Genomic DNA, 326,141 nt, shown 5'->3' with positions numbered 1-326,141 from the left:
AGGCCGGCGCCTTCTCGGTGAACCCCGGCACCAACGCGCTCTCGGGCTATGACTGGGGCTACGAGCGCCTCTCGGGCGCGCTCGTCATGACCGAGGTCGGCACCAAGACCGACTACACCATGACCGCCTATCCCGGCCGCGCCTCGCTGACCGGCTTCTTCAACACGGCCGATCACGACGACAACTTCAAGACGGTGTTCGGCACCTCCAAGGGCCTCAACCCCGGCGCTCCGGTGCTGCAGAAGTCGGGCACGTCGGGCATCGTGCTGACCGGCACCCAGACGGTCTGGCGCGCCGATGGCGGGCTGGTGGCCAACCCGCACCCGACCGCGGTCTCGCTCTACACCGGCACGGGCTATTCCTTCGACCCGACGGTGCCGATCCGCTTCAACTCGTTCGTGGGCGTGCGCCTCGACGCGCCCGACCAGAGCCGGCCCAACGACAGCTACGGCCTGAAGATGAACTGGCAGCGCCTGTCGGAGAACTACACGCAGTTCCTGTCGGACGCGAACTTCATCTCGGGCGGCTCGGGCGCGCCGTATTCGCGCGACAAGTTCGTGTTCGAGGCCAACGCGCATTTCGACGTCGGCGCGGGCGTGATCATCGAGCCGGTGGTGCAGTACGTGGTCAACCCGAACTCGTTCTGGAACCCCTTCACCGCGCGCCGCGCCAAGGACGGCTTCTACGCCGGCGCCACCCTCGTCGTCCCGCTCGGAACCCTGCTGGGCCTCGCGCCGGGCTAATCCCGCCTTTCGAGCAAAAGACGTCGAACCAAGACGATGGGCCGCGCGCACACCGGTGCGGCCTTTCCCCCAATCCAACCGGAGGAAAACGCCGCCATGATGCACGGCGATATCTCATCGAGCCAGGACAGCGTCGGCGTGGCCGTCGTGAACTACAAGATGCCCCGGCTGCACACCAAGGCCGAGGTCTTGGAGAACGCCAAGAAAATCGGCGACATGATCATCGGGATGAAGGCCGGCCTGCCGGGCCTCGATCTCGTGATCTTCCCCGAATACTCGACCCACGGGATCATGTACGACGCGGCGGAGATGTACGAGACCGCCTCCTCCATCCCCGGCGCGGAAACCGACATCTTTGCCGATGCCTGCCGCAAGGCGGGGGTCTGGGGCGTGTTCTCGCTCACCGGCGAGCGCCACGAGGAGCATCCGCGCAAAGCCCCCTACAACACGCTCATCCTGATGAACGACCAGGGCGAGATCGTGCAGAAGTACCGCAAGATCATGCCCTGGACCCCGATCGAGGGCTGGTATCCGGGCGACCGCACCTACGTCTCGGACGGTCCGAAGGGCCTCAAGATCAGCCTGATCATCTGCGATGACGGCAACTACCCTGAGATCTGGCGCGACTGCGCCATGCGCGGCGCCGAACTCATCATCCGCTGCCAGGGCTACATGTATCCGGCCAAGGAGCAGCAGGTTCTCATCTCGAAGGCGATGGCGTTTGCCAACAACACCTACGTCGCGGTCGCCAACGCCGCCGGATTCGACGGGGTCTATTCCTACTTCGGCCACTCGGCGATCATCGGCTTCGACGGCCGCACGCTCGGCGAGTGCGGCGAGGAGGAGATGGGCATCCAGTACGCGGCGCTGTCGAAGTTCCTGATCCGCGATTTCCGCGCTCACGGCCAGTCGGAGAACCACCTCTTCAAGCTGCTGCACCGCGGCTACACGGGCATGATCAACTCGAAGGAGAACCGGCACGGGATGTCGGAATGCCCCTACGACTTCTACCGCCGCTGGATCGAGGACCCCGACGGCACCCGCGACGCGGTGCGCGCCATCACCCGCTCCAGCGTCGGCACCGAGGAATGCCCGATCGAGGGCATCCCCTTCGTCGGAAAGGGCGAGGGTCCGCCGGACCCGCGCTGAGCCGATCTCCGAAGCCTCACATCCGGTCTTCGAGCGCCCTTCACCCGATCCGGGTGGAGGGCGTGCTCTTATTTTCAGGGCCCCGTCTCCCTTGAGATCTCCTGCAGGCTTTCGATGAAGATTTTCGGCGCGCCACGCATGAAGACGCCGACATCATCGGCCAAGGTCTGAGAAAGATCTTCCGGAATCGGCCAGCCATAGACGAATTTTCGAATCGCCAGATAGAACACCTTTCCGTGCAGGGCCCAGGCCGCCTCGGCTTCCCGCTCGGTCAGCGGCACCGCGGTACAATCCGGCAGGCCCAGCTCTGCCCGGATCTCCGCGCAGATCGGATGGATGACGCGGTCGCGCACGATCTCGAGATAGCGCGGAGCGATGTCGTAGCCCTTCAGTCCGGAGAAGACGAAGATCCGGACCCAGACATAGTCGAAGATCCGCTCGGCATACTCGCTGTAGAAGCGCAGGATCCGGGTCTCCAGCGGCTGCGAGCGGTCCTGTACCAGCCCGTCCCAGGCCGGATTCCAGCGCTGGACGTAGACGTGCTCGTAGACGCGATCGAGCAAAGCTTCCTTGGTGGGGAAGTAGCGGAAGATCGCCGAGTGCGTGATGCCGAGGTTCTTGGCCAGTTCCCGGGTCTGACCGCCGAGGCCGTGCTCGGCGAAGAACTGCGCCGCCGCTTCCACGATCTGCTGCTCGCGCTGGGCCGCGGGAAGGCGCCGCCGGCCCATGGTGTCGGGCGTCGGCGGCTTTCCGTCCGGGACATCCTCCAGGGTGGCGGGCGAATCCATGCTTCGTGACCGTTTGGTTATTTCGCTTGACGCGATCAGCTGCGCTTGGATAGCTTGTAACCAAGCGGTCAACAACGATCGGGCAAACGATCGACCGCGGCGACATGCGGCCTGTGGGAGGGACGCTCATGAAGGCTCGTGCCTTCGATTACCGCCGCGTGGCAAGCGTGGCGGAGGCGCTCGACGCCTATGCCGCCTGTGAGGGCGAGGCGCGCTTCCTCGCGGGCGGCCAGAGCCTGCTGCCGGCGCTGAACCTTCGCCTCGATGCGCCCGACCTCCTGATCGATATCGGCCGGATCGAGGCCCTGCGCGGAATCACGCTCGAGGGCGACCAGCTGCGCATCGGTGCCCTGACGCGCCACGCCGAGACCCTGGCCTCCGAGCTGATCGCCGCGCACGCGCCGCTCCTGACCCAGGCCGCGGCCTATATGGCGCATCCGGCGATCCGTAATCTCGGCACGATGGGCGGCAGCCTCGCCCTGTCCGATCCGGCCTCCGAATTGCCGGCCTGCATGCGGGCGCTCGGTGCCGAACTTGAAATCACCGGCCGCGACGGCACCCGTAGGGTCGCGGCGGACGACTTCTTCCTCGACCTGTTCGAGAACGTGATCGAGCCCGGCGCGATGCTGACCGCGGTGCGGGTTCCGCTGCCCGCGCCCGGCACGCGGATGCGGTTCGAGGAGATCGCCCGGCGGCGCGGCGACTATGCCCTGGTCGGCCTCGCGGCGCAGCTTGTCGTCACCGGCGCGACGGTGGAATCGGCCCGCCTCGCCTTCTGCTCGGTCGGCCCGACGCCGATGCGGGCGCCGAAGGCCGAGGCTGCCTTGGTCGGTCGGCCGCTCGATGCGGCGGCGATCGCTGACGCCACGGCGGCGCTCGCCGATGACCTCGCACCGGACGAGGACGAGGGCTTCTCGGCCGCGGCGCGGATGCAGCTCGCCCGCGTCCTGCTCGGCCGGGTGCTGTCCGCCCTGATGACCCGAGAGCACGGGGAGATGGCGGCATGATCGAGCCGCAGCCCATCGCCGTCACCGTCAACGGGGCCCGTGTCCGCCGCTTCGTCGAGCCGCGGGTCTCGCTCGCCGATTTCCTGCGGCGCGATCTCGGCCTCACCGGCACCCATCTCGGCTGCGAGGTCGGCGCCTGCGGTGCCTGCATCGTCAATCTCGACGGGCGCCCGGTCCATGCCTGCCTGATGCTCGCGGTCCAGGCGGACGGGATGCGGGTCGATACGGTCGAAGGCCTGTCGGATTCGGGCGAGCTCGCCGCGCTGCAGGCGGCCTTCCACGCCCGCAACGCCCTGCAATGCGGGTTCTGCACGCCGGGAATCCTCGTCGTCGCCCAGGACTTCTTGCGTGCGTGCCGCGCCGCCGGCCGCATGCCGTCGCGGGCGTCGATCCGCGACGCGCTGTCGGGCAATTACTGCCGCTGCACCGGCTACGAGGCGATCGTCGACGCGATCGAGAGCGTCGCCCGCTCCCAGGCCGAGGCGGCCCTCGGGGAGGACGCCGCATGAGCGCGACGACCGACAGCCCGAACGGCGGACGCTATATCGGCCGTGGCCTGCCGCGCCCGGGCGCCAAGCGCCTCCTGGCCGGGCGCGGGCGCTACACCGACGACGTGGTGCTGCCGCGCATGCTCCACGCCGCCTTCCTGCGCAGCCCCTATGCCCATGCCCGCCTCGGCGCCATCGACGTGTCGGAGGCCGCCGCCATGCCCGGCGTCCACCGGGTGCTGACGGGTACGGATTTCGCCGCGATCTGCACGCCCTGGATCGGGACGCTCAGCCACTTCAAGGGCATGCGCTCGGCGCCGCAGCTTCCGCTGCCGCTGGACAAGGTCGTCTGGGCCGGCCAGCCGGTGGTGATGGTCGTGGCCGAGAGCCGCGCCGAGGCCGAGGATGCCCTCGAAGCGATCCAGGTCGCGTTCGAGGAACTGGAGGCGGTGGTCGATCTCGACGCCGCCCGCGGCGCGCAAGCCCCCCGCATCGACGCGGACGCACCCGACAACGTCCTGTTCCGCACCCGCATCGAGTCGGGCTCGACCGAGACCGCCTTCGAGGGAGCGGAAAGCGTCGCGGTGGATCTGCGCTTCGGCCGGCACACGGCGGTGACGATGGAGCCGCGCGCGACGCTGGCCGATTTCGATCCGGGCGAAGAGCGGCTCACCGTCCACCAATCGACCCAGACGCCCTACCAGTTCCAGGATCTCTACGCCCGCCATTTCGGCCTGTCCGAGGCGCGGGTGCGGGTGATCGCACCCGATGTCGGCGGCTCCTTCGGGATGAAGCTGCATGTCTACCACGAGGACATGGCGGTGGTGGGCGCGAGCCTGCTGCTCAAGCGGCCGGTGAAGTTCACCGCCGACCGGATGGAGGCCTTCGCCAGCGACATCCATGCCCGCGACCACCGGGTGCGCGCCCGGCTCGCAGTCGGGCCGGATGGGGTGTTCCGGGCGATCGAAGTGGACGACGTGACCGGCGTCGGCCCGTTCTCGGCCTATCCGCGCACCAGCGCGGTCGAGGGCAATCAGGTCGTGCGCCTCATCGGCGCGCCCTACCGGCTGACCGATTACCGCGCCGACCTCACCGTGGTGGCGCAGAACAAGGTGCAGATGAGCCAGTACCGCGCGGTCGGGCATCCGATCGCCTGCGCGGTGACGGAGCGTCTCGTCGACCTCGCCGCCGACCGGCTCGGCCTCGACCCGTTCGAGATCCGGCGGCGCAACTACGTGACCGAGGAGATGTACCCGCACACAACGCCGAGCGGGTATCGGTTCGAGCGGCTTTCGCTCGCGTCCTGCCTGTCGAAGCTGCACGACCTGATGGATTATCCGGCGCTCCGCGCCGAGCAGGCGCGCCTGCGGGAGAGGGGCATCCATCGCGGCATCGGCATCGCCACCTATGTCGAGATCACGAACCCGACGCCCGCCTTCTACGGGGTCGGCGGCGCCCACATCTCGGCGCAGGACGGTTGCGTCCTCAAGCTCACGCCGGCCGGCGAGGTGCAATGCGCCATCAGCATCACCGAGCAGGGCCAGGGCAGCGAGGCGATCGTCGGCCAGATCGTCGCCGAGGGCCTCGGCGTCGACCGTGACGCCGTGCGCGTGCTCACCGGCGACACCGAGACGACGCCCTCGGGCGGAGCCACCTGGGCCTGCCGCGGTGCCGGCATCGGCGGCGAGACCGCGCTCCAGGCGAGCCGGAAGCTGAAGGCCCGCATCCTCGAGATCGCCGCCGCGATCCTCCAGGCGGAGGCCGGGAACCTCGACATCCGCGAGGGGGCGGTGACGGATGCGGACGGCCGCGCCCGCATGACGCTGAAGGAATTGGGAAACCTCGCCTATTACCGCTCCGACCTCCTGCCGCCGGGCGTCTCGCCCGCACTCACCGTGGCGCACCACTTCGCCCCGCGCGGCTACCCCTTCGCCTTCACCAACGGCATCCACGGCAGCCTCGTCGAGGTCGATGTCGAGACGGGCTTCGTCACCCTCCTCAAGCATTGGGTGGTCGAGGATTGCGGCCGGGTCATCAACCCGCTGCTCGTCGACGAGCAGATCCGCGGCGGCGTGGTGCAGGGGCTCGGCGCCGCCTTCTTCGAGGAGTGCCGCTACGGCGAGACCGGCCAGCTCCTGAACGGGTCGATGACCGACTACCTCGTGCCGATGGCCTGCGAGATGCCCGACATCGTCATCCGCCACGTCGAGACGCCGACGAAGGACACCGAACTCGGCGCCAAGGGAGTCGGCGAGGCCGGCACCGCCGCCTCCTCGGGCGCGGCACTCAACGCCGTCAACGACGCCCTGCGCCCTCTCGGCGCCAGCGTCTCGCAACTGCCGATGACGCCCGAACGCATCCTGAGGGCGCTCGCCGTGATCTGAGCGCGCTCATTCGATTTCGCGACGCGGACCGCACGCACGAGTCCGCGCGACGAGAGGGAGAGAACGATGAACCGACAGGGACCGGGATACGGCGCCGTCTCGCGCCGGACGCTCGTGCGGGGCATGGCCGCCGCCGGCACGCTCGCGGGCATCGGCATGCCCTTCGTCGCCCGCGCGGCGGAGCCGATCCGCATCGGCTTCCCGACGCCGGTCACCGGGCCGTTCGGCGCCGAGGCCAAGGACCAGATCCGCTCCGCCGAACTCGCGGTCAAGCAGTTCAACGAGGCCGGCGGCCTGAACGGCCGGATGGCCGAATTGCTGGTGCGCGACGACAAGCTCAATCCCGGCGAGGCCGCGACCCGGACGCTGGAGCTGATCGAGAAGGATCGGGCCCACTTCATCGTCGGTGCCCTGTCGAGCGCGGTGCAGCTCTCGGTCAACGAGATCACCCGCTCGCGAAAGGTCATCTACGTCTCGATCAGCCAGTCGGACACGATCAACGAGGCCAAGGATTTCAGCCGCCACACCTTCCACGAGGCTCTGAACCCGCACATGACCACCGCCGCGGTGGCCAAGCACGCCTTCAAGAAGGGCACACGGGTCGCCTACCTCGTCGCCGACTACGCCTACGGCCACGAGATGCTGCGCGGCTTCAAGCGCGCGGCGGCCGCCATCGGCACCGAGACCGCGGGCGAGATCCTGCACCCGTTCGGGGCGCCCGATTACTCGACCTTCATGCCCCGCCTGCGGGCGATGCGCCCCGACATCCTCTGCATCTGCAATTTCGGCCGCGACCAAGCCAACAGCATCAAGCAGGCCAACGATTTCGGGCTGAAGAAGGTGTCCCGGATCGTCGTGCCCGTGCTCCTGCACAACCAGCGCCTCGCGGGCGGGGCCGACGCCTTCGAGGGCGTGGTGGGCGCGAGCAACTACTACTGGCGCCTCGAAGAGACGGTGCCGACGGCCAAGGCCTTCAACGACGCGTTCCGCGCCGCTTATGCGGGGGCGGTGCCCACCGATTACGGCGCCTACGGCTACACCGCCGTGCGCTCCCTGCTGATGGCGGTGAAGGCGGCGGGCGATACCGACACCGACAAGGTCGTCACGGCCCTGGAGGGCCTGAAATACGACGTCGCCAAGGGCCCCGAGAGCTACCGCGCCTGCGATCACCAAGCGATCCAGTCGGTGCTTATCACCGAGTCCAAGAAGAAGTCCGAGATGCAGGGCGAGGCCGACCTGTTCAAGATCCTCGAGGTCGAGCCGGGTTCGGAGGCGATGCTGCGCTCCTGCGACGAACTCGGCCACCGCGCCTGACGGTCCGACGGCAACGGGAGGCGAGCATGGATCCGGGCTTCTTCGACCTCGAACTGATCGCGATGCAGCTCTTCTCGGGCGTGGCGCTCGGCGCCGTGTTCGTGATGCTGGCGCTCGGCCTGTCGATCATCTTCGGCATGCTCGGCATCGTGAACTTCGCCCACGGCAACGTCTTCATGGTCGGGGCCTATGCCGGCGTCTTCGTCATGGAGCGCACCGGCTCGTTCTGGGCTGCCCTCCTGTTCGGCCCGCTGATGGTCGGGGCGCTCGGCCTCCTGATCGAGCGCTTCCTGATCCGGCCGCTGGCCGGGCGCTCGCCCGACGATCCGCTGCTTCTCACCTTCGGCCTCGGCTACGTGCTGGTGGAGGGCGTGCGCATCCTGTTCGGCTCGGACGGCCTGCCCTTCGCCACGCCGGAGGAACTCTCGGGCGTCGCCGATCTCGGCATCGGCTTCTTCCCGATCTACCGGCTGTTCGTGGTCGGCGTGGTCGCCCTCGTCCTCGTCGCCCTCTGGTACGGGCTGGAGCGCACGCGGCTCGGCCTGATCGTGCGGGCCGGCGCCCGCGACCCCGAGATCCTGCGGGTCCTCGGCGTCGACATCCAGCGGCTCTGGCTCTGGGTGTTCGGGCTGGGCATCGCGCTCGCCGCGCTCGGCGGCGTCCTCGCCGCGCCGATGCGCTCGGTCAACCCGGAGATGGGCAATGTCGTGCTGGGCGAGGCCTTCGCCGTCACCGTGATCGGCGGAATGGGCTCGCTGATGGGCTCGGTCGTGGCCGGGCTGCTCGTCGGGGTCGTCGTCTCGATGACGGCGCTCTTCGCCCCCGAAATGGCGAGCATCGCGATGTTCGCCTTCATGGCCCTGGTGCTGCTCGTCCGGCCGCAGGGCCTGTTCGGCAAGCCCGGCCTCGGCGTCTGAGGAGCCGGATCGCGATGCAGACTCTCGACCAGACCGTCGTCGACGCGCCGACCGCGCGCCCGGCCCTCCCCCGCCGCTCGCCGATCGCCACCGACGCCCTGTCGCGCTGGCGGGCGCCGCTCTCGATCCTCGCGCTGCTGGCGCTGCCGTTCCTGCTTCCATCGCAGGCGCTCGCCGTCAACGTGCTGATCTACGGTCTCTACGCCGTCGGCTACAACCTGCTCTACGGCTATACCGGCCTGCTCTCGTTCGGCCATGCCGCCTTCTTCGGCACGGGGGCCTACGTCACCGGCATCGCGATCGGCACCTACGGCCTGCACCCGCTCGCCGCCATGGCGCTGGCGGTCGTCGTCGCGAGCGGGCTGGCCCTCGCCCTCGGCGCGCTGTCGATCCGTTCCCGCGGCATCTACTTCGCCATGGTAACGCTGGCGCTCGCCCAGCTCGTCTACTACGTCGCGCTCCAGGCCTCGACCTGGACCGGCGGCGAGAACGGCCTGCGCGGCTTCACCGTCACGACAATCGATCTCGGGATCGTCTCCCTCGACATCCTCAACCCGCTGACGAAATACCTCTTCGTGCTGGCCTTCGTCGGCGCCGCACTCGCGCTGATCTCGCGCATCCTCGCCTCGCCCTTCGGCGCTGTGATCGAGGCGATCCGCGAGAACGAGACGAGGGCGCGGGCCTGCGGCTTCGACGTGGAGCGCACCAAGCTCCTGGCCTTCGTGCTCTCCGGCCTGTTCTGCGGCCTCGCGGGCGCACTCTCGGCGATCCACCTCTCGATCGTGCCGCTGGACAGCCTCGCCTACCACACCTCCGGCACCGCGGTGGTGATGACCCTGGTCGGCGGCGCCGGCACCTTCTTCGGTCCCTTCGTCGGTGCCCTGACCGTGCTGGTTCTGGAGGACGTGCTCAGCCTCTGGACGCCGCACTGGCAACTCGCCCTCGGCTCCGTCTTCATCCTGTTCGTGCTGTTCATGCCCCGCGGCCTGTGGGGCACGGCGCTGGCGCGGCTCACCGCGTTCCGGGGGCGCGCATGAACCCGATCGCGAATCCCATCCTCGAGGTCGAGAATCTCGGCCGCCGCTTCGGCGCCTTCACCGCGCTCGAAGGCGTCAGCGCCGCCTTCGGCGAGGGGCGCATCACCGCGATCATCGGTCCGAACGGAGCGGGGAAGAGCACCTTCTTCAACCTGCTCTCCGGCGCTCTGAAGCCGACGAGCGGGCGCTTACGCTTCTCGGGCCGCGACATGACGCGGGTGCCCCAGGCGCGCTTTGCCCATCTCGGCATCGCCCGCTCCTACCAGATCACCAACGTCTTCCCGCGGCTGACTGCCCATGAGAACGTGCGCACCGCCCTCCAGGCGCGGGTCAGCCGCTACGATTTCTGGTCCCGACGCGACGCGCGCACCGATCTCGCCGTCCGCGCCGACGACATCCTCGAATCCGTCGGCCTCGCCGGGCGCCGCGACCGGCCCGCCGCCGCCCTCGCCCATGGCGAGCAGCGGGCGCTGGAGATCGGCATCGCGCTCGCCGCCGATCCGCGTCTGCTGCTCCTCGACGAGCCCACCGCCGGGATGGGGCCGGAGGAGACCAAGGAGATGGTGGCGCTGCTGCGCCGCCTGGGCGAGAGCCGCACCATCCTGCTCGTCGAGCACAAGATGAAGATGATCCTCGGCCTGTCGGAGCGGATCCTCGTGCTGCATCACGGCCGGCTCATCGCCGACGGGACGCCGGCCGAGATCCAGGCCGACCGGGAGGTGCGCCGGGTCTATCTCGGCCAGAGCGGCGGGTACGGCCATGCTTGAGATCGATCGCCTCGACGCGTGGTACGGCCCGAGCCACGTGCTGCACGGCCTCTCCCTCGACGTGCGCCAGGGCGAGATCCTGGCGCTGGTCGGCCGCAACGGCGCGGGCAAGACCACCACCATGAAGGCGGTGATGGGCCTGATCCCGAAGGTGGCCGGCTCCGTCCGCTTCCTCGGCCAGGATCTGCTCGGCCGCCCGGCCCATGCCCGCTTCCCGCTCGGGCTTGCCTACGTGCCCGAGGACCGGCGCATCGTTCCGGGCCTGAGCGTGCGCGAGAACCTGAAGCTCGGCCTGCTCCGGGCCTCCGCCGCGATCAAGGAGGGGCCGGCCATCGCCGAGATCGCCGAGACCTTCCCGCGCCTCGCCGAGCGGCTCGACCAGACGGCGGTGACGATGTCCGGCGGCGAGCAGCAGATGCTGGCCATCGCCCGCGCCATGATCGCGCGCCCCAAGCTTATCCTGCTCGACGAGCCCTCGGAGGGCATCATGCCGGTGCTGGTCGAGGAGATGGGCCGGCTGTTCCTCGCCCTGCGCGAGCGCGGCGTCACGCTGCTCCTCGTCGAGCAGAATGTCGAGTGGGCGCTCAACCTCGCAGACCGCGCCGTCATCATCGATCAGGGCGCCGTGGTGCACGAAAGCTCGGCCGCGGCTCTGCGCGCCGATACCGAAATTCAGGACCGCTACTGCGCGGTCTGAGCGGCTGATTCCGATCGGGAGGAAGTGATGGACATCACCGGCGAGTATCGCATCGCGGCGCCGCGCGCGTCGGTCTGGGCCGCCTTGAACGATCCGGAGGTGCTGGCTCGCTGCATCCCCGGCTGCAAGGAGCTGACGCAGGTCTCCCCGGAGGAGATGGCTGCCAAGGTCGCCCTCAAGGTCGGGCCGGTCTCGGCGACCTTCGCCGGCACGGTGCGCTTTGAGGAGATCCGCGCGCCGGAGGGTTATACCCTCGTCGGCCAGGGCAACGGCGGCATGGCGGGCTTCGCCAAGGGCCGCGCCACCGTCACGCTGCGCGAGGATGGGGCGGAGACCGTGCTGACCTACGAGGCCAAGGCCGAGACGGGCGGCAAGATCGCCTCCCTCGGCGGGCGCCTGATCCAGGCGACGTCCCGCAAGCTCGCCGACCAGTTCTTCGGCAGCTTCGCCGCCGAACTCGGCGCCCCCGCACCCGAGGCGGCCGTCGCCGCCGCCTCCTGACCCCGTCCCGTCAGGTTCCTGCGCCGGATGAAAGGGTCTGGTTGTAGGCGCCGACGTCCGGATGCTCGCGCAGCACCGCGTCGACGGCGGCAAACATCTCCCGCAGCCGCGCCTCCGAGACCGGGCTCTCCACCACCACCACCAGTTCCGGCTTGTTCGAGGAGGCCCGCACCAGACCCCAGGTGCCGTCGTCCGTCGTCACCCGCACGCCGTTGACCGTCACCAGATCGGTGATCGCATGGCCCCCCACCGGCTCGCTCGCCGCGTGCAGCGCCCGGAACCGCTCGGTCACCGCCGCCACCACGCCGTACTTCACCTCGTCGGCGCAGTGCGGCGACATCGTCGGCGAGCCCCAGGTCTTCGGCAGCGCCCGGTAGAGATCGGCCATCGAGCGATCCGGGTTGCGGTCGAGCATCTCGATCACCGCAATCGCGGTCAGCAGGCCATCGTCGTAGCCCCGCCCCACCGGCGCGTTGAAGAAGAAGTGCCCCGACTTCTCGAAGCCGGCCAGCGCCGAGAGTTCGTTGACCCGGCGCTTGATGTAGGAGTGCCCCGTCTTCCAGTAGTCGGTGCGCACGCCGCGGGCCTGAAGCTCGGGATCGGCGGCGTAGAGGCCGGTCGACTTCACATCGACCACGAAGGTCGCGTTCGGATGAAGCTTGGACAGGTCGCGCGCCAGCATCACCCCGATCTTGTCGGCGAAGATCTCCTCGCCCTCGTCGTCGACCACGCCGCAGCGGTCGCCGTCGCCGTCGAAGCCGAGCCCGACATCGGCGCCGGTCTCGCGCACCTTGTCGGCGATGGCGTGCAGCATCGCCATGTCCTCGGGGTTGGGGTTGTAGCGCGGGAAGCTGTGATCGGGCTCGACGTCGAGCGGGATCACCTCGACCCCGAGCCGCTCCAGCAAGGCGGGGGCGAAGGCGCCGGCGGTGCCGTTGCCGCAGGCGGCCACGACCTTGAGTTTGCGCGAGACGGGCTTGGTGCGGGCCACGAGGTCGTCGAGATAGACGTTCGCGAAGTCGGGCACGAATTCGTAGGCACCGCCGTCGCGGTACTGGAACGCGCCCGTGGTGACGATCTCCTTGAGGCGGCCCATCTCGTCGGGGCCGAAGGTCATCGGCCGCTCGGCGCCCATCTTCACGCCGGTCCAGCCGTTGTCGTTGTGCGAGGCGGTGACCATGGCCACGCACGGGCAGTCGAGGGCGAACTGGCCGAAATAGGCCATGGGCGAGAGGGCCAGCCCGATATCCTTCACCCGCAGGCCGGCCGCCTGCATGCCGGCGATGAGCGCGAGCTTGATCGCGGCGGAGTAGCTGCGGAAGTCGTGTCCGGTGACGATGTCGGGGCGCACGCCGCGCTCATGGATCAGGGTGCCGAGGCCTAAGCCCAGCGCCTGGACGCCCATGAGGTTGATCTCCTGCGGGAACAGCCAGCGGGCATCGTACTCGCGAAAGCCGGTGGGCTTGACCATCGGCAACTGCTCGAAGGCGAAGGTGTTGGGCTCGAGCTTCGGCCGGGGCGTGGGGAAGGTCATGGGGGAGGCCTTGGGAAACCGGTCGGAGGACATGGCAGACCTTTCGCGCGGGCGGCGGCGAACGAGACCCCGTGCACCGCCGCAGGAGACGCCGAAACGAGATCAAATTCCAGGCCAGCAGACCGTCTAGGGTGAGCCCGGAGCGAAATTCCACACCTCGATCGCCGCCACCGTCGGGTTCTTCGTCGCTTCCAGCCAGAAAGCGAGATCGCATGTTCGTCAGCGTTTGAACTCCAAGGCAGTCCAGCGATCCGCTCGTGCCTCGATGGCACGACGAATGCTTGTGTTCCGGCAACTGAAACCAAGGCATGCCATCCGATTTCCCTGGGGCCACTGGCATCGCTGTCGGACCGGTCCTCCATGGCTCGCCTCTGATCAATCGGTGACGTTCGAGCGTGCCTCACACCTCTTTGCCTGTTCGGTCCCTCTCGCGAGACGGACCGGGCACGACAGAACGTCCTCTTGTCATTGTCGCGGAGGACGAGATCGCCGTCCGGACGACGACCTGTGAAGCACTGTCTCGCGAGGGCTTTCGTGTGATCGCCGCCCCGACCTGCGACGATGCTCTCACCTGTCTTCGCACGACGCCCGATGTGCAGGCGCTGATCACGGACGTGATCACGCCGGGACGCGTCGATGGATACGAGCTGGCGCGGATCGCCCGCGCCGACTTCCCGCATATCGCCATTCTCATCACCTCCGCCCAGAGCCTGCCTCGGCTTGGGGACATCGCTCTGGGAGCTTGGTTTCTCGCAAAACCGGTCGATCTGAACGTGCTCGGACTCGTCCTGCGTGAATGCTTGGAGGCGACCGGTCGGGATCTGTAACGAATTCGTGTCGAAAGGGTTTGATGTCGCACGGCTGCAGCAAAATTCATTCACGACAGGATTTTGCGATATCGTTCCATGCCGCGAAATAAGTCTGTTGCTTTCGTATTTGCCTCAAAGTTGGACATCCGATCGATGCGCCGGCTATCGACATTGAAGATGTCTCCCGCCCAGCGATAGGCTGCAAGCCAAAAGCCTTAAGCGACTCCGGCCCACGAAGTGAGCCAAACCGAAGGAAAGCTGATCACGTGCGCGAGTCCTCTTCTCTCATCCGCCCTGTGATCCTGTGTGGCGGATCGGGCACGCGGCTGTGGCCGGCCTCACGCGAGAGCATGCCCAAGCAATTCGCCCGCCTTGTCGATGCGGAGCAATCCACCTTTCAGGCCACCGCGCGCCGCGTCGCCGAGCCGGGCCTGTTCGCCCGGCCCACCGTGATCGCGGCGGCCGAGTCCCGCTTCATCGTGGCCGAACAGCTCGTGCAGGCAGGGCTCTCCGCCGATATCATCCTCGAACCGCAAGGGCGCGACTCGGCCGCCGCCGTCGCGGTTGCTGCCCTCCACAGCGCCCGGACCGATCCGAGGGCAATCGTCCTGATCATGGCTGCCGATCACGTCATCGGCGATGCCGACGCCTTCCGCCGGGCGGTCGCCGCGGCCGCCGAGGGGGCACGCGCTGGCTACACCATGACGCTGGGCATCGAGCCGACCCGCCCCGCCACCGATTACGGCTATATCCGCCGCGGCAGCGCTCTTTCCGAGGCCGAGGGGGGAGCCGGAGGGGCCTGCACGGTCGAGCGCTTCGTCGAGAAACCGGACGCGGCCGGTGCCGAGCGGCTCATCGCCGAAGGGGCGCTGTGGAACTCCGGCTACTTCCTGTTCCGCGCCGATGTGATGATCGCCGAACTCGAAGCCTTCGTCCCGGATGTGCTCGCGGGTGCCCGCGCGGCGCTCCAGGCGGCGACGACCGATCTCGACTTCGTGCGCCTCGACGCCGACGCCTTCGGACAGGTCCCGAAGATCTCGATCGACTACGCGGTGATGGAGCGGACGGCCCGGGCCGGTGTGCTGCCGGTCTCCTTCGCGTGGTCGGATGTCGGCACCTGGGACGCGGTCTGGGGCGTTCTGGAGCGCGATGCCCAGGGCAACGCGTTGCGGGGCCGCGTCGAGCTGATCGGCACGCGTAACAGCCTCGTGCATAGCGAGGGCGAAGGCCTGACCACGGTGGTCGGCCTGGAAGACGTGGTGGTGGTGACGACCCCCGACGCGGTGCTGGTCGCCTCCAAGGCGCAGTCGGGCCGGGTGAAGGATCTCGTCAGCGTCCTGCGCGAGAAGGCGCATCCGGAGGCGGACGCTCACCGCCGGATGTACCGCCCCTGGGGCTGGTATCAGCGCATCGACATCGGCGAGCGCTTCCAGGTGAAGCGGATCATGGTGACGCCGGGTGGCCGTCTCTCGCTGCAGAAGCACTTCCACCGGGCCGAGCACTGGGTGGTGGTGAAGGGCACTGCCGAGGTGACGGTCGACGAGCGGGTGGTGCTGGTCCACGAGAACGAGGCGGTCTACCTGCCGATCGGCTCGATGCACCGGCTCACCAATCCGGGGAAGATCCCGCTGGAGCTGATCGAGGTGCAGGTCGGCTCCTATACCGGCGAGGACGACATCATCCGCGTCGAGGACATCTACGGCCGCTGAGACCGGCGCGTGTGGTCCGACGGATGGCCTCGCCATGTCCGTCGGATCGGCCGGCCCTGTCGCGACCGGCGGTGGGGGACCCTGACCTACGACAAATAAACGAACGCATTTTCCCCGGAGAAACAAACCTCGAAATCATAGGCCGATACCGCCCTGAAGAAGTTCAGGCTGGTCTTATCGTAGGGTTGCAACGAGTCGTGCGTCTCGATGATGATCAGCGGCACGCGGCCGATCCAATCGGTGTTCTCGGAGAAGAGCTGCCGTTCACCGCCCTCGATATCGATCTTGACGAGCAGCACACTCTCCCAATCCGCCTCCTCTTCCACGATCTCCTGAATCGTGACCGTGTCGGTGAGGCCGGACTGGCTCTCGGAGGCCGGGGCGCTCTCTTCGGAGAAGCGGAAGGCCCACATATCGTCGGCGGGATTATCGAGTTTGACCGTCGTCTTGTGGCTCCAGACGGCGGCATGAACACATTTTATCGCCTCATCGCCGCTCGTGTTTCTTGTAAGTGCCGCAAAGTTATCCGCGGCGGCTTCGATCGCCACGATCTTCGCAAGCGGGAACATCTTGCGCCACCACAACGTCGCCATACCGGAATTGGCACCGCAATCGATGATCAACGGGCGAATGCCGCGACTGACAAGATTGTTGTAGCGTTGGAAGACTTTTGAAGATTGTGCGAAATTGTCGAGCGCGTACTCGCCCATTGCGAATATTTGCATAAAAACATTGATATCGGTGGACTTTTTTCTGATCTTGACCGGCTGATGCAATCCCGGAACATTGACTTCGTAGTTGCTTTTTCTCGAAATTCCGGAATAGGCCTCGTACAAGAGCCGGGATGCGCCCGGAAGGCCTAAGCATTCTACCGCGCCGAGCCAGCGAGACACGTTTCTGCCAATCTTGTACGATCGACCGCCCATGAAGATTCCTCCTCACGTGTATCTTCCGCGATCCGCAGCAATTCTCGGACCAGCCCTCGCTTCGTCTGACGAACGCGTGTTCGGCGGCGCCGCGAATCGACGGGCGGCGTCTCCGCGTCGGAGCATCGGATCACCGAGAGCTGCTCAGGCGATCATCGCGAGTCTGTGAGGTCCATGATCGAGGTGCGAGCTCCCGTGCCTCACTCCGACGGATGGTTGCGCCACGCTTGGTCGGTGCCTCCCGCCCAGAGGTCATCGAGGGCATTGGAGTGCGTTCCAGCGTCCGGCGCCGCAGGCAAGGACGTATCGGTGCGCCTCGGATCCACGCTGCCGTCGCGTCCGCTGGCGATCGAGCGAAATCATGATGCCGCGTTGATCTTCAAGAAACCATTATGCTGAGCGCCTGTTGTTTTCCGCAGCTTCTGCATCGCGAGCGATATCGATTCAGGTTTTCTTAGAAGTGAGCCGCCAACCCTCTCACGAACATCTTTGCGAGATGTACGATTGTTGAGGAACGGACGATGTCGGCTCCGGCGGGATACGCTCTGGTTTACGCGGACGAGTTCAGCAGTCTCAGCGTCTCCGCGAACCGAACCGCGGATGCGAACTGGTATAGCGGCCAGGCCTGGGGCGGCTCCTTCGGCGAGGCGCGGTTCCTTCCGGCCAATGCCAGCAACACGCCCTTCTCGCTCGTTCAGCAGGGCGGCGAGACGGCACTGCGCATTCACATGACCCGCGACGCGAACGGGCAATTGCAGAGCGGTCTGATCTCCAACACGTTCCCCGACGGCACCAGTCGGACCACGCGCGACGGAGATCCCTACGGCTACTACGAGGCCCGGCTCTGGCTGCCGACCGGCAAGGGCGTCTGGTCGGCGTTCTGGTCGCTCGAATCGGAGCGGCTGTCGGCCACGCGCGATCACGTGGTCGAAGTCGACGTGATGGAGAATTACGGCACCGCGATGCCAACCCAGTATTCGAGCGTGGTGCACGACTGGGATTGGGCGGGCAAGACGCTCGAAGGCCATACCAGCGAGTATGCCCGCGCCAATCCGGGCGCCGGCGTCGTGTCGTCGGGCTGGCACACCTACGGCGTGGAGATCACGCCGGAGCGGATGACGTTCTACTTCGACGATCACGCCTACTGGTCGCGGGCGACCCCGGCGGGCCTCGACACCGATCCGATGTTCATGATCAACCTCGCGGCCGGCGGCGGCTGGGCGATCGACCCGAACCTCAAGGACGCATCCCTGTATGTGGACTATTTCCGCGCCTACGAGGCTCGGCCCGCGGACACGCAACCGGCGGGGCCGTTGCTGAAGGGGACGAGCGGCGACGACACGCACATCGTCACCGACTCGAACACGCGGATCGTCGAGAGCGCGAAGGGCGGCTACGACACGGTCCGCAGCTCCGTATCCTACGCCCTGCCCGACAATGTCGAGAAGATCGTTCTGCTGGGCAAGACCGACATCGGCGCGACCGGCAACGGGCTCGCCAACGAAATCTACGGGAACGACGGCGCCAACGTGCTGTCGGGCCTGGGCGGCCATGACCGCATCTTCGGCGGGGCCGGCAACGATGTGCTGATCGGGGGAGACGGAGACGACCGGCTGGCCGGCCAGGACGGCAACGATGTGCTGATCGGCGGCGCGGGAAGCGACCGCCTCTACGGTGATGCCGGCGCCGACCGGTTCGTCTTCCAGCACATCAGCGACAGCCCGGTTTCGGCGGGCGACACCATCGTCGGCTTCGCGGCCGCGCAGGGCGATCGCATCGATCTCTCTCAGATCGACGCCAACGCACTCCTCCAGGGCGACCAGCACTTCACCTTCATCGGCACCCACGCGTTCAGCGGCGCGGGTCAGCTCCGCTTCGAGAAGGGCGTGCTCTCGGCCGATATCGATGGTGACCTGCGGCCCGACTTCGCGATCACGCTTCTTGATGTCAAGGTTCTGATGGCCGACGCGCTGATCCTGTGATCGCCGCGCCGATGACCGGTTGGCACGGTTCATGGTAAAGGAATCCTTTACGACGCTCGGTCGATCGACGTCGGGTGAGGAATCCTTTCATGCAGGATCGCGACCCGCTCTGGTACGACCACGCCGAGCCTGAAGAGGAGCCGGGCCTGCTGCTGAAGGCGGTGGCGCTCCTGTTCGTCGGCGCGGTCGACCTCTACGGCTTGCCGTATCGCCTCTGCCAAGCTCTCGCCGACGGACTGATCCGCCTCATCGTCCATCCCGCCCCCCGGCCCTGAACTTTCGCGGCATGGCGGCGTTTTTCGCTGAGGCCGAATCAGACCGAACGTTCCGGTCCGCCACAAGCGCTCGCCGCGAAGACAGATCTCCTGTATCTGTTCCCCGTCACCCCCAAAGCGCAGTCGCTTCGGCGCGAGAAAGATTTATTCATCGGTGGCCGGCATCATCACGGCGCCATCGGGCATAGTCATCGGACCGTCCGCTGTCGTCGGTCGGCATCGTGGCGTTTGGGCCGCGGCCGGGATACGCCGGGATACGGAGAAGATTGATGGGAACGATCACGATGTGGGCAGTTTTTGCCCTCTTCGGCGGCGTCTGCGCCCGATACGTCTCCGTGATCGGCTTCACCCTGACGGCCGTAGGGATCGTCGCCCTCCTCGCTCTGACGGGCGCCCTCACCGGCAGTGAAAGCTTCAGCGCGGGAATGCTGCTTGGCGGGTTCGTGGCGCTGCAGGTGGGCTACTTCTGCGGTCTCGTCGGGCTCGTGCTGATCCGGCACACCGCGCGTCTCCTGTTCAAGAAGGATATGCGCCGGGTCGAGAAGGCCGACCTCCACATCCATCACGACTGACGACCGCACCCGGCAGGCTGCGTTCGCCGGGCAGAGCGCCTTGTGACGAAGAGGTCACCGGTTCGCCGAGAGACTGCGCGTCAAAACGAGGACCTCGAGACGTCGGCCCGGTGCAGTCGGGTCGGTTGCGGCTCTAGGTGGCGTCCGGCGACTTGCGCGCGAACGCCCAGACCATGACGGGATAATCCGGCTCGTTGGCGAGCGAGCCGAAAAAGCCGCGCTTGCGCCATGAGCGGAGATTGCCCACCAGGCAGGCACGGTTCCCCCAGGCCTGGGCACGGATGTCCTGCGCGGCGAAGCCGCATTCCTGCAGGAGGTAGCTCAGCCCGTCCGGGGTCCAGCGCGAGCAGTCGATCGGCACCCGGTGGACGCGCACGAGGAAGGGCGTCGCGATGACGAGGTGCCCACCCGGCTTGAGCATGGACCAGACGTTCCGTCCGGCCCGGTAGGGCCAGGGCAGGTGTTCGAACACCTGATCGGCAATGATCAGGTCGAACTGGCGCGGCAGCGTCTCGGCGCAGATGTCGAAGCCCGGATACTCGGTGTTCTCGTAGCTCTTGAAGGCGAAGTCGCGCGTCCACTGGTTGCCGCCGGAAATCTCCAGCACGTCGAGCCGCTCCGGCCCGAGCGTGTGGATGAAGGCGAAGCAGTCGCGGTACATCGCCGAGCGGACCCAGTCGGTGGTGTCGTAGCCGACGCTGCGAAGCATCCCGCGCAGCTTTTCCCACAAGGCTGGCCTCTGCCAGATCGCGTCGAGAAGGCCTGCGATGATCATCCCTGATGCGTCCCCGTGGCGGTTTGAGGCCGAGCCCGTCCGCCGAGGCGGAACCGGCCTCCGAATCCTGGTGCGACACCCGCGGCGGCATCCCGCCCGGGCCATGGGCGATCCCGCCCGCGCGCGGCCCGGCCTGTCCGGTCCCTCATCGGCGCATCAGGCGGCGGAGGCCGCCGAGATCCTCCCGCAGGCGTGAGCCTTCGAGCAGGAACAGGACGACGAGGTAGCCGACGAGGCCGGCGACGAGCCCGAGGGCGATGCGCGGGATCTCCGTGGGGGCACCCTGCACGATGACGTGGCAGGCGAGGCCGGCGGCGATCCCGGCCAGCGTCGGCGCCAGCATTCCGCGCAGCAGCGGCCCGGTCGGCGACAGGCCGATCCGGCCGGGCGCCCGCAGCATCAGTCCGGCGAAGAGAACCTGCGCGACGCCGATGCCCCAGGCGACGCCGAAGGGGCCGAGCCAGGGGCCGGGCAGCACCGCGGCGACTCGCGCGACGACGAGGAGGAGCGAGAGGCGAAACAGCGTCCAGCCCGAACCCTTGGCGAGCAGGAGGGCTCCGCTCTGATGCGCCACCGCGTTCAGCGCGTAGAACGGGATCAGGATGCTCAGGATCGTCGCGGCGTCGCTCCATGCCGGCCCAAGGATCCGCAGGATCAGTCCGGGCACGACGGCGGCCGTGAGGAAGGCCACCGGCGCCAGGAGCAGGCTGAGGATGTGCACGAGCTTGGCGTGCAGGCGCGCGAGATGCGCATCGTCTTCGCGCAGGGCGTGGGCGTAGAGGGCGCCCCAGAGCGGGCCCGAGGCCGCCTCGCAGACGAAGCGCGGCACTTGGTTGGCGAAGGTGAAGGTGCCGAGCGCCGCCGGACCGAAGTTGCGGCCGAAGACGAGGTTTTCCACGAGCCGGCCGGCGAAGTCGACGAGCCGGCTGGCGACCAGCGCGCTGCCGGTGGAGACATGCGCCTTGAGCATCGCGGGCCGGAAGACGAGGCTCGGGCGCACGAAGGCGAGGAGGTTCAGGACGCTCCCGCGCACGAGATAGAGGATGACGTATTGTGCGGCGAGGCTCATCGCGCCCGCGCCGCCCAGGGCGAGCATGACGGCGACCGCTGCGCCGATCAGGTTGCCGGCGAGATCCGCCCCCGAGATCGCCGCGAGCCGGCGTTCCCGCGTCAGACGGGCGTAGGGCAGCACCGAGACGGTGACGAAGAGGAAGCTCACCGAGAGCAGTCCCATCACGTCCGCGACCCGCGGTTCGCGCGACAACTGCGCCAGGATCACCCCCCAGCCGGCCACGATGAGCGTGAGGCCGGCCCCGACCATCAGGACCAGCCAGAAGGCGGTCGACCAGATCTCGCGCGACTGCGTCGGCTCGCGGGCGAGGGAGGCGCCGAGGCCGCCATCGGCCAGGGTCATGAAGAAGGCGACCGTGGGAAGCGCCAGGGCGTAGACGCCGAACTCGGCCGGGCCGAGCAGGTGCGCCATCAGCGGCAGCATCACCAGTTGCAGGCCGATCTTCACGAGGTTCGCGCCGCCCCCGGCCAGCACGTTCACCGCGAGTGTGCGGGAGCCGCTGCCCGGTGACGGTTGTGCCGATCCTTCGGCCGATCCCTGTACCTGCGCCGCGATCAGGGTCGGATCCGGCATCGGCTGGGCCGCAGGCTCCGGAAGCGGGACGGCCGCCTCCGGCGGCAGGGCCCGGTCCAGGTCGGACGCAGCGCCTTGATCTCGGAGATGCTCGTTCTCTTCCTTCATTCTGAAGCGCACCCCCGCCGAACCAAGGTTTCTCGATGCGCGAAGCCGTTCGAGGCCGCGCGGAACAGCAGTCGATTCGGCGAAATCAGTTCTGTGCGGCGCCGCAAAGCCAAGACCTACACAATATGCCGCTGCGCCGAAAGACCGGGTGCATGGCTGACAGATCAACGATTGTTCATCAGAGGCGCATCTTGTCCGGCATGCCTTGCATCCACGCTTCTTCCCGCCGATGATGCGTTGCAAAATCCATGCACGAGTCCGGCCGCGGGCGGTCCGCGGACGATTTTGCGGGTGAGCGTGTCCCGTTCCGGGCACGGATACCTGCAGGGACCGTGCGCGTCAGGCAGGTGCGCCGTTGCAGGTGGATGCGCAGGAACCCCGCGTTGCCGGAGCCGATCGCGCCGGGAGAGCCCGTGGTGGCGGCCCGCTGCGCGTCTTCGTCCACTTGGCGACCGACAAGGACGCGGCGGCGTGGCGCCGGTCCTGGCAGGCGGGCACCCTGGTCGGTGTCAATGACGAGACGCCCTACGGGTATGGGCGTGCCGAGCGGATGGGCTGTACGCTCGCCTTCTCGCGGGCGCATCCGGAGAATCCGGCGGCCCGGTTCCTGCGGTTGGGCCTGCGCGTTCTTCTCGGGTTCGACCTGCTGCATGCCCTGCGCCAGGGCCCGGCGCTGACGGCCGCCGACGTGGTCTGGACGCACACCGAATCGCAGTTCCTCGCGGTGGCCGCGGCCCTCGCCGTCCGGAGGCGGCGGCCGAAGCTGATCGGGCAGAGCGTCTGGCTGTTCGACCGCTGGGCGCGCCTCGGCCCGCTCCACCGGATGCTGTACCGCCGCCTGATCCGGGACGTGGACGTGCTCACCGTCCATTCCACCGAGAACCTCGCGGTCGCCCGCACGCTGTTTCCCGGCAAGCGGGTGCTGCACGTGCCGTTCGGGATTCCCTCCGAGCGCGTCGCGGCGCCGGTCCGGCGGCCGGGCCATCCGCTGCGCATCCTGGCGGTCGGCAGCGACCGGGACCGGGACTGGGCCTGCCTCGTCGCGGCCCTCGACGGGCTGAAGGAGGCCTCGGCGATCATCCTCTCGGGCACGGCGCCGCGCCGGCTCGCCCGTGGGCGTCCGAACCTGCGGATCGGGCAGGCCCGCAGCCAGGCCGAACTCGCGGCGCAGTTCGCCGAGGCCAGCGTGGTCTGCGTGCCGCTGAAGCCCAACCGCCATGCCAGCGGTATCACGGTGATTCAGGAAGCCGTGCTCGCCGGCCTGCCCGTGGTGGCGACCGCCACCGGCGGGCTCGAGGACTATTTCGGCGCCGATGCCGTCCGCTACGTGCCACCGGGCGATCCGGCCGCGCTCCGGGCGGCGCTCCTGGAGATTGCGGCCGATCCCGAGGCGGCCCGCCTCCGCGCCGTACGGGCGCAGGCGCGCATGATCGAGGCCGGGATCGGGGCCGAAAGCTACATCCGCCGCCATGTCGACATCAGTCGGGAGATGCTTAATCGATGAAGGCTCCGATCCTGCCGCCGGCCCTGCGCGCCGCCCTCCTCCTGTCTGCGCTGGCCGCCAGCCCGCTGGGCCCCTCCCCCGCCGCCGCAACTGACGAGGCGCTCGACCTGTGCGCCTACAAGCCGGCCTTCATGGAGGAGTTCGACCGCCTCAGCGTCGCCCCGCGGGTGCTGAACGCCGCGCGCTGGATCTCGCACACGCCCTGGAACGGCGATTTCGGCGATGCCCGCTTCGTCGACGACGCGCCGGCCGGCCCCTTCTCGATCAAGGACGGCATCCTCCACATTACCGCCCGGCGGGACGAGGCCGGCAAGTGGCGCTCCGGCCTGCTCGCCGCCTCGGACGGGACGGGTGCGGGGTTCGGCCTGCGCTACGGCTACTTCGAGGCCCGCATGCGCCTTCCGCCGGGACCGGGCACCTGGCCCGCCTTCTGGCTCGGGACGAAGCGCCCGAACACCGACAAGACCCCGAGTATCGAGATCGACGTGATCGAGTATTACGGCCATTCGGATGCGGCCTACTCGGCGGCCCTGCACGTCTGGTACAAGGGCGAGGACAAGAAGCGCACCACGAACACGGTGCAGAAGATCCCGGTGCTGGCCGGTTCGCTCCTCGACGACTTCCATACCTATGGCGTGCGGGTGACGCCCGAGACCATCACCTACTATCTCGACCGCAAGCCGGTCTGGCGGCGACCGACCCCGCCGGAACTCGACAAGCCGCTGTTCCCCCTGGTCAACCTCGCCCTCGGCTCGGGCTTCCCGATCGACAGGACGCCCAACCCCTCGGTGCTCCTCGTCGACTATGTGCACGTCTATGCCCCCGATCCCGAGGGCCGGGCGGCGCGCTGCCCAGGGCATTGACGGCGCGGGCGGGGCGGCGGCCCCAGGGATTTGGCTCCGCCAAGTGTCCAGGGCCCGACATCAGCCGGCGCCTTTGACCAGAAGCCCCGCCTGCCCATCATCGGCCGGCGCGAGACTGGGGCCGGAACCGAATTCGGGAAGTGCTTTGATGACCCTGGCCGGGACGCCCCCTACCAGCACCCCCTCGGGGACGTCCTTGGCCACGACGGCTCCCGCGGCCACGATGGAATTCTGGCCGATCGTGACGCCCGGCAGGATGATGCATCCGGCGCCGACCCAGACATTGTCGCGGATGACAACGGGCTTGTGGTAGGAGTTCCTTTTATTCGCTTCCCGATTGAACCAGTGCCCTGCCGTATCAATCGAGACGCCTGGACCGATATTGCACCGATCTCCAATCGATACTCTCGATTTCAGAGCCGAAATCCTGCAGTAATTGCCGATGAAGCTATCGCTGCCGACGATGACGTTCTTGACGCTCGGCTTCCGAAAACTGAACTCCAATACGAGATTTCCGGATATGCGGGTCTCTGGGCCGATCTTCAGTCCTGCAATGCGGAGGAGCGAAGTCCGGATGTAGTCCAGCGTGTGAAACCTGGGAATGATATTCGCCACACCAATGAGTAAGTATCTCATCAATTCAACGGCAAATTTCATATTCGCGCCTCGCGGCTGAATGGGTCTTGCCGATACAGGTTCCATTATGGAAACGGAATGCGGAACCCGTATGACTTTGTATCAAAAAGCATTCCCTTTTGATCATTTCAATGTGAAATAACGGGGTATATTCTATTCAAATGGATGGATTTCTGCGGCAATGACCCAATGCTGTCCGTCTTGCATTGGCGCGCCGAAAGCAGAGACTGGCGTCGATCGGGCCCTGCTTTCAAGGAAGCGGGGCGTGATACGGACCGCCGACGGTCCTGGCCGCGCGTCGACGGGGCCCGCACCACCAGGGTGTCGGACGATCGCCGGACGCGGCGCGGCCGATCAGGCTGCCCGCGCCGGCATCGCCTCCGCTAGGACGGCGGCGTAGGCATCGAGCAGCGCGTCGGTCCAGCTCTCGGTGCTGTGGCCAAGGTCGGCCGTGCGGCTGAAGGCGTTGCGGCTCATCCGCTCGGTCAGCGCGTCGTCGCCCGCCAGCCGCGCCATGGCCCCGGCCAGCGCCGCCTCGTCGCGGGGATCGCAGGCGAGGCCGGCTTGGCGGATCACGATATCGGCGGCGAGCAGCGCCTGATCGGTCAGGATGACCGGCAGGCCGCTCCACAGGGCCTCGCCGGCCACGAGGCCATAGGGCTCCGGATAGCGCGAGGGCATGACCAGCGCGCGGGCGTCGCGGACGAGCCGCGCCACCGCATCGGCCGGCTGGCGGCCGGCGAACCGGACCTCGGGATGGTCCCGCTGCAGCCGTTCGAGGAGCGGCCCGTCGCCGATCACCAGCAGCGGCACCCCCGCCGCCCGCGCGGCCCGCGCTGCGAGATCGGGGCCCTTCTCCTCGTTGAGCCGTCCGACGAAGACGAAGGCGCGGTTGCGCTCGGCCGCGATGCGGGTCGTGCTCCAGGGATGGATCGGGTTCGGGACGGTGGTGATCGCCGCATCCGGCACCCCGCCGCGGACCAGGAGCGGGCGCATCGCCGCGTGGATGGCAAGGACGCGCGGCGCCGCGTCCCGGTAGCGCAGGGTGCGAGCCTGGACCGTCTGGCGGGCCACCCGCCAGAGCTTGTGCGCGTAGCTGCGGCGGTCGCACTGGGTCGCGAGGCAGGCGAGGCCGAGCGGCACGTGCGGGCAGGTCCGGCCCTGCCGGAACAGGGCGTAGGCCCCGTTCGGGCAGGTGAGGAAGAAGTCGTGCGCGCTCACGAACAGCCGCTCGCGCACCGGTTCGAGGGCGCGGAACACCGCGGGCGACAGGATCTGGCTCCAGGTGTGGAGATGGTAGACCGTGCCGGGATCGTCGTGGCGGCGGATCAGGTCGCCGACGAGGTCGAGGGTGGCCGGGTTGTAGAGGCCGCGGCGCAGGCTCGCCAGCGCCCCCGCCTCGAGGAGCCGCTTGCCTCCGAGGGCATGGACCGGGATTCCGGCCTCCGCGAGGGCGGGATTCTCGCCCTCGTCGCCGGCGAGATAGGTCACCGGGATGCCGCGCGCTTGCAGCAGGCGCGCGCTCAGCAGGGCGAGCCCGGTGGCGCCTCCGAAGGCGAGGGAGCGGTCGTTGATCACGACGACGCGGCTCGGCGCGGGTCCCGGGACGGCCTCGCGCGTGATGTCGGCGGTTGCGGGAGAGCCGCTCATGGGTGCGCCTCGTGCAGCCGCGCGGCCCGTGCTTCGACGCTCGTCGTCAGGGCCTCGGCGAGGGCGGCCACGTCCGCCCGCGCCTCGTTGAGGATCGCGGCGTGGCGGCGGCGGTCGAGGCCCTCGCGCAGGCCGCGCTCGGCCAGCGCCAGCACGGCCTCGGGCCTCTCGCGGCCCGCGGTGCGGACATAGTCGCTGCGCCCGACGAGATCGAAGAAGCTCGCGAGCTTGAGGTCCCAGGTGAAGCCGATCTGCGGGATGCCGTAGGAATAGGCCGCGATGTTGGCGTGCAGGCGGTGGGCCATCAGCAGGTCGAGCCCCGAGACGAAGGCCGCCAGCTCGGTCGGGTTGCGGAAGCGCGGGGCGAAGGTGATGGCCGGGCCGCCGGCCGGCGCCGGGGCGGTCTCGGCCAGGATCGTGCGGAGGCGGCGCAGATAGGCCTCGTCCTCCGGAGAGCCGTTGGTGAAGACGTCGACCGTCCAGCCCCGGGCGAAGCAGCCGCGGACCAGCGCAGCGTACCACGCGTTCAGATCGCGCTCGCTCACCGCCGCCTCGTCGGAATGGTAGCGCAGCGTGGTCGGATGGGTGAGGCCGAGGCCGATCCGCGGCGTCGTGCCGGGTCGGCGCAGCTGCGGCACGTGCCGGGCGACCAGAAGGCCGGGATCGTGCACCACCTGCGCGCGGGGCGCGCCGGAGGGGCCGAGCCGCCGGTTCCAGATCTCGGCCGAGCGCGCGTCGCGCACCGAGGCATGGAGGATGCGCGTGCCCGCGAGCGCGCGCCGGAACAGGGCGGCCCCGGTCTCGGACCAGTTGTCGGCCACGCCGACGGCGAACACCGCGGTCGGGATGCCGGCCGCGCGCAGCTCGCCCCAGGCCGCATCGATCTTCAGGGGGAAATTGAGGTCGGCGTCGCTGAACAGGTTGCCGCCGCCGGTCACCGCCGCATCGATGCCCGCCAGCCGGGCGCGCCAGACCGGGCGCTGACGGCTCAAGGACCGGCCGAGCAGCGTGCGGGCGAGGCCGTGGCGCACGGGGGTCGGGCTGCTCTGGAGCAGGCTCAGCGCGGTGCCGCGCAGGCGCCCGCCCGCGACGTAGTCCGTGCGGCCGGCCAGATCGAAGGCCTCGACGGAAAGCCCGGGCACGATCCGCTTGAGCTCGGCCTCGATACATTCCGAGAGCAGTCCGTCGCCGAGGTTCGGGCTGTACTTGACGTTGAACAGGCCGACGCGCAGCGCGCCAGACCGCCGGCTCTCCGCTCGCGGCTCCGCACTAGGCTGATGCACTGGCCTGCCTCCTGGCTTTGCGGGATGGCGCCGGATCGTTGAGGACAATCCCCAGGACGCGGCAATCGGTCGACCGGAGGGCGCGGATCGCATCCGAGAGCTCGTCGAGCTTCGTCCGGTTCAGGCTGGCGACGAGGACGATGCCGGTGAGCATGTGTCCGATCGCCTGAGCGTCGGGGGAGGCATCGAGCGGCGGCAGGTCGAGGACGAGATCCCGCTTGCCGTTGACCCGCGACAGCGCGGCGCGCATCGCATGCGCCCCGAGAAAGGCGTTGGGGTTGGCCGTCCGCCCGGCCGCCACGGCGGGCACGAAGCTGAGCGTGCCGGCGAGGGCGACTTCGGGCAGGTCCGCGCCGATGACGGGTGAGAGCACGAGGCTTTCGAGCCCGGCGGTCGCTTTCGGTGCGAAGCGGCGGGTGAGTTCGGGGTCGCGCAGGTCGGCATCCACGAGCACCACCCGGTCGCTCGATGTGGAGAGCAGGCCGGCGAGATTGGCGCTGAGGGTGCTGCAGCCCTCGTCCTTCCGGCATGAGACGAGGCCGACCGTGATGTAGCGGGCCTCGCCGCCCACGGCGAAGAGGACGGTGCGGAGGCGGCGCAGAGCGAGCGCGAAGTCGGAATCCGGCCGGTCGAGGGCGGTGGTCTCCGTCAGGCGCCCGCCCTTGAAGCGCGGGACGACGAAGCTGTCGACGCCGAGCATGCGGCGGATCTGGGCCGGCGAGCGCACGGTGCGGTCGAAGCTGTGCAGGACCGCGATGCAGCCGATGCCGCTGACGAGGCCGAAAAGCGCCCCGAGCAGGAGGATCAGCTTGGTCTGCGGATAGGCGGCCGCGAGCGGTCGCAGGGCCGCGCCGACGATGCGGGCATCCGAATCCGGGAACTGGAAGTCGGTGATCACGCCCGTGGCGACCGCCTCGTCGGCGGCTTTCTTCTGGGCCTGGATCAGGGCGATCCGGCCCTGCAGGAACTCGCTGCCGCGCTGATCCGAGGCGGCGCGGACGAGCACTTGGTCTCGGATATAGGCGGCCGCGATCGCGTTCGTCAGGCGGGCGGCATCCTGCGGCGTCAGCCCCCGGAAGGACACTTCGAGAACGTAGGACTGCCCGAGCCGCTTGACCTGGATCCGGTCGGAGAAGTTCTGGAAGGCGATTTCGCGGGCGCGCATCGCCTCCTCCTCCGGCGAGAGGGGCGGCGCGGCCAGGAAGGGAAGCAGGCCCGAGACCCGGGCGAGGGTCCGGCTCACGAGGCCCGGTCCCTTGGCCGCGTAGGCCGGATCCTTGTCGAGACCGAGGGTGTCGAACACGTAGCGCAGGTTGCGCGCCGAGCGGATGACCTGCACCTGGCTCTCCGCCTGGGCGCTGTCGAGGGTCGGAGCCGTGGCGGCGGCGGCCGCCGCCGCGTCGGCGCCCGGCGGCAGGCGCACCCGCGGTTCGAGCGCGATCTGGGCCGCCGCCACGAATTCGGGCTGGGCGATCAGCACGTAGGCGACGCCGGCGGCCGTACAGAGCAGGACCCACAGCGCGAGGGCCAGGGCCTGCCGCCGGACGGCCGCGATCAGGTCGCCGATCAGCGTCGTCTCGGGATCGTGCCCGAGCGGGCCCGGATCCGCCGCTTCGAACCCGGGACGCGGGCCGTCATGCGGATCGTCCGGGCGGACGATCATGGAGCTGTAGTTCATAGGGAGGCAGCCCGTTCCGGCGTCAGGCGCAGGCGCAGCAGGTCGAGCGCGGCGATGAGATTTCCGACGAGGCGACCGCGACGGTCCACGTAGGGCTCGGGCCGGGCCGACTTGACGAGATTGGAAGCGACGTTGCGCGCGATCTGGCGGATCAGCTGCGCGGTGGTCATCGTGCTCTTCCGGTGCATGTAGACCGGGTTCATCACCTGGGAGTAGCCGAGCTTGCGTCCGGAGACGCGGCCGCCCTTGACGCCGAGATGGACGCCGGTCGCCGTGCCGAGCTTGATCAGCCGTCCGCCCCGCTGCGCGACCCGGGTGCCGAAATCGCGGTCCTCCAGCCATCCGTAGAGCACGAGCCGCTCGTCGAAGCGCAGTCCCGCGATGGTCTCGCAGCGGAAGGCCATGTTGCAGCCATACGGGCTGTAGCCCTCGATCACCCAGTCGTCCGCGGCCGGGTCGTGGGCGGCGATGCAGGCCAGCGCCGCCTCGCGCGTGAGCCCGGGCCCGAGGATGCCGTCGGCCAGCACGTGGCCGGTGATGCAGGCCAGATCCGGTTCGGTCCGGAAGGCCCGCGACACGGTCTCGATCCAGCGCGAATCGGGATAGAAGTCGTCGTCGAAGAAGACGACGAAGTCGGTACCCTCGGGGAGCGCCCGCAGGATGCCGTTGCGCTGCCGGGCGAGGCCCGGCTGTTCATAGACCACCGTCACGTCCCCGCGCGCGGCGACCGCGCCGACATCCTCGGGGCCCGAGCAACAGACGATGATCGCTTGCGGCGGCAGGGTCTGCCCGGCGAGGTTGTCGAGCATCGCCGCGAGCTGGTCCGGGCGACCGCGGGTCGCGATCCCGACGCAGACGCGTGCCGGTTCCGTCTCGGCGATGTTGAAGGGCGCCATGCTCGTCACCGCTGGCCTCTCTCGCTGTCAGGGAAGGATCGGGTGCGGCGCTGCGGCGGAGCGATCCGCGTGCGCGGCCGCGCCGCGCCGAGCGCGGCTCCGGACCGGGCTGCGATCGGGCGCGGCGCTAGAGGCGGCGGAGCAGGTCGAGATAGCCCTGCGCCGAATCGCGCCAGGAGAAGGCTTTCGCGCGCTCGAGCCCGCGTCCGCGCAGGTCGGCCCGGAGGTCCGGCGACGCGATGAGGTTGCGGAAATGCGCCTGCCAGGCCGGCGCATCGTCCGGCCCCGCCAGCAGGCCGGCCTCGCCGCAGATCTCCGGCAGGCAAGATTGGTCCGAGGCGACCACCGGGCAGCCGAGCGTCATCGCCTCGAGAAGGGGCAGGCCGAAGCCCTCGGAGCGCGAGGGAAAGGCGAGGCAGAGGGCGTGGGCGTAGAGCCAGGCGAGGTCGTCGTCCGTGACGAAGCCGAGGCCGCGGATGTTGCTCGCCCTGACGGATTCCGTCCGCGAGAAGATCGCCGCCGATCCGCCCGCCACGATGAGGTCGATGCCCAGCGCGTCGAGCGCCTCCGCCTGCCGCAGGATGAAGGCGGCGTTCTTGTGCCGGGCGCGGCTTCCGAGCAGCAGGACGAAGGGTCGGATTCCGCTCAGGCGAGCCGGCAGGCCGGACGCCGCCGCGTTCCAGCGGAACACGTGCTCGCGCCCGTTGTACATGATCGTGATCGCCTGCGGCGCGATCCCCAGACGCTGGGCGAGCTGGCGGGCGGAGAAGTGCGAGACCGAGGTGATCACCGCCCCGCGCTTCACGAGGCCCGGCAGCAGCACCCGGTACAGCGCACGGAAGGCGGGGCTGTAGCTCTCCGGCTCGTCGAACACGTTCGTGTCGTGCATGCACACGACCTGCCGGCGCATCGACAGCGGGCCGGTGTTGCACAGGTTGAGCAGCGGTGCCTGCAACCGGAACGGCAGGACCGCCTGTTCCCAGAGATGCCCCGCGGCACCGCCCGCGCGACGCGGCCGGATCGCTGCGAGAACCGGCGGAGGCGCGGCCGCCGGCGGCAGGATCATCCGGGCCCGAGCCCCCTGTCGGCTCAACAGGCCGTCGAGTTCGGTGACGATCTCCCGGGCATAGCGCTGCACCCCGGTCACGGGCTGGGCATAGAAGCGCCCGTTGATCGTGAAGGCCGCGGTTTCGGAGGCAGCCTCCGCGCGCGTCAGGGGCGGATCGCGGGTAAGAAGATGGACATCGCCACGATACATCGGCCCCTCGCCGACTGAACAAGGAAGCGGAGGCCTCGACACGCGGGACGAAGTCGGCGTGCCGTCTCCGACCGGATCGCCTCGGCCATCCTGCCGAAGAGCCAGCCTCATCCGGTTTAGGCCGATCCGCTCCGCCGGGGATGACAACTTCGTGTGATCGGTCCTTTGGACCGAGCGCAGGGGCGTGATCGATCAGGCCCTGCGCCCGGTGCCGGGTCCGTCCCGGCATCGGCCGCGTCCGGCCCACGGGTGCACCGCTCCGAACGTCGGTCGGGCCGGCCCCGCCGCGGGCCGCGATCGCGCTCACGACCGGAACCCCGAGGGAGCGCCGACCGGCGCGGACCGGCCGGCGAGCGACGGCGGAGGGACGGCCCGCCGCCGGGCGGACGGTGCGTGGGTGGCCGCAATCATGCCGAGCGCCGCGGAGGCGGCGATCCCGATATCGGGAATGGTGCCGGAGAGCTGGTACATCACCAGAACCGGCACCAGCCCGAGCTTCGTGACGGTGGCGAACACAACCACCTCGCGCGAGGCGTTCCGTGGGACGGCCACGAGCTGCTGCGCGATGAAGCCGAACATCATCAGCGCACCGAAGATGCCGGTGCTGCCGAGGATCGAGATCGCCCAGTTCGAGACGCGGACCGAGCCGAGCCCGACGCCGAGGCCGCCGGAATCGAGGAAGGCGTGCCAGCCGACCCGGTTCCACAGGCTGCGCTCGACGTAGGAGGCCGAGCTGGACTTCTGGAAGACCATCTTGTCGACCATCGCGACGATCGGATCGAACAGCGCCGGCTTGATCACGAAGGCCGCGAACACTGCGAAGACGACGAACACGATGAGGCCGACTTCCAGACCGATCTGGTCGCGGCGCGCATTGCCCGCATCCAGCATGCGCACGAGAAGATCGAGGCCGTAGATCAGGCCGAACACGGCGAGGCCGACATAGGCGGTCGACGAGGTCGAGAGCATGGTCATCAGCACCAGGGCGCCGATCGCGACGATCACCAGACGCTGCTCGTTGCCCGGGCTGTAGAGGGGGCGGTTGAAGACGAGCGCCGCCGCGAGGCCGACACAGGCCGTGCCGTAGCTGGAGGCTTCCGGCATCAGGCCGACCACGCGCTTGGCGCCCTCGGCCTCGACATCCGTCAGGAGCGCGTAGGTCGCGGTGCGGAACGGTTCGAGGACGGCGCCGATGTTGAGGGTGAAGGTGATCAGGTCGACGAGGCCGGTGGCGACGAGCGTGCAGGCCCCATAGAGCAGCGCGCGCCGGTAATGCGCGCGCATCGCCTCCGTCTGGCCGATGACCGTGAAGGACAGGGCCGTGGCGTAGGACAGCATCATGTAGCCGGACTGGGTGATGTTGCCCGCCCCCGGCTTCAGGATGTCCGTGCCGAACCGGAAGGCGGAGACCGGCACCACCTCGATCATTCCGGAGAACACCCGCGGCAGCACCACGGCGCCGAAGAGGGCGTAGACGAGGAAGGCCGAGAACAGGGCGAGGCGCTGCGGATCGAGGCCGGCCTCGACGGCGCGCAGGACGTTGCCGCGCTGGATCAGCACCTTGCCGATGAAGACGGCGGCGCAGGCCGACTGAGGCAGCAGATTCGCGCCGCCGCTTCCCGGCAGCATCTGCAGCGAGCCGAACGCGCCGCAGGCCATCAACAGGTAGAGCAGGCCCGGTCCGTTCGAGGCGGCCGCCGCGAAGATCAGAACCCAGAGGAGCGCGGCAGGCCAGCTCACGGGCTCGCCTCACTCATCGTTGGCCGGTCCGGCAAGGGCGCTGGCGCCCCCCGCAGCGGACGGGCTCGGGGCGTTCATCCGCGGCTGCACGCGCACCACGTCGCCGGGTTGGAGTAGGTCGTCCTCGTCGGCCGGCAGCGTCTCGGCCTTGGTCCCGCGGCGGCGGAGGATGAGGTAGTCCGGCTTGGCGAAGGCCTCGGAATTGGCCAGCACGGCGGCGGGCGAGGTGATTTCCGCTTGGCGCAGGAGGTTGCCGGCCGCTCCGAGCTTCGCCTCGGTCTCGTTGAGCTTGATCCGCGTCTCGGCCGATTCCTGCAGGGCGACGTTGCGGCGCTGATCCTTGAGGTCGAGGATGTCGCGGTCGGCCTTCGAGATGTCCTGCCGGGCCCGGATCACGGCGATCTGGATGTCGAGCCGGTTCGATTCGAGCGTCGCGATGGTCTGCGAGGCCTCGATCTGCCGCGGCATCGCCGAGAGGCCCTTGGCCACGAGACCGGTGATGCGGGCGAGTTCGCTCTTCATCACGTCGAGCTGGTCGGCCGTCTTGGCATCCTTGGTCGTCAGGGAAGCGATCTGCTCGGTCAGGAAGTCCTTGTAATGCTTGAGATTGACGATCTGCGCGTCGAGGGCGGCCCGGCGGGTGTCGAGGGCGAGGCGCTCCTCGCGCAGGATGCGGGCGATCTCGGCCTCCTTGCTGCGAAATTGGAGTTCGGTCGGGAAGGTGATCGCGGTGTCCCGGATCTCCGCATCGAGCCGGGCTTGGCGCGCGATCAGGGCCAGTCGGGTCGCCGAGAGCTCCTGGATGTCGCCGCGCGCCTGCACCGCCTCGCGGGTGAAGCGCAGCAGGATGTCGGTGGGCACCCGCTGCATGCCGCCGGCGATGCTGACCGCCTGAAGCACGCTGAGCTGGGGCCGGTAGTCGTACTCGCCCGGCTTCTCGACGCTGCCCATGACGTAGAACGGACGGAACTTCACGATCTGGACCGAGGCGTCGGGCTTCGCCGCGAGCCCGGCCTTGGCCCTCAAGCGCTCGGCGAGGTCGGCGGCGACCTCCGTCGTCGTGCGGCCGCTGGCCTCGATCTCGCCCACGACCGGAAGCGCCACCTGTCCCGACGGGGCCACCGTGAACTCGCCGTTGAACGCCTGCCACTGGTAGGCCTCGCCGGTTCCGGCACGCAGATCCGAGACCTTGACCTCGAGCTGATCCTGGGGGCCGAGCCGGTAGGGCTCCTCGGCCAGGGCCGTACCGGGGGCGGCGAGCAGGAAGGCCAGGGCCAGACGGGCCGCGGCATGCCGGGAAGGGGCAGGCGTCCTCATGCGATCCTCACGCGTTCAGGCGAGTGTGCGATCGAGTGTCCGATCCGCGCGGCCGGGCGCGTGGGCCGCGGTGTCGTCCGCGGCAACAGCACGATCAGCAGACCGCTCACCGCCCCGAGTCCGGCCATCATGGCGAGCAACGGTCCCGGCTTCGGGAAAGAACTGCGCAGCGGCAGCGTGGCGGGCCCGAGCAGGCGCACGTCGGCATCGGGCATGCCGGTCTCGGGCACGATCCCGAGGCGCAGGCCGGCATCGGCCGCCAGGAGCTGCGCCTGCAGGCTCGTCAGGCGGCTCTCGAGATAGACGCCCCTGCGCTGCGCGCGGGCGAGCACGCCCCGCAGACGGTGCGCGGCGTAGGCCACGGCGATGGCGTTCACGACCCGGGCCGCTTGGCCGGCGCTCTGCGCGCGGTAGGAGATCTCGATCACGTAGGACAGGCCGAGGCGGCGCGAGCGCACCCGGTTGGCGAAGGCGTAGAAGGCCGGGACACCGTCGTCGGCGGGACCGATGAGGCGCTCGAACTGACGGGCCTTGGCGTCGATATAGGTCCACAGCCCGTCCGGGCCGCTGCGGATCTCCGGCGCCTCGGCGAGGTTCAGCGCCTTGAAGACGCGGTAGAGCAGCTGCTCCGAGCGCAGGACCCGCAATTCGGTCTCGCACTGCTCGCCGTCGATCATGAACTGGTGGAAGTGCCGCACATCCTCGGGGCCGTCGTTGATGATGACGCGCGGTTGCAGGAGGACCTGCGTCGTGGCGACGAAATCCGGCCGAAGCAGCTTCACGTAGACCGCTCCGGCCGCGACGAAGGCCGCGATCCACAGCGCCAGGAACGGCAGCTTCCGGCGCAGGAGCCCCAGGCTCGCGGCGATGCCCGCCGAAGCCTCCTCGGCGGGACGCGCGCCGCTCCAGATCGTCAGGGGCGCCGGCGCTGACGCCGTGCGGAGGCGGGCGATCCTCATCGCCGCTGCGCCCCGGCGCCGAAGGAAGACTCACGCATAGGCCGGGCGTCTGCGGCTCAGGGGAATCGGGGCGCCGGCCTCCGGCACCGCCGCGGGCGGCTGGCGGCCATAGGCTTCCACCCAGGCCGTTGCGACCGCCTCCCGCATCTGACGCTCGAACCGGGCGGGATTGAATTGCCGCGCATGCAGAGCGATCTCGGCCGGATCGAGATCCAGGCCCTCGAGGCGCGCGATGGCGTCGATCAGCGCATCCTCGCTCTGTTCGTCGAAGAACAGCCCGGTATGCCCGTCCACCACGGTCTCGGTCGCGCCGCCGCGGCCGTAGGCGATCACCGGGCGCCCGCTCGCCATCGCCTCCACCGGCACGATCCCGAAATCCTCCTCGCCGGGGAAGACGAGGCCGCGCGCCCGCGCGTAGTGATGGCGCAGGGCGGCGAAGGGCTGCGACCCGAGGATCTGCACGGTGGGGCCGGCGAGCGCGCGCAGCTCGTCCAGCATCTCGCCGCCGCCGATCACCACGAGGCGCCGCTTCAGGGTGTTGAAGGCGCGCACGGCGATGTCCGGCCGCTTGTAGCGGACGAGTTCGCCGACCATCAGGTAGTAGTCGCCGACCTCCTCCGGTGCGACCGGGGCGAAGGCGCTGACATCGACCGGCGGATGGATGACCTCCGCGTCCCGGCGGTAATACCGGCGCACGCGACCGGCCACGGTGCTCGAATTGGCGACGAACCGGTCGACCCGCGCGGCCGAACTCGCGTCCCAGGTCCGCAGGTAGTGGGTCAGCAGCGGCATCGCCGCCCGCGCGACCGGCCCGGCGGTGCGCCGGTAATCGTGGTACATGTTCCAGATGTACCGCATCGGCGAATGGCAATAGCAGAGGTGGACCGCGCCCTCCGGCGGGATAATGCCCTTGGCCGGCCCCGACTCGCTGCTGATGATCAGATCGTATCCGCTGAGATCGAGCTGTTCCAATGCCAGCGGCATCAGCGGCAGATAGGACTTATACATCCGCGCCGCCCGCGGCAGCTTGGCGATGAACGAGGTGCGGATCGTGTGGCGGCGCAGTTCCTCCGACAAGACCTCCGGCACGACCACATGCGTGAAGATGTCGGCTTCGGGATACATCCGGCCGAGTGCTTCGATCACCTTCTCGCCGCCGCGCATGCCCACGAGCCAGTAGTGGATGATCGCAACACGCATGACGCTTCTCCGAGACCGGGACTTCGGACGACAAGGCTCGCCTTGGAACGGCCATGCTCGCTGGCCGGCCCCTCTCCGTCGGCCGCTCAGCAAAGGGCCGAGCCCGCGGACGATTTTCCTCGTGGTGATCCGGCGGAGCCGATTGTGCGGGAGCGAAGTCGCCCCGGCTCAGGATCGGCCGCGACCGGCTCTCGAGGCTAGTAGGAGCCCTTGACCATGAAGACCGCCGGGATCGTGCGGAGGATGATCAGGATATCGCCTGCGAAGTTCTGCGATTCGACGTATTGGCGGTCGAGGCGCACGCGCTCCGCGTAGGTCGTGTCCGAACGACCGCTGATCTGCCAGGCGCCGGTGAGGCCGGGGCGCACAGCGAAGTAGGCCGATGCCGCATCGCCGTACTTCTCGATTTCTTCCTCGACGATCGGCCGCGGCCCCACGAAACTCATCTCGCCCCGGATGATGTTGACGAGCTGCGGCAACTCATCGAGGCTCGACTTGCGCAGCACATGTCCGATCGGCGTGATGCGCGGATCGTCCTTGAGCTTGCGGGTCAGGTTCCATTCGGCGAGCGCGGCCGGGTTCTCCGACAGATGGCGGGCGAGCGCCTCCTGGCTGTCGATGCGCATGGTGCGGAACTTCAGACAGCCGAAGCTCTTCTGGCCGCGTCCGAGCCGCCGATGGCGATAGAAGGGCGAGCTGCCATCCACGGCCCAGATTGCCAGCGCGAACATGACAAACAAAGGCAGCAAAATAATCAGTGCCGTCAGCGCGGCGCTCACGTCGAAACTGCGCTTGAGCGCCCGATCGACAACCCGGTGTGGGACGAACTGCCGACCCTGCGAGAGGAACGGCGCCCACTTCAGACGTGGGCCGGCAATGAAGAGATTCTGATCCGACACCTGAGTCTCCGTTTTGACGAAATCCCCGAAAGACGCCGTTAACCACGTACGATTACAATTGCCTGCTGCGCCGCAGCATCGCAAGTCACGGCGTGTGCAAGGACAGCTCAATTTCTCGGCATCGCGGACTTTTTATGAGGTTTTTTGAGGCCGATGCGTTGATTTTATTCCTAATAAATATTTGTTAGGAATTTGTTAGATCACCTATGGAAATTCGACCGTCCGAATTCGCTGGTTTCCAGACCTGCGCGAGTTTCAGGCCGCGTCTGGACGCTCAGGCTGGTCGGCAACGCACGCGGATCGGTGCCGAGGTGCCTCGCTTTCGCGCCGTCGATCGGGCTGGGTGGCGCTGCTCCCGATGCACGCGCTTGGGTCGGGAGACACGGCGCATCTCGTGTGCGGCCCCTTGCGGGAGGTGCACGACGTCTTGGGAACGCTCGACGCCGCCAGGGCCCCGCGGGGCGGCCGACCACTATGCGGTGCGCGATGGGCTGGATGCTGCGTGGCACCAACCCCATGACGCAGGCTGTTCGTCGCGCACCTCGGCGACATCGGGGAAGTACGCTGCCCGCCGCCGGACGCGGATGACGCCGGACGCGGTCGTGCCCGCCCACCGGGTGCTGCGGTTCGGTGAAACCACGACGGGCCGCACCCCCGGCCGGCTCGTCGACACGAACCCGCGCTACGGCATCCCGATGCTGTGCAACATCCCATCCTGCCTCGCCGCGACCGCCATCGGCGCCGCAATGGGCGCGCTCGAAAGCTCTCGCGAGGCGGTCAGCGGGCGCGTCACCCGTGGCGCGGCGGCCGGTGGTGGCAACCGCATGGCCGAATGCGCGACCGTCCAGCTGCGGGTCGCCGAGGCCGCCGCATCAATCGACGCGGCGCGGACCATTCTGCTGCGAGTCGGCGGTTTTGCTGCCGCCTTCGAATAGTCGCGCTCAGATCCTGCTCGCCTAGGCAAGGCTTCCGGCCTGGGCTTCCATTCGCAGTGGGACGGATTCCGGCCGCGCCGAGGCTGGCGACGCCGATCGTCCAGAGGCTGCGCCCTCGGTTAGACGAGGTCCTGCGCGGCCTTTTTGGAGCGGATGACCGACAGACGTCCCGCTCCTGCCGACAAACGTCCCGTGTGCTGACAATCAGTCCTTCACGATCACCTTGGTCCCAACCCGCACCCGGTCGTAGAGATCGACCACGTCCTTGTTGGTCATGCGGATGCAGCCCGAGGAGACCGCCGCGCCCATCGTCTCCGGCTCGTTGGAGCCGTGGATGCGGTAGAGCGAGGAGCCGAGATACATCGCGCGCGCGCCGAGCGGGTTGTCCTGGCCGCCGGCCATGTAGCGCGGCAGGTCCGGGCGGCGGGCGAGCATCTGCGACGGCGGGCGCCAGGCCGGCCATTCCTTCTTGCCGGTGATCGTCTTCGTGCCCGACCACGAGAAGCCGCGCCGCCCGACGCCGACGCCGTAGCGGATCGCCTCGCCGCCGCCGAGCACGTAGTAGAGCCGGCGCTGGCTCGTGGAGATCACGATCGTGCCGGGCTTCTCCTTGCCGGCATAGGCCACCGTCTCGCGGGGGATGGCCTGGGTCTTGAAGACGTTGATGAAGTCGGCGAGCGGCCCGCTGTCGAGCGGGTTGGCGCGGGCCGGCACGAGCGTGGCGGCCGCGAGGGCGCCGCTCAGGGCGAGCGTCGGGGCGAGGCGCGACAGCGCGGGACGGCGAAGCCAGGATCGGGTCGGCAAGACGGGGGTCCTCCTCGAAGGGGCGCCGCCGCGCGAGAGCTCCGGCGGGCCGATCCGGCACTTTTGGGCCGCCGGCCGGGGCAGGAGAAAGGCAGAGCTGTGGGTTCCCTGCAACGCCCGCCCCGAATCGTCGGGCCAGGGTTGGGCCAGACCCGAACCGCGTGCGGCCCGGCACATCGGCCGCGGGCCGGAGCGTGCTCCGCAGGATGAAAGGGCCGCGGGTCCTGCTCCGGAGGCCAGCCAGGATGTCGCAGTCGATTGCGTCGCAACGTTTCATCCACCACAATGACGTCACCGTGATCCTCATGCCCCGCCCTGCCTCGCCGGGCCGTGCACATGCCGGCCTTCCGACCCGTCTCGCCCTGTCCGCCCTGGTCGGGCTGCTGAGCCTGCTCGTCGTCATCGGCCTGCCGGCCGACGGCTCGGCTCTCGGCGGCATCCCGCAGGCCCGCGGCGAGGTGACCTTCGAGCAGCGGCCCGAGACCGACCCGCTCGCCAGCGTCCGGATCGGACGCTCGATGCTCGATCTCGACGAGGTGGCGAGCCACGGGCGCATCGGCGTCATCATGCCCGGGCCTGACCGGGCGGAAGCCTCCGCCCTGCCCCGCCCGGCATCCGACCGCAGCCCCTTCGCGGCGGAACGCGGCCAGCCTGAGCGTCCGCCCCGGGTCTAGAGCCTCATTCCGAAAGCCGGCCTGCGGCTTTCGGGAGAAGACGAAGCGATCCGACGCGCGAGCGCGTCGTACCGGCCGCACGGGCGCTTCGAGGGGGGCGAGCGATCAGGCGGCGGCGTTGCGTGCCGTCGTCGGATTGCCAAACTTCACCCTCAGGATGCATTCCGACCGCACTTGGCGCGTGCCGTCTCGGCCGTTCCCGATGCTTCCGGCATCCTCGTCCAGGGCCTTCCGATCCCCGATCGTCGTGGAGGCCCGGTGATTGCAACGGTGCGTGAGGCCGATCCGGTCTTCGCCCGTCATCCGTGACGCTGGGGGCTCTTTTCCGTGAGAGCGCCGTCCGCGCTCACGGCATCGGCCCGGAGGCAGACCCGCTGCCCTCGGACAGACGCCGATGCGACCCGTAGAGCATCGTAGGAGTATCCCTATCGTGACGCCGTCTCCCCAGTTGCCTGGCAGCGAGCCCGGTCCCGCCGAGGCCGGCCGCCGCCGCTTCCGCTGGTCCCTGCCGGCCTCCGGCCTCGTCGGTGCCGTCCTCCTCGCCGTCTCCGCCTGCAACGAGCAGAAGGCCGCCGCGCCCGTGCCGCTGCCCCCGCCGGAGGTCAGCGTCGTCAGCGTGCGTCCGCAGCCGATTCCCTATGTCCGCGACCTGCCCGGCCGCGTCGCGCCGATGCGCATCGCCGAGGTGCGCTCCCGCGTCTCGGGCCTCGTGATCAAGCGCCTGTTCGAGCAGGGCAGCCACGTCAACGAGGGCGACGTCCTCTACAAGATCGACCCCGCACCCTATCAGGTGGATCTCGCCAGCGCCGAGGCGACGCTCGCCAACCGCGAGGCGGCGCTGGTGCTGGCCAACCAGCAGGCCGAGCGCCTGGAGACCCTGCTCGCCCGCAACACCGCGAGCCAAGCGCAGTACGACACGGCCTTCGCCGCCAAGAAGCAGGCCGAGGCCGAAGTGGCCGGCGCCAAGGCGGCCCGCGACCGGGCGCGGCTCAATCTGTCCTGGACCGACGTGCGCGCGCCGATCTCCGGCCGCATCGGCCGGGCGCTGCTCACCGAGGGAACGCTGATCGAATCCGGCGCCACGGGCGTGCTTGCCACGATCCAGCAGCTCGATCCGATCTATGTCGACATCACGCAGTCGGTGGGCGAACTGAACAAGCTGCGCCGCGACATCGCCTCGGGCGAACTGGCCAAGCTCGCCGCCGACACCGCCAACGTCCACCTCATCATGGATGACGGCACGCTCTACGGTTCGGCCGGGCGCCTGCTGTTCTCCGACGTCACCGCCGACCCGAGCACGGGCCAGGTGACGCTCCGCGTGCAGTTCCCCAACCCGCACAACGAGCTGTTCCCCGGCATGTATGTCCGCGCCCGGATCAAGCAGGGCATCGATTCCGACGCCATCGCCGTGCCGCAGCAGGCGATCCAGCGCACCAACGACGGCAAGCCGGAAGTCTGGGTGGTCAAGCCGGACGGCAAGGTGATGCTTCAGCCGGTCGAGGTCGGCCCCGTGGTCGGCGGCAACTGGCTGATCCGCGAGGGCTTGGAGGGCGGCGAGAAGGTCGTCGTCGAGGGCTTCCAGAAGATCTCCGCAGGCATCCAGGTGAAGACGATTCCCTGGAAGACGGAAGCCGCCGCCGACGAGGGCAAGCCAGTCGATACCGATAACCACGACACCGACGGTCACGAGACGAGTGGTCACGAGACCGGCGGCAAGGGGGCGGCCGCGACCGACCCGAGCGCCCAGCCCGTCGCCCAGTTCGCCGACTGATCCTTCTTTCCGACCTCGCGTGGCCGGCGGGTGCCTCCCGTGCCGCCGGCCCGATGACACAGGACTTCAACGCGCCTCATGGCTCGCTTCTTCATCGACCGGCCGGTCTTCGCCTGGGTCGTCGCCCTGTTCATTCTGCTGGGCGGCGCGCTCTCGATCCCGCAACTGCCGATCGCGCAATACCCGATCATCGCCCCCCCCGCGATCGCGCTCTCGACCTCCTATCCCGGCGCCTCGGTGGAGAATCTCTACACCGGCACGACGCGCCTCATCGAGGATGAGCTGAACGGCGCGGCCAACATCCTGAGCTTCGAATCGGCCTCCGACTCGTTCGGCGTCGTCGAGATCACCGCGAGCTTCCAGCCCGGCACCGATCCCGGCTATGCCGGCGTCGAGGTGCAGAACCGCTTGAAGCGCGTCGAGGCGCGCCTGCCGGCGGAGGTGCGCCAGCAGGGCATCCTCGTGGAGGAGGCCTCCGCTGCGACACTCAACATCATCACGCTGGTCTCCACCGACGGGAAGACCGACGAGGTGGGCCTCGGCGACTTCCTCATCCGCAACGTCATCAACGAGATCCGCCGCATCCCCGGCGTCGGCCGCGCGACCCTCTACTCGACCGAGCGGGCGCTGCGGATCTGGATCGACCCGGACAAGCTGCGCGGCCTGTCGCTGAACGCCGCCGACGTGACCAAGGCGATCGGCCGGCAGAACGTGCAGATCGCCTCCGGCGCCGTGGGCGCGCAGCCGAGCCCTGAGCGCCACGCCGTCAACTTCCCCATCATCGTCAAGGGGCAGATGACCGAGCCGGAGGCGTTCGGCGCCATCGTGCTGCGGGCCAATCCCGACGGCTCCAACGTGCGCCTGCGCGACGTCGCCCGGATCGAACTCGGCGGCGACGACTACAAGTTCACCACCCGCCTCAACGGCGGCCCGGCGGCGGGCATCTCGGTGACGCTGGCGCCCGACGGCAACGCCATCGAGACCGCGAAGGCCATCCGCGCCAAGATGGAGGAGCTGTCGCAGTTCTTCCCCGACACGGTGAAGTGGGACATCCCCTACGACATCACGCCTGCGGTCGACGCCTCGATCGAGAAGGTGCTGCACACGCTGATCGAGGCGGTGGTGCTCGTCTTCGTCGTGATGTTCCTGTTCCTGCAGAACATCCGCTACACCCTGATCCCGACCATCGTCGTGCCGATCGCTCTGTTCGGCACCTGCACGGTGATGCTGCTCGCGGGCTTCTCCGTGAACGTGCTGACCATGTTCGGCATGGTGCTCGCCATCGGCATCCTCGTCGACGACGCCATCGTCGTCGTCGAGAACGTCGAGCGCATCATGAACGAGGAGGGGCTGCCCCCGAAGGAGGCGACCCGCAAGGCCATGGGCCAGATCACGGGAGCGATCATCGGCATCACCCTGGTGCTGATCGCCGTGTTCATCCCGATGGCGTTTTTCCCCGGCTCGGTCGGCATCATCTACCGGCAGTTCTCGATCGCGATGGTGACCTCCATCGCCTTCTCGGCCCTGCTCGCGCTCTCGCTGACTCCGGCGCTCTGCGCCACGATGCTGAAACCCATCGAGAAGGGGCACGGCCACGCCAAGGGCGGGGTCTTCGGCTGGTTCAACCACTTCGTGGACCGGGAGACCGCCCGTTACGGCCGCGGCGTCGCGTGGTTCATCAAGAAGTCCGGCCGGGTGATGCTGATCTACCTCGTGCTCGTCGCTGGCGTGGCCTACGCCTTCATGCGCCTGCCGGAGGGCTTCCTGCCGCTGGAGGACCAGGGCTTCTTCACCGTCGACATCCAGACTCCGCCGGGCTCCTCGTTCAACCGCACGGAAGCGGCGGTGAAGCGGGTCGAGGAACACCTGCTGGCGCAGCCCGGCGTCGCCACGGTGACGGTCATCAACGGCTTCTCCTTCTCCGGTCAGGGCCAGATGACGAGCCAGGCCTTCGTCACGCTCAAGCCCTGGAGCGAGCGCGACGCGGAGAACTCCGCCGCCAAGCTGGTGGAGGGCACCAACAAGGCGTTGGGCGGCTACAAGGATGCGGTGATCCAGGCGCTGGAGCCGCCGCCGATCGACAACCTCGGCAATGCTTCCGGCTTCTCGTTCCGCCTGCAGGACCGAGCGCAGAAGGGCTACTCGGCGCTGATGGCGGCCCAGGAGCAGTTGCTCTCGCTGGCGCGTAAGAGTCCGGTGCTGACCAAGGTCTACGTCGAGGGCCTGCCGCCCGCGCCCGAGGCCGAACTGATCATCGACCGCGAGAAGGCGGCGGCGCTCGGCGTCGATTTCGAGGACATCAACAACACGATCCAGGTCAATCTCGGCTCGGTCTACGTCAACGACTTCCCGAACCGGGGCAAGATGCAGCGCGTGATCGTGCAGTCCGAGGATCTCCAGCGCCTGCACGCGTCCGATCTACTGAACTACTCGGTCAAGAATGCGCAGGGGACGATGGTGCCGATGTCCTCCTTCGCCGACCTGAAATGGGGCGTCGGCCCCGCCCAGATCATCGGCTTCAACGGCTACCAGTCCGTGCGCATCACCGGTGATCCGGCCCCCGGCTACACCACCGGCGACACCATCAAGGAGATGGAGCGGCTGATGACCTTCCTGCCGAAGGGCTTCGGCTACGCCTGGACCGGCCAGTCGCTGCAGGAGAAGGAGGCGGGCAGCCAGGCTTCGCTGCTGCTGGCGCTCTCGGTGCTGATCGTGTTCCTGTGTCTGGCCGCGCTCTACGAGAGCTGGTCGATCCCGATCTCGGTGCTGCTGGTGATCCCGCTCGGCGTCATCGGCTCGGTCGCGGCGGTCTACCTGCGCGGCATGCCCAACGACGTCTACTTCAAGATCGGGCTCATCACGATCATCGGCCTCTCGGCCAAGAACGCGATCCTGATCGTGGAGTTCGCCCGAGAGCTGTGGAAGCCCGGCACCAACATCGTGCAGGCGACGATCCAGGCGGCGACTCTGCGTTTCCGCCCGATCGTGATGACCTCGCTCGCCTTCATCTTCGGCGTGGTGCCGTTGGCCATCGCCACCGGCGCCTCCTCGAAGAGCCAGCAGGCGATCGGCACCGGCGTGATGGGCGGCATGATCTCGGCCACCGTGCTCGCGGTGTTCTTCGTGCCGGTGTTCTTCGTGGTGGTGATGCGCCTGTTCAAGCGCAAGGAGGTCGCCGCGGGCGAGAACGCCGGCACCGCGCCGGGGGCGGTGCACGCGCCGCACGGGCATTCGGTGCCGGCGGAGTAGCGGATGGGAGCGGACGCAGCCGGGCCGCGTCCGCTCCCATCTTGATCAGTGGAGCCAGTTCGGCTCGATGCCGGTGTGTGACGCAATGCGGTGCCGCTGTTCGTCGTCCGGATCGGCTTCCGCCCGTTCGAACCGGATGAGGGTGTCCTGCGGGATGCCGGTGGCGTCCGCGAGCCCGGCGAGGGTGCTACCGTGGTGGGCACGGGCGGCGGCGACCGGCGAGCCGTACTGAACCACGAGCTTCACGAACCAATGTGGGATTGCGGCGCCTCGACCGGCCTCTTCCTCGGCGAGGTACGCGTCCGCCAGCTGCGCGGCGGCGCGATCCTCATCCTCCTCGTCATCAATGGCCGCGACAAGGGCATCGTACTCCCGCCGCGTCAGCACGACGAGTTCCTCGCCCGTTTCCGTTCTGATGATTTGCGGCTTCATGGCTGCTGCACCCTCTCAGGTGTAGATGTCACGCCGATCGCCGATCGCAAAGACAGAGATCGCGTCGGCTGTCTCGGTGAAGACGACACGGTAATCGCCGACACGCAACCGCACGCCGGGCCGGCCGATAAGGGCCTTGGTCGAGCCTGAGCCGGTTGTCGCGTAGCGCTCCAGCTTGGCCAGGATATCGGCCTGCGCAGGCTTCGGAAGTTTGGTCAGGCTCTTGAGGGCGGCGGCTGTGTAGAGAAGCGTCTTCACGGCATCGGCGTCGCGTCGAAACGCCAGTGAACGCCGAATCGCCCAGAGAATACAACCTAAAAGTGTGGAGGGGCGCCCTCAGGAATGGCGCTTGAGCACCCGCCGCGCGCCATAGCCCACCGCGGCCCAGAGAAACGCCGCCACCGTCCGCACCGGGAAGAACGTCGGCAGGTCGGCGGCCACGGGGGCCGGCCACGGCAAGCCGATGCGGGTGACGAGCCACGCGAACAGCACCGAGATCGCCAGCGCGGCGATGGCCGCGATGAACACCTTGCCGAACTGATCCGCCTTCCAACCGAGGAAGAGCGCCACGGCGATCAGCAGGGGGTCGAAGCCGGCCTGGATCCAGACCGAGAACGCGTAGACCGGGACGACGGGGTGCGCGTTCACGCCCACCACGCCTTCGGCAGGCTGATCCGCCCGGCCGCGTTCTCGATCGTCTGCGCGGCGGCGAACAGCGTCTCCTCGTCGAAGGGACGGCCGATGAGCTGGAGGCCCAGCGGCAGCCCCTGCGCGTCGAGGCCGGCCGGCACCGAGATGCCCGGCAGCCCGGCCATGTTCACCGTCACCGTGAACACGTCGTTGAGGTACATCTCGACCGGGTCGGCCGAGGCCATCTCGCCGATGCCGAAGGCCGCCGAGGGAGTTGCAGGCGTCAGGATCGCGTCGATCCCGGAGGCGTAGGCCGCCTCGAAGTCGCGCTTGATCAGCGTGCGGATCTTCTGCGCCCGGACGTAGTAGGCGTCGTAGTAGCCCGCCGACAGCACGTAGGTGCCGATCATGATGCGCCGCTTCACCTCGCGGCCGAAGCCCGCGGCGCGGGTGTTCTCGTACATCCCGGCAATGTCCTTGCCCGGAACCCGCAGGCCGTAGCGCACGCCGTCGTAGCGGGCGAGGTTCGAGGAGGCCTCGGCCGGCGCCACGATGTAGTAGGCCGGCAGCGCGTATTGCGTATGCGGCAGCGCGATTTCGCGGACGGTCGCGCCGGCCTCCCTCAGCCAGTCCGCACCCTGGTCCCAGAGCCGCTGGATCTCGGCGGGCATGCCCTCGACCCGGTACTCCTTGGGGATGCCGATGGTGAGCCCCTTCACGCCGCGGGTGATCGCCGCCTCGAAATCCGGCACGGGCAGATCGACCGAAGTGGTGTCGCGCGGGTCGTGTCCGGCCATCGAGCCGAGCAGGATGGCGCAATCCTGCACCGTGCGGGCGATCGGGCCGGCCTGATCGAGGGAGGAGGCGTAGGCGATGATACCCCAGCGCGAGCAGCGGCCGTAGGTCGGCTTGATGCCGACCGTGCCGGTGAAGGCCGCGGGCTGGCGGATCGAGCCGCCGGTATCGGTGGCGGTGGCGCCCAGGCACAGGTGGGCGGCCACCGCCGCCGCCGAGCCGCCGGACGATCCGCCGGGCACGAGCGGCGTGTCGGAGCCCTGGCGGCGCCAGGGCGAGATCGTCTTGCCGTAGGCGCTGGTCTCGTTGGACGAGCCCATGGCGAACTCGTCGAGGTTGAGCTTGCCCAGCATCACCGCGCCGTCGCGCCAGAGCTGGGACGAGACGTTCGACTCGTAATGCGGCTCGAACCCTTCGAGGATCTTGGAGCCCGCGGTGGTGTGGACCCCTTGGGTCGCGAACAGATCCTTGATGCCGAGCGGCAGCCCTTCGAGCGGGCGCGCCTCGCCCTTGGCGATCTTCTCGTCCGACACGTCGGCCATCTTCAGCGCGCGGTCGGGCGTCGCGACGATGTAGGCGTTGAGCGCCTTGGCCCGCTCGATCGCGTCGAGATGCGCCTGCGCGATCTCGCGGGCCGAGAAATCTTTGGCCTTCAGCCCGTCGCGGGCCTCGGCCAGGGTGAGTTCGTTGAGTGCCGTCATGCCCGTTCCAGACCTACGCGCCCGGCCCCGCGGGCGTTGGTTCGCCTCCGCGAGGGGCCGGAGAAACCGCTCCGACGATGCCGAGAAACCTTACTCGACGACCTTCGGCACGAGAAAATAGTTGTCCTCGGTCTCGGGGGCGTTGGCGACGATGTCGCTCGCCCGCCCGCCGTCGTTGACCACGTCCGCACGCTTCTTCATGCGCATCGGGGTGACGGAGGTCATCGGCTCGACGCCTTCGACATCGACCGCGCCGAGTTGCTCCACGAAGGCGAGGATCGCGTTGAGTTCGCCCTGCAGCGGGCCGACATCCTCGTCGGCCACCGCGATGCGGGCCAGATGCGCGATGCGCCGTACCGTTGTCTCGTCGACCGACATGCCGCCTTGCCTGCCTCGGGCGCGAAAGAGCCCCGCCCGGAATGCGCCGGGCTATAGCACCCGCCTTCGCGAAGGGGCAACGCTCAGGGCCGTTCCCGGGGCAGCGCTCAGGCGCAGCGCCGAGGAAGGCCGGCTGCGCACGGCGCCGTCTCAGACGATGACGTGGCCCCGCGTCGCCGGGATGTCGACGCTGATGCCGGGGCGACGGTAACGGTCGGCGTTGTAGGCGCCGACGAAGAGGATCTCGAGGGCGAGCGCCAGCATGAGCGCGTGCCGCCGCGAGAAGCGGGTTGATCCGGAGTGGACGGCGGGCTGCGGCATGGAGGGCACGGGCGGTTACGGTGTAGTTAACGAAACCTTAACACCGCTTTTCGCTTTCCGCTCCATCCCGGTGCGAACGGTCGTTCGTCATGGTTAATCTGCGCGGTGGACAAGTCCGCGCGGGCCGGCGTAAGCCGCATCCTCGCCGGGCGTGCAGGGAGGACGGGGCATGTGGGATAGCGTCTTCCGGGACTTCCGTCCGGGGCTGACCTCGAGCGAGGCGGACCTCGCCCGCGCCGAGGCCGAACTCGGCTTCCCCCTCCCCCAGAGCTACCGCAGCTTCGCGAAGGAATGCGGCGCCGGGCGGATCGGCGGGCATCTGCGCATCTTCACCCCGGTTCCAGTGGCGGCGGCGGATCTCAGCGCCCGGGCGCACCTGATCTCCCACGGCGTGGCGCTCGCCCTCGACGGCCTGCGTGACGGGGACAGCGACGAGCCGCACCGCTTCACTATCGAGGGCGATGCCGATGCCGAGCTGATGGAGCGGGCCTGCTTCTTCGGGCAGACCGAGCGGGGCGACTTCCTGTTCTTCGACGTGACCCCGGGTTTCCCCGAATACGACATCTGGGTGCTGTGCGCCGATCTGGAGACGGTGCATTTCGGCGGCGCCGACCTCTCCGCCTTCCTGCGTGGGCTCCAAGGGCTGGAGATCGTGCACATCCTCGGCGAGGGCGAAGGCCCCCTGCCCGCGACCTTCGCGGGCGACGACGCGGCGGCCCTGGAACAGCTCGGAGCGGCGGCTTCGTGAACCGGGACGAGATCGCGGCCTTCGCCGAGGCCTCGCGGGGGGCGCCGCGCCTGATCGGGCTCGACCTCGGCACCAAGACCATCGGGATCGCCCTGTCCGATGTCGGCCGCCAGATCGCCTCGCCGCTGGAGACCATCCGCCGGGTGAAGTTCACCCCCGATGCAGGGCGGATCGTGGCGCTCTGCGCGGCCCACGGCGTCGGCGGCCTCGTGATCGGCCTGCCGCTCAACATGGACGGCTCGGAAGGCCCGCGGGCGCAATCGAGCCGAAGCTTCGCCCGCAACCTCAGGCCGCTGCTGCCGCTGCCGGTGCTGTTCTTCGACGAGCGCCTCTCCACCGCCGCCGTCACCCGCACCCTGCTGGAGGCCGACGCCTCGCGGGCGCGGCGCGGGGAAGTCGTCGACAAGCTCGCCGCCGCCTACATCCTCCAGAGCTGCCTCGACGTCATGGGCGGGATGTTTTCGGGCGCGGCCGAGGAGGCGGACCGGTTCTAGAGCATCGTGCTGGATATCGGATCCAGCACGATGCTCTAAGCTTTTGTCTTTGCATCATCTTTTTCCGAAAGCCGGAAACCACCTTTCGGGATGATGCTCTAACCCTGCGCTTGCGTGAGCCGGGCCACGATCGCCTCCCGCTCCCGCCGCGTCGCCGACAGCCGCTCGCGGGCGGCAGCCAGCGTCTCGGGGCCCGCGGTCTCGGGCCGGCCGGCCTCGAAGGGTGGGGCCGGGGCGTATTCCAGATGGAGCTGGATCGCCCGTGCGGTGGCCTCGTCGGCGAGTTCCGCCGCGAGCGTCAGGCCGAAATCGATGCCCGCGGTCACGCCGCCGCCCGTGATCAGGTTGCCGTCGCGCACCACGCGTCCCTGCGTCGGGATCGCGCCGAGGGGGCTGAGCAGGTCGTGCGCCGCCCAATGGGTGGTGGCGCGCTTGCCCCGCAGGAGGCCCGCGGCGCCGAGCACCAGGGCGCCGGTGCAGACCGAGGTGACGGTGCGGGCGCGCTCCGCCTGTCGGCGCAGGAAGTCGAGGGTCTCGGCATCCTCCATCAGCGGGTTCACGCCTGAGCCGCCCGGCACGCAGATCACGTCGAGAGCGGGGCATTCGGCGAAGGTGATCGTGGGCGTCAGCACGAGGCCGGTGGCGCTCGCGACCGGGGTCAGATCTTTCGCGACGAGATGCACGCGGGTGTCCGGCACCATGGCCAACACCTCGTAGGGGCCGGTGAGGTCGAGCTGCTGCACCCGGGGGAAGACGAGGAAGCCGATCTCGATCGTCATCGTGGAAATCCTCCGCGCGGAAAGGGCCTACCGCAGATAGATCACGCTGTAGAGCGAGGCGCGCAGCTCGTCCTCGTCGAGCCAGACCCGGCCGAGATCGCAGCGCTCGGCGATGCCGGGCCGCATCCGGGCGCAATACTCGCCGGTATTGTCCTGCAGGTGGTACTGGCAGCGTCCGCCGGCGTTCCGCCGGGCGATGATCGGGCTCGAATGGTCGGCGGCGATGTCCGGGTCCTTCGGCAGGCGCTCCTCCAACACGTACCAGGAATAGCCCACCACCGGCAGGCGGTTGTGGTCGAGGGCGTAGTCGATCATCGCCATCAGCCGGTCGGTGCCGGCCGCGAGGCCCGGCTCTCCGCGTGCCGCCTTGTCCATGAAGTCGAGCTGGTTGTCGGCGATCGCGTCCGAGACCGGGATCAGCGGCACCGGCAGAGGTGTTCGCCGGCAGCGCCGCTCGACATGGGCGATCCAGCCGGCGTTGAAGGCGTCGGTGGCCGGATCGCGCAGACGCGGCACCGTCCCGCCGAGGCTGCGCCAGGATATCTTCGGGGCGGCGACGCGGCTGCGCCAGCGCAGGGCGCCGAAGGTGCCGAGGTGCTGGCCGTAGCCGTCGAAGGAGGGCAGGTCCCGGTCGGTGCACAGGCCGCCGAGGTTGTAGAGCAGAGCCGCCGCCTCCTCCTGCCCATCCTCCAGCTTGTCGAAATAGGGCTTGCGTCCCGGGTTGCGCTCGCGGCTCGCCTCGGTGTCGTTGCGGCTCTCGGCGATCTCTTCCGCCAGATCGGGATGCCGGCGCAGATAGTCCCGCAGCGCGCGGTCGCGGCTGCGGGACAGGCCCGCCGGGTCGGCGAAGTAGTACCGGGTGGCGACATCCAGCGCCGAGACGGTGACGCCGACCCGCTGCGAGATCATGTCGGCGGTGGCGTAGGCGAAGCAGATCGCGCTGTCGCCCTGGCTCATCGGCGACAGCGCCGGGTTCGGGCTGATCCGGTCATCGAGGGGATGCGTAGCGGGACGGCGGGCCGGCGCCACCACGGTCACGTCGGCGCATGTCCGGTTGCGGGCGTAGCGCGGATTCTCGGGGAGTAGGCGCGTGTCGGCAGCCGCGGCGGGCATGGCTGCAGTGAGGATCGCCGTAAGGAGGAAGCCGAGCCCGAGACAACCGGCGACGCGCATCGCCTGGAAGACCTGCCTCAATCCGTCCCCGCCTCCGCGAGCGCGACCGGCGCCGCCTCGGCGCCGTCGAGCACCGCATCCTGCGCGGCCTCGGCGAGCAGGGCGTAGCCGCCATCGGCCATGTGCAGGCCGTCGCTGGCGAACAACTCGGTGCGGGTGAGCCGGCCCTGGCCGATCCAGTCGCGCATCAGGTCGGAGCGGCGGATCACCGCGACGCCGAGATCGCTGCCCAGCGCGCGCACCGCGTCGCGGAAGCGGTCGGCGCCGGGCGTGGCGTCCAGCGCCGGGCACCATTGCGGCTCCATCAGCACCACGTCGATCCCCGCCTCGCGGATGCGCTCCAGCGCCGCCTCGGTCGCCTCGCGGAAATGGTCGAGGGAGACGCCGCGCAGGGCGTCGTTGCTGCCCGTCTGCCAGATCACGAGATCGGGGTGCGGCGCGATCACGTCGCGGTCGAGCCGGGCCAGCATCTCGTCCACCGCCTCGCCGCCGATGCCGCGGTTGGCGACCGTGATCCGGCTGCCGAGATGCGGCAGGGCGCGCCGCAGTCCGGCTTCGAGACGGGCGGGATAGGCGGCGGCGGGCGTCGAGGCGCCGACGCCCTCCGTCGAGGAGGAGCCGAAGGCGACGATGCTGAGCGGCCCGCCGAGCGCGATCTTCTGGGCGACATGCGGAAGGCCCGTCGGATCGGCCTCCGCGAACAGGCCGAGATCGAGGTCGAAATCGAGATTCTGCGGCAGTAGGTCGGCGTAGGCGAGCACGGCGGTCGAGGAGAGGCTGAGGCCCAGCAGCAGCGCCGCCGCGCCGACGAGACGCCGCGGACGTCCCGTCAGGACTGTCCGCATCCGAGCATGACGAAGAAGCCGCGCCACCGTTTCCGAGCCCCCGCCCGCGTGCCGCCTTGATCGGGCGGCTACGCGGAACTGTCGATATCGGTCATTCTAGCCGAACCGATACCGGATTGCGGCCCAATAATCGCGATTCGCCCCCTCGGCAATGCGCCGTGTTTGATGGACTCTTAAGAACACGCGCCGCGCGAAGGGATCTTTGGTCGTCGCAGCACTTCGTCCGTGACGCGGTGCCGGTCCGAGGCGGCACCCGTCCTGAGGATTGACGATCGATGGCGGTGACGGCGGCTCGTGCGGGCGCTTGCCGTTCTCTGCCGGCCTCACGCCCGGGACACCAGGGAAACCGTCCCGCTGCCGTGACGCTCGATCCGGCCGTCGAGTTCGAGTTCGAGCAGCGTCGTCTGCACGACGCGAACCGGCAGCCCGGTGGAGCGGGCGAGTTCGTCGGTGGCGACCGGGGTCGGGCTGAGCCGCGCGATCAGCCGGGCACGGTCGTCCTTGGGCTCGGAGCCCGTCTCGACCGGTTCGTCCGCACCGGGGAACAGCGACAGGGCGACGGGTGCGGTGCCGTCGAAATCGATCTCGTCCCAGTAATCGGTCGTCCCCGACGGCTCCGGGCGATCGTCGAGGCCGCCCGCGGACGGCGCACCCCCGGCGATCAGCGGCTCGAGGACGGAGAGGACGTGCTCGACCTCCGAGACCAGCGTCGCGCCCTGACGGATCAGGTCGTTGGTGCCCTCCGCCCGCGGATCGAGCGGTGAGCCGGGGACCGCGAAGACCTCGCGGCCCTGTTCCAGCGCGAAGCGGGCGGTGATGAGCGAACCGGAGCGGCGCGCCGCCTCCACCACCACCGTGCCGAGGCTGAGGCCGGAGATGATGCGGTTGCGGCGCGGAAATTCGCGGCCCCGCGGCACCCAGCCCATCGGCATCTCGGCGACCACCGCGCCGCCCGCATCGACGATCGCGTCCACGAGACCGGCAAGGGTCTCCGGGTAGATCTTGTCCTGCCCGCCCGCGAGCACGGCGACGGTGCCGGTGGTGAGGGCGGCCTTGTGGGCGCGGGCATCGATGCCGCGGGCAAGCCCCGAGACCACGACGAGACCCGCCTCGCCGAAGCCGCGGGCGAGCCGTTCGGTGAAGGCGAGGCCGGCGGTCGAGGCGTTGCGCGAGCCGACCATCGCCACCGAGGCTTTCAGCAGGACGGCCGGATCCCCGCGCACCGCGATCAGCGGCGGCGCGGTCTCGGTGGCGTGGAGCGCCTTCGGATAGGCCGCTTCCCCCATGGCGATGAAGCGCGCCCCGAGCCGTGCGGCCGCCGCCATCTCGCGCTCGGCCTCCGCCCGCGTCGGCGGCACGGCGCGTTTTCCCGCGCGCTTCGTCAGGTCCGGCAGGGCGTCGAGGGCGGCGGAAGCGCTGCCGAAGCGGTTGATCAGGCCGCGGAAGCTGCGCGGGCCGATACCGTCGGTTCGGATCAGGCGCAGCCAGTCGAGACGCTGCGCATCGGTGAGCTGCATCGAACCCCCTCCGTTCGGGAGGGAGCCGTCTCAGCCCTTCTGCCCGATCCGCCCCTCGGTGCCGGCGGCGAGTCGGCGGATATTGGGCGCGTGCTTCCACCATAGCAGCGCTGCGAGCACGAGGAAGAGCGCTGCAACCCCACCGTGTCCGAGCGCCCACAGGATCACGGGCGTGGCGGCCGAGGCGGCGAGCGCGGCAAGCGAGGAGTATTTCAGGGCGAAGGCCAGCCCGAGCCAGATCGCGGCGAAGGCGGCCAGCGTCAGCGGGCTCAGGGCCAGCAGCACGCCGATGAAGGTTGCCACCCCCTTGCCGCCCTTGAAGCCGAGCCAGACCGGAAAGAGATGGCCGAGGAAGGCACCGAGCCCGGCGGCGAGCGCCGGCCCCTCCCCCCATTGGCCGGCGGCGAGCACCGGCAGCGTGCCCTTGAGCGCGTCGCATAGCAGCGTCGCGGCGGCGAGACCTTTTCGGCCGGTGCGCAGCACGTTGGTCGCGCCGATATTGCCTGAGCCAATCGTCCGCACGTCGCCGAGGCCCGCGACCTTCGTCAGGATCAGCCCGAAGGGGATCGCGCCGCAGGCGTAGCCCAGGACGAGGGCGGCGATGAGAGCCGGCCAGCCGGCCGCGAGAAGCGGGGTCATGCGGCGATCGCGGACAGGTCGGAGCGGTGGACGACCCGGCCCTCGACCAGGGTCAGCACCGCCGCGCCCTGAAGCCGCGCTTCGTCGAAGGGCGAGTTCTTGGAGCGCGACTTCAGTTGCCGCTTGTCGAGCACGTAGGGCAGATCGGGGTCGATTAGCACGAGATCGGCGGGCGCGCCCGCCGTCAGGCGCCCGGCCTCGCGGCCGAGCAGCTTGGCCGGGTTGGCGGAGAGCGCTTTCAGCAGCGTCGTCAGCGTCACGTCGCCCGTGTGCAGCAGGCGCAAGGAAGCACCGAGCAGCGTCTCGATACCGAGCGCGCCGTCCGCGGCCTCGGCGAAGGGCAGGCGCTTGGTCTCGACATCCTGCGGGTTGTGGTCGGAGACGATGACGTCGATCACGCCCTCGTTCAGCGCGGCGATCACCGCCTGCCGGTCGTCCTCGCGGCGCAAGGGGGGCGAGAGCTTGCAGAAGGTGCGGTAGTGGCCGATGTCACCCTCGTTGAGGACGAGGTTGTTGACCGAGACGCCGCAGGTGACGGGCAGGCCCGCCTCCTTGGCCCGGCGCACGATCTCGACCGAATCGGCGGTGGAGATCATCGCCGCGTGGTAGCGCCCCCCGGTGAGGCGCACGAGGCGGATGTCGCGCTCGAGCATGATCGTCTCGGCCTCGCGGGGGATGCCGATCAGCCCGAGGCGGGAGGCCATCTCGCCCTCGTTCATCACCCCTTCGGCGACGAGGTCGGGTTCCTCGACATGCTGCATCAGCAGCGCACCGAAGTCGCGGGCATAGGTGAGCGCCCGGCGCATCACCTGCGCGTTGGTGACGGCCTTCAGCCCGTCCGTGAAGGCGACGGCGCCGGCCTCCGCCAGCAGGCCGAACTCGGTCATCTCGCGCCCCGCCAGCCCCTTGGTGATGGCGGCGGCCGGCAGGACATTGACGCTCGCCGTGTCGCGGGCGCGGCGCAGGACGAAATCGACGATGGCCGGCCCGTCGATGACCGGGTTGGTGTCGGGCATGCAGACCAGCGTCGTCACGCCACCCGCGGCGGCCGCGGCGCTCGCCGAGGCGAGGGTCTCACGGTGCTCGGCGCCGGGCTCGCCGACGAAGGCGCGCAGGTCGATCAGGCCGGGGCTGAGGGTGAGCCCGCCGCAATCGATCCTTTCACAGTTCTCCGGTGCGCCGGGCGCGGCACCGAAGGCGACATCGGCGATGCGACCGTCGCGCACGAGTACGGCGCCGGGACCCTCGCGGCCGGTGGCGGGGTCGAGGAGCTGGGCGTTGGAGAGGAGGAGTGCGCTCATCAGGGTCACCCGTTCGGCAGGTGGGTCGCCAGCGCTTCCAGCACGGCCATCCGCACGGCGACGCCCATCTCGACCTGCTCGCGGATCAGCGATTGCGCTCCGTCGGCGATGTCGGAGGCGATCTCGACGCCGCGGTTCATCGGGCCGGGATGCATCACCAGCGCGTCGGGCTTGGCCAGCGCCAGCTTGTCGCCGTCGAGGCCGTAATAGCGGAAATACTCCTTCACCGAGGGGACGAAAGAGCCGTTCATGCGCTCGCGCTGAAGCCGCAGCATCATCACGATGTCGCAGCCCTTCAGCCCCTCCCGCATGTTGGTGAACACCTCGACGCCGAAGCGCTCGATGCCGGTGGGCAGCAGCGTCGAGGGGCCGATCACCCGCACCCGGGCACCGAGCGCCTGGAGCAGGATGATGTTGGAGCGCGCAACCCGCGAATGCAGCACGTCACCGCAGATCGCGACCGTGAGCCCCTCGATGCCGCCCTTGTTGCGGCGGATGGTGAGCGCGTCGAGCAGCGCCTGGGTCGGGTGCTCGTGGGCGCCGTCGCCCGCATTGACCACGGCGCAATCGACCTTGCGCGCCAGCAGATGCACCGCGCCCGCCGCATGGTGGCGCACGACGATGATGTCGGGGCGCATGGCGTTCAGGGTCGCGGCGGTGTCGATCAGGGTCTCGCCCTTCTTCACCGAGGACGAGGCCACCGACATGTTCATCACGTCGGCACCGAGCCGCTTGCCGGCCAGCTCGAACGAGGATTGCGTCCGGGTCGAGGGCTCGAAGAACAGGTTGATCTGGGTGCGCCCGCGCAAGGTGGTGCGCTTCTTCTCCACCTGCCGCGACAGGGCGACGGCGGCATCGGCGCGCTCCAGGAGCGACTCGATGTCCGGACGGCTCAGGCCTTCGATGCCGAGCAGGTGCCGGTGCGGGAAGGCGGGTGCGGTCTGAGCGGTCATGCGGAGATCATTGCGTCGGTCGAGGGCTATAGGTGTCCGGGAGGAGCCCGGCAAGACGCGGGGCCGGCCGCGCCGCGACGGCCCACGGCGCCCTGAGGAGAACCGCCTCCCCTGGGCGCCGCGAAGAGATTTTCTTCATTGTCGCGAGTCCGTGATCGGGGAAAGTTTGAACGATCCCGCCTCGCTTCCGTTCTTCCAACATCCGTTGGGTTTCGAAGCGGCCGAAGGCTGTCCACGGTCTTCGTCTGCTCGCCCGGAAACGAAAGGAAACCCATGAATACGCGACTTCTCCTGACCGCCGGCGCCCTCTCGCTCGGTCTGGCCCTCTCGTCGGGCGCCTATGCCCAGGGCATGCAGCGGGGCGGCATGGAGCCCGGCATGGGCGGCCAGATGGGCAATCAGATGGGCGGCCAAATGCAGCAGGGCGCCATGGGTGATGACATGGGCCAGGAGCAGCGCCCGATGAAGCGCAGCTCCAAGAAGATGAAAAAGCCGATGAAGAGCAAGAAGATGATGCGCTCGAAGCGCATGAATTCCGGCTCCGGCATGGAGTCCGGCGCGGGCGGCATGTGATCGGCCTGTCACCCGACTGTGACCGGCTCGCCATCTAGGCGATCCTCGGCCCGCCCGGTTAGACCGGGCGGGCTTTTTCGTACGGAACGAAGGCTTACCTCATCCCCGCGCCAGACGGTCCTCCGATCCGGTGGGGACGGCTTCAGCTAAGGAACAGTGCGCGGTGGCCGCAGGATCGACGCTCTCGGGGCCGGACATCGTGGAGACGGTGCGACGGCGCTGGATGTTCCGCCACCCACTGGTGATCCGGCTGGCGCATTGGATCAACGTGGTCTGCCTCGCCATCCTGCTGATGAGCGGCCTGCAGATCTTCAACGCCCATCCGGCGCTCAACTGGGGCGCGGCCTCGACCTTCGACTCGCCGTTCGTCGCCATCACCGACGACCAGCGCGACGACGGCACGCCCCGCGGCATCGTCTACGTCGCCGGCCACACCTTCGACACCACCGGCGTGCTCGGCCTGTCGAACCTCAACGGCCAGCCGGCAGGGCGCGCCTTCCCGTCCTGGGCGACCCTGCCGGCGCATCAGGATCTGGCCACCGGCCGGCGCTGGCACTTCCTGTTCGCCTGGGCCTTCGTCATCAACGGGCTGATCTACCTCGTCTATGGGATCGGCACCGGCCAGTTGCGCCGCCGCGTCATCCCCGACGGCGACCAGATGCGCGGGTTCGGTTCCTCGATCCGCGAGCACCTGACCCTGCACTTCCCGGAAGGTGACGAGGCCAAGCGCTACAACGTGCTGCAGAAACTCTCCTACCTCGTCGTGGTGGCGGTGCTGCTGCCGCTGATGGTGCTCACGGGGTTGGCCATGTCGCCGGGCATGAACGCGGTGGTGCCCCTGCCCGACCTGTTCGGCGGCCGGCAATCGGCCCGCACGGTCCACTTCATCGTCACGAACCTGCTTGTGCTGTTCGTGATCGTCCACGTCCTGCTCGTCCTGCTCTCCGGCGTAGCCAACAACATGCGCAGCATGATCACCGGATGGTTCGTGATCGAGCGCCGAAAGCTTCCCGCTGGATCGGGAGAGAGCCGATGAAAGCCCGCCCTGAGAGACCCCGCCTGTCGATTCCGAAGCCCCATCGCCGCGGCTTCCTCACGGCGGCGGCGGGCCTGTTCGGCGTCTCGGCGCTCGGCGGCTGCGACCGCTTCGCGGCGAGCCCCACCGGGCAGCGGGCGCTGAAGGCCGGCGAGGATGCCAACCTGTTCGTGCAGCGCCTGCTGCTGACCCCGGCCTCGCTGGCCAAGGAGTTTCCGGACTCGCAGATCTCGCCCTGGTTCAAGCCGAACGGCACGATCGACCCGCCGGACCGGGCCTACAAGGCGCTCGCCGCCCAACGCTTCCAGGGCTTCAAGCTCCGCGTCGACGGCCTCGTCGAACGGCCGCAGGATCTGAGCCTCGCCGACCTGCGGGCGCTGCCTGCCCGCACCCAGACGACCCGGCACGATTGCGTCGAGGGCTGGAGCGCCATCGGCAAGTGGACCGGCGTGCCGCTCTCGGAGGTGCTGCAGCGCGCCGGTCTGAAGCCGAACGCCCGCTACATCGTGTTCCACTGCGCCGACACGATGGAATACGCCGCGAGCGAGGAGCCCGACGAAGCCGAGGAGAAGCCAACGGAGAAAACCGCCAATCCCGGCATGGAGTCGCGGCCGGAAGGTGCGGAGAATCAGGCCAGCGATTCGAAGGCCGCCGGTGACGAGGCCCCGGCCGACGTGGACGAGGCAGCGCAGGGCACCCCGGTGCGCTACTACGAGAGCATCGATCTGACCGACGCCTTCCATCCGCAGACGATCCTCGCCTACGACCTCAACGGCCAGGCCCTGCCGGTCTCGAACGGCGCCCCCCTGCGACTACGGGTCGAGCGCCAGCTCGGTTACAAGCAGGCCAAGTACGTCATGCGGATCGAGGTGACCGAGACCCTGAACGGCATCGGCGAGGGGGGCGGCGGCTACTGGGAAGACCGCGGCTACGAATGGTACGCGGGGATTTGAGGCCGCGCCCTGCGCGTTCGCCCGATTTGACAACGCCGCCCGGCTCACCCACTTCTGCGCGGCGCGAGAGCCGGCCCCCGACCGGTACGCTATCCGCGCCATCCCCAAAACCGTACCCGCGGTGAGGCTCTGGCGAGAGGCAGAGGTTCATGAAAGTCGTCGTCGTCGAGTCGCCGGCCAAGGCCAAGACGATCAACAAATATCTCGGACGCGACTACGAGGTTCTGGCCTCGTTCGGCCATATCCGCGATCTGCCGGCCAAGGACGGCTCGGTCGATCCGGAGGCCGATTTCGCCATGGTCTGGGAGCTGGAGGATCGGGGCTCGAAGCGCGTGTCCGAGATCGCCCGGGCGATCAAGGGCGCCGAAAAGCTCATCCTCGCCACCGACCCGGATCGCGAGGGCGAGGCGATCTCCTGGCACGTCATCGAGGCGCTCTCGGCCCGCAAGGCGCTGAAGGGCATCCCGGTCGAGCGCGTGACCTTCAACGCCATCACCAAGGCGTCGGTCGATGCGGCGATGCGCAAGCCCCGCGAGATCGACCAAGCGCTGGTCGATGCCTATCTCGCGCGCCGGGCGCTGGATTACCTCGTCGGCTTCAACCTCTCGCCGGTGCTGTGGCGCAAGCTCCCCGGCGCCCGCTCGGCCGGCCGCGTGCAGTCGGTGGCGCTCCGCCTCGTGGTCGAGCGCGAGATGGAGATCGAGCGCTTCAAGCCCCGCGAGTACTGGTCGATCGTCGCCACGCTGGCCACGGAAGCCGGCGGCGTGTTCGAGGCCCGGCTCGTCGGCGCCGACGGCAAGCGCATCCAGCGCCTCGATGTCGGCAATGCCGAGGAGGCCGCCGCCTTCAAGCGCGACCTCGAACTCGCGACCTTCCAGGTGGCCTCCGTCGAGGCCAAGCCCGCCAAGCGCCACCCGCAGCCGCCCTTCACCACCTCGACGCTGCAGCAGGAGGCCTCGCGCAAGCTCGGCATGGCGCCGGCGCAGACCATGCGGGTCGCCCAGAAGCTCTATGAGGGCGTGGATGTCGGCGGCGAGACGGTCGGCATCATCACCTATATGCGAACCGACGGCGTCGACATGGCGCCGGAGGCGATCTCGGATGCCCGCCGGGTGATCGGCCGCGAGTTCGGCGACGACTACGTGCCGGGCGCGCCGCGCAAGTATTCGGTCAAGGCCAAGAACGCGCAGGAAGCGCACGAGGCCGTGCGCCCGACCGATATGGGCCGGTTGCCCAAGCAGGTCGCCCGCTACCTCGAACCCGAGCAGGCGAAGCTGTACGAACTGATCTGGACGCGCACGATCGCGAGCCAGATGGAATCGGCCGAACTCGAGCGTACCACCGTCGAAGTCGCCGCGAGCGTCGGCCCGCGGCGGATCGACCTGCGCGCGACGGGCCAAGTCGTGAAGTTCGACGGCTTCCTCGCCCTCTACCAGGAGGGCAAGGACGACGAGGAGGACGAGGATTCGAAGCGCCTGCCGGCGATGGCGGCCGGCGATCCGCTCAAGCGCGAGCGCATCGCCTCGACCCAGCACTTCACCGAGCCGCCGCCGCGCTATTCCGAAGCGAGCCTCGTCAAGCGGATGGAGGAACTCGGCATCGGCCGGCCCTCGACCTACGCCGCGGTGCTGCAGACCCTGCGCGACCGCGAATACGTCAAGATCGAGAAGAAGCGCCTCCAGCCGGAGGACAAGGGCCGGCTCGTCACCGGTTTCCTCGAGAGCTTCTTCAAGCGCTACGTCGAGTACGATTTCACCGCGAGCCTGGAGGAGCAGCTCGACCGGGTCTCGAATGCCGAGATCGACTGGCGCTCGGTGCTGCGCGACTTCTGGCGCGACTTCTCGGCGGCCATCGGCGGCACCAAGGAGCTGCGCGTCGCGGAGGTGCTCGAAGCCCTCAACGGGCTGCTCGGACCGCACATCTTCCCCGAGAAGGCGGATGGCAGCGATCCGCGCGCCTGCCCGACCTGCGGCTCGGGCCAGCTCTCGCTGAAGCTCGGCAAGTTCGGTGCCTTCATCGGCTGCTCGAACTACCCGGAGTGCAAGTACACCCGGCAGCTCTCGGCCTCCGGTGTCGAGGGCGAGGGCGACGGCTCCTCCGCGGAGGGCGGCCAGCCCGGCGTGCGCGTGCTCGGCGACGATCCCGCCACCGGCCTGCCCGTGACCCTGCGCGACGGCCGCTTCGGACCCTTCGTGCAGCTCGGCGAGGCGTCGTCCGAGAAGGGCGCGGAGAAGCCGAAGCGCTCCTCGCTGCCGAAGGGCACGAGCCCGGGCAGCGTCACGCTGGAGATCGCCCTGCGCCTGCTCTCGCTGCCGCGCGAGGTCGCCAAGCACCCGGAGACCGGCGAGCCGATCCTGGCCAATCTCGGCCGCTTCGGCCCCTACGTGCAGCACGGAAAGACCTACGCCAACCTCGGCAAGGACGACGACGTGCTGGAGATCGGCGCCAACCGCGCCATCGATCTCATCGTCGCCAAGGAGCAGGGCGGCGGTCGTGGCCGCCCCTCCTCCGATCCCGGCCGCGCGCTGGGCCCGCATCCCGACGGGGCGGCGCTCGTGGTCAAGGCCGGCAAGTACGGCCCCTATGTCAGCGACGGCTCGGTCAACGCGACGCTGCCGAAGACGATGGCCGCCGAGAGCCTGACGCTGGAACAGGCGATCGAGCTCATCAACGCCAAGCGCGCCTCGGGCGGGGGCAAGAAGCCGGTTCGCAAGACGGCCACGCGCGCCCGCACGGCGACGAAGGCGGCGGACGGTGCCGAGGCGAAGAAGCCCGCGGTCCGCAAGACGGCGAGCAAGACGGCCAGCAAGTCGACAACGAAGGCTGCGGCCAAGCCGGCGGCTGCCAAGAAGGCGGCGGCGAAGACCAAGGCGAGCTGAGGCGCGCTTACGACCCTCCCCCTCCCTGTGGGGGAGGGAGTTCGCGCAGCGAACGGGAGAGGGATCGGCTCAGGTTCTTTCCGGACACGTCGCTCTCCTCCCCCGACCCCCTTCGGGGGCTGCTCCCTCCCCGCCGGAACGGGGCTTGCCCGGCCTGGGCCAGAGAGTCGGCGCTCGGCCGAGCTCGACATCCGGGGGGCGAGGGACATGCAGGGCGAGGTCGCGCCTGGAAATCAGGCGGCTTCGACGCGCTCGAACGTCAGGTAGCTCGGCAGCCGGCCGGCCGCGAGGGCCTTGGCCTCGTAGCGGGTGCCCGGCCAGCCGGGGAAGGGCCGACGCCAGTCGTCGGCGCCCTCGGCCGTCCAGCGGAGCTGAGGACAGCGGGCGGCGCGGACCAGGGTCCAGCCGACGTAATCGTCGATATCGCTGGCGAAGCGGAAATGCCCGCCGGGCCGCAGCACCCGGGCGATCTCGGCGAGCGAGGCATCCGAGACGAAGCGGCGCTTGCGCTGGCGGCGCTTGGGCCAGGGATCGGGATAGAGCAGGTAGACGCGGGCGAGGCTCGCATCCGGCAATGCGGTGAGCAGGGCGGTGGCGTCCTCGTCCCAGACGCGGACGTTGCGCAAACCGCGCTCGTCCACCGCGCGCAGCAGCTTGACCACGCCGTTGACGAAGGGCTCGCAGCCGATGATGCCGGCCTGGCGGTGGGCCTCGGCCTGGGCCGCGAGGTGCTCGCCGCCGCCGAAGCCGATTTCCAGCCACACCTCGTCGACCGGCACCGAAAACAGCGCCGGCGGATCCAGAAATTCGCCGCGCTCGGGCAGCGCGACGCGTAGGCGGGGCAGCGCCCCTTCGAGACGCTGCTCCTGGCCCGGCCGAAGGCGCTTGCCCTTGCGGCGCCCGTAGAAGGCCCGCTCGGTCTCCGCCGTCCCGCCCGTCTCGGGAGGGATGTCGTCATCCCTCCCCATCATGGTTCGGGCTCAGAACGCCGACTTCAGCTTGTCGGCGAGATCCGTCTTCTCCCAGGAGAAGCCGCCATCGGCGTCGGGCTCACGGCCGAAATGGCCGTAGGCCGAGGTGCGGGCGTAGATCGGCTTGTTGAGCTGGAGCGCCGTGCGGATGCCGCGGGGCGAGAGGTCGAGGGCGTCCATCAGCACGCCTTCGAGCTTGGCCTCGTCCACGGTGCCGGTGCCGTGCAGGTCGACGTAGATCGACAGAGGCTTGGCCACGCCGATGGCGTAGGAGAGCTGGATCGTGGCGCGGCGGGCGAGGCCGGCGGCGACGACGTTCTTGGCCAGATAGCGGGCAGCGTAGGCGGCCGAACGGTCGACCTTGGTCGGATCCTTGCCCGAGAAGGCACCGCCGCCGTGGGGGGCCGCGCCGCCGTAGGTGTCGACGATGATCTTGCGGCCGGTGAGGCCCGCATCGCCGTCGGGGCCGCCGATCACGAACTTGCCGGTCGGGTTGACGTGCCAGACGGTGCCCTCGTTGACCCAGCCCTGCGGCAGGGCCTTGAGGATGTAGGGCTCGACGATGGCGCGCACGTCGGCCGAGTCGAGCGACTCGTCGAGGTGCTGGGTCGAGAGCACGATCTGCGTCACCTCGACCGGGCGGCCGTCGGCGTAGCGCACGGTGACCTGGCTCTTGGCGTCCGGACCGAGCTTGGCGGCGTCGCCCTGCTTGGCCTTGCGCGCGTCGGCGAGGTCCTTGAGGATCTTGTGCGCGTAGAAGATCGGCGCCGGCATCAGGGCCGGGGTCTCGTCGGCGGCGTAGCCGAACATGATGCCCTGGTCGCCCGCGCCCTCGTCCTTGTTGCCGGCGGCGTCGACGCCCTGGGCGATGTCGGCGGACTGCGCGTGCAGGTGGATGGCGACGTCGTTGTTCTTCCAGTGGAAGCCGGACTGCTCGTAGCCGATGTCGCGCACGGCCTCGCGGGTCAGCTCCTCAAGGTCCTTGAAGGTCACGGAATCGGGGCCGCGCACCTCGCCCGCGATCACGACGCGGTTGGTCGTGGTCAGCGTCTCGACGCCGAGACGGGCCTCCGGCATCGCCGCGAGATAGGCATCGACGACGGTGTCCGAGATCCGGTCGCTCACCTTGTCGGGGTGGCCTTCGGAGACGGATTCGCTGGTGAAGAGGTAGTCGGAACGAGGCATTGGCTGCACCCCCGATTGTCGGGCGCGCCTTCGTCTCGCAACGGCGCTTGACCCGGTCTCCAGAGGCGCGGCTTGTCGCATCGGTGTGACGGACGGTCAAGCCGGAATGGCGAAATCGTCCGTTTTAACGAACGCTGTTGCGCCAATCCTTCGCTCGCGCCGCGACCACCGCTTGGATCCGATGGTCGTCGGTTGCGGGGCTGTGGCCGTCAGCTCTTGAGTTCGCGGCTCAGAACCTCGATCGCGGCGGAGAGCTCGCGGCGCTGATCCTCGCTGAAGGTCTCGACGAATTGCCGCGCGATCGCGCGGGCAAGGTCGGACCACGGCTCGACAGCATAGGATTGCTGTCCGCTCTCCGAAAAACCACGTTCCGTTTCCGGGTCGGGGTGGGGGATGCCGTCGAGGAACTCGGAGATCGGTGTATTGGTGAGCCGGCCGAGGATCGCGAGGTGGATAGCACTGATCCGGTTGACGCCCTTTTCATATTTCTGAAGTTGTGCAGCGGACATCCCGAAGCTGTCAGCGACGGCGCGCTGTGTTAGTTTCGAACGTTTGCGTTGCTCAGCGATCCGACGTCCGAGAAGGACATCGCGCTCATCGGTCTTCTGGCCTGCCATCGTGACTCCGCCCAAGCTCTTTTGGGGGATGCTTCGAACGAAAACTTTCCTGTTGCAAGGCCACGCCGGGAGACAATGGCAACGACACACAGAATATGTCATATGTTAAAGGTGCGACATGGCGCCGCATTCAGATCTAAGGATGAACTAGTCGGCCGTCCGCAATCTACAGGTCGAACGTAGGAATGGCGTCCCCGGCAGGGCTCGAACCTGCGACCCCAGGTTTCATACCACTTCGACTTTCGCCGCCGCGCTGTTTTGCGCGTTCGTGGCCTGGACTATCCCTTCACCATGGACCCCGGATGGGGACTTTAGGTGCCGCCCGTCTAGTCTCTACACCTTCCGTTGAACCGAACGGCTCTCGGGCTTGGCTCGGGATCGGCAGGGCGCCGCGGCGCCGGAAGCTTTCCCCGAATTTGAGCGGATCCGCCGCGCGGTTTCCCATCACGGCGCCCAATTGTGGAGTTTAGGAAACCTGTGCTCTGTCCAGCTGAGCTACGGAGACGTCTCAACAGGCTTAGCATCATCGCACGGGACCGCCAACCGTTCCGGGCTGGGCCGTCCGAGGATGTGCCATAGGGAGTCGAGGGTGCCGCGGGCCTCGACCTGTTGTCCGAAAGACTCAAGGGTTCGACAATCCATGACGGCGCGCCGCGGACGCGCGCCCGTGCCGTGATCCGGGCCATTTTCGCGGATCATCCTCGGCTGGAGACGAGAGGCCGAGCGCGAGCGGTGACGATGGTACCCGGTGGTCGGAGAGAGGCTCACGGTGTCGTTCCTGGTGCGGGCCGCTTCGGTGCCCCGGGCCCGGCCCTGGTCTGGCTGCTCGCGGCCGCCTGCGGAGGAAGCGCGGCGCCCCACACCCTGGCCGCCGCGCCGCAGGCGGAGGAGGCGTGCCGCCCGGCCGCCGCGCGGGCGGATCGCCTCGCCGATGTCGGACCGCGGGGTGAGCTGATCCTTGCCTCCGGCCGTCGGGCGGTGCTCTCCGGCCTGCACTGGCCGGACGCGCCGGAGATCGACGCGGCCGCCCGATCCTGGCTGCTGGCGTTTCGCGGCATGCCCCTGGTCCTGACCGAGCGCGGCCCCGAGGATCGCTGGGGCCGCCGCCGTGCCGACGGGATTGCGGGCGAGGCGGAGCCGGTCGATCTCGCGGGCGGGCTGGTGGCGGCCGGGCTCGGCTACGCCGGTGCCGGCGAAGCCGAAGCGCTCTGCCGCCCGGCGCTCCGGGCCCTTGAGGCGGCGCCGCGCGCGGCCGGGCACGGCCTCTGGGCGGGCGGTCCGCTCGCCGCGACCGATGAGCCGGCTCTGAGCGCGCGCGCCGGCCGCTTCGTGGTGGTGGAGGGGCGCATCCGGCATGTCGGCGAGCGCTCCGCCCGGACCTATCTCGACTTCGCCCGTCGCGGCGAGCAAGGCTTGACCGTAACCGTGCAGAAACGCACTTGGCGGAGTCTGAGCGAACATGGTTTGTCGGCGGCCACGCTGAAGGGCCGTCTCGTGAGAATCCGCGGCACGGTGGAGATCGGGCGGGGACCGCTCATCGATCTGGCCGGCGTCGAGGGCATCGAAGTCGTCGAGGGGGAGCGGGCGCTGCGGCGCTAGAACGGCATGGCGGGGGATCGGCAGCACGGATCGGGGCGGCGGAGCGCGGGTGGTCGCCGCCGGGAAGGGTTTGCGCAACCTCTTGCGCAAGCCGGCTTGCGGCTCGGCGCGCTGGCCGCGCTGGCGGGTCTGCTCGTGGCCTGCGCCGCCGACCAGACCGGCAGCGTGCTCACGCCCGCGGTCATCAAGGTGCCGGAGCAGGCGCCCAAGACCACGGGGCGCACCCGCTCCGACGAGGCGGACCACGCCAAGCTCGTGGCCTCCTTCGGCGGCGAGTACCGCGCCCCGGCCGCCCACCGGCTGATCAGCGAGATCACCGACCGGCTGGTGCGCGCCAGCGACCGGCCGCAGGAGAGCTACGCGGTGACGCTGCTCGACTCGCCCGTCGTCAACGCCTTCGCCCTGCCGAGCGGCCGTCTCTACGTCACCCGCGGCCTGCTGGCGCTGGCGAGCGACAGTTCGGAGGTCGCGGCGGTGCTCGCCCACGAGATCGCCCACGTGACCCTGCGCCATGCCACCGCCCGCAGCGAGATGGCCCTGCGCTCGCAGCTCGTGAGCCGGGTCGTGGCGGACGTGCTGAACGATCCGGTCACCGGGGCGCAGCTCGAGAGCCAGTCCAAGTTCACCCTCGCCCGCTTCTCCCGCGAGCAGGAACTGGAGGCGGACACCAACGGGGTGCGCGTGCTGGCGCAGGCCGGCTACGATCCCTTCGGCGCCGGCCGCTTCCTCGACGCGCTCCAGCGCACCATGGCGCTCAAAACCGGCAACGGCAGCGCGGCCGAGCCCGACATGCTGGCGACGCACCCGGCCACCGCCGAGCGCATCGCCCTCGTCACCCGTGCGGCCCGGCGCATCGGCGCCCCCGGCCTCGGCACCGACGACCGCGCCCCCTACCTCGCGGCGATCGACGGACTCGCCTACGGCGACAATCCCGGCGAAGGGCTCGTGCGTGGGCGCCGCTTCCTGCATCCGGGGCTCGGTATCGCCTTCGAGGTGCCGGACGCCTTCGCCATCGAGAACACCCGCAATGCCGTGCTCGGCACCACGCCCGAGGGCAGCCGCCGCCTGCTGTTCGATCAGGTCGAGGCCAGCGGCGACCGCAGCCTGGAGGACGTGCTGCGCGCCACCTGGAACGATGCCATCGAGGCCGGCTCCGTCGAGAACCGCATCATCGGCGGGCGCTCGGCGGTCACCGCGCTCTCCCGCGGCAAGGATTGGACCTTCCGCCTCGCGGCGGTCCGCATGGGCGAGACGACCTATCGCATGATCATGGCGGCCAAGGGGGCGACCGATCCCGAGCCGGCCTTCCGCCGCTGGCTGGAGAGCCTGCGCCCGATCGAGCCGGAGGAGGCCGCCGCCCTCAAGCCGGCGCATCTGCGGATCGTCACCGCCGCCCCGGGCGACACCGTGGAGGGTTTGGCCCGCCGCATGAGCGTGCCCGACCGCGCGGTCGATCGCTTCCTCGTGCTCAACGGCCTGCAGCGCGGCGCGGCGGTGAAGCCCGGCCAGGGCTACAAGCTCGTGGTGGAGTGAGGTTTCAGGCGGCCGGGCTTGCGTGACCGCGGGACGGCGCCTAGGCCCGTGGCCGCGAAACAGGTCCCACGTGCAGCGCCCCGATCCCTCAGCCGACACCGCCGTTGCGGTCGTGTTCTTCCGCCCCTCGCCCGAACAGGTGGCGCGGATCGTCGAGCGCTTCGCCGGCCGCATGCCCGTCCTCGTCTACGACAACGGCGGCATCCCGCCCGAGGGGCGGGCGCGGCTGCGGGACGCGGAGGGGCTCGGCCTGCTCGGCGAGGGCCGCAACCGCGGCATCGCCGCCGCCCTCAACGCCCTGGCGGAGGCGGCGCTCGTGGCGGGTTTTTCGCGCCTGTTCCTGCTCGATCAGGATGCCGACGCCACCGTCGAGACGGCGCGGGCCCTCGGCCAGGCTCTCGATCGGGCCACCGGGGAAAGCCCGCTCCCGGCCCTGGTCGGGCCGGCACCCGCGCCGAAGCCCGGCCACAAGGCGCCGGCCTATCCCCTGCGCCCCGACCTGCCGCCCCGCGAGGGTTTGAGGCCGGTGGAGTTTCTGGCGACCTCGGGCTCGCTCGTCGATCTCGCCGCCTTCGCCCGGATCGGCCCGTTCCGCGAGGACTTCTTCATCGACGCGGTCGATCTCGAATGGTGTTTTCGCGCCTGGGCGCGGGGCTGGAGCTGCTGGATGGATCCCGGCACCGCGATCCCGCACAGCGTCGGGCGCGGCACCCTCCGCGCGCGGTTCCTGCCCGTGGCGATGCCCGACCAGCCGCTGTTCCGCATGGCCGTCTACGTGCGCAACACCGCCTATGGCTGGCGTCTGCCGCACGTGCCGGCCCGCTGGAAGCTGAAACAGGCCGCCTACCTGCCGCTTCAGATCGGGCTCTACTGGAGCCGGCACCGGTTCTCGCCCCGGGTGCTGGCGCGCCTGCTCGCGGCGCTGGCCCAGGGGCTGGCCGGGCGTCTCGGCCGGCCGGCGGACGCCCCGCCGTGACGCAGGCGCTCGACGTCGTCATCGTCAACTGGAATGCCGGCGACCAGCTCCGGGCCTGTCTCGCGAGCCTTGCCGCGAGCGAGGGGGCGGAGCAGCTGCGCGTCGTCGTCGTCGACAACGCCTCCGGCGACGGCTCGGCCGATGACCTCGACCGGCCGGGTCTCGCGCTCACGGTCCTGCGCAATGCCGACAATCGTGGCTTCGCCCACGCCTGCAACCAGGGGGCGGCGCTGGGATCGGCCGGCGCCATCCTGTTCCTCAACCCCGACACGCAGGTGAGCCGGAGCGGGATCGCCGCCGCCCGCGCGCAGCTCGAGGCCGATCCCGGCACCGGCATCGTCGGCGCGCGTCTGGTCGACGAGGCGGGGCGCACCCACCGAACCTGCGCCCGCCACCCGACGGGAGCGAGCCTGATCGCCCACACGCTCTTCCTCGACCGGCTGCTGCCGCGCCTCGTGCCGCCGCACTTCCTGCTCGACTGGGACCATGAAGAGACCCGGGCGGTCGATGCGGTGATGGGCGCCTTCCTGATGATCCGCCGCCCCCTCTTCGCCCGCCTCGGCGGGTTCGACGAGCGCTTCTTCGTCTACTGGGAGGATGCCGACCTCTGCGCCCGCACCGCCGCGTCCGGCTTTGCCGTGTGCCATGCCGCACAGGCCGAGATCCGCCATCGCGGCCAGGGCACCACCGAGGCGGTGAAGGACCGGCGCCTGTTCTACTTCTTGCGCGCGCAGGCGCTCTACGCGCGCAAGCATCATGGCCGGGCGGCCTTTCTCGCCGTCCTGGCCGCCGCGATGGCCGTGAACCTGCCCGTCCGCCTCGGCCGGGCGCTGGTGCGGGGCAAGGTCGGGGATGCGGGTGCGGTGATCCGCGCAGGGCGAATGCTGACGGCGGCCCTGCCGGGCCTGTTGACCCGCGGCGACCGATGAGGCTTGCCTGGAGCGGGGGGCATCTTGTGGTCCGCGGCGGCCTCGGTCATGGTGCCGCCCTCCGGACGGTCCCGCTTGCACCGGCGGCGGGCGGCTGAACGGGGAGTGGCGTGTACGACAGAGCGGACAAGGGCTCTCGACCGGCGGACCTGTCGCCCGCGCTCTACCGTGCGGCCTTCGACGGAGCGCCGGTCGGCCTCGCCGTCTTCGCGCCCGACGGGCGTACGATCCGCACCGCCAACGCCTGCCTGTGCCGCTGGCTCGGCTACGTGCCGGGCGACCTCGACGGCCGCCCGATCGACCAAGTGATCGGCCGCGAAGCCTTCGGCGAGGGGAGCACGGAGGTGAAGGCCGGCATCCGCCGCTGGCTGCGGGCGGATGGCAGCAGCCTCGATCTGCGCCTGACCCTGTCCGGCGCGGATGCGACGGAAACGGTCGCGGTGGTGACCCTCGTCGATGCGGACGATCTGGTGCGGGCCGAGCAGAACCGCGACGCCCTGACGGCGGCAGGCCTCGGCGAGTGGCGCTGGGACCTCGTCACCGGGCAGATGGTGTTCTCCCGCCGAGCCGCGCAGATCCTCGGCTACGCACCGGGACGCTCCGTGACCTGGGCCGGCATGCGCGGTCAGGTCGATCCGGAGGATGCCGCGCGCATCCAGGCCGCGGTTACCGACGCCATCGCCCAGCGGCGGCCCTACGCCTTCCAGACCCGGTTCCGCCGTGCCACAGACGGAGCCGAGATCTGGATCGGTGCCCGCGGCGAGGCGCTGCTCGCCGCCGACGGCACGCCGGTCGGCATCGTCGGCGTGGTGCAGGACGTGACCACCCGCGTCGAGGCCCGGGAGGCTCTGGCCGAGCGGGAGGAGCGCCTGCGGGTCGCCACCACGGTGGCCGATCTCGGCATCTTTGAGTGGCACGTCCTCGACGACCGGGCGACCTGGGAGAACGAGCGGATGTTCGCGATCTTCGGCCGCCGGCCGGAAGAGGGCAGCATCGGCAAGTCCACCTTCCTCAAGGAGATCCTGCATCCCGAAGACCGCCCCGTCTTCCGGCAAGCGATCCTGCGAGCCCTGCGCGAGGACACGATCCTACACGCCACCGGCCGCATCCGCCGCCACGACGACGGCCAGTGGCGCACCATCGACATGGCCGGCCGGTTCGAGCGGGTGCGGCCGGGGGCACTGCCGCGGCGCCTGATCGGCGTCGTCGCCGACGTCACCGACCGGCACCTCTCCGAGGAGCGCCGCAGCCTTCTGATCCGCGAGCTACACCACCGGGTGAAGAACACGCTGGCCACCGTCCAGGCCATCGTCGGCTCGACGGCGCGCACCGCCACCAGCATCGACAGCTTCCACGAGGCCTTCGTCGGCCGCATCAAGTCGCTGGCCCACACCCACAGCGTGCTCACCGAGGCGACGTGGCAGACGGCGAGCCTGCGCGACCTGCTCGCCTCCGAGCTGATGCCCTATGCCGAGACCGAGACCGAGACCTCGCCGGACCTGCGCATCGTTCTCGACGGCCCGCCGGTTGACCTTCCCTCGGAGATCGCCGTGCCGGTCGGCATGGCGATCCACGAACTGACCACCAACGCGGCCAAATACGGCGCGCTCTCGACCGGCCGCGGCCGGATCGCGATCGCCTGGAAGGTCGAGGCGGGCGTGTTGCACCTCGATTGGCGCGAGAGTGGCGGCCCGACCGTGGCTCCGCCGACCCGCCAGGGCTTCGGCTCACGCCTGCTGCAGCGGGTGCTGACCACGCAGGTGCAGGCGCAGATCACGACCGATTACGCGCCGGAAGGATTCCACCTGACGCTCGCCGCGCCGCTGCCGGAACGGAATCCGGCGCTCAACCCGCTGGTGTGAGACGGTCGGCGCTCCTCACCCGCCGGTGAAGCTGCCCCCGCGCGTGTATGATCTTGAAAGCCGAGGCCTGCGTTGCGGGGCGCGGCCTAGGCGGCGCCCCGGGCCTCCTCGCCGCCGGCATTCACGAAGCTCTTCAACTCGTCGAGCGAGCCGAAGGTGAAGCGACCGCGCGGCGTGTCCGCCTCGATCGAGCCGTCGGAGAACATCACGTAGGTGTTGGCGCCCGACGCGTAGGAGCCCACTGCGTGCCGCTCTTCGGTGGCCGCTTCCTCCGACTCCCCTTGCTCCGCCTCCGCTTCCGGCGGCACCGGCTCGACGACGACGGGTTCCGGCGCCGACTCGAACGCCGCCGCGGGTGCCTCAGGCTCCGGCGCGGGGGCCGGCTCGTCGAGGGAGGAGCGCAGGCCGATCGGTTCGGCCGCCAGTGTCTCCGCCGCGTTCCGTGCGTCCTCCCGCGCCTCGGCGGCGGGCTCGGCGGAGGAATCGGCAGAGGACTCGGGAAGCGTGATCGGCTCGGGTTCCGGGAAGGTCGGCGCCGGCTCGGGCGCGCGGAAGAGGTCGTCCGCGGCGGTCGGGCGCGGCGTGGCCTCGGGCAGGAGGTCGGGCAGAAGCGGCTCGGCGGCGCTCGGCTGCGGCGGGGCCGGATCCTCGAAGACCGGCTCGGAGCCGCGACCGCCCGGCCGCAGCGCGCCGAGCGACAGGCCCGCGAGTCCGGCGGCGCCGATGCCGGCCGCGCCCATCCCAGCTCCGCCCATACCGGACCCGCCCGTCCCAACGAGCGAGGGACGCTCCGGCGGCTGAACCTCGGGCACTGCGGGGACCGGCGCCTCCGCGGCGGTGTCCGCCCAGGGCGCCGCCGCGGCGGGGAGTCCGGCCTGGACCGGCTGAGGCGCGATCGCGCGCCGGTCGGCGACGACCCGCTGGATCGCGAGCAGGCGATGGACGACCGCCGTCAGGCCGAGCAGGACGACACCCGCCGACGCGGCGGTCGAGCCGCCGATCACCATGGCGAGCCCACTCTCCAGGCGGACATAGGGGAAGCCCTGGACCACGGCGGCGATGCCACCGAGGATCATGACGGAACTGAGCGCGAGCAGCGCGACGACCATGGTACTCTCGACTGACTGTCGCGGACGGCGTGAGGCGTACAGGATAACCCCCCACCCGCACATTGCAAAATCGCACGGCCGAGGCGGACCCGGAATCCGGCGTTTCCGTCTCGCCCTGCACAGCCGGATACCCGCTGCGCGTGCGTGCCGCGCGTTATCGGACCGCTGAGCGGGCGATCGTCGCCGTAAAACGGTGGATGCCGCCCTTCGATCGGCGTCATGCGTGCGGATACGGCCGCGGTGGCGTTGCCGAGCCCGGCCCGCCGACTTACCTACCCGCCCGTCACCTCGCCGGCCGCGTGCTTTCCATCGCGCGCTTCGCCTCCGCTCCCCGCGAGACCCGGACAACCTAGGAGACACGCATGACGTTCACTCTGCCCGAGCTGCCCTACGCCTACGACGCGCTGGGCCCGTACATGTCGAAGGAAACCCTCGAGTTCCACCACGACAAGCACCACAAGGCCTATGTCGATACCGGCAACAAGCTGCTGGAGGGCACCGACCTCGCGGGCAAGAGCGTCGAGGAGATCGTCAAGGCGAGCTACAACACCAATCAGGCGCTCTTCAACAACGCCGGCCAGCACTACAACCACCTCCACTTCTGGAACTGGATGAAGCCCAACGGCGGCGGCCAGCCCCCGGCCGAGCTCGCCAAGAAGATCGATGAGGATCTCGGCGGCTACGAGAAGTTCAAGGCCGACTTCATCCAGGCCGGCGTCGGCCAGTTCGGCTCGGGCTGGGCTTGGCTCGCGGTCAAGGACGGCAAGCTGGCGATCCTGAAGACCCCGAACGGCGAGAACCCGCTCGTCCACGGCGCCAAGCCGATCCTCGGCGTCGACGTGTGGGAGCACTCCTACTACATCGACTACCGCAACCGCCGCCCCGACTACCTCAAGGCGTTCATCGAGAACCTCGTGAACTGGGAGTACGTCGAGAAGCTGTACGGCGAGGCCAAGGCCTGATCCGCTTCGCGGTCTGACAGCGCCGCCCCGTTTGCCGACGGGGCGGCTTTTTCATGCGCGCCGTGACCTTGCGGCCCTAGCCGCGCCCTGGCCCGGAGGCCTACTGCCACGACAGGGCGATCCCGCCTGCGCCCTCATCCCGAGGTGCCGGCCGCGCAGCGTCGGCTTTGATCGATCCTCCAGATCCCGCGCGATCCCTGGAGGATCCTTCGAGGCCGCTACGCGGCACCTCAGGATGAGGGCGTAAGCGGGATCGACTGTTCGCACGGGATCGTCTGCCAAAAAAATGATCCGCTCGATCCTCTCCGTCGGCGGCTGGACGCTGGTCTCGCGGGCCACGGGCTTTGCCCGCGACGTGGTCACCGCCGCCGTGATGGGGGCCGGACCGATGGCGGATGCCTTCGTCGTCGCCTTCCGCCTGCCGAACCATTTTCGCGCGATCTTCGGCGAGGGGGCGTTCAACACGGCCTTCGTGCCGGCCTACACCCATCTGGAGCAGGCCGGCGCCGAGGGCGCCGCCGCGCGCTTCGCCGACCGCGTCTTCACCCTGATGCTGCTCGTGCAGGTGGTCCTGCTGGCGCTGGCGCTTCCGGCGATGCCCTGGGTGGTGCGGGCGCTGGCGCCGGGCTTTTCCGAGGACGGGGAGCGCTTCGCCCTGGCGGTGAGCCTGACGCGGATCACCTTCCCCTACCTGCTGTTCATGACGCTGGTGACGCTGTTCTCCGGCATCCTCAATGCTCATCGCCGCTTCGCCGCCGCCGCCGGCGCGCCGGTTCTGCTCAACCTCGCCATGCTCGCGGCGCTGGCGCTGGCCTTCCTGTTCCCGAACGCGGCCTATGCCGCGGCCTGGGGCGTCTCGGTCTCCGGCGTGCTGCAATTCGCGCTGGTGTGGTGGGATGCGCGGCGCCGCGCCTACGCCCCGCGGCTGACGAAGCCGACCGTACGCGATCCCGACCTGATCCGCTTCTTCAAGATCCTGGGGCCGGCGGTGATCGGCGCGGCCGGCTTCCAGATCGCGGCCTTCGCCGACACCATCATCGCGAGCTTCCTGCCGACCGGCGCCGTCTCGGCGCTCTACTACGCCGACCGGATCTACCAGCTGCCCTTCGGCGTCATCGCCATCGCGGCCGGCACCGTGCTCCTGCCCGAGATGAGCCGGCGCATCGCCGCGGGCGACGTGGCCGGGGCGCATGCGGCGCAGAACCGGGCGGCCGGCTTTTCGCTCGCCCTCTCAGCCCCCTTCATGGTCGCCTTCCTGACGCTGCCGGGGCTGATCATGGCCGCCCTGTTCCAGCGCGGCGCCTTCACCGCCGAGGATGCCGCCCGCGCCGCCTCCGTGCTCGCGGCCTACGGGCTGGCCCTGCCCGCGGTGGTGCTGGTCCGCTCGGGCGTCGCGAGCTTCTACGCCCGGCAGGACACGACGACGCCGCTCTACGCCTCGCTGACCGCGATCGCCGTCAATGTCGGGCTCAAGCTCGTGCTCACCGGCCCCTACGGCGTCGCCGGCCTCGCGCTCGCCACCGCCATCGGCCAGTGGATCAACCTCGCCTTGCTCTACGGGCTGGCGCTGCGCCGCGGCTGGACCGCGCCGGGGCGGGTTCTCGGCGTCACCGTCGCCGCCGTGATCGTCGCGAGCGCGGGGCTGGCGGGCTTTGCCGTCTACGGCCTGCCTTTCGCCGAGCGGATCGTGCCCGCCCTGCCCCATTTCCGCGAGATCGCGGTGCTGGCGCTCCTCGGGCTGGCCGGGGCTCTGGCTTACGCCGGCACTCTGCTCGCGGTGATGGGCGTCTTCGGCGTGCGCTTGCGCCGCAGGTAGGTTCTGGCGCGCCGCCCCATCTCACGCCGCATGAGCGATCCCGATCTCCTCGCCGGCAAGACCCACGCCGTGTTCGACGCCTACGGCACGCTGTTCGACGTGCACTCGGCGGTCCAGCGCCACGCCGGCGATCTCGGGCCTCAGGCCGAGAGCCTGTCCGAGACGTGGCGCACCAAGCAGCTCGAATATTCCTGGGTGCACGGCCTGATGGGCCGCTATGTCGGCTTCTGGGACCTCACCGAGCGCGCCCTCGATTTCGCCCTGGCCAAGCATCCTGGAATCGACCGGGGCTTTCGCGAAACGCTTCTTGCGGCCTATCGCGAGCTCGACGCCTACGGCGAGGTGCCCGGCGTGCTGGAGCGGTTGCGCCAACGGGGCGTGAAGACCGCCCTATTTTCCAACGGCAACGCCGCGATGCTGGAGCGGGCGGTGGCCTCGGCGGGACTTGGCGACCGGCTCGACGCGGTGCTCTCCGTCGATCCGGTCCGGACCTTCAAGACCGCACCCGCCGCCTACCAGCTCGTCCTCGATCGGCTCGGCACGGCTCGGGACGACGTGCTGTTCTTCTCCTCGAACCGTTGGGACATCGCGGGTGCGACCGCCTTCGGCTTCGATGCGGTCTGGGTGAACCGCAAGGATCAGCCCGACGAGTATCCGGATCAGGCGCCTCGCGCGGTCGTGAAGGCTCTTGACGCGGTGATCTGAACCGCCGGCAACGGCGCGTTCGCCAATCCTTAAGCTTGACCGGATTAACTCGGCCGCAAGTGCCTATCGTCTCCTTGCCCGCTCAGTCCGGTTGTCCAGAGGATCGGTTCTCGTGCCCGCCCTGTCCTTCTCCGTCCTCGCCCGAAAGGGCGTCTGCGCGTCGCTTCTCGGCGCCGCCCTCCTCTCCGCCGTCCCGGCTCAAGCCCGCGACGGCCGCAACGGCGCCCTGATCGGCGGCGCGGCGGCCGGCGTCATCGGCGGTCTGGCCGTCGGCGCGCTCCTCAACGGTGCCGCGCCTCCGCCCCCGCCGCCCGCGCGCCGGGTCTATGTCGAGGAGGAGCCGGTCTACGTCGCGCCGCCGCCGCGCCGCGGCCCGATCTGCCACTACGAGCGCCGCAAGGTGTGGCTCGACGAGGTCGAGTTCACCTATCGCCGGGTCGAGGTCTGCGAGTAGGTTTTCCGCGGGCGCGCCGCGTGAGGATGAAGGGCGTCGGCTTCAGGCCGGCGCCTTTTTCGTCAGGATCCAGTCCTCGACCACGATGGCGTCGAGGCCGGTGGTGTAGAACATCAGGATCGCGTCCTCCGCCGTGTGGAGGATCGGCTTGCCCATCACGTTGAAGCTGGTGTTGAGCAGGATCGGCACGCCGGTGATCTCGGCAAACGCCGCGATCAGCGCGGCATAGGCCGGGTTGCGCTCGGCGGTGACGCTCTGGAGCCGGCCGGTGCCGTCGGCATGGACGACCGCCGGCACGCGCTCCCGCACGGCCTCGCGCCAGACCAGGGTGCGCTCCATGTAGGGGCTGTCCGCGTAGTCCTCGAACCAGTCCGGGCCGGCCTCGGCCAGGATCGAGGGCGCGAACGGGCGGAACGCCTCGCGGTACTTCACCTTGGCGTTGAGCGATTCCTTGGCGTGGGCCGGGCGCGGGTCGGCCAGGATCGAGCGGTTGCCGAGCGCCCGCGGGCCGAACTCCGCCCTGCCCTGCACCCAGCCGACGAGGCCGCCTTCCGCCAGGATCTTGGCCGCCTCCCGCGTCACGCCCTCGTGGCCGAGGCGGCGGGCGCGGGGCTCCCACTCGGCCATGCGCTCCAGCGGCTCGGTCGAGACGGTCGAGCCGAGATAGGGCGAGAGCGGGCGCACTGCCCGCGCCGGGCCCTTCCAGTCGGGATCGTCCTCGGCGAGCGCCAGCCACGCGGCGCCGATGGCGTTGCCGTCGTCGGCGGGCGCCGAGGGGACGTGCAGGCGCTTGAAGCCGGAGCGCCCGAGCACCCGCCCATTATAGGAGGAGTTGAGGCCGCAGCCCCCGGCAATGACGAGGTTTTCGGACGGCGCCAGACGCCAAGCCTCGGCCACCAGCACGTCCATCAACTCCGAAAAGATGTCCTGGCCGCAGCGGGCGAGGTCGGCCCAGCCCTGCTCGCCGACATCCGCCGGGCGCCGCGCCAGGATCCCGGCGGCGACCGCCTGGACCGTGCCCTCGTCGGCAAATTTCAGGCGTCCGTCCTCGACCGTGTAGAGGCGGCGCAGGATTGCCATCAGCTCCGGGTCGGTCCGGCCATAGGGCGCGAGCCCCATGATCTTCCACTCCTCGCCCTTGATCTGGTCGAACCCGGCGAGGTCCGTCACCAGCCCGTAGAGGAAGCCGACCGAGCCGCGCCCGCGCTGGCGCCGCACCTCTTCGATCCGCCCGTCCTTCAGGCGGTAGATCGCCGCGGCGCCGGTCTCGCCCATGCCGTCGACGATCAGCGCCGTCGCCTCCTCGAACGGGCTGCCCCAGAGCGCATAGGCCGCGTGTGCGCGGTGGTGGGCGTAGCGGCGGCGGCCCGCGATGGTCGCCCGCGGCTTGCCGCCGAGTCCGCGCGATTCGTTGTCGAGCGCGAGCACTGTGCCGTTGCCGGCCCGCGCCTGCATGGCATGGAGGTCGGCGATGAAGACCCGCTCTGCTCGCTCCGGCACGAAGGAGCGGTTGAGGGTGGAGGGATGCGCGGCGAGCGCCGGCAGATCGAAGGCGCCCGAGGCCGCCTGCCCCTTCAGGAAGTCGGAAAACTGCTCGCCCCAGGAGGTGGCGACGACGAGTTCCGTTCCCTCCGGTACGTGGCGCTTCAGCAGGCCCGCCATGCGGGTGCCGGGATCGGGCTCGCAGTTCGGGGCGCGCTTGTATTGCAGGTAGCGCTCGGCGGCCTCGGCGAACAGCACGGTTCCGTCCGGCCCGACGAGGGCGAGCGCCGGATCGTGGAAGGTCGTGGCGAGGCCGAGATAGGTACGCATGCTGCCGGGCTACACGCCGGCAGGCGGGGCGACAACCGCGCGCGGCGACAACGGCGTTGCCGAAGCGTGAGCCCCATGCGAGACGGGCCGCCGATGACGGATGCCTTCCCCGCCGCGCCTCCCCTCGCCCTCGTGATCTTCGACTGCGACGGTGTGCTGATCGACAGTGAGCCGATCAGCCTCGCGACCCTGACGCGGGGTCTCAACGGGATCGGGCTCGCCATCGACATCGATGCCGTGCGCGAGCGCTTCGCCGGAACCTCCATGACCTCGATCATGGACCGCGTCGCCCGAGAGGACGGGATCACCGCCCCGGACGGCTTCGTCGAGCGGGTGAAGGCGGAGACGCTCGCGGCCTTCGAGGCGGAGCTGACCGCCATGGCCGGCATCGCCGAGGCTGTCGGCCTCCTGACCCTGCCCTTCTGCGTCGCTTCGAGCAGCGATCCGGTCCGGCTGCGCCGCTCCCTCGGCCTCACCGGCCTGCTGCCGCTGTTCGAGGGTCGGGTCTTCTCCTCCGCGCAGGTGGCGCGCGGAAAGCCGTTCCCGGATCTGTTCCTCTTCGCCGCCGAACGGATGGGCATCGCGCCGGCAAATTGCCTCGTGATCGAGGATAGCGTGCCGGGCGTGCAGGCGGCCCGTGCCGCGGGCATGCGCGTGGTCGGCTTCACCGGCGGCGGTCATTGGAGCCACGACCGGGACGGGCGGGATCTCCTGGCGGCCGGCGCGGCCACGGTCTTCTCCGCGCATGCCGATCTCGGACGCATCGTGGCCGGAGACTGAGGCAGCTGTCGGCCCGGGATTTGCTCCGGTCGGCGCAAGTCCCGGCGCGACAGGCGGGACTCGCCGCATTCGGCCCGAAACGCGGCGCGATCTTTCCCTGTCAAGCTGAACTTCGAAAGAACATTCCGTTGACGGTTGGGGGTAGACCACTCATCTTAAGGACGTGCGAACGACTTCGTACCGCGGTGATTTGTAGTGGCACGCTTGCGCCGCGTTATCAAACGCTAATGCATCACGGCGCACTTGCGTCGTGGTCCTCGCGAAAGAGGAGGACTTGCCTTGGTCGGTCATTTTATTTGGAAGACTTCGAAATGGCCCGGCGCCTGGGATAGCCGGGTGTGGGGATGTTGTCGGCGGACAGTCACATCCGTGGGCTAGAGCGTCGCCTCGAACGGAGGCCCCGGTTCGCGGGGCCCGACGATGCAGCGATCCAGCGCCCACGACCGCCTTGCCGATAACCGGCCGACGATGGCCGCAGGAGTTCACCCCATCATGACCCGTGCCCAGACCACTGCCTATTTCGACGACGACGCGCTCGACCTCTCCAGCGCCGACGCCGCCCCCGCCCGCGTGATCGAGATCGGCGAGATCACCGCCGGCATCGCCGTGCCCGAGCGCGGCGGCGTCCGCTTCTTCTCGTCGGAGCGCCGCTTCGACGGGCTCGACGGTACCCTGTTCCGCACCGTGGAGCAGGCCGCCCGCGCCGCCCGTGAGAAGGGACGCCAGCCGCGCCTGCGCGCGGTGTGAGCCTTCGAGCCTGCAAGCAAGATCGCCGGCGGCGCCCTACGGGGCCGCCGGCTTGTTTTTGGGAGGCGGTCACCGGAAGCCGCGGCCGGGATGCCGCGGCGAAGATCGCACCGGCGACGCAAGGCCCACGGTCAGGCGGTCATGGCGCTCGACGCCGACGGCCTTCTTTGAAACGGGTGGCTACTTGCACTCCTCGCGGGCGCGTTTGAGCGCATCCGCGAAGCCGCCGAGCGCGTAATCGTCCTGGGTCGTGTTGCCCCGCTGGGAGGTGGTCCGCACGGTGGCGGTCTGCGCCCGGCTCAGCTCCGTCACGATACGCGGCTCGTCGGCCTGGTTCTGGATCCAGGCGTTCTCGTCCTTCACGACGAGGCCGTAGCGGGTGTTGCCCACCGTCAGATACGGATCGCTCGGGGCGGCGGCCGCACCGGGCTTGGCTTGTGCGGCGGCGGGCTTGGGCTTGAAGCCGAGCATCACCGCGATCTCGCCCTGGCCCCCGCCCTTGGGGAAGGTCACGAACAGGTAGCCGGTGTCACGGGCGAGCGTCTTGGGGCTGCGGGCCGTCGGCTGGGCGATGACGTAGCAGAGCTTTTCGCGCGCTTGGGCACCGTTGGTGAACACGTTCCAGTCGCCGAAGACGGCGAGTGGAACCGCCTGCTGCATGCCCGGCGGGAGAGCCGAACTCTTCTCCTTGCGGCGGCTGGCCCGGGCCAGGATGACCTCCGCCCCCTGCACCCCCTCCTGCGCGACGGCCCGGCCGGTCGGGACGGGCATGGCCACGGAAGCGGTCAGAACGAGGGCCGCGATGGCGCGGCCTTTGCGGGGGATCGGGCGAAGGAACGGGAGGCGGGGCCGCTGCATCTCAACTCGTGTGTACGGACGGCGGGGCCGGTCCGGCCGTCTTCGTGCGCGTCAGGATGCCGAGCCGAAGCGGAACAGGAAAGCCCTGCCCGCTCCGATCAACCGAAAACGGCAACAGGCCGCACCCCATGCCGCACCCGCGGCGCGGCCGCACCGCCCCGATGCGCGTCAGGCTGCCCGGATCTCCGCCGCGAGGGCCGCGGAGGCGAGTGCTGCCGCCGGCAGGTCGATCGACGGATCGATCACCGGCAGGCGGATCTCGACCGCTGCGGGGGTCGAGACCGGCTCGACCGGCGTCGGCTGGGCGGGCTTTGCCGGATCGTTGTAGGGCGTGTTGTAGGCCTTGCGGATCGAGGCCCAGAAGGCGTCCCGCTCCGCATCGGTCAGGCGCGCGAGGCGGGCATCGATGAGGGCCGCCGCTTCCGCGGCCATGGCCGGCGTCTCTTCGACGGTGATCCAACTCTCAACGTTCATCGACGGCACTCCGCAGGTTTGGACAGTCGGATAGCCAAGCTCAGTTAGCTGAAACCTGAACGCCGCATTTTCCGTGCCTGTTCCCGCGGGTCTGATCCTACTTCTCCACAGGACCGAGCCGCTCCAGCCAAGCCTGAGCCTGCCGGCGCACGTTGTCCGGCGCGGTGCCGCCGTAGCTGGTGCGGCTCGCCACCGAGTTCTCGACCCCGAGAACCGCGAAGACCGCCTTCGTGATGCCCGGCTCGATCGCCTGCATCGCGTCGAGGGAGAGGTCCTCCAGGCCGATGCCGCGCTCCGAGGCGGCCGCGACGACCCGGCCGGTGACGTGGTGCGCCTGCCGGAACGGCATGTTCAGCTCGCGCACCAGCCAGTCGGCGAGATCCGTCGCGGTGGCGTAGCCGGAGCCGGCCGCGCGCTTGAGCGTCTCGGCCACCGGTTCGAGGTCGCGGACCATCCCGGCCATGGCGGCAAGGCACAGCGAGAGCGACTGCAGGGCGTCGAACGTGCCCTCCTTGTCCTCCTGCATGTCCTTCGAATAGGCGAGCGGCAGACCCTTCATCACGACGAGCAGGCCGGTGAGCGCGCCGATGATGCGCCCGGCCTTGGCGCGCACCAGTTCGGCGGCGTCGGGGTTGCGCTTCTGCGGCATGATCGACGAGCCGGTGGTGAAGCGGTCCGACAGCCGCACGAAGCCGAACTGCGCCGAGGTCCACACCACCAGTTCCTCGGCGAAGCGCGAGAGGTGGACGGCGCAGATCGAAGCGGCCGAGAGCGATTCGAGGGCGAAGTCGCGGTCGGCGACGGAATCGAGGGAGTTCGCTGTCGGCCGGTCGAAGCCCAGCGCCGCCGCGGTGGCGTGCCGGTCGATCGGGAACGAAGTGCCGGCGAGCGCCGCGGAGCCCAGCGGGCATTCGTTGAGCCGGGCGCGGGCGTCGCGGAACCGGCCACGGTCGCGCGCCAGCATCTCGACATAGGCGAGGCAATGGTGGCCGAAGGTGACGGGCTGGGCCGATTGCAGGTGGGTGAAGCCCGGCATCACCGTGTCGGCGTGCTTCTGTGCCGTCTCGGCCAGCGCCCGCTGCAGGTCGGCGACCTGCGCGTCGAGCGCGTCGAGGGTGTCGCGCACCCACAGCCGCATGTCGGTGGCGACCTGGTCGTTGCGCGAGCGGGCGGTGTGCAGGCGCCCGGCGGCGGGACCCACGATCTCGGTCAGGCGGCTCTCGACCGCCATGTGGATGTCCTCCAGCTCGCGCCGGAAGACGAATTCGCCGCGCTCGATCTCCGCCTCGACGGACTTGAGCCCGGCTTCGATGGCTGCCACATCCTCGGCGGGCAGGATGCCTCGGCTTCCCAGCATCGCGACATGCGCCAGCGATCCGCGGATGTCCTGGGGCGCGAGCCGCCTGTCGAACCCGATGGAGGCGTTGATCTCCTCCATGATCTCGGCCGGGCCGCTGGCGAAGCGGCCGCCCCACATCCGGTTGCTCATGGCTGATCCCACCTTCCGCACGCGAAACGAGGTCCGGCCGTGAAGGCGACCCCGCAAATCCTTGTCGGCACTCTGGCCGCGGGCGGCGCGCTCGCCGCCGTCCTCGTCGGCTTCGCCCTATACGGGACGGGCTCGAACCTCGGCAACCTCGCGGCCTCCGGTCCCTGCGCCGAGGCCGCCCCCGCCGCGGCCCGGCTCGCGCCGCTCGCCCGCGGCGAAGTCGCCGCCTTCGACGCCTCCGCCGCGCCGAAGCCGGCCCCGGTCGTCGCCTTCAAGGGGCCGGACGGGGCCGCGACCGATCTCGCCGCCCTGCGCGGAAAGCTGCTGCTGGTGAATCTGTGGGCGACGTGGTGCGCTCCCTGCAAGGCGGAGATGCCGGCCCTCGACCGCCTCCAGGCGGAACGCGGCGGCGACGCCTTCCAGGTGGTGGCGATCAATGTCGAGACGCGCAATCTCGACAAGCCGCCGGCCTGGTTCAAGGCCAACGGCATCGCGCACCTGACTTATTACGGCGACCCGGAGGGCAAGGTGCTGCCGGCGATCCAGGCCGCGGTCGGCTCCACGGGGCTGCCGACGACCATGCTGATCGACGCCAAGGGCTGCACCCTCGGCGTGATGAAGGGGCCGGCGGAATGGTCGAGCGAGGGCGGTCAGCGGCTGATCCGCGCCGCCCTCGGGACCGATACCTGAGCGCGGCCGGGGTTGCCCCGCCGGGCCTGACGAGGCAGTCAGCGGCCCCATGAAGCCCATGCCCCGTCCGATCCTGCGGCGCCCGCTCTCGGTGCTGCGCAGCACGCTTGCCAACGAATCGGCGGGCGGCCTCGTGCTGATGGCCGCCGCGGCGGCCGCGCTCGTGGTGGCGAACTCGCCCTTGGCCGAGGCGTATCACCATGGGCTCCACGTCTCCGTCGGGGCGATGAGCCTGCTCCACTGGATCAACGACGGCCTGATGGTCGTGTTCTTCCTGCTGGTCGGGCTCGAGATCAAGCGCGAGGCGCTCGACGGGCAGTTGCGCACTTGGCCGGCGCGGGTGCTGCCGGGTCTGGCCGCGGGCGCGGGCATGGCGGCGCCGGCTCTCGTCTACCTCGCCTTCAATGCCGGCCAGGCGACCGCCCGAGGCTGGGCGATCCCGGCGGCCACCGACATCGCCTTCGCCCTCGGCGTGCTGGCGCTGCTCGGCTCGCGCGTGCCGGTCTCGCTCAAGATCTTCCTCTCGGCGGTGGCGATCGTCGACGATCTCGGCGCGGTCGTCATCATCGCGCTGTTCTATACGGGGCAGATCGACGGAGCGATGCTTGGCGCCGCCGCCGGCATCCTCGCCGCGCTCTTCGCCCTCAACCGCCTCGGCGTTCGCGCGCTGACGCCCTACCTGCTCCTCGGCCTCGCGCTCTGGTTCGTCGTGCTGCGCTCCGGCGTCCACGCCACCGTAGCCGGGGTACTGCTCGCCCTGTTCGTGCCGATCCACCCGAGCCCCGGCAAGCCCGAGGACACGACCTCGCCCCTGCACCGGCTCGAACACGGCCTGAGTCCCTGGGTGTCGTTCGTGATCGTGCCGATCTTCGGCTTCGCCAATGCCGGGGTGACCCTGCTCGGCCTGCCGGCGCGGGCGCTGGTCGATCCCGTGACCCTCGGCGTGGCGCTCGGCCTGTTCCTCGGCAAGCAGGTCGGCATCTTCCTCATCGTCCGGCTCGCCGTCGCGACGGGCCTTGCCGCCCGCCCGGCGGGGGCGACGTGGCCCCAGGTCTACGGCGTGGCGCTCCTGTGCGGGATCGGCTTCACCATGAGCCTGTTCATCGGTGCGCTCGCCTTCACCGACGGCCTGCACGAAACCGAGACGAAGCTCGGGGTGCTCGGCGGCTCGCTGCTGTCGGGCATCCTGGGGGCGGCCCTGCTCGCGCGCTCCGCGCCCAGGGAGCCAAGGGTCTGAGCGAGGCACGTGGCGAACGGCTCCCGCCGACGGTCCGGCCGAAGTTGTCGTCCCGCTTCTTGCCTCGGTCCTCGCCCGAGTTCTTGCCTGAGGTCTTGCCTGAGTTCTTGCCTGAGTTCCCCCCACGGCCTAGTCACGGCTGGACAGAGCTGTCGCGGAGGCGGACCGCTTCCGCGCGAGGGCGAACATGCTGCGAACCGTTTCCCGTTTTCTCGGACTGCCGTTCCTCAGCCGGGCGCTCGGGCTCCTGCTCATGGCGGCGGGCTTCGTGCAGCTCTGCTACGACGGCGCCCGCTCCATCGCCAATAACGGCCTGCGGGTCACGAGCCTCGCCGAACTGATCCGGTTCCTGCCGCAGGAGCGGATCACCGCCCTCGGGGCGACGATCCGGCAGTCTGCGCCCTGGGCCGACACGGTTCTGCTGACCCCGCTCGGCCTCGTCCCGGCCGCCCTGTTCGGGCTCGGCCTCGGGGCGGTGCTGGTCTGGCTCGGCCAGCCGCCGCGGGAGCCGATCGGGTTTTTGACGCGGCCGTAGCGCGTCCTCAGATGCCCCAATAGGGCGCGGCGTTGTAGTAGCGGTGGACGTGCTCCTCCCAGGCGCGCTCGTCCTCCGGGTCGCCGCCCTCCGGCGAGCGGGCGGGCGCGTCGCGCAACTGCGCCTCGGTGATGTCCACCACATAGGCGTCGCGCTCGGTGTCGTAGCGCAGAACCGCCCAGGGCAGCGTGTAGTAGTCCTCGCCCATGCCGAGGAAGCCGCCGAAGCTCATCACCGCATAGGCGACCCGGCCGGAGCGCTTGTCGAGCATCAGCCGCTCGATGCGGCCGAGTTTGGTCCCGTCGGGCCGGCGCACCTCGGTGCCGATCACGCGGTCGCTGGCGATCAGGCTGCGCGGAGCCAGGGCCTCACGCGCCGCGCCGTCAGCCGTCTTGTCGGAACGAACCGGATCCATGGCGGTCACCCTGCAACGTTGTTACAGCTTGCCATAAAAAACGCCCATGCGGTCGGGCACGTTCCGGCCCGCCCCGCCCCTTCCCCGCTTTCCCGGACGAGCCGACGCGCATGCCGCTGCCCCGCCTGACTCTCCCTGCCCTGGCGCTCGCCCTGCCGGCCCTGATGGGACCGGCCGCCGCGCAGGACCGCGGCAGCGTGAACCCAAAGCCGCTGCCGCCGCTGGCCAACCCCGACGATCCCTCGACGCCGGCCAAGGCCCTGTTCGGCCGCGTCACCGCGCCGACCGGTGGACCGGCTCGCCCCTTCGGCTCCTATGCCAAGGGCTGCTTCTCCGGCGGCGAGGCGCTGCCCCTCGACGGCGCGACCTGGCAGGTGATGCGGCCCTCGCGCAACCGGATGTGGGGCACCCCCCATCTCGTGGGCTTCATCGAGCGGCTGGCCGCCCGGGCGCCCCAGGCCGGCTGGCCGGGTCTCCTCGTCGGCGACATGTCGCAGCCCCGCGGCGGGCCGATGCTCACCGGCCACGCCTCGCACCAGCTCGGCCTCGACGTGGACGTGTGGCTCACCCCCATGCCCGGTCACCGCATGAGCCGGGCGGAGCGCGAGGAGACCTCGGCCACCGACATGGTGCGCTCCGACCGGCGCGACATCGACCCGGAGGTCTGGACGCCGCAGCACACGGCGCTGATCCGCATGACGGCGAGGCAGCCCGAGGTGGCGCGGATCTTCGTCAACGCGGCGATCAAGAAGGCCCTGTGCCGTGAGGCGGGCGGGGATCGCGGCTGGCTCACCAAGGTGCGCCCGATGTACGGGCACAACTACCACTACCATATCCGCCTCGCCTGCCCGGCCGGCGAAGGCGCCTGCGACGACCAGGCGCCGCCTCCCCCCGGCGACGGCTGCGGCTCGGAACTCGATTACTGGTTCAGCGCGGCGGTGCTGAACCCGCCCAAGCCGAAGACCCCGCCGAAGCCGCGCCCGCCGATGACCCTGGCCGGCCTGCCGGACGCCTGCCGCGCGGTGCTGCACGCGCGGTAGAGGTGCTGATCCTCCGGAGGAGGGATCGCGGGACGGCATGATCGGGCGCTTGTTCCCATTTTTGGAACATGCTAGTTGCCATCATGCAGATCGTTGCCAAACGGACGCTCCGGCTCTTCTGGGACGCGCATCCGCGCTCACGGAGCGGTTTGTCCGATTGGTACACGAGAGTCAGTGCTGCGAACTGGTCAGGTCCCGAGGACATCAGGGCTGAATTCGGCAAGGGAGTGGATTTCGTCGGCGACCATCGTGTCATCTTCGATATCCGCCGCAACGAATTCCGTCTGATCGTGCATGTCTCCTATCGCTACAAGCGCGTGCTGATTAAGTTCTTCGGTACCCATGCCGAATACGATCGGATTAATCCGGAGACGGTGGGATGATGGATGTCAGAGCCATCCGGAACGACGATGACCTCACCTGGGCCCTGAGGGAGGTGGAGGCGTATTTCGACCGGGAGCCGGAGGTCGGATCGCCCGAAGCTGAGCGCTTCGAGGTTCTGGCCGCGCTGATCGAGGCTTACGAGGGCAAACATTACCCGGTTCCCGAGAGCGATCCGATCGACATCCTCAGCTTCGCGATCGCCGAACGGGGGCATAGCCAAGCGGAATTGGCCGAACTGCTCGGCTCCCGTTCGCGCGCCTCGGAAATCCTCGGCCGGAAACGCGGAATGACGCTGGAGCAGATCCGGACCATCAGCAACGCGTGGAAGATCCCGATCGCTGCCCTCGCAAAGCCCTATCCGCTCAGCGGGGAAACGGCGCCCCGCCGCAAGCGCAAGCGTGACGTCTCGGCTGCCGCGTGAGTGCCTGCGGCGGATCCCCGGTGCGGCGGTCGGTCATTTCTCGTGGTGTCCGGCCGAGAGCCGGTCGGTCAGCGCCATCAGCAGGCCGGACACCACGAAGACCATGTGGATGCCCACCAGCCAGGAGAGGTCGCGGTCGCTGTAGTTCTTCACGTCGAGGAACGATTTCAGGAGCTGGATCGCCGAGATCGCGACGATGGAGGAAATCAGCTTCAGCTTGAGCCCGCTGAAATCGATCGTGCCCATCCAGGTGGGCCAGTCCTTGTGGTCGGTATGGTCGAACTTCGAAACGAAGTTCTCGTAGCCCGAAAAGATCACGATGATCAGCAGCGAGGCCGTGAAGGTCAGGTCCACCAGGGCCAGCACGCCCAGGATCGTCTGCGACTCGGAGGATTCGAGCGCGTGCGTGACGACGTGGCCGAGCTCCATCAGCAGCCGAACCAGCAGGACGACGAGGGCGACCGTCAGCGCCGCGTAGAACGGGGCCAGCAGCCACCGGCAGGCGAAGAGAAAGCGTTCGAAGCCACGTTCCAGCATTGTCCCGTAATCCCGGCCATCCGAGGGGCCGGGGTTTGGCATGGGCGCCCCGGCCCCGCAAGACGGTCAAGCTTGGGTCCGCCTTGCGGGTGCCGGCCGTCGGGGATTACTCCGCCGCAACGCCGACGCCGACAGGGCAAGACACCCCGGTGCCGCCCAGCCCGCAATAGCCGCCGGGATTCTTGGCGAGGTATTGCTGGTGGTACTCTTCCGCGAAGTAGAACGTGTCGAGCGGCACGATCTCCGTCGTGACCGGACCGTAGCCGCGCGCGTCGAGCGCCCGCGCATAGGCATCGCGCACCGTCCGCGCCGTGGCGGCCTGCGCCTCGTCCCGCGTGTAGATGCCGGAGCGGTACTGCGTGCCGACATCGTTGCCCTGGCGGTAGCCCTGGGTCGGGTCGTGGCTCTCGAAGAAGGTCTTGAGCACGGATTCCAGCGGCAGCACGGCGGGATCGAAGGCGACGAGCACGACCTCGTTGTGTCCGGTGAGGCCGCTGCAGACCTCCTCGTAGGTCGGGTTGGGCGTGAACCCGCCGGCATAGCCCACGGCGGTGACGTGGATCCCTTGCGGCAATTGCCAGAATTTGCGCTCCGCCCCCCAGAAGCAGCCGAACCCGAGCACGATCGTCTCGATGCCCTCGGGATAGGGCCCCTTCAGGGGATGGCCGTTGACGAAGTGGCGCTCGGCGGTCGGCAGGGGATGCGGGCGGCCGGGGAGTGCCTCGGACGGCGCCGGCATTTCAGGCCGCTTGCGGAACAGGAGCATCGCGGATTCCTCTGATCATCGCGAATATCGCGAAGCGTGACGCCCGGTCGGCGAACCGACCGGCATCCCGCTCGGTTGCGCTTGATATGGTGACGGCCGTCGGCTTTGGCGACGGCAAGGGCAAGGGCAAGGGCAAGGGCAACGGCGTCGGCGGTGTAGAGCGGGTTTGCAGCGACTTGCGGCGGCGTGAACGGGGGCGATCGGGAGCGTATGGAGGCCGGTGACGACTGGCAGTTGACGGAGCGGATTCGCGCCAGCGCCCGCTCCGGCAAGGGGGATCCCTTCGCGGCGGCCGTGCGGGCGACGCGGATGGCGATGATCATCACCGACCCGCGCCGGCTCGACAACCCGATCATCTACGCCAACGACGCGTTCCTGCGGCTCACCGGCTATACCCGGCTCGAAGTGACCGGCCGCAATTGCCGCTTCCTGCAGGGGCCGGAGACCGACCTCGACACGGTGGCGCGGATCCGGGCCGCGATCCGGTCCGAGCAGGACGTGAGCGCCGAGCTTGTAAACTACCGCAAGGACGGCTCGACCTTCCACAACGCGCTGTTCATCAGCCCTGTCCACGACGAGGACGGCACGCTCCTGTTCTTCTTCGCCTCCCAACTCGATGTGAGCGAGCGCCACGCGCTGGCCGCCGAGCGCGACCGGACGCGGGCTGCTCTCGACGCGAACGCGCTGCTGCTGGGCGAGATCGGCCACCGCGCCGGCAACGACCTCCAGATGATCTCGGCGATGCTGACGCTTCAGAGCAGCAACAGCCGCGATCCGGCGGTGCGCGCGGCGCTCGCCGAGGCGATCGGGCGGGTCGAGGCCCTCGGCGCGCTCTACCGTCAGCCCGTCCCGGCGGATGAGAGCGAGAGGCACGATCTCGCCGATCTCGTCCGTGAGATCGCCGTCACCCGGGTCGAGGCGTCGGGCCGGGACGACATCGCCCTCGCATTCGATCTCGCACCGTATCGCATCCGGCCCAGGGTGGCGGGACCGCTCGCGCTGGTCGTCAACGAGGCCGTCTCCAACGCCATCCGCCACGCCTTCCCGTCGCGGGCCGGAACGCTCACCCTGCGCGTCGTCCGCGAGGGCGAGGATCTGATCGTGACGGTGGAGGATGACGGGGTCGGCTTGAGCACGACGGCCGACGGCAGCTTCGGGACGACGCTGACCGACGTCCTGAGCCGGCAGGTCGGCGGCACGAGCCGCGTCCGGCCGCGTGATCCTGCGGGCACCGCTGTCGAATTCCGCTTCCCGGCCGAGCCCATTCGGGCCTGAGCCGCTCCCGTCCGCGAAGGGATCAGTGTCGGTCGTCGGGGGCCGGCGGCAGGGGCAGCACCTCGATGCCCTCCTCGATGAGCGCCCGCGCTTCCTGCGGGCTCGCCTCGCCATAGATCGGGCGGCCCTCCGCATCGCCGTAATGGATCGCCCGCGCCTCGTCGGCGAAGCGCTCGCCGACATGCTCGGCACTCGCCTCGACCTGTGCCCGCACCGCCCGCAGCAGGGCGCGCAGTTGCCGCTCGGGCTCGGCGATCATCGACGCGGGTGTCTCCGCCGGGGCCGCCGGGACGGGCAGCGACGGTGAGGACGCCGCGGGCCGGCCGCGATCGGTGCGCGCGACCGCCGGGGCCATCGGTGCCTTCGCCACCTTGGCCGAATCGCAGAACGGGCAGGTCACGAATCCGCGGGCGGATTGCTCGTCGTAAGCCGCGTTGGAGGGAAACCAGCTCTCGAAATGGTGGCCCGACTCGCAGGCGAGGGTGAAGCGGATCATGGCCCGTAGATGGGGAGGGTTCAGGCGCGGCGCACGCCGAAGCTGCGCGCGTGGGACAGGGTGGGGATGCGGGCGCGCGCATCCGCGACCCGCGCGAGGTCGATCTCGGCGAGGATGATCCCCGGCGCATCGCCCTCGGCCTCGGCGAGGATGCGGCCCCAGGGATCGACGATGAGCGAGTGGCCGAAGGTCTCCCGCCCGTCCTCGTGCCGTCCGCCCTGGGCCGCGGAGATCATGAACGAGCCGGTCTCGATGGCGCGGGCCCGCTGCAGGATGTGCCAGTGCGCCTCGCCGGTCTGGCGGGTGAAGCAGGCCGGCGCGGTCATCACCGTGGCACCGGCCTCCGCCAATGCCCGGTAGAGGGCGGGGAAGCGGATATCGTAGCAGATCGTCAGCCCGAAGCTGGCCAGCGGCGTGTCGGCGACGACGGCGCAATCGCCTCCCGAATAGGTCGCCGATTCCCGCCAGCGTTCGCCGTTGGGCAGATCGACGTCGTAAAGGTGGAGCTTGTCGTAGGAAACCTGGATCTCGCCCGCGGCGTCGATCAGGAAGGCGCGGTTGGCGATCTTCTCGCCGTCACGGATCGCCAACGAACCGATCTGGAGAACGATCTTTTCCGCCCGGGCGACCTCGCGGAGGGCGGCCAGCGTGGCGTCCTGCTCCTGCGGGCCGACCTTCTCGAACAGCGCGGTGCGGTCGCGCTCGATCAGCGAGGTCGTCTCCGGGGTCTGCACGTAGGCCGCGCCGCGGCGCGCCGCCTCGCGCACCGCCGCCACCGCCGCCTCGCGGTTGGCGGCCGGATCGCGCCCGCCGCGCATCTGCACGCAGGCGGCGACGAACGGCTTGCGGTCGGACAGGTCGGTCATGCCGCGAGCAGGGGATCGAGGTCGCCGGCCCGCTCCAGGGCGTAGAGGTCGTCGCAACCCCCGACATGCCGGTCGCCGACGAAGATCTGCGGCACCGACGTGCGCCCGCCGGCCCGCTGGACCATGGTCGCGCGGGCGCCGGCCGTCTTCTCGACGTCGATCTCGTTGAAGGAGACGCCCTTCTCGCGCAACAGGCTCTTGGCCGCCGAGCAATAGGGGCACCAAGCCGTGGTGTAGATCGTGACCGGCTGCATGGGTCCGTCGCGCGCCCGAGTGAGGGAAGCGACGGATATAGGCGAGCCGCGGGGATCTTCCTACTGCGGCGGAGACACAGGCGTGGCGAGACCGCCGCGTGAGCGGCCCCGTGCCCCGGCTCAGGCGGCCAGCAGCTTCTCGACCTCGTTGACGAGGTCGCGCAGGTGGAAGGGCTTCGAGAGCACCTTCGCATCCTTGGGCGCCTTCGAATCCGGGTTCAGCGCCACCGCGGCGAAGCCGGTGATGAACATCACCTTGATGTCGGGGTCGAGTTCGGTGGCGCGGCGCGCCAGTTCGATCCCGTCCATCTCCGGCATGACGATGTCGGTCAGCAGAAGCTCGAACGGCTCCTCGCGCAGGCGGTTATAGGCGGACAGGCCGTTGTCGAAGGACAGCACGTCGTAGCCGGCGTTCTGGAGCGCCTTGGCCAGGAACCGGCGCATGTCGTTGTCGTCTTCCGCGAGCAGGATCTTCATCGAACGGCGTCCCGGTGCCCATGCGCCTTGGAGTGTCTCAGGAAACGTCCGGTCGCTACCATGCCGCTTGAGGGCACGACAGCGCGGCCGGCGCTTTGCGAGAGGTGCTCAGTGGGTGTTCATTTCATAAAGCGGCGGCTTGGTAAACAGAGCGTTAAGCCGGGCCGGTGTCGCGCCGCACCCGACGATCGAAGCGCCCTGCCCTTCCGCTCCGTCGCTGCTCCCGCGTCGCCCTACGTCACGGTGCGTCGCATGGTGGACAGGGCCGGCGCGTGGCCGCAAAGTGGCGCGATGTTCCTTCCGCGCCACGCTCAGGCCCCCGCGACTCGATGAGCCCATCCCAGCCCGACGGTCCCGAGGCGTTCGATCCACCCTTCGTCGTGGATGAGCCGGCGCAGCACACGATTCCCTTCGTGTTCAACGCGCCCCATTCCGGCGCGCATTATCCCGCTTCCTTCCTCGCCGCCTCCCGGCTCGACGCGCTGGCCCTGCGCCGCTCGGAGGACGCCCATGTCGACCGGCTGTTCGCCTCGGTCGTCGGCCTCGGCGCGCCCCTGATGCGGGCGAACTTCCCCCGCGCCTATCTCGACGTGAACCGCGAGCCCTACGAACTCGACCCGCGCATGTTCGCCGGCCGCCTGCCCTCCTTCGCCAACACCCGCTCCATGCGGGTCGCCGGGGGGTTGGGCACGGTGCCCCGCATCGTCGCCGACGGACAGGAGATCTACCGGGAGCGCCTGCCGGTCGACGTGGCGGTGCAGCGCATCGAGACGCTCTACAAGCCCTATCATCGGACCCTGCGCGGCCTGATCCACCGCACGGCGCGGACCTTCGGTCGGACCTTCCTGATCGATTGTCACTCGATGCCCTCGTCGAGTCTCGGGCGCGACGAGAGCGCCCAGGCCGACTTCGTCCTCGGAGATCGCTTCGGCACGGCCTGCCTGCCTTCCCTGGTGGAGGGCGTCGAGAGCCGCCTGCGGGGGCTGGGCTACAAGGTGGTGCGCAACAAGCCCTATGCCGGCGGCTTCATCACCGAGCATTACGGCGAGCCGGGCCTCGGGCGGCATGCGCTGCAGATCGAGATCAACCGTGCGCTCTACATGAACGAGCAGTCGCTGGCGTTGACGGCGGGCTTCGCGACGCTCGCGGAGCATCTCGCCAAGGTGATCGCCGACGTCGCTGCCGAGACCGTCGAGGTGCCGCCCCACCGCATCGCGGCGGAATGATCCGCCCGGACCGCGGCTTCCGGCTCCCGCAAGACGGCGCCGCCCCGGTCCGCATTGGGTTGAGCCCTGATCGGAAAAGAAAAAAGGCCGCCCCGAAGGACGGCCCGAAGTCTAGGGAGGAAACGCCCAAGAAGGGCTGCGGGACCGCGACGCCATCGCGATCTCGCAATGCACAAATCGCATCGCGTCGCACAAATCGCAAGGGCGATGATAACGTTTCCACATGCGCGCAGAGCATGGCTCTGTCGCGCATATGCATGGAACCGGTCAGGCATCGCCGAGAAGGGCCCGGATCTCCGCCTTCAGGGCGTCGGCCAGCTCCGGCCGCTCCAGTCCGTAAGCGAGATTGGCGGTGAGGAAGCCGATCTTGGAGCCGGTGTCGTAGGTGCGCCCGTCGTAGCGCATGCCGTAGAACTTCTGCTGCTCGGCCAGCCGGATCATCGCGTCGGTGAGCTGGATCTCGCCGCCGGCCCCGGTCTCGCCGCGCTCCAGGATCGAGAAGATCTCGGGCTGGAGGATGTAGCGGCCGGAGATGATGAAGTTCGAGGGTGCGGTGCCCTGCTTGGGCTTCTCCACCATGCCGGTGATCTCGAAGGTCTGGCCGAAGGTCTCGCCCACGCCGACGATGCCGTACTGGTGCGTCTCCTCGGGCTTCACCTCCTCCACCGCGATGATGTTGCCGCCGTGCTGCTCGTAGGCCGCGAGCATCTGGCCCATGCAGCCGCGGCTCAGCATGTCGGGCAGCAGCACTGCGAAGGGCTCGTCGCGGACGATCTCGCGGGCGCACCAGACCGCGTGGCCGAGGCCGAGCGGGGCCTGCTGCCGGGTGAAGCTCGTCTGGCCGGCCTTGGGCAGGTCCTTCTTCAGCTCCTCGTAGGCCGCCGTCTTGCCGCGCGCCTGCAGCGTGTGGTCGAGTTCGAACGCGATGTCGAAATGGTCCTCGATCACGGCCTTGCCGCGGCCGGTGACGAAGATGAAGTGCTCGATGCCGGCTTCCCGAGCCTCGTCGACGACGTGCTGGACGACCGGTCGATCGACGACCGTGAGCATTTCCTTCGGCACGGCCTTGGTCGCCGGCAGGAAGCGCGTGCCGAGGCCCGCGACGGGAAGGACGGCCTTGCGAATTCGTTTCATATGGCGGGACCCGCATTTTGGGCGATTGTCGGGGTGAGCCCTGATCGACAGGGATCAAATAGTACGCGAGCCGCCGCTAACAGCCCCGCTTGGGTATGATTGGCAGGATTTCGTCATAAAATCATGGCTGAAGCTTTCGCTCGCGAAGGGCGAACGACGAATCGGGGGTTGAGCGATGGCGGTTCTGGTCACGGGCGGCGCAGGGTACATCGGCAGCCATATGGTGCTGGCGCTGGTCGATGCCGGCCACGAGGAGGTCGTGGTCCTCGACGACCTCTCGACCGGCTACGACTGGGCCCTGCCGCCGGAGGTGCGCCTCGTCGTCGGCGACGTGGCCGACCAAGCCCTCGTCACCGAGACCATCCTGCGCCACCAGATCGATGCGATCGCGCATTTCGCGGCCAAGATCGTCGTGCCGGAATCGGTCGCCGATCCGCTCGGCTACTACCTCGCCAACACCGTGAAGACCCGCGCGCTGATCGAGACCGCGTCGCGCACGGGCGTGAAGCACTTCATCTTCTCCTCGACGGCTGCCGTCTACGGCGAGCCGGAGATCGTGCCGGTGCCCGAGACCCTGGCGACGAACCCGATCAATCCCTACGGTCGCTCGAAGCTGATGAGCGAGTGGATGCTCGCCGATGCGGCGGCGGCGCACGGCTTCACCTACGGGGTGCTGCGCTACTTCAACGTCGCGGGCGCCGATCCGCGCGGGCGCTCCGGGCAATCGATGCCGGCGGCCACCCACCTGATCAAGGTCGCGACGCAGGCCGCGCTGGGCCAGCGCACGCATCTGGAGGTGTTCGGCACCGACTACCCGACCCGCGACGGCTCCTGCCTGCGCGACTACATCCAAGTCTCCGACCTCGCCGCGGCGCATTTGGTTGTGCTCGATCACCTGCGCGGCGGCGGCGAGAGCCTGACCCTCAATTGCGGCTACGGCCGGGGCTACTCGGTGCTGGAGGTGGTGGAGGTGGTCAAGCGCATCTCCGGCCGCGACTTCGAGGTGCGCCTGTCGCCGCGGCGTCCGGGCGACCCGGCCCAGATCATCGCCGGCGCCGACCGCATCCGCAACGAACTCGGCTGGACGCCGAAGCACGACGACCTCGACGCCATCGTCGCCCAGGCGCTCGCCTGGGAGGATGCCCTGGTGAAGCGGAACCGGCGGTGAGAACCCGACGCGCCGTCCTCGCTCTCCCCCTCTGCCTGGCGCTGCTCGCAGCGCCCGGTCCGGCCCGGGCGCAGGACGGCGACTATCCCGGCTTCGTCGCGTCCCTGCGCTCCGACGCCACCGCACGCGGCGTCTCGCCGAACACCTTCGACGCCGCCTTCGCGGGCCTGCGCGGACCCGATCCCGACGTGATCGCCCGTACCCGCCGCCAGGGCGAGTTCAGCCGGCCGGTCTGGGACTATCTCGTCGGTGCGGTTTCGCCCGGGCGGATCGCCAGGGGACAGGCGCAGGGCAAGCGGCTCGCGACCACGCTCGCCGCCATCGAGGCCAGGACCGGGGTGCCGCGCGCCATCGTGTTGGCCTTCTGGGGCGTCGAGTCGGATTTCGGCGCGAGCGCCGGCTCGCTGCCCACGGTCCGCGCCCTGGCGAGCCTGGCTTACGTCCGGCACCGCGGAACCCTGTTTCGCGACGAGTTGCTCGCCGCCCTCCAGATCCTGGAGAAGGGTGACATCGAGCCGGCGCGGATGGTCGGGTCCTGGGCCGGCGCCATGGGGCAGGTGCAGTTCCTGCCCTCGGTCTACCTGCGGGAGGCGGTCGATTTCGACGGCGACGGGCGGCGCGACATCTGGCGCTCGGAGCCCGACGCACTGGCCTCGATCGCCCATTACCTGCGTTCGCTCGGCTGGAAGCCCGGCCTGTCCTGGGGCTACGAGGTCAGCCTGCCGAAGGAGTTCGACCTGACCCGCTACCGCGGACCGCTTTCCGATTTCGCCGCCCGCGGCGTGCGCCGCACCGACGGCAAGCCGCTGCCGGTGAACGGCGAGGCGAGCCTGTTCCTGCCCGGCGGGCTCGGCAGCCCGGTCTTCCTCATCACCGACAATTTCGAGGTGATCCGCGGCTACAACACCAGCGATTCCTACGCGCTGGCGGTCGGACACCTCGCCGACCGGTTGGCCGGCGGCCCGGCGCTTGCCGCGCCGTGGCCGAACGGCGACGCCCGCCTCGACGGGCCGGGCCTCAAGCGTCTTCAGGCGGGGCTCGCCGCACAGGGGCTCTATGCCGGCGAGCAGGATGGGCGCGCCGGTCCGAAGCTGCGCGAGGCGGTGCGCCAGTACCAGATCCGCGAGGGGTTGCCGGCCGACGGCTATGCCCGGCCCGCGCTGCTGGAGCGCCTGGAGGGGCGGCCTTAGACGCGCCGGCTTCCCCGCGCTATCCTGCGGGATCAAAGGCCGGCCCCCGGCCCTCCCCTTCGATCGAGGCTCCGCGCATGCAACGCCGCCCGACCGATCGCACCGCGTTCCCGCGTCTGCCTGCGATCCTCGGCCTTCTCGCTCTCGCAGCCCTCTGGCTCGCCGCCGCCTGGACCGCGCTGCCGCAACCGGCCGCGGCACAATGGGGCGACAGCTACGACGCGCCCGCCGCCGATCCCTACGCCGCGCCGCCGCGCCGCCGCGCCCGCGGCGCCTATGCCGACGAGTACGGCTACGGCCGGGCGCCCGCCCGCCGGGCAGCCCCGCCGCAGGAGGCGCCGCGGCAGTTCTACTGGCCCTGGGAGGATCAGCCGCGCGCGCAGCCGACCCCGCCGCCGCAGCCCACGCCCGGTTACGCCCGGCCGTCACGCCCGCGCGCGCCGGCCGCGACCGCCGGACGCTCGGATGAGGAGCGCGCCGCGCGCCGCCGCCGGCCGAGTCCGGCCCCGACGGTGGCGCAGCCCAAGGCCAAAGTGGCGAAGGCGGCGCCGACGACCCAGATCGCCGTGTTCGGCGACTCGCTCGCGAGCTACCTCGCCAAGGGGATCGACGAGGCCTTCTCCGACAATGCCGAAATCGCCGTGCTCGACCGCTCGAAGGCCGATAGCGGCCTCGTGCGCAAGGATCTCGTGGATTGGGGGAAGAGCGCCGAGGAGTTTCTCAAGGCCACGCCCAACGTCTCCTACGCCCTGATGATGATCGGCGTGAACGACCGGCAGGCGATCCGCGAGGGCGACCAGACCGTCGAGACCCTGTCCGACAAGTGGCGCGAGCTCTACGGAGCCCGGGTCGATGCGGTGGTGAAGGTGTTCGCCGATCACAAAGTGCCGCTGATCTGGGTCGGCCTGCCGCCGGTCCGCAGCGAGTCCCTGAGCCGCGACTTCGCAACGATCAACGACCTCGTGCGCGAGCGGGTGCAGCGGGCCGGCCAGTCCTATGCCGAGATCTGGCAGGGCTTCGTCGACGACCGCAACCGCTTCACCGCTTCGGGGCCCGACGTGGACGGCCAGGAGGCGCGGCTGCGCACCTCGGACGGCATCCACTTCACCGCCGCCGGCTCGCGCAAGATCGCCCACTTCGCCGACGTGGAGCTGAAGCGCCTGATGGGGGAGAAGGGCGGCCTGCCCTCCGAGCAGCCCGCCGCCGCGATCGCGGCGACCCCCGGCGAGGGTGGCGCCGGACTCGGCAGCGACGATACGGCGGCGATCGACCGCAAGATCACGGCGATGCTGCCGAGCCTGCCCGAGCCGCCCGGCATCCCGAGCCTGCCGGTCAAGCCTGCGGCGGGGCCGGTGGTGCCGCTCGGCCGCACCGAGACCTCCCCCGGCGGCACGCTGCTCACTGGCCGCTCGCAGGAGGGCGACGCCACCGGCACCCGCGAGCGCAGCCTGCAGCGCGGTGCCGCGCCCCTGCCGCAACCCGGACGGGCGGACGATTTCCGCTGGCCGCCGGGCTAGCGCATCATCCCGAAAGGCGGTTTCCGGCTTTCGGAATAAGAGGATGCAAAGACAATCGCTTAGGCCATCGTGCCGGATCCGAAATCCGGCACGATGGCCTTAGACGTCTTGGACCGAAACCGGTTCAGCCGTCGCCGGAGGGTGGACCGGGCGGGGCCTCCACGAGCCCGGCACCGACGGCGATCCAGACCAGATGGGCGTCCGTGCGGGCGCCGAGCTTGGCCCGGATCAGCGAGAGGTTGTTCTGAACCGTCTTGAGGCTGAGGCACAGCGCCTCGGCCACCGCCGATGCCGTCGCGCCCGCCGCCGTCATGCCGAGGATCTCGATTTCCCGCGGGCTGAGGTCGTCGAGGGCGGTACGCCCGTCGGAGACCTCGTCCTGTGCGATGGCTAAGGCGATGTCGGGGCTCATGGCGCGCTCCCCGCGCAGCACGCCCGCCACGGCTGTCAGGAGGTCCCGCGGCGGGCTCGCCTTGCTGACATAGCCGGCGGCGCCCGCGGCGAAGGCTTGGCGCGCGATGGCGGCGGCGGTGCGCATGCTGAACACGAGGATGCGGGCTGCGGCGTCCCATTGCCGGATATGCCGGATCGCCTCGATGCCGCTCGGCCCCGGCAGCGAGAGGTCGAGGATGACGAGGTCCGGCGCCTGCGCCTTGTAGAGGCGGTAGGCTTGCGCCGCGGTCTCCGCCTCGGCCACCACGGTGAAACCCGGCTGCCGTTCGAGCAGGCGGCGATAGCCCTCGCGCACGACGGGATGGTCGTCGACGAGGAGGATGCTCGGCATCGCGCACCTCAGCCGCGGGTCGGGACGGTGGCGCAGGCGCGAAGGCCGCTGCCGTTTCCGGTGAGCGACAGCGCGCCGCCGAGAGCCGCGAGCCGCGCCCGGATTCCGGCAAGGCCGCGGCCGGACGCCCCGGCGATGTGCGCGGGATCGCCCCCGCCGTCGTCGTCCACGACCAGCGTGATCGGCCGCCTTCCGGTCTCAATGCGCTGCAACCGCAGAAAAATCCGGCTCGGCCGCCCGTGCCGCAGGGCGTTGGTCAGGAGTTCCTGCGCGATCCGGTAGAGGCTCGCGGAGACCTGCGGCGACAAGCCCGCCCAATCGCCCATCACGTCGAGGTGAAGGCTCGGACCCGTCCGCAGCCGCGCCTGCCAATCCGAGACGAGGCTGCGAAGGCCCTCGCCCAGGCCGATGCCGGCGAGGTCTGGCAGTTCGAGCTGGGCCAGGGCCCCGCGCAGGCTCTCGCGCATGGCGCCGACGACCGCCTCGATGCCGGCGGCATCGGCGCGCAGATCCGCTCGCTCCTCCGGGACGCCGGCTTCGATGGCGGCGGCGAGCGCGCCCGCGGCGGCGAGGCATTGGCCGAAGGCGTCGTGCAGGTCGCGGGCGAGGCTCTGGCGCTCCTCCTCCTGGACCTGCACCAGCCGGCGCATCAGGTCCGTGCGCTCATCTTCGATGCGGGACAGGCGCCCGGCGAGGGCGTTGAACGCGGTGGCGATCCGATCGAACTCGGCGGTGCTGAAGCGCGGCAGGGGCGAAGGCGTGCGCCCGGCCTCGAAGCCATCGACGCCTTGGACGATCCGGGCCGCCGGTGCGACGAGCCGGGCGGCGGCAAGCCAGCCGAGGATCGCCGTGGTGCCGGCGAGCGACAGGGCGAGGCCGCTCGCGAACCGCACCTGCCGCCACGCCCGCCCCGCCGCGGCGATGGGGTCCGGCCAAGCCGCGACGCTGCCGAGGGAACGTCCACGGTAGACGATGTCTCGGATGACCGGTGTTGCCCCTGTCTCCGCCGCCAGGGCGCCCGCGAGCCAGGCCGGCGCCGTGCCGAGCCCGTCCCAGTCGCCGCAGAGTCGGCGCGGCGCCTCGGCGCCGAGGCGGATTTCGGCGCAGATGCCCGGCAGGATCATCAGAACGGTCGGTTCCGCCTGCGGCTCGGCGATCGGCAGGGCCGCCGGTCCGACGCTGCCGAGCCCCGGCTGCCGGGCGAGCCCTGCCGCGATCCGCCCCGCCGAGACCGCGGCCTCCTCGCGCAGACCGGTGCGCGCCTCCCACAGGGTCCAGGCGACGGCGCCGGTCAGGCAGAGCAGCGTCACGACCAGAAGGCGCAGGGCGAGATGCGCGGGCAGGCTCATCGGGGCAACCGGGCGTGGGACGTCCGCCGAATTGGCACCCTCCGCCGGTCAGGGCGCAAGGGGCGCCGGGCGCCGTCGGGAAAAATGCCCGGACTCCGCCGGGTGCGCTTCCCTGGGCGGCGGCGGTCCGGCTCGTCAGGATCACGGCTTCGATGTTCCGACACCGGACCCGCCGCCCATGCCTCTGCCGCTCACCCGCCGCTCCGTCCTCGCCGTGGGCGTCGGCCTGCCGCTCCTGCGGATCGTCGAGGCGCGGGCGGCGCCCGCCTCCGCCTATCGCGTCGGCGCCTTCTCCGTCACGCCGCTTCGCGACGGCCTGTTCCCGCTCCAGCCGAGCATGATCCCGGCCGCCGACGGCGAGGCCGGGCGCGCCCTTCTGGCGCAAGCCGGCCTCCCACCGGGCGGCCCCTCACCGGAGCCCGTCAACGCCTTCCTGATCCGGCATGGCCCCCGGCACTGGCTGCTCGATGCCGGCTGCGGAACCGTGTTCGGGCCGGGCTTCGACCGAGTCACGGCGGCGCTCGCGGCGGAAGGGGTCGGGCCCGATCAGATCGACACCGTGTGGCTGACCCATCTCCACGCGGACCATGCCGGCGGTCTGCTCACGAGCGACGGCGCCGCCCGCTATGCCCGGGCGGAGTTGGTGATTCAGGAGCGGGAGGCGGCCTTCTGGTCCGATGCCGGCGCCCGCGCTCGGGCGCCGGCCGCGATGGCCGTCTTCTTCGACACCGCGCAGGCGGTGCTGGCGGCCTATGCCGGCCGGGTGCGCCGCGTCTCCGGCGCGGCCGATCTCGCGCCCGGCGTCGCCTTCCTGCCGCTGCCGGGACATACGCCGGGCCATGCCGGCGTGCTGATCGAGGATGGGTCGGACCGGCTGCTGATCTGGGGCGACATCCTTCACTCCCGCATCCTGCAGATGCCGCATCCCGACTGGACCGTGATCTGGGATGCCGACCCGGCGGAGGCGGTCGCCACCCGCCGCCGGATCCTCGACCGCGCCGCCGGCGAGGGACTGGACGTCGCCGGAATGCATCTCGCGACGCGGGGCCGGATCGTCCGGGACGGGGCGGGCTACGTGTGGGAGGTGCGCGACCGCGCCGGACCCGAGGGCATCTCTCGCTGAAATGCTCCAGGCCCAACTAAAAGGGCCACCGCCTTTCGGCGATGGCCCCGTCTCGTTCGAAGCTGGTGCGGCTTAGCGCGGCAGGACGGTCGCGCCCATCAGTGCCTCGTCGATCGAGCGCGCGGCCTGTCGGCCCTCGCGGATCGCCCAGACCACCAGGGACTGGCCCCGGCGCATGTCGCCGGCGACGTAGATCTTCGGATTCGAGGTCAGGTAGTCCTCGTCGTTGGCGATGACGTTGTCGCGCTTGTCCATTGCGACGCCCGACTCCTCCAGCAGGCCCTTGCGCACCGAGCCGGCGAAGCCGATCGCCATGAAGACGAGGTCGGCCGGCAGCACGAACTCGCTGCCCTCGATCGGCTGGCGCCGCTCGTCCACGCGGGCGCAGACCACGCCGGTGAGCTGGCCCTTGCGGTTGCCCTCGAGCCGCAGGGTCGCGGCCTGGAACTCGCGCTCGGCGCCCTCGGCCTGGCTCGACGAGGTGCGCATCTTGGTCGGCCAGTAGGGCCACACCGTCAGCTTGTCCTCCCGCTCCGGCGGACGCGGGCGGATGTCGAGCTGGGTCACCGAGAGCGCGCCCTGGCGGAAGGCGGTGCCGACGCAGTCCGAGGCGGTGTCGCCGCCGCCGATGACGACGACATTCTTGCCGGCCGCCAGGATCGGCAGCTCGCCGTTGCCCGGCATCGGTTCGGCCCCGACCCGGCGGTTCGACTGCACGAGGTAGGGCATGGCGTAGTGCACGCCGTCGAGATCCTGGCCCGGCAGCTGCGGGTTGCGCGGCTCCTCGGCGCCGCCGCAGAACAGCACGGCGTCGAACTGGCTCGTCAGCTCCTCCAGCGGCACGTTCACGCCGACATTGGCCTTGTAGTGGAAGACGACGCCCTCGGCCTCCATCTGCTTCACGCGCCGGTCGATGTGGCGCTTCTCCATCTTGAAGTCGGGGATGCCGTAGCGGAGCAGGCCGCCGGCCTTGGGCTCGCGCTCGTAGACGTGCACGTCGTGGCCGACGCGGGCGAGCTGCTGCGCCGCGGCCATGCCGGCGGGGCCGGAGCCGATGACCGCCACGCGCTTGCCGGTGCGGGTCGCCGACGGCTCGGGCTTCACCCACCCATTGTTCCAAGCGCGGTCGGCGATCGCCTGCTCGATCGTCTTGATCGCGACCGGCTGGTTCTCGAGGTTGAGCGTGCAGGCTTCCTCGCAGGGCGCGGGGCAGATGCGGCCGGTGAATTCGGGGAAGTTATTGGTGGAGTGGAGGTTGCGCGAGGCCTCCTCCCAGTCCGACTGGTAGACGAGGTCGTTCCAGTCCGGGATCTGGTTGTGGACCGGGCAGCCGGTCGGCCCGTGGCAGAACGGGATGCCGCAATCCATGCAGCGCGCGGCCTGTTTCGACAGGTCGTGCTCGTCGAGCGGCAGCGTGAATTCGCGGAAGTGCCGAACGCGGTCGGCGGCGAGCTGATACTTCTGCTCCTGCCGGTCGTATTCGAGGAATCCTGTGACCTTGCCCATCGATCAGTCCAATCGCGCCGCTTTGCCTGTCGCGAAGAGCCCCCGTCGCACCGTCCGCACTTGATCGATCAGGGCCGGACCCAGTTCTCGATCGTAAGGTCGGTGAGCCGTTCGAACTCCCTCGTGTTGTCCGTCACCAGAACGCTGCCATCCGCCAGCGCCTGAGCCCCAATGAGCAGGTCGTTCGCACCGATCGGCGTCCCGGCCCGCTCCAGTCCGAGACGCAGTTCCGCATAGATCCGACCGAAAGGCTCACGCCATGGTTCGATCGGGATGGATCCGAGCACGGCCTCGACCTGTCGAGACAGCCGCTCCGAGCCCTTGCGCGCCGCGCCGTAGCGAAGTTCCGCCTCGACGATGACGCTCGTATAAACACGCGCCTCACCAACGCGCCGGATCTGCTCCGTCACCGGTCCCCTCGGCGAGCGGATCAGCGCCGAGAGCATGTTGGTGTCGAGCAGATACCGCATTCAGACTGCTCACAAAACTCCCGGTCACGAACGGTTCTCACGCTGGGCAAGACAGTGCAGCGGGAGTTTTGTGAGAAACACTTAGAGCCGGACGTCGTCCGGCACCGCGTCCTCGATCTCCGGCCAATCCTCGTCGAGATCGTCGAGGTTGCCGAGCACCGACAGGAGAGAGGGCACGGCGACCGGTTCGACCACGAGGCGGTCGCCCTCCGTGCGAAGGATCGCCTCGTCCCCGCCCAGCATGAACCCGGGCGGGATGTCGAGTCTCTGTCCGTTCGCAGTCCGGACGAGGCGTACACGCATCGTCGGCTCGGCCATCGCTGCCTTCCCTCCCTACTCCGCCGCCACCGGCATCCGCGCCATCTCCATCTCGCGCAGGGCCCGGCGGTACTCGACCGGCATCACCTTGACGAACTTGGTGCGGTAGCCCGCCCAGTCGTCGAGGATCTGCTTGGCCTTCGGAGAACCGGTGTACTTCAGGTGGTTGGTGAGAAGCTGCGACAGCCGCTCCTCGTCGTGGCCCGACATGTCGGCCAGGATGTCGACCCGGCCCTTGGTCTCCAGATCGCCGTCCTGGTGGAAGCGGCGCATGATGTCGTCCTCTTCCTCCACCGGCTCCAGATCGACCATCGACAGGTTGCAGCGGTCGCGGAACGAGCCGTCCTCGTCGAGCACGTAGGCGATGCCGCCGGACATGCCCGCCGCGAAGTTGCGGCCGGTCACGCCGATCGAAACCACCACGCCGCCGGTCATGTACTCGCAGCCATGGTCGCCCATGCCCTCGACCACGGTGATCGCGCCCGAGTTGCGGACGGCGAAGCGCTCGCCGGCCGCACCGCGGATGTAGCACTCGCCCGCGATCGCCCCGTAGAGCACGGTGTTGCCGGCCATGATCGTGCGGGCGGGGGGCGCCTTGAGCGCGTCGCTCGGACGGATGATCAGCTTGCCGCCCGACAGGCCCTTGCCGACATAGTCGTTGCCGTGGCCGGTCAGATCGAGGGTGACGCCCGCCGCGAGCCACGCGCCGAAGCTCTGCCCGGCGGTGCCGTTGAGCTTCACCACGATGGTGTCGTCGGGCAGGCCGTCATGGCCGTGCTTCTTCGCCACCGCACCCGAGAGCATGGCGCCCGCGGCGCGATCCGAGTTGCGGATCACGTCGGTGAGCACGACCGGCTCCCCGGTCTCGATCGCGTTCTCGGCCCCCGCGATCAGGCGGCGGTCGAGAACGGTGTCGATCGGGTGGTGCTGCGTCTCGACATGGCGGATCGCCACCTCCGGGCCGACGTCGGGCCGGTGGAACAGCTTCGAGAAGTCGAGGCCGCGGGCCTTCCAGTGCTCGATCGCCTCGCGCTTGTCGAGAAGGTCGGAGCGGCCGATCAGGTCCTCCAGCTTGGTGAAGCCCATCGACGCCATCAGCTCGCGCAGCTCTTCGGCCACGAAGAAGAAGTAGTTGATGACGTGTTCGGGCGTGCCCTTGAAGCGCTTGCGCAGCACCGGGTCCTGGGTGGCGACGCCCACCGGGCAGGTGTTGAGGTGGCACTTGCGCATCATGATGCAGCCGGCCGCGATCAAGGGCGCGGTCGAGAAGCCGATCTGGTCGGCGCCGAGCAGCACGGCGATCATCACGTCCTTGCCGGTGCGGATGCCGCCATCGGCCTGGAGCGCGACGCGGCCGCGCAGGCCGTTCATCACGAGGGTCTGCTGCGTCTCGGCCAGACCGGTCTCCCAGGGGCCGCCCGCGTGCTTGATCGAGGTGAGCGGGGCCGCGCCCGTGCCGCCATCGAATCCCGAGATCGTGATGTGGTCCGCACGCGCCTTGGCGACGCCCGCCGCGACCGTGCCGACGCCGACCTCGGACACCAGCTTGACCGAGATGTCGGCCGCCGGGTTCACGTTCTTCAGATCGAAGATCAGCTGCGCGAGGTCTTCGATCGAGTAGATGTCGTGGTGCGGCGGCGGCGAGATCAGGCCGACGCCCGGCGTCGCGTAGCGGACCTTGGCGATCTTGGCGTCGACCTTGTGACCGGGCAACTGGCCGCCCTCACCGGGCTTGGCGCCCTGCGCGACCTTGATCTGAACCATGTCGCCGTTGACGAGGTACTCGGTGGTCACGCCGAAACGGCCGGACGCCACCTGCTTGATCGCGGAGCGGCGCGAGCGCCCGTCCGGGCCGGTGATGAACCGGCGCGGCTCCTCGCCGCCTTCGCCCGAATTCGAACGACCGCCGAACGAGTTCATCGCGATGGCGAGCGTCTCGTGCGCCTCCTTCGAGATCGACCCATAGGACATGGCGCCCGTGGCGAATCGCTTGACGATCTCGGCGGCCGGCTCGACCGCCGAGATGTCCACCGGCTCGCGGCCGAGATCGGCGGCGGTCTTGATCCGGAACAGGCCGCGCAGGGTCTTGAGGTGGTTCTCCTGCTCGTTCACCAGCCGGGCATATTCGCGGTAGCGCTCGGCCGCGCCGAGGCGCACCGCGTGCTGCAGCGTGGCCACCGTGTCCGGTGTCCAGGTGTGGGTCTCGCCGCGCAGGCGGTAGGCGTACTCGCCGCCGACATCCAGCGCGTTGCGGTAGATCGGAGCGTCGCCGAAGGCGTCCTGGTGGCGAAGCGCCGTCTCCTGGGCGACCTCGGCCATGCCGATGCCCTCGACGGTCGTCGCCGTGCCGAAGAAGTCCTTGGCCACGAAGTCCGAGTTCAGGCCGATCGCGTCGAAGATCTGCGCGCCGCAATAGGACTGGTAGGTCGAGATGCCCATCTTGGACATGACCTTCAGCAGGCCCTTATCGATCGACTTGATGTAGCGGTAGATGATCTCGTCGTTGGTGAGATCCGGCGGGAACTCGTCCTTCATCGCGATGAGCGTCTCGAAGGCGAGGTACGGGTTCACCGCTTCCGCGCCGTAGCCCGCGAGGCAGGCGAAGTGATGCACCTCGCGCGGCTCGCCCGACTCGACCACGAGGCCGACCGAGGTGCGGAGCCCCTTGCGGATCAGGTAGTTGTGCACGGCCGCGGTCGCGAGCAGCGCCGGGATCGGGATGCGGTCCGGCCCCACCATCCGGTCGGACAGGATGATGATGTTGTAGCCACCGCGCACCGCGACTTCGGCCCGGTCGCACAGGCGATCGAGCGCGCCCTCCATCGCCGCCGCGCCGGATTCGGCCGCGTAGGTGATGTCGAGCGTCTTGGTGTCGAAGCGGTCCTCGAAATGCGAGATCGACCGGATCTTCTCCAGATCGCCGTTGGTCAGGATCGGCTGACGGACTTCGAGCCGCTTGCGGCGCGAGGCCCCCTCCATGTCGAGCAGGTTCGGGCGCGGGCCGATGAACGAGACGAGGCTCATCACGGCCTCCTCGCGGATCGGGTCGATCGGCGGGTTGGTGACCTGCGCGAAGTTCTGCTTGAAATAAGTGTAGAGCAGCTTCGGCTTGTCGGAGAGCGCCGAGAGCGGCGTGTCCGAACCCATCGAGCCGACCGCCTCCTGGCCGGTCACGGCCATCGGGGCCATGAGCAGCTTGAGGTCTTCCTGGGTGTAGCCGAAGGCCTGCTGGCGATCGAGCAGGGACACGTCGGTGCGCGAGGCGCGCGGCTGGATCGGGTGCAGCTCCTCCAGCACGATCTGGGTGTTCTTCACCCACTCGGCGTAGGGATGCGCCGAGGCCAGCTCGCCCTTGATCTCCTCGTCGGAGACGATGCGGCCCTTCTCCAGATCGATCAGCAGCATCCGGCCCGGCTGCAGGCGCCAGGACTGGACGATCTTCTCGTCCGGGATCGGCAGCACGCCCATCTCGGAGGCGAGCACGACGAGGCCGTCATCGGTGACGATGTAGCGGGCCGGGCGAAGGCCGTTGCGGTCGAGCGTCGCGCCGATCTGGCGGCCGTCGGTGAAGGCGACGGCGGCGGGGCCGTCCCACGGCTCCATCAGGGCGGCGTGGTACTCGTAGAAGGCGCGCCGCTCCTCGCTCATCAGCGGGTTGCCGGCCCAGGCCTCGGGGATGAGCATCATCATCGCGTGCGCGAGCGAGTAGCCGCCGGCCACGAGGAATTCGAGGGCGTTGTCGAAGCAGGCGGTGTCGGACTGGCCTTCGTAGGAGATCGGCCAGATCTTCGAGATGTCGTTGCCGAACAGCTCCGAATCGACGCTGGCCTGGCGCGCGGCCATCCAGTTCACGTTGCCGCGCAGCGTGTTGATCTCGCCGTTATGCGCGACCATCCGGTAGGGGTGCGACAGGCGCCAGGTCGGGAAGGTGTTCGTCGCGAAGCGCTGGTGGACGAGCGCCAGCGCCGAGACGAAGCGGGAATCCTTCAGGTCGAGATAGTAGTGGCCGAGCTGGTGCACGAGCACCATGCCCTTGTAGACGATGGTCCGGCTCGACACCGAGACGGGGTAGAATTCCATCAGCCGCTTGTCTTCGTGGCCGTAGACCTTCCCCGAGATCACCTTGCGGGCGATGTAGACGCGCCGCTCGAAGGCGTCCTGATCGGTGACGCTCGCCGGGCAGCCGATGAACAGCTGACGGTGATGCGGCTCGGTTTCCTTCACCGCCTTGCCGAGGTCGCTCGAATCCACCGGAACGTCGCGCCAGCCGAGAAGCGGCAGGCCCTCGTCGGCCAGCGTCTTCTCGACGATGGCCTCGATGGCGGCGCGGGCATCGGCCTCCTTCGGCAGGAAGAACTGGCCGATGGCGTACTGGCCGGCCGGCGGCAGCTCGAAGCCGAGGCGCGAGCATTCCTCCGAGAAGAAGCCGTGCGGGATCTGGGTGAGGATGCCGCAGCCGTCGCCCATGGTCGGGTCGGCACCGACCGCGCCGCGGTGGTCGATGTTCTCGAGGATCTTCAGACCCTGCTGGACGATGGTGTGGCTGCGCCGGTCATGCATGTCCGCGACGAAGCCGACGCCGCAGGCATCGCGCTCGTGGGCGGGGTCGTAGGCGCCCTGCGCCCGCGGCAGGGCCGGGTCGCGCAGGATCAGCGGCGCGGCGCCGGCGCGCGGGGGCGCAGCGGTCTCGCCGTCCAGGATCTCGCCGTTCACGACCGGCACCGACAGTTCAGACGGGATTTCACGCATCGTCCGCAGATCTCCGACCCTGCCCGCACGCGAGCATGTTTTATGCCCGAACACCATCGGTGCCCGGGCCGCCGCTTCATTTTTTCGAGTCGGGTCTGGTGGGGTGCTTCCTGCCGGAATCGCCCGCCAACCCGCGGGCTGAAGCCCCGGCTCCCTCAGCCGGCGCTCGCCCGGATCGCCTTGGCGATCGCCGGTTTGTCAGCTCGTTCGGACGTCACGTCGATCACGTGATGGATCCCCAAAGCTCGCCCGACGGCCAAGCACAACGAAAAGGTGAGTGCGACAAATGGGACAGTCTTGCTGTCCTATAGGCGGACGTTGCCAGATTTCATTCATTCCAGCAAGGGGCTGCCGGCCACCGCCGCCGGCCTTTTGAACATGCCTCGAATTCGCGCAGCGCACCCGAACGCCGATCACCGGCAGCGTGCCGACAAAGTGCCGACCAGCACCGCGGCGTCCCGATGCCCCTGGCAGGTTCCGGGCCGGTTCGCAATGTCGCCCCAATCAATCGTTTAGAAAACCTTGCCGGCACGGAGGGAATGCGGGGATCGCGTCTGCCGTGACGCCGGGGGACCCGCGGTCAACAGCGGGCTCCCGGGACCTTCCCTTCTGCGAGAGCTTGGTCCGAGAGGTCCCTATGGCTTCGAGCCGTCATGCCCCTGACCGTGTGATTGGCGTCATCGGCCGCGCCACGAGAGCGGCGCTGCGTCGCGGCCTTGGTCTCGGCCTCTCCGGCGCCCTCCTGACCGGACTCGGCCTGCAGGCCGCGGCCGCCCAGGGCTTCTACCGCGAAATCTATGGTCCGCCGCGGGCGGTCTTCTTCGAGGAGGACGGTCTGATGCCCCCGCGGGAGGTCGTCGACGACCTGCGCGACCGCGGCTTCAGCGAGATCGCCCGCCCCCGCTACGACGGACGCAACTACCGCGTGGAGGCGACGAGCCCGCGCGGTCAGCGAGTCCGACTCGTCGTCGACGCCCGCGAGGGCGACGTGATCGGGCGCGAGCCCCTCGGCGTCTACTACCCGTCCGACCGGGTGCGGCCGGCGGCGCCCGGCTACGGCTGGACCGAGGAAGACATGCGCCCGCGCCGCCCGATCCGCGAGGCGGAGCGCATCGTGCCGCCCGCCGACATCCCCTCCGTACCCGGCCTGCGCGGGGCTCCCCTCGGCGACGCGCGCGGGGCGCCGCGGGCGGAGCGCGTGACGCCGGCGGCCCGGCCCGAGGCCAATCCGCTCGGCCTCAACCCGGATGCGGCGGGCCGCCCGGAAGCGCCGCGGCGCGCCGCCGCCCGGACCGCGCCGACGCCCAAGCTGCCGTCCCAGGCTCGAATCGCCCCGGCCGCGCCGGAGCCCTCGCTCCGCTCCACGCCGTCCGGATCGCCCGCGATGACACCCGCGGCGAAGTCGGATGCGGCCAAGTCGGACGCCAAGCCCGACCCCAAGCCGGAGTCCCGGGAAGCCAAGGCGGTCGAGCCGAAGCTGAACGAGTCGAAGCCCGACGTGGGGAAGGCCGAGGCCGCCAAGCCTGACGCGAAGGAATCCGGCAGGGAGCCGACGAAGACGGCCGAGTCGAAGTCGGCGCCGGCCGCGGGCAAGGGGTGGCAGGATCCGCCGGCCGACGGTGCCCGCAAGAACGTGCGGGTGATCGGCGGGGCGACGGTCGTGCCCGGCGGTACGGGCGAGGCCGCCGGCAGCGACTGACGCGGGATCGGTCCCGGGGAGGCGGCGTCAGCCGCCTTCGCCGGCCAGGAGCAGCCGCTCGCGCCCCGAGAACACGGTCAGCGTGTCGGAGCGGGCGATGGCGCAGAGCGTCATGTCGTGGCAGCGCGCCCGCTCGATGGCGAGCGAGGTCGGGGCGGAGATCGCCACCAGCACCGAAGCGCCGAGGGTCGCGGCCTTCTCCGCCATCTCGAAGGAGCAACGGCTGGTGATGACGAGGAAGCCCTCGTCCGGCCGCACGCCCTCCCGCAGCAATGCGCCGATGCACTTATCCAGAGCATTGTGGCGCCCGACATCCTCGCGCACGGCGGCGAGCGTCCCGTCGAGGCCGGCCCAACCCGCGGCATGGACCGCGCGGGTCTCCCGGTTGAGGGTCTGGCGGTCGGACAGGGCGGTCAGTGCCGCCTGGATCGCCGCCAACGTCACCTGCGGCCCCTTGCCGGAGCGGGTCTTGGCGGTCGGCAGGGCCGCGAGATCCTCGATGCCGCAGACCCCGCAGCCCGTGCGACCGCTGATCGCGCGCTTGCGGGCGAGGTGCTCGCGCAACCGCCCCGGGGCGAGATCGACCAGGAGCCGCAGGCCGCCCTCGCCGGGCTCCACGGCGACGCTGCGGATCTCGTCGGGGGACTCGATCACGCCCTCGGTCAGGCTGAAGCCGTAGGCGAAATCCTCGAGGTCGGCCGGCGTCAGCATCATCACCGCGTAGGGGACGGTGCCGTAGACGACGTTGACCGGCATCTCGACGGCCAGCGCGCGGGCGTCGGGCCGCGCCTCGGGCGCATCGTAGGCGACGACGAGCGTTCCGACCCGGATCGAGGTCGCGGGCCGGTCGGCGGCGACGTCGTCCTGTAGCTCGCCTTGAGGTTTGCGGCTGAAGTCCAGCATCCGTATCCCCAGAAGCAGCCAGATTTACCGACGCGCAACCCTGATCCCGCGTCTAAGCGACGCTTGGCGGCGCTGTTGCGGTTGCGGTTTTACGATCAGTATGGTTCTACGTCGCGACCGCCCATCCGGCAGCGACATGGTCACGCCGGAACCGGCTAGGCCCGCGAAAAGGTCGGGCAGCCCTCGGATTTGCGACGCCGGTCGGCGAATTCAAGGGCAAACAAACCATAGGCACCAGGGGAGCCAAGCGGGGACATGCGGACGACGCAGGCGCAACATCGGTCATCGTGGGGGCTCGCCGCACTCGGCGTGTTCCTCGGTTCGTCCTCCTCCGCTCTCGCGGCCGGCATCGGTCAGCCCGAGCCGTGGCAGATGAGCCGTCAGGTTCCGGTCACGGCCGAGGCCGCAGACCTCCTCAATTTCGAGCACGGGCTGCACTGGCTCGCCTTCGCGATCTCGGTCTTCGTTCTCGCCCTGATTCTCTACTGCATCTTCAAGTTCAGTGAGAAGGCGAACCCGACGCCGTCGCGCACCACGCACAACACGGCGATCGAGGTGGCCTGGACCATCATCCCGGTCCTGATCCTCGTGGCGGTGGCGATTCCCTCGTTCCGCACCCTGCGCACCCAGCTCTCCGACCCGAAGGCCGACGTCGTGGTCAAGGTCGTGGGCCACGCGTGGTACTGGTCCTACGTCTACCCGGCCGAGGGCGACAAGGGCGGCTTCACCTTCGACGCCAACGTCGACGAGGAGCAGCAGCCGAAGCTGCTCGCCACCGACAACGACATGGTCGTGCCGGTGGGCAAGATCGTGAAGGTGCAGGTCACCTCCGACGACGTGATCCATTCCTGGGCGATCCCCTCCTTCGGCGGCAAGATCGACGCCATCCCCGGCCGCCTGAACCAGTGGTGGTTCAAGGCCGACCGCGAGGGCACCTATCACGGCCAGTGCTCCGAGCTCTGCGGCGCCCGTCACGCCTACATGCCGATCACCGTGCGCGTGGTCAGCGAGCAGGCCTATGCCGAGTGGCTGACCGAGGCGAAGACCAAGTACGCCGCCATCGACAACGGCGCGCGCCTCGCGGACGCCCGCTGACGCTTCACCGGGCCGGCGCAAGGCCGACCCGGATCTCCCTTCGCCAGAGGCGACAGACATCTGATTAAGGCAAGGATCGATGGCCACCGCCACAGCACATGCCGGGCATGACGCCCACCACGACCACAAGCCCTCCTTCTTCTCCCGCTGGTTCCTCTCGACGAACCACAAGGACATCGGCTCGCTCTACCTGATCTTCGCCTTCATGGCGGGCATCATCGGCGCGTTCCTGTCCTTCGGCATCCGCATGGAGATGGAGGAGCCCGGGCTCCAGTACTTCTCCAACCCGGCGACCTACAACGTGTTCGTCACCGGCCACGGCCTCATCATGGTGTTCTTCATGGTGATGCCCGCCCTCATCGGCGGCTTCGGCAACTGGTTCGTCCCGCTGATGATCGGCGCGCCGGACATGGCCTTCCCGCGGATGAACAACATCTCGTTCTGGCTGACGGTGTCGGGCTTCGCCTGCCTCCTCTGCTCGCTGTTCGTCGAGGGTTCGCCCGGCGCGACCGGCGCGGGCACCGGCTGGACCGTGTACCCGCCGCTCTCCTCCTCGGCCGGCCACCCCGGCCCGGCGGTCGATTTCGCGATCTTCTCGCTCCACCTCGCCGGTGCGGGCTCGATCCTCGGCGCGATCAACTTCATCACCACCATCCTCAACATGCGCGCCCCCGGCATGACGCTGCACAAGATGCCGCTGTTCGCCTGGGCCGAGCTGGTCACCGCCTTCCTGCTGCTCCTGTCGCTCCCGGTGCTCGCCGGCGCGATCACGATGCTGCTCACCGACCGTAACTTCGGCACCACCTTCTTCGATCCGGCCGGCGGCGGCGATCCGGTGCTCTACCAGCACCTGTTCTGGTTCTTCGGTCACCCCGAAGTGTACGTGATGATCCTGCCGGCCTTCGGCATCGTCTCGCACATCATCGCCACCTTCTCGCGCAAGCCCGTCTTCGGCTACCTCGCCATGGCCTACGCCATGGTCGCCATCGGCGTCGTCGGCTTCGTCGTGTGGGCCCACCACATGTACACCGTCGGCCTGTCGCTCCAGACGCAGTCCTACTTCGTCTTCGCGACCATGGTGATCGCGGTGCCGACCGGCGTGAAGATCTTCTCCTGGATCGCGACGATGTGGGGCGGTTCGATCCGCTTCACCGCGGCGATGCACTGGGCGGTGGGCTTCATCTTCCTGTTCACGGTCGGCGGCGTCACCGGCGTCGTGCTCGCGAACTCCTCGGTCGATAAGTACCTGCACGACACCTACTACGTCGTCGCGCACTTCCACTACGTGCTCTCGCTCGGCGCCGTGTTCATCATCTTCGCCGGTGTCTACTACTGGTTCCCGAAGATGACCGGCCACGTCATCCCGGAATGGGCGGGCAAGCTGCACTTCTGGCTGGCCTTCATCGGTGCGAACGTCCTGTTCTTCCCGATGCACTTCCTGGGTCTGGCCGGCATGCCGCGTCGCTACGCCGACTATCCGGAGGCCTTCGCCGGCTGGCACAAGGTCGCCACCCTCGGCGGTCACGTCTTCGCCCTCAGCATGGTCGTGTTCGTGATCGGCATCGTCCTGGCGTTCCGCTCCAAGACCCGCGCCGCGGACAATCCGTGGGGCGAGGGTGCCACCACCCTGGAATGGACCCTGTCTTCGCCTCCGCCCTTCCACCAGTTCGAGACGCTCCCGAAGATCGTCGACGAGCCGGCCCACTAAGGCGGCAAGAGCATCGTCCCGAAAGCTGCCCGCCGGCTTTCGGGAAGAGACGAGGCTCCACGAACAACGAGGATCGCGAGGACCGCCGAGGCGGTCCTCGCTCTTTCCCGGAGGCCTCCCGCGAGACCTCCCGCAAAGGGCGGCGCCACGAACGGCGCGATCCGAACACCTCAGAACAAGCGTCAGATCACGGTTCCCATGACGAGCCTGTCGAACAGCCTGAGTGCCGACGCCGGCCGCGCGTCGCTCGCCTCCGCCGCGGGCGGTGAGGTCTCCGACTTCTTCGCCCTGCTGAAGCCGCGGGTGATGGTGCTCGTGATCTTCACCGCGCTGGTCGGCATGGTCGTCTCCGACGCCACCGTGAACCCGGTGATCGCGGCGATCTCGCTGTTGATGATCGCGGTCGGGGCCGGCGCCTCGGGCTGCCTCAACATGTGGTGGGACGCCGACATCGACGCGCTGATGACCCGCACCGCCAAGCGGCCGATCCCGGACGGGCGCATTCGCCCCGACGAGGCGCTCGCGTTCGGCATCGTGCTCTCGGTCGGCTCGGTGCTGATCCTCGGGCTTGCCTCGAACTGGCTCGCCGCCGGGCTCCTCGCCTTCACCATCGTCTTCTACGCCGTGATCTACTCGATGTGGCTGAAGCGGGCGACGGCGCAGAACATCGTCATCGGCGGCGCCGCCGGCGCCCTCCCCCCGGTCGTCGGCCAGGCCGCGGTGACCGGCCATGTCGGCATCGAGTCGCTCGTGCTGTTTGCCATCATCTTCATCTGGACGCCGCCGCATTTCTGGGCGCTGGCGCTCGTGAAGAGCGGCGAGTATGCCCGCGCCGGCATCCCGATGATGCCGAACGTCGCCGGCCCCGATTCCACCCGCCGTCAGATCGTCTGGTACTCGCTGCTGCTCGCCCCGCTCGCTCTCGTGCCGGTCTGGCTCGGCTTCGGCGGCTGGCTCTATGCCGTGGTCGGCGTGCTCGGCGGTCTCGGCATGCTCGCGGGCGCGGTGCAGGTCTACCGGCTGCGCGAGGGCGAGCCCGAGCGCAAGGCGGCCATGGGCCTGTTCGCCTTCTCGATCCTCTACCTGTTCCTGCTCTTCTCGGCGCTGCTCGCCGAGCAGGGGCTCGGATTGTTCCGCGCGGTCGCAGCGTGAGGCCCGGCATGTCCGATCTGCCGGAAGGCGTGCGTCCCCTGACGCCGGAAGAGGCGAAGACTCGCCGCAAGCGCTCGATCGCCATCGCCCTGACGCTCGGCGCCCTGGTGTTGCTGTTCTTCGTGCTGACGATCGCCAAGCTCGGGCCGCAGGTCCTGCAGCGGCCGCTCTGAGGGCGTGAACCGATGACCGACGCGAAGGAGCAGCAGAAGCAGGCGACGCGCGGCGCGCGCTGGACCGTGATCGCCTGCGCCGGCGTGGTGCTCGGCATGGGCGGCCTCGCCGCCGTCTCCGCCCCGCTCTACTCCATGTTCTGCAAGGCGACGGGCTACGGCGGCACGCCGCTCGTCGGTGCCGCGCCCACGGCTGCGATGGGCGAGGCCCTGGCGCCGGTCTCGGTCCGCTTCGACACCAACGTGTCGAAGGCCCTCTCCTGGCGCTTCCAGCCGGAGCAGTCCCGCGTCGAGGCCGTGCCCGGCCAGACCGCGACCGTGTTCTTCAAGGTCACGAATACCGGCCCGGCGCCCTCGACCGGCATCGCCGTGTTCAACGTGCAGCCGGACTTGATGGGAAGCTACTTCGTCAAGGTGCAGTGCTTCTGCTTCGACGAGCACACGCTGCAGCCGGGCGAGTCGGCGGAATTCCCGCTGGTGTTCTACGTCGATCCGGCCCTGCGCAAGGACCCGGATATCGGCACGCTCTCGGAGATGACGCTGTCCTACACCTACTACCCCTCGAAGAACGGTTCGCCGGTGGCGGAGGCGCCTAAGCCCCGCACGACGACCAATTTTTGAGGGATCGCGCGGGCTCAAGCGTGACAATGGCTTGGCTGCCGAAGTAGACGGGTTTCAACCGAGGTCCGGTCGCGCCGGACCTCCAAGGCAACAGGGCCCGGCCGTCAGGCGGTGACGGGCAAGGGCTGAGGGAGAACCATTGCGATGGCCGGGGCGCACGCCAAGAACCACGACTACCACATCATCAACCCGAGCCCGTGGCCCTTGCTCGGCGCGTTCTCCGGGTTCCTGATGGCCTTCGGCGCCGTCTTCTGGATGAAGGGTCTCTCCGCCGGCGGCCTCGCCATCGGTCCCTACGTGTTCGGCGCCGGCACCCTCGGCGTGCTCTACACGATGCTGTCCTGGTGGCGCGACGTCACCCACGAGGCGAATTCCGGCGACCACACCCGCGTCGTCCAGCTCCATCACCGCTACGGCATGATCATGTTCATCGCCTCCGAGGTGATGTTCTTCGTGGCGTGGTTCTGGGCCTATTTCGAGGCCGCCCTCTACACCGCCGATCCGATCCAGCCCCAGCGCGTCGAGTTCACCGGCGGCATGTGGCCGCCGAAGGGCATCGAGGCGTTCGATCCCTGGCACCTGCCGCTCCTGAACACGCTGATCCTGCTCACCTCGGGCACCACCGTGACCTGGGCCCACCACGCCCTGCTGCACGGGGATCGCAAGGGCCTGAAGATGGGCCTGTGGCTCACCATCATCCTCGGCGTGCTCTTCACCGCCTGCCAGGCCTACGAGTATGCCCACGCCCATTTCGGCTTCTCGGGCTCGATCTACTCGGCGACCTTCTTCATGGCGACGGGCTTCCACGGCGCCCACGTCATCATCGGCACGATCTTCCTCGCCGTCTGCCTGCTGCGCGCCTATGCCGGCGACTTCACCCCGAAGCAGCATCTCGGCTTCGAGTTCGCCGCCTGGTACTGGCACTTCGTCGACGTGGTGTGGCTGTTCCTGTTCGCCGCCATCTACGTGTGGGGTGCGGGCGCCGGCGGCGGCGCTCACTGAGCCGGTCCGCATCGGCCGCCCTGCACGGGCGGCAACCCGGAAGGGCGGCGCGAGCCGCCCTTTTTTGCGTGCGGTGGGCCGCGCGGTACACCATACCGGCGGCCTGTGAGGAGCCTTCCGTGAACCGAATCGCCACGACCCCGCCCCCCTCCCCGTTTTCGACGGGCCTGCGCGGGCGCTGCCCGGCCTGCGGCGAGGGGCATCTGTTCCGCGGCTTCCTCGCCCTCAAGCCGGCCTGCGACGCGTGCGGCCAGGATTTCTCCGCCTTCGATTCCGCGGACGGTCCGGCCTTCTTCGTGATGTCGATCACCGGCTTTGTCGTGGCCGGCACGGCGCTCTGGATGGAGTTCACCTACGAGCCGCCGGTCTGGGTCCATGCGCTCGTCGCCGGCAGCCTCGCCATCGGCCTGAGCCTCGCTCTGGTGCGCCCGCTGAAAGGTGTGCTGGCGGCGGTCCAGTTCGCCAACAAGGCCGAGCAGGGACGTTTCCGCTAGTGGCTGCACTATCGGCAAGCGAGCGTAGCGCACGTCTGCGCAGTCTGTGGGCGCCGGGCCTCGCGACCCTGGTCTGCCTCGCGATCCTTCTCGGCCTCGGCGTCTGGCAGCTCGCCCGCAAGGGCGAGAAGGAGGCGCTGATCGCGCGCATCATCGAGCGCTCGCACGCCGAGCCGCCGGCCGCCCCGCCCCCCTTCGACGCCTGGGACGCCAAGGCCGATGAGTTCAGTCGGGTGCGCGCGCGGGGCACCTTCCTCCACGACCGGGAGACCCTGGTGCACGGACTGGCGCCGGGCGAGCCCGGCCGCGCGCTCCAGGGATTCTACGTCCTCACGCCGCTCAAGCGCGACGACGGCACGACGATCCTGATCAACCGCGGCTTCATCCCGACCGAGCTGAAGCGCCCCGAGGACCGCGCCGCCGGCCAGGTGAAAGGCGAGGCAACGGTGACCGGCATGCTGCGGGCAAGTGAGGCCCGCGGGCTGTTCGTGCCGGAATCCGATCCGAAGCGCGACGCGTGGTTCACCCGCGACATCGCCGGTATCGCGGCCGCGCGCGACCTGACGAACGTCGCCCCCTACCTGATCGAGGCCGATGCCACGCCGAACCCCGGCGGCTGGCCCCGCGGCGGTCAGCTTCGGGTCGATCTGCCCAACAACCACCTGCAATACGCCTTCACGTGGTTCGGCATCGCCGCCTGCCTGATCGGCGTCTTTTCCGTTTTCGCATGGCGGCGGTTGCACGATCCGGCGGAGCCGAAGGCGGGGTGACGGCGTTGGCCCGCGTCATGCTCCGGTGAGGGCTGGCCGGGCGGGACACCAAGCCTCCCGCCGCGAGCGATGCGGAGTGCCCGCGATGCGCCATGTTGCCGTCCTGCTCCTTCTCGTCCTGACGTCCGGACCGGTCCGGGCCGACGACGCGGCCCGCGGGCGTGCCCGCGCCGCCATCGAGCGGCAGATCGAGGCGTTCCGCCGCAACGACGCGGCGGCGGCCTATGCCGAGGCCGCGCCGCAGATCCGCAACCTCTTCCCCTCGGCCGAGACCTTCATCGCCATGGTGGCCAAGGGCTACGCCCCGGTCCTGCGCCCGCGCAGCTACCGCTTCGAGACGGCCCGTGAGACCGCCGAGGACGAGATCGCCCAAGGGGTGAGCCTTCAGGACGAGGCCGGCTTCGACTGGATGGCGCTCTACACGCTGCAGCGCCAAGCCGACGGCGAGTGGCGCATCACCGGTTGCCAGCTCAAGAAGGCACCGGGCGAGGCGATCTGAGTTCGAAGTCCCGGAATTCGTCACCGGCTCCGCTTCGACATGGCCGAATCGATCGTGTAGAGGGGGCGCCTTCCCGGAGGCATCCTTGCTGCACGTCTCGACCCGCGGCGCCGCCGCGCCCTTGAGCTTTTCCGATGCGCTGCTCGCCGGCCTCGCCCGCGACGGCGGCCTGTACGTGCCCGAGAGCTGGCCGCAGCTCGACCGCGACACGATCGCGGGCTTTGCCGGCCGGCGCTACGCGGAAGTGGCCAAGCGCGTGCTGCGCCCGCTCATCGACGGCGAGATCCCGGACGAGGCCCTCGATCGCATGATCGAGGACGCCTATTCGACGTTCCGCCATCCGGCGATCGCCCCGCTCACGCAGCTCGACGACAACCTGTTCCTGATGGAGCTGTTTCACGGGCCGACGCTCGCGTTCAAGGACGTGGCGATGCAGCTCCTCGGGCGGCTGATGGATTACGTGCTGCGCCAGAAGGGCGCCCGCGCCACCATCGTCGGCGCCACCTCGGGCGACACCGGCAGCGCGGCGGTCGAGGCGTTCAAGGGGCTCGATCAGGTCGATGTCTTCATCCTGTTCCCGCATGGCCGCGTGTCGGAGGTGCAGCGGCGGCAGATGACGACGGTCAATGCGCCGAACGTCCACGCGCTGGCGATCGACGGCAATTTCGACGATTGCCAGAACATCGTGAAGGCGATGTTCCAGCACGGCGACTTCGCCGACCGGGTGAAGCTCTCGGGCGTCAACTCGATCAATTGGGCCCGCGTCGCGGCGCAGACCGTCTACTACTTCACCAGCGCAGTCGCTCTTGGCGCCCCGCATCGCAAGGTCTCGTTCGCGGTGCCGACCGGAAATTTCGGCGACATCCTCGCCGGCTGGGTCGCCAAGCGGATGGGCTTGGCCGTCGAGCGGCTGATGATCGGCACCAACGCCAACGACATCCTGGCCCGCACCCTGGAGCACGGCGCCTACGAGCCGCGCGGCGTGCAGCCGACCACCTCGCCGTCGATGGACATCCAGATTTCCTCGAACTTCGAGCGGCTGCTGTTCGAGGCGCTCGACCGCGACGCCTCGGCGCTCGGGCGGCTGATGGCCGGCCTGAAGCAGTCGGGCGGCTTCACGCTGAGCCCCGACGTCCTGGCCAGTGTACGCGAGGAGTTCGACGCGGCCGCCGTGCTTGAGACCGATGTCGCGGACGAGATCGCCGGCACCTACCGCAGGACCGGCATGGTGCTCGATCCCCACAGCGCCATCGGCGTGCGCGCCGGGCGCAAGCTGCTCGAGAAGGATCCGGCGACGCCGGTGGTGGCGCTCGCCACAGCGCACCCGGCCAAGTTCCCCGACGCGGTCTCGCAGGCGACCGGCGCCGGGCGCCCGGTGCTTCCGCCGCACCTCGCCGACCTGATGACCCGACCGGAGACCGTGGCGAATCTGGCCAATGATCAGGCCGCGATCGAGCGCTACATCACGGAGCATGCCCGAATCACGCGCGGCGCCTGAGGTGAAATGAACCAGCACTTCTCGACCTTCGGCGCCTCGCCGGGCCTCACCGTCAGCCGCCTCGACAACGGCCTGACCGTCGCCACCGAGACCATCCCCGGCGTCGCCACGGCGACGCTCGGTGTCTGGGTCGGGGCGGGCTCGCGGCACGAACGGCCGGACGAGCACGGGCTCAGCCACCTCATCGAGCACATGGCGTTCAAGGGCACGGCGACGCGCTCGGCCCGCAAGATCGCCGAGGACATCGAGAATGTCGGCGGCGAGATCAACGCCGCCACCAGCACCGAGAGCACGAGCTACACCGCGCGGGTTCTCGGCGAGGATGCGGGCGTGGCGCTCGACGTGCTCGGCGACATCCTCACCCGCTCGGTGTTCGATGCCGGCGAACTCGCCCGCGAGAAGGGCGTGATCCTCCAGGAATACGCGGCGGTCGAGGATACGCCCGACGACGTGGTCTACGACGCCTTCATCGAGACCGCCTTCCCCGATCAGCCGATCGGCCGGCCGATCCTGGGCCGGCCCGAGACGATCCAGAGCTTCGACCGCGCGGCGATCGAGGCCTACATCGCCCGCGAATACGTGCCCGAGCGCATGGTTCTGGCCGCCGCCGGGGCGGTGGAGCATGCCGAGATCGTCGAGGCGGCCGAGCGCCATTTCGGCGGCCTGAAATCCGTCGAGGCGCCCGCGGTCGTGGCCGGCATCTATGGCGGTGGCGAGCGGCGGATGCAGAAGCGGCTCGAACAGGCCAACCTCGTGCTCGGCCTGCCCGGCCTCTCCTTCCGCGACGAGGGCTACTACGCGCTGCACCTGTTCTCCCAGGTGCTCGGCGGCGGCCTGACCTCGCGGCTCTGGCACGAGGTGCGCGAGACCCGCGGGCTCGCCTACGACATCCAGGCCTTCCACTGGCCGTTCAGCGATTGCGGCCTGTTCGGCATCGGTGCCGGCACGTCGGGCGCGGATCTGGCCGAACTCGTCGATGTCACCATCGCCACCACCCGCGAGACGGCGGAGCGCCTCGACGCGGCCGAACTCGCCCGCGCCAAGGCGCAGCTCAAGGTCTCGCTGCTGACCGCCCTGGAAACGCCGGGCGGACGCATCGAGCGCAACGCCCGCCAGCTCCTCGCCTGGGGCCGGGTGATCCCGCCGCAGGAGCTGATCGCCAAGGTCGACGCGGTCGAGGTCGAGCACGTGCGCGCCGCCGGCCGCACCCTGCTGCAGGGCGCGCCGACGCTCGCCGCCATCGGCCCGGTGAAGGGGCTGCCGCCGCTGCCGCGCGTCGCGGCGGCCCTTCAGGCAGCCTGACGGCGCTCTAACTCGACACCTGAATCCCGATGCCCGGAGAGGCGTCGGCCGGCCCGATCAACGGCAAAAAACCCCGCCATGAATCCCGTCGCCGTCGCGACCATGCTCGGCATCGCCCTCGGCTTCTTCGGCCTGCTCGCCTACGCGCTGACCGTGGGCGAGGCGTGGCTGCTCGCCGTCCTCGCCATCGTCGCGATCGGCGTGTTCGTGCGCTGGGGGGAGTAGGCGCTGCCGCCCTCGATGCGCGGCCCTGAACCGGTCACCCGGTCAAGACGTCACTTCTCCTCCAGCGCCGGGCCTCGCGTCGCGTCCGGCCCCTGCCCCGTCCCGGCGAGCGGACCGACCGTGACCGGCTGACCGGAGCGGGCGGCCGCGTAGATCGCCTCCATCAGGATCATGTCCTGCAGGCCCTCCTCCCCGGGCGTGCGCGGGCGGCGATCGCCGAGGATGCACTCGGCCATGTGGTCGAGTTCGAGCGCGAACTGGTTCTTGTGGGTCAGCACCGGCTCGTCGCGCTGCACGTGGCCGCCGTCGCGGTGGGCGACCGTGAGGCGCTGGCCGCGATAGGCGAAGGCGTTGGCTAGGTCGAGCGAGCCGCCGGTGGTGTGGACCCGGAGCGACCGGCTCTCGTGGACGCCGTAGCTGGTGCCGCATTGCGCGATCACGCCGGAGGGGAAGCGCATCGTGAAGGCGACGCTCTCCTCGACCTCCTTGAAGCGCGGGTCGTTCTCCGGCGTGACGATCTGCGCCTGGATCGAGACCGGCTCCTCGTCGAGCAGGGCCCGCACGCCGTTGAGGCAGTAGAGGCCGATATCGGGAAGCGCGCCGCCGCCCGCGAGCGCCTTGCGCAGGCGCCACTGCTCGGGCAGCGCCGTGGTCTGGCCGTTGAAGGCCTCGACCATCTTCACCCGCCCGAACTCGCCGGAGCGGGTGAGCCGCACCACCTCGCGGTTGAACGGCTCGTACTGGCAGCGATAGGCGATCATCAGCTTGACGCCGGCCTTCTTGCAGGCCTCGACCATCTCCTGCGCCTCGGCCGAGCTGTTGGCCATCGGCTTCTCGCACAGCACGTGCTTGCCCGCCGCCGCCGCGGCCAAGACGTTGTCCCGGTGCAGGCCGTTCGGCGTGACGATATAGACCGCCTTGACCGCCGGGTTGGCCTTCAGCCGGTCCCACTGGTCGTAGCCGTAGATCGCCTCCTCCGGAATGCCGTACTGCGCCGCCGTGAGCCGCGCCTTGTCGGGCGAGCCCGACATCAGCGCGACGGGCTTGGCCTTCTTCGCCTCGCCGAAGGCCGGCAGGATCTCCTCCAGGCTCAGGCGGCCGAGTCCGACGATGGCGAAGCCGACCCGCTCGGAGGGCGGCATCGGCGCGGGCGGCGGCGGGGGCGGTGCGTCGCCGGCATCGCGCCAGTTCGGGAACACGATCCGGCCGCCCTGGACCGCGCCGGTATCGGCCGGCACCGACGGGCCCGGCGGGCCGGAGGCGGCCCGCGCCCCTCCGCCGAGGCCGAGGGCCGCGCCGGTCAGGCCGGCGGTCCCTGCGAGGAGGAGGCGCCGGGACAGTCGGAGGTCGTCGTTCATGAAAGGATTTCCGGCCTTGCTCTCTACGAGGCCGGAACGCCTCAGCCCGGCGTGGCGGTTCCTTTGATCTGGCCCGGGCCGGTCGACGCAGGCGTCGGATCGGGATCCTCCACCTCGCCCCGGCGCTGGAGTTGGAGCGCGACGAACCAGCACAGGGCCGCCCAGGCGGCGCCGACGCACCAGCCCGCGAGCACGTCGCTCGGCCAGTGCACACCGAGATAGACGCGGCTGATGCCGACCAGCACCGTCATGCTGATGCCCAGCACCAGCAGCAGCGCCTTGACGCTGCGCCGCCGCTCGACGCGGGCGAGCAGCGTCGCGAGGGTGAGGTAGGCGATCGCCGACATCATCGCGTGGCCGGAGGGGAAGCTCGCCGTGAACACCTCCATGCCGTGCGGCACGAGGTCGGGCCGCGGGCGGTGGTAGAACAGCTTGAGCACCGTCGAGACCGCCTCGCCGCCGCCGACCGCGGCGAGCACGAACACCGCGACGCGCTTTCGGCCGGACAGCGCGAGGTAGATCACCGCCGCCGCCGTGAGGAAGACGATGGTGACGACGCTGCCCCAGCCGGTGATGTCGCGCATCGCTTCCTCGAGCCAAGCCGGTCCGAGCGGGTCGGACAGGTCGGCGGGGTTGCGCAGGGAGAGCAGGATCTTGCGGTCGAGGGCGGCGGTCGAGCCCTCGCCGACTTCGCGGGCAAGCGCGAAGAAGCCGTAGCCGAGGGTGCTGACGAGAAGCAGCGAGACCAGCGGCCCGACCTCGTTGAGGTGGAGCCGCAGCCACACCGCGGAGGAGCGGCGCCAGAGGGCGCCGCCGCCGGTGCGTGCGATACCGGGCAGTCTCATGCCGCATCCCCGAATGCGATGGTCGCGACCCGCTCCCACGGGCCGCCGAGGTAACGCCATAGCAGCACGCCCGGTGCGCGGAAGTGCGAAGGCTCGAAACTCTGGCTCAGCGCGGCATGCAGGGCGCGGGCTTTTTCAGGGCTGACCTTGTTCTGGACGGTGATGTGGGGGCGCCAGCCCTGCCGATCCTGGGCCGTCAGATCATCGCGGAACGCCGCCGCGACCCGACCGCGGAAGGCGGACAGGGCCTCCGATTCCAGCGCGTAGGCGACGCCGCGCCCGGTGAAGCGCACCCCCGTCACGGCGACCTCCGGCAAAGCCTCCGACCGGGCCAGCGCGGTCACCGCCTCGGTCACGCCCGCCGCGTTGTCGCCCGGCAGGTGGTGGAACAGCGTGGCGTGGGCGGGGATGTGGTTCAGCGCCTCGGGGAAATGCCGCCGCCTCAAGCCGTCGAAGGTGGCGAAGGCCGCCTCGTCCATCTGCAGCGTCAGGATCAGCGGGGCGGGCTCGGGCAACGCTTCGGACTCTCAAGGTCAGGCCGGTCGTCCGGCGCGGTTCGAGCAAGATGGTGCGGCGGGCGCGTGTATCCAGCCGACGCGCTGTGGTGCGGCTGCGCTGTTCAGCCGGCGGCACTGCGGCTAGGAGACGGGCATGGCCCGCAGGAACAGAGAGATCATCCACCAGGGACGCGACGGGTGGCTGTTCCTGATCGGGGGCACCAACGGGGTGCTCCTGCAATACCGGCGCTCGCTCGCCGGCTGGTGGCATCTGCGCCGCTGGGCGCGGCTGATCGAGGCGCGCGCCGCCCGGGCGCAGGCGCTCGGCATCCGCTACGTCCACACCATCGTGCCGGAAAAGCTGTCGATCTACGACGACCGCACCCTCGATCTCGATTACGACCCGCGCCTGTCGCCGGCCCGCCGGCTCGCCCGGCGCCTCGACCGGATGGGCGGCTTCGTCGATCTCGTGGCGCCCCTGCGCGCCGCCCGCGACGACGGCGCGCCGCTCTACCGACGCACCGATTCGCACTGGACCTACGAGGGCTGCCTGGTCGGCTACCGGGCGCTGCTGCGGGCCTGCGGCGCGGTGGCCCCGCCCGACATCGCCGAGCGCCCGCGCTTCCCCCATGACGGGCTGTGGGATCTCGGCGACAAGCTGCCGGGGCGGCCGCGGGAGACGGTGGTGAACTGGGCGGTGCACCGCGACGCGTCGCGCGCCTATGCCAGCCCGCTGGTCGAATCCTACGAGGCGGCGGGAAAGGCGGGCGACCTGCATGTCGGCGCCCATGTCATCTACCGGAATCCTTCCCCCCAGGCCGACCCGCGCACCCTGGTGCTGTTCGGGGATTCCTACGCGCATTTCGCGCCGATCATGCTGACGAGCTTCCTCGCCGAGACGTTCCGCGAGATGCATTTCGTCTGGTCGTCGAGCATCGACTGGGGTTACGTCGAGCGGGTGCGCCCCGACATCCTGATGTTCGAGATGGCCGAGCGCTTCCTCGTGCGCATCCCGGGCGACGATTTCGACGTCGCGGCCTACGAGAAGCCGGGGATGGAGAAGCCGGTGCGTCAGGCGGAGACGGCGCCCCTCGTCTGAGGCCCTGGTCCGTCGCGCTGCGGCGCCCCTCGATGGAGGAGCGCCGGATTGGTCTTCACGAAATCAGGATCTCAGCGGGAGCAGACCCGCTGACGGGCCGGGCCGCCGCCGCCGGCCTGATAGCTCTTCGCGTGGCCGATCGAGCCGGTCATGTCCTGGGTCGGATTGCCGCCGCCGCGCTTCACCACGATGTCGCAGTAGCCCGAGGGGCCGCCCACCGCCAGGGGAAGCGCGCCGAAGCCGCCATTGGCGACGCGCGGCGGGGCCGGCGGCACGACCTGCGACGGAAGCGCGGACCAAGTGCCCTTCTTCGACCGGGCCGACTGAGCCGAGACCGGGGTCGCCGCCGTCGCGACCGCGAACAGGACAGCCGAGGCGAATGACGCGAAACGCAGCATGTTGTGCTCCTCTCGTGTTCATACATCGATTAATTTCGAAGCAATAGCACAAGTAACATGCAAATCTGCGGATAAAAGTGTGTTTGAGCACAATAATGCGATAAATTTTAATCCCACGAACTATTTATAATTTTGTTGGGATTAGATCTGTTTCTTGGACGTAAGGCTCGAATAGCAGCAAGGCCGGGTGTCGGCTGAACTTTATGTTCGGCGGCCATGCCCTGGGGCCTGGGGCGGTGCCTGCGATGGAGCCGGCCGGGGGCGCTTCGAACCGCGCCAGTCGAGGTGGATCCGCCGTCACAGCAGACGCCGGTCACGGCCTCAGCGCGGCGGGAACGACAACAGGCCGCGTCCCTGTCCGGGGCGCGGCCTGGCTGCACGTCGTGAGATCCCGGGCGTGTGGCGCGGGCTCCGGTGTCTCTCGCGGACCGCCGCGGATCGCGGGCGGCCGGAGCGTCTCGAGGCGCTGTTACACCCCGACCCGCTTCTGCGCCGCGTGGGACGGGGCGTTCGGCAGGCCCGGAGACGGCGCGCCCATCAGGGACATCGGCGCCGCGGCGGTGGCTTTCGGCGACGGCGCCTCGTTCGCGGCCGGATCGGCGGCCCGCGCCCGGAAACCGGAGGCGAGGGTTTTGGCCTCGGTGAGATCCTTCGGCGAGAGCTTGGTGGCGACCTCGTCGCGCTTGCGGCCGGCCTCCTGATCGCCCTGCGCCGCGGCGGCGGAGAACCAGAGATAGGATTGGACGAGGTTCTGCTCGACGCCGAGTCCGCGGGCGTAGAGAACGGCCAGATTGTACTGGCTGTCGCGCACACCGTGCTCCGCGGCCCGGCGGAAGGCGTTCGCGGCGCTCGCGAAATCCGGCCGGCCGTTGGCCGCCGGATTCTCCGCGTGCAGGACCGCGAGGTTGTGCATCGCGCGGATGTTGCCCTGATCCGCCGCGCGGCCGTACCAGACCTTCGCCTTCTCGATGTCCCGGACCACGCCGGAACCCTTCTCGTAGGCATTGCCGGTCTTGAACTGGGCCGGTCCGTAGCCGGCCGTCGCAAGCTTCTCGTAGAGCTTGGCGGCGAGCGCGAGGTCGCGCGTCACGCCGCGGCCCTCGGCCTCGCGGGACGCGATCTCCCAGACCGCGGCGCCGTCGCCGTCGAGGGCATCCTGCTTGAGCTTGGCCAGGCCCGGCGGCAGGGGGGCGAGGTCCGAACCCAGGGCGGCCATGCCGGCGACCTGGGGTAGCCCGCGCTTGGCCACCGGGGATTTCGCGTCGGCGATGGATTGCGTCGTCGCCGGGTCGGCCGGCACCGCCGGGGGATTGGCCCGAGCCGGCGCCTCGGCCGAAGCCTCCGCAGGCGCGGCCGACGCCGGCTCCGAACCAGGCTCGGTCTTGGCCTCCGCGCTGCGCGTAGTGCCGCCCTCGGAGGCAGCCGGGGCGGTGCTCGCCACCGTGGGGCTTTCCGGCGCGGCGGCTTCGCCGGCCGGCGTGCTCTTGCCGGCGAGGAAGGCTTGGTAGGCGCCGAGCGCCAGCACTACGGCGGCGAGCCCGAGCAGCAGCGTGCGGCGGCGGCCGTCGAGGGCGCCGCGGAGCCGCGAGAGCGGCGTCGCCTCCGCGCCCGCAGCGCCCGGCACGCGGGCGGCCGGGGCGACCTTGTCGCGTAAGCGCGCCGTCAGCGGGGTCTCGGCGGCGGTTTCGGCCTGGGCCGCCTGGGCTGCGCGCCGCGCCGCGGCGATGAAGCTCGTCTTGATGTCGGCGCTGCCGGCGGAGGATCCCGCCTCCGGCGCGGCCGGGCGCCCGGCCGCGGGCCGGCCGGCGCCGGGCTCCAGCAGCTCCTCGGACATGCGGTTCGCCTGCGACGGGGCCGCGGCGTCGGGCTTCGGGGTCTGGTGCGGCCGGCCCAGCGGCTGGCCGGCCGTCTTCGGGGCGGCCGTCTTCGGAGCGGCCGGGCGCTCCTGGGCGATGCGCTCGCTCCGCGGCGGCGCGGCGGGGGCGTGCTCCTGCGGAGCGCCCGCGGTGAGCGCGGCGGCGGAGGTCATGGTCCGGTCGAGCTGCTCGCTCAGCCGCATCAGCACCGATTGCACACCCTCCATGGTCGATTGGAGGCGCTGGTCCGAACCCTTCTGGTGGGCGCGGATCTCGGCGAGATCGGCCCGCAGCAGCTCAACCTCGCCGCCGGCCGCCGCGAGCGGGCCAGCCGAGCCCGACACGGCCTCGCGGACGGCGCGCTCGACGGCGGCGTCCAGACCGGCGCCGTCGCGCAGGGCCGCGACCTGGGCGAGCAGGTCGCCCATGGAGCGTTCGAGGCGCGCCACGGCCGGATCGGCGGTGCGCGGGGCGTCGAGCCGGCTCGCCAGGGCGAGGACATGGCGCTCCAGGGCATCGAGGCCGCTGCCGCCCGCGCTGACGCGATCGACCTTCTCGGCCACCGCTTCGAGCCGCTCGATCAGGTCGCCGACGGAACCGGCCTCGGCCCGGTCGAGCCGGTCGGCCAGCGCCTCGAACCGGCCGAGCAGCGCGCCGGGAAGCTCCTGGGCGGCGGCGGGCGCCTTCAGCTCGCCGCGGATCTCCTCCAGCAGCGGCTTGATGGCGGCGAGCCCCGCATCCTCGTCCCGCTGGAGCTGCGCGATCTGGGTGCTGATGGCCTGCACGCCCTGGGCAAGGCTCTGAATCCGCTCCGGTCCCGCCAAGGCGGCCACGAGGCGGCGGATCTCGTCGAGTTCGCGGAAGACGCTTTCGAGGGCGCTCTGGTCGGCCGGACCCGACAGGGCGCCGGAAAGAACCTCGTCGACCTTGAAGGCCAGGCGCTCCACCTCGCCCGCGACGCGAGCATGGACGTTGTCGGCCACGTCCTCGGCCAGCCGCTCCACCTGGACGCGCATCAGCTCGATCGGCGCGGCGATGGCGGCGACTTCGCGCGGGTCGCGTGCCCGCCGGAGGTCGCTGGCGACGGCGTGCATGGTCTGCTCCAGCTCGCCCACGTCGCGGCCGGTGGCGAGGCCGCCGAGCGTGTCGCGCAGCCGGCTCGTCTCGCGCTGCAGCTCGGCGATCGCCGCCGACGGTATCGCGCCGGAGACGGTATCGGCCTGCATCTCCGTCCGCACCGGTCCGTCGTCCTGCCGCCCGGCGGCGGCGTCGGCGGCGTCAACGGCGGTGTCGGCGTTCCACTCGGCGATCCCCTCCTCCAGCTCGCGCTGGCGGCGTCGCACCTCGGCGACGGCGTCGCGGACCTCGCTGGCGAGCGGGCGCCCGCGCCGGCCCAGCGGTCGCGGGGTGTTCAGTTGTCCGGCCAGTTCGCCCATCCTGCGCTCGATGTCGCCGGCCATCCGCGCCGCATCGGCCTTGGACGCTTCGCGTTCCGCGCTGATCGAGTGGTCGAGGGCGTCGAGCCGCCGCATCATCGCGCCGAGCGAGGCTTCGAGCGAGGCCATCGCCGAGGCCTCGGCCGCCGGAGCAGAGGAGGATTCGCGGCGCTTGTGCTGTGGGGCCGCCGCGCCGGGGTCGGACGCGGAGGCCGGTTCCGCCGCCCGTCCTCCGACCTGCCGCACCGGCTCCGTGCCCGTGGCCGCCGGCTTGTTCGCTGTCTTGGTGGATGGTGGCGCGGCGTCCGAGCGTCGGCGGCGCGGCGCCGGCTTCGACGGGGTGGGCGCAGCCACCGAGGCGATCCAGGTCTCCAGCGGCACCCCCGCCCGCCGGGCGACCTCGCGGGCAGCCGCGAGCACCTCCGGGTCGAAGCTGTCGAGGCTGATCGGGGCAGTCTGTTTCATCTCGCGGAGATCCGAAGTCGGCGGCTTCCGGCGTCCGTCCCCCGGCCGGTTCGCAAGGGGGCGAGGCGCGGCGGCGTGCGGATCGGACAGGGCCGACCTTTTCCATTCTTGGTAAATGGCCGGTTAAGAATGCGCTCGAAGGCGGCGCACTTTTCCGGGACGCGCGGACAGAGCGGCGCTTCGGTGGCCCGCCAGCCACCTCGAGCCGTGATGGGCCGCCTGTGGGCAGCGGCCCGGCCGGCCCTTGCGGAGCCGCGGCGGGATAGTTTACATGTGAACTATCGAGGATCGGCACCGGTCGTATCGGGCCGGCCCACCTCAAAAGGATGCGGGAGGCTGACGCGATGCCGAGCTACCGGGCCCCGGTCGAGGACACCCTGTTCCTCCTCAACGACGTTCTCGCGATCCATCGCTACGACAACCTGCCGGGCTTCGCGGAAGCCTCCCCGGACGTGGTCGAGGCGGTGCTGGGCGAGGGTGGCAAGCTCACCGCCGAAGTCTTCGCGCCGCTGAACCTGTCCGGCGATCAGGAGGGCTGTACCCGCCGCGGGGACGGCAGCGTCGCCACGCCGAAGGGCTTCAAGGCGGCCTACGACGCCTATGCCGCGGGCGGCTGGATGGGCCTCTCGGTGCCGGAAGAGTTCGGCGGCCAGGGCCTGCCGCACGTGCTCAACACGGCGATGCAGGAATTCATCTCCGGCGCAAACCTCGCTTTGGGCATGTATCCCGGCCTGACGCAGGGGGCGATCGCGGCGCTCCTCGTCCACGGCTCCGAGGCGCAGAAGGCGACCTATCTGCCGAAGATGGTCGAGGGCGCCTGGACCGGCACCATGAACCTCACCGAGCCGCATTGCGGCACGGATCTGGGGCTCCTCAAGACCAAGGCGGTGCCGAACGGCGACGGCTCCTACAGCCTCACCGGCACCAAGATCTTCATCTCGGCGGGCGAGCACGACCTGTCGGAGAACATCGTTCACCTCGTCATCGCCCGGATCGAGGGCGCGCCCTCGGGCACCAAGGGCATCTCGCTCTTCGTGGTGCCGAAGTTCCTCGTGAACGAGGACGGCTCGCTCGGGGACCGCAACCCGGTCTCCTGCGGCTCCCTCGAGCACAAGATGGGCATCCACGGCAACGCCACCTGCGTGATGAACTACGACGGGGCGAAGGGCTGGCTCGTGGGCCAGGAGAACCGTGGTCTCGCGGCCATGTTCGTGATGATGAACGAAGCGCGGCTGGCCGTCGGCGTCCAGGGGCTCGGCCAGTCCGAGGCGGCCTACCAGAACGCGGTGGCCTATGCCCGCGAGCGCCTCCAGGGCCGCGCGCTGACCGGGGCCAAGGCTCCGGACAAGGCCGCCGACCCGATCATCGTCCACCCGGACGTGCGCCGCACCCTGATGCAGATCCGCGCCTTCAACGAGGCGGCCCGCGCGCTGATCCTCTGGACCGCGCTCAATTCCGATATCGCCCACCGCTCGCCGGATGCCGGGCAGAGGCAGGCGGCCGACGACATGCTCGGCCTGATGACCCCCGTGGTGAAGGGCGTGCTGACCGACCGGGGCTTCGCCAACGCGGTCGAGGCGCAGCAGATGTTCGGCGGCCACGGCTATGTCGAGGAATGGGGCATGTCGCAGTTCGTGCGCGATGCCCGCATCGCCATGATCTACGAGGGCGCCAACGGCATCCAGGCGATGGATCTGATCGGCCGCAAGCTGCCCAAGGACGGCGGCCGGGCGATGATGGCGTTCCTCACCGAGGTGCAGACCTTCATCAAGGACCACGGCGAGGACGAGGCGATGAAGCCCTTCACCGCCCCGCTCCAGCCCGCGCTCGATGACCTCCAGGCCGCGGTGATGTGGCTGATGCAGAACGCCTTCTCGAAGCCCGACAACGCCGGCGCCGCCGCCACCGACCTGATGCACCTCCTCGGGCAGGTCGTGCTGGGCTACATGTGGGGCAAGATCGCGCGGGCGGCGCTCGCCCGGAAGGCCGAGGGGGCCGACGTCGAGCGGATGGACGCCAAGCTCGTGCTCGGCCGCTTCTTCATGGAGCGGATGCTGCCGGAGACGAGCCTGCGCCTCGCGCGGATCAAGGCCGGCGCCGAGACCACCATGGCGCTGCCGGCCGAGGCGTTTTAAACGCTGCCCGGAACCCCGATCCCCCGAGCTGGGAGAGGGGTATCCTGCGGCGCTGGCGACCGGGAAGACGAGGAAGCGTACGATGCCCGAGGCCTACATCTACGATCACGTCCGCACCCCACGCGGCCGCGGCAAGCCGGACGGTTCGCTGCACGAGGTGACGGCGCTGCGCCTCGCCGAGACGGCTTTGCGCGCCCTGAAGGACCGCAACAATCTCGACACCCGGGCCGTGGACGACGTGGTGCTCGGCTGTGTCGATCCCGTCGGCGAGGCCGGCGGCGACATCGCCCGCGCGGCGGCGCTCGTGGCCGATTACGGTACCCATGTCCCCGGCGTGCAGATCAACCGCTTCTGCGCGTCGGGCCTCGACGCCATCAACTTCGCCGCGGCGCAGGTCATGGCCGGCCAGCACGACCTCACGGTGGGCGGCGGCGTCGAATCGATGAGCCGCATCGGCCTCGGCGCCTCCGGCGGCGCCTGGCCGGTCGATCCGGCGATCGCCGTCAAATCCTACTTCATGCCGCAGGGCGTCTCGGCCGACCTCATCGCCACCAAGTACGGTTTCTCCCGCGACGATTGCGACGCCTACGCCGTCGAGTCGCAGAAGCGCTCGGCCAAGTCGTGGGACGAGGGCCTGTTCCGGAATTCCGTCGTACCGGTGCGCGACATCAACGGCATCACCCTGCTCGACCGCGACGAGCACATGCGGCCGACCACCGACATGCAGTCGCTGGCGAGCCTGAAGGCCTCCTTCGTGCAGATGGGCCAGATGGGCGGCTTCGACGCGGTGGCCGTCGATGCCCATCCGGATGTCGAGGCGGTGGAGCATGTCCATCACGCCGGCAATTCCTCCGGGATCGTCGACGGGGCGGCCGCGGTGCTGATCGGCTCGCGCGAGGCCGGCGATGCGGCGGGCCTCCGGCCGCGGGCCCGCATCCGGGCGTTCGCCAATATCGGCTCCGATCCGGCGCTGATGCTGACCGGCCCGGTCGATGTCACGAAGAAGGTGCTGGCGCGGGCCGGGATGGAGCTGTCCGACATCGACCTGTTCGAGATCAACGAGGCCTTCGCCTCCGTGGTCCTGCGCTTCCACCAGGCCTTCGACCTCGACCCGGCGCGGGTGAACGTCAACGGCGGTGCCATCGCCATGGGCCACCCGCTCGGCGCCACCGGGGCGATGATCCTCGGCACCGTGCTCGACGAGTTGGAGCGCACCGGCAAGGAACGGGCGCTCGTCACCCTGTGCATCGGCGCCGGTATGGGCACCGCCACGATCATCGAGCGGGTGTGATCGCCGGGCGGCGTCACGCCCGCCGCCCTGCCCTGCCATCGCTGCGCAAACGCTGCTAAGGGCCTCCCACGCCGCGCCCTTTCGACCGGGTGCGGTCCCAGAACACCAATGGGAGCAACGCCACGATGAAGACCACGAAAGCCGTCCTGTGCCTCGCCGCCGTGCTGGCCCTGCCGCTCGCGGCGCGGGCCGACGACAATGCGGACAAGCTCGCCGTCGCCACCAAGCTGACCGAGAAGACGGTTCTGAAGAACCTCGATACCGGCTTCGGCGGCGCGCTGGAGAAGACCGTCTCCACCATGCCCGAGGGCAAGGCCGAGAAGGTGCGCAAGGAGGCCAAGGCCGAGTTCGACAAGCAGCGCAAGGAGCTGCTCGACGGCCTGTCCAAGCAGTATGCCGACAAGTTCAGCCTCGACGAGCTGAAGGAACTCGACAAGATCTACGACGACAAGACCTACCAGAAGTTCCAGGCCGTCAATGCCGACCCGAAGTCGGAGGTGAACCTGCTGTCGCAGGCGGTGGTGACGCGGCTCCTGAACATGCTGACGCTCGCGGCCGCCAGCGACCAGACCGGCGGCGCTCCGGGCGGCCTGCCCGGCGGCATGCCGACCCCTGCGCCGACCCCCGCCAAGTAACCGGGCGGAGGCGTGAGGATGCGCGGCGCGGCGGAGAGCTTCGGGCGGAGGGCGTCAGGCGACGCGCTTGGCCGTCGCGCCGTCGGCCGCGAAGCCGGCGACCGGCGGCAGGGCTTCCAGCGCCGGACGGGCGAAGTGGTAGCCCTGCAGCAGATCGATGCCGAGGCCGTGCAGCGCCGCGGCCTCGGCCGCCGTCTCGATGCCCTCGGCGATCACCGCGACGCCCAGCGCCCGCGCGATCTGGTTGATGCCGCCGACGATGGTACGGCGCCCGGCATCCGCGTCGAGGCCGCGCACCAGATCCATGTCGATCTTGATCAGGTTCGGGCGGAAGTTGGCGAGCAGGCCGAGGCCCGCATAGCCCGCGCCGAAATCGTCGAGCGCCGTGAGGAAGCCCTGCCGCCGGTACTCGGCGACGATGCGCTGGACATGGGCGACATCGTGGAAGCGCTCGTTCTCGGTGAACTCGAAATTCAGGCGGCCGTTGTCGAAGCCGACGCGGCGGGCGGCCTCCAGCGAGGCGCGGATGCAGGCCGCCGGCTCGTAGACCGCGTTGGGCATGAAGTTGATCGACAGCTTGGTGTCGCCGCCCGGCGGGAACAGCCGGCCGGCCAGTTCGATCGCCTTGACCCGGGCGGCCTGATCGAAGCGGTACAGCGTCTCGTCGGTGACCCGCGACAGGATCGAGCCGGCCGACTCGCCGCCCGGCCCGCGCACCAGCGCTTCGTAGCCCCAGACTCGCCGGTTGGCGACGTCGACGATGGGCTGGAAGGCCATGGTGAAGGCGAAGTCGAGATCCGCCCCGTCGCGGCAGGCTCGGCAGGCGGGGCGCGGTCGGGCGTCCGTCATCATGGGCTGTTCGAAGGCTGGCGTGAGGGGCCGGGGCGGATCGCGCGCCGGTTGCACCCCCCATGACGGGCCCGTCCCCTTAAGATTCCGATACGGCCAGGCTTTTTTCCTTCGAGGTTCCGCGATGACCGCCACCGAGAATTTCCGCTTCGAGACCGATGCCGACGGCATTGCGCTCGCGACCTGGGACATGCCCGGCCGCTCGATGAATGTCATCACCATGGAGGTGATGGCGGAGCTGGAGCGGATCGTCGACGCGGTCGTCGCCGACGAGGCGATCAAGGGCTGCGTGATCGCGTCCGGTAAGTCCAACTTCTCCGGCGGTGCCGACCTCACCATGCTCCAGGGGCTCGGCGCCGAGTACGAGCGCCTCAAGGCGGCCGAGGGCGAGGATGTGGCCATGCGCCACTTCTTCGAGGAATCGCGGCGCCTCAGCCTCGTGTTCCGCAAGCTCGAAACCTGCGGCAAGCCCTTCGCCGCGGCGGTGCACGGCCTCTGCCTCGGCGGGGCCTTCGAGCTGGCGCTCGCCTGCCATCACCGGGTGCTGGCCGACGACGACAAGACCCGCGTCGGCCTACCCGAGATCAAGGTCGGCCTGTTCCCCGGCGGCGGCGGCACCCAGCGGGTGGCGCGGCTGATGCAGACCGGCGACGCGCTGCAGATGCTGTTCAAGGGCGAGCAGATTCGCCCACTCATGGCCAAGAACATGGGGCTCGCCCACGCGGTGGCGCCGGCGGCCGAGATCGTCGAGCGGGCGAAAGCCTGGATCCGCGAAGGCGGCTCGGCGGTGGCACCCTGGGACGTTCCGAAGTTCAAGGCGCCGTCCGGCAAGGTCTACTCGCCCGCCGGCATGATGATCTGGCCGCCGGCCAACGCGATCTACCGCCGCGAGACCCACGACAACTATCCGGCCGCCAAGGCGATCCTGGCCTCGGTCTACGAAGGCCTGCAACTGCCGATGGATCTCGGCCTCAAGGTCGAGAGCCGCTACTTCGCCCACATCCTGCGCACCAAGGAGGCGCAGGCGATGATCCGGACGCTGTTCATCTCCATGGGCGAGATCAACAAGGGCGCCCGTCGGCCGAAAGACGTGGAGCCGACGAAGGTCGGCAAGGTCGGCGTCATCGGCGCCGGCTTCATGGGCGCGGGCATCGCCTATGTCAGCGCGCTGGCCGGGATGGAGGTCGTGCTGATCGACCGCGATCAGGAGGCGGCCGAGGCCGGCAAGGCGCATTGCCACAAGCTCATCACCGGGCAGATCAACCGCGGCAAGGCCAAGACCGCCGACCGCGATGCGCTGCTCGCCCGCATCACCGCGACGCCCGACTATGCCGCGCTCTCCGAATGCGACCTCGTGATCGAGGCGGTGTTCGAGGATCCGAGGGTCAAGGCCGAGGTGATCGCCCGAGTGGAAGCCGCGCTGCCGGAGCACGCGATCTTCGCCTCCAACACCTCGACCCTGCCGATCTCGGGGCTGGCCCAGACCTCGAAGCGGCCGGAGCAATTCGTCGGCATCCACTTCTTCTCGCCGGTGGAGAAGATGCTGCTCGTCGAGGTGATCCGCGGCAACCAGACCGGCGACCGCGCCGTCGCCACGGCCCTCGACTACGTGCGGGCGATCAAGAAGACCGGCATCGTCGTCAACGATTCCCGCGGCTTCTTCGCCAACCGCTGCGTGCTGGCCTACATCAAGGAGGGCCATAAGATGCTCGCCGAGGGCGTCCCCCCGGCGATGATCGAGAACGTGGCGCGGATGGCCGGCATGCCGGTCGGCCCGCTCTCGCTCAACGACGAGGTGGCGCTCGATCTCGGCCTCAAGATCATGCGGGCGACCGAGGCGCAGCTCGGCGAGGGCGCCGTCGATCCGGATCAGAAGCGGCTCCTCGTCGCCATGGTCGAGACGCATGGAAGGCTCGGGCGCAAGAACAAGCGCGGCTTCTACGACTATCCCGAGGGCGGCCAGAAGAAGCTCTGGCCGGGTCTCGCCGAGATCCAGCCGAACCGGCTCGACCCCGACGACATCGACGTGGAGGAGCTGAAGCACCGCTTCCTCGTGGTGCAGGCGCTGGAAGCCGCCCGCACGGTGCAGGAGGGCGTGGTGACCGACCCGCGCGAGGCGGATGTCGGCTCGATCCTCGGCTTCGGCTTCGCCCCGTTCACCGGCGGCGCGCTGTCCTACATCGACTTCATGGGGGCCGGTGCCTTCGTGGAACTGGCCCGTGCGCTCGAAGCCAAGCACGGCCCCCGCTTCAGCCCGCCGGACAACCTCCTGGCGATGGCCGAATCCGGTGGCCGCTTCTACGACGCGCTGAAGCAGGCGGCCTGACCCTTGGGGCGGTCGCCCTCCGGGAAGGCCGCCCCGCACGGAACCCAACCGCTCCGCTTTCGTTCAACGCCCGACTGCAGTGAGCGAACCGGAGTTCTCCTTGTCGACTCTCATCAAGATCCTGATCGCGTTCTTCCTACCGCCGATCTCGGTGCTGATGACGAACGGGATCGGGATCCAATTCCTCTTCAACATCCTGCTCTGCCTGCTGTTCTACCTGCCGGGCTCGATCCACGCGCTGTACCTGCTGCTGCGCGACCGCTGAGCCGGATCAAGGCGCATCCCTCAGGGCGTCCCGCTGCGCCCTGAGGTGATCCATCAGCCGCTCGGTGATCCGTCCCGGGGGACGGCCCGCCGGGTGGATCATCACGGTCTCGATCGGCAGGCGCGGCCGGAAGGGCCGCAGCACGATCGGCAGGCCGACGAGGATCCGCGCGGGCAGCGGATCGACGATGGCGATCCCCAGGCCTTCGGCCACGAGCGCACAGCGCGCGGCCGTGTACTGTGCCGTGAAGGCGATGCGGGGCGTGATCCCCGCGCCTGCGAAGGCCGCCTCGACCCTGTCCTGAAACAGGCCCCGCGCGCCCGCGATCAACGGGGCGTCCGCGAGATCGGCGGGGGTGATCGTCGCCCGACCCGCCAGGACATGCCCGCGGGGCAGTGCGCAGACCGCATCCATCGCCAGGAAGGGTTCGCTGACGATCCCGTCCCGGTCCGGCTGCGGCCGCACGAGGCCGATGTCGCACTGCCCCGATGCCGTCCAGGACCAGATCGTCTCCGGGCCCGGCACATGCACCGCGACATGGATGCCGGGATTGTCCGCGCTCCACGCGCGGATGGCGCGGGGCAGCAGGCCGGCGGCGAGGGAAGGCTGGCAGGCGACGCGCAACGGGCCGGTGCCGAGATCGCGGATCCGGTGCCCGGCCTCGCGCAAGAGGTCGAGCCCGGCATAGCTCCGCTCGACCTCGCGGGCGAAGGCCTCGCCCTCCCGCGTCGGCAGCGCGGCGCCGTGGCCGCGCACGAACAGCGCAAATCCGAGTTCGGCTTCGAGCCCGGCGATGGTGCGGCTGACATGCGGTTGGCCGATACCCAGGGCCGCCGCCGCTCGCGTCATGCCGCCGTAGCGCAGTACGGCGCGGAACAGGTCGAGATGAGCCGGGTTCATCATGCCTCATTCGCATGGAATGCGCCGCCACGGGCATTTGACGGCATGGCCCTCCAATGGTGTCAATGACCCTGCCGTATCCCACCGGCCGTTCGACCGGCCCGCTCCATGACACCGAGGGCCGATGCTCCGTCTCCTGGTTCCCTCTCTTCTCACCGTTGCGTCGGGTGTCAGCATCGTCGTCCAGCAGGTGTTGAACACGCGCCTGCGGGCGGATCTCGGTTCGGCGGCGTGGGCCGGCTTCGTCAGCTACGCCGTGGGCCTTGCCTGCATGACGCTGCTCATCCTGGCGCTGCGCGATCCGCTGCCCTCCGCGAGCGTGGCGGCGCGGGTGCCGTGGTGGGCCTGGAGCGGCGGCGTCTTCGGCGCGCTCTTCATCGGCCTCGCCACCGTCCTCGTGCCGCAGCTCGGCGCTGCGGCCTTCATCGCCCTGCTCGTGGCCGGGCAGATGCTCGCCTCGATTGCCTTCGACCATTTCGGCTGGATGGGGCTCGCCCAGCGCCCTCTCGACGGACCGCGCCTGATCGGCGTCGCCTTGCTGGTCGGCGGCGTGGTCCTGATCCGGCGCTGAAGCGGGTCAGGCGCCGGCGGCGTGCAGCACGATCTCGCGCCGGTGCCCCCGGTCACGGTGCTCGATCAGGTAGATCCCCTGCCACGTGCCGAGCGCGAGGCGTCCGCCCTGCACCGGGACCGTGAGACCCGAATCGGTCAGCATCGTGCGGATATGCGCCGGCATGTCGTCCGGCCCCTCCATGCCGTGGACGTACTGCCCATGGCGGGGCGCGAAACCGTCGAGCGCGGTCATCAGATCGACGCGCACGTCCGGGTCGGCATTCTCCTGGATCGTCAGCGAGGCCGAGGTGTGTCGGCAGAACAGGCTGACGAGGCCGGTGCGGAGGCCGCTCTCGGCGACGAAGGCCGCCACCGCCTCGGTGATGTCGGTGAAGCCCTGGCCGGGGGTGGCGACCGTCACCCGTGCGCTCGCCTGCCGGGTCACATCACCGGCCGAAAACCCCTCGAGCGGCCCGATCTTCCCCGCATGTCTGCCCGCCTGCCTCATTCCGATGCCTCCATCGCCGCCCCCGGCGCGACCTCGCGCTCGCCGCGGGCCAGGATCCGCTCCAGCACCTCGACCCGGTCGGCCTCCGCCGCGGGCTTGTCCCAGCGGATGCGGCTGACACGGGGGAAGCGCATCGCCACGCCGGATTTGTGCCGGGTCGAGCGCTGCACGCCCTCGAAGGCGATCTCCAGCACGAGGCCGGCATCGCGGCCGTAGGCGACCTCGCGCACCGGGCCGAAGCGCTTCGTCGTGTGGTTGCGGACATAGCGGTCGAGCTTCTGCAGCTCGGCGTCGGTGAAGCCGTGATAGGCCTTGCCCACCGGCACCAGCTCCTCGCCCTCCGCGCTCTCGCGCCAGCAGCCGAAGGTGTAGTCCGAGTAGAAGGACGAGCGCTTCCCGTGGCCGCGCTGGGCGTACATCATCACCGCATCGACCACGTAGGGCTCGCGCTTCCACTTCCACCACGGGCCCTTCGGCCGGCCGGGCAGGTAGGGACTGTTGAGCCGCTTGAGCATCACGCCCTCGATGGCGTCGGCATCGGCGCCGGCGCCTGCGGAGGCCGGATCGGCGCGGGCCGCCGCCACGTCGTCCCAGGTCGCGAAGGGGACGAGCGGCGAGAGGTCGATGCGGGCATGGTCGAGCCGCCGCACCAGGGCCTCCAACCGCGGCCGCCGCTCGGCGAAGGGCAGGCCGCGCAGATCCTCGCCCTCGGCCGAGAGCACGTCGTAGGCGCGGACATGGGCGGGGAACTCGTCGAGCAGCTTACCCGTCACCGCCTTCCGGTTGAGCCGCTGCTGCAGCACGTTGAAGCTCTGCACCCGGCCTTCCCGCAGGATCAGCAACTCGCCGTCGATTGCGCCGTCGAAGGTGATCGCCTCGGCGAGATCGGGGAAGGCGTCGGAAATGTCCTCGCCGGTGCGGGAGTAGATCTTTTGGACCTGGCGTCCCTGATTGTCGCGCCCGCCCGCGAGCTGGACGCGGATGCCGTCCCACTTCCACTCGGCCGAGAAGGCTTCGGGCTCGAGCTTGTCGAGGTCTTCGAATTCCTCGACCGGATGGGAGAGCATCGGTGGACGGAAGGGGGCCGGGTTCCGGCTCTCGGGCCGCTCGCCCCGGCCCTCCACCCAGGCGAACAGCTCGGTATAGGGCGGCTTCAGCCCGTGCCAGACCTCCTCCACCGCATCCGCCTCGTGGCCGCCGAGCGCGCCGACCGCGGTCTTGGCGAGCCGGGCCGAGACGCCGACGCGCAGGTTGCCGGTGACGAGCTTGAGGAGCGCCCAGCGCCCGGTCTCGTCGAGGGCGTCGAGCCAGCGCGTGAGATACTGCGGCAGGGCGCGCTTCGGGGTGGTGGCCAGGGTTTCGACCACCTCGGCGAGGGTGGGGACCGATGGGGGCGGGTTGTTGTGGCCGAGGCCGGGGGAACCCTCGCGCGCGGAGGGGGGCGGATCCTGTTCCGGCCCCGGCCAGATCAGCGCCGTCGTCTCCGCGAGATCACCGACGTAGTTGTGCGAGAGCGAGAACAGCACCGGATCGACCCGCTCCTCCACCAGGGCGCGGATCAGGGCCGGCTTGGCCTCGCGGAAGGTCAGCCCGCCGGTCATGGCGGCCAGCGCCCAGCCGCGCTCGGGATCGGGCGTGCCCGCGAAGAAGTCCTGGAGCAGGCGCAGCTTGGCGTTGCGGCGCGGCTCGTAGGCGAGGCGGTCGAGGAGATGGGCGAAGTCGTTCATGCCGACGCCTCCTCCATCTTCGGATCCTGTCCCGGATCGGGCTCGGCTTCGCCGTCATCGCCGTAACCCAGCAGGTGCAGCGGCTTGGCGCGGATCCCTTGCGTGCCGCACCAATGCACCAGCGCATCCTCCTGGCCATGGGTGACCCAGACCTCCTCGGCGCCGGTGTCGCGGATCGTGCGGCACAGGTCCGGCCAGTCGGAATGGTCGGAGATCACCAGTGGCAGCTCGACGCCCTTCTGCCGGGCGCGGGCGCGCACCCGCATCCAGCCCGAGGCGAAGGCGGTGACGGGATCGGGGAATTTCCGCGACCAGAGATCCTGGATCGACGAGGGCGGACACAGCACGATGGCGCCGTGCAGATCCTTCCGGTCCGCGGCCACCACCTTCGGCGTCTCGCCGAGCGGCACGCCCTCGCGCTTGTACAGCTCGGTCAGCTTCTCCATCGCCCCGTGCAGGTGGATCGGCCGGTCCCAGCCCTCTTCCCGCAGCAGCGCCATCACCCGCTGCGCCTTGCCGAGCGCGTAGGCGCCGACGATGTGGGCGCGCTCGGGAAACAGCGTCACCGACTCGATCAGCTTGCGCACTTCGCCCCGCGTATCGGGATGGCGGAAGACCGGCAGGCCGAAGGTCGCCTCGGTGATGAAGACGTCGCAGGGCACGACCTCGAAGGGCAGGCAGGTCGGATCGGGGGCGCGCTTGTAGTCGCCCGAGACGACGATCCGCTGGCCCTCGCGCTCGATGGCGATCTGCGCCGAGCCGAGCACGTGGCCGGCGGGGGCGAAGAACACGGTGACGTCGCCGATGCGCATCCACTCCCCCAGCCGGGCCTCCTGGCGGGATCGGCAGAAATCCTCGCCGTAGCGCACGGCCATGATCCGCAGCGTCTCAGGCGTGGCCAGCACGGTGCTGTGCCCGGCGCGGGCGTGGTCGGCATGGCCGTGGGTGATCAGCGCCCGCTCGACGGGCCGCGTCGGATCGACGTGGAAGCGCCCGAGCGGGCAATACAGGCCCTCGCGGGTCAGGGTGAGGAGATCGGAGGCGCGTTGCGACATCGGCCGGGATATAGGGCGGTTCGTTTCTCATCGCCGCCAACTCACGATGTCACGCCAGCGCTCCTCCGGCGACCTCCTCGCCGACCGCCGCTACGCCTATGCCGAGGCCTGCCTCGCCGAGGACGACCCCGCGGGGGCCGCGGAGATGGCGGAACAGGCGATCGACATCGCCCCGGACTACGCCCCCGCCTGGTTCCTGCTCGGCCGGGCGCGGGAAGTCCTGTTCGGCCGCAGCCGCGACGAGGCGGATCGGCAGGCGGCGCTCGCGGCGTTCGAGCGGGCGCTCGGGCTCGACCCGGAGGATGCGCTGGGCAGCCGCCTGCACCGGGCCGCGCTCGGCGGCGGCGACGCCCTCGCGGCGATCAGCCCGGCCTATGTCCGGGCGCTGTTCGACGGCTACGCCCCGCGCTTCGAGCGGCATCTGGTGGACGAACTCGGCTATCGCGGCCCGGAGATGATGATCGCGGCGCTCGATGCGCTTGGCGCCTGGAATCCGTCTTGTGCGGCGCAACACTTCCCGAACGTGCTCGATCTCGGCTGCGGCACCGGGCTTATGGCCCGTGCACTCGCGGGTCGCGCCGGGCGGCTGGCCGGCTGCGACCTCTCCCCGGCGATGCTGGCGCTCGCCCGCCGCACCGGCCTCTACGCCCGCCTCGCCGAGGCCGACCTCGTCGCTTTCCTCGCCGGTGAGCCGGCGGGTGCCGCCGACCTGATCGTGGCGGCGGACGTCTTTATCTATCTGGGAGATCTGGCTTCGGCGCTGTCCGCCGTCGCCCGCGCGCTGCGGCCCGGTGGGCTCTTCGCCTTCACCGTCCAGTCGCCGGAAGCGGGGGAGCCGGGCATCGTCCTCGGCGAGGACGGACGCTACGCCCACGCCGACACCTACCTGCGCGCGGCGGCCGGGACGGCCGGCCTGGCCATCGCCGAGATGCGCCCGGCGGCGATTCGGCGCCAAAAGAAGTCAGACGTGCCCGGACGGATTCTAATCCTGCACAAACACTTGATCAAAACTGGTGCAATGGACGCAACCGGATAGCCGTAATACCGTTGTGTTGCGGAGCAAAATCAGGGGAACCAATGGCTGACGAGTCGAACAAGTCTTTTCCAGCAAGTCCTGTCACGCGGGTGCCGATCGCGCTGATGTTGGCCGGCATCGCGGGCGCGGCCGATTCGATCGGCTTTCTCGAGTTCTCCCAGCTCTTCATGTCGTTCATGAGCGGCAACACCACGCGCTTCGGCGTGGCCGTCTCCGGCCTCGATTGGGACGGCACGACCCGGTTCGCCAGCGTCATCGCCTTGTTCTGCTTCGGTGCCTGCATCGGCACGTTGATCGCCGCCTGGGCCGGGCGCTTTCGTCTCTCGGTCCTGCTGATCATCCAGGCGGTTCTGTTCGCCATCGGCCTGTTCGCGCCGTTCGGCACCACGGCCTTCCCGCTCCACGCCTATCCGATCGTGCTGGCGCTCGGCATCCAGAACGCGACGCTTCAGGACGAGGCGGGCCGCAGCCTCGCCCTCACCTACGTCACCGGCACGGTGGTGCGCTTCGGCGCGGGCGTGGCCAACCTGATCCTGCACAAGCCGGCGCCCTCGTTCTGGCTTCAGGCGCCGCTCTGGGGCGCGCTGAGCACCGGCGCCGTGGTCGGCGGCTTCCTGCATGGCTGGTACGGCGAGCGGGCCTTCCTGTTCCCGGCCGGCTTCGCGGCTCTCCTGGCACTGGTGTCGCTCGTCATGACGATCCTGCTCAAGGACACGCCCTACGTCTCGGGCGTCGCCGCCCCGCAGCCCGACGCGCATCCGGAGGCGAAGCCGACAGCGACGGTTCCCGCCGCGACGTGAACCGTCACCCGCCCATCATCTAACCCTCATCGCCCGGGCCGCCGCGCAGCCGCTTGACGCTGCTGCGGCGGCTCTTCTCGTCGAGACGCCGCTTCTTCGAGGCGAGCGTCGGCCGGGTGGCGCGTCGCGGCGTCGGCGGCACCGCGGCTTCCGCCACCATCTCTGCCAGCCGCTCGCGGGCATCGGCCCGGTTGCGCTCCTGCGTGCGGAAGCGCTGGGCGGTGATGACGAGCACCCCCTCCCCCGTCAGGCGCCGGCCGGCCAGCCGCATCAGCCGCACCGCCACCGCATCCGGCAGGCTGCGCGAGCGGCGCACGTCGAAGCGGAGCTGCACGGCCGTGGACAGCTTGTTGACGTTCTGCCCGCCCGGACCCGAGGCGCGCACGAAGCTCTCCTCGATCTCGGCCTCGTCGATCTCGATCTGCGGCGTGCAGCGGAGCGCCACGGAACCCGCCCTCCCCGTCCGGAGCCCGCGGGCCTCAGCCCGCCTCGCCCGGCGTGCGGGCGCGCACCGCGAGAGCGTGCAGGCCGCGTTTAAAAGCGTCGTCGAGGAGCCCGTTGACGAGTCTGTGACGCTCGACCCGGCTCTTTCCCTCGAACGCCGCCGAGACGACATCGAGCCGGAAATGGGTCTCCCCCTCCGGCCGGGCGCCGGCATGGCCGGCGTGCAGGTGCGATTCGTCCACGACCTCCAGCGCGGTCGGCGCCAGTTCGGCGTCGAGCCGCCCGGCGATCCAGTCCTTCAGGGTCCCGGTCATCGTTTCCTCGCTGCAGAAGGCGGTGCTTCGGACGTGCTTTGCCGGCACGGTCCCGGTGCATCAGCGTCAACCCCGGAACGACGCATGCGGCATCAGGCCCGACGGCCTTTCCGTCGGCGCGCCCGCCCCTCATAATCGGCCCGTCATGGATCTCAACTCGCCGCTGTTCGACCGCATCCGCATCAAGCCGACCTGTGACGATCCCAAGTCGGGAGCGAAGGCAGGAACGCGGGCCGGTGGGCGCACGGGTGCCGGCGCCGCTGCGGCCACGAACGAGGCCGCCTGCGAGGCGCCCGGCTGCGCCCATCCGGGTCTCTACCGCGCCCCCAAGGGCCGCAAGCAGGAAGGCCAGTACTGGCGCTTCTGCATCGATCACGTGCGCGCCTACAACGCGTCCTACAACTACTTCGACGGCATGAACGACGCCGCGGTCGAGGCCTACCAGAAGGACGCGATGATCGGCCATCGGCCGACTTGGTCGATGGGCGTGAACCCGGCGGCCGGCGGCGAGGGCAAGGGCGAGAAGGGCGGCGCCAAGGGCACGAAGCCCGAGGCCGAGCGCGACTGGGCCTATGCCGACCCGCTCGGCATCCTGCGGGCCAACGGCCTCGGCGGCGGCGCGAACCGGCGGCAGGCGGCGCCGGAGCCGCAGCGCCCGCGCCACTCGGCGGCGGTGCGCAAGGCGCTCGATGTGATGGGCCTGGACGAGAACGCCGACACGGCGGCGATCAAGGCGCAGTACAAGACGCTGGTGAAGCGCTTCCATCCGGACGCCAATGGCGGTGATCGCTCCTTCGAGGATCGCCTGCGCGACATCATCCGTGCCCACGACGTGCTGCGCGCCGCCGGGATGTGCTGACGGGTCGCGCGGTGACGGGTACCGTCGTGGAGCGCCGTCGGGGCGGCCCGGCACGAAGGATGCGTGCCGGGAATGCGCCGGGTGCCGGTCCGTTCGGCGGCGGGTGGGGCAGCAAATGTCCGTGCGCGCCCTATATGCTTCGGATACCGCTTCCTCGCGAAGCCGACTCTACGGATGGATCCTCCGTCTCGCAGAGCCCTCTTTCTGGCTGAGCCCCCTTGGCGATGCCGAGGGGCGGCGATTAAGGAAGACATCCGCCCGCTTACCGACGGGCTGCCCGGCAGGTGAGTTGACGACTTGAATTGCGCGGTCGCGCGGGTTTCCGCACGCACCCGGCCGCCCCGATGAGGTTTCGTATGCTGTCCGACGATAGGCCCGCTTCCCTGCCCGACCGCCAGGTGTCCGTCCGCGAGGTGTTCGGCATCGACCTCGACCTCAAGGTGCCGGCCTTCTCCGAGGTCGATGAGCATGTGCCGGACCTCGATCCGGATTACATCTTCGACCGCGAGACCACGCTCTCGATCCTGGCGGGCTTTGCCCGGAACCGGCGCGTGATGGTCACCGGCTATCACGGCACCGGCAAGTCGACGCATATCGAGCAGGTGGCGGCGCGGCTGAACTGGCCGTGCATCCGGATCAACCTCGACAGCCACGTCTCGCGCATCGACCTCGTCGGCAAGGACGCCATCGTCCTGCAGGACGGCAAGCAGATCACCGCGTTCCAGGACGGCATCCTGCCCTGGGCGCTGCAGAACAACGTCGCCCTCGTCTTCGACGAGTACGATGCCGGCCGTCCCGACGTGATGTTCGTGATCCAGCGCGTGCTGGAGCTGTCCGGCCGCCTGACGCTGCTCGACCAGAAGCGCGTCATCCGCCCGCACCCGGCCTTCCGCCTGTTCGCCACCGCCAACACGGTGGGCCTCGGCGATACGTCGGGCCTCTACCACGGCACCCAGCAGATCAACCAGGGCCAGATGGACCGCTGGTCGATCGTGACCACGCTGAACTACCTGCCGCACGACCGCGAGGTCGACATCGTGCTCTCGAAGTCGCCGCACTACCAGAGCGAGGGCGGGCGCGACACGGTCAACCGGATGGTGCGCGTGGCGGATCTGACCCGCAACGCCTTCATGAACGGCGACCTTTCGACCGTCATGAGCCCGCGCACGGTCATCACCTGGGCCGAGAACGCCGACATCTTCCGCGATATCGGCTTCGCCTTCCGGGTGACCTTCCTCAACAAGTGCGACGAGCTGGAGCGGCCCTTGGTGGCCGAGTTCTACCAGCGCGCCTTCGGCAAGGAGCTGCCCGAGAGCGCGCTCAACGTCGCGCTGAGCTGATCGCGCGTCCGTCTCCGCGCCGACGCGCGGCGGGGACGGTGCTCGCACTCCCGGACTCGAGGCAATCCCCCGGCCGGGCCTTCGAACTCGATCCGGTGGCGTCCGCGAAGATATGGCCCTGACCAACCGCCCCAAGACCGGCGACCGCAAGGAGCCCGGCGCCGAGCCGCTGAAGCGCTCGGTGGCCGGCTGCCTGCGCGCCATCGCCAAGCGGCCGGACATCGAGGTCACCTATGCCAGCGACCGTCCGGCGCTGATCGGCGACAAGGCGAGGCTGCCCGAGCCGACCCGGCGGATCACCGCCGAGGATGCCGCGATCCTGCGCGGCCATTCCGATTCCATGGCGCTGCGCCTCGGCTGCCACGACACGAGCGTCCACCGTCGGCTCGCTCCCGACAACGCCGCGGCGCGGGCGGTCTACGATGCGGTCGAGCAGGCCCGTGTCGAGGCGATCGGCTCACGCCGGCTGGACGGCGTGGCCGCCAACATCACCGCGATGCTGGAGGACCGCTACCATCGCGGCGGCAAGTACGAGAACATCACCGATCGCGCCGATGCGCCGATGGAGGATGCCATCGCGCTGATGGTGCGCGAGCGCCTGACCGGTCAGAAGCCGCCCCCCGCCGCCGCCCGGATCGTCGATCTGTGGCGCGAGCATATCGAGGCGCGCGCCGGCAAGAACCTCGACGGCCTGCTCGGCTCGATCGAGAACCAGCGCAGCTTCGCCCGCTCGGTGCGCGACCTGCTCTCCTCCCTCGACATGGCCGACGAGACGCCCCTCGATCAGGACGACGAGAGCGACGAGGACGAGAACCAAGCCCAGGACGACGAGCAGCAGCCGAGCGAGGGCGAGGCCGAGGAGCAGTCGCAGGGCGACCGCGCCGAGATCGAGGTGACCGACGAGGCCACCGACGAACTCGACGAGGGCGCCACCGAATCCGCCGACGCGCCCTCCGGCGAATTGCCGGAGGAGGCCGAGGACGCGGAATCGGAGGAGGCCTCCGAATCCTGGCGCCCGCCGAGCCAGCGCGGCAACGAGCGCACCGGCCCCGACTACAAGGTCTACAATCCGCGCTTCGACGAGATCGTCGAGGCCGAGGAGCTGTGCGACGCCGAGGAGCTGACGCGCCTGCGCAGCTACCTCGACAAGCAGCTCGCCCATCTCCAGGGCGTGGTCGGCCGCCTCGCCAACCGCCTCCAGCGCCGGCTGCTGGCGCAGCAGAGCCGCGCTTGGGATTTCGATCTGGAAGAGGGACAGCTCGATCCGGCCCGCTTGGTCCGCGTCGTTACCGATCCGTTCCAGCCGCTCTCCTTCAAGCAGGAGAAGGACACCGATTTCCGCGACACTGTGGTCACGCTGCTGCTCGACAATTCCGGTTCGATGCGCGGGCGGCCGATCACCGTCGCGGCGACCTGCGCCGACATCCTCGCCCGCACGCTGGAGCGCTGCGGCGTGAAGGTCGAGATCCTCGGCTTCACCACCCGCGCCTGGAAGGGCGGCCAGTCCCGCGAGGCGTGGCTCGCCAACGGCAAGCCGCCCTCCCCCGGCCGCCTCAACGACCTGCGCCACATCATCTACAAGAGCGCCGACGCCCCCTGGCGGCGGGCGCGAAAGAACCTCGGGCTGATGATGCGCGAGGGCCTGCTGAAGGAGAACATCGACGGCGAGGCGCTGGACTGGGCCCACAAGCGCCTGCTGGCGCGGCCCGAGCAGCGGCGCATCCTGATGGTGATTTCCGACGGTGCGCCGGTCGACGACTCGACCCTCTCGGTCAATCCCGGCAACTATTTGGAGCGTCACCTGCGCTACATGATCGAGGAGATCGAGACGCGCTCGCCGGTCGAGCTGCTCGCCATCGGCATCGGCCACGACGTGACGCGCTACTACCGCCGCGCCGTCACGATCATCGACGCCGAGGAACTCGGCGGCGCGATGACGGAGAAGCTCGCCGAGCTGTTCGAGGAGGATGCCGGCCTGTCCCGCGGCGGCGGAGGGATGCGGCGGGCGGCCGGACGGCGCTGAGGGACAGCGCGCGGTCGGGCGCGATGGGCAATCGTCTCGTGCCGTCCTAGCATCCCGCAGGGTCGGCGCTTTCGAGCGGGGATCGTGCGATGTCGGCTGGTGACGTGCGCGGAGCGCCGCGCTTGCTCCTGAGGATCGAGGGGGCGTCCTTACTTACCTGCGCCCTCGTCGGCTATGCCTGGGTCGGTCAATCCTGGTGGCTGCTGGCAGCCCTCATCCTGCTGCCCGATCTCAGCATGGTCGCTTATCTGGCCGGCCCTCGGATGGGCGCGGCGAGCTACAATGCCGCCCATACCAGTGTCGCGCCCTTCCTCTTACTGGCAGCCTCGGTGGCGCTCGGAAGCTATGCGGTCGCCGGTCTGGCGCTCATCTGGCTGGCCCATATCGGGCTCGACCGCGCCTTGGGGTACGGGCTGAAATACGCCAGCGGCTTCGGTGATACCCATCTCGGTCCGCTCGGGAGAGCGGGAGAAAAGTCCGGCGTGCGGTTTTGCCGGGTCTGACATCCGAGCGGGAGGCCGCTGCATGCCGGGGCGAGGCGGCTACTTCTTGTGATCCGCTGCGTCCGCCTCGATGCGAGCCAGCATCATACGCCCCTCGAAGCCGTCGTAGCCGCCGCTATAGGTGAACCGGTTGAGCGCGAGCTGCTGACGTCTCTCCGAGGTCAACTCGCTTCCGTGATGGGACCGGTGTGAGTTCCTGATCGGCCGCCGCCCCTTCGCGAGTGTCGTGCTGTACGGCTTCGGCATTCAGGCACTCCTTTCGATCCTGCGTTCGAGCCCGGATGTATTTCTCAGATCTAGGGCATGGGGGCCGCTTCGCGACAGTAGCGGCGACAGGGCCCGCCTCAGAACGGACTGACCGGAAAAAACCGTAGATAAAGCTCGGCATATTTCCCGTCGTCCCAGACCCGCTGCAGCGCGTCGTCGAGGGCGCGGGCGAGCGCCGCGTCCTCGGTACGGGTGACGAAGCCGATGCCCTCGCCGAAATAGCGGTTCTCCAAGTAGTCGCCGCCGGAGAAGGCGCAGCAGCCCTCCGCCTCCTGACCGTTCAGCCAGAGCGCGAGACTCAACCCATCGGCGAACAGGTACTCGACCTCGCCGCGCTTGAGCGCGCTCTCGGCGGCCGAGAGGTCGGTGAAGGTCTTGCGCGTCGTGCTGGGAAAGAACGCCTTCAGGTAGGCCTCGTGGGCGCTGGCCTCCACGACGCCGACGCTGCGCGCCGCGAGACTGGTCGCCGAGGGCGCCGGCAGGCTGCGGTCCTTGCGGGCGACGAAGCGGGCCGGCCAGCGGAAATAGGGGCGGGTCGCCAGGAAGCGGGTGCGCAGGCCCGCGGTCAGGGGCACGGCGGCGGCCACCACGTCGCCCTGCTTGTCGGCGAGCGCGTCGAGCAGCGTGTCGAACCGGCGGGCCTGCACCGTGCAGGTGATCGTCAGCCGCTCGCAGACCGCGCGGGCGAGCTCCACCGCAAAGCCGGTCGGCGTGCCGTCGGGGCCCGCGAAATGCAGCGGCGGAAACTCGTCGTCGGTCATGAACCGCACGGCCCGTCCCGTCTGCGGCGCCTCGATGCGCTCGCCGCGGGCCCGCGGATTCCAGAAATTCGGAATGGCGACGGAGGGGTCGGGCACCGACGCTTGTTGCGCCTGTGCAACGCTGGTTAACAAAAGGTAAAACATCAGCCCGAAGAGCTGCTGCATCCGACGACGGACGGTTGACGCTTTGGTTGTGGCGCTGGCGAAATACACGCCATCGGAGAGGTTCTGGCCCATGCTTCTCCCTAGCACGGCACGGGCTCGCAGGGAGCCGCTCCCCTGTCCGATCTCGACCGCCGCCGCCGCAGCCGGGCGGCTCCGCTCCCGCCGGAAATCGGTTTCCTCGCCACCGAAGGCGTGTCCCTCGAGACGCTGGGCCGGGCTGCGACCATCGCTCGCCGCTGCGGCACCGACGCGGCCACCGCTCTCCTCAACGAAGGCCTCGTCTCCGAGGAGGTGTTCTACCGTGCGCTTGCGCGCCGACTCGAAACATCCTTCCTCCAAGGGACTTTGAGGCTCGCAGAGGGCGTGTCGCACGCGCGCTGCTTCGCCGCCGATGCCGCACCGCTGGCTTGCGGCGAGGCGCCCGAACGCATCGTGGCCGCGCCGCGCGGGATTGCTGTGGCCGGCTTGATCGCGGCTTCGGCGCGGCTGGCGCTGCCGCCGGCGATCACAACGCCCACCGCCCTGCGGCAAGCGCTGTTTGCCCGGCACGGAGCCGCCATCGCCGAGGATGCCTCCGAGGCCTTGCGGCGTCGGCGTCCCGAATGGTCCTGCCGGCCGGGACCTCAGGCCATCGATCTCGCGCTGGTCGGGATCGGTCTCGCCCTCGTCATCCTGCTGAGCCGCTTGCCGACGATGTCGGGCTTCCTTCTGTTCGCGTTCGTTCAGGGTCTGATGCTCGCCCTGCTCACATTCCGGCTCGCTGCGGCGGCGATGGGAGCCACCGAGATGATGAGGCGGGAGGTCTCCCCAACCCGATCCGTGCTCCTGACCGACGAGGCCCTGCCGACCTACACGATCCTCGTCGCGCTCTATCGGGAGGCGAAAGTGGTGCCGCGGTTGCTCGGTGCGCTGCGTCGGCTCGACTACCCGGCGGCCAAGCTCGACATCAAGTTCCTGCTGGAGGCCGACGACCGCGAAACCGCGGCCGCGTTCCAGGCTGCCTCCCTCCCCGCCCGCTTCGAGATCGTCACCGTGCCGAAGGGGATGCCGCGCACCAAGCCGCGGGCGCTGAACGCAGCCCTGCCGCTCGCCCGCGGCGAGCACCTCGTGGTCTACGATGCGGAAGACGTGATCTCGCCCGAACAACTGCGCCTCGCCGCGACGATGTTCGCCTCTGCGCCGGTCTCGACCGCCTGCCTCCAGGGTCGCCTCGTGATCGACAATCACGGTGACGGCTGGCTGCCGCGCCTGTTCGCGATCGAGTACGCGGCCCTGTTCGACGTGATCGGCCCGGCCCTGTCCGCATGGCGGATGCCGACGCCGCTCGGTGGCACCTCGACGCATTTCCGCACCCGCGTCCTGCGCGAACTCCATGGATGGGATGCCTGGAACGTCACCGAGGATGCCGATCTCGGTCTGCGCATGGCGCGCGCCGGATATCATGTCGGCGACCTGCCGAGCTCGACCTTCGAAGAGGCGCTCGCCGACCCGCGCAAATGGCTGCGTCAGCGCACACGCTGGATGAAGGGCTTCCTGCAGACGAGCTTCACCCACGGGCGGCGTCCGCTCGACCTCTACCGTCGTCTCGGCGCGGCGGAGAGCCTGTGCGTGCTGGCGCTTCTGCCCGGCACGGTCGTCTCGGCTCTGTTCTATCCCTTCATGCTGCTCGGCGGCCTCGCCGAACTGGTCTACGCCGTCGAAGACGAGGACAGCCTCACCGTCGTCAAACGGGCGGCGTCCACGACGGTGTTTCTCGCCGGGCTGGCGGCGATGTGTCTGCCCGGCCTTGTCGGCTGCCTTCGGCGAGGGTGGTTCGACCTCGTGCCGCTCGTGCTGCTGCTGCCGGCCTACTTCCTCCTCGGCAGCCTCGCGGCGTGGCTCGCCGTGTTCGAACTGGCCCGGCATCCGCACCGCTGGAACAAGACCGAGCACGGGCTGGCCCGCACCTCCCGCACCGGCGCGCTGGGACGGCGTCAGGCTCGGCCCGTCAGATCCGCTTCGACAGTTCGGCCGCCGTCTCCGCTGCCGGTCGGTTCAGGTTGACCGCACCGACGAAGCCGTTGCGGGCGTCCATCAGGTAGACGAGCGCCGTGTGTTCCATCGTGTAGTCGCCGCCCTGGCTCGGCACCTTCTTGGCGTAGGCGCGGAAGGTCTTGACCGCGGCCGCCACCTGCTCCGGACTGCCGGTGAGGCCGACGATGCGCGGATCGAAGCTCGACAGGTAGGTCTTGAGCGAGTCGGGTGTGTCGCGTTCGGGATCGACGCTGACGAAGGCGACCTTCAGCGCGTCCGCCTTGGGGCCGAGCGCCGCCAGCACGTCGCTGATCTGCTGCAGCGTGGTCGGGCAGACATCGGGGCAGTGGGTGAAGCCGAAGAACATCAGGTAGGGTTTGCCGGCGAAATCGCGCTCGGTCACCGTCGCCCCATCCTGGTTCACCAGGGTGAAGGGCCCGCCGATGCTGCTCGGGCCGCTCTGCGGATGCTGCGGCACCAGCGTCATCACCAGAGCGACGGAGATCACCACGAGGCCGGCGACGAAGGCGGCGAGCGGCAGGAGAACGCTGCGGGACGGACGCATGGAGCCCTCGAAGGCGTGACGGTCGAAGCGGCCGATCGAGGCGAGGCGGCCGCGTGAGAGTTGGCCCCCGCGCCATCGGCCGGGAGGGGGCGCCTGCAATGTCGGGGCGCGGCCCGTCACATCACAGAGCCGGGGCGTGGGGCAAGTCCGCACGGCGCGGCAAGGCGTCGGGAGGCTTTCCGTCAGGATGGCTTTCCGTCAGGAGGCTTCGGCCCGGATCCCCATCCCCTGCTCCGCGCTGCGAGCATTGTGGCGGCGCACGGCCTCGCCGACCATCAGGAGGGCCGGCCCTTCCAGCTCCGACGCCTCGATGCGGTCGGCGAGGTCGGCGGCGGTGCCGGCTACGGTCGCCTGCTTCGCGCGGGTGGCGTTGAACACGACGAGGGCCGGCGTCTCCGGGGCCAGCCCCTCGGCGACGGCCCGCTCCAGCAGGGCGCGCAGCGTGCGCTTGGGCATGTAGACCACCGTGGTGACGCTCTTGTCAGCCAGCGCTCCCCAGTTCAGATCCTCGGGCAGGGCTCCGCGGCGGTCGTGGCCGGTGACGAATTGCAGGCGCCGGGCCGCGTCGCGGTGGGTCAGCGACACGCCGAGAGAGGCCGCCGCGCCCTGCGCCGCGCTGACGCCGGGGACGATGGTGCAGGGAATGCCTGCCGCCTCGCAGGCCTCGATCTCCTCGCCGGCCCGGCCGAAGACCAGCGGATCACCGGATTTCAGGCGCACCACCTGCTTGCCGCTCTTGGCGAGCGAGACCATCAGCGCGTTGATGTCGTCCTGGCGGCATGAGGGGCCGTGGCCGGTCTTGCCGACCAGCATGGTCCGGGCCTCGCGCCGGGCGTAGTCGAGGATTTCGGGCGCGACGAGGTCGTCGTAGAGGATCACATCGGCGTTGCGCAGGGCCCGCAGCGCCTTGAGCGTCAGCAGCTCGGCGTCGCCCGGACCGGCGCCGACGAGCGTCACCGCGCCGCCCAGGGGCAGCGCCTCGGCCTGCCCCATCAGGTCGGTGAGGTCGGCCTCCGTCGGCGTACGGTCCGGCTCGGCGAAGGCGCGGTCGGTGAAGCGCTCCCAGAAGCCGCGACGCTCGGAGAAGCCGTGGAAGCGGGCCGAGACCGCCTCGCGCCAATCGCGGGCGGCGGCGACCCAGTGCTTGAAGCCGCGGGGCAGCATCGCCTCGATGCGCGCCCGCACCGTCTGCCCGAAGACCGGGGCGGCGCCCTCGGTCGAGATGCCGACGACCAGCGGCGAGCGGTTGACGATGGCGCCGAACTTCACGTCGCACAGATGCGGCCGGTCGACGGCGTTGACGATGGCGCCGGCCGCGCGCGCCGCGGCGACGAAGGCGACGCAATCGTCCTCGTCCTCCATGGCACCGATGGCGAAGGCCGCGCCTTGCAGATCCTCCGGTGTCCAGCGCCGCTCGTGCAGGGTCACAGAGCCGGCGGCGATCTCGGCCGGTACGCCGCGCAACTCGTCGCTCGGCTCTTCGGCGTAGACATCGACCCGGGCGCCAGCGGCGGCGAGCAGCTTCACCTTCCAGGGAGCGCCGCCGTTGGAGCCGGCGAGCACCGCGCGCTTGTCCTGGAGCGGCACGAAGACGGGCAGCACCGCCAGCGGCTCGAGGCCGGCGCGGGTTTCGCGGGGTTGGCGGGGCGTGCTCATGGGCTTCGTGTGCGACTCGTTTCAAGACTCCACCCCGCCTCCCTCATTCCGAGGTGCCGGAGCGAAGCGGAGACCTCGGACGAAAGGTCTCCAGATACCGCCATGTCCTCTGGACTCATCCATCGAGGCTGCTTCGCAGCACCTCAGGATGAGGGCGAGGGTGAGGCGCAGAAACGGAAAGGTGCCCCTACGCGGCGCTGCGCGCAAGCGTCGGCGACAGCAGCTTACGGATCTCGGGGATGCACGAGCCGCAATTCGTCCCCGCCTTGCAGGCCGCACCCACGGCCTCGACCGAGCCGGCTCCGGCTGCGATGGCGGCGTTGATGACGTCGAGCCCGACGCCGTGGCAGGCGCAGACCACCGGCCCGGCCGAGGCCGTCGCCGCCCGGCCGGAGAGCAGGGCGCGCCGATCGATCGCTTCGATGTCGGGGCTGGCGAAGATACCCTTGGCGATCTCCCAGTCCGGCCGCCGGTCGCCCGGCGCCACGCTGAGCGCGGCGACGAGCCGGTCCTCGCGATAGACGGCGCAGCGGTAGAGGCCGCGGGCGTGATCGACGTATTCCGCCAGTTCGTGGCCGGGGAACATCCCGCGGATCGCCAGGGCCATCTCCCGCGAGCCCTCCCCCGTGGCAAACAGCAGGCCGGAGCCGCCGGAGACCGTCGCCCGCGCCCACCACCAGCCGGCGGGGGCGGCATGGGCCTCCCGCGTCAGCAGGTAGCCGCGGGAGCGGTAGGCCACGGCCTCGACCGAGGCGGGTGTCGCCTTCAGTTCGGGCTGGCCCGAGACCGGATCGGTGATGCCGCGGGCGAGTGCCGCGGCACGCCCGTCCGAGGCGGTCATGTCGCTCCAGTGCATCGGCACGAAGACGGAACCCGGCAGGACGCCGTCCGTCACCGTCACTTCGAGGATCGCTTGGCCGAGATCGGTGGTGACGCGGGCAAATCCGCCGTCGCTCAGGCCGAAACGCGTCGCGTCGTCGGGATGGACCTCGACGAAGGGTACGGCGCGGTGCGCCGAGAGGCGCTGGCTTTTGCCGGTGCGGGTCATCGTGTGCCAGTGGTCGCGAATGCGGCCGGTGTTGAGCACGAGCGGACGCGCCTCGGTCACGGGCTGGGCGAGCGCCGGCGGCTGCACCGCAACGAAGCGCGCCCGTTGATCGAAGGTGTAGAAACGCCCGTCGGAGAAGAGCCGGGCACGGCCCTTGCGCGCGTCGGGACCGCGCTTGGGCACCGGCCATTGCAGCGGCAGATGCGCGTCGTAGGCGAGCGCGCTCATCTCGGCGAGGCCGCCGAGGTCGAAGTCGCGGGTGCCCTCGTTCTCGAAAGCCGAGAGGGCGGCGTGCTCGCGGAAGATCTCGGCCGCCGAGCGATAGGCGAAGGCCTCGCCGTGGCCGAGGCGGCGGGCGACGTCGCACAGGATCGCCCAATCGGCCCGCGCCTCGCCCGGCGCCTTCAGGAAGGCGCGCTGGCGCGAGATGCGGCGCTCGGAATTGGTCACCGTGCCGTCCTTCTCGCCCCAGGCGAGGGCCGGCAGCAGCACGGTCTTCTTCGCGGTGGCGCGGGCGCTGTCGCTGGTCGCGACCGCCTCCGAGACGACGTAGAGGTCGAGCCCCTCGATCGCCTTGCGGATCTGGTCGGCGCGCGGCATCGAGACGAGCGGGTTGGTGCCGATCACCCAGAGCGCCTTGATCTTCCCCCGCTCGATTGCCTCGAACAGCGCGACCGCCTTCATGCCCTCGCCGGTGATGATGTTGGGCGCCTTCCAGAAGCGGCGGACCCGGTCCACCTCCTCGGGGGCGAAGTGCATGTGGGCGGCCAGCATGTTGGCCAAGCCCCCGACCTCGCGCCCGCCCATGGCGTTGGGCTGGCCGGTGAGCGAGAGCGGGCCCATGCCGGGCCGGCCGATCCGCCCGGTGGCGAGGTGGCAGTTGATGATGGCGTTGCCCTTGTCGGTGCCCTGCGCCGACTGGTTCACCCCCTGGCTGAAGCCGGTGACGACCCGCTTCGTCCGCGCGAACAGGTCGAAGAAGGCCTGCACCTCGGCCTCCGCGAGGCCGGTGGCGCGGGCGGTGGCGGCGACGTCCGGCGCGATCTGGCGGGCGCGCTCCAAGGCGCCCTCGAAGCCGGCGGTGTGCTCCTCGATGAAGCGCAGGTCGAGCTTGGCCGTGCCGGCCAGATGCACCAGCAGGCCGGAGAACAGGGCGGTGTCGGTACCGGGCTGAAGCCCGAGATGGAGGTCCGCCTCCTCGCCGGTCTGGGTGCGGCGGGGATCGATGGTGACGATCTTGGTGCCGCGGCTTTTGCGGGCATCCATCATCCGCCGGAACAGGATCGGGTGGCACCACGCGGCGTTGGAACCGACGAGCACGATCAGGTCGGCCTCGTCGAGATCCTCGTAGCAGCCGGGCACCGTGTCGGAGCCGAAGGCGCGGCGATGGGCGGCGACCGCCGAGGACATGCACAGCCGCGAGTTGGTGTCGACGTGGGGCGTGCCCAGGAAGCCCTTCGCCAGCTTGTTGGCGACGTAGTAATCCTCGGTCAGGATCTGCCCCGAGAGATAGAAGGCGATCGAATCCGGCCCGTGCTGCTCGGCGATGCGCCGGAGGCCGCCGGCCACGGCGCCGAGCGCGCCCTCCCAGGTCACGGTCTTCCCGTCCACCCTCGGCGAGAGCAGCCGATCGCCCAGATCGACGGTCTCGCCCAGTGCCGAGCCCTTGGAGCAGAGGCGGCCGAAATTCGCCGGATGCTCGGGATCGCCCGCGATCGCGACACCGCCCTGCCCGTCCGGTGTAGCGAGCACGCCGCAGCCGACGCCGCAATAGGGGCACGTCGTCTTCACCGCGGGGGCGGCGAGATCGGAGGCGGGCTGAGACATCGCGAATCCTCGGCGGATTTTTCCGTCGTTCTGACGTTTCGCCGAGGGGTCGCAAAAGTCGGGCCGACCACGCCGGCGCCACCTGAGGGGGGCCGAAAGGCCAAGTCGTTCCGAGAGGTTCGGGCGGGCTTCGTCTGCTATCGTCGGGCGAAGTGTCCCTCCGCGTGGACATCCGCTGCCGCAGCTTCAGATAAGGACAAGAGACCGATCAGGGAGACGATACCATGAGCGAGCCCGCGAGCCCTTTGGCCGAGGCCGTCGAACCCGTCACCGCCGAGCAGGCGGACAATGCCGGGACGCCCCTGCGGGTCACCGCGACGCCGGCGGCGCTGGAACTGATCGAGGAACTGAAGGCCGAGTACGGCCCGGTGATGTTCCACCAGTCCGGCGGCTGCTGCGACGGCTCCTCGCCGATGTGCTATCCGGTCGGCGACTTTGTCACCGGCGACGGCGACGTGCATCTCGGCCGGGTCGGCGGGGCGGATTTCTTCATCTCGCGCTCGCAGTTCGAGGTCTGGAAGCACACCCACATCATGCTCGACGTGGTGCCCGGCCGCGGCGGCATGTTCTCCCTGGAGAACGGCCGCGAGAAGCGCTTCCACATCCGCTCGCGGCTGTTCACCAGCGCCGAGAACGCGGCGCTGTCGGGCGCCTGCCGGCTCTGACACTCGCGTCCGCTCAGCGCAGGCCGATCTCGGTACGGCCGTCCTGCGCGGCGAGGCTCAGGCTGGTCTCGCCCGCCGCATCGAGCGGGGCGAGGCGCGCCGATGGGCTGCGGAGGGCGCCCGTCGTCTCGCCGCTGAAGCGACCGTCGAGGAGGCCGGGACGGCTGCGACCGTCGGCGGTGACCACCTGCCACGTCAGGATGCGCTCGTCCGCCTCGCCCTCCCGGTGCGGCAGCAGCGCGGCATAGGACTGGCGCAGGCCGTCCTCCGTAACGAAGGTGCAGGCCGCGACCCGCGCCGTGCCGATGACGAGGCTGAGATCGGTGCGCGTGCGGCAGGTCAGCGTTCCGGCCGCCCGGCCTTCCCCCGCGGCATCGGTGGTGCGCGCGTCGGCTGCGGTGGCGAGGAGGGTGGCGGCGAGAACGGCGAGGACGGTGCGCATGGTAACGGCTCCGTGAGGATCGATCCGCCTCCCCGGGGAAGCGTTGCCGTTAACCATGATCGGTCCGCATTGCCGGCCGATGTTGTGGCGATGCCCGATTGTTTCGTCGGGCACCGCGAGGACGCAATGGACGGCTGAGCTTAAGCCTCGCGACGAAGCGCATGGACCGAGAACAGCCCGTCGGCGTCGGTCCAGGCCTCGACCGATGCCCAGCCGGCGCGGGCCGCGAGCGCCCGGAAGCCGTCGAGGGTGTACTTGTAGCTGTTCTCGGTGTGGATCGACTCGCCCTCACGGAAGCTGAAGCTGCGCCCGGCGACGCGCACCGTCTGCGCCCGGCGGCTGACGAGATGCATCTCGATGCGCGAGGCGGCCTCGTTGAAGACCGCCCGGTGCGCGAAGCTGTCCGGGTCGATCGCGCCGTCGAGTTCCCGGTTGATGCGGTGGAGGAGGTTCAGGTTGAACGCCGCCGTGACGCCGGCCGCGTCGTCGTAGGCTGCCTCCAGCACCGCCCGGTCCTTCACCAGATCGACGCCGAGCACGAGCGTCGCGCCGGTCCCGAGGATACGGCCGAACACGTCGAGGAGGCGGGCCGCCTCGTTGGGCTCGAAATTGCCGATGGTCGAGCCGGGAAAGAAGCCGGCGAGCGCCCGGTCACCGTAGCCCGGCGGTAGGGCGAAGGGCCGGGTGAAGTCGGCGACCACCGGCTCGACCGCGAGCCCGGGGAAGTCGCCGCGCAGCGTCTCGGCCTGCTCGCGCAGGAACTCGCCCGAGACGTCGACGGGAAGATAGGCCGACAGGCCCGGCAGGTGCCGCAGCAGGCGCCGCAGCTTGGCGGTCGAGCCGCTGCCGAACTCGACGAGTGCTGCGCCCTCCGGCAACAGGGCGGCGATGGCCGGACCCCGCGCGTCGAGGATGCCGAGCTCGGTCCGGGTCGGGTAGTATTCCGGCAGGACGGTGATCTCTTCGAACAGGGCGGAGCCGGCCGCGTCGTAGAAGTACTTGGCCGGCAAGGCCTTCGGGCTCGCGCCGAGCCCGTCCCAGACATCGGCCAGGAACAGGCCGTTCTCGGTGATCGGGGCGGCGGGGCTGGAATCCGTCAGGCGGGGATCGATCGTCAAAGGCTTTCTCCGGAGCGGCGGATGATCGGGAACGGGACGAGCGATCAGGCCCGCGCGTCGGCGAGGCGCAGGCCGGTGAACTGCCAGCGCTGGTGCGGATAGAAGAAGTTGCGGTAGCCGACCCGGGCATGCCCCTCCGGCGTGGCGACCGAGGAGCCGCGCAGCACGTACTGGCTCGACATGAACTTGCCGTTGTATTCGCCGAGTGCCCCGGCCACCGGCCGGTAGCCCGGATAGGGGCCGTAGGCGCTGCGGGTCCATTGCCAGACGAGGCCGAAGGCATCGTCGATCAGGCCGTCGCGGGCAGCGACCTCCCACTCGGCCTCCGTCGGCAGGTCGCGGCCGGCCCAGCGGGCATAGGCATCGGCCTCGTAGTAGCTGACATGAGTGACGGGCGCGGCCGGATCGACGGCCCGGCGGCCGGCCAGCGACATCATCGACCAATGATCGGCCTCACGGCGCCAGTAGCCCGGTGCCTCCCAGCCCTCGCGCTGGACGCAGAGCCAGCCCTCGTTGAGCCACAGCTCGGGCCGGGCGTAGCCGCCATCCGCCATGAAGCCGAGCCAGTCGCGGTTCGTCACGAGGCCGCGGTCGAGGGTGGTTCCGAGCATCAGGACGTCGTGGCGCGGGCTCTCGTTGTCGAAGGCGAAGCCCTGGCCCGCATGGCCGATCTGGGTGATGCCTCTTTCGAGGGCAGCCTTGCCCGAGGCTGCCTGCGCCTTGGGCATCGACCAGCCGGCCTCATAGACCGGATCGAGCGGGTTCTGTGCGAAGGCGTGGAGGATGTCGGTGAACATCAACTCCTGATGCTGCTGCTCGTGGTAGAGCCCGATCTCAAGGATCGGCAGCGCCCGCTCCAGTGCCTCGGCTGAGGTCTCGCGCAGCCACACCGTCACCGCGCGATCGACATGGGCGCGGTAGGCCGCGGTCTCCGCAGCGGTCGGCCGGGTGATCATCCCGCGCATGAAGCGCGGCTGCCGCGGGCCGGCCTGCACGTAGTAGGAATTGAACAGGTAGTGCAGGCGCTCGTCGTAGATGGCGTAGCCCGGCAGGTGCTCGCGCAGCAGGAACTGCTCGAAGAACCACGTCGTGTGCGCCCTGTGCCACTTGGTCGGGCTCGCATCCTCCATCGACTGGATCTGCTGATCCTCCGGCGAGAGCGGGGCGGCGCGCCGCTCGGTCTCGTCGCGCACGGTTCGGAAGGCCGCGATCCAGGCGTCGCGGTTGATCGGGCGGGCTTCGAGCGGGGGCGGCGGGAAGGCCGCGCCGCTCTCAGGATGGGTGAGAATTGCTGCGCCGGCTGCCATTGCTGGAATCTCTTCCTCGGTTTCGTGCCGGAAATAGATGCCGAATGCTGTATGACAACGCTGGAACCCGTTAAGCTGTTCGTCGCACCCCTTGTCGCACCCGCCTCGAAGCGCGGCCTTTTTGCAGCCGCAGTGAGGTGTCCTTAACCGTCCGCGCCGGACACTCGCGCCCCGACTTTCGAGGACGCGCGAGCCCAGGGCGGCGGTCATGCGGATCGATCTGATGGCAGGGGCGACCCTTTCGGCCACGATGCCGGCGCAGAACGCGCAGCCGGTCATTCTCGTCTTCGATTCCGGCCTCGGCGGCCTCACCGTGCTGGAGCAGGTGCGCCGCGCCCGGCCGGATGCGGCCTACGTCTACGCGGCGGACGACGCAGCCTTTCCCTACGGCGCCCTCACCGAGGCGCGGCTGGTGTCGCGGGTGATCGCGGTGATGGAGCGGCTGCTGGCCTGCCACGCCCCCGACCTCGTGGTGATCGCCTGCAACACGGCCTCGACCCTGGTGCTGCCGGCCCTGCGCCAGCGCTTCGTCACGCCCTTCGTCGGCGTGGTGCCGCCGATCAAGCCGGCTGCCGCGCTCACGCGCTCCCGCCTCATCTCCCTGCTCGCGACCCCCGGCACGGTGGCGCGGGCCTACACCCACGATCTCGTGCGGAACTTCGCGGCACATTGCGCCGTGACCCTGGTGGGCTCCAAGAACCTCGCGGGCTACGCCGAGGCCGAGATGGCGGGCGAGCCGGTATCGGACGCCGCACTCCTGGCCGAGATCGCGCCCTGCTTCGTGGAGCAGGCGGATGGCCGACGCACCGATGTCGTGTGCCTCTCCTGCACCCACTACCCGCTGCTGCTGCCCCGCTTCGAGCGCCTCGCGCCCTGGCCGGTCACGTGGATCGATCCGGCCCCCGCCATCGCCCGTCGCGTGATCCAGCTTCTCGGCGAGTTGCCGGCGCAGGCCCCGGAAGCGCCGCCTGCCCGAGCCGTGTTCACCGGAGGGGCCGGGCTCACCCCGGCACTCGGCCGCTCGCTGGAGCGGCGGGGTCTCACCGAGACGATGGTGGAGGCGATGCCGCTGGCGGTGGGTTGAGCCGGGCCCTCAGCCCCCGTCCCGCCGAGCGAGTTCCTCCGGCACCAGCGTCGCCGCATCCTGCCGAGCCAGGATCTCGGCGAGACCCACCGGCGAGAAATCCCAGGCATCGACGCCGACATCGCAGGAGCGGGTGGTGTCGGGCAGCGTCGCGTGGGTGTGGCCATAGAGATGCCGGGTCTCGCGCCACAGGCCGGGCCAGGCGCGGTGGGCGTAATGCGCGAGGAACAACCGCCAGGTCCGCCCCGCCGCGTCCTGCACCGAGATCCGGGCGCTCTCCACCGGCGGCTCGGCCCAGGGCAGATCGAGCACGCGGTTGCTGTCGTGGTTGCCCCGCACCAGCCGTTTGATGCCGTTCAGCCGATCGAACACGGCGGCACAATGCTCGCGGCTCGCATGAGCCGCGAAATCGCCGAGATGCCACACCTCGTCCGCGGCGCCGATCCGCGCGTTCCAGCGCGCGATCAAGGCCGCGTCGTGCGCCTCCACCGAGGCGAAGGCCTGCCGCCGTCGTTCGACGAGGTGGGTGTCGCCGAAATGGGTATCGGCGATGAAGAACGTGGCCATAGGCACTTCACGCATACGTGATACAAACCGTTCGCCCAGGGAGGGATGACGGCTCCGGTTCGTTTCGGAGGTGGCGCCGTGCAGGCTGGCAACAAGCCGCCGCGTCGATGCGGTCCAAAAACAACAAATGGTAGGATAATGGCAAATCGGCTGCCGGCTAAGATTGGATTGGCCACGGATACGGGCGGATTAAATCCGATTTTGCAGAATTTTTCCGAGGACTCGTGACCGATTGTCGCCGTGGTCGCTCGGCTGACCTGCACGGACGTGCTAGCGCGGATCTCATGCCGGTCTGGACCAAAATCCTCATTGTCGTCGCGATTGCCGTGCTCCTGACGGCGTGGGGATGGATGCTGGACTTGAGTCTCTCCACGGCTCATGCTTGGCTCCTGGAGAAGATCGGCCATACGGGAATGCGTCTCTTGATCGGGGCGATGGTATTCGCGGGGGCGTGGGCCCTCTGGCGGGAGACGGAGGATCGATGAGCCGCCCTCTTGCCGTCGGTCTTCTGGCGCTCTCCTTGTACCTCGGCGTGCTGGACTGCGTTCTCCAGCTCGGCTTTTCTGCGGTTCACGCTTGGCTGGTCGATCTCGTCGGTCGGACCGGCCTCTGGGTCGTGATCGCCGCCACGCTGTTCGGCGGCAGCTGGATGATCTGGAACGAGCCGGAAGACGCCTGACGGCCTTCGCCGGGCGGTGACGTCCGCGCCGTCCGGTCCCGCATCGTCTCTTTCAGGAGAGCCGGGACACGCCCTCGGGGACGGCCTAAAAGCGGTCGATCACCGCGGCCGTCCAGATCAGGGCGGCGATGACCTGGGTCAGGAATGCGCCCGCCGAGGCCAGATCCTTGACGATGCCGATCCGCTCGTGCCGCCCCGGATGGAGGTGGTCGCACAGCTTCTCGACGGCGGTGTTGAGTAGTTCGGCCGCCAGCATCAGGAGAAGGCTCGCGATCAGCGCCACCCGCACCCACAGGCTGCCGCCGAGGGCAAGCGCCACGGGCAGGCCGAGCGCCAGCAGAACGAGTTCGAGCCGAACCGCCCGCTCGGTGCGCCCGCCATAGACGAGGCCGCGCCAGGAGTTGAGGAAGGCGAGGTAGAGCGCGGTCACGGCGACTTTTCCGGGGTCTCTCCCGGCACCGCCCGGGCGATCCATTTGGCGAGGATCGGGCCGATCGCCAGCACGACGAACAGGCGCAGGGTCTGCACCGCCAGCACGAAGGAGACGTCGGCGCGCGAGCCGACGGCGATGATCGCCACCGAGTCGAGGCCGCCGGGGCTGGTGGCCAGGAAGGCGGTGAGGAAGTCGATCGGCAGCCAGTGGGTCAGCGCCCAGGCCCAAACGCCGCAGAGCAGGATGATCCCGGCGGTCGCCGTCAGCACGCCCGGCAGCGCGTGCAGCGTCTCGTCCAGGGTCCGCCGGTTGAAGCGCAGGCCGACATACCAGCCGACCGCGGCGTAGGCGGCATCGAGCACCGGTCCGGGCAGGGCGATGTCGAGGAGGCCGGTGGCGTGCAGGAGCGCGCCGAGCAGCATCGGCCCGATCAAGGGGGCGGAGGGCAGCCGCAGCAGCGCCGCGAGGCCGAACCCGGCGACGGCCACGGCGAACGTGGCGGCGAGGCCCGCCCAGCTCCAGGTCTCGCCGGACGCGGCGGCGCCGGCGGCGCCTGAGACATCGGCGAGGAGGCGCGCGGCGAGCGAGGCCGAGAGCACCACGGCGGCGACCCGCACATATTGCATGAAGGCCACCAGCCGCGGGTCGGCGCCGTAATCCTCGGCCATCGCCACCATGGCGGCGGCCCCGCCCGGCGACGAGCCCCAGGCCGCGGTGGTGCCGGGCAGGACCCGCAGCCGCGTCAGCGCCAGTCCCGTGAGCGCGCCGGCCAGCACCGTCACGCCGACGACCGCCAGGATGATGAGGCCGTCCTCGCGCAGGGTCGCGGCGATCTCGGTCGTTGCGGAGCGGGCGACGAGGCAGCCGATCACCGCCTGAGCCGCCAGGAACAGCGGGCGCGGCAAGGCGAGGCCGGCCCCGCGCACCCCGAAGACGATCGCGGCGAGCATCGGTCCGAGGAGAAGGGCGGCGGGGAAATGCGCGCGGCTCAGGCCGTAGGCGAGAGCGGCCGAGACGGCGAGGAGCGCCGTCCAGCGCAGGAGAGTGCGGGGTTCGGGCACGGGTTCGGGAGCAGGAGAGCGCGGGGCAAGGTTCGCGCGTGACCCGCGCTACACCCTCCCGCCCGAACTGTCACGGTGAGGCCGGCGGCATCGGCGCGCCTGACGGCCTGTCCGGCCCCCGCCGCCGGTCTTCCCCGTGCGGCGGCAGTCCGTAGGCCTCCTCCTCCCGGCAGGCGGCGGTGCCGGCCGGGGCGTGGGCGCGGAAGAAGGCGGCGAGATGCGCGAGACCCGCCGCCCGCGGATCGCTGGAGCGCCATGCCAGGGCCACCGTGCGACCGGGCCCCTCCCCCTCGAAGTGGCGCATCACCGTGAGCCCGCTCGGATCGGGCCCGGCGGGCACCGCCAGCGCCGGGATCAGGGTGTAGCCGGCCCCGGCCGCCACCATCGAGCGCAGCGTCTCCAGGCTGGTGGCGTGGCGGCCGGCGCCCCGCAGGGTGCCGCAGGCGGCGATGGTCTGGTCGCGCAGGCAATTGCCCTCGTCGAGGAGCAGCAGGTCCGGCCCGTTCAGATTTTCCGCCCGCGGTGGCGCGCCCTGAGCAAAGGCGTGATCGGCCGGGCAGGCGAGTCGGAACGGCTCGACGAAGAGCGGCGAGACCGTGAGCCCGGAGGCCGCCACCGGCAGGGAGACCAGGGCTGCGTCGATGCGCCCGTCGCGCAAGCCATCGAGGATTTCGGCGGTGCGCGCCTCGCTGAGCGCCAGCGTCAGCAGCGGAAACTCCTGGCGCAGCAGGCGCAGGACCAGCGGAAAATAATAGGGCCCGAGCGTCTGGATCGCCGCCAGCACCAGCCTCCCGGTGAGCGGCGAGCCGCGCCCCTCGACGGCGAGCGCCAGCAGGCGCTGGGCCTCGCCGAGCACGACGCGGGCCTGCCGCACGATCCCCTGCCCTGCCACCGTGAGCAACACGCGACGGTTGGATCGCTCGAACAAGGTCAGCCCTAGCGCGTTCTCCAGTTTGCGGACCTGCACGGACAGCGTCGGCTGGCTCACGTTGCAGCGTTCCGCGGCCCGGCCGAAATGCCCCTCGTCGGCGACAGCCACGACATATTCGAGATCGCGCAGGGACAGACCGGAAAGATTCATAGGCTGCATCTATCACAGTGTTTGTGACGATGCATTTGCCAATGGGTCATGCCTGGGTCATACCGTCGAAACAGAATGGTTCCAGGCTGTGCAGGCGCCACCGGCGCCGCGACCTGAAGCCCCTGCCTCCCAAGGAGAGAGTGACGCATGAGCGAGAACCGCCCGATTCTGACGACCCGACAGGGCCATCCGGTCCGTGACAACCAGAGCACGCGCACGGTCGGCGAGCGGGGGCCCGCGACGCTCGAGAACTACCAGTTCATCGAGAAGATCACCCACTTCGACCGTGAGCGCATTCCGGAGCGCGTGGTGCATGCCCGCGGCGCCGGCGCCCACGGCTGGTTCGAGGCCTACGGCAAGATCGGCGACGAGCCGGCCTCCAAGTACACCCGCGCCCGCGTCCTCAACGAGACCGGCGTGAAGACGCCGATGTTCGTGCGCTTCTCCACCGTGGCCGGTGCCAAGGAGAGTCCGGAGACGGAGCGCGACCCGCGCGGCTTCGCGGTGAAGTTCAAGACCGTCGAGGGCAACTGGGACCTGGTTGGCAACAACCTCAAGGTCTTCTTCATCCGCGACGCGATCAAGTTCCCCGACATGATCCACGCGTTCAAGCCGGACCCGGTGACGAACCGCCAGGAGGCATGGCGCTTCTTCGACTTCGTGGCGCAGCACCCCGAAGCGATTCACATGGTGACGTGGCTGAAGTCGCCCTGGGGCATCCCGGCGAACTACCGCGAGATGGAAGGCTCGGGCGTCAACACCTACAAGCTCGTCAACGACAAGGGCGAGGCGGTGCTGTGCAAGTTCCACTGGCAGCCCAAGCAGGGCGTCCGCAACCTGACCTCGGCGCAGGCGTCCGAGATCCAGGCTAAGGATGTCGGCCACGCGACCCGTGACCTCTACGACAACATCTCCGCCGGCAACTTCCCCGAGTGGGAGTTCTGCGTGCAGATCATGCCCGACGGCCCGAACGACCACCTCTCGTTCGACCCGCTGGACGACACGAAGCGTTGGCCCGAGGATCAGTTCCCGTTGCTGCCGGTCGGCCGCATGGTGCTCGACCGCGTGCCGGACAACTTCTTCGCGGAGGTGGAGCAGTCGGCCTTCGGCACCGGCGTGCTCGTGGACGGCATCGACTTCTCGGACGACAAGATGCTCCAGGGGCGCACGCTGTCCTACTCGGATACGCAGCGTTACCGCGTCGGCGCCAACTACCTGCAGCTTCCGATCAACGCGCCGCAGCCCGGCGTGAAGGTCTACTCGAACCAGCGCGACGGCCAGATGACCTACGGCGTCGACGGCACGGGCCAGAACCGGCACATCAACTACGAGCCCTCGACCCTCGGCGAGGGGCTCGCCGAGGCGCCGAAGAAGACCGAGTACCACCAGCCGGTGGAGGGGCGTCTCGGCCGCTACCAGACCTCGCGCACCGAGGACGACTACGCCCAGGCGGGCCACCGCTACCGGACCTTCGAGGACTGGGAGCGTGAGGATCTGATCGCCAACCTCGTCGCGGACATGAAGCAGTGCCCGGAGCCGATCCAGCTACGGATGGTCTGGCACTTCTGGCACGCCGACGAGGATTACGGCCGCCGCGTCGCCGAGGGCGCCGGGATCGATCTGGAGAAGGCCAAGGCCCTGCCGCCGCTGCCGGGCCGCGCCGCCCCGCACAAGCGCCTCCAGGCTGAGACCTACACCGAGGGCGGCAACGCCCCGCAGAAGGTCGCCGCGGAGTAACATCGCCCGCGGAACAGGATCGATGGTCCTGTTCCGCACAGTCCGCCGGAGACCCGCGATCACGCGCGCCATGCTCTGAAACGAAAAGCCCCGCCCGACCGTCAGGTCGGGCGGGGCTTTTCGTTTCAGCGCGACGGGAGCACCGCTCGGTGCTCCCGCGGATAGAGCTTACGGGCAGGAGCGGCGCACGCCGCGCTTGGCGATGTAGGTCTGGGTCTGCGGATCGTAAGTCTTGAAGCGGCGGGCGCACTCGGCAATCAGCTCGTCATCACCGCCGGGCGCGACACCGGTGGTGACCGTCTCGGTGCCGTAATAACCAGCCGGCGCGTAATAGCCGTCGTCGTAGCCATACCCGTAGCCGTAGCCCGGATAGCCATAGGCGCCGTAAAGGCCGCCAGCAGCGAGGCCGAGCCCGGCTCCGAGCCCCAAGCCGAGCCCGAGACCGCCGTAACCGTAGCCCCGGCGATGCCAGCCGGCATTCCGCCAGCCGCGGTTGCCGTACCAGCCGGGATTGCCGCCGAAGCCGGGCCGCACGCCCGCGACGCCGTTGCCAAAGCCGGGGCGGCCGGCACCGAAACCGGGACGGCCAGCGACGCCGTTGCCGAAGCCGGGGCGACCGGCACCGAAACCGGGACGACCGGCGAAGCCGCCGCCGCCGATCCCGACTCCGCCACCGCGGAAGCCGCCGCCGGCGAGGCCCGCACCGCCGCCGCGGAATCCGCCACCGGCGAACCCGCCGCCGCGGCCGAAGCCGGTCACACCGCCTGCGCCCAAGGCACTGCGGAAGTTGCCGCCGCCGAGACCGCCGGAGCCGCCGACGCCGATCGGGCGCGCATCCGCGCTTGCCGGAAGGTAGGCCAGCGCGCCGATCAGCGCGGCCGAGGCCAGGAACATGCGCTTCATCGTGGTTTCCTCATCGCTCGAGAGGGGAGCCTGTGCCGGAAATCGCTCGGCGGGATCAGGCGTTATGGTTGCAACTCTCGATGACGGGACTCGATCCTACGGCCAAGATTGTTCGAATGTCGCGGGACAGCCGCGCCTCTTCTCGGGATCATTGCGCGGCCGGCCGGAACGCGGTGCGGGACGACAGGGCCTCGGCTCCGCGTCCGGGGACGGTCAGGGCCGGCGGCGGGCGGCCAGCGCGATCAGGAGGCAGGCGACGAGGCCGGTCCCAAAGGGCAGGTCGCCGAAGCTGGTATAGAGGGTTCGGCCGGGCAGCCGGGCCGGCAGGCTCGCATCGAGCACGCCCTCGACGCCCAGCGGCAGGCTCGCAACGATCCGGCCATGGGCATCGACCACCGCCGAAATGCCGGAATTGGCGTCGCGCACCAGCGGAAGCCCCTCCTCCACGGCCCGCAACCGGGCCTGCGCGAAGTGCTGGCGCGGGCCCGGCGTGTCGCCGAACCATGCATCGTTGGTGAGGTTCAGGATCAGCCCCGGCACCGCGGGCGCACCCTCGGACGGTTCGGGCGGCAGGATCGCACCGGGAAAGATCGCCTCGTAGCAGATCGTCGCCGCGACCGGGGGCAGGCCCGGCACGGCGAGGATGCGCTGACCCGCCCGGTCGCCCGCGGTGAAGCCGCCGGGGATCGATACGAACTGGCGCAGGCCCAGCGCCCGCAGGAGCGCGTCGAGCGGTCCCGGCAGGTACTCGCCGAAGGGCACGAGATGGACCTTGTCGTAGATCTCGCCGAAGCGTCCGCCCGCGCCGATCGTCAGGATCGCGTTGAAGAAGACCGCGTTCTCGCGGGTCAGCCGCTCGCCCTCGGGCAATTCGCGCACCCGCGCGGCGCCGGTGATGAGCTGTGTGCCCGCCGGCAGGGCCGCGCCGATCCGGCCGAGCGCCTCCGGGTCGCGCTGGACCAGAAAGGGAAAGGCCGATTCCGGCCAGATCAGGTGGGTGACGTCGGCGATGCCGGTCCGGTCGGGCGAGAGCGCGCGGTCGCTGAGTTCGAGGTACTTGCTGACGATCCGCTCGCGATTCTCGGAGCCGAACTTGTCATCCTGTGGGATGTTGGGCTGGATCAGGCGCAGGCGCACGCCCGCCACCGTCGGATCGGGCGCGGCGGGGACGCGTCCGGCGCCGTAGGCCGCCAGACCCGCGAGCGCGACGATTGCCGCCAGCACCGGGCCGAACCGGCCGCGGGGCGTCGCGCCGGTGGCCAGCGTCGCCGGGGCGGCGGCGATCAGGACCGCGAGCAGGGTGAGGCCGTAGAGGCCGACGAGCGAGGCCGCCTGCATGGTCCAGAGGTTGCCCCCGAGCGCCATCCCGAGGGTGTTCCAGGGAAAGCCCGTGAGCACGTGCCCGCGCAGCCACTCGGCGGCGGCGAGGCCGAAGGCCAGCGCCGCGATGCGGCCCGCCCCCCGCGACCAGATGAGGCGGGCCGCGGCGAAGCCCGCGGCGAAGAACAGGGCGAGCACCGCGGGCAGGCCGACGACGCCGAGCGGCAAAGCCCAGGCGAACTGGTCCGCCTCCACGAGGAAGGCCGCGCCGAGCCACCACAGGCCTGCGGTGAAGAAGCCGAATCCCCAGGCCCAGCCGATCCCGGCGCAGACCCACACCGTGCGCCGGCCCGAACCGCCGATCGCCGCGCCGTCGATGAGCCAGACGGCGATGCAGAGCGAGACGACGAGCGCCGGGAACAGCCCGAAGGGCGGCATGGCCAGCGCACCGCAGGCCCCGGCCGCGATGGCGATCGCCGCTCGCACCCAGCCCTGGCTCAGGATGATCCTGTGCGCGACGGCCTCGAGAAGGCCGGTCCGCGCCACGGCCGGGCCCAATCCGGCGCCGGACGCGCGGCCGAGCGGAGCGGTCATGCCTTGTCGCTTCGTTCCGTTGTGACGTTACCGGCCGGCTTCGGCAGCCTGTGCCGTATCCGGTTCGGCCGAGCTGTGCGGCACCGCGCGCGGCGGCGGCAGGGCAAGCGGCACCACGGTGCCGATCTTGGCCGGAGCGCGCTGGAGCTTGATCCGCTTCACCCGCCGGGGATCGGCATCGAGCACCTCGAACTCGATGTCCTCGGGCCCGGCGATCCGCTCGCCGCGCTCGGGCACCCGCCCGGCCAGGGTGACGACCAGACCGCCGATCGTGTCGATCTCCTCGGCGACCTCGCCGAAGGCGGCGGCGAGATCGAGGCCGGTGGCCTCCGACACCTCCGCGAGCCCGGCGCGGGCGTCGGCGATGTAGGCTTCCGCCTCGCCTTCCATGCGGTTGACGAGCCGGCCCTCGGCCACGTCGTGCTCGTCCTCGATGTCGCCGACCACCATCTCGATCAGATCCTCGATCGAGATCAGCCCGTCGGTGCCGCCATACTCGTCGATGACTAGCGCCATGTGGGTGCGCGTGGCCTGCATCCGCACCAGCAGGTCGATGGCCGGCATGGAGGGCGGCACGAACAGCACCGGGCGCTGGATGCGGGTGGAGGCGAGCGTCGCGGTGAGATCGACCTTCCCGAGATCGAGGCTGCGGAGCGCCCCGCGGGCGGAAGCGGTGCGGCGCGGGCGCGGTGCGGGCTTGCTCTCTCCGTCGGCCTCGCCGTCGTTCACGACCCGCGGTGCCGGACGGCGTGGGGTCGCCTCGGCCTGCGTCGCGAGATACTCCACGAAATCGCGGATGTGGACCATGCCGCGGGGATCGTCGAGGGTCTCGCCGTAGACCGGCAGACGCGAATGGCCGGCGGTGCGGAACAGCCTCAGGAGATCGCCGAGGCTCGTGTCGCTGGCCACCGCCACGATGTCGGCGCGGGGCAGCATCACGTCGTCCACCCGTACCTTGTGCAGGCCGAGCACGTTCTTGAGCATGGCCCGTTCGAGGGGAGAGAAGGCGTCTTCGCCCGTATCGGGCTCGGCCAGGGCCTCCTCGATATCGGTGCGAAGGGAGTCGCGCGGACGCAGGTTGAAGACGTTCAGCAGACGATCGTACCACGCCTCGCGTGGGGGCGGTTCCGCGTCCGCGGCTGGCGCGGCCAGGGCCGCGCCGCGACTTCGGTCGTTGGTCATGGGTCTCTGGGTTGGATGCAGCGGGAGTGCCGGGTGTCAGTCGTCGTAGGGATTCGGGATGCCGAGAGTCCGGAGCGCGGCGACCTCGAGCGCCTCCATGGCGTCGGCCTCTGCCTCGCCGGTCTCATGGTCCTGTCCGAGAAGGTGAAGGGTGCCATGGACGAGGAGGTGGGCGAAATGGTGCTCGAACGGCTTCGACTGCTCCGCACTCTCGCGCAGGAGCGTGTCATACGCAAGAACGACGTCGCCGAGCGGCCGCGCCATGCCGGGCTGGAGCGGCCCGTCTGCTGCCGGAAATGACAACACGTTGGTGGGCTTATCCTTGTTTCGCCAGGTCCGGTTCAGGGTCTGGACGGTGGCATCGTCGGCCAGAAGGACGCTGACCTCGACGGATTCGGAGGCCGAATCGGGCAGGATCGCCAGTCCGGCCTCGACCGCCCGCAGCGTGAACGCCTCCAGATCGGGGACGGCCTGTTCCCAGCGCACATCCTCGACGGCGATGTCGATCTCGTTGTCGCTCATGTGTGGGTCTGGTCCGGCGCCGTCAACGTCCGTGCGGTGGCATGACATCCGCGATTCGTTCCGGGAGGGCCCTCACGCCAGCGGCCGGCGCCGCGGGTTCGGGTTGCGGTCGGCCTCCGCCTCGCCGTGGGAGGCGGCCTCGTAGGCGGTGACGATGCGGCGCACGAGGTCGTGGCGCACCACGTCCACATCGCGGAAGCGCACGCGGCCGATGCCCTCGACGCCGTCGAGCACGTTCACCGCCTCGACGAGGCCGGATTTCTGGCCCGGCGGCAGGTCGATCTGGCTCGGATCGCCCGTGATGATCATGCGCGAGTTCTCGCCGAGCCGCGTCAGGAACATCTTCATCTGCATCGAGGTGGTGTTCTGCGCCTCATCCAAGAGCACCACGGCGTTGGTCAGCGTGCGCCCGCGCATGAAGGCGAGCGGCGCGATCTCGATGATCCCGGTCTGGAGCCCGCGATCGACGTGGCGCGCCTCCATGAAGTCGTAGAGCGCGTCGTAGATCGGGCGCAGATACGGATCGACCTTCTCGCGCATGTCGCCGGGGAGGAAGCCGAGCCGCTCGCCGGCCTCGACCGCGGGCCGCGACAGGATCAGGCGCTCGGCATGGCCCTGCTCCAGCAGCGAGACCGCGTGGCCGACGGCGAGCCAGGTCTTGCCGGTGCCGGCGGGGCCTTCGGCGAAAACGAGTTCGTTAGCCCGCAGGAGCTTGATGTAGTCGCTCTGCGCCGCGTTGCGGGCGCGCACGCCGCCGCGCTTGCGCGTGGCGATCTGCTCGAACTGCTCGCGGCCGTTGTCGGCGACGATTTCGGCGGAGGGGAACAGGTTGCCCTGGACCGTGACCTCCTGGATCACCCCGTCCACGTCGCCGAGCGTCAGGGTCGTGCCGCCCTTCTGCACCCGGGCGTAGAGCCGCTCGAACACGCGCCGCGCCTTCTCGGCGGCCTCGGGCGTGCCCTTGACGACGAGGTGGTTGCCGAGCGCGGTGCCGGTGATGCCGAGCCGCCGCTCGATATGGGCGACGTTCTGGTCGTACTGGCCGAAGACGAGGCTCGCGAGGCGGTTGTCGTCGAAGGTCAGCGAGACCTCGACAGTCTCGGACAATCCGGGGCGCCCCGGCGAAGGGCGGTTGTTGCGGCCGGCAGGGCCACGGGCGGACGCAACGTCAATCGGCACGCGAGAGATCCGGCATGATGGTATGCCTCATATAGGTCACGCGGCCGCCGCCGCACCCTCCAGCACCTCGCCGAACAGGCTGTTCGAGCCCGCGCGCGTGATCCGCACCGGGACCAGCGTACCGATGGTGGAGGCCGGCGCATCGAACTGCACCGCCTGCAGATGCGGCGTCTTGCCCGCGACCTGCCCCGGATGCCGGCCGGTCTTCTCGACCAGGATCTCGGCGACCGTGCCGACCGCGGCCGCGTTGAAGGCGTGGCGCTGCTGGTCGAGAAGCTGCTGCAGGGCCGCGAGCCGCTCGGTCTTCACCGCCTCCGGCACCGCGTCCTCGCGCTCCGCCGCCGGAGTGCCGGCCCGCGGGCTGTACTTGAACGAGAACGCCGCCGCGAAGCCGATCTCGGCAACGAGCCGCATGGTCTCGGCGAAGTCGGCGTCGGATTCGCCGGGGAAGCCGACGATGAAGTCCGAGGACAGGGCGATGTCGGGGCGCGCCGTCCGGATGCGCTCGATCAGCCGCCGGTAGGCGTCGCCCGTGTGGCGGCGGTTCATGGCGTGGAGGATGCGGTCCGAGCCCGACTGCACCGGCAGGTGCAGGTAGGGCATCACCAGCGGGTTGCCGGCATGGGCGGCGATGAGGTCGTCGGCGAAGTCGTTGGGATGGCTCGTGGTGTAGCGCAGGCGCAGGAGGCCCGGCACGGCGCCGAGCGCGTCCATCAGGTGCCCGAGCGTCGCGGGTGTGCCATCGGGTCCTTCGCCGTGATAGGCGTTGACGTTCTGGCCGATCAGCGTGATCTCGCGCACCCCGCCCTCGACGAGGCGGCGCGCCTCCTCGACCACCGCCGCCACCGAGCGCGAGACCTCCGCACCGCGGGTGTAGGGCACGACGCAGAAGGCGCAGAACTTGTCGCAGCCCTCCTGGACGGTGAGGAAGCCCGTGACGCCGCGGTTGCGCCGGGCGGGCAGGTGATCGAACTTGTCCTCGACCGGAAACTCGGTGTCGACGACTCGCGTCTCGCGCGACTGGCGCAGCAGGTCCGGCAGGCGGTGGTAGCTCTGCGGGCCGACGACGACGTCCACGGCCGGGGCGCGCGAGAGAATCTCGCGTCCCTCCGCCTGGGCGACGCAGCCCGCCACCACGATGCGGGTGTCCTGCCCGCTTTCGGCCCGCTCGCCCTTGAGCACGCGCAGGCGCCCGAGTTCCGAATAGACTTTCTCGGCGGCCTTCTCGCGGATGTGGCAGGTGTTGAGGACGACGACATCGGCCTCCTCGACCGACTCCGTCGCGCTGTAGCCCTCGGCCGCCAGCACGTCGGCCATGCGGCCGGCGTCGTAGGCGTTCATCTGGCAGCCGTAGGACTTGACGTAGGCTTTCTTCAAGGTCGCAAACCCTGCCGCTGACGGGCGGCGTCTTTCCGAGATGTCCGGTTCGAGGGCCCCTTACCACGGTTCCGCCGCCGACACGATTCCGTTCCGAATCCTGTAGAAGCCACCGATGAGCCTTGCCGACGATCCTCGCTTCTTCGCCCTGCTGACCGGCAGCTTCCTGCGCCTTGTCGGCCGTCCGCTGGTCTCCGCGCTGGATCTCGGACCGGCCTGGCTCTACGAATCAGCGCCCTTCGCGGTGCTCGCGCACGACACGAGCGCCGATCCCCTCTTCGTCTATGCCAACCGGGCGGCACAGCGGGCCTTCGGCTACAGCTGGGATGAGTTCGTCGGCATGCCGTCGCGCCTCTCGGCCGAGGCACCGGAGCAGGCCAGCCGGCAGCGCCTGCTCGACGCGGTCGCCCGCGACGGCTTCGTCACGGGCTATGCCAGCATCCGGGTCGCCAAGAACGGGCGGCGCTTCCCCATCGCCGAGGGCATCGTCTGGCAGCTCATCGATGAGGACGGCCGCGTGCGCGGGCAGGCGGCGACGTTTCCGCTGCCGGCCTGAGGCCTCACACGGCGGCGATGCCGGGCGCCGAGACGTCGGCGCCCTCCCCGAGCGGTTCCGGCGCCGCCGGGACCGGGCGGGACGCCGGGCCACCGAGGCGGATTTCGCGCAGGCCCTGCCGCACGGCGGCCTCCGCCTGGGCGGTAGCGCGCTTGCGGTCGGTGGCGGGCTCGAAGGCGATCGGCGCACCCCAGTTCACATGCACGTCGATGGGTCCGCGCTTCGCGAACAGGGCGAGATGCGGTGCGAGGTCCATGTCGCCGTACCACGCGATCTCCGGCCGCTCGGCGCGGGTCACCGGCAGGCCGTTGCGGCGCGGATAGGCCAGGGCCAGGGGCTGGAGCCGGATGCGGGCGAGGCCGCCGGTCTCGGCGGAGAGGGCCGCACGGGCCGCGCCCACCAGCGAGGAGCGGAACGGCAGCAGCCGTAGGCCGTCGCCGGTGGTGCCTTCGGCAAACAGCACGATCAGGTCGCCGCTCACGAGCCGCTCACCCACCGTCGCGTTGACGCTCGCGGTCGCCGCGCGCTTGGCCCGCTCGATGAAGACGGTGCGCTGGAGCTTGGCCAGCGTGCCGATCAGCGGCCAGCCCTCGATTTCCGACTTCGCGACGAAGGAGAGCGGGCGCAGCGAGCCGAGGGCGACGATGTCGAGCCAGGAGACGTGGTTGGAAAGCACCAGGGCCGGCTCGCCCGGCGGCGGCGGCGAGCCGCTCTGCGTCACCCGCACCGAGAACAGGCGCAGGAACAGGCGGTGGAACAGCACCGGGATGTGCGCGGCGAGCCGCCCCCTGCCGAAGCGCAGGCTGAGCCAGTGCGGCCCGATCACGATGAGGAAGGCCACCGCCTGGACGAACAGGCGCAGGCCGATGCCGACGCGCGTCATCAGGCTGAGGCCCTGTCGCGACGTGTCACGAGAGCGTCGCGCTCATGGTCAGCGCCGTGGCCCGGCTGCCGTCGGGCAGCGGGTAGTAGCCCTTGCGCTCGCCGACTTTGAGGAAGCCGTGGCGGGCATAGAGCTTCAGGGCCGGCGTATTGCCCTCGTCGACTTCGAGATGGACAGTGCGGATGCCGGCAAATGTCAGCGCGGTCAGGTGCTCGCTCAAGAGCCGACGGCTGTGGCCGCCGCCGCGGGCGGAGGGCGCCAGCACGATGGTGAGAATCTCGGCCTCGTCCACCGCCTTGCGCGACAGCACGAAGCCGAGCAACGCATTGCCCCGGCGCAGGGCGTGCGCCTCGGTGGAGCGCTCGCACAGCAGACGCTCGAATTCGTGCGCCGCCCAGGGGCGGGCGAAGGCGGTGGCGTGCAGCTTTTCCAGGTCGGCCGCCTGGCCCGCGTCCCGCAGGGGCGCGACGTAGGGCACGGAGCCCCAGGCGTCCCACCACGCGGACCACCAGTCGAGCGGCCAGAACGGGGAGACGGTGCGCGTCATGCCCTTGCGAGCCTCGCATGGTCCTGCGGCTGGGCGTCCGGCCCGCGCAGATAAAGGGGGCGCGGCAGCGCCTGCTCCGGATCGGCCACGAGCCCGAGGGAGGCGACCCAGGCGATCTGCGGCGCGCCGGTTTCGGCGACCTCGACGGTGAGGCCCGCCGCACCCGCCGCCGCGGCGAGAGCGGGGGCGCCGGAGCCGGTCAGGATTGCCCGTCGTCCGCCGAGGAGGCCGACCGCCTCCGCAAGGCCGACGTGCCGGGGCGGGATCACCGCGCCTTCCGTCACGCTCATGGACTGGAGGTAGATCGCGCCGTGGCGCGCATCGATCGCGGCGGCGACCATGTCCTCACCGTTGAGGGCAAGCTGGGGCGCCAGCAGGGCGGAGAGGGTGGTGACGCCGACCACGGGGATGCCCGTGGCCAACCCGATGGCGCGGGCGGCGGAGAGGCCGACGCGCAGGCCGGTATAGCTGCCCGGTCCGACCGTGACCGCGATGCGGTCGAGCCCCTCGAAACCACCCTCGACCCGGGCCATGACCCGCTCGATCAGCGGCAGCAGCGCCTCGGCATGGCCGCGCACGAGCGGCATCGACTCCTCGGCGAGCAGGTCGTCGCTGTCGTCGGTGGCCACGCAAGCCGCACAGGCTTCGAGCGCCGTATCGATGGCAAGGATCCGCAAACGTCGATTCCATCCGGCGGCGGGCCACAGGCGCCCGCCATCGGAGTCAGTTTAGGACGAAATGTTTCCGCGCGTCAGCGCATCCGCGACCGGGCTCCCCAGGAAGCGGGGCGGTGTTGCACGGGCGCCAGCGGAGCCGGTGCCCGATTCGCATCGCCAGACCGACTTCGCCGGACTCAGATCGCCTGCACTTCCCGCACGGAGGGGAGGAAGTGGCGGAACAGGTTCTGCACGCCCTGGCGCAGGGTCGCGGTGGAGGACGGACAGCCCGAGCAGGCGCCCTTCATCTCGAGATAGACGATGCCGTCGCGATAGCCGCGGAAGGTGATGTCGCCGCCGTCGCCCGCCACCGCCGGGCGCACGCGGGTCTCGAGCAGATCCTTGATGGTGGCGACCGTGTCGTGGTCGGCCTCGTCGTAGAACTCCTCCGTCTCGTCCTCGGCGAGCGCCGTGCCCTCGGCCAGCACCGGGCGGCCGGACTGGAAGTGGTCCATGATCGCGCCGAGCACGGCGGGCTTCACCTGCGGCCACTCGTTCACGCCGTCGGCCTTGGTCACCGAGATGAAGTCGTGCCCGAAATAGACGCCCGAGACGCCGGGCACCGAAAACAGGGCAGTGGCGAGCGGCGAGCGCTCGGCACCCGCGGCGTCGCGGGCCTCGAAGGTGCCCTCGGGCAGGACCACGCGCCCGGGCAGGAACTTGAGCGTGGCGGGGTTCGGCGTGGCTTCGGTCTGGATGAACATCGAAAAATCCTCGGGTCCGCTGGCGCCGGTTCAAGGCCGGCCGGGAGTGGCGCCGGATCGAGCCGGCACCGCTTTCCATGTGGACCGGGCGGGAGGGATTCTCAACCGGGCGCCCTTGAGACACGTGCAGAGGAGAACGCCTGCAGCGTACCGGCTTGAATTTTCCTCCGAAATCTCAATTCTCTTAAGAGTGGAGCGAGGAGGTGCGATCCTCCCCGCCCCTTTCGGTGCCAGCCTTAGCCGATGCTAATGCGGAGGATCAGGGTCAAGCTGGTCCTCCGCAGACGGCGAAACGCCACCGAAACGCGAAAGCGTGGAACGAGCCACACCATCGACGCCTCCTGGATTGTGATCGAGCGATGCCTTCGCCCCGGACGCCCGGCGGCTGACCGGACGTGACCCCTTGCCGGCTTGGCGCTTCCCGCGCGACCACTGAACAGTCGTGGCATGCGCGTCCCAGCGCTTCAAGCAAGGGTTGTTTCAGACTGGATCGCCGATCCCTGATATGTGCGATCGTTGGGCGCGACGGCTCGAAAGCGGCGACTTGGCAGGCGCTTGTTGCGCGGCCCCATCCGGTGTAGGAAGCCCGTTCATCACGCATATCGTTCGTATCCGCGCCTGAGGAAGGAGCCGCCTCGCATGGCTCGCGTCACCGTCGAAGACTGCATCGAGAAGGTCGAGAACCGCTTCGAGCTGGTCCTGCTCGCCAGCCACCGCGCGCGCCTGCTCGCCGCCGGCGCCCCTCTGACCGTCGAGCGCGACCGCGACAAGAACCCCGTCGTGGCCCTGCGCGAGATCGGCGACGAGACCATCACGGCGGAGGATCTCAAGGAGCAACTCATCCACTCGATGCAGAAATACGTCGAGGTGGACGAGCCGGAGGCCGAGACCGTGCCGCTGCTCTCCAGCTCTCCCGCTGCCGCGGCGGTCGCGCCCCAGTCGTCCTCCGACGACAAGGACGTGCAGTTCGACCGCATGAGCGAGGAAGACCTTCTGCGCGGCCTGGAGAACCTGGCCCCGCCGACCGAGACGGACGACGAGGGCGAGTAAGCTCTCTCCGCCCTCGACCCCGCTTTTTTTGCGCCCGCCCTCGGTCCCCGAGCGGCGGGCGTTCTCGTCTCGCCGTTCTCGCCCGTCGTGCAGCCCGTGCAGGGCACGCGCGACCGTCGCGCTGTCGCCGCGACGCCATGCGTGACCTCCGGGGTCTGGCGAAATGGCCGCCGATGCAGGAAGGTGGCGGGCGTTCGACCGCGGCCTTCCGGCCGGGTCCCCTTATCCGATTGAGAGCAGGATCCTTCGGCGGATGATGCGCCAGTACGAACTCGTGGAGCGGGTCAAGCGCTACAATCCGGCCGCCAACGAGGCGCTTCTGAACCGCGCCTACGTCTACGCCATGCGGGCGCACGGCACGCAGAAGCGCGCCTCGGGCGATCCGTTCTTCGCCCATCCTCTCGAAGTCGCCGCGATCCTCACCGACCTGCGCCTCGACGATGCGACCATCGTCGCCGCCGTGCTGCACGACACGGTGGAGGACACCGCCGCCACGCTCGACGAGATCCGCGAGATCTTCGGACCCGAGATCGGCGCGCTGGTCGACGGCCTGACCAAGCTCAAGCGGCTCGATCTTGTCTCGAAGCGGGCGGTGCAGGGCGAGAACTTCCGCAAGCTGCTGCTCGCGGTGGCCGAGGACGTGCGGGTGTTGCTGGTCAAGCTCGCCGACCGCCTGCACAACATGCGCACCCTCCACTTCATGCGCGACGACAAGCGGGCGCGGATCGCCGAGGAGACGCTGGACATCTACGCGCCGCTCGCCGGCCGCATGGGTATGCAGGAGCTGCGCGACGAGCTGGAAGACCTCTCCTTCCGCACCCTCAAGCCCGAAATCTACGCCACCATCACCAAGCGGCTCGAAGACCTCTCGGCGAAATCCGGCAGCGTCATCGAGAGCATCGAGCACGACCTCACCGCGCGGCTCGCCGCCCGCGGCATCACCGCTGCGGTGAAGGGCCGTCTCAAGAAACCGTTCTCGATCTGGTCGAAGATGGAGCGGAAATCCGTCGCCTTCGAGCAATTGTCCGACATCGTCGGCTTCCGCGTGATCGTCGGTACGGTCGCCGAATGCTACGCGGCGCTCGGCGTGGTGCATACGAGCTGGCCGATGGTGCCGGGCCGCTACAAGGACTACGTCTCGACACCGAAGCAGAACGATTACCGCTCGATCCACACCACGGTGATCGGGCCGAAGCGTCAGCGCGTCGAGCTTCAGATCCGCACCGCCGAGATGGACGAGATCGCCGAGTACGGCATCGCCGCCCATGCCCACTACAAGGAGGCCGGCAAGGAGGGGGCGGAGGGCGAGGTCCATCCCCGGCTTGCCACCGAGAGCGGCGCCTATCAGTGGCTGCGCCGCACCATCGAACTCCTGGCGGAGGGCGATTCGCCGGAGGAGTTCCTCGAACATACCAAGCTCGAGCTGTTCCAGGATCAGGTGTTCTGCTTCACGCCCAAGGGCCGCCTGATCGCCCTGCCGCGGGGCGCCACGCCGATCGACTTCGCCTATGCCGTGCACACCGACGTCGGCAACACGGCAGTCGGCGCCAAGATCAACGGGCGTCTCGCCCCCCTGCTGCACGAACTCGCCAACGGCGACGAGGTCGAGATCGCCCGCTCCGACGGCGCCTCGCCGCCGGCGGCCTGGGAATCGCTCGTCGTCACCGGCAAGGCCCGCGCTGCGATCCGGCGCGCCACCCGCACCGCCGTGCGGCGGCAATATGCCGGGCTCGGCCGGCAGATCCTCGACCGCGCCTTCGAACGGGCGGGCAAGAGCTTCTCCGAGGAGAAGCTGCGCGGCGCCCTGCCCCGGCTCGCCCGCGCCAGCACCGAGGACGTGTTCGCCGCCGTCGGGCGGGGCGAGATGTTCTCCGGCGACGTGGTGAAGGCGGTCTATCCCGACTTCAAGGAGGAGCGCCGGCCGGGGGCCAGCGGCGGCCCGGCCGCCAACGGGGCCGCGGGGCGCCTGACCCGCTCCAAGGATCAGACCATGCGGCTGACCTTCTCGGGCGAGGCCGACGGCACCGCGTCCTCGGGCAGCATCCCGATCCGGGGATTGGCGGGCGACCTGCCGGTGAGCTTCGCCCCGAACGGCGGTGCCGTGCCGGGGGACCGCATCGTCGGCATCCTCACGCCCGGCGTCGGCGTGACGATCTACCCGATCCAGTCGGCCGCGCTCGCCGCCTTCGACAACGAGCCCGAGCGCTGGCTCGACGTGCGCTGGGACGTGGAGGGCTCGCAGGAGCGCTTCCCCGCCAAGCTCGCCCTCGAATCGATCAACGAGCCCGGCACCCTGGCGCAGATCGCCCAGGTGATCGCCGAGCACGACGGCAACATCGACAACGTCTCGATGAAGCGGCGCACCCAGGACTTCACGGATATCTCGATCGATCTCTCGGTGCCGGACCTGAAGCACCTCACAGCCATCGTCGCCGATCTGAGGGGCAAGCGTTCGGTGAGCCGCGTCGAGCGGGTGAACGGATAGGGCCTCGTCGTCGAAGGCGCCCGCCCGATCCGTTGCGGCGGATCGACAATCGCCGGTCGCCTGCCGGAACCGATGCACGGACCCGTCATTCCGTCATCGGGCCGGTCGATGGGATGCTGCGCCCGCGACGTGCTGTTCCGGAGCGATCTGTGATGAAGCTTCCCCTTATCACCGCGGCCCTCCTCGTGCTGAGCGTCCCGCCCGCGGCCGAGGCTCAGCCCCAGACCCTGCAACCCGGCATGCGGACGATGATCCAGCGGGGCGGGACCGAGGGGCTGCCCCTCATCCCCGCCCATCCCGACGATCTGGATGACAGCAAGCTGCAGCCCGGTATGCGCACGATGATCCAGCGCGGCGGGACCGAGGGCGTCCTGCTCGGCTCGCTGCTCCCGTTCGGCGCATACGACCCCTACGATCCCTACGACGCGCCCGCCTACGGCACACGGCGGTATCCGCCGCGGGCCGTCCTGCGCGCCCGCAACTAGACCGCCGCCGCCGCGTCGGCTTGCGCCGTGCGCGCGTCGCTGCAACAAGCGGCGGATCACGGATTGGCGAGCGGTAGGTCATGACGCCGGAAGAAGTTCTTGAAGAGTTCCGTTCGGCGGGTGCGCTGCTCCAGGGGCATTTCATACTCAGTTCCGGCCTGCGCTCGCCCACCTTCCTGCAGAAGATGACGATCTTCTCCGATCCGGCCCGGACCGAGCGGCTGTGCCGGGCTCTGGCCGAGGTCATCACCGCGCGGTTCGGGCGGATCGACATCGTCGTTTCGCCGGCCATCGGCGGCATCATCCCCGGCTACGAGACCGCCCGCCATCTCGGTGCGAAGGCGATTTTCGTCGAACGCGATCCGGGCGGACCCTTCACCTTGCGCCGCGGCTTCTCGATCCCCGCCGGCAGCCGCGCGGTCATCGTCGAGGACATCGTGACGACGGGTCTTTCCGCCCGGGAATGCCTCGCCTCGCTGAAGGACGAGGCCGGCGAGGTGGTCGGCGCGGCCTGCCTGATCGATCGCTCCGGTGGGCGCGGCGAGATCGGCTTGCCGCTCGTCTCCCTCGTCACCCTCGATATCCCGGCTTATTCGCCGGATGCCCTGCCCCCGGAACTCGCCGCCATTCCTCCGGTCAAGCCGGGGAGCCGGGCGCTGCCGAAGCCCTGACGAGGAAGTGCAAGTGCCGAGCCGGAGCGGTTCGGCACCGAACGGAAAGCGGCGAAGTCTCCGTAAAGTTAACTCAGATCAAGCCGCTATTTCTGGCAACTTCAGGTATGTGAGCGTATGATTTAATTCTTGCTGATGGCGCGTCACAACCGCTGGTTCGGTGTAGATCTTTCAGGATAAGCTTTTGGTTGCGGGGTATCATCTTCGATAGATCCCTGTGCGTTCTGCCTCAAATCTTTATCGCGCTTGACAGAACTTCCCTGCTCCGCCACCACGGTGGCGGCTCGGGGCTGGTGCCCCTTGCGTCATTGCGCGGACCGCGATCCCCGACACTGCCACCCCGTTGATCGGGCACAGCCTGTTCGAACGAACGCGTGTTCCGGACTTCGAAGACTGTTATCAGTCGAAAGTTCAGGAATGCCGGATTTCGGGGTGCATCGAGTTCGCGTTTTACATCGTGCATTCGTACTCGAATTTTTAAGCTAATACCTTTCAGCTCCAGCACACGGATCAATCATGAGCGATAAGCAACGGACCGCAGTTTTCATCGACGGCGCAAACTTGTATGCGACCACCAAGGCGCTCGGGTTCGATATCGATTACAAGCGTCTGCTCAAAGATTTTCAGAGCCGCGACAATCTCATCCGCGCTTTCTACTACACCGCAATGATCGAGGATCAGGAATACTCCTCGATTCGCCCCCTGATCGACTGGCTCGACTATAACGGCTACCGCGTCGTGACCAAGCCCGTGAAGGAGTTCACCGACTCCGCCGGGCGCCGTAAGGTCAAGGGCAACATGGATATCGAGCTCGCCATCGATGCGCTCGAACTCGCACCCTATATCGACCATATGGTCCTGTTCTCCGGTGACGGCGACTTCCGCTCGCTCGTGGAGGCGATCCAGCGCCGCGGCGTGCGCGTCTCCGTCGTCTCGACGATCCAGACCCAGCCGGCGATGATCGCCGACGATCTGCGCCGTCAGGCGGACGAGTTCATCGATCTTGCCCATCTCGCGGGCCGGATCGGCCGCGATCCGAGCGAGCGCCCTGCCCGCGCCGCCGGCGAGGGGCCTCGCCGCGACTTCGCTGAGCGCGCGCCCCGCGCCAATCCGGGTCTGGAAAGCCGCTACGGCATCCGTCCGCCGTCCGAGGACGAGGCGGAAGGCTGACAGCAGCATCCGCGCCTGGGCCGCTTGCGGCCCGGCGCTCTCGCGGCGACGGTGAGGCGCGGTCTGCCGTCGCCCGAAGACCGTCCGCCGTTAGGATCGGAGGGGCGGGACCGCCGCCGGTTGGCCGGCTGGATCGGTGATCGGCCGGATCAGCCCTTGTCGCGCATCAGCCGGGCCTTGTCCCGCTGCCAATCCCGCTGCTTGACGCTCTCACGCTTGTCGTGGAGCTGCTTGCCCTTGCCGAGCCCGAGTTCGACCTTCGCCCGGCCCTTGTCGTTGAAGTAGATCTTCAGCGGGATCACGGTGTAGCCCTGGCGCTGGGTGGCGCCGATCAGCTTGTTGATCTGGCGGCGGTGCAGCAACAGGCGGCGCGGCCGCTTGGTGTCGTGGTTGAAGCGGTTCGCCTCCAGATATTCCGGGATATAGGCATTGAACAGCATCAGGTCGTTGCCGGACGGCCCCGCATAGGACTCTCCGATCGTCGCCTTGCCGCCGCGCAGCGATTTCACCTCGGTGCCGGTCAGCGCGATGCCGGCCTCGAAGGTGTCCTCGATCGCGTAGTGGAAGCGGGCGGAGCGATTGTCGGCGACGACGCGCCGGCCGGGTTCGGTTTTGGGGGCCATTCTTCTTCAGGTTCGCGAACGCACGGCGGCGGTCCCCTCATATGGGAACCGCCCCCTCTTCGGACGAGGGATCAGATCAGGCCGGCATGGGCCAGCGCGGCATCGACCGCGCGGCGGCACCCTTCCGTCGCCGGCACCAGCGGCAGGCGCACCTCTTCCGACATCAGCCCGAGGCGCGAGAGCGCGTATTTCGCCGGCACCGGGTTCGACTCGTAGAACATCTGCACGTGCAGCGGCATCAGCCGATCCTGGATCTTCAGGGCCTTGGCGTAATCGCCCGCGAGCGTCGCTTCCTGAAGATCGGCGCAGAGCCGGGGCGCGACATTCGACACCACGGAGATACAGCCGACGCCGCCCTGGGCATTGAATCCGAGCGCCGTCGCATCTTCGCCAGAAAGCTGGATGAAGTCTTCACCCAAAGCCTGCCGCTGGAGGCTGACGCGGTCGATCTTGGCCGTAGCATCCTTCACGCCGGCAATGTTCTTCAACTCGAACAGCCGCTTCATCGTATCGACGCTCATGTCGACCACGGACCGGCCGGGAATGTTGTAGATGATGATCGGGATGCCGACGGCGTCGTTCACCGCCTTGAAGTGGGCGTACATGCCCTCCTGCGTCGGCTTGTTGTAGTAGGGGGTGACGGTGAGCACCGCATCCGCGCCGACGCTCTCCGCATGACGGGCCCGTGCGACGGCCTCCCGCGTCGAGTTCGAGCCGGCGCCCGCGATCACGGGCACCCGGCCCGCGGCCTCGGCGACGCAGATCTCGACCACGCGGTCATGCTCGCTGTGGCTCAGCGTCGGGCTCTCGCCGGTGGTGCCGGTCGGCACCAGGGCGTGGGTGCCCTGCTCGATCTGCCAGTTCACGAATTTCCGGAAGGCCGCCTCGTCGAACTCGCCGTCGCGGAAAGGGGTCGCGAGCGCGGTCATCGAGCCGCGGAGGCGGGCGTGGGTATCGGTCATCCTGGCGTTCCCGGCCGTTCTTCTTGCCTGTCTGGCATATCCCGGCGGATCCGGCCTCATCTTGGCCGCGCACGGGACGCGCGAGACATAGGCCCTCCCCAGCCCGCGCGCAAACGCTTCGCTTGCGCAGTTAATGCCATCTTAACGGACCGGAGCCCAGCTTAAGGCTTGGCCTCCGTGTCGGGGTGTCTGATGACCATGGCGTTCCCCGCCCGCTCCCTGCCCCTGCTCCTCGGGCTCCTGTTGTCCGGCACCGCCGTGCTGCCGCAGCCGGCCGGCGCCGTGGAGGTCCGCAACCCGCAGCCGGCCTCGGCGCCCGCCGCGCCCGTCAGCGATGCCGCGGCCCCCGCCGGGCAGCCGAGCGACGGCCAGGGCCCCGCCTCCGATCCCGTCGCGGCCGACGCCCTGCGCCTCGATCCGAGCGCGGGCGAGGCGGCCTCCGACAAGCCGCTGCCCGCCGCGGCATCCTCCTACGCCTCCACCGAATCGGACGGCCCCGTCGCCTTCCCGCTGCCCGATGCGGCCGTCTCGCCGGCCGCCCCCTCCCCGGAGGTGCCGGATCCGGCCCGTCCCGTCGCTTCCGGCGAGACCCATCTCGGCCCGCTGCGCGAGGCGATCGACCTCTACCGCAAGGGCAAGGTCTCGGACGGCGACCGGCTTGCCGCCGGCTTCACCGATCCGGCGGCGCGGGCGCTGCTCGAATGGGTGGCGATCCGCGCGGGCGCCGGCATTAGCTTCGAGCGCGTCGTCGCCTTCACCCGCGCCAATCCCGATTGGCCGGCGGGTCCCCTGCTGCGCCGCCGCGCCGAGGAGCGGCTGCTGACCGAGAAGAAGAGCCCGGCCGTGGTGCGCGCCTATTTCGCCACCGCGCGGCCGACGAGCGCGCCGGGCAAGTTCGCCCTGGCGCTGGCCCTGCGCGCCGACGGGCTCGACGCGGACGCTGCCGACCTCGTGCACGATCTCTGGCGCGAGGAGAGTTTCGGCCGCAGCCTGGAGGCCAAGGTCACCGACGCCTTCCCCGGCGTGCTCACGGTGATCGACCACCGCTACCGGATGGAGCGCGCGCTTCTGAAGGAGGATTGGACGACGGCCGCCCGGGCGGCGGATTACGCCGGCGGCTCCTATCCGAGCCTCGTGCGCGCCCGCCGGGCGGTGCAGGGCAAGGCCGGGGCGGCGGCCGCGCTCGCCGCAGTGCCGCCGTCGCTGCGCAACGATTCGTCCTACCTGCTGTCGCGCGCCCAGTATTTCCGCCGCGCCGACAAGGCGGCGGAGGCGGCCAAGGTGCTGCTGTCCGCCCCGACCAACCCGGAGGTGCTCGCCGACGGCGACACGTGGTGGGTCGAGCGCCGGATCGTCGCGCGCAAGCTGATGGATGCGGGCGATACCAAGACCGCCTACGCGGTGGCCGCGGCGCATTCCGCCCGCACCTCCGAGAAGCGGATCGAGGCGGAGTTCCATGCCGGCTGGATCGCGCTGCGCTTCATGGCCGATCCGGCCGCGGCCGAGCGGCACTTCGCTTCGGCCGCGAGCGTGGCCGAGACGCCGATCTCGCTCGCGCGTGCCGCTTACTGGCAGGGCCGCGCGGCCGAGGCCGCGGGCCGGTCCGCCGAGGCCAAGAGCTTCTACGAGCGCGCCGCGCTCCAGCCGATCGCCTATTACGGGCAGCTCGCCCGCGCCCGGCTCGGCCAGCACAGTCTGCCCCTGCGCCGGGCGGCCGAGCTGAGCCCGACGGCGCGGGCCGCCTTCGACGACCGTCTGTTCGTGCGCGGCCTCAAGCTGCTGGCCGCCGCCCAGATGAAGGATCTGGCGCTGCCGCTCTACATCGACGCGGCCCGCTCGCTGACCGAGGAGGCGCAGGTCAACGCGCTCGGCGAGACCGCGGTGGAGATGCGCGACGCGCGGGCGCTGGTCTCCATCGGCAAGCTCGCCACGCAGCGGGGTCTGGCGCTGGACACCCACGCCTACCCGACCATCGGCATCCCCGATTACGAGACCTTCACCGCGGTGCCGCAGGTCGAGCGGGCCATGGTCTTCGCCATCGCCCGGCAGGAGAGCCAGTTCGATCCCCGCGCCCAGTCCGGCGTCGGTGCCCGCGGCCTGATGCAGATGATGCCGGCCACCGCCCAGCGCACGGCCAAGCGCGTCTCGACCTCCTACGAGACCGACCGCCTCACCAGCGATCCCGCCTACAACGCGCGGCTGGGGCAGGCCCATCTCGGCGAGCTGATGGAGGACTGGAAGGGCTCCTACATCCTCGCCTTCGCCTCCTACAACGCGGGCGGCGGCAACGTGAAGAAATGGGTCGATGCCTACGGCGATCCGCGCCGGCCCGAGGTCGATCCGATCGACTGGGTCGAGCGCATCCCCTTCACCGAGACGCGCAACTACGTCCAGCGGGTGATGGAGAACCTGCAGGTCTACCGCAACCGCCTCGACGGCAAGAGCGCGCTGATGATCGAGCGCGACCTCGCCCGCGGCGCCCGCACCGCCGTGAGCGCCGAGGCGCAGCCGGTCACGCCGTAGCGCCGCCCCGATAGTGGCGGCGCACCAGCGCCTCCACGAAGGGCCAGAGGCCGGGGATACCGCGTTCGATCACCGGCCGGTAGCGCGCCATCACCTGTGCCTCGCTGAGCCCGTTCTCGGCCCAGGTGCCGCCGTCGGTCAGCGTGTTGAGCAGAAGCGGCTGGAGCCGGTCGAGCGCCTTGGCGAAGCGGGCCTCCGCCGTCTCCACCGCCTCGAACTCTTTCCAGAGCGCCAGGAAGCCGTCGCGTTGCGCGTCCGGCAGGAGGCCGAAGATCCGTGCCGCCGCCGCCTGCTCGACCAGGGCCTGGGCCGCGGCGTCGTAGGCGCCGTGGATCGGCACGTCGCCGGCATCGACCTCGACGATGTCGTGCACGAGCAGCATCGCGACGACGCGGGCCATGTCGAGGCCGGGCGCGTGATCGCCGAGCACGAGGGCGAACATCGCCAGATGCCAGGAATGCTCGGCCGAGTTCTCGCGGCGGCGCTCGCCGACGGTCCGGTTCTGGCGCAGCACGGCTTTCAGCCCGTCGATCTCGGCCAGGAACGCGAATCGGCGCTCGAGCGCGGCGGTCTCGTCGGTCACGTCGTCGATGTCCTGTCTCTGGGCCGTCCCGCGCACGGTTGAAGCGTTCCGCGCCGCGGGGCAAGGCAGGATCCCGCCCTTTGCCCACAGGCGCGCACGCATCGCGCTTTCGGATCCGTCCCGGGCGCGGGTAAAGTCGGGTTTGACATGGCTGCCACGGATCCGATCTCCGACACTGCTCTCCGCCGCATCGAGGCCCGTTTCATCGCGCGGGCGACGGAGTCGGACGAGGCGGAAACGATCATCACGGAGTTCTGCGAGGCGCTGGCCGCGGCGGGCCTTCCGCTCTGGCGCTTCAGCCTCGCGGTGCCGGTCATCGACCCCGTCTTTCGCGGGGTGAGCGTCGCGTGGCGGCGTGAGCAGGGCACGGCGGTGTTTCCCACGGTGCACGGACCGGAGGGCGAGGATACGTTCTTCCGCAGCCCTGTCGGCTGGCTGAGGGCCAACGACCTCTCCTTCGTGCGCTGGCGGCTCGATCGTTCGAACGGCTGTCCCGATCTGCCGCTCCTAGGCGAGCTGAGGCAGCAGGGCGCGACCGACTACCTGCTTCATGCCGCCGCCTTCGCCCCCGGCAGCGCCATGGAGGGCGTCGGTATCTCGTTCGCCACCGACCGTCCCGGCGGTTTCACCGAGGCGGAGCAGGCGATCCTGGCCGGGCTGGTGCAGGTGATCGCCCTGGTCACGGCCAAGCTCAGCCTGTCGCATACGATGCGCGAGATGCTCAGCACCTATCTCGGGCCGGCGACGGGCGCGCGGGTGCTCGCGGGCGAGATGCGACGCGGGCAGAGCACGGTGGTCCACGCCGCCATCCTGCTGGCGGACCTGCGCGGCTTCACCACCGTGGCGGATCGCGACGACCCGTTGAAGGTGGTGGGCTGGCTCGACGAGCATTTCGATGCGCTGGGCGAGCCGGTGCAGCGCCATGGCGGCGAGATTTCGAAGTTCCTGGGCGACGGCTTCCTCGCCGTCTTCCCCGTGGACGAGCCGGATGCCCTGGTCTGCACGGCCTGCGCCGGGGCACTCAACGCGGCGCGCGAGGCGCTGGCGCGCAACGAGGCTCTGAACGCCGCCCGCCTCGGGGACGGGCTGCCGCCCCTGGAGGCGGACATCGTGCTGCATTACGGGCGCGTCGTGTCCGGCAATGTCGGCACCGACCGGCGCCTCGACTTCACGGTGATCGGCCGGGCGGTCAACGAGGCGAGCCGGATCGAGCGTCTCTGTGACGAGGTGGAGCGACCGCTGCTGCTCTCGGACGCCTTCGCCCGGCGCTGCGGGGCCGGCCTCGTCCCGGTCGGCGAGTTCGCCCTGCGCGGCGTCGGCCGCAAGCAGCGGATCTGGGGACTGGCGCAGGAGGCGGAGTTGTCAGAGAGGCCGGCCGGAGGCCGCGCGCCCGAGCCCGCCGAGAACGCAGCCCGCGAGATAAGCCCCTAGCACCAGCGCCGCCGTCTCGATCCACAGGCCGGTCCCTCCGGCCACCGTCCGCAGCACCGCGAGACCGGCCAGGACGGCAAGCCCGACGAGCAGGATTGCGGTGGAGGCCAGGGCGAATCGTTCGCGGGGAAGGCCGGTGAGCGCGCCGACGACGAGGCCGAGTGCCAGCGCCGCCGCCAGTTCGGGCCAGAGCGAGAAGGCGAGGTCGGTCACGAGCGCAGGCTGAGGCCGATTCCCTGCCGGTCGGAGAGCGGTGCGACCCCTGTCGGGGCCGCGGCACGTTCCAGCGGTACGCCGGCCTTCTGGAGGTAGTCCACCACCGCGAGTGCCCGCGCCCGGGCGAGGTCGGCGCCGGTCTCCGCCGTCTCGGCCTCGGTCTTCTCGGGCTTGGATTCGCTCTTCGGCTCGGACTTCGGCTCGAGCTTCGGCTCGGACTTTGCCGCGTCCCTCGTCTCCGTCTTACCCTTGCGGCCCTTGCCCTCCCGCTCCTTGGCGGTTCTCGAGTCGGCCTTGGCGGGCTTGGCGGCCGTCTCTTTCGCCGCCTCCTCGGTGACCGGATCCGATCGGGTCTCCGGCTTGGCGCCTGCGGGGTCGAGATGGCCGACGACCTCGATTCGCTCGCCCGGACAGGCGCGGGCCAGCGCCGCCACGGCGTCGAGCACCGGGTAGAATTCGGGCGCGAGGGCCGTGCTGCCCGGTGCGAAGCGCAGGGGATGCCCGGCGGTGCGCGCGGCGAGACGCTGTCCGCACGGACCCGATTCAGCCGCCGTGGTCACCGGTTCGCCCGCCGAGACGGAGACCGTGGTGCTCCAGCCGGAGGGCAGCGCCTGCGGCAGCGCCCGGCGGAGGCGGGCGGCGCTCTCGGGGTAGAGGCTGGTGCCGGTCAGGCGAAGATCGGTGCCGGTTACCGTCAACTCGCCGCTTGCCAGCGTCGAGAGCGGATCGACCGCCGCCGCCAGCGCCGCCGCCAGCCCGGCCGGGGCGCCCGCCGCCAGCCGGGTGCGATCCTGGATCGATTCGCGAAAGAAGCGCGGGTTGAGGCGCGCCAGCAATGCCTCGCGGGTCGCCTGATCCGGCAGATGGCCGCTCACCGTGACGCTGTCGGCGCCGCGCCGGATGCGCAGGACGTAAGGGACGATGGGGCGGGCGGTGAGTGCCACCCGGCCCGCGGCGATGCCGGCGGGGCGGCCTTCGCGCATCAGCGCCTCGGCCTCTCCGACCGCGCCGGCATCGAGCGCGTTGCCCTCGACGGAGACGGTCGCCCCCTCGAAATCGACGCGTCCCTCGTGCAGCAGCCCCGCGAGCCTGAAGACGAATCGGGCCAATTCCGGCCCGTCGACGCCTTGCGGCAGGCCGCGGGCCTCGTGCATCCGGTCGTCGACGGCGGCGCCCTCCGCGGCCTCCGCGGCGGCGGCACGGATCTCCTCGCGCGCGCCCTCCGAGGCGACGTGGCCGTTCAGTTCGAGGCTGCCATCCGGCCGGCGGGCGACGCTGAAACGGAAATCGCCGACGACCGGCGGCAGGATCTCGACGGTGCCGAGCGTGTAGCCCTGCGGCGGGTTCGCCAGGGCCGTGCGCAAGGCATCGTAGGCGGCCAGACTCGCCGCCTCGCCGCGGATCGAGATGACGGTGTCGTTGAGCGTGGCGACGGCGCCGGTGGTGAGATCCTGAAGCCGCTCCACGGCGAAGGCCGCCGCGTCGGGGAAGTCGCGCGGCGCGCCCCGGGCCGCCCGGGCGCGGTCGCTCAAGGTGGTGTCTCGCGGGAGCGCCGGCTTCAGGCGCTGTGCCAGCTCGAACGCGCCGACCTCGGCCGGGCGGCTGCCATTGGCCTCGACGCGGTCGGCGGCGGGACGCTCCACCGACCAGACGAAGGGAGACGCCTCCTCGATCACGCCGGTCCGGTCGTCGAGGCGGCGCAGGCCCTGAATCCCAGCGAGGCGGCCGATCACGGCCTCGCGCTGGGTCGCCTCCGGCGCCTCGCCCGCGGCGGTCAGGTCGCGGCCCTTGATCGAGACCCGCAGCCAGGGTTCGGGCTGCCCTTCCGCGGTCGCGGCGGCGATCTCCGCCGCCTGCCGCTCCAGGCGCTCGGTGACGCGCGTCGTGCCGAGATAGGCGGCGGCGGCGATCAGAGCCAGGACCGGAAGGCCCGCAAGCCACCCGACGCGGATCAGGCGTGACCGGCCGCGCGCGGGCTGTGACGGCGGAAGCGTAGGCGTGGAAGAAGGTGAGGACGAAGGTGAAGACATGGGGCTCGACCTCCTCGGCGGCCGGCGACGGCGGCTAGAAGACCGCTCCATCGGGGCGTTTTAAGGGCCGCCCGGGCACCGCCGCGCCGACCGGCACATGATTCGCTCCTGCCTTTCCGTCCGGCGCGGAGCAACAAAAAACCCCGGCCGCGAGGCCGGGGTCTGGAGGTTCCTGATCGTCTTCGGCTCCCGCGCGGGCGGGGACCGACGGAGTGAGGCGGCAGGCGTACGGCCCGCCGCCCGCTTTCGACTTAGAAGTCGCGCTGCACCCGGAAGCGAGCCTGGAACACGTCCTCGCTGCTGACGGTGCGGGTCGGGATGTTGTTCACGAACCCGCCCTTGTCGCTGTCGGAGACGCGGCCGTTCTTGACGCCCGTTTTGATGTACTGGCCCTCGACGCCGATATCGAGATCCTTCACCGGCGACCAGATCAGGCTCGCGCCGGTGACGACCTGGTAGGTGTCGCGCAGGGCGGGGCTGAGGCCGTAGCCGGCGGCGTTGGTGAGGTAGGAGGGCGGAGCCACCGTCGAGGCCGCGCCGACCAGGGCGTTGGCTTGGCTGACGGCCTGGCGGGCGCCCTGCGAGAACCAGATCTCACCGTAGCTGGCGTAGAAGGCCGAACGCCATTCCGGCGACCAGTAGTGGAGGTAGGAGGCCACCGCGGTGAAGCTGTTGGACAGCTCGATGCGGCCGGTCAGCGGGTTGACGATGGCGTCCGAGAGGTACTGGTTGAACGGGTTGCCCGCGTAGACCGAGGCGTTGCTCAGGTAGCCGGCGGTGAAGCGGTTGATGCCGGTGTAGAACGAGGCACCCTCGCCGTAAGCACCCTGGAGGTACAGGCCGTCGCCGGGGGCGATGAAGGGCAGGTTGAACTTCATACCGCCCTGGATGGCCCAGCCGTACTCAGTCTGCGCGCCAGCGTTGATGCCGCGGGCGGCCAGAGCCGCCGCCGTGTTGCCGGCCAGCACGGCGCCGGTGCCGGGAACGCCGATCGACGAGTTGGCGATGAAGCCGCCGGTGTTGATATCCTTGACGGCGGCCGAGAACTGGGCGGAACCCCAGGGGGCGTCGTAGCGCAGCGAGCCGACGAAGTCGGGCATGCGCGAGCGCTGGACGGCGTCGATGAAGGCCACCGCCGTGGCGTTGCCGACGGCGTTGGTGCCGAGGATGATCGGGGTCGGGGCGGTGGTGAACACGTTGTTCAGACCGGCCTGACCGGGAACCAGACCCGTCGCGTTGGCCGCATCGGAGTAGAGCGGGTTCTTGCGGTAGTTCGGATCTTCCATCGACAGCGTCGCGGACCAGCCTTCACCGAACTTCTGGGTATAGGCGAGCAGGTTGGTGGACGGCAGGTCGGAACCCAGCGACGAGCCGATGATCTCGAAGTCGTGGGCGTAGAAGTCGAAGAACGAGGAGGCGCGACCGGCGGTCAGGCCGGCGAACTGCACGAACGCCTTGTCGACGTTGATGAAGTTCTGGACGCGGCCGAGCTGGTCCTGGCCGGTGCCGGAGAAGGCGTAGGCGCCGCGCAGGTTCGTGCCCGAGGAATACTTGGTGTTGCCGGTCCGGCTGGCGGCGTCGAGGCGCAGGAAGGCGCGCAGGGTGCCGTAGCCGGTCTGGGTGCGGGCGTCGAAGTTGAAGCGGGCGAGGCCCGTGAAGCCCGAAAGGTCACCACCGCCAGGGATGTCGCGGTTGTCGCTGCCGATATAGCCGTACTCGGCACGGGCGCGGCCCGAGACGCGCAGGCAGGTATCGGTGCCCGGAATGTAGAAGAAGCCGGCGCCGTAAGCAGTGCAGACGCGGACGTACTCGATCGGAACGGCCTTCTTCACCGGCAGGTCGGCGGCCTGAGCCCCACCCACGACGGCCAGCCCCGCTGCCGATCCAAGGAGAAGGCTCTTGACGAGCTTCATGATAAACCCTCCAGAAGTTTCGAGACCCGCGGGATCGGACTTCTGTTTTGGCTGGCCGCCCACCGCTGAGTGGTCGCCCGGGCCCGTCCTTTATTCCCTTGGTACTTGGTCCTCTCCCGGTTGGGTTTCGGCCAAGCTGCAGCGGGGTTTTCCCGTCCGCAGCGGCACCATGGTCGAGCGTTGCCGTACGGGCAACAGGGTTGGCCGTCTTGGAGCCGTCACAAAACGGCTTCGCTGCAATCTGTTGCAGCCTCGCAACTTAATCCCGGTCGGCGCGTAAAAGTTTTCCACGGATCCAGGGTCCGCACGCACGATCCCTCCTCCGCGGCCCGGTAAAGCGCTTCGTCGGCGCTCCGGTGGACCCGCTGCGCCCTCAGCCGCCCTGCGACTCGCGCTGCATTTCCAGGGTGAGCCAGCGCTCCTCCGCGGCAGCGAGTTCGGCCTCCGCCGCGCCGAGCATGGCGGTCGCCTTCTGGAAGCGGGCGGGGTCGCGGCCGTACAGGCCGGAATCGGACAGCACCTCGCGCAGCTTGGCGATGCCCGCCTCCAGCTCGGCCATGCGGCCGGGCAGCGTCTTCAATTCGTGCTGCTCCTTGAAGCCGAGCTTCGTCCGGGCCGGGGCCGCCTCGACCCGGGGCGCCTTCTCCCGCGGCTCGGAGCGCTCGCGAGCGGTCTTCTCCCGTCCGTCGGTCCGCGCCTCCACGCCGCGCCCGCGCTGGCCGAGCATGTCGGTGTATCCGCCGGCATATTCGACCCAGCGCCCCTCCCCCTCGCTGACCAGGACGTTGCCGGCGACGCGGTCGAGGAAGTCGCGGTCGTGGCTCACCAGGATGAGGGTGCCGGCATACTCGCCGAGCATCTCCTGAAGCAGGTCGAGGGTTTCGAGATCGAGGTCGTTGGTGGGCTCGTCGAGCACGAGCAGGTTGGAGGGCTGGGCGAGCGCCCGGGCGATCAGCAGCCGGTTGCGCTCGCCGCCCGAAAGCACGCTGACCGGCGTGCGCGCCTGCTCGGGGGCGAACAGGAAGTCCTTGAGATACCCGATGACGTGGCGGCTGCGCCCGCCCACGGTGACGCTGTCGCCGCGCCCGCCGGTGAGAACCTCGGTCACGGTGGCCGTCGGCTCCAGCACGGCGCGCGCTTGGTCGAGATGGACCATGTTCAGGCCGGTGCCGAGCCGCATCTCGCCCGAATCGGGCGCGACCGCGCCCGTTAGCAGGTTGATCAGCGTGGTCTTGCCCGCCCCGTTCGGGCCGACGATGCCGAGCCGGTCGCCGCGCAGCACCCGCAGCGACAGGTCGTGGACGATGCGGCGCTCGCCGTAGGACTTCGAGACATGCCGGGCTTCGGCGATCAGTGTGCCGGAGGCTTCGCCCTCGCTGGCCGTCAGTACCGCCTGCCCGACCGGACGACGGTGCTCGCGACTCTGCTTGCGCAGGGTCTGCAGGTCGGAGAGGCGGCGGACATTGCGCTTGCGCCGGGCGGTGACGCCGTAGCGCAGCCAGTGCTCCTCGTCGGCGATCTTGCGGTCGAGCTTGTGCTTGTCGCGCTCCTCCTCCTCGAAGAAGGCGTCACGCCACGCCTCGAAGCTGGAAAAGCCCTGCTCGATCCGCCGCGTCACGCCCCGGTCGAGCCAGACGGTCGCCCGCGACAGGGCGGAGAGGAAGCGCCGGTCGTGGCTGATGAGAACGAGGGCCGAGCGGGTGCGCTTCAGCTCGGATTCGAGCCACTCGATCGCGGGAAGGTCGAGGTGGTTGGTGGGCTCGTCGAGGAGCAGGATGTCGGGCTCGGGCGCCAGGGCCTGGGCGAGCGCGGTCCGGCGCGCCTCGCCGCCGGACAGCCGACGGGGATCCTCGCTTCCGCTCAGGCCCAGGCTCTCCAGCAGGTAGCGCGCACGATAGGCGTCGTCGCCGGGGGCAAGGCCGGCCTCCGCGAAGGCGAGCGTCGTCTCGAACCCTGAAAAGTCCGGCTCCTGCGCGAGGTAGCGGATCGTCGTGCCGGGCTGGACGAACCGCACCGCGTGATCCGGCTCGACCAGCCCCGCGGCGATGCGCATCAGGGTCGACTTGCCCGAGCCGTTGCGGCCGACGAGGCAGGTGCGTTCGCCGGGCGCGATCGTCAGCTCGGCCCGCTCGATGAGAGGGGTGCCGCCGAAGGTGAGCGCGACGTCCTGAAGGGTGAGAAGCGGGGGAGCGGCCATGCCGGGCTTATGGCAGCAGCCGCAGCCCGGAACAACGGAAGCCCGATCGAAGCGGGTGCCTCAGGCGGTCGGGTTGGCCGGGCCCGTCGGCGTCGAGTCGGGAAGGCCGGGACTCTCGACGGGGATCTCCGTCGGCATGGTTCCCGGCGCCTCGGCGGGCGTTCCACCGGGAATCTCCGGCCCAGGGCCCGGTTCGGGGATCTGCGGCGCGTCGGGCGTGGCGGGGCCCGGCGTGTCCGGTCCGGGGGCGTCCGGGGCCGGAATCTCGGGGCCGGGCGTGGGGGTTTCCGGGATCGATCCGGGATTGGCCATTCTGACGCACCTCGCTGACGGCCGCGCATCGTGCCGACGTGCGGGGCCAACGGGGGGCGCGCGGGCAGGTTCCCGCGCCGTCCCTGCGCTACTTCTTGGTGAGGAGGAGCTTGTTGCCTTCCTTGCCGACGATCTGCTGGATCTTCTGAGCGAACATCGACAGCAGCAGCGGCATGCGCACCTCGACGCGCACCATGTCCTGGCCGACGTCGATCTGACCGTCCACGGTCTGGGCGAGCGCCGTGACCGAGTAGTCCAGGCGGTCGCCGGTCCAGTTCAGCGTGTTGATGCTGATGCCGCTCCGGCCGAGCGCGTCGCGGACCTTGAGGGTGCCTTCGTCGATGCGCCGCCGGGCCTCCTCGCGGCCGAGTTCATGCGGAATCTCGACCACCATCGGCTTCGCCATCTCGGCTCCTCTCCTCAAAGCGCGGGCCCGGCCGCCATCACCGGTCCGGGCCACGCAGGTCTGGAGACAAGTATGGGAACGGGTCGGTTCCCCGGCAACGCCCGCGCCGCGAGAGCGCCTCAGCGCACCACGTTGAGCGAGACGTAGCTCGTGCCCGACATGCCGATGGCGCGGGCCGAGCCGCGGGCCAGATCGATCACCCGGCCGCCGACGAACGGGCCGCGATCGTTGATGCGCACCACGACCGAGCGGCCGTTGGCCCGGTTCGTCACGCGGACGCGGGTGCCGAAGGGCAGGCTGCGGTGGGCGGCGGTGTATCCGTTGGGGTTGAACCGCTCGCCGTTGGCCGTCTTCTTGCCGCTTCCGTACCAGGAAGCCTGTCCGCCCTGAGCCTGGGCGGGCAGCGCGGCGAAGGCGCCGACGAGGGTGACGAAGCAGGCGGCAACGGTCCGGTTGGAAACCTTCATCGAGGATCGCATTCCCTTGTTTTTGCGATGCGTTGTGAGCGCCGCGGAAAATGAGCCCGATCTCGGCCAAAATAAGACAGGGATTTTTCGCCCCCTGTTAGGCTGCTGTTAAGACTATCGGTTGTGGCCGGTGCCCTGGCTGCCGCGGCAAGCATTGATTACTTGGCGTGACACGCGCGGGTCATGACTCGAAATCATCAAAACTTGTCGGGCAAGCATTCGTCCGCGTGCGATGGTGCGGTGCGAAAGCCTTGGTAAATCTGTCGCGGCGCCTGCCTGCGAGGCGGCGGACCCTTGCATGTGCTGCATGGCGCAGGGCGGCAAAAACTGCCGACCCATATCGAGACGCAACGGTGTGGTGACGGCAAACCCGGCCTTTACCGTGATCGGGGCATGGTCCCGGTGTCAGTCGCGTAACCGGTGTTTGCCATGGCTTCCCCGCGTACCGCGGTCGTCGGCGCCACCGCCCGGAATCAAGTTTCGCGTACCGGGCGGATCGCGTCGGCGCCGCGGATGGGTCTCGCACCCTCCGTTCAGCGTCTCCCCAACACCCTTCCCCTCGACGAGATCCTGATCGGCGACTGCATCGCCGCGATGGACCGTCTGCCGGCAGAGAGCGTCGACTGCGTCTTCGCCGACCCGCCCTACAACCTCCAGCTCGGCGAAGCGGGCCTGACCCGTCCCGACCAGAGCGTGGTCGATGCGGTCGACGACGACTGGGACAAGTTCTCCAGTTTCGCCGCCTACGACGACTTCACCCGTGCCTGGCTCAAGGCCGCGCGCCGCGTGATGAAGCCGAACGCGACCCTGTGGGTCATCGGCTCGTACCACAACATCTTCCGGGTCGGCAGCGCGTTGCAGGATCTCGGTTACTGGATCCTGAACGACATCGTCTGGCGCAAGGCCAACCCGATGCCGAATTTCCGCGGCAAGCGCTTCACCAATGCGCACGAGACCCTGATCTGGGCCTCGCGCTCGCCGCAGGCGAAGTACACCTTCCACTACGATGCCCTGAAGGCCGGCAATGAAGACCTTCAGATGCGCTCCGACTGGTTCATCCCGCTCTGCACCGGCGAGGAACGGCTGAAGGACGAGGCGGGCCGCAAGGTCCACCCGACCCAGAAGCCGGAGGCCCTGCTCGCCCGCACGCTGCTGGCAGCGACCAATCCCGGCGACGTGGTGCTCGATCCGTTCTTCGGCACCGGCACCACCGGGGCGGTGGCGAGGCGCCTCGGGCGCCACTTCATCGGCTGCGAGCGCGATCCGACCTACGCCGCGGCGGCGCGGACCCGGATTGAGCGCATCGAAACCCTGTCGGCGGCCTCGCTCGCGCTGGCCACCCCGAAGCGGGCCGAGCCGCGCATTCCGTTCCTCAGCGTGGTCGAGGCCGGCCATGTCCGCGCGGGCGAAACCCTGACCGACGAGCGCCACCGCTTCCGGGCGACGGTGCGGCCGGACGGTCAGCTCAGCGTCGGGCCGGCGATGGGCTCGATCCACAAGGTCGGCGCACTGGTGCAGGGCCTGCCCGCCTGCAACGGCTGGACCTTCTGGCACGCCGAGCGCGGCGGGAAACTCGTCTGCATCGACGATTATCGCAGTGAGATGCGGGCTCGGACGAGCGCATAACGCCTGTCGCGGTTTCGAGAGGACAAGTCCTTGTCAAAGGGTGCAGGGCAGAGCCCTGCATCCTCCACTACCGTGTCCGCACCGGCTTGGGCGCCTTCTTGACGATCCGCGCCAGATCCGAGGGCCGCGACGAGGCGGGTTTCGGGATCGGTCCGCGCCGCGGCGGCGGCTCGGGCTCGGGCGGCGTGGCGAGATCCGGCTCGGGCGGCGGCTTCGCCACCGGCGCGGCGAGCGGCACCGGCCCGGCGAGGGCATGCGCCAGCACCTTCTTCATCGCGCCGGGCAGCGGCTCGGTGTCGAGCGCGGCGCGGGGTGTGAACCGCATTCCGTCGGGCGGCTTCGTATCCGCCGCGACGCGGGCCAGGAACACCGTCAGCTCCAGGGGGAAGTGGGTGAAGCCGTGCTTCACCACGCCGGGGAGGCGCTTCCAGCGGGCGTCGAGCGGGGCGTCGAGCAAGCCCTTGGCCGGATCGTAATCGGGCAGCCATTCGCTCGTCGGCGGCTCGGCCATGGCGCCGAGCAACCCTTCCGCCGGCCGCGTGCGCAGCAGGATCGCCTCGTCGCCGGCCCGGAGCGCGACGAAGGCGGCCCCTTTCCGCAGGACGCCCTTTTCCTTCTTCACCTTCCTCGGAAAGGTGTCCTGCAGCCCCTCGGCGCGGGCACGGCAGGGGAGCATCCACGGGCACAGGGCGCAGGCCGGGCGCTTGGGCGTGCACAGCGTCGCGCCGAGATCCATGAGCGCCTGCGCGAAGTCGCCCGGCCGCCGGTCCGGCACCAGGGCCTGGGTGAACAGGCGGATCTGCGCGCGGGCGGCGGGAAGCGGCGTCTCGATGGCATGCAGGCGGCTCATCACCCGCTCGACATTGCCGTCGACGGCGGCTGCCGGCCGGTCGAAGGCGATGGCGGCGATGGCGCCCGCCGTGTAGGCGCCGATGCCGGGCAGCTTGCGCAGGCCGTCTTCGGTGTCGGGGAAGGCGCCCGCGGCGGCGACCGCCTTGGCGCAGGCGTGCAGGTTGCGCGCACGGGAATAGTAGCCGAGCCCGGCCCAGGCCGACATCACCGCCTCTTCCGGCGCGGCGGCAAGCGCCGTCACGCTGGGAAACAGCGTCAGGAATTTCTGAAAGTAGGGTTTGACCGCCGTGACGGTGGTCTGCTGCAGCATCACCTCCGAGAGCCAGACCCGGTACGGGTCGGGTTGCTCACCCGGCAGCGCCCGCCAGGGCAATGCCCGGCGGTGGCGGTCGTACCAGGCGAGGAGGTCGGCGGCCGAGGCGGCGGGCATGGCCCGTCCATAGCGGGAGCGCGGGAGCGGAAAAAGCGTCTTCGCGCCGTCGGCCGCAAACGGGCGAGGCTCAACACCGAGCCTCCGTCACCCCCTACGGCGGATTCGGCCGGCACGCATTCACGCGGCCGCCGAACGTCGGTATCCCGGGTTGCATGATATCGGCGATCCTCATTCTCTTCCTGTTCGTCGGTGGTCCCGGCGCCCTGCTGGTCCTGTGCGCGATGGCGAACGGCTCCGATCTCGCCCTCACGCTCTGGCGGCAGGCCGTCCGCTGGATCTACGCCGTCGTGCTCCTCATCGGTGCGGCCGGTCTTGCGCATTGGGGCCTCGTCGCGGGCGTCGCCGAAACGGATACGGGGCCTCAGTATGTCGCGGCGCTCTGTCTGGAGTTCGTGACCGTTCTCTCCGCTTTCGTGGCCTGGACGATCGTGAATGTCCTGAAGCGGCGTGGTTCCAGGGCTGCGGTTCGTGCGTGACGCCGGGACAGGCCGGGACGTCGCCGGCTCGGCAGGGCCCGCGCATTCGCCCGGGCGGGCTCGGCATCATCGGCACGGCATCCCCGCTTCCGACTCCCGTGCGGGCCGCTTTTCGGATAGGTTCGCGGGCGGGGCGCGCCGGCCGTGCGGCCCTTGTGTTCCGGGGTGCCGATGGCGCGCGTCAAACCGCTCAGCGAACTGATCGAGGGCTGTATCGGCCCGGCGTTTGCCGCGCAGGGATTCGCCTCCTCCGACATCCTCGCCGCGTGGCCGGACATCGTCGGCGCCCGGCTCGCCGGGGCCTGCCAGCCGGTCAAGCTCGAATGGCCGCGCCGTGCCCGCCGTGATGCGGAGGGGCGGCCGGAGCCCGGCACCCTGGTGGTGCGGGTGGAGGGCGCCTTCGCCCTCGAACTCCAGCATCTCGCCCCGGTGGTGATCCAGCGCGTCAACGCGCATTACGGCTGGGCCTGCATCGGCAAGATCGTTCTGCGCCAGGATCGCCTGCACCGGACCAGCCGCCGCACGCCGCCGATGGTGCTCGATCCGGCCCGCCGCGGCGAGGTGGCTCTCGCCGTCGCCCGTATCGAGGAGGATCGCCTGCGCGATGCTCTTGACCGCCTCGGCATCGCCGTGGTGGCGCGGCGATAGCGGCCCGGCGTCGCCCGAGACCAGCCGGGACCAACCGAAGGACGTGCGGGCGGCCGCGCAGCGTGATAAGCGGCTCGCGAAAGGCCGTGCGGCGACGCGTCCCTCGGCCGGACGGAGCCGTTCCGTCTAATCCTGCGCGCGATCGGGCCTCCCCATGGCCCGCGAACGGAGCCCGCCCTGCCATGATCACCCGGCGCGACGCCCTGAAACTGACCGGCCTTGCCCTCGGCACCGCCGCCCTGCTGCCGTCCTTCTCCCTCGAAGCGCTGGCGCAATCGGCCGACACGGCCGCCTTGATGCAGCCCGGTCCCCTCGGCGATGTCTGGCTCGGGCCGGCCGACGCCAAGGTGACGATCATCGAGTACGCCTCGATGACCTGCTCGCACTGCGCCCACTTCCACGCCACGACCTGGCCGGTGCTGAAGGAGCGCTACATCGACACCGGCAAGGTGCGCTTCACCCTGCGCGAGTTCCCGCTCGATCCGCTCGCCACCGCCGCCTTCATGCTGGCCCGCTGCGACGGCGACGCGAAGTACTACCCCATCACCGATCTGCTGTTCGACCAGCAGCCGAACTGGGCCTTCGTGCGTAAGCCGCAATCGCCGGTCGATGCCATGGAGCAGCTGCTGCGTCAGGCCGGCTTCTCGAAGGAGAAGTTCGAGGCCTGCCTCAAGGACCAGAAGACCTACGCCGCCATCAACGCGGTCAAGACCCGGGGGCTCGAGACCCTCAAGGTCGAATCGACGCCGACCTTCTTCATCAACGGCGAGAAGCGCGCCGGTGCCCTCTCCATCGAGGAGATGGAGAAGATCATCAAGCCGATCCTGGGGGCCTGATCCGGCTCGCCGAAGGCCGTGGAAAAACAAAAATCATGTTGATTTATCAACAGCTTAATAGGTGCTTCGGTCGCCTTGACACTCAAGGTTGGCGAAACTATGGTGCGCCGCGCCGAGGGCACTGGCCGGTTCCTTCCGCTCCCGACGACGTGTGGGGTCGCCCGTGAGCGGTGACCCGGCAGGCCAGGGGAGCGGGCCGGAAAAGGCTCCCGCCGACGGCGATCTCTCCGCGAGGCTCAAGCGTCTCGAGACGCAGCTCGAAGGCAAGCGGCCCAAAGCCGCTCCCGACAAGCTTGCGCGCACCGGCACGTCCGGCGGGGCAGCCCCGCTCGGTCAGGCCATGCGGCTCTCGACCGAGTTCATCGCGGGCGTGATCGCCGGGGGCATCCTCGGCTACATCGTCGATCATCTCTTCGGCACCAAGCCGTGGGGCATGATCGTTCTGCTGATGCTGGGCTTCGTGACGGGTATCTACAACGTCATGCGGGTCAGCGGCTTCAGTGGCCGGAAAAACTGAGAAAGATCACCGGTAAGGGTCGCCAAGGCGCTTCTAGGGTCTTGAGACTCGCCCGGCATCGTGTAAGGGCGACGCGCGACAGACGGGAGCCGCTGAGGCTCCCTCGCGCGGACACACAAAAGGGGCGGAAGCGGGCACATGGCGGTCAGTATCGACCCGATCCACCAGTTCGAGCTGCAGCCGCTCGTCTCGCTGGGTCACATCGGCAACCAGCAGCTCGCGTTTACGCAATCGGCTCTCTACATGTTCGCCGCGGTGGGCATCATCGCGCTGCTGACCATCGTGGCGACCTCCGGGCGTTCCGTCGTCCCGGGCCGGCTCCAGGCGCTGGCCGAGACGCTCTACGAATTCATCGCCGACACGGTGCATCAGGCGACCGGTGCCGACGGCAAGCGGTTCCTGCCGCTCGTGTTCTCCCTGTTCATGTTCGTGCTCATCCTGAACCTCCTCGGGATGATCCCCTACGCCTTCGCGGTGACCAGCCACCTCATCGTCACCTTCGGCCTCGCCCTCGTGGTGATCCTGACCGTGGTGATCTACGGCGTGGCCAAGCACGGCACCCACTTCCTCGGTGTGTTCGTGCCGTCGGGCGTGCCGAAGCCGCTGCTGCTCATCATGGTGCCGATCGAGATCGTGTCGTTCCTGTCGCGTCCGATCAGCCTCTCGGTCCGTCTCTTCGCCAACATCCTGGCCGGCCACATTGCCCTGAAGATCTTCGCCTTCTTCGTGGTGCAGCTTCTGGTCGCCGGTGCCTGGGGCGTGCTCTCGCCCCTGCCGCTCGCGCTCACCATCGCGCTGACGGCTCTCGAGTTCCTCGTCGCGGCCCTCCAGGCTTACGTCTTCGCGACGCTGACGGCGGTCTATCTCGCCGACGCCCTCCACCCCGGCCACTGATCCTTCCCGGCCGGACCCTTCCGCCCACAACGAACCCCGTTCGAACTTCAGGAGTGTTTCATGGATCCCGTCGCTGCGAAGTACATCGGCGCCGGCCTCGCCTGCCTCGGCATGGCGGGCGCAAGCATCGGCCTCGGCAACCTGTTCGGCCAGTTCTACTCGGGCGCCCTGCGTAACCCGTCGGCCGCCGACAGCCAGCGCACCAACCTCCTCCTGGGCTTCGCGCTCACCGAGGCGCTCGGCATCTTCTCGCTGCTCGTCGCGCTGCTGCTGCTCTTCGCCGTCTGACGTGCTTTTCGAGGGCGTGCGAGCCGGCTTTTGAGCCCGCCTCGCACGCCCTCGCTCGTTGATCCGGCCGCTCCGCCCGCGGAGCCGGCCTTCCGACGTCACCGGACAGGGCCATGGCCGAGCAGAACATCCTCACGACCCCCTCCCCGAACGCGGACACGACGATCGTTCCGCCCGGGAGCCCGCACACCCATACCGAGCAGCCCTCCGGCGGCCACGGCGGGGCCTTCCCGCCCTTCGAGAGCCACACCTTCCTCGCGCAGCTGATCTGGCTCGCGCTGGCATTCGGCCTGCTCTACTACCTGATGTCCAAGGTCGCGCTGCCGCGCATCGAGGCGATCCTCGGCGACCGCGCCGGCCGGCTCTCGTCCGACCTGAACGAGGCCCAGCGCATGAAGACCGAGGCCGATGCCGCCGGCGCCGCCTACGAGACGTCGCTGCGTGAGGCTCAGGCGAAGGCGCAGGCCATCGCTCAGGAGACCCGCAACAGCCTCACGGCCGAGGCCGACGCCAAGCGCAAGACCCTCGAAGCCGAGCTGAACCAGCGGCTTGCCGCCTCCGAGGCGACCATCCGGGCCCGCACGAGCGAAGCCATGGGCAATGTCCGCACCATCGCCGGCGAGACCGCCTCGGCCATCGTCGAGCGGCTGACCGGCCAGGCCCCCGACCCGGCGAGCCTGAACCGCGCCCTCGACGCGACGCCCGCCGTCCACTGATCCGAGGGCCGGCCTCGCCGCCGGCCCCACCATCCGAACCGACCCCGCACCGGCCCCGCCGGGCGGAAGGCCGACCAAGGGTTTGAGACCGACATGCTGTTGACCGCGGAATTCTGGGTCGCCGTCGCCTTCGTGGCGTTCCTGGTCATCGTCTGGCGGGTCGGCGGCTTCTCGATGATGACGAGCGGCCTCGACAGCCGCGCCAAGCGCGTGCGCCACGAACTCGACGAGGCCCGCCGCCTGCGCGAGGAGGCCGCGGCCGTCCTCGCCGACTACAAGCGCCGCCGCACCGAGGCCGAGCGCGAGGCCGAGGCGATCGTCGCCGGCGCCCGCGAGGATGCCGAGCGCATCGCCGCCGAGGGCCATGCCCGCCTCAACGATTTCGTCGCCCGCCGCACCAAGGCCGCCGAGGCGAAGATCGCCCAGGCCGAGGCGCAGGCCTCCGCCCAGGTCCGCGCCGCTGCCGCCGACGCGGCGGTCAAGGTCTCCGAAACCCTGTTGCGCGAGCGCCTTCAGGGGGGCGCGGCCCAGGATCTCGTCCGTGCCAGCCTCGGCGACGTGAAGAGCCGTCTGCAGGCCTGATCCGAAAGGCCAGCGCCGCCTTTCGGCAAGCCGACGGCGCGAATCGACAAGACGCGCCGGCCGCTGCGGCTACGGTCACCGGAAGGGTGAGCGGGGCCGGCGACAAATCGAACCGTCGGTCCAGCGACACCCGGCTCTGCCGGGTGTTTTTGCGTGTGCAGGACCACGCGGGGGCTGCGCTGCCGCAGCGCAGGGCCGCTCCCGTGAAAAATTTTGAACGCAGGCGTAAAATCACCTGTGCTTGGCCTGTCGTTCGACGACGTGTACGAATAGTGCCGAAATTCACCCCCGCACACGCCAGCGGGAGAACGGGTGGGTTCGCCCGTAAAACAACGAAAAGAGGCTACGCTCATGAGCGCCGGAACTGCGTCCGACACCACTGCCCTGAACACCTTCTTCTCGGCTCAACTTGCGGAGACCGATCCGGAGATCGCCAAGGCCATCTCGCAGGAACTCGGCCGGCAGCAGCACGAGATCGAGCTGATCGCCTCCGAGAACATCGTCTCCCGCGCCGTGCTCGAGGCGCAGGGCTCGGTTCTGACCAATAAGTACGCCGAGGGCTATCCGGGCCGTCGCTACTACGGCGGCTGCCAGTTCGTGGACATCGCCGAGGAGCTGGCGATCGACCGCGCCAAGCGCCTGTTCGGTTGCGGCTTCGCCAACGTTCAGCCGAATTCCGGCTCCCAGGCGAACCAGGGCGTGTTCATGGCCCTGATGCAGCCCGGTGACACCTTCCTCGGCCTCGACCTCGCCGCCGGCGGCCACCTCACCCACGGCGCGCCGCCGAACGTCTCGGGCAAGTGGTTCAAGCCGGTCTCCTACACCGTGCGCCGCGAGGACCAGCGCATCGACATGGAGCAGGTCGAGCGCCTCGCCCAGGAGCACAAGCCGAAGGTGATCATCGCCGGCGGTTCGGGCTACCCGCGTCACTGGGACTTCGCGAAGTTCCGTGAGATCGCCGATTCCGTCGGCGCCTACTTCTTCGTCGACATGGCCCACTTCGCCGGCCTCGTCGCCGCGGGCCTGCATCCCTCGCCGTTCCCGCATGCCCATGTCGCCACCACGACGACGCACAAGACCCTGCGCGGCCCGCGCGGCGGCATGATCCTGACGAACGACGAGGCGCTGGCCAAGAAGTTCAACTCGGCGATCTTCCCCGGCCTTCAGGGCGGCCCGCTGATGCACGTCATCGCCGCCAAGGCGGTGGCCTTCGGCGAGGCGCTGAAGCCCGAGTTCAAGATCTACGCGAAGCAGGTCATCGATAACGCCAAGGCGCTGGCCGACACCATCATCTCGGGCGGCTACGACATCACCTCGGGCGGCACCGACAACCACCTGATGCTGGTCGATCTGCAGAAGAAGGGCCTCACCGGCAAGGCCGCCGAGGCGGCGTTGTCGCGGGCCGACATCACCTGCAACAAGAACGGCGTGCCGTTCGACCCGCAGAAGCCGACGATCACCTCCGGCATCCGCCTCGGCACCCCGGCCAGCACCACCCGCGGCTTCGGCGTCGCCGAGTTCAAGCAGGTCGGTTCGCTGATCGTGCAGGTGCTCGACGGCCTCGCCGACAAGGGTGAGAGCGGCGACTCCACCGTCGAGGCGGCGGTGAAGGAGAAGGTCCACGCCCTGACCGATCGCTTCCCGATCTACAGCTAAGCTCTTCGAGCCTCTCTCGGTCCGCGCAAGCGGGCCGATGCGACCGCGGATCTCCCGATCCGCGGTCGCTGTCGTTTCAAGACAACTTTCGAGTTAATCTGCGCGAACTTTGTCGCCTAAGGAGTGTACACGTCATTCTGTTCTTGGAATGATGGATGCCGAATTCGCCTTCGCCTGAAGGTTGTGCGGCGTCGCTCGGGAGGGAGCTCCTGCATCTCTCGCTTCATACGGATTATGGCCTGCGTCTCCTGATGCGCCTGACCCTGGTTGAGCCGGGCGCCTGGATCGCGACTCCGACCATTGCGCAGCGCTTCGGCATCTCGGTGCACCATCTCCAGAAGATCGCCCAGGCACTCGTCCGGGCCGGTGTCGTCGAGGCGCGGCAGGGCCGCGCCGGCGGCGTGCGCCTGGCACAGAATCCGCGGGACATCCGGCTCGGACGCCTCGTCGCGGAACTGGAGGGTGTCGGGACGGTGGTGGATTGCCAGCGTGACCCCTGCCGTCTCCTCAGCCGCTGTCGCCTCAAATGGGCCCTGGACGCGGCGGAGCAGGCCTTCTTCCTCGAACTCGACCGTCTCACGCTCGCCGACGTGGCGGCCGGTTCGACGGCGGCGGCGCTCGGCGCCCTCTTCGACGAGCCGGACGACGAGAGTTCCACCCCCGCCGATCCCTTCGACGACACCCTCGCCGACGCCTCGGCCGATCCGGCTCCTGGCAATTGAGCGGCGAGTGGGGCAGAGAGGGCGCGGCTGAGAGAACGTGCCGGACGAGGTGGTGAGCGCGCGATGCGGTGTCCGTTCTGCGGTGGCCCCGACACCCAGGTGAAGGATTCGCGGCCGAGCGAGGATTCCTCCGCGATCCGCCGCCGTCGCGTCTGCCCGGATTGCGGCGGACGCTTCACGACCTTCGAGCGGGTGCAGTTGCGCGAACTCGTCGTGCTCAAGCGCTCGGGCAAGCGCGTGCCCTTCGACCGCGATAAGCTCCAGCGCTCGATCGACGTGGCGCTTCGCAAGCGCACGGTCGATCCCGAGCGGGTGGAGCGCCTCGTCAGCGGTATCACCCGCCGGCTGGAGAGCGGCGGCGAGGGTGAGGTCACCAGCGAGGCCATCGGCGAGGCGGTGATGGAGGGGCTCAAGGGGCTGGACGACGTCGCCTATGTCCGCTTCGCCTCGGTCTACAAGAATTTCCGCGAGGCGCAGGATTTCCAGGACCTGCTCGGTACCCTTGGCGGCCGTCTGGCGGGCGAGGCGCTCCTGCCCGAAGAGGAGGAGGCCGTGCCTGTCGCGACCGACGAGGCGGCCGCCGCACCGCGCCGCGGCCGTCCGTCCCGCAAGCGGGCATGACGGGGCCGGCCGTGGATACCGCCGTGCAGCAGGCTCTCGATCGCCGCGCCATGCGCCTCGCCCTGGCACTGGGACGGCGCAATCTCGGCCGGACTTGGCCCAATCCGAGCGTCGGCGCCATCGTGGTGACCCCTGACGGCCGTATCGTCGGGCAGGCGGTGACGGCCCCCGGCGGGCGGCCGCATGCCGAGCCGCTGGCGCTCGCCATGGCGGGCGAGGCGGCGCGCGGCGCCACGCTCTACGTCACCCTGGAGCCCTGCTCGCATCACGGCCGTACGCCGCCCTGCACGGAGGCGACGATCCGCTCGGGGGTCGCCCGCGTCGTCACCGCGATCGAGGATCCGGATCCGCGGGTGGCCGGGCGCGGCCATGCCGGCTTGCGCGCCGCCGGAATCGCGGTCGAGACCGGCCTGCTGCGCGAGGAGGCCGCCCGCGACCATCGCGGCCATTTCAGTCGGGTGACGAAGGGCCGCCCGAGCCTCCACCTCAAGCTTGCCCGCACCCGCGACGGCTTCGCCGCCCCCTCGACCGGCGAGCGGCTGAAGATCACCGGTGCCATCGCCGACGGGGCGGTGCATCTGTGGCGGGCGCATGCCGACGCGATCATGGTCGGCATCGGCACGGCCCGGGCCGACGATCCGTCGCTGACCGTGCGGCTGCCGGGGCTCACCGAGCGCTCGCCGCTGCGGATCGTCCTCGACTCGACCCTGCGCCTCAACCCGGCGAGCCACCTCGTGCGCGGCGCCCGCGACCTGCCAACCCTGGTGCTGACCGGGCGCGGCGCCCCGGCCCATGCCCGGCGCATGCTCGCCTCCTTCGGCGTCGAGATCGCCTTCGTCCCGACCGATGCACAGGGCCGAATCGATCTGCCCGCGGCGCTGGCCGCGCTGGCGGAGCGCGGCCTCACGCGGATCTGCAGCGAGGGCGGGCCGGCGCTTGCCGATGCGCTCGCCGCGCACGATCTGATCGATGCCTGCACCCTCATCACCGGCGCCGTCGCGCTGGGGGAGGCCGGCGGCCTGCCGGCGCTCGGGCCCAACCTCGCCCGCCGCCTCGCGGACGGCTCCTTCGCCACGGTCGAGACCCGCGACCTCGGCCCCGACACGGCGACCACTTACGAGAGGATCTGACATGTTCACCGGGCTCGTCAGCGATGTCGGCCGGGTCGTCTCGATGGAGGGCTCGGACCGGTTGCGCCGCATTGTCATCGAGAGCGCCTACGATCCCGCCGGCATCGCGCTCGGCGCCTCGATCGCCTGCTCCGGTCCCTGCCTCACCGCCGTCGCGGTGGAGCCGCACGGCGCGGGCTGCCGCTTCGCGGTGGATGCCGCCGCCGAGACCCTGGCCCGCACCACCGTGGGCACGTGGCGCGAAGGCACGCGGATCAACCTCGAACGCTCGCTCAAGCTCGGCGACGAACTCGGCGGCCACCTCGTCACCGGCCATGTCGACGGCATCGCCGAGATCCTGGCGCGCGAGACCGTGACCGGCGAGGACAACCCGTGGGGCGCGAGCGAGCGCTTCACCCTGCGGGCGCCGTCCGCGCTCGCCGGGTTCATCGCCGAGAAGGGCTCGATCTGCCTCGACGGCACCTCGCTCACCGTCAACGCGGTCTCGGGCGCCGACTTCTCGGTGCTGCTGATCCCGCATAGCCTCTCGGTCACGACCTGGGAGGAGCGCCGCGCCGGCGACCGGATCAATCTCGAAGTCGATCTGCTCGCCCGCTACGCCGCGCGCCTCGCCGAGACCCGCGGGCTGCTGCAGGGGTGAGTCCGCTCCGGCTCGGGCGAAAGATCGCGCTCCCTTGCCGCATAGGCGGCTCACGCGGGCACGGGCCACCCCGGTCGAGAGCATCGAACGTCCCAAGACCATGATGTGCCCTGGTCGGCCGCCTCGTTCGACGCGGTTGAGCGGAGGCCTTGCTGACTTTTGCCTGGCTCTCAGGAACGCCACTGGATTCCTGATCAGCTGAACCGACCGTCGCGGCGTGCGAGGGCTCGGCCTCGATTGTCTTTCGTCCGCTCACCTGCGGCAATGCCGCCGTGGGCCGCGACCATGACCGGTCTTGCCCACGGCAAAGGCCAAGGTTCACATGGGAGAGACTTCGCCGTTTCCGCCCCGTCGGGCGCCTTGATTCGGGATTGTCTGAAGAAGGGCGGCGGGGCGCATGACGGGACCAGTCGAGACGCGCCGCGACCGAGTGCTGGCGGCGCTGACCGCACTGGGCGGTGCCCTCCTCCTCGCCCTGCTCCTCGGACGGGGCGCCCTGCGCGATGCCGGCTTCAATTCCCACGGGGCCCTGGCCGACGCGCTCCTGCACGGGCGGCTCTGGGTCGAGCACTGTCCCGAGATCGATTGCGCCCTGTTCGAGGGGCGCCGCTACATCATCTTCCCGCCCCTGCCGGCGCTGCTGCTCACGCCGTTCATCGCCCTGTTCGGCTTTCCCGGCTTCAAGGGCTTCGTGCTGCTCGGTCTGTGCCTGTCGGCCCTGAGCCTGTTCACGTGGAGCCGCATCTTCAGCGCCCTCGGGGTCGGGCGAACGGAGGCGCTGTGGCTGCTCGCGGCGCTCGCCTTCGCGAGTCCGCTCTATCAGGTCACCCTGCGCTCGGACGGCGTCTGGTTCTTCTCCCAGACGGTCGGGTTCCTGATGATGAGCCTGAGCGTCTGGGCGGTGATCGGCCGGGCCTCGCTGCCGCTCGCCGGGCTGTTCGTCGGCCTCGCCTTCCTGTGCCGGCAGATGGCGATCTTCTATCCCCTGTTCCTGCTGGTTCTGGCCCTGCCGCGGGGGCGTCCGCTGTTCGCGGATTCCGCCGCCGTCGTGAAATCGGCGCTGCTGGCGGCTCTGCCCGTCGCGGCCGCCCTCGCGGTGTATTGCGCCTACAACGCCGCGCGGTTCGGCAGTCCGTTCGAGACCGGCTACGCCTTCATCCACAATCCCGGCCAGGACAGCTTCATCTGGCGCCGCATCACCGAGGGCGGCCTGTTCTCGCGCGACTACCTGCTGTTCAACACGCTCTACCTGTTTCTGCAGGGCACCCATTTCGAGTTCGGCGGGCCGCGGCTGACGGATCTCGTCGGCTTCGACAAGGCCGGCACGGCGATCCTCGTGGCGAGCCCCTGGCTGCTGCTGGCCTTCTACGCCCGGCTCGACCGGGTGTTCGCGGCCGGCGCCGCCACCATCGCGGTCATCGCCGGGCTCACCCTGCTCTACCATTCGAACGGCGCCGAGCAGATCGCGACCCAGCGCTACGTGCTCGACTGGCTGCCGATCCTGATCGTGCTGATGGTGCGCGGCGAGCGCCCGCCGGCCTTCGCCGCCCTGCCGCTCCTCGTCACCTGGGGCGTGACCGCGAACCTCGCCGTGGTGACCCTGCTCTCGGTCTACAGGCTCTGAGGCACCTGAGACGACGGTCGCGGCGCCGAGCCGAAGGTGAGGAGACGGTGACCGCAATAGTTCGCCACCGCACCGACGGCGATGCCAGCGCCGTGGGCGATGGCCTCGGCGAAGGACGGCCTCAGCTCCGGCAGCAGAACGGTCAGGCCGTCGAGCACCACCAGGCTGACCGCGAGCACGACGCCCGCGCCGGCGGCGTTCACCGCGAGGAACAGGCCGACCTGCCCGCGCAGCGAGCCGCGCGACGCCCCCCGGAACACGAAGGCCCGGTAGAGCCAGAACGACGCGAGCATGCTGAGGCCGTAGGCGGCGAGCAGGGCGGCCTCGAACGGCAGGACGAGCGAGAGCGGGATCCGGATGAGCCAGTTGATCGCGGTCGCCGAACCGCCGGCGATCAGGAAACGGACGACCTCATGACCCATGACGGTTCGAATCCCTGCGGAAGGAGGCGGTGCGGTAGGCCGAAGGCGGCGACCGCGAAGGCGAGACCGGCGATGCCCGCGAGCGCGAGGCTCGGACGATCCTTGACCGCGAAGGCGACCGGATCGTCGTGCAGGGCATCGCGGCCCGCCAGCAGCCAGACCCGGCCCATGAACAGAACGAGGATGAGTGGGAAGCTCCACAGCGCCAGCGGTGCGGCGAGCGCCGCGTGGTGGAACGCCTCGTTGGCGAGATACAGGATGAAGATGACGACGCTGGCGAGCCCCGAGGCGACGCCGAAGGCGAGCACGACGCCTTCGTCCGCCGGCTGGTAGCCGCGCCCGGCGATGGGGCCGGCTTGGCCGCGCCGGACCGCCCCGCGCAACTCCGTGTGGCGCTTCGCGAACGAGAGCGAGGTGAACAGGAACATCGAGAAGGTGAGCAGCCAGGGCGACCACGCCACCCCGACCGCCGCGACGCCGAGCACGATCCGGAGGGAGAACAGGCCCCCGAGCGTTAGCGTGTCGAGCATCGGCACCCGCTTCAGCCACGCGGAATAGGCCAGCGTGAGGGCAAGGTAGGCGAGCACGCCGGCGACGACCGCCGCGCCGGCGAGGGCCGCCAGCGCGAGCCCGCCCGTCAGGCCGAGCACGAGCGCGCCGAGACCGACGGCGAGCGGCAGCGCCCCGCTCGCCAGGGGGCGCTCACGTTTCGACCAGTGGGCGCGGTCGTGCGACAGGTCGAGGAGGTCGTTGAGCAGGTAGCTCGCCGAGGCGACGAGCCCGAGCGCCAGAAAGGCCAGGAGCGCGCTGCCCCAGGCCTGCGCCTCCCCGGCCCGGCCGCCGAGGACGAGAGGCAGGAATACGAGGGCGTTCTTGACCCATTGGTGCAGGCGCAGGCCCTTGAGCAGCGCCCGGGATCGTGAGGCGGCGGGAAACGCCTCCACCGGCTTGCCGAGCGCCTTCGCGGCGCGGAGCACGGCTGTGGAGGCTTCCACCACGATCACCCGCCGTGCCGTCGCCCAGACCGGCAGATCGGCGGCGGAATCGCCGGCATAGTCGAAGCCCTGCGGGTAGAGTGCCCGGAGCTGGGCCGCCTTGGTCTCGCCCTTGAGGTTGCGCACCCCGTCGCTCGCCACCACCCGGTCGAAGACGGGAAAGCGCCGCAGCGCCCGCAGCGCCATCAGCTCGTCGGCTGCGGTGGCGAGCACGATCTCCTGGCCGGCCGCCTTCCGCGCTTCGATATGGGCGAGCAAAGCCGCGTTGGCCGGGAGGGTCGCGACATCGAGGCCGGCGCCTTCCGCGATCCGGCGCTTGAAGTAGGCGCGGCCCCGCGGCAGCCACAGCAGCATCGCGAACAGCATCAGCGGATTGGCCCGCAGCAGCGCGATGACGCCTTCCAGCAGCAGGTCGGTGCGCAGCAGCGTACCGTCGAGGTCGATCACCAGCGGAACCGGCCGCGGCGCGAAGGCCGGATCCCCGCCCCGGTCGTCGATCGGGACCGGGGCCGCCTCCGCCCTTCTCGCGCGCGCGGTCGCCATGCTGGATAACCCCCGTTTCCAGTGCGCGGCCGCTATGGGCGGCCCCGCTTACTTGCGTTCGACAGTCTATCGCCGACACCGACTTCAGGCGGGTTAATAGGTGTCATCGCAGGTTGTGGGGCGGCCATTTCGGCGCGATGTGATTGATCAAACCTCTCCGCTACAACTGAAATGCGAGGGGTTTTCCGCGCCGCGTCGTGCGCCTCTTGCCCGTCGCACGCCTGGGCTGCGCCCGGCCCGGCTCCCATGGCGCTTGTGGAGCCGGCGGCACTTGGGCTAACCCTCCGGCCCGCCCCACACTTCCGCGAACTCGCCTCGGAACGTCACACCCATGGTCTCCCAACGCCGGGACGCGGACGCGCCCAAGAGCATTCTCGAGAGCCTCGCCGGCACCCGCGTGCTGGTGGTGGAGGCGCGCTACTACGACGACATCGCCGACGAGCTGCTGGCGGGGGCCCGCGCCGCCATCGAGGCGGTCGGCGCCGAGGCGCGGATCTTCACCGTGCCGGGCGCCCTCGAAATCCCCTCGGCGATCGCGATCCTGATGGAAGCCGGCCGCAAGGCCGGGGGCCCCTACGACGCGGCGGTGGCGCTGGGATGCGTCATCCGCGGCGAGACCGGCCACTACGACATCGTCGCGGGCGAGAGCGCCCGCGCCCTGATGGATCTCTCCGTTTCCGAGCACCTGCCGCTCGGCAACGGCATCCTCACCGTCGAGACCATGGAGCAGGCGCTCGCCCGCGCCCGGGTCTCCGAGATGAACAAGGGCGGCGGCGCGGCGGAGGCGGCGCTCAGCCTCCTCGCCATCAAGCGCGCCGCCAACCTGGAACCCGCCCGATGACCGAACCCGCCGCACCGCCGGCCCAGACGCCAGCTCAGTCGAAACCGAACACCCGCACCGGCGCCCGCCTCGCCGTCGTGCAGGCGCTCTACGAGATGGAGATCTCGGACAAGGGCGTGATCGACGCGCTCGCCGAGTTCGAGGCCTTCTGGATCGGCCAGGAGATCGACGGCGTCGTCCACCCGCCGGCCGAGACCGCCTTCTTCCGCGATGTGCTGCGCGGCGCCGTCGAGGAGCAGCGCGCCATCGACCCGAAGCTCGACGCGGCGCTCGCCAAGGGTTGGCCGCTGCGGCGGCTCGAAGTCGTGCTGCGGGCGATCCTGCGGGCGGGGGCCTACGAGCTGATGTTCCGCCGCGACGTGCCGGCCCGGGCCGCGATCTCGCAATATGTCGATGTCGCCCACAGCTTCTACGGCGGCGACGAGCCCGGCATGGTCAACGCCGTGCTCGACCGGGTCGGCCGCGAGGTGCGCTCCACCGAGTTCGGCATCCCGGCCGCCCCGAAGAAGGCCTGAGGAACGATGGCGCGCGCGGGCGAGGAGGCGCTGATCGCCCGCTATTTCGCGCCGCTGTCCGGCCCCGGCGCCGAGGGCCTGCGCGACGACGCGGCGAGCCTCGTCCCGGCGCCCGGCCAGGATCTCGTGGTGACCGCCGACGCGATCGTGGCCGGTGTCCACTACTTCCCCGACGACCCGCCCGGCTCGATCGCCGTGAAGGCGCTCGGCGTGAACTTGTCCGATCTGGCGGCGAAGGGTGCGGTTCCGCGCGGCTTCCTTCTCACCCTCGCCCTGCCGAATGACTGGACGGAAGCGTGGCTCTCGGCCTTCGCGGAGGGGCTCGGCACCGTGATCCGCGCCCATGGCTGCCCGCTCCTCGGCGGTGATACCGTGCGGTCCGGCGGCCCGGCGCTGATCGGCGTCACCGCCATCGGCGAGGTGCCTGCGGGCGCGATCCTCCGTCGGCAGGCGGCGCGGGCCGGCGACCGGCTCTGCGTCAGCGGCCATATCGGCGACGCGGCCCTCGGGCTCGCCCTGCGTCTCGCACCGGATGCCGGCTTCGAGCCGGCCCACGGCGACATCCTCCTCGACCGCTACCTCCACCCGCGCCCGCGTCTGGCGCTCGTTCCCGCCCTGCGCCGCCATGCCCGCGCGGCGATGGACGTGTCCGACGGGCTCGTGGGCGACCTGACGAAGATGCTCGCCGGCACCGGGCTGACCGCGCGGATCGATGTTGCGTCCGTACCGCTCTCCCCAGCCGCGCGGGCGGCCATCGCCCGCGATCCGGGGCGACGCGCCACGGCGCTCACCGGCGGCGACGATTACGAGATCCTCTGCGCGGTGCCACCTGACTCCGTGGCGGCGTTCCTGGCCGATGCGGAGGCCGCCGGGGTGCCCGCCGCCGAGATCGGCAGCGTGGAGGCGGGCGACGAAGCGCCCCGCTTTCTCGACGCGCAGGGGCACGCCATGGATTTCGCCCGCACCGCGTTCAGCCACTTCTGAAGCCGCGCGCCGCACGGTCGCCCCCTTATCGGAGGGGACGCGACGCCTCGATCCCGGCCTGCCGCCGGCTCAGGCTCCAGACCCGTTCCTGAAGGGCCTCGTCCCGGCTGCGGGCGGAGGAGGCCGTCTCGCGGCACTTGGCGAAATAGCGCCCGCTCACGCCGTCGAGTTCGGGCGCGGTGGCGACGTGCAGCGAGGTCCTGGCGCCCGCCTCGGTCGAGATCAGGAAGGGACGGATCAGGCTCCAGGCGAAGCCGAGCCCGCCGCTGGTGTTCTTGGCGAAGTCGCTCGCCACGACCCCCGGATGCACGGCGTTGACGGTGACGCTGCTGCCGGCAAGGCGCCGGGCCAGGGCGTAGGTGAACAGCACGTTGCCGAGCTTGGCCTGGGAATAGGCCTTCATCGCCGAATAGCGGCGCTCGCCGCCGAGATCCTCGAAATCGATGCGCCCGCGGGTATGGGCGGCGGAGGCGAGATTGACGATGCGGGCCCGCGGCGCGGCCTCCAGCGGCGCGCGCAGTTCGTGCGTCAGCAGCACGTAGGCGAGATGGTCGAGGGCCCAGCTCCGCTCGATCCCGTCGACGGTGACGTGGCGATCGGAGAAGATTGCGCCGGCATTGTTCACGAGGATGTCGAGGGCGCGATAGTGCGCCCTCACCTCCCCCGCGAGCCGGCGGATCTCGGCCTGGCTCGACAGGTCGGCGAGGAAGACGTCCGCCGCGCCGCCGGTCTCCCGGCGCAGATGCGCGGCGGCGCGTTCGGTGCGCGGGCGGTCGCGTCCCACGAGGCCCACCCGCGCCCCGAGGCGGGCGAGCCCCAGGGCCGTCTCGGCGCCGATCCCGGAGGAGGCGCCGGTGACGAGGGCGGTGCGACCGTCGAGGCGCACGCGGTCAGGCCCAGCCGATCAGACCACCGATCAGAACACCGCCTGACCGACGGCCAGCGCGATCACCACGATGACGATGGCGAGCACGAGGAACAGGCCGAACAGGACGCGGGCGATCGAACTCGCGCCGGAGGCGATGCCGGTGAAGCCGAGGGCGCCCGCGACGAGCGAGATGACAAAGGCGATGGCGGCCCACTTGAGAAGCGTCATGGCAGTTCACTCCGAAACGAAAGCGGAGCAATAACCGCGATCGGGCCGGCGGCGTTCCGCCGCGGCCCGCGCTTTACGCACTCCGCTCCCCGGCGGCGCGGCGCACCAGCAGCTCCGCCAGCGTGTGGTAGAGGCCGCCGCGGCAGACCAGCTTCGACACCGCATCCGCGATCAGAGCCGCGAGCATCAGCGGAATCATCATCGCGTGGTTCTGGGTCATCTCGGTGACGATGACGAAGGAGGTGATCGGCGCCTGGAGCACGCCGGTGAGGTAGGCGGTCATGCCGATCAGCACGAGCGCGCCGACCGGCACATGCGGCAGCAGCAGGGCCGCCTCCGCCCCGAGTCCCGCGCCCACGGCGAGCGAGGGGGCGAACAGGCCGCCGGGAATGCCGCTGATCGAGGACAGCACGGTGGCCAGGAACTTGAGCGGGGCGAAGTCCGAACGCGGATCGTTCGCACCGTGAAGGAGCGCCCGCGCCTCCTCGTACCCGGTGCCGTAGACGGCGCCGCCCGAGGCGAGGCCGCACAGGGCGAGGCCGAGCCCGCACAGGGCGGCGAACAGGATCGGGCGGTGGGCGATCCACCGGCCCGCCCGTCCCGGCAGGCCGCGACTGACCGCGATGACGATGCGGCTGAACAGACCGCCCGCGAGCCCGCCGGCCACGCCGAGCAGCGGCACGGCGAGCCAGCCGGCGGCCAGGGAGAGCTGCGCGTCCGACGTGCCGAAATAGGTGTAGTCGCCGAGGATCGCCAGCGAGGTCAGGCCGGCGGCGATGATGGTGGCGACGATGAGCGCGCTGCCGCGGCTGTCATAGGCCCGGCCGAGTTCCTCGATGCCGAAGACGATGCCGGCAAGCGGCGTGTTGAAGGCCGCCGCCACCCCGGCCGCGCCGCCCGCGAGCAGCAGGCCGCGCATCCGCTCCGGGCTCAACCCCCCGAAGGCCGCCATGATCGCCGCCCCGACCTGCACGGTCGGCCCCTCGCGGCCGATCGAGGCGCCGCACAGGAGCCCGAGGCACATCACGACGATCTTGCCCCCCGCGACCTTCAGCGAGATCAGGGCGTGGCGCGCGCGTCCGGCGTCGAGGGCGCGGGCGGCGATCACCTGCGGGATGCCGGAGCCCTGCGCGTTCGGGAAGACGGTGCGGGTGAGCCACGCGGCGAGCGCGAAGCCGGCGGGACAGAGCACGAGCGCCAGTGCCGGCACGGCGTGGAGCCCGTGACGGAACAGCTCCTGCGCCGCATCCGCCGCCTTGGCCATCAGAACGGCGGCAAGGCCGACACAGACGCCGCCGGCCAGGAACAGGGCGCGCCGGCGCCAGGTCGTCCAGGCATCGCCGGAGGCCCCGCGCAGCCGGGACAGGGCGGGTCTCAGGTCCGTGGGGCGCAGCGGCATGGGAGGAATCGAGCAGAGGGCCGTGTTGCAGGCATCCTGACGGTGCCGAGGGCCCGGAGCCATGCCCCTGGCGCGGCTATCCCGCACGGATTTTCACCTTTGACGTGCGGACCGACGCCCGGTGCTGCAACAAATGGTCCCGGTTGCGGGATGGATGCGGATCTGCGCGTTTACAAGGCTTCACGATCATCCCGCATCGACGCCGTGCCCTTCATGGGCTCTGACGGCGGGTGGGTCGGATCGGGCGATGCGGGATCCGGCGAGGGCTGGACCGTGCGACAAGCAGCCGGGGAGACGGCATGGGGCGGCTGAACACGGTACCCGCGAGCGCGGTCCTTCTCGGCATCGCGGGGCTGATTCCGTTCGTGGGCTTCGCCGCCCTGTCGGTCAGCGGCACGGATGTCGGACTCGGCACGATCGGACTTTCACCGCGGACCATCCTCTCCGCCTACGGGGCGGTGATCGCCTCGTTCCTCGGCGGCATCCGCTGGGGCGTCGCCGCGGCCCGCGGCGCCGGCTGGCGCGACTACGGGCTTGCCATCGTGCCCTCGCTGCTGGCCTGGGCGGCGCTGGCCGCCCCGGCGCCGTGGGATCTGCGCATCCTCGGCGCGCTGGTGCTGCTGTGGGGACTGGTCGATCAGGATCTCGCCCGCCGCGGCCTGATGCCCAACTGGATGGGCCGGCTGCGGCTGGCGCTGTCGGCGGTTGCCGGGGCGGCGCTGCTGGTCGCGGCGTGAGCCCGCGTCAGTCCCGCCCGAGCATGGTCCGGCCGATGGCGAAGACGCGCCCGTCGCCGAGCAGATAGGCGGTGAACCCCTTCGGAAAGAGCGGCTCGAAGGCGGCGTCGCGCACGTTGAGCCCGCCGGTATAGGCGCCGAAGGCCGGCATCACGAGGCGCTGCCCGTCGCTGACGAAGCAGCGGCGGCGCACGGAGCGGCCGCGCATGCTGACCTTGCCGCAGGGGTGGAGATGGCCGGCGATCTCGCCCGCCCCTGCCGCCGCCAGCGGCTCGTGGCGCAGGGTCAGGCCGCCGAGCTGAACGGTCTCGCAGTAGCGCCCGCCGACGCCCTCGCTCACCGCCGCGTCGTGGTTGCCGGCGATCCAGACCCAGTCGCGGCCCTCCTGCAGGGCGGCGATCATGGCGCGGTCGCCGGGCTCCATCCGCTCCGGGCCACGGGCATCGTGGAAGGAATCGCCGAGCGCGACGACGCAGGCCGGATCGAGCCGCTGAACCACCTCGTGCAGGCAGGCCAGGGTCTCGCGGGTGTCGTAGGGCGGCAGGAACTGGCCGGAGCGGGCGGCGAAGGACGAGCCCTTCTCCAAGTGCAGGTCCGACACCACCAGGGTGCGGTGTTCGGGCAGCCACAGGGCGCCGGTGCGGTCGAGGCTGAGCGCCTCTCCGGCAAGCGCAAGGTCGGTGCCCTTCACGGTCTTCTCGAGTCTCTGGCCGAGTGCCAACGTCATCGTCCTCGCAAGCGCATTCCGACGAAGTGGTCGCCGGTTCGCCGAAAAATGCGCGTCAAAACAGTAGCCTGGAGCCGTACCGACCTGATGCCATCAGGTCGGTACGGCTCCAGGGCGCGGAGGAGGCGGCACACCGCTTCAGCCGAAGGGCCTAAGCCAAAGCCTCCTGCAGAAGCTCGGCTTCGGCCTCGGCCAGGATCTCGTCGGCCCCCTCCCCGTAGACCCGCTCGCGCCCGATTTCGAGCATGACGGACACGGAGAGCGGCGAGACGCGGTCCAGCGCCCTATGGGTGATTCGCCCCCGGATGCGTCTCAGCATCATGCCGAGGCGGGTCACGTCGAGGAGTCCGGTTGCCGCATCCTGGCGCGCGGCGCGCAGGAGCAGGTGGTCGGGCTGGTGGCGGCGCAGCACGTCGTAGATCAGGTCGGTCGAGATCGTGACCTGCCGCCCCGTCTTCTTCTGCCCCGGGAAGCGCCGCTCGATCAGCCCGGCGATCACGGCGCATTGCCGGAAGGTGCGCTTCATCATCGCGGATTCGTCGAGCCACGCCTCCAAGTCGTCGCCGAGCATGTCCTCGTCGAACAGCGCCTCCATGAAGCCGGGCGAAAGCACGGCGCGCTCGCTGACATCCTTCGTGCACCAGATGGCGATGCCGTAATCGTTGGCGGCAAAGCCCAGCGGACGCAGCCGCGCGCGCTCCAGGCGCCGGGTCAGCAGCATGCCGAGCGTCTGGTGCGCCAGCCGGCCCTCGAAGGGAAAGGCCGTGAGGTAGTGGCGCCCCGCCCGCGGAAAGGTCTCGACCAGGAGGTCGCGCTCGCCCGGCAGGACGGAATGGCGGCGCTGCTGCGCGAGGTAGTTCGAGAGCTGCGCCGGCAGCCGGTCCCACTCGAACGGATCGGCGATGATCGCCCGCACCCGCGCGGCGAGGAAGGTCGAGAGCGGGAATTTCGAGCCGGCATAGGAAGGGATCGCCGGATCGGTTCCGGGTCCGGCCCGTGTCACGAGGCACTCGTCCTCGGACAGCCCCTCGAAGCGCAGAACCTCGCCCGCGAACAGGAAGGTGTCGCCCACCGTCAGCGTCTCGGCGAAATCCTCCTCGATCTCGCCCAGCGTCCGCCCGCCCTTCGGCAGCACGGTGCCCGGCTTCGAGCGGAGGCTGCGGGCCATGCGCACCTTGATGTGCGTCGACTCGACGATGGTGCCGATATTCATGCGGTATTGCTGCGCCACCCGCGCGTCGCGCACCCGCCACTTGCCGTCCGCGCCGCGCAGGATCTTGGCGAAGCGCTCGTAGGCGCGCAGCGCGTAGCCGCCGGTGGCGACGTAATCGACCACCGCCTCGAAATCCTCCCACGAGAGGGTCGCGTAGGGCGCGGCCGAGATCACTTCCTCGTAGAGTTCGAGCGGATCGAACGCGTCGGCACAGGCCATGCCGAGGACGTGCTGGGCCAGCACGTCGGGAGCGCCGAGGCGGGCGTCCGGGGTGTCCTGGGCCGCCTCCTCCACCGCGTCGAGGGCGGCCCGGCATTCCAGCATCTCGAAGCGGTTGCCGGGGACGAGATAGGCCTTGGAGGGCTCGTCCATGCGGTGATTGGCCCGGCCGATCCGCTGCATGATCCGGCTCGCGCCCTTGGGCGCGCCGAGATTGACCACGAGATCGACGTCGCCCCAGTCGATGCCGAGATCGAGCGTCGCGGTGCAGACGATGGCGCGCAATTGCCCCGCCGCCATCGCCGCCTCGACCCGGCGGCGCTGGGTGGCGTCGAGGGAGCCGTGATGGAGGGCGATCGGCAGCGTGTCGTCGTTGAGCCGCCACAGCTCCTGGAACGTGTACTCCGCCTGGAGCCGGGTGTTGACGAAGACGAGCACCGTGCGGTGCTGGCGGATCAGCTCGTAGATCGCCGGCATGGAGTGCCAGGCGGTATGGCCGGAGAGCGGAAGCGTCCGGTTCACGTCGAGCATGTGCAGGTCGGGCTTGGCGCCGCCCTTGACCACGACGAGGTCGGCCCGCCGGTCCTCGCCGGGCACCTGCCCGACGAGGTACTTCCTCAACTCGTCCGGCTCGCGCACCGTCGCCGAGAGGCCGATGGCGCGGGCCTCGGGCGCCAGACGCCGCACCCGTGCGAGCGCCAGGGACAGGAGATCGCCCCGCTTCGAGGTGACGAGGGCGTGCAACTCGTCGAGCACGATCGTCTTCAGCCCGGCGAAGAACGCTTCCGCCTCGCGATGCGCCAGGAGCAGCGAGAGCTGTTCGGGGGTGGTGAGCAGGATGTCCGGCGGGCGCTGGATCTGACGGGCGCGCTTGTGGGCGGGGGTGTCGCCGGTGCGGGTCTCGACCGTGACGGGCAGCCCCATTCCCTCGATCGGCGCATCGAGGTTGCGGGCGATATCGACCGCGAGCGCCTTGAGCGGCGAGACGTAGAGGGTGTGGAGTCCGCGCGCCTTGCCGTTCCGGCCTGTCGGCCGCTCGCTCAGCGCGACCAGGCTCGGCAGGAAGCCGGCCAGCGTCTTGCCCGCCCCCGTCGGCGCGACGAGCAGGGCCGAGCGCCCGGCTCGGACGGTCGCGAGCAGTTCGAGCTGATGCGGGCGGGGCGACCAGCCGCGCGAGGCGAACCACGCGGAGAACGGCGGCGGAAGGTCTGGAGGCGCGGGCACCCGGCTCAGGTAGGATCGCGGCGGCGCGGCGTCACCGCGTCACGCCAGCGCCATCAGGAAGCGGTCGATCAGCTCCAGGGCGCGCTCGGTGAGTGCGCCGGGATAGCGCACGAAGATGTGGCAGCCGCCGGCATAGACCGCGGTGTGCCCGCCATTGTTGGCCGCCGCCCAGCGGGCCGACATGTAGAGCGTGTCGTCCAGGAGCGGATCGGCGGTGCCGACGGTGAAGAGCGCGGGCGGAAGGCCCTTCAGGTCGGCGTAGAGCGGCGAGACGTCGGGCCGGCGCCGGTCGATGCCCTCGCGCACGTAGCCGTCGGCGAAGCGCTTCAGATCGGTGGTGTTGATGACGAGGCGCTCGTCGCCCCACAGCCGCACGCTCGGGGTCAGGCCGAGATCGTAGAAGCCGGCATTGAGGTTGGCGCCGCGGAAGGCGCGGGGCAGGCCGTGCCGGTCGCGCAGCCGCAGCAGGGTCATCACCGCCAGATGCGCGCCGACGGACTCACCGCCGATGGTGAGCGCGTGCACCCCGAGTTCCGCCCGGCCGGGACCGGCGAGCCAGAGGGCAGCAGCCTCGCAATCCTCGAGGGCGGCCGGATAGGGATGCTCCGGCGCCAGCCGGTACTCGACGGAAAGGCAGACGAAACCGCAGGCATCGGCGATGCGCTCGAGCCAGGGATCCTGCTCGTCGGCCGCACCCCAGACCCAGCCGCCGCGATGGATGTGCAGGTAGGCGCCGCGCGGTTTGCCGTTGGGCCGGATGACCCGGAGCGCCAGCGGCCCGCCGGGCCCCTCGATGGTCAGGGTCTCGGCGCGGGGGCTGCGCGGCATGGCGGGCGAGGCCTGCGTGCCCGCCCGGCGGCGCGCCCGCACCTGCTCGATCGGCAGCGACCAGGGGTCGGCCTGTGCGGCGTGGGCGGCCACGATCTCAGCGTTGAGCACCTTCGTCTCGGCATCGATGGTCGCCGGGTCGAACAGAGCGTGGTCGATCATGGACTTTATCGGGTCGCGCGCGGTTGAGGTATCGGGTGAGGTGTCGGGAGCCTGCGGGGTGTGATGCAGCCTGCCATCTTGAGCGGAACGTTCGAGGATGCCATCTGGCTGCTACCCCGAATGCGTCGAATGACGCCGCGGATCCGTGGTTTCGTATGAGTGTTGCTGAATGGCAACGCCGTTGCGGGGGTGCCACGGGCCTCGGAGGCCGGGTCAGGAGAGCGAGTGAATGATCGGCGATCACGACACGCGGCGCCGGGCTCCGCTCGAATCCGGCGCCTATCCCGCCGATCCGCGCATCGGCGCACCGCGCCGCCGCTCCGGCCTCAACCGCTTCCTCGGCGGCTCGCCCGCGGCGGTGTTCGTGAAGCTGCTGTTCCTGTCCGTGCTCGTCGGCGCGGTGATGGCGATGTTCGGCCTGAGGCCGGGCCTGCTGTTCTGGCAGCTCTACGATCTCACCCGCTCGCTGATCGATCTCGGGCTCGACACCTTCCACGATTTCGGCCGCTGGATCCTCGCGGGGGCGGCCGTGGTGGTGCCGATCTGGTTCATCGCCCGCCTGCTCACGGTCTCCCGCGAGCGCTGAGACCCTCCGTCCGGGTCGGCCATCGGGCCGCGCCCATGCGACACAGCAACAGCTTAGAACCGTTCCGATTGCCTCGTCCGCGCGAACGGTTCTAAGAGACGAGAGAGAAGCAAGAAACCGCATCGAGGCGTGTCGTGCAGACCAATTTCGCCCCCGAGCAGCTCGCCGACCCCGCCATGGCGGCCTCGGAGAAGATCCTGCGCACCTGTGTGCATTGCGGGTTCTGCACCGCGACCTGCCCGACCTACCTTCTGCTCGGCGATGAACTCGATTCACCGCGCGGACGCATTTACCTGATCAAGGACATGCTGGAGGGCGGCAAGCCGGCGAGCCGCGAAGTGGTCAAGCACGTCGACCGCTGCCTCTCCTGCCTCTCCTGCATGACGACCTGCCCGTCGGGCGTGCACTACATGCACCTCGTCGATCACGCCCGCACGCATATCGAGAAGACCTACAAGCGCCCGTTCTCGGACCGGGCCCTGCGGGCGGTGCTCGCCCTCGTCCTGCCCTATCCGAACCGGTTCCGGCTGGCCCTGCTCGCGGCCAAGGTCGGGGCGCCGTTGCGCCCGCTGGTCGCCCGGCTGCCGCGGGTCGGCAACCGGCTCGCGGCGATGCTCGACCTCGCGCCGGCGCAACTGCCGAACCGCAACCGGACCGACCGTCCGGGCACCTTCCCCGCCGATCCGTCGGCGCAGGAGATCAGCGCGCTGTTCCAGACCGGTGAGGACAAGGGGCCGGCCCCGCGTCGCGGCCGGGTCGCGCTGCTGCGCGGCTGCGCCCAGTCCGTGCTGCGGCCGGACTTCAACGAGGCGGCGATCCGCCTGCTCAACCGCCACGGCGTCGAGGTCGTCCTGCCCAAGGGCGAGGGCTGCTGCGGCGCGCTGACCCACCATATGGGTCGGGAGGATTCGGCGCACGGTCATGCCAAGCGCACCATCGACGCCTGGATCGCCGAGATGGACGGGCCGGGGCTCGACGCGATCGTCGTCACGGCATCGGGCTGCGGCACGACGATCAAGGATTACGGCTTCATGTTCCGCGACGACCCGGCCTATGCCGAGAAGGCGGCGCGGGTCTCGGCCATCGCCAAGGACGTGACCGAGTATATGGCCGAGATCGGCCTGCTGCCGCCGGTCGAGGACACCGACCTCGTGGTCGCCTATCACTCCGCCTGCTCGATGCAGCACGGGCAGGCGATCCGCACCGAGCCGAAAAATCTCCTGAAGAAGGCGGGCTTCACCGTGAAGGACGTGCCGGAGGGCCATATCTGCTGCGGCTCGGCGGGCACCTACAACATCCTTCAGCCGGAGATCGCCGCACGCCTGCGCGACCGCAAGGTGGCCAATATCGAGCGGGTGCGGCCCGACCTGATCGCTACTGGAAATATCGGCTGCGCCACCCAGATCGGGAAGGGCACCGACATCCCGATCCTGCACACGGTCGAACTGCTCGACTGGGCGACCGGCGGACCGCGGCCGGAGGCACTGGCCCATCTTCCCGCGCGTCCGGCGCCTGTCCGAGCGCACGCGTAAGGTCAAGATTGATATTCCCGCTATGCACACTTGTGCGATGGCCCTTCCTTGACCTCGCTGCAGGTGCGAATTAGGCCGGCAACCAGTATCGGCCCGGAACCGTTTGCAGCTTCATGACAGAGAACCCGACAGAGTCGCCCGTCGTCCTCCTCGTCGAAGACGACGGTCTGCTGCTGATGGAAGCGTCCGATACGCTGGCGGAAGCCGGGTTCAACGTTCTCGAAGCCCACCATGCCGACAAGGCGCTCGACGTTCTGGAAGGGCGGCCCGACGTCGGGGTCCTGATGACCGATGTCGACATGCCGATGGGCTCGATGGACGGCTTCGCCCTGGCCCGTCTCGTCGCCCACCGCTGGCCGGAAATCCCGGTGCTGATCGTATCGGGGATGGGCACGCCGGGCCCCGGCGACATGCCGGAGGGCGCCCGCTTCATCCCGAAGCCCTACGCGCCGACCATGCTGGTCCGCACCCTCAAGGCCTGCCTCAAGCGCGCGGCCTGACGCTCCTTCCCGGACGCTCCTTGCCTGACGCGGTGCGCAGTCCTTCCGTGCATGGCCGATGCGCGCAGGGGCCGATCGCGGGTTTCGCTGCGGACCGTTTCGCGGCAGAAGGCGCATGAGAGGGGCTGTTGCCCCACGCGCCGACAGACCGATCAGTTCAGGTCCCGCCATGACCGCCGAGCCAAAAGCCCTCCGCCTTGCCACGCAGGCGGTCCATGCGGGCGCCGCCCCGGACCCCGCCACCGGCGCGCGGGCGCAGCCGATCTACTTCACCAACGGCTTCGTCTTCGACTCGACCGAGCAGGCCGCCGACATCTTCGCCATGCGCAAGACCGGCTTCTCCTACTCGCGCGGCTCGAACCCGACGGTGGCCGCGCTGGAGCGCCGGATCGCCGCGCTGGAAGGGGCCAAGGCGGCGGTGGCCGTCTCGTCCGGCCAGTCGGCGGTGCTGCTCGTGATGATGACGCTGATGCAGACGGGCGACGCCTACGTCGCCTCGCCGCGCCTGTTCGGCGGTTCGCTCGGCCTGATGCGCCGGCTCGAGGGCCGCTACGACCTGACGCCGCACTTCGCCGCCGACCTGACGCCGGAGGCGTTCGAAGCCGCGATCACGCCGCAGACCAAGGCGATCATCTGCGAGTCGATCGTCAATCCCTGCGCCACGGTGATGGACATCGAGGGCATCGCGGCGGTCGCGAAGCGGCACGGCCTGCCGCTCGTCATCGACAACACCCTGGCCTCCCCTGCCCTGATCCGCCCGATCGAGTACGGCGCCGACATCGTCGTCCACTCGACCTCGAAGTTCCTCGGCGGCTCGGGTCAGGTGATCGGCGGCATGATCTGTGATGCCGGCACCTTCGACTGGAAGGCGCAAGGGTCGCGCTACAACCTCATCAACGATCCCTGGCCGGACTATGATGGCCTGATCGTCAGCGAGCGCTTCCCCGAGATCAGCTTCGCGGTCGCCTGCCGCCTGTTCGGCCTGCGCGACCTCGGTCCCGGCCTGTCGCCGATGAACGCCTTCCTGACGCTGACCGGCATCGAGACCCTGCCGCTGCGGATGGAGCGGCACTGCGCCAACGCCAAGGCGGTCGCCGCCTTCCTCAAGGACCATCCGGCGGTGGAGTGGGTGAGTTATCCGGCGCTGCCGGGCCAGAAGGGCGAGGCGCTGGCCAAGCGGTACGTGCCGCAGGGGCCGGGCTCGATCTTCACTTTCGCGCTGAAGGGCGGCGAGCCGGCTGCTTTGCAGCTCATTGCAGGTCTGGAACTGATCTCGCACCTCGTGAATATCGGCGAGATCAAGTCGCTGGCGATCCACCCGGCGACAACGACTCACCGGCAGCTCCGACCCGAGGAGCGCGCGGCGGCCTGCGTCGGCCCCGAAACCGTGCGTCTGTCGATCGGCCTGGAGGATCCGGAGGATCTGATCGCCGATCTCGAACAGGCTTTGGCCAAGATCGGTTGAATTATCGGCTAGGAGATCGGCGCCCGCGCGTTCCGCAACCCGCGCAGCGCCGCCCCTCTCTCGCTCAAGCTGTCGTATCCCCCTCCCGACGCGGCGTTGCGGGCCGGCAGCGATCCGCGCGGTCAGGACCGCGTTACGCACGGGCCGATGAACGGCTTTTCCCGGCGCGGCCGCCTGCACGAGCCGATCGACTGAACCCGTGGCGGCGTCACCGCGGGATGCGCACGATCCATGCCCGCACGGATGCGGGCAGGCCCGTCGAGATCCGGCCCCGCGCTTTTGCTGTGCGGAGTGAGGCCGCGGGTACCGGCCTGCAGCCTAATTTCGCCCGGCAAGTTTCAGGCTCTTCGAGCATTCCTCGGTCGCCAGCGATGCATCGAATGATGCGTCGATGGTGCTGCGTCATCCGCTTGACGGGTTCGGTTCGCATTCCAGCTTACCGTCTCACTTGAGTGAAAGCCGTCAGGTGGCGCCGTGTCATGTGATTCGGTCGCATTATCGGACTGTTGAGCGCACACTTTCGATGCCGCCGTAGGTCAGGATCCTGAGGGTTGAACGGGAATTGGTCCGTATCCGTCCCGTGATCTGCCGGATGCATCTCTGCTTATATCGAAAATGATCCGGAAACTTATTCGACTTGAAGAATAGATTTCGTTTGGTCTATAAAAAATTCGATTTGAAATTCATAATTGGCAGAGCATGAATCCAGTCAAATTAGAAATTTCACCATATCTTGAGCGTCGTTCGTCCTATCGATCAGGCAAAGAATGCCAGAACGAGGATACTACGAGTTGACGGTCCGATGCCCTTGGCATGCAGGATTGTTTCAACGTGCTTCCTCCATTGATAAATGTATGATATATAAAGCCTTCTCTTCTGGATTTCCGTTTATTTACGTATGTAATTTTTTCGAATCCAAGCCATAATTCTCTGATGTGAGTGGCAAATATTCTGTAGTACAGATACGATACCGTCTAGATGCATCGGTGTCGAATTTGTTGAGGCTCAGAGCGGATTTAATATATTTGTTAATTTAAGCGGTTCACGACTGAATGGTCTTCAAAGACCTGGGTTGTCCGTGCGCGGCGGGTGATTCGGCCTTTTACGCGCCTCCCGCTCCAATGCGTTTGACTCTCAAGGTTACCCTGATCGCTCTGTTCGGCGGCCTCATGCTCATTACGGTCGGTCAGGGCGTCGTGGCCCTGACGCAACTTTCGACCATCCGCCACCGCGTGAATGAAGTCGCCGCAAACTGGCTTCCATCCGTCATAACGGTCAACGAGATGAGCGCTACTGCAAGCCAGATGCGCCTGCGGCAATATCGGATCATCACGACATCGACGGATGCCGAGAAGCTTCTGGCGAATCGGAGCCTCTACGACCGGGCGGTGGCAGGGATGGCCGACGCGCGTAAGCGCTACGAACCCCTCATCTCATCCTCGGAGGAGCGCGCCCTCTACACGAAGTTCTCCGAACTGTGGTCGCGTTACGAAGAGGCGAGCCGGAGGCTCATCGATCTGATGGAGCGTGGTCAGCGGCAGGAGGCCATGGCCGAACTGGTCGGTCCTACCCTGATGGCGCTCTACAGCGAGGCCATGGATGTCATGTCTCAAGCGATTACGCTCAACCGCGAAAGCTCCCAACATGACGCGGACGCCGCCGTGATCAGCGCCGATGCGGCGTCGATGGTGACTTGGATTGCGATGGCGGTGGCCCTGCTCGCCGCCGTCGGTGCCACTTTGTTCGGCTTCCTGCGGATCTCCCGACCTATCACCGGCATCACCGGCACGATGGGGGCCCTCGCCACCGGCGATGTCGAGACGCCGGTGCCCTATCGCGAGCGCGGGGACGAGATCGGCGCCATGGCCGGTGCGGTCCAAGTGTTCAAGGACAACCTGATCCGTACCCGGGCCTTGGAGGCTGAGACGGCCCTGGCCCGCGCTTCGGCGGAGGAGCAGAGAAAGGCCGGGATGCGGGCGATGGCCGACAGCTTCGAGGCGGCCATCGGCGGGATCATCGGCACCGTGACGTCGGCGGCGACCGAATTGCAGGCGACCGCGCAGAGCATGTCGGGAACCGCGACCGAAACCGCCTCGCAGTCGATCACCGTCGCCTCCGCGGCCGAGGAGGCGGCGACCAACGTGGAGACCGTCGCAGCCGCCGCGGAGGAGCTCGGCACCTCCGTGCACGAGATCGGCCGGCAGGTGGCCAACTCGTCCGAACTCGCCCAGATGGCGGTCGGCGAGGCGGATCAGACCGCCGGGCTCGTTCAGAACCTGTCGAGCGCGGCCTCCAAGATCGGCGATGTGGTGTCGATGATCTCGACCATCGCCGGCCAGACCAACCTTCTGGCGCTCAACGCCACCATCGAGGCCGCCCGCGCCGGCGAGGCGGGCCGGGGCTTCGCCGTCGTCGCGGCGGAGGTGAAGGAACTCGCCAACCAGACCGCCCGGGCGACCAGCGAGATCGCGGGGCAGATCGGGATGATCCAGGGCGCGACGGGTCAGGCGGTCGCGGCGATCGGCGGCATCGCCGGGCGCATCCGCGAGATCAACGGTGTCGCGGCCGGCATTGCGGCGGCGGTCGAGCAGCAGGGTGCGGCCACCCAGGAAATCGTGCGCAACGTCGCCCAGGCGGCGACCGGCACGGGCGAAGTCACCACCAACATCGCCGGCGTCGCCCGTGCCTCCGAGGAGACCGGTGCGGCGGCCGCCCAGGTGCTCGGCGCCGCCTCCGAACTGTCACGCCAGTCCGAACAACTCTCGGCGGAAGTGAGCCGCTTCCTCGCGACCGTACGCGCCGCGTGAGGGCTTGAGGGATGCGGATTCCCCTCTGTCGGAGGAAGGCCGCGCCTGGGACGGCATCGCGGCGGCGGGGCACAGCCCGGCGCGGGTGAGCCTGAGCGGCGGCGTGTGATCGGTGCGGAAGAGGTCGCCTTCGGGCGGCCTCTTCCCATATGGGCCTCCGTCGATCCGCGTATCGAAATCCGACAGGAGACCGCCATGCGTGCCTACGAGATGTCCGCCGCCGCAGGCCTCGAAAGCTGGAAGAGCGCCGAGCGCCCGAAGCCCGAACCAGGGCGCGGGCAGGTTCTGGTGCGGATGCGTGCGGCCTCCCTCAACTATCGCGACCTGCTGATCTGCCAGGGCCGCTACCCCTTCGCGATCAATCTCGACCGGCTGATCCCGGTCTCCGACGGGGCGGGCGAGATCGTGGCGCTCGGCGAGGGCGTGCGCCGCTTCCGGGGCGGTGAGCGGGTCGCCGGCATCTTCTCGCAGAGTTGGCTCGGCGGCGCGCAGGTGGCCGACACGTGGCAGACGGCGCTCGGCGGGGCCATCGATGGCGTGCTGACCGAGTATCGGGTGTTCGACGAGGGCGGACTCGTCACGCTGCCCGACCATCTGAGCTTCGAGGAAGGCGCGACGCTGCCCTGCGCGGCGGTGACCGCGTGGAACGCGCTCTACGGCCTGAAGCCCCTGCGGGCCGGCGAGACGGTGCTGACGCTCGGCACCGGCGGCGTCTCGATCTTCGCGATCCAGCTCGCGCACGCGGCGGGCGCGCGGGTCATCGCCACCTCGTCGAGCGATGCCAAGCTGGAACGGGCGCGGGCGCTCGGCGCGCACGACACCATCAACTACCGCACCCATCCCGACTGGGAGGGGGAGGTGCGCCGGCTGACCGGCGGGGTCGGCGTCGATCACGTGGTCGAGGTCGGCGGCACCGGCACGCTGCCGCGTTCCATCGCCTCGACCCGGCCGGGCGGGCATATCGGCCTGATCGGCCTGCTGGCGCAGGGCGAGGCGATCGACCCGCTGGCGATCCTCGGCGCGAGCTGCATCGTGCGCGGCGTCGCCGTCGGCCCGCGGGAGATGTTCGAGGACATGAACCGCTCGATCGCCCTGCACGCGATCCAGCCGGTGATCGACCAAGTCTTCGGCTTCGACGAGGCGCCCGCCGCGCTGGCGGCCTTGGCCGAGGCCTCGCATGTCGGCAAGATCGTGATCCGGATCGGCTGACGGCCGGTCGCGGGGGGAGAGGCAGGCGATGCGTGCGGTTCTGGGATGGGGGCTTCTCTCAGTGCTCTCCGTGTCGGCGGCGGCCGCCCAGGACGTCACGCAGGACGTCACGACGGTGCGGACCGAGTCCTTCCCCCGGCCGCCCTATTCCGGGGCGACCTACTACGTCTACGAGCGGGCGGGCCGGACGATCTGCACCAAGCTCGCGGTCTGCAACAAGTTCGACCAGTGCGAGACGACCTACGTCCGGGGCGCCTTCCGCGCGCCCGAGGACACGGCGACCGGCGAGCCCTACGGGACGACGCCGGCCACGCCGATCACCCCCGCCTCGCTCGCCAAGCATGTCTGCCTGACGCGGTTCGGACAGGTGCGGCGGTAGGCCCCTACGCCTCGTCGGTCTTCGGCCCGCGCCGGTGGAGCGCCCGCAGCGCGCCGCGGAACGTGCGCACGTCCTGCTCGGTCATCGCCATGCGGTGGAGCATGTCGCGCATGTTGCGGGCGATGATCTCGCGCTTCTCCGGCGGGTAGAAGCCGGCCCCCGCCAACGTCTCCTCCAGGCTGGCGAACAGCGACAGCAGGGCCTCGCGGGTTGCGGGCGGCGAGAGCAGTTCGCCGGAGAAGCGCAGCGTGGCGAGCCCGGCGGCACGGCGCCACTCGTAGCCCATCAGCAGCACCGCCTGGGCGAGGTTGAGCGAGGGGAATTCCTCCGTGACCGGAAAGGTGACGATGGCGTCGGCCAGCGACACCTCGTCGTTGCTCAGGCCCACCCGCTCGCGCCCGAACATCAGCCCGACCTGCTCGCCGCGCCCGATCCGCTCGGCCGTGGCCGTCATGGCCTCCTCGGGGGCGAAGACGCGCTTCATCTGCCCGCGTTCGCGGGCGGTGGTGGCGAGGAGGCAATGCAGGTCGCCGACGGCCTCGGCGAGCGTGGCGAAGACCTTGGCGCGATCGAGCACGTGGGTCGCGCCGGAGGCCGCCTCCCGTACGCCCTTCTTGGGCCAGCCGTTCTTCGGCGCCACGAGGCGCAGCTCGGACAAGCCGAAATTCGCCATGGCGCGGGCGGTCATGCCGATATTCTCGGCAAGTTGCGGCTCGACCAGGATGACGACGGGGGCGCTCATGGCCGCCCTCTCGCATGCTTCGGCGACGGTCTCAATTGGCCGGTCGCAAGGCGCCGTGATGGTATCGCGCCGCCGGCAAAGCCGGCGGCGCAGAGTCCCAAGGAATCAGATCTTACCGTCGAGGCCCATCTGGTAGTATTTGTGGACGATCTTGTCCTGGTTCTCCAGGAGCCAGTCGATTGACGGCTCGTTGGTCATGGCCTTGCGGATCGCCTCGGTCATGCCCTTGCGCTGGATCTCGAACAGCGCCTTGTGGTCGACGTTTTCGGCCTGGATCACGCCGGGGCTGAGCCAGACCGAGCAGATGATGCCGAGATCGTTGGCCTTCTCCTTGGGGATGTAGCCGGCGCGCACCGCGTCGAGGACGCCGTTGGCGATGGCGTACTGCACCGTGCCCATCAGGATCGAGGTGTACTTGTTCTCGGTCACGCTCACCTTGGACACGCACAACGTCACCGGACGGACCATGATGTCGGTGTTCAGGAGCGCGAAGACGCGGCTGTGGCCGACGACCTGATCGCCGGTCAGCGTGGCGAGCGCGGTGCCGACCGGCCCGTCCAGCTCACCGATAATGACCTCGGGCTCGGACGCGGTGTTGGGCGGGCCGCCCGCGACGAGGGCCTCGCCGGCGCGCAGGATGATGCGGTCGCTCATGGTGTGTCCTTCCTCGTGATCGGCCGTTTTCTTGCCGCGCGGGTCGTCGCAGCGGCGGCCGGGTTTGTCCAGGCCGCTTAGCGCGGCCGGGGCGTGCGCTCTTGTGCGGGAGCGACACTCCCTTTGGCCGAGGATCGCCCCGGCGGGTGGCCGCGCCGCGCCGGCTCGTCTATGTCCGGCGCCCATGACGGATGCCGTGAAAGACCGCGACGGCCTGCGCTACGCCGTGGCGCTGATCGAGATCCAGGGCGGGCTGGTGGGCCTCTGGGCCTTCCTGCACGACCTGATCCAGACCGGAGCATCGGTTCCGCTCACCCTGCTGCCGGGTGTCCTCTTCATTGGGCTGGTGCTGGCGGCCAGCGTGGTCGCGGGCGTGGCGCTCTGGCAGGACCGGCGCCTGGGCTACACCCTGTCCGTGCCGGTGCAGCTCGCACAGGTGATCTGGTTCGTGAGCGCGGGCCTCACCGTCCGCATCTCGGCGAGCGGCTGGCTGCTCGCCGACGTGTTCTTACGTGCGCCGGCCGAGGGCGGGCTCGTTGTGGGCTGGCAGTTCGATGCCGCGCGCAAGAGCGGCTACGCCCTCTCGCTGGCGCCGCGAGAGGATTTCACCCTGGCGCTGAACCTGATCGCCCTGGCGATCCTCGTCTGGCTCGGATTTCGCCTGCGCGCCCTGCTGCCGTTCCGCAGGGGGCGGTAACAGTTTCGCTGATCCGAAACCGACGCTCGGAGCCCGGCTTTGTCGCCTTGCTGCGCTGCGTTATAGGGGCGGCGACCGAGTTCCGGGGAAGACGCGCGACGGGCAATCGGCCGGGCGCACGGCACCGGGCAACTGAGGGACCGACATGGCGAAGATCAAGGTGGCCAATCCGGTCGTCGAGCTCGACGGCGACGAGATGACCCGGATCATCTGGGCGGAGATCAAGAACAAGCTCATCCACCCCTACCTCGATCTCGACCTCGACTATTACGACCTCGGCGTCGAGCACCGCGACGCCACCAACGATCAGGTCACGATCGATGCCGCCGAGGCGATCAAGCGCCACGGCGTCGGCGTGAAATGCGCCACGATCACGCCGGACGAGGCCCGCGTCGAAGAGTTCAAGCTCAAGGAGATGTGGCGCTCGCCCAACGGCACCATCCGCAACATCCTCGGCGGCGTGATCTTCCGCGAGCCGATCATCTGCTCGAACGTGCCGCGCCTCGTCCCCGGCTGGACCCAGCCCTTCGTGATCGGCCGCCACGCCTACGGCGACCAGTACCGCGCCACCGACTTCAAGGTGCCGGGCAAGGGCCGCCTGACGATCAAGTTCGAGGGCGACGACGGCACCGTCATCGAGAAGGAGGTGTTCAAGTTCCCGGATGCCGGCGTCGCGATGTCGATGTACAACCTCGATCAATCGATCATCGACTTCGCCCGCGCCTCGTTCAACTACGGCCTCGCCCGCAAGTACCCGGTCTATCTCTCGACCAAGAACACTATCCTCAAGACCTATGACGGGCGCTTCAAGGATCTGTTCCAGAAGGTGTTCGACGAGGAGTTCAAGTCGAAGTTCCAGTCTCTCGGCCTGACCTACGAGCACCGCCTGATCGACGACATGGTGGCCTCCTGCCTCAAATGGTCCGGCGGCTATGTCTGGGCCTGCAAGAACTATGACGGCGACGTGCAGTCCGACACGGCGGCGCAGGGCTTCGGCTCCCTCGGCCTGATGACCTCGGTGCTGATGACGCCGGACGGCCAGACCGTCGAGGCGGAGGCCGCCCACGGCACCGTGACGCGCCACTACCGCGAGCACCAGAAGGGCAAGGCGACCTCGACCAACTCGATCGCCTCGATCTTCGCCTGGACCCGCGGCCTCGCCCACCGGGCCAAGCTCGACGGCAACGCGGATCTCGCGAAGTTCGCCTCGACGCTGGAGAAGGTCTGCGTCGACACCGTCGAGGCCGGCCACATGACGAAGGATCTCGCCCTCCTCGTCGGCCCTGACCAGAAGTGGCTCACCACCAACGGCTTCCTCGACAAGGTCGACGAGAACCTGAAGGCGGCGATGGCTGTCTGAAGGCAGCCACTTCGACAACCCTCCCCCTCTTATGGGGGAGGGTTCAGGTGTGGACGATCAACCCGCCTTCTTCGCCGCGTTGCGCTTGCGCGTCTCGGCGGCCTTCTTGGCCGAGGCCGAGCGCTCTTCCTTGGTGCGGGAGGCCGAGGCCGTGCCACCGCTGCGCCCGCCCTTGTGCGCGGCGGGATGGTCCGTCGCCTTGCCGCGGCCCGAGCCGCCGGGCTTCTTGCCGCCGCCGTCATCCTTGTTCACCGTCGCCCAGGCGCGGGATTCCGCTTCCTTCTCGGGGACGCCGCGGGACTCGTAGGATTCGGCGATGTGCTCCGCCTTGCGGATCTGCTTGTCCGTGTACTTCGACTTGTCACCCTGAGCCATGATGCTCTCCCGATCTGTCGCGCCGGTCAGGCCGGGCCTGTGGCGTCGAGAGCCGCCCGCACCCGCCGGATCAGATCGGCGCGGCGGTACGGCTTGTTCAGGATATCGAACTCCGGACGCGCGAGGCCGGTTCGTTCCAGGCTCGCCTCGGCGTAGCCGGTGGTGAGCAGGATCTTGAGGGCGGGATGGCGGCGATGCGCCTCGCGGGCGAGCGACAGCCCGTCCATGCCGCCGGGCATGATCAGGTCGGAGAACAGCAGGTCGATCTCCGAATGGTCGGCCAGGATCTCCAGCGCCTCGCGGCCGTGGCGGGCCATCAGGGTGCCGTAGCCGTAATCGCGCAGGATCGCCCGGGCGAGTTCGGCGACATCGGCGCGGTCGTCCACGATCAGGATCGTCTCGGAGCCCGGCCGTGCCTCGGCGGGAGCGGCCTCCTCGGCCGCCTCGTCCTCCGCCGCCTCGGTCGCCGGGAAGGACAGGCGTACGGTGGTCCCCTCCCCCATCACCGACTCGATCTGCGCGAAGCCGCCGGACTGCTTGGCGAAGCCGTAGACCATCGACAGGCCGAGCCCCGTGCCCTTGCCTTCCTCCTTGGTGGTGAAGAACGGGTCCATCACCCGCGCGAGCACGTCCGAGGGGATGCCCGCGCCGGTATCGGTGACCGAGACGCTGACGAGGCGCTGTCCGTCCGGACGGCCGGGTTCCTCGTTGCGGGTCGCGATGGTGAGGTGCCCGCCCTCCGGCATCGCGTCGCGGGCGTTGATGAGCACGTTGAGCAGGGCCGTTTCGGCCTGGGTCCGGTCGATCCGGCACGGCCGAAGGTCGGGGGCGAGATCGGTCTCGATCGTCACCGCATCGCCCAATGTGCGCCCGACCAGCTCCGACATCTCGGAGATGAGCGTGTTGAGGTTGAGGGTGCGGCCGTCGAGCCGCTGCTTGCGGGCGAAGGCGAGCAGTTGCTGCGTCAGGGTCGAGGCGCGCTCGGCCGCCTCGCGGATGTTGCCGACGGCGCGGCCCATGCGGCCCCGGTCGGCATCCGGGCGCTCCAGATTCGTGGCGAGCGAGTCGGCGTAGCCGAGGATCACCTGCAACAGGTTGTTGAAGTCGTGGGCGATGCCGCCGGTCAGCTGGCCGATCGCCTCCATCTTCTGCGCCTGATGCAGCGCCTCCTCCGCCTGCCGACGCCGGGTGATGTCGAGCTGGGAGCCGAAGAAGTACACGAGGTCGCCGGCCGCGTTGTAGACCGGGCTCACGAACAGCGCGTTCCAGAACGACGAGCCGTCCTTGCGGTAGTTGAGGATCTCGGTGGCGATGTCGCGCCGCTGCTCGATCGCCGCGCGGACCTGCGCCCGCGTGGCCGGGTCGGTCTCGGGGCCCTGCAGGAAGCGGCAGTTATGGCCGATCACCTCCGCCTTCGCGTAGCCGGTCATCTCCAGGAAGGCTTGGTTCACGAAGACGATCGGGTGGTCGTCCTGGTTCGGATCGACCACCACCATCGGCATCCGCGTCATCGACACCGCGGCGAAGAAGATGTCGCTGCCCGCGTCAAACTCGTGGCCGGCCGCACCGGTCTCGACGCTCGGATGGGCGCCGTGGGGTCGTTTCTCGGGGATGTCGGTCATGCGAACCCGCGGCGTGGCATGTCTGCAAAGAGCGCCGGCCGCTTCGCCGCAGCTCCCTCGGAAAGAAAGACTAGGACGGAGCCGGTCGAAGGAAATCGGCTCCGGGTCGGGGGTGGGCCGGGCCTATATCCCGACCGGGAGGGGCCGCGCCGCGCAGGGCGGGCGACCCCTCGGTCTCGTGTCAGTCTTCCTCAAGGCCGAAGCGGACGCTCTCGACATTCGCCCGCTCGAAGGCCTGCATCACGTACTGGTAGGAGCGCTCCATGTCGGTGTGCTCCTCGCCCTCGCTCTCGACGGGCTTGAGGACGAACATCAGCATCGAGCGGCCCGTGACCGCGTAGCTCTCGCCGACGGCGAAGCTCTCCACCTCCTGGCTGTCGGGCAGGTTGGTGTCGAGCAACCGCGTCCATGCGGTGCCGCCCGGCGCCTCGGGGAAGGTGAAGTCCACCAGGTCGTGATAGGCGTTGTAGAACAGGAGCAGGGTGGCATCGCCGCCGCGCTTGTGGATGCCGCTCGCCTGGGCGCGCCCGTCGAGCAGAACGGCGAGCGTGCGCGAATTGCCGTCGTTCCAGTTCTCCGGGCTCATCTCGGTGCCGGCCGGCGTGAGCCAAGTGACGTCCTTGACCCCGAATTCCTCGTCGTAGGCGCCCGTCACGAAGCGGCCGCGCGACAGCATCGGCAGGGCGTTGCGCAGAAGGATCAGACGCTGCGTGAACTCGGTGAGATCCCGCTCCTCCTCGCCGATGGCGTCCCAATCGACCCAGGAGACCTCGTTGTCCTGGCAATAGGCATTGTTGTTGCCGGCTTGCGTGCGGGCGAACTCGTCGCCGGCCAGCAGCATCGGCGTACCCTTCGACAGGAACAGGGTGGCGAGCATGTTGCGCATCTGGCGCAGCCGCACCGAGCGGATCTCGGGATCGTCGGTCGGGCCCTCGACGCCGTAATTGTAGGACAGGTTGTGGCCGTGGCCGTCGCGGTTGCCCTCGCCGTTCGCCTCGTTGTGCTTCTCGTTGTACGAGACCGTGTCGTTGAGCGTGAAGCCGTCATGCGCGGTGATGAAGTTCACCGAGGCCCAGGGACGGCGCCCGCGCTTGTTGAACTTGTCGGCCGAGGCGGTGATGCGCGAGGCGAGCCCCGGCAGCAGCCCGGCATCGCCCTTCCAATACCCTCTGACGTCATCGCGGAACCGGTCGTTCCACTCGGCCCAGCCGGGCGGGAAGCCGCCGACCTGATAGCCGCCGGGACCGCAATCCCACGGCTCGGCGATGAGCTTCACGTCGTTGAGCACGGGGTCCTGGCGGCAGGTATCGAGGAAGCCGCCGCCCTCGTCGAAGCCGTAGGGCTCGCGTCCGAGAATGGTGGCGAGGTCGAAGCGGAAGCCGTCGACCCGCATCTCGGTCGCCCAGTAGCGCAGCGAGTCGGTGACGAGCTGAAGCACCCGAGGATGCGACAGGTTGAAGGTGTTCCCCGTGCCGGTGTCGTTGATGTAGTAGCGCGGCTGGTTCGGCAGCAGCCGGTAGTACGAGGCGTTGTCGACGCCCTTGAACGACAGGGTCGGCCCTTTCTCGTTGCCCTCGGCCGTGTGGTTGTAGACCACGTCGAGGATCACCTCGAGACCGGCGCCGTGCATGCGCGCCACCATCTCCTTGAACTCGGAGAAGGCGAAGTCCGGCACCGCGGCGTAGCGCCGGGCCGGGGTGAAGAACGAGATGGTGTTGTAGCCCCAGTAATTGATCAGATTCTTCTGCTGCAGGTAATCGTCCTGCACGAAGGAATGCACCGGCAAGAGTTCGACCGAGGTGATGCCCAGGCTCTTGATGTAATCGAGCACCGCCGGGTGGCCCATGCCGGCATAGGTGCCGCGGTGCTTCTCGGGCACCGCCGGGTGCAGCTTGGTGAAGCCCTTCACATGCGTCTCGTAGACGATCGTGCGCTCCCACGGCACGCGGGGCTTAGCATCGCGGCCCCAGGTGAAGGCCGGGTCGATCACGCGGGAGCGGCGGGTGTAGGGGGCGGAATCGCGCTCGTCGAAGGTGAGGTCGTCGCCGGTCTCCATCTTGTACCCGAACAGGGCCGGGTTCCACTCGATGGTGCCGACCAGCCCCTTGGCGTAGGGGTCGATCAGGAGCTTGTTCGGGTTGAAGCGGTGGCCGGCCTCGGGCTCGTAGGGGCCGTGGACGCGGTAGCCGTAGATCGTGCCGGGGCGCGCGTCGGGCAGATAGCCGTGCCAGACCTCATCGGTGTATTCCGGCAGCTCGATGCGCTCAATCTCGTTCTTGCCCTCGTCGTCGAACAGGCACAGTTCGACCTTCGTCGCATGGGCCGAGAACAGGGCGAAGTTGACGCCGCGCCCGTCCCAGGTCGCACCGCGGGGATGCGGCGAGCCTTCGCGGATTCGCGTGCGCGATGTGCGCGGCTTCGGCATCCCGGTCCTGTCGGTCTCGGCCATCGTGGTCCCATTCTGTCTTGCGGCGGCCCCCGCGGGTCCAGCCGGACTCTGAACGTTCACGGAACCGCGAAGCTCCGTCCCGGCTGACGCGCCGCAGCAAATTTTTCGTCGTCCGCTGCGTGCCGTCGCGGATGTGGTAGGCCTTGGACGAAACTCGCGGTGGAGCTTCGTGTTGCAACGAGCCCCGCCGATCGACACGGACGCGTTCCAGGGGGAGCCACCGCCCATGATCGAAGACCCCGAACATCGCCCCGTCGGGCTGCAGGCCTTGGCCGAGCGGCACGGCGTCGGCCTGGAGGCGGTGCGCCACCTGCTGCGCGCGCTCCAGGCCGGTCAGGGCAACATGGCCCAGTTCGACCATCCCGATCTCGGCGGCTTCGGCCAGTGGTCGCGGGGCGGCATGGTCATGGTCGGGCGCATGAACGACCACGCCCTGAAGGCTCGGGTCGATGCCCTGTGCACCGAACTCGCCGCAGCCCTGCCGCTCTCCGGCTTCCGCGAGGAGGCGGCGTCCGGCAATTGGTGGCCGGACGAGCTGGGGCTGCCGTCGAGCGCGGGCGCGCAGAACACGACGCGCTACGCCTTCTTCCCCGAGCACCGGCGCCTCGCCATCGAGACCGACGGGCGGCTCACCCTCTACGACACAGGCGAACGCATCGTCACCGGCGCCTCGCAGCAGCAGGGCGGGTCGTCCTCGCTGCGCTTCAGCGGTCCGCAGGGGAGTTTTTCGCTCGAGGATCTGACGCCGGTCGAGCGGGAGGCGGCGGTGACGCCGTCGGCGCCGACGGCCGGCGCGGCATCCTCCGCATCCTCCGCCGCGATGTCCGGCTCGTCGGCCTTCGCCGCGCCTCCGGCCGCGCCGGAGCCGCCTTCCCCTTCCCCTTCTCCGAGCCCGGCCGCGCCGGGTACCGGGTCCCCCGACATCCTCTCGGTGCTCGAGCGGCTGGCCGAGCTGCACAAGAAGGGCGTGCTGACCGAGGCCGAGTTCTCGGCCAAGAAGGCGGAGCTGCTGGCGCGGCTCTGAACGACGGCCTGTCGCCGCAGGCCCCGCCGGACCGTGGCGGCCGCCCTAGATCCAGGCGATGGCCCCGCGCGACCTCATCGACATCGACCGCATCTTCCACGAGCCCGCGGTCGCCGATTACCCGCGCGGGCGCGAGATCCTGTCCCGCTTCCCCAATGCCGAGCGGATCGAGGTTCCCTCGCACTGGAACATCCCGGAACTGCACGGCAACGAGGGCTCCGTCGAGGACTGGGTGCGGATCAAACGCTCCACCCTGGTGCTCGGGGTGAAGAAGGGGCTCGCCATGCGTCCCAACGGTCGCTCCGCCCACTTCATCGCGCCCTCGACCTCGAACGGTTGCGCCATGGCCTGCGCCTATTGCTACGTGCCGCGCCGCAAGGGCTTCTCGAACCCGATCTCGCTGTTCGTGAATGTCGAGGCGGTGGGGGCGGCGATCGCCCGCCACGCGGGCAAGCAGGGGCCGCTGCCCGAGCCCGACCAGATCGACGGGCAAGCCTGGGTCTACGATCTCGGCGAGAACGGCGACCTCTCGGTCGATGCGATGATCTGCGACAACGTCCGCGACCTCGTCGCCCTGTTCCGCGGGTTGCCCAACGCCAAGGGTTCATTCGCGACGAAGGCGGTCAACCGCGACCTGCTGGCCTACGATCCGCAGGGGCGCACCCGCATCCGGTTCTCGCTGATGCCGGCGCGGATCGCCCGCGTGGTCGATGTGCGGACGGCGCCGATCCGCGAGCGCATCGCCGCCATCGACGACTTCCTGCGGGCCGGCTACGAGGTCCACGTCAATTTCTCGCCCGTGATCCTCTACGAGGGCTGGGAAGCGGATTGGACGGCTCTGTTTGACGAGATCGACGGCACGATCTCGGATGCGGCCAAGGACCAGCTCGCCTGCGAGATCATCATGCTGACCCACAATGCCGGGCTGCACGCCGTCAATCTCGGTTGGCACCCCAAGGCCGAGGACCTGCTCTGGCGGCCGGACATCCAGGAGTCCAAGCGGTCCGAGGGCGGTGGCGACAACCTGCGCTACCGTGCCGGCTGGAAGGGAAAATGGCTCGCCCGGTTCAAGGCCCTGCTCGCCGAGCGGATGCCCTATTGCCGCGTGCGCTACGCGTTCTGAGGAGGAAACGTATGCCGGATCACGAGAGCTATCTCCGCGAGGCGACCGAACTCGCGCTCGCCAACGTCGCCGAGGGCGGCCGACCCTACGGCGCGGTGATCGTGCGGGAAGGGGAGGTCGTCGCGCGGGCGGCCAACCGCATCCACGCCACCAACGATCCGAGCGACCACGCCGAGATGGTGGCGATCCGCGCGGCGAGCCAGCGGCTCGGCCGACCCAAGCTCGACGACTGCATCGTCTACGCCAGCGGGCGGCCCTGCCCGATGTGCCACGCGGCGATGCGGCTCGCCGGGGTGAAACAGGGCTACTTCGCCTTCACCGCCGAGGAGGCGGAGGCCGAGGGGCTGCTCAGTGCCGGGATCTATGCCGAGCTGTGCCGGCCGCTCGAGGAGCAGCCGATGCAGGTGCGCCACCAGCCGCTCGCCGATCAGCCGAGCCCCTACCGCGCCTGGGCGGAGCGGAAGGGAGGCTGACGCCCGAGCGCAGTGCGCTCAGTGCGTCCAGGGCGCGGTGCGGTTGAACTTGAAATTGTCAGAGTAGGACAGGCCCTTGCGGGCGATGGGCGGCGGCGTCTCCTCGACCCGGTAGGCGATGCCCGCCGCCTTGGCGTAGGCTACCGCCTCCTCCGAGGTGTCAAATTCGAGCCGCACCTGCTGGAGCATGTCGGAGGAACCGGTCCAGCCCATCAGCGGGTCGGTCTCGCGCGGTTCGGTCTGGTCGAACTCCAGCACCCATTGCTTGGTGCGGGCGAGCCCGGACTGCGTGGGATCCTTGGCGGGACGGTAGATGCGGGCGCTCGGCATCGGACGGCTGACGTCTCCGGGGAAGGTATGGTCGGGGCGATAGGATTCGAACCTACGACCCTCTGCTCCCAAAGCAGATGCGCTACCAGACTGCGCTACACCCCGACGCTGCGACGGAGATACCGCCTCGTGTGTCGGGCGGCAAGGCGCCGCCCCGTCACACGGCCCGTCAGACGAGAATATCGAGGACGCGCTTCTCGGACTCGATCGCGGATTTCAGCACCGCCGTGTTGATCGACACGCCGAGCGAGGCCGAGGCGAGGTCGGTGACGGCCTGGACCGGCTCGGCGGACGATGCGGGCGAGGTGACGCGGGCCGCCGCGCCGTCGAAACGCTGCATGGCGGCGCTCAGGCCCGCCGAACTCGTGGACACTGCCGAGACCATGATCCGTCCTTTCGTGCGTTCCGGCATCCCAGCACGGAAAAGGTAAAGGACGACCTCCGCCGATCGGCGCAAATGGCGGCACCGGTCCCGGCTTGATCGAAGCGCGCCGGAGTCCCACTTCGCCGCAGGCCGGAGCCCCTGCCCTCGCGGCTCGAAGACAAGGCGTAGCGATGATCGACCTGCATTATTGGCCGACCCCGAACGGTCACAAGGTGACGATGTTCCTGGAGGAGGCCGGCCTCCCCTACACGATCCACCCGGTGGATATCGGCAAGGGAGCGCAGTTCGAACCGGCCTTTCTCAAGATCGCCCCGAACAACCGCATGCCGGCGATCGTCGATCGCGAGCCGGCGGATGGCGGCGCCCCGGTCTCTCTGTTCGAGTCCGGCGCGATCCTGCTCTACCTCGCGGAGAAGACCGGGCGCTTCCTGCCCGCCGATCTGCGCGGCCGCGCCGAGACCCTGCAATGGCTGTTCTGGCAGATGGGCGGGCTCGGGCCGATGCTCGGCCAGAACCACCACTTCTCGCAATACGCGCCGGAGAAGATCCCCTACGCGATCGAGCGCTACGTGAAGGAGACGAACCGCCTCTACGGCGTGCTCGACCGGCGGCTCGCCGACCGTGCCTTCGTCGCGGGGGCCGACTACACCATCGCCGACATGGCGGCCTATCCCTGGATCGTGCCGTGGGAGAAGCAGGGCCAGCGCCTCGACGACCACCCGAACCTGAAGCGCTGGTTCGAGGCGATCGCCGAGCGCCCCGCCACCAAGGCGGCCTATGCGAAGGCGGCCGAGGCCAACCCGAACCACGGCCAGCCGATGAGCGAGGACGCCAAGAAAGTCATGTTCGGCCAGACGGCGGCGAACACGAAGCGGTAGCGGCTCAGCGCCCGCTGCGCCGGGCGGCCACCGTCGCGAGCCCCGCAAAGTCCTTGTCGCCGTCGCCATGGGCGATGGCGTCGAGGAGGTTGTCGCGCAGCACGCTGGCGAACGGCATCGGCACGTTCACCGCATCGCCCGCGGCCAGCGCCAGCCGCACGTCCTTGAGGCCGAGCCGCATGGTGAAGCCCGGCGGTTCGTAGCGGCCTTCCATGATCATCGCGCCGTAATTCTTGTAGACCGGCGAGGCGAAGAGCGTGCTGGTGAGCATCTCCAGCACGTCGCGGCCCGGGATGCCGTGACCCTCGGCAAACGCCGAGGCCTCGCCCATCGCCTCGATGGCCGAGACCAGCATGAAGTTGCCCGCAAGCTTCACGGCGTTGGCCTTTTCCGGCTCCGCGCCGAAGCGCCAGGTCTTCGTGCCCATGGCGTCGAACAGCGGCTGCACCCGGGCAATCGCGGCATCATCACCCGCGGCGATGATGTTGAGCGCGCCCTTTTCCGCCGCGTCCGGGCGACCGAAGACCGGGGCGGAGACGTAAGGCACGCCCGCCCGGCCGTGAACCGCGGCCAGTTCCTTGGCGAGCGCCACCGAGATCGTCGACATCCCGACATGGACGCCCGGCCTTTGGCCGGAATCGAGCAGGCCGCCCTCGATGGTCACGGCGCGCAAAGCCGCGTCGTCGGCGAGCATCGTGATCGCGGCATCCCCGGAAAACGCCTCCGCCGCGCTGTCCACGGGCTCGGCGCCCTCGACGCTCTTCGCCGCCTCCGGCGAGCGGTTCCAGACCCGCACCCGGTGGCCCGCCGCGACGAGCCGCGCCGCCATGACCCGGCCCATGCGGCCGAGCCCGATGAAACCGACATCCATGCTCTAAACTCCGAATTGGTCGTCGCGCCCCTGCACGGGGGGAACGCACCGGCCCGCGATGCGTCGCGAGCGGGCGCTCAATGCGTGTTGAGGAACTCGAGCGTCAGCGTGTTGAACATGTCGGTCGCCTCTATGTGGACGAGGTGGCCGACATTGTTGAGGACCTCCGCCTTGCCGTTCGGCATCCGGCCGGCGAGCGCGCGGGCGTGCCCCGTATTGTCGCCCATGCCCGAGCGCATCTCCGCCGGCGCGAAGCCCTTGCCGGGGGCGTTGTGGTCGTTGGCGCCCATGATGAACAGGGTCGGCGCCCTCACCAGCGGGATCTCGTGGACGATCGGCTGGCCCCAGATCATCTGGTAGGAGTTCACGAACGACTTCAGCCAGCGCGGATACTCGCCCGAGCCCTTCACCCGTTCGCGGATCGAGACGAACGGCTCGATCGCCGAGGCGGGGATCGAGAGCGCGTAGCTCGTCATCAACTGCTTGCGGTAGGCCTCCGCCGTCAGGTCCGCCTCGCGGGCGATCAGCGTCTCGTCGGAGACGGGCGGGACGGTGTAGCGGTAATCCTCAAGCCCGATCGGCGCCTCCAGGACGAGGCTGTTGACCCGCTGCGGGTAGTTGCGGGCCATCCGCACCGCGAGCATGCCGCCCATGGAATGGGCCACCACGTCGAAGCGCTGGATCTTGAGGCTGTCGGCGAGCGCCACGGTGTCGGCGGCCATCCGGTCGAAGGTGAAGGCGCCGACCGGCTTCGAGGACTTGCCGAAGCCGAGCTGATCGGGGACCACCACCCGGTAGCCCGCATTCGACAGCGCCCGGATCACCGGCTCCCAGTAGCTCGACGGAAAGTTGCGCCCGTGCAGCAGCAGCACCGTGCGGCCATTGGCGTTGTCGGCGGCGGGCACATCCATGTAGGCGAGGCGCTGCGCCTCACCGTCGCGCGTGAGCGGCAGGAAGCGCACCGGGAACGGATAGGCGAAGCCTTCGAGGCCGATGCCGAGCGGCGGCTGCTCTTCGGCGCGCGCGGCTTCAGGCGTCAGCGCCGGCAGCAGCGCGAGACCGAGTGCGAGGCAGGGTGCGAGGATCGGATGGGCACGCATGAACACTTCGTCTCCGGTGGCCGGCTTTCTGGACAGGACGGTGCAGACACGAGCCTCCGGCGCATCGTCCCGGACTCCGACACCCCGGGGACGGTGCGCGATCGGCTCGGGTTCTGCCCGGGCGGCGCCACGCCTGCACTCGGCACATCGTCCGGTGAGGGACAGATAGGGCGGATTGGCCGCCTGCAAGCACCGGATCGTGGAAGGTGACGGTGCGGAGAACGGGAGAAACGGGCGGCGACGGGCTGCCGTTGCGGGAGCGGCTCCTGGCGCTCGCCGCCATGGGTCTGGCCATCTCCATGGCAGTGCTCGACGGGGCGATCGTCAACGTCGCCCTGCCGGTGATCGCCCGCGACCTCGCGGTGCCGGCCTCCGACGCGATCTTCATCGTCAGCGCCTATCAGATCGCGGTCACCGCCACCCTGCTGCCGCTGGCGACGCTCGGCGAGATCTGGGGTTATCGCCGGGTCTATCTCGCCGGACTGGCCGTCTTCACCGCGGCCTCGCTCGCCTGCGCGGTGGCGCCGGGCCTCGCCAGCCTCACCGCCGCGCGGGTCGCCCAGGGACTCGGCGCGGCCGGGATCATGAGCGTCAACATCGCGCTCGTGCGCTTCATCTATCCGCACCGGCTGATCGGGCGCGGAGTCGGCAACGTGGCACTGATCGTGGCGGTGGCCTCCGCCGCCGGCCCGACGGTCGCCGCCGCGATCCTCTCGGTCGCGACCTGGCCCTGGCTGTTTCTCGTCAACCTGCCGGTCGGGCTCGTGGCGCTCGCGGTCGGCGCCCGCACCCTGCCGCAGACGCCTCGCTCCGCCCGCCGCTTCGACCTGACTAGCGCCGGCCTCAACGCCCTCACCATCGGCCTGCTGATCGTCGGCCTCGACGGCCTCGCCGACCCGGACACGCGCCTGCCGGCCTGCATCGCGATCGCCGCCTCGCTCGCGGTCGGCGTCGTCTTCGTGCGCAGCCAGATGCGGCGCGCGGTGCCGCTCTTGCCCCTCGACCTGTTGCGGATCCCGGCCTTCGCCCTGTCGATGGTGGCCTCGGTCTGCTCGTTTTCGGCGCAGATGATCGCCTATGTCGCCCTGCCCTTCTACTTCCACGATGGCCTGGGCCTGTCCGAGACCCGCACCGGCTTTCTGATGACGCCCTGGCCGCTCGCCATCGCGGCGATGTCGCCCTTTGCCGGGCGGCTGGCCGACCGCTTCCCGCCGGGGCTGCTGGGCAGCCTCGGCCTCGTCCTGCTGGCCGCCGGCATGGCGGCGCTGGCCCTCCTGCCGGAAGCGCCCACGACCCTCGACGTGGTTTGGCGGCTGACGCTTGCAGGCATCGGCTTCGGGCTGTTCCAGTCGCCCAACAACAAGGTCATCATCACCAGCGCCCCGCGGGAGCGCAGCGGCGGCGCCAGCGGCATGCAGTCGAGCGCCCGGCTCGTCGGCCAGTCGCTGGGTGCGGCCCTGGTCGCCGTGCTGTTCGGCCTGATTCCGGGCGGACCGGTGGGCGCCTTCGCCGTCACGCTCTGGTGCGCCGTCGCCCTGGCGCTGACCGGTGCCCTGGCGAGCGGCCTGCGCCGGACGAGGCCCTGACCCCGCATCCGCGGTCAGCACCAAGCTCCGGCTCGCGCGTTGCATCCTCGACACGGTTGGTTGCTGTGAGGAGGCGGAGGATGGACATCGATCTGAAGGGGCGCCGCGCCCTCGTCACCGGCTCGACCGGCGGCATCGGCTACGCGGTGGCGCGGGAACTCGGCCGGCTCGGTGCCACCGTCGCCGTCAACGGCCGCACCGCCGAGCGGGTGGATGCGGCGATCGCCCGGCTTCGCGACGAGGTGGCCGGGGCTGAGTTCATCGCCGGCATCGGTGATGTCGGCACCGAAGAGGGCGCGGCCGAACTCGTCGCCGCCGTGCCAAGGGTCGACATCCTCGTCAACAATGCCGGCATCTTCGAGCCGAAGCCGTTCTTCGAGATCGCGGATACCGAGTGGCGCCGCTTCTTCGAGGTGAACGTGATGAGCGGCATCCGTCTCTCGCGGGCCTACGGCCCCGGCATGGTCGAGCGCGGCTGGGGGCGGATCGTCTTCATCGCCAGCGAGTCGGGCGTCAACATCCCGCCGGAGATGGTCCATTACGGCATGACGAAGACGGCGCAACTCGCCGTCTCCCGCGGGCTGGCCGAGACGGTCGGCGGCAGCGGCGTCACCGTCAACAGCGTCCTGCCCGGTCCGACCATGACGGAGGGCGTGGCGGATTTCCTCGAATCGATGGGCGGAGGCGACGGCGATCTCGAGGCCAAGGGCCGCGCCTTCATCGCCGAGAACCGGCCGACCTCGCTCCTGAAGCGCCTCGCACAGCCGGAGGAGGTGGCCAACATGGTGGCCTATCTCTGCACGCCCGCCGCGAGCGCCACCACGGGGGCGGCCCTGCGGGTCGATGGCGGCGTCCTGCGCGGCATCGCCTAAAGATCGCGCCTGAGCGCACCCGGAGCCCGTCGGACGTACGGACCGGCCTGACCGGCTCCGTACTCCGAGGGACGGTCCGCGAACGGCTCGCGTGATCAGGACTTCAGGTGCGCGGCGAGATGCTTGTTCATCTCGAACATCGAGCACTTGTCCTTCCCGAAGATCTTCTTGAGCTTGTCGTCGGCGACGATCTCGCGCTTGTTCTCCGGGTTCTGGAGGTTGTGCTTCTTGATGTGCTCCCACACCTTGCTGACGACCTCGCCGCGCGGCAGGGGCTTGTCGCCGACGATGGCGGCGAGTTCGGGAGACGGCTTCAGGGGCTGCTGAAGCGCGTTCGGCTTGGTGCCGGAGGCAGCCTTGGTGGCGGTCTCCTTCTTCGCGGCGCTCTTGGGCGCAGCCGCCTTCTTCTCCGTCGTCTTGGTAGCCATGGTTTCCCTCCGTCCTGCGGACCGGCAGATTCGTGTCCCGAGCCCGAGGGGGTCCCCTGGGGGCATTGGGGCACTGAGGAGCAACAACTAAGCGGTGCCGCGCCCGTTCCAAGTGGAGAACAGCACCGCTGCGCTGTCCATCCACAGATCAGCGGGCCTTTCCGCAGCCCAATCCACCGTTCGCGGGATTTTTTCGCGCCGGCCGGAGGGAGCGGGGCCGTTCACGGAGCCCGCACCCGAGGCGGGCGGACGATAGAGCGGGAACCGTGCCGGCCGCGTCGCATTCAAGCAAGAGCCCAGGGTCGCAGCCCTGTTAGGGACAAGCTGGAGACGTGGATGCCGACGGATCTGCCCGAAGAGCGGGCCTATCGTAAGCCGGGAACGCTCGAACTCGACCCATCATCCGGCACGGGCGTGGCGACCAACGAGACCCCCCGGCTGATCGCCTCGGACAAGGTCGAGGGCACGCCGGTCTACGACGGCACCGGGCGCCATCTCGGCAGCGTCTACAATTTCATGGTCGATAAGGTCTCGGGACAGGTCGCCTATGCCGTCCTGTCCTTCGGCGGCTTCCTCGGCTTCGGCGAGGCCTATCACCCCCTGCCGTGGAACGCGCTGACCTACTCGGTCGAACTCGGCGGCTACGTGGTCGATATCGACCCGGCCGACCTCGAAGGCGCGCCGACCCACGGACCCGGCGAGGAGCCGTTCAACGATCCCGGTTACGGCGGGCGCCTCGACGACCATTGGGGAGGCCGTAAGGCGCCGACCGCCTGAGCGATCGCGCGAAGCGGGGCGACGCCTGCCTCAGAACTTGCCGCCGAGGCCGACGCTGCCGCTGGCGCCCATCTGCGGGGAGAGGCCGCCCGAGCTCGAGCGTGTGGTCGGCTCGCCGTCGATCTCTTCCCGGCGGATGCGTCGCGGGCCGTCATCGGCGGTGCGGGTCTCGCCGCGGATGTTCTTCGGCAGTTCCAGGGCGCGCGTGGGCGTCGCGGCCAGCGGCCGGCCGTCGTCATCGGTCTGGGCGCTGCGCAGGGGGCGGCCGGGCAGCGTGCCGCGGGCGGAGGGGGGCGGGCCGAGATCGGTCTCCGGCATCACCCCGCCGCCGCCGCCGAGGGCCTGGCAGCCGCCGAGGCTCGCCGCAAGAAGCGCCGCGGCGCAGAATCTCGACGGGTTGAGCATGAAAGTCCTGTCCTCGTACCGGCCATTGCCTCCGGAAGGCCGGCTAGGAGCCCGGCCCGGAGACGGCATCGTTAAGATCTCCTGCACCCGTCTAAGGCAGGGTTTGGGCGAAAACCAGACGGCGGCGGTCCGTGTCCACCCCGCAGGCGGCGCATCGCGGCCGACCCCGCACAGGGCGGCCGAAAACCTGCCGGCGAAAGGCTCGACAAAGCGTTTGCCGAAAGGCTCGGCGAAGAGCCGAGCGGGAAATCGGGCGGAGGATGGCGCGGCCCGGCCATGCGGGGCCGGACCCATCCATAACTTCGCCGTGGTTGCCGGGCATGGACCATGCGTCCGCCCGCTTCATACGTTCAAGGCTGGCCGGCTCGTTCGGCCGGCACGCGGATCTTGCAGACTGTCGAGAGGTGTAGGGGTGCTCAGACTGATCCGGCCGATCGTGACACCGGCGATCGTCCTCCTCGCCACGGCGGCCATGGCCGCGGATGGTTCCCCCGGCACCTCGGGCGAGACCCCGCCCGCCGCCGCTCCCCCGCCGGCCGCGGCCCCCGCGACGCCACCCGCTGCGCCGGCGAATGGCGCCGTCGCGCCGTCCCAAGGCGGTGGAACTCCGGCGGTCGTTCTCGACACCCAGGATTATGAGAGCCTGCTCGGGAAGAGCGTGCGCGCCATGAACGGCGACGACCTCGGCCGGATCATCGACGTCATCATCGACCGCGAAGGCCGCCCCCGCGCCGCGGTGATCGATTTCGGCGGCTTTCTCGGCGTCGGCTCGCGCAAGATCGCCGTCGACTGGCGGGTCCTGAAGTTCACCACCGAGGGCAAGGTCGGGCGCCTGACGCTCCAGCTCAACCGCAACCAAGTCCGCGTCTCACCGGAATACAAGTCCGGCGAGCCCATCGTCGTGCTCGGCGCCACCAGCCCGGGCGCCGTCGGCAGCAGTGCTCCCGCCCAGCCGGAAAGCGATGCCTCCGCCACGGCCGAGAAGGCCGCCGTCCCGTCCGACAAGGCCCCCGACCGGCCGCAGGAGAAGACGCCGGACAAATGACGGCAATCCCGGTGACGGAACGGCGTGCGTATCCCGCGCGCGAACGCGACATCCATCGCAGCGACCTGCGCGAACGGGCCGGCGCCCGCCCGGCACGCCGCGCCGGCCGCCCGAGCGAGCCCGCGACCGGCCCCGCCGGGCCGTCCCGCCGGGCGACCTACGGCCTCGACGCGTTCACGTTCTTCATCGCTAATCTGCAGACCGGGTTCGGCCCCTTCCTCGCCGTCTACTTCACCCAGCAGAAGTGGACGCAGTCGGATATCGGCCTCGCCCTGACCGTCGGCAGCCTCGTCAGCCTGCTCGGGCAGATGCCCGGCGGCGCCTTCGTCGATGCCTCCCGCTCGAAGCGCTTCGCCGCCGGCTTCTCGGCCTTCTGGGTCGGCGCGAGCGCGGTGATGCTGGCGGCCCTGCCCACCTACCTCGTCGTCATGCTGGCCATGGCGATCCACTCGGCGGCGAGCTGCGTCCTGACGCCGGCCATCGCCGCGATCTCCATCGGCCTCGTGGGCCACGCCCGGGCCGGTGAGCGGCTGGGGCGCAACGCCAGCTTCTCGGCGATCGGCAACGCACTCGGCGCCGCCGGCATGGGCGCCATCGGCTACTACCTGTCGAACAACGCGGTGTTCTACCTCGCCGGCCTGCTGGTGATCCCGGCGCTTGTCTCGCTGTCGTTCATTCCGTCCGGCCGTGCCACGGAAGCCGGCAAGCCGCGGCCGGCGGTTCGCGAGCCGGAGCCGCGCGAGGCCGGCGGCGTCGCGGTGCTCCTCAAGAACCGGGCTCTGCTGTGCTTCGCCGCCTGCATGGTGCTGTTCTTCCTCGCCAACGCCGCGATGCTGCCGCTGGTGGGGAGCGTGATGACCCTGCGCGCCAGCGAGACCGCCACGGCTCTGGTGGCCGCCTGCATCATGGTCCCGCAGGCCGTCCTCGCCCTCACCGCCCCCTTCGTCGGGCGCCTCGCCCAGAGCTGGGGGCGCAAGCCGCTCCTCGTGATCGGCTTCGCGGCCTTGCCCGTCCGCGGACTGCTCTTCGCCTTCGTCAGCGATCCCTACTGGATGGTCGCGATCCAGGTCTTCGACGGAATTTCGGCCTCCGTCCTCGGCGTCATGGTCCCGCTGATCGTCTCCGACGTCACCCGCGGCACCGGCCGCTTCAACACCGCGCTCGGCGCGGTCGGCACCGGCATGGGTATCGGCGCCGCCCTCTCCACGGCGCTGGCGGGCTTCATGGCCGACGAACTCGGCAGCCGCACCGCGTTCCTGGGCCTCGCTGTCGTCGGTGCCGCCGGGCTCGCCCTCGTGCTGCTGATCATGCCGGAGACGCGGCGGCAAGACGGGGACGAGGCGCGGGACCCGTCTTGACCTGGGGCGGCCGAGCGGGTTGGAATCCGTTTTGCGCCGCACCTTCGCTCAAGCCCGGTTCATCTTCGCCATGCTATGCGGCGGAAAGCTGCGCGCGCTTGAAACATAAGGCGACGCTTCGCGTTGCGGTTAACGGGTGCCCTGTGCGCCCTCCAGCCACAATCGGCGCCCAGCGGGTCTGATCGAATCGGGACTGACGATCACGATGGAAGATCTCTGCCAATACGCCAACAGACCGGGGGCCTTCGTCGGGCGCTACCTCAAGCGCCGGATCATTCCGCACCTCGTCATCCTGTTCTCCGTACTCGGCGCCGTGACCTTCTCGGTCTCGACCGACTATGCCCTGAAGGGCGTGGTCGATGCCCTCGGCAAGGGGCCGAGCGCGGGGCAGGTCTGGTCGGCGCTCGCGCTGCTCATCGCCTTCATCGCCGCCGACAACATGCTCTGGCGCGTCGCGGCTCTGGTCGGCGCATTCACCTTCGTCGGCGTCACCGGCGATATCCGCCGCGATCTGTTCCGCCACATGACGGGCCACGCGCCCTCGTTCTTCGCCGACCGGCAGCCGGGCACGCTGGCCTCGCGCATCACCGCGACCTCGAACGCGATCTTCACCGTCGAGAACATGTTCACGTTCAACGTGATGCCGCCCTGCGTGGCGGCCACGCTGTCGATCATCTACATCGGCACCGTGAACATGACGATGGCGCTCGTGCTCGCCGGCATCTTCGCCGCCGTCGTGCTGCTGATGTTCAAGATGGCCTCCGCCGGCAAGCCGCTGCACCACGACTTCGCGGCCAAGGCCGCCAGCGTCGATGGCGAGATGGTCGATCTCGTCGGCAACATGCCGCTGGTGCGCGCCTTCTCCGCCTTCAACCGCGAATTCGTGCGCTTCGACGGCACCATCGGCACCGAGATGCGGGCGCGGCGCTCCTCGCTGCTCTACCTCGAGAAGCTGCGCATCACCCACGCCATCCTCACCGTGCTCTCGATCCTCGGCCTGCTCTACTGGTCGATCAAGATGTGGGAGGCCGGCCAGGCCACCACCGGTCAGGTGGTGCTGGTCTGCACGCTGGGCATCCGCATCCTCGCCGCGACGCGCGACCTCGCCGTGGCGCTGGTGGACGCGACCCAGCACACCGCCCGCCTGTCGGAGGCGCTGCACACCCTGCTGCAGCCGCACGAACTCGTCGATCACCCGGAAGCGGAGACGCTCGTCGGCCACACCGGCGCCGAGATGCATTTCGACCACGTCGCGTTCAGCTATCCGGACGGGCGCACCGTATTCTCCGACTTCGACCTGCTGATCCCGCCAGGGCAGACCGTCGGCCTCGTCGGCAAGTCCGGCGGCGGCAAGTCGACCCTGTTCTCGCTGATCCAGCGCTTCTACGAGGTGCAGGGCGGGCGCATCCTCATCAACGGCCAGGACATCAACCGCGTCACGCAGGAGAGCTTGCGCGAGGCGATCACGGTGGTGCCGCAGGACGTGTCGATGTTCCACCGCTCATTGCGCGAGAACATCCGCTACGGCCGGCCCGACGCGACCGACGAGGAGGTGTGGAAGGCGGCCGAGGCCGCGCACTGCACCGACTTCATCCAGGCCCTGCCGGAGGGCTTCGACACCATCGTCGGCGACCGCGGCGTGAAGCTCTCCGGCGGCCAGCGCCAGCGCATCGCCATCGCTCGCGCGATCCTGAAGGATTCGCCGATCCTGCTCCTCGACGAGGCCACCTCGGCGCTGGACGCCGAGTCCGAGGAGGCGATCCGCGCCGCGCTCGCCAACCTGATGAAGGGACGCACCGTCATCGCCATCGCCCACCGGCTCTCGACGCTGAAGGACTTCGATCGGATCGTGGTGCTGGAGGGCGGCAAGATCGTCCAGGACGGCTCGCCGGAGAAACTCACCCATCTCGACGGGTTCTATCGCGAGCTGATGAAGAAGGAATCGATGTCGATGGCGCTCGCCGCCGCCTGACGGGAGCGCGGGTCAGCCCCTTCTCGCAGGTGGTTGAAGAGCGGCGCACGCCTCGCCTAAAACGTGAAGGTTCATTGTGGCGGGCCGGGCGATCTCCATCGTCCGGCTTCGTCCGTTTTTGCCCGATGAAGCGGAGCGCGCCGTGGCCGAGCAGCAATTCGCCAGCGACAACTATGCCGGGATCTGCCCGGAGGCCCTTGAGGCGATGCAGGCGGCCAATGCCGGCCACGCCCCCGCCTACGGCGCCGATTCCTGGACGCAGGCCGCGGCAGACGGGTTTCGCCGGTTGTTCGAGACCGATTGCGAGGTGTTCTTCGTCTTCAACGGCACGGCGGCCAACTCACTGGCGCTGGCCTCGCTCTGCCAATCCTACCACAGCGTGATCTGCGCCGACTCGGCGCATGTAGAGACCGACGAATGCGGCGCGCCGGAATTCTTCTCCAACGGCTCCAAGCTGCTCACCGCGGCGACGGAGGACGGGAAGCTCACCCCCGACCTCGTGCGGGCGATCGCCGGCAAGCGCAGCGACATCCATTTCCCGAAGCCGCGGGCGGTGACGCTGACGCAGGCGACGGAGACGGGCCGCGTCTACACGCCCGAGGAGATCGCGGCGATTTCCGCCGTCTGCCGTGCCGCGGGCCTGCGCCTGCATATGGACGGCGCCCGCTTCGCCAATGCCTGCGCCTCGCTCGATGCCGCGCCGGCCGAATTGACCTGGAAGGCCGGCGTCGACGTGCTCTGCTTCGGCGGCACGAAGAACGGCATGGCCGTGGGTGAGGCGGTGATCTTCTTCGACCGTCGGCTGGCCGAGGATTTCGACTATCGCTGCAAGCAGGCGGGCCAGCTCGCCTCGAAGATGCGCTATCTCTCGGCCCCCTGGGTCGGCATGCTGGAGAGCGGAGCGTGGCTCGGCAACGCCCGCCACGCCAATGCCTGCGCCCGACGCCTCGTTCAGGGGATTGCCGACGTTCCGGCGGTTTCGCTTGCCGCCCCGGTCGAGGCCAACGGCGTGTTCCTGAACCTGCCTGCAGCGGTCCAAGAGGCACTGCGCGCCCGCGGCTGGCAGTTCTACGGCTTCATCGGCGGAGCGTCCCGCTTCATGTTCGCCTGGGACTCGGACCCGGCGCGGGTCGATGCCCTGGCGCGGGACATCCGCCTCTGCGCGATGCCCGCGGCGGCTTGACGGCTCCCTCGGAGAGCGGCTGACTCAGACGAGATAGGTGATGGTGGCCGCGACCGCCGTCGCCACGGTGGCGATAGCAAAGCCCGATGACGAGAAGAGGATCGCGGAGCGGGGGGCGACCGGCTCCGGCTCGTCGGCGTAACCGAAGGCCTGGCCTGCGGCCTGTTCCAGGCGCAGGAGGGAGATGTGACGCGCTTGGGTGGCGGCGGGGGTCATCGGCGTGGCTCCCTTACGGTCAAGCTGAGCTTGCTGAGTTAACGTCCGGAAACCATCCTCTGTTCCCGTGGCCATCCTGGGCTGCGCCCCCTCAACGTTTCGCTGCCCTGTTTCCGCCGCAGGATTGCCGCCCGAAACAGGCTTCGTGAGGCCGTCTTAACCATCGGCCCGCATCAATGAGATGACATCGCGTCGGCCACCCCGCGGCGGCCGGGCTCCGAACACGGCCGGCTGCCGTGATACTGCGACCGGCGGAAGCGGACGGGAGGCTTTTTGTTTCCTGTTTGTTCCTGTACAACGAGGGTATGAAGAGCCATGCAGCCCGTCTCCGACCCGATTCGAGGAGCCGTCGCGTGAGCGATCCGGCACGCGACCTGTTCGGACCAGGAAGCAAGCCTCCCGCTGCGGAGGCCGAGCGCCGCCGTCGCCTCACGCCTGTCGCCTCCCCTTCGGCGCCACAGCCTGCGCCCGCGCCCGAGATGGCGGAGGCCGGCTACGACGCTTCGGCGATCGAGGTGCTGGAGGGGCTGGAGCCGGTGCGGCGCCGGCCCGGCATGTATATCGGCGGCACCGATGAGCGCGCGCTGCACCACCTCTTCGCCGAGGTGATCGACAACTCCATGGACGAGGCGGTCGCGGGTCACGCGAGCTTCATCGAGGTGGAGCTGGAGGAGACGGGCGCCCTCGTCGTCACCGATAACGGCCGCGGCATCCCCGTCGATCCGCACCCGAAATTTCCGGGCAAGTCCGCGCTCGAGGTCATCATGACCACGCTGCACGCGGGCGGGAAGTTCGATTCGAAGGTCTACGAGACCTCCGGCGGCCTGCACGGCGTCGGCATCTCGGTGGTCAACGCGCTCTCGGACGTACTGGAGGTCGAGGTCGCCCGCAACCAGACCCTCTACCGCCAGACCTTCTCCCGCGGCCATGCGCAGGGTCCGCTGGAAACGCTCGGCCGAGTGCAGAACCGGCGCGGCACGCGGGTGCGCTTCCATCCCGACGCGCAGATCTTCGGCTCACTGAAGTTCGATCCCCGCCGCCTGTTCAAGATGGCCCGCTCCAAGGCCTATCTGTTCGGCGGCGTCGAGATCCGCTGGCGCTGTGCGCCGGCCCTGCTCGAAGGACTGGAGGATGTGCCGGCCGAGGCGGTGCACCGCTTCCCCGGCGGCCTGTCCGACTACCTCGCCCGCGACATCGAGGGGAAGGAGCTCGTCCTCGACGCGATCTTCTCAGGCAAGGTGACGAAGCCCGGCTCGCACGGCTCGCTCGAATGGGCGGTGGCCTGGACGGTTGCCGATGACGGCGTCTCGCATTCCTACTGCAACACGATCCCGACGCCGGAGGGCGGCACCCACGAATCCGGCCTGCGCGTCGCCCTGCTGCGCGCTTTGCGCGAGCATGCCGAGCGGGTGAACCAGGCCAAGCGCATGACGTCGGTGACCACCGACGACGTGATGGCGACCTGTGCCTCGATGCTCTCGGTCTTCATCCGCGAGCCGGAATTCCAGGGGCAGACCAAGGACAAGCTCGCCACGGTGGAGGCCTCCCGGATCGTCGAGACGGCGGTGCGCGACGCCTTCGACCACTGGCTCGCCGCCTCGCCCGCCCAGGCCAACAAGCTGCTCGATTGGGTGATCGACCGGGCAGAGGAGCGCCTGCGCCGCCGCCAGGAGAAGGAGGTCGCCCGCAAGTCGGCGACGCGCAAGCTGCGTCTGCCCGGCAAGCTCGCCGACTGCTCGGCGGCCGGCACGGCGGGCTCGGAGATCTTCATCGTCGAGGGTGACTCGGCCGGCGGCTCCGCCAAGCAGGCGCGCGACCGCGCCACCCAGGCGGTGCTCCCGCTGCGTGGAAAGATCCTGAACGTGGCGTCGGCCAGCCGCGACAAGCTCGGCGCCAACCAGCTCATCTCGGACCTGACGCTGGCGCTCGGCTGCGGCACCGGCGCCAACTTCCGCGAGGGGGATCTGCGCTACGACCGGGTCATCATCATGACCGACGCGGACGTGGACGGCGCCCACATCGCCTCGCTCCTGATCACGTTCTTCTACCGGCAGATGCCCAAGCTGATCGACAAGGGGCATCTCTATCTGGCGATCCCGCCGCTCTACCGGATCAGCCAGGGCGCGAAGTCGGCCTATGCCCGCGACGACGCCGACAAGGAGCGGATCATCAAGACCGTGTTCAAGAACGGCAAGGTCGAGATCGGCCGCTTCAAGGGCCTCGGCGAGATGATGCCGGCGCAGTTGAAGGAGACGACGATGGACCCGAAGAAGCGCACATTGCTGCGCGTCGCGGTCCTCGACGAGGCGCGGGAATCGACCGGCGACACGGTGGAACGCCTGATGGGCAACAAGCCCGAGGCCCGCTTCGCCTTCATCACCGAGCGGGCGGCGTTCGCGGACGGGACGGAACTGGACATCTGATCCGGACTGGCATCGCGGCGGGCGAACGAAGATCGCCTGGATATGCGCGAGCAGCCGGTCAGCCCGGTGCATCTGAGCAGGCAAGGAGGAGAACCGGATAACGCGGCATGTTGCGATCCTCGGACACCAGCGTCGCGCCTTCTGCGATGGCTTGCGCGATGAGCAGATGATCGAACGGGTCGCGATGGTCCGGCAGACGTTGAAGGCCGGCCAGCGTTGCGAGGTGGGACGGATCAATTGGCAGGGTCGTGAAGCCCTGCTGTTCGATCGTCTTCACGATCGCATCGATGTCGGCTTCGAGCTTTCCGATCCGAACCTTGACGACGATCTCCCAGAGGGAGACGGCGCTGGCCAGGACGGTGGTATCCGGATCGGCGATCAGAGTTCGCGCCCGCTGTTCCAGCCGCGGGTCATCGCTCAGCCACCAGAGCAGGGCGTGTGTATCGAGGAGGAGCCTCACTCCGCCTCGCTCTCCATTGCCGCGAGAAGGTCGGGCGGCATCGCGTCGAAGTCCGCAGCCATGCGGATCCGGCCGCGTAGGGCTCCCGGCTGGCGTCCGGAGCGAGTTCGGGGTGCAGGCGGACGAAGCTCGGCGAGAACCTCGTCGCGAGACGTGATGAGGAACGACTGTCCTTCCTGAACCTGACGCAGGAAGTCCGCCATCTTGCCGCGAAACTCGCGCACCCCGAGCCGCTGCGGTTCCGCTATGCTGTCCGGCTTCGCGTCGCTCATTCCGGCACCTGAGGCAGTTGGCGTACGCGCTATGTGTACACCACTCACGCCGCGCCATGCCAGGATGTCGGACCGGCAACGGGCGCGGATCAGGAATCCGGCCTCGTGCTGCCGCTGGCATCAGTCTGGGGTCGACCGCATCGGGTAGTGACCCATTCCGCTGCCCGGTCAGACCGGCTCGGCCGTCGCGCTTGCCCTCTCCGTGAGCCTCACGACCCGCCCTTCCGCCAAGTGCAGGACCCGGTCGGCGGCGTCGAAATAGCGGTCGTCGTGGCTGATGACGACGAGCGTTCGTCCGCTGCGACGCAGGTCCGGCAGCAACTCCTCGTAGAACCGCCGCCGGAAGGTCGGATCCTGCTCCGCCGCCCACTCGTCGAGCACGAGGACCGGGCGCCCTTCGAGGGCGGCCTGCACCAGGGCGAGGCGCTTGCGCTGGCCGGTCGAGAGATCGGTGGTGGAAAAGCGGCCCTCGGCGATACCGACCTTCCCGGCGAGATCGAGCCGTTCCAGCAACGGCCGGGCGGACTCCGGGCCGGCGCCGTCGGCCGGGATCAGCTCGTCGAACAGGTGGTAGTCGAAGAAGATCGCCGAGAAGTGCTGGCGGTAGGTGTCGCGGGTCTGCGCCGTCACCGCAACGCCGTCGAGCAGGATCTCTCCCGTTTGCGGCGGGTAGAGGCCGAGCAGCAGCTTGATCAGCGTCGTCTTGCCCGAGCCGTTCTCGCCGACGATGAACAGGATCTCGCCGGCCCGGATCGTCAGGTCGATCGGGCCGAGGGTGAAGGGCGCCCGATCGTCCGCTGCCGGGAAGCCGTGGCTCACGCCGCGAAGGGTGATCGCGCGGATGCGGCGGGGCGGCTCCGGAGGTCGGGCCGAGAGGAGGCCGGCTTCCGCCTCGGCCCCCTCCTCCGCGAACTCGGCGATGCGCCGGTAGGCCACCTGGGCCTGTCCGATCAACGGCACGAAGTGGATCAGCTGCGCGATCGGCGTCTGGATGTAGAGTAGCACGAGCACGAAGCCGGAGAGTTCGGCGCCGCTGATGCCGGCCAGGATCTTGTAGGCGATGAGGCCGGCGAACAGCAGGAAGTTGGTCGATTGGCTCAGCATCGACAGCGATTGCTGGATGACGGCGATCCGCGTCGTCAGGCGGCGTCCCTGCTCGATGCAGTCCCGGAGTGCGACGTTGCGAAGATGAAGCCGACGTTCGCGGCCGATGCGCAGTTCCTTCGCCGCCTCGGTCAGGGTGAGGTAGTGCTTCTGGGTCGCCTCGCGGTTCTTGCGCACGTCCTCGAAGTACCGAAGCATGTTCCGGCGCAGGATGTTCGCGCCGAGGCTTTCGAGGATCAGGACCGTTGCCGTCACCGCCGAGAGGGCGGGTGACAGGATGAGCATGTAGGTGCCGCAGCCGATCAGCGTCCCACCGGCGACCACGATCGGCGAGAGAAACGCGATGGCCGTGAAGATGGTGCTGACGTCACCCTGGAGCGAGGCGAGCAGCTTGTGCTTGCCGAGGCGCTCGAGCCGCTCGATCGGCGCGGTGAGGATCTTGTCGGTGAGGTCGCAACTCAGGGCCGCCTGGATGCGCCCGCCCGCATAGGCGTTGCCGAGGCTGGCCGCGAAGGTGCCGATCACGCTCAGGGCCGCGAACCCGGCAAACACCAGCAGCACGCCGTCGGCGAGCCCGCCCTCGCCGTAGAAGGCCTCGTTGATCTTGGCCAAGGCGGCCGCGGTGGCGAGGCCGCCGACCGAACCGAGCGCCGTCGCAACGGCCACCAGCGGCCAGACCGGTCTGAGCAGCCGGATCGCGTCCTGCACGAAGTGACGAAGAACCGCTTTGTCCTGCCCCATGCTCGACGAAGTCCCTCTGAGCAAGGTTGCCGCCCGCTGCCGAGATCAAACATCGCGCCGATCCGGTCAGTCTCGGGGGCGGGATCGGTGGGCGACGGCTTACGGCTTGGTGCCCACGCTCACCACGGGCGTCGCCTCGCGATCGCCCACGATCATGATCAGCATGTTCTGCGCCATGCTGGCGCGGCCCTGATCGTCGAAGACGATACCGGAATGGCCGTCCTCCGGCTGCTCCAGGCGGCGGATCGTGTCGCGTACGATGGCGACCGCGCCCTCCACGATCTGGCGGCGGGCCGCGATGATGGCGCCGGCCTGCTGGCGCTTGAGCATCGCGCCGGCGATCTCGGGCGCGTAGGCGAGATGCGTGATCCGCACGTCCTCCACCACCACGCCCGCGAGCGCCACGCGCTGGCCCAGCTCCGCGATGAGGTCGGCATGGATCGCGTCGCGGTCGGCCCGCAGCGAGGCGACGCGGGTGGCCTTCTCCGCGAGCCGGCGCTTGGCGTCGCCCGCCTCCTCGCCGACATTCTCCGCCTCGTCGTGGTCGTAGGGCCGGGTCGAGGCGATGTTGCGCAGGGCCGCCTCCGCCTGAAGCGAGACGAATTCGTGGTAGCTGCCGACGTCGAAGGTGGCGCGCGCGGCATCCTGCACCCGCCAGATCGCGGCCGCCGCGATGGTGATCGGATTGCCCATCAGGTCGTTGACGGTGATGATCTTGGTCTCCTGCGCCTCGGTGGCGAGCGAGACCTTCGCCACCGCGGTGAGCGGGTTGCGCCACCAGAAGCCGTCGCGGGCGATGGTGCCGTGATAGCGCCCGAATAGGGTCAGCACCGCCGCCTGCCGGGGTTTCAGGGTGATCAGCCCAGCGAGCAGCACGATCCCGGCCGCCAGCGCCCCGGCGGAAACGAGCAGGAAGACCGAACCGGCGCTGCCGCGGCCGAGCACCAGCACGCCGCCGCCGAGGAAGGTCAGGGCCGCCAGAGCGAGGCAGGGGATGGCAAGGCCGAGCGCCAGCCAGCCGTTGAGGGCGCGATAGGGCACGTCCTGCGTGACGCTCGCTCCGGCCATGCTTGCTTCTCCCCGGCTGTCTGCGGGCCGGACATTACGGGCGGGGGAGGTGCAATCCTAGGCCGCCTCCGCCATCCTGGGGCCTCGCGAAGCGCGCCTGATTGGCGGCAGCGCAGGCGCGAGCGGGCCGGAGGATTCTGTTGAGCGAGCCTCGGAAACAACTCCATCTTGGCGCCTTCATGCGCCCGATCGGCATCCACACCGCGTGGTGGCGCTATCCCGGCGGCTTTCCGGATGCGAACTTCAACCTCGACCACCTCGTGCGCTTCGCCCGCACCCTGGAGGCGGCCAAGTTCGACGCCTTCTTCATGGCCGACCATCTGGCGGTGATGAACATGCCGATGGAGGCGCTGAAGCGCTCGGCGACCGTCACCTCCTTCGACCCGCTGACGCTGCTGCCGGCGCTCGCCATGGTGACGGAGCGGATCGGGCTGATCGCCACCGCCTCGACCACGTATAACGAGCCCTACCATGTCGCCCGCAAGTTCGCCTCGCTCGATCACATCTCGCGGGGCCGCGCCGGCTGGAACCTCGTCACCTCCGGCAACCCGGACGAGGCGCTGAACTTCGGCCGCGACGCGCATCTCGACCACGCCACCCGCTACGCCCGCGCCCGCGAGTTTTTCGAAGTTGTCACCGGCCTGTGGGACTCGTGGGCGGATGATGCGTTCTTGCGCGATGTCGAGCAGGGGCTGTTCTTCGATCCTGACAAGCTCCACACCCTGGATCATCGGGGCGAGTTCCTGAAGGTGAAGGGGCCGCTCAACGTGGCGCGCCCGGTTCAGGGCTGGCCGGTGATCGTGCAGGCAGGCGCCTCCGAGGCCGGGCGCCAGATCGCGGCGGAGACCGCTGAGATGGTGTTCGGCTCGGCCTCCTCGCTGGAGGCCGGCCAGACATTCTACGCCGATGTGAAGGGCCGGATGGCGGCGGTGGGCCGGTCCCGCGACGCCCTGAAGATCCTGCCCGGCGCCTTCGTCGTGGTCGGCGGCACGGAGGAGGAGGCCAAGGCCAAGAAGGCGCGCCTCGACGCGCTGGTGCCGGTCGAGAGCGGGCTCGCCAACCTCTCCGTCCGCCTCGGCACGGACGCCACCGGCTTCGACCTCGACGCGCCGTTGCCCGAGATTCCGGAATCGAATGCGAGCAAGAGCGGTCAGGCCCAGATCGTCGACTATGCCCGCCGCACCGGGGCGACCGTGCGGGAGCTGGCGCGCCGCGTCGGCGGCTATGGCGGCCTCACCTTCATCGGCACGCCGGAGCAGATCGCCGACCGGATGGGGGAATGGCTCGCGGGCGAAGCCTGCGACGGCTTCAACGTGATGTTTCCTTTCGTGCCCGAGGGGCTCGACGACTTCTGCGCCGGCGTGGTGCCGGAACTGCAGCGCCGCGGCCTGTTCCGCACCGCCTACGAGGGCACGACCCTGCGCGAGCATCTCGGCCTCGAACGGCCCGGCAACCGCTTCTTCGAGGCACGCTAGAGCATCGTCCCGGATACCGGATCCGGGACGATGCTCTAGCCTTTTGTTTTCGCATCGCCTCTTGCCGAAAGCCGGCAGCCACCTTTCGGGCCGATGCTCTGGGCGCCCTGCTGGATCGGCGCGCGGTCCCGCAGGGCGCAGGGCGCGTCAGCGCCGGTTGGCCAGCCCGTAGAGCGCGAAGCCGGCCAGCGCCGCGAGGCCGAGGGTGAGCAGGCGGTTGCTGCCGAGGGTGTCGGCGGCGGCCCAGCCGGTGCTCTTGGCGCTCTCGATCATGGCGCGTCCCTTCAGGATGCGCTCGGCGCGCCGCCGGTTCGCTTCCTGGGTCGGCAGATGCACGATGTAGGTGTCGCCATCGCGCTCGATGTCGATGCTGTTGCGGGCAAACCCCGCGCGCACAAGCCGGGCCTTGGCGGCGTGGGCAGCCTCGCGGCTCGCGAAGTCGGCTTCGATGCCGACGGTGTCCTGGGCCATGTCTCCTCCTGACGGACGTGGGGATGTGCCGCTGACGAAACGCCGCCCCGCCCTCGCCCCCGCGGGAGGCGGTGGCCGGAAGGCCGGCGCTTCGTGTGGCACTCCAAGCGGGAGGAGCAATCCGGTCCCGCCGTTCACGGTTCCGCGAGAGGGGTTCAGGCTGCGGCTTCGGCCTCGCAGGCATCGACCCGTACGGCGCCGTCGGCCGTCAGCGAGCAGATCACTTCCGTGCCGTCGTCGAGCGCGAAAGCATGAAACAGGCGGCGCTCGAGTTCTTCGAGCCCCTCACCCGGTAGTTCAGCGATTTCGCCCCGCGCGCGTTGTTCGAGAACTGGAAGAACACCGCTTCGCTCGGCGATTTCCTGCGCGGATTGCGTCAGAACGATCTCGAAAGACATTGCCGCCTCCCTGTTAGAACGCCGGTCACGACCTTGTCCGATCCACGCGAAGACAGGACCCTCTTGCGACTTTTTTGGGGCAGCCTCTCAAGGCCGGTGAAATCGCGTGGTCGACCAAGGACTTCGCGGGCTCCTGCAACCTCGCCGCCGGTCGCGACTTGTCGGCTGGAACCGTTCGAGACAGGCGTGAGGACATCCTACATGGCGGCCGGCGAGATCAGGATCAGGCTCGAGGACATCCCGCTGGGCGGCATGGCCGAGGGCAAGGCGGGGGACGAGGCGGCCCTGTTCGTGCGGGACGGGGACAGCGTGCGCGCCTTCCAGGCGAAATGCCCGCATTACGGCGCGCCGCTCGCCAAGGGCGTGCTGTGCGGCAAGCGGGTCTACTGCCCCTGGCACAAGGCGGCCTTCTCCATCGCCGACGGCGCTCTCCTCGAACCGCCGGCCCTGGAGAGCCTGAAGCGCTATCCTGTCCGCATCGAGGGCGAGGAGGCGGTGGCGCGGCTGGAGCCGATTGCGGCGGACACGCCCCGGTGTCCCTCCAAGATCGACCATCTCGTCGTGATCGGGACCGGCGCCGCCGCGGTCGCCGCCGTCACCACCCTGCGCCGCGAGGGGTTTTCCGGCCAGATCACGATGATCGGCCGTGAAGGGCATCCGCCCTACGACCGGCCGATGCTCTCGAAGAACTTCCTGGCGAAGCCGACCCCGCCGGAGAAGGCCCTGCTGGAACCGGATTTCTACGCCGCCCACGGGATCGAGGCGGTGCAGGGCCGCGCCACCCGCATCGATCCGGCCGAACGTAGCGTCACGCTGGAGGATGGACGGAGCCTCTCGGGCGACGCCCTGCTCATCGCCACCGGCAGCCGCGCCGTGGTGCCCGACTTCCCCGGTGCCGGCCTCGACGGCGTGCTGACCCTGCGCAGCCTCGACGACGCGGTCGATCTGAGCGAACGCGCCGAGACGGCCCGGCGGATCGTCGTGGTCGGCGGCGGCTTCATCGGTTTGGAGGCCGCCGCCTTCCTGACCAAGCGCGGGCGCACCGTGACCGTGCTCGCGCGGGAGGAATTTCCGCTCGCCAAGCGCTTCGGCGAGGCGGTGGCCGGCGGGCTCAAGCGCTTCCATGCCGGCAACGGCGTCACCTTCCGGCAAGGTGAGGTGGCCCGGATCGTCGGCGAGGGCGCGGTGCGCGCCGTCGCGTTGAAGGAGGGCGGGGAGATCGAGGCCGACCTCGTGCTGATCGGTGCCGGCGCCGCGCCGGAGACCGACCTGATCGCCGGCGTCGCGCCGCGCGAGGATGGCGGCCTCGCGGTCGGATCGGACCTCGCTCTCGCGCCGAATGTCTGGATCGCCGGCGACATCGCCGCCTTTCCCGAGCACGGCAGCGGAACGCGCGCTCGGATCGAGCACTGGCGGCTCGCCCAGCAACACGGCATGCACGTCGCCCGGGCGATCCTGGGCGAGGCCAAGCCCTTCAAGGAGACGCCGTTCTTCTGGAGCAACCAGGGCGAGAAGCGGCTCGATTACGGCGGTTACGCCCCCGGCTTCGACCGCATCATCCTGCGCGGCGATGCCGACGCGCTCGATTTCATCGCCTTCTACGTCAAGGACGAGCGGGCGGTGGCGGCCTGCAGCATCGGCCGCAACGCCGAGTTCACCGCCTTCCTCCACCTCCTTGGCGAGGAGCGCGTACCCTCCCCGACCGAACTCGACCGGGGTGCGGACCTGACCGGGCTGCTGTGACGCATCGGCTCAGGGCAGCCTTTCGGGATGATGTACGGTTTCAGCCGGGGGGAAGCGCGGACTACGCTTCCTCGCCGGTCTCCACGGGCCGCCGGAACCGCGACAGGCTCCGAACATCAAGACGCAATCCCGGCGGGGAGGCCGGCCCCATGAACTCCATCCTCGTCGTCGCCCTGATCTGCGCGTCCAGCGTTCAGATGCCCGATTGCTCCCGCGAGACCGCTCTCGACGTGATCATCGGGCCGGCCCATACGCTTCAGGAATGCCTGATCCAGGGGCCGGTGCTCGCCGCGAGCGCGGGCCACGGCGGGGATACCAACACCTACGTGAAGACCCGCTGCGAGCAGCGAAAAGAACGCTAGGAGAGGGCGATGGCGGAGGAAGAAACGGTCGATCCGGTCCGCGCCGTCGAGATGCGGCTGCGCGCCCGCCTCGCCGTGGTCGAGCGTACGGCGTGGTTCGGCTTCGTACAGGCGATGCGGGCCCGTCCGGAGGAAACCCAGGCCTTCATCGAGGCCGAGCGGGCGCGCTGCCAGGAAGGCTTCGGCAGCGGAGCCTGGGCCAGAGATCTGACGGCGGCCGAGCGCGCCCTGCTCGGGGCGGAGGTCGATGCCGGCCTCGCGCAACTCGTGGAGGATGCCCGCGCCGAGATCGGCGAAGCCCCCTGAACAGGGGCGCACGAGCGAGCCCTAGAATCGGGCCCCAGAATCGAGACCTTGGCGGGCCTCCCCCGCGCCATCCTTTCGCCTTGCGGACGTGGCGGGAAGAGTTCAGTGTCCCCCGCCAAACCGGAGCCGGCCGGAGGAAACCCCGTCCGCCGGTCCCGCGAAGGAGCCGTGACTGGTGCCCATGTTCGGATACGCCGCCCGCCGGAGCGCCACCGCGCTCACCCTGCTGCTCGCTTCGACCGGTCTCGGCACTCTGCCGGCGGCGGCCATGCAGCCGCGGGAATCCTCGCCGCTCTCCGAGTACGAGCCGGCGGAATCGCTCGAAGGCAACTTCCTCTCCGCCTATATCGCCGGCGCCTCGAAGGACACGGCGGCCGCCGCGAGCTTCTACCGCGAGGCGGTGAAGGGCGACCCGCGCAACGCCGAACTCCTCGAGCGCGCCTTCGTGTCGCTGCTCGCCGACGGCGCGATGACCGACGCGTTCCGTGCCGCCGAGCGGCTCGCCACGCGGGAAAGCTCGAACGGCCTCGCCCAGCTGGCGCTCGGCGTGCGCCAGCTCAAGGCCGGACAGTACGGTCCCGCCCGCCAGAGCTTCGGCCGCAGTGGCCGGGGCGCGGCTGCCGACCTCACCGGGACACTGCTCACGGCCTGGGCCTATGCCGGCGCGGGCGACGGCAAGCGCGCCTACGAGACGCTGAACCGCCTGCGCGGCGAGCGCTACTTCAACGTCTTCCGTGACTACCATGCAGGCCTGATCGCCTCGGTCATCGGCGACCGGGCGGAGGCCGAGCGCAAGCTGAAGGCGGCCTACGACGCCGACCATAACACCCTGCGGATCGTCGACGGCTATGCCCGCTTCGAGGCCGGCATCGGTCGCACCGATCTGGCCATCGACGCCTATAGCGAGTTCGAGAAGGTGATGCCGCGCCATCCCCTCGTGGTGGACGCCCTCGACAAGCTCAAGGCCGGCAAGCCCCTCACACCGCTGATCGCCTCCGCTCAGGAGGGTGCGGCGGAAGTCCTCTACGGCCTCGGCTCGGCCGGCTCGACCCAGGGCGACGAGCTTCCGGCGGTGGTCTACCTGCGGCTCGCCCTCTACCTCGCTCCCGAGCACGCCGTGGCCCGGCTGACGCTTGCCGACACGCTCGACCGCATGAAGCAGACCGAGCGCTCGAACGAGGCCTACGCGCAGATCCCGGCCTCCTCGCCGCTCAAGCTCAACGCCGACATCCAGATCGGCCTCAATCTCGAACAGCTCGGCCGCGGCGACGAGGCGCTCCAGCACCTCGACGCGGTGCTCAAGGCCCATCCCGACAACATCGACGTGATCTCGGCACTCGGCAACGTGCAGCGCGCCCGGAAGAAATTCACCGAGGCGACCGAGACCTATACCCGCGCGATCAACCTGATCGAGCCGGGCCGCGAGGCCAACAACTGGACGCTGTTCTACTTCCGCGGCACCGCCTACGAGCGGGCCGGCGAGTGGCAGAAGGCCGAGGCCGACCTCAAGAAGGCGCTCAACCTCGTGCCGCCGACGCAGCCGAACGCCAAGGCGCAGGTGCTCAACTACCTCGCCTATTCCTGGGTCGATCGGAACATGAACATCGACGAGAGCTTCACGATGCTGAAGCAGGCCGTCGATCTCTCGCCGCGCGACGGCATGATCATCGACAGCCTCGGCTGGGCTTACTTCCGCCTCGGCCGCTGGGACGACGCGGTGCGTGAGCTGGAGAAGGCGGTCGAGCTGAAGCCGGGCGATCCGACCATCAACGACCATCTCGGCGACGCCTATTGGCGCACCGGCCGCCGGCTCGAGGGCAAGTTCCAGTGGCAGCACGCCAAGGACCTGAATCCCGAGCCGGACGATCTCGCCAAGATCAACGCCAAGCTCAAGGACGGCTTGCCCGAGCCGGACAAGCCGACGGCCACGGCCGAGAACCCGCCGACCCAGGATCCGGCCCAGGCCGTGCCCGCCCCCGTGGCGGCGCCGCACAACCCGGAGAACCCGGAACTGCCGAAGGGCGCGCCCGCGCCGAGCGAGCCGCCGGGTGCGGCGGACAAGAAGCCGGGGAAGTAACGGCTGAGAGCATTCAGCGGCGGGGAGCGACGTTGCGCGCGGTCCCGCCGCCTTCGTCTATGTCGAAGTGCCGCCGTAGCTCGGTGATGAGCGTGTCGATCCGTTCGAGCGCTGCCGCCACCCGATCCATCGGAGGCGAGATCGGGACGCGGCCTGTCGGTGTGCCGTAGCGATAGCTGGTGGAATAGGCTTCCAGAAAGCTGATCGATGTCAGCATGGCATGATCGGGATGCTTCGGCGGAAGCCGCCGCGGATAATCGTATCGAGCTGGTGGGCATCCTTGCGCTCGATATGGATGTCCTCGGAGGTCGCGACGGCCGTGATGATGTGCTTCGCGGCCTGAGAGGCCAGATAGGCGGCGTTGCGTGAAGCGGCGCCGATCAGCAGGCGGGCGTCGTGTGCGCAGCCTTCCGCCAATTCCAGGCAAGCGGCGATCTTACGGCCTTTGGACATCGACCCTGCGACCCTCCCGCGCCAGAGCGTAGCCGAGTGTGTTCGGGCATCGCCAGCTCTCGCTCAGCTCGCTCTCCCGCGCCGTGAGGATGGTGGCCGGAACGCCTGCATCCTGCCGGATCGACCAACCCAGAATTGGATCCAAGTCGGCCTCGGGGGCATCGTCGGGAAGTGCGACGACGAGATCCCAATCGCTGTCCGGGCGATGATCGCCCCTGGCACGGCTTCCGAACAGCCAGACGGCGCGCGGAGACAGGCGTGACTGTATGGCGACGAGGAGCCGTTGGAGTTCGCGCTCCGATGCGCCTGCTGCGGATGCGTCGATCATCGAAAGTTATGATAGCCGCGCAGGAGCGGACGACAATGGACTTCGTCGCCCTTCCCTAAGAGTGCTCCCGCCTTGCCCGTTCGAGACGCGCCGCCTAAGGCAGGGTGCATCCCCTGCCCCTTCGGCCGAGAGCCTTCGTGTCCCTGCTCACCACCCGCGCGCCGGCCAAGATCAACCTGACCCTCCACGTGCTCGGGCGCCGGCCCGGCGACGGGTATCATGCGCTCGAAAGCCTCGTGGCCTTCGCCGAGGTGGCCGACACGCTCGAACTGCTGCCCGGCCGTGACCTTGCGCTGGAAGTCTTCGGCCCGACCGCCGGCCCGGCGGGGCCGCTCGACGACAACCTCGTCCTGCGCGCCGCCCGCCACCTCGCCGCGGGCGTTGACGGGCTCAGGCTCGGTGCGTTCCGGCTTCACAAGCAACTGCCCGTGGCGGCCGGGATCGGCGGCGGCTCGTCGGATGCGGCGGCCGCCCTGCGGCTGCTCGCTGAACTGAACGCCCTCGCCCTCGACCACCCGGCCGTCATCGCCGCCGCCCGCGCCACGGGGGCCGACGTGCCGGTCTGCCTCGATCCGCGGGCGCGGATGATGCGCGGCGCGGGCGAGGAGATCGGGCCCGTGCTCGAACTCGCGCCCCTGCCGGCGGTGCTGGTCAATCCGGGCGTGCCGGTCTCGACTGCGCCGGTGTTCAAGGCGCTCGGTCTCGCGGTCGGTCAGCGCCTCGACGGGGCCGAACACCCGAGCGTCGCCGCAGGCCTCGATGCCGACGCCGTCCTCGGCGTGATCGCCCCCGCGCGCAACGATCTGGAAGCGCCCGCGCTCACCGTCGCCCCCGTCATCGGTGAGGCGCTGGCGCTGCTGCGGGCGCAGGGCGGCTGCCGACTGGCGCGGATGTCGGGCTCGGGCGCGACCGTGTTCGCGATCTTCTCCGACACGGCGGCGGCGCAGTCGGCCGCGGGCGCGGTCCGCGCCGCGCAGCCGGGCTGGTGGGTCGAGCCGACGCGGCTTGCCTGAGGCGGCCAGGCCGCGGGCGCGTCAGTGCGCCCGGGCGATGCAGAAATCCACGACCTGCAACAGCGCGGACTTCATCGGCCCGTTGGGGAAAGGCGCGAGCGCCTCGCGGGCCATGGCTCCGTAATGCTGCGCCCGCTCGATCGTCTCTTCGAGCGCGCGATGGCGGCGCAGGATCGCGAGCGCCTGTTCGAGGTCGCCCTCGCCGAGATCCTCGCGTTCCAGGGTGCGGCGCCAGAAGGCGCGCTCCTCGTCCGAGCCGCGGCGCAGCGCCAGCACGATCGGCAGGGTGATCTTACCCTCGCGGAAATCGTCGCCGACATTCTTGCCGAGCGCCGCGCTGGTGCCGCCGTAATCGAGCACGTCGTCGATGAGCTGGAAGGCGATGCCAAGATTCATGCCGTAGGCGCGGCAGGCCGCCTGCTCGGCTTCCGGCCGCTGGCTCAGCACCGGCCCGACCTCGCAGGCCGCCGCGAACAGCTCCGCGGTCTTGCCGCGGATCACGGCGAGGTACTCGTCCTCGCTCGTCTCGGTGTTCTTGGCGGCGGTGAGCTGCATCACCTCGCCCTCGGCGATGACGGTGGCCGCCGCGGACAGGATGTCGAGGGCGCGGAGCGAGCCCACCTCGACCATCATGCGGAAGGCCTGACCGAGCAGGAAGTCGCCGACGAGGACGCTCGCCTCGTTGCCCCACTTGATGCGGGCGGCGACGCGTCCGCGGCGCATGTCGCTCTCGTCCACCACGTCGTCGTGGAGGAGGGTCGCGGTGTGCATGAACTCGACGGCGGCGGCGAGCTTCACCGCGCCGTCGCCGCTGCCGTAGCCGCACAGATCGGCGCAGGCCAGCGTCAGGATCGGGCGCAGGCGCTTGCCGCCAGACGCGATGAGATGGTTGGCGACCTCGGGGATCATCGCCACGTCGGAGCCCGTGCGCGACAGGATCGTCGCGTTCACCCGCTCCATCCCGTCCGCGACGAGGCGGACGAGATCGGTGAGGCTGGCCTCCGGATCGGAGCGGCCTTCATCGAGGGTAACGACGACGCCCAAGCGCGATGCCTCCGGAAAACTCTCGACCGGCATCCTGCCGGAACCCCTGCCCCGCGGCTGCCCCTGTCGCACGGGGCCGGCTGCAGGGCAACACACGCCCGTGCCGCACGGCTGCGCAAGGACGTGGAGAATGCTAGAGCATCAGCCCGAAAGGTGGTTTCCGGCTTTCGGAAAAAGATGATGCAAAAACAGAATCCTAGCGCATCGTGCCAGCACGATGCGCTAGGAGCGCGGTGCCGCCCTCCCGGCCGCGGGGGATCGCCGAAGGGTGAGGATGCCGTGAAGGAACTGATCCGTAGCAACGACATCGTTCTGATCGGCTTCGCCCGCTCGCTCCTCGAAGAGGCGGGCGTGCCGCTCTTCGTCGCCGACGAGCATATGAGCGCGCTGGAAGGATCGATCGGCATGTTCGGCCGCCGCCTGCTGGTGCCCGACGATCATGCTCGGCAGGCCCGCCGTATCCTGATCGATGCGGGCCTGTCCGCCGAATTGCGCGATGAGTGCTGAGCATGAGTGCTGAGCCGGACGCCTTCCTTGGAGGGCGCCTCCGGCTGCGCCAGCCGCCCCGCGGCGCGCATCGCGCCGGCACCGATGCCGTGCTGCTCGCCCGTCTGCTCGCTCCCGCTCCGGGCGACACGCTCTACGATCTCGGTGCCTCCACCGGCGCGGTCGGGCTCGCGGCGGCACGGATGTCGGGGGCGTGCCGCGTGGTGCTGGTGGAGCGCGATCCCGATCTCGCCGCGCTGGCGCGGGAGAACGCATCGTCGAACGGCCTCGCTGAGCGCGTTGCGGTGATCGAGGCGGATGTCCTGGCGCCGGGGGCGCAGCGCCGGGCGGCGGGCCTGGAAGCGGGCTGCGCCGACATCGTGCTCACCAATCCGCCCTTCTTCGAGGCGGGCGGGCACCGCCCCTCCCCCGTCCCTCAGAAGGCCTCGGCGCATGCCTTCGCGGCCGGCGGACTCGACCTCTGGCTCAGAACCTGCGCCGACCTGCTGCGCCCCGGCGGACGGCTCGGCCTGATCCACCGGGCCGACGCCCTGCCCACCTGCCTCGACGCCCTGCGCGGACGCTTCGGCGACTGCGCCGTCCGCCCCGTCCACGCCCGGAGCGACCGGCCGGCGATCCGCGTGCTGATCGCTGCCGTGAAGGGCAGCCGCGCGCCGTGTCAGTTGCTGCCGCCGTTGGTGCTTCAGGACGAGGCCGGGCGCTTCACCCCGGAGGCCGAGGCGCTGCATCGGGGTGCCCCCTGGCCGGCGGCGTGAGTGATGAAAAAGGGAGCCCGCCGGGCTCCCCTCGCTGCCGTTCAAGGCGCCCTCAGGACCACGGGCGATAGAAATGCGGGCGATGGCCGTAGCGGGCGCGCCAGTACGGCCGGCGATAATAATGGCGCGGACCCCAGTAGGCCCGACGATAATAGGGCCGAGGACGCCAGTAGACGCGGCGATAATAGGGCCGCGGGCGCCAGTAGACCCGGCGATAATAGGGTCGCGGGCGCCAATAGGCCCGGCGATAGTGGCGGCGGCCGTACCAGTGAACCTGAGCGAGCAGGGGCGCGTCGGCGCTGCTGCCGGCGACCGGGGCGATGGGGATCGGGGCGGCGTTCGCGGTGGCGGTCAGGCCGGCGAGGCCGCCGAGCATCCCGAACGCCAGGATGACCAAACTTAGGACACGCATCGGGCAGGATTTCCTTCCGTTCCGTCCGATGGGCCGCGCGGACGGTCCACGACCCCGCCATGCCGAGACACGCGTCCTCGGCTTGTCCAAAAGCAACGCTTCGGTGCCGCGGCCGGTTGCGGAAGCCCGCGGCCTCGTGATCGCGTCCGCGCCCCCGGCCCCGATGGATCGGCCGGCGGCGTCCTGCTAACGGAAGTCCGATCCATCCTTCCGTTAGGCCGTGCCCCGGCGCGGCCTCGAACAAGGCCGCCATGCCGCTGACCGTCCCGAACTGGATGCGTGCCCTCCTGCCGCGCCGCTTCCGCAAGACCGTGGCGCGGGTCGCCGTGGTGCGCTTGAGCGGGGCGATCGGCGCCGTCTCGCCGATCCGGCCCGGCCTCTCCATCGCCACGGTGGCGCCGAGCCTTGAACGGGCCTTCTCGATGCCGGGCCTTTCGGCCGTCGCGCTCGTCGTCAACTCGCCCGGCGGCTCACCGGTGCAGTCGCACCTGATCTACCGGCGCATCCGCGCGCTGGCGGCGGAGAAGGAGGTCAGGGTCTTCGCCTTCGTCGAGGATGCCGCGGCCTCCGGCGGCTACATGATCGCCTGCGCCGCCGACGAGATCGTCGCCGATCCCGCCTCGCTCGTCGGCTCCATCGGCGTGGTGTCGGCCGGCTTCGGCTTCGATCGGCTGATCGAGCGCATCGGCATCGAGCGGCGCGTCCATACCCAGGGCGAGGCCAAGGCGATGCTGGACCCGTTCCGCCCGGAGAATCCGCAGGACATCGTCCGGCTGAAGGAGATCCAGGCCGACGTGCAGGCGCTCTTCACCGGGCTCGTGCGCGAACGCCGGCCGGGGCTCGACGCGAGCCGCGACCTGTTCACCGGCGCGGTCTGGACCGGGCGGCAGGCGCTCGAACTCGGCCTCGTCGACGCGCTCGGCGACCTGCGGACCACCCTGCGCGCCCGCTACGGCGAGAAGGTGGATTTGCGGCTCGTGGCCGAGAACCGCGGCACCTGGCTCGCCCGGCTTCTTCGCCGCGCCGGCCCGGGCCAGACCGCAGCCGGCCTACCCGACGCGCTGATCGCGGCGGTGGAGGAGCGGGCGGCCTGGGCGCGGCTCGGATTGTAAGCGTCTGCATCGGCGACCGCCCAGTCCGATGGCCTCGCGCAGCGAAGGGCCATCACTGCGGAAGGCTCACTCGGCGTTGCGTCCCTCAGAAAGTTTCTGTACCGATCGGTCCGCAGTTGACCGATAGGTACAGAAAGGCGCCCCCATGTCCCGTCCCCCGCTTCCCCCCTTCACCGATGAGACCGCCGCGCAGAAGGCGCGCATGGCAGAGGATGCCTGGAACAGCCGCGATCCGGAGCGGGTGGCCCTCGCCTACACGGTGGACAGCGTCTGGCGGAACCGCGCCGAGTTCGTGAAGGGCCGCGAGGAGATCGCCGCCTTCCTCCGGCGCAAGTGGGCGCGGGAGCTGGAGTACCGGCTGATCAAGGAAGTCTGGGCGCATCAGGGCAACCGCATCGCCGTGCGCTTCGCCTACGAATGGCGCGACGACAGCGGGCAGTGGTTCCGTTCCTACGGCAACGAGAACTGGGAGTTCGACGAGGCCGGCCTGATGCGCCGCCGGATCGCCTCGATCAACGATCTGCCGATCGCCGAATCCGAGCGGAAGTATCACTGGCCGCTCGGCCGCCGGCCCGACGACCATCCTTCCCTCAGCGATCTGGGGCTGTAGCGCGTGGCGCGCGCCGAGCGGTCCGACCTGTTGCCACGGCTCGCGGAGGTGTTTCGCGAGCACGGCTACGAGGGCGCGAGCCTGTCGCTGATCTCGCAGGCGACGGGGCTCGGCAAGGGCAGCCTCTACCACTTCTTCCCCGGCGGAAAGGAGGAGATGGCGCAGGCGGTGCTCGCCGAGATCGACGGCTGGTTCGCGGCCCAGGTCTTCCGCCCCTTGCGGGAGGCAAACGACGCGGACGCGGACGCGGCGGTGGCGGCGATGTTCGGGACCGTTGCCGCCTACTTCCGCTCCGGCCGCCGGGTCTGTCTCGTTGGGGCCTTGAGCCTGAGCGATGCCCGCGACCGGTTCGGAGAGAGGCTGCGGGCCTATTTCGCGGAGTGGGTGGTGGCGCTCTCGCAGGCGCTGGTCCGCGCGGGTCACCCGCCGGAGACGGCGGACGCGCTGGCCGAGGAGGTCGTGGGCGGGATCCAGGGGGCGCTGGTGCTGGCCCGCGCCCTCGACCGGACGGAGGTGTTCGAGCGGATTCTCGCGGGGCTGCGGGATCGATGCGCGATCCGGCCCTGACGGCGGCCCGTCAGCGCAGGCAGCCGGCCGGGGCGGTGGCGTAGCCGGAATAGACCACCCGGACCTTGCGGGTGCAGGTCTCGGCGGCGGGCATGGCGGCGACCGGCGCGACCTCTACGGGCGTGACCGCGACCGTCTTCTCGATGGTCTCGGTGCCGTCGGACGTCGCGCGCGCGTTCGAGCTCGCCATGACGAGCGACGTGGTGGCGAGCGAAGCCGTGACGAGAGCGGCGAAAACAGTCAATCCCTTGCGCATGATCGATCCAAATCTGGTATCCGCTCGCCGAGAGCAGCGAAGCGCGGCTGTTCCTTCGCCCTATTAACTTGGCTGAAACCTTTGCCGTTCCCGGTGTGGCGCTGCGCATCGTAAAATGATGTGCCGCGACGCACGGAACCCGGCGCACCCGTCCGATTTCCGTCGGCCTCGTAAAGCGGCGCCGCCGCCCCATATGATGGAGACCCTCCGCGCAATCCCGTGCCTTGGGCGTACATGCGGAGGCCACGATGGCTCAGGCTCTGGATAAGGGGGGCGCACGCCCCGTCTCGTCGTCCGACTTCAACGAACGCGTGAAGCGTTTGCTGTCTGCCAAGCCCGCGATTCAGGCGGTGCCGAAGGACCGGACGGCCAAGCGGAACTTCACCCGGTCCGCGCCCCGGACCTAGCGCATCGCGGGGGCGGTTCGCTTGACACCCCGCCCCCCGCTCTTAAACGGTCCGGCACCTTCCCTTCTGTCGGACCTTCCATGCCGAGCGACGCCGACCTCTCGCCCACCCGCTCGTTCCAGGGCCTGATTCTCACCCTGCAGCGCTTCTGGGCGGCCAAGGGCTGCGTGATCCTCCAGCCCTACGACATGGAGGTCGGCGCCGGCACCTTCCATCCGGCCACGACCCTGCGGGCGCTCGGCCCGAAGCCCTGGAAGGCGGCCTACGTGCAGCCCTCCCGCCGCCCGAAGGACGGGCGCTACGGCGAGAACCCGAACCGGCTGCAGCACTACTACCAGTTTCAGGTGATCCTGAAGCCGAACCCGCCGAACCTGCAGGAACTCTACCTCGCCTCGCTCGACGCGATCGGCGTCGATCTCAAGCTCCACGACATCCGCTTCGTCGAGGACGATTGGGAGAGCCCGACGCTGGGCGCCTGGGGCCTGGGCTGGGAATGCTGGTGCGACGGGATGGAGGTGAGCCAGTTCACCTATTTCCAGCAGGTCGCGGGCTTCGAATGCGCGCCGGTGGCCGGAGAGCTGACCTACGGGCTCGAGCGCCTCGCCATGTATGTGCAGGGCGTCGAGAACGTCTACGACCTCAACTTCAACGGCAGCGAGGGCGAGGACAAGGTCACCTACGGCGACGTCTTCCTCCAGGCCGAGCAGGAATATTCGCGCCACAACTTCGAGGCCGCGGACACGGCGATGCTGTTTCGCCACTTCGCCGACGCGGAGAAGGCCTGCCACCTCTATCTCGAAGCCGGCGCGCCCGAGTCGGAGGCCGCGCGTCACCGCATCGTGCAGCCGGCCTACGACCAGTGCATCAAGGCCAGCCACGTCTTCAACCTGCTCGATGCCCGCGGGGTGATCTCGGTCACCGAGCGCCAGAGCTACATCCTGCGGGTGCGCGAACTGGCCAAGGCCTGCGGTGCCGCGTGGCTGAAGACGGAGGCCGGCGGCCACGCGGCGGCGGCCTGAGATGCGGCGGCGCGCCGTCCTCGCTGCGACGTTCGCGCTTCTGGCGGGGCCGGCCTTCGCCCAGTCCGCGACCGATCCGGTCGAGACCGTGCGCGCCTTCTACGCGACGGACGATATCAACGCCGTGCGCTTCTATGCCCGGTCCCTGCGCGCGCTGTACGAGCGCGACCGGCGCGAGGCGAAGGGCGAGGTCGGGCGGCTCGGCTTCGCCTTCCATGTCAACGGCCAGGACACCGAGCCGGATTTCGCCAGATCCCTGACGCTGACCCGTCTCCCCGGCGAGGGGGACCGGGCCGAGGTGCGGGCGACCTTCCGCAACGGCGGCCCGCAGGAACTGCGCTACGTTCTCCTGCGCGGAGACGGCGCCTGGAAGATCGCCAATGTCCGATCGCTGAAGGGCGAGACCTGGGATCTCGTGGCCCTCCTCTCCGCACCGCTTCGATAGCGGCCGCCACGCCGCTGACCCGAAAGCGGTCCCGTCATCGAAGCGACATCTGGCGGGCGTAGGCGCGCCGCCTTCGAACGGCTGATGAGACGCGCCACCATGTCCGACTCGCCCGACGGCCCGAGCCCAAACGCCCCGACACTCGACGCGGTGATCGCGCTCCGCTTCTCCCGCCGCGACCTGATGCGCGGCTCGCTGGCCGCCGCCCTCGCGGCCGGCCTCGCGCCGCAGGCTGTGCCCTCCCGTGCCGAAGCATCCGAGATTTCGGCTGAGGCGGCGGCCTTCGACTTTCCCGAATTGACGGCCGGCGTCGACGAGCACCTGCACGTCGCCGATGGCTACGAGGCCAAGCCGCTCCTGCGCTGGGGCGACCCGCTCTTTGCCGATGCGCCCGCCTTCGATCCGCGCCGACAGAGCGCCGCCCGGCAGGAGCGCCAGTTCGGCTACAACAACGACTTCGTCGGCTTCATCCCGCTCGACGCTGCGGGCCGTCGCGGCCTGCTCGTCGTCAACCACGAATACACCAATGCCGAGCTGATGTTTCCCGGCCTTGCGGCCGCCGACCGCAAGGGGGTGATCGGCGCGTTGAGCTCCGAGCAGGTCGCGGTGGAGATGGCGGCCCATGGCGGCTCGGTGGTCGAGATCGTGCGCGACGATGACGGTTGGCGCCCTGTCATCGGCTCGCCCTACACCCGGCGCATCACGGCGCAGACGCCGATCGACCTCACCGGCCCCGCCGCCGGCCATCCGCGCCTCGTCACCGAGGCCGACCCGAGCGGCCGGCGCGTGCTCGGCATGATCAACAACTGCTCCGGCGGCGTCACGCCCTGGGGCACGTGGCTCTCGGGCGAGGAGAACATCAACTACTACTTCGCCGGCGCCCTTCCCGCGGACCATCCCGAAGCCGGCAACGCCAAGGCCCTCGGCATGGGCGCGGTGCAATACGCCTGGAGCCGCTTCCACCCGCGCTTCGATCTGGCGCGGACGCCGAACGAGCCGAACCGTTTCGGCTGGGTGGTCGAGATCGACCCGTTCGATCCGGGCTCGGCCCCGAAGAAGCGTACGGCGCTCGGCCGGTTCAAGCACGAGGGCGCGGCCGGGGCGCGCTCGCTCGACGGGCGCTATGTCGTCTATCTCGGCGACGACGAGCGCTTCCAGCACGTCTACCGCTTCGTCAGCCGGGACCGGGTACAGCCGGAGCGCGGCGCCAATGCCGATCTCCTCGATGCCGGCACGCTCAGCGTCGCCCGGTTCGAGCCCGATGGCACCGGCCGCTGGCTGCCGCTGGTCCACGGCGCCAATGGGCTCGACGCAGGAAGCGGCTTTGCCAGCCAAGCCGACGTGCTGATCGAGGCCCGCCGCGCTGCCCGGCAGCTCGGCGCCACGCCGATGGACCGGCCCGAGGATATCGAGGCGAACCCGCGCACCGGCCGGGTCTATGTGATGCTGACCAACAACGGGAAGCGCACCGCCGACCAGGCGGAGCCGGCCAATCCGCGCGGCCCCAACGCCTTCGGCCACGTCATCGAGATCGCTCCCGACGGCACCGACCACGGCGCGGAGACCTTCCGCTGGGAGGTGCTGGTGCGCTGCGGCGACCCGTCGAAGCCCGCGGTGCAGGCGAGTTTTTCCGCGCTGACCACCGAAAATGGCTGGTTCGGCATGCCCGATAACTGCACCTTCGACGGAAGCGGCCGGCTCTGGATCGCCACCGACGGCAACAACCGCCGTGCCACCGGCCGGGCCGACGGCATCTGGGCGGTGGAGACGGATGGTCCGCGCCGGGGCACGTCGCGCCACTTCCTGCGGGTGCCGGTGGGCGCCGAGATGTGCGGCCCCTGCTTCACCCCCGACGACGCGACCTTCTTCGTCGCGGTCCAGCACCCCGGTGAGCCCGACGAGGAGGGCGCGCTGGGCTCCTACGAGAAACCCTCGACCCGCTGGCCGGACTTTTCGCCGGATCTGCCGCCGCGCCCGTCCGTCGTGGCGGTGCGGCGGAAAGGGGGCGGCCGGATCGGGTGATCGGCTCCGGTGGATCCGTTCGCTGCTGCGTCGCGCCCTGACGAAGCGGCGGCGGTGACAGGCGGAGCCCATCTCCCGTCTCGACGCGGCTTGAGCGGGCGGCTATTCCCGCGCGCATGCCTGACCTCCTCCTCGAACTCCTCTCCGAAGAGATCCCCGCGCGCATGCAGCGGCGTGCGGCCGAGGATCTGAAGAAGCTCGTCACCGACGCGCTGGTCGAGCGCGGTTTCCTCTACGAGGGCGCCAAGGCCTTTGCGACGCCGCGGCGGCTGGCGCTGCACGTGGCCGGGCTGCCCGCCCGCGGCGAGGCCGTGCGCGAGGAGCGGCGCGGACCGCGCGTCGGCGCGCCCGAGGCGGCCGTGCAGGGCTTTCTGAAGAGCGCGGGGCTGTCGAGCCTCGATCAGGCCACCACCGTCACCGATCCGAAGAAGGGCGAGTTCTACCTCGCGGTGATCGAGCGGCCCGGCCGCGAGACCCTCGACGTGCTGGCCGAGATCCTGCCGGGCATCATCAAGAGCTTCCCCTGGCCGAAATCGATGCGCTGGGGCGCGGCCTCGGCCCAGCCCGGCTCCCTGCGCTGGGTGCGCCCGCTGCAATCGATCGTCGCCACCTTCGGCCCCGAGACCGAGACGCCGGACGTGGTGCCGTTCGCGGTCGAGGGCATCAGCGCCGGCACCACGACGCGCGGCCACCGCTTCCTCAGTCCCGAGCCGTTCGAGGTGCGCCGCTTCGACGATTACGTGCCGGCCCTGGAGCGCGCCGACGTGATCCTCGACGCCGACCGGCGCAAGGACATCATCCTGCACGACGCCAAGGATCTCGCCTTCGCCCGCGGCCTCGACCTCGTGGAGGACGAGGGCCTGCTGGAGGAGGTCGCCGGGCTTGTGGAGCGGCCCGTGGTGCTGATGGGTTCGTTCGAGGAGCGCTTCCTCGAGATCCCGGCCGAAGCGATCCGCGCGACCATCCGCGCCAACCAGAAATGCTTCGTCCTGCGCAAATCCGGCTCGGAGGAACTGGCACCCGCCTTCCTGCTCGTCTCGAACCTCGTCGCCTCCGACGGCGGCGCGGCGATCACCGCCGGCAACGAGCGCGTGGTGCGCGCCCGTCTCTCGGACGCACGGTTCTTCTGGGAGACCGACAAGGCGACCAAGCTCGAAGACCGGCTGCCGAAGCTCGATGCGATCGTCTTCCACGAGAAGCTCGGGACGCAGGGCGAGCGGGTCGCCCGCATCGCCGGTCTGGCGCGTCGGATCGCCTCCGACATCGACGTCCAGTTCGACCTTGATCTCGTCGAGCGGGCAGCGCGCCTCGCCAAGGCGGATCTCGTAACCGAGATGGTCGGCGAGTTTCCGGAACTCCAGGGCTTGATGGGGCGCAAATATGCGACCTTGCAGGGCGAGGATCCGCGCGTCGCGGCCGCCATCGAGGAGCATTACAAGCCGCTCGGCCCAAGCGATCGCGTGCCGACGGAGATCGTGTCGATCGCGGTCGCGATGGCCGACAAGCTCGATCTGCTGGCCGGTTTCTGGTCGATCGACGAGAAGCCCACGGGCAGCAAGGATCCGTTCGGTCTGCGCCGTGCCGCGCTCGGCGTGATCCGCCTGATCCTCGAGAACGGATTGCGTCTACCGCTTCTCGACGGGCCGATCTGGGATGCCTTCGACGAACTGCCGGGGAAGTCCGTCGCGATCCTCGACCTGTCGAGCGTCGCCGCACTCGACGCGCTCGACGAAGACACCGAGTTGACCGATCCGCGGGCGAAGGACCTCCTCGCCTTCTTCGCCGACCGCCTCAAGGTCTACCTTCGCGATCAGGGCGCTCGCCACGACCTGATCGATGCCGTCTTCGCTCTGCCTGGCCAGGACGACCTCCTGCTCGTCGTGCGCCGGGTCGAGGCGTTGGGCGCGTTCCTCGCCACCGACGACGGAAAGAACCTGCTCGCCGGCTACAAGCGCGCGGCCAACATCCTGCGCATTGAGGAGAAGAAGGACGGCCGCGCCTACGATGCAGAGCCCGACGCGGCGCTTGCGGCTTCCGGAGAGCCGGAGGAGCGGGCGCTCGCCGAGGCGCTGACGGCGACGCGCGAGGAGGCCTCCGCAGCGGTGGCGGCCGAGGACTTTTCGGGGGCGATGCGGGCGCTATCGCGGCTGCGGGCGCCGGTGGACGCCTTCTTCGAGAAGGTCACCGTCAACGCCGACGACCCGGCCCTGCGCCGGAACCGGCTCCTGCTCCTCAACGCCCTGCGCGCCGCCACCCGCGAGGTGGCCGAGTTCTCGCGCATCGAGGGCTGATCGCCGGTCGAGCGGGGTGGTTCCGGGACGCGCTCTGCCTCTCCGGCTTCGAGGCCGCGTGTCTGCTCGGTCTTCAGATGCGCCGCAGCGATCAATCCCAACGGAAGGGACGGCCGGGAGACGCGTCGAGGCTTGCTTAGAGACTTCCGGCGCCGATCTTCAGCATGAGGATTGTTGTGAGCGCCGGAACAGCGCTCCAAACCGAGCGACCCGGTGTATCAATCCGGTCTTCGTGTTGCATTGTTGCGATTTCGGAACAGCCGTCCGGCGCGAAATGTGCTTCAAATCGAGGCGCATCTCACGCAGCTCCGGTCGATGTCGGGTTTCGAACCACTTGCCCTGATCGACGCCTGCTACGCGGCGGCCCTCGATCCCGCGGCGTGGCCCGACGCGCTCGACGGGCTCGCCGACGCGGTCGGCGCCCGGGGCGCGGTGATCGTCTCTCATGATCCCAAGCGAACGGCGCAGACGCTGGCTTCCGAGCGGATCGGCGACGTGAATCTCGATTACGGCGTCGGCGGCTGGTGGCAGCACGACACGCGCATCCGCCTCGGCCGGCAACGCGGCATCATGCGGCCGGGCACGGTCACGGTCGACGAGATGTATCTCACGGCCGACGAGAAGCGCTCCGATCCCTTCTTCCAGCACTTCATCGATCGGCACCGCCTCGGCAACCTCTGCGCCTATGTCGGTGCCGACCCGATGGACAGCCACACCCTGTCGTTCAGCACCCCCCGCGACGTGCGCAAGGGGCCCTTCGAGGGGGCCGAGGTCGAGCGGATCGGGCTCATCGGCCCGCATGTGGTCCGCGCTTTCCGCCTGACGGCACTCATGGGCGAGATGCGGCTCGAGGCGGAGGGTCTTGCCAACGCCCTGGAGCGGATGCGGGCCGGCATCGTCATCCTCGATCCGCGGGGCCGGGTCCGGCTCGTCAGCCCGGCGGCGGAGGCGCTGGCCGTGGGCTACCTCTCCCTGCGCACCGGCGCCGAGCCGGAGGCGTTGGAGCCCGCCGAGGCCGCGCGCTTCGACCGCTTCCTGGCCGACGCCTTGCCGATGCGGATCGGGCCGCGGCAGGACGTTTTCCTCCTGCGCCGCCGGGGCGGCGGGCGCCCGCTTGCCCTCGAAGGGCTCCCCCTGCGGGGCGGCGATCCGTTTCCCGCGGCCGTGTCCGGCCTCGGAGGCGGGATGGTGCTGCTCCTGCGCGACCTGATGGCGCCGGCCACCCGCCCCATCGAGCCCTTGCTGGAACAGTTCGGGCTGACCCGGGCCGAGGCGCGGGTCGCGGCCCTGGTCGGACGCGGCGCGGCGCCCCGGGAGGTGGCCGACCAGTTCGCCATCGGCGAGAGCACGGTGCGCAGCCAGCTCAAGGCGGTCTACGGCAAGCTCGCGATCCGCCGCCAGAGCGAGCTGGCGGTCTTTATCACCCGCCTCGACAGCCTGTAGCGGCCCGCATCCATCCTATTCCGGCTCGTCCCGGCGCTGGCGCAGTTCGGGGGCCGGCATCTCCGGCTCGGCGACCGGCGTTCCCTGGCTCTCCGAGCGGCTCGTATCCACGAACAGCCGCGCCTCGCCCTCGCGCACGCCGAGGCTGCGCAGCGCGTAGGTCATCATGCCGAGCGCCAGTTCCCGCTCGGCCATGAGGACGAGGCCGACCCCGTCCTCCTCCAGCCGGCGGCGCTCGGTGTCGCTGTGGGTGCGCACCACGCTGTCGATCTCGGGGTTGGCCGCGCGGGCCTTGGCGAGCAGCCGCCGGGCCTGATGCGGGTCGGGCGTCGCCACCACGACGAGACGCGCCGAGGCAATGTCGGCAGCGTCCAGAATGCCGGGTGCGGTGGCGTCGCCGAACACCGCCGGCACGCCTTGCACCCGCAACTCCTCGACCCGGCGCCGGTCGCGTTCCACCACGACGAAGGGCAGGTTCCAGTCCTGCAGCGCCTTGCCGATGGCGCTGCCGACCCGGCCGTAGCCGATGATCACCGCGTGGCCGCGCATCTCGGGGGCGGCGGCGCGCACCGGCAGCGGCGCGGCGGCGCGGCGCTCCAGGCGGCGGCGCAGCTCCGGCCGCTCGCCGAGCCAGCGCGACACGCGATCGGCCAGCACGAAGAAGAGCGGGTTGAGGGTGATCGACAGCAGCGCCCCGCCGAGGATCAGGTCGCGCCCCTCCTCCGGCAGCAGCTTGAGCGAGATGCCGAGTCCGGCCAGGATGAAGGAGAACTCGCCGATCTGCGCGAGGCTCGCGGCGATGGTGAGCGCGGTGCCGACCGGGTGGCCGAAGGCGAGTACGATGGCGATGGCGGCCACCGACTTGCCGAGCACGATGACGCCGACCACCCCGAGGATCGAGAGCGGTTCGCGCAGCACGATCCCCGGATCGAACAGCATGCCCACCGAGACGAAGAACAGGACCGCGAAGGCGTCCTGCAACGGCAGGGAATCGGCGGCCGCCTGATGGCTGAGGTCGGATTCGGCGAGCACCATGCCGGCGAAGAAGGCGCCCAGCGCGAAGGAGACGCCGAACAGTTCGGAGGAGGCGTAGGCGATGCCCACGGCGCTCGCCAGAACCGCCAGGGTGAACAGCTCCCGCGAGCCGGTGCGGGCGGCGAGCCCCAGCAGGTAAGGGACGACGCGGCGCCCGCCGAGGAGCATCACGGCGATGAACACGCCGACCTTGGCGAGCGTCAGGCCCAGCGTGACCCAGAGTCCGTGATCCGGCGCGACGTGGTGGCCCACGACCCCCGCCGCCTCGCCGCCGAGCGTGGGCGCCAGCGCCGGCAGAAGCACCAAGGCCACCACCATGGCGAGATCCTCGACGATCAGCCAGCCGACGGCGATGCGGCCCTTGTCGGTGTCGAGCAGGCCCTGCCCTTCGAGCGCCCGCAGCAGCACGACGGTGCTCGCCACCGAGAGGGCCAGCCCGAAGACGAGGCCCGCCCCCGCGCCCCAGCCATAGCCCCAGGCCAGTCCCGCCCCCATGGCGGTCGCCACCGCGATCTGCACGATCGCGCCGGGCAGGGCGATGGTGCGCACTGCCAGCAGGTCGCCGATGGAGAAGTGCAGGCCGACGCCGAACATCAGCAGGATGACGCCGAGTTCGGCGAGCTGGCTCGCCAGTGCCGGGTCACCGACGAAGCCGGGGGTGAACGGGCCGATGGCGATGCCGGCGACGAGGTAGCCGACGAGCGGCGGCAGCCGAAGCCGCTGTGCCAGCATGCCGCCGATGAACGCGCAGACGAGACCGAGCGCGATGATCGAGATGAGTTCGGTGGCGTGCTGCACCGTGCTTCCATCCTCCTGGGGCGGGGGCCGACCCCAGGGTCAGATAAGGCAAATCACGGTCCCGTGTCCGCAACAGCGTTGCGGTGGGTGCACGGTTCCTGTCGATTCCTCACGCCTTCATGCGCACATAGGTGCCCGGTGCCGGGCAGAGGGAGGGCAGCGCGCCGGTTCCGGGGATGCGGGCGGGCACGCGCTCGGGCGCCTGCTCCTCCAGCCACTTGAACCAGTACGGCCACCACGAGCCCTCATGCTCGGTCGCCCGCTCGACCCATTCCTCGAACTTGACCTTGGCCGGTCCACCGGTGCGGAAGCCGTACTTGGCCTTCGGTCCCGGCGGATTGACGACGCCCGCGATATGCCCCGAGCCCGCCAGCACGTAATCGACCTTGCCGCCGAACTTGCCCGAGCCCTCGAAGACGGAGAGCGCCGGCGCGATGTGGTCCTCGCGGGTGGCGAGGTTGAACACCGGCACCTTCACTTTCTTCAGGTCGAGGCGCACGTTCCCGAGCACCATCTGTCCCTTGGAGAGCGTGTTGTTGAGGTAGCAGTTGCGCAGGTAGAACGAGTGGTTGGCCGCCGGCATCCGCGTGGCATCGGCGTTCCAGTAGAGCAGGTCGAAGGCGGCCGGTGCCTTGCCGCGCACGTAGTTGTTGACGACGTAGGACCAGATCAGGTCGTTGGGCCTGAGCATGTTGAAGGCGTTGGCCATACGCGCGCCTTCCAGATAGCCGCGCTCGGCCATCCGCTCCTCGATCACCTTGATCTGCCCTTCGTCGGCGAAGACCTTGAGGTCGCCCGCATGGGTGAAATCGACCTGCGTGGTGAGGAAGGTCGCGCTCTTGATGCGGCGGTTGCCGGTCGCCGCCTGATAGGCCAGCGTCACGGCGAGCAGGGTGCCGCCGACGCAGTAGCCCGCCGCCGCGACCTCGGTCTCGCCGGTCGCCACGCCGATCATGTCGATGGCGGTCTCGATGCCCTCGCGCATGTAGGACTCGAAGTCCTTGTCGCGGTGGCGCTCGTCCGGGTTGACCCAGGAGATCACGAACACCGTGATGCCCTGGCTGACCATCCAGCCGATGAGGCTCTTTTTCGGGTTGAGATCGAGGATGTAGTACTTGTTGATCCAGGGCGGCACGATCAGGAGCGGGCGCTTCAGCACCGTCTCCGTCGTGGGCGTGTACTGGATCAGCTCCATCAGATCGTTGCGGAAGATGACCTCGCCGGGGGTCACCGCCACGTCCTCGCCGAAGGTGAAGGCGTTGAGATCGGTCTGGCGCACCCTGAGCTGGCCGCCGCCGGCCTCCAGATCCTCCTGCAGCATCTTCATGCCGCGCATCAGGTTGGCGCCTCCCTCCTCCAGCGTCTGGCGCAGGAGTTCGGGGTTGGTCATCACGAAGTTCGAGGGCGAGTAGGCCGAGAGGAGCTGGCGCAGGTAGAACTCCGCCTTGTGGCGGGTGTGCTCGTCGATGCCTTCGGCCGTCTCGACCATCTCCTCCGCCCAGCGGCCGAGGATGAGGTAGCTCTGCTTGATGAGGTCGAAGACCGGATTGGCGCTCCAGTCGGCATGGGCGAAGCGCTTGTCCCTGGCCTCGGGCTCGACCACCGGCGCCGCGGCCGCGCCCTGCATCCGCGTCAGGGCCGAGGCCCAGAGCGCGGCGAAGGATTGATTGAGCTTGGTCTGGGCCTGGAGCGCCTTCTCGGGATCCTTCAGCCACGTCTCGGCGACCCGCGTGAGGGTGCGGGTCATCTCGTCGATCTCGTCGGCGCCCTGGAGCTTGGGGGCCTGGAGCGCGTTTTCCTGACCCGGCTGCTCGAACGGTTTCAGGGAGGCGACCGCCGATTGCCGGAACATCTCCGCAAGTTGATTCGCGCCCTGCGCGATCCTCTCGAATTCCGGCGTTGCCGGGCCCGTCCGCTCCGTGGCCACGCGACACGTCCTCCCAGGGTCCGCCCGCATCCCGCCCGTTGCGGACGGCCCGAGCCTCGTTTCCGACAAATTAACGCTCCACCCAGCAGATGTCGCCCGCCCCAGGCTCCATTTCCAGACCGTTGTCATGATCGTGCGCCGCGCCGTCCGCGCCATTGCCCTGGCCCTGCCGGTCCTCGCCGCCGCGGCCTCGGTCGGCGGCTGCTCCGGTGACGTGAATCCGCTCAAGGCGGCGATGGTCGGCGCGGGCTCCGGCATCAAGCCGGTGGAGACGCCCGACTTCGTGGCGCAGTCGCGCAAGACCGATGCGAGCTACATGCCGGTGGGGGAGTCGGCGCCCCGACGCGCCATCCGCGCCCGCAACGCCGCCGGACAGAGCGCATTGCAGGCCGAGCTGGAAGGCGCCCGCAACCGCAACGAGGCCAAGGGGCGTGCGGCGGAGGGGGCGGCCAAGAACGCCGCCAAGGGGCTCGCGCCCAACCCGGTGGAGTGAGCGTTCCGCTCCACCTTTCGGGCCCGGCATTGAGATTTCGTATCGGCGCGCGGGCGCGTCGATGGTAAACAGGCCGACTCCTCACCGCCGACGATTCCTTGCGGGGGGAGGGTTCGCGACACCGGACAGACCGACGCCATGACCGATTTCCACCGCATCAAGCGCCTTCCGCCTTACGTCTTCGAGCAGGTGAACCGGATCAAGGCCGCCGCCCGAGCCCGGGGCGCCGACATCATCGATCTCGGCATGGGCAACCCCGACCTCGACGCCCCGCGCCACGTCATCGAGAAGCTCGTCGAGACCGCCGGCAAGCCGCGGACCGACCGCTACTCCGCCTCCAAGGGCATCGCCGGCCTGCGCCGGGCCCAGGCCGGCTATTATCAACGCCGCTTCGGCGTGAGCCTCAACCCCGACACCCAGGTGGTGGCGACGCTGGGCTCGAAGGAAGGCTTCGCCAACATGGCCCAGGCGATCACCGCGCCGGGCGACGTCGTGCTGGTGCCCAATCCGAGCTACCCGATCCACGCCTTCGGCTTCCTGATGGCCGGCGGCGTGATCCGCTCCGTGCCGGCCGAGCCGACCCCGGCGATGTTCCCGGCGCTGGAGAAGGCGGTGGTCCACTCGATCCCGAAGCCCGTGGCGCTCGTGGTCTGCTATCCCTCGAACCCGACCGCCTACGTCGCGAGCCTCGACTTCTACCGCGACCTCGTCGCCTTCGCGAAGAAGCATGAGCTGATCCTGCTCTCGGATCTGGCCTATGCCGAGGTCTATTTCGACGAGAACAACCCGCCGCCTTCGGTGCTGCAGGTGCCGGGCGCCATCGACTGCACGGTGGAGTTCACCTCGCTGTCCAAGACCTTCTCGATGGCGGGCTGGCGCATGGGCTTCGCCGTCGGCAACGAGCGTCTCCTCGCCGCGCTGACGCGGGTGAAGTCCTACCTCGATTACGGCGCCTTCACGCCGATCCAAGTGGCCGCGACCGCCGCGCTCAACGGGCCGGACGACTGCATCAAGGAGATGCGCGCGACCTACAAGAAGCGCCGCGACGCACTCATCGAGTCCTTCGGCAAGGCCGGCTGGAAGCTGCCGACGCCGGAAGCCTCGATGTTCGCCTGGGTGCCAATTCCGGAGAAGTTCCGGGAACTTGGCAGCCTGGAATTCTCCAAGTTGCTCCTGGAGAAGTCCGACGTCGCGGTGGCGCCGGGCATCGGCTTCGGCGAGCACGGCGACGATTACGTCCGCATCGCGCTGGTCGAGAACGAGCAGCGCATCCGGCAGGCGGCGCGCAACGTTCGCCGCTTCTTCGACAATGCCGACCGCACGCTCCACAACGTGGTGCCGATGCAGAAGGCGGTCTGAGGCGCGGACGCAACGCCTCGAACGTTGTTGCGGCGGGGCGACAGGGCCGGGCAATCGGCTCGGTCGCCCCATGCATCGGGCCGGGCAAGCTTGTCAGCAGGCGCTTGCGTCCGCAGGGTCTTCTCCCGTTTTGCCGCCGGGCCGTCCCGGCGGACGGACGCGTTTCGAGGACTCGCATGCGCCGCCTGAAGCTCTTCGCCGCCCTGGCGCTCGCCGGCGCCGCCGCCGGAGCCTGCGCCCCCCACCCGATCGTGGCGCGCGACCCCGTACCCGCCCCCTCCCCCGAGGAGGCCTATTCCTGCAGCTCGACGCCGCTGCCGCTGAACGCCTACAAGTCCGACTGCACGCCGGTGGTGCGCGAGCCCCGCGCCGTCCTGCGGTCGAAGGGCTGACGCGGCGGCTCCCGCGCGCCCGTCAACCTTTCCTTGTCACGTCCCGGAGTTTGATCGCGCCTTCGAGACGTCTGCCCGAGCCGGTCCCGATCGCAGCGTGGTCGGTTTCGGCTCTTACCTGTATCGACGCGCTCCCGCGCCGAGGCGGCGTTCGCTTCGGCCCGGAGCCGTACCAACGACGGAGCAAGCCCTTGGCCCGTGCCCGCCTCCTCCTTGCCGCTTCCCTCCTTGGGCTCGCCGCCCAGGGAGCCGGTGCCCAGACCTTGCAGGATCGCCCCTACGGCGATGCGCGCGGGCCGACGGTGTATGAGGTCGATCCCGAGAGCGGCCGCTTCCGCGGGCCGCCGATCAGCACCGACGGCCAGGATCTGCGCGCCATCGGGGCCGTGCCGGTGCCGACCGTGATGAACGGCGGCGGCTTCGGCCCCACCGGCAACGACTATTTCGGCAACGTGCTGATCGCGACCCCGCAGGGCCCGCGCCGCGCCTCGGACGGATACGTTCTGGCCCCCGCCTACAAGGCCCCGCCCCTGCGCTGAGGCTGGTTCACAGCGACGACGTTGTCGAAGGGCGCAGGTCAATCCTGCGCCCTTCGCCGTTTCAGGCGCCGCCTCTGATTACGGCAGGCTCCATCCTCCGGCCTCGACACGCGTTTCGCATTGCCGTTGCTGCAGCGCAGCGAGTCGAAACTTGTCACTATCCTTCATCGTGGCCGTTTCGAAAGGTTCTCAACGGCACGAGGCATTTGCGCCGGACGCCGAAGTTTGGCAATTAAGTTCAGCTTCTCCAGGGAGGGCGCCCGAAAACCGAGCAACCGTCCCGTGGCCATCCGGCCATGCTCGGCAAACCACAATCAAAATCCAAGGACGCACGCATGACCGCACTTTTGCTGATCATCGTGGGCGGGCTCTGCGCCGTTGCCTACGGTGTTGTGACGATCCGTGACGTAATGCGACGGGATGCGGGGACGCAGCGCATGCAGGAGATCGCAGGCGCCATCGCCGAGGGGGCGCAGGCCTATCTCCGGCGCCAATACGCCACCATCGGCGTCGTCGGCCTCGTTCTCTTCGTCCTTCTGGCTTGGTTTCTCGGCATCAAGGTCGCCATCGGCTTCCTGATCGGCGCGGTGCTCTCGGGCGCGGCCGGCTTCATCGGCATGAACGTGTCGGTCCGTGCCAATGTGCGCACGGCGCAGGCCGCCACGCAGTCGCTCGGCGGCGGTCTGGAGGTCGCCTTCAAGTCCGGGGCGGTCACCGGCATGCTGGTGGCGGGCCTCGCGCTGCTGGGTGTGGCGCTCTACTACCTGTTCCTCACCCGCGGCGCCGGCCTCGCGCCGGGGAGCCGCGAGGTCATCGACGCCCTCGTGGCGCTCGGCTTCGGCGCCTCGCTGATCTCGATCTTCGCCCGTCTCGGCGGCGGCATCTTCACCAAGGGCGCCGATGTCGGCGGCGACCTCGTCGGCAAGGTCGAGGCCGGCATCCCCGAGGACGATCCGCGCAACCCGGCGACCATCGCCGACAACGTGGGTGACAATGTCGGCGACTGCGCCGGCATGGCCGCGGACCTGTTCGAGACCTACGCGGTGACCGTGGTCGCCACCATGGTGCTCGCCGCGATCTTCTTCGCGGGCAACGCCGCCGTGCTCGAAGCGATGATGCTCTACCCGCTCGCCATCGGCGCGGCCTGCATCGTCACCTCGATCGCCGGCACCTACGCGGTGAAGCTCGGCGCCAACCAGTCGATCATGGGCGCGCTGTACAAGGGCCTCATCGCGGCCGGCCTCCTCTCGATCGTGGCCATCGCCGGCGTGAACCTCGCCCTGTTCGGCGGCTTCTCGACCAGCTTCACGACGAATACCGGTCTCACCTTCACCTCGGGGGCGCTGTTCGGCTGCGCGGTGCTCGGCCTCGTCATCACCGCGCTGATCGTCGTCATCACCGAGTACTACACCGGCACCAACTTCCGCCCGGTGAAGTCGATCGCCACCGCGTCCGTCACCGGTCACGGCACCAACGTCATCCAGGGACTCGCGATCTCGCTCGAATCGACGGCGCTGCCGGCCATCGTCATCGTCGCGGGCATCATCGCCACCTACGCGCTGGGCGGCCTGTTCGGCATCGCCATCGCGGTCACGGCGATGCTGGCGCTCGCGGGCTTCATCGTGGCGCTTGATGCCTTCGGTCCGGTCACCGACAATGCGGGCGGCATCGCCGAGATGGCGGGTCTGCCCTCCGACGTGCGCCGGGCGACCGATGCGCTCGATGCCGTCGGCAACACCACCAAGGCGGTGACCAAGGGCTACGCCATCGGCTCGGCGGGCCTCGGCGCGCTGGTGCTGTTTGCCGCCTACACCTCGGACCTGAACTACTTCATCGCCAATGCGAGCCCGACGCAGTACCGCTTCTTCCAAGGGGTCTCCGTCGATTTCTCGCTGTCGAACCCCTACGTCGTGGTCGGACTCCTGCTCGGCGGCCTGATCCCGTTCCTGTTCGCGGGCATCGCCATGACGGCGGTGGGCCGCGCCGCCGGTGCGGTGGTCGAGGAGGTGCGCCGCCAGTTCCGGGCCAAGCCCGGCATCATGCAGGGCACCGACCGGCCCGATTACGGCCGCGCCGTCGACATGCTGACCCGCGCCGCGATCAAGGAGATGATCATCCCCTCGCTCCTGCCGGTGCTCTCGCCGATCGTGCTGTTCTTCGTGATCCAGGCGATCGCCGGCAAGTCTCAGGCCTTCGCCACCGTCGGCGCCTCGTTGCTCGGCGTGATCCTCACCGGCCTCTACGTCGCGATCTCGATGACCTCGGGCGGCGGCGCATGGGACAACGCCAAGAAGTACATCGAGGACGGCCACCACGGCGGCAAGGGCTCGGACGCTCACAAGGCGGCCGTGACGGGCGACACCGTCGGCGACCCCTACAAGGACACGGCGGGCCCCGCCGTGAACCCGGCGATCAAGATCACCAACATCATCGCACTGCTTCTGCTCGCCGTGCTCGCGCACGCCTGAGCCGAATGGGGGTACGCAAAGAAGAACCCGCCGCAGGTCACCGCGGCGGGTTCTTCTTTCTCAGGAGCAGAGCCTTGAGAGAATCAGTCGCAGTTCTCCTTGGTGACCGTCTTGCGGTCACCGACGTCGTTCTCCTTCGTGACGGTCTTGCTGGAGCAGCCGTCCGAATGCTCACGCCGCTCGACGGTGGTCGAGGAGGCGCTCGGTCCGCGATCCACCACGACCCGATCCGGCGCGTCGCGCTCGATCACGGTGGTCTGGGCGATGGCGCCCGAGGCCCCGGCGAGCGTCAGGAAAGCGGCGGCAGCGAGAAGGGATTTGCGCATGACAATCCTCCGATTGGGATGAATCTGCGCCTGTAACGGCGAGCGAACCTGAACCGTTCCAGCGAACTTCAGGTCGGAATTCCTGTCGCCGCCCGGTTCATCGAAGATGTGCGAGGAGAAGTTGTGCGGCCGGCGCTGCCCCGAACTTTCGCGCGTCCTTTCGCTTCGCTCCCTCACATCTGTTGAGCGGCGAGACTTTCGCTGAAGGCCTCCCCGATCCACCATCATGACGGTATCGAGACGCTCGCTCCCGACAAGGACGAGACCATCGACCGGGCCATCGCCTCGATGACCCTCAATGACCCATGAGAGCGAGAGCACCGCCGACCGCGACGGCGCAACGGCCGCCGGGCTCGCTGAGGCGTGCGCGGCTGAAGACCAATCAGGCGCTCTCCCGCTTCCGCCACGGGCGCAACCGAGCGGCGGAGGTCGAGCCGGGCGCGTTCGAAAAGGGGCTGGCCCGGGGTAGTCAAACGGGATCGTGAGGGACCCCGGCCAGCCGCGGCGGGGTTCCGTCGGGCAATTGCGCTCGATCCCTCGTCCGAGGCTGCCCGACATGACCCGATCCCTCACCGCTCTCGCCGTGGCACTTCTCGCCGGCACGATGGCAGGCCCCCTCCCCGTCCGGGCACAGGAGGGAAAAGCCGAACTGACCAAGGTCGCGAGCTTCGAGCATCAGGTCACCGGCGTCACCGTCGCCCGCGACGGGCGCATCTTCGTCAACTTTCCCCGCTGGAGCGAGGATGCGCCGGTCTCGGTGGCCGAACTGAAGGACGGCAAGCCCGTCCCCTACCCCGACGACCGGTGGAACGCGTGGCGCAATGCGCGGGCCGACGAACTTTCGCCGAAGGACCATTTCGTCTGCGTCCAGAGCGTCGTCGCCGACGGGCAGGACCGGCTCTGGGTCGTGGACGCCGCCGCCCCTGCCATGGCCCACGTGATCAAGGACGGCCCGAAGCTCGTCGGGATCGACCTCAAGAGCAACACGGTCATCAAGACCATCCCCTTCGACACCAGCACGGTGCTCCAGGCCTCCTATCTCAACGATGTGCGGATCGCGCCGGACGGCAAGACCGCCTACCTCACCGATTCCGGGGCCGAGGGCGCCCTGATCGTCGTCGATCTCGACAGCGGCTCGGCCAAGCGCATCCTCTCGGGCGATCTTTCGACCATGCCCGACAAGTCGGTGACCGTGCGCTACGACGGCCAGCCGCTGCGCCGCCCCGACGGGCGCGGCGTGGAATTTTCCGCCGACGGCATCGCGCTGTCGAACGACGGCAAGACGCTCTACTGGCAGGCGATCAAGGGCAAGACGCTCTACAGCCTGCCGACCGACGCCCTGACCGGCTGGGCCGCCGCCTCGGTGGTGCCCGATACGCTCACCGACAAGAGCCTCGCGGGCAAGATCGCGAAGGTCGGTGAGAACGGCGTCGCCGACGGCCTGCTGATCGCCCGCCGCGACGGCCGGATGTACGTGACCTCGCCTCAGGACGATGCGGTGAAGGTGCGCGACCTCTCGGGTAAGACGGGGAGCGCGGACGGCCTGACGATCCTGGTGCAGGATCCGGCCCTGCGCTGGCCGGACACCTTCAGCGAGGGGCCGGACGGGACGATCTACGTCACCACCTCGCACATCCAGGATTCGGCCGATTACAAGCCCGGTGCGCCGGTCAGCCTGCCGACGGAACTCTGGGCCATCAAGCGGCCCGCCGACGCCACCGGCTCGACCGGCAATGCGCCGGCCCGTTGATCGGGCGGGTCAGCCGTCCTGAAGCGCGGCCGGAGCGTCGACCCCGATCAGGTGCGCCCGCAGCGGCCGGGCCCGTCCGGTCAGGGTCAGTTCCTGAAGCGCGCCGGGGGGAAGGCCGGCAGCCTCGTAGACAGCTTCCGAAACGATCGCGACCTGCCGCATCGGTCCGGTCAGGCCCTCCAGCCTCGCGGCGACATTGACCGTGTCGCCGAGCACGGTGAAGCGGGATTCGGTCTCATCCCCGAGCTCGCCGACGATGGCGAGGCCGGCATGCAAGCCGACGCCGTAGCGCAGGCGCTCGCCGAGATCGGCGGCGAGCATGCGGTTGAGCTGCTCCACCTGCACCGCGATGCCGTCGACCGCCTTCAGGGCGGCGCGGGCGGCGTGTTTCGGATCACGGTCGAGGCCGAAGATCGCCATCAGCCCGTCGCCGAGATGCTGGTTCACCGATCCGCCCGCCTCGCGCACCGCCCGGCCGACCGCGCCGAGGAAGCGGCCGATGACGAAGACGGTGTCGTAGGGCAGGTGCTCCTCGGCGAACCGGGTCGAGCCGCGCAGGTCGGCGAACAGCACGACGACGAACCGCTCCTCGCCGGTCGCGGCCCGTTCCGCATCGGGCACGGAGCGGGCGCGGGCCTGCGGCGTGAACAGCGGCGCGACGGTGAGGTCGCCGTCGGGCCGGAGTTGGCAGGCGAGCCGGATGCCGGGACTCGCGCCGATGCGTTCCAGGACGAGGCGCTCCGCCCGTTCCGGCTCCGGCAGATGCCGGCTGCGCTCCGGATCGACCACCCGGATGCGGCAGGTCGAGCAGCGGCCGCGCCCGCCGCACACGCTCGCATGGGGGATGCGGCCGCGCCGGCTCGCCTCGAGGACGCTGCTGCCCCGCGGCACGCGGACGGTTCGCCCATCGGGATAGCCGATGCGCACGAAGCCGCCCCGCGTCTCGGCGAAGGTGCGGGCGCCGCGGGCCAGCACGACGAGGGCGAGCGCCGCCATGTAGGTCGAGAACAGCCCGCGGCGGACGGCGCTCAGTCGCTCGCCCTGCGCTGCCCCCCCGAGATGGTTCGCTCCGAGTTCTTCCGCCCGCCAAGCGGGGTCGGCGGCGAGCAACGCCACGCTGCGTCCGCCCTGAACCACGCCGAGGAGCGCCAGCACCGGCACCAGCACCGCGCCCGCGAGCAGCCACGGCGCGGCGCCGGGAAAGCCACGCTTGAGCCGGAGCCAGAAATAGAGGCCGAAGCAGCCGTGCAGCCACGCCACGACGAGGCCGGCGGCCTGCATCATCCCCTGTCCCGGCGCCGCGACCCAGGTGGCGTAGAGAACCTGCGCGTAGCCGCGATCCAACCCCTCAAGGCTCCAGGCGAGGCGGGTGCCGACCACGTGGCTGAGGAGGAGCAGCGGCACCGCGAGGCCGAGCAGGAGCTGCGCGGTCTCGGCCGGCCTCACCCGGTAGAAGCGCCGCTCGTAGAAGGCGTAGAGCCCGAGGACGAGGTGAATGAGAAGCGCGCCGTAGAGGAGAAGCAGGGCCGGCGGCGTGCGCCAGAGCGCGACCTTCACCGTAAGCCCGGTCTCCAGCGCGTCGAGGGAGATGTTGCCGAGCGCGTGAACCAGCAGGTGCGTGAGCACGTAGGCGAACAGCACGAGGCCGCTGCCGAGGCGGAGCTGACGCAGAGTCGGCCGGGCGGGCCGGCGCAGGCGGAAGGGGCGGCCAAAGCCCGGACGCGCCGCCTGCCCCACTCCCCCCGCTCCTTCTTCGAAAACCAGCTCCGCCCTTCATAGCGCGAGGCGGCGCAACGACGAACCCTTCGTCCGCCCCGTTCGGCGATGGCTGGCTGGCGCTCGCCTTGGTCGACGGATCGACGGACGTCCGGTTCGACAGAGACGGCGGGGGCGACAACTTCCAGACGCTTGTCGTTCTGCAGGGTGTCGATCTCATCGATCGGCAGGGGACTGCGTTGATCGTGTGAGCCGAGCCGCTGACCGCCATCGCGGGAACGGTCGCGCCGCGCGGCCGGAGGTCGGGCCGTGGGTCTTACAGCGGCCCGGCCAGCACTTCCTCCAGGGTGACGACGCGCCCCGCCTCGCCGAAGCGGCGCAGCAGCGCCGATTGGCGGAAGCGCGGATCGCCCGTCACCTCCCGGCCGAGCCAGGGCGGCGGCTCGAAGGCTTGCGCCTCGTGCTCCAGCTCGACCTCGGCCAGGATCATCCCGGCGAGCGTTCCGCCATAGACATCGACCTCCCAGAGGAGTCCGGCATGGGGGACGCAGTGGCGGGTCTTCTCGATGAAGCAGGTGTCGCAGACGAGGCTCAGCATCGCTTCCGCGTCGGCGCGGGGGATCTCGTACTCGAATTCCGGCCGTCCGAGGCCGACGCGCTCGCCCTTGACGGTCAACCAGGCCCGATCCTCGTCGAGCCGGACGCGGACCTTGTTGCCCGTCTCGAACTGTCCGATCAGGCCGTCCGTGAAGCGGCGGCGGCGGGTGACGCCGGCCTGCCATCCCTCATCGGCCACGAGAAACTTCCGCTCGACCTCGAAACGCATGAGCGCGAAAAACTTTGGCAGCGGAAACGTTCCCGCCCCTTCAACCCGGCCCGGTTACGGCAACGTTCGATTGCGGGCAATCGGGCGGCGCGCAGAACACCGCCGCAACCTGAGCGGACTTAGAAACCGCTCAGGTCGATTGACACGGGAGCCGGGTTCAGAACGGGCCCGCGCGCGGCGCCCGGTCCCGCTCCGGGCGATGCGTCAGCGCCAGAACGGCTTGGTGTCGACGAGATCCTCGTGCGCCTCGGCCGCCGCCTCGAGCAGCGTGCGGGTGCGCGCCTCGATGTCGGCCGCCGTCATCCCGGCGGCGAACAGGGTCGAGGCGCCCGTCGGCGCGTCGGTCAGATCCCGCATCAGCTCGTGGCCGGTGGCGATGTCGTTGAGCGCGCCGAGATGGTCCTGCAGGTCCGACAGAGCCTTGCCGAAGGCGGTATGGCGCTTGGCCGCCTTCTTGCCGGAAAACAGGGGCGCGAAGAACTCGGCACCGTAGCGCAGCTTCTTGGCGGCGATGCGCACCCGGTGACGCTCTTCCGGTTCGAGGTCGTCGAGATGGCGCCCGCGCCGCTTCACCTGCCGCCGCCGCCGGTCGAGTTCGCGCGCGGCGAAGACGCGGGCCGGCTCGGCGCGGAGCGAGGCCCGGCCGGGACTCTCGTCCCGCAGCCACGGGCCGGCATTGATCCAGCCGACGAGGTCGAGCAGCAGCATCCGCCACGCATCCGAGCCCAGCAACGCGGCGATGTCGCGATAGGCCTTCGCCCGCTCATCCTCGAGCTGCCGCTCGAGGCCGAGCAGGCCGGTCTCGTCCGGATGTCGCTCGCGCTCGGCCGGCAGGATGGTGGCGAGGAAGACGTCGAGGTTGCGCGCCCGGCCCAGCGGCTCGGTCACCTCCTTCAGCTCCGTCCGGATGCGCACGCCGAGCGGGTCGTCCACGAGGTCGCCGAACAGGGAGAAGGCCGAGCGCAGGCGGCGGAGCGCGACGCGCATCTGGTGCAGCGCCTCGACGTCGCGGCCCTTGAGCAGGATGTCCTCGTTGATGCGCATGTGGCGCAGGCAGGCATGGGCGACGCTGCGGAATGCGTCGGCCGCGCTCATCTCCTCGCGCAGCGGCACGGGCTCGGCCTTGCGCACCCGGTCGAGCTTGCCCGCGGCGAGCGCGTAGCCGCGCTCGGCCTTGCTGAGCACCCCGAGGCGCACGGGGACGAGATTGGCGACGGCCTGGGCGAGGGCGAACAGGTCGCTCGCCGTCCCGTCCTTCAGTTCGAGCTCGATCTCGCAGAGCGACACGATCCGGTCGCCGGCGGCGGGCGCCTCAATCCGGCCGGTATCGAGGGCGACCTCGATGCGCGTTTCGCCCTGCTGGACGAGATAGGTCCGCCGGGTGACGCGCGTGGTGAAGAGCGGCTCCAACGCCGCCTCGGCCTCGACGCGGCGCGCGAAGGGCGTGTCGGCCAGCGCCGCGCGGTCGGGCTCGGGCCCCTCGACGGGCTGCTCCCATTCCGGCCGGTCGAACAGGCCGTCGCCCTCCGCCTTCAGGGTCTGCACGAAGCGCCCCTTGCTCTCGCGCACCCGCAGGCCGAGCTTGGCCGCGTGCAGCTGCCGGTCCGGCGTGTCGAAGTAGACGGAGGTCAGCGCCGCCTCCTCCTGCACCGCCGCCTCCCGCAGAAGCGGGTGGTCGCGCAGGGCCGCGAGGTCGGAGGGCTCGCATTCCAGCTTCAGCTCGATCTCGCGGGGGTCGCTCATGCGGTTTCGTCCTGCTCCTTGTGCGGGGTGCGGCGGTTTCGGGACCTGCATCCTGCCGCATTGTCCGGGACAGGCACAACGCGGCGGCGCAAGCATGGATCAAGCATCCGCGTGACGATCCGGCGACAAATGCGACGATAGAGCGTGCACGACCGCCGCCATCGACGGCCGCGCCCGCGGATCGGGCTGGCGGCAGGCCCGTTCCAGCGCACGCAGATCCGCGATCCCGGCGGGCATTTCCGCGCAGCGGTCGAGCAGCTCGCCGAGCAGGAGGCCCCAGGCCCGCGTCTCGACGCGCTGCCAGGGCGCCCCGGCGGCGCCTGCCGGCAGCAGCGAGGCCGCGCCGAAATCGCTCAGCACCGCCGCGCCGGTGCGCCCGTCCCACAGCGTATTGTGCCCGTAGAGGTCGCCGTGCAGCACGCCCCGATCGTGCAGATGCGCCGCCGCCCGCGCCACCGAGGCGGCGATGCGGAGAGCCGTGTCCGGCGCCAGGGTTAAATCCGGCGCGTAGACGTCGCGGCTGCAGCTCTCCAGGCTCGGCGGCCCGGCCAGAACCCGCCAGTCCTCCGGGATCAGCGGCATCAGCAGCCCCTGGACCCCCTCCGGATGCCCCTCGATCCGCCCGAGCGCCCCGGTGAGGTTGGGGTGGCGGCCGGCGGCGAGGCAGGCCGCCATCTCCCGCTCGGGCAGCCCGTCGCTGGTCATGCGGCCCTTGAACAGCTTCACCGCGACCGCCTCGGCCGGCTCGGCGCGGCGCCACAGCGCCCGGTGGATCCGCCCCGAGGCTCCCTCGCCGAGGCAGGGGCCGAGATCGAGCGCCTCCCAGGCGACGTGCGGCACCGCGGCCGGCGCCGGCTCCCCGTCGAGCGGATTGCCGGCCCAGGCGATCCAGGCGAGCCGCGGCAACTCGCCGAGCCAACCGGGCAGCGCCTCGAAGCCGTTGGCGGACAGGCGCAGCAATTCGAGGTGTTTCGCGTCCGCGAGCGTGGGCGGCAGCGCCCGCAGCCGGTTGCCCGCCAGCATCAGCTTCTGCAGCTTCGGGCGCCGGCCCAGCGCCTCGGGCAGGTGCTCGATTCGGTTATCCGTCAGCGTGAGCCAGCGCAGGGCCGGCGGCAGCGCCTCGGCCGGCACCTCCCGCAACCCGGTGGCGCGGAACCCGATCTGGCTCAGGGCGGCACAGTCGCCGAGGGCGGGCGGCAGCCGCTCGAAGCGGTTGCCCGAACAGAACAGCACGCGCAGCCGCTTGAGCCGGCCGAGATCCGCCGGGAGGTCGGTGAGGCCGCAGCCGCTGAGGTCGAGCACCTCCAACGTCTCGGCGAGCCCGAAGATTGCCGGCGGGAATTCGGTGAGGGATCCGCTCAGGCGCAGCTCCCGCGCCCCGGCGAGATCGCCGCGGCGGAGGGCGTGCAGCGCGGGTGGCAGGGGGGCGTCCATCGGGATCTCGCGTTCGGTTCGAGACCGGGATGGCGCTGTGGCGTCCGGTGATCAAGCGCCTTCGAGCGGGAGAGGGTGGCATCGCCCGGCCTCGATTTCCTGAGCACGGGCGACCCCCAGCCGGTGACTGAATCTTCTGTCCGCAACGGCTTGTGAACAACTATTGCATCGTGTTGACCCGTCTGAGTCTCGGGCCGCCGCATCCATCAACGGCGCGTCGGCGGCAGCGTTACGAGAAGGCCTTGAGGATGCTCGGCGAAATCGCTGCGGCCTTGGGTATCAAGGCTGGCGCTAACTGGGGCGAGCACTTCCAGCCACTGCGGCATACTTAAAATTGGGCGTAGCTTGTGCAGCCTCCGCGCCATCTGCAGCTTGTAAAATCTCTCCGCGTTTGTAGGATCGCGGTAACTCATAATTATGAAATCAAATCATCAGCCAATACACTCGCCATATGACGCTGCGCTGCAGCACAATAATTCTGAATTTGCTTGGATATTCGATATGATACATAGGTATGAATACGTCATTTCAGTGAACATGCTCCATGAAATGCGTCTTTACAGACTCCCGGACTTTCCTGACATCTCCCCTGGGTGCCCAGAGCTCGCGACCAAATATATCTACGAACCCTACGTCGATGATTTTCTTATCGCGGAGCGCCTCATGTAGTGGGGTTAGATAGACGTCGACTTTGTCGCCAACGACTAATTTCCTGGGAAGTCCTCCAGAGCGTAGCCCAGGTGTCGTGGGAATCTCAGGCCTATCGAATGAATTCAAGAAGGCATATTGCCAATTCCGCCGAAGATATGGGAATTTTCTTGGCAGGATTTCGCGGCAAATAACACCAGTTAGCTGATTGTCTGTTGGCCCAAAGTTCGTTGCAGTCAGGCCAAGTATTTTTCTATTATCGAAAGCGTCAAAAATAATCAACATATTAAATCGAACTTTGATCTGGCTTTTGGGATAAATATATTTCGACCAAATATTCCAAATGAAAGAAGCAAGTGATACAACGAACGAAAGAAGGCTGATAACGAGAGCCCAATCTGCGGTTGTCATTCTGGCAGAGCTAAGTTCGAGTGCGGGTATTTAGAAAAACGCGGAACGACCGCGTTGGCGGACGTCGTGTGGCTGTAAGCCGTGGAGACCTGAGCCCCGCAGAGCAGCAATAATCGCTATCGGCAGACATTGGCCAAAATCGAGCATATTACATTGGTGATCATTGGTGATGGGGGGGTGCCTCGAAACGCTCCCGCCAGGCACTGCAATTCGACATGCTCCTTAGCTTGCGAAGCGCGAGCGCACCCACTCCGTCACAGACCTGCGTGGCGTCGCTATCGGTTCAGCACTTCGGGTATCATCTACATCAAAGCTGTCGATGATATTGCTTTCTATTTCTTCGCGCTCTTTACGATTGGTTACCTCAACCTTGAGATGATTTCCGGTCACGCTATAATCGAAACTGCGTGATATGCGCTCTAAACTATTTGCAATTTTCTCCTCGTTGCTGTCTGATAGGCGGCTAACATATGCGTACTGGCGGGCATCTAAAACCGTTTTGCGTTTAAATTGTTGGCCATCTACGTTTCTATAAGAGAGATCAACTGTGAAGGGCGGGAGTTCTGGTTTAGCTAGTATTCTAAAGCCTTGGCCAAAAAGGGTAAGAATTTTTTCGCCCTGTGGCAGCGCCGTTATAGGGACTGTGCCGATGTCTATTCTGAAAAAGCATTCCTTCGATTTTAGAATCTCAGGATCAAGATCTGTTTCAAATCGCACTTCGAAGGCCGGGCCGTTGCCAACGTTTGCTATCGCGAAATTAATTACGTTGATATTCCTATCATTTGGTATCAAATATGCGATAACTTCCGGCTCTGTTCCCGCTTTTCGAAGAATTCTGTTTTCGTCGAGTAACCTTTTAGACAGCCACACTGCTGAAATGGCTACAAAGAGCGCAGCTATAGATGATAGCGCACTAGTAGTAGATCCAAGCGCGCTAATTGCATTGGCATTGTCATTAACGAAGTTAATCAACCGCTGGAGCATATCAGTTGGGTACCTTCAAGCGTTGACTATTAGGCTTCCGCGAGAAGGCCGTGGTCCATCTGCGTTGCGCGGACTAACCTACGCCGCGTCATAATCTGTTGTAAAATCACATAGCTTGTTGCGGCCGGCCACAAGCCTTTTGGGACACTTCCCAGTATAGAAAAACCCGCCAAGTCATTGACCAGGCGGGCGAAATCTATGGTGAGCGCGCTGGGACTCGAACCCAGGACCTACAGATTAAAAGTCCGTTGCTCTACCAACTGAGCTACGCGCTCGCATCCGGTGGGCGCGGGGCGCCGCGGGGCGGGCCGGTTGCGCTCGGAGCGTGGGGCTCGCAATAGGGGCTCGGGGCGGGAGGGTCAACACGGCTCGCGAGGCCGCCAACCGTTCAATCGCGATGTTGAGCCGATGACGAGAGCGAACCCGGCCGGCGCGCCGTCGGAATGGCGGCACTTCGTCCTGCTGTTCCTGGGCGTGGCCGCCCTCGCGGGCTTGGCCTGCATCGGCTTCGTGGCCGCCCTCGATCCCTACGGATTGCGCGCCGGGCCGGGCCGGGCGCCGGGGCCGCTGATGGATGGCAACCAGCGCTTCATGTATCCGCAGGTCGCCCGCAGCGGCACCTATGACGGGGCGGTGTTCGGCACCTCGACCCTGCGCCTGCTCGACCCGGCGGCGCTCGAGCGCGCCTTCGGCGGGCGCTTCGCCAACCTGTCGATGAACGCCGCCACGCCCTACGAGCAGGCCGAACTGGCCCGGCTCTACCTGCGCCACAACCGGCCGAAGGCGCTGGTGTTCGGGATCGATCCGACATGGTGCGAGCCGGAGGCGGCGGAGCGCCGCCTCACCTTCCGCGCCTTCCCCGCCTGGCTCTACCGGCCGGATGCGGCGTGGGCTGTCCTGCGGCAGGTGAACGGGCAGAGCGTCAGTACGGCCGCCGATGCGTTGCTGTCCCGGCTCGGGATCGTCCGCGCCCGGCTCGCCGCCAACGGCTACGCGGTCTTCACCCCGCCGGAAGAGTTTTACGATGCGGCCCGCGCCCAGGCGCATATCCGCAGCGCCCGCGCGGCCCAGGCTGCCGCCGAGGCCGAGCCGGGCTATCGGCCGCCCCCCGCCGACGCGCCGATGCCCGCCCTCGGCTGGCTCGACGCGCTCCTGGCGCAGGCGCCCCCCGAGACGCGCACGTTCGTGGTCTTTCCCCCCGTCCACGTCGCCCAGCAGGGCGCGCCCGGAAGACCTGCGGCCGAGCGGGAGGCAGCCTGCAAGGCGGCGGTGACGCGGATCGGCGCGGCGCATGGCGCGACGGTGGTCGATTTCCGCATCCCCTCCCCGATCACGCGACAGGACACGAACTACTGGGATCCGCTGCATTACCGCCTGCCGATCGCGGCGCGGATCGTGGCGGATCTGAAGGCGGCGCAGGAGAGCGGACGCGACGATCCCGAGGGCAGCTACCGGGTTCTGGCGCATGCCCCGTAGCCCCGGAGCGGCAGTGAACCGCACCGGGGAATCGGGGGTTTAATGGGGCGGATGAGTGGCTTGGCCTGCCACGGGGCGGCCGCACTCTCGCCCGATCGGCAGGCTCTACACCCCGCGGCCCGGCCAAGCCGGGCCTCCCTTTCGCCGTCCGTTCCCAGAGTAGCCGGGAGCGGGCGGAGACAGTGATGTCGGAGTTGGTAGAGAGTCCCATGATCGTACGCACAGCCCTCGCCCTGATGATCACCACCAGCGCGGCGCTCGCCGGCCCGGCGGCCCCGGTGGCCGACCGCGATGCCCTGCGCCAGCACTGCACCGGGGATTACCTGAGCTATTGCGGCGAGTTCGCCCCCGACAGCGCCGAGGTGCGCGCCTGCTTCAAGCAGAACAAGGCCAAGCTCTCGCCGAACTGCCAGGCGGCGATCACCAGCTACAACAAGGCCCAGAAGCGCGCCGACCTCCGCTGAGACGCAAGCCCCAAGCCTCCGCCTCACGCCTTCGCGGCGGCTTCCGCCCGCGCCCAGCCGTCCTTGGTTTCGGCGACGAAATCGGCGAGGCGCCCCGCGGCGATGGCCGCGCGCATCCCGGCCATCAGCGCCTGATAATAGGCGAGGTTGTTCCAGGTCAGCAGCATCATCCCCAGGATCTCGTCCGAGCGGACGAGGTGGTGGAGATAGGCGCGGGAATAGTCCCGGGCCGCCGGGCAGTCCGAGGCCTCGTCCAGCGGCCGGGTGTCCTCGGCATGGCGGGCGTTGCGCAGGTTGATCCGGCCGTGCCTTGTATAGGCGAGGCCGTGGCGGCCGGCGCGGGTCGGCATCACGCAATCGAACATGTCGATGCCGCGCATCACCGACTGCATCAGGTCGTCCGGGGTGCCGACGCCCATGAGGTAGCGCGGCTTGGTGGACGGCAGGTGCGGCTCCACCGTCTCGATCATCGCCAGCATCACCGCCTGCGGCTCGCCGACCGCGAGCCCGCCGATGGCGTAGCCCTTGAGGCCGAGATCGGTCAGCGCCCGCGCGCTCTCGACCCGCAGCTCCGGCACGTCGCCGCCCTGGACGATGCCGAACATCGCCTTGCCCGGCTGCTCGCCGAAGGCGACGCGGCAGCGCTCGGCCCAGCGCAGGGACAGGTGCATCGCCTTCTCGATCTCCGGCCGCTCGGCCGGCAGGCGCACGCATTCGTCGAGCTGCATCTGGATGTCGGAGCCGAGCAGCCCCTGGATCTCGATGGAGCGCTCCGGGCTCATCCGGTGGGCGGTGCCGTCGATATGCGAGCGGAAGGTGACACCCTCCTCGTCGATCTTCCGCAGCGCCGAGAGCGACATCACCTGGAAGCCGCCGGAATCGGTGAGGATGGGTCCGTCCCAGCGCATGAAGCGGTGCAGGCCGCCGAGCCGCGCCATCCGCTCGGCGCCGGGGCGCAGCATCAGGTGGTAGGTGTTGCCGAGCACCACGTCGGCGCCGAGGTCGCGCACCTGCTCGGGATACATCGCCTTGACGGTGGCGGCGGTGCCCACCGGCATGAAGGCCGGCGTGCGGATGTTTCCGCGCGGCATCGCAATGTGGCCGGTGCGGGCTTGGCCGTCAGTGGCCGAGACCGTGAAGGAGAAGTCGAGAGGATCTGTCATCGGTCCGGGGATGTGGGGGCCGTCTCGGGAGCCTGATACCCCCCGGCGCCGTCGATCAGGAAACGCATGGTGTCGAGGCCGGCGCGCAACTCCGCTGGCGAGACCCGCTCCAGCGCCCCGTCACGGGCGTCGAGCGCGTCCCACACGGCCTGCTGATGTTCTTCCGGCAGGCGCTCCAGCACGAAGCGCCCGCCCTCGCGCTTCGAGACGATCCGCCCGGTGGCGAGGGTGCAGAGAATGCGGCTCACGCCGAGAACGCCCCGTTCGAGGTCGGCCGCGTCGCTCTCCGCGTCCGGCGCTTGGCCCGCCAGCGCCGCCTCGCATCGCGCAATCCAGGGGCGCCACGTGGTGTCCAGCTCGGCCAGGGCGTGGGCGTGGAGCGCCGCGTCGTCGTCGGCGATGCCGAGGGCGGCAGGGGTGGCGCCGAGGATCGGACGGCTGGCGCGGGCGAGACAGCGCCAGAGCACCGGATTGACCTCGCGGCAGGGCTCGCCGGTGCGCAGCCGCCCCTCCATGCTGAAGGGCAGGACGGCACCCCTCTCCGGCGTACGCCGAAGGGCATCGATCGGCAGGTAGACGCCGTCGAGAGACGGGCCGCCGGCTTGCGCCAGGATCGCGTGGATGCGGGCGAGCGCGTCGGTCGCCTCGGCCGATGCAGGCGCGTCGAGGAGGGCGACGAAGTCGATGTCGCTGCGGCCGGGCCGGAAATCGCCGAGCGCCACCGAGCCGACGAGATAGAGCCCGCGCAGCCGCGGACCGCCCTCGCTCGCCATCAGGCCGAGGAAGCGATCGACGGTGCGGGCGACATCGACCCGGAGCGGCGGGCGCCGGCTGCTCATGGCAGGGCCTTCATGGGGCACGCTCCGGAAACAGCAGGCTGGCGTCGCCGTAGGAGTAGAAGCGGTAACCCGAAGCGATCGCGTGGGCATAGGCCGCGCGCATGGTGTCGAGGCCGGAAAAGGCCGAGACCAGCATGAACAGGGTCGAGCGCGGCAGGTGGAAGTTCGTCACCAGGGCATCGACCGCGCGGAAGCGGTAGCCCGGCGTGATGAAGATGTCTGTGGCCCCGGAGAACGGGCGGACCGTGCCGTCGGGGTCGGTCGCGCTCTCCAGAAGCCGCAGCGCCGTGGTGCCGACGGCGACAATCCGGTTGCCCCGCGCCCGCACGGCGTTGAGCCGTTCCGCGGTGGCCGTATCGAGGATGCCGATCTCGGCATGCATCCGGTGGGCCTCGGTATCGTCCGCCTTCACCGGCAGGAAGGTGCCGGCGCCGACATGAAGCGTGACATGGATCCGCTCGATCCCGGCGGCATCGATCCCGTCGAGCAGCGCGTCGGAAAAATGCAGGCCGGCGGTGGGGGCGGCGACCGCGCCCGGCTCGCGGGCGTAGACGGTCTGGTAGTCGGTCGTGTCCCTCGCGTCGGTGGCGCGCTTGCCCGCGATGTAGGGCGGCAGCGGCAGGGCACCGAGCCCGGCAATGGCCTCGTCGAGGGCCGGCCCGGCGAGGTCGAAGCGCAGCAGGATCTCCCCGCCCTCCCCCCGTTCCTCGACCGTCGCGTCGAGGCCGGACAGGACACAGACTTCGCTCGCCCCTTGGTTTGCACCCTCGCCGCCGAAGCGGATCCGGTCGCCGGGAGCGAGGCGCTTGGCGGGGCGGGCGAAGGCGCGCCAGCGGTCCGGCGCCTCGCGCAGATGCAGCATCGCCTCGCAGCGCTGGCCGGTGCCGCCCTCCCGGTGGCGGATGCCGGAGAGCCGGGCCGGGATCACCCGCGTGTCGTTGAAGACGAGGGCGTCGCCGGGATTCAGGAGCGCGGGCAGATCGCGCACGCCGCGATCCGCCAGCGTTTCGCCGGGGCGCACCACGAGCAGGCGGCTCGCGTCGCGGGGGCTCGCCGGCCGCAGCGCGATCGCAGCCTCCGGCAACTCGAAATCGAACAGATCCACGCGCATGCCGCGCCATCAGCACGGATGGGCGCGCGACGCAAATGGCGGATTGATCCAGGGCGAGGCTCGGCGCAGCATGACCCGCGGAGACGGCGATGGAAAAGGTCCTGATCGTCGGCGCCGGGCCGGTCGGCCTGACGCTCGCCTGCGAACTGGCACGCTATCGCATCGGCGTCCGGCTGATCGACCGCGCGCCCCGAGCGACGCAGACCTCGAAGGCGCTGGTCGTCTGGTCGCGCACCCTCGAACTGATGGACCGGATGGGCTGCACCGGGGCCTTCCTCGCGGCGGGTCTGCGCGCCCGCGGCGCGACGCTGCGGGCGGGCGGCCGGGTGCTCGGAGGCCCGGACTTCTCCGATATCGCCAGCCCCTACGCCTTCGGGCTGATGATCCCGCAACGCGACACCGAGCGGCTTCTGGCCGAACATCTCGGCTCCTTCGGCGTCGCGGTCGAGCGGGAGGTCGAGCTTCTCGCCTTCGCGCAGACGCCGGACGGCGTGGAGGCGCGGCTCTCCCATGCGGACGGGCGGCAGGAGAGCGTGACGACCCCCTTCCTGCTCGGCTGCGACGGCGCTCACAGCACCGTGCGCCACGGGCTCCGCCTGGCCTTCCGCGGCTCGGCGCAGGGCGACGAATGGCTGCTCGCCGACATCCGCCTCGCGGGCGGCGGCGCTCCGCCGGGCGATGCCATCGCGGTCTATCTCCACCGGGACGGGCCGTTCGTGATCTTCCCGATCCCCGGTGGCCGGGCGCGGGTCGTCGCGACCGTCGGCTGGGCGGACGGACGAGCGAAGCCCGATCCGACGCTTGCCGAGGTGCAGGCGCTGGTCTCCGCCAGGGCTGGCGCCGGGATTCAGGTGTCCGATCCGGTCTGGCTCAGCCGCTTCCGCATCCACGAGCGCAAGGTCTCGGAATACGGCCGAGGCCGCGTGTTCCTGGCGGGCGATGCCGCGCATATTCACAGCCCGGCCGGCGGCCAGGGCATGAACACCGGCATGCAGGATGCGGTGAACCTCGCCTGGAGGCTCGCCCTGGTGCTGCGGGGCGAGGCCCTCCCGACGCTGCTCGACAGCTACAGCCCGGAGCGCAACGCCGTCGGCGAGACGGTGTTGCGCAATGCCGGGCGGCTCACGGCCCTGGCGACGCTGGCCAACCCGGCGGCTCAGGCGCTCCGCAATCGCGCTTTGCGGTGGCTCCTCGGCCTCTCCACGGTGCGGCGGCGGATGGCCGCGATGATGAGCGAGATCGAGATCGGCTATCCCGGCTCCCCGCTTTCCGTCGGGGCGGGGGCCGGCCTGCGGTGGCGGCCCGAGGATTCGGACGGGCCGCCGCCGGGCGCGGGCGCCGATCCGCGCTTCGTTCTCTACGCGGCGGAGGAAGAGGGCGGTGCCGCACTCGCCGCCCGATACCCCGGCTTGGTCCAGCCCGTCCCGCGCCGGACCCCGACGCCGGGGCGCCTGCATCTGGTGCGGCCCGACGGCTATGTCGGCTTCACCGCCGGCGCCGCCGATGTGGAGGCCGCCGCTCACTACCTCAAAGAAATCAAGACATCCTAAGGGTCGTGCAGCCGAGGCGCCGCCTCGCGCGTTGAGACACCGTTTCGATCGAGAAAGCTGTCCACGATGAAATGGTACGCCGTCCAACTGCGCGATCCCGCCGACCCGCGCTGGCCCCTGCCCGAAACGCCGCGGATCACCCTCAAGGCCGAGGACGCGAACGACGCCCGCTGCCGCTTCGAGGAGGCCTATCCGAGCGAGCCCTTCGGCACGCCCGGCCACCCGACCGGCGATGTCGGTCCCGGCAGCTTCCGGGGCGATGCGGAGGCGCTGGTGGTCGAGCAGACCGATGCACCGCCCGCGCCGCACGCGTGACGCAGACCCACGGCTTCCGAGGATGTTCGCGCCATGACCGAGACCAGCAGAAAGCCGCCGCACGAGACCCTCGACGCGCAGCTCGTGCGCTACTGGGAGCGGGAGGCGGCCCGCTTCGACGAACTCTCCGCGCGGGCGAGCTTCGGCTGGATCGCCCGCAACTACGCCCGCCGGGCCGAGCGCGCCCGCGACAAGGCCGAGCGTTCCCGCGCCAAGGAGATCGCCCGCGGGCGCCTGCCCGCTACGGCGCAGGCGCGGTCCGGCCCGGACGGCGATAGCCCGGGCTAAAACCTTTGCCGTGGCCTTCCGGGGCCGCGGGTCTTAAGGGCGGGGCATCCCCGTTTCCCGCCCTCCCCGCCCTCGTTGAAGCCGCATGTCAGGAACCGAGAAGGCCGCCCTGGCGAGCGCTGCCGTCGGCGTGCTCGTCACCGCCCTGAAATTCACCGCCTACTGGCTCACCGGCAGCCTCGCGCTCTACTCCGACGCGCTGGAGAGCATCATCAACGTGGTGGCCGCGGCCTGCGCCTTCCTGGCCGTGCGCGTCGCCGCGCAGCCGGCCGACGAGGACCATCCCTACGGCCACCACAAGGCCGAGTACTTCTCCGCGGTGATCGAGGGGGCGCTCGTCATCGTCGCCGCCCTGCTCATCCTGCGTGAAGCCTATTTCGGCATCCTCGACCCGAAACCCCTCGACGCGCCGGCGATGGGTCTGGCGATCAACGGCGTCGCCACGGTCATCAACGCCGTCTGGGCGATGCTGCTGTTCCGGCGCGGCCGGCGGCTGCGCTCGCCCGCCCTGCTCGCCGATGCCCGCCACATCGCCGCCGACGTGGTGACCTCGGGCGGCGTGCTCGTCGGGCTCGGGCTGGTTCTCGTCACGGGGACGCTGGTGCTCGATCCGCTCGTGGCGGGTCTGGTCGCCCTCAACATCCTGTGGTCCGGCTGGTCGATGGTGCGCGACTCGATCAACGGCCTGATGGATCAGGCCGCCTCGCCCGAGATGGTGGCCCGTATCCGCGCCCTGATCTCGACCCATGGCGAGGGCGCGCTGGAGGCGCACGACGTGCGCACCCGCCACGCCGGCAGCGCCACCTTCATCGATTTCCACCTCGTCGTGCCGGGCGAGATGACGGTGTTCGAATCCCACGCCATCTGCGACCGGCTGGAGGAGGTGATCGAGGCCGCGATCGAGGGCGCGGTGGTGGTGATCCACGTCGAACCAGGCGATCAGGCCAAGGGTCGTGGCGTCCCGGTGATTTGAGGCGGGCGCCCGGCTATAGGGCTTCACATGAAGCGGGTCTTCCTCACCTCCACGCCGAGCCATCGCAATGCCTACGACCTGTTCGAGGGGCGCTGGGCGAGCGATCTCAGCGAACTCGTGTCCGACCTGCCGGTCGGCGGTGGCCTGCCGGGCTTCCGCGCCGATCCCCGCCCGCGCCAAGCGGCGGAGACCCTCGGCCGCGAGGGGCGTTTCGACGGCTACGACATCCTCGAACTCGGACCGCTCGAAGGCGCCCATACCTGTCAGCTCGAAGCGCTCGGCGCGAACAGCGTCACGGCAGTCGAGTCGAACTCGGAGGCCTTCCTCAAGTCGCTCGTCGTCAAGAACATCGCCGGGCTCACCCGCTCGACCTTCCTGCTCGGCGACGTCAGCCGGCATCTGGCCGCGCCGGGGCCGCGCTACGACCTGATCTTCGCCTGCGGCATCCTCTACCATATGTTCGACCCGCTCGAACTGATCCGGCTCGCCGCCGCCCGCTCCGACCGGTTGTTCCTCTGGACGCATTACTACGCCCCGCAGGCCCGCCTGCGCCGCCACGTGCCGCGCCCCGTGGAGCAGGACGGGATGCGGCTCACCCTGCACGAACTGACCTATCGCGACCGCGGGCTCGCCACCTTCTGGGGCGGCAACCAGGGCAAAACCCGATGGATGGAGCTGCCCGACCTGATCCGCGTGCTCGCCCATTACGGGCTCACCGAGACGACGGTGATCGCCGACGACCCGGACTTCGTGAACGGGCCGGCCGTGACGCTGGCCGCGCGGCGTCCGTCGGCGCCCCCGCCCGCTTGACCCGTCCCGCACGGGCTCCCTACACAACCCTCGAAGGCGCCGATCCGGCGGCGCCGGCACCGAAGTCGAAGAGAATGACCGAGCGCGTCGATCCGAAGAAGCTCATCAAGGGCGGCCTGCACGACTGGGAGGTCGTGATCGGGATGGAGATCCACGCCCAGGTCACCAGCCGCTCCAAGCTGTTCTCCGGCGCCTCCACCGCCTTCGGCGGCGAGCCCAACGACCACGTCTCGCTGGTCGATGCGGCCATGCCGGGCATGCTGCCCGTCATCAACGAGGAATGCATCGCCCAGGCCGTCCGCACCGGTCTCGGCCTGAAGGCGCAGATCAATCTGCGCTCGGTGTTCGACCGGAAGAACTACTTCTACCCGGACCTGCCGCAGGGCTACCAGATCTCGCAGTACAAGGACCCGATCGTCGGTGAGGGCGAGGTGCTGGTCGATCTGCCCGACGGCGAGTCGATCACGGTGGGCATCGAGCGCCTGCATCTGGAGCAGGATGCCGGCAAGTCCCTGCACGACCAGGATCCGACCAAGAGCTTCGTCGATCTCAACCGCTCCGGCGTGGCGCTGATGGAGATCGTCTCGCGCCCCGATCTCCGCTCGTCGGAGGAGGCCAAGGCCTACGTGACCAAGCTGCGCACGATCCTGCGCTATCTCGGCACCTGCGACGGCGACATGGAGAAGGGCAGTCTCCGCGCCGACGTGAACGTCTCCGTGCGCCGCCCCGGCGACCCGCTCGGCACGCGCTGCGAGATCAAGAACGTCAACTCGATCCGCTTCATCGGCCAGGCCATCGAGACCGAGGCACGCCGCCAGATCGCGATCCTGGAGGATGGCGGCAAGATCGATCAGGAGACGCGCCTGTTCGATCCGGGCAAGGGCGAGACCCGCTCGATGCGCTCGAAGGAGGAGGCGCACGACTACCGCTACTTCCCCGATCCCGATCTGCTGCCGCTCGAATTCGACCAAGCCTATGTCGATGGGCTGGCCTCAGGCCTGCCGGAACTGCCGGATGCCAAGAAGGCCCGCTTCATCAAGGATTTCGGCCTCAGCGCCTACGATGCCGGCGTGCTCGTCGCCGAGCGGGCGTCGGCCGATTATTTCGAGGCGGTGGCGCGTGGCCGCGACGGCAAGGCCGCGGCCAACTGGGTCATCAACGAACTGTTCGGACGCCTCAACAAGGAGGGGCGCTCGATCGAGGACACGCCGGTCTCCGCCGAGCAGCTCGGCACCATCGTCGATCTCATCGGCGAGGGCGTGATCTCCGGCAAGATCGCCAAGGATCTGTTCGAAATCGTCTGGTCCGAGGGCGGCGACCCGCGCGCGATCGTCGAGTCCCGCGGCATGAAGCAGGTCACCGATACCGGCGCCATCGAGGCGGCGGTGGACGCGATCATCGCCGCCAACCCCGACAAGGTGGAGCAGGCCAAGGCCAAGCCGACCCTGCTCGGCTGGTTCGTCGGCCAGACGATGAAGGCGACGGGCGGCAAGGCCAACCCGGCCGCGGTCAACGCCCTCCTCAAGGACAAGCTCGGGATCGAGTAGCCCTCGGGCGTCGTCCGGATCTGGACGGAAGGCCGAGCCAAGATTGCGCGCGTCGGTTCGCGGGACTCCAACGTCTTTCGGATCGGCCGCTGCCCGCCGCGAAGGCGCGGGCGCTCGTCAAGGGACGGAAGGCGGCCCGAGCCTGCGCGGTATCCGCTCGAACGGACATTTGCGGAGGATGACGCCTGTTCAAGTCATGACCGCGGATGGCCGGCGAAATTTTGCAACAAAGACTGAAATTTAACGTCGAGTCCGTAATCCTTGCACCGTGACGTCGATGGCCGAGATGCGGGCGATGATGCCGGGACAGGTGCAGCAGCAGTCGGATCCTAGCCTCGAACGCGCCCGGATACCTGCGGAAGCCGCCTGGGAGGCACTCGGCCGATACGGGCTTCCCCCCTCGCCCCGGAACTACGAACTGCTGCACAGCTTCTACAGCGGTGCCAATCCGACGCTGCGCGAACGCCTCGCACCCTGCCTGGCTCCCGGCGGGACGCTGACGGAGGAACTCGCCGGCACGCTCTACGAGTCCTGCATCGCCGACACCGCGCCCGGGGCTATCGTGCTCGATGGCGCGAGCCGACTGGCCGACGCGGCGGGCCGCTTGGCGGAACGGGTCGCGGGCAGCCGGAGGGCCCTGGCCGGCTACGCCGACGCCCTGACTCACTGGTCCGGCCGCCTGAATGCCCGCCCGACCGAGGACGAGTTGATGACGGCGCTCGTCGCCCTGATCGGCGAGACGGAGCAGGCGCAGGCCCGCAACCGCCTGCTGGAGGAGCAGCTCTCGGTCTCCGCCGGCCATATCGACAAGCTGCACCGCGAACTCGTCGAGGCGCAGCGCGCGGCGGTGACCGACACGCTGACGGGACTCGCCAACCGCAAGGCGTTCGATCAGTTCCTGCGCGACGCCATCACCCGGACACGGGCCGATCCCGGCAGCACCTTCTGCCTGATCATGCTCGACATCGACCATTTCAAGGGGCTCAACGACCGGCACGGCCACCGCTTCGGCGATCAGGTGTTGCGGCTCCTCGGGCGCCTGCTGTCGGAAAAGACCACCGACCGCGATCTCGCCGCGCGCTACGGCGGCGAGGAGTTCGCGATCGTGCTCGGCGAGGCCGGTATCGGCGCCGGCGTCGCCCTCGCCCAGCTGGTCTGCGACCGGCTGCGGGGCCAGCGCCTGGTCAAGCGCGGCTCCGGCGAGGTGGTGGCACAGGTCACGATCTCAGCCGGCGTCGCGCAGTACCGGTCGGGCGAGGCCGCCCGCGACGTGATCGAGCGGGCCGACCGCGCGCTCTACGAGGCCAAGCGGACGGGCCGCGACCGCGTCTGCCCCCGGCCGCAGGCCGCCGGTGCCTGAAGGCGCCCGAAACGTCGCGGCTTTCAGCGGAAGTCCGTCGGCGCGAGACCGTAGCGGGCGATCTTGTCGTAGAGGGTTTTCCGCGGAACGCCGAGGGATTCCGCGGCGCCCCGCACATCGCCGCCGGCCATGATCAGCTCCTCGCGGATCAGACCGCGCTCGAACCGCTCGACCTGCTCCGACAGCGTGAGGGCCGTCGTCGGCGCCGCCTCCGGTGCGGCCTGACCGGCGAGGCCCAGGGCGCAGCGCTCGGCGAAGTGGTCGAGCTCGCGCACGTTGCCGGGCCAGGAATGGCGTAGGAGGTGGTCGCGCATCGCCGCCGTCACCGGGGGCGCCTCGCGCCCGAACCGGGCGGCGGCCCGGGCGAGGAAGTGCTGGAACAGCAGCAGGATGTCCTCGCGCCGCTCCCGCAGCGGCGGGATCGCCACCGTCACCACGTTGAGCCGGTGGTAGAGGTCGTCGCGGAACGTGCCGGCGGCGGCCTCCTGTCCGAGATCGACCTTGGTCGCCGAGACGACCCGCATGTCGACCGGGCGCCGCTCGTTGGTGCCGAGCGGCTCGACCACCCGCTCCTGCAGCACCCGCAGCAGCTTGACCTGCAGCGCCAGCGGCATGCTCTCGATCTCGTCGAGGAACAGCGTGCCCCCCTGCGCGTGCTCGATGCGGCCGACCCGGCGTTTCAGTGCCCCGGTGAAGGCGCCGGCCTCATGGCCGAACAGCTCGCTTTCCACCACGCTGTCGGGGAGCGCGCCGCAATTCATCGCGACGAAGTTCTTCGCCGCGCGCCGGCTCCAGCGGTGGAGGGCGCTGGCCACCACCTCCTTGCCGGAGCCGGTCTCGCCGAGCACCAGCACGTCGACATCCGCCGAGGCGACGTCCCGCACGAGGCGGCGCAAACGCACGATCTCCGGCGAGATGCCGAGGAAGGCCGGATCCTCCTCGATCGCCGCGTCGAGCCGGGCCGTGAGCCGGCGGTTCTCCAGAACGAGCCGGCGATGGTCGAGGGCGCGGCGCACCGAGCCCATCAGGGCCTCCGCCGGATACGGCTTGGCGAGGAAGTCGTAGGCACCCGCGCGCATCGCCGCCACCGCCATGGAGATGTCGCCGTGCCCGGTGATGAGGATCACCGGCAGGTTCGGATCCTCGGCGCGGATCCGCTCGAACAGGGCGCGCCCGTCGAGCCCCGGCAGGCGGACATCGGTGACGACGACCCCCGGCGGCTCCGCCCGAATCGCCGCGAGCGCGGGTTCGGCCGCCTCGAAGGTCTCGACCGTGAAGCCGTCGAGTTCGAGGCTCTGGCGGTTGGCACGCCGCACATCCTCCTCGTCGTCGATGAAGACGATCCGTTCGGACGCGCCGTTCGGCTCGCTGCTCATGTGGCCTCCAGGCTCCCGGCCGTCCGACTGTCCTGTGCCGCGTCCGGCGGGGCGAGCGCGCGCGTCAGCTCCATCCGGAAGGTGGTGCCGTCGGCGCCCGAGCGAAGGCCGAGCGTGCCGCCGCATTCCTCGACGATGCCGCGGCAGATCGCCAGACCGAGCCCCAACCCTTCGGATTTCGTGGTGAAGAACGGATCGAACACCTGCGCCCGGACGGCTTCGGGGATGCCCGGCCCGTTATCGGCGACCTCGACCGCGACCCGCTCCCCCGCCTCCTCGATCCGCACGGCGATCCACGGATCGGGCCGGCCGGTCACGGCGTCCAACGCGTTCTGAAGCAGGTTGACGACGACCTGTTCGAGCCGCGGCCCGTCGCCAAGCACGGCGAGGTCGGGCGCGGGCGGCGGCACGTCGAGGGCGATACCGGCCTGCGCGGCGCGCCAGGAGACCACTTCGAGGCTTCCATGGACGATGTCGGCGAGACGGACCGGCTCGCGACGGCCCGAAGCGCGGCGGGCGAAGCCCTTGAGCTGGCGCGTCAGCGTGCCGATGCGCTCGGTCAGCCGGCCGATGGCGGACACGTTCTCCGCCGCGTCCTCGATGCGCCCGCGCCGGACGAGGATCGCGGTGTTGTCGGCGTAGGAGCGGATCGCGGCGAGCGGCTGATTGATCTCGTGGGCCATGCTGGCGGCGAACTGCCCGAGGGCCGCCAGCCTCCCGGCCTGGGCGAGTTCACGGCCCAGGCGCTCGCGCTCGGCCTCGGCGCGGCGGCGCTCCTCGATCTCGGCGAGAAGCTGCTGGTTGGCCTCGCTGAGCGCGTGCGTGCGCTCGGCGACACGAGATTCCAACTCCTCGCGCCGGGCGGCGGCCTCGGCGAGCCGGATCCGCATCCGCCGCCGCCGGCCCATCAGGGTGGCGAGGCCGGCCCAGGCAAGTCCCGTGGTCAGCAGGGCGATGACGTAGCCCTGCGCCCGCTCGCGCTGAACCGCGGCGGCGATCGGGGTCAGGGTGTGCAGGCGCCATTCGGTGCCGGGGATCGGCGCATCGAGCATCAGCGCCGGCCAAGCCGGCCGGGCGGTGCCGCCGACGCGTACGAGGTCGCCCGCCTCCGCCACGGCGTGGATCGGCAGGGGAGAGAGCGGCGCCTGCCCGAATTCCAGCGCCTCGCGGATGCGCTTGCGCTCCGCCTCGTCGATGCTGCGCAGGGCCTTGAAGCGCCAGCCCGGCTCGCTCGCCACCAGCACGATGCCGCGGGCATCGGTGACGAACACGCTCTCGCGGCTCGCGCGCCACGCCGACTCAATGGCGTCGAACTCGATCTTGACCACGACGACGCCGGCCGAGCGCGGCAACCGGCGGGCGAGATAGAAGCCCGGCCGGCCGCTGACCGTGCCGAGGGCGAATTGCGATCCGGATCCGGTCGCCATCGATTCCCTGAAATAGGGCCGGAAGCCGTAATCGCGGCCGATGAAGCTCTTCTCCGCCGTCGCGTTGCTCGCAGCCACCGTCACGCCGTCGGCGCCGATCACGTAGATCACGGCCGCGCCGGTCGCCGCAGCGATCTGAGCAAGACGGCCGTTCACGCCTTCGACGAGAGCGGGATCGGGGGCCGGTGCCACGACGCGCTCGATCTCGGGATCGGCCGCGAGCGCGAGCGGCAGCGCGCTCTGCGTCTGCATCTCGGCCCGCAATGCGGCGACCTGAAGCCCCAGCGCCGAGGTGGCGGAGCGCCGCAGGTCGGCGAGCGCCCAGCGTTCCGCCACCCGCCCACCGAGCCAGCCGGCCAGCACCAGGGCCGCCAGCCCGACCATCAGGGCCAGCGTCCGGCGGTAATCCTTTGCGGAGAGAACGGCAGCGGCGATCACGCCCACGGGTCCGGTGCGGAATTCCGGAACGATCCGGCGCCTCGCGTGCGGATCCCCGCAAGGGGCTTGCGGAGCGAATCCCGGTGCGAGCGAGAAATATCATTCATGTCAGTGCTTTAACAAAAAGTTATCAGCTCCTGCGAGCTGGCATGCCGGTTGCCATTCCTCTGTCGAAACGCAGCCATGAGCCAACCGCAGAGCTGTGTGCCGCGAGGCCAAAAGCAAGAGCGGACGGCGCCGGAATCCTCCCGAGAGAGCATTCGGCGAACCGATCCGACGGACCCGCCACCGTCCGACAGGGAGAAATGTCCATGGCCGCCGTGCCGTCTCCGCTGACCGCGCCCCACGCGCCGTCCGCGCCCAAGCCAATCTACCGCACGCTCTACTTCCAAGTGCTGGTCGCCGTCGCCATCGGCATCACGCTGGGGCACTTCTACCCGAAGCTCGGCGCCGACATGAAGCCGCTCGGCGACGCCTTCATCAAGCTCGTCAAGATGATCATCGCGCCGGTGATCTTCCTCACCGTCGTCTCCGGCATCGCCGGCATGACGAACCTCGAAAAGGTCGGCCGCGTCGGCGGCAAGGCGCTCGCCTACTTCCTCACCTTCTCGACGCTGGCCCTCATCGTCGGCCTCATCGTCGCCAACGTGCTCCAGCCCGGCCACGGCCTGCACATCGACCCGAACTCCCTCGATCCGAAGGCGGTCGCGACCTATGCCGGCAAGGCCAAGGAGCAGAACATCGCCGACTTCCTGATGAACATCATCCCGACGACCGCCGTCGGCGCCTTCGCGGGCGGTGAGATCCTTCAGGTGCTGTTCTTCTCGGTGCTGTTCGGCTTCGGCCTCGCCTTCCTCGGCGAGCGCGGCAAGCCGGTGCTCGACATCATCAAGGTGATGTCGGAGGCGATCTTCGGCGTCGTGAACATCATCATGAAGGTCGCTCCCATCGGCGCCTTCGGCGCGATGGCCTTCACCATCGGCAAGTACGGCATCTCCTCGCTCGCCAACCTCGCCTACCTCGTCGGCGCCTTCTATCTGACCTCGGCGATCTTCGTGCTCGGCGTGCTCGGCGCGGTGGCCCGCTACAACGGCTTCTCGATCATCCGGCTCATCCGCTACATCAAGGAAGAGCTGATGCTGGTGCTCGGCACCTCCTCCTCGGAATCCGCCCTGCCCTCGCTGATCGAGAAGATGGAGCGCGCCGGCTGCTCGCGCCCCGTGGTCGGCCTCGTCGTCCCCACCGGCTACTCGTTCAACCTCGATGGCACCAACATCTACATGACGATGGCGGCGCTGTTCATCGCCCAGGCCACCGACACGCCGATCACCTACGGCGAGCAGATCCTGCTGCTGCTCGTGGCCATGCTCTCCTCGAAGGGCGCGGCGGGCGTGACCGGCTCGGGCTTCATCACCCTGGCCGCGACGCTCGCCGTCGTCCCCTCCGTGCCGGTCGTCGGCATGGCGCTGATCCTCGGCATCGACCGCTTCATGTCCGAGTGCCGCGCGCTCACCAACTTCATCGGCAACGCGGTGGCCTGCATCGTCGTCGCCCGCTGGGAGGGCGAAGTCGACGAGGCGAAGCTGAGAGCCGCTCTGGGCGGCAAGCCGGTTGCCGAGGCGCCCGCCCCGGCCCTCCAGCCGGCCGAGTGATCCGGGCCGGAGGGCGCACCGTCCTGCGTCCTCCGTCCGGTATGGGAGCCGCGGCAGCCTGAAACGGGCTGCCGCGGTTTCTCGCTTTCAGGCACCGCCCTCGGGCTCTATCCTCCGGCGCGTCGCGGCAACGCTTCGGGATTCGTGCCGACCGGGATCATGATCCCTCATCGCGGGCTTCCAGGCATCGTCGCATCGGGGATCGGACGCCATGCTCAAGGGACGCTGCCATTGCGGGGCCATCACCTACGAGATGCCCTCGGAGGTGGTTCACAACGCCCTGTGCCACTGCTCCGATTGCCGGCGCCATTCCGGCGCGCCGATGGTCGGCTGGGCGATGGTGCCGGCCGAGCGCGTGACGATCTCCGGTGCGCCCGCAATCTACGCCTCCTCCGAGCACGGGCGGCGGCATTTCTGCGGGCGCTGCGGCACCGGCCTGTTCTACGTCAACGAACAGATGCTGCCGGGCATGATCGACGTGCAGACCGGCACCCTCGACACGCCCGATGCTCTACCGCCACAGGCGCATGTCCAAGTGGCCGAACGTGTGAGCTGGATGGAGGAGGCGCACCACCTGCCGAGCTTCGAACGCTTTCCGGCGGGCTGACGCGGCTCAGAACGCCGAAAGCGCCCTGCGGACCCGCTCCAGGAACCGGGTCCGCGCCTCGTCCGTGGCCCTGTCCATACCGGTGAGCGCGATCCAATCGAGCCGGCAGCGCCGGGCGCAGAGTGGGCGGATGCCGAAGCGGAACAGCCGCCAATCGGGCCAGCCGACGAGCCAGAGCAGCCAGCGCGGCGAGCCGTAGGTCGTCACCACCGCGATCCGGCGGATGTTGGTGAGGCGCGGCTGGAGCACCTTGGCACCGCCCAGCGCGAAGGCGACGCCGGGCAGCCAGACCCGGTCGAACCAGCCCTTCAGCATGGCCGGGAGCCCGAACCACCATGTCGGGTAGACCAGGACCAGAGCCTCGGCCCGGCGCAGGGCGGCGATGTGGCCGGCCAGCTCCGGCCGCCCGGTTTCCGCGTCGTAATAGGCGCCCCGCTCCCGCGCGCTCAGCCGCGGATCGAAATTCTCTTCGTAGAGATCGAGGCTCTCGACCTCATGACCGGCCGCTTCGAGCGCCGAGGCGGCCGCCTCGCGCAGGGCCGCGTTGAAGCTGTCGGGCCGAGGATGGCAATGGACCAGCAGGACGCGCATCGGACCGCTACGGTGCCGCCGGCTTGTCCGCCGCCCGCACCCGGTCGAGGAGCGCGGCGTCGGCGTAGCCGTCGGGCACGAGGCCCTGCGCTTCCTGGAAGGCGCGGATCGCGGCGCGGGTCTTCGGCCCGATCTTTCCGTCGGCGCCGCCGGCCGGGTGGCCGAGGGCGGCGAGTCGGGTCTGGAGGTCGGTGCGCTCCTCCGTCGTGAGCATCCGATCCTCCCGCGGCCAGTCGCGGGTGAAGCCGGGGGCACCACGCAGGCGGTCGGAGAGATGCGCCACCGTGAGTGCGTAGGCGAGCGCCGTGTTGTAGCGCAGGATCACCCGGAAGTTCGGTTCCAGCAGGAAGGCGGGACCCTTGGCGCCGGTCGGCAGCAGCAGGGCGGCCCGGCGCTCGGCACGCTCCGGGAAGCTGCCGTTCGCGGGCTTGAGGCCGAGCCTTTGCCACTCGGCGAAGGACCGCTCGGTGGTTTCGTCGGCGAGGCGGTAGTCGAAGGTCTCCGGCAGGAGCACTTCGAGGCCCCAGCCCTCGCCCGCGCGCCAGCCGGATTGCTTCAGGAAGTTGGCGGTCGAGGCGAGCGCGTCCGGCACCGAGTGCCAGATGTCGCGCCGGCCGTCGCCATCGAAATCGACCGCGTGGCGCAGGAAGGCGGTCGGCATGAACTGGGTATGGCCCATGGCGCCGGCCCAGGAGCCCCGCATCCGCGCCGCGTCGGCATCGCCGTCGGCCAGGATCTTCAGGGCCGCGACGAGTTCGTCGCGCCACAGGCCCGGACGGGCGGGATCGCCGCAGGCGAGCGTCGCCAGCGCCGGCACCACCGGGCGGATGCCGGAGCCTTCGAGGGCGGCCCCGTAATTCGACTCGACGCCCCAGAACGCGACCAGGATGTGCCGGTCGACGCCGTAGGCCGACTCGATCCGCCCCAGCACCTCGGACCACTCGGCGAGCTTGGCCTGACCCGTCGCGATCCGCTCCGGGGTCACGCTCGCCTCGATATACTGCCAGACCGGCTTGACGAATTCGGCCTGGGACTGGGTCGCGGGCACGACCGCCGGGTCGGGCGCGATCCCCGACAGAGCCGTCTCGGCCACCGGTGCGGGGACGCCGCGCTCCTGGGCGAGGGTCTTCAGCGTTCCGAGGCAGGCCGCGAAATCCGGCGGCGGATCGGCCGGCGCCTCGGCCCGGGCCGGGTTCAGGCCGGTGAGGGGCGAGAGGGCGGAGGACAGGAGGGCGAGGAGGAGCACTTCGGTGAAAGGCCGCATGGATGCAGCCTTACCATTTCTCCGGCCAATCGCGAGGCCGGGCCTCAGCTTCCGAAGGCGCTCGCCCGGGCGAAGGCGGCGGCGAATCCCGAGAGCGGCACGGTGATGATCGTCGGCTCCTTGGCGTCCGGCTTCGTCGCCGAGATGGTCAGGTTGGTCGCCGTCTTCATCGTGTCGGTGGCGAGCGTCGGCAGGCTGACCGGCACGAGGCAGCCGTCGCTGACGCAGAACGAGAACGGCGCGCCCTTGCCGAGCTGCCGGTCGTCGAGCTTGAACGAGACGCCGGGCTCGATCTGAAGGCCGAACGGCATCAGGATCAGGCCCTCGCTCTTCCCGTCCTTGGGCGGACGCAGCTCGATGCTGAACAGCCGCTTGCCGGTGCGCCGGTCGCCCTGCGACTGGATGATCACGCAATCGGTGCGCGCCTCGGCGCGGTTGCAGTTCATCGTCCAATCGCCGTAGCTCTCGCTGACGGAGCTGGCGCCGGCCGGCCATTGCGCGGAGCCGGACGCGGCGGCGGGTTCCAGCACCGTGCCGGAGGGGGTCGGGCTCGCCGATTCCTTGGGCTCTTCCTTCTTCGGCGCGGGCTTGCGCGGGCGCGGCTTCGGCTTGGCGGCGGGCTCCGACGGGGCGGCTTCCGGCGCGGGGTCGGCCGCGCCATCCTGAGCGGACGCGGTGTTCGGCCATGCGGCAGCCAGCAATCCGGCGAGCAGAAGCGCCGTGGCGGAGGCGGTTCCGCGGGACAGAGGCGGCATGGTGAAGGCTCCTGCGAGTGTCGTCCGGCGCGCCTAGCTCCGCTTGCGAAAGGATGCAATTGCACGGACGCCGCAGAACACGGCGACGGTGGAATTTGCGGTCGAGCCTGGAATCGTTCAACGAAAATCAGGAGTATATCCCGTCTACATCCGGGATACTTGAGCAATCTGGGGGCCGAAAGCGGTGATGAGCGACATCTACGATCATAGCCCGCGCGATGCGCGTGGCGCCCCCCATCCCCTGTCGCAGTATCGCGGTAAGGTTCTCCTCGTGGTCAACACCGCCTCGAAATGCGGGTTCACGCCGCAATATCAGGGCCTGGAAACACTCTGGCGGCGCCACCGCGCCCGCGGCCTCGTCGTGCTCGGCCTGCCCTGCAACCAGTTCGGCGCGCAGGAGCCGGGCGATGCCGCCGCCATCGAGCAGTTCTGCTCGCTGACCTACGACGTGACCTTCCCGGTGCTCGCCAAGATCGAGGTCAACGGCCCGGGCGCCGACCCGCTCTACGTCGATCTCAAGCGCGAGCGGCCGGGGCTCTTCGGCACGCAGGGCATCAAGTGGAACTTCACCAAGTTCCTGATCGGCCGCGACGGCCGGGTCATCGAGCGCTTCTCGCCCTCGACCAAGCCCTCGGCCCTCGAGGGCGCGATCGAGCAAGCGCTGGCGGCGCCGGGCGGGTAGATCGCGTCAGCGCTTGGGGAGATCGTAGAGCCGGATAATAACGTCTCCGTCCGCCTCCAGCGTCACATCGAGAACACGGTTTACGAGGTCGTCGCCCAGTGCTGCGAGCTTGTCGAGCGCGATCGCGAACAGGTCCCTCTGCAGGTCGAGATCCATCCCCGGCGGGCCGTTGAGACAAATCAGTCCGGCGTGAAGGTCAAGGGCGGCGTAGAGGCCTTTCGAGCCTTGGGCGTCGGCGGGGCCACGGAAGTCGATGGAGTTCTTGGTGACGAGCGTCAGATCCTCCGCCAGTACGATCGGCAGGAGCTTCCAGTCCGGCATGCCTTGAAGCCCACGCCGCTTCACGCTCGTCGAATTCCAATGCCCGCGCTCGATCGCCATCCGGGTGACCTCGTCGCTCAGGCACTCGTCGATGAAGAGGTTCATCCGGCCTTGCGGCGGGTGATCCGCTCTTCGGAGACGAGGCCGGCGCCGTCGAGGATCGGGTTCGCCCTCGGCCGTCCCTGGCGCGGGTTCGCCGCCGCATAGAGCGCGGCCAAAGCAATCCGCTCGTCGTCGAGGCCGGGATAGGCGGCGTGGATCCGCTCCGAGGGCTGTCCGGCCGCGACGGAGGCCGCCACATCATGAACCGGGATTCGGGTGCCCGCGATCACGGGCGTCCCGGACAAAACGGACGGCGAGGACGAGACCAGGGCCAAGGCCCGACGATAGCGTTCCCAGCGTTCCGCGGCGCCTGTGATGAAGGGTTCGAAATCGATCTGGAGGAAGCCGTCCCGAACGACCCATCCCTGGGCCGGTCGGGCAAAATCCGGCTCCGCCGGCTCGGCGCGGATCCGACGGCCCACCACGCGGATCGCAGACAACCGCTCCTCCGCGGTCAAGCGCTTGGCGCTGCCGTAATAGAAGGCGATCAACGGGCAGCCTATCGCTGAGACGCGGCGTTCCTCTCCCAGCCTGACGAGCTCATCGGGAAGAACGCCTCGGTCGATCGCGTGATGGACCTCGCGCAGTCCGACGCCCGACACGACGGCCGCTTCCGTCGGCCGGAGCATCTCCATCGCGGTCATAGGGATCTCTTCCGAAAAGTCTTCCCACTGCCGGGAAGGTATAATCGGAGAGATGCCTCCGCAAGAGGCCGTGAATCGCTGCGTCACCGCGCCGGACGCGCCGCCGGGCCCGGATCGATCGCCGGCAGCTCGCCCGGCGGCAGGCCCGGCGCGGCGGCGGAGGCCTGCGGGGCATCGACGCCGCGGGCGCGGTTGGCCAGCGCCACGGTCAGCTTCTCGGCGGGCTCCGAGCCCATCAGGGCCAGAACCTCGGCCATCTTGCGCGGATTCATCGCCGTCACGATCGGCACCAGGGTGTCGAGGCTCAGGCGATCGAACACCCGGGCCGCGTCCTTGGGCTTCATCGTCTCGTACATCAGGACGATGCCCTTCATCCCGGCCTTCTCGGCCTCGGCCCGCTTGGCCCCCTCGGAGCCGACCTTGTCCTCGGCCCCCTTCAGGTCGGCGACGCCGGATTCGAGCTTGCGCTCGGCATCCTTGAGCATCTGCTCGCGCAGATCGAGTTCGTCGCCGCGCTGCTTGAGCGACTCGCGCCGGGCGGCGAGCTTTTCCAGGATCGCCCGCTCGCTCTCCGAGACCGGTTCCGGCACCTGCGGCTGGTAGACCGGCGGCGGGGCGGGCTCCGCTGTCTTCGGCGGGGCCGAGACGGAGCCGGTGGTGGTCGGGTCGCCCGGTTCGTAATTGGTCCGCGCCTTGGCCAGGACGCGGGCGAAGTCCGGCAGCGGCGCGCCCGGCAGCGCCGGCTCGTCGGCCACCAGGGCCGTGAGCTTGAGCACGAGGAGCCCGATCGCCGCCAGGGTCACGGCGTCGATCAGGCGCAGCCGGAAGGGGCGCGCCGGCAGGCTCGCG

The 326,141-nt window shown here is 69.7% G+C and carries 313 protein-coding genes and 2 tRNA genes (1 of these 315 running past the window's edge); 164 read left to right on the top strand and 151 right to left on the bottom strand.

Translation table 11 applies throughout. The features are described from left to right. Both HNR51_RS11225 and HNR51_RS11220 read left to right on the top strand, forming a co-directional pair. On the top strand, positions 1-743 hold a 743-nt coding region (locus HNR51_RS11225; RefSeq protein ID WP_182554979.1), incomplete at its 5' end, for a carbohydrate porin. Positions 744-839: 96 nt separating this feature from the next. After that, complete coding sequence (locus HNR51_RS11220; protein WP_141952399.1) at positions 840-1,892, top strand: aliphatic amidase; 1,053 nt, start codon at positions 840-842, stop codon at positions 1,890-1,892. 74 nt (positions 1,893-1,966) lie between these two features. Here HNR51_RS11220 and HNR51_RS11215 read toward each other — a convergent pair whose 3' ends face one another. Beyond that, the gene (locus HNR51_RS11215) at positions 1,967-2,680 is read right to left on the bottom strand and encodes a TetR/AcrR family transcriptional regulator (protein WP_182554978.1); all 714 of its coding nucleotides are present in this window, start codon (positions 2,678-2,680) and stop codon (positions 1,967-1,969) included. Between the two features lie 128 nt (positions 2,681-2,808). On the opposite strand from HNR51_RS11215, the gene HNR51_RS11210 reads away from it, so the two are divergent. The 9 genes from HNR51_RS11210 to HNR51_RS11170 all read left to right on the top strand — a co-directional run bounded on the left by HNR51_RS11210 (position 2,809) and on the right by HNR51_RS11170 (position 11,792). Further along, positions 2,809-3,687 carry an FAD binding domain-containing protein gene (locus tag HNR51_RS11210; RefSeq protein ID WP_182554977.1) on the top strand — a complete coding sequence of 293 codons (879 nt, stop codon included), beginning with the start codon at positions 2,809-2,811 and terminating at the stop codon, positions 3,685-3,687. Beyond that, positions 3,684-4,196 (top strand): (2Fe-2S)-binding protein, encoded by a 513-nt coding sequence (locus tag HNR51_RS11205; protein WP_182554976.1) that lies wholly within the window; start codon positions 3,684-3,686, stop codon positions 4,194-4,196. Before HNR51_RS11210 ends, HNR51_RS11205 begins: the two co-directional genes overlap by 4 nt. After that, positions 4,193-6,559 (top strand): xanthine dehydrogenase family protein molybdopterin-binding subunit, encoded by a 2,367-nt coding sequence (locus HNR51_RS11200; protein WP_182554975.1) that lies wholly within the window; start codon positions 4,193-4,195, stop codon positions 6,557-6,559. The genes HNR51_RS11205 and HNR51_RS11200 overlap by 4 nt, the downstream gene beginning before the upstream one ends. Before the next feature lie 66 nt (positions 6,560-6,625). Continuing rightward, positions 6,626-7,873 carry an ABC transporter substrate-binding protein gene (locus HNR51_RS11195; RefSeq protein WP_182554974.1) on the top strand — a complete coding sequence of 416 codons (1,248 nt, stop codon included), beginning with the start codon at positions 6,626-6,628 and terminating at the stop codon, positions 7,871-7,873. Between the two features lie 26 nt (positions 7,874-7,899). Continuing rightward, a complete protein-coding gene (locus tag HNR51_RS11190; protein WP_012455422.1) occupies positions 7,900-8,790 on the top strand; it encodes a branched-chain amino acid ABC transporter permease in 891 nt (296 codons plus the stop codon). A gap of 14 nt (positions 8,791-8,804) precedes the next feature. Next, on the top strand, positions 8,805-9,827 hold the full coding sequence (locus HNR51_RS11185; protein ID WP_182554973.1) for a branched-chain amino acid ABC transporter permease: 1,023 nt from the start codon (positions 8,805-8,807) through the stop codon (positions 9,825-9,827). Next, on the top strand, positions 9,824-10,594 hold the full coding sequence (locus tag HNR51_RS11180) for an ABC transporter ATP-binding protein (protein WP_182554972.1): 771 nt from the start codon (positions 9,824-9,826) through the stop codon (positions 10,592-10,594). The genes HNR51_RS11185 and HNR51_RS11180 overlap by 4 nt, the downstream gene beginning before the upstream one ends. Then, the gene (locus HNR51_RS11175) at positions 10,587-11,291 is read left to right on the top strand and encodes an ABC transporter ATP-binding protein (protein ID WP_012455419.1); all 705 of its coding nucleotides are present in this window, start codon (positions 10,587-10,589) and stop codon (positions 11,289-11,291) included. The genes HNR51_RS11180 and HNR51_RS11175 overlap by 8 nt, the downstream gene beginning before the upstream one ends. A gap of 27 nt (positions 11,292-11,318) precedes the next feature. Further along, on the top strand, positions 11,319-11,792 hold the full coding sequence (locus tag HNR51_RS11170; RefSeq protein ID WP_012455418.1) for an SRPBCC family protein: 474 nt from the start codon (positions 11,319-11,321) through the stop codon (positions 11,790-11,792). A 10-nt stretch (positions 11,793-11,802) separates the two neighbouring features. Here HNR51_RS11170 and HNR51_RS11165 read toward each other — a convergent pair whose 3' ends face one another. Then, positions 11,803-13,326 carry a phosphomannomutase/phosphoglucomutase gene (locus HNR51_RS11165; protein ID WP_182554971.1) on the bottom strand — a complete coding sequence of 508 codons (1,524 nt, stop codon included), beginning with the start codon at positions 13,324-13,326 and terminating at the stop codon, positions 11,803-11,805. A 395-nt stretch (positions 13,327-13,721) separates the two neighbouring features. Between HNR51_RS11165 and HNR51_RS11160 the strand changes: the two genes are divergently transcribed. Both HNR51_RS11160 and HNR51_RS11155 read left to right on the top strand, forming a co-directional pair. Next, entirely contained in the window at positions 13,722-14,153 is a 432-nt protein-coding gene (locus tag HNR51_RS11160; protein ID WP_182554970.1) for a response regulator, read from the top strand. Positions 14,154-14,431: 278 nt separating this feature from the next. Then, the gene (locus HNR51_RS11155) at positions 14,432-15,844 is read left to right on the top strand and encodes a mannose-1-phosphate guanylyltransferase/mannose-6-phosphate isomerase (RefSeq protein ID WP_373325226.1); all 1,413 of its coding nucleotides are present in this window, start codon (positions 14,432-14,434) and stop codon (positions 15,842-15,844) included. 86 nt (positions 15,845-15,930) lie between these two features. Here the strand turns inward: HNR51_RS11155 and HNR51_RS11150 are convergent, their stop codons facing one another. Next, on the bottom strand, positions 15,931-16,737 hold the full coding sequence (locus tag HNR51_RS11150) for an FkbM family methyltransferase (protein WP_182554968.1): 807 nt from the start codon (positions 16,735-16,737) through the stop codon (positions 15,931-15,933). 554 nt (positions 16,738-17,291) lie between these two features. Here HNR51_RS11150 and HNR51_RS26705 point away from each other — a divergent pair. The 3 genes from HNR51_RS26705 to HNR51_RS11135 all read left to right on the top strand — a co-directional run bounded on the left by HNR51_RS26705 (position 17,292) and on the right by HNR51_RS11135 (position 19,599). Then, positions 17,292-18,752: a family 16 glycosylhydrolase gene (locus HNR51_RS26705; RefSeq protein WP_283215082.1), complete on the top strand. Its 1,461-nt coding sequence runs from the start codon at positions 17,292-17,294 to the stop codon at positions 18,750-18,752. 89 nt (positions 18,753-18,841) lie between these two features. Next, positions 18,842-19,027, top strand: coding sequence for a hypothetical protein (locus HNR51_RS11140; protein ID WP_182554967.1), 186 nt, complete (start codon positions 18,842-18,844; stop codon positions 19,025-19,027). A 269-nt stretch (positions 19,028-19,296) separates the two neighbouring features. Then, positions 19,297-19,599 (top strand): hypothetical protein, encoded by a 303-nt coding sequence (locus tag HNR51_RS11135; RefSeq protein WP_012455411.1) that lies wholly within the window; start codon positions 19,297-19,299, stop codon positions 19,597-19,599. A gap of 133 nt (positions 19,600-19,732) precedes the next feature. Here HNR51_RS11135 and HNR51_RS11130 read toward each other — a convergent pair whose 3' ends face one another. Further along, the gene (locus tag HNR51_RS11130) at positions 19,733-20,374 is read right to left on the bottom strand and encodes a class I SAM-dependent methyltransferase (protein ID WP_012455410.1); all 642 of its coding nucleotides are present in this window, start codon (positions 20,372-20,374) and stop codon (positions 19,733-19,735) included. A 145-nt stretch (positions 20,375-20,519) separates the two neighbouring features. Then, positions 20,520-22,019 (bottom strand): oligosaccharide flippase family protein, encoded by a 1,500-nt coding sequence (locus tag HNR51_RS11125; RefSeq protein WP_182554966.1) that lies wholly within the window; start codon positions 22,017-22,019, stop codon positions 20,520-20,522. A 469-nt stretch (positions 22,020-22,488) separates the two neighbouring features. On the opposite strand from HNR51_RS11125, the gene HNR51_RS11120 reads away from it, so the two are divergent. After that, complete coding sequence (locus HNR51_RS11120) at positions 22,489-23,631, top strand: glycosyltransferase family 4 protein (RefSeq protein ID WP_239681641.1); 1,143 nt, start codon at positions 22,489-22,491, stop codon at positions 23,629-23,631. Then, complete coding sequence (locus HNR51_RS11115) at positions 23,628-24,494, top strand: glycoside hydrolase family 16 protein (protein ID WP_182554964.1); 867 nt, start codon at positions 23,628-23,630, stop codon at positions 24,492-24,494. Before HNR51_RS11120 ends, HNR51_RS11115 begins: the two co-directional genes overlap by 4 nt. A gap of 60 nt (positions 24,495-24,554) precedes the next feature. On the opposite strand, the gene HNR51_RS26700 is transcribed toward HNR51_RS11115, so the two are convergent. The 11 genes from HNR51_RS26700 to HNR51_RS11060 form a co-directional block, all read right to left on the bottom strand. After that, a complete protein-coding gene (locus HNR51_RS26700; RefSeq protein WP_182554963.1) occupies positions 24,555-25,151 on the bottom strand; it encodes an acyltransferase in 597 nt (198 codons plus the stop codon). Between the two features lie 333 nt (positions 25,152-25,484). Beyond that, on the bottom strand, positions 25,485-26,780 hold the full coding sequence (locus HNR51_RS11105; protein ID WP_182554962.1) for a glycosyltransferase family 4 protein: 1,296 nt from the start codon (positions 26,778-26,780) through the stop codon (positions 25,485-25,487). Further along, a complete protein-coding gene (locus HNR51_RS11100; protein WP_182554961.1) occupies positions 26,777-28,063 on the bottom strand; it encodes a polysaccharide pyruvyl transferase family protein in 1,287 nt (428 codons plus the stop codon). Before HNR51_RS11100 ends, HNR51_RS11105 begins: the two co-directional genes overlap by 4 nt. After that, positions 28,050-29,741 carry a tyrosine-protein kinase domain-containing protein gene (locus HNR51_RS11095; protein WP_182554960.1) on the bottom strand — a complete coding sequence of 564 codons (1,692 nt, stop codon included), beginning with the start codon at positions 29,739-29,741 and terminating at the stop codon, positions 28,050-28,052. The genes HNR51_RS11100 and HNR51_RS11095 overlap by 14 nt, the downstream gene beginning before the upstream one ends. Further along, a complete protein-coding gene (locus HNR51_RS11090) occupies positions 29,738-30,637 on the bottom strand; it encodes a glycosyltransferase family 2 protein (RefSeq protein WP_210279931.1) in 900 nt (299 codons plus the stop codon). Before HNR51_RS11090 ends, HNR51_RS11095 begins: the two co-directional genes overlap by 4 nt. Before the next feature lie 127 nt (positions 30,638-30,764). Continuing rightward, positions 30,765-31,895, bottom strand: coding sequence for a glycosyltransferase family 4 protein (locus tag HNR51_RS11085; protein WP_182554958.1), 1,131 nt, complete (start codon positions 31,893-31,895; stop codon positions 30,765-30,767). A gap of 303 nt (positions 31,896-32,198) precedes the next feature. Then, complete coding sequence (locus HNR51_RS11080; RefSeq protein WP_182554957.1) at positions 32,199-33,635, bottom strand: hypothetical protein; 1,437 nt, start codon at positions 33,633-33,635, stop codon at positions 32,199-32,201. Positions 33,636-33,644: 9 nt separating this feature from the next. Continuing rightward, complete coding sequence (locus tag HNR51_RS11075) at positions 33,645-34,952, bottom strand: polysaccharide biosynthesis/export family protein (RefSeq protein WP_182554956.1); 1,308 nt, start codon at positions 34,950-34,952, stop codon at positions 33,645-33,647. After that, positions 34,949-35,911 carry a GumC domain-containing protein gene (locus HNR51_RS11070; protein ID WP_182554955.1) on the bottom strand — a complete coding sequence of 321 codons (963 nt, stop codon included), beginning with the start codon at positions 35,909-35,911 and terminating at the stop codon, positions 34,949-34,951. The genes HNR51_RS11075 and HNR51_RS11070 overlap by 4 nt, the downstream gene beginning before the upstream one ends. Positions 35,912-35,941: 30 nt before the next feature. Then, on the bottom strand, positions 35,942-37,111 hold the full coding sequence (locus tag HNR51_RS11065; protein ID WP_012455397.1) for a glycosyltransferase: 1,170 nt from the start codon (positions 37,109-37,111) through the stop codon (positions 35,942-35,944). Positions 37,112-37,308: 197 nt separating this feature from the next. Further along, a complete protein-coding gene (locus tag HNR51_RS11060) occupies positions 37,309-38,010 on the bottom strand; it encodes a sugar transferase (RefSeq protein WP_141952348.1) in 702 nt (233 codons plus the stop codon). 584 nt (positions 38,011-38,594) lie between these two features. On the opposite strand from HNR51_RS11060, the gene HNR51_RS26695 reads away from it, so the two are divergent. Then, entirely contained in the window at positions 38,595-38,945 is a 351-nt protein-coding gene (locus HNR51_RS26695; RefSeq protein ID WP_239681640.1) for an acyl-CoA dehydrogenase family protein, read from the top strand. A gap of 204 nt (positions 38,946-39,149) precedes the next feature. Here the strand turns inward: HNR51_RS26695 and HNR51_RS11050 are convergent, their stop codons facing one another. Beyond that, on the bottom strand, positions 39,150-39,749 hold the full coding sequence (locus tag HNR51_RS11050; RefSeq protein ID WP_182554953.1) for a L,D-transpeptidase: 600 nt from the start codon (positions 39,747-39,749) through the stop codon (positions 39,150-39,152). 245 nt (positions 39,750-39,994) lie between these two features. Here HNR51_RS11050 and HNR51_RS11045 point away from each other — a divergent pair, with 245 nt between their 5' ends. The 3 genes from HNR51_RS11045 (at position 39,995) to HNR51_RS11035 (ending at position 45,443) form a co-directional block, all read left to right on the top strand. Further along, a complete protein-coding gene (locus tag HNR51_RS11045; protein ID WP_012455394.1) occupies positions 39,995-40,423 on the top strand; it encodes a hypothetical protein in 429 nt (142 codons plus the stop codon). 430 nt (positions 40,424-40,853) lie between these two features. Further along, positions 40,854-42,194 (top strand): efflux RND transporter periplasmic adaptor subunit, encoded by a 1,341-nt coding sequence (locus HNR51_RS11040; protein ID WP_152277654.1) that lies wholly within the window; start codon positions 40,854-40,856, stop codon positions 42,192-42,194. Positions 42,195-42,272: 78 nt separating this feature from the next. Then, complete coding sequence (locus HNR51_RS11035) at positions 42,273-45,443, top strand: multidrug efflux RND transporter permease subunit (RefSeq protein ID WP_182554952.1); 3,171 nt, start codon at positions 42,273-42,275, stop codon at positions 45,441-45,443. Between the two features lie 45 nt (positions 45,444-45,488). On the opposite strand, the gene HNR51_RS11030 is transcribed toward HNR51_RS11035, so the two are convergent. From HNR51_RS11030 to HNR51_RS11005, 6 genes are all read right to left on the bottom strand, one after another. Beyond that, positions 45,489-45,875 carry a helix-turn-helix domain-containing protein gene (locus tag HNR51_RS11030; RefSeq protein WP_182554951.1) on the bottom strand — a complete coding sequence of 129 codons (387 nt, stop codon included), beginning with the start codon at positions 45,873-45,875 and terminating at the stop codon, positions 45,489-45,491. Positions 45,876-45,890: 15 nt separating this feature from the next. Further along, positions 45,891-46,133, bottom strand: coding sequence for a type II toxin-antitoxin system RelE family toxin (locus tag HNR51_RS11025; protein WP_182554950.1), 243 nt, complete (start codon positions 46,131-46,133; stop codon positions 45,891-45,893). 78 nt (positions 46,134-46,211) lie between these two features. Then, entirely contained in the window at positions 46,212-46,523 is a 312-nt protein-coding gene (locus HNR51_RS11020; protein ID WP_182554949.1) for a hypothetical protein, read from the bottom strand. Next, positions 46,520-48,001: an Asp-tRNA(Asn)/Glu-tRNA(Gln) amidotransferase subunit GatA gene (gene gatA / locus HNR51_RS11015; RefSeq protein WP_182554948.1), complete on the bottom strand. Its 1,482-nt coding sequence runs from the start codon at positions 47,999-48,001 to the stop codon at positions 46,520-46,522. The genes HNR51_RS11020 and gatA overlap by 4 nt, the downstream gene beginning before the upstream one ends. A gap of 90 nt (positions 48,002-48,091) precedes the next feature. Then, positions 48,092-48,379 (bottom strand): Asp-tRNA(Asn)/Glu-tRNA(Gln) amidotransferase subunit GatC, encoded by a 288-nt coding sequence (gene gatC / locus HNR51_RS11010; RefSeq protein WP_012455388.1) that lies wholly within the window; start codon positions 48,377-48,379, stop codon positions 48,092-48,094. 150 nt (positions 48,380-48,529) lie between these two features. Further along, complete coding sequence (locus HNR51_RS11005; protein ID WP_182554947.1) at positions 48,530-48,700, bottom strand: hypothetical protein; 171 nt, start codon at positions 48,698-48,700, stop codon at positions 48,530-48,532. A 169-nt stretch (positions 48,701-48,869) separates the two neighbouring features. On the opposite strand from HNR51_RS11005, the gene HNR51_RS11000 reads away from it, so the two are divergent. Together HNR51_RS11000 and ruvX are read left to right on the top strand one after the other, a co-directional pair. Further along, a complete protein-coding gene (locus tag HNR51_RS11000) occupies positions 48,870-49,448 on the top strand; it encodes an SMI1/KNR4 family protein (RefSeq protein ID WP_012455386.1) in 579 nt (192 codons plus the stop codon). Beyond that, on the top strand, positions 49,445-49,942 hold the full coding sequence (ruvX, locus tag HNR51_RS10995; RefSeq protein WP_141952328.1) for a Holliday junction resolvase RuvX: 498 nt from the start codon (positions 49,445-49,447) through the stop codon (positions 49,940-49,942). Before HNR51_RS11000 ends, ruvX begins: the two co-directional genes overlap by 4 nt. A 98-nt stretch (positions 49,943-50,040) precedes the next feature. On the opposite strand, the gene HNR51_RS10990 is transcribed toward ruvX, so the two are convergent. The 7 genes from HNR51_RS10990 to HNR51_RS10960 all read right to left on the bottom strand — a co-directional run bounded on the left by HNR51_RS10990 (position 50,041) and on the right by HNR51_RS10960 (position 57,149). Continuing rightward, positions 50,041-50,721 carry a DJ-1/PfpI family protein gene (locus HNR51_RS10990; RefSeq protein WP_182554946.1) on the bottom strand — a complete coding sequence of 227 codons (681 nt, stop codon included), beginning with the start codon at positions 50,719-50,721 and terminating at the stop codon, positions 50,041-50,043. A 27-nt stretch (positions 50,722-50,748) separates the two neighbouring features. Beyond that, positions 50,749-51,915 (bottom strand): hypothetical protein, encoded by a 1,167-nt coding sequence (locus tag HNR51_RS10985; protein ID WP_012455383.1) that lies wholly within the window; start codon positions 51,913-51,915, stop codon positions 50,749-50,751. Next, positions 51,912-52,739, bottom strand: a complete 828-nt coding sequence (locus HNR51_RS10980) for an SGNH/GDSL hydrolase family protein (protein WP_182554945.1) — start codon at positions 52,737-52,739, stop codon at positions 51,912-51,914. Before HNR51_RS10980 ends, HNR51_RS10985 begins: the two co-directional genes overlap by 4 nt. Before the next feature lie 323 nt (positions 52,740-53,062). Beyond that, positions 53,063-54,256 (bottom strand): DNA-processing protein DprA, encoded by a 1,194-nt coding sequence (dprA, locus tag HNR51_RS10975; protein WP_182554944.1) that lies wholly within the window; start codon positions 54,254-54,256, stop codon positions 53,063-53,065. A 30-nt stretch (positions 54,257-54,286) separates the two neighbouring features. Next, on the bottom strand, positions 54,287-54,895 hold the full coding sequence (gene plsY, locus HNR51_RS10970) for a glycerol-3-phosphate 1-O-acyltransferase PlsY (RefSeq protein WP_012455380.1): 609 nt from the start codon (positions 54,893-54,895) through the stop codon (positions 54,287-54,289). Further along, positions 54,892-56,196 (bottom strand): dihydroorotase, encoded by a 1,305-nt coding sequence (locus HNR51_RS10965; RefSeq protein WP_182554943.1) that lies wholly within the window; start codon positions 56,194-56,196, stop codon positions 54,892-54,894. Before HNR51_RS10965 ends, plsY begins: the two co-directional genes overlap by 4 nt. Positions 56,197-56,201: 5 nt before the next feature. Beyond that, entirely contained in the window at positions 56,202-57,149 is a 948-nt protein-coding gene (locus HNR51_RS10960; RefSeq protein ID WP_012455378.1) for an aspartate carbamoyltransferase catalytic subunit, read from the bottom strand. 273 nt (positions 57,150-57,422) lie between these two features. Here HNR51_RS10960 and HNR51_RS10955 point away from each other — a divergent pair, with 273 nt between their 5' ends. The 4 genes from HNR51_RS10955 (at position 57,423) to topA (ending at position 62,590) form a co-directional block, all read left to right on the top strand. Beyond that, a complete protein-coding gene (locus tag HNR51_RS10955; protein WP_096486229.1) occupies positions 57,423-57,722 on the top strand; it encodes a hypothetical protein in 300 nt (99 codons plus the stop codon). A 163-nt stretch (positions 57,723-57,885) separates the two neighbouring features. Then, positions 57,886-58,758 carry a cytochrome b/b6 domain-containing protein gene (locus tag HNR51_RS10950; RefSeq protein WP_182554942.1) on the top strand — a complete coding sequence of 291 codons (873 nt, stop codon included), beginning with the start codon at positions 57,886-57,888 and terminating at the stop codon, positions 58,756-58,758. Further along, the gene (locus HNR51_RS10945; RefSeq protein ID WP_182554941.1) at positions 58,755-59,711 is read left to right on the top strand and encodes a molybdopterin-dependent oxidoreductase; all 957 of its coding nucleotides are present in this window, start codon (positions 58,755-58,757) and stop codon (positions 59,709-59,711) included. The genes HNR51_RS10950 and HNR51_RS10945 overlap by 4 nt, the downstream gene beginning before the upstream one ends. 149 nt (positions 59,712-59,860) lie before the next feature. Beyond that, positions 59,861-62,590, top strand: a complete 2,730-nt coding sequence (topA, locus tag HNR51_RS10940) for a type I DNA topoisomerase (RefSeq protein ID WP_182554940.1) — start codon at positions 59,861-59,863, stop codon at positions 62,588-62,590. 233 nt (positions 62,591-62,823) lie between these two features. On the opposite strand, the gene trmB is transcribed toward topA, so the two are convergent. The 3 genes from trmB to HNR51_RS10925 all read right to left on the bottom strand — a co-directional run bounded on the left by trmB (position 62,824) and on the right by HNR51_RS10925 (position 65,363). Further along, entirely contained in the window at positions 62,824-63,561 is a 738-nt protein-coding gene (gene trmB, locus HNR51_RS10935; protein WP_182554939.1) for a tRNA (guanine(46)-N(7))-methyltransferase TrmB, read from the bottom strand. A 9-nt stretch (positions 63,562-63,570) separates the two neighbouring features. Further along, the gene (metK, locus tag HNR51_RS10930) at positions 63,571-64,746 is read right to left on the bottom strand and encodes a methionine adenosyltransferase (protein WP_012455372.1); all 1,176 of its coding nucleotides are present in this window, start codon (positions 64,744-64,746) and stop codon (positions 63,571-63,573) included. A 209-nt stretch (positions 64,747-64,955) separates the two neighbouring features. Further along, a complete protein-coding gene (locus HNR51_RS10925) occupies positions 64,956-65,363 on the bottom strand; it encodes a helix-turn-helix domain-containing protein (protein ID WP_012455371.1) in 408 nt (135 codons plus the stop codon). A gap of 738 nt (positions 65,364-66,101) precedes the next feature. Here HNR51_RS10925 and HNR51_RS10920 point away from each other — a divergent pair. From HNR51_RS10920 to HNR51_RS10900, 5 genes are all read left to right on the top strand, one after another. Continuing rightward, complete coding sequence (locus tag HNR51_RS10920) at positions 66,102-66,962, top strand: DNA-binding protein (RefSeq protein WP_182554997.1); 861 nt, start codon at positions 66,102-66,104, stop codon at positions 66,960-66,962. A 6-nt stretch (positions 66,963-66,968) separates the two neighbouring features. After that, positions 66,969-68,495 carry a M48 family metalloprotease gene (locus HNR51_RS10915; RefSeq protein WP_182554938.1) on the top strand — a complete coding sequence of 509 codons (1,527 nt, stop codon included), beginning with the start codon at positions 66,969-66,971 and terminating at the stop codon, positions 68,493-68,495. A 70-nt stretch (positions 68,496-68,565) separates the two neighbouring features. Further along, on the top strand, positions 68,566-69,471 hold the full coding sequence (locus tag HNR51_RS10910) for a glycosyltransferase family protein (RefSeq protein WP_182554937.1): 906 nt from the start codon (positions 68,566-68,568) through the stop codon (positions 69,469-69,471). Next, positions 69,468-70,400, top strand: a complete 933-nt coding sequence (locus HNR51_RS10905) for a glycosyltransferase family 2 protein (RefSeq protein WP_182554936.1) — start codon at positions 69,468-69,470, stop codon at positions 70,398-70,400. The genes HNR51_RS10910 and HNR51_RS10905 overlap by 4 nt, the downstream gene beginning before the upstream one ends. A 110-nt stretch (positions 70,401-70,510) precedes the next feature. Next, the gene (locus HNR51_RS10900; RefSeq protein ID WP_182554935.1) at positions 70,511-72,262 is read left to right on the top strand and encodes a sensor histidine kinase; all 1,752 of its coding nucleotides are present in this window, start codon (positions 70,511-70,513) and stop codon (positions 72,260-72,262) included. 86 nt (positions 72,263-72,348) lie between these two features. On the opposite strand, the gene HNR51_RS10895 is transcribed toward HNR51_RS10900, so the two are convergent. Continuing rightward, positions 72,349-73,371: a hypothetical protein gene (locus HNR51_RS10895; protein WP_182554934.1), complete on the bottom strand. Its 1,023-nt coding sequence runs from the start codon at positions 73,369-73,371 to the stop codon at positions 72,349-72,351. A 362-nt stretch (positions 73,372-73,733) separates the two neighbouring features. On the opposite strand from HNR51_RS10895, the gene HNR51_RS10890 reads away from it, so the two are divergent. The 4 genes from HNR51_RS10890 (at position 73,734) to HNR51_RS10875 (ending at position 77,308) form a co-directional block, all read left to right on the top strand. After that, on the top strand, positions 73,734-74,333 hold the full coding sequence (locus HNR51_RS10890) for a superoxide dismutase (RefSeq protein WP_012455364.1): 600 nt from the start codon (positions 73,734-73,736) through the stop codon (positions 74,331-74,333). A 286-nt stretch (positions 74,334-74,619) separates the two neighbouring features. Beyond that, entirely contained in the window at positions 74,620-76,149 is a 1,530-nt protein-coding gene (murJ, locus tag HNR51_RS10885) for a murein biosynthesis integral membrane protein MurJ (RefSeq protein WP_182554933.1), read from the top strand. 30 nt (positions 76,150-76,179) lie between these two features. Further along, positions 76,180-76,854 carry a haloacid dehalogenase type II gene (locus tag HNR51_RS10880; RefSeq protein WP_182554932.1) on the top strand — a complete coding sequence of 225 codons (675 nt, stop codon included), beginning with the start codon at positions 76,180-76,182 and terminating at the stop codon, positions 76,852-76,854. A 112-nt stretch (positions 76,855-76,966) separates the two neighbouring features. Further along, the gene (locus HNR51_RS10875) at positions 76,967-77,308 is read left to right on the top strand and encodes a hypothetical protein (protein WP_182554931.1); all 342 of its coding nucleotides are present in this window, start codon (positions 76,967-76,969) and stop codon (positions 77,306-77,308) included. A gap of 42 nt (positions 77,309-77,350) precedes the next feature. Here the strand turns inward: HNR51_RS10875 and HNR51_RS10870 are convergent, their stop codons facing one another. Then, complete coding sequence (locus HNR51_RS10870) at positions 77,351-79,120, bottom strand: carbamoyltransferase family protein (RefSeq protein WP_182554930.1); 1,770 nt, start codon at positions 79,118-79,120, stop codon at positions 77,351-77,353. Positions 79,121-79,213: 93 nt separating this feature from the next. Between HNR51_RS10870 and HNR51_RS10865 the strand changes: the two genes are divergently transcribed. Together HNR51_RS10865 and HNR51_RS10860 are read left to right on the top strand one after the other, a co-directional pair. After that, complete coding sequence (locus tag HNR51_RS10865) at positions 79,214-79,900, top strand: HAD family hydrolase (RefSeq protein WP_182554996.1); 687 nt, start codon at positions 79,214-79,216, stop codon at positions 79,898-79,900. A 492-nt stretch (positions 79,901-80,392) separates the two neighbouring features. After that, on the top strand, positions 80,393-80,647 hold the full coding sequence (locus tag HNR51_RS10860; RefSeq protein WP_012455358.1) for a hypothetical protein: 255 nt from the start codon (positions 80,393-80,395) through the stop codon (positions 80,645-80,647). A 180-nt stretch (positions 80,648-80,827) separates the two neighbouring features. On the opposite strand, the gene HNR51_RS10855 is transcribed toward HNR51_RS10860, so the two are convergent. The 3 genes from HNR51_RS10855 to argH all read right to left on the bottom strand — a co-directional run bounded on the left by HNR51_RS10855 (position 80,828) and on the right by argH (position 83,468). Further along, positions 80,828-81,505 (bottom strand): invasion associated locus B family protein, encoded by a 678-nt coding sequence (locus HNR51_RS10855; protein ID WP_182554929.1) that lies wholly within the window; start codon positions 81,503-81,505, stop codon positions 80,828-80,830. Between the two features lie 168 nt (positions 81,506-81,673). Beyond that, positions 81,674-81,979: a hypothetical protein gene (locus tag HNR51_RS10850; protein ID WP_063987120.1), complete on the bottom strand. Its 306-nt coding sequence runs from the start codon at positions 81,977-81,979 to the stop codon at positions 81,674-81,676. A 97-nt stretch (positions 81,980-82,076) separates the two neighbouring features. Beyond that, positions 82,077-83,468 carry an argininosuccinate lyase gene (gene argH / locus HNR51_RS10845; protein WP_182554928.1) on the bottom strand — a complete coding sequence of 464 codons (1,392 nt, stop codon included), beginning with the start codon at positions 83,466-83,468 and terminating at the stop codon, positions 82,077-82,079. A 39-nt stretch (positions 83,469-83,507) separates the two neighbouring features. On the opposite strand from argH, the gene tlpA reads away from it, so the two are divergent. From tlpA to HNR51_RS10830, 3 genes are all read left to right on the top strand, one after another. Then, positions 83,508-84,158, top strand: a complete 651-nt coding sequence (tlpA, locus tag HNR51_RS10840; protein WP_182554927.1) for a thiol:disulfide interchange protein TlpA — start codon at positions 83,508-83,510, stop codon at positions 84,156-84,158. A gap of 49 nt (positions 84,159-84,207) precedes the next feature. Next, entirely contained in the window at positions 84,208-85,395 is a 1,188-nt protein-coding gene (gene nhaA / locus HNR51_RS10835; protein ID WP_182554926.1) for a Na+/H+ antiporter NhaA, read from the top strand. A gap of 187 nt (positions 85,396-85,582) precedes the next feature. Continuing rightward, positions 85,583-85,930, top strand: a complete 348-nt coding sequence (locus HNR51_RS10830) for a PetM family of cytochrome b6f complex subunit 7 (protein ID WP_182554925.1) — start codon at positions 85,583-85,585, stop codon at positions 85,928-85,930. 7 nt (positions 85,931-85,937) lie between these two features. On the opposite strand, the gene HNR51_RS10825 is transcribed toward HNR51_RS10830, so the two are convergent. Continuing rightward, a complete protein-coding gene (locus HNR51_RS10825; RefSeq protein WP_182554924.1) occupies positions 85,938-86,345 on the bottom strand; it encodes a PRC-barrel domain-containing protein in 408 nt (135 codons plus the stop codon). A 110-nt stretch (positions 86,346-86,455) separates the two neighbouring features. Here HNR51_RS10825 and mepA point away from each other — a divergent pair, with 110 nt between their 5' ends. From mepA to HNR51_RS10810, 3 genes are all read left to right on the top strand, one after another. Next, positions 86,456-87,385 (top strand): penicillin-insensitive murein endopeptidase, encoded by a 930-nt coding sequence (gene mepA / locus HNR51_RS10820; RefSeq protein WP_012455350.1) that lies wholly within the window; start codon positions 86,456-86,458, stop codon positions 87,383-87,385. An 83-nt stretch (positions 87,386-87,468) separates the two neighbouring features. Then, positions 87,469-87,768, top strand: coding sequence for a type II toxin-antitoxin system HigB family toxin (locus HNR51_RS10815; protein WP_182554923.1), 300 nt, complete (start codon positions 87,469-87,471; stop codon positions 87,766-87,768). Then, entirely contained in the window at positions 87,765-88,190 is a 426-nt protein-coding gene (locus tag HNR51_RS10810; protein ID WP_182554922.1) for a helix-turn-helix domain-containing protein, read from the top strand. Before HNR51_RS10815 ends, HNR51_RS10810 begins: the two co-directional genes overlap by 4 nt. 33 nt (positions 88,191-88,223) lie before the next feature. Here HNR51_RS10810 and HNR51_RS10805 read toward each other — a convergent pair whose 3' ends face one another. Beyond that, positions 88,224-88,727 carry a TIGR00645 family protein gene (locus HNR51_RS10805; protein ID WP_012455347.1) on the bottom strand — a complete coding sequence of 168 codons (504 nt, stop codon included), beginning with the start codon at positions 88,725-88,727 and terminating at the stop codon, positions 88,224-88,226. Between the two features lie 106 nt (positions 88,728-88,833). Further along, positions 88,834-89,493 carry a peptide-methionine (S)-S-oxide reductase MsrA gene (msrA, locus tag HNR51_RS10800; protein ID WP_182554921.1) on the bottom strand — a complete coding sequence of 220 codons (660 nt, stop codon included), beginning with the start codon at positions 89,491-89,493 and terminating at the stop codon, positions 88,834-88,836. A gap of 210 nt (positions 89,494-89,703) precedes the next feature. Here msrA and HNR51_RS10795 point away from each other — a divergent pair, with 210 nt between their 5' ends. Then, on the top strand, positions 89,704-90,768 hold the full coding sequence (locus HNR51_RS10795; RefSeq protein ID WP_182554920.1) for a PAS domain-containing protein: 1,065 nt from the start codon (positions 89,704-89,706) through the stop codon (positions 90,766-90,768). A gap of 22 nt (positions 90,769-90,790) precedes the next feature. Here HNR51_RS10795 and HNR51_RS10790 read toward each other — a convergent pair whose 3' ends face one another. The 4 genes from HNR51_RS10790 to cpdR form a co-directional block, all read right to left on the bottom strand. Continuing rightward, a complete protein-coding gene (locus HNR51_RS10790) occupies positions 90,791-91,264 on the bottom strand; it encodes a DUF1178 family protein (RefSeq protein ID WP_152277620.1) in 474 nt (157 codons plus the stop codon). A gap of 20 nt (positions 91,265-91,284) precedes the next feature. After that, positions 91,285-92,130 (bottom strand): carbon-nitrogen hydrolase family protein, encoded by an 846-nt coding sequence (locus HNR51_RS10785; RefSeq protein WP_182554919.1) that lies wholly within the window; start codon positions 92,128-92,130, stop codon positions 91,285-91,287. After that, positions 92,127-92,384, bottom strand: coding sequence for a glutaredoxin 3 (grxC, locus tag HNR51_RS10780; RefSeq protein ID WP_012455341.1), 258 nt, complete (start codon positions 92,382-92,384; stop codon positions 92,127-92,129). The genes HNR51_RS10785 and grxC overlap by 4 nt, the downstream gene beginning before the upstream one ends. 120 nt (positions 92,385-92,504) lie before the next feature. Beyond that, positions 92,505-92,861 (bottom strand): cell cycle two-component system response regulator CpdR, encoded by a 357-nt coding sequence (gene cpdR, locus HNR51_RS10775; RefSeq protein WP_003603128.1) that lies wholly within the window; start codon positions 92,859-92,861, stop codon positions 92,505-92,507. A 329-nt stretch (positions 92,862-93,190) separates the two neighbouring features. Here cpdR and HNR51_RS10770 point away from each other — a divergent pair, with 329 nt between their 5' ends. Continuing rightward, the gene (locus tag HNR51_RS10770; RefSeq protein WP_012455340.1) at positions 93,191-94,087 is read left to right on the top strand and encodes an N-formylglutamate amidohydrolase; all 897 of its coding nucleotides are present in this window, start codon (positions 93,191-93,193) and stop codon (positions 94,085-94,087) included. A gap of 267 nt (positions 94,088-94,354) precedes the next feature. Here HNR51_RS10770 and HNR51_RS10765 read toward each other — a convergent pair whose 3' ends face one another. Then, entirely contained in the window at positions 94,355-95,221 is an 867-nt protein-coding gene (locus HNR51_RS10765) for a UTP--glucose-1-phosphate uridylyltransferase (RefSeq protein WP_182554918.1), read from the bottom strand. A gap of 175 nt (positions 95,222-95,396) precedes the next feature. Here HNR51_RS10765 and galE point away from each other — a divergent pair, with 175 nt between their 5' ends. The 3 genes from galE (at position 95,397) to HNR51_RS10750 (ending at position 99,096) form a co-directional block, all read left to right on the top strand. After that, entirely contained in the window at positions 95,397-96,389 is a 993-nt protein-coding gene (gene galE, locus HNR51_RS10760) for a UDP-glucose 4-epimerase GalE (protein WP_182554917.1), read from the top strand. After that, positions 96,386-97,579 (top strand): lytic murein transglycosylase, encoded by a 1,194-nt coding sequence (locus HNR51_RS10755; RefSeq protein WP_182554916.1) that lies wholly within the window; start codon positions 96,386-96,388, stop codon positions 97,577-97,579. Before galE ends, HNR51_RS10755 begins: the two co-directional genes overlap by 4 nt. 77 nt (positions 97,580-97,656) lie before the next feature. Then, a complete protein-coding gene (locus HNR51_RS10750; protein WP_182554915.1) occupies positions 97,657-99,096 on the top strand; it encodes an SGNH/GDSL hydrolase family protein in 1,440 nt (479 codons plus the stop codon). 124 nt (positions 99,097-99,220) lie between these two features. Here HNR51_RS10750 and HNR51_RS10745 read toward each other — a convergent pair whose 3' ends face one another. Beyond that, positions 99,221-99,880, bottom strand: coding sequence for a response regulator (locus HNR51_RS10745; RefSeq protein ID WP_182554914.1), 660 nt, complete (start codon positions 99,878-99,880; stop codon positions 99,221-99,223). A gap of 8 nt (positions 99,881-99,888) precedes the next feature. Further along, positions 99,889-101,229 (bottom strand): sensor histidine kinase, encoded by a 1,341-nt coding sequence (locus HNR51_RS10740; protein WP_182554913.1) that lies wholly within the window; start codon positions 101,227-101,229, stop codon positions 99,889-99,891. Between the two features lie 178 nt (positions 101,230-101,407). Here HNR51_RS10740 and HNR51_RS10735 point away from each other — a divergent pair, with 178 nt between their 5' ends. Further along, positions 101,408-102,352, top strand: a complete 945-nt coding sequence (locus tag HNR51_RS10735; protein ID WP_182554912.1) for an MBL fold metallo-hydrolase — start codon at positions 101,408-101,410, stop codon at positions 102,350-102,352. A gap of 72 nt (positions 102,353-102,424) precedes the next feature. Here HNR51_RS10735 and HNR51_RS10730 read toward each other — a convergent pair whose 3' ends face one another. The 4 genes from HNR51_RS10730 to gltB form a co-directional block, all read right to left on the bottom strand. After that, on the bottom strand, positions 102,425-103,858 hold the full coding sequence (locus HNR51_RS10730) for a glutamate synthase subunit beta (RefSeq protein ID WP_182554911.1): 1,434 nt from the start codon (positions 103,856-103,858) through the stop codon (positions 102,425-102,427). 68 nt (positions 103,859-103,926) lie between these two features. Then, entirely contained in the window at positions 103,927-104,328 is a 402-nt protein-coding gene (locus tag HNR51_RS10725) for a type II toxin-antitoxin system VapC family toxin (protein WP_182554910.1), read from the bottom strand. Positions 104,329-104,409: 81 nt separating this feature from the next. After that, positions 104,410-104,646 carry an antitoxin gene (locus tag HNR51_RS10720; protein WP_012455331.1) on the bottom strand — a complete coding sequence of 79 codons (237 nt, stop codon included), beginning with the start codon at positions 104,644-104,646 and terminating at the stop codon, positions 104,410-104,412. 15 nt (positions 104,647-104,661) lie between these two features. Beyond that, on the bottom strand, positions 104,662-109,395 hold the full coding sequence (gltB, locus tag HNR51_RS10715; protein ID WP_141952254.1) for a glutamate synthase large subunit: 4,734 nt from the start codon (positions 109,393-109,395) through the stop codon (positions 104,662-104,664). 637 nt (positions 109,396-110,032) lie between these two features. Here gltB and HNR51_RS10710 point away from each other — a divergent pair. After that, on the top strand, positions 110,033-111,094 hold the full coding sequence (locus tag HNR51_RS10710; protein ID WP_182554909.1) for a hypothetical protein: 1,062 nt from the start codon (positions 110,033-110,035) through the stop codon (positions 111,092-111,094). A gap of 27 nt (positions 111,095-111,121) precedes the next feature. Here HNR51_RS10710 and fdhD read toward each other — a convergent pair whose 3' ends face one another. Next, the gene (gene fdhD, locus HNR51_RS10705; protein WP_182554908.1) at positions 111,122-111,997 is read right to left on the bottom strand and encodes a formate dehydrogenase accessory sulfurtransferase FdhD; all 876 of its coding nucleotides are present in this window, start codon (positions 111,995-111,997) and stop codon (positions 111,122-111,124) included. Between the two features lie 255 nt (positions 111,998-112,252). On the opposite strand from fdhD, the gene coxB reads away from it, so the two are divergent. The 12 genes from coxB (at position 112,253) to HNR51_RS10645 (ending at position 122,536) form a co-directional block, all read left to right on the top strand. Further along, a complete protein-coding gene (coxB, locus tag HNR51_RS10700; protein ID WP_152277609.1) occupies positions 112,253-113,092 on the top strand; it encodes a cytochrome c oxidase subunit II in 840 nt (279 codons plus the stop codon). A gap of 79 nt (positions 113,093-113,171) precedes the next feature. Next, a complete protein-coding gene (gene ctaD, locus HNR51_RS10695; protein ID WP_012455326.1) occupies positions 113,172-114,800 on the top strand; it encodes a cytochrome c oxidase subunit I in 1,629 nt (542 codons plus the stop codon). Between the two features lie 198 nt (positions 114,801-114,998). Continuing rightward, the gene (locus tag HNR51_RS10690; RefSeq protein ID WP_012455325.1) at positions 114,999-115,952 is read left to right on the top strand and encodes a heme o synthase; all 954 of its coding nucleotides are present in this window, start codon (positions 114,999-115,001) and stop codon (positions 115,950-115,952) included. Positions 115,953-115,960: 8 nt separating this feature from the next. Beyond that, the gene (locus HNR51_RS10685) at positions 115,961-116,125 is read left to right on the top strand and encodes a cytochrome c oxidase system small membrane protein (protein ID WP_012455324.1); all 165 of its coding nucleotides are present in this window, start codon (positions 115,961-115,963) and stop codon (positions 116,123-116,125) included. A 12-nt stretch (positions 116,126-116,137) separates the two neighbouring features. Next, positions 116,138-116,746, top strand: coding sequence for a cytochrome c oxidase assembly protein (locus HNR51_RS10680; RefSeq protein WP_182554907.1), 609 nt, complete (start codon positions 116,138-116,140; stop codon positions 116,744-116,746). Positions 116,747-116,890: 144 nt separating this feature from the next. Beyond that, a complete protein-coding gene (locus HNR51_RS10675; protein WP_012455322.1) occupies positions 116,891-117,748 on the top strand; it encodes a cytochrome c oxidase subunit 3 in 858 nt (285 codons plus the stop codon). Positions 117,749-117,867: 119 nt separating this feature from the next. Then, a complete protein-coding gene (locus tag HNR51_RS10670) occupies positions 117,868-118,242 on the top strand; it encodes a DUF983 domain-containing protein (protein WP_182554906.1) in 375 nt (124 codons plus the stop codon). Then, the gene (locus HNR51_RS10665) at positions 118,242-119,012 is read left to right on the top strand and encodes an SURF1 family protein (protein ID WP_182554905.1); all 771 of its coding nucleotides are present in this window, start codon (positions 118,242-118,244) and stop codon (positions 119,010-119,012) included. The genes HNR51_RS10670 and HNR51_RS10665 overlap by 1 nt, the downstream gene beginning before the upstream one ends. Before the next feature lie 85 nt (positions 119,013-119,097). Beyond that, the gene (locus tag HNR51_RS10660; RefSeq protein WP_012455319.1) at positions 119,098-119,511 is read left to right on the top strand and encodes a DUF4864 domain-containing protein; all 414 of its coding nucleotides are present in this window, start codon (positions 119,098-119,100) and stop codon (positions 119,509-119,511) included. An 85-nt stretch (positions 119,512-119,596) separates the two neighbouring features. After that, positions 119,597-121,009 (top strand): threonine synthase, encoded by a 1,413-nt coding sequence (gene thrC, locus HNR51_RS10655; protein ID WP_182554904.1) that lies wholly within the window; start codon positions 119,597-119,599, stop codon positions 121,007-121,009. Between the two features lie 6 nt (positions 121,010-121,015). Further along, positions 121,016-122,311 (top strand): M16 family metallopeptidase, encoded by a 1,296-nt coding sequence (locus tag HNR51_RS10650; protein WP_152277603.1) that lies wholly within the window; start codon positions 121,016-121,018, stop codon positions 122,309-122,311. Positions 122,312-122,389: 78 nt separating this feature from the next. Continuing rightward, positions 122,390-122,536, top strand: coding sequence for a hypothetical protein (locus HNR51_RS10645; protein ID WP_012455316.1), 147 nt, complete (start codon positions 122,390-122,392; stop codon positions 122,534-122,536). 50 nt (positions 122,537-122,586) lie between these two features. On the opposite strand, the gene HNR51_RS10640 is transcribed toward HNR51_RS10645, so the two are convergent. From HNR51_RS10640 to HNR51_RS10630, 3 genes are read right to left on the bottom strand one after another with little or no spacing between them, the layout of a single operon-like run. After that, complete coding sequence (locus tag HNR51_RS10640) at positions 122,587-123,894, bottom strand: Gfo/Idh/MocA family protein (protein ID WP_182554903.1); 1,308 nt, start codon at positions 123,892-123,894, stop codon at positions 122,587-122,589. A gap of 41 nt (positions 123,895-123,935) precedes the next feature. After that, on the bottom strand, positions 123,936-124,739 hold the full coding sequence (locus HNR51_RS10635) for a phosphatase PAP2 family protein (protein ID WP_182554902.1): 804 nt from the start codon (positions 124,737-124,739) through the stop codon (positions 123,936-123,938). Next, the gene (locus HNR51_RS10630) at positions 124,736-125,254 is read right to left on the bottom strand and encodes a 2'-5' RNA ligase family protein (RefSeq protein ID WP_182554901.1); all 519 of its coding nucleotides are present in this window, start codon (positions 125,252-125,254) and stop codon (positions 124,736-124,738) included. The genes HNR51_RS10635 and HNR51_RS10630 overlap by 4 nt, the downstream gene beginning before the upstream one ends. Positions 125,255-125,390: 136 nt before the next feature. On the opposite strand from HNR51_RS10630, the gene HNR51_RS10625 reads away from it, so the two are divergent. After that, positions 125,391-126,335 (top strand): alginate O-acetyltransferase AlgX-related protein, encoded by a 945-nt coding sequence (locus tag HNR51_RS10625; RefSeq protein WP_182554900.1) that lies wholly within the window; start codon positions 125,391-125,393, stop codon positions 126,333-126,335. Positions 126,336-126,406: 71 nt separating this feature from the next. Here the strand turns inward: HNR51_RS10625 and HNR51_RS10620 are convergent, their stop codons facing one another. Both HNR51_RS10620 and HNR51_RS10615 read right to left on the bottom strand, forming a co-directional pair. Beyond that, positions 126,407-126,733, bottom strand: coding sequence for a hypothetical protein (locus HNR51_RS10620; RefSeq protein WP_012455311.1), 327 nt, complete (start codon positions 126,731-126,733; stop codon positions 126,407-126,409). A gap of 469 nt (positions 126,734-127,202) precedes the next feature. Beyond that, positions 127,203-130,490, bottom strand: coding sequence for a tetratricopeptide repeat protein (locus HNR51_RS10615; protein ID WP_182554899.1), 3,288 nt, complete (start codon positions 130,488-130,490; stop codon positions 127,203-127,205). A 344-nt stretch (positions 130,491-130,834) separates the two neighbouring features. On the opposite strand from HNR51_RS10615, the gene HNR51_RS10610 reads away from it, so the two are divergent. The 3 genes from HNR51_RS10610 to HNR51_RS10600 all read left to right on the top strand — a co-directional run bounded on the left by HNR51_RS10610 (position 130,835) and on the right by HNR51_RS10600 (position 134,551). Then, positions 130,835-132,625 carry an acyl-CoA dehydrogenase C-terminal domain-containing protein gene (locus HNR51_RS10610; RefSeq protein ID WP_182554898.1) on the top strand — a complete coding sequence of 597 codons (1,791 nt, stop codon included), beginning with the start codon at positions 130,835-130,837 and terminating at the stop codon, positions 132,623-132,625. A gap of 82 nt (positions 132,626-132,707) precedes the next feature. Beyond that, entirely contained in the window at positions 132,708-133,916 is a 1,209-nt protein-coding gene (locus HNR51_RS10605; protein ID WP_141952225.1) for an acetyl-CoA C-acetyltransferase, read from the top strand. Between the two features lie 125 nt (positions 133,917-134,041). After that, a complete protein-coding gene (locus HNR51_RS10600) occupies positions 134,042-134,551 on the top strand; it encodes a hypothetical protein (protein ID WP_141952224.1) in 510 nt (169 codons plus the stop codon). Positions 134,552-134,605: 54 nt separating this feature from the next. Here the strand turns inward: HNR51_RS10600 and HNR51_RS10595 are convergent, their stop codons facing one another. Next, the gene (locus HNR51_RS10595) at positions 134,606-135,403 is read right to left on the bottom strand and encodes an EAL domain-containing protein (protein ID WP_012455306.1); all 798 of its coding nucleotides are present in this window, start codon (positions 135,401-135,403) and stop codon (positions 134,606-134,608) included. A gap of 121 nt (positions 135,404-135,524) precedes the next feature. Between HNR51_RS10595 and HNR51_RS10590 the strand changes: the two genes are divergently transcribed. After that, positions 135,525-137,726 carry an FAD-dependent oxidoreductase gene (locus HNR51_RS10590; protein WP_182554897.1) on the top strand — a complete coding sequence of 734 codons (2,202 nt, stop codon included), beginning with the start codon at positions 135,525-135,527 and terminating at the stop codon, positions 137,724-137,726. A gap of 100 nt (positions 137,727-137,826) precedes the next feature. Continuing rightward, positions 137,827-137,991, top strand: a complete 165-nt coding sequence (locus tag HNR51_RS10585) for a YqaE/Pmp3 family membrane protein (RefSeq protein WP_012455304.1) — start codon at positions 137,827-137,829, stop codon at positions 137,989-137,991. A 6-nt stretch (positions 137,992-137,997) separates the two neighbouring features. Here HNR51_RS10585 and HNR51_RS10580 read toward each other — a convergent pair whose 3' ends face one another. Beyond that, positions 137,998-138,894, bottom strand: a complete 897-nt coding sequence (locus HNR51_RS10580) for a LysR family transcriptional regulator (protein ID WP_182554896.1) — start codon at positions 138,892-138,894, stop codon at positions 137,998-138,000. A 121-nt stretch (positions 138,895-139,015) separates the two neighbouring features. Between HNR51_RS10580 and HNR51_RS10575 the strand changes: the two genes are divergently transcribed. Then, positions 139,016-139,462: a DMT family transporter gene (locus tag HNR51_RS10575; RefSeq protein ID WP_182554895.1), complete on the top strand. Its 447-nt coding sequence runs from the start codon at positions 139,016-139,018 to the stop codon at positions 139,460-139,462. Between the two features lie 6 nt (positions 139,463-139,468). On the opposite strand, the gene HNR51_RS10570 is transcribed toward HNR51_RS10575, so the two are convergent. The 3 genes from HNR51_RS10570 to HNR51_RS10560 are packed head-to-tail and all read right to left on the bottom strand — an operon-like array spanning position 139,469 to position 142,733. Next, positions 139,469-139,951 carry a secondary thiamine-phosphate synthase enzyme YjbQ gene (locus tag HNR51_RS10570; RefSeq protein ID WP_182554894.1) on the bottom strand — a complete coding sequence of 161 codons (483 nt, stop codon included), beginning with the start codon at positions 139,949-139,951 and terminating at the stop codon, positions 139,469-139,471. Then, a complete protein-coding gene (locus HNR51_RS10565; RefSeq protein ID WP_182554893.1) occupies positions 139,948-141,678 on the bottom strand; it encodes a cisplatin damage response ATP-dependent DNA ligase in 1,731 nt (576 codons plus the stop codon). The genes HNR51_RS10570 and HNR51_RS10565 overlap by 4 nt, the downstream gene beginning before the upstream one ends. After that, positions 141,675-142,733, bottom strand: coding sequence for a ligase-associated DNA damage response exonuclease (locus tag HNR51_RS10560; RefSeq protein ID WP_182554892.1), 1,059 nt, complete (start codon positions 142,731-142,733; stop codon positions 141,675-141,677). Before HNR51_RS10560 ends, HNR51_RS10565 begins: the two co-directional genes overlap by 4 nt. Before the next feature lie 46 nt (positions 142,734-142,779). Between HNR51_RS10560 and HNR51_RS10555 the strand changes: the two genes are divergently transcribed. Then, positions 142,780-143,769, top strand: coding sequence for a class I SAM-dependent DNA methyltransferase (locus HNR51_RS10555; RefSeq protein WP_182554891.1), 990 nt, complete (start codon positions 142,780-142,782; stop codon positions 143,767-143,769). Between the two features lie 41 nt (positions 143,770-143,810). After that, entirely contained in the window at positions 143,811-144,569 is a 759-nt protein-coding gene (locus HNR51_RS10550) for a YoaK family protein (protein ID WP_012455297.1), read from the top strand. A 19-nt stretch (positions 144,570-144,588) separates the two neighbouring features. Here the strand turns inward: HNR51_RS10550 and arfB are convergent, their stop codons facing one another. Together arfB and HNR51_RS10540 are read right to left on the bottom strand one after the other, a co-directional pair. Then, entirely contained in the window at positions 144,589-145,014 is a 426-nt protein-coding gene (arfB, locus tag HNR51_RS10545) for an alternative ribosome rescue aminoacyl-tRNA hydrolase ArfB (RefSeq protein WP_012455296.1), read from the bottom strand. Between the two features lie 34 nt (positions 145,015-145,048). Further along, complete coding sequence (locus tag HNR51_RS10540; RefSeq protein ID WP_012455295.1) at positions 145,049-145,327, bottom strand: BolA family protein; 279 nt, start codon at positions 145,325-145,327, stop codon at positions 145,049-145,051. Positions 145,328-145,472: 145 nt separating this feature from the next. Between HNR51_RS10540 and HNR51_RS10535 the strand changes: the two genes are divergently transcribed. The 4 genes from HNR51_RS10535 to HNR51_RS10520 all read left to right on the top strand — a co-directional run bounded on the left by HNR51_RS10535 (position 145,473) and on the right by HNR51_RS10520 (position 150,052). Then, entirely contained in the window at positions 145,473-146,186 is a 714-nt protein-coding gene (locus HNR51_RS10535; protein WP_012455294.1) for a J domain-containing protein, read from the top strand. A 356-nt stretch (positions 146,187-146,542) separates the two neighbouring features. Continuing rightward, on the top strand, positions 146,543-147,526 hold the full coding sequence (gene cobS, locus HNR51_RS10530) for a cobaltochelatase subunit CobS (protein ID WP_012455293.1): 984 nt from the start codon (positions 146,543-146,545) through the stop codon (positions 147,524-147,526). Positions 147,527-147,638: 112 nt separating this feature from the next. After that, a complete protein-coding gene (gene cobT / locus HNR51_RS10525; RefSeq protein WP_012455292.1) occupies positions 147,639-149,549 on the top strand; it encodes a cobaltochelatase subunit CobT in 1,911 nt (636 codons plus the stop codon). An 89-nt stretch (positions 149,550-149,638) separates the two neighbouring features. Next, on the top strand, positions 149,639-150,052 hold the full coding sequence (locus HNR51_RS10520) for a DUF4260 domain-containing protein (protein ID WP_182554890.1): 414 nt from the start codon (positions 149,639-149,641) through the stop codon (positions 150,050-150,052). 39 nt (positions 150,053-150,091) lie between these two features. Here HNR51_RS10520 and HNR51_RS26690 read toward each other — a convergent pair whose 3' ends face one another. Further along, complete coding sequence (locus HNR51_RS26690; protein WP_276508063.1) at positions 150,092-150,217, bottom strand: hypothetical protein; 126 nt, start codon at positions 150,215-150,217, stop codon at positions 150,092-150,094. A 179-nt stretch (positions 150,218-150,396) separates the two neighbouring features. Further along, complete coding sequence (locus HNR51_RS10510; RefSeq protein WP_373325230.1) at positions 150,397-151,224, bottom strand: transporter substrate-binding domain-containing protein; 828 nt, start codon at positions 151,222-151,224, stop codon at positions 150,397-150,399. A gap of 213 nt (positions 151,225-151,437) precedes the next feature. Here HNR51_RS10510 and HNR51_RS10505 point away from each other — a divergent pair, with 213 nt between their 5' ends. After that, positions 151,438-153,288, top strand: coding sequence for a glycosyltransferase family 2 protein (locus HNR51_RS10505; protein ID WP_182554888.1), 1,851 nt, complete (start codon positions 151,438-151,440; stop codon positions 153,286-153,288). On the opposite strand, the gene HNR51_RS10500 is transcribed toward HNR51_RS10505, so the two are convergent. The 3 genes from HNR51_RS10500 to HNR51_RS10490 all read right to left on the bottom strand — a co-directional run bounded on the left by HNR51_RS10500 (position 153,233) and on the right by HNR51_RS10490 (position 158,354). Next, entirely contained in the window at positions 153,233-153,823 is a 591-nt protein-coding gene (locus HNR51_RS10500) for an SCO family protein (RefSeq protein WP_012455287.1), read from the bottom strand. The two genes, HNR51_RS10505 and HNR51_RS10500, sit on opposite strands and share 56 nt — an antisense overlap. A gap of 198 nt (positions 153,824-154,021) precedes the next feature. Next, on the bottom strand, positions 154,022-155,479 hold the full coding sequence (gene cysG / locus HNR51_RS10495; RefSeq protein ID WP_182554887.1) for a siroheme synthase CysG: 1,458 nt from the start codon (positions 155,477-155,479) through the stop codon (positions 154,022-154,024). Positions 155,480-155,666: 187 nt separating this feature from the next. Further along, positions 155,667-158,354, bottom strand: a complete 2,688-nt coding sequence (locus HNR51_RS10490) for a nitrate reductase (protein WP_182554886.1) — start codon at positions 158,352-158,354, stop codon at positions 155,667-155,669. Between the two features lie 224 nt (positions 158,355-158,578). Here HNR51_RS10490 and HNR51_RS10485 point away from each other — a divergent pair, with 224 nt between their 5' ends. Next, positions 158,579-159,019, top strand: coding sequence for a DUF779 domain-containing protein (locus tag HNR51_RS10485; protein ID WP_012455284.1), 441 nt, complete (start codon positions 158,579-158,581; stop codon positions 159,017-159,019). 13 nt (positions 159,020-159,032) lie between these two features. Here the strand turns inward: HNR51_RS10485 and HNR51_RS10480 are convergent, their stop codons facing one another. From HNR51_RS10480 to egtB, 3 genes are all read right to left on the bottom strand, one after another. Then, a complete protein-coding gene (locus HNR51_RS10480) occupies positions 159,033-159,461 on the bottom strand; it encodes a DUF992 domain-containing protein (RefSeq protein WP_182554885.1) in 429 nt (142 codons plus the stop codon). A 140-nt stretch (positions 159,462-159,601) separates the two neighbouring features. Next, entirely contained in the window at positions 159,602-160,579 is a 978-nt protein-coding gene (gene egtD / locus HNR51_RS10475; protein ID WP_182554884.1) for an L-histidine N(alpha)-methyltransferase, read from the bottom strand. Between the two features lie 44 nt (positions 160,580-160,623). Continuing rightward, complete coding sequence (gene egtB, locus HNR51_RS10470; protein WP_182554883.1) at positions 160,624-161,886, bottom strand: ergothioneine biosynthesis protein EgtB; 1,263 nt, start codon at positions 161,884-161,886, stop codon at positions 160,624-160,626. A 208-nt stretch (positions 161,887-162,094) separates the two neighbouring features. Here egtB and murI point away from each other — a divergent pair, with 208 nt between their 5' ends. Then, the gene (murI, locus tag HNR51_RS10465) at positions 162,095-162,970 is read left to right on the top strand and encodes a glutamate racemase (protein WP_182554882.1); all 876 of its coding nucleotides are present in this window, start codon (positions 162,095-162,097) and stop codon (positions 162,968-162,970) included. A gap of 9 nt (positions 162,971-162,979) precedes the next feature. Here the strand turns inward: murI and HNR51_RS10460 are convergent, their stop codons facing one another. After that, positions 162,980-163,537, bottom strand: a complete 558-nt coding sequence (locus tag HNR51_RS10460) for a metallophosphoesterase family protein (protein ID WP_182554881.1) — start codon at positions 163,535-163,537, stop codon at positions 162,980-162,982. A gap of 481 nt (positions 163,538-164,018) precedes the next feature. Between HNR51_RS10460 and HNR51_RS10455 the strand changes: the two genes are divergently transcribed. Further along, complete coding sequence (locus HNR51_RS10455; protein WP_012455277.1) at positions 164,019-164,216, top strand: hypothetical protein; 198 nt, start codon at positions 164,019-164,021, stop codon at positions 164,214-164,216. Between the two features lie 85 nt (positions 164,217-164,301). On the opposite strand, the gene HNR51_RS10450 is transcribed toward HNR51_RS10455, so the two are convergent. The 3 genes from HNR51_RS10450 to HNR51_RS10440 all read right to left on the bottom strand — a co-directional run bounded on the left by HNR51_RS10450 (position 164,302) and on the right by HNR51_RS10440 (position 166,791). Further along, positions 164,302-164,646 carry a diacylglycerol kinase gene (locus HNR51_RS10450; protein WP_182554880.1) on the bottom strand — a complete coding sequence of 115 codons (345 nt, stop codon included), beginning with the start codon at positions 164,644-164,646 and terminating at the stop codon, positions 164,302-164,304. Then, the gene (locus tag HNR51_RS10445) at positions 164,643-165,710 is read right to left on the bottom strand and encodes an AbrB family transcriptional regulator (RefSeq protein WP_182554879.1); all 1,068 of its coding nucleotides are present in this window, start codon (positions 165,708-165,710) and stop codon (positions 164,643-164,645) included. Before HNR51_RS10445 ends, HNR51_RS10450 begins: the two co-directional genes overlap by 4 nt. A 70-nt stretch (positions 165,711-165,780) precedes the next feature. Further along, positions 165,781-166,791: a LysR substrate-binding domain-containing protein gene (locus HNR51_RS10440; RefSeq protein ID WP_182554878.1), complete on the bottom strand. Its 1,011-nt coding sequence runs from the start codon at positions 166,789-166,791 to the stop codon at positions 165,781-165,783. A gap of 147 nt (positions 166,792-166,938) precedes the next feature. Between HNR51_RS10440 and HNR51_RS10435 the strand changes: the two genes are divergently transcribed. Continuing rightward, positions 166,939-168,528 carry a catalase gene (locus tag HNR51_RS10435; RefSeq protein WP_012455273.1) on the top strand — a complete coding sequence of 530 codons (1,590 nt, stop codon included), beginning with the start codon at positions 166,939-166,941 and terminating at the stop codon, positions 168,526-168,528. 168 nt (positions 168,529-168,696) lie between these two features. On the opposite strand, the gene HNR51_RS10430 is transcribed toward HNR51_RS10435, so the two are convergent. From HNR51_RS10430 to miaB, 6 genes are all read right to left on the bottom strand, one after another. Continuing rightward, positions 168,697-169,431: a BA14K family protein gene (locus tag HNR51_RS10430; protein ID WP_012455272.1), complete on the bottom strand. Its 735-nt coding sequence runs from the start codon at positions 169,429-169,431 to the stop codon at positions 168,697-168,699. Positions 169,432-169,644: 213 nt separating this feature from the next. Then, entirely contained in the window at positions 169,645-171,345 is a 1,701-nt protein-coding gene (gene lnt / locus HNR51_RS10425) for an apolipoprotein N-acyltransferase (protein WP_182554877.1), read from the bottom strand. 27 nt (positions 171,346-171,372) lie between these two features. After that, positions 171,373-172,527 (bottom strand): hemolysin family protein, encoded by a 1,155-nt coding sequence (locus tag HNR51_RS10420; RefSeq protein WP_141952178.1) that lies wholly within the window; start codon positions 172,525-172,527, stop codon positions 171,373-171,375. A gap of 36 nt (positions 172,528-172,563) precedes the next feature. Then, positions 172,564-173,049 carry an rRNA maturation RNase YbeY gene (gene ybeY, locus HNR51_RS10415; RefSeq protein ID WP_182554876.1) on the bottom strand — a complete coding sequence of 162 codons (486 nt, stop codon included), beginning with the start codon at positions 173,047-173,049 and terminating at the stop codon, positions 172,564-172,566. 72 nt (positions 173,050-173,121) lie between these two features. Beyond that, positions 173,122-174,228 (bottom strand): PhoH family protein, encoded by a 1,107-nt coding sequence (locus HNR51_RS10410; protein WP_141952173.1) that lies wholly within the window; start codon positions 174,226-174,228, stop codon positions 173,122-173,124. A 36-nt stretch (positions 174,229-174,264) separates the two neighbouring features. Beyond that, positions 174,265-175,605, bottom strand: a complete 1,341-nt coding sequence (gene miaB / locus HNR51_RS10405) for a tRNA (N6-isopentenyl adenosine(37)-C2)-methylthiotransferase MiaB (RefSeq protein ID WP_182554875.1) — start codon at positions 175,603-175,605, stop codon at positions 174,265-174,267. A 115-nt stretch (positions 175,606-175,720) separates the two neighbouring features. Between miaB and HNR51_RS10400 the strand changes: the two genes are divergently transcribed. Next, positions 175,721-176,161: an MEKHLA domain-containing protein gene (locus HNR51_RS10400; protein ID WP_182554874.1), complete on the top strand. Its 441-nt coding sequence runs from the start codon at positions 175,721-175,723 to the stop codon at positions 176,159-176,161. 4 nt (positions 176,162-176,165) lie between these two features. Here the strand turns inward: HNR51_RS10400 and HNR51_RS10395 are convergent, their stop codons facing one another. The 4 genes from HNR51_RS10395 to HNR51_RS10380 all read right to left on the bottom strand — a co-directional run bounded on the left by HNR51_RS10395 (position 176,166) and on the right by HNR51_RS10380 (position 179,011). Further along, on the bottom strand, positions 176,166-177,044 hold the full coding sequence (locus tag HNR51_RS10395) for a lysophospholipid acyltransferase family protein (protein ID WP_182554873.1): 879 nt from the start codon (positions 177,042-177,044) through the stop codon (positions 176,166-176,168). Positions 177,045-177,069: 25 nt separating this feature from the next. After that, the gene (locus HNR51_RS10390; protein WP_012455264.1) at positions 177,070-177,591 is read right to left on the bottom strand and encodes a GNAT family N-acetyltransferase; all 522 of its coding nucleotides are present in this window, start codon (positions 177,589-177,591) and stop codon (positions 177,070-177,072) included. Continuing rightward, entirely contained in the window at positions 177,588-178,268 is a 681-nt protein-coding gene (gene tsaB / locus HNR51_RS10385) for a tRNA (adenosine(37)-N6)-threonylcarbamoyltransferase complex dimerization subunit type 1 TsaB (protein WP_182554872.1), read from the bottom strand. The genes HNR51_RS10390 and tsaB overlap by 4 nt, the downstream gene beginning before the upstream one ends. A gap of 176 nt (positions 178,269-178,444) precedes the next feature. Then, complete coding sequence (locus HNR51_RS10380) at positions 178,445-179,011, bottom strand: NifU family protein (protein ID WP_012455262.1); 567 nt, start codon at positions 179,009-179,011, stop codon at positions 178,445-178,447. A 639-nt stretch (positions 179,012-179,650) separates the two neighbouring features. On the opposite strand from HNR51_RS10380, the gene rpoZ reads away from it, so the two are divergent. The 5 genes from rpoZ to HNR51_RS10355 all read left to right on the top strand — a co-directional run bounded on the left by rpoZ (position 179,651) and on the right by HNR51_RS10355 (position 184,872). Next, positions 179,651-180,061: a DNA-directed RNA polymerase subunit omega gene (gene rpoZ, locus HNR51_RS10375; RefSeq protein ID WP_012455261.1), complete on the top strand. Its 411-nt coding sequence runs from the start codon at positions 179,651-179,653 to the stop codon at positions 180,059-180,061. A 253-nt stretch (positions 180,062-180,314) separates the two neighbouring features. After that, positions 180,315-182,546 (top strand): RelA/SpoT family protein, encoded by a 2,232-nt coding sequence (locus HNR51_RS10370; protein ID WP_012455260.1) that lies wholly within the window; start codon positions 180,315-180,317, stop codon positions 182,544-182,546. A gap of 152 nt (positions 182,547-182,698) precedes the next feature. Beyond that, a complete protein-coding gene (locus HNR51_RS10365) occupies positions 182,699-183,031 on the top strand; it encodes a hypothetical protein (RefSeq protein WP_182554871.1) in 333 nt (110 codons plus the stop codon). A gap of 80 nt (positions 183,032-183,111) precedes the next feature. Then, positions 183,112-183,702 carry an orotate phosphoribosyltransferase gene (pyrE, locus tag HNR51_RS10360; RefSeq protein WP_012455258.1) on the top strand — a complete coding sequence of 197 codons (591 nt, stop codon included), beginning with the start codon at positions 183,112-183,114 and terminating at the stop codon, positions 183,700-183,702. Between the two features lie 516 nt (positions 183,703-184,218). After that, complete coding sequence (locus tag HNR51_RS10355; protein ID WP_141952161.1) at positions 184,219-184,872, top strand: LabA-like NYN domain-containing protein; 654 nt, start codon at positions 184,219-184,221, stop codon at positions 184,870-184,872. 149 nt (positions 184,873-185,021) lie between these two features. Here the strand turns inward: HNR51_RS10355 and smpB are convergent, their stop codons facing one another. Together smpB and dapA are read right to left on the bottom strand one after the other, a co-directional pair. Continuing rightward, the gene (smpB, locus tag HNR51_RS10350; protein ID WP_012455256.1) at positions 185,022-185,495 is read right to left on the bottom strand and encodes an SsrA-binding protein SmpB; all 474 of its coding nucleotides are present in this window, start codon (positions 185,493-185,495) and stop codon (positions 185,022-185,024) included. Positions 185,496-185,566: 71 nt separating this feature from the next. Further along, positions 185,567-186,457: a 4-hydroxy-tetrahydrodipicolinate synthase gene (gene dapA / locus HNR51_RS10345; RefSeq protein ID WP_012455255.1), complete on the bottom strand. Its 891-nt coding sequence runs from the start codon at positions 186,455-186,457 to the stop codon at positions 185,567-185,569. A 198-nt stretch (positions 186,458-186,655) separates the two neighbouring features. Here dapA and HNR51_RS10340 point away from each other — a divergent pair, with 198 nt between their 5' ends. Next, positions 186,656-188,980: a transglycosylase SLT domain-containing protein gene (locus HNR51_RS10340; RefSeq protein WP_041371539.1), complete on the top strand. Its 2,325-nt coding sequence runs from the start codon at positions 186,656-186,658 to the stop codon at positions 188,978-188,980. Here the strand turns inward: HNR51_RS10340 and HNR51_RS10335 are convergent. Next, on the bottom strand, positions 188,970-189,572 hold the full coding sequence (locus tag HNR51_RS10335; protein WP_182554995.1) for an HD domain-containing protein: 603 nt from the start codon (positions 189,570-189,572) through the stop codon (positions 188,970-188,972). The two genes, HNR51_RS10340 and HNR51_RS10335, sit on opposite strands and share 11 nt — an antisense overlap. A 138-nt stretch (positions 189,573-189,710) precedes the next feature. On the opposite strand from HNR51_RS10335, the gene HNR51_RS10330 reads away from it, so the two are divergent. Next, complete coding sequence (locus HNR51_RS10330; protein ID WP_182554870.1) at positions 189,711-190,994, top strand: adenylate/guanylate cyclase domain-containing protein; 1,284 nt, start codon at positions 189,711-189,713, stop codon at positions 190,992-190,994. On the opposite strand, the gene HNR51_RS10325 is transcribed toward HNR51_RS10330, so the two are convergent. From HNR51_RS10325 to HNR51_RS10295, 7 genes are all read right to left on the bottom strand, one after another. Next, the gene (locus HNR51_RS10325; RefSeq protein WP_182554869.1) at positions 190,926-191,207 is read right to left on the bottom strand and encodes a hypothetical protein; all 282 of its coding nucleotides are present in this window, start codon (positions 191,205-191,207) and stop codon (positions 190,926-190,928) included. The two genes, HNR51_RS10330 and HNR51_RS10325, sit on opposite strands and share 69 nt — an antisense overlap. Beyond that, positions 191,204-193,240, bottom strand: a complete 2,037-nt coding sequence (locus HNR51_RS10320) for a flagellar motor protein MotB (protein ID WP_182554868.1) — start codon at positions 193,238-193,240, stop codon at positions 191,204-191,206. The genes HNR51_RS10325 and HNR51_RS10320 overlap by 4 nt, the downstream gene beginning before the upstream one ends. A gap of 251 nt (positions 193,241-193,491) precedes the next feature. After that, complete coding sequence (locus tag HNR51_RS10315) at positions 193,492-195,153, bottom strand: porin (RefSeq protein WP_182554867.1); 1,662 nt, start codon at positions 195,151-195,153, stop codon at positions 193,492-193,494. Between the two features lie 373 nt (positions 195,154-195,526). After that, complete coding sequence (locus tag HNR51_RS10310; protein WP_182554866.1) at positions 195,527-197,350, bottom strand: ABC-F family ATP-binding cassette domain-containing protein; 1,824 nt, start codon at positions 197,348-197,350, stop codon at positions 195,527-195,529. Positions 197,351-197,410: 60 nt separating this feature from the next. Next, the gene (locus HNR51_RS10305) at positions 197,411-197,662 is read right to left on the bottom strand and encodes a hypothetical protein (protein ID WP_012455247.1); all 252 of its coding nucleotides are present in this window, start codon (positions 197,660-197,662) and stop codon (positions 197,411-197,413) included. 88 nt (positions 197,663-197,750) lie between these two features. Further along, a complete protein-coding gene (locus HNR51_RS10300) occupies positions 197,751-198,068 on the bottom strand; it encodes a polyhydroxyalkanoic acid system family protein (protein ID WP_012455246.1) in 318 nt (105 codons plus the stop codon). Between the two features lie 119 nt (positions 198,069-198,187). Then, positions 198,188-198,535 (bottom strand): septal ring lytic transglycosylase RlpA family protein, encoded by a 348-nt coding sequence (locus tag HNR51_RS10295; RefSeq protein WP_012455245.1) that lies wholly within the window; start codon positions 198,533-198,535, stop codon positions 198,188-198,190. 429 nt (positions 198,536-198,964) lie between these two features. Between HNR51_RS10295 and HNR51_RS10290 the strand changes: the two genes are divergently transcribed. Continuing rightward, on the top strand, positions 198,965-200,161 hold the full coding sequence (locus tag HNR51_RS10290) for a site-specific DNA-methyltransferase (RefSeq protein ID WP_283215083.1): 1,197 nt from the start codon (positions 198,965-198,967) through the stop codon (positions 200,159-200,161). Between the two features lie 67 nt (positions 200,162-200,228). Here HNR51_RS10290 and mutY read toward each other — a convergent pair whose 3' ends face one another. Continuing rightward, positions 200,229-201,443 (bottom strand): A/G-specific adenine glycosylase, encoded by a 1,215-nt coding sequence (gene mutY, locus HNR51_RS10285; RefSeq protein ID WP_141952143.1) that lies wholly within the window; start codon positions 201,441-201,443, stop codon positions 200,229-200,231. A gap of 155 nt (positions 201,444-201,598) precedes the next feature. Here mutY and HNR51_RS10280 point away from each other — a divergent pair, with 155 nt between their 5' ends. The 14 genes from HNR51_RS10280 (at position 201,599) to HNR51_RS10215 (ending at position 212,796) form a co-directional block, all read left to right on the top strand. After that, positions 201,599-201,922, top strand: a complete 324-nt coding sequence (locus HNR51_RS10280; protein WP_012455242.1) for a hypothetical protein — start codon at positions 201,599-201,601, stop codon at positions 201,920-201,922. A 171-nt stretch (positions 201,923-202,093) separates the two neighbouring features. Continuing rightward, entirely contained in the window at positions 202,094-202,570 is a 477-nt protein-coding gene (locus HNR51_RS10275) for a DUF721 domain-containing protein (protein ID WP_012455241.1), read from the top strand. 182 nt (positions 202,571-202,752) lie between these two features. Next, the gene (locus HNR51_RS10270; RefSeq protein ID WP_152277557.1) at positions 202,753-203,406 is read left to right on the top strand and encodes a DsbA family protein; all 654 of its coding nucleotides are present in this window, start codon (positions 202,753-202,755) and stop codon (positions 203,404-203,406) included. 163 nt (positions 203,407-203,569) lie between these two features. After that, positions 203,570-203,923: an AtpZ/AtpI family protein gene (locus tag HNR51_RS10265; protein ID WP_041372052.1), complete on the top strand. Its 354-nt coding sequence runs from the start codon at positions 203,570-203,572 to the stop codon at positions 203,921-203,923. Positions 203,924-204,061: 138 nt separating this feature from the next. Next, complete coding sequence (locus HNR51_RS10260; protein WP_012455238.1) at positions 204,062-204,817, top strand: F0F1 ATP synthase subunit A; 756 nt, start codon at positions 204,062-204,064, stop codon at positions 204,815-204,817. 60 nt (positions 204,818-204,877) lie between these two features. Next, positions 204,878-205,105: a F0F1 ATP synthase subunit C gene (locus HNR51_RS10255; RefSeq protein WP_012455237.1), complete on the top strand. Its 228-nt coding sequence runs from the start codon at positions 204,878-204,880 to the stop codon at positions 205,103-205,105. 113 nt (positions 205,106-205,218) lie between these two features. After that, on the top strand, positions 205,219-205,821 hold the full coding sequence (locus tag HNR51_RS10250) for a F0F1 ATP synthase subunit B family protein (protein WP_210279926.1): 603 nt from the start codon (positions 205,219-205,221) through the stop codon (positions 205,819-205,821). A 96-nt stretch (positions 205,822-205,917) separates the two neighbouring features. Beyond that, positions 205,918-206,403, top strand: a complete 486-nt coding sequence (locus HNR51_RS10245) for a F0F1 ATP synthase subunit B family protein (RefSeq protein ID WP_182554993.1) — start codon at positions 205,918-205,920, stop codon at positions 206,401-206,403. A gap of 351 nt (positions 206,404-206,754) precedes the next feature. Next, positions 206,755-208,059 carry a serine hydroxymethyltransferase gene (gene glyA / locus HNR51_RS10240; RefSeq protein WP_012455234.1) on the top strand — a complete coding sequence of 435 codons (1,305 nt, stop codon included), beginning with the start codon at positions 206,755-206,757 and terminating at the stop codon, positions 208,057-208,059. Positions 208,060-208,214: 155 nt separating this feature from the next. Continuing rightward, the gene (locus HNR51_RS10235) at positions 208,215-208,781 is read left to right on the top strand and encodes an RrF2 family transcriptional regulator (protein ID WP_182554864.1); all 567 of its coding nucleotides are present in this window, start codon (positions 208,215-208,217) and stop codon (positions 208,779-208,781) included. Positions 208,782-208,844: 63 nt separating this feature from the next. After that, on the top strand, positions 208,845-209,402 hold the full coding sequence (gene nrdR / locus HNR51_RS10230) for a transcriptional regulator NrdR (protein ID WP_012455232.1): 558 nt from the start codon (positions 208,845-208,847) through the stop codon (positions 209,400-209,402). Beyond that, positions 209,399-210,532 (top strand): bifunctional diaminohydroxyphosphoribosylaminopyrimidine deaminase/5-amino-6-(5-phosphoribosylamino)uracil reductase RibD, encoded by a 1,134-nt coding sequence (ribD, locus tag HNR51_RS10225; protein WP_182554863.1) that lies wholly within the window; start codon positions 209,399-209,401, stop codon positions 210,530-210,532. The genes nrdR and ribD overlap by 4 nt, the downstream gene beginning before the upstream one ends. Position 210,533: 1 nt before the next feature. Next, entirely contained in the window at positions 210,534-211,172 is a 639-nt protein-coding gene (locus HNR51_RS10220; RefSeq protein ID WP_012455230.1) for a riboflavin synthase, read from the top strand. A gap of 397 nt (positions 211,173-211,569) precedes the next feature. Continuing rightward, positions 211,570-212,796: a hypothetical protein gene (locus HNR51_RS10215; RefSeq protein WP_182554862.1), complete on the top strand. Its 1,227-nt coding sequence runs from the start codon at positions 211,570-211,572 to the stop codon at positions 212,794-212,796. On the opposite strand, the gene HNR51_RS10210 is transcribed toward HNR51_RS10215, so the two are convergent. Both HNR51_RS10210 and HNR51_RS10205 read right to left on the bottom strand, forming a co-directional pair. Next, entirely contained in the window at positions 212,784-213,218 is a 435-nt protein-coding gene (locus HNR51_RS10210) for a GtrA family protein (RefSeq protein WP_182554861.1), read from the bottom strand. The genes HNR51_RS10215 and HNR51_RS10210 overlap by 13 nt on opposite strands. Continuing rightward, complete coding sequence (locus HNR51_RS10205; RefSeq protein WP_182554860.1) at positions 213,191-214,756, bottom strand: UbiA family prenyltransferase; 1,566 nt, start codon at positions 214,754-214,756, stop codon at positions 213,191-213,193. The genes HNR51_RS10210 and HNR51_RS10205 overlap by 28 nt, the downstream gene beginning before the upstream one ends. 331 nt (positions 214,757-215,087) lie before the next feature. Here HNR51_RS10205 and ribH point away from each other — a divergent pair, with 331 nt between their 5' ends. The 3 genes from ribH to thiL are packed head-to-tail and all read left to right on the top strand — an operon-like array spanning position 215,088 to position 217,096. Next, positions 215,088-215,597, top strand: a complete 510-nt coding sequence (gene ribH, locus HNR51_RS10200) for a 6,7-dimethyl-8-ribityllumazine synthase (RefSeq protein WP_012455226.1) — start codon at positions 215,088-215,090, stop codon at positions 215,595-215,597. Then, on the top strand, positions 215,594-216,112 hold the full coding sequence (nusB, locus tag HNR51_RS10195) for a transcription antitermination factor NusB (RefSeq protein WP_012455225.1): 519 nt from the start codon (positions 215,594-215,596) through the stop codon (positions 216,110-216,112). The genes ribH and nusB overlap by 4 nt, the downstream gene beginning before the upstream one ends. 6 nt (positions 216,113-216,118) lie before the next feature. Then, positions 216,119-217,096: a thiamine-phosphate kinase gene (gene thiL / locus HNR51_RS10190; RefSeq protein ID WP_182554859.1), complete on the top strand. Its 978-nt coding sequence runs from the start codon at positions 216,119-216,121 to the stop codon at positions 217,094-217,096. A gap of 25 nt (positions 217,097-217,121) precedes the next feature. Here the strand turns inward: thiL and HNR51_RS10185 are convergent, their stop codons facing one another. The 3 genes from HNR51_RS10185 to HNR51_RS10175 form a co-directional block, all read right to left on the bottom strand. Next, complete coding sequence (locus HNR51_RS10185; RefSeq protein WP_182554858.1) at positions 217,122-217,982, bottom strand: SDR family oxidoreductase; 861 nt, start codon at positions 217,980-217,982, stop codon at positions 217,122-217,124. 30 nt (positions 217,983-218,012) lie between these two features. Beyond that, a complete protein-coding gene (locus HNR51_RS10180; protein ID WP_012455222.1) occupies positions 218,013-218,192 on the bottom strand; it encodes a DUF1328 domain-containing protein in 180 nt (59 codons plus the stop codon). 73 nt (positions 218,193-218,265) lie between these two features. After that, positions 218,266-219,591, bottom strand: a complete 1,326-nt coding sequence (locus tag HNR51_RS10175) for a chloride channel protein (RefSeq protein ID WP_182554857.1) — start codon at positions 219,589-219,591, stop codon at positions 218,266-218,268. A gap of 299 nt (positions 219,592-219,890) precedes the next feature. Between HNR51_RS10175 and HNR51_RS10170 the strand changes: the two genes are divergently transcribed. After that, entirely contained in the window at positions 219,891-220,328 is a 438-nt protein-coding gene (locus HNR51_RS10170; protein WP_012455220.1) for a DUF3429 domain-containing protein, read from the top strand. A 7-nt stretch (positions 220,329-220,335) separates the two neighbouring features. Here HNR51_RS10170 and pdeM read toward each other — a convergent pair whose 3' ends face one another. The 3 genes from pdeM to HNR51_RS10155 form a co-directional block, all read right to left on the bottom strand. After that, positions 220,336-221,049 (bottom strand): ligase-associated DNA damage response endonuclease PdeM, encoded by a 714-nt coding sequence (gene pdeM / locus HNR51_RS10165; protein ID WP_041372050.1) that lies wholly within the window; start codon positions 221,047-221,049, stop codon positions 220,336-220,338. A 157-nt stretch (positions 221,050-221,206) separates the two neighbouring features. Next, positions 221,207-223,711, bottom strand: a complete 2,505-nt coding sequence (locus tag HNR51_RS10160; RefSeq protein WP_182554856.1) for a ligase-associated DNA damage response DEXH box helicase — start codon at positions 223,709-223,711, stop codon at positions 221,207-221,209. Positions 223,712-223,750: 39 nt separating this feature from the next. Further along, the gene (locus HNR51_RS10155) at positions 223,751-224,701 is read right to left on the bottom strand and encodes an alpha/beta hydrolase (RefSeq protein ID WP_012455217.1); all 951 of its coding nucleotides are present in this window, start codon (positions 224,699-224,701) and stop codon (positions 223,751-223,753) included. 229 nt (positions 224,702-224,930) lie between these two features. Here HNR51_RS10155 and HNR51_RS10150 point away from each other — a divergent pair, with 229 nt between their 5' ends. From HNR51_RS10150 to HNR51_RS10120, 7 genes are all read left to right on the top strand, one after another. After that, positions 224,931-225,287 carry a DUF6460 domain-containing protein gene (locus HNR51_RS10150; protein ID WP_182554855.1) on the top strand — a complete coding sequence of 119 codons (357 nt, stop codon included), beginning with the start codon at positions 224,931-224,933 and terminating at the stop codon, positions 225,285-225,287. A gap of 134 nt (positions 225,288-225,421) precedes the next feature. Continuing rightward, complete coding sequence (locus tag HNR51_RS10145) at positions 225,422-226,819, top strand: heterodisulfide reductase-related iron-sulfur binding cluster (protein ID WP_182554854.1); 1,398 nt, start codon at positions 225,422-225,424, stop codon at positions 226,817-226,819. Between the two features lie 113 nt (positions 226,820-226,932). Next, positions 226,933-227,319: a response regulator gene (locus tag HNR51_RS10140; RefSeq protein ID WP_012455214.1), complete on the top strand. Its 387-nt coding sequence runs from the start codon at positions 226,933-226,935 to the stop codon at positions 227,317-227,319. A 169-nt stretch (positions 227,320-227,488) separates the two neighbouring features. After that, positions 227,489-228,784 carry an O-acetylhomoserine aminocarboxypropyltransferase/cysteine synthase family protein gene (locus HNR51_RS10135; RefSeq protein ID WP_141952113.1) on the top strand — a complete coding sequence of 432 codons (1,296 nt, stop codon included), beginning with the start codon at positions 227,489-227,491 and terminating at the stop codon, positions 228,782-228,784. A 1,121-nt stretch (positions 228,785-229,905) separates the two neighbouring features. Next, positions 229,906-231,591 (top strand): methyl-accepting chemotaxis protein, encoded by a 1,686-nt coding sequence (locus tag HNR51_RS10130; RefSeq protein ID WP_012455212.1) that lies wholly within the window; start codon positions 229,906-229,908, stop codon positions 231,589-231,591. Positions 231,592-231,786: 195 nt separating this feature from the next. Further along, entirely contained in the window at positions 231,787-232,800 is a 1,014-nt protein-coding gene (locus HNR51_RS10125; protein ID WP_182554853.1) for a zinc-dependent alcohol dehydrogenase family protein, read from the top strand. Between the two features lie 28 nt (positions 232,801-232,828). Next, positions 232,829-233,179 carry a hypothetical protein gene (locus HNR51_RS10120; RefSeq protein WP_182554852.1) on the top strand — a complete coding sequence of 117 codons (351 nt, stop codon included), beginning with the start codon at positions 232,829-232,831 and terminating at the stop codon, positions 233,177-233,179. A gap of 4 nt (positions 233,180-233,183) precedes the next feature. Here the strand turns inward: HNR51_RS10120 and HNR51_RS10115 are convergent, their stop codons facing one another. Further along, entirely contained in the window at positions 233,184-233,921 is a 738-nt protein-coding gene (locus tag HNR51_RS10115; protein ID WP_182554851.1) for an RNA methyltransferase, read from the bottom strand. A 105-nt stretch (positions 233,922-234,026) separates the two neighbouring features. Further along, the gene (locus HNR51_RS10110; RefSeq protein ID WP_012455208.1) at positions 234,027-234,575 is read right to left on the bottom strand and encodes a formaldehyde-activating enzyme; all 549 of its coding nucleotides are present in this window, start codon (positions 234,573-234,575) and stop codon (positions 234,027-234,029) included. Positions 234,576-234,759: 184 nt separating this feature from the next. Here HNR51_RS10110 and HNR51_RS10105 point away from each other — a divergent pair, with 184 nt between their 5' ends. Then, positions 234,760-235,272, top strand: a complete 513-nt coding sequence (locus HNR51_RS10105) for a hypothetical protein (RefSeq protein ID WP_182554850.1) — start codon at positions 234,760-234,762, stop codon at positions 235,270-235,272. A 145-nt stretch (positions 235,273-235,417) separates the two neighbouring features. After that, positions 235,418-236,632, top strand: coding sequence for an NADP-dependent isocitrate dehydrogenase (locus HNR51_RS10100; protein WP_012455206.1), 1,215 nt, complete (start codon positions 235,418-235,420; stop codon positions 236,630-236,632). Positions 236,633-236,689: 57 nt separating this feature from the next. Here HNR51_RS10100 and HNR51_RS10095 read toward each other — a convergent pair whose 3' ends face one another. The 3 genes from HNR51_RS10095 to glgX form a co-directional block, all read right to left on the bottom strand. Then, positions 236,690-237,007, bottom strand: a complete 318-nt coding sequence (locus HNR51_RS10095) for a plasmid stabilization protein (protein ID WP_141952098.1) — start codon at positions 237,005-237,007, stop codon at positions 236,690-236,692. A gap of 26 nt (positions 237,008-237,033) precedes the next feature. Beyond that, on the bottom strand, positions 237,034-238,629 hold the full coding sequence (locus tag HNR51_RS10090; protein WP_182554849.1) for a hybrid sensor histidine kinase/response regulator: 1,596 nt from the start codon (positions 238,627-238,629) through the stop codon (positions 237,034-237,036). Positions 238,630-238,810: 181 nt separating this feature from the next. Next, positions 238,811-241,078: a glycogen debranching protein GlgX gene (gene glgX, locus HNR51_RS10085; RefSeq protein ID WP_182554848.1), complete on the bottom strand. Its 2,268-nt coding sequence runs from the start codon at positions 241,076-241,078 to the stop codon at positions 238,811-238,813. Between the two features lie 226 nt (positions 241,079-241,304). On the opposite strand from glgX, the gene HNR51_RS10080 reads away from it, so the two are divergent. Genes HNR51_RS10080 through HNR51_RS10070 form a run of 3 tightly spaced genes read left to right on the top strand, consistent with a single transcriptional unit; the run spans position 241,305 to position 243,698 of the window. Further along, the gene (locus HNR51_RS10080; protein ID WP_182554847.1) at positions 241,305-242,102 is read left to right on the top strand and encodes an SHOCT domain-containing protein; all 798 of its coding nucleotides are present in this window, start codon (positions 241,305-241,307) and stop codon (positions 242,100-242,102) included. Between the two features lie 58 nt (positions 242,103-242,160). After that, entirely contained in the window at positions 242,161-243,225 is a 1,065-nt protein-coding gene (locus HNR51_RS10075) for a spore photoproduct lyase family protein (protein WP_152277536.1), read from the top strand. A gap of 11 nt (positions 243,226-243,236) precedes the next feature. Next, complete coding sequence (locus tag HNR51_RS10070) at positions 243,237-243,698, top strand: nucleoside deaminase (protein WP_182554846.1); 462 nt, start codon at positions 243,237-243,239, stop codon at positions 243,696-243,698. An 18-nt stretch (positions 243,699-243,716) separates the two neighbouring features. On the opposite strand, the gene HNR51_RS10065 is transcribed toward HNR51_RS10070, so the two are convergent. The 3 genes from HNR51_RS10065 to HNR51_RS10055 form a co-directional block, all read right to left on the bottom strand. Next, positions 243,717-244,028 carry an ETC complex I subunit gene (locus HNR51_RS10065; protein WP_012455199.1) on the bottom strand — a complete coding sequence of 104 codons (312 nt, stop codon included), beginning with the start codon at positions 244,026-244,028 and terminating at the stop codon, positions 243,717-243,719. A 28-nt stretch (positions 244,029-244,056) separates the two neighbouring features. Then, positions 244,057-244,133: transfer RNA gene (locus tag HNR51_RS10060), tRNA-Pro, on the bottom strand. A 64-nt stretch (positions 244,134-244,197) separates the two neighbouring features. Then, positions 244,198-244,413 (bottom strand): hypothetical protein, encoded by a 216-nt coding sequence (locus HNR51_RS10055; RefSeq protein ID WP_012455198.1) that lies wholly within the window; start codon positions 244,411-244,413, stop codon positions 244,198-244,200. 170 nt (positions 244,414-244,583) lie between these two features. Between HNR51_RS10055 and HNR51_RS10050 the strand changes: the two genes are divergently transcribed. Next, positions 244,584-245,291: a glutathione binding-like protein gene (locus tag HNR51_RS10050; RefSeq protein ID WP_012455197.1), complete on the top strand. Its 708-nt coding sequence runs from the start codon at positions 244,584-244,586 to the stop codon at positions 245,289-245,291. 4 nt (positions 245,292-245,295) lie between these two features. Here the strand turns inward: HNR51_RS10050 and HNR51_RS10045 are convergent, their stop codons facing one another. Further along, entirely contained in the window at positions 245,296-246,162 is an 867-nt protein-coding gene (locus HNR51_RS10045) for an NAD(P)-dependent oxidoreductase (protein WP_182554845.1), read from the bottom strand. A 77-nt stretch (positions 246,163-246,239) separates the two neighbouring features. Beyond that, positions 246,240-247,262 (bottom strand): alpha/beta hydrolase, encoded by a 1,023-nt coding sequence (locus HNR51_RS10040; protein ID WP_182554844.1) that lies wholly within the window; start codon positions 247,260-247,262, stop codon positions 246,240-246,242. A gap of 281 nt (positions 247,263-247,543) precedes the next feature. On the opposite strand from HNR51_RS10040, the gene HNR51_RS10035 reads away from it, so the two are divergent. Further along, positions 247,544-248,848: an MFS transporter gene (locus HNR51_RS10035; protein ID WP_301549733.1), complete on the top strand. Its 1,305-nt coding sequence runs from the start codon at positions 247,544-247,546 to the stop codon at positions 248,846-248,848. A gap of 80 nt (positions 248,849-248,928) precedes the next feature. Then, on the top strand, positions 248,929-249,720 hold the full coding sequence (locus HNR51_RS10030; RefSeq protein WP_152277529.1) for an SDR family NAD(P)-dependent oxidoreductase: 792 nt from the start codon (positions 248,929-248,931) through the stop codon (positions 249,718-249,720). A gap of 95 nt (positions 249,721-249,815) precedes the next feature. Here the strand turns inward: HNR51_RS10030 and HNR51_RS10025 are convergent, their stop codons facing one another. Next, positions 249,816-250,148, bottom strand: coding sequence for an SWIB/MDM2 domain-containing protein (locus HNR51_RS10025; RefSeq protein WP_012455192.1), 333 nt, complete (start codon positions 250,146-250,148; stop codon positions 249,816-249,818). Between the two features lie 336 nt (positions 250,149-250,484). On the opposite strand from HNR51_RS10025, the gene HNR51_RS10020 reads away from it, so the two are divergent. After that, positions 250,485-250,925 carry a PRC-barrel domain-containing protein gene (locus HNR51_RS10020; RefSeq protein WP_182554842.1) on the top strand — a complete coding sequence of 147 codons (441 nt, stop codon included), beginning with the start codon at positions 250,485-250,487 and terminating at the stop codon, positions 250,923-250,925. A gap of 30 nt (positions 250,926-250,955) precedes the next feature. Here HNR51_RS10020 and HNR51_RS10015 read toward each other — a convergent pair whose 3' ends face one another. Further along, positions 250,956-251,330 (bottom strand): hypothetical protein, encoded by a 375-nt coding sequence (locus HNR51_RS10015; RefSeq protein WP_012455190.1) that lies wholly within the window; start codon positions 251,328-251,330, stop codon positions 250,956-250,958. A gap of 412 nt (positions 251,331-251,742) precedes the next feature. Here HNR51_RS10015 and HNR51_RS10010 point away from each other — a divergent pair, with 412 nt between their 5' ends. From HNR51_RS10010 to HNR51_RS09995, 4 genes are all read left to right on the top strand, one after another. Further along, positions 251,743-252,375, top strand: coding sequence for a PRC-barrel domain-containing protein (locus HNR51_RS10010; RefSeq protein WP_182554841.1), 633 nt, complete (start codon positions 251,743-251,745; stop codon positions 252,373-252,375). Continuing rightward, positions 252,372-253,733, top strand: a complete 1,362-nt coding sequence (locus HNR51_RS10005; RefSeq protein WP_182554840.1) for an MFS transporter — start codon at positions 252,372-252,374, stop codon at positions 253,731-253,733. The genes HNR51_RS10010 and HNR51_RS10005 overlap by 4 nt, the downstream gene beginning before the upstream one ends. Before the next feature lie 205 nt (positions 253,734-253,938). Next, positions 253,939-255,705 (top strand): ABC transporter ATP-binding protein, encoded by a 1,767-nt coding sequence (locus HNR51_RS10000; RefSeq protein WP_182554839.1) that lies wholly within the window; start codon positions 253,939-253,941, stop codon positions 255,703-255,705. A 142-nt stretch (positions 255,706-255,847) separates the two neighbouring features. Further along, a complete protein-coding gene (locus HNR51_RS09995) occupies positions 255,848-256,888 on the top strand; it encodes a threonine aldolase family protein (RefSeq protein WP_182554838.1) in 1,041 nt (346 codons plus the stop codon). Between the two features lie 24 nt (positions 256,889-256,912). On the opposite strand, the gene HNR51_RS09990 is transcribed toward HNR51_RS09995, so the two are convergent. After that, entirely contained in the window at positions 256,913-257,104 is a 192-nt protein-coding gene (locus tag HNR51_RS09990; RefSeq protein ID WP_012455185.1) for a hypothetical protein, read from the bottom strand. A gap of 353 nt (positions 257,105-257,457) precedes the next feature. On the opposite strand from HNR51_RS09990, the gene parE reads away from it, so the two are divergent. Beyond that, on the top strand, positions 257,458-259,527 hold the full coding sequence (gene parE, locus HNR51_RS09985; RefSeq protein WP_063987117.1) for a DNA topoisomerase IV subunit B: 2,070 nt from the start codon (positions 257,458-257,460) through the stop codon (positions 259,525-259,527). Positions 259,528-259,585: 58 nt separating this feature from the next. On the opposite strand, the gene HNR51_RS09980 is transcribed toward parE, so the two are convergent. The 4 genes from HNR51_RS09980 to HNR51_RS09965 all read right to left on the bottom strand — a co-directional run bounded on the left by HNR51_RS09980 (position 259,586) and on the right by HNR51_RS09965 (position 263,172). Next, a complete protein-coding gene (locus HNR51_RS09980; RefSeq protein ID WP_012455183.1) occupies positions 259,586-259,987 on the bottom strand; it encodes a type II toxin-antitoxin system VapC family toxin in 402 nt (133 codons plus the stop codon). After that, a complete protein-coding gene (locus HNR51_RS09975; RefSeq protein ID WP_012455182.1) occupies positions 259,984-260,259 on the bottom strand; it encodes a type II toxin-antitoxin system Phd/YefM family antitoxin in 276 nt (91 codons plus the stop codon). Before HNR51_RS09975 ends, HNR51_RS09980 begins: the two co-directional genes overlap by 4 nt. 168 nt (positions 260,260-260,427) lie before the next feature. After that, on the bottom strand, positions 260,428-262,104 hold the full coding sequence (locus HNR51_RS09970; RefSeq protein ID WP_182554837.1) for a cyclic peptide export ABC transporter: 1,677 nt from the start codon (positions 262,102-262,104) through the stop codon (positions 260,428-260,430). Between the two features lie 99 nt (positions 262,105-262,203). Further along, the gene (locus HNR51_RS09965; RefSeq protein WP_182554836.1) at positions 262,204-263,172 is read right to left on the bottom strand and encodes an SPFH domain-containing protein; all 969 of its coding nucleotides are present in this window, start codon (positions 263,170-263,172) and stop codon (positions 262,204-262,206) included. Positions 263,173-263,312: 140 nt separating this feature from the next. On the opposite strand from HNR51_RS09965, the gene HNR51_RS09960 reads away from it, so the two are divergent. Further along, a complete protein-coding gene (locus HNR51_RS09960) occupies positions 263,313-264,647 on the top strand; it encodes an LLM class flavin-dependent oxidoreductase (protein ID WP_182554835.1) in 1,335 nt (444 codons plus the stop codon). Positions 264,648-264,794: 147 nt separating this feature from the next. Here the strand turns inward: HNR51_RS09960 and HNR51_RS09955 are convergent, their stop codons facing one another. Next, complete coding sequence (locus HNR51_RS09955) at positions 264,795-265,118, bottom strand: hypothetical protein (RefSeq protein ID WP_012455178.1); 324 nt, start codon at positions 265,116-265,118, stop codon at positions 264,795-264,797. A 155-nt stretch (positions 265,119-265,273) separates the two neighbouring features. Further along, on the bottom strand, positions 265,274-265,516 hold the full coding sequence (locus HNR51_RS09950) for a hypothetical protein (protein WP_012455177.1): 243 nt from the start codon (positions 265,514-265,516) through the stop codon (positions 265,274-265,276). 186 nt (positions 265,517-265,702) lie between these two features. On the opposite strand from HNR51_RS09950, the gene HNR51_RS09945 reads away from it, so the two are divergent. From HNR51_RS09945 to HNR51_RS09930, 4 genes are all read left to right on the top strand, one after another. Next, positions 265,703-267,259 (top strand): FAD-dependent oxidoreductase, encoded by a 1,557-nt coding sequence (locus tag HNR51_RS09945; RefSeq protein WP_239681666.1) that lies wholly within the window; start codon positions 265,703-265,705, stop codon positions 267,257-267,259. Positions 267,260-267,408: 149 nt separating this feature from the next. After that, a complete protein-coding gene (locus tag HNR51_RS09940; protein WP_012455175.1) occupies positions 267,409-267,621 on the top strand; it encodes a hypothetical protein in 213 nt (70 codons plus the stop codon). A 9-nt stretch (positions 267,622-267,630) separates the two neighbouring features. Next, entirely contained in the window at positions 267,631-267,927 is a 297-nt protein-coding gene (locus tag HNR51_RS09935; RefSeq protein ID WP_152277519.1) for a hypothetical protein, read from the top strand. Positions 267,928-268,108: 181 nt separating this feature from the next. After that, positions 268,109-270,004 carry a tetratricopeptide repeat protein gene (locus HNR51_RS09930; RefSeq protein WP_182554991.1) on the top strand — a complete coding sequence of 632 codons (1,896 nt, stop codon included), beginning with the start codon at positions 268,109-268,111 and terminating at the stop codon, positions 270,002-270,004. Positions 270,005-270,017: 13 nt separating this feature from the next. Here HNR51_RS09930 and HNR51_RS09925 read toward each other — a convergent pair whose 3' ends face one another. Genes HNR51_RS09925 through HNR51_RS26945 form a run of 3 tightly spaced genes read right to left on the bottom strand, consistent with a single transcriptional unit; the run spans position 270,018 to position 270,785 of the window. Next, positions 270,018-270,221, bottom strand: a complete 204-nt coding sequence (locus tag HNR51_RS09925) for a hypothetical protein (RefSeq protein ID WP_182554834.1) — start codon at positions 270,219-270,221, stop codon at positions 270,018-270,020. Then, entirely contained in the window at positions 270,215-270,421 is a 207-nt protein-coding gene (locus tag HNR51_RS09920; protein WP_182554833.1) for a hypothetical protein, read from the bottom strand. Before HNR51_RS09920 ends, HNR51_RS09925 begins: the two co-directional genes overlap by 7 nt. A 19-nt stretch (positions 270,422-270,440) precedes the next feature. Beyond that, positions 270,441-270,785: a nucleotidyltransferase domain-containing protein gene (locus HNR51_RS26945; protein WP_182554832.1), complete on the bottom strand. Its 345-nt coding sequence runs from the start codon at positions 270,783-270,785 to the stop codon at positions 270,441-270,443. 137 nt (positions 270,786-270,922) lie between these two features. Between HNR51_RS26945 and HNR51_RS09910 the strand changes: the two genes are divergently transcribed. Further along, positions 270,923-271,798 (top strand): 4-(cytidine 5'-diphospho)-2-C-methyl-D-erythritol kinase, encoded by an 876-nt coding sequence (locus HNR51_RS09910; RefSeq protein ID WP_182554831.1) that lies wholly within the window; start codon positions 270,923-270,925, stop codon positions 271,796-271,798. Between the two features lie 21 nt (positions 271,799-271,819). Here the strand turns inward: HNR51_RS09910 and HNR51_RS09905 are convergent, their stop codons facing one another. Continuing rightward, complete coding sequence (locus HNR51_RS09905) at positions 271,820-272,842, bottom strand: polyprenyl synthetase family protein (RefSeq protein ID WP_182554830.1); 1,023 nt, start codon at positions 272,840-272,842, stop codon at positions 271,820-271,822. A 279-nt stretch (positions 272,843-273,121) separates the two neighbouring features. On the opposite strand from HNR51_RS09905, the gene HNR51_RS09900 reads away from it, so the two are divergent. Then, positions 273,122-273,349: a putative signal transducing protein gene (locus HNR51_RS09900; RefSeq protein WP_141952048.1), complete on the top strand. Its 228-nt coding sequence runs from the start codon at positions 273,122-273,124 to the stop codon at positions 273,347-273,349. A gap of 2 nt (positions 273,350-273,351) precedes the next feature. Beyond that, positions 273,352-274,104 carry a tRNA1(Val) (adenine(37)-N6)-methyltransferase gene (locus HNR51_RS09895; RefSeq protein ID WP_182554829.1) on the top strand — a complete coding sequence of 251 codons (753 nt, stop codon included), beginning with the start codon at positions 273,352-273,354 and terminating at the stop codon, positions 274,102-274,104. Between the two features lie 52 nt (positions 274,105-274,156). Here the strand turns inward: HNR51_RS09895 and HNR51_RS09890 are convergent, their stop codons facing one another. After that, positions 274,157-274,516 carry a hypothetical protein gene (locus HNR51_RS09890; protein ID WP_182554828.1) on the bottom strand — a complete coding sequence of 120 codons (360 nt, stop codon included), beginning with the start codon at positions 274,514-274,516 and terminating at the stop codon, positions 274,157-274,159. A 251-nt stretch (positions 274,517-274,767) separates the two neighbouring features. On the opposite strand from HNR51_RS09890, the gene HNR51_RS09885 reads away from it, so the two are divergent. From HNR51_RS09885 to HNR51_RS09875, 3 genes are all read left to right on the top strand, one after another. After that, entirely contained in the window at positions 274,768-275,628 is an 861-nt protein-coding gene (locus HNR51_RS09885) for a S49 family peptidase (RefSeq protein ID WP_182554827.1), read from the top strand. A 145-nt stretch (positions 275,629-275,773) separates the two neighbouring features. Continuing rightward, the gene (locus HNR51_RS09880) at positions 275,774-276,238 is read left to right on the top strand and encodes a nuclear transport factor 2 family protein (RefSeq protein ID WP_182554826.1); all 465 of its coding nucleotides are present in this window, start codon (positions 275,774-275,776) and stop codon (positions 276,236-276,238) included. Positions 276,239-276,241: 3 nt separating this feature from the next. Beyond that, complete coding sequence (locus HNR51_RS09875) at positions 276,242-276,805, top strand: LmrA/YxaF family transcription factor (protein WP_182554825.1); 564 nt, start codon at positions 276,242-276,244, stop codon at positions 276,803-276,805. A 10-nt stretch (positions 276,806-276,815) separates the two neighbouring features. Here HNR51_RS09875 and HNR51_RS09870 read toward each other — a convergent pair whose 3' ends face one another. After that, positions 276,816-277,061 (bottom strand): hypothetical protein, encoded by a 246-nt coding sequence (locus HNR51_RS09870; RefSeq protein ID WP_182554824.1) that lies wholly within the window; start codon positions 277,059-277,061, stop codon positions 276,816-276,818. A gap of 487 nt (positions 277,062-277,548) precedes the next feature. Here HNR51_RS09870 and HNR51_RS09865 point away from each other — a divergent pair, with 487 nt between their 5' ends. From HNR51_RS09865 to HNR51_RS09845, 5 genes are all read left to right on the top strand, one after another. Further along, positions 277,549-278,487 (top strand): glycine--tRNA ligase subunit alpha, encoded by a 939-nt coding sequence (locus HNR51_RS09865; RefSeq protein WP_182554823.1) that lies wholly within the window; start codon positions 277,549-277,551, stop codon positions 278,485-278,487. A gap of 1 nt (position 278,488) precedes the next feature. Beyond that, positions 278,489-278,932: a DUF3828 domain-containing protein gene (locus tag HNR51_RS09860; RefSeq protein WP_182554822.1), complete on the top strand. Its 444-nt coding sequence runs from the start codon at positions 278,489-278,491 to the stop codon at positions 278,930-278,932. A gap of 99 nt (positions 278,933-279,031) precedes the next feature. After that, a complete protein-coding gene (locus HNR51_RS09855; protein WP_182554821.1) occupies positions 279,032-280,954 on the top strand; it encodes a PhoX family protein in 1,923 nt (640 codons plus the stop codon). Positions 280,955-281,070: 116 nt separating this feature from the next. Beyond that, complete coding sequence (glyS, locus tag HNR51_RS09850; protein WP_182554820.1) at positions 281,071-283,245, top strand: glycine--tRNA ligase subunit beta; 2,175 nt, start codon at positions 281,071-281,073, stop codon at positions 283,243-283,245. A gap of 315 nt (positions 283,246-283,560) precedes the next feature. Next, on the top strand, positions 283,561-284,688 hold the full coding sequence (locus HNR51_RS09845) for a helix-turn-helix transcriptional regulator (RefSeq protein ID WP_182554819.1): 1,128 nt from the start codon (positions 283,561-283,563) through the stop codon (positions 284,686-284,688). A gap of 15 nt (positions 284,689-284,703) precedes the next feature. Here the strand turns inward: HNR51_RS09845 and HNR51_RS09840 are convergent, their stop codons facing one another. Next, positions 284,704-286,521 (bottom strand): cation:proton antiporter domain-containing protein, encoded by a 1,818-nt coding sequence (locus HNR51_RS09840; protein WP_182554818.1) that lies wholly within the window; start codon positions 286,519-286,521, stop codon positions 284,704-284,706. 109 nt (positions 286,522-286,630) lie between these two features. After that, complete coding sequence (locus HNR51_RS09835) at positions 286,631-288,448, bottom strand: PHA/PHB synthase family protein (protein ID WP_182554817.1); 1,818 nt, start codon at positions 288,446-288,448, stop codon at positions 286,631-286,633. A gap of 127 nt (positions 288,449-288,575) precedes the next feature. Between HNR51_RS09835 and HNR51_RS09830 the strand changes: the two genes are divergently transcribed. The 5 genes from HNR51_RS09830 (at position 288,576) to HNR51_RS09810 (ending at position 293,699) form a co-directional block, all read left to right on the top strand. Beyond that, positions 288,576-288,941: a hypothetical protein gene (locus HNR51_RS09830; RefSeq protein WP_152277505.1), complete on the top strand. Its 366-nt coding sequence runs from the start codon at positions 288,576-288,578 to the stop codon at positions 288,939-288,941. Between the two features lie 138 nt (positions 288,942-289,079). Then, positions 289,080-290,300, top strand: a complete 1,221-nt coding sequence (locus tag HNR51_RS09825; protein ID WP_012455152.1) for an LL-diaminopimelate aminotransferase — start codon at positions 289,080-289,082, stop codon at positions 290,298-290,300. A 176-nt stretch (positions 290,301-290,476) separates the two neighbouring features. Next, positions 290,477-290,692 carry a hypothetical protein gene (locus HNR51_RS09820; protein WP_141952023.1) on the top strand — a complete coding sequence of 72 codons (216 nt, stop codon included), beginning with the start codon at positions 290,477-290,479 and terminating at the stop codon, positions 290,690-290,692. Positions 290,693-290,883: 191 nt separating this feature from the next. After that, complete coding sequence (locus tag HNR51_RS09815) at positions 290,884-291,231, top strand: hypothetical protein (protein WP_012455150.1); 348 nt, start codon at positions 290,884-290,886, stop codon at positions 291,229-291,231. A 335-nt stretch (positions 291,232-291,566) separates the two neighbouring features. Next, positions 291,567-293,699 (top strand): sodium-translocating pyrophosphatase, encoded by a 2,133-nt coding sequence (locus HNR51_RS09810; protein ID WP_152277503.1) that lies wholly within the window; start codon positions 291,567-291,569, stop codon positions 293,697-293,699. Positions 293,700-293,782: 83 nt separating this feature from the next. On the opposite strand, the gene HNR51_RS09805 is transcribed toward HNR51_RS09810, so the two are convergent. Beyond that, positions 293,783-294,025, bottom strand: coding sequence for a hypothetical protein (locus HNR51_RS09805; protein WP_012455148.1), 243 nt, complete (start codon positions 294,023-294,025; stop codon positions 293,783-293,785). Positions 294,026-294,581: 556 nt separating this feature from the next. On the opposite strand from HNR51_RS09805, the gene HNR51_RS09800 reads away from it, so the two are divergent. After that, entirely contained in the window at positions 294,582-295,775 is a 1,194-nt protein-coding gene (locus HNR51_RS09800) for an L-dopachrome tautomerase-related protein (RefSeq protein ID WP_182554816.1), read from the top strand. Positions 295,776-295,784: 9 nt separating this feature from the next. On the opposite strand, the gene HNR51_RS09795 is transcribed toward HNR51_RS09800, so the two are convergent. The 6 genes from HNR51_RS09795 to HNR51_RS09770 all read right to left on the bottom strand — a co-directional run bounded on the left by HNR51_RS09795 (position 295,785) and on the right by HNR51_RS09770 (position 303,812). Beyond that, the gene (locus HNR51_RS09795) at positions 295,785-297,512 is read right to left on the bottom strand and encodes an adenylate/guanylate cyclase domain-containing protein (protein ID WP_182554815.1); all 1,728 of its coding nucleotides are present in this window, start codon (positions 297,510-297,512) and stop codon (positions 295,785-295,787) included. Positions 297,513-297,807: 295 nt separating this feature from the next. Further along, positions 297,808-298,317, bottom strand: a complete 510-nt coding sequence (locus HNR51_RS09790; protein WP_012455144.1) for a CYTH domain-containing protein — start codon at positions 298,315-298,317, stop codon at positions 297,808-297,810. 204 nt (positions 298,318-298,521) lie between these two features. Next, on the bottom strand, positions 298,522-300,060 hold the full coding sequence (locus HNR51_RS09785) for a CYTH and CHAD domain-containing protein (protein ID WP_182554814.1): 1,539 nt from the start codon (positions 300,058-300,060) through the stop codon (positions 298,522-298,524). A gap of 99 nt (positions 300,061-300,159) precedes the next feature. After that, the gene (locus HNR51_RS09780; RefSeq protein WP_182554813.1) at positions 300,160-301,494 is read right to left on the bottom strand and encodes a leucine-rich repeat-containing protein kinase family protein; all 1,335 of its coding nucleotides are present in this window, start codon (positions 301,492-301,494) and stop codon (positions 300,160-300,162) included. Positions 301,495-302,775: 1,281 nt separating this feature from the next. Further along, positions 302,776-303,537 carry a DUF8453 domain-containing protein gene (locus HNR51_RS09775; protein WP_182554812.1) on the bottom strand — a complete coding sequence of 254 codons (762 nt, stop codon included), beginning with the start codon at positions 303,535-303,537 and terminating at the stop codon, positions 302,776-302,778. Between the two features lie 199 nt (positions 303,538-303,736). After that, positions 303,737-303,812: transfer RNA gene (locus HNR51_RS09770), tRNA-Lys, on the bottom strand. Positions 303,813-303,945: 133 nt separating this feature from the next. On the opposite strand from HNR51_RS09770, the gene HNR51_RS09765 reads away from it, so the two are divergent. Beyond that, the gene (locus tag HNR51_RS09765) at positions 303,946-305,013 is read left to right on the top strand and encodes a hypothetical protein (RefSeq protein WP_182554811.1); all 1,068 of its coding nucleotides are present in this window, start codon (positions 303,946-303,948) and stop codon (positions 305,011-305,013) included. 209 nt (positions 305,014-305,222) lie between these two features. Continuing rightward, entirely contained in the window at positions 305,223-305,477 is a 255-nt protein-coding gene (locus HNR51_RS09760) for a hypothetical protein (protein ID WP_141951948.1), read from the top strand. A 23-nt stretch (positions 305,478-305,500) separates the two neighbouring features. On the opposite strand, the gene tgt is transcribed toward HNR51_RS09760, so the two are convergent. The 3 genes from tgt to queA are packed head-to-tail and all read right to left on the bottom strand — an operon-like array spanning position 305,501 to position 308,590. Further along, positions 305,501-306,640 (bottom strand): tRNA guanosine(34) transglycosylase Tgt, encoded by a 1,140-nt coding sequence (tgt, locus tag HNR51_RS09755; protein ID WP_182554810.1) that lies wholly within the window; start codon positions 306,638-306,640, stop codon positions 305,501-305,503. After that, positions 306,637-307,479, bottom strand: coding sequence for an aminoglycoside adenylyltransferase domain-containing protein (locus tag HNR51_RS09750; protein ID WP_182554809.1), 843 nt, complete (start codon positions 307,477-307,479; stop codon positions 306,637-306,639). Before HNR51_RS09750 ends, tgt begins: the two co-directional genes overlap by 4 nt. A gap of 10 nt (positions 307,480-307,489) precedes the next feature. Continuing rightward, positions 307,490-308,590: a tRNA preQ1(34) S-adenosylmethionine ribosyltransferase-isomerase QueA gene (gene queA / locus HNR51_RS09745; protein ID WP_182554808.1), complete on the bottom strand. Its 1,101-nt coding sequence runs from the start codon at positions 308,588-308,590 to the stop codon at positions 307,490-307,492. Positions 308,591-308,679: 89 nt separating this feature from the next. On the opposite strand from queA, the gene HNR51_RS09740 reads away from it, so the two are divergent. The 7 genes from HNR51_RS09740 (at position 308,680) to HNR51_RS09710 (ending at position 315,433) form a co-directional block, all read left to right on the top strand. Next, positions 308,680-310,140, top strand: coding sequence for an FAD-dependent monooxygenase (locus HNR51_RS09740; RefSeq protein ID WP_182554807.1), 1,461 nt, complete (start codon positions 308,680-308,682; stop codon positions 310,138-310,140). Positions 310,141-310,206: 66 nt separating this feature from the next. Then, on the top strand, positions 310,207-310,455 hold the full coding sequence (locus HNR51_RS09735; RefSeq protein WP_182554806.1) for a hypothetical protein: 249 nt from the start codon (positions 310,207-310,209) through the stop codon (positions 310,453-310,455). A gap of 33 nt (positions 310,456-310,488) precedes the next feature. Next, positions 310,489-310,743: a hypothetical protein gene (locus HNR51_RS09730; protein ID WP_182554805.1), complete on the top strand. Its 255-nt coding sequence runs from the start codon at positions 310,489-310,491 to the stop codon at positions 310,741-310,743. An 85-nt stretch (positions 310,744-310,828) separates the two neighbouring features. Then, positions 310,829-311,716 carry a cation diffusion facilitator family transporter gene (locus HNR51_RS09725; RefSeq protein ID WP_141951936.1) on the top strand — a complete coding sequence of 296 codons (888 nt, stop codon included), beginning with the start codon at positions 310,829-310,831 and terminating at the stop codon, positions 311,714-311,716. Positions 311,717-311,743: 27 nt separating this feature from the next. Further along, complete coding sequence (locus tag HNR51_RS09720; protein WP_182554804.1) at positions 311,744-312,526, top strand: class I SAM-dependent methyltransferase; 783 nt, start codon at positions 311,744-311,746, stop codon at positions 312,524-312,526. A 74-nt stretch (positions 312,527-312,600) separates the two neighbouring features. Then, the gene (gatB, locus tag HNR51_RS09715; protein ID WP_182554803.1) at positions 312,601-314,073 is read left to right on the top strand and encodes an Asp-tRNA(Asn)/Glu-tRNA(Gln) amidotransferase subunit GatB; all 1,473 of its coding nucleotides are present in this window, start codon (positions 312,601-312,603) and stop codon (positions 314,071-314,073) included. Between the two features lie 277 nt (positions 314,074-314,350). Continuing rightward, on the top strand, positions 314,351-315,433 hold the full coding sequence (locus HNR51_RS09710; protein ID WP_239681668.1) for a GGDEF domain-containing protein: 1,083 nt from the start codon (positions 314,351-314,353) through the stop codon (positions 315,431-315,433). A 23-nt stretch (positions 315,434-315,456) separates the two neighbouring features. Here HNR51_RS09710 and HNR51_RS09705 read toward each other — a convergent pair whose 3' ends face one another. Both HNR51_RS09705 and HNR51_RS09700 read right to left on the bottom strand, forming a co-directional pair. Next, positions 315,457-316,809, bottom strand: a complete 1,353-nt coding sequence (locus HNR51_RS09705) for a sigma-54-dependent transcriptional regulator (protein WP_182554802.1) — start codon at positions 316,807-316,809, stop codon at positions 315,457-315,459. Further along, on the bottom strand, positions 316,806-318,674 hold the full coding sequence (locus tag HNR51_RS09700; protein ID WP_182554801.1) for a sensor histidine kinase: 1,869 nt from the start codon (positions 318,672-318,674) through the stop codon (positions 316,806-316,808). The genes HNR51_RS09705 and HNR51_RS09700 overlap by 4 nt, the downstream gene beginning before the upstream one ends. 311 nt (positions 318,675-318,985) lie before the next feature. On the opposite strand from HNR51_RS09700, the gene HNR51_RS09695 reads away from it, so the two are divergent. Continuing rightward, the gene (locus HNR51_RS09695) at positions 318,986-320,326 is read left to right on the top strand and encodes a dicarboxylate/amino acid:cation symporter (protein WP_152277483.1); all 1,341 of its coding nucleotides are present in this window, start codon (positions 318,986-318,988) and stop codon (positions 320,324-320,326) included. 211 nt (positions 320,327-320,537) lie between these two features. Next, a complete protein-coding gene (locus HNR51_RS09690) occupies positions 320,538-320,933 on the top strand; it encodes a GFA family protein (protein ID WP_182554800.1) in 396 nt (131 codons plus the stop codon). 6 nt (positions 320,934-320,939) lie between these two features. Here HNR51_RS09690 and HNR51_RS09685 read toward each other — a convergent pair whose 3' ends face one another. Genes HNR51_RS09685 through HNR51_RS09675 form a run of 3 tightly spaced genes read right to left on the bottom strand, consistent with a single transcriptional unit; the run spans position 320,940 to position 323,543 of the window. Beyond that, on the bottom strand, positions 320,940-321,524 hold the full coding sequence (locus HNR51_RS09685; protein ID WP_182554799.1) for an NAD(P)H-dependent oxidoreductase: 585 nt from the start codon (positions 321,522-321,524) through the stop codon (positions 320,940-320,942). Positions 321,525-321,531: 7 nt separating this feature from the next. Further along, positions 321,532-322,788: a lytic murein transglycosylase gene (locus HNR51_RS09680; RefSeq protein ID WP_182554798.1), complete on the bottom strand. Its 1,257-nt coding sequence runs from the start codon at positions 322,786-322,788 to the stop codon at positions 321,532-321,534. A gap of 44 nt (positions 322,789-322,832) precedes the next feature. Continuing rightward, entirely contained in the window at positions 322,833-323,543 is a 711-nt protein-coding gene (locus HNR51_RS09675; RefSeq protein ID WP_012455122.1) for an invasion associated locus B family protein, read from the bottom strand. A gap of 187 nt (positions 323,544-323,730) precedes the next feature. On the opposite strand from HNR51_RS09675, the gene HNR51_RS09670 reads away from it, so the two are divergent. Beyond that, positions 323,731-324,225: a glutathione peroxidase gene (locus HNR51_RS09670; RefSeq protein WP_182554797.1), complete on the top strand. Its 495-nt coding sequence runs from the start codon at positions 323,731-323,733 to the stop codon at positions 324,223-324,225. Positions 324,226-324,231: 6 nt separating this feature from the next. Here the strand turns inward: HNR51_RS09670 and HNR51_RS09665 are convergent, their stop codons facing one another. The 3 genes from HNR51_RS09665 to HNR51_RS09655 all read right to left on the bottom strand — a co-directional run. Further along, positions 324,232-324,651, bottom strand: a complete 420-nt coding sequence (locus tag HNR51_RS09665) for a DUF5615 family PIN-like protein (protein WP_182554796.1) — start codon at positions 324,649-324,651, stop codon at positions 324,232-324,234. Beyond that, positions 324,648-325,139, bottom strand: a complete 492-nt coding sequence (locus HNR51_RS09660; protein ID WP_301549723.1) for a DUF433 domain-containing protein — start codon at positions 325,137-325,139, stop codon at positions 324,648-324,650. The genes HNR51_RS09665 and HNR51_RS09660 overlap by 4 nt, the downstream gene beginning before the upstream one ends. 236 nt (positions 325,140-325,375) lie before the next feature. Then, a protein-coding gene (locus tag HNR51_RS09655; RefSeq protein ID WP_012455118.1) for a MotE family protein crosses the window boundary here: on the bottom strand, positions 325,376-326,141 show its 3' portion. It continues 32 nt past the right edge of the window; 766 of the gene's 798 nt are visible here — the last part of the coding sequence; its start codon lies beyond the right edge, outside the window; its stop codon occupies positions 325,376-325,378.

The sequence above is a fragment of the Methylorubrum thiocyanatum genome (assembly GCA_014138645.1).
Lineage (GTDB): Bacteria > Pseudomonadota > Alphaproteobacteria > Rhizobiales > Beijerinckiaceae > Methylobacterium > Methylobacterium thiocyanatum.
The sequence above is the reverse complement of the archived record's forward strand: the minus strand, read 5'-3'. Positions and strand labels throughout refer to the sequence as shown.

Excerpts from the sequence above, each read along its gene's own strand:
- HNR51_RS11220 (WP_141952399.1), top strand. The coding sequence starts at position 840 with ATGATGCACGGCGATATCTCATCGAGCCAGGACAGCGTCGGCGTGGCC.
- HNR51_RS11215 (WP_182554978.1), bottom strand. The coding sequence starts at position 2,680 with ATGGATTCGCCCGCCACCCTGGAGGATGTCCCGGACGGAAAGCCGCCG.
- HNR51_RS11210 (WP_182554977.1), top strand. The coding sequence starts at position 2,809 with ATGAAGGCTCGTGCCTTCGATTACCGCCGCGTGGCAAGCGTGGCGGAG.
- HNR51_RS11205 (WP_182554976.1), top strand. The coding sequence starts at position 3,684 with ATGATCGAGCCGCAGCCCATCGCCGTCACCGTCAACGGGGCCCGTGTC.
- HNR51_RS11200 (WP_182554975.1), top strand. The coding sequence starts at position 4,193 with ATGAGCGCGACGACCGACAGCCCGAACGGCGGACGCTATATCGGCCGT.
- HNR51_RS11195 (WP_182554974.1), top strand. The coding sequence starts at position 6,626 with ATGAACCGACAGGGACCGGGATACGGCGCCGTCTCGCGCCGGACGCTC.
- HNR51_RS11190 (WP_012455422.1), top strand. The coding sequence starts at position 7,900 with ATGGATCCGGGCTTCTTCGACCTCGAACTGATCGCGATGCAGCTCTTC.
- HNR51_RS11185 (WP_182554973.1), top strand. The coding sequence starts at position 8,805 with ATGCAGACTCTCGACCAGACCGTCGTCGACGCGCCGACCGCGCGCCCG.
- HNR51_RS11180 (WP_182554972.1), top strand. The coding sequence starts at position 9,824 with ATGAACCCGATCGCGAATCCCATCCTCGAGGTCGAGAATCTCGGCCGC.
- HNR51_RS11175 (WP_012455419.1), top strand. The coding sequence starts at position 10,587 with ATGCTTGAGATCGATCGCCTCGACGCGTGGTACGGCCCGAGCCACGTG.
- HNR51_RS11170 (WP_012455418.1), top strand. The coding sequence starts at position 11,319 with ATGGACATCACCGGCGAGTATCGCATCGCGGCGCCGCGCGCGTCGGTC.
- HNR51_RS11165 (WP_182554971.1), bottom strand. The coding sequence starts at position 13,326 with ATGACCTTCCCCACGCCCCGGCCGAAGCTCGAGCCCAACACCTTCGCC.
- HNR51_RS26705 (WP_283215082.1), top strand. The coding sequence starts at position 17,292 with ATGTCGGCTCCGGCGGGATACGCTCTGGTTTACGCGGACGAGTTCAGC.
- HNR51_RS11140 (WP_182554967.1), top strand. The coding sequence starts at position 18,842 with ATGCAGGATCGCGACCCGCTCTGGTACGACCACGCCGAGCCTGAAGAG.
- HNR51_RS11135 (WP_012455411.1), top strand. The coding sequence starts at position 19,297 with ATGGGAACGATCACGATGTGGGCAGTTTTTGCCCTCTTCGGCGGCGTC.
- HNR51_RS11130 (WP_012455410.1), bottom strand. The coding sequence starts at position 20,374 with ATGATCATCGCAGGCCTTCTCGACGCGATCTGGCAGAGGCCAGCCTTG.
- HNR51_RS11125 (WP_182554966.1), bottom strand. The coding sequence starts at position 22,019 with ATGCCGGATCCGACCCTGATCGCGGCGCAGGTACAGGGATCGGCCGAA.
- HNR51_RS11115 (WP_182554964.1), top strand. The coding sequence starts at position 23,628 with ATGAAGGCTCCGATCCTGCCGCCGGCCCTGCGCGCCGCCCTCCTCCTG.
- HNR51_RS26700 (WP_182554963.1), bottom strand. The coding sequence starts at position 25,151 with ATGAAATTTGCCGTTGAATTGATGAGATACTTACTCATTGGTGTGGCG.
- HNR51_RS11105 (WP_182554962.1), bottom strand. The coding sequence starts at position 26,780 with ATGAGCGGCTCTCCCGCAACCGCCGACATCACGCGCGAGGCCGTCCCG.
- HNR51_RS11095 (WP_182554960.1), bottom strand. The coding sequence starts at position 29,741 with ATGAACTACAGCTCCATGATCGTCCGCCCGGACGATCCGCATGACGGC.
- HNR51_RS11090 (WP_210279931.1), bottom strand. The coding sequence starts at position 30,637 with ATGGCGCCCTTCAACATCGCCGAGACGGAACCGGCACGCGTCTGCGTC.
- HNR51_RS11085 (WP_182554958.1), bottom strand. The coding sequence starts at position 31,895 with ATGTATCGTGGCGATGTCCATCTTCTTACCCGCGATCCGCCCCTGACG.
- HNR51_RS11075 (WP_182554956.1), bottom strand. The coding sequence starts at position 34,952 with ATGAGGACGCCTGCCCCTTCCCGGCATGCCGCGGCCCGTCTGGCCCTG.
- HNR51_RS11070 (WP_182554955.1), bottom strand. The coding sequence starts at position 35,911 with ATGAGGATCGCCCGCCTCCGCACGGCGTCAGCGCCGGCGCCCCTGACG.
- HNR51_RS11065 (WP_012455397.1), bottom strand. The coding sequence starts at position 37,111 with ATGCGTGTTGCGATCATCCACTACTGGCTCGTGGGCATGCGCGGCGGC.
- HNR51_RS26695 (WP_239681640.1), top strand. The coding sequence starts at position 38,595 with ATGACGCCGGACGCGGTCGTGCCCGCCCACCGGGTGCTGCGGTTCGGT.
- HNR51_RS11045 (WP_012455394.1), top strand. The coding sequence starts at position 39,995 with ATGTCGCAGTCGATTGCGTCGCAACGTTTCATCCACCACAATGACGTC.
- HNR51_RS11035 (WP_182554952.1), top strand. The coding sequence starts at position 42,273 with ATGGCTCGCTTCTTCATCGACCGGCCGGTCTTCGCCTGGGTCGTCGCC.
- HNR51_RS11030 (WP_182554951.1), bottom strand. The coding sequence starts at position 45,875 with ATGAAGCCGCAAATCATCAGAACGGAAACGGGCGAGGAACTCGTCGTG.
- gatA (WP_182554948.1), bottom strand. The coding sequence starts at position 48,001 with ATGACGGCACTCAACGAACTCACCCTGGCCGAGGCCCGCGACGGGCTG.
- gatC (WP_012455388.1), bottom strand. The coding sequence starts at position 48,379 with ATGTCGGTCGACGAGACAACGGTACGGCGCATCGCGCATCTGGCCCGC.
- HNR51_RS11005 (WP_182554947.1), bottom strand. The coding sequence starts at position 48,700 with ATGCCGCAGCCCGCCGTCCACTCCGGATCAACCCGCTTCTCGCGGCGG.
- HNR51_RS11000 (WP_012455386.1), top strand. The coding sequence starts at position 48,870 with ATGTGGGATAGCGTCTTCCGGGACTTCCGTCCGGGGCTGACCTCGAGC.
- HNR51_RS10990 (WP_182554946.1), bottom strand. The coding sequence starts at position 50,721 with ATGACGATCGAGATCGGCTTCCTCGTCTTCCCCCGGGTGCAGCAGCTC.
- HNR51_RS10980 (WP_182554945.1), bottom strand. The coding sequence starts at position 52,739 with ATGCGGACAGTCCTGACGGGACGTCCGCGGCGTCTCGTCGGCGCGGCG.
- dprA (WP_182554944.1), bottom strand. The coding sequence starts at position 54,256 with ATGCAGCTCACCGATGCGCAGCGTCTCGACTGGCTGCGCCTGATCCGA.
- plsY (WP_012455380.1), bottom strand. The coding sequence starts at position 54,895 with ATGACCCCGCTTCTCGCGGCCGGCTGGCCGGCTCTCATCGCCGCCCTC.
- HNR51_RS10965 (WP_182554943.1), bottom strand. The coding sequence starts at position 56,196 with ATGAGCGCACTCCTCCTCTCCAACGCCCAGCTCCTCGACCCCGCCACC.
- HNR51_RS10960 (WP_012455378.1), bottom strand. The coding sequence starts at position 57,149 with ATGACCGCTCAGACCGCACCCGCCTTCCCGCACCGGCACCTGCTCGGC.
- HNR51_RS10955 (WP_096486229.1), top strand. The coding sequence starts at position 57,423 with ATGAATACGCGACTTCTCCTGACCGCCGGCGCCCTCTCGCTCGGTCTG.
- HNR51_RS10945 (WP_182554941.1), top strand. The coding sequence starts at position 58,755 with ATGAAAGCCCGCCCTGAGAGACCCCGCCTGTCGATTCCGAAGCCCCAT.
- topA (WP_182554940.1), top strand. The coding sequence starts at position 59,861 with ATGAAAGTCGTCGTCGTCGAGTCGCCGGCCAAGGCCAAGACGATCAAC.
- trmB (WP_182554939.1), bottom strand. The coding sequence starts at position 63,561 with ATGATGGGGAGGGATGACGACATCCCTCCCGAGACGGGCGGGACGGCG.
- metK (WP_012455372.1), bottom strand. The coding sequence starts at position 64,746 with ATGCCTCGTTCCGACTACCTCTTCACCAGCGAATCCGTCTCCGAAGGC.
- HNR51_RS10925 (WP_012455371.1), bottom strand. The coding sequence starts at position 65,363 with ATGGCAGGCCAGAAGACCGATGAGCGCGATGTCCTTCTCGGACGTCGG.
- HNR51_RS10920 (WP_182554997.1), top strand. The coding sequence starts at position 66,102 with ATGGTACCCGGTGGTCGGAGAGAGGCTCACGGTGTCGTTCCTGGTGCG.
- HNR51_RS10915 (WP_182554938.1), top strand. The coding sequence starts at position 66,969 with ATGGCGGGGGATCGGCAGCACGGATCGGGGCGGCGGAGCGCGGGTGGT.
- HNR51_RS10895 (WP_182554934.1), bottom strand. The coding sequence starts at position 73,371 with ATGGTCGTCGCGCTGCTCGCGCTCAGTTCCGTCATGATCCTCGGTGGC.
- HNR51_RS10890 (WP_012455364.1), top strand. The coding sequence starts at position 73,734 with ATGACGTTCACTCTGCCCGAGCTGCCCTACGCCTACGACGCGCTGGGC.
- murJ (WP_182554933.1), top strand. The coding sequence starts at position 74,620 with ATGATCCGCTCGATCCTCTCCGTCGGCGGCTGGACGCTGGTCTCGCGG.
- HNR51_RS10880 (WP_182554932.1), top strand. The coding sequence starts at position 76,180 with ATGAGCGATCCCGATCTCCTCGCCGGCAAGACCCACGCCGTGTTCGAC.
- HNR51_RS10870 (WP_182554930.1), bottom strand. The coding sequence starts at position 79,120 with ATGCGTACCTATCTCGGCCTCGCCACGACCTTCCACGATCCGGCGCTC.
- HNR51_RS10865 (WP_182554996.1), top strand. The coding sequence starts at position 79,214 with ATGACGGATGCCTTCCCCGCCGCGCCTCCCCTCGCCCTCGTGATCTTC.
- HNR51_RS10860 (WP_012455358.1), top strand. The coding sequence starts at position 80,393 with ATGACCCGTGCCCAGACCACTGCCTATTTCGACGACGACGCGCTCGAC.
- HNR51_RS10855 (WP_182554929.1), bottom strand. The coding sequence starts at position 81,505 with ATGCAGCGGCCCCGCCTCCCGTTCCTTCGCCCGATCCCCCGCAAAGGC.
- HNR51_RS10850 (WP_063987120.1), bottom strand. The coding sequence starts at position 81,979 with ATGAACGTTGAGAGTTGGATCACCGTCGAAGAGACGCCGGCCATGGCC.
- argH (WP_182554928.1), bottom strand. The coding sequence starts at position 83,468 with ATGAGCAACCGGATGTGGGGCGGCCGCTTCGCCAGCGGCCCGGCCGAG.
- nhaA (WP_182554926.1), top strand. The coding sequence starts at position 84,208 with ATGAAGCCCATGCCCCGTCCGATCCTGCGGCGCCCGCTCTCGGTGCTG.
- HNR51_RS10830 (WP_182554925.1), top strand. The coding sequence starts at position 85,583 with ATGCTGCGAACCGTTTCCCGTTTTCTCGGACTGCCGTTCCTCAGCCGG.
- HNR51_RS10825 (WP_182554924.1), bottom strand. The coding sequence starts at position 86,345 with ATGGATCCGGTTCGTTCCGACAAGACGGCTGACGGCGCGGCGCGTGAG.
- mepA (WP_012455350.1), top strand. The coding sequence starts at position 86,456 with ATGCCGCTGCCCCGCCTGACTCTCCCTGCCCTGGCGCTCGCCCTGCCG.
- HNR51_RS10815 (WP_182554923.1), top strand. The coding sequence starts at position 87,469 with ATGCAGATCGTTGCCAAACGGACGCTCCGGCTCTTCTGGGACGCGCAT.
- HNR51_RS10810 (WP_182554922.1), top strand. The coding sequence starts at position 87,765 with ATGATGGATGTCAGAGCCATCCGGAACGACGATGACCTCACCTGGGCC.
- HNR51_RS10805 (WP_012455347.1), bottom strand. The coding sequence starts at position 88,727 with ATGCTGGAACGTGGCTTCGAACGCTTTCTCTTCGCCTGCCGGTGGCTG.
- msrA (WP_182554921.1), bottom strand. The coding sequence starts at position 89,493 with ATGCTCCTGTTCCGCAAGCGGCCTGAAATGCCGGCGCCGTCCGAGGCA.
- HNR51_RS10795 (WP_182554920.1), top strand. The coding sequence starts at position 89,704 with ATGGAGGCCGGTGACGACTGGCAGTTGACGGAGCGGATTCGCGCCAGC.
- HNR51_RS10790 (WP_152277620.1), bottom strand. The coding sequence starts at position 91,264 with ATGATCCGCTTCACCCTCGCCTGCGAGTCGGGCCACCATTTCGAGAGC.
- HNR51_RS10785 (WP_182554919.1), bottom strand. The coding sequence starts at position 92,130 with ATGACCGACCTGTCCGACCGCAAGCCGTTCGTCGCCGCCTGCGTGCAG.
- grxC (WP_012455341.1), bottom strand. The coding sequence starts at position 92,384 with ATGCAGCCGGTCACGATCTACACCACGGCTTGGTGCCCCTATTGCTCG.
- cpdR (WP_003603128.1), bottom strand. The coding sequence starts at position 92,861 with ATGAAGATCCTGCTCGCGGAAGACGACAACGACATGCGCCGGTTCCTG.
- HNR51_RS10770 (WP_012455340.1), top strand. The coding sequence starts at position 93,191 with ATGAGCCCATCCCAGCCCGACGGTCCCGAGGCGTTCGATCCACCCTTC.
- HNR51_RS10765 (WP_182554918.1), bottom strand. The coding sequence starts at position 95,221 with ATGAAACGAATTCGCAAGGCCGTCCTTCCCGTCGCGGGCCTCGGCACG.
- galE (WP_182554917.1), top strand. The coding sequence starts at position 95,397 with ATGGCGGTTCTGGTCACGGGCGGCGCAGGGTACATCGGCAGCCATATG.
- HNR51_RS10750 (WP_182554915.1), top strand. The coding sequence starts at position 97,657 with ATGCAACGCCGCCCGACCGATCGCACCGCGTTCCCGCGTCTGCCTGCG.
- HNR51_RS10745 (WP_182554914.1), bottom strand. The coding sequence starts at position 99,880 with ATGCCGAGCATCCTCCTCGTCGACGACCATCCCGTCGTGCGCGAGGGC.
- HNR51_RS10740 (WP_182554913.1), bottom strand. The coding sequence starts at position 101,229 with ATGAGCCTGCCCGCGCATCTCGCCCTGCGCCTTCTGGTCGTGACGCTG.
- HNR51_RS10735 (WP_182554912.1), top strand. The coding sequence starts at position 101,408 with ATGCCTCTGCCGCTCACCCGCCGCTCCGTCCTCGCCGTGGGCGTCGGC.
- HNR51_RS10730 (WP_182554911.1), bottom strand. The coding sequence starts at position 103,858 with ATGGGCAAGGTCACAGGATTCCTCGAATACGACCGGCAGGAGCAGAAG.
- HNR51_RS10725 (WP_182554910.1), bottom strand. The coding sequence starts at position 104,328 with ATGCGGTATCTGCTCGACACCAACATGCTCTCGGCGCTGATCCGCTCG.
- HNR51_RS10720 (WP_012455331.1), bottom strand. The coding sequence starts at position 104,646 with ATGGCCGAGCCGACGATGCGTGTACGCCTCGTCCGGACTGCGAACGGA.
- gltB (WP_141952254.1), bottom strand. The coding sequence starts at position 109,395 with ATGCGTGAAATCCCGTCTGAACTGTCGGTGCCGGTCGTGAACGGCGAG.
- HNR51_RS10710 (WP_182554909.1), top strand. The coding sequence starts at position 110,033 with ATGGCTTCGAGCCGTCATGCCCCTGACCGTGTGATTGGCGTCATCGGC.
- fdhD (WP_182554908.1), bottom strand. The coding sequence starts at position 111,997 with ATGCTGGACTTCAGCCGCAAACCTCAAGGCGAGCTACAGGACGACGTC.
- coxB (WP_152277609.1), top strand. The coding sequence starts at position 112,253 with ATGCGGACGACGCAGGCGCAACATCGGTCATCGTGGGGGCTCGCCGCA.
- ctaD (WP_012455326.1), top strand. The coding sequence starts at position 113,172 with ATGGCCACCGCCACAGCACATGCCGGGCATGACGCCCACCACGACCAC.
- HNR51_RS10690 (WP_012455325.1), top strand. The coding sequence starts at position 114,999 with ATGACGAGCCTGTCGAACAGCCTGAGTGCCGACGCCGGCCGCGCGTCG.
- HNR51_RS10685 (WP_012455324.1), top strand. The coding sequence starts at position 115,961 with ATGTCCGATCTGCCGGAAGGCGTGCGTCCCCTGACGCCGGAAGAGGCG.
- HNR51_RS10680 (WP_182554907.1), top strand. The coding sequence starts at position 116,138 with ATGACCGACGCGAAGGAGCAGCAGAAGCAGGCGACGCGCGGCGCGCGC.
- HNR51_RS10675 (WP_012455322.1), top strand. The coding sequence starts at position 116,891 with ATGGCCGGGGCGCACGCCAAGAACCACGACTACCACATCATCAACCCG.
- HNR51_RS10660 (WP_012455319.1), top strand. The coding sequence starts at position 119,098 with ATGCGCCATGTTGCCGTCCTGCTCCTTCTCGTCCTGACGTCCGGACCG.
- HNR51_RS10650 (WP_152277603.1), top strand. The coding sequence starts at position 121,016 with ATGAACCAGCACTTCTCGACCTTCGGCGCCTCGCCGGGCCTCACCGTC.
- HNR51_RS10645 (WP_012455316.1), top strand. The coding sequence starts at position 122,390 with ATGAATCCCGTCGCCGTCGCGACCATGCTCGGCATCGCCCTCGGCTTC.
- HNR51_RS10640 (WP_182554903.1), bottom strand. The coding sequence starts at position 123,894 with ATGAACGACGACCTCCGACTGTCCCGGCGCCTCCTCCTCGCAGGGACC.
- HNR51_RS10635 (WP_182554902.1), bottom strand. The coding sequence starts at position 124,739 with ATGAGACTGCCCGGTATCGCACGCACCGGCGGCGGCGCCCTCTGGCGC.
- HNR51_RS10625 (WP_182554900.1), top strand. The coding sequence starts at position 125,391 with ATGGCCCGCAGGAACAGAGAGATCATCCACCAGGGACGCGACGGGTGG.
- HNR51_RS10620 (WP_012455311.1), bottom strand. The coding sequence starts at position 126,733 with ATGCTGCGTTTCGCGTCATTCGCCTCGGCTGTCCTGTTCGCGGTCGCG.
- HNR51_RS10615 (WP_182554899.1), bottom strand. The coding sequence starts at position 130,490 with ATGAAACAGACTGCCCCGATCAGCCTCGACAGCTTCGACCCGGAGGTG.
- HNR51_RS10610 (WP_182554898.1), top strand. The coding sequence starts at position 130,835 with ATGCCGAGCTACCGGGCCCCGGTCGAGGACACCCTGTTCCTCCTCAAC.
- HNR51_RS10605 (WP_141952225.1), top strand. The coding sequence starts at position 132,708 with ATGCCCGAGGCCTACATCTACGATCACGTCCGCACCCCACGCGGCCGC.
- HNR51_RS10600 (WP_141952224.1), top strand. The coding sequence starts at position 134,042 with ATGAAGACCACGAAAGCCGTCCTGTGCCTCGCCGCCGTGCTGGCCCTG.
- HNR51_RS10595 (WP_012455306.1), bottom strand. The coding sequence starts at position 135,403 with ATGATGACGGACGCCCGACCGCGCCCCGCCTGCCGAGCCTGCCGCGAC.
- HNR51_RS10590 (WP_182554897.1), top strand. The coding sequence starts at position 135,525 with ATGACCGCCACCGAGAATTTCCGCTTCGAGACCGATGCCGACGGCATT.
- HNR51_RS10580 (WP_182554896.1), bottom strand. The coding sequence starts at position 138,894 with ATGATGAACCCGGCTCATCTCGACCTGTTCCGCGCCGTACTGCGCTAC.
- HNR51_RS10575 (WP_182554895.1), top strand. The coding sequence starts at position 139,016 with ATGCTCCGTCTCCTGGTTCCCTCTCTTCTCACCGTTGCGTCGGGTGTC.
- HNR51_RS10570 (WP_182554894.1), bottom strand. The coding sequence starts at position 139,951 with ATGAGGCAGGCGGGCAGACATGCGGGGAAGATCGGGCCGCTCGAGGGG.
- HNR51_RS10565 (WP_182554893.1), bottom strand. The coding sequence starts at position 141,678 with ATGAACGACTTCGCCCATCTCCTCGACCGCCTCGCCTACGAGCCGCGC.
- HNR51_RS10560 (WP_182554892.1), bottom strand. The coding sequence starts at position 142,733 with ATGTCGCAACGCGCCTCCGATCTCCTCACCCTGACCCGCGAGGGCCTG.
- HNR51_RS10555 (WP_182554891.1), top strand. The coding sequence starts at position 142,780 with ATGTCACGCCAGCGCTCCTCCGGCGACCTCCTCGCCGACCGCCGCTAC.
- HNR51_RS10550 (WP_012455297.1), top strand. The coding sequence starts at position 143,811 with ATGGCTGACGAGTCGAACAAGTCTTTTCCAGCAAGTCCTGTCACGCGG.
- HNR51_RS10540 (WP_012455295.1), bottom strand. The coding sequence starts at position 145,327 with ATGACCGGGACCCTGAAGGACTGGATCGCCGGGCGGCTCGACGCCGAA.
- HNR51_RS10535 (WP_012455294.1), top strand. The coding sequence starts at position 145,473 with ATGGATCTCAACTCGCCGCTGTTCGACCGCATCCGCATCAAGCCGACC.
- cobS (WP_012455293.1), top strand. The coding sequence starts at position 146,543 with ATGCTGTCCGACGATAGGCCCGCTTCCCTGCCCGACCGCCAGGTGTCC.
- cobT (WP_012455292.1), top strand. The coding sequence starts at position 147,639 with ATGGCCCTGACCAACCGCCCCAAGACCGGCGACCGCAAGGAGCCCGGC.
- HNR51_RS10520 (WP_182554890.1), top strand. The coding sequence starts at position 149,639 with ATGTCGGCTGGTGACGTGCGCGGAGCGCCGCGCTTGCTCCTGAGGATC.
- HNR51_RS10510 (WP_373325230.1), bottom strand. The coding sequence starts at position 151,224 with ATGTTTTACCTTTTGTTAACCAGCGTTGCACAGGCGCAACAAGCGTCG.
- HNR51_RS10500 (WP_012455287.1), bottom strand. The coding sequence starts at position 153,823 with ATGCGTCCGTCCCGCAGCGTTCTCCTGCCGCTCGCCGCCTTCGTCGCC.
- cysG (WP_182554887.1), bottom strand. The coding sequence starts at position 155,479 with ATGAGCACGCCCCGCCAACCCCGCGAAACCCGCGCCGGCCTCGAGCCG.
- HNR51_RS10490 (WP_182554886.1), bottom strand. The coding sequence starts at position 158,354 with ATGTCTCAGCCCGCCTCCGATCTCGCCGCCCCCGCGGTGAAGACGACG.
- HNR51_RS10485 (WP_012455284.1), top strand. The coding sequence starts at position 158,579 with ATGAGCGAGCCCGCGAGCCCTTTGGCCGAGGCCGTCGAACCCGTCACC.
- HNR51_RS10480 (WP_182554885.1), bottom strand. The coding sequence starts at position 159,461 with ATGCGCACCGTCCTCGCCGTTCTCGCCGCCACCCTCCTCGCCACCGCA.
- egtB (WP_182554883.1), bottom strand. The coding sequence starts at position 161,886 with ATGGCAGCCGGCGCAGCAATTCTCACCCATCCTGAGAGCGGCGCGGCC.
- murI (WP_182554882.1), top strand. The coding sequence starts at position 162,095 with ATGCGGATCGATCTGATGGCAGGGGCGACCCTTTCGGCCACGATGCCG.
- HNR51_RS10460 (WP_182554881.1), bottom strand. The coding sequence starts at position 163,537 with ATGGCCACGTTCTTCATCGCCGATACCCATTTCGGCGACACCCACCTC.
- HNR51_RS10455 (WP_012455277.1), top strand. The coding sequence starts at position 164,019 with ATGAGCCGCCCTCTTGCCGTCGGTCTTCTGGCGCTCTCCTTGTACCTC.
- HNR51_RS10440 (WP_182554878.1), bottom strand. The coding sequence starts at position 166,791 with ATGAATCTTTCCGGTCTGTCCCTGCGCGATCTCGAATATGTCGTGGCT.
- HNR51_RS10435 (WP_012455273.1), top strand. The coding sequence starts at position 166,939 with ATGAGCGAGAACCGCCCGATTCTGACGACCCGACAGGGCCATCCGGTC.
- HNR51_RS10430 (WP_012455272.1), bottom strand. The coding sequence starts at position 169,431 with ATGAAGCGCATGTTCCTGGCCTCGGCCGCGCTGATCGGCGCGCTGGCC.
- lnt (WP_182554877.1), bottom strand. The coding sequence starts at position 171,345 with ATGACCGCTCCGCTCGGCCGCGCGTCCGGCGCCGGATTGGGCCCGGCC.
- HNR51_RS10420 (WP_141952178.1), bottom strand. The coding sequence starts at position 172,527 with ATGACCAACGACCGAAGTCGCGGCGCGGCCCTGGCCGCGCCAGCCGCG.
- ybeY (WP_182554876.1), bottom strand. The coding sequence starts at position 173,049 with ATGAGCGACAACGAGATCGACATCGCCGTCGAGGATGTGCGCTGGGAA.
- HNR51_RS10400 (WP_182554874.1), top strand. The coding sequence starts at position 175,721 with ATGAGCCTTGCCGACGATCCTCGCTTCTTCGCCCTGCTGACCGGCAGC.
- HNR51_RS10395 (WP_182554873.1), bottom strand. The coding sequence starts at position 177,044 with ATGACGCGCGTCGGCATCGGCCTGCGCCTGTTCGTCCAGGCGGTGGCC.
- HNR51_RS10390 (WP_012455264.1), bottom strand. The coding sequence starts at position 177,591 with ATGACGCGCACCGTCTCCCCGTTCTGGCCGCTCGACTGGTGGTCCGCG.
- HNR51_RS10380 (WP_012455262.1), bottom strand. The coding sequence starts at position 179,011 with ATGTTCATCCAGACCGAAGCCACGCCGAACCCCGCCACGCTCAAGTTC.
- rpoZ (WP_012455261.1), top strand. The coding sequence starts at position 179,651 with ATGGCTCGCGTCACCGTCGAAGACTGCATCGAGAAGGTCGAGAACCGC.
- HNR51_RS10370 (WP_012455260.1), top strand. The coding sequence starts at position 180,315 with ATGATGCGCCAGTACGAACTCGTGGAGCGGGTCAAGCGCTACAATCCG.
- HNR51_RS10365 (WP_182554871.1), top strand. The coding sequence starts at position 182,699 with ATGAAGCTTCCCCTTATCACCGCGGCCCTCCTCGTGCTGAGCGTCCCG.
- pyrE (WP_012455258.1), top strand. The coding sequence starts at position 183,112 with ATGACGCCGGAAGAAGTTCTTGAAGAGTTCCGTTCGGCGGGTGCGCTG.
- HNR51_RS10355 (WP_141952161.1), top strand. The coding sequence starts at position 184,219 with ATGAGCGATAAGCAACGGACCGCAGTTTTCATCGACGGCGCAAACTTG.
- smpB (WP_012455256.1), bottom strand. The coding sequence starts at position 185,495 with ATGGCCCCCAAAACCGAACCCGGCCGGCGCGTCGTCGCCGACAATCGC.
- dapA (WP_012455255.1), bottom strand. The coding sequence starts at position 186,457 with ATGACCGATACCCACGCCCGCCTCCGCGGCTCGATGACCGCGCTCGCG.
- HNR51_RS10340 (WP_041371539.1), top strand. The coding sequence starts at position 186,656 with ATGGCGTTCCCCGCCCGCTCCCTGCCCCTGCTCCTCGGGCTCCTGTTG.
- HNR51_RS10330 (WP_182554870.1), top strand. The coding sequence starts at position 189,711 with ATGGCTGCCACGGATCCGATCTCCGACACTGCTCTCCGCCGCATCGAG.
- HNR51_RS10320 (WP_182554868.1), bottom strand. The coding sequence starts at position 193,240 with ATGTCTTCACCTTCGTCCTCACCTTCTTCCACGCCTACGCTTCCGCCG.
- HNR51_RS10315 (WP_182554867.1), bottom strand. The coding sequence starts at position 195,153 with ATGAAGCTCGTCAAGAGCCTTCTCCTTGGATCGGCAGCGGGGCTGGCC.
- HNR51_RS10310 (WP_182554866.1), bottom strand. The coding sequence starts at position 197,350 with ATGGCCGCTCCCCCGCTTCTCACCCTTCAGGACGTCGCGCTCACCTTC.
- HNR51_RS10305 (WP_012455247.1), bottom strand. The coding sequence starts at position 197,662 with ATGGCCAATCCCGGATCGATCCCGGAAACCCCCACGCCCGGCCCCGAG.
- HNR51_RS10300 (WP_012455246.1), bottom strand. The coding sequence starts at position 198,068 with ATGGCGAAGCCGATGGTGGTCGAGATTCCGCATGAACTCGGCCGCGAG.
- HNR51_RS10295 (WP_012455245.1), bottom strand. The coding sequence starts at position 198,535 with ATGAAGGTTTCCAACCGGACCGTTGCCGCCTGCTTCGTCACCCTCGTC.
- HNR51_RS10290 (WP_283215083.1), top strand. The coding sequence starts at position 198,965 with ATGGCTTCCCCGCGTACCGCGGTCGTCGGCGCCACCGCCCGGAATCAA.
- mutY (WP_141952143.1), bottom strand. The coding sequence starts at position 201,443 with ATGCCCGCCGCCTCGGCCGCCGACCTCCTCGCCTGGTACGACCGCCAC.
- HNR51_RS10280 (WP_012455242.1), top strand. The coding sequence starts at position 201,599 with ATGATATCGGCGATCCTCATTCTCTTCCTGTTCGTCGGTGGTCCCGGC.
- HNR51_RS10275 (WP_012455241.1), top strand. The coding sequence starts at position 202,094 with ATGGCGCGCGTCAAACCGCTCAGCGAACTGATCGAGGGCTGTATCGGC.
- HNR51_RS10270 (WP_152277557.1), top strand. The coding sequence starts at position 202,753 with ATGATCACCCGGCGCGACGCCCTGAAACTGACCGGCCTTGCCCTCGGC.
- HNR51_RS10260 (WP_012455238.1), top strand. The coding sequence starts at position 204,062 with ATGGCGGTCAGTATCGACCCGATCCACCAGTTCGAGCTGCAGCCGCTC.
- HNR51_RS10255 (WP_012455237.1), top strand. The coding sequence starts at position 204,878 with ATGGATCCCGTCGCTGCGAAGTACATCGGCGCCGGCCTCGCCTGCCTC.
- HNR51_RS10250 (WP_210279926.1), top strand. The coding sequence starts at position 205,219 with ATGGCCGAGCAGAACATCCTCACGACCCCCTCCCCGAACGCGGACACG.
- glyA (WP_012455234.1), top strand. The coding sequence starts at position 206,755 with ATGAGCGCCGGAACTGCGTCCGACACCACTGCCCTGAACACCTTCTTC.
- HNR51_RS10235 (WP_182554864.1), top strand. The coding sequence starts at position 208,215 with ATGCCGAATTCGCCTTCGCCTGAAGGTTGTGCGGCGTCGCTCGGGAGG.
- nrdR (WP_012455232.1), top strand. The coding sequence starts at position 208,845 with ATGCGGTGTCCGTTCTGCGGTGGCCCCGACACCCAGGTGAAGGATTCG.
- ribD (WP_182554863.1), top strand. The coding sequence starts at position 209,399 with ATGACGGGGCCGGCCGTGGATACCGCCGTGCAGCAGGCTCTCGATCGC.
- HNR51_RS10220 (WP_012455230.1), top strand. The coding sequence starts at position 210,534 with ATGTTCACCGGGCTCGTCAGCGATGTCGGCCGGGTCGTCTCGATGGAG.
- HNR51_RS10215 (WP_182554862.1), top strand. The coding sequence starts at position 211,570 with ATGACGGGACCAGTCGAGACGCGCCGCGACCGAGTGCTGGCGGCGCTG.
- HNR51_RS10210 (WP_182554861.1), bottom strand. The coding sequence starts at position 213,218 with ATGGGTCATGAGGTCGTCCGTTTCCTGATCGCCGGCGGTTCGGCGACC.
- HNR51_RS10205 (WP_182554860.1), bottom strand. The coding sequence starts at position 214,756 with ATGGCGACCGCGCGCGCGAGAAGGGCGGAGGCGGCCCCGGTCCCGATC.
- ribH (WP_012455226.1), top strand. The coding sequence starts at position 215,088 with ATGGTCTCCCAACGCCGGGACGCGGACGCGCCCAAGAGCATTCTCGAG.
- nusB (WP_012455225.1), top strand. The coding sequence starts at position 215,594 with ATGACCGAACCCGCCGCACCGCCGGCCCAGACGCCAGCTCAGTCGAAA.
- thiL (WP_182554859.1), top strand. The coding sequence starts at position 216,119 with ATGGCGCGCGCGGGCGAGGAGGCGCTGATCGCCCGCTATTTCGCGCCG.
- HNR51_RS10180 (WP_012455222.1), bottom strand. The coding sequence starts at position 218,192 with ATGACGCTTCTCAAGTGGGCCGCCATCGCCTTTGTCATCTCGCTCGTC.
- HNR51_RS10175 (WP_182554857.1), bottom strand. The coding sequence starts at position 219,591 with ATGCCGCTGCGCCCCACGGACCTGAGACCCGCCCTGTCCCGGCTGCGC.
- HNR51_RS10170 (WP_012455220.1), top strand. The coding sequence starts at position 219,891 with ATGGGGCGGCTGAACACGGTACCCGCGAGCGCGGTCCTTCTCGGCATC.
- HNR51_RS10155 (WP_012455217.1), bottom strand. The coding sequence starts at position 224,701 with ATGATCGACCACGCTCTGTTCGACCCGGCGACCATCGATGCCGAGACG.
- HNR51_RS10150 (WP_182554855.1), top strand. The coding sequence starts at position 224,931 with ATGATCGGCGATCACGACACGCGGCGCCGGGCTCCGCTCGAATCCGGC.
- HNR51_RS10140 (WP_012455214.1), top strand. The coding sequence starts at position 226,933 with ATGACAGAGAACCCGACAGAGTCGCCCGTCGTCCTCCTCGTCGAAGAC.
- HNR51_RS10135 (WP_141952113.1), top strand. The coding sequence starts at position 227,489 with ATGACCGCCGAGCCAAAAGCCCTCCGCCTTGCCACGCAGGCGGTCCAT.
- HNR51_RS10130 (WP_012455212.1), top strand. The coding sequence starts at position 229,906 with ATGCGTTTGACTCTCAAGGTTACCCTGATCGCTCTGTTCGGCGGCCTC.
- HNR51_RS10125 (WP_182554853.1), top strand. The coding sequence starts at position 231,787 with ATGCGTGCCTACGAGATGTCCGCCGCCGCAGGCCTCGAAAGCTGGAAG.
- HNR51_RS10120 (WP_182554852.1), top strand. The coding sequence starts at position 232,829 with ATGCGTGCGGTTCTGGGATGGGGGCTTCTCTCAGTGCTCTCCGTGTCG.
- HNR51_RS10115 (WP_182554851.1), bottom strand. The coding sequence starts at position 233,921 with ATGAGCGCCCCCGTCGTCATCCTGGTCGAGCCGCAACTTGCCGAGAAT.
- HNR51_RS10110 (WP_012455208.1), bottom strand. The coding sequence starts at position 234,575 with ATGAGCGACCGCATCATCCTGCGCGCCGGCGAGGCCCTCGTCGCGGGC.
- HNR51_RS10105 (WP_182554850.1), top strand. The coding sequence starts at position 234,760 with ATGACGGATGCCGTGAAAGACCGCGACGGCCTGCGCTACGCCGTGGCG.
- HNR51_RS10100 (WP_012455206.1), top strand. The coding sequence starts at position 235,418 with ATGGCGAAGATCAAGGTGGCCAATCCGGTCGTCGAGCTCGACGGCGAC.
- HNR51_RS10095 (WP_141952098.1), bottom strand. The coding sequence starts at position 237,007 with ATGGCTCAGGGTGACAAGTCGAAGTACACGGACAAGCAGATCCGCAAG.
- HNR51_RS10090 (WP_182554849.1), bottom strand. The coding sequence starts at position 238,629 with ATGACCGACATCCCCGAGAAACGACCCCACGGCGCCCATCCGAGCGTC.
- glgX (WP_182554848.1), bottom strand. The coding sequence starts at position 241,078 with ATGGCCGAGACCGACAGGACCGGGATGCCGAAGCCGCGCACATCGCGC.
- HNR51_RS10080 (WP_182554847.1), top strand. The coding sequence starts at position 241,305 with ATGATCGAAGACCCCGAACATCGCCCCGTCGGGCTGCAGGCCTTGGCC.
- HNR51_RS10075 (WP_152277536.1), top strand. The coding sequence starts at position 242,161 with ATGGCCCCGCGCGACCTCATCGACATCGACCGCATCTTCCACGAGCCC.
- HNR51_RS10070 (WP_182554846.1), top strand. The coding sequence starts at position 243,237 with ATGCCGGATCACGAGAGCTATCTCCGCGAGGCGACCGAACTCGCGCTC.
- HNR51_RS10065 (WP_012455199.1), bottom strand. The coding sequence starts at position 244,028 with ATGCCGAGCGCCCGCATCTACCGTCCCGCCAAGGATCCCACGCAGTCC.
- HNR51_RS10055 (WP_012455198.1), bottom strand. The coding sequence starts at position 244,413 with ATGGTCTCGGCAGTGTCCACGAGTTCGGCGGGCCTGAGCGCCGCCATG.
- HNR51_RS10050 (WP_012455197.1), top strand. The coding sequence starts at position 244,584 with ATGATCGACCTGCATTATTGGCCGACCCCGAACGGTCACAAGGTGACG.
- HNR51_RS10045 (WP_182554845.1), bottom strand. The coding sequence starts at position 246,162 with ATGGATGTCGGTTTCATCGGGCTCGGCCGCATGGGCCGGGTCATGGCG.
- HNR51_RS10040 (WP_182554844.1), bottom strand. The coding sequence starts at position 247,262 with ATGCGTGCCCATCCGATCCTCGCACCCTGCCTCGCACTCGGTCTCGCG.
- HNR51_RS10035 (WP_301549733.1), top strand. The coding sequence starts at position 247,544 with ATGGGTCTGGCCATCTCCATGGCAGTGCTCGACGGGGCGATCGTCAAC.
- HNR51_RS10030 (WP_152277529.1), top strand. The coding sequence starts at position 248,929 with ATGGACATCGATCTGAAGGGGCGCCGCGCCCTCGTCACCGGCTCGACC.
- HNR51_RS10025 (WP_012455192.1), bottom strand. The coding sequence starts at position 250,148 with ATGGCTACCAAGACGACGGAGAAGAAGGCGGCTGCGCCCAAGAGCGCC.
- HNR51_RS10020 (WP_182554842.1), top strand. The coding sequence starts at position 250,485 with ATGCCGACGGATCTGCCCGAAGAGCGGGCCTATCGTAAGCCGGGAACG.
- HNR51_RS10015 (WP_012455190.1), bottom strand. The coding sequence starts at position 251,330 with ATGCTCAACCCGTCGAGATTCTGCGCCGCGGCGCTTCTTGCGGCGAGC.
- HNR51_RS10005 (WP_182554840.1), top strand. The coding sequence starts at position 252,372 with ATGACGGCAATCCCGGTGACGGAACGGCGTGCGTATCCCGCGCGCGAA.
- HNR51_RS10000 (WP_182554839.1), top strand. The coding sequence starts at position 253,939 with ATGGAAGATCTCTGCCAATACGCCAACAGACCGGGGGCCTTCGTCGGG.
- HNR51_RS09990 (WP_012455185.1), bottom strand. The coding sequence starts at position 257,104 with ATGACCCCCGCCGCCACCCAAGCGCGTCACATCTCCCTCCTGCGCCTG.
- HNR51_RS09975 (WP_012455182.1), bottom strand. The coding sequence starts at position 260,259 with ATGAGCGACGCGAAGCCGGACAGCATAGCGGAACCGCAGCGGCTCGGG.
- HNR51_RS09970 (WP_182554837.1), bottom strand. The coding sequence starts at position 262,104 with ATGGGGCAGGACAAAGCGGTTCTTCGTCACTTCGTGCAGGACGCGATC.
- HNR51_RS09965 (WP_182554836.1), bottom strand. The coding sequence starts at position 263,172 with ATGGCCGGAGCGAGCGTCACGCAGGACGTGCCCTATCGCGCCCTCAAC.
- HNR51_RS09955 (WP_012455178.1), bottom strand. The coding sequence starts at position 265,118 with ATGGCCCAGGACACCGTCGGCATCGAAGCCGACTTCGCGAGCCGCGAG.
- HNR51_RS09950 (WP_012455177.1), bottom strand. The coding sequence starts at position 265,516 with ATGTCTTTCGAGATCGTTCTGACGCAATCCGCGCAGGAAATCGCCGAG.
- HNR51_RS09940 (WP_012455175.1), top strand. The coding sequence starts at position 267,409 with ATGAACTCCATCCTCGTCGTCGCCCTGATCTGCGCGTCCAGCGTTCAG.
- HNR51_RS09935 (WP_152277519.1), top strand. The coding sequence starts at position 267,631 with ATGGCGGAGGAAGAAACGGTCGATCCGGTCCGCGCCGTCGAGATGCGG.
- HNR51_RS09930 (WP_182554991.1), top strand. The coding sequence starts at position 268,109 with ATGTTCGGATACGCCGCCCGCCGGAGCGCCACCGCGCTCACCCTGCTG.
- HNR51_RS09925 (WP_182554834.1), bottom strand. The coding sequence starts at position 270,221 with ATGCTGACATCGATCAGCTTTCTGGAAGCCTATTCCACCAGCTATCGC.
- HNR51_RS26945 (WP_182554832.1), bottom strand. The coding sequence starts at position 270,785 with ATGATCGACGCATCCGCAGCAGGCGCATCGGAGCGCGAACTCCAACGG.
- HNR51_RS09895 (WP_182554829.1), top strand. The coding sequence starts at position 273,352 with ATGAGTGCTGAGCCGGACGCCTTCCTTGGAGGGCGCCTCCGGCTGCGC.
- HNR51_RS09890 (WP_182554828.1), bottom strand. The coding sequence starts at position 274,516 with ATGCGTGTCCTAAGTTTGGTCATCCTGGCGTTCGGGATGCTCGGCGGC.
- HNR51_RS09885 (WP_182554827.1), top strand. The coding sequence starts at position 274,768 with ATGCCGCTGACCGTCCCGAACTGGATGCGTGCCCTCCTGCCGCGCCGC.
- HNR51_RS09880 (WP_182554826.1), top strand. The coding sequence starts at position 275,774 with ATGTCCCGTCCCCCGCTTCCCCCCTTCACCGATGAGACCGCCGCGCAG.
- HNR51_RS09870 (WP_182554824.1), bottom strand. The coding sequence starts at position 277,061 with ATGCGCAAGGGATTGACTGTTTTCGCCGCTCTCGTCACGGCTTCGCTC.
- HNR51_RS09865 (WP_182554823.1), top strand. The coding sequence starts at position 277,549 with ATGCCGAGCGACGCCGACCTCTCGCCCACCCGCTCGTTCCAGGGCCTG.
- HNR51_RS09860 (WP_182554822.1), top strand. The coding sequence starts at position 278,489 with ATGCGGCGGCGCGCCGTCCTCGCTGCGACGTTCGCGCTTCTGGCGGGG.
- HNR51_RS09855 (WP_182554821.1), top strand. The coding sequence starts at position 279,032 with ATGTCCGACTCGCCCGACGGCCCGAGCCCAAACGCCCCGACACTCGAC.
- glyS (WP_182554820.1), top strand. The coding sequence starts at position 281,071 with ATGCCTGACCTCCTCCTCGAACTCCTCTCCGAAGAGATCCCCGCGCGC.
- HNR51_RS09845 (WP_182554819.1), top strand. The coding sequence starts at position 283,561 with ATGTCGGGTTTCGAACCACTTGCCCTGATCGACGCCTGCTACGCGGCG.
- HNR51_RS09830 (WP_152277505.1), top strand. The coding sequence starts at position 288,576 with ATGATCGTGCGCCGCGCCGTCCGCGCCATTGCCCTGGCCCTGCCGGTC.
- HNR51_RS09825 (WP_012455152.1), top strand. The coding sequence starts at position 289,080 with ATGACCGATTTCCACCGCATCAAGCGCCTTCCGCCTTACGTCTTCGAG.
- HNR51_RS09820 (WP_141952023.1), top strand. The coding sequence starts at position 290,477 with ATGCGCCGCCTGAAGCTCTTCGCCGCCCTGGCGCTCGCCGGCGCCGCC.
- HNR51_RS09810 (WP_152277503.1), top strand. The coding sequence starts at position 291,567 with ATGACCGCACTTTTGCTGATCATCGTGGGCGGGCTCTGCGCCGTTGCC.
- HNR51_RS09805 (WP_012455148.1), bottom strand. The coding sequence starts at position 294,025 with ATGCGCAAATCCCTTCTCGCTGCCGCCGCTTTCCTGACGCTCGCCGGG.
- HNR51_RS09800 (WP_182554816.1), top strand. The coding sequence starts at position 294,582 with ATGACCCGATCCCTCACCGCTCTCGCCGTGGCACTTCTCGCCGGCACG.
- HNR51_RS09790 (WP_012455144.1), bottom strand. The coding sequence starts at position 298,317 with ATGCGTTTCGAGGTCGAGCGGAAGTTTCTCGTGGCCGATGAGGGATGG.
- HNR51_RS09785 (WP_182554814.1), bottom strand. The coding sequence starts at position 300,060 with ATGAGCGACCCCCGCGAGATCGAGCTGAAGCTGGAATGCGAGCCCTCC.
- HNR51_RS09780 (WP_182554813.1), bottom strand. The coding sequence starts at position 301,494 with ATGGACGCCCCCCTGCCACCCGCGCTGCACGCCCTCCGCCGCGGCGAT.
- HNR51_RS09775 (WP_182554812.1), bottom strand. The coding sequence starts at position 303,537 with ATGCTCCAGCGGTTGATTAACTTCGTTAATGACAATGCCAATGCAATT.
- HNR51_RS09765 (WP_182554811.1), top strand. The coding sequence starts at position 303,946 with ATGACGAGAGCGAACCCGGCCGGCGCGCCGTCGGAATGGCGGCACTTC.
- HNR51_RS09760 (WP_141951948.1), top strand. The coding sequence starts at position 305,223 with ATGATCGTACGCACAGCCCTCGCCCTGATGATCACCACCAGCGCGGCG.
- tgt (WP_182554810.1), bottom strand. The coding sequence starts at position 306,640 with ATGACAGATCCTCTCGACTTCTCCTTCACGGTCTCGGCCACTGACGGC.
- HNR51_RS09750 (WP_182554809.1), bottom strand. The coding sequence starts at position 307,479 with ATGAGCAGCCGGCGCCCGCCGCTCCGGGTCGATGTCGCCCGCACCGTC.
- queA (WP_182554808.1), bottom strand. The coding sequence starts at position 308,590 with ATGCGCGTGGATCTGTTCGATTTCGAGTTGCCGGAGGCTGCGATCGCG.
- HNR51_RS09740 (WP_182554807.1), top strand. The coding sequence starts at position 308,680 with ATGGAAAAGGTCCTGATCGTCGGCGCCGGGCCGGTCGGCCTGACGCTC.
- HNR51_RS09735 (WP_182554806.1), top strand. The coding sequence starts at position 310,207 with ATGAAATGGTACGCCGTCCAACTGCGCGATCCCGCCGACCCGCGCTGG.
- HNR51_RS09730 (WP_182554805.1), top strand. The coding sequence starts at position 310,489 with ATGACCGAGACCAGCAGAAAGCCGCCGCACGAGACCCTCGACGCGCAG.
- HNR51_RS09725 (WP_141951936.1), top strand. The coding sequence starts at position 310,829 with ATGTCAGGAACCGAGAAGGCCGCCCTGGCGAGCGCTGCCGTCGGCGTG.
- HNR51_RS09720 (WP_182554804.1), top strand. The coding sequence starts at position 311,744 with ATGAAGCGGGTCTTCCTCACCTCCACGCCGAGCCATCGCAATGCCTAC.
- gatB (WP_182554803.1), top strand. The coding sequence starts at position 312,601 with ATGACCGAGCGCGTCGATCCGAAGAAGCTCATCAAGGGCGGCCTGCAC.
- HNR51_RS09710 (WP_239681668.1), top strand. The coding sequence starts at position 314,351 with ATGGCCGAGATGCGGGCGATGATGCCGGGACAGGTGCAGCAGCAGTCG.
- HNR51_RS09705 (WP_182554802.1), bottom strand. The coding sequence starts at position 316,809 with ATGAGCAGCGAGCCGAACGGCGCGTCCGAACGGATCGTCTTCATCGAC.
- HNR51_RS09695 (WP_152277483.1), top strand. The coding sequence starts at position 318,986 with ATGGCCGCCGTGCCGTCTCCGCTGACCGCGCCCCACGCGCCGTCCGCG.
- HNR51_RS09690 (WP_182554800.1), top strand. The coding sequence starts at position 320,538 with ATGCTCAAGGGACGCTGCCATTGCGGGGCCATCACCTACGAGATGCCC.
- HNR51_RS09685 (WP_182554799.1), bottom strand. The coding sequence starts at position 321,524 with ATGCGCGTCCTGCTGGTCCATTGCCATCCTCGGCCCGACAGCTTCAAC.
- HNR51_RS09680 (WP_182554798.1), bottom strand. The coding sequence starts at position 322,788 with ATGCGGCCTTTCACCGAAGTGCTCCTCCTCGCCCTCCTGTCCTCCGCC.
- HNR51_RS09675 (WP_012455122.1), bottom strand. The coding sequence starts at position 323,543 with ATGCCGCCTCTGTCCCGCGGAACCGCCTCCGCCACGGCGCTTCTGCTC.
- HNR51_RS09670 (WP_182554797.1), top strand. The coding sequence starts at position 323,731 with ATGAGCGACATCTACGATCATAGCCCGCGCGATGCGCGTGGCGCCCCC.
- HNR51_RS09665 (WP_182554796.1), bottom strand. The coding sequence starts at position 324,651 with ATGAACCTCTTCATCGACGAGTGCCTGAGCGACGAGGTCACCCGGATG.